At 53.2% G+C, this 363,732-nt stretch carries 312 protein-coding genes, 7 tRNA genes, 1 rRNA gene and 3 pseudogenes (1 of these 323 cut by a window edge); 211 read left to right on the top strand and 112 right to left on the bottom strand.

Going from position 1 to position 363,732, the window contains the following annotated elements; genetic code table 11:
• A 5S ribosomal RNA gene (gene rrf / locus OGV94_RS03515) occupies positions 1–115 on the top strand.
• Positions 116–572: 457 nt separating this feature from the next.
• Complete coding sequence (locus tag OGV94_RS03510) at positions 573–1,871, top strand: MFS transporter (protein ID WP_043017230.1); 1,299 nt, start codon at positions 573–575, stop codon at positions 1,869–1,871.
• Here the strand turns inward: OGV94_RS03510 and OGV94_RS03505 are convergent.
• The 5 genes from OGV94_RS03505 to trxC all read right to left on the bottom strand — a co-directional run bounded on the left by OGV94_RS03505 (position 1,868) and on the right by trxC (position 7,590).
• Positions 1,868–2,203 carry a YfiM family lipoprotein gene (locus OGV94_RS03505; RefSeq protein WP_226791943.1) on the bottom strand — a complete coding sequence of 112 codons (336 nt, stop codon included), beginning with the start codon at positions 2,201–2,203 and terminating at the stop codon, positions 1,868–1,870. The two genes, OGV94_RS03510 and OGV94_RS03505, sit on opposite strands and share 4 nt — an antisense overlap.
• A gap of 32 nt (positions 2,204–2,235) precedes the next feature.
• The gene (gene pssA / locus OGV94_RS03500; protein WP_003835350.1) at positions 2,236–3,591 is read right to left on the bottom strand and encodes a CDP-diacylglycerol--serine O-phosphatidyltransferase; all 1,356 of its coding nucleotides are present in this window, start codon (positions 3,589–3,591) and stop codon (positions 2,236–2,238) included.
• Between the two features lie 114 nt (positions 3,592–3,705).
• Entirely contained in the window at positions 3,706–6,366 is a 2,661-nt protein-coding gene (locus tag OGV94_RS03490) for a bifunctional acetate--CoA ligase family protein/GNAT family N-acetyltransferase (protein ID WP_286522589.1), read from the bottom strand.
• A 36-nt stretch (positions 6,367–6,402) separates the two neighbouring features.
• Positions 6,403–7,101 carry a tRNA-uridine aminocarboxypropyltransferase gene (tapT, locus tag OGV94_RS03485; protein WP_043017228.1) on the bottom strand — a complete coding sequence of 233 codons (699 nt, stop codon included), beginning with the start codon at positions 7,099–7,101 and terminating at the stop codon, positions 6,403–6,405.
• Positions 7,102–7,170: 69 nt separating this feature from the next.
• Positions 7,171–7,590: a thioredoxin TrxC gene (trxC, locus tag OGV94_RS03480; protein ID WP_003037559.1), complete on the bottom strand. Its 420-nt coding sequence runs from the start codon at positions 7,588–7,590 to the stop codon at positions 7,171–7,173.
• Between the two features lie 207 nt (positions 7,591–7,797).
• Here trxC and OGV94_RS03475 point away from each other — a divergent pair, with 207 nt between their 5' ends.
• Complete coding sequence (locus OGV94_RS03475) at positions 7,798–8,877, top strand: tRNA/rRNA methyltransferase (protein ID WP_043017227.1); 1,080 nt, start codon at positions 7,798–7,800, stop codon at positions 8,875–8,877.
• 34 nt (positions 8,878–8,911) lie between these two features.
• Here OGV94_RS03475 and ung read toward each other — a convergent pair whose 3' ends face one another.
• Positions 8,912–9,601 (bottom strand): uracil-DNA glycosylase, encoded by a 690-nt coding sequence (gene ung / locus OGV94_RS03470; RefSeq protein ID WP_080626221.1) that lies wholly within the window; start codon positions 9,599–9,601, stop codon positions 8,912–8,914.
• 317 nt (positions 9,602–9,918) lie between these two features.
• Here ung and grcA point away from each other — a divergent pair, with 317 nt between their 5' ends.
• Entirely contained in the window at positions 9,919–10,302 is a 384-nt protein-coding gene (gene grcA, locus OGV94_RS03465; protein WP_003037563.1) for an autonomous glycyl radical cofactor GrcA, read from the top strand.
• A gap of 113 nt (positions 10,303–10,415) precedes the next feature.
• Here grcA and srmB read toward each other — a convergent pair whose 3' ends face one another.
• On the bottom strand, positions 10,416–11,744 hold the full coding sequence (srmB, locus tag OGV94_RS03460; RefSeq protein ID WP_003835340.1) for an ATP-dependent RNA helicase SrmB: 1,329 nt from the start codon (positions 11,742–11,744) through the stop codon (positions 10,416–10,418).
• A 130-nt stretch (positions 11,745–11,874) separates the two neighbouring features.
• Between srmB and trmN the strand changes: the two genes are divergently transcribed.
• On the top strand, positions 11,875–12,612 hold the full coding sequence (gene trmN, locus OGV94_RS03455; protein ID WP_043017225.1) for a tRNA(1)(Val) (adenine(37)-N(6))-methyltransferase TrmN: 738 nt from the start codon (positions 11,875–11,877) through the stop codon (positions 12,610–12,612).
• On the opposite strand, the gene nadB is transcribed toward trmN, so the two are convergent.
• The gene (gene nadB / locus OGV94_RS03450) at positions 12,597–14,219 is read right to left on the bottom strand and encodes an L-aspartate oxidase (protein WP_221922809.1); all 1,623 of its coding nucleotides are present in this window, start codon (positions 14,217–14,219) and stop codon (positions 12,597–12,599) included. The two genes, trmN and nadB, sit on opposite strands and share 16 nt — an antisense overlap.
• A 263-nt stretch (positions 14,220–14,482) precedes the next feature.
• Between nadB and rseD the strand changes: the two genes are divergently transcribed.
• The 12 genes from rseD (at position 14,483) to acpS (ending at position 24,268) form a co-directional block, all read left to right on the top strand.
• Complete coding sequence (gene rseD, locus OGV94_RS03445; RefSeq protein ID WP_049259737.1) at positions 14,483–14,647, top strand: rpoE leader peptide RseD; 165 nt, start codon at positions 14,483–14,485, stop codon at positions 14,645–14,647.
• A complete protein-coding gene (gene rpoE, locus OGV94_RS03440; protein ID WP_003037573.1) occupies positions 14,644–15,219 on the top strand; it encodes an RNA polymerase sigma factor RpoE in 576 nt (191 codons plus the stop codon). The genes rseD and rpoE overlap by 4 nt, the downstream gene beginning before the upstream one ends.
• A gap of 31 nt (positions 15,220–15,250) precedes the next feature.
• Positions 15,251–15,901: an anti-sigma-E factor RseA gene (gene rseA, locus OGV94_RS03435; RefSeq protein ID WP_003037574.1), complete on the top strand. Its 651-nt coding sequence runs from the start codon at positions 15,251–15,253 to the stop codon at positions 15,899–15,901.
• Positions 15,901–16,857 (top strand): sigma-E factor regulatory protein RseB, encoded by a 957-nt coding sequence (gene rseB, locus OGV94_RS03430; protein ID WP_043017223.1) that lies wholly within the window; start codon positions 15,901–15,903, stop codon positions 16,855–16,857. The genes rseA and rseB overlap by 1 nt, the downstream gene beginning before the upstream one ends.
• Positions 16,854–17,318 (top strand): SoxR-reducing system protein RseC, encoded by a 465-nt coding sequence (gene rseC, locus OGV94_RS03425; RefSeq protein WP_043017222.1) that lies wholly within the window; start codon positions 16,854–16,856, stop codon positions 17,316–17,318. The genes rseB and rseC overlap by 4 nt, the downstream gene beginning before the upstream one ends.
• 270 nt (positions 17,319–17,588) lie before the next feature.
• Positions 17,589–19,388, top strand: coding sequence for a translation elongation factor 4 (gene lepA, locus OGV94_RS03420; RefSeq protein WP_043017221.1), 1,800 nt, complete (start codon positions 17,589–17,591; stop codon positions 19,386–19,388).
• A gap of 15 nt (positions 19,389–19,403) precedes the next feature.
• Complete coding sequence (gene lepB / locus OGV94_RS03415; RefSeq protein WP_042306654.1) at positions 19,404–20,378, top strand: signal peptidase I; 975 nt, start codon at positions 19,404–19,406, stop codon at positions 20,376–20,378.
• A gap of 269 nt (positions 20,379–20,647) precedes the next feature.
• The gene (gene rnc, locus OGV94_RS03410; RefSeq protein WP_003037579.1) at positions 20,648–21,328 is read left to right on the top strand and encodes a ribonuclease III; all 681 of its coding nucleotides are present in this window, start codon (positions 20,648–20,650) and stop codon (positions 21,326–21,328) included.
• Positions 21,325–22,230 (top strand): GTPase Era, encoded by a 906-nt coding sequence (gene era / locus OGV94_RS03405; RefSeq protein WP_006683413.1) that lies wholly within the window; start codon positions 21,325–21,327, stop codon positions 22,228–22,230. The genes rnc and era overlap by 4 nt, the downstream gene beginning before the upstream one ends.
• 200 nt (positions 22,231–22,430) lie before the next feature.
• Positions 22,431–23,141: a DNA repair protein RecO gene (gene recO, locus OGV94_RS03400; protein ID WP_043017220.1), complete on the top strand. Its 711-nt coding sequence runs from the start codon at positions 22,431–22,433 to the stop codon at positions 23,139–23,141.
• 15 nt (positions 23,142–23,156) lie between these two features.
• The gene (gene pdxJ, locus OGV94_RS03395) at positions 23,157–23,888 is read left to right on the top strand and encodes a pyridoxine 5'-phosphate synthase (protein ID WP_043017219.1); all 732 of its coding nucleotides are present in this window, start codon (positions 23,157–23,159) and stop codon (positions 23,886–23,888) included.
• Positions 23,888–24,268, top strand: coding sequence for a holo-ACP synthase (acpS, locus tag OGV94_RS03390; protein ID WP_003037588.1), 381 nt, complete (start codon positions 23,888–23,890; stop codon positions 24,266–24,268). Before pdxJ ends, acpS begins: the two co-directional genes overlap by 1 nt.
• 29 nt (positions 24,269–24,297) lie before the next feature.
• Here acpS and OGV94_RS03385 read toward each other — a convergent pair whose 3' ends face one another.
• Entirely contained in the window at positions 24,298–24,558 is a 261-nt protein-coding gene (locus tag OGV94_RS03385; RefSeq protein ID WP_003037590.1) for a YfhL family 4Fe-4S dicluster ferredoxin, read from the bottom strand.
• A gap of 55 nt (positions 24,559–24,613) precedes the next feature.
• Positions 24,614–25,462 (bottom strand): MurR/RpiR family transcriptional regulator, encoded by an 849-nt coding sequence (locus OGV94_RS03380; protein ID WP_043017218.1) that lies wholly within the window; start codon positions 25,460–25,462, stop codon positions 24,614–24,616.
• Between the two features lie 116 nt (positions 25,463–25,578).
• Between OGV94_RS03380 and murQ the strand changes: the two genes are divergently transcribed.
• Genes murQ through tadA form a run of 4 tightly spaced genes read left to right on the top strand, consistent with a single transcriptional unit; the run spans position 25,579 to position 29,052 of the window.
• Positions 25,579–26,472, top strand: a complete 894-nt coding sequence (gene murQ / locus OGV94_RS03375; protein ID WP_087050929.1) for an N-acetylmuramic acid 6-phosphate etherase — start codon at positions 25,579–25,581, stop codon at positions 26,470–26,472.
• Positions 26,473–26,481: 9 nt separating this feature from the next.
• Entirely contained in the window at positions 26,482–27,846 is a 1,365-nt protein-coding gene (locus OGV94_RS03370) for a PTS transporter subunit EIIC (RefSeq protein ID WP_286522586.1), read from the top strand.
• Positions 27,847–27,849: 3 nt separating this feature from the next.
• A complete protein-coding gene (gene yfhb, locus OGV94_RS03365) occupies positions 27,850–28,485 on the top strand; it encodes a phosphatidylglycerophosphatase C (RefSeq protein WP_043017216.1) in 636 nt (211 codons plus the stop codon).
• 51 nt (positions 28,486–28,536) lie between these two features.
• Complete coding sequence (gene tadA / locus OGV94_RS03360) at positions 28,537–29,052, top strand: tRNA adenosine(34) deaminase TadA (RefSeq protein WP_286522597.1); 516 nt, start codon at positions 28,537–28,539, stop codon at positions 29,050–29,052.
• A gap of 48 nt (positions 29,053–29,100) precedes the next feature.
• Here the strand turns inward: tadA and mltF are convergent, their stop codons facing one another.
• Positions 29,101–30,651 (bottom strand): membrane-bound lytic murein transglycosylase MltF, encoded by a 1,551-nt coding sequence (mltF, locus tag OGV94_RS03355; protein ID WP_087052427.1) that lies wholly within the window; start codon positions 30,649–30,651, stop codon positions 29,101–29,103.
• Positions 30,652–30,907: 256 nt separating this feature from the next.
• On the opposite strand from mltF, the gene purL reads away from it, so the two are divergent.
• The 5 genes from purL to glnB all read left to right on the top strand — a co-directional run bounded on the left by purL (position 30,908) and on the right by glnB (position 39,321).
• The gene (purL, locus tag OGV94_RS03350) at positions 30,908–34,795 is read left to right on the top strand and encodes a phosphoribosylformylglycinamidine synthase (protein ID WP_286522584.1); all 3,888 of its coding nucleotides are present in this window, start codon (positions 30,908–30,910) and stop codon (positions 34,793–34,795) included.
• 588 nt (positions 34,796–35,383) lie between these two features.
• Positions 35,384–36,814: a two component system sensor histidine kinase QseE/GlrK gene (qseE, locus tag OGV94_RS03345; protein WP_105179687.1), complete on the top strand. Its 1,431-nt coding sequence runs from the start codon at positions 35,384–35,386 to the stop codon at positions 36,812–36,814.
• A 22-nt stretch (positions 36,815–36,836) separates the two neighbouring features.
• Complete coding sequence (gene qseG, locus OGV94_RS03340; protein WP_043017211.1) at positions 36,837–37,580, top strand: two-component system QseEF-associated lipoprotein QseG; 744 nt, start codon at positions 36,837–36,839, stop codon at positions 37,578–37,580.
• A complete protein-coding gene (gene glrR / locus OGV94_RS03335) occupies positions 37,580–38,914 on the top strand; it encodes a two-component system response regulator GlrR (RefSeq protein WP_338031254.1) in 1,335 nt (444 codons plus the stop codon). Before qseG ends, glrR begins: the two co-directional genes overlap by 1 nt.
• A 68-nt stretch (positions 38,915–38,982) precedes the next feature.
• The gene (glnB, locus tag OGV94_RS03330) at positions 38,983–39,321 is read left to right on the top strand and encodes a nitrogen regulatory protein P-II (protein WP_002914032.1); all 339 of its coding nucleotides are present in this window, start codon (positions 38,983–38,985) and stop codon (positions 39,319–39,321) included.
• Positions 39,322–39,422: 101 nt separating this feature from the next.
• Here the strand turns inward: glnB and hmpA are convergent, their stop codons facing one another.
• Positions 39,423–40,613: an NO-inducible flavohemoprotein gene (hmpA, locus tag OGV94_RS03325; RefSeq protein WP_043017210.1), complete on the bottom strand. Its 1,191-nt coding sequence runs from the start codon at positions 40,611–40,613 to the stop codon at positions 39,423–39,425.
• A 326-nt stretch (positions 40,614–40,939) separates the two neighbouring features.
• Between hmpA and glyA the strand changes: the two genes are divergently transcribed.
• Positions 40,940–42,193, top strand: a complete 1,254-nt coding sequence (glyA, locus tag OGV94_RS03320) for a serine hydroxymethyltransferase (protein WP_043017209.1) — start codon at positions 40,940–40,942, stop codon at positions 42,191–42,193.
• Here the strand turns inward: glyA and OGV94_RS03315 are convergent.
• Positions 42,184–42,399, bottom strand: a pseudogene (locus tag OGV94_RS03315) (oxidoreductase C-terminal domain-containing protein); the annotation flags it as partial. The gene glyA and the pseudogene OGV94_RS03315 overlap by 10 nt on opposite strands.
• A gap of 11 nt (positions 42,400–42,410) precedes the next feature.
• Between OGV94_RS03315 and OGV94_RS03310 the strand changes: the two are divergent.
• Positions 42,411–42,602, top strand: a pseudogene (locus OGV94_RS03310) (transcriptional regulator); the annotation flags it as partial.
• 3 nt (positions 42,603–42,605) lie between these two features.
• Here the strand turns inward: OGV94_RS03310 and OGV94_RS03305 are convergent.
• Positions 42,606–43,799 carry an ROK family transcriptional regulator gene (locus OGV94_RS03305; protein WP_047409478.1) on the bottom strand — a complete coding sequence of 398 codons (1,194 nt, stop codon included), beginning with the start codon at positions 43,797–43,799 and terminating at the stop codon, positions 42,606–42,608.
• A 114-nt stretch (positions 43,800–43,913) separates the two neighbouring features.
• On the opposite strand from OGV94_RS03305, the gene OGV94_RS03300 reads away from it, so the two are divergent.
• The 4 genes from OGV94_RS03300 to OGV94_RS03285 all read left to right on the top strand — a co-directional run bounded on the left by OGV94_RS03300 (position 43,914) and on the right by OGV94_RS03285 (position 50,771).
• Positions 43,914–47,180 carry a DUF5107 domain-containing protein gene (locus OGV94_RS03300; protein ID WP_286522581.1) on the top strand — a complete coding sequence of 1,089 codons (3,267 nt, stop codon included), beginning with the start codon at positions 43,914–43,916 and terminating at the stop codon, positions 47,178–47,180.
• A gap of 72 nt (positions 47,181–47,252) precedes the next feature.
• On the top strand, positions 47,253–48,692 hold the full coding sequence (locus OGV94_RS03295; protein WP_075145820.1) for a sugar porter family MFS transporter: 1,440 nt from the start codon (positions 47,253–47,255) through the stop codon (positions 48,690–48,692).
• Positions 48,692–49,534, top strand: coding sequence for an aldose 1-epimerase (locus tag OGV94_RS03290; RefSeq protein WP_172863254.1), 843 nt, complete (start codon positions 48,692–48,694; stop codon positions 49,532–49,534). Before OGV94_RS03295 ends, OGV94_RS03290 begins: the two co-directional genes overlap by 1 nt.
• A gap of 88 nt (positions 49,535–49,622) precedes the next feature.
• Positions 49,623–50,771 carry a 3-phenylpropionate MFS transporter gene (locus OGV94_RS03285; RefSeq protein ID WP_286522576.1) on the top strand — a complete coding sequence of 383 codons (1,149 nt, stop codon included), beginning with the start codon at positions 49,623–49,625 and terminating at the stop codon, positions 50,769–50,771.
• On the opposite strand, the gene csiE is transcribed toward OGV94_RS03285, so the two are convergent.
• From csiE to OGV94_RS03250, 7 genes are all read right to left on the bottom strand, one after another.
• On the bottom strand, positions 50,766–52,043 hold the full coding sequence (csiE, locus tag OGV94_RS03280; RefSeq protein WP_172863252.1) for a stationary phase inducible protein CsiE: 1,278 nt from the start codon (positions 52,041–52,043) through the stop codon (positions 50,766–50,768). The genes OGV94_RS03285 and csiE overlap by 6 nt on opposite strands.
• Before the next feature lie 649 nt (positions 52,044–52,692).
• Positions 52,693–53,295 carry a KpsF/GutQ family sugar-phosphate isomerase gene (locus tag OGV94_RS03275; protein ID WP_043017201.1) on the bottom strand — a complete coding sequence of 201 codons (603 nt, stop codon included), beginning with the start codon at positions 53,293–53,295 and terminating at the stop codon, positions 52,693–52,695.
• Positions 53,292–54,929 carry an FGGY-family carbohydrate kinase gene (locus OGV94_RS03270; protein ID WP_172863251.1) on the bottom strand — a complete coding sequence of 546 codons (1,638 nt, stop codon included), beginning with the start codon at positions 54,927–54,929 and terminating at the stop codon, positions 53,292–53,294. Before OGV94_RS03270 ends, OGV94_RS03275 begins: the two co-directional genes overlap by 4 nt.
• Before the next feature lie 17 nt (positions 54,930–54,946).
• Complete coding sequence (locus OGV94_RS03265) at positions 54,947–55,900, bottom strand: ABC transporter permease (protein ID WP_047409495.1); 954 nt, start codon at positions 55,898–55,900, stop codon at positions 54,947–54,949.
• 1 nt (position 55,901) lies between these two features.
• Positions 55,902–56,891 (bottom strand): ABC transporter permease, encoded by a 990-nt coding sequence (locus OGV94_RS03260; protein WP_008785467.1) that lies wholly within the window; start codon positions 56,889–56,891, stop codon positions 55,902–55,904.
• The gene (locus OGV94_RS03255) at positions 56,884–58,392 is read right to left on the bottom strand and encodes a sugar ABC transporter ATP-binding protein (RefSeq protein ID WP_047409499.1); all 1,509 of its coding nucleotides are present in this window, start codon (positions 58,390–58,392) and stop codon (positions 56,884–56,886) included. The genes OGV94_RS03260 and OGV94_RS03255 overlap by 8 nt, the downstream gene beginning before the upstream one ends.
• Positions 58,393–58,495: 103 nt before the next feature.
• Positions 58,496–59,479, bottom strand: a complete 984-nt coding sequence (locus tag OGV94_RS03250) for an autoinducer 2 ABC transporter substrate-binding protein (protein WP_043017197.1) — start codon at positions 59,477–59,479, stop codon at positions 58,496–58,498.
• A 420-nt stretch (positions 59,480–59,899) separates the two neighbouring features.
• Between OGV94_RS03250 and OGV94_RS03245 the strand changes: the two genes are divergently transcribed.
• Entirely contained in the window at positions 59,900–60,538 is a 639-nt protein-coding gene (locus tag OGV94_RS03245; protein WP_043017196.1) for a DUF1007 family protein, read from the top strand.
• A complete protein-coding gene (locus tag OGV94_RS03240) occupies positions 60,529–61,509 on the top strand; it encodes a nickel/cobalt transporter (protein WP_087050922.1) in 981 nt (326 codons plus the stop codon). The genes OGV94_RS03245 and OGV94_RS03240 overlap by 10 nt, the downstream gene beginning before the upstream one ends.
• 72 nt (positions 61,510–61,581) lie before the next feature.
• On the opposite strand, the gene suhB is transcribed toward OGV94_RS03240, so the two are convergent.
• On the bottom strand, positions 61,582–62,385 hold the full coding sequence (gene suhB, locus OGV94_RS03235; protein WP_003037670.1) for an inositol-1-monophosphatase: 804 nt from the start codon (positions 62,383–62,385) through the stop codon (positions 61,582–61,584).
• Between the two features lie 118 nt (positions 62,386–62,503).
• On the opposite strand from suhB, the gene trmJ reads away from it, so the two are divergent.
• From trmJ to sseB, 11 genes are all read left to right on the top strand, one after another.
• Positions 62,504–63,235 (top strand): tRNA (cytosine(32)/uridine(32)-2'-O)-methyltransferase TrmJ, encoded by a 732-nt coding sequence (gene trmJ, locus OGV94_RS03230; RefSeq protein ID WP_043017194.1) that lies wholly within the window; start codon positions 62,504–62,506, stop codon positions 63,233–63,235.
• Positions 63,236–63,394: 159 nt separating this feature from the next.
• Positions 63,395–63,886, top strand: coding sequence for a Fe-S cluster assembly transcriptional regulator IscR (iscR, locus tag OGV94_RS03225; RefSeq protein WP_003037674.1), 492 nt, complete (start codon positions 63,395–63,397; stop codon positions 63,884–63,886).
• A gap of 242 nt (positions 63,887–64,128) precedes the next feature.
• Positions 64,129–65,343 (top strand): cysteine desulfurase, encoded by a 1,215-nt coding sequence (gene iscS, locus OGV94_RS03220; RefSeq protein WP_286522574.1) that lies wholly within the window; start codon positions 64,129–64,131, stop codon positions 65,341–65,343.
• A 25-nt stretch (positions 65,344–65,368) separates the two neighbouring features.
• Positions 65,369–65,755, top strand: a complete 387-nt coding sequence (gene iscU / locus OGV94_RS03215) for a Fe-S cluster assembly scaffold IscU (RefSeq protein ID WP_002913991.1) — start codon at positions 65,369–65,371, stop codon at positions 65,753–65,755.
• A gap of 20 nt (positions 65,756–65,775) precedes the next feature.
• On the top strand, positions 65,776–66,099 hold the full coding sequence (iscA, locus tag OGV94_RS03210; protein ID WP_003835203.1) for an iron-sulfur cluster assembly protein IscA: 324 nt from the start codon (positions 65,776–65,778) through the stop codon (positions 66,097–66,099).
• 108 nt (positions 66,100–66,207) lie between these two features.
• Positions 66,208–66,723: a co-chaperone HscB gene (gene hscB / locus OGV94_RS03205; protein WP_047409509.1), complete on the top strand. Its 516-nt coding sequence runs from the start codon at positions 66,208–66,210 to the stop codon at positions 66,721–66,723.
• Positions 66,724–66,738: 15 nt separating this feature from the next.
• Positions 66,739–68,589 (top strand): Fe-S protein assembly chaperone HscA, encoded by a 1,851-nt coding sequence (gene hscA / locus OGV94_RS03200; protein WP_181634426.1) that lies wholly within the window; start codon positions 66,739–66,741, stop codon positions 68,587–68,589.
• A gap of 1 nt (position 68,590) precedes the next feature.
• On the top strand, positions 68,591–68,926 hold the full coding sequence (fdx, locus tag OGV94_RS03195; RefSeq protein ID WP_003037690.1) for an ISC system 2Fe-2S type ferredoxin: 336 nt from the start codon (positions 68,591–68,593) through the stop codon (positions 68,924–68,926).
• Between the two features lie 11 nt (positions 68,927–68,937).
• The gene (gene iscX / locus OGV94_RS03190) at positions 68,938–69,138 is read left to right on the top strand and encodes a Fe-S cluster assembly protein IscX (protein WP_003037694.1); all 201 of its coding nucleotides are present in this window, start codon (positions 68,938–68,940) and stop codon (positions 69,136–69,138) included.
• A gap of 61 nt (positions 69,139–69,199) precedes the next feature.
• The gene (pepB, locus tag OGV94_RS03185; protein ID WP_199994288.1) at positions 69,200–70,483 is read left to right on the top strand and encodes an aminopeptidase PepB; all 1,284 of its coding nucleotides are present in this window, start codon (positions 69,200–69,202) and stop codon (positions 70,481–70,483) included.
• A 70-nt stretch (positions 70,484–70,553) separates the two neighbouring features.
• Positions 70,554–71,330: an enhanced serine sensitivity protein SseB gene (sseB, locus tag OGV94_RS03180; RefSeq protein WP_047409515.1), complete on the top strand. Its 777-nt coding sequence runs from the start codon at positions 70,554–70,556 to the stop codon at positions 71,328–71,330.
• 43 nt (positions 71,331–71,373) lie between these two features.
• On the opposite strand, the gene sseA is transcribed toward sseB, so the two are convergent.
• The gene (gene sseA, locus OGV94_RS03175; RefSeq protein ID WP_043017190.1) at positions 71,374–72,219 is read right to left on the bottom strand and encodes a 3-mercaptopyruvate sulfurtransferase; all 846 of its coding nucleotides are present in this window, start codon (positions 72,217–72,219) and stop codon (positions 71,374–71,376) included.
• 206 nt (positions 72,220–72,425) lie between these two features.
• Here sseA and OGV94_RS03170 point away from each other — a divergent pair, with 206 nt between their 5' ends.
• The 16 genes from OGV94_RS03170 (at position 72,426) to OGV94_RS03095 (ending at position 103,754) form a co-directional block, all read left to right on the top strand.
• Positions 72,426–77,360, top strand: coding sequence for an alpha-2-macroglobulin family protein (locus OGV94_RS03170; RefSeq protein WP_286522570.1), 4,935 nt, complete (start codon positions 72,426–72,428; stop codon positions 77,358–77,360).
• Complete coding sequence (gene pbpC, locus OGV94_RS03165) at positions 77,361–79,673, top strand: peptidoglycan glycosyltransferase PbpC (RefSeq protein ID WP_286522568.1); 2,313 nt, start codon at positions 77,361–77,363, stop codon at positions 79,671–79,673.
• A gap of 137 nt (positions 79,674–79,810) precedes the next feature.
• A complete protein-coding gene (gene ndk, locus OGV94_RS03160; RefSeq protein ID WP_003037710.1) occupies positions 79,811–80,242 on the top strand; it encodes a nucleoside-diphosphate kinase in 432 nt (143 codons plus the stop codon).
• 251 nt (positions 80,243–80,493) lie between these two features.
• On the top strand, positions 80,494–81,660 hold the full coding sequence (rlmN, locus tag OGV94_RS03155; protein ID WP_003037713.1) for a dual-specificity RNA methyltransferase RlmN: 1,167 nt from the start codon (positions 80,494–80,496) through the stop codon (positions 81,658–81,660).
• 284 nt (positions 81,661–81,944) lie between these two features.
• On the top strand, positions 81,945–82,916 hold the full coding sequence (gene rodZ, locus OGV94_RS03150; protein WP_286522567.1) for a cytoskeleton protein RodZ: 972 nt from the start codon (positions 81,945–81,947) through the stop codon (positions 82,914–82,916).
• Between the two features lie 26 nt (positions 82,917–82,942).
• Positions 82,943–84,061 carry a flavodoxin-dependent (E)-4-hydroxy-3-methylbut-2-enyl-diphosphate synthase gene (gene ispG, locus OGV94_RS03145; protein ID WP_043017186.1) on the top strand — a complete coding sequence of 373 codons (1,119 nt, stop codon included), beginning with the start codon at positions 82,943–82,945 and terminating at the stop codon, positions 84,059–84,061.
• 110 nt (positions 84,062–84,171) lie between these two features.
• Positions 84,172–85,446: a histidine--tRNA ligase gene (gene hisS, locus OGV94_RS03140; RefSeq protein WP_043017185.1), complete on the top strand. Its 1,275-nt coding sequence runs from the start codon at positions 84,172–84,174 to the stop codon at positions 85,444–85,446.
• Between the two features lie 13 nt (positions 85,447–85,459).
• On the top strand, positions 85,460–86,080 hold the full coding sequence (locus OGV94_RS03135; RefSeq protein ID WP_043017184.1) for a YfgM family protein: 621 nt from the start codon (positions 85,460–85,462) through the stop codon (positions 86,078–86,080).
• A 10-nt stretch (positions 86,081–86,090) separates the two neighbouring features.
• Positions 86,091–87,269 (top strand): outer membrane protein assembly factor BamB, encoded by a 1,179-nt coding sequence (bamB, locus tag OGV94_RS03130; protein ID WP_016153997.1) that lies wholly within the window; start codon positions 86,091–86,093, stop codon positions 87,267–87,269.
• A gap of 116 nt (positions 87,270–87,385) precedes the next feature.
• Positions 87,386–88,858 (top strand): ribosome biogenesis GTPase Der, encoded by a 1,473-nt coding sequence (gene der, locus OGV94_RS03125; RefSeq protein WP_047409536.1) that lies wholly within the window; start codon positions 87,386–87,388, stop codon positions 88,856–88,858.
• A 300-nt stretch (positions 88,859–89,158) separates the two neighbouring features.
• Entirely contained in the window at positions 89,159–90,700 is a 1,542-nt protein-coding gene (locus OGV94_RS03120) for a peptide MFS transporter (RefSeq protein ID WP_286522565.1), read from the top strand.
• 63 nt (positions 90,701–90,763) lie between these two features.
• Positions 90,764–91,843, top strand: coding sequence for a Gfo/Idh/MocA family oxidoreductase (locus OGV94_RS03115; RefSeq protein ID WP_080626244.1), 1,080 nt, complete (start codon positions 90,764–90,766; stop codon positions 91,841–91,843).
• A gap of 51 nt (positions 91,844–91,894) precedes the next feature.
• A complete protein-coding gene (locus OGV94_RS03110) occupies positions 91,895–92,113 on the top strand; it encodes a zinc ribbon domain-containing protein (protein ID WP_043017181.1) in 219 nt (72 codons plus the stop codon).
• 204 nt (positions 92,114–92,317) lie between these two features.
• Positions 92,318–94,510 carry an intimin-like inverse autotransporter SinH gene (sinH, locus tag OGV94_RS03105; RefSeq protein WP_043017180.1) on the top strand — a complete coding sequence of 731 codons (2,193 nt, stop codon included), beginning with the start codon at positions 92,318–92,320 and terminating at the stop codon, positions 94,508–94,510.
• A gap of 43 nt (positions 94,511–94,553) precedes the next feature.
• Entirely contained in the window at positions 94,554–95,516 is a 963-nt protein-coding gene (locus tag OGV94_RS03100) for a SinI family autotransporter-associated protein (protein ID WP_286522563.1), read from the top strand.
• A 114-nt stretch (positions 95,517–95,630) separates the two neighbouring features.
• The gene (locus OGV94_RS03095; protein WP_286522562.1) at positions 95,631–103,754 is read left to right on the top strand and encodes an adhesion domain-containing protein; all 8,124 of its coding nucleotides are present in this window, start codon (positions 95,631–95,633) and stop codon (positions 103,752–103,754) included.
• A gap of 37 nt (positions 103,755–103,791) precedes the next feature.
• Here the strand turns inward: OGV94_RS03095 and xseA are convergent, their stop codons facing one another.
• The gene (gene xseA / locus OGV94_RS03090; RefSeq protein ID WP_286522561.1) at positions 103,792–105,174 is read right to left on the bottom strand and encodes an exodeoxyribonuclease VII large subunit; all 1,383 of its coding nucleotides are present in this window, start codon (positions 105,172–105,174) and stop codon (positions 103,792–103,794) included.
• Positions 105,175–105,334: 160 nt separating this feature from the next.
• On the opposite strand from xseA, the gene guaB reads away from it, so the two are divergent.
• Positions 105,335–106,801 carry an IMP dehydrogenase gene (guaB, locus tag OGV94_RS03085; RefSeq protein ID WP_003037756.1) on the top strand — a complete coding sequence of 489 codons (1,467 nt, stop codon included), beginning with the start codon at positions 105,335–105,337 and terminating at the stop codon, positions 106,799–106,801.
• A 63-nt stretch (positions 106,802–106,864) separates the two neighbouring features.
• Positions 106,865–108,442, top strand: coding sequence for a glutamine-hydrolyzing GMP synthase (gene guaA, locus OGV94_RS03080; protein WP_043017966.1), 1,578 nt, complete (start codon positions 106,865–106,867; stop codon positions 108,440–108,442).
• A 118-nt stretch (positions 108,443–108,560) separates the two neighbouring features.
• Here the strand turns inward: guaA and mscS are convergent, their stop codons facing one another.
• Complete coding sequence (gene mscS, locus OGV94_RS03075; RefSeq protein WP_080626247.1) at positions 108,561–109,439, bottom strand: small-conductance mechanosensitive channel MscS; 879 nt, start codon at positions 109,437–109,439, stop codon at positions 108,561–108,563.
• Positions 109,440–109,806: 367 nt separating this feature from the next.
• On the bottom strand, positions 109,807–110,010 hold the full coding sequence (locus OGV94_RS03070; protein WP_072033354.1) for a YfgG family protein: 204 nt from the start codon (positions 110,008–110,010) through the stop codon (positions 109,807–109,809).
• 350 nt (positions 110,011–110,360) lie between these two features.
• On the opposite strand from OGV94_RS03070, the gene OGV94_RS03065 reads away from it, so the two are divergent.
• The gene (locus OGV94_RS03065) at positions 110,361–112,631 is read left to right on the top strand and encodes a bifunctional diguanylate cyclase/phosphodiesterase (protein ID WP_087050915.1); all 2,271 of its coding nucleotides are present in this window, start codon (positions 110,361–110,363) and stop codon (positions 112,629–112,631) included.
• Here OGV94_RS03065 and ppx read toward each other — a convergent pair.
• From ppx to purM, 4 genes are all read right to left on the bottom strand, one after another.
• Positions 112,611–114,152, bottom strand: coding sequence for an exopolyphosphatase (gene ppx / locus OGV94_RS03060; protein WP_043017173.1), 1,542 nt, complete (start codon positions 114,150–114,152; stop codon positions 112,611–112,613). The genes OGV94_RS03065 and ppx overlap by 21 nt on opposite strands.
• A 4-nt stretch (positions 114,153–114,156) precedes the next feature.
• Positions 114,157–116,223 (bottom strand): polyphosphate kinase 1, encoded by a 2,067-nt coding sequence (ppk1, locus tag OGV94_RS03055; RefSeq protein WP_043017172.1) that lies wholly within the window; start codon positions 116,221–116,223, stop codon positions 114,157–114,159.
• Between the two features lie 214 nt (positions 116,224–116,437).
• Entirely contained in the window at positions 116,438–117,079 is a 642-nt protein-coding gene (gene purN / locus OGV94_RS03050; protein ID WP_075145831.1) for a phosphoribosylglycinamide formyltransferase, read from the bottom strand.
• Positions 117,076–118,113 (bottom strand): phosphoribosylformylglycinamidine cyclo-ligase, encoded by a 1,038-nt coding sequence (gene purM, locus OGV94_RS03045; RefSeq protein WP_003838485.1) that lies wholly within the window; start codon positions 118,111–118,113, stop codon positions 117,076–117,078. The genes purN and purM overlap by 4 nt, the downstream gene beginning before the upstream one ends.
• 295 nt (positions 118,114–118,408) lie before the next feature.
• Between purM and OGV94_RS03040 the strand changes: the two genes are divergently transcribed.
• The 4 genes from OGV94_RS03040 to OGV94_RS03025 all read left to right on the top strand — a co-directional run bounded on the left by OGV94_RS03040 (position 118,409) and on the right by OGV94_RS03025 (position 122,831).
• Positions 118,409–119,839 (top strand): 6-phospho-beta-glucosidase, encoded by a 1,431-nt coding sequence (locus OGV94_RS03040; RefSeq protein ID WP_043017170.1) that lies wholly within the window; start codon positions 118,409–118,411, stop codon positions 119,837–119,839.
• 183 nt (positions 119,840–120,022) lie between these two features.
• On the top strand, positions 120,023–120,649 hold the full coding sequence (upp, locus tag OGV94_RS03035; RefSeq protein ID WP_003835110.1) for a uracil phosphoribosyltransferase: 627 nt from the start codon (positions 120,023–120,025) through the stop codon (positions 120,647–120,649).
• Positions 120,650–120,744: 95 nt separating this feature from the next.
• Positions 120,745–122,034, top strand: a complete 1,290-nt coding sequence (gene uraA / locus OGV94_RS03030; protein ID WP_016157119.1) for a uracil permease — start codon at positions 120,745–120,747, stop codon at positions 122,032–122,034.
• Positions 122,035–122,129: 95 nt separating this feature from the next.
• Positions 122,130–122,831: a DnaA inactivator Hda gene (locus tag OGV94_RS03025; protein ID WP_211924219.1), complete on the top strand. Its 702-nt coding sequence runs from the start codon at positions 122,130–122,132 to the stop codon at positions 122,829–122,831.
• Between the two features lie 35 nt (positions 122,832–122,866).
• Here OGV94_RS03025 and arsC read toward each other — a convergent pair whose 3' ends face one another.
• Both arsC and bepA read right to left on the bottom strand, forming a co-directional pair.
• Positions 122,867–123,226 (bottom strand): arsenate reductase (glutaredoxin), encoded by a 360-nt coding sequence (gene arsC, locus OGV94_RS03020; protein ID WP_047409559.1) that lies wholly within the window; start codon positions 123,224–123,226, stop codon positions 122,867–122,869.
• 11 nt (positions 123,227–123,237) lie between these two features.
• Positions 123,238–124,701 (bottom strand): beta-barrel assembly-enhancing protease, encoded by a 1,464-nt coding sequence (bepA, locus tag OGV94_RS03015; RefSeq protein ID WP_286522559.1) that lies wholly within the window; start codon positions 124,699–124,701, stop codon positions 123,238–123,240.
• A gap of 226 nt (positions 124,702–124,927) precedes the next feature.
• On the opposite strand from bepA, the gene OGV94_RS03010 reads away from it, so the two are divergent.
• From OGV94_RS03010 to iadA, 4 genes are all read left to right on the top strand, one after another.
• Complete coding sequence (locus OGV94_RS03010; RefSeq protein ID WP_006683504.1) at positions 124,928–125,992, top strand: AI-2E family transporter; 1,065 nt, start codon at positions 124,928–124,930, stop codon at positions 125,990–125,992.
• A gap of 166 nt (positions 125,993–126,158) precedes the next feature.
• Positions 126,159–126,818 (top strand): nucleoside recognition domain-containing protein, encoded by a 660-nt coding sequence (locus tag OGV94_RS03005; RefSeq protein ID WP_286522557.1) that lies wholly within the window; start codon positions 126,159–126,161, stop codon positions 126,816–126,818.
• 1 nt (position 126,819) lies between these two features.
• Complete coding sequence (locus tag OGV94_RS03000; RefSeq protein WP_286522555.1) at positions 126,820–127,281, top strand: YjiG family protein; 462 nt, start codon at positions 126,820–126,822, stop codon at positions 127,279–127,281.
• Between the two features lie 11 nt (positions 127,282–127,292).
• Positions 127,293–128,456, top strand: a complete 1,164-nt coding sequence (iadA, locus tag OGV94_RS02995; RefSeq protein WP_043017167.1) for a beta-aspartyl-peptidase — start codon at positions 127,293–127,295, stop codon at positions 128,454–128,456.
• A gap of 116 nt (positions 128,457–128,572) precedes the next feature.
• Here the strand turns inward: iadA and bcp are convergent, their stop codons facing one another.
• Both bcp and OGV94_RS02985 read right to left on the bottom strand, forming a co-directional pair.
• Positions 128,573–129,043 (bottom strand): thioredoxin-dependent thiol peroxidase, encoded by a 471-nt coding sequence (gene bcp / locus OGV94_RS02990; RefSeq protein WP_286522553.1) that lies wholly within the window; start codon positions 129,041–129,043, stop codon positions 128,573–128,575.
• Complete coding sequence (locus OGV94_RS02985) at positions 129,043–129,615, bottom strand: glycine cleavage system transcriptional repressor (protein ID WP_043017165.1); 573 nt, start codon at positions 129,613–129,615, stop codon at positions 129,043–129,045. The genes bcp and OGV94_RS02985 overlap by 1 nt, the downstream gene beginning before the upstream one ends.
• 145 nt (positions 129,616–129,760) lie before the next feature.
• On the opposite strand from OGV94_RS02985, the gene dapA reads away from it, so the two are divergent.
• From dapA to ypfH, 6 genes are all read left to right on the top strand, one after another.
• Positions 129,761–130,639, top strand: coding sequence for a 4-hydroxy-tetrahydrodipicolinate synthase (gene dapA, locus OGV94_RS02980; protein WP_199994329.1), 879 nt, complete (start codon positions 129,761–129,763; stop codon positions 130,637–130,639).
• A 16-nt stretch (positions 130,640–130,655) separates the two neighbouring features.
• Positions 130,656–131,690 (top strand): outer membrane protein assembly factor BamC, encoded by a 1,035-nt coding sequence (gene bamC / locus OGV94_RS02975; protein WP_043017164.1) that lies wholly within the window; start codon positions 130,656–130,658, stop codon positions 131,688–131,690.
• 111 nt (positions 131,691–131,801) lie between these two features.
• The gene (purC, locus tag OGV94_RS02970; RefSeq protein WP_003835086.1) at positions 131,802–132,515 is read left to right on the top strand and encodes a phosphoribosylaminoimidazolesuccinocarboxamide synthase; all 714 of its coding nucleotides are present in this window, start codon (positions 131,802–131,804) and stop codon (positions 132,513–132,515) included.
• Between the two features lie 129 nt (positions 132,516–132,644).
• A complete protein-coding gene (gene ypfJ / locus OGV94_RS02965; RefSeq protein ID WP_005121887.1) occupies positions 132,645–133,511 on the top strand; it encodes a KPN_02809 family neutral zinc metallopeptidase in 867 nt (288 codons plus the stop codon).
• Between the two features lie 15 nt (positions 133,512–133,526).
• Positions 133,527–135,542: a tRNA(Met) cytidine acetyltransferase TmcA gene (locus tag OGV94_RS02960; protein ID WP_181634432.1), complete on the top strand. Its 2,016-nt coding sequence runs from the start codon at positions 133,527–133,529 to the stop codon at positions 135,540–135,542.
• Between the two features lie 73 nt (positions 135,543–135,615).
• Positions 135,616–136,314, top strand: a complete 699-nt coding sequence (gene ypfH / locus OGV94_RS02955) for an esterase (protein WP_047409580.1) — start codon at positions 135,616–135,618, stop codon at positions 136,312–136,314.
• Positions 136,315–136,406: 92 nt separating this feature from the next.
• Here the strand turns inward: ypfH and OGV94_RS02950 are convergent, their stop codons facing one another.
• Genes OGV94_RS02950 through OGV94_RS02940 form a run of 3 tightly spaced genes read right to left on the bottom strand, consistent with a single transcriptional unit; the run spans position 136,407 to position 138,122 of the window.
• Positions 136,407–136,607, bottom strand: a complete 201-nt coding sequence (locus OGV94_RS02950; RefSeq protein WP_003835080.1) for a YpfN family protein — start codon at positions 136,605–136,607, stop codon at positions 136,407–136,409.
• A gap of 27 nt (positions 136,608–136,634) precedes the next feature.
• On the bottom strand, positions 136,635–137,762 hold the full coding sequence (gene dapE, locus OGV94_RS02945; RefSeq protein ID WP_003037976.1) for a succinyl-diaminopimelate desuccinylase: 1,128 nt from the start codon (positions 137,760–137,762) through the stop codon (positions 136,635–136,637).
• A 3-nt stretch (positions 137,763–137,765) separates the two neighbouring features.
• Positions 137,766–138,122 carry an ArsC family reductase gene (locus OGV94_RS02940; protein ID WP_047409584.1) on the bottom strand — a complete coding sequence of 119 codons (357 nt, stop codon included), beginning with the start codon at positions 138,120–138,122 and terminating at the stop codon, positions 137,766–137,768.
• Between the two features lie 387 nt (positions 138,123–138,509).
• Here OGV94_RS02940 and ypfM point away from each other — a divergent pair, with 387 nt between their 5' ends.
• The gene (gene ypfM, locus OGV94_RS02935; protein ID WP_001386977.1) at positions 138,510–138,569 is read left to right on the top strand and encodes a protein YpfM; all 60 of its coding nucleotides are present in this window, start codon (positions 138,510–138,512) and stop codon (positions 138,567–138,569) included.
• A 75-nt stretch (positions 138,570–138,644) separates the two neighbouring features.
• Here ypfM and acrD read toward each other — a convergent pair whose 3' ends face one another.
• Both acrD and narQ read right to left on the bottom strand, forming a co-directional pair.
• The gene (gene acrD / locus OGV94_RS02930) at positions 138,645–141,758 is read right to left on the bottom strand and encodes a multidrug efflux RND transporter permease AcrD (protein ID WP_043017160.1); all 3,114 of its coding nucleotides are present in this window, start codon (positions 141,756–141,758) and stop codon (positions 138,645–138,647) included.
• 184 nt (positions 141,759–141,942) lie between these two features.
• A complete protein-coding gene (gene narQ, locus OGV94_RS02925) occupies positions 141,943–143,640 on the bottom strand; it encodes a nitrate/nitrite two-component system sensor histidine kinase NarQ (protein WP_043017159.1) in 1,698 nt (565 codons plus the stop codon).
• A 260-nt stretch (positions 143,641–143,900) separates the two neighbouring features.
• Between narQ and aegA the strand changes: the two genes are divergently transcribed.
• The 3 genes from aegA (at position 143,901) to OGV94_RS02910 (ending at position 147,779) form a co-directional block, all read left to right on the top strand.
• A complete protein-coding gene (gene aegA, locus OGV94_RS02920) occupies positions 143,901–145,880 on the top strand; it encodes a formate-dependent uric acid utilization protein AegA (protein WP_047409593.1) in 1,980 nt (659 codons plus the stop codon).
• A 156-nt stretch (positions 145,881–146,036) separates the two neighbouring features.
• On the top strand, positions 146,037–146,612 hold the full coding sequence (gene nudK, locus OGV94_RS02915) for a GDP-mannose pyrophosphatase NudK (RefSeq protein WP_213733281.1): 576 nt from the start codon (positions 146,037–146,039) through the stop codon (positions 146,610–146,612).
• A gap of 123 nt (positions 146,613–146,735) precedes the next feature.
• On the top strand, positions 146,736–147,779 hold the full coding sequence (locus OGV94_RS02910; RefSeq protein WP_043017965.1) for a DUF1176 domain-containing protein: 1,044 nt from the start codon (positions 146,736–146,738) through the stop codon (positions 147,777–147,779).
• On the opposite strand, the gene tkt is transcribed toward OGV94_RS02910, so the two are convergent.
• A complete protein-coding gene (tkt, locus tag OGV94_RS02905; RefSeq protein ID WP_047409594.1) occupies positions 147,769–149,763 on the bottom strand; it encodes a transketolase in 1,995 nt (664 codons plus the stop codon). The genes OGV94_RS02910 and tkt overlap by 11 nt on opposite strands.
• 281 nt (positions 149,764–150,044) lie before the next feature.
• Here tkt and maeB point away from each other — a divergent pair, with 281 nt between their 5' ends.
• The 18 genes and pseudogenes from maeB (at position 150,045) to eutR (ending at position 167,475) form a co-directional block, all read left to right on the top strand.
• Positions 150,045–152,324, top strand: a complete 2,280-nt coding sequence (maeB, locus tag OGV94_RS02900; protein WP_043017155.1) for an NADP-dependent oxaloacetate-decarboxylating malate dehydrogenase — start codon at positions 150,045–150,047, stop codon at positions 152,322–152,324.
• A 160-nt stretch (positions 152,325–152,484) separates the two neighbouring features.
• Positions 152,485–152,820, top strand: a complete 336-nt coding sequence (gene eutS, locus OGV94_RS02895; RefSeq protein WP_003037995.1) for an ethanolamine utilization microcompartment protein EutS — start codon at positions 152,485–152,487, stop codon at positions 152,818–152,820.
• A 12-nt stretch (positions 152,821–152,832) separates the two neighbouring features.
• A complete protein-coding gene (gene eutP / locus OGV94_RS02890; protein ID WP_003037998.1) occupies positions 152,833–153,312 on the top strand; it encodes an ethanolamine utilization acetate kinase EutP in 480 nt (159 codons plus the stop codon).
• Entirely contained in the window at positions 153,290–153,994 is a 705-nt protein-coding gene (eutQ, locus tag OGV94_RS02885) for an ethanolamine utilization acetate kinase EutQ (RefSeq protein ID WP_043017154.1), read from the top strand. The genes eutP and eutQ overlap by 23 nt, the downstream gene beginning before the upstream one ends.
• Before the next feature lie 9 nt (positions 153,995–154,003).
• A complete protein-coding gene (gene eutT, locus OGV94_RS02880; RefSeq protein WP_043017153.1) occupies positions 154,004–154,807 on the top strand; it encodes an ethanolamine utilization cob(I)yrinic acid a,c-diamide adenosyltransferase EutT in 804 nt (267 codons plus the stop codon).
• Positions 154,804–155,814: pseudogene (gene pta / locus OGV94_RS02875) on the top strand (phosphate acetyltransferase); the annotation flags it as partial. The gene eutT and the pseudogene pta (OGV94_RS02875), both read left to right, overlap by 4 nt.
• Before the next feature lie 167 nt (positions 155,815–155,981).
• Positions 155,982–156,275, top strand: a complete 294-nt coding sequence (gene eutM / locus OGV94_RS02870) for an ethanolamine utilization microcompartment protein EutM (RefSeq protein WP_003835054.1) — start codon at positions 155,982–155,984, stop codon at positions 156,273–156,275.
• Between the two features lie 114 nt (positions 156,276–156,389).
• A complete protein-coding gene (gene eutN, locus OGV94_RS02865; RefSeq protein WP_003038011.1) occupies positions 156,390–156,677 on the top strand; it encodes an ethanolamine utilization microcompartment protein EutN in 288 nt (95 codons plus the stop codon).
• Positions 156,678–156,688: 11 nt separating this feature from the next.
• Positions 156,689–158,092, top strand: coding sequence for an aldehyde dehydrogenase family protein (locus OGV94_RS02860; protein WP_181634436.1), 1,404 nt, complete (start codon positions 156,689–156,691; stop codon positions 158,090–158,092).
• A gap of 12 nt (positions 158,093–158,104) precedes the next feature.
• On the top strand, positions 158,105–158,944 hold the full coding sequence (gene eutJ / locus OGV94_RS02855) for an ethanolamine utilization protein EutJ (protein WP_286522548.1): 840 nt from the start codon (positions 158,105–158,107) through the stop codon (positions 158,942–158,944).
• Complete coding sequence (gene eutG / locus OGV94_RS02850) at positions 158,934–160,121, top strand: ethanolamine utilization ethanol dehydrogenase EutG (protein ID WP_043017150.1); 1,188 nt, start codon at positions 158,934–158,936, stop codon at positions 160,119–160,121. The genes eutJ and eutG overlap by 11 nt, the downstream gene beginning before the upstream one ends.
• A 119-nt stretch (positions 160,122–160,240) precedes the next feature.
• Complete coding sequence (eutH, locus tag OGV94_RS02845; RefSeq protein ID WP_043017149.1) at positions 160,241–161,473, top strand: ethanolamine utilization protein EutH; 1,233 nt, start codon at positions 160,241–160,243, stop codon at positions 161,471–161,473.
• Entirely contained in the window at positions 161,470–162,873 is a 1,404-nt protein-coding gene (gene eutA, locus OGV94_RS02840; RefSeq protein WP_047409611.1) for an ethanolamine ammonia-lyase reactivating factor EutA, read from the top strand. The genes eutH and eutA overlap by 4 nt, the downstream gene beginning before the upstream one ends.
• A gap of 11 nt (positions 162,874–162,884) precedes the next feature.
• Entirely contained in the window at positions 162,885–164,246 is a 1,362-nt protein-coding gene (gene eutB / locus OGV94_RS02835) for an ethanolamine ammonia-lyase subunit alpha (protein ID WP_005121914.1), read from the top strand.
• 20 nt (positions 164,247–164,266) lie between these two features.
• A complete protein-coding gene (gene eutC, locus OGV94_RS02830) occupies positions 164,267–165,163 on the top strand; it encodes an ethanolamine ammonia-lyase subunit EutC (RefSeq protein ID WP_286522595.1) in 897 nt (298 codons plus the stop codon).
• A gap of 9 nt (positions 165,164–165,172) precedes the next feature.
• Positions 165,173–165,832: an ethanolamine utilization microcompartment protein EutL gene (gene eutL, locus OGV94_RS02825; RefSeq protein ID WP_047409614.1), complete on the top strand. Its 660-nt coding sequence runs from the start codon at positions 165,173–165,175 to the stop codon at positions 165,830–165,832.
• A gap of 11 nt (positions 165,833–165,843) precedes the next feature.
• A complete protein-coding gene (gene eutK, locus OGV94_RS02820; protein WP_087050907.1) occupies positions 165,844–166,374 on the top strand; it encodes an ethanolamine utilization microcompartment protein EutK in 531 nt (176 codons plus the stop codon).
• A gap of 48 nt (positions 166,375–166,422) precedes the next feature.
• Complete coding sequence (eutR, locus tag OGV94_RS02815; RefSeq protein ID WP_043017145.1) at positions 166,423–167,475, top strand: HTH-type transcriptional regulator EutR; 1,053 nt, start codon at positions 166,423–166,425, stop codon at positions 167,473–167,475.
• A 99-nt stretch (positions 167,476–167,574) separates the two neighbouring features.
• Here the strand turns inward: eutR and hemF are convergent, their stop codons facing one another.
• Together hemF and amiA are read right to left on the bottom strand one after the other, a co-directional pair.
• Positions 167,575–168,474 (bottom strand): oxygen-dependent coproporphyrinogen oxidase, encoded by a 900-nt coding sequence (hemF, locus tag OGV94_RS02810; protein ID WP_100194642.1) that lies wholly within the window; start codon positions 168,472–168,474, stop codon positions 167,575–167,577.
• Positions 168,475–168,476: 2 nt separating this feature from the next.
• The gene (gene amiA / locus OGV94_RS02805; protein WP_003038046.1) at positions 168,477–169,346 is read right to left on the bottom strand and encodes an N-acetylmuramoyl-L-alanine amidase AmiA; all 870 of its coding nucleotides are present in this window, start codon (positions 169,344–169,346) and stop codon (positions 168,477–168,479) included.
• 212 nt (positions 169,347–169,558) lie between these two features.
• On the opposite strand from amiA, the gene OGV94_RS02800 reads away from it, so the two are divergent.
• The 6 genes from OGV94_RS02800 to OGV94_RS02775 all read left to right on the top strand — a co-directional run bounded on the left by OGV94_RS02800 (position 169,559) and on the right by OGV94_RS02775 (position 175,257).
• Entirely contained in the window at positions 169,559–169,984 is a 426-nt protein-coding gene (locus OGV94_RS02800) for a GNAT family acetyltransferase (protein WP_003038048.1), read from the top strand.
• Positions 169,971–170,420: a DUF2919 domain-containing protein gene (locus OGV94_RS02795; protein ID WP_047409620.1), complete on the top strand. Its 450-nt coding sequence runs from the start codon at positions 169,971–169,973 to the stop codon at positions 170,418–170,420. The genes OGV94_RS02800 and OGV94_RS02795 overlap by 14 nt, the downstream gene beginning before the upstream one ends.
• Before the next feature lie 59 nt (positions 170,421–170,479).
• Positions 170,480–171,055 (top strand): RpoE-regulated lipoprotein, encoded by a 576-nt coding sequence (locus OGV94_RS02790; RefSeq protein ID WP_221922785.1) that lies wholly within the window; start codon positions 170,480–170,482, stop codon positions 171,053–171,055.
• A gap of 93 nt (positions 171,056–171,148) precedes the next feature.
• A complete protein-coding gene (yfeX, locus tag OGV94_RS02785; protein WP_047409623.1) occupies positions 171,149–172,048 on the top strand; it encodes a porphyrinogen peroxidase in 900 nt (299 codons plus the stop codon).
• Positions 172,049–172,501: 453 nt separating this feature from the next.
• Positions 172,502–173,878, top strand: coding sequence for an argininosuccinate lyase (argH, locus tag OGV94_RS02780; protein ID WP_043017140.1), 1,377 nt, complete (start codon positions 172,502–172,504; stop codon positions 173,876–173,878).
• A 62-nt stretch (positions 173,879–173,940) separates the two neighbouring features.
• Positions 173,941–175,257, top strand: coding sequence for an anaerobic C4-dicarboxylate transporter family protein (locus tag OGV94_RS02775; protein WP_047409640.1), 1,317 nt, complete (start codon positions 173,941–173,943; stop codon positions 175,255–175,257).
• Positions 175,258–175,380: 123 nt separating this feature from the next.
• Here OGV94_RS02775 and OGV94_RS02770 read toward each other — a convergent pair whose 3' ends face one another.
• Positions 175,381–176,697: an anaerobic C4-dicarboxylate transporter family protein gene (locus OGV94_RS02770; RefSeq protein ID WP_043017138.1), complete on the bottom strand. Its 1,317-nt coding sequence runs from the start codon at positions 176,695–176,697 to the stop codon at positions 175,381–175,383.
• A 144-nt stretch (positions 176,698–176,841) separates the two neighbouring features.
• Here OGV94_RS02770 and OGV94_RS02765 point away from each other — a divergent pair, with 144 nt between their 5' ends.
• From OGV94_RS02765 to cysM, 7 genes are all read left to right on the top strand, one after another.
• Positions 176,842–177,498 (top strand): FadR/GntR family transcriptional regulator, encoded by a 657-nt coding sequence (locus OGV94_RS02765; protein WP_043017137.1) that lies wholly within the window; start codon positions 176,842–176,844, stop codon positions 177,496–177,498.
• A 173-nt stretch (positions 177,499–177,671) separates the two neighbouring features.
• Positions 177,672–178,463, top strand: coding sequence for an SDR family oxidoreductase UcpA (gene ucpA, locus OGV94_RS02760; RefSeq protein ID WP_047409642.1), 792 nt, complete (start codon positions 177,672–177,674; stop codon positions 178,461–178,463).
• A gap of 157 nt (positions 178,464–178,620) precedes the next feature.
• Positions 178,621–179,637 carry a thiosulfate/sulfate ABC transporter substrate-binding protein CysP gene (gene cysP, locus OGV94_RS02755; RefSeq protein WP_043017135.1) on the top strand — a complete coding sequence of 339 codons (1,017 nt, stop codon included), beginning with the start codon at positions 178,621–178,623 and terminating at the stop codon, positions 179,635–179,637.
• Positions 179,638–180,471, top strand: a complete 834-nt coding sequence (cysT, locus tag OGV94_RS02750; RefSeq protein ID WP_003038061.1) for a sulfate/thiosulfate ABC transporter permease CysT — start codon at positions 179,638–179,640, stop codon at positions 180,469–180,471.
• Positions 180,471–181,346: a sulfate/thiosulfate ABC transporter permease CysW gene (cysW, locus tag OGV94_RS02745; RefSeq protein WP_043017134.1), complete on the top strand. Its 876-nt coding sequence runs from the start codon at positions 180,471–180,473 to the stop codon at positions 181,344–181,346. Before cysT ends, cysW begins: the two co-directional genes overlap by 1 nt.
• On the top strand, positions 181,336–182,433 hold the full coding sequence (gene cysA, locus OGV94_RS02740) for a sulfate/thiosulfate ABC transporter ATP-binding protein CysA (protein WP_047409650.1): 1,098 nt from the start codon (positions 181,336–181,338) through the stop codon (positions 182,431–182,433). The genes cysW and cysA overlap by 11 nt, the downstream gene beginning before the upstream one ends.
• A 67-nt stretch (positions 182,434–182,500) precedes the next feature.
• Positions 182,501–183,412: a cysteine synthase CysM gene (cysM, locus tag OGV94_RS02735; RefSeq protein WP_286522543.1), complete on the top strand. Its 912-nt coding sequence runs from the start codon at positions 182,501–182,503 to the stop codon at positions 183,410–183,412.
• A gap of 81 nt (positions 183,413–183,493) precedes the next feature.
• Here the strand turns inward: cysM and OGV94_RS02730 are convergent, their stop codons facing one another.
• Both OGV94_RS02730 and ptsJ read right to left on the bottom strand, forming a co-directional pair.
• Positions 183,494–184,210, bottom strand: coding sequence for a type 1 glutamine amidotransferase (locus tag OGV94_RS02730; RefSeq protein WP_100194640.1), 717 nt, complete (start codon positions 184,208–184,210; stop codon positions 183,494–183,496).
• Positions 184,211–184,223: 13 nt separating this feature from the next.
• A complete protein-coding gene (gene ptsJ / locus OGV94_RS02725; RefSeq protein ID WP_087050903.1) occupies positions 184,224–185,516 on the bottom strand; it encodes a MocR-like B6 salvage transcription factor PtsJ in 1,293 nt (430 codons plus the stop codon).
• Between the two features lie 82 nt (positions 185,517–185,598).
• On the opposite strand from ptsJ, the gene pdxK reads away from it, so the two are divergent.
• Both pdxK and OGV94_RS02715 read left to right on the top strand, forming a co-directional pair.
• Positions 185,599–186,465, top strand: coding sequence for a pyridoxine/pyridoxal/pyridoxamine kinase (gene pdxK / locus OGV94_RS02720; protein WP_047409657.1), 867 nt, complete (start codon positions 185,599–185,601; stop codon positions 186,463–186,465).
• Positions 186,462–186,701, top strand: a complete 240-nt coding sequence (locus OGV94_RS02715; protein ID WP_213732802.1) for a cytoplasmic protein — start codon at positions 186,462–186,464, stop codon at positions 186,699–186,701. Before pdxK ends, OGV94_RS02715 begins: the two co-directional genes overlap by 4 nt.
• 95 nt (positions 186,702–186,796) lie before the next feature.
• Here OGV94_RS02715 and crr read toward each other — a convergent pair whose 3' ends face one another.
• The 5 genes from crr to cysZ all read right to left on the bottom strand — a co-directional run bounded on the left by crr (position 186,797) and on the right by cysZ (position 191,657).
• Positions 186,797–187,306 (bottom strand): PTS glucose transporter subunit IIA, encoded by a 510-nt coding sequence (crr, locus tag OGV94_RS02710; protein ID WP_000522253.1) that lies wholly within the window; start codon positions 187,304–187,306, stop codon positions 186,797–186,799.
• 40 nt (positions 187,307–187,346) lie between these two features.
• The gene (gene ptsI, locus OGV94_RS02705; protein ID WP_008785405.1) at positions 187,347–189,074 is read right to left on the bottom strand and encodes a phosphoenolpyruvate-protein phosphotransferase PtsI; all 1,728 of its coding nucleotides are present in this window, start codon (positions 189,072–189,074) and stop codon (positions 187,347–187,349) included.
• 45 nt (positions 189,075–189,119) lie between these two features.
• The gene (gene ptsH / locus OGV94_RS02700; protein ID WP_043017126.1) at positions 189,120–189,377 is read right to left on the bottom strand and encodes a phosphocarrier protein Hpr; all 258 of its coding nucleotides are present in this window, start codon (positions 189,375–189,377) and stop codon (positions 189,120–189,122) included.
• A gap of 383 nt (positions 189,378–189,760) precedes the next feature.
• Entirely contained in the window at positions 189,761–190,732 is a 972-nt protein-coding gene (gene cysK / locus OGV94_RS02695; RefSeq protein WP_003038091.1) for a cysteine synthase A, read from the bottom strand.
• A 163-nt stretch (positions 190,733–190,895) separates the two neighbouring features.
• Positions 190,896–191,657: a sulfate transporter CysZ gene (cysZ, locus tag OGV94_RS02690; protein WP_087052468.1), complete on the bottom strand. Its 762-nt coding sequence runs from the start codon at positions 191,655–191,657 to the stop codon at positions 190,896–190,898.
• A gap of 230 nt (positions 191,658–191,887) precedes the next feature.
• On the opposite strand from cysZ, the gene zipA reads away from it, so the two are divergent.
• From zipA to OGV94_RS02675, 3 genes are all read left to right on the top strand, one after another.
• The gene (zipA, locus tag OGV94_RS02685) at positions 191,888–192,901 is read left to right on the top strand and encodes a cell division protein ZipA (protein WP_043017124.1); all 1,014 of its coding nucleotides are present in this window, start codon (positions 191,888–191,890) and stop codon (positions 192,899–192,901) included.
• Positions 192,902–192,972: 71 nt separating this feature from the next.
• Entirely contained in the window at positions 192,973–194,988 is a 2,016-nt protein-coding gene (gene ligA / locus OGV94_RS02680) for an NAD-dependent DNA ligase LigA (RefSeq protein ID WP_087050901.1), read from the top strand.
• Position 194,989: 1 nt separating this feature from the next.
• Positions 194,990–195,208 (top strand): DUF3820 family protein, encoded by a 219-nt coding sequence (locus OGV94_RS02675; protein ID WP_003038102.1) that lies wholly within the window; start codon positions 194,990–194,992, stop codon positions 195,206–195,208.
• Here OGV94_RS02675 and OGV94_RS02670 read toward each other — a convergent pair.
• On the bottom strand, positions 195,205–196,203 hold the full coding sequence (locus OGV94_RS02670; protein ID WP_047409665.1) for a bile acid:sodium symporter family protein: 999 nt from the start codon (positions 196,201–196,203) through the stop codon (positions 195,205–195,207). The genes OGV94_RS02675 and OGV94_RS02670 overlap by 4 nt on opposite strands.
• 89 nt (positions 196,204–196,292) lie before the next feature.
• On the opposite strand from OGV94_RS02670, the gene OGV94_RS02665 reads away from it, so the two are divergent.
• Positions 196,293–197,219: a LysR family transcriptional regulator gene (locus OGV94_RS02665; RefSeq protein WP_043017121.1), complete on the top strand. Its 927-nt coding sequence runs from the start codon at positions 196,293–196,295 to the stop codon at positions 197,217–197,219.
• Here the strand turns inward: OGV94_RS02665 and OGV94_RS02660 are convergent.
• Positions 197,210–197,551: a FlxA-like family protein gene (locus OGV94_RS02660; protein ID WP_087050899.1), complete on the bottom strand. Its 342-nt coding sequence runs from the start codon at positions 197,549–197,551 to the stop codon at positions 197,210–197,212. The genes OGV94_RS02665 and OGV94_RS02660 overlap by 10 nt on opposite strands.
• A gap of 291 nt (positions 197,552–197,842) precedes the next feature.
• Here OGV94_RS02660 and xapA point away from each other — a divergent pair, with 291 nt between their 5' ends.
• The 3 genes from xapA to OGV94_RS02645 all read left to right on the top strand — a co-directional run bounded on the left by xapA (position 197,843) and on the right by OGV94_RS02645 (position 200,973).
• Positions 197,843–198,676 (top strand): xanthosine phosphorylase, encoded by an 834-nt coding sequence (gene xapA / locus OGV94_RS02655; RefSeq protein WP_043017119.1) that lies wholly within the window; start codon positions 197,843–197,845, stop codon positions 198,674–198,676.
• A gap of 57 nt (positions 198,677–198,733) precedes the next feature.
• A complete protein-coding gene (locus OGV94_RS02650; RefSeq protein WP_100194634.1) occupies positions 198,734–199,990 on the top strand; it encodes a nucleoside permease in 1,257 nt (418 codons plus the stop codon).
• A gap of 98 nt (positions 199,991–200,088) precedes the next feature.
• Positions 200,089–200,973: a LysR family transcriptional regulator gene (locus OGV94_RS02645; RefSeq protein ID WP_043017117.1), complete on the top strand. Its 885-nt coding sequence runs from the start codon at positions 200,089–200,091 to the stop codon at positions 200,971–200,973.
• A gap of 149 nt (positions 200,974–201,122) precedes the next feature.
• On the opposite strand, the gene OGV94_RS02640 is transcribed toward OGV94_RS02645, so the two are convergent.
• The 4 genes from OGV94_RS02640 to OGV94_RS02625 form a co-directional block, all read right to left on the bottom strand.
• Positions 201,123–201,198 (bottom strand) — tRNA-Lys (locus OGV94_RS02640).
• 4 nt (positions 201,199–201,202) lie between these two features.
• Positions 201,203–201,278 (bottom strand) — tRNA-Val (locus tag OGV94_RS02635).
• A gap of 47 nt (positions 201,279–201,325) precedes the next feature.
• Positions 201,326–201,401: transfer RNA gene (locus tag OGV94_RS02630), tRNA-Val, on the bottom strand.
• 46 nt (positions 201,402–201,447) lie between these two features.
• Positions 201,448–201,523, bottom strand: a tRNA-Val gene (locus OGV94_RS02625).
• Between the two features lie 258 nt (positions 201,524–201,781).
• On the opposite strand from OGV94_RS02625, the gene gltX reads away from it, so the two are divergent.
• Positions 201,782–203,197 carry a glutamate--tRNA ligase gene (gltX, locus tag OGV94_RS02620; RefSeq protein WP_043017116.1) on the top strand — a complete coding sequence of 472 codons (1,416 nt, stop codon included), beginning with the start codon at positions 201,782–201,784 and terminating at the stop codon, positions 203,195–203,197.
• 56 nt (positions 203,198–203,253) lie between these two features.
• On the opposite strand, the gene OGV94_RS02615 is transcribed toward gltX, so the two are convergent.
• Both OGV94_RS02615 and OGV94_RS02610 read right to left on the bottom strand, forming a co-directional pair.
• Positions 203,254–203,646, bottom strand: a complete 393-nt coding sequence (locus OGV94_RS02615; protein WP_213733288.1) for a MerR family transcriptional regulator — start codon at positions 203,644–203,646, stop codon at positions 203,254–203,256.
• 1 nt (position 203,647) lies between these two features.
• The gene (locus OGV94_RS02610; protein ID WP_043017114.1) at positions 203,648–204,010 is read right to left on the bottom strand and encodes a YfeC-like transcriptional regulator; all 363 of its coding nucleotides are present in this window, start codon (positions 204,008–204,010) and stop codon (positions 203,648–203,650) included.
• Positions 204,011–204,231: 221 nt separating this feature from the next.
• Between OGV94_RS02610 and OGV94_RS02605 the strand changes: the two genes are divergently transcribed.
• Both OGV94_RS02605 and OGV94_RS02600 read left to right on the top strand, forming a co-directional pair.
• A tRNA-Ala gene (locus tag OGV94_RS02605) sits at positions 204,232–204,307 on the top strand.
• 42 nt (positions 204,308–204,349) lie between these two features.
• A tRNA-Ala gene (locus OGV94_RS02600) sits at positions 204,350–204,425 on the top strand.
• Positions 204,426–204,568: 143 nt separating this feature from the next.
• On the opposite strand, the gene nupC is transcribed toward OGV94_RS02600, so the two are convergent.
• Positions 204,569–205,771, bottom strand: coding sequence for a nucleoside permease NupC (nupC, locus tag OGV94_RS02595; RefSeq protein ID WP_042306965.1), 1,203 nt, complete (start codon positions 205,769–205,771; stop codon positions 204,569–204,571).
• A 273-nt stretch (positions 205,772–206,044) separates the two neighbouring features.
• Here nupC and OGV94_RS25185 point away from each other — a divergent pair, with 273 nt between their 5' ends.
• Both OGV94_RS25185 and OGV94_RS02590 read left to right on the top strand, forming a co-directional pair.
• Positions 206,045–206,119, top strand: a complete 75-nt coding sequence (locus OGV94_RS25185; protein ID WP_418219455.1) for a hypothetical protein — start codon at positions 206,045–206,047, stop codon at positions 206,117–206,119.
• Entirely contained in the window at positions 206,116–207,354 is a 1,239-nt protein-coding gene (locus tag OGV94_RS02590) for an Nramp family divalent metal transporter (RefSeq protein ID WP_043017113.1), read from the top strand. Before OGV94_RS25185 ends, OGV94_RS02590 begins: the two co-directional genes overlap by 4 nt.
• A 52-nt stretch (positions 207,355–207,406) precedes the next feature.
• Here OGV94_RS02590 and OGV94_RS02585 read toward each other — a convergent pair whose 3' ends face one another.
• From OGV94_RS02585 to mgrA, 6 genes are all read right to left on the bottom strand, one after another.
• Positions 207,407–208,399, bottom strand: a complete 993-nt coding sequence (locus OGV94_RS02585; protein WP_087051275.1) for an ABC transporter permease — start codon at positions 208,397–208,399, stop codon at positions 207,407–207,409.
• Positions 208,400–208,413: 14 nt separating this feature from the next.
• Positions 208,414–209,940: a sugar ABC transporter ATP-binding protein gene (locus OGV94_RS02580; RefSeq protein WP_087052470.1), complete on the bottom strand. Its 1,527-nt coding sequence runs from the start codon at positions 209,938–209,940 to the stop codon at positions 208,414–208,416.
• A gap of 73 nt (positions 209,941–210,013) precedes the next feature.
• Positions 210,014–210,976 carry a sugar ABC transporter substrate-binding protein gene (locus tag OGV94_RS02575; RefSeq protein WP_043017111.1) on the bottom strand — a complete coding sequence of 321 codons (963 nt, stop codon included), beginning with the start codon at positions 210,974–210,976 and terminating at the stop codon, positions 210,014–210,016.
• Between the two features lie 43 nt (positions 210,977–211,019).
• Positions 211,020–212,228: a PfkB family carbohydrate kinase gene (locus OGV94_RS02570; RefSeq protein WP_080626265.1), complete on the bottom strand. Its 1,209-nt coding sequence runs from the start codon at positions 212,226–212,228 to the stop codon at positions 211,020–211,022.
• A gap of 294 nt (positions 212,229–212,522) precedes the next feature.
• Entirely contained in the window at positions 212,523–212,849 is a 327-nt protein-coding gene (gene ypeC / locus OGV94_RS02565) for a DUF2502 domain-containing protein YpeC (protein ID WP_003834889.1), read from the bottom strand.
• 137 nt (positions 212,850–212,986) lie between these two features.
• Positions 212,987–213,976, bottom strand: coding sequence for an L-glyceraldehyde 3-phosphate reductase (mgrA, locus tag OGV94_RS02560; protein ID WP_286522534.1), 990 nt, complete (start codon positions 213,974–213,976; stop codon positions 212,987–212,989).
• Between the two features lie 181 nt (positions 213,977–214,157).
• Here mgrA and OGV94_RS02555 point away from each other — a divergent pair, with 181 nt between their 5' ends.
• On the top strand, positions 214,158–215,810 hold the full coding sequence (locus OGV94_RS02555) for an alpha-keto acid decarboxylase family protein (protein WP_087051277.1): 1,653 nt from the start codon (positions 214,158–214,160) through the stop codon (positions 215,808–215,810).
• Here the strand turns inward: OGV94_RS02555 and OGV94_RS02550 are convergent, their stop codons facing one another.
• Positions 215,811–217,046 (bottom strand): ion channel protein, encoded by a 1,236-nt coding sequence (locus tag OGV94_RS02550; RefSeq protein WP_286522531.1) that lies wholly within the window; start codon positions 217,044–217,046, stop codon positions 215,811–215,813.
• Positions 217,047–217,250: 204 nt separating this feature from the next.
• On the opposite strand from OGV94_RS02550, the gene glk reads away from it, so the two are divergent.
• From glk to ptsP, 6 genes are all read left to right on the top strand, one after another.
• Positions 217,251–218,216 carry a glucokinase gene (gene glk, locus OGV94_RS02545; protein WP_043017106.1) on the top strand — a complete coding sequence of 322 codons (966 nt, stop codon included), beginning with the start codon at positions 217,251–217,253 and terminating at the stop codon, positions 218,214–218,216.
• A 218-nt stretch (positions 218,217–218,434) separates the two neighbouring features.
• Positions 218,435–218,761 (top strand): PTS fructose transporter subunit IIB, encoded by a 327-nt coding sequence (locus OGV94_RS02540; protein WP_003028254.1) that lies wholly within the window; start codon positions 218,435–218,437, stop codon positions 218,759–218,761.
• A 20-nt stretch (positions 218,762–218,781) separates the two neighbouring features.
• Positions 218,782–220,029, top strand: coding sequence for a PTS fructose transporter subunit IIC (locus OGV94_RS02535; RefSeq protein ID WP_047409694.1), 1,248 nt, complete (start codon positions 218,782–218,784; stop codon positions 220,027–220,029).
• A 17-nt stretch (positions 220,030–220,046) separates the two neighbouring features.
• Entirely contained in the window at positions 220,047–221,132 is a 1,086-nt protein-coding gene (gene ypdF / locus OGV94_RS02530) for an aminopeptidase (RefSeq protein WP_286522529.1), read from the top strand.
• Entirely contained in the window at positions 221,132–222,172 is a 1,041-nt protein-coding gene (gene ypdE / locus OGV94_RS02525; RefSeq protein WP_199994346.1) for an aminopeptidase, read from the top strand. The genes ypdF and ypdE overlap by 1 nt, the downstream gene beginning before the upstream one ends.
• 23 nt (positions 222,173–222,195) lie before the next feature.
• Positions 222,196–224,691, top strand: a complete 2,496-nt coding sequence (gene ptsP / locus OGV94_RS02520; RefSeq protein WP_286522527.1) for a phosphoenolpyruvate--protein phosphotransferase — start codon at positions 222,196–222,198, stop codon at positions 224,689–224,691.
• Positions 224,692–225,058: 367 nt separating this feature from the next.
• Here ptsP and OGV94_RS02515 read toward each other — a convergent pair whose 3' ends face one another.
• From OGV94_RS02515 to OGV94_RS02505, 3 genes are read right to left on the bottom strand one after another with little or no spacing between them, the layout of a single operon-like run.
• Positions 225,059–225,922, bottom strand: a complete 864-nt coding sequence (locus OGV94_RS02515) for an AraC family transcriptional regulator (RefSeq protein WP_087052476.1) — start codon at positions 225,920–225,922, stop codon at positions 225,059–225,061.
• A gap of 15 nt (positions 225,923–225,937) precedes the next feature.
• Positions 225,938–226,672: a two-component system response regulator YpdB gene (ypdB, locus tag OGV94_RS02510; protein ID WP_043017099.1), complete on the bottom strand. Its 735-nt coding sequence runs from the start codon at positions 226,670–226,672 to the stop codon at positions 225,938–225,940.
• Between the two features lie 14 nt (positions 226,673–226,686).
• A complete protein-coding gene (locus tag OGV94_RS02505; protein WP_087051437.1) occupies positions 226,687–228,384 on the bottom strand; it encodes a sensor histidine kinase in 1,698 nt (565 codons plus the stop codon).
• Between the two features lie 387 nt (positions 228,385–228,771).
• Here OGV94_RS02505 and alaC point away from each other — a divergent pair, with 387 nt between their 5' ends.
• Positions 228,772–230,010, top strand: coding sequence for an alanine transaminase (gene alaC / locus OGV94_RS02500; RefSeq protein WP_181634446.1), 1,239 nt, complete (start codon positions 228,772–228,774; stop codon positions 230,008–230,010).
• Between the two features lie 65 nt (positions 230,011–230,075).
• Here the strand turns inward: alaC and ypdK are convergent, their stop codons facing one another.
• Positions 230,076–230,147: a membrane protein YpdK gene (gene ypdK / locus OGV94_RS02495; protein WP_010723117.1), complete on the bottom strand. Its 72-nt coding sequence runs from the start codon at positions 230,145–230,147 to the stop codon at positions 230,076–230,078.
• A 343-nt stretch (positions 230,148–230,490) separates the two neighbouring features.
• On the opposite strand from ypdK, the gene OGV94_RS02490 reads away from it, so the two are divergent.
• Positions 230,491–231,105: a lysozyme inhibitor LprI family protein gene (locus OGV94_RS02490; RefSeq protein ID WP_286522523.1), complete on the top strand. Its 615-nt coding sequence runs from the start codon at positions 230,491–230,493 to the stop codon at positions 231,103–231,105.
• 41 nt (positions 231,106–231,146) lie between these two features.
• On the opposite strand, the gene lpxP is transcribed toward OGV94_RS02490, so the two are convergent.
• Positions 231,147–232,067, bottom strand: a complete 921-nt coding sequence (lpxP, locus tag OGV94_RS02485; protein ID WP_043017096.1) for a kdo(2)-lipid IV(A) palmitoleoyltransferase — start codon at positions 232,065–232,067, stop codon at positions 231,147–231,149.
• A gap of 439 nt (positions 232,068–232,506) precedes the next feature.
• Between lpxP and OGV94_RS02480 the strand changes: the two genes are divergently transcribed.
• Positions 232,507–232,749 carry a YfdY family protein gene (locus OGV94_RS02480; protein ID WP_043017095.1) on the top strand — a complete coding sequence of 81 codons (243 nt, stop codon included), beginning with the start codon at positions 232,507–232,509 and terminating at the stop codon, positions 232,747–232,749.
• Positions 232,750–232,856: 107 nt separating this feature from the next.
• Here the strand turns inward: OGV94_RS02480 and pgtP are convergent, their stop codons facing one another.
• Positions 232,857–234,248 carry a phosphoglycerate transporter PgtP gene (gene pgtP / locus OGV94_RS02475; protein WP_047409729.1) on the bottom strand — a complete coding sequence of 464 codons (1,392 nt, stop codon included), beginning with the start codon at positions 234,246–234,248 and terminating at the stop codon, positions 232,857–232,859.
• A 416-nt stretch (positions 234,249–234,664) separates the two neighbouring features.
• Between pgtP and pgtC the strand changes: the two genes are divergently transcribed.
• Genes pgtC through pgtA form a run of 3 tightly spaced genes read left to right on the top strand, consistent with a single transcriptional unit; the run spans position 234,665 to position 239,107 of the window.
• Positions 234,665–235,864, top strand: coding sequence for a phosphoglycerate transport regulator PgtC (gene pgtC, locus OGV94_RS02470; protein ID WP_155762297.1), 1,200 nt, complete (start codon positions 234,665–234,667; stop codon positions 235,862–235,864).
• Positions 235,865–235,875: 11 nt separating this feature from the next.
• Positions 235,876–237,870, top strand: a complete 1,995-nt coding sequence (gene pgtB, locus OGV94_RS02465) for a two-component system sensor histidine kinase PgtB (RefSeq protein WP_170928031.1) — start codon at positions 235,876–235,878, stop codon at positions 237,868–237,870.
• The gene (pgtA, locus tag OGV94_RS02460; RefSeq protein ID WP_286522520.1) at positions 237,860–239,107 is read left to right on the top strand and encodes a two-component system response regulator PgtA; all 1,248 of its coding nucleotides are present in this window, start codon (positions 237,860–237,862) and stop codon (positions 239,105–239,107) included. Before pgtB ends, pgtA begins: the two co-directional genes overlap by 11 nt.
• 104 nt (positions 239,108–239,211) lie before the next feature.
• Here the strand turns inward: pgtA and OGV94_RS02455 are convergent, their stop codons facing one another.
• On the bottom strand, positions 239,212–239,751 hold the full coding sequence (locus OGV94_RS02455; RefSeq protein WP_043017090.1) for a DUF2058 domain-containing protein: 540 nt from the start codon (positions 239,749–239,751) through the stop codon (positions 239,212–239,214).
• Positions 239,752–240,126: 375 nt separating this feature from the next.
• Between OGV94_RS02455 and OGV94_RS02450 the strand changes: the two genes are divergently transcribed.
• The gene (locus tag OGV94_RS02450) at positions 240,127–242,025 is read left to right on the top strand and encodes a methyl-accepting chemotaxis protein (protein WP_220771512.1); all 1,899 of its coding nucleotides are present in this window, start codon (positions 240,127–240,129) and stop codon (positions 242,023–242,025) included.
• A 174-nt stretch (positions 242,026–242,199) separates the two neighbouring features.
• The gene (locus tag OGV94_RS02445; protein WP_075145864.1) at positions 242,200–242,829 is read left to right on the top strand and encodes an ECs1377 family protein; all 630 of its coding nucleotides are present in this window, start codon (positions 242,200–242,202) and stop codon (positions 242,827–242,829) included.
• A gap of 51 nt (positions 242,830–242,880) precedes the next feature.
• Here OGV94_RS02445 and OGV94_RS02440 read toward each other — a convergent pair.
• A tRNA-Arg gene (locus OGV94_RS02440) sits at positions 242,881–242,952 on the bottom strand.
• 75 nt (positions 242,953–243,027) lie between these two features.
• Positions 243,028–243,969 carry a formate/nitrite transporter family protein gene (locus OGV94_RS02435; protein ID WP_043017087.1) on the bottom strand — a complete coding sequence of 314 codons (942 nt, stop codon included), beginning with the start codon at positions 243,967–243,969 and terminating at the stop codon, positions 243,028–243,030.
• A 288-nt stretch (positions 243,970–244,257) separates the two neighbouring features.
• Here OGV94_RS02435 and mlaA point away from each other — a divergent pair, with 288 nt between their 5' ends.
• A complete protein-coding gene (mlaA, locus tag OGV94_RS02430) occupies positions 244,258–245,013 on the top strand; it encodes a phospholipid-binding lipoprotein MlaA (RefSeq protein ID WP_043017086.1) in 756 nt (251 codons plus the stop codon).
• Positions 245,014–245,072: 59 nt separating this feature from the next.
• On the opposite strand, the gene fadL is transcribed toward mlaA, so the two are convergent.
• Entirely contained in the window at positions 245,073–246,353 is a 1,281-nt protein-coding gene (gene fadL, locus OGV94_RS02425; protein ID WP_043017085.1) for a long-chain fatty acid transporter FadL, read from the bottom strand.
• 371 nt (positions 246,354–246,724) lie between these two features.
• On the opposite strand from fadL, the gene OGV94_RS02420 reads away from it, so the two are divergent.
• The 4 genes from OGV94_RS02420 to sixA all read left to right on the top strand — a co-directional run bounded on the left by OGV94_RS02420 (position 246,725) and on the right by sixA (position 251,336).
• Positions 246,725–247,009 carry a YfcZ/YiiS family protein gene (locus OGV94_RS02420; RefSeq protein WP_003028186.1) on the top strand — a complete coding sequence of 95 codons (285 nt, stop codon included), beginning with the start codon at positions 246,725–246,727 and terminating at the stop codon, positions 247,007–247,009.
• 175 nt (positions 247,010–247,184) lie between these two features.
• Positions 247,185–248,495: an acetyl-CoA C-acyltransferase FadI gene (gene fadI / locus OGV94_RS02415; RefSeq protein WP_286522517.1), complete on the top strand. Its 1,311-nt coding sequence runs from the start codon at positions 247,185–247,187 to the stop codon at positions 248,493–248,495.
• Positions 248,495–250,642, top strand: a complete 2,148-nt coding sequence (gene fadJ / locus OGV94_RS02410; RefSeq protein WP_286522515.1) for a fatty acid oxidation complex subunit alpha FadJ — start codon at positions 248,495–248,497, stop codon at positions 250,640–250,642. Before fadI ends, fadJ begins: the two co-directional genes overlap by 1 nt.
• A gap of 208 nt (positions 250,643–250,850) precedes the next feature.
• Positions 250,851–251,336 carry a phosphohistidine phosphatase SixA gene (sixA, locus tag OGV94_RS02405; RefSeq protein ID WP_003028179.1) on the top strand — a complete coding sequence of 162 codons (486 nt, stop codon included), beginning with the start codon at positions 250,851–250,853 and terminating at the stop codon, positions 251,334–251,336.
• Between the two features lie 80 nt (positions 251,337–251,416).
• Here the strand turns inward: sixA and smrB are convergent, their stop codons facing one another.
• Positions 251,417–251,968, bottom strand: coding sequence for an endonuclease SmrB (smrB, locus tag OGV94_RS02400; RefSeq protein WP_003839296.1), 552 nt, complete (start codon positions 251,966–251,968; stop codon positions 251,417–251,419).
• Between the two features lie 166 nt (positions 251,969–252,134).
• Here smrB and prmB point away from each other — a divergent pair, with 166 nt between their 5' ends.
• The 6 genes from prmB to OGV94_RS02370 are packed head-to-tail and all read left to right on the top strand — an operon-like array spanning position 252,135 to position 256,688.
• Complete coding sequence (gene prmB, locus OGV94_RS02395; protein WP_003028173.1) at positions 252,135–253,067, top strand: 50S ribosomal protein L3 N(5)-glutamine methyltransferase; 933 nt, start codon at positions 252,135–252,137, stop codon at positions 253,065–253,067.
• A 39-nt stretch (positions 253,068–253,106) separates the two neighbouring features.
• A complete protein-coding gene (aroC, locus tag OGV94_RS02390) occupies positions 253,107–254,192 on the top strand; it encodes a chorismate synthase (RefSeq protein WP_043017081.1) in 1,086 nt (361 codons plus the stop codon).
• A gap of 3 nt (positions 254,193–254,195) precedes the next feature.
• The gene (mepA, locus tag OGV94_RS02385) at positions 254,196–255,020 is read left to right on the top strand and encodes a penicillin-insensitive murein endopeptidase (RefSeq protein WP_043017080.1); all 825 of its coding nucleotides are present in this window, start codon (positions 254,196–254,198) and stop codon (positions 255,018–255,020) included.
• The gene (locus OGV94_RS02380) at positions 255,020–255,829 is read left to right on the top strand and encodes a sulfite exporter TauE/SafE family protein (protein ID WP_043017079.1); all 810 of its coding nucleotides are present in this window, start codon (positions 255,020–255,022) and stop codon (positions 255,827–255,829) included. The genes mepA and OGV94_RS02380 overlap by 1 nt, the downstream gene beginning before the upstream one ends.
• A complete protein-coding gene (locus OGV94_RS02375; protein WP_005129723.1) occupies positions 255,829–256,377 on the top strand; it encodes an elongation factor P hydroxylase in 549 nt (182 codons plus the stop codon). The genes OGV94_RS02380 and OGV94_RS02375 overlap by 1 nt, the downstream gene beginning before the upstream one ends.
• Before the next feature lie 32 nt (positions 256,378–256,409).
• On the top strand, positions 256,410–256,688 hold the full coding sequence (locus OGV94_RS02370; RefSeq protein WP_043017078.1) for a YfcL family protein: 279 nt from the start codon (positions 256,410–256,412) through the stop codon (positions 256,686–256,688).
• Between the two features lie 110 nt (positions 256,689–256,798).
• Here the strand turns inward: OGV94_RS02370 and mnmC are convergent, their stop codons facing one another.
• Positions 256,799–258,799 (bottom strand): bifunctional tRNA (5-methylaminomethyl-2-thiouridine)(34)-methyltransferase MnmC2/FAD-dependent 5-carboxymethylaminomethyl-2-thiouridine(34) oxidoreductase MnmC1, encoded by a 2,001-nt coding sequence (gene mnmC, locus OGV94_RS02365; RefSeq protein WP_286515735.1) that lies wholly within the window; start codon positions 258,797–258,799, stop codon positions 256,799–256,801.
• Between the two features lie 159 nt (positions 258,800–258,958).
• Here mnmC and fabB point away from each other — a divergent pair, with 159 nt between their 5' ends.
• Positions 258,959–260,173 (top strand): beta-ketoacyl-ACP synthase I, encoded by a 1,215-nt coding sequence (gene fabB / locus OGV94_RS02360; protein ID WP_003028160.1) that lies wholly within the window; start codon positions 258,959–258,961, stop codon positions 260,171–260,173.
• A 50-nt stretch (positions 260,174–260,223) separates the two neighbouring features.
• Here fabB and OGV94_RS02355 read toward each other — a convergent pair whose 3' ends face one another.
• Positions 260,224–260,754 carry a YqhG/Tai3 family protein gene (locus OGV94_RS02355; protein WP_193145086.1) on the bottom strand — a complete coding sequence of 177 codons (531 nt, stop codon included), beginning with the start codon at positions 260,752–260,754 and terminating at the stop codon, positions 260,224–260,226.
• A 289-nt stretch (positions 260,755–261,043) separates the two neighbouring features.
• On the opposite strand from OGV94_RS02355, the gene OGV94_RS02350 reads away from it, so the two are divergent.
• Positions 261,044–262,222, top strand: a complete 1,179-nt coding sequence (locus tag OGV94_RS02350; RefSeq protein WP_003834805.1) for an MFS transporter — start codon at positions 261,044–261,046, stop codon at positions 262,220–262,222.
• On the opposite strand, the gene flk is transcribed toward OGV94_RS02350, so the two are convergent.
• Entirely contained in the window at positions 262,219–263,220 is a 1,002-nt protein-coding gene (flk, locus tag OGV94_RS02345) for a flagella biosynthesis regulator Flk (protein ID WP_043017959.1), read from the bottom strand. The genes OGV94_RS02350 and flk overlap by 4 nt on opposite strands.
• 108 nt (positions 263,221–263,328) lie before the next feature.
• Between flk and pdxB the strand changes: the two genes are divergently transcribed.
• From pdxB to purF, 9 genes are all read left to right on the top strand, one after another.
• Entirely contained in the window at positions 263,329–264,465 is a 1,137-nt protein-coding gene (gene pdxB, locus OGV94_RS02340; RefSeq protein ID WP_087051287.1) for a 4-phosphoerythronate dehydrogenase PdxB, read from the top strand.
• Positions 264,466–264,532: 67 nt separating this feature from the next.
• Complete coding sequence (locus OGV94_RS02335; RefSeq protein ID WP_043017075.1) at positions 264,533–265,546, top strand: aspartate-semialdehyde dehydrogenase; 1,014 nt, start codon at positions 264,533–264,535, stop codon at positions 265,544–265,546.
• Positions 265,546–266,358: a tRNA pseudouridine(38-40) synthase TruA gene (gene truA / locus OGV94_RS02330; protein WP_047409760.1), complete on the top strand. Its 813-nt coding sequence runs from the start codon at positions 265,546–265,548 to the stop codon at positions 266,356–266,358. The genes OGV94_RS02335 and truA overlap by 1 nt, the downstream gene beginning before the upstream one ends.
• 24 nt (positions 266,359–266,382) lie before the next feature.
• Positions 266,383–267,042 (top strand): DedA family protein, encoded by a 660-nt coding sequence (locus OGV94_RS02325; protein WP_043017073.1) that lies wholly within the window; start codon positions 266,383–266,385, stop codon positions 267,040–267,042.
• A 149-nt stretch (positions 267,043–267,191) separates the two neighbouring features.
• The gene (gene accD / locus OGV94_RS02320) at positions 267,192–268,106 is read left to right on the top strand and encodes an acetyl-CoA carboxylase, carboxyltransferase subunit beta (RefSeq protein ID WP_043017072.1); all 915 of its coding nucleotides are present in this window, start codon (positions 267,192–267,194) and stop codon (positions 268,104–268,106) included.
• Positions 268,107–268,298: 192 nt separating this feature from the next.
• Complete coding sequence (gene folC, locus OGV94_RS02315) at positions 268,299–269,567, top strand: bifunctional tetrahydrofolate synthase/dihydrofolate synthase (protein WP_172863218.1); 1,269 nt, start codon at positions 268,299–268,301, stop codon at positions 269,565–269,567.
• Positions 269,557–270,219, top strand: a complete 663-nt coding sequence (dedD, locus tag OGV94_RS02310; RefSeq protein WP_043017070.1) for a cell division protein DedD — start codon at positions 269,557–269,559, stop codon at positions 270,217–270,219. Before folC ends, dedD begins: the two co-directional genes overlap by 11 nt.
• Positions 270,220–270,439: 220 nt before the next feature.
• The gene (gene cvpA, locus OGV94_RS02305) at positions 270,440–270,928 is read left to right on the top strand and encodes a colicin V production protein (RefSeq protein WP_005129678.1); all 489 of its coding nucleotides are present in this window, start codon (positions 270,440–270,442) and stop codon (positions 270,926–270,928) included.
• Positions 270,929–270,961: 33 nt separating this feature from the next.
• The gene (purF, locus tag OGV94_RS02300; protein WP_016153855.1) at positions 270,962–272,479 is read left to right on the top strand and encodes an amidophosphoribosyltransferase; all 1,518 of its coding nucleotides are present in this window, start codon (positions 270,962–270,964) and stop codon (positions 272,477–272,479) included.
• 35 nt (positions 272,480–272,514) lie between these two features.
• Here the strand turns inward: purF and OGV94_RS02295 are convergent, their stop codons facing one another.
• A complete protein-coding gene (locus OGV94_RS02295) occupies positions 272,515–273,942 on the bottom strand; it encodes a sigma-54 interaction domain-containing protein (RefSeq protein WP_172863217.1) in 1,428 nt (475 codons plus the stop codon).
• A 207-nt stretch (positions 273,943–274,149) separates the two neighbouring features.
• Between OGV94_RS02295 and dokD the strand changes: the two genes are divergently transcribed.
• From dokD to OGV94_RS02275, 4 genes are all read left to right on the top strand, one after another.
• Entirely contained in the window at positions 274,150–275,547 is a 1,398-nt protein-coding gene (dokD, locus tag OGV94_RS02290; protein WP_079939913.1) for an ornithine/lysine decarboxylase DokD, read from the top strand.
• A 94-nt stretch (positions 275,548–275,641) separates the two neighbouring features.
• Entirely contained in the window at positions 275,642–277,063 is a 1,422-nt protein-coding gene (locus OGV94_RS02285) for an APC family permease (protein ID WP_075145869.1), read from the top strand.
• 1 nt (position 277,064) lies between these two features.
• On the top strand, positions 277,065–278,168 hold the full coding sequence (locus tag OGV94_RS02280; RefSeq protein ID WP_172863216.1) for an alanine/ornithine racemase family PLP-dependent enzyme: 1,104 nt from the start codon (positions 277,065–277,067) through the stop codon (positions 278,166–278,168).
• 66 nt (positions 278,169–278,234) lie between these two features.
• Positions 278,235–279,620 carry an amino acid permease gene (locus OGV94_RS02275; protein ID WP_075145871.1) on the top strand — a complete coding sequence of 462 codons (1,386 nt, stop codon included), beginning with the start codon at positions 278,235–278,237 and terminating at the stop codon, positions 279,618–279,620.
• Positions 279,621–279,654: 34 nt separating this feature from the next.
• On the opposite strand, the gene OGV94_RS02270 is transcribed toward OGV94_RS02275, so the two are convergent.
• Together OGV94_RS02270 and OGV94_RS02265 are read right to left on the bottom strand one after the other, a co-directional pair.
• The gene (locus OGV94_RS02270; protein ID WP_286522506.1) at positions 279,655–281,616 is read right to left on the bottom strand and encodes a glycoside hydrolase family 127 protein; all 1,962 of its coding nucleotides are present in this window, start codon (positions 281,614–281,616) and stop codon (positions 279,655–279,657) included.
• A 7-nt stretch (positions 281,617–281,623) separates the two neighbouring features.
• Positions 281,624–283,027, bottom strand: coding sequence for an MFS transporter (locus tag OGV94_RS02265; protein ID WP_286522505.1), 1,404 nt, complete (start codon positions 283,025–283,027; stop codon positions 281,624–281,626).
• A gap of 339 nt (positions 283,028–283,366) precedes the next feature.
• On the opposite strand from OGV94_RS02265, the gene OGV94_RS02260 reads away from it, so the two are divergent.
• From OGV94_RS02260 to hisP, 7 genes are all read left to right on the top strand, one after another.
• Positions 283,367–284,359 carry a LacI family DNA-binding transcriptional regulator gene (locus OGV94_RS02260; RefSeq protein ID WP_172863213.1) on the top strand — a complete coding sequence of 331 codons (993 nt, stop codon included), beginning with the start codon at positions 283,367–283,369 and terminating at the stop codon, positions 284,357–284,359.
• A 61-nt stretch (positions 284,360–284,420) separates the two neighbouring features.
• Entirely contained in the window at positions 284,421–284,990 is a 570-nt protein-coding gene (locus tag OGV94_RS02255; RefSeq protein WP_043017066.1) for a UbiX family flavin prenyltransferase, read from the top strand.
• Between the two features lie 287 nt (positions 284,991–285,277).
• On the top strand, positions 285,278–286,060 hold the full coding sequence (argT, locus tag OGV94_RS02250) for a lysine/arginine/ornithine ABC transporter substrate-binding protein ArgT (protein WP_043017065.1): 783 nt from the start codon (positions 285,278–285,280) through the stop codon (positions 286,058–286,060).
• A 247-nt stretch (positions 286,061–286,307) separates the two neighbouring features.
• Positions 286,308–287,090, top strand: a complete 783-nt coding sequence (gene hisJ, locus OGV94_RS02245) for a histidine ABC transporter substrate-binding protein HisJ (RefSeq protein ID WP_003028120.1) — start codon at positions 286,308–286,310, stop codon at positions 287,088–287,090.
• A 188-nt stretch (positions 287,091–287,278) separates the two neighbouring features.
• Positions 287,279–287,965, top strand: coding sequence for a histidine ABC transporter permease HisQ (locus OGV94_RS02240; RefSeq protein WP_043017064.1), 687 nt, complete (start codon positions 287,279–287,281; stop codon positions 287,963–287,965).
• On the top strand, positions 287,962–288,669 hold the full coding sequence (hisM, locus tag OGV94_RS02235; RefSeq protein ID WP_043017063.1) for a histidine ABC transporter permease HisM: 708 nt from the start codon (positions 287,962–287,964) through the stop codon (positions 288,667–288,669). The genes OGV94_RS02240 and hisM overlap by 4 nt, the downstream gene beginning before the upstream one ends.
• 13 nt (positions 288,670–288,682) lie before the next feature.
• The gene (gene hisP / locus OGV94_RS02230; protein WP_043017062.1) at positions 288,683–289,456 is read left to right on the top strand and encodes a histidine ABC transporter ATP-binding protein HisP; all 774 of its coding nucleotides are present in this window, start codon (positions 288,683–288,685) and stop codon (positions 289,454–289,456) included.
• A gap of 33 nt (positions 289,457–289,489) precedes the next feature.
• Here the strand turns inward: hisP and OGV94_RS02225 are convergent, their stop codons facing one another.
• The 4 genes from OGV94_RS02225 to yfcG form a co-directional block, all read right to left on the bottom strand.
• Positions 289,490–290,005: a GNAT family N-acetyltransferase gene (locus OGV94_RS02225; protein WP_181634521.1), complete on the bottom strand. Its 516-nt coding sequence runs from the start codon at positions 290,003–290,005 to the stop codon at positions 289,490–289,492.
• Between the two features lie 71 nt (positions 290,006–290,076).
• Complete coding sequence (locus tag OGV94_RS02220; protein ID WP_181634522.1) at positions 290,077–290,970, bottom strand: TIGR01777 family oxidoreductase; 894 nt, start codon at positions 290,968–290,970, stop codon at positions 290,077–290,079.
• A gap of 19 nt (positions 290,971–290,989) precedes the next feature.
• On the bottom strand, positions 290,990–291,352 hold the full coding sequence (folX, locus tag OGV94_RS02215; protein ID WP_043017059.1) for a dihydroneopterin triphosphate 2'-epimerase: 363 nt from the start codon (positions 291,350–291,352) through the stop codon (positions 290,990–290,992).
• Between the two features lie 54 nt (positions 291,353–291,406).
• Positions 291,407–292,042, bottom strand: coding sequence for a GSH-dependent disulfide bond oxidoreductase (gene yfcG / locus OGV94_RS02210; protein WP_047413416.1), 636 nt, complete (start codon positions 292,040–292,042; stop codon positions 291,407–291,409).
• Positions 292,043–292,176: 134 nt separating this feature from the next.
• Between yfcG and yfcF the strand changes: the two genes are divergently transcribed.
• Genes yfcF through yfcD form a run of 3 tightly spaced genes read left to right on the top strand, consistent with a single transcriptional unit; the run spans position 292,177 to position 294,030 of the window.
• Entirely contained in the window at positions 292,177–292,821 is a 645-nt protein-coding gene (gene yfcF, locus OGV94_RS02205; RefSeq protein WP_043017058.1) for a glutathione transferase, read from the top strand.
• Between the two features lie 55 nt (positions 292,822–292,876).
• Entirely contained in the window at positions 292,877–293,428 is a 552-nt protein-coding gene (gene yfcE / locus OGV94_RS02200) for a phosphodiesterase (RefSeq protein WP_043017057.1), read from the top strand.
• A gap of 56 nt (positions 293,429–293,484) precedes the next feature.
• Positions 293,485–294,030, top strand: a complete 546-nt coding sequence (gene yfcD / locus OGV94_RS02195) for an NUDIX hydrolase YfcD (protein ID WP_043017056.1) — start codon at positions 293,485–293,487, stop codon at positions 294,028–294,030.
• A gap of 50 nt (positions 294,031–294,080) precedes the next feature.
• Here the strand turns inward: yfcD and OGV94_RS02190 are convergent, their stop codons facing one another.
• The 4 genes from OGV94_RS02190 to ackA all read right to left on the bottom strand — a co-directional run bounded on the left by OGV94_RS02190 (position 294,081) and on the right by ackA (position 300,550).
• Complete coding sequence (locus OGV94_RS02190) at positions 294,081–295,097, bottom strand: fimbrial protein (protein ID WP_075145878.1); 1,017 nt, start codon at positions 295,095–295,097, stop codon at positions 294,081–294,083.
• Between the two features lie 309 nt (positions 295,098–295,406).
• Positions 295,407–296,927, bottom strand: a complete 1,521-nt coding sequence (gene yfcC / locus OGV94_RS02185; protein ID WP_047409785.1) for a putative basic amino acid antiporter YfcC — start codon at positions 296,925–296,927, stop codon at positions 295,407–295,409.
• A gap of 200 nt (positions 296,928–297,127) precedes the next feature.
• The gene (gene pta / locus OGV94_RS02180; protein ID WP_043017053.1) at positions 297,128–299,272 is read right to left on the bottom strand and encodes a phosphate acetyltransferase; all 2,145 of its coding nucleotides are present in this window, start codon (positions 299,270–299,272) and stop codon (positions 297,128–297,130) included.
• A 75-nt stretch (positions 299,273–299,347) separates the two neighbouring features.
• On the bottom strand, positions 299,348–300,550 hold the full coding sequence (gene ackA / locus OGV94_RS02175; protein WP_043017052.1) for an acetate kinase: 1,203 nt from the start codon (positions 300,548–300,550) through the stop codon (positions 299,348–299,350).
• 339 nt (positions 300,551–300,889) lie between these two features.
• Here ackA and yfbV point away from each other — a divergent pair, with 339 nt between their 5' ends.
• The 4 genes from yfbV (at position 300,890) to OGV94_RS02155 (ending at position 304,503) form a co-directional block, all read left to right on the top strand.
• Positions 300,890–301,345: a terminus macrodomain insulation protein YfbV gene (gene yfbV / locus OGV94_RS02170; protein WP_200000944.1), complete on the top strand. Its 456-nt coding sequence runs from the start codon at positions 300,890–300,892 to the stop codon at positions 301,343–301,345.
• 83 nt (positions 301,346–301,428) lie between these two features.
• Complete coding sequence (locus OGV94_RS02165) at positions 301,429–301,923, top strand: YfbU family protein (protein ID WP_003028086.1); 495 nt, start codon at positions 301,429–301,431, stop codon at positions 301,921–301,923.
• Entirely contained in the window at positions 301,916–302,593 is a 678-nt protein-coding gene (locus tag OGV94_RS02160) for a sugar phosphatase (protein WP_286522593.1), read from the top strand. The genes OGV94_RS02165 and OGV94_RS02160 overlap by 8 nt, the downstream gene beginning before the upstream one ends.
• Positions 302,594–302,670: 77 nt before the next feature.
• A complete protein-coding gene (locus OGV94_RS02155; protein WP_043017051.1) occupies positions 302,671–304,503 on the top strand; it encodes an SLC13 family permease in 1,833 nt (610 codons plus the stop codon).
• Positions 304,504–304,566: 63 nt separating this feature from the next.
• Here the strand turns inward: OGV94_RS02155 and yfbR are convergent, their stop codons facing one another.
• Together yfbR and alaA are read right to left on the bottom strand one after the other, a co-directional pair.
• Complete coding sequence (yfbR, locus tag OGV94_RS02150) at positions 304,567–305,166, bottom strand: 5'-deoxynucleotidase (protein WP_003028083.1); 600 nt, start codon at positions 305,164–305,166, stop codon at positions 304,567–304,569.
• Between the two features lie 83 nt (positions 305,167–305,249).
• Positions 305,250–306,467: an alanine transaminase AlaA gene (gene alaA / locus OGV94_RS02145; protein ID WP_003028082.1), complete on the bottom strand. Its 1,218-nt coding sequence runs from the start codon at positions 306,465–306,467 to the stop codon at positions 305,250–305,252.
• 928 nt (positions 306,468–307,395) lie between these two features.
• On the opposite strand from alaA, the gene lrhA reads away from it, so the two are divergent.
• The 14 genes from lrhA (at position 307,396) to nuoN (ending at position 324,093) form a co-directional block, all read left to right on the top strand.
• On the top strand, positions 307,396–308,334 hold the full coding sequence (gene lrhA, locus OGV94_RS02140) for a transcriptional regulator LrhA (protein WP_043017049.1): 939 nt from the start codon (positions 307,396–307,398) through the stop codon (positions 308,332–308,334).
• 627 nt (positions 308,335–308,961) lie between these two features.
• Entirely contained in the window at positions 308,962–309,405 is a 444-nt protein-coding gene (gene nuoA / locus OGV94_RS02135; protein ID WP_003028077.1) for an NADH-quinone oxidoreductase subunit NuoA, read from the top strand.
• A 15-nt stretch (positions 309,406–309,420) separates the two neighbouring features.
• Positions 309,421–310,083: an NADH-quinone oxidoreductase subunit NuoB gene (nuoB, locus tag OGV94_RS02130; RefSeq protein ID WP_003028075.1), complete on the top strand. Its 663-nt coding sequence runs from the start codon at positions 309,421–309,423 to the stop codon at positions 310,081–310,083.
• Positions 310,084–310,168: 85 nt separating this feature from the next.
• Positions 310,169–311,971: an NADH-quinone oxidoreductase subunit C/D gene (gene nuoC / locus OGV94_RS02125; protein WP_075145879.1), complete on the top strand. Its 1,803-nt coding sequence runs from the start codon at positions 310,169–310,171 to the stop codon at positions 311,969–311,971.
• A gap of 2 nt (positions 311,972–311,973) precedes the next feature.
• A complete protein-coding gene (nuoE, locus tag OGV94_RS02120; RefSeq protein WP_003028069.1) occupies positions 311,974–312,474 on the top strand; it encodes an NADH-quinone oxidoreductase subunit NuoE in 501 nt (166 codons plus the stop codon).
• Positions 312,471–313,808 (top strand): NADH-quinone oxidoreductase subunit NuoF, encoded by a 1,338-nt coding sequence (gene nuoF / locus OGV94_RS02115; RefSeq protein ID WP_003834753.1) that lies wholly within the window; start codon positions 312,471–312,473, stop codon positions 313,806–313,808. The genes nuoE and nuoF overlap by 4 nt, the downstream gene beginning before the upstream one ends.
• Positions 313,809–313,888: 80 nt before the next feature.
• Positions 313,889–316,615, top strand: coding sequence for an NADH-quinone oxidoreductase subunit NuoG (gene nuoG / locus OGV94_RS02110; RefSeq protein WP_075146370.1), 2,727 nt, complete (start codon positions 313,889–313,891; stop codon positions 316,613–316,615).
• Positions 316,612–317,589 (top strand): NADH-quinone oxidoreductase subunit NuoH, encoded by a 978-nt coding sequence (nuoH, locus tag OGV94_RS02105; RefSeq protein ID WP_003028063.1) that lies wholly within the window; start codon positions 316,612–316,614, stop codon positions 317,587–317,589. Before nuoG ends, nuoH begins: the two co-directional genes overlap by 4 nt.
• Before the next feature lie 14 nt (positions 317,590–317,603).
• Positions 317,604–318,146 (top strand): NADH-quinone oxidoreductase subunit NuoI, encoded by a 543-nt coding sequence (gene nuoI / locus OGV94_RS02100; protein ID WP_003028062.1) that lies wholly within the window; start codon positions 317,604–317,606, stop codon positions 318,144–318,146.
• A gap of 11 nt (positions 318,147–318,157) precedes the next feature.
• Positions 318,158–318,712, top strand: a complete 555-nt coding sequence (gene nuoJ / locus OGV94_RS02095; RefSeq protein ID WP_043017048.1) for an NADH-quinone oxidoreductase subunit J — start codon at positions 318,158–318,160, stop codon at positions 318,710–318,712.
• Positions 318,709–319,011, top strand: a complete 303-nt coding sequence (gene nuoK, locus OGV94_RS02090) for an NADH-quinone oxidoreductase subunit NuoK (protein WP_006683663.1) — start codon at positions 318,709–318,711, stop codon at positions 319,009–319,011. The genes nuoJ and nuoK overlap by 4 nt, the downstream gene beginning before the upstream one ends.
• A complete protein-coding gene (nuoL, locus tag OGV94_RS02085; protein ID WP_043017047.1) occupies positions 319,008–320,849 on the top strand; it encodes an NADH-quinone oxidoreductase subunit L in 1,842 nt (613 codons plus the stop codon). The genes nuoK and nuoL overlap by 4 nt, the downstream gene beginning before the upstream one ends.
• Before the next feature lie 250 nt (positions 320,850–321,099).
• Positions 321,100–322,629 (top strand): NADH-quinone oxidoreductase subunit M, encoded by a 1,530-nt coding sequence (gene nuoM, locus OGV94_RS02080; protein WP_003027692.1) that lies wholly within the window; start codon positions 321,100–321,102, stop codon positions 322,627–322,629.
• 6 nt (positions 322,630–322,635) lie between these two features.
• Complete coding sequence (gene nuoN, locus OGV94_RS02075; protein WP_003027689.1) at positions 322,636–324,093, top strand: NADH-quinone oxidoreductase subunit NuoN; 1,458 nt, start codon at positions 322,636–322,638, stop codon at positions 324,091–324,093.
• A 58-nt stretch (positions 324,094–324,151) separates the two neighbouring features.
• On the opposite strand, the gene OGV94_RS02070 is transcribed toward nuoN, so the two are convergent.
• Both OGV94_RS02070 and rbn read right to left on the bottom strand, forming a co-directional pair.
• On the bottom strand, positions 324,152–325,156 hold the full coding sequence (locus tag OGV94_RS02070) for a chemotaxis protein (protein ID WP_047409800.1): 1,005 nt from the start codon (positions 325,154–325,156) through the stop codon (positions 324,152–324,154).
• 64 nt (positions 325,157–325,220) lie between these two features.
• On the bottom strand, positions 325,221–326,138 hold the full coding sequence (gene rbn / locus OGV94_RS02065) for a ribonuclease BN (protein ID WP_286522498.1): 918 nt from the start codon (positions 326,136–326,138) through the stop codon (positions 325,221–325,223).
• A 67-nt stretch (positions 326,139–326,205) separates the two neighbouring features.
• Between rbn and OGV94_RS02060 the strand changes: the two genes are divergently transcribed.
• The 9 genes from OGV94_RS02060 (at position 326,206) to pmrD (ending at position 334,563) form a co-directional block, all read left to right on the top strand.
• Entirely contained in the window at positions 326,206–326,667 is a 462-nt protein-coding gene (locus OGV94_RS02060) for a GNAT family N-acetyltransferase (protein ID WP_043017044.1), read from the top strand.
• Positions 326,668–326,730: 63 nt separating this feature from the next.
• A complete protein-coding gene (elaB, locus tag OGV94_RS02055) occupies positions 326,731–327,036 on the top strand; it encodes a stress response protein ElaB (protein ID WP_003027683.1) in 306 nt (101 codons plus the stop codon).
• Between the two features lie 104 nt (positions 327,037–327,140).
• Entirely contained in the window at positions 327,141–328,439 is a 1,299-nt protein-coding gene (gene menF / locus OGV94_RS02050; protein WP_075145882.1) for an isochorismate synthase MenF, read from the top strand.
• A gap of 84 nt (positions 328,440–328,523) precedes the next feature.
• Positions 328,524–330,194: a 2-succinyl-5-enolpyruvyl-6-hydroxy-3-cyclohexene-1-carboxylic-acid synthase gene (menD, locus tag OGV94_RS02045; protein WP_043017042.1), complete on the top strand. Its 1,671-nt coding sequence runs from the start codon at positions 328,524–328,526 to the stop codon at positions 330,192–330,194.
• The gene (gene menH, locus OGV94_RS02040; protein ID WP_286522496.1) at positions 330,191–330,949 is read left to right on the top strand and encodes a 2-succinyl-6-hydroxy-2,4-cyclohexadiene-1-carboxylate synthase; all 759 of its coding nucleotides are present in this window, start codon (positions 330,191–330,193) and stop codon (positions 330,947–330,949) included. The genes menD and menH overlap by 4 nt, the downstream gene beginning before the upstream one ends.
• A 14-nt stretch (positions 330,950–330,963) precedes the next feature.
• On the top strand, positions 330,964–331,821 hold the full coding sequence (menB, locus tag OGV94_RS02035; protein WP_003027671.1) for a 1,4-dihydroxy-2-naphthoyl-CoA synthase: 858 nt from the start codon (positions 330,964–330,966) through the stop codon (positions 331,819–331,821).
• Positions 331,821–332,783, top strand: coding sequence for an o-succinylbenzoate synthase (gene menC, locus OGV94_RS02030; protein WP_100194618.1), 963 nt, complete (start codon positions 331,821–331,823; stop codon positions 332,781–332,783). Before menB ends, menC begins: the two co-directional genes overlap by 1 nt.
• Complete coding sequence (menE, locus tag OGV94_RS02025; protein ID WP_087051300.1) at positions 332,780–334,204, top strand: o-succinylbenzoate--CoA ligase; 1,425 nt, start codon at positions 332,780–332,782, stop codon at positions 334,202–334,204. The genes menC and menE overlap by 4 nt, the downstream gene beginning before the upstream one ends.
• A gap of 95 nt (positions 334,205–334,299) precedes the next feature.
• Entirely contained in the window at positions 334,300–334,563 is a 264-nt protein-coding gene (pmrD, locus tag OGV94_RS02020; protein ID WP_043017037.1) for a signal transduction protein PmrD, read from the top strand.
• A 2-nt stretch (positions 334,564–334,565) separates the two neighbouring features.
• On the opposite strand, the gene arnF is transcribed toward pmrD, so the two are convergent.
• The 8 genes from arnF to nudI all read right to left on the bottom strand — a co-directional run bounded on the left by arnF (position 334,566) and on the right by nudI (position 342,653).
• Complete coding sequence (arnF, locus tag OGV94_RS02015) at positions 334,566–334,955, bottom strand: 4-amino-4-deoxy-L-arabinose-phosphoundecaprenol flippase subunit ArnF (protein ID WP_043017036.1); 390 nt, start codon at positions 334,953–334,955, stop codon at positions 334,566–334,568.
• On the bottom strand, positions 334,955–335,290 hold the full coding sequence (gene arnE / locus OGV94_RS02010) for a 4-amino-4-deoxy-L-arabinose-phosphoundecaprenol flippase subunit ArnE (protein WP_043017035.1): 336 nt from the start codon (positions 335,288–335,290) through the stop codon (positions 334,955–334,957). The genes arnF and arnE overlap by 1 nt, the downstream gene beginning before the upstream one ends.
• Complete coding sequence (gene arnT / locus OGV94_RS02005) at positions 335,287–336,945, bottom strand: lipid IV(A) 4-amino-4-deoxy-L-arabinosyltransferase (protein WP_075145884.1); 1,659 nt, start codon at positions 336,943–336,945, stop codon at positions 335,287–335,289. The genes arnE and arnT overlap by 4 nt, the downstream gene beginning before the upstream one ends.
• The gene (gene arnD / locus OGV94_RS02000) at positions 336,942–337,844 is read right to left on the bottom strand and encodes a 4-deoxy-4-formamido-L-arabinose-phosphoundecaprenol deformylase (protein WP_087051301.1); all 903 of its coding nucleotides are present in this window, start codon (positions 337,842–337,844) and stop codon (positions 336,942–336,944) included. Before arnD ends, arnT begins: the two co-directional genes overlap by 4 nt.
• Positions 337,841–339,823: a bifunctional UDP-4-amino-4-deoxy-L-arabinose formyltransferase/UDP-glucuronic acid oxidase ArnA gene (gene arnA / locus OGV94_RS01995; RefSeq protein WP_286522493.1), complete on the bottom strand. Its 1,983-nt coding sequence runs from the start codon at positions 339,821–339,823 to the stop codon at positions 337,841–337,843. Before arnA ends, arnD begins: the two co-directional genes overlap by 4 nt.
• On the bottom strand, positions 339,820–340,803 hold the full coding sequence (arnC, locus tag OGV94_RS01990; protein WP_043017031.1) for an undecaprenyl-phosphate 4-deoxy-4-formamido-L-arabinose transferase: 984 nt from the start codon (positions 340,801–340,803) through the stop codon (positions 339,820–339,822). The genes arnA and arnC overlap by 4 nt, the downstream gene beginning before the upstream one ends.
• 2 nt (positions 340,804–340,805) lie before the next feature.
• Entirely contained in the window at positions 340,806–341,945 is a 1,140-nt protein-coding gene (arnB, locus tag OGV94_RS01985) for a UDP-4-amino-4-deoxy-L-arabinose aminotransferase (protein WP_286522491.1), read from the bottom strand.
• A 282-nt stretch (positions 341,946–342,227) separates the two neighbouring features.
• Positions 342,228–342,653: a nucleoside triphosphatase NudI gene (nudI, locus tag OGV94_RS01980; protein ID WP_047409832.1), complete on the bottom strand. Its 426-nt coding sequence runs from the start codon at positions 342,651–342,653 to the stop codon at positions 342,228–342,230.
• A 317-nt stretch (positions 342,654–342,970) separates the two neighbouring features.
• Here nudI and OGV94_RS01975 point away from each other — a divergent pair, with 317 nt between their 5' ends.
• The gene (locus OGV94_RS01975; RefSeq protein WP_043017028.1) at positions 342,971–343,513 is read left to right on the top strand and encodes a YfaZ family outer membrane protein; all 543 of its coding nucleotides are present in this window, start codon (positions 342,971–342,973) and stop codon (positions 343,511–343,513) included.
• A 79-nt stretch (positions 343,514–343,592) separates the two neighbouring features.
• Positions 343,593–344,789, top strand: a complete 1,197-nt coding sequence (locus tag OGV94_RS01970; protein ID WP_043017027.1) for a nicotinamide mononucleotide deamidase-related protein YfaY — start codon at positions 343,593–343,595, stop codon at positions 344,787–344,789.
• Positions 344,790–344,827: 38 nt separating this feature from the next.
• Here OGV94_RS01970 and OGV94_RS01965 read toward each other — a convergent pair whose 3' ends face one another.
• The 4 genes from OGV94_RS01965 to glpA all read right to left on the bottom strand — a co-directional run bounded on the left by OGV94_RS01965 (position 344,828) and on the right by glpA (position 350,019).
• On the bottom strand, positions 344,828–345,769 hold the full coding sequence (locus tag OGV94_RS01965; protein ID WP_286522489.1) for an Rpn family recombination-promoting nuclease/putative transposase: 942 nt from the start codon (positions 345,767–345,769) through the stop codon (positions 344,828–344,830).
• A gap of 185 nt (positions 345,770–345,954) precedes the next feature.
• Complete coding sequence (glpC, locus tag OGV94_RS01960) at positions 345,955–347,145, bottom strand: anaerobic glycerol-3-phosphate dehydrogenase subunit GlpC (protein ID WP_043017025.1); 1,191 nt, start codon at positions 347,143–347,145, stop codon at positions 345,955–345,957.
• Positions 347,142–348,401, bottom strand: a complete 1,260-nt coding sequence (glpB, locus tag OGV94_RS01955) for a glycerol-3-phosphate dehydrogenase subunit GlpB (RefSeq protein ID WP_080626291.1) — start codon at positions 348,399–348,401, stop codon at positions 347,142–347,144. Before glpB ends, glpC begins: the two co-directional genes overlap by 4 nt.
• Positions 348,391–350,019 carry an anaerobic glycerol-3-phosphate dehydrogenase subunit A gene (gene glpA, locus OGV94_RS01950; protein WP_075145892.1) on the bottom strand — a complete coding sequence of 543 codons (1,629 nt, stop codon included), beginning with the start codon at positions 350,017–350,019 and terminating at the stop codon, positions 348,391–348,393. Before glpA ends, glpB begins: the two co-directional genes overlap by 11 nt.
• Before the next feature lie 270 nt (positions 350,020–350,289).
• Between glpA and glpT the strand changes: the two genes are divergently transcribed.
• Together glpT and glpQ are read left to right on the top strand one after the other, a co-directional pair.
• The gene (glpT, locus tag OGV94_RS01945) at positions 350,290–351,648 is read left to right on the top strand and encodes a glycerol-3-phosphate transporter (protein WP_047409846.1); all 1,359 of its coding nucleotides are present in this window, start codon (positions 350,290–350,292) and stop codon (positions 351,646–351,648) included.
• Positions 351,649–351,651: 3 nt separating this feature from the next.
• A complete protein-coding gene (gene glpQ, locus OGV94_RS01940) occupies positions 351,652–352,719 on the top strand; it encodes a glycerophosphodiester phosphodiesterase (RefSeq protein ID WP_043017021.1) in 1,068 nt (355 codons plus the stop codon).
• A 171-nt stretch (positions 352,720–352,890) separates the two neighbouring features.
• On the opposite strand, the gene yfaE is transcribed toward glpQ, so the two are convergent.
• From yfaE to ubiG, 4 genes are all read right to left on the bottom strand, one after another.
• Positions 352,891–353,145, bottom strand: coding sequence for a ferredoxin-like diferric-tyrosyl radical cofactor maintenance protein YfaE (gene yfaE, locus OGV94_RS01935; RefSeq protein ID WP_043017020.1), 255 nt, complete (start codon positions 353,143–353,145; stop codon positions 352,891–352,893).
• A complete protein-coding gene (gene nrdB / locus OGV94_RS01930) occupies positions 353,145–354,275 on the bottom strand; it encodes a class Ia ribonucleoside-diphosphate reductase subunit beta (protein ID WP_043017019.1) in 1,131 nt (376 codons plus the stop codon). Before nrdB ends, yfaE begins: the two co-directional genes overlap by 1 nt.
• A gap of 112 nt (positions 354,276–354,387) precedes the next feature.
• Positions 354,388–356,673: a class 1a ribonucleoside-diphosphate reductase subunit alpha gene (nrdA, locus tag OGV94_RS01925; RefSeq protein ID WP_043017018.1), complete on the bottom strand. Its 2,286-nt coding sequence runs from the start codon at positions 356,671–356,673 to the stop codon at positions 354,388–354,390.
• 418 nt (positions 356,674–357,091) lie between these two features.
• A complete protein-coding gene (gene ubiG, locus OGV94_RS01920) occupies positions 357,092–357,820 on the bottom strand; it encodes a bifunctional 2-polyprenyl-6-hydroxyphenol methylase/3-demethylubiquinol 3-O-methyltransferase UbiG (RefSeq protein ID WP_043017017.1) in 729 nt (242 codons plus the stop codon).
• A gap of 158 nt (positions 357,821–357,978) precedes the next feature.
• On the opposite strand from ubiG, the gene gyrA reads away from it, so the two are divergent.
• Positions 357,979–360,615 carry a DNA topoisomerase (ATP-hydrolyzing) subunit A gene (gyrA, locus tag OGV94_RS01915; protein WP_286522485.1) on the top strand — a complete coding sequence of 879 codons (2,637 nt, stop codon included), beginning with the start codon at positions 357,979–357,981 and terminating at the stop codon, positions 360,613–360,615.
• 120 nt (positions 360,616–360,735) lie between these two features.
• Positions 360,736–363,582: a two-component system sensor histidine kinase RcsC gene (gene rcsC / locus OGV94_RS01910; protein ID WP_047409860.1), complete on the top strand. Its 2,847-nt coding sequence runs from the start codon at positions 360,736–360,738 to the stop codon at positions 363,580–363,582.
• A 112-nt stretch (positions 363,583–363,694) separates the two neighbouring features.
• Here the strand turns inward: rcsC and rcsB are convergent, their stop codons facing one another.
• Positions 363,695–363,732, bottom strand: the final stretch of a protein-coding gene (rcsB, locus tag OGV94_RS01905; RefSeq protein WP_003027592.1) for a response regulator transcription factor RcsB. Its footprint extends 613 nt past the window's final position; only the last 38 of its 651 coding nucleotides appear in the window; its start codon lies off the right edge, out of view; the stop codon is at positions 363,695–363,697.

The following is a 363,732-nucleotide window of genomic DNA, read 5'->3' as shown; positions in this document are numbered from 1 at the left end:
CTGGCGGCTGTAGCGCGGTGGTCCCACCTGACCCCATGCCGAACTCAGAAGTGAAACGCCGTAGCGCCGATGGTAGTGTGGGGTCTCCCCATGCGAGAGTAGGGAACTGCCAGGCATCAAATAAAAGCGAAAGGCCCGGTCGAAAGACCGGGCCTTTTGTTTTATGTGTGGTCTGTCGGTGAGCGCTCTCCTGAGGAGGACAAATCCGCCGGGAGCGGATTTGAACGTTGCGCAGCAACGGCCCGGAGGGTGGCGGGCAGGACGCCCGCCATAAACTGCCAGGCATCAAACAAGTGAAGAAGCCCATCCTGACGGATGGGCTTTTTTGCGTCTGTACGGAGTGAAAACCGCCGGATGCGGCGTCCCGCCTTATCCGTCCTACAAAACTCACACTATTTCTGGCTGATAACTCGGCTCTCTCCCTCGAACATATCTGAATCATTTTCCTGCTAATTAAAACCGTGATCTTTCTCGCACAATGAGTTATAACAATTATATAACATTTAGTTCACCAAAATAGACACAACCTTCATTGATAAATTAACGCGATCGTTGGCAGGGGTACAATTCTAATGGCTGATAGCAGTGTAACTGAGAACGGGATGCTGGCAGACGGCGATACCCGTCGTCGTATATGGGCGATTGTCGGGGCATCATCAGGGAATCTGGTCGAATGGTTTGATTTCTATATCTACTCTTTCTGCTCTCTCTATTTCGCTCATATCTTTTTTCCCTCCGGAAACACCACCACACAACTCTTACAAACTGCAGGCGTTTTTGCTGCAGGCTTTCTGATGCGACCGATTGGCGGCTGGTTGTTTGGTCGTATAGCAGATAAGCATGGGCGTAAAAAGTCTATGCTGCTGTCAGTTTGTATGATGTGTATGGGATCGTTGGTGATCGCTTGTCTACCGGGGTATGAGACCATCGGTACCTGGGCTCCTGCGCTATTGCTGCTGGCCAGACTATTTCAGGGGCTGTCTGTTGGTGGCGAATACGGAACCAGCGCTACCTATATGAGTGAAGTAGCCGTTGAAGGTAAGAAAGGTTTTTATGCTTCATTCCAGTATGTGACGTTAATTGGTGGGCAGTTACTGGCATTGCTGGTTGTGGTGATATTACAGCAAACGTTAGAAGACTCAGCGCTAAGATCGTGGGGGTGGCGTATTCCATTTGCGTTGGGTGCCGTACTGGCTATTGTTGCGCTATGGCTACGTCGCCAGTTAGATGAAACCTCAAAACAGGACGTTCGCGCGCTGAAAGAAGCTGGTTCTCTGAAAGGGCTGTGGCGTAATCGTAAAGCCTTTATCATGGTTCTTGGCTTTACCGCTGCAGGCTCGCTGTGTTTTTACACCTTCACAACCTATATGCAGAAGTATCTGGTTAACACCGCCGGTATGCATGCCAACGTAGCCAGCGGGATTATGACAGCGGCACTGTGTGTGTTCATGCTGGTACAGCCGCTGTTTGGTGCCTTGTCAGATAAAATTGGCCGACGTACTTCAATGTTGTGTTTTGGCGCGTTGGCCGCGATTTTCACCGTTCCCATTCTGACAGCATTGCAAAGCGTAACGTCCCCGTATATGGCGTTTGCTCTGGTGATGTGCGCTTTGTTGATCGTGAGTTTCTATACGTCAATCAGCGGTATTCTGAAGGCTGAAATGTTCCCGGCGCAGGTGCGCGCTTTGGGAGTTGGCTTATCTTATGCGGTAGCTAATGCCCTGTTTGGCGGCTCAGCCGAATATGTGGCGTTATCCCTGAAGTCTGTCGGTATGGAAACGACATTCTTCTGGTACGTTACAGCGCTGGCTGTCGTCGCGTTTTTAGTATCGCTGATGCTGCATGGGAAGGGGAAAGGTCTGCGCCTCTAGTAATGTGCCAGTTGCCAGACTGCATAGCCGGTAGACGCGCCTGCAACATCCCAGGCGAAGTCCTTCCAGCTCCAGCCGCTCCCAGCGGGGCGGCTGTCCCACAACTCTTTTGACGCGCCCAGGCTGACTGAGAACATCAGGCCGATAGCCGCACTGCGATCGCGGCTGTTACCCTGATGTTGGGCATATTCATTTCCGGCTGCGGCAAGCATGGCGGAGGCGATGAAGTGTTGAGCTTTGTCTTGTCCGCTCCAGCGGTCATTTGCCATGTGGCTGCAGCCAGAAATGGCCAGGATACTGGTAAGAATAAACAGGCGCACCGTTACCTCCATATGAAAAACCCCGTCACTGGACGGGGTCTTGGTTACAGAATACGGCTAATTAATCTGTCGATACGAATACGGCGTAATCGACGGATGAGCTTACGCACTTTGACTGGATAGTCAGCAATGCTTTGCAGGTCGCGATAGTGCTTAACCACTGTGGTATGCGTGCGGATAAGCTCCAGCTCTTTATCGCGCTGGGGAGTCAGCTCTTGCTTAGGATCGTGGATAAGGATGGCGTTTTCCAGATCCAGACGCCAGGCGCGAGGGTTAAGGTTGTTGCCGGTGAGCAGCATCCATTTATCATCAACCCACATACCTTTCAGATGATAGGTATTGTCATCATCTTTCCATAAGCGCACGACCAGCTGGTCGGTATTCACGTAATACTGCAATCTGCTCAGGAAACGGCGCAGATTGATTTCATACAGATATGGCAGCGCACCGATGATCTTGAATGGCTCATCTTCCGGAATGAAAAAGTCGTTGGCGGTTTTATCACCGACAATGATTTCGACCTTTTTCCCTTCACGCAGCAGCTGAATGATATTGCGCACCAGTATGGCAGGCAGGTTGAAATAAGGGGTGCAGATTGTGAGCTTGTGCTCCGCGCAGGGCATGAGGTGAAAAATGGTCTTATTTAACAGACTGGATTTACCAAGTCCCACCAGAGGCGTAACCGAAAGCTGTTCATTATCCGCATCACCCTGAAAATGGAATGACGCATCGCGCAGTTCCTGACGGTACAGGCGGATGTCATTTTTAATTTCCGGGCTTTTAGGGCGATTGATATCATCAAGGCGATTAACGCCGCGACCATTCATCAGGTTCTGTGTAACCCAATCGAACATGATATCGGCCATTTGCGCGTTGCGAATCAACTGATAGCGGTCATAGCGATATTTATCATGCTGATGCAGATAAACATCGTTCAGACTGGCCCCGCTGTACAGGACGCTGTCATCGATGATAAAGCCTTTAAAATGCAGGACGCCAAGTGCTTCTCGGGTGTTAATCGGAACTCCGTAGACAGGAATATCGATACCAGGGTTTTCTTGCGCCATTCGGCAATACCAGTCAGCGTTGGTATTCGAAGCCGCAGCACCAATACGTCCGCGCTGGGCTCGGTGCCAGTCCACAAGCACCCGGACATCCAGCTCAGGACGCTGCCGTTTTGCCGCATAGAGCGCGTCGAGTATGCCTTTGCCACCGTCATCCTGTTCCAGGTACAGCGCAATAATGCAGATCCGTCGCGTCGCGCTGGCTATTTTTTCCAGCAGAGTCTCCCTGAAATTAGCGGGAGCATAAAAGAAATCTACATCATCAACTGACTGAGAAATCTTGGGTAGTTGGGCAAGGTGTTGTTGATGTTTATTACGCTTAAATTTTGACAACATCACAGTGCATTTCTTCTCTGTTCATTGAAGGGTCCTCTGTGCTATGCAGACGACATAAGCGGGCAATGATACCACCAGTACCCATTAATGTGGTCAACATTTCCAGTACCTTACTCACGATTCCTCAAATTGGGCCAGATTAAGCGTTAGCCCAACAATTCCCTCTTCGAGCTGGACGTCAACAGCAAACCCGAGTTTTCGGGCCAGGGCGACCATCCCACGATTGTTTGGCATCGTAATACCATTCAAACGCATAAGTCCGTGATCTCGGGTATATGCAATTAACTTTTCCATCAACCGACGGCCCAGTCCGAGCCCTTTGAGATCTGAACGTACCAGCACGGCAAACTCGGCGTCAACGTTATCAGGATCCGAGATTGCCCTCGTTACGCCGAGGATCTCTTGCTGATTATCTTTACACCGTACCGCAACAAAGGCCATTTCCCGATCGTAGTCGATCTGCGTCATATTGGCTAAATCTTCGTGGGTAAATTCGTTGATCTCACTGAAATAGCGATAATAAAGATCTTCTTTGGTTACCTGAGAAATGAACTGCTGCAGATGAGGCTCATCCTCTGGCAAAATGGGGCGGAACAGGCAGCGCTCGCCGTTTTTCAACTCTACCCATTCTTCTAGCTGATGGGGGTAGGGACGTACCGCCAGTCTGCTTTCGTTATCGCCCGTGAATGGGGCAATGTCCAGCGTGACATCCAGTGCGGTAAATTCACCGGCGGAGGCCAGCAGCGGATGAATATCCAGACGCTGAATTTCCGGACAATCGACGATTAGGTTGGAGACCTGCACCAGAAGCTGACTTAACCCGGCGATATCCAGTGGGCGTAGTGCGCTACGAGCGCGGATCTTCTTATTTTTGATCCCCTGGATCACCAGATAACGCGCCAGATTCATATTCAATGGCGGCAATGCCACTACGGCTTGCTCTTCCGGTCGCCACTCAACCCCACCTTCACCCAGCATAATCAATGGGCCAAATACCGGGTCGTGTTCAACAACGACGCGAAGCTCCTGAGCGCCAGCGCGATTCGCCATACTTTGTACTAATAAACCGTGAATGCGTGCCTGCGGCCAGGCCATTTTTACCCGATCAAAAATCGCATTGGCGGCCTGCTGCACTTCTATTGCCGTACGCAGGTAGAGCATTACCCCCTGAACTTCTGATTTATGCGGTATATCAGGAGAACGCAGCTTTAGCGCCACCGGGTAGCCGATTTGCTCCGCGATGTGTACGGCTTCTGCGCTGTCGCTGGCGATCCACGTTGGCAGAGTGTGTAAGCCATAGGCCTGTAAAATCGGCTGCACTTCATGGGTATCCAGCGACGTTGCTCCTTCAGCAATCGCCTGCTGTAACAGATTATGCGCTTCGGCGGTGTTGGTGGTCAGGTAGTCCGGCAGCGCAGGCGTTTCCCGCAACTGCTTCTGGTTACGCCGATACTCCACCATATGCATAAACGCAGTGATGGTGCCTTCCGGCGTACGGTAGGTAGGTAATCCGGCTTCGCTAAACAGTCTACGGGCCTCCTGAGAGGAAAACTCTCCGCACCAGTTGGTCAGCAACGAGACGAACTTACCGCGTGGATGTCGCTTTACCGCTTCGATTAATGCTTGCGCGCTTTCGGTGCCGGGAGCGGCCGCGCTGGGGGAGTGAATTACCATCAGCGCGTCGAAATCCTGGCTGGCGAGCAAAATATCCAGCGTTTTAACGTAGTGTTCGCTGCTGGCATCATCACGCAGATCCAGCGGGTTGGCGATATCAACATGTTCAGGCAAGGCATCGCGTAATTTCTGGCTGGTATCTTCACTCAGCGTCGCCAGCTTGCCATTTTTTGACCACAGTTCATCTAATGCCAGTGCGGCTGGCGCGGCCCCATTGCTGATGATCATCAGTCTGTCGCCACGCAGCGGACGCATGTGGCTCAGGGTTTCGACCGCCGAGAACAGTTCGTGAGTATCTTGCACGCGTAATAAACCGGCGCGCTGGATAGCCGCGTCCCAGGCTGGGTCCATCCCTGCGCTGGTATGCAGTAAACGCTGCGCCGCTGGACTGCGACCGCTCTTAATCACCAGAATGGGTTTATTGCGCGAGGCGCTACGGGCGGCGGAAACAAAGCGCCGGGCATCGCTTAAATGTTCGAGATACAGCAATATTGCGCTGGTTTTGCTGTCGCGCGCCAGGTAATCCAGCAGTTCATCAACGTCGATATCCAGGCTGTCACCCAGCGCGATAAAGTAAGAAAAGCCCATTTCTCTCTGCTGTGCCCAGTCGAGTATGGTATTGGATACGGCAGCGGATTGAGAGATAAAAGCCAGCTTGCCGCGCTTAATCGGGACAGGGGAAAAGCTGGCGTTAAGCCCCTGCCAGGGGGCGAGAAGTCCCAGGCTGTTGGGGCCCAGCAAACGTATGTTGTAGCGTGATGCGCAGGCCAGCAGTTCTGCGTGCTGTGCCGCGGGAGCCGAGAGAATAATGCAGGTTTTACAGCCTTTCTCGCCAAGCGCTTCGAGTAACGCCAGGTTACGGCTGGCATTGGTGCACAATACTGCGAGGTCCGGGCTAAAAGGCAGGCTATTGATATTGGGCCAGGCCAGTACGCCCAACACCGCTTTCCATGCGGGCGTCACCGGTAAAACAGGTCCATTGAATCCCCCGGCAAGCAGGTTACGCATCATCAGGTAACCCGCGCGATTAGGCTTCATTGACGCCCCAATCACCGCAATGGATTTCGGTCGCAGTAGTGCTTCCAGACCACGCTGACTCATATCGGCTTCCTTAATGACACCAGTGACCGAATGATTTTAAACGCTTTCTGGCGAGTCTGCTGTGACGCTTCCCTGATGTTGGGTTTTTCCTGCCAGATAGCGGGTTTTAAAGCGAGTGAAATGATCGCTTAACCCTTCCGCGGCTTGCGTATCACCCGCCAGATCCAATAAGGCGATGGCCACTTCGGCGGTACAGTATTGCCCTTCGGCGTGAACGCCGCGCAGGTGGTAAGCAGAAAGACGCGATAAATCAACGGAGATTACCGGCAGGTTATCAAGGTACGGGCTTTTGCGGAACATTTTACGCGCCTCAGGCCAGGTACCATCAAGCATAATAAACAACGGTGGTTTACCGGCTGGTGGCGTGAAAATCACTTCACGCTCTTCGCCTGCATAAGAGGCCGGGAATACAACCATCGGCTGGTAATCCGGATTTTTCACCAGTTCGAGCAGCGCCTGAGGCGGTTCGGTGCGTGACCACTGAAAAGCCGTGGTATCGGGCAGAATATCGGCAATCAAACGTCCCGTGTTACTGGGCTTCATCGGCTCGGTGTCAAACATAACCAGACAAAAGCGACTTTTTGCCTCAGAGGGCATTAGCGTTGCGCACAAGCAGAGCTTCAGCGGCAGCAGGCAGCGCTGACAGCGGCGAATGCGATTACCTCGGGCAAGGAAAGGGCGCGTGGCGCGCGCAAGGCGCTCAGCGCGTAACAGAAGAACAGCGTTATCGGTCATGGGGAAACACGTTGAAAAACGCTATTGTCGCAGAGGTGAAAACGGGGCACAAGATGCGCCCCGTAGAGATTATAATGATTCGTTAAGCCAGCTATCAAACGGGGCTTTTGGTACAGCGCCGTTAAGCATGTCGACGATTTCACCTTTTCTGAAGATCATGATGGTCGGAATGCTGCGGATACCGAAACGGGCGCTGAGTTCACGCTCGGCTTCCGTATTCACTTTAACAAAACGCACTTTACCGCTACGCTCTTCCGCGACATCTTCAAAAATCGGGGCGAAGTTACGACATGGACCACACCAGGGGGCCCAAAAATCAACCACCACCGGGAGATCGTCTTTTAACAGTTTATCCAGTGTTTCACCGGTCGCATTGATCACCTCCCCATCAAACAGGTCGTGACCACAGCGTCCGCATTTAGCCGCTTCCTGGACACGATCGTCGGGGATACGGTTGATAGCCTGGCAGCTGGTACAAACGGTATTCATAACTAACCTCTGGATGAGTGGAGTGGACTTCACGGCAGTAACGCCAGTATGTTTCTATTATGTTACATATTATCGGGGAGTCTGTTCTAAACAACAATGCGTTTTATTCAATGAGTACAATAGTCCTTAGCTTTTAAATGAAATAATGGCTAACGACGTGCACATCGGGTAATCTGCGCGCTTCGCGCAGAGCAGGTGGAGAAAAACATGAGCGACGAACTGAAGAATAAAAACGGCAAGGTCAAAGTGATGTACGTCCGCAGTGACGATGACTCGGACAAACGCACCCAAAATCCACGTACTGGTAAAGGCGGCGGTCGCCCCGGTACCTCCCGAGCCGAAGGCGGTCGTCGCCCTGCCCGTGATGACAGAAAGGGTCCGAACAGCGAACGTGGCCGTGAACGTGGTCGTGACCGCGATGTAGAACGCGACCGCAGACGTGAAGATTCACCATGGCGTACCGTGTCCCGCGCACCGAGTGATGACGCAGCGGACAAAGCCGATCACGGCGGTATTAGCGGCAAAAGCTTTATCGATCCTGAAGTATTACGCCGTCAGCGCGCGGAAGAAACTCGCGTTTACGGTGAGAATGCCTGTCAGGCTCTGTTCCAGAGTCGTCCGGACGCCATCGTCCGCGCCTGGTTTGTTCAGAGCGTAACCCCGCGCTTTAAAGAAGCATTGCGCTGGATGGCGGCAAACCGCAAAGCCTACCACGTGGTTGACGAAGCCGAGCTGGCGAAAGCCTCCGGCACTGAACACCATGGCGGCGTTTGCTTCCTGATCAAAAAGCGTAACGGCACCACCGTTAAGCAGTGGGTTGGTCAGGCAGGGGCGCAGGATTGCGTGCTGGCTCTGGAAGATATTGCTAACCCGCACAACCTGGGCGGCATGATGCGTAGCTGCGCCCACTTTGGTGTGAAAGGCGTGGTAGTTCAGGATGCGGCGTTGCTGGAATCGGGGGCGGCTATCCGTACAGCTGAAGGCGGAGCTGAGCACGTTCAGCCGATCACCGGTGACAGCATTGTCGATGTGCTGGACGACTTCCGTAACGCGGGTTACACGGTAGTGATGACCTCAAGCGTGAAAGGCAAACCGTTGTTTACTACCACGTTGCCGGAAAAAATGGTGCTGGTATTAGGGCGTGAGCGTGAAGCTCTGCCAGAAGCAGCATGCTCAGCCGACGATCTGTGCGTAGCGATTGACGGTACGGGCAAGGTAGAAACGCTCAACGTTTCTGTCGCGACCGGCGTGCTGCTCGCGGAGTGGTGGCGTCAGAACAAAGCCTGATCATAAAAATGCCAGCGAATCGCTGGCATTTTTTTTACTCGCTTTCCGCAGGTAATACCGGCGTCCAGTCAATTGGCTTTTCACCTCGTTGTTCCAGCCACTCATTCGCCAGTACAAAGTGATTGCAGCCAAAGAAACCGCGATGCGCAGAGAGCGGTGATGGGTGGGGCGCTTTCAACACATGGTGACGCTGCGTATCAATAATCGCGCCTTTCTTCTGTGCGTGAGAACCCCAGAGCAGGAAAACCACGCCTTCCCGATGTTGGTTAATCAGGCTGATAACTTTATCAGTAAATGTTTCCCACCCCAGGCTGGCGTGCGAATGTGCCTGACCGGCGCGGACGGTGAGTACGGTGTTGAGTAACAGCACGCCCTGGCGTGCCCAACTTTCCAGATACCCGTGGGTTGGGCGCGTGAAGCCTGGAATCGTCGCTTCCAGCTCTTTGTACATGTTCAGCAACGAAGGCGGAGTGGCAATGCCGGGGCGGACAGAGAACGCGAGACCGTGTGCCTGGCCTGGACCGTGGTAAGGGTCCTGACCCAGGATGACGACTTTCACGTCGCCAAGCTCGGTAAAGCGAAAAGCATTGAATACATCTTTTTGCGGCGGGTAAATTGTCATACCCGACTGACGCTCGCCCGCCACAGTATGCAGCGTGTTAACAAAATAAGGCTGCTGTTTCTCTTCTGCCAGCACATCGTGCCAGGTTAATTCGGTAGCCATTTCGCTCTCCTGCGAATTTTCAATCCCCCTAGCTTAACTGCTTCTTTCGGCGTCGCAAAATTCTGTACGTTTCTCAAGGGACTACCCCTTAAAGATAGTTGAAAATTTATGTAAAAAGTTTAGCTGCATGTATGGCGTAAGTTGATGTAAAACAATAAAATCCACCCATCACCACTTTTCATGTGTGGTTTTTGTTGATTTAAATCAAAGATTCAAGGGTGTGTGAGGGGTATATATACACTCAAGCAACAATGGTTTTACCAATTGGCCGGATGACGGCCAACCGAGATCAAATAATTTTGCCGGGGAGGCATCAAATGATTACAGGTATCCAGATTACTAAAGCTGCAAACGACGACCTGCTGAACTCTTTCTGGCTGCTGGACAGCGAAAAAGGCGAAGCACGCTGCATCGTTGCGAAAGCAGGTTTCAATGCTGATGAAGTCGTTGCCGTCAGCAAACTGGGTGAAATCGAATACCGTGAAGTGCCGGTAGACGTACAGCCGGAAGTCCGCGTGGAAGGTGGTCAACACCTGAACGTAAACGTTCTGCGTCGCGAAACGCTGGAAGATGCGGTTAAGCATCCGGAGAAATATCCACAGCTGACCATCCGTGTTTCTGGTTATGCCGTGCGTTTCAACTCTCTGACCCCAGAACAGCAGCGCGACGTTATTGCTCGTACCTTTACTGAGAGCCTGTAAGGCTACTGGGGAATAACCCCCGTTCAGCAGAGAATCTGAAAGCGGAAGATGCCAGTGCGTCTTCCGCTTTTCTGTGCACAAAAAATGCCGGGCTAGACGGCCCGGCATTCGGTTTACTCTTTGTCGGACTGCTGAGTCGCAGCTCCGCTCGGCTTACGACGTTTGCCGATATTTTTGGCGTCGCGGTGACGTTTTTTCACCCGAGGTTTCTCTTTCTCTTTGGCTTTTTTCTCGGCGCGCTTTGCCAGCACTTTCTTGGATGGCTTACCGTTAGATTTCTCACTTGGCGCGCGCGTGGTTGGACGCAGTTCGTCGATGACGCGTGCTTTCAGTGGCTCGTCAATATAGCGGCTCGCTTTGCCGAGCAGCAGATGGTCGTGCGCTTCAACCAAAGAGATCGCTGTACCTTTACGGCCTGCGCGACCGGTGCGACCAATGCGGTGCAGATAGGCATCGCCACTGCGTGGCATGTCGAAGTTAAACACGTGGCTAACGTCAGGAATATCGATCCCGCGTGCGGCAACGTCGGTTGCTACCAGTACGTTCACGCGACCATCGGTCAGACGTTTGATCGCTTCGTTACGTTTGTTCTGCACCATCTCGCCTTCGAGATAGCAGTTATTAATGCCTGCCTGGCGCAGCCAGCCTGCCAGCTCGTGTACACGCTCGCGTTTGCGTACAAAGACAATTGAGCGGGTCGCTTCCGGCTGTTTTAACAGATGGATCAGCATGGCAGTTTTGTGCTCGATATCATCGGCACGGTAGTAAAATTGATGGATCTTCTTGCGTTCACGGGTGGACGGATCCGCTGAGACTTCGACCGGATCTTCCAGCAGACGCTCGGCAAAATCTTTAATCGCATCGCCTTCCAGCGTGGCGGAGAACAGCATGGTTTGCTTACGCCACCGGGTTTCACCGGCGATATGCTCGATGTCCTGGGCAAAGCCCATGTCCAGCATGCGGTCTGCTTCATCGAGGATCAACGTCTCAACTGCATGACAGTCGAAGTTCTCTTCTTTAATGTACTGCAGCAGACGACCGGTAGTGGCGACCACGATGTCCTGGTTTTCGCTAAAGACTTCCATGTGGTTCATGTAAGCCACGCCGCCGGTAATCGTTGCGATATCCAGATGCGTATTCTTCGCCAGCTCACGGGCGTGTTCGGCAACCTGCATCGCCAGTTCGCGCGTCGGTGTCAAAATTAAAATGCGCGGCGGACCAGATTTCTTGCGCGGGAAGTCGAGCAGGTGCTGCAACGCTGGCAGCAAATATGCCGCCGTTTTACCGGTGCCTGTCGGCGCAGAACCGAGTACATCACGGCCATCGAGCGCAGGCGGAATGGCGGCAGCCTGAATGGCGGTCGGGCGAGTGAAACCTTTTTCCTGGAGGGCATCCAGAAGGCTTTCATCGAGTTCAAGTTCGGAAAAAGTCGTTACAGTCATGTTCTACCTCTGAGTGGGGCGCTGATTATAGACGTTACGGCTGCAATCTTCATCTGTTTGTATGGATATACCTTCTCAGGTATTGTTTTTATCCTATGTTATCGTTTTTTTTCCAGGAAGGTTGTTCTTCATGCCCCAGTCTACATCCGTACTTAGACGTAATGGATTTACTTTTAAGCAGTTTTTTGTGGCACACGATCGTTGTGCAATGAAAGTCGGAACAGACGGTATTTTATTGGGGGCCTGGGCCCCTGTTGCGGGCGTAAAACGGATCCTGGATATTGGTACCGGAAGCGGCCTGTTGGCGCTGATGCTGGCCCAACGCACTGATGAAAACGTCATCATTGACGCCGTGGAGCTTGATGTTGACGCCGCGCAGCAGGCGCAGGAGAACATCGCGCAATCTCCGTGGATGCATCGCGTGAGCGTCCATACGGAAGATGCGCAGCAGTGGGTACCGCGCCAGACCGTGCGTTTTGATTTGATTATCAGCAACCCTCCCTATTATGAACAAGGGGTGGAATGCGCCACGCCGCAGCGCGAGCAGGCACGCTACACCACTACGCTCGATCATCAGGCATTACTTACGCTGGCAGCGGACAGCATAACGGAAGAAGGTTTTTTCTGTGTGGTGCTGCCGGAACAGATCGGCAATGCATTTACCCAGCAGGCACTCAGTATGGGCTGGCATCTGCGATTGCGCACGGATGTTGCAGAAACGGAAGCCCGACTACCTCATCGGGTATTGCTGGCATTCTCCCCGCAGGCCGGGGAGTGCTTTAGCGACAGGCTGGTGATCCGTGGGCCAGACCAACGTTACTCTGAAGGTTACACGGCGCTGACCCAGGCGTTTTATCTGTTTATGTGATGACTTAGCGGCGAGAGAATGGATGGGCCCGCCTCTGGAAGCTGTTCCGGGTAATCCAGCGTGTAGTGCAGGCCCCGACTCTCTTTGCGCATCATTGCGCAGCGGACAATCAGTTCAGCAACCTGCACCAGATTGCGCAGTTCCAGTAGGTTGTTCGAAACACGGAAATGGGCGTAATACTCGTTGATTTCCTGTTGTAGCATGGTGATACGGCGCAGGGCGCGCTCCAGACGCTTGGTTGTGCGCACAATGCCGACGTAATCCCACATAAACAGCCGCAGCTCATGCCAGTTATGCTGAATGACAACCAGTTCATCCGGGTTTTCTACCCGGCTTTCATCCCAGTCCGGGAGCGTGTTAACGCCGCGAGCATAAGGCATGCGCCTGTCGATATCTTCAGCCGCGGACCAGCCGTAAACCAGGCATTCCAGCAATGAGTTCGATGCCATCCGGTTGGCGCCATGCAGGCCGGTGTAACTCACTTCGCCGATCGCATACAGCCCGTCGACATCGGTGCGGCCAAAGTCATCAACCATCACGCCGCCACAGGTATAGTGTGCGGCAGGAACGATAGGAACCGGCTCTTTAGTCAGATCGATGCCCAGTCCCAGTAATTTTTCATAAATCATCGGAAAATGCTGACGAACAAATTCTTCTGGTTTATGGCTGATGTCGAGGAACATGCAGTCAGCGCCCAGGCGTTTCATCTCGTGGTCAATGGCGCGGGCGACAATATCGCGGGGAGCCAGTTCGCCACGCTCGTCAAAATCGGGCATAAAGCGCGAGCCGTCCGGGCGCTTCAGGTGCGCGCCTTCGCCACGCAGCGCCTCGGTCAGCAGAAAATTGCGCGCCTGAGGGTGATACAGCGCCGTCGGGTGAAACTGGTTAAACTCCAGGTTGGCGACGCGGCATCCCGCGCGCCAGGCCATCGCAATCCCGTCGCCCGAGGAAATATCCGGATTAGTGGTGTATTGATAGACCTTTGATGCGCCGCCGGTGGCCAACACGACTGATTTCGCATGGCAGGTTTCGACGGCTTCTTTATTACGATTCCAGATCCAGGCACCAACAACCCGACGCGTTCCCGGCAGACCGATTTTGTCAGAGACAATCAGATCGACGGCATTACTCCGCTCGAGAACCCGGATGTTGGGGTGATTTTGCGCCTGGCTGACGAGGGTGGTTTCGACTTCTTTGCCGGTAGCATCCGCAGCGTGCAGGATACGTCGATGGCTATGACCGCCTTCACGGGTCAGGTGATAGCTTTCTTCACCGTTGGGCTGAACCTGCGTATCAAACAAGACGCCCTGATCGATTAGCCACTGAACGCAGGTGCGGGCATTGCTGGCGACAAACTCAACCGCATGGCGATCGCACAAACCGGCCCCGGCAATCAGGGTATCTTCAACGTGGGAGTCGATACTGTCGGTTTCATCAAATACCGCGGCAATACCGCCCTGGGCATAAAATGTCGAGCCTTCGCTGACCGGGCCTTTGCTCAGGACAATAACCTGATGTTTTTCAGCCAGGCGCAGCGCCAGTGAAAGTCCGGCAGCCCCGCTGCCAATGATCAGCACGTCACAGGATAATTCAGGAGTCGTATTCATGATTTTTGTTTAATTTACTAAACAGTGTTTGGTCACCATAGCACCACATTGCGCGATACTGCACGTTTTATTTTTAAATGTGTTGCAATGACTAAACAAGAAAGAAAAGTATAACGAGGGTGAAAAGAGCAAAAATATTTTGTGAAGCAGACCGTTAGCATCAGATTATGTGGTGAAATAAAGTAGCCGTTGGGTTACTCTGCAAGCGGTGAAATGGGCATTTCTAAACAGATAGTGCGTTGATCGGGTTATGTAGACTTATAATGAGAGATAAGACCTGTCTACAACATGACAAACAAAAAACAATGCGTAACGGAACTTTACGAAACTTGAGCACTCTAAGCATTTGCTTGCTCATAGTGAAGCTGATGGAGTGGCGTTTCGAAGGCGCGTGGAAATTTGGTTTGGGGAGACTTTACCTCGGATGAGCGAGCAGTTAACGGACCAGGTCCTGGTAGAACGGGTCCAGAAGGGAGATCAGAAAGCCTTTAACCTACTGGTAGTGCGCTATCAGCATAAGGTGGCGAGTCTGGTTTCTCGCTATGTACCGTCGGGCGATGTACCCGATGTAGTACAAGAAGCATTTATCAAGGCCTATCGTGCGCTGGACTCGTTCCGGGGAGATAGTGCTTTTTATACCTGGCTGTATCGTATTGCAGTCAATACAGCGAAGAATTACCTGGTCGCTCAGGGGCGTCGTCCACCTTCCAGTGATATTGATGCGATTGAAGCAGAAAATTACGAAAGTGGCGGTGCGCTGAAAGAAATTTCGAACCCTGAGAACTTAATGTTGTCAGAAGAACTGAGACAGATAGTTTTCCGAACTATTGAGTCCCTCCCGGAAGATTTACGCATGGCAATAACCTTGCGGGAGCTGGATGGCCTGAGCTATGAAGAGATAGCCGCTATCATGGATTGTCCGGTAGGTACGGTGCGTTCACGTATCTTCCGAGCGAGGGAAGCTATTGATAATAAAGTTCAACCGCTTATCAGGCGTTGACGATAGCGGGATACTGGAAAAGGTATTAGGCATGCAGAAAGAAAAACTTTCCGCTTTAATGGATGGCGAAACGCTGGATACTGAGTTACTCAAAGAGCTGGCTCACGACCCGGAAATGCAAAAAACCTGGGAGAGTTATCACCTGATTCGCGATTCCATGCGAGGTGATACCGCCGACGTTCTCCATTTCGATATTTCCGCCCGCGTAATGGCTGCCATCCAGGATGAGCCAGTACGTCAGACGGCGCCATTGATTCCTGAGGCCCAGCCAGCACCGCACCAGTGGCAGAAAATGCCATTCTGGAAGAAAATGCGTCCGTGGGCCGCGCAGCTTACCCAAATGGGTGTCGCCGCGTGTGTATCACTTGCAGTTATTGTTGGCGTCCAGCACTATAATGGGCAATCTGAAACGTCCCAGCAGCCCGAAACGCCGGTATTTAATACATTACCGATGATGGGTAAAGCCAGTCCGGTTAGCCTGGGTGTACCTTCTGACGCGACGGCCAGCGGCGGTCAGCAACAGCAGGTACAGGAGCAGCGTCGTCGTATTAATGCCATGTTGCAGGATTACGAACTGCAACGTCGACTGCACTCTGAACAGCTTCAGTTTGAGCAGGCCCAAACACAGCAAGCCGCTGTGCAGGTGCCAGGAATTCAAACTTTAGGAACGCAATCGCAGTAATGAAGCAACTTTGGTTTGCCATGTCACTTGTGGCTGGTAGCCTGTTCTTCTCTGTAAACGCCTCGGCCAATCCTGCGTCTGGGGCGTTGTTGCAGCAGATGAATCTGGCCAGCCAGTCGCTAACCTATGAGCTGTCATTTGTCAGCATCAATAAGCAGGGTGTTGAATCCCTACGTTATCGCCATGCCCGCCAGGATAACCGTCCGCTAGCGCAACTGTTGCAAATGGATGGACCGCGCCGGGAAGTGGTGCAACGTGGCAACGAAATCAGCTATTTTGAGCCTGGTCTCGAACCGTTCACGCTAAACGGCGACTATATCGTTGACTCTCTGCCATCTCTGATTTACACCGACTTTAAACGCCTTGCTCCCTACTATGATTTTATCTCAGTAGGTCGCACCCGCATTGCCGATCGGCTCTGTGAAGTGATCCGCGTTGTCGCCCGTGACGGGACGCGTTACAGCTATATCGTCTGGATGGACACGGAGACCAAGCTGCCGATGCGTGTCGATCTTCTCGACCGTGATGGCGAAACGCTGGAACAGTTCCGCGTCATCGCCTTTACCGTAAACAACGGCGTCAGCGACAGTATGCAGGCGCTGGCGAAAGCCAATCTGCCGCCGCTGCTGTCGGTTCCTGCAGGTGAGAAAACCAACTTTAACTGGAGTCCGTCGTGGTTGCCGCAAGGCTTCAGCGAAGTCTCCAGCAGTCGACGTCCGCTGCCGACAATGGATAACATGCCGATCGAATCGCGCCTTTATTCTGATGGCCTGTTTAGTTTCTCCGTGAACGTAAACCGTGCGATGCAAAACAGCGCCGATCAACTGTTACGAACCGGGCGTAGAACGGTCAGCACCAGCGTACGTGATAACGCGGAAATTACGATAGTGGGCGAACTCCCACCGCAAACGGCGAAGCGTATCGCGGATAATATTAAGTTCAGGGCTGCGCAATGATTAAAGAGTGGGCGACGGTCGTCTCCTGGCAAAATGGTCTGGCGACGGTCAGCTGCGATGTTAAAGCATCATGTAGCAGCTGTGCTTCCAGGGCCGGATGCGGGAGTCGCGTGCTGAACAAACTTGGGCCGCAGACCACGCACACCATCGTGGTACCCTGCGACGAACCCTTAGCGCCTGGTCAAAAAGTTGAACTGGGCATTGCCGAGGGTAGCCTGTTGGGTTCGGCGATGCTGGTCTATATGTCTCCGTTGGCGGGACTGTTTCTTTTCGCGGCGCTTTTCCAGGTGCTGTTTGGTTCCGATCTTGCGGCATTAAGCGGCGCCGTGCTGGGGGGCGTGGGCGGATTCCTGATTGCTCGTGGATTCTCTCGTAAGCTTGCTGAGCGTGAGGCCTGGCAGCCGGTCATTCTGAACGTTGCTCTCCCACCCGATCTTATTCGCGTCGAAACCCAGCAGTGATATCTTTGCCTGATGGCGCTGCGCTTATCAGGCCTACGGCGTCATCAGATGCAGGCGTAGGCCGGATAAGGCGTTTATGCCGTCACCCTGCAAAAGTTTCACCGGCTTTGCATGGTCGTTTCCAGTTCCCGCTATCCTTGCTCTATGAACATTTCCTCGCCTCAGCGTTGTAGTGTAGAATGCGGCGTTTCACTTAAACAGACGTTAAGCTCAGATCAGCGACTTCTCAGAGCCTGCTCCGGCGGGCGTAAGGCACAATAATTACACTATATGAAGAACATACGTAACTTTTCAATCATAGCTCACATCGACCACGGTAAATCGACGCTGTCTGACCGTATTATCCAGATCTGCGGTGGCCTGTCTGACCGTGAAATGGAAGCGCAGGTTCTCGACTCGATGGATCTGGAGCGTGAGCGCGGTATTACTATCAAAGCGCAGAGCGTGACGCTCGATTTCAAAGCATCTGATGGTGAAACCTATCAGCTTAACTTTATCGACACCCCGGGTCACGTTGACTTCTCGTATGAAGTTTCCCGCTCGCTTGCTGCCTGTGAAGGCGCATTGCTGGTGGTTGATGCCGGACAGGGCGTAGAAGCGCAGACCCTGGCTAACTGCTATACCGCCATGGAAATGGATCTGGAAGTGGTGCCGGTACTGAACAAAATTGACCTGCCAGCCGCCGATCCTGAGCGCGTAGCGGAAGAGATCGAAGATATCGTCGGTATTGATGCAACTGATGCTGTTCGCTGTTCGGCGAAAACCGGTGTTGGCGTCACTGATGTACTTGAACGTCTGGTGCGCGATATCCCGGCGCCGGAAGGCGACCCGGAAGGTCCATTGCAGGCGCTGATCATCGACTCCTGGTTCGATAACTACCTGGGCGTGGTGTCACTGGTGCGTATTAAAAATGGCACCATGCGTAAAGGCGACAAAATTAAAGTGATGAGCACCGGTCAGGTCTATAACGCCGACCGTCTGGGCATCTTCACGCCAAAACAGGTTGACCGTACCGAGCTGAAATGCGGCGAGGTAGGTTGGTTGGTTTGCGCGATTAAAGACATTCTCGGCGCACCGGTTGGCGATACCCTGACGCAGGCGCGTAACCCGGCGGACAAACCGCTGCCAGGCTTTAAAAAAGTGAAGCCGCAGGTTTACGCCGGTCTGTTCCCGGTGAGCTCTGACGACTACGAAAACTTCCGTGACGCGCTTGGTAAGTTGAGCCTCAACGACGCCTCCCTGTTCTACGAGCCGGAAAGCTCAACCGCGCTTGGCTTTGGCTTCCGCTGCGGCTTCCTCGGCCTGCTGCACATGGAGATCATTCAGGAACGTCTGGAACGTGAATACGATCTGGATCTGATCACTACCGCGCCGACCGTAGTCTATGAAGTAGAAACCACGGCGAAGGAGACTATTTACGTCGATAGCCCGTCCAAGCTGCCGCCGTTGAATAACATCTACGAACTGCGTGAGCCGATCGCTGAGTGTCACATGCTGCTGCCGCAGGCTTACCTTGGTAACGTCATCACCCTGTGTATCGAGAAGCGTGGCGTCCAGACCAACATGGTTTACCACGGTAACCAGGTGGCGCTGACCTATGAAATTCCGATGGCGGAAGTGGTACTCGACTTCTTCGACCGTCTGAAGTCAACCTCTCGCGGCTATGCGTCGCTGGACTATAACTTCAAACGCTTCCAGGCGTCTGACATGGTACGCGTTGATGTCCTCATCAACAACGAACGTGTCGATGCGCTGGCGCTGATCACTCACCGCGACAACTCCCAGAGCCGTGGCCGTGAGCTGGTCGAGAAGATGAAAGATCTGATCCCTCGTCAGCAGTTTGATATCGCGATTCAGGCGGCCATCGGCACGCACATCATCGCGCGTTCAACGGTTAAGCAGCTGCGTAAAAACGTTCTGGCGAAATGCTACGGTGGCGATATCAGCCGTAAGAAAAAGCTGCTGCAAAAACAGAAAGAGGGTAAAAAGCGCATGAAGCAGATCGGTAACGTCGAACTGCCGCAGGAAGCGTTCCTCGCCATTCTGCATGTCGGTAAAGACAGCAAATAATCTTAAGGAGTTGGCATGGCGAACATGTTTGCCCTGATTCTGGTGATTGCCACACTGGTGACGGGCATTTTATGGTGCGTAGATAAATTCATCTTCGCACCAAAACGCCGGGAGCGTCAGGCAGCAGCGCAAGCTGCTGCAGGTGATTCACTGGATAAAGCAACGCTGAAAAAAGTGGCCCCTAAGCCGGGTTGGCTGGAAACTGGGGCATCCGTTTTCCCGGTTTTAGCTATTGTACTGGTGGTGCGTTCATTTATTTATGAGCCGTTCCAGATCCCGTCTGGTTCGATGATGCCGACGCTGCTTATCGGTGACTTTATCTTGGTGGAGAAATTCGCCTACGGGATTAAAGATCCGATTTATCAGAAAACGTTGATCGAAACTGGCCATCCGAAACGTGGAGATATCGTGGTGTTTAAATACCCGGAAGATCCCCGTCTGGACTACATCAAACGTGCTGTCGGTTTACCGGGAGACAAAGTGACGTACGATCCGGTGGCGAAAGAGGTCACTATTCAGCCAGGATGCAGTTCAGGTCAGGCGTGTGAAAACGCGCTGCCGGTAACGTACTCTGATGTTCAGCCAAGTGATTTTGTACAGACCTTTGCTCGTCGTAACGGCGGTGAAGCGACCAGCGGCTTCTTTGAAGTTCCGCTGAACGAAACGAAAGAGAACGGTATTCGCCTCTCCGAGCGTAAAGAAACGCTGGGTGAGGTAACGCACCGCATTCTGACTGTGCCAATCGCCCAGGATCAGGTGGGGATGTATTACCGCCAGCCAGGTCAGCAACTGGCAACCTGGATCGTCCCACCGGGACACTACTTCATGATGGGTGATAACCGTGACAATAGCGCGGACAGCCGTTACTGGGGATTTGTGCCGGAAGCGAATCTGGTTGGTAAAGCGACGGCTATCTGGATGAGTTTCGACAAGCAAGAAGGCGAATGGCCGACCGGTGTGCGTTTAAGCCGTATTGGTGGCATTCACTAATTGCCGATAATCGTTCACGCTGTCGTCATTATGGCGACAGCGTGAATTATTTCTCGGATAAATTCCCGCAGACTAACGACATCCCTTGTCGTTGTGTATAGAATATTCCCCCGAAGTTTTAGGTTGGCACCGACAGGTTGCCACGGCACACGAAACAGCGTTGGTTTGTATACAAATGCATTCAAGTGAAGCCAGACGGCTAAGCGAAGTGCGTATATCAGGTCTGTTTCGTGTGCTGAATTGTTGACGCATTCATTTATTGGTATCGCATGAACCCCATCGTAATTAATCGGCTTCAACGGAAGCTGGGCTACACTTTTAATCATCAGGAGCTGTTGCAGCAGGCATTAACTCACCGGAGTGCCAGCAGCAAACATAACGAGCGTTTAGAATTTTTAGGCGACTCTATTTTGAGCTTTGTTATCGCTAATGCGCTGTATCACCGTTTCCCGCGTGTGGATGAAGGTGATATGAGCCGCATGCGCGCAACGCTGGTTCGCGGCAATACGCTGGCTGAATTAGCCCGTGAGTTTGACCTCGGTGAATGTTTACGTTTGGGGCCCGGCGAGCTGAAAAGCGGCGGCTTCCGTCGTGAATCGATCCTGGCGGATACCGTTGAAGCTTTAATTGGCGGCGTCTTCCTCGACAGCGATATTCAAACCGTTGAGCAATTGATCCTGAACTGGTATCAAACTCGTCTGGATGAAATTAGCCCAGGCGACAAACAAAAAGATCCGAAAACGCGCCTGCAGGAATATTTGCAGGGTCGCCACCTGCCTCTACCGTCTTATTTGGTGGTGCAGGTGCGTGGTGAAGCACACGATCAAGAATTTACTATCCACTGCCAGGTCAGCGGCCTGAGTGAACCGGTGGTTGGCACAGGTTCGAGCCGTCGTAAGGCTGAGCAGGCTGCCGCCGAACAGGCGTTGAAAAAACTGGAGCTGGAATGAGCATCGATAAAACTTACTGTGGATTTATTGCCATCGTCGGCCGCCCGAACGTCGGCAAATCCACTCTGTTGAATAATCTGCTTGGGCAGAAGATTTCCATTACCTCACGTAAGGCTCAGACAACACGTCACCGTATTGTTGGCATCCATACCGAAGGCGCGTATCAGGCGATTTATGTTGATACTCCGGGTCTGCATATGGAAGAAAAACGTGCGATCAACCGTCTGATGAACAAAGCGGCGAGCAGCTCTATCGGTGATGTTGAACTGGTTATTTTCGTTGTCGAAGGCACCCGCTGGACGCCGGACGACGAAATGGTGCTCAACAAGCTGCGTGATGGTAAAGCCCCGGTTATTCTGGCTGTGAACAAAGTAGACAACGTTCAGGAAAAAGCCGATCTGCTGCCGCACCTGCAGTTCCTGGCAAGCCAGATGAACTTCCTTGATATCGTACCGATTTCTGCCGAAACCGGCTTGAATGTCGATACCGTTGCGGGCATCGTGCGTAAGCATTTGCCGGAAGCTATTCATCACTTCCCGGAAGATTACATCACCGACCGTTCTCAGCGCTTTATGGCCTCTGAAATCATCCGTGAAAAGCTGATGCGTTTTCTGGGTGCTGAACTGCCGTACTCCGTTACCGTGGAGATTGAGCGTTTTATCTCCAACGAGCGCGGTGGCTACGACATTAACGGTCTGATCCTCGTTGAACGTGAAGGGCAGAAGAAGATGGTTATTGGCAACAAAGGGGCCAAGATTAAAACCATCGGTATTGAAGCGCGTAAAGACATGCAGGAAATGTTCGAAGCGCCCGTTCATCTCGAACTGTGGGTGAAAGTGAAATCCGGCTGGGCCGATGACGAACGCGCGCTGCGCAGCCTCGGTTACGGCGACGACCAGTAGTTTTAATACTCTATGGCTTTCGAGGTGCAGGACAAAACACATAGTGTTTTGAACAGCGCTTGCGCTGGCTCCGAAGGAGCGAGGCCAGAGGCAGAGTCACGCGGCAAGTCCGTGAATCCCCGGGAGCTTACTCTCGTAAGTGACTGGGGTGAACGGGCGCAGCCAACGCACCTGCAACTTGAAAGACGACGAGTATTATGATGGAAGGATGGCAACGCGCTTTTGTCCTGCACAGCCGCCCGTGGAGCGAAACCAGTCTCGTGCTGGACGTCTTCACGGAAGAGTCGGGCCGCGTGCGCCTTGTGGCTAAAGGCGCACGTTCCAAACGTTCCAATCTCAAAGGCGCACTCCAGCCTTTTACTCCCTTATTGCTTCGCTTTGGTGGACGTGGTGAGGTCAAAACCTTGCGCAGCGCCGAAGCCGTTTCTCTGGCACTCCCTCTTAGCGGTATCACGCTGTACAGCGGTTTGTATATCAACGAGCTTATTTCTCGCGTTCTTGAGTACGAGACCCGCTTTTCTGAACTCTTTTTCGATTACCTGAACTGTATTCAGGCGCTGGCTGGCGCGACCGGTTCGCCAGAACCTGCGTTACGTCGCTTTGAGCTTGCCTTGCTTGGGCATCTGGGCTACGGCGTTGATTTTACCCACTGTGCGGGTAGCGGCGAGCCGGTAGACGACACCATGACCTATCGCTACCGGGAAGAAAAAGGGTTTATTGCAAGCGTCGTAATTGATAACTCCACCTTTACCGGACGCCATCTGAAAGCACTTGAATCGCGAGAATTTCCGGATGCTGATACGTTGCGCGCCGCGAAACGCTTTACCCGTATGGCGTTAAAGCCGTATCTTGGTGGTAAGCCCCTAAAGAGCCGTGAATTATTCCGGCAGTTTATGCCGAAGCGAAAATAAAATACGAGGATTGTCATGTCCGAATTACTGTTAGGCGTCAACATTGACCACATTGCTACTTTACGTAATGCACGCGGTACCGCATACCCGGATCCGGTTCAGGCAGCGTTTATCGTTGAACAGGCGGGCGCAGACGGTATTACCGTACATCTGCGTGAAGACCGTCGCCATATCACCGACCGTGACGTGCGTATTCTGCGCCAGACGCTGGATACGCGCATGAATCTGGAAATGGCGGTCACCGAAGAGATGCTGGCGATTGCCGTTGAGACTAAGCCGCATTTTTGCTGCCTGGTGCCGGAAAAGCGTCAGGAAGTTACCACTGAAGGTGGTCTGGACGTCGCCGGTCAGCGCGACAAGATGCGCGATGCCTGCCAACGCCTGGCGGACGCAGGTATTCTGGTTTCGCTGTTTATCGACGCCGATGAAGAGCAGATTAAGGCCGCTGCGGAAGTGGGCGCGCCATTTATTGAAATTCACACCGGCTGTTACGCCGATGCGAAAACCGATGCGGAACAGGCCAGTGAACTGGCGCGTATCGCCAAAGCGGCGACTTTTGCGGCCAGCCTTGGCCTGAAGGTGAATGCGGGTCATGGCCTGACGTATCACAACGTTAAAGCCATCGCCCGGATCCCGGAAATGCACGAGCTGAACATTGGCCATGCCATTATCGGGCGCGCAGTGATGAGCGGCCTGAAAGATGCCGTAGTAGAAATGAAACGCCTGATGCTGGAAGCGCGTGGTTAATGGCGATTCTGGGATTAGGTACGGATATTGTGGAGATTGCCCGCATTGAAGCGGTGATCTCCCGTTCCGGCGACCGTCTGGCAAGACGCGTGCTCAGCGACAACGAATGGGCAATCTGGGAGACGCATCAGCAGCCGGTGCGTTTTCTGGCGAAGCGTTTTGCGGTCAAAGAGGCGGCAGCAAAAGCCTTCGGGACGGGTATTCGCAACGGTCTGGCGTTTAATCAGTTTGAGGTCTTTAACGACGAACTCGGTAAGCCGCGTCTGCGGTTATGGGGGGAGGCGTTAAAACTGGCGGAAAAACTCGGCGTCGCACATATGCATGTGACGCTGGCCGATGAGCGTCACTACGCCTGCGCCACGGTGATTATCGAAAGTTAGATACAGGACATTGCCGGATGGCGACGCGGTTATAGTTTATCGGCGTGGTGCATCAGCACAAACTTATCCCACAACTGCTCTTCTGTTTCGACGTGTGCCGGATCTTTCAAAATAGTATTGGGGATCGGGCACACCTTCTGGCAGGTTGGCGTGTCGTAATGGCCTACGCATTCCGTACACTTGTCGCTGTTAATCTCGTAAATGCTGTCACCCATCGAAATCGCCTCATTCGGGCATTCGGGCTCGCACATATCGCAATTGATGCATTTTTTAGTGATTAACAGGGCCATCAGGAAACTCTCAAAACATCACAAATCGGGCGGGCATTATACGCGCATTCTTTGCTCAGACCAGTTTTTTTACCAGTGCTTCGCTGTGGCGAATACGTTCCGGAGCATGTTCCAGATCCTGCTGCACCAGCGCCATAAACAGTAAATCAGTGAGCATCATTTGCGCGTGGGTGGAGGAAATCGCTGCGCTGCGTGTGGCCTGCTCCTCAGCAATCGTATACAGACAATGACTTGCCCGTTGCTGCAGGGCGTTTGGTGTAAATCCAGTGATGGCGAGAATTTTGGCTCCGGTGCGCAATGTTTCGTCCGCAGCCAGGTTGAGCTCGCGCCGCTCTCCGGTATACGAAATGGCCAGCAGTAGATCATTGGGCGAAAGCGCCTGCACCGCTGCCAGCAGGGCGTGCATATCGCGTTCTACCACCGCGTTAAAACCAATCTTCAGCAGCTTCCAGGCAAAATTCTGCGCAACCAGACCCGATGCGCCAATCCCGGTTACGATAATGCGTCGGGCTGAGCGCAGCATCGTGACGCTCTCCATCAGTTTCTCTTCGCTGTTGACGTCCAGCGTCGCATGCATCGCCGCCACATTCTCTTTAATCAGCTTCTCGCCCACCATCCGCATGGGGTCGTCACCGCGAATCTGATTATGCACCGGAATGGAATGGGGATTGGGGTTGCTGGCCAACGCTTCGCTGATCGCCAGTTTCAATGCCGGAAACCCTTTAAAACCCATCTTTTGTGCGAACTTCACCACGCTGGACTGGCTGACGCCCGCTTCAAAAGCCAACTGCTGTGAGCTGAGATGACGCGCGGTATCCGGCTGAGCAAGAAGATAATCCGCAAGTTTTTTATCGCTTTGCGCGAGGTCCGGGTAACGCTGACGAATGCGAATTAAACAGTTCATGCTGTCTCCTGGCGAAAACGTGATGGCGATTACAAAACAAAATTTCACTCGCCTGGATGAATATAATATTCCATTATGACAGATTATTATGAATTAAAAATTCCTAAGGACCAAAAATGAATCTCGGTGCATTAGTTTCAGAAACCCGCAATCCACAGACCATGGATCTGGATGCGCTCTCCACGCTGGAGTTGGTTCATCGTTTTAATCAACAGGATACGCTGGTAGCACAAGCAGTAAAAGCAACTCTGCCTCAAGTTGCGCGCGCGGTCGACGCGGCAGCTGACGCGCTCAAAGCCGGAGGACGCATTATATACATGGGCGCAGGTACCAGCGGGCGTCTTGGGGTGCTGGACGCGTCTGAATGCCCACCGACCTTTGGCGTCCCGCATGGTCTGGTGGTCGGGCTGATTGCTGGCGGACCGGGCGCGCTGCTGAAGGCGGTAGAAGGCGCAGAAGATAACCCGCAGTTAGGTGAAGACGATCTGCGTGCGCTCAATCTTACCGCACAGGATCTGGTGGTGGGGCTGGCAGCTTCTGGTCGCACACCGTATGTGATTGGCGGGCTGAAATATGCGCGTTCGGTGGGTTGTACGACGGCGGCGATTTCCTGCAATCCAGATTCCCCTATCGCGCATGAAGCGGATATTGCCATTTCTCCGGTAGTGGGGCCTGAGGCGTTGACCGGATCAACGCGACTGAAATCTGGTACCGCGCAAAAGCTGGTGCTCAATATGATCTCCACCGGTGCGATGGTGAAATTTGGCAAGGTATACCAGAACCTGATGGTGGATATGCAGGCTACCAACGTCAAGCTGGTCGATCGGGCATGTCGCATGGTGGTTGAAGCCACCGGCATCGCGCGTGAACAGGCGCAGGCGCTGCTAAAGCAGACCGATTTTGATGTTAAGCCGGCTATTTTAATGGCGCTCACCGGCCTGGATGCCGCCGCCGCCCGCGAAAAACTTGCCGCTCACCAGGGTTTTTTACGCGCGGCGTTAGAACACTAAGAGGTGTATATGGATAAGACGGCGGTGTTGGCCAGCGACATTCTGCTGGGCGTTGGCGGAGAAAAGAATATTCTGCGCCTGGAAAACTGTATGACCCGCGTCAGAGTGGAAGTTCAGGATGACGGACAGATTGATATCCCTCGCCTCAGGCAACTGCCCGGTGTTAGCGGTTACGTGAAGCAGGGTGCACAGCACCAGATTATCGTCGGTCCCGGTAAAGCCGCCAAAGTGGTGGATGCTATGCGTTCCCTGATTGCCGATGGCGGCGAGCGAGCAGACGCCAATGATATCGAGCGCACGAAGTCAGAGGCCAAAGCGAAGTACAAAGCACCCATGAGCGATGCGCTGCGCAAGCTGGCGAACGTCTTTATCCCTCTTATTCCGGCGTTTATCGCCTCCGGTTTGATTACCGGCATTATTAACATCCTTAAGCGACCGGACATCGTCGGGGATTTTGCGACCCACTATCCGAATATGCTGGGTCTGATGGGCATATTCGGCAGCGCCGTGTTTGCCATCATGAATATTCTGGTTGGGGTGAATACCGCCAAAGTCTTCGGCGGCTCTCTGGCGATGGGGGGGGTGATGGCGGGGATCCTCTCCAGTCCGCAGCTGGCGCAAATTACCCTGTTTGGCGAAGCGCTGCAGCCGGGGCGCGGCGGGGTGATCGCGGTACTACTGGTGGTGGCGCTGATGTGCTGGATCGAACGCAAATTCCGCGTGCTGTTGCCGGAATCGCTGGAGCTGATCCTTAACCCGCTGCTGACTACTATCATTACCGGAATCATCGCGATTGTAGCGCTGCAACCGCTTGGCGGCTGGATTTCTGAATCTATCGCTCACGGTGCATCCTGGGCTATCGATCGCGGCGGATTCCTGGTCGGTGCCGTGCTGGCGGGAACCTTTCTGCCGTTGGTGCTTACCGGGCTTCATCAGGGGTTGGTACCTATTCACGTTGAGCTGGTTCAGGCGCACAGTTATAACGCGCTCTTTCCTATCCTGGCGATGGCGGGGGTTGGGCAAATAGGTGCTGCGATTGCGGTTTTGATGAAAACCCGCAATGCGCGGCTAAAGAAAGTGATCAAAGGGGCGCTGCCGGTCGGACTGCTGGGGATTGGCGAGCCGCTGATTTTTGGTGTCACGCTGCCGTTGGGTAAGCCGTTTATCGGCGCTTGCCTTGGCGGAGCGGTAGGCGGGGCGCTGATTAGCTACTGGAAGGTAGCGACGGTCATCACCTTTGGCATCTCCGGATTACCGCTGGCACTGACGATTGTTGCCGGAAAAGTGATGTTCTATCTGTTAGGCTATCTGGTAGCAGTTATCGCCGGGTTCCTGTTTACCTGGCTATTGGGGTTCAACGATCCAGAGGAATAAGGTTTGACCAATCACCAGCGCCGCGTTGTCTTTTTTGATTTAGATGGCACGTTACACCAGCAGGATATGTTCGGTAGTTTCATTCGTTATCTGCTGCGACGCCAGCCGCTGAATGCGCTGCTTGTGCTACCTTTGTTACCGGTGATTGCGCTGGCGTTGTTGATAAAAGGACGCGCCGCGCGCTGGCCAATGAGCCTGCTGCTGTGGGGATGCACATTTGGTCGTAGCGAGGCGCGTCTGAAAGCGCATCAGGCCGATTTTGTGCGCTGGTTTCGCGGTAACGTGACGGCGTTTCCGCTCGTGCAACAGCGGCTGACAACTTACCTGTTAAGCTCTGACGCTGATATCTGGCTTATCACAGGCTCCCCGCAGTCACTGGTCGAGCAGGTTTACTTCGACACGCCGTGGTTACCGCGTGTCAATCTGATCGCCAGCAAAATGGCGCGGGGATACGGCGGGTGGGTGTTGCCTCTGCGCTGCCTGGGCCATGAGAAAGTGACGCAGCTTGAACGCCACATTGGCGCGCCGTTACAGCTATACAGTGGCTACAGCGACAGTAATCAGGACAATCCGCTGCTCTCTTTTTGCCAGCACCGCTGGCGCGTCACGCCGCGCGGAGAACTGCAACAACTCGAATGAAGCCAACGCACATGCAATTTAAAGCATGACGGGTATAATGCGTCCGCTTTTATTGGTGGAGTAACCTCTTTGTCTGAAGTTGAATTTAGTCACGAATACTGGATGCGTCATGCTTTAACGCTGGCTAAGCGTGCCTGGGATGAGCGTGAAGTCCCGGTGGGCGCGGTATTGGTACATAACAACCGTGTGATTGGCGAAGGCTGGAACCGTCCGATTGGTCACCATGATCCGACTGCCCACGCTGAAATTATGGCGCTGCGTCAGGGTGGCCTGGTGCTGCAAAATTACCGGCTGTTGGATGCCACGCTGTACGTCACTCTGGAACCGTGCGTGATGTGCGCTGGCGCGATGGTGCACAGTCGTATTGGGCGGGTCGTTTATGGCGCGCGCGATGCGAAAACCGGAGCTGCCGGGTCATTAATGGATGTGCTGCATCACCCTGGAATGAATCACCGGGTGGAAGTAACCGAAGGAGTGCTACGGGATGAATGCGCCACGCTGCTCAGTGATTTCTTCCGCATGCGTCGTCAGGAAATTAAAGCCCTGAAAAAATCCGCCAGTTTGTAAATGTCGCTCTGATTGCCTGATGACGCTGCGCTTATCAGGCCACCAGGACTACTTACCCTCTTTTTTCTGCGGTGAAAACAGCAGGGAAGGCGAGTGCGACAGGTAGTTTGACGACGTCTGAGACAGAAACGCCGAAAGCGGGAATTCATCTTTACCTAATAGCTCTGCTGGTGTTACAGCCGGGTAATCTTGCGCCAGTTGCTGCGTTTCCAGCGCCTGTTTCTCTTTCTCCTGCAGATACCCCACCAGGCTAATCTGGTATTTACGGATGTTTTCTACATAGGCGTAGGCTTCGTGGCCGCGCGCATAACCATAAGTCAGCTTGTTGTAATACGGCTTTTGGCTGAGCAACGGCAGTCGTTGTTTTACGTCGGACCAGCTATTCGGATTGCCTTTGGTTTTCACCGTCAGCGCCCGTGCATCCAGCATGTGCGCATAACCCATGTTATAGGCTGCGAGCGCAAACCAGATGCGTTCCCCTTCGGGGACAGTATCCGGCACTTTACTCATCATGTCCTGCAAATATCGCGCGCCGCCGCTAATGCTTTGTTCAGCATCTGTACGGTCGGTCAGCCCGAGACTTTGAGCAGTATTTTTGGTCAGCATCATCAGTCCGCGTACGCCGGTTGGGGATGTGGCCTGCGCGTCCCAGTGTGATTCCTGATACGAGATAGCGGCGAGCAGTCGCCAGTCTATCTCTTGCGCATATTTCTCAAACAGCGGCTTAAGGTCTGGCAACACGCTGTCTACGGCGCGCAAAAAGGTGCGGGTATCAACATAGTCAAAATCATCGCCATGCCCGAGATATTTCTCTTCCAGCCGTGCCAGAGAACCGTCTTCATTCATGGTGTTGAAGAAATCCAGCAGGGCGGCAGAAAGCGTATTGTCATCGTCCAGACGACTAAACCAGGTCACCGGCTGTTCGTCAGAGACGTCCAACGCCACGGCCAGCTCAGGGTGTACGCGTTGGTATAAGCTGATGGCGACGGAATCGGCAATGGTGTAATCCAGCTTTCCGGCGATAACATCATCAAGCAGTTCAGTCGTGCCCTTTTTGTCGTCAACCTTCCAGCTCAGCTCGGGGAATTTTTTCTCTTTAAGCAACTGGAGATCGTTAACCACCACGTGCCCCGGGGCGATGGTCAGTTGATTTTCGTTCACGGTGGCAAGCGTGCGTGGGCGGTATTGCCCAACCCGATACACCAACTGTTGTGAAACCGAATAATAGGTCGGGCCGGGCTGATAATTTTTCACCCGTTCGCTGTTATAGACCAGGCCTGCGGCTAACAGATCGGCATTACCGTTATCGAGGTCGTCAAAAAGCTGGCTGATATTCTGGCGCACGGTGACTTTTAACTTCACGCCTAAGTAGTTGGCGAACTCCTGGGCCAGTTCATAATCCAGACCGAATTTTTTGCCGTTGAGGGTCGCGTAAGTTAATGGTGAGTCGATGGTACTGACGCGCAGCTCTCCCCGCGACTGAATGGCGGCGATACGATTTTCGGCTTTACCGAACCAGGGAATTGATGGCCAGAGGGCCGCTGCCAACAACAGCGTTAATATGCCGATGAACAGATAATTAATCTTTAATTTTTTCAATTAGTTAATTCTCTGAACCGTACGTTGTCTCTGCCTGCTGTGGTGTTGATTAAGAAGTGAAATCGTCATTAATGAGCGGCATTTTGCTTAAACTTGCGTCAGTTGGCAACTTATTCAGAAACCAGACCGCATTTGATGATAAGAGAAGGTCGTGATTTTATTTCGACGCAAACGGTTTCGTCGGCGCGGTAGATTCTTTATAATGACGCCCGTTTCCCCACTTGGGCACACCGAAAGCTTAGAAGACGAGAGACTTATGATGGAAATTCTGCGTGGTTCACCTGCACTGTCTGCATTCCGTATTAACAAACTGCTGGCACGTTTTCAGGCTGCCAACCTCCAGGTCCACAATATTTACGCCGAGTACGTCCATTTTGCCGATCTGAATGCACCGTTGAATGAGGATGAGCACGCTCAGCTTGCACGCCTGCTGAAATATGGTCCTGCTCTGCACAGCCACGCCCCTGAAGGCAAACTGCTGCTGGTTACCCCTCGCCCCGGCACCATCTCCCCGTGGTCTTCTAAAGCGACTGATATTGCCCATAACTGCGGCCTACAACAGATTAGCCGTCTGGAACGTGGTATTGCCTGGTATGTCGAAGCCTCGACGCTGACCGCTGAGCAATGGCAGATGGTTGCCGATGAACTGCACGACCGCATGATGGAAACGGTTTTTTCTGCATTGAACGATGCCGAAAAACTGTTTGTTCATCATCAGCCTGCGCCGGTTTCCAGCGTTGATTTGCTGGGTGAGGGACGCCAGGCGCTGATCGACGCTAACCTGCGTCTGGGTCTGGCGCTGGCGGAAGACGAAATCGACTATCTGCAGGATGCGTTCACCAAACTGGGGCGCAACCCGAACGACATTGAACTGTACATGTTTGCGCAGGCCAACTCCGAGCACTGTCGCCACAAGATTTTCAACGCCGACTGGATCATCGACGGTAAACAGCAGCCGAAGTCGCTGTTCAAGATGATCAAAAATACATTCGAAACCACGCCGGACCACGTTCTGTCTGCCTATAAAGACAACGCCGCGGTAATGGAAGGTTCCGAAGTGGGCCGCTATTTTGCCGACCACAAAACGGGTCGCTACGATTTCCATCAGGAGCCAGCCCACATACTGATGAAGGTTGAAACTCACAACCACCCGACGGCTATCTCTCCGTGGCCGGGCGCGGCAACCGGATCCGGCGGTGAAATCCGCGACGAGGGCGCAACGGGTCGCGGTGCAAAACCGAAAGCCGGGCTGGTGGGCTTCTCCGTTTCCAACCTGCGTATTCCTGGCTTTGAACAGCCGTGGGAAGAAGACTTTGGTAAGCCGGACCGTATTGTTACCGCGCTGGATATCATGACCGAAGGGCCACTGGGCGGCGCGGCGTTTAACAACGAGTTTGGTCGCCCGGCGCTGACCGGCTACTTCCGTACCTATGAAGAGAAAGTGAACAGCCACAACGGCGAAGAGCTGCGCGGCTACCATAAACCGATCATGCTGGCGGGCGGGATCGGTAACATCCGCGCCGATCACGTGCAGAAAGGTGAGATCGTCGTTGGCGCTAAGCTTATCGTCCTTGGCGGTCCGGAGATGAACATCGGTCTTGGCGGCGGGGCTGCTTCCTCTATGGCTTCCGGCCAGTCTGATGCCGATCTGGATTTCGCTTCCGTGCAGCGTGACAACCCTGAGATGGAACGTCGTTGCCAGGAAGTTATCGACCGCTGCTGGCAGATGGGCGATGCGAACCCGATCCTGTTTATCCACGACGTGGGCGCGGGCGGCCTGTCTAACGCTATGCCGGAGCTGGTCAGTGATGGCGGTCGCGGCGGTAAGTTCCAACTGCGCGATATTCTTAGCGACGAGCCGGGCATGAGCCCGCTGGAAATCTGGTGCAACGAATCCCAGGAGCGCTACGTGCTGGCGGTTGCCGCCGACCAGTTGCCGCTGTTTGATGAACTGTGTAAGCGTGAGCGCGCGCCGTATGCGGTGATCGGTGAAGCCACCGAAGAACAGCATCTCACGCTCAGCGACAGCCACTTCAACAACCAGCCGATCGACATGCCGCTCGATGTGCTGCTGGGTAAAACGCCGAAGATGACCCGCGATGTGCAGACGCTGAAAGCCAAAGGCGATGCCCTGAATCGTGGCGAAATCTCGATTGCAGATGCGGTTAACCGCGTGCTGCATCTGCCGACTGTTGCAGAGAAAACGTTCCTCGTGACTATCGGCGACCGTACCGTTACCGGCATGGTGGCGCGTGACCAGATGGTTGGTCCGTGGCAGATTCCGGTCGCCAACTGCGCGGTCACTACCGCAAGCCTGGATAGTTATTACGGTGAAGCGATGTCTCTCGGCGAGCGTGCGCCGGTTGCATTACTGGATTTCTCGGCCTCTGCGCGTCTGGCGGTAGGTGAAGCGCTGACCAACATTGCTGCAACGCAGATTGGCGATATCAAACGCATTAAACTTTCGGCTAACTGGATGGCGGCTGCGGGTCATCCTGGTGAAGATGCCGGCCTGTACGAAGCGGTAAAAGCCGTTGGGGAAGAATTATGTCCGGCGCTTGGCCTGACCATTCCGGTGGGCAAAGACTCTATGTCGATGAAAACCCGCTGGCAGCAAGGTAATGAACAGCGTGAAATGACCTCACCACTGTCGCTGGTGATCACCGCCTTTGCCCGCGTGGAAGACGTGCGCCACACTATTACCCCGCAACTCTCTACCGAAGACAATGCCCTGCTGCTGATTGACCTCGGTCTCGGTAATAATGCGCTGGGGGCTACGGCACTGGCGCAGGTTTACCGTCAACTGGGCGATAAGCCTGCCGATGTGCGTAACGTTGAGCAACTGAAAGGCTTCTACGACGCGATTCAGGCGCTGGTTGCTGCGCGTAAGCTGCTGGCCTACCATGACCGTTCCGACGGTGGGCTGCTGGTGACGCTGGCTGAAATGGCCTTCGCCGGGCACTGCGGTATTGAGGTTGATATCAGCACTCTGGGCGACGATCGTCTGGCGGCGCTGTTTAACGAAGAGCTGGGCGCGGTTATCCAGGTTCGCGCTGCTGAGCGTGAAGCGGTAGAAGCGACTCTGGCTGCTCACGGGCTGGCGGATTGCGTGCACTATCTTGGTCAGGCGGTAACGGGTGATCGTTTCACTCTGAGCGCCAATGGTCAGAATGTGTTCAGCGAAAGCCGCACACAGCTTCGTATGTGGTGGGCGGAAACCACCTGGCAGATGCAGCGTCTGCGCGATAACCCTGAGTGTGCCGATCAGGAACATGACGCTAAAACTAACGATGCCGATCCAGGCCTCAACGTTAAACTGTCGTTTGATATCAACGAAGATGTTGCCGCGCCGTACATCGCCACCGGTGCGCGTCCAAAAGTGGCCGTACTACGTGAGCAGGGCGTGAACTCCCACGTTGAAATGGCGGCAGCCTTCCACCGTGCGGGCTTTGACGCCATCGATGTGCATATGAGTGACCTGTTGGGCGGACGCATCGGTCTGGGTAACTTCCAGGCGCTGGTAGCCTGCGGCGGTTTCTCTTACGGCGATGTACTCGGCGCAGGGGAAGGTTGGGCGAAATCGATTCTGTTCAATAACCGCGTCCGTGATGAGTTCGAAACCTTCTTCCATCGTCCGCAAACGCTGGCGCTTGGGGTATGTAACGGTTGTCAGATGATGTCTAACCTGCGTGAACTGATCCCGGGAAGCGACCTGTGGCCGCGTTTTGTGCGTAACCATTCCGACCGCTTTGAAGCGCGCTTCAGCCTGGTCGAAGTGACGCAAAGCCCGTCTTTACTGCTTGCCGATATGGTGGGTTCGATGATGCCGATTGCCGTTTCTCACGGTGAAGGTCGTGTGGAAGTGCGTGACGGCGCGCATCTGGCTCAGCTTGAGAGCAAAGGTCTGGTGGCGCTGCGCTATGTTGATAACTTCGGTAAGGTGACCGAGACCTATCCGGCTAACCCGAACGGTTCGCCAAACGGTATTACAGCCGTTACCACAGAAAATGGTCGCGTCACTATTATGATGCCGCACCCGGAACGCGTGTTCCGTACCGTGAGCAACTCCTGGCATCCGGAAAACTGGGGCGAGGACAGCCCGTGGATGCGTATCTTCCGCAACGCGCGTAAACAGCTCGGCTAATTAGTTCAATCGTCATCAAGCCCCTCTCCGTGAGGGGCTTTTTTGTGTTGTAGGCTGGATAAGGCGCTTTTGTTGCCATCCGGCAATAAACTCAGCGCTTACGCCGCAAAAAAAGTGTCGGGAAATCCCGACATGGGTGGGGTTGAGCTGTCGCCAAAAAGAGACATTTAATTATTTGATTTAAAATGAATTTGTTTTTAAGTGCTACAGGTGTTGCTGATTGGCGACATAAAGCGTAAAAAACAGCCAAAATCATTTTTCATATGAATAATCACATTTTCCATATTTATCATTGTGTTAATAAAGTGTTTTGAATATTGGCACAGATGCTGCATAATATCGCTCAGTGGCTCATTCACCTTCTTATGTCAGCCCCTTCGGGACGTGCTACATAAACTTCGAATGACGCACAACAAGGTGCCTGCCGTCCAACATCTGATATTAGCGTTGCTCATATCAACCTTCGGGCGAAACGTCGAGTTAGGCACCGCCTTATTTCACAACAAAGCCGGGTTGATCCCGGCTTTGTTGTATCTGGCGTTCCCCTCAGTTAGCATCAACCTATTCCTGTCCATTGAGAGTAACGCCTTGAAGCGCTGGTCAGTTTTCCCCCGATCTTTACGTCAATTGGTGACGTTGGCATTTTTGCTTATCCTGCTGCCGTTATTAGTTTTGGCCTGGCAGGCGTGGCAAAGTCTGAATGCCCTGAGCGCGCAGGCGGCGCTGACGAACCGCACCACGCTGATTGACGCCAGACGCAGCGAAGCGATGACCAATGCCGCGCTGGAGATGGAGCGTAGCTACCGGCAATATTGTGTGCTGGATGACCCAACGCTGGCGAAGGTTTATCAGAGTCAGCGTAAACGCTACAGCGACATGCTGGATGCGCATGCGGGCGTGTTGCCAGACACCAAGCTTTACCAGGCACTGCGACAGGACATTAACGATCTTGCGCAGTTGCAGTGCAATAACAGCGGTCCTGACAGTGTGGCGGCCGCGCGGCTGGAAGCGTTCGCCAGTGCCAACACCGACATGGTACAAGCGACGCGCACCGTCGTCTTTTCTCGTGGGCAGCAGCTCCAGCAGGAAATAGCCGAACGTGGGCAGTTCTTTGGCTGGCAGGCACTGGTGCTGTTTCTGGTCAGCCTGGCGATGGTGTTGCTGTTTACCCGCATGATAATCGGTCCGGTGAAGGGCATAGAAAAAATGATTAATCGTCTGGGAGAAGGGCGCTCGCTGGGCGATAGCGTATTATTTACCGGCCCCCGGGAGCTGCGTTCCGTGGGGCAGCGCATTATCTGGCTGAGCGAACGTCTTTCCTGGCTTGAGTCGCAACGGCATCAGTTTTTACGCCATCTTTCCCATGAATTGAAAACGCCGTTGGCGAGCATGCGTGAAGGGACCGAACTGTTAGCCGATCAGGTGGTTGGACCGTTAACGCCGGAGCAAAAAGAGGTGGTCGGTATTCTCGATGACAGTAGCCGCAACCTGCAAAAGCTGATTGAACAGCTTCTTGATTACAACCGCAAGCTGGCGGATGACGAGGTTGAGCTTGAAAGTGTGGAAATCGCGCCGCTGGTGGAAAGCGTTGTTTCTGCGCACAGCCTGCCCGCTCGCGCCAAAATGATACATACTGATGTTGCGCTTGCGGTGAACGCCTGTCTGGCAGAACCGATGCTATTAATGAGCGTACTGGACAATCTTTATTCCAATGCGGTGCACTACGGCGCTGAATCCGGTAACATTTGGATCCGCAGCAGTTTGCATGGCTCAATGGTATACATTGATGTAATGAATACCGGCACGCCGATTCCAGAAGCAGAACAGGCCATGATCTTCGAGCCTTTTTTCCAGGGTAGCCATCAGCGAAAAGGGGCGGTAAAAGGAAGCGGGTTGGGGCTGAGCATTGCCAGAGATTGCATCCGCCGTATGCGGGGCAAACTGTATCTGGTTGATGACCATGCGCAAAATGTTTGTTTTCGCATAGAATTGCCGCTATCTGCTGCGAAAAATCACTAAAATAAACCTAAGTCTGGTGAGTATGCCATACGTTGTTGTCCGAATGCTTAAACGACATTTTTTCCGCCGCGTCATCCTCGCAAGCCTGCCGTGCCTGGCGCTGGTAGGTTGCGTTCCGAACGCGGTGAATCATATTATCGGCGACCCCTCGCAGGAGAAAATTCCGCCTCATCAACTGGCGGACTACCTGGCAACCGACTGTAGCGATATCTGGTCGCTGTCTGGTCAGCCCACAGACACCAATCCGCTGTACTGGCTGCGGGCGATGGATTGCGCCAATCGCCTGATGCCGGTACAGGCGCGCAGTGAAGCCAGTATGATGGTGCCAGATACCTGGCAGGGGGCTTTCAGGCGCGGGATCCTGCTCGATAACGCCAATATTACACCACCTGAAAGACGGGAGGCTGTTACGCGCCTCGACGCATTAAGCCCGCAAATTCCGCCACAGGTTCGCCCGCTGTATCAGGTCTGGCGCAGCAGCCAGACGTTGCAGTTGCAGCTTGCCGAAGAGCGTATGCGCTACAGCAAGCTGCAGCAAGCGTCAGACAGCGATCTTGATACGCTGCGTGAACAGCAACAGCATTTGCAGTCCCAGCTCGATCTCACGACCCGCAAGCTGGAGAATCTGACCGATATTGAACGCCAGCTTTCCACGCGCAAACCTGCTGGTAGCTATAACCCCGATGCGTCGCACGGGAACGATAAACTCACCCTGCCTGATAACGAGGAAAGCGCAGCGCCGTCTGCTGATGAGGTCACGCCATGATAAGCCGTAAGCCCGCGCATCTGCTGCTGGTGGATGACGATCCAGGCCTGTTGAAATTACTTGGAATGCGACTGACCAGCGAAGGTTATAGCGTCGTGACCGCGGAAAGTGGGCAGGAAGGGTTACGAGTGCTGAACCGTGAAAAAGTGGATCTGGTTATTAGCGATCTGCGTATGGATGAAATGGATGGCATGCAGCTGTTTACTGAAATCCAGAAAGTTCAGCCAGGAATGCCGGTTATTATCCTCACCGCGCACGGCTCCATCCCTGACGCCGTGGCGGCGACGCAGCAAGGGGTGTTCAGCTTTCTCACCAAGCCGGTCGATAAAGACGCGTTGTACCACGCGATCGACGGGGCGCTGGAACAGTCTGCGCCTGCCGCTGATGACAGCTGGCGTGAGTCCATCGTCACCCGCAGTCCGCTGATGCTGCGCCTACTGGAACAGGCGCGTATGGTAGCGCAATCGGACGTAAGCGTACTGATCAACGGCCAAAGCGGCACCGGGAAAGAAGTGTTTGCCCAGGCCATTCACAACGCCAGCCCGCGTAACCACAAGCCTTTTATTGCCATTAACTGCGGTGCGTTGCCGGAACAACTGCTCGAGTCCGAACTGTTTGGTCATGCGCGCGGCGCTTTTACCGGTGCGGTGAGCAATCGTGAAGGGCTGTTTCAGGCCGCGGAGGGTGGGACGCTGTTTCTCGATGAGATTGGCGATATGCCCGCGCCGTTGCAGGTTAAATTGCTGCGCGTATTGCAAGAGCGAAAAGTCCGACCGCTGGGCAGTAACCGCGATATCGACATTGATGTGCGGATCGTGTCCGCGACTCACCGTGATTTACCCAAAGCGATGGCGCGAGGTGAGTTTCGCGAGGACTTGTACTATCGCCTCAACGTGGTGAGCCTGAAGATCCCGGCGCTGGCCGAGCGTACGGAAGATATTCCGCTGCTGGCAAACCATCTGCTGCGTCAGTCTGCTGAACGGCACAAACCGTTCGTGCGCGCCTTTTCGACCGATGCTATGAAACGGTTAATGACCGCAAGCTGGCCGGGCAACGTGCGTCAGTTGGTTAACGTGATTGAGCAGTGCGTGGCGTTGACCTCTTCGCCGGTAATCAGCGACGCGCTGGTGGAGCAGGCGCTGGAAGGGGAGAACACCGCGCTGCCGACCTTTGTTGAAGCGCGTAACCAGTTTGAGCTCAATTACCTGCGTAAGCTGCTGCAAATCACCAAGGGCAATGTGACCCATGCAGCGCGAATGGCGGGGCGCAACCGCACCGAATTCTATAAATTGCTTTCTCGACATGAGCTGGATGCAAACGACTTTAAAGAGTAGCACCGTAAATACGACTGATTTATGATACGGTGAGCAACCGGTTACGCGATAAAAACGACAGGAAAACCATGAAAAAGATTGATGCGATTATTAAACCCTTCAAGCTGGACGACGTCCGCGAAGCGCTGGCAGAAGTCGGCATTACCGGTATGACTGTAACAGAAGTCAAAGGGTTTGGCCGTCAGAAAGGCCATACCGAGTTGTACCGTGGTGCGGAATATATGGTGGATTTTCTGCCGAAGGTAAAAATTGAAATTGTGGTCACCGACGACATCGTCGATACCTGCGTTGACACTATTATTCGTACTGCCCAGACCGGTAAGATCGGTGACGGTAAGATTTTTGTCTTCGATGTGGCGCGTGTTATTCGTATCCGTACCGGCGAAGAAGACGACGCGGCAATCTAAGCCGCGCCGTTCATTTGTAGGCCTGATAAGCGTAGCGCATCAGGCAGAGTGGTTGCCGGATGGCGGCGTAAACGCCTTATCCGGCCTGCTCGCGTAATACATTACAACACTTTATGCGGGCCGAAACATTCGTAATGAATGTTCTCGTTTTTCACGCCCAGACCGACCAACTGCTTCGCGGCGAACTGCATAAAGCCAACCGGACCGCACAGATAAAACTGCATCGCCGGATCGCTGATTGCGCCTTCCAGTTTGTTCAAATCCATCAGACCAACGCTATCAAACGCACCTTTCGCGCGATCGGCTTCGGTTGGCTCACGATACCAGGTGTGTGCGCTAAAGCGTGGCAGCGTTTTGCCCAGTTCATTCACTTCATCGGCGAAGGCGTGTACATCGCCATTTTCTGCCGCGTGGAACCAGTTAACCTGCGCCGTATGATGCGCTTTTGCCAGCGTATCCAGCATCGCCAGCATCGGGGTCTGGCCCACGCCTGCGGAAATCAAAGACACAGGAGTATCGGTCGCGACATTCATAAAGAAATCGCCCGCAGGTGCAGCTAAGTGAACAACGTCGCCAACATTTGCATGGTTGTGCAGCCAGGTGGAAACCTGACCACCGTCTTCACGCTTCACGGCAATTCGATAGCCTTTGCCATCGGGTTTGCGGGTCAGTGAGTACTGACGAATTTCCTGATGCGGGAAACCCTCTGGCTTCAGCCAGACGCCCAGGTATTGCCCCGGATGATATTCAGCCACTGCGCCACCGTCGACAGGTTCAAACTCAAAGCTGGTGATGAGTGCACTACGCGGGGTTTTTGCCACGATGCGGAAAGGACGGGTACCTTCCCAGCCGCCATTTTTATTGGCATTTTCGCTGTAGATTTGCGCTTCACGGTTGATGAAAACGTTCGCCAGCACGCCGTATGCTTTGCCCCACGCATCCAGAACTTCCTGACCTGGGCTGAACATTTCGTCCAGCGTTGCCAGCAAATGGCCACCCACGATGTTGTACTGCTCCGGTTTAATCTGGAAGCTGGTATGTTTTTGCGCGATTTTCTCAACGGCTGGCAACAACGCCGCCAGGTTTTCGATATTGCTGGCATACGCGGCAATGGCATTAAACAACGCTTCACGCTGATCGCCATTACGCTGGTTACTCATGTTGAAGATTTCTTTCAGTTCTGGGTTATGCGTAAACATGCGATCGTAGAAATGGGCGGTCAGCTTCGGGCCTGTTTCAACCAGCAGGGGAATGGTGGCTTTCACTGTAGCGATGGTTTGTGCGTCAAGCATACGGTCTTCCTTTATCTGAGACTTTAATGATGTATGTCAAATACATCTTATAAAAAATACCCCTGCATTGTAAATGGTTCTTTGTAACTTTGCGTTGTAAAGGTTACATCGTGAAAAATCTGCATCACAAACCTGAAAAGAAATCCGTTGAAATTCAGCAGACCTTTGTTCTCCAAAGCCTTGTGTGCCGTGAAGGTAATCGTTTGCGTAAAATCCTTTGTCAAGACCTGTTATCGAAGAATGATTCGGTTATACTGTTGGCCGAAGTCCTGGAAGACTGCCTTTTCAGGCCAAAATTTACTTGTTAGCTGAGTCAGGAGATGCGGATGTTAAAGCGTGAAATGAACATTGCCGATTATGATGCCGAACTGTGGCAGGCTATGGAGCAGGAAAAAGTACGTCAGGAAGAGCACATCGAACTGATCGCCTCCGAAAACTACACCAGCCCGCGTGTTATGCAGGCGCAGGGTTCTCAGCTGACCAACAAATACGCTGAAGGTTATCCGGGCAAGCGCTACTACGGCGGTTGCGAGTACGTTGATATCGTTGAGCAACTGGCTATCGATCGTGCAAAAGAGCTGTTTGGCGCTGACTACGCCAACGTCCAGCCGCACTCCGGCTCTCAGGCTAACTTTGCCGTGTACACTGCTCTGCTGCAACCGGGCGATACCGTTCTGGGTATGAACCTGGCACAAGGCGGCCACCTGACTCACGGCTCCCCGGTTAACTTCTCCGGCAAACTGTACAACATCATCCCTTACGGTATTGATGAGTCCGGTAAAATTGACTACGAAGACATGGCTAAGCAGGCCAAAGAGCACAAACCGAAGATGATCATCGGTGGCTTCTCTGCATACTCCGGTGTTGTTGACTGGGCAAAAATGCGTGAAATCGCTGACAGCATCGGCGCATATCTGTTCGTTGACATGGCGCACGTTGCCGGCCTGATTGCCGCAGACGTTTATCCGAACCCGGTTCCACACGCACACGTTGTGACCACCACCACTCACAAAACCCTGGCGGGTCCGCGCGGCGGCCTGATCCTGGCGAAAGGCGGTGACGAAGAGCTGTACAAAAAACTGAACTCTGCCGTGTTCCCAAGCGCGCAGGGCGGCCCACTGATGCACGTGATCGCGGCGAAAGCCGTGGCGCTGAAAGAAGCGATGGAGCCTGAGTTCAAGGTTTACCAGCAGCAGGTTGCCAAAAACGCCAAAGCGATGGTGGAAGTGTTCCTGAACCGTGGCTACAAAGTGGTTTCTGGCGGTACTGAAAACCACCTGTTCCTGCTGGATCTGGTTGATAAAAACCTGACCGGTAAAGAAGCTGACGCCGCACTGGGTCGCGCTAACATCACCGTTAACAAAAACAGCGTGCCGAACGATCCGAAGAGCCCGTTTGTGACCTCCGGTATCCGTATCGGTTCCCCGGCTGTGACTCGCCGTGGCTTCAAAGAAGCGGAAGTGAAAGAGCTGGCTGGCTGGATGTGTGACGTTCTGGACAACATCAATGACGAAGCCGTTATCGAGCGCGTCAAAGGTAAAGTGCTGGATATCTGCGCACGCTTCCCGGTCTACGCGTAAGTAATACGGATTGCCGGATGGCGGGGTAAACACCTTATCCGGCAGCTATATTCACTTAAGTAAGATTGTTTCATCGCTAAAGCCGCCGCTGGCGGCTTTTTCTTTGCCTGAATCCATTTTCTCAATAAACGTATTTCTCGACCCTGATTCAACGTAACTGCCCCGATAATCACGCCATCCTGTGAGTTAAACCAGATTGCTTTCTGCGCATTGGTCTGGGTTGGAGGGGACTTTGATACCCGGTTATATGAATAATTTTAATACCGGACAGGTGGTTTTTCGCCCTGGTGTGGGCGATGTCCCGACCATTGCCCTGCTGATGGCGTGGAAAAAAGGGCCAATCAAACCGGCATTGACCGATTTGTTCGCCACGGTACATGAACGTTTAGCGGTGAGCCTGACGGAGTAATGGCTATAGCTCGCTAAGCTGTGACTCGACATACAGATAGCCAATCCCCATTAGTTGCTGGGCGCGGTTAAGCTGACCGAAGCTTATCTGAGTCGCTCTGGCACGCGGGTTATCGCCGTGATCGAACGGGTTAAACCCGGTTTGCTGCACCAGCGTATTAAGCCAGCTATCGCCAAACGCGCAGCTACGGCCATACAACCATATTTGATTAATGTTCAGTATATTCAAAAAGTTATATAAACTCAGCCCGATGGCGCTAGCGGCATGTTCGGCCCAGGCCTGAATGCGTACATCACCGTTCTGCCAGGCAGCAATAAGCTGGTCGGTGGTGAGCGTTTCCGGGTCGTAAAGGGATGACGGCTGCGATTTCATCCACACGCGGGCCTGTTTTTTCAATGCGCTCAAGGACGCTACCGTTTCCAGACAGCCATAACGGCCACAGTCACAGGCGACCCCATCGGGATGAATGATGGTATGCCCAATCTGACCGCTGCCGTACAGACTGCCGCGCCAGATGTTATCGTTAATCACAAACGATGAACCAATACCGTAATCAACGTTAATCACGCAAAAATCACCATTAGCCGCCGGGTTTTGCCATTTTTCCGCCAGTGCCAGCATCACGCAGTCATTGTCCAGCCGGACCTGTACGCCGAGCATCTCCTCCAGCAGATACTTTATCTCCACCGGTGTTTTCCACGGGGCCTGAGGCATGGTTTTTGATGCGCCGGTTATCGGATCAACCTGACCGTGAACGCCAAGCGCCAGATTAATCGTGACATCAGGAAATTGTCGACGGTATTCCCGCCAGTGCGCCGCCAATGCTGTCAGCAGCGCTTTTGGCGACTCGGGGTTGATGACTTCATGCTGCCAGTCACCGACGGCAACCAGCCGCGCGTCCGCCAGTTGACTGGTGATGCTGGTGGGGGTGACGTTGATACACAGCGTCCAGGCGCCTTTTTCTGGCAAATGATAACTGCCGCTGCTCAAACCACGCTGGCTTAAGGTTTCTCGCGAATGGCTGATTCTCCCTTCATCCATCAGCTCTTCGAGGATATTGCTAACCGCCGGGATCGACAGGCCGGTGAGCTGCGCCAGCTGTGACTTGCTGAGCTGCTTTTCCCGCCACAGATGTGACAGAAAAATCTGTTTATTCGCCTGACGTACCCTGGCGTTGTTGAACCCCGAACGCTGCATTTACTTAACTCCCTTAACTATATTGCGTGAGCATTGCGCATTTTAACGCCACTTAACTGCCGCAGAATAGCGTCAAGTTGAATTTTTACTTTTGTTTATTGAGTGGAGAGCGGCATGTACGGTTCAGTTAAAGTCTGGCAGGAAACGATCACCCTCCCAACGTGGACGGCGGGTGAAGAAGATGCCAACCCAATGTTTCTGGAAAAACGGGTTTATCAGGGATCTTCTGGGGCGGTTTATCCCTACGGCGTGATTGATACGCTGACCGGCAAACGTGAAATGCGCGACTATCAGGCGGTGTGGATGGAGAATGACTTTATTCGCATCATGCTGTTGCCGGAATTAGGCGGACGCATTCATCGCGCGTATGACAAAGTGCAGCAGCGCGACTTCGTCTACTACAACGAAGTGGTGAAACCCGCGCTGGTCGGTCTGCTTGGGCCGTGGATCTCCGGCGGCATTGAGTTTAACTGGCCGCAACATCATCGCCCAACCACCTTTATGCCGGTGGATTTTACGCAGCAGCAGGGGGAGCAGGGCGAATACACCGTGTGGATGGGCGAGGTAGAGCCTATGCGCGGTTTACAGGTCATGACCGGATTCACGCTGTATCCGGATCGCGCGTTGATCGAGATAACCGGGAAGGTATTTAACGGTAACGCTACCCCGCGCCACTTCTTATGGTGGGCGAACCCGGCGGTGAAGGGCGGCGACGATCACCAGAGCGTGTTCCCACCGGATGTGACGGCGGTATTCGACCACGGTAAGCGCGATGTCTCTGCATTTCCCATCGCCACCGGCACCTACTACAAAGTGGACTACTCGGCTGGCGTGGATATCTCGCGCTACAAAAACGTACCCGTGCCGACCTCCTATATGGCTGAAAAATCAGATTATGATTTTGTTGGCGCCTGGCATCACGGCGAGCGCGGTGGGTTGCTGCATGTGGCCGATCACCATGTTTCGCCGGGGAAAAAACAGTGGACCTGGGGGCATGGCGACTTTGGCGTCGCCTGGGATCGTAATCTCACCGATGACAACGGTCCGTATATCGAACTGATGACCGGGGTCTTTACCGATAACCAACCGGACTTCACCTGGCTTGCGCCTTACGAAGAGAAAGTCTTCGTGCAAAACTTCCTGCCTTACAGCGAGCTGGGAATGGTGCAAAACGCCAGCACGCAGTTGGCGCTTCGTCTGGTGCGTGAGCCTGGCCAGCTTTCAGTGGGCGTTTATGCGATTGCGCCGTTACGCGATGTTCAGGTTACGCTTGCCGCACACGGGCAGCCGTTCTATGAAAATACCCTCACTCTTGAGCCGGGGCAGAGCTGGTTGGCTGAGGTGTCAGACAATGGCGATGCCCGGGTGACGATGACCGTCACTGGCGCTGATGGCGCTACGCTTTTACAGTATGAAGAGCACATTGCGCAAGAGTTACCGCTGCCTTCGGCGGCCGTCGCGCCAGCGCTGCCAGAAGCGCTTTCCAATACCGATGAGCTCTATTTTATTGGTCAGCATCTTGAGCAATATAACCACGCCAGCCGCTATGCTGAAGATTATTATCGTCGCGCGCTGGACGTTGATCCGCTGGATTACCGCAATAATGTGGCCCTGGGGACGCTGGCGCTAAACCGCGCTGACTGGGCGTTGGCGGCGCATTGTGCGGGCAAGGCGCTGGAACGGGCGCATAAGCTCAATAAAAACCCGCGTGATGGCGAGGCGAGCATGCTACTGGCCGCCGCACAGGAACGTCAGGGCGACGATGACAGCGCCTGGGATAATTATTATAAGGCCAGTTGGAGCGGCAACTGTCGGGATGCGGCTTTCTGGTCGTTAGCGCGTCTGGCGATGAAGCGCCAGGACTACGCTGGCGCGTTGGAAAAGGTCGAGCAGAGCCTGCGATTTAACGGCAGTAACAACCTGGCAATGGGGCTGAAAGCGCTGGCGCTGGCGAAGCTTGATCGCAATGCGCAAGCTCTGGACTACATTCGCCAGCAGCTGGTTGATTATCCGCTGAGCTATACCCTGCACTATGCGCGCTGGGCCATTTGCCAGGATGAGGCAACAGCGCTTGCGTTGATCTCGATTACCGGGCGGCGCGGTACCAATGCGTGTGAACTGGCAGGCTGGCTGACCTCTTTGGGGCAAAAAGATGCTGCCCGAGGCGTGCTGGAACTGCTCGACAGCCAGGAAACGCTGCCGATGCTGTGGCGTGCCTCGCTGAGCGACAATCCACAACCGTTCATCGAACGTGCCCGTGAATGCCTGCAAAACCGCGTACGTTTCCCCAACACGCTGGATGAAGTGCAGATGCTGCAAAACCTCGAAAAGAGCGCTTTTGCCCGCTATTTACTCGGCTGTTTCTGGTACAGCAAACGGCGCTATGCCGAAGCGGTTTCCTGCTGGCAGTTTACGCTTGCGCAGGAAGCGGATTTCGCGCCGGTGCACCGTTTACTGGGGATCTATGCCTGGAACAAGCTGCACGATGCGCAGCAGGCGATGCAGTATCTGTCGCAGGCCGTGGCGCTGGAGCCTCACAATGCCCGTTTCTTGTTTGAACTCGACTATCTCAAGAAGCTGATGGCGCAACCCGCTGAGCAGCGTCTGCAGCGGCTGGAAGCCAGCAAAGAGATTGTCTTCCATCGTGACGACCTGACGGTAGAACTGCTCAGTCTGTGGAATGGATTGGGGCGCTACGACGATGCTGCGGCAGTTTTACGTGAGCGCGAGTTCCATCCGTGGGAAGGCGGTGAAGGTAAAGCCACCGGGCAATATTTGCTGAATCAGATGCATCGCGCACTGGCTGCCGTTCAGTCTGGTGACCTGCAAACCGCCATCGCGCAGTTGCAACAAGCGTTGCATTACCCGCAAAACTTTGGAGAGGGGCGTTTACCCGGACAAACGGATAATGACATCTGGTATTTGCTGGGGCATTGCGCGCAACTGCAGGGGCATTTCGAGGAATCCCAGCGCTACTTCTCCCGCGCGACGCGCGGGGGTAGCTCACTGGATGCCGGACGTTACTACAACGACCAGCCTGTGGACTATCTCTTCTGGCAGGGGATGGCGCAGAGAAAACTTGGCGATAACGCAGAGGCGGACGCGCTGTTCAATAGCTTCCTGCAATGGGTAGAGTCGCATCGCGACAACGTCCCGGATGTCGATTTCTTTGCCGTCTCGCTACCCGATCTGGTGGTGCTGGATACCTCAGCACAAGCAAAACACCAGCAACACTGCCTGTTTATCAATGCGCTCGGGCATCTGGGGTTGGGAAATAGTGCCGCTTGTCAGCGCGAACTTGACGCACTCCTGCAACGCAATCCGGCGCATGACAAGGCATTGCTGCTGCGTCACGCCATTAACGTAAGGCTTTTCCAGTAACACCCGAAACGGGTGGGGCCAACCTCACCCGAAACCTACTGTCCCCTGCGTTTCCCTGAAAGAGGAATCATAATGAATAACGCGCAGACACATTTAAAGATTGGTTACGTCTGGACTATCTGCCTGGTTGCGGCCTGCGGTGGTTTACTGTTTGGCTATGACTGGGTGGTGATCGGCGGGGCAAAACCCTTCTATGAAGCTTATTTCTCGATTACCGATCCGGCGCAATCGGGCTGGGCGATGAGTTCGGCTTTGGTCGGTTGTATCTTTGGCGCGTTGATTTCAGGTTGGTGCGCCGATAAGTTTGGCCGAAAGATGCCGCTGATTCTCTCGGCGATCCTCTTTAGCGCCTCCGCCTGGGGAACCGCCGTCGCCAGTAATTTCGACATGTTTATTGTTTACCGCATCGTTGGCGGCGTGGGGATCGGTCTGGCGTCCGCACTAAGCCCGCTGTATATCGCCGAGGTTAGCCCGGCTGAAAAACGTGGTCGCTTCGTTGCCGTTAACCAGCTCACCATCGTCATTGGCGTACTGGCGGCGCAGCTTATCAACCTGATGATTGCCGAACCTGTTGCTACAGGCGCTACGCAGCAAGCAATTGTTGAAAGTTGGAACGGTCAGACGGGCTGGCGCTGGATGTTTGGCGCTGAATTAGTGCCCGCGGTAATTTTCCTGGTGCTGATGTTTTTTGTCCCTGAATCGCCGCGCTGGCTGGTGAAAGCGGGCAAGGTCGATCGTGCTCGTGCCATGCTCCAGCGCATTGGTTCGGCGCAATATGCCGGGCAAACGCTGAAAGAGATTGAACATACGCTGCAAAAAGATAATCACAAGGTCGCGTGGTCAACGCTGTTACATCCGCAGATCAAACCGATCGTGATTATTGGCATGGTGCTGGCAGTGTTCCAGCAGTGGTGTGGGATCAACGTTATTTTCAACTATGCGCAGGAGATCTTCGCCTCTGCCGGATTTGATATTAACGGTACGTTAAAATCGATCGTGGCGACAGGGATCATCAACCTGGTCTTTACCCTGGCCGCTCTGCCGTTAGTGGACAAAATTGGTCGTCGTAAACTGATGTTGTTCGGTGCGTCAGGATTAACGGTTATCTATATACTGATTGCCGGGGCGTACGGGTTGGGCATTATGGGCTGGCCGGTTCTGGTTTTGGTGCTGGCGGCGATCGCTATTTATGCCCTGACGCTGGCCCCGGTGACCTGGGTGCTGCTGTCTGAAATTTTCCCTAACCGCGTCCGTGGGCTGGCAATGTCGTTGGGTACGCTGGCGCTGTGGATTGCCTGCTTCCTGCTGACCTATACCTTCCCGCTGCTCAATGCGAGTCTGGGCGCGTCGGGAAGCTTCCTGCTGTACGGTGTGATTTGTGCGATGGGCTTTATCTATGTTCTGCGTAATGTACCGGAAACCAAAGGCGTGACGCTGGAAGCGCTGGAAGAACAGCTGGCGGCGCGGCATACGAAGGTTGGCGCATCAACCCAACAACGAAGCGCCCGCTAATGGAGAGGCTTCTGACGCTACAAAACGCACATCTGCAGATGTGCGTAGACTCGCAGGGTGGTTCGCTATTAAGTCTGGTTTCGTTACAACATCAACAGGCAATTTTACGCGAAGGTCATGGTCAGCAGCCCGGTGACGGTGGCCTGTTCCCGATGCTGCCGGTCGCGAATCGGGTGGCGGGAAATCGTTTTATGCTGCGCGGTGAAGAGATCGTATTACCTCAACATGGCGCAGACGACACCTTTTTCCTGCACGGTGACGGTTGGCTGCAACGCTGGCAGGTTATCACCGTCACCCAAAGCGGTTGTCTGCTGCAGTTGCGCAGTTGGCATCCCTGCGGTTATGACTATACGGCGCAGCTTTGCTATCAACTGGAAACCTCGAGCCTGCACGCCTCGTTGACGCTCACCCACTGCGGTGAGCGGCCAATGATTTATGGCTGTGGGTTCCATCCGTTTTTCGTCTTTGATAAGCACAGCACGGCGCAGTTTTCCAGCAGCGGCTACTGGCCGGAGGGTGAGCAGCATCTGCCGCTGGAATGGCAACGAGATATCCCGTCAGCGGCGGATTTCATGCATGCGCAATACGGTGAGGATAGCTGGCTAAACGTCGGCTATTCAGGCTGGAGTGGGCGGGCCGTTATTCAGCGAGATGTGATGAGAGTCACGATTTTAGCGCAAACTCCGTGGTTGATGCTGTTCAGAATGTCGGGTGAGGAGTTCCTGTGCCTGGAGCCGCAAACGCATCCGGTGAATGCCCACAACATGCAGGGGCAGCCGGGATTGCAGGTTTTAGCGCAGGGAGAACGCTGCCATTTTGCGATGCAAATTTGCGTTGAATAGGGCAAAAATCATGTTATCTGCCTGTTAATGCTCTCTTGCGCCAGCCTGCGTTTGTCGCCAGACTATCGCCTCCAAACGGGAGGGATTCATGGCTTTGCATTCCACGCGCTGGCTGGCGCTCGGTTATTTCACCTACTTCTTTAGCTACGGTATCTTTCTGCCTTTCTGGAGCGTCTGGCTCGAAGGGGGGGGGCTGACGCCGGAGACCATCGGTTTACTGCTCGGAGCGGGGCTGATTGCCCGTTTTCTCGGTAGTTTGCTGATTGCGCCGCGCGTGAGCGATCCCTCCCGGCTGATCTCAGCTTTACGTATTCTGGCTCTGTTGACGCTGGTGTTTGCGCTGGCCTTCTGGGCGGGAACCAACGTGGCATGGCTGATGGTGGTGATGGTCGGCTTCAACCTGTTTTTCTCACCGCTGGTACCGCTGACTGACGCGCTGGCCAACACCTGGCAAAAACAGATAACCATGGACTACGGTCGGGTGCGACTATGGGGATCCGTGGCCTTTGTGATCGGCTCCGCGCTGACCGGCAAACTGGTGAGCCTGTTCGACTATCGGGTGATCCTGGTCCTGCTATCGCTTGGCGCCGCCTCGATGCTGTTGGGTATGATGATTCGCCCGAGCGTGCAGCCAGCGGGTGAAAACCGTCAGCAGGAGAGCGCTGGATGGCCTGCCTGGCGCGCGCTGATAACCCAAAGCTGGCGTTTTCTTGCCTGCGTGAGTTTGTTGCAAGGCGCGCATGCCGCTTATTACGGTTTTAGCGCCATCTACTGGCAGTCTGCCGGATACTCCGCTTCGGCGGTGGGCTATTTATGGTCATTAGGCGTGGTGGCGGAAGTGATTATTTTCGCGCTCAGCCACAAGCTGTTCCGCCGCTTCAGCGCTCGCGATCTGCTGCTGCTTTCCGCCGTTTGCGGCGTGGCGCGTTGGGGATTGATGGGCTGGAGCACCGATCTGCCGTGGCTTATCGTGGTGCAAATCCTCCATTGTGGAACCTTTACCGTCTGCCACCTGGCGGCAATGCGCTATATCGCGACACGCCAGGGGAGCGAAGTGATTCGTTTGCAGGCGGTGTATTCCGCGGTGGCGATGGGCGGCAGTATCGCCATCATGACCGTTTTCGCGGGTTATTTGTACCAGAATCTGGGCAGCGGCGTATTCTGGGTGATGGCGCTGGTGGCGCTCCCGGCAATCGTTCTGCGCCCGAAAGTAGTGGCGCAGCCTGCGACGTTATGATTCGAGGATTTTGCGGATCTGCTGCTGCTGATGCGGCGTAAGCGCCAGATCCGCATGAATCAATGGGGGTGAAAACAGCGGCAGCGGCGTGGTGTACGGCGTAATAATCAGCGTTACACCGCGCGGCGACCCCTCTTTTTGAAAGTCCTGCATCGGCATATGTTTTACGTTGAGCGGCAGCAGCGTCAGTTCGCGCAGCTGTTGCTCTATATGCGCTTCAAGTTGTTCGTTACTACCGGTCAGCAGGATAATCTGCTTTTCGTGCAAATCCTTCTCCTGCATCAGCCAGGCGCCGAAAATAACGGCGACCAGGCCGATCTCTTCTTCTGAAAACTGGACATCGTATTCCGCTTCGAAACCGTGTATCGCCTCGCGGGTAGTTCGAACTAACCGGGGATAAAGTCGGCTGAACTCCTCCGGCAACGTGTTATCAATGCCGATAGCAAACATGCTGCGGTTAAGTGCCTGAGCAAGATGAATATACAGCTGATCGTTCAGCCCTTGCTCATCGCTGAAGCGCACATTGCCGTATTCGCGAAAACGCAGCACCAGCCGTGCAATAGCAAGGCGCAGGCGGCGATCCTGCTGGTGATTATCGCGAATCGGGTCGGGGATGCGGATCATTGAGAACAACAACGCCATAAACAGCGATTCGCCCAGCGGCGCACTCTGCATGACGTGACGTTGCCAGTGACGGGCAATCTCCTCAGCCAGAGCGTACTCCGCGCAGGATTGCGCCCAGCGTTGCTGGAGCGGATTAAACTCCGGCGTGTTCCCCGCATTATGCTGCAGCAGGCAATATTGTAAATACAGGCGCAGGAAATGGATGTCACGGGACTCAAACGGCTTCTGCAAGCGGCGGGAACACAGATTAATGAGCGCATGCAGATTGGTGTCGTCATACAGCGTACGTGCGATACCTTGTTGTTTTAGCGCCATTTTTAAAGTGGGCGTGAAATGCTGAGCGATAAAAGTTGGGCAGATCCGCAGGCCGCGGCGCAGCCACTGCAACAGACACAGACGCTGATTTAGCGGGGTCCCTTCGATCGCATAGCCGCCATTGAGCGCGGTGGTAATGGCGAGTCGATGATAGCGCTGGATTTCAAGCCCTGCGCCAATAATATCTTCCTGAACAGTGGCATCATCCACGCCGTTGAGGCTGCTGAAGGTTTGCGCAGTCGCGATTTGTCCCGGCAGGAAAAGGGTCAGCAGCACCTGGCAACGGCGCTGGGGAACGGAAAGTACAGATGGTGGAGCAAGCGTTGACATCATCTGTAGGGCCTCCCGTGAGTATGTTTGATAAGAATAGCTAAAGTTTGCTCATAGATTTTGAGAATGGAATGCTTTCCACCAGGAATGCTGGGGAGCGTCACAGAATTTTTAACGTGCGGAACAGATAGCGGTAGTGGAACGCAGCGCGTTAATCCGCTTTTTCACTGTTTTATCTTTTGTTTAGATATAAAAAAACCGGCATTTTGCGCAATGGCGTTATGTTAACGCTTGAGGATCAACATAGGTTGGCGGAGCATAATGAATATGCTTTTTTAGAGAAAGGTTCCGTTCACCTCATGTTCATCGCTTTTCTGTACACTGAACGCCAGTGAACGTGTTAAGGGTGCTATCGCGCACCCTTAACAATCCCGGCTCCCGGCGGGAAAATTGCCGCTCCGCGGTGCCCTCCGCTTATTCCTCCAGGCTACCGGGCCGGGCGCGATGTAACGTCCCTGTAAAGCGCGCCCTGAGCCAGCATCCATGCTGGCTCTCCCGGCCTTACGGAAACACGTCGGCAATTTTCAGCCGGACCAGCCACGCCTGACCATCTGTATTTTTATTTGAACATGTTTGAACAGCAAAAAGGATATAGCTGAAAGTCAGAGCGCTGAGGTGAACGGAACCCTGAGCCGGAATTACATGTTCTCCATCACGCTTGCCCACGGCTCAACGTTAATCCCACATCGCCGCCGGGATGCACAGCCAGTAATGTCTCCTTTGAGTAACCGCTTTCGCTCATCAGGCAGGCGCAGGCGGCGTCAAAGATAGCCAGCACCAGTAAAATTGAGGTGGTGGCTAACATGTTCAGCGGGTCGGCCTCACGCTGGACGCCGGTGGAAATCACCAGCCTCGACGCGTTGGCAATGGCTGAATCGGCGTTTTCAGTCACGCTCAGGATTGGCACATTTCTCGCTGCCAGCCCGGGCAGCAGCCGGGTGAGTTCGTCTGAATTACCCCCGCGCGACAGCATAATGACCAGGTCGTCGGCGCGTAAAAAACCGAGATCGCCATGCGCCGCGTCCGTCGCGTTGAGGTAAATCGCGGGACGTTCCACGCACGCAAGCATATGCGCGACTTTACGTGCCGCAATGCCGGAGGTACCGACGCCAGTGACGACGATTTTGCCCCGGCAACCGCGCAACTCCGCCATCAGCGACTGCCAGACTGGTTCAGTCAGATGCTGCCCCAGACCCGCCAGGGCATCGCTATAGAGCTGAAATACGCCGGTGGCCTGGGACCAGGAGTTACTCATACGTCCTCCTGCATCAACTGGCGGTATTTCATATGATCCTGATACATCTCGTGGAATACCCGATATTTGCGATCGTAGTACTGCTTAATGCGATTAGTCTGCGGGGTAACCGTTTTACCAATCCGGCTCATCGCTGACATCGCTTCCGGGAAGGTATCGAATACGCCCGCGGCGATAGTTCCCATCATGGCTCCACCCAGCAGCATGGCTTCGCTCTCTTCAGGCAGCAGCATCGCGCAGCCGGTGGCGTTGGCATGTTCCTGAACGAAGATCGGGTTTTTCGTCCCGCCGCCGCTGGCCATAATCGTATCGATGGTGTAGCCGCTTTGATTCATCGTTTCAATGATATGACGGGTTCCGAGCGCAATAGCCTGGATGGTCGCAAGATACTGTAGGGCCATATCCTCCGGCGTACGCGACAGCTTCAGTCCGGTGATTGCTCCCGTGAGCGTTGGGTTGGCGCGCGGTGAACGGTTGCCGTGGAAATAGGGCAGGATGTGCATGTCGCGGGTTAGAAATGCGATATCTTCCGGCTCACCGGCCATTTTACGCAGCAGTACATTCAGCACTTCATAAATGGTCTGCCCCTGAGACTTAGCTTGCGCCAGCAAAGTTTCGTAGCAAGGATGCGACTGTATAACGTGGTCGATTAACGCCCCGGTAGCCGACTGCCCGCCTTCGTTGAGCCAGTATTCCGGCAGCACCGCTGAGTAGTAAGGACCCCAGACGCCGCCGATAAAACGCGGCTCTTTGGAAATCGCCATGTGTCCGGTGGAAGTGCCGCCAATCAGCGCGACACGACGGTCAAAATCCGCCACCTCGCCGGAAACGCCGCTTGCCCCGAGCGTGCCGAGCGTACCGGCGTGGGCATCGATGATCGAAACGCTGACTGCGGTCCCCGGAATCAGCCCCATTTCGCTGGCGGCGCGTGCTGACAGCCCGTGACCGAGCGGTTCGCCCATGGTTTTCACGTAGCGACCAATTTTGGCCGCATCGTGCTCCAGCAGATCTTCCAGACCAATCTGGCGGAAATAGCTGGCATCCCATTTGTCTTCATGGCCCATATAGGTCCATTTACACACCGTCGAGCACAGTGAACGCGTGTCATCACCCGTTGCGCGCCAGGTCAGGAAATCGGGCAGGTCAAAATAGTAGCCCGCATTAGCCCAGGTATTGGGCATATGCTGCTTCAGCCACAGCAGCTTGGGCGTTTGCATTTCTGGGGAGATAATACCGCCAACGTAGTCCAGCACCCGATGATGCATGGCGTTGATGCGTTCGGCCTGGGTAATGGCGCGGTGATCCATCCACACTATGATGTTCTGTTCGCTGCGCCCGGACGGACTGATGGTCAGCGGCTTGCCTTCTTTATCCAGCACCACCAGTGAACAGGTCGCGTCAAAGCCCAGACCTTTCACCTGGATTGGATTGATATCCGACTGGTTAATCGCATCGCGAACCGCGTTACACACCGCCTGCCAGATGTTATCGGAAGACTGCTCAACAAAATCGGCCTGCGGACGGTAAATCTCGATGGCCCGACTGGCCTGACCGACCATTCTGCCGTTGAGATCAAACACGCCAGCACGGGCGCTTCCGGTTCCGACATCCACACCAATAAAGTAACTTGCCATAATTTTTTCTCCTGAAATCAGGCTTTACGATTCTGTAATGCGATAAAGAGGATCAGCACCGCGCCCCACAGCGCCATCGTCAGATAGCTGCTGACCCCCAGCAAGTTAAGGCCGCTTTCCAGCATTTGCAGCACAATCAGCGCCAGCACCAGGCCGACAATGCGCCCGAAGCCGCCATCCGGATTGATTCCGCCGAGCACGGAAGCGAGGATGGTGACCAGCAGGTAGGATTCCCCGTATCCGGCTTTTGCCGAGTTGAATTTTGCCATCATCAGAATGGCGGCGACCCAGCCGAGCAGGGCGGAAATCACGTACACGGAAATTTGTACCCGTACGGTATTTACGCCGCTGTAGCGGGTTGCCTGTTCATTGGAACCGACGAGATACAGGCTGCGTCCAAGCGTGGTGTGCTCCAGCAGTACCCACAGCAGGATTGCCACCAGGAAAAAGAGCAGTAGCGCCACCGGAATACCGGCAATCGTGGCGTTACCAAGATATTGAATGGCGGTCGGGAAGCCGGAAATCACCGTCCCGTTGGAAAGCAGAATATTCAGCCCGGAGATAAGCGTCATCGTGCCGAGCGTGGCGAGAATAGGCGAGACCCCGACCCAGGCAATCAGCGCGCCGTTGAGCGTGCCGATAGCCACCGCCACGGCTGCGCCTGCCAAAAGCGCCAGCACCAGAAACAGCGGGTTATCTGGATGGGTGACGATTATCGCCGCCATCACCAGCGAGCAGGCATTTGCCCCGGCAATAATCGACAGGTTAATGCCGCCGGTCAGCATAGTCATGCCCATCCCGAGGGCCAGCATGCCGAGGATTGGCAGTTGCGAGCCAATCGACTGGAAGTTAGCGACGCTGAAAAAACGGCTGCCGAGCAGGGCCGAGAAGACTAAAGCGACGACCACTATAATGACGCATTGCAGACGAATGATGGCATCACCGGGTAAAAATCTGGCGATTGTTTTCATCTCAAAGCTCCCTTGCCAGTTTGCGTTTTTCGTTCCAGGCCGTGGCGCTAATGCTGACCAGGATAATGGCGCCGCTAAACACGGTGTGCCAGTAAGAAGAGACGCTGAGCAGCGTCAGCCCATTTTGTAAGAAGGCCAGCAGAACCACGCCGAGCAGGGTTCCGGTCAACGTACCGCGTCCGCCACTCATGCTGGTTCCACCGAGCACTACCGCCGCCAGCACCGTCAGCTCAAAGCCGAGCAGCGAATTGGGTGCAACTGACTGGGTAATTTGCGCCTGAACCACGGCGGCAACGCCTGCCAGAATGCCCATGTAGCCATAGACGTAGAAATGCAGCTTCAGCAGATTCAGCCCCAGGCGCGAGGCCGCGTCGCGGTTGCCGCCCATGGCGTAAACCTGACGGCCAAGTCGGGTATAGTTCATCAGCACGGCAGTAAAGATGATCACCGCCGCCAGGCACAGCAGGGGCAGGGTCAGACCGTAGTCGTAGCCATCCGCCGCGGTGAACGAGAACCAGTTAATGCCGTTCATAAACCAGTCCGGGAAGCCGTACAGCCAGGTACCTTTAGTGGCGTAAACCAGCAGACCGTAGTAGACGTTCAGCGTGGCGATGGTAATGATGATTGCCGGAACGCGCAGCCAGTAGACCAGGAAGCCGTTAATCAGTCCAAGCAGCAGACCTACCGCAATGGCGATGATTAACGCCAGCGCGAAGTTGCCGCCGTGGCCGATAACCCAACTGGCCATTGCATATTGGGCTATCGCGGTCATCGCCGGAAATGAGATGTCGATCCCGCCGGAAATCAGCACCACAAACAGCCCACAGGCAAGGATGCCGAGAATCGCGTAGCTGGTGGCCACATCCGTCAGATTCCCCAAAGACAAGAACTCATCGGTGCTGATACTCAGCCCAACGGCCAGGGCTACGACCAGCAGGCCCAGCCAGAATTCGTGTTGCCCGATTAATCGGGAGAGATGCATCTTATTCATTGATTACCTCGACCACTTCAGCAATCTCCTCTTCACGGCATTGATGAGGATTAAATTCCGCCACCAGCCTGCCGCGACGCATCACCAGCACGCGGTGGCTGTTGTAATACGCTTCCGGGATTTCATCGCAAATCATCAGCACCGCCATACCTTGTTCCGCCAGATCGCGGGCTATCTGGTAAATTCCCTCTTTGTTGGCGATATCCACGCCTACGGTAGGGGAGTCGAGGATCAGGATGCGGGGATTGGTCGCCACCCATTTGGCAATGGCGATACGCTGGGCATTACCGCCGGAAAGGGTTTTGACCGGCAGGTGCGGATCGGACACTTTGATATTCAGTTCGCGGATCAAGTCGGCGACCAGCTTTTGCGCTTTACGATGATCGAGCAGGCCGCTGCCGGTATGCAGTTGATCAAACACCGTGACGATGGTGTTGTCATAGATCGACTGCTCCATGATCAGCCCCTGTGTCAGACGATCTTCGGAGACATAGCCGATCCCGTGTTTGATGGCGTCATGGTTATTGCGCAGAGTAACCGGCTGGCCGTTAATACGAATCTCGCCGCTTTCCGGGTGGGTCATGCCAAACAGGCTCAGACAAAGCTCGGTGCGCCCGGCGCCCAGCAAACCAACAATGGAGACAATCTCGCCGCCGTGCAGCGACAGATTAATGTTTTGGTATTTGCCTCTGCGGCTCAGATTGCGCAGCTCCAGCAGAGGTTCTTGCTCAATTGTGGGCCTTTGTGGCAGTGGACTGTAGTGAAAGCGTTGTCCGGTCATCAGGAAGGCCAGCTCGTGGCTGTCGAGGTCGCTGGCAGGGTAAGTGCCTACCAGTTTGCCGTCGCGCATCACGCTGATGCGGTCTGCCACTTCCATCACCTCATCCAGACGATGGCTGACAAACACGACGCAAATTCCGGCAGCTTTCAGTTCGTTAACAACCCGCAGCAGGCCATTAACCTCCTGACGGGTTAGCGAGGCGGTGGGCTCGTCCATAATCACCAGACGCGCATCGGCGGCAATCGCCCGGCAAATGGCGACCAGCTGGCGGTCAGCAATCGAGAGTTTTTCAACTTTTTTATCGGGATCAATGTTCACCCCGATACGCTTCATGGCTGCCAGTGCCTGCTGTTTCATGGCGCCACGACGTACCCAGATATCGCCCCCGGGCAGATAGCGGTTGACGGCGATATTTTCCGCGACGCTAAAGTTGGGAAACAACGACAGGTCCTGATAAATAACCTGAATTCCATAATGGGAGGAGAGCTGCGGCGTCAGGTGATGGAACAATTTGCCGTCGAGTAAAATCTGCGCGCCTTTTTCCGGATGATAAACCCCGGAGATCACTTTAATAATGGTGCTTTTACCACAGCCGTTTTGACCCGCCAGACAGTGAACTTCGCCTTTTCTCAGCGTCAGATTCACGTTATCCAGCGCCAGCACGCCCGGGAATTGTTTGCTGATATTCTCAAGAGTGATAAATGCGGTGGTGTCTGTCATGGACAATACCCCTGCGAGCGTCCAGGCGGACGCTGAGTGTTAATTTGGTTGATAGCGCCGACCAGACGGCCGGCGTTAAGGTTCCCTGGTGTCGGCTAAAGCCTTAGAAACCAAGTGATTGTGCGTTGTCTTTGGTGACTTCGAGGATCTTGTTAAAGCGGATCACTTTCTTCTCCGTGTCGATATCGGCTTTCCCTAAACCATCAATACTCAGATCGGCGTTCACTGCTTTACCCTGTAACAGCTGATCGGCAACCGTGACCAGCGCGTAGCCCGCATCTTTTGGATCCCACAGCAGCGCTTTTTTGATATCACCACGCATCAGGTAAGGCGCAGCCTGTGCTGGCATAGCGATCCCGACGACGGCGATTTTATCTTTGGCGCGTTTTTTCTGCACAGCCTGACCCGCACCGATTGGACCCAGCGAGCCGAAGCCGATAATGCCTTTCATCTGCGGATAGGTTTTCATCAGGTCCAGCGTCGTGGCGTAGGATTTATCGATGCTTTCCGCGACCGGCAGACGTGAAGTGACCTCGAACATTTCCGGATATTTTTCTTTCTGGTACTTAATTGCATAATCCGCCCACGCGTTATGCAGCGGCACCGTCAGCGAACCGACATAGATAGCGTACCCGCCCTTACCACCCATGTTTTTCGCTAACTCATCGACGTTGGCCTGGGCGTATTTTTCACTGTCGATGGTTTCGATATCCCACTGGCCAATTTGCTCATCCGGGGATTCGTGCGTCAGCACCACGATGCCTTTATCGCGTGCTTTTTTTAGTACCGGCTCAAGAACCTTGGCATCATTCGGTACCACGATGATCGCATTGACGTTTTTGGCGATCAGATCCTCAATGACTTTCACCTGTTGCGCTGGATCCGGCGTGGAAGGCCCGGTCTGATAAGCATTCACATCCAGTTTTTTTGCTGCTTCATTAACGCCGGTTTCCATCCGGTTAAACCACGGAATCCCGGTGACCTTGGCAACCACAGCAATTTCATATTTTTCCGCCGCAAAGGACGTGCCGGACAACATGCATGCAGAAACCAGGGTTGCACTGAGTAATGCGAGTTTGAATTTCATAGTTGTACCTTTCGTAGGGGGCAGGACATGTCACGCCGTGAAGTTAACAACGAATGGAAGAGGGAATGAATCATGAGTTTCCTGAATGTGATCCATGCCCATTATTGTTAATATTTGGAAATTAAATGGTTAAATTTAAGTTAATTTTGCATGGTTTTACATTCAGCCATTCAAATTTAGTGTTAATAAAATATTAAAATGAAACTATAAATTAACATTTTATTATCATTTAACTTAAGTCGTGACCCAGATAAGGTAGTTGGACGGGATTTGTCGAAGAAGAAATTATCGAAATTGAGAACTGAATCGATACCGGAAAAGGGGACTCAACATTTTTTCGTTCAATGGTATCCTCAACACTCTTTCGCCAAACCCAGCTTCATTATTTGTGGCGGTGTCGATTTTTTCCGTGGAGAACTCATGCAAGGCGTTAAACGTATCATTGTCACGTTGTTTCTCGCTCTCCTGTCCTTTGGCGCAGGCGCGCATCCCCACAGCTTTATCCATCTGAAAACCGAAATAGTGAGCGCGAATGATCGGTTCGTCGCGCTTAAAATGCGCTGGACGATGGATGAAATTACCTCGGCGGATCTGCTTTATGATGCGGGGAATGCCAAACCTGGTGATGAGATCTGGAAAAAACTGGCGGCGGAAGTGATGGCCAACGTTCTCGGTCAGCACTATTTCACCGAAGTGTGGCACGACGGGCAAAAGGTAAAGTTTAAAAACAGGCCGACGGAATATGGTATGGAGCGTGAGGAACACCAGGCGGTGCTGACGTTCGTTTTGCCGTTGGCTGAAGCTCAGCCGCTGAGTGGACAAAAATATACCATTTCAACCTTCGACCCGACCTACTACGTTGATATGAGTTATGACAAAGACAGCGACGCCAGGCTGGGACAGGTCATAAGCCAGAAATGCCGTATTTCAGTACATACGCCGACGCCGAATGAACAAACGCTGAGCTTTGCGCAGTCGCTGGATAAAGAAGATGCACCGCCGGAGGATATGGAGTTGGGTAAACAGTTTGCACAGACGGTAACGCTGCAATGTCAGTAGTTTCTCAACAACGTGCAGCCAGACGTCGCTGGCTCATGCTATGGCCGCTGGCGGTGTTTTTACTGCTGGCAGCAGGCGGCGTGCTGTGGCTATGGCAGACCTGGCCGCAGGTGATGATGCAAAGTATCGTCTGGCAGCGCGACGTTAATCAGCAGATGAGCGGTTTGCTCAAAGCGGTTGCCGCCAGGCCGGCCCAGGCTGGGGGATCGCTGCTGCTGTTTAGTTTTCTCTACGGCGTCCTGCATGCGCTGGGGCCGGGGCATGGAAAAGTCGTAATTACCACCTGGCTTGCGACGCACCCGTCGAAACTCAAATCAAGTATCGGCCTGACGCTGGCGTCGTCTTTATTACAAGGACTGGTCGCTATTGGTCTGGTCGTTATCGTGCTCACCGTCTTGCAGTTGCCTGCGCGACAGTTACATATGAGTAGTTTCTGGCTGGAGAAAGGGAGTTATGCGCTGGTTGGCGTGTTGGGCGTTTTATTGTGCGTACGTGCGCTGAAGAAATTGCGCCAGCTGCTGCGTCGCCCGAAATTCACCGCCTTCACGCCGCATCATGTGCATCACGAAGGTTGCGGCTGTGGACATCAGCATTTGCCCGATCCTGAACAGCTGCAAAGCGGTGATGACTGGCGCGCCCGGCTGATGATCGTTTTATCAATGGGAATGCGTCCGTGCTCGGGGGCAATCATGGTCTTACTGTTTAGTAAAGTGGTTGGCGTTTTTAGCTGGGGCATGGCGTCGGCGCTGGCGATGGCGGCAGGAACCTCTTTGACGATTACGTCACTGGCTCTTCTGGTGCACAGTTTCCGCTCGCTGGCGGTAAGACTTAGCGGGCATAAAGCGCCTGTGCTATGGCGACAGATTGGCTGGACGACGCTGGCGTTAGCCGGTGGTGCGGTGCTGATTGCTGCTGCGGTAGTGATGTGGATGAGCGCGGTGCCGGTGGGGCGGGGGATAAGACCGTTTTAGGTTACAGAGCGGTATGGTATGAATTATTGGCCGGATAAGACGCGAGAGCGTCGTATCCGGCACCACAGCAGATTAACGCTTCAGCGCGTCGCTCAGTTCGTCACGCATGTTCGCCAGCATGGCTTTCACTACGCGCGGGTTGCCTGCAACGATGTTACCGGTCGCCAGGTAGTTATGACCGCCGGTGAAGTCGCAAACCAGTGCGCCAGCTTCACGAGCAATCAGCTCGCCTGCGGCGAAATCCCATGGTTTCAGGCCGATTTCGAAGTAACCGTCAACGCGCGCAGCGGCAACGTAAGCCAGATCCAGCGCAGCAGAACCCGTGCGGCGGAAGTCAGCGCACTCGGTAAACATCTTGCCAAGAATTTTCATGTAAGAAGCGGCGTGCTGTTTCGCTTTGAACGGGAAACCGGTAGCGATGATGGTGCCGTCCAGATCGCGGGCGGTGCTGCCACGCAGACGGTAGCCGTTAAGCTGTGCGCCCTGGCCGCGAGTTGCGGTGAACAGTTCGTTACGCATTGGATCGTAAACAACGGCGACTTCAGTACGGCCTTTAATGCGTACTGCGATGGAAACCGCGAAGTGCGGCAGACGTTTTACGAAGTTGGTGGTGCCATCCAGTGGATCGATAACCCATTGAACATCCTGATCTTCACCAGCGTGCTCACCGCTTTCTTCGGTGATGATGGTGTGCTGAGGGTAAGATTTTCGAATAGTTTCGATAATAATCGCTTCAGCGGCTTTATCGACGTTAGTCACGAAATCATTGCTGCCTTTCTGGCTGGTTTCTACTGAGTCTGGTGTTTCGTAGTGTTTGGCAATTACATTACCCGCCTTGCGCGCTGCGCGCACGGCGATGGTCAGCATCGGATGCATCGGTCTCTCTCACTGGATGTTAAAGAACGGGAAAACGGCGCAGAGTATAGCAGCGAGTTCGGAATATGTCTTCGTTTTATGATAATATGCCCGAATAATCTTTAGCCGAAGAAATACAATGCTGCAAAATATTCGAATCGTGCTGGTGGAAACCTCTCACACTGGCAACATGGGCTCTGTGGCCCGCGCAATGAAAACCATGGGTTTAACCAATCTGTGGCTGGTAAATCCACTGGTTAAACCGGATTCCCAGGCCATCGCCCTGGCGGCAGGCGCCAGCGATGTGATCGGCAGCGCGCAGATCGTCGATACTCTCGACGAAGCGTTGGCGGGTTGCAGTCTGGTTGTAGGCACCAGTGCGCGCTCGCGTACGCTGCCGTGGCCGATGCTGGATCCGCGTGAATGCGGTTTAAAAAGCGTCTCTGAAGCAACGAATTCGCCGGTGGCGCTGGTGTTTGGCCGTGAACGCGTTGGCCTGACCAACGAAGAGCTGCAGAAGTGCCATTATCATGTCGCCATTGCCGCGAACCCTGAATACAGTTCGCTCAACCTGGCGATGGCGGTGCAGGTCATCTCTTATGAAGTGCGCATGGCCTGGCTGGCAACGCAGGAAAGCGACAAGACCGCAGATTACGAAGAAGCAGAGTATCCGCTGGTTGATGATTTAGAGCGTTTTTACGGTCATCTGGAACAAACGCTGTTGTCGACCGGGTTTATCCGCGAAGGGCACCCGGGGCAGGTGATGAACAAACTGCGTCGTCTGTTCACGCGCGCGCGACCTGAGAGCCAGGAACTGAACATCCTGCGTGGGATTTTAGCTTCAATCGAGCAGCAGAATAAAAGCAAGTAACTGTACTAATGGCGCACGGAACGTCAAATACCTGACTAAATTAGTCAAGTAAATAGTTGACTGATTTAGTCGGGAATGTCAGACTTGCCCCTGCTATGCAATACCCCCATTTTACAATAAAAAACCCCGGGCAGGGGCGAGTTTGAGGCTAAGTAAGACATGAGACTGACATCAAAAGGGCGTTATGCCGTGACCGCAATGTTGGACGTTGCGCTCAACTCCGAAACGGGCCCGGTACCGTTGGCTGATATTTCTGAACGTCAGGGAATTTCCCTGTCATATCTGGAGCAGCTGTTTTCCCGTTTGCGTAAAAACGGTCTGGTTTCCAGCGTTCGTGGACCAGGCGGCGGGTACTTGCTGGGTAAAGATGCCGGCAGCATCGCAGTAGGTGAAGTGATTAGCGCTGTTGACGAGTCTGTAGATGCGACCCGTTGCCAGGGTAAAGGCGGTTGTCAGGGCGGCGATAAGTGCCTGACCCACGCGCTGTGGCGCGATCTGAGCGATCGTCTGACCGGCTTCCTCAACAACATTACGTTGGGCGAGCTGGTTAATAATCAGGAAGTCCTGGATGTGTCTGGTCGCCAGCACACGCATGACGCTCCACGCACTAATCGTGCTCAAGACGCGATCGACGTTAAGTTACGCGCATAATTTGCCCGTTATATTTCGTGCCGCAACTGCGTTGGCCGCACTTGCTCGCCCCAGTCACTTACTTGATGTAAGCTCCTGGGCACTCTCAAGTTTGCCGCCTTGCTGCAACACGAACTATTTAGGGCAAAGATAATAAGATATTAGAATCAGGCCGGGGCGTTCGACGCCCCGTTAACTCGGTCGTACATCCAGCCGGTTGCCTGATTCCTTGCATTGAAGCGATGTACGGAGTTTATAGAGCAATGAAATTACCGATCTATCTCGACTACTCCGCAACCACGCCGGTGGACCCGCGTGTTGCCGAGAAAATGATGCAGTGTCTGACCCTGGACGGAAACTTTGGTAACCCAGCGTCTCGTTCACACCGTTTCGGCTGGCAGGCTGAAGAGGCGGTAGATATCGCCCGTAACCAGATTGCCGACCTCGTGGGCGCTGACCCGCGTGAGATCGTCTTTACTTCCGGTGCGACTGAATCCGATAACCTGGCGATTAAAGGTGCAGCCAACTTTTATCAGAAAAAAGGCAAGCACATCATCACCAGCAAAACCGAACACAAAGCCGTGCTGGATACCTGTCGTCAGCTGGAGCGCGAAGGGTTCGAAGTCACCTACCTCGCCCCGCAGCGTAACGGCATTATTGACCTGAAAGAACTTGAAGCGACAATGCGTGACGACACTATCCTCGTGTCCATCATGCACGTGAACAACGAAATCGGCGTGGTGCAGGATATCGCGACTATCGGCGAAATGTGCCGTGCGCGCGGCATTATCTATCACGTTGATGCAACCCAGAGCGTGGGCAAACTGCCTATCGATCTGAGCCAACTGAAAGTTGACCTGATGTCTTTCTCCGGCCACAAAATCTATGGTCCGAAAGGTATCGGTGCGCTGTACGTTCGTCGTAAACCGCGTATTCGTATTGAAGCGCAGATGCACGGCGGCGGTCACGAGCGCGGCATGCGTTCCGGTACGCTGCCTGTGCACCAGATCGTCGGTATGGGTGAAGCTTACCGTATCGCTAAAGAAGAGATGGAAACCGAGATGGCGCGCCTGCGCAGTCTGCGTAACCGTCTGTGGAACGGCGTGAAAGATATGGAAGAGGTGTACCTCAATGGTGACCTCGAGCAGGGCGCACCGAACATTCTCAACGTCAGCTTCAACTTTGTTGAAGGCGAGTCGCTGATTATGGCGCTGAAAGACCTGGCTGTATCCTCCGGTTCTGCATGTACTTCTGCAAGCCTGGAGCCATCCTACGTGCTGCGCGCGCTGGGGATGACCGACGAGCTGGCACACAGCTCAATTCGTTTCTCTTTAGGTCGTTTCACTACCGAAGAAGAGATTGACTACGCCATCAATCTGGTTCGCAACTCCATCGGCCGCCTGCGCGACCTTTCTCCGCTGTGGGAAATGTTCAAACAGGGCGTGGATCTGAACAGCATTGAATGGTCACATCACTAATCGGTACCGATAAGGAGAATTCATCATGGCTTACAGCGAAAAAGTAATCGATCATTACGAGAATCCACGTAACGTGGGTTCTTTTGACAACAGCGACGAGAACGTGGGCAGCGGCATGGTGGGTGCACCGGCCTGTGGCGACGTGATGAAGTTGCAGATCAAAGTCAACAATGAGGGTATCATTGAAGACGCGCGTTTCAAGACTTACGGCTGCGGTTCCGCTATTGCCTCCAGCTCTCTGGTTACCGAATGGGTAAAAGGGAAATCTCTGGATGAAGCACAGGCGATTAAAAACACCGATATTGCCGACGAACTTGAACTGCCACCGGTGAAAATTCACTGCTCTATTCTGGCTGAAGACGCGATTAAAGCCGCGATTGCGGATTACAAAAGCAAACGTGAAGCAAAATAATTAAGAGTTGAGGTTTTATTATGTCGATTACCTTAAGCGACAGTGCAGCAGCGCGTGTAAATACCTTCCTGGCAAACCGCGGTAAAGGGTTTGGTCTGCGTCTGGGCGTGAGAACCTCCGGCTGCTCAGGTATGGCTTATGTACTGGAATTTGTTGACGAGCCGGCGGCTGAAGATACCGTGTTTGAAGACAAAGGCGTAAAAGTCGTGATCGACGGTAAGAGCCTGCAATTCCTCGACGGTACGCAGTTAGACTTCGTCAAAGAAGGTCTGAACGAAGGGTTTAAGTTCACTAACCCAAACGTGAAAGACGAATGTGGATGCGGCGAAAGCTTCCACGTGTAACGCGCTTACTGATAACCCCACCGTGGTCGCCTGCGCGTGGGGTTTGTTTTACCTGACTCTCTGGTTTTGCCTCATCGAACAACAGAGAATCGATGCCCTGAGAATGTTATGGACTACTTCACCCTCTTTGGCTTACCGGCCCGTTATCAGCTCGATACTCAGGCGCTGAGCCTACGTTTTCAGGATCTACAACGTCAGTATCATCCTGATAAATTCGCCAGCGGTTCCCAGGCGGAACAACTTGCTGCGGTTTCGCAGTCCGCCACTATCAACCAGGCCTGGCAAACGCTGCGTCATCCTTTGATGCGCGCCGAATACTTATTGTCCTTACACGGCTTTGACATCCGCAGCGAGCAGCACACGGTGCGCGATACCGCGTTCCTGATGGAGCAACTTGAGCTGCGTGAAGAGCTGGATGAAATTGAACAGGCAAAAGACAGTCAACGTTTAGATGCGTTTATGCAACGCGTCAGCGAAATGTATAACGTTCGCCATCAACTGATGGTGGAACAGCTGGATAGCGAGACGTGGGACGTCGCGGCAGATACCGTGCGTAAGCTGCGTTTTCTCGATAAACTGCGAAGCAGTGCAGAACAACTCGAAGAAAAACTGCTCGATTTTTAATTTCCGGAAGCGAAAATGGCCTTATTACAAATTAGTGAGCCTGGTCTGAGCGCCGCGCCGCACCAGCGTCGTCTGGCGGTAGGTATCGATTTAGGCACCACCAACTCCCTGGTTGCGACCGTACGCAGCGGCCAGGCCGAAACGCTGGCAGACCATCAAGGTCGCCACCTGTTGCCGTCAGTGGTTCACTATCAGCAGCAGGGCTACTCTGTCGGTTACGATGCCCGCGCCAATGCCGCGCTGGATACGGCCAACACCGTCAGCTCGGTAAAACGCATGATGGGCCGCTCTCTGGCGGATATTCAGGCGCGTTACCCGCATCTGCCTTATACGTTCCACGCGAGCGAAAACGGTTTGCCGATGATTGAAACCGCAGCCGGTTTGCTTAACCCGGTGCGTGTCTCCGCTGATATTCTGAAAGCATTGGCCGCACGGGCAACCGAAGCGCTGTCTGGCGAGCTGGACGGCGTGGTAATCACCGTTCCGGCTTACTTTGACGATGCGCAGCGTCAGGGAACCAAAGACGCCGCGCGTCTGGCGGGCCTGCACGTATTGCGTTTGTTGAACGAACCGACCGCTGCGGCGATCGCGTATGGCCTGGACTCCGGTCAGGAAGGCGTGATCGCGGTCTATGACCTTGGCGGCGGTACGTTTGACATTTCCATTCTGCGCCTGAGTCGCGGTGTGTTCGAAGTGCTGGCGACCGGCGGCGATTCCGCGCTGGGCGGCGACGATTTTGACCATCTGCTGGCCGATTACATTCGCGAGCAGGCGGGCATGGCCGATCGCAGCGATAACCGCGTACAGCGCGAACTGCTGGATGCCGCGATTGCAGCGAAAATCGCGCTTAGCGACGCTGATTCTGTAACGGTTAACGTGGCAGGATGGCAGGGTGAAATCACCCGTGAAACCTTCAATGAACTTATTTCCGCACTGGTCAAGCGTACGCTGCTGGCCTGCCGACGCGCGCTGAAAGATGCGGGCGTAGAGCCGCAGGATGTGCTGGAAGTGGTGATGGTCGGTGGTTCAACGCGCGTGCCATTGGTACGTGAACGCGTCGGTGAGTTTTTTGGCCGTACGCCGCTGACCTCTATCGACCCGGACAAAGTGGTCGCTATCGGTGCGGCAATCCAGGCCGATATTCTGGTCGGAAATAAACCGGACAGCGAAATGCTGCTGCTGGACGTTATCCCGCTGTCCCTGGGGCTGGAAACCATGGGCGGACTGGTGGAGAAAGTGATCCCGCGTAACACCACTATCCCGGTGGCGCGCGCGCAGGACTTTACCACCTTTAAAGATGGCCAAACCGCGATGTCCATTCACGTGATGCAGGGCGAACGTGAGCTGGTGCAGGACTGCCGTTCACTGGCGCGTTTTGCGCTGCGCGGCATCCCGGCATTGCCGGCAGGCGGTGCGCATATCCGCGTGACCTTCCAGGTAGATGCTGATGGGCTGCTGAGCGTCACCGCTATGGAGAAATCCACCGGCGTTGAGTCCTCAATTCAGGTTAAACCGTCCTACGGTCTGACCGACAGTGAAATCGCCTCCATGATTCAGGATTCGATGAGTTTTGCCGAGCAGGACGTTAAAGCCCGTATGCTGGCAGAACAGAAAGTCGAAGCGGCACGCGTACTGGAAAGTTTATCCGGTGCGCTGAACGCTGATGCCGCGCTGTTAAGCGCCGCAGAACGTCAGGCTATCGACACCGCCGCCGCGCACTTGAGCGAGGTTGCACAGGGTGACGATGTTGACGCGATAGAACAAGCCATTAAAAACGTAGACAAACAAACCCAGGAATTCGCCGCTCGCCGCATGGACAAATCTGTCCGTAGCGCGCTGAAAGGCCATTCCGTGGACGAGGTTTAATATGCCAAAGATTGTTATTTTGCCTCATCAGGATCTCTGTCCCGATGGCGCAGTTCTGGAAGCTGAGACCGGCGAAACCATTCTTGACGTTGCCCTGCGTAACGGTATCGAGATTGAACACGCCTGTGAAAAATCCTGTGCCTGCACAACCTGCCACTGCATCGTACGTGAAGGTTTTGATTCTTTGCCGGAAAGTACGGAAGAAGAAGACGACATGCTGGATAAAGCCTGGGGACTGGAGCCGGAGAGCCGTTTAAGCTGTCAGGCGCGGGTAACCGAGGACGATTTAGTGGTCGAAATCCCACGTTACACAATCAATCATGCGCGTGAGCATTAACAGAGGGTAGTATGGGACTGAAGTGGACCGATAGCCGCGAGATCGGCGAGGCGCTGTATGACGCGTTCCCCGACCTCGATCCCAAGACCGTTCGTTTCACCGATCTGCATCAATGGATCTGTGACCTGGAAGAGTTCGATGATGATCCGCAGGCATCGAACGAAAAAATCCTTGAGGCCATTTTGCTGGTCTGGCTGGACGAAGCCGAATAAGTCAACGGGCTGCCCACGGGTGGCCCGTTTTCCTGTATGCGCGAAAATAAGGATAAATAAAATGACAGAAGCCATGAAAATTACGCTTTCCACGCAACCCGCCGATGCCCGCTGGGGTGAAAAGGCGACATACAGCATTAATAATGACGGCATTACCCTGCACCTGAACGGAAAAGATGACCTCGGCCTTATCCAGCGTGCCGCGCGTAAAATCGACGGCCTGGGCATTAAACACGTTCAACTGGACGGTGAAGGCTGGGATACCGAACGTAGCTGGGCGTTCTGGCAGGGTTACAAGGGACCAAAAGGCACCCGCAAAGTAGAGTGGGCCGCCCTGGACGAAGCGCAGCGCAAAGAGCTGGATAGCCGTCTGAAGATTATTGACTGGGTGCGCGATACCATTAACGCCCCGGCAGAAGAGCTGGGCCCGGAACAACTGGCGCAACGCGCGGTCGACCTGCTGTGTGGCGTGGCTTGTGATAACGTCTCTTACCGGATCACCAAAGGCGAAGATCTGCGTGAGCAGAACTACATGGGACTGCATACCGTGGGTCGTGGCTCCGAACGTCCGCCGGTGCTGCTGGCGCTGGATTACAACCCGACTGGCGACAAGGAAGCCCCGGTTTATGCCTGTCTGGTTGGCAAGGGAATTACCTTTGATTCCGGCGGTTACAGCATCAAGCAAAGCGCATTTATGGACTCAATGAAGTCCGACATGGGCGGTGCGGCAACGGTCACCGGCGCGCTGGCGTTTGCCATCACCCGTGGTCTGAACAAGCGCGTGAAGCTGTATCTATGCTGCGCGGATAACCTGATCAGCGGCAACGCTTTTAAGCTCGGCGATATTATTCACTATCGCAACGGTAAAAAAGTTGAAGTGATGAATACCGATGCCGAAGGACGCCTGGTGCTGGCCGATGGCCTGATCGACGCCAGCGCGCAGAAACCGGATCTGATCATTGATGCCGCCACGCTGACCGGCGCGGCGAAAACAGCGTTGGGTAACGATTACCACGCGCTGTTTAGCTTTGATGATCAGCTGGCTGCTCGCCTGCTGGCCAGTGCGGCGCAAGAAAACGAACCGTTCTGGCGTCTGCCGCTGGCAGAGTTCCACCGAAGCCAGTTGCCGTCTAACTTTGCTGAACTGAACAACACCGGCAGTGCGGCTTACCCGGCTGGCGCAAGCACCGCGGCGGGCTTCCTGTCCCATTTCGTGGAAAACTACCAGCAGGGCTGGTTGCACATCGACTGCTCTGCGACCTATCGCAAAGCGCCGGTTGAGCAGTGGTCTGCGGGTGCAACTGGTCTGGGTGTGCGCACTATCGCGAATCTGCTGACTGCCTAATTCATGACTGTATTGCCGGATGGCGCTACGCTTATCCGGCCTACATGTATTCATCCAATTTGTGATACTTATGTCCGAATCAAAAAATGAACTAGAAACATTGCTGGAGCAAGCGGCGACAGAGCCTGCGCATCGTCCGGCATTTTTCCGTACTTTACTGGAATCCACCGTCTGGGTACCGGGTACCGCCGCTGAAGGTGAGGCGGTGGTTGAAGACAGCGCCCTCGATCTGCAGCACTGGGAGAAAGAAGACGGCACGACCGTGATCCCGTTCTTCACCTCTCTGGAAGCCCTGCAACAGGCGGTGGAAGATGAACAAGCGTTTGTCGTGATGCCGGTGCGTACGTTGTTTGAAATGACGCTCGGCGAAACGCTGTTTCTCAACGCGAAACTGCCGACCGGCAAAGAATTTATGCCGCGTGAGGTAAGCCTGCTGATGGGGGAAGAGGGTAATCCGCTGAGCACCCAGGAAGTACTCGAAGGCGGTGAATCGCTGATCCTCTCTGAAGTCGCCGAACCTCCGGCGCAGATGATCGACTCGCTGACCACGCTGTTTAAAACCATCAAGCCGGTAAAACGCGCGTTTCTCTGCTCAATCAAAGAAAACGCGGAAGCCCAGCCGAATCTGCTGATTGGTATTGAAGCGGAAGGGGATATTGAAGAGATCATCCACGCTGCGGGCAGCGTCGCAACCGACACATTGCCGGGCGATGAACCGATTGATATTTGCCAGGTGAAGAAAGGCGAGAAGGGCGTCAGCCACTTTATCACTGAGCACATCGCCCCGTTCTATGAGCGCCGCTGGGGTGGTTTCCTGCGCGACTTTAAACAGAACCGGATTATCTAAATTGTAGGCCGGATGAGCGAAGCGCTATCCGGCTTTTCCAGCTTTATAATTTCGGTTCTACCGGTAAATCACTCCGCGCTCCCCATTCGCTCCATGCGCCGTCATACAATGCGACGTTAGAAACGCCCAGCGTGGCAAGCGCCAGTACCACGACAGCAGCCGTTACGCCAGAGCCGCAGCTGGCGATAATGGGGCGGTCAAAGCTTACGCCGTGGCTGAAGAAAATAGCATCCAGTTCGTCGGTGGTTTTCAGTTCACCGTCACGAACCAGCTCTGTCCACGGTACGTTAAGCGCACCGGGCACATGACCACGTTTCAGGCCTGGACGCGGCTCGTCAACTTCAGCATTAAAACGCGCAGCCGGACGGGCATCGACGATCTGCGCCGTTTTTTCATGACTGGCCAGCAGCACATCAGTGACGCGCACGACGGCTTCAGGCGTAAATGCCACGTTAAATTCACCTTCAGGTAAATCCTCATCTCCTTCCTGGAGCATTAGCTCATCACGCTGCCAGCCTGCCAGACCGCCCGCCAGAATGGAGACATTCTCGACGCCAAAAGTCCGCAGCATCCACCATGCGCGTGGAGCGGAAAACAGATTTCCGTCATCGTAGACAATCAGATGTTTATCCTGATCAACGCCCAGCTCACGCATAGCTACAGCAAAGGCTTCCGGGCGCGGCATCATATGCGGTAGCGGTGACGTATGGTCGGAAAGCGCTTCAATATCAAAAAAGACTGCGCCAGGAATATGGCCCGCACGATACTCCTCGCCAACATCGCGATCTTCCTGTCCTGGAGGTGCCATCCGGGCATCAAGAATTTGTATTTCCGGGTCGTCAATGTGTTCGGCAAGCCAGTCGGCAGCGACAAAGAAGGCGGTGGTCATAGGCATCTCCATTTTTACCAGGTTTTGGCAAATTGTCGGACGTTTAGTACAAAGCGACAAGTAAAAGAGGCTGATTTGTCAGGCGAATCCACATTAATCACGAAAATTAGGACAACGTTGTTCATTTACTGGCTTCCACAGCCTGAAAACTAACGCATAATAGTTGTTCTACGTAGCTAACGGGCCACTGCGGCCAGGGATGAAAAATGAAACATTTACGCGTAGCGGCCTGCATGCTGATGCTGGCACTGGTTGGGTGCGATAATAATAATGAAAAATCACCGACGGCTGCGAAACCTGACTCGCCAGCTTCCCAGACTGCGCCAGTAAAAGACAAGGCCCAATTACAAAAGCTGATGCAGCAAAGCCAGGGCAAGTCGCTGACGCTGCTGGATGCCTCAGAGGTCCAGCTCGACGGTGCGGCAACGCTCGTGTTGACCTTCTCCATTCCCCTCGATCCAGAACAAGATTTTTCCCGCGTAGTGCACGTTGTTGATAAAAAAAGCGGCAAAGTGGATGGTGCCTGGGAGCTGGCGCCAAATCTGAAAGAGCTACGCTTACGCCATCTCGAACCCAACCGGGAACTGGTGGTGACTATTGAGCGTGATTTGTTGGCGCTGAATAAAGCGACGTTCTCTATAGATTATGAAAAAAACATTACCACCCGTGACGTTCAGCCAAGCGTAGGGTTCGCCAGTCGTGGCTCGCTGCTGCCGGGAAAAGTGATTGAAGGGCTGCCGGTTATGGCTCTTAACGTTAATAGCGTGGATGTGAACTTCTTTCGCGTGAAGCCTGAGTCGCTCGGCGCGTTTGTCAGCCAGTGGGAATACCGCAATTCGTTGGCAAACTGGGAGTCCGACAATCTGCTGAAAATGGCTGAACTGGTTTATACCGGACGCTTTGACCTCAATCCGGCGCGTAACACCCGTGAGAAGTTGCTGCTGCCGCTGAGCGATATCAAGCCGTTGCAGCAAGCGGGCGTTTACATCGCAGTGATGAATCAGGCTGGACAATACAACTACAGCAATGCCGCTACGCTGTTCACGCTCAGCGATATTGGTGTGTCTGCGCACCGTTACCACAATCAACTGGATGTCTTTACGCAGAGTCTGGAAAACGGCGCCGCGCAGCAGGGTATTGAGGTCACGTTACTCAACGAAAAAGGGCAGACGCTGGCGCAGGCAACCAGCGACACCCAGGGTCATGTAACGCTTAAGACCGATAAAGACGCGGCCTTATTGTTGGCCCGCAAAGACGGACAAACCACGCTGCTGGATCTGAAGCTTCCGGCGTTGGACCTGGCTGAGTTTGATATTGCCGGTGCGCCGGGATACAGCAAACAGTTCTTTATGTTTGGTCCCCGTGACCTCTATCGGCCTGGCGAGACGGTGATCCTCAACGGATTACTGCGTGACAGCGACGGTAAAACGTTACCCGACCAGCCAGTGAAGCTGGAAGTCGTTAAGCCCGACGGACAGGTCTTACGCTCGGTAGTTAGCCAGCCGGAGAACGGCCTGTACCGCTTTAGCTGGCCGCTGGACAGCAGCGCGCCAACCGGTATGTGGCATATTCGTGCCAATACAGGCGACAACCAGTCGCGGATGTGGGATTTCCACGTTGAAGATTTTATGCCGGAGCGGATGGCGCTCAATCTCACCGCCAGCAAAATGCCGGTAGCGCCAACTGATGAAGTGAAGTTCTCGGTAGTGGGCTACTACCTGTACGGCGCGCCCGCTAACGGCAATGCCCTGCAAGGGCAGCTTTTCCTGCGCCCGCTGCGCGAAGCGGTGCAGGCATTACCAGGGTTCCAGTTTGGTAATATTGCCGAAGAAAACCTTTCCCGCAGTCTCGATGAAGTGCAGTTGACGCTGGATGATCACGGTCGCGGCGAAGTGACTACCAACAGCCAATGGCAGGAGACACATTCTCCGTTACAGGTGATCCTGCAAGCCAGCCTGCTGGAATCAGGTGGCCGTCCGGTAACGCGTAGGGCTGAACAAGCCATCTGGCCTGCGGACACACTGCCGGGTATTCGCCCGCAGTTTGCGGCAAAAGCCGTTTATGATTACCGCACCGATACCACCGTGAATCAGCCTATTGTCGATGAAGACAGCAACGCTGCTTTCGATATTGTGTATGCCGATGCGCAAGGCGATAAAAGAGCGGTGTCCGGCTTGCAGGTGCGTTTGATCCGTGAACGTCGTGATTATTACTGGAACTGGTCTGAAGGCGAGGGCTGGCAATCACAGTTCGATCAAAAGGATCTTGTTGAGGGTGAGCAGACACTGGATCTTAAAGCGGATGAGACCGGTAAAGTCAGCTTTCCGGTTGAGTGGGGTGCCTATCGTCTGGAAGTCAAAGCCCCGAATGATGCGGTGAGCAGCGTACGCTTCTGGGCGGGTTATAGCTGGCAGGATAACAGCGACGGCAGTGGGGCAGTGCGTCCCGATCGCGTGACCCTGAAACTTGATAAACCCAGCTATCGTCCTGGTGATACCATGAAGCTACACGTTGCCGCTCCCGCTGCTGGCAAAGGTTATGCAATGGTGGAATCCAGCGAAGGCCCGCTGTGGTGGCAAGAAATAGACGTACCGGCGGATGGTCTCGATATCTCCATCCCGGTCGATAAAGCCTGGAATCGCCACGATTTGTATCTCAGTGCGCTGGTGGTTCGTCCTGGCGACAAGTCCCGTTCGGCAACGCCAAAACGGGCGGTCGGCTTACTACATTTACCGCTAGGCGATGAAAACCGTCGTCTGGCGCTGGCCCTGGAAAGCCCGGCGAAAATACGGCCAAATCAGCCGTTGACCGTCAAGATTAAAGCCAGCGTTAAAAATGGCGAGGTGCCAAAGCAGGTTAATGTGCTGGTCTCAGCCGTCGACAGCGGGGTGTTGAACATTACCGACTACGCCACGCCGGATCCGTGGCAGGCGTTTTTCGGGCAAAAACGCTATGGCGCAGATATTTATGATATTTACGGCCAGGTGATCGAAGGGCAAGGGCGCCTGGCGGCGCTGCGCTTTGGTGGTGATGGCGATGAATTAAAACGCGGCGGTAAGCCACCGGTCAATCACGTCAATATTGTGGCGCAACAGGCGCTGCCGGTTACGCTTAACGAGCAGGGCGAAGGTACGGTGACGTTACCGATTGGTGATTTCAACGGCGAGCTGCGGGTAATGGCGCAAGCCTGGACGGCGGATGACTTTGGCAGCAGCGAAAGCAAAGTGATTGTCGCCGCGCCGGTGATTGCTGAACTGAACATGCCGCGCTTTCTGGCAGGGGGCGATACCTCGCGTCTGACGCTGGATGTGACCAACCTGACTGACAAACCACAAACGCTGAATATTAAGCTCGCGGCCAGCGGTCTGCTGGAACTCATGGGGCAAGATCCCGCCCCGGTGAATCTGGCGCCAGGCGTACGGACTACGCTGTTTATTCCGGTGCGCGCGCAGGAGGGTTTTGGCGATGGTGAAATTCAGGCAGAAATTAGCGGTCTGACTTTACCGGGTGAAACGCTGCCTGTGCAGCATAAACAGTGGAAGATTGGCGTGCGACCGGCATTCCCGGCGCAAACCGTGAATAACGGCGTCGCACTTCAGCCGGGGGCAACCTGGCAGCTTCCGGTCGAAGAACTGACCAATTTCTCCCCAGCGACGATGCAGGGGCAATTGCTGTTTAGCGGTAAGCCGCCGCTGAATCTGGCGCGCTACATCCGCGAACTGAAAGCCTACCCTTACGGTTGCCTCGAGCAAACGGCGAGCGGGTTGTTCCCTTCTTTATATACCAACGCCGCGCAGCTGAAGGCGTTAGGTATCGCGGGTGATAGCGATGAAAAACGCCGTGCGGCAGTAGACATTGGTATTTCTCGTTTACTGCAAATGCAGCGTGATAACGGCGGTCTTGCGCTGTGGGATAAAAACGGATCGGAAGAGTACTGGCTGACCGCGTATGTGATGGATTTCCTCGTGCGAGCGAATGAACAGGGCTACAGCGTCCCGGCGGAGGTGATTAACCGGGGTAACGAGCGGCTGCTGCGCTATTTGCAGGATCCGGGCATGATGTCGATTCGCTATACCGACGACGCATCTGCAAGCCGATTTGCCGTACAGGCCTACGCCGCGCTGGTGCTGGCTCGTCAGCAGAAAGCCCCGCTCGGCGCGCTGCGTGAGATCTGGGAGCACCGTGCACAGGCCGCTTCCGGTTTACCGCTGTTGCAACTGGGGATCGCGCTGAAAAACATGGGCGATGCCAACCGCAGTGAACAGGCGTTGACCCTGGCGCTGAATACACCACGTCGCGACGCGCAGCAGTGGATGGCGGATTACGGCAGTCAGCTACGCGACAACGCGCTGATGCTGGCCTTGCTGGAAGAGAACAAACTCAAACCTGACGTGCAGAATACCTTGCTGAACACCTTGTCAGAACAGGCCTTTGGGCAGCGCTGGCTCTCTACTCAGGAAAATAATGCGCTGTTCCTTGCCGCGCGTACGTTACAGGACTTGCCAGGCACATGGCAGGCGCAAACGTCACTCTCTGAACAACCGTTAGCCGGGGAGAAATCACAGACGCGGAATCTGGATGCCGATGCGTTGTCTACGCTGAGCGTCACCAATACCGGTAATTTGCCACTGTGGCTGCGTCTGGATGTGAGCGGTTACCCGCAAACCTCACCGACGCCTGCCAGCAACGTTTTGCATATTGAGCGTCAAATCCTGGGGCTCGACGGAAACAGTAAATCGCTGGATTCTCTGCGCAGCGGCGAGCTGGTGCTGGTCTGGCTGGAGGTGAAAGCCAGCCAGAATGTACCGGATGCGCTGGTGGTCGATCTACTGCCAGCCGGCCTGGAGCTGGAAAACCAGAATCTGGCCAACGGCAGCGCCAGCCTGCAGGATAGCGGTAGCGAAGTAGCGAATCTGCTCAATCAGATGCAACAAGCGGATATCCAGCACGTTGAATTCCGTGACGATCGCTTTGTTGCCGCGGTGGCGGTCAATGAAGGACAACCGGTTACGCTGGTGTATCTGGCGCGGGCGGTAACGCCGGGGACCTACCAGGTTCCTGTCCCGCAGGTGGAATCAATGTATGTTCCGCAGTGGCGCGCGACCGGTGCGACAGAGGGACTTTTGATTGTCAGACCGTAAATGATGCGCGGGTTGGGTAAACGCGGCTGCTGGCTCTGGGTGGCAGCCGTTGCGCTATTGTTTCTGGCGGCGGTTTGGGCGGCAGATAAAATCTGGCCGCTGCCGCTGCACGAAGTCGATCCGGCACGGGTCGTGGTGGCGCATGATGGTACGCCGCTGTGGCGCTTCGCCGATGCGGACGGTATCTGGCGTTATCCGGTGGCTACTGATGAGGTATCGCCTCGCTACCTTGAGGCGTTAATTAACTACGAAGACCGCTGGTTCTGGAAACATCCCGGCGTCAATCCGTTTTCCGTGCTGCGCGCAGCGTGGCAGGACCTCTCCTCTGGGCGTGTGGTTTCGGGCGGCAGTACGCTCACCATGCAGGTAGCACGATTACTCGATCCCCATCCGCGAACCTTCGGCGGCAAGTTCCGCCAGCTCTGGCGCGCATTGCAGCTGGAATGGCACCTCTCCAAGCGCGACATCCTGACGCTGTATCTTAACCGTGCGCCATTTGGCGGTACGCTGCAGGGCGTGGGGGCGGCAAGCTGGGCCTATCTTGGCAAATCGCCCGCGCAATTGAGTTATTCCGATGCTGCGCTGCTGGCGGTGCTGCCCCAGGCGCCGAGTCGTCTGCGCCCGGACCGTTGGCCGGATCGCGCGCAAGCGGCGCGCAATAAAGTGCTCGAACGTATGGCGACGCAGGGCATTTGGCCTGCCAGACAGGTACAGGAGTCGCGCGAAGAACCGGTCTGGTTGGCGCCCAGACAAATGCCGCAGTTAGCGCCGTTATTCTCGCGCATGATGCTGGGAAAAAGCCGAAGCGATAAAATCGTGACCACCCTTGACGCCGGGTTGCAGCGCCAACTGGAAGAGCTGGCGCAAAACTGGAAGGGGCGCTTACCTGCACGCAGTTCGCTGGCGATGATTGTGGTCGATCACACCGATATGAGCGTGCGTGGCTGGGTGGGGTCGGTAGATATGAATGACGACTCCCGCTTTGGTCATGTGGATATGGTGAATGCGATCCGTTCGCCGGGCTCGGTGCTAAAGCCGTTTGTATATGGTCTGGCGCTGGATGACGGACTCATTCATCCTGCTTCGTTGTTGCAGGATGTACCTCGGCGAACCGGGGACTATCGACCAGGGAATTTTGACAGCGGTTTTCATGGACCGGTGAGTATGAGCGAAGCGCTGGTAAGGTCGTTGAATTTACCCGCCGTGCAGGTACTCGAAGCCTATGGCCCGAAGCGTTTTGCCGCATCGTTACGTAACGTTGGCTTACCGCTGTATCTGCCCGCAGGGGCAGCGCCGAATCTGTCGCTGATTTTAGGCGGCGCGGGGGCAAGGCTGGAAGATATAGCCGCAGCCTACAGCGCCTTTGCTCGGCAGGGAAAAGCGGGAAAACTGCGTCTGCAGCCGGGCGACCCACTGCTTGAACGTCCGTTGATGTCGGCGGGCGCGGCGTGGATTATTCGCCGTATTATGGCCGATGAAGCGCAACCGCTACCGGATAACGCTTTGAGCAGAGTGGTCCCGCTGGCGTGGAAAACGGGCACCAGCTATGGCTATCGCGATGCGTGGGCGATTGGTGTTAACGCTCGTTATGTGATCGGTATCTGGACTGGCAGACCAGACGGAACGCCAGTTGTGGGCCAGTTTGGATTTGCCAGTGCCGTGCCGCTGCTTAATCAGGTCAATAATCTTCTGCTCTCTCGCGGGACAAATCAGCCGGAAGATCCGCGTCCGGTATCCGTTAGCCGTGGCGTGGTGTGCTGGCCTGGTGGGCAATCTCTTGCGCCCGGTGACAGCAACTGTCGACGTCGTCTGGCAACCTGGCTACTGGACGGCAGCCAGCCGCCAACGTTGCTATTACCCGAGCAGGAGGGCGTGAGTGGCATTCGTTTCCCCGTCTGGCTGGACGAAGAAGGCAAACGTGTGGCGGCAGATTGCCCGCAGGCGCGCGAACAAACATTAATCGTCTGGCCTTTACCGCTGGAGTCATGGCTGCCGGAGTCAGAGCGCCGTAGGGCGAGATTACCGCCGGTTTCTGCCACGTGTCCGCCGCTGGGGCAGGACGATTCGCTGCCGTTGCAGTTGACAGGGGTGCGTGATGGCGCGATTGTGAGGCGTTTACCCGGTTCTGCACAAGCCTCATTGCCGGTACGAACCATCGGCGGGTCAGGTGAGCGCTGGTGGTTTCTTAATGGCGAAAGGCTGGATGAACGCGGACAACATCTTACGCTACGGCTGGCGACGAAAGGGGATTATCAACTGCTGGTGATGGATGACGCCGGGCAGGTGGCGACGGTGAGATTTTCGATGCAGTAGATCAGTTGGTGACTGTTTGTTGCTAAAATTCATCTTATTTTAAAGAAATGTTACCTTCATCAATAGTCAATTGCCGGGATGCTCTTTATAATCCGCGCCAGGTAAACCACAACAAAACATCTTTTTCAGAGGTAATCATGGCTATTGAACGTACTTTTTCCATCATCAAACCAAACGCGGTGGCAAAAAACGTTATTGGCAGCATCTTTGCGCGCTTTGAAGCAGCAGGGTTCAAAATTGTCGGTACTAAAATGCTGCACCTGACCGTTGAGCAGGCGCGCGGCTTCTATGCTGAGCATGACGGCAAGCCATTCTTTGACGGTCTGGTTGAATTCATGACTTCCGGTCCGATCGTTGTTTCTGTTCTGGAAAGCGAAAATGCCGTACAGCGTCACCGCGACCTGCTCGGCGCAACCAACCCGGCAAATGCGTTGGCGGGTACTCTGCGCGCAGACTACGCTGACAGCTTCACCGAGAACGGTACTCACGGTTCTGATTCCGTTGAATCTGCAGCGCGCGAAATCGCCTATTTCTTTGGTGAAGGCGAGGTTTGCCCGCGCACTCGCTGATAAGCTCGTCCTGTAGGCCGGATAAGCGTTTGCGCATCCGGCTCTGCTTTGCCTGATGGCGCCGCTGATGCGTCTTATCAGGCCTACGATCTTCCTTTACATATTATTTTCGCTAATGCTTCGTGCAAACGTGGCATCCCTGCGCCAGACTTTGTACAATGCAACGCCCCGGAAGAGCAGATCGCTTGCCGGGGCGTTTCTTTTTAACCCTCCACGGGCCATAACGTGTAACAACGAGGCCGGAAAAAATTATGTCTGAATTAGTTAACACCTCTGAAGTCGTCATTCCTGCGGTTCCAAATAAAAATGGAAAAATTAACCTGCTGGATCTGAACCGTCAGCAAATGCGCGAATTCTTCAAAGAGATGGGCGAAAAACCGTTTCGTGCCGATCAGGTCATGAAGTGGATGTACCACTATTGCAGCGATAACTTTGATGACATGACTGACATCAATAAGGTGCTGCGTAACAAGCTGAAAGAAGTGGCTGAAATTCGCGCCCCGGAAGTGGTGGAAGAGCAGCGTTCTTCTGACGGTACGATCAAATGGGCCATTGCAGTTGGCGATCAGCGCGTTGAAACGGTGTATATCCCGGAAGACGATCGCGCGACCCTGTGTGTTTCTTCACAGGTCGGTTGTGCATTAGAGTGTAAATTCTGCTCTACGGCGCAACAGGGCTTCAACCGTAACCTGCGGGTATCGGAGATCATTGGTCAGGTCTGGCGCGCGGCGAAAATCGTCGGGGCGGTGAAGGCTACGGGCGTGCGTCCTATTACCAACGTGGTAATGATGGGGATGGGCGAGCCGCTGCTCAACCTGACTAACGTGGTGCCGGCGATGGAAATCATGCTGGATGACTTCGGTTTCGGGCTGTCCAAGCGCCGCGTCACGCTCTCCACGTCAGGCGTGGTCCCTGCGCTGGATAAGCTGGGCGATATGATTGACGTCGCGCTGGCAATTTCTCTGCATGCGCCGAACGATGAAATTCGTGACGAAATTGTACCTATCAATAAAAAGTACAATATCGAAACATTCCTTGGTGCGGTTCGTCGTTATCTGGAGAAATCCAACGCTAACCAGGGACGTGTGACCATTGAGTATGTGATGTTAGATCACATCAATGATGGCACTGAACACGCGCATCAGTTGGCCGAGCTGCTGAAAGATACGCCGTGTAAAATTAACCTGATCCCGTGGAACCCGTTCCCGGGCGCGCCGTATGGTCGTAGCTCTAACAGCCGTATCGATCGTTTCTCCAAAGTGTTGATGAGCTATGGTTTTACTACCATCGTGCGTAAAACACGTGGCGATGACATCGATGCTGCCTGCGGTCAGCTGGCGGGCGACGTTATCGACCGTACCAAGCGTACTCTGCGTAAGCGTATGCAGGGCGACGCTATCGACATTAAGACCGTTTGATGTTGAGTGCACTACGGTACAATTCATGTACCGTAGTGTAATGTAAGCCATATGAGGTTTTTTGTTGTCGTCGTCAGGTCAATAATAACGGTGCGTTTTTGTCGACTTTAAGGCAGTATGTAACGGCGCAACAAGCGTTTAGCCCTCAGGCTTACGCTGTTTTGTCATTGATAGTCTGACCGTTTTATACTGTCTGACGAAGGTTAACTGACCAGATGTTTCGCGGTGTGGGTGAGCATTGTGGCTCGCCGGCATCAGAACCCAAATTTACGCAGCTGTAGCGAATGAATACTGAAGCCACGCACGACAAAAATGAAGCACTATCCACCGGCGTTCGTCTGCGCAATGCCCGTGAACAACTCGGATTCAGCCAGCAGGCAGTCGCGGAGCGACTTTGCCTGAAGGTCTCCACGGTACGCGATATTGAAGAAGATAAGGCGCCAGCCGATCTCGCTTCAACATTCCTGCGCGGGTACATCCGTTCTTATGCGCGTCTGGTGCATATTCCTGAAGAAGAACTGTTGCCAGGGCTGGAAAAACAGGCTCCGATTCGTCCTGCCAAAGTCGCGCCGATGCAGAGCTTCTCGCTCGGTAAGCGTCGTAAGAAACGCGACGGCTGGTTAATGACCTTTACCTGGCTGGTACTGTTTGTCGTTGTTGGGCTGACAGGCGCCTGGTGGTGGCAAAACCATAAAGCGCAGCAGGAAGAGATCACCACCATGGCCGATCAATCCTCCGCTGAGCTGAATGCCGGTAAAGAGGGTGCGCAGAACGTACCGTTAGATACCAGCGCCGCAGCGGGCCAGGAGGCGACTCCGGCACCGGACGATGGTGCAGTGGCGGACGCAGCGCCTACGGCAGATGCGGCGACCCCGGCACCTGCCGCTGATGCGCAGCAGAACGCCGTTGTGGCGCCTTCTCAGGCTAACGTCGATACCGCAACCGCAGCACCGCTGCCGACCGATCAGGCTGGCGTGACGACGCCAGCTGCCGATCCTAACGCGCTGGTGATGAACTTTACCGCCGATTGCTGGCTGGAAGTCACCGATGCGACCGGTAAAAAACTGTTCAGCGGGATGCAGCGTAAAGACGGCAATCTGAACCTGACCGGTCAGGCGCCGTACAAACTGAAAATTGGCGCTCCGGCGGCAGTGCAGATTCAGTTCCAGGGTAAACCTGTCGATCTGAGTCGTTTTATCAGAACTAACCAGGTTGCGCGTCTGACCGTTAATGCCGAACAATCACCGGCTCAGTAACAGACGGCAATGCGGGAGATTTTTTAATGCATAACCAGGCTCCAATTCAACGTAGAAAATCGACACGCATTTACGTTGGGAACGTGCCGATCGGCGATGGCGCGCCCATCGCCGTACAGTCGATGACCAATACGCGCACCACGGATGTGGAAGCGACGGTTAATCAGATCAAAGCGCTGGAACGCGTAGGCGCAGATATTGTTCGTGTCTCTGTACCGACAATGGATGCCGCAGAAGCGTTCAAGCTTATCAAACAGCAGGTTAACGTCCCGCTGGTTGCCGATATTCATTTCGACTATCGTATCGCGCTGAAGGTGGCGGAATACGGCGTTGATTGTCTGCGTATTAACCCTGGCAATATCGGTAATGAAGAGCGTATTCGCATGGTAGTGGACTGCGCTCGTGATAAAAATATTCCTATCCGCATCGGCGTCAACGCCGGATCGCTGGAAAAAGATCTGCAGGAAAAATACGGTGAACCTACGCCGCAGGCGCTGCTGGAATCCGCTATGCGCCACGTAGATCACCTCGATCGTCTGAACTTCGATCAATTCAAAGTCAGCGTTAAAGCGTCTGACGTTTTCCTCGCCGTTGAATCCTATCGCCTGCTGGCGAAACAGATCGATCAACCGCTGCATCTTGGGATCACCGAAGCCGGTGGCCTGCGTAGCGGTTCGGTGAAGTCCGCCATCGGCCTTGGCCTGCTGTTATCTGAAGGGATCGGCGACACGCTGCGTGTTTCTCTGGCGGCCGATCCGGTGGAAGAGATCAAAGTAGGCTTCGATATTCTGAAATCGTTGCGCATTCGCGCGCGCGGGATCAACTTCATCGCTTGCCCAACCTGTTCGCGACAGGAGTTTGACGTTATCGGTACGGTTAACGCGCTGGAGCAACGTCTGGAAGATATCATTACGCCAATGGACGTTTCGATCATTGGTTGCGTGGTAAACGGTCCTGGGGAAGCGCTGGTTTCTACGCTGGGCGTGACGGGCGGTAACAAGAAAAGCGGTCTGTATGAAGACGGCGTGCGTAAGGACAGAATCGATAACGACGACATGATTACGCAGCTTGAAACCCGCATTCGCGCTAAAGCAAGCATCCTGGACGAAGCGCGTCGTATCGACGTGCAGCAGCTTGAAAAATAACAACGTGATGGGAAGCGGCGTGCTTCCCGTGTATGATTGAACCCGCATGGCGCCCGTATTGTTCGGGTTAGCGCTGAGGGTTCATTTTTATATTCATAAAGAGAATAAACGTGGCAAAAAACATTCAAGCCATTCGCGGCATGAACGATTATCTGCCTGGCGAAACCGCCATCTGGCAGCGCATTGAAGGCACTCTCAAAAACGTGCTCGGTAGCTACGGTTACAGTGAAATCCGCTTGCCGATTGTAGAGCAGACCCCGTTATTCAAACGCGCGATCGGTGAAGTCACCGACGTGGTTGAAAAAGAGATGTATACCTTTGAGGACCGTAATGGCGACAGCCTGACGTTGCGTCCTGAAGGGACTGCGGGCTGCGTACGCGCCGGCATCGAACATGGTCTCCTGTACAATCAGGAACAGCGTCTGTGGTATATCGGGCCGATGTTCCGCCACGAACGTCCGCAGAAGGGACGCTATCGTCAATTCCATCAGTTGGGTGTCGAAGTGTTTGGCCTGCAAGGCCCGGATATCGATGCGGAACTGATCATGCTGACTGCTCGCTGGTGGCGCGCGCTGGGTATTTCTCAGCATGTCAGCCTGGAGCTGAACTCAATCGGTTCGCTTGAAGCCCGCGCAAACTACCGTGATGCGCTGGTCGCCTACCTGGAACTGCACAAAGAGAAACTGGACGAAGACTGCAAGCGTCGTATGTACACCAACCCGCTGCGCGTTCTCGACTCCAAAAACCCGGAAGTACAGGCGCTGCTCAACGACGCGCCTGCACTCGGCGACTATCTGGATGACGACTCTCGCGAGCACTTCGCGGGTCTGTGCAAACTGCTGGAGTCCGCAGGTATTGCCTATACCGTCAATCAGCGCCTGGTTCGTGGTCTTGATTACTACAACCGCACCGTATTTGAGTGGGTCACCAGTAGCCTGGGCTCTCAGGGTACCGTGTGCGCCGGTGGGCGTTACGACGGTCTGGTTGAGCAACTTGGCGGTCGTGCAACCCCGGCCGTGGGCTTTGCCATGGGTCTGGAACGTCTTGTTTTGTTAGTTCAGGCAGTTAATCCGGAATTTATTGCCTCCCCTGTTGTCGATATATACCTGGTCGCTTCGGGGACGGACACGCAGTCGGCGGCAATGCGGCTTGCAGAACGTCTGCGCGATGAAGTTCCAGGTGTGAAACTAATGACCAACCACGGCGGCGGCAACTTTAAGAAACAGTTTGCCCGCGCCGATAAGTGGGGCGCCCGCGTTGCACTGGTACTGGGCGAGTCCGAAGTGGCTGACGGTACTGTTGTAGTGAAGGATTTGCGCTCTGGTGAGCAAACGGCAGTAGCGCAGGATAGCGTTGCCGCGCATTTGCGCACTCTACTGGGCTAAGGAGAAGGACAGCGTGGAAATTTACGAGAACGAAAACGACCAGGTTGATGCGGTAAAACGCTTCTTTGCTGAAAATGGCAAAGCGCTGGCTGTTGGGATCATTTTAGGGGTTGGCGCGCTGGTTGGCTGGCGTTACTGGACCAGCCATCAGACGGAGTCCGCACGCTCTGCTTCCCTGGCGTATCAAAATACGGTGACTGCGGTTAGCGCGGGTAAACCGGACAGTCTTCCTGCTGCAGAGAAATTTGCCGCAGAAAACAAAAATACCTACGGCGCGTTAGCTTCTCTGGAACTGGCGCAGCAGTTTGTTGACCAAAATGAACTTGAGAAAGCCGCAAGCCAACTGCAACAAGGCTTAGCTGCAACCAGCGATGAAAACCTCAAAGCGGTGATCAACCTGCGTCTGGCTCGTGTTCAGGTTCAGCTTAAACAAGCCGATACCGCGCTGAAAACGCTCGACACCATTAAAGGTGAAGGCTGGACGGCCATTGTTGCCGATCTGCGCGGTGAAGCGTTGCTGAGCAAAGGCGACAAACAAGGTGCGCGTAGCGCATGGGAAGCGGGCGTGAAAAGCGATGCCTCTCCTGCTCTGAGCGAAATGATGCAGATGAAAATCAATAATTTGTCCATCTGAGAGGGACCCGATGCAATTGCGTAAATTACTTCTGCCAGGGCTGCTTTCCGTTACCCTATTGAGCGGCTGTTCACTGTTTAGTGGCGAAGAAGATGTCGTTAAGATGTCCCCATTACCGGTGGTTGAGAACCAGTTTACTCCGTCTACGGACTGGAGCACCTCCGTAGGCAACGGTATTGGTGATTTCTATTCCAATCTTCATCCTGCGCTGGCGGATAACGTTGTCTATGCAGCCGATCGCGCCGGTGTCGTTAAGGCGTTGAATGCGGACGACGGCAAAGAAGTCTGGTCTGTTAATCTGGGTGAGAAAGACGGCTGGTTCTCCCGCGCATCTGCACAGCTTTCTGGCGGTGTAACCGTGTCCGGCGGACATGTTTACATTGGCAGCGAAAAAGCACAGGTTTATGCGTTGAATACCAGCGACGGGACCACTGCGTGGCAGACGAAAGTTGCCGGTGAAGCGCTGTCTCGCCCTGTTGTGAGCGATGGCGTGGTATTAATCCACACCAGCAACGGTCAGTTGCAGGCCTTGAACGAAGCTGATGGTGCTATCAAATGGACCGTTAACCTCGACATGCCTTCTCTGTCACTGCGCGGCGAATCTGCCCCAGCGACCGCCTTTGGCGCAGCTATTGTCGGCGGTGATAACGGTCGCGTGAGCGCAGTGCTGATGCAGCAGGGCCAGATGATTTGGCAGCAACGTATTTCTCAGGCGACAGGTCCAACGGAAATCGATCGTCTCAGTGACGTTGATACCACGCCGGTTATCGTCAATGGCGTTGTTTATGCGCTGGCTTATAATGGTAACCTGACGGCGCTGGATCTGCGCAGCGGCCAGATTATGTGGAAACGTGAACTGGGCTCGGTGAATGATTTTATCGTCGACGGCAACCGTATCTACCTGGTTGACCAGAACGACCGCGTACTGGCACTGACCACCGACGGCGGCGTGACGCTGTGGACGCAAAGCGATCTGCTGCACCGTCTGCTGACGTCCCCGGTATTGTATAATGGCAATCTGGTCGTCGGTGATAGCGAAGGCTACCTGCACTGGATTAACGTTGACGATGGCCGTTTTGTTGCCCAGCAGAAAGTTGACAGCTCTGGTTTCCTGACCGAGCCGGTCTCTGCTGATGGTAAACTGCTGATCCAGGCGAAAGACGGTACGCTGTACTCTATTACGCGTTAATCGTCCCGGCCGCTCGCTTTGAAAAACGGCTCCTGGTGCAGGGGCCGTTTTACTGTTTTTAACAACGGCGCAAAATGTGCCCGTTGTCTGATGATTTTTTAAATGAGGCTTTAAACATGGTACCTGTGGTCGCGCTTGTCGGGCGCCCTAACGTTGGCAAATCCACGTTATTTAACCGTCTAACTCGCACCCGAGATGCGCTGGTTGCGGATTTCCCGGGTCTGACTCGTGACCGTAAGTACGGTCGTGCGGAAATTGAAGGCCGCGAGTTTATCTGTATTGATACCGGCGGTATTGATGGCACCGAAGACGGTGTTGAAACTCGTATGGCGGAACAGTCGCTGTTGGCTATTGAAGAAGCGGACGTTGTGCTGTTCATGGTGGATGCGCGTGCTGGCCTGATGCCTGCGGATGAAGCTATTGCGAAACATCTGCGTTCTCGCCAGAAACCGACGTTCCTGGTCGCCAACAAAACTGACGGACTCGATCCTGACCAGGCGGTTGTCGATTTCTACTCGTTGGGTCTGGGGGAAATTTATCCGATCGCGGCATCCCATGGCCGTGGCGTCCTCAGCCTGCTGGAGCATGTTCTGCTGCCGTGGATGGATGACGTTGCCCCTCAGGAAGACGTGGATGAAGACGCAGAATATTGGGCGCAACTGGAAGCCGAAGAAAACGGCGAAGAAGAGCCTGAGGACGACTTCAACCCGCAGGATCTGCCGATCAAACTGGCGATTGTGGGTCGACCGAACGTAGGTAAGTCCACGCTTACTAACCGTATTCTCGGCGAAGACCGCGTAGTGGTTTACGACATGCCTGGGACGACGCGTGACAGTATTTATATTCCGATGCAGCGCGATGAGCGCGAATATGTGCTCATCGATACCGCGGGCGTGCGTAAGCGCGGCAAAATTACCGAAGCGGTAGAAAAATTCTCCGTTATCAAAACGCTGCAGGCGATTGAAGATGCCAACGTGGTGATGCTGGTGATTGACGCGCGCGAAGGTATTTCCGATCAGGACCTGTCACTGCTGGGCTTTATCCTCAATAGTGGGCGCTCACTTGTTATCGTGGTCAACAAGTGGGATGGCCTGACGCAGGAAGTGAAAGAGCAGGTCAAAGAGACGCTGGACTTCCGTCTGGGCTTTATTGATTTTGCGCGCGTACACTTTATCTCTGCGCTGCACGGCAGCGGTGTGGGGAATCTGTTTGAATCGGTCCGCGAAGCGTATGACAGCTCCACCCGTCGCGTCAGCACCGCGATGCTGACGCGCATCATGACTATGGCGGTAGAAGATCATCAGCCGCCGCTGGTCCGTGGTCGTCGTGTGAAGCTGAAATATGCTCACGCCGGTGGTTATAACCCGCCAATCGTGGTGATCCACGGTAACCAGGTCAAAGACCTGCCGGATTCCTACAAACGCTATCTGATGAACTATTTCCGTAAATCTTTGGACGTGATGGGCACGCCGATCCGTATTCAGTTCAAAGAGGGGGAAAACCCGTTTGCGAACAAACGCAATACGCTGACCCCGACTCAGATGCGTAAGCGTAAGCGTTTGATTAAGCACATTAAAAAAAGCAAGTAACCGTTGCTGATGCTGATAAAAACCCGCGCCTGTCGCGGGTTTTTTTTCGCTAATCCATCGCCTGCCTCAACCCGTGCGATGTCAATTACTATTCGTTTTTTACCAAGTTTAAATCTAAGAAAGTAGACATTTGTCGAGTTTTCATCTTAAAGTCCGGGGGCTGGTACTAGACAAAACTAGCCTTAGGTTATCAAATGGTTAAATAACTTTTCGCCGCATGTAAAAAATCGGTCAGATACGTAACTGGCTGGCGTACATCGCGGTGTTTATACGCACGACGACATAACTTTCGGGAGAATTATGCAATCCTCTGTTAATCAAAAAGAAAGCCGAACTTTCTTCGGCCATCCTTATCCGCTCGGCTCGCTGTTTTTCACAGAGATGTGGGAGCGCTTCTCGTTTTATGGCATTCGCCCGTTACTGATCCTGTTTATGGCGGCAACCGTCTATGACGGCGGCATGGGGCTGGCTCGTGAAAACGCCTCGGCGATTGTGGGTATCTTTGCCGGTACGATGTATCTTGCCGCACTGCCGGGTGGCTGGCTGGCGGATAACTGGCTCGGCCAACAGAAAGCGGTGTGGTACGGTTCCATTCTGATTGCGCTCGGCCACCTGTCGATTGCGCTCTCGGCCATTATGGGTAACAACCTGTTCTTTATCGGCCTGATGTTTATCGTGCTCGGTTCCGGTCTGTTCAAGACCTGTATTTCGGTCATGGTTGGCACGCTGTATAAAAAAGGCGATGCGCGTCGCGACGGCGGGTTCTCGCTGTTCTACATGGGCATCAACATGGGGTCGTTTATCGCGCCGCTGATCTCCGGTTGGCTGATTAAAACCCACGGCTGGCACTGGGGCTTTGGCATCGGTGGTATCGGAATGTTGGTGGCGCTGATCATTTTCCGCGTATTTGCCGTTCCATCGATGAAACGCTACGACAGCGAGGTGGGACTCGACTCCACCTGGAACAGCCCGGTTGTGAAACGTAACTGCGTGGGCGCGTGGCTGCTGGCGCTGGCCGTCGGTGTGGCAGTTATTGTTACGCTGATTGCGCAGGGCGTGATTGTCATTAATCCGGTCGCGGTTGCCAGCATGCTGGTATACGTGATTGCCGCCTCCGTTGCACTCTACTTTATCTACCTGTTCATCTTTGCCGGTCTGAACCGCAAAGAGCGCGCCAGACTGCTGGTCTGCTTTATCCTGCTGGTTTCCGCCGCGTTCTTCTGGTCCGCGTTTGAGCAGAAACCGACCTCGTTCAACCTGTTTGCCAACGACTACACTAACCGTATGATCGGTGATTTTGAAATCCCGGCGGTGTGGTTCCAGTCGATAAACGCGCTGTTTATCATCCTGCTGGCGCCGGTATTTAGCTGGGCATGGCCGAAACTGGCGAGCATGAACATTCGCCCGAGCAGCATTACCAAGTTCGTTATTGGCATTCTCTGCGCGGCGGCAGGCTTTGGCCTGATGATGCTGGCGGCGCAAAACGTTCTCAGTAACGGCGGTGCAGGCGTTTCTCCATTCTGGCTGGTGGGCAGCATCCTGATGCTGACGCTTGGTGAGCTGTGCCTGAGTCCGATCGGTCTGGCGACAATGACGCTGCTGGCTCCGGAAAGAATGCGTGGGCAGATGATGGGCCTGTGGTTCTGCGCCAGTGCGCTGGGTAACCTGGCCGCAGGTTTGATTGGCGGCCATGTGAAGGCTGACCAACTGGATATGCTGCCGGATCTCTTCGCTCGCTGCTCGATTGCGCTGCTGATCTGCGCCGCGGTACTGATCGTCCTCATTGTTCCGATTCGTCGCATGCTGGAGAATACGCAATCTAAACCGGCAACTAGCGCCTGATAACACCTCGATTGTGCCGGGGCAGACGTTATGTCCCGGCCATTCAATTTTTGAGGTGAGAACATGTTGTTAGGGTTTGTTGGGCTTGGCGCAGTTGTTGAAACGGCATACTTGCCCGCATTACGTCATATGTTCGGTGATTCACTCCGCTGCGTGGGTTTTGATGTCCAACCCGTAAAGCAGTTTGCAGACGTGGCACGCTGCGCGTCACTCGCTGAACTTCTTGCCACACCGCTTGATACCCTGTTTATCACCACCGCATCCCTGCACCACCTTGATGTGCTTGAACAGGCGCTGGCCGCGCCCATTGCACGTATCGTGGTCGAAAAGCCTATTGTCGCCACGCTTTCCCAAATTGAAAAACTGAAAATGCTGCTGGCTCAACCCGGTGCTGCCGACCGCGTGCTGGCGCTCGACCACTGGATGGCGCGCAATGGCGCAATGCGGCTGGCGTTGGGTAAACTCGGCGCGCAGTGGCAGGGCGATAATCCACAACCGGCACTGGTCTCTCACTTTTCGGACGTTGTTAAAATCGAAGGCTTCTTACAGGAACCGAGCGGGTTTAACGCTGCTGGTGAACCCATCGCGCTCAACTTTGCCACCGGTGAGCCGGATACGCGTGAACTCCGTCATCCGGACGGTGTGATTCTGGACATTGGCACGCATGTACTGGCAATGCTGCGTGAAACAGCGCGTTATCTGGGCGGCAATGACAGCATGAGCTTGCAGGTGATGAGCGCTAAAGACCGTCTGGGACGCGATATCGTAGAAGGCGACCTGACCACGGCGGAAGGAGAGGCACATCTGCAGGGACAGATTAGCGGTATACCGCTGGATATCTGGCTGAATAAATACGCAGGGCCTGCTGGTGGACAAAAAGGCCTGCGCCTTTATCTGCGCGACGGCCGTATCATCAGCCATGACCGTCGAGGTGCCGAGGATGTGCTCGAACTGATTGAGGGTAATGTTGTGCGATGCTGGCGCCTTCCCGGTAGCATTTATGCCCATTGTCTGGCGGAGCATATTCTGGGCGAGCACAGTCTGTTTGAACGCAGCCCACAGGAAGTGAGTCGCACGACGCAGCGCAGGCTGGAGGAAGTGGAGTACCTGTTAACGTTACAGCAGTTACGCGGGCGGCATTAAACGCAGCGTGATAAACTCTACGCAGTAATGGATCCCTGTACTGGAGTCGCTATGTCTATTATTTGCCCGGATTGTCATGCAGAACTGGAGCCGCAAAACGGTATGGCACACTGTGATAACTGTAATAAAGATATTCAGTTAGAAGCGCACTGTCCGGAGTGTAATCAGCCGCTGCAGGTGCTCAAAGCCTGTGGCGCAGTCGATTATTTCTGCCAGCACGGTCATGGCCTTATTTCAAAAAAACGTGTTATCTATTCTATTAGTAATTAATTATATTAGTTGTTCTATTTAGTTGAAATAAACATACGAAAGAGAATATTAATTCTCTTTCGATATCTATTAAACAAATAAGTAACGCGTAATTCAAATGAATACCTGTTTTTAGGAATATATTTAGGTGGCTAAATTATAGTTTGGTCTAGATCGTAGATATAATCTTTCTGTGTGAGGAAAGCTTTAACACAGGGATAATCTATGGTGTCAGGAGCACGCTTATTCTTTTTATTATTGGTGTCTGGCGTGGTAAGCGCTGAGGCCGATATAAGCGTCCCTGTCTCTGAAAATAATATTACCCTCTCCGCACTACCCGATCTGGCCAGTGATGCCGCAGAAAAAGAAGAACAAGAAAATAAGGGGCAATCATTTAAAGAAAAAGGCGCTGATTACATTACCAACTCAGCGACGCAGGGATTTGAAAATCTGACGCCGGAAGCGCTGGAATCCCAGGCGCGTAGCTATCTGCAAAACCAAATCACTTCATCAGCACAGTCATACCTTGAGGGCGCAATGTCGCCTTATGGCAAGGTGCGTACCAGTCTCTCCGTGGGCGAAGGGGGAGACCTTGAAGGTAGTTCGCTGGATTATTTTGTTCCCTGGTATGACAACGAAAGTACCGTACTCTTTAGTCAATTCTCCGCCCAACGTAAAGAAGAGCGTACTATTGGTAATTTAGGCTTCGGTGTACGCCAGAATATCGCGAGCTGGCTGCTGGGCGGTAACCTGTTTTATGACTATGACTTCACCCGTGGACACCGCCGCTTAGGTCTGGGGACCGAAGCCTGGACTGATTATTTAAAACTTTCCGGAAATTATTACCATCCTCTTTCCGACTGGAAAGATTCTGCAGATTTTGATTTTTACGAGGAGCGCCCGGCGCGCGGTTGGGATATTAGGGCAGAAAGCTGGCTGCCATTTTATCCGCAGTTGGGCGGCAAAGTCATTTATGAGCAGTACTATGGCGACGAGGTGGCGTTATTTGGCACCGATAATTTACAAAAAAATCCGCATGCCGTGACCGTAGGTCTCAACTATACGCCTGTACCTATGGTGACGTTGGGGGCGGACTATAAAGCCGGAACCGGGGACAACACCGATCTCAACGTCAATGCCACGGTCACATATCAGCTTGGTACCCCGCTGGCAGCACAGCTCGACCCGGAAAACGTCAAAGCACAGCATTCGCTGATGGGCAGTCGTCATGATTTTGTAGAGCGTAACAACTTCATCGTTCTGGAATACCGTGAGAAAGATCCGTTAGACGTCGCACTTTGGCTGAAGGCCGATTCAACCAATGAGCACCCTGAATGCGTGATTGAAGACACGCCTGAAGCTGCGGTTGGTCTGGAAAAATGCAAGTGGACCGTCAATGCGATGATTAATCACCATTACAAGATTATTTCTGCCTCCTGGCAGGCGAAAAATAATGCCAGCCGGACGTTAGTGATGCCGGTGATAAAAGCGGATGCCTTGACCGAGGGAAATAATAATCGCTGGAATTTAGTGCTGCCGGCGTGGGTGAATGCTGATACCGACGACCAGAGAACGGCAATGAACACCTGGAAGGTGCGCATGACGCTGGAGGATGAAAAGGGCAATAAGCAGAACTCCGGCGTGGTGGAAATTACCGTCCAGCAGGATCGTAAAATCGAGCTGATCGTCGATAACATCGCTGATGCCGATCGTAGCGATCACAGTCATGGCGCCAGCGCGCAGGCCGATGGTGTGGACGGTGTAGTAATGGACTTGCTGCTGACCGATTCCTGGGGCGACACCACCGATCGCAACGGTGATGAACTGGTCGATGAGGCCATGACGCCTGAGCTGTACGACAGCAATGATAAAAAAGTTACGCTAGCGGCGACGCCATGTACCACGGAAACCCCCTGTGTATTCATTGCCAGCCGAGATAAAGCAGCGGGAACCGTTACGCTCTCCAGCACGCTTCCCGGCACTTTCCGCTGGAAGGCTAAAGAGGATGCTTACGGCGACAGCAACTATGTCGACATTACCTTTGTTGGTGAATCGCTTTCAGCGCTGAACCCCCTCATCTATCAATCGAAAACTTCCAGCCCAGTCAATCTGATCGACAAAGAAGATAAGCACCCTGTTGTGAATAACACCTATCGATTCCGGCTTTGGCGCGATGCTAACAGTGATGGCGTGTTCCAGATGTCGGAACAGCTTACAGAAGAAGAGATGGCCCAGTATGACTACCAATGGGAGTTTACCGGGCAGAGTACCAACGGGCATACCGGGGCGCAAACGAACACCAGCAATGAGGACCTGGTTCTGCCAGCCAGCAATAAAGAAGCGGCGCAGAAGTTTGGCGCCGACGAGCAGGATGGCGTGCAGGGGTATGGATTACGTGTGGCCTACAACCAGAAATAGCGTCGGCGCGAGTCGCTGAATTTTAAAGAAAAGGAGAGTCTTAATGCAGGCATTGTTAAAACGGCGGCTGAGTAAGGTCGCACTGGCGCTGGTGGTGGCAGGCTACTGCTCAATTCCATCGGCGATAGCAGCGAAAGAAGGAAAACTGCAAGGTGCCGGTTCCGATACGTGGCAGTTCAGCGGCAATACCGGCACGATTCAGGGGACGGTACCGTGGATCACCCGCTCGGCGGAAAAAGTCGCGGAAGCAGATAAAAACCACGTAACGGTTAGCATTGACCGGGGTGAGCGTGTCGTCAACGGCGAGGGTGATAAGCAGTTCCATATTGGCGATAAGGTCACGGTAAACTGGGCGATTGGCGATGAGCAGGGCGATCTCGATGTCAGCAATACCGCAACCAAAGCCACGGTGGTCTGGATTCGTTCGAAACAACAGGATGGTTCTGAAGCTACCGTGATAAGCGGTAGTGCCGGGAAGGACTCCTATACCCTCCAGGAATCGGATGCAGACTATTACATTGGTATTCGCATCACGCCAACGACGACTACCGGTGACCCCAACGTTGCTGAACTCTTGACGTTAAACGATCTTTCTACTGGCTCGGGTGGTGGTGCGGATGATGATGACATCCCGGAAGGTCCGGTGGTGGATGATTCTATTGCCGTGGCTATCTACGACTCTGAGAATGCCTCTGTCAACCTGCTGAAAAACAGCAGTACCAAGCTGCATACCGGTCACACCTACGTTGCTCAGTTGTGGAAAGATGCCAACAAAAACGGCACTTACGACACGGGGGAACTGGTGGTTACCAATCAGTACGACTATCAGTGGGTCTTTACAGGCACCAGTTTGCAACTGGGAACGGCGGGAGGCGACTCTTCGGTTCAGAACGGCGATTTGCTTATTCCAGAGACCAATGCCGAAGCCAGAACCTCGATCTTCCCGAACGCAGGCGACGATGGCGTTCAGGGGTATGGCCTGTCGATCAAGTACAAGAACAAATAATTCGCACCGTACGTCGCTCTCCAGGGGAGCGGCGTTTTCCGTGCGCTTTTCTTAGCAGGACGCTAAGCAAAGCGTGTTGAAAATCCAATTATCAGACAGGCGTTAGGATGGGATATGTCCGGTAACCTGAAATCACTGCATCGTTTCCTGCTGCCGCTGTTATTTATCAGCGGCTTGTCTGCAAATGCCACAAATTTGAGTCATACATGGCAGGAGCCTGTCGGCGTTACGTCGGCGATTAACGGTACGAAACCGCAGGCCGACAGTGTCGCCATTCCGGTGTATCAGGGAAGCGTGCAACTTAGTGTGGATCAAGCCAATGCCGTGGCGAATACCGCGAGGCCAAACCAGTTCAGTACCGATGACAGCGGCAGCGCACTGATCCTCAGTAACCCGCACGACACCGAAGGTGACATTTTTGCCGAGCCGCCGCTGGTCTGGCAAAGCGATCGTGCGCCGGGTGTCTCTCTGGTATGGGCTGATGCCGCCACGCCCGACGAGCCGCTCAGTCCACAACCGTCCGCGAATCTCAGCTTCTGCGCGCAAAATATGGCGGGGCGTCATCTGGTGGTCTGGCCGCAGCTTGATACCACAACGGAGATACCACCACTCTGGCTGCTGACTCGTACCGGTGTCCCCTATAACAATGCGGTGACGTTACTCGAGCAAAAATTTGCAGTAGATATCGCCGCGGCTGCGGGCAAACCGGTGGCGGTGAGCGCAGACCATTTCAATGAAACGCTAAAGGCGGCAAAGGGTAAAGCTGGCGATAGCATCACTCTGACTGTGAGCACTAGGACCTGTGATGGTGAACCTGCGGCGAATACGGCTTTTATCATTACCCGAAGTGATGCTTTCAACCGACAAAATGCGGTCAACAACACCAATCCTGTACATGTAGGAGATACTGAACTCACCACGATCGCCACCGAATTTCACGGCACAACCGATGCCAGTGGCAATGCTACGGTGACGGTCACCCAGGACAATAGCCCTGGCGTAAAAACCACGCTAACGGTAAAAGCCGTAGGAGCGACATCGCTTGCCGATAGCGTAGATGTTATTTTCACCACTCTCAGCAGCCCGGACAGCGATAAAGCGGCGATGTGGGGTCATATGGCGGAAAGCTCCAGCGCTGAGGTGGAAGGTGAAACCTACACCTTTACCCGACCCGCGCTCGCCGCTGAGGTGGAGGGTGAAAGTACGACGGTGAATGCCGATAATGAAAGCTGGGCGCTGTTTAACTGGAAAGGGGCGGATGAGCACTGTGACATTCTGCCGGATGCGCGCCAGCTTATCGGGTTAAAAACTGCACGAGGCGACCTGGCGACTACTCTTGGCTGGCCTGTCGCCGGGGACGATGAATACTGGTCCGCCACGGAAAGTTCGCTGAGCATGTACCATTATGGCGTCAATATGCGCTCCAGCAGCGTGGTGCAGGAAGCGGATACGGTGAACTCCCTGGTCAGTTGCGTAGATAAGGCCGCACCGGCGGTAAAGCCAAAGCTGGTGCTGAGTACAGACAGCTACGACAGTAGCCTGAGCGCCGCGAGGGTAAAGGTAGGGGAGGCGGTCATGATGCAAATCACGGTAACCGACGAACTCACCGGCAAGCCGCTGCCGTATCGCTATTTCAATCTGTACCTTGGCAACGAGCAGGCACGCAATACCGCTTACTATTCCGCCAGTTGGGAGGATCATCCGGTTACCATTGCAGGTGAAGGCCTGATGGCCGGTGATACCCATCACTATCAGGGCGTTACCGACGCGAACGGTCAGGCTTCGCTGGAGATCAAACATGATTCAGGTACTGGCGTCTTAACGCCGTTGCGCGTGGTGCTGTTTGACGGCAGCACGCAGGCAACGCAAAACGTGATCTTTACCGTTCTCACCAGTCCGGATGTCAGCGCGGCAAACATGTGGGGGCATATGCAGGGCGTAGTGGAGGCGGGCAATTTGTATAAGCGTCCGCTGCTGGCAGCAGAAGCCACGCACAAAACGGGCTCCACGCAGGAAAACAATGAAAACTGGGCGACGTTCAACTCCGTTACGGCGGGTGAAAACCAGTGCGGCAGTGGACAGGTGCCAGGGCAACTGTCGCTGGACTCGCTCTATAATGCGCATCCTGATAACGAGATGCAAAGCGAGCACGGCTGGCCAACCGCCAGCCACAGCTATCTGGCGGCGGACACCAGCGACGAGCAGACGGCGCACGTCAATCTGGCTACCGGTGCTGACGATTTGTTCAGCGGTAGTGAGCCGAACTATCTCTCCTGCTCGGGCAATGAGTTAGTCACTCAACTTGACGTGGCGATGAACGGCGATTTTGCCCTGCGCCAGACGACAGCCAAAGTGGGCGAGCAGATAACACTGACGGTGCGCTCAATTAATGCGCTCAACGGGCTTACGGTCCCCAACGCGGCGTTTACAGTTACCATGGCTTATGGGCGCAATCGCGATAACGTCACCACCGGCTTTACTGATGCCACCGACGGTGCGCTTGTTATAGCGGGTACGGCATACGGTCCTTCTCAGGCGTCGATGACGTATCAGGGCACTACCGATAGTCAGGGGAGTGCCACCCTGACTATCGAACAACCGCAGGGCGTTGGACTGCAGACTCAGCTCTCTATTGTGCCGATGAACTCACTCATCTCCACGCCGCTCAGCCGCAGCGTGAAATTTACCGTCCCCACCAGCCCGGATACCGCTCAGGCATCGATGTGGGGACATATGCCCGATACCCTGACGGTGGGTGATGCGGTATTTGAGCGTCCAAAGCTTGCGGCAGAGGTTAGCGCTACCCGCACCCAGAAGGAAGCGAACGAAAGCTGGGCGCGCGTCACTCATAGCGATGCGGTGAGTAATACGGACGTCGGCGGCTGTGCGGTCAACCGATTGCCGCGTATCGATCAGCTTAAGGCGTTGTATGACGCCAACAGCGGTGGGGCGATTCACAACACCCACGGCTGGCCAACCCTGATTAACTATTGGTCTTCGACGTTTGCCACAGCGACGTCGTGGAAACTCATCGCGCTTTCCAGCGGCAGCGAGTTTTCCAGTAACAATGCATCGGATTATGTCACCTGCCTTGCCAGCGACAATCCGGTAGCCGCTTCTATTACTATCGAACCGGTCGATTCGTCGCTGTGGTATGAGGGTAATAACGAACATGCGCTAAAGGTGAAAAAGGGCGATACGTTACAGCTGAAGGTCACGGTGAAAGATGCCAGCGGCACGCCGATCCCTGATGCACCGTTTGTACTGTCGCGCGGTGATGGTTATACCCGGCAGAACGATAAGCATATTGCGGGCAGCGGCGACGGTATCGTTTCTCCGGTCGTGATCGACGGAAACTCAATCAACGATACGGCAACCAAAGTGGGCGGCCTGACGGGAGCCGATGGCAGTAAAATCATCAACGTCACCCGCCCGGATACGCATGGCACCAAAGTGGCGGTTACCGCAGCGCTATATCAAAACGCCAGTGTCAGCGCCAGCGTTGACACGATATTCACCGTCGTCACCAGCCCCGACAGTAATAAAGCCAAAATGTGGGGCCATATGCCAGAAACGGTGTCAGCAGCTAATGGCAAAGTATTTAAGCGACCACAACTGGTCACAGAAATTGCCAGCGGGATTGCCGTTGGCAACAACACAGAAAACAATGAAATCTGGGCCACTGTTGATTTTGAGGGGATAAAGAACGCCTGCGGGGTGGGATTTGTGCCCGCGCTGGCCGACCTGCAGTCGTTGTACGCAGCCTTCCCTGGCGGAGCCATCAATACTCAGCAGGGCTGGTCTGTCGAAGGGAAAAACTACCAGAACAGCACTGCTGATATCAGCCGCTCAACGGAAAACCGTTATGTGAAATCGCTCGATCTGGGCGATGGCAACATAAGCTCAATGTTATGGAATGAAAAACTCTATTTCTCCTGCTTGCAAACAGCGCAGAAAGTGGCAACCAGGCTCACGCTGACATCCTCGCTATACCATGCCGACGACGGTTTTGCTAAAGCCAAAGTTGGCGAAACTATCCCAGTAGTGATTACCACTCTGGATGATGAGGGGAATCCGGTTGGCAATACGCCGGTTATCTTTAAACGCGGTGATAGCATCGGGCGTAAGTACCAGGTGGTAAACACCTCCACTGCGGCTGCGATACAAATTAATCATAGCGAGAGTCGTAGCAGTGGCGTTGAGTATTACTCCGCGACCAATGAGAACGGAACGCTGACGCTGGACATTAACCAGGACAGTGGCGCAGGCTTTAAAACGCCGCTGCTGGCGTCGCTTGAGCATACCAGTTCTGCAACAGAGCAGACGCTGCCGGTCGTCTTTAGCGTAGTGACCAGTCCGGATACAGAGAAAGCGAGCTACTGGGGGCACATGGCGGAAACACTCACCGATCGTGATGGCGTCGTGTATAAGCGCCCGCTGTTATCCAGTGAGTTTAGCAACATGCCGGGGAAAACGGTGATTATCACCAACGGCAGCTACGATACGGGCGAAACCTGGGGCATGATCACCGTCAGCGATGCCTGGAATGGGGGGGGCGGCGGCTGTGGGCGTAACTTTCTGCCGACTGCCAGTAATCTTCAGGCGCTCTACGCCACCTGGCCCGACGGGGCGATGCACAGCCGTAACGGCTGGCCAATGAGCAGTGCGGGAAATGTCAGTGCCAGCCAGTACTGGTGGGCGGGAGATTACGCTCTGCCGTCAACGGCTGGGGGGGCTGCAGATTACATGTTCGTTAACCTGCTGAGTAGCGGCGATGTCACCCCGACAACCAGTACCTCGATTCACCACATGCAGACTTGTCTTGTTTCACCCCGGGATACGGCTGGTAGCCTGACGCTTACATTTGCCGGACAGGATGAAACAACCGGGATCGCTAAGGTGAAAAAAGGCGAGCAAATCGCCGCCACCGTGACGGTAAAAAATACGGCCGGCCAGCCGATGGCTAACGCGTTGGTGAAATTGAGCCGCAGCGAATCAACTATGCGTTCCGGGAATGCCTCCGGAGGTGATATTACGCTCCATAACGTGATGCCGTCAGGGCCGGCGACGTTCCTGATGGATACCAGCGCAAAATATTTGTACGTACAAACCGACCCGCAGGGGATGGTAACCTTTACGCTTTCGCAAGATATCACCGCAGGGCTGAAAACCACCCTCAACGCCACAACGATGGACGGCAGCAATCTGACCGACAGTAAAGATGCCATCTTTACCGTCATTACCAGCCCCGACAGCGACAAAGCCAATCTGTGGGGCCATATGCCGGAAACCTTCGTCAACAGCAAGGGCGTCGAGTTTAATCGCCCCTTGCTGCGCGCCGAGCTTTCTGCCACGACCAATACCTCGGGCTTTCTGGAAAATCATGAAACCTGGTATACGTGGAATAGTTATCCGCAGCTTTATCAGCAGTCCGCCAGCCCGTGCGACAGGCTGGGGCTGCCGACGCTGGAGCAACTTCAGACGCTGTATAACGATTACCCAAATGGCACGCTCTCCTCGACCTTCGGCCTGCCGGTGACAACGGGTAAATACTGGGGAGCAGGTAATAGCGTGCCGGACAGCGCGCACGCGACAAACCTGTTTCAGTACCTCCGGCTCAGTGATAACTCAAAGCTTGCTACCAACACGAATACTGCCACGGCGCAGCTGTGCTTGAGTAAAAAAAGGGTATTGTCGATAGCGCTCACGTCGAGCGCCATGAATGCGGAAAAAGGCGCTGCGGTTGTGAGAAAGGGAGAAATCGTACCGTTGGCCGTCACCGTGACCGACGGTTCAGGAAATCCTGCACCTGATACCACTATTCGTCTGAGGCGCACCTCGTCGTTAAACCGGGCTGGGTTCGTTCAGGATGGTAACGAAAGCAATATGTTGCTGACAGCGCTCACGCCTGAAGCGGGTTCAATGGCGTTTAACTGTGCGACTACCCGCTGCAACTATTACTGGTATGGTGTGACGGATGAGAATGGCCAAGCCCAGTTTGAGGTAGCCCAGGATAATAGCAGCGGCCTGAAAACCGCCATTGTGGCAGAACTTCCCGACGATCTGGTGACTTCCAGCAATTTGGATGTGATATACACTGTACTTACCAGCCCGGACAGCGATAAAGCGAAATACTGGGGGCATATGCCGGAAACGGTCACCAACAGCGCTGGGGTTAGATTTAAACGTCCACTTCTGGCGACCGAAACGTCGTTTACGTACTCCTATACGTACAATAACGAAAGCTGGGCGCTGGTCACCATTTCAAATACCCAAAAAGCGGGCGCTACTGGTTGTGACGCAGAATATCAGCCGCTGTTTAGCGATCTGCAAACACTGTACGCTGACGACCCTATAGGCGCTATTGGTACGAATTATGGCTGGCCGGTGTCAGCAGGCAAGTTCTGGCTGGCTGTGGATCGCGTGTCAAAAACCGGGGCATACCAGTATATGCGGCTGGATACGGGCGGGAAAAGTTCGACCACTTCTGTCGGGACGACCGGCGCGCAGATATGCCTTGTGGATCCGCATGCCCCATTGCCCGCGACCATTGCGTTGACGTCGAGCCTTGCTGACAGCGAAACCCGCATTGCGAAGGTTAAAAAAGGCGAGGAAATTCCGTTCACTGTCACCGTGAAAGATACCAATGGCAACCCCGCAGCGAATGCATCCTTTACGCTCTCTCGTAGTAATGGCATTTCGCGTAGCGGTTCGGTGAAAACGACGGATGGTAAAGGTGCGACGGACGATCTGGTTCTTCAGGGGATAGCCCCTGCGACAGCCGAGACGGTGTTGACCAGCAATACCAGCACCTGGAGTGGGGTGACCGGAGCGGACGGCACGGCAACCTTAAGCCTGCGCCAGGACGACGCGATGGGGCTGAAAACGACGATTACGGCAACGCTGGACACATACCCTAACCCGGCCTCTACTGTGGAGGCGATATTCACCGTGGTGACCAGCCCTGATACCGACAAAGCGCAATACTGGGGGCATATGCCCGAGACCGTTACCGACAGCAGCGGCGTGAGCTTTCAGCGACCATTACTGGCGGCGGAAGTTTCCGCAGAAGACACCACGTTTAGCTCCACGGTAGGTAACGAACTGTGGCCGCTGTATGACCATAACGGCGCAGGGCTGGCAAGCAAATCCACCTGCGGCGAAGCCTGGCAGCCGACGTTAAGTGAACTGAAATCACTCTACGATGAGCATCCCGGCGGCGAAATCGAAACGCTGTATGGCTGGCCGGTATCTCATGCAAGTTATGGCTGGTGGGTGACGGATAAAGCCGGAACCTCCTGGCAGAGCATGCAACTGAAAACCGGTGCGGTTTCCACCAGGAGCACAAGCGACAAACAGGCGCTGGTTTGCCTGGTAGATCCGCATCCTATGCCTGGGGCAATTACGCTGACGTCGACGGCTCTCAACGCTGAGAGGTTGGCAGCGCAGGTGAAAAAAGGAGAGACAATCCCGCTGACCGTAACGGTGACAGACACTGACGGCAATGTGATGCCGGACGTGTATTTCACGATTTCACGCAGCAATGCGTTGTCGCGCGTTGGCAACGTCATTACCAGCGGCGGGGCGGATGATTTAACGCTGGACGAGCTAACGCCTTCTGCGCAGACCGCTAAGTTGGCTACTAACACCGCGATCTTTAGCGGTCTGACGGGCGCTAACGGTACCGCAACGTTTAACCTGCGACAGGATCTCAGTTCGGGGCTGAAAACTACGCTCACAGCGACGGTGACGAATAACACCACGCTTAAAGCCTCTCTGGATGCTATTTTTACCGTAATTACCAGCCCCAACTCTGCTAAGGCGAATTACTGGGGCCATATGCCCGAAACGGCCACCACCAGCGACGGCGTCATATTTAGCCGCCCATTGTTGGCGGCGGAAGTATCTTCCAGTAATACCAGCTATGGTGCGAATGGAGAACTCTGGTCATCGGTAAGCGCCTCGAATCTGGATAAAACCGGGATTACCGGATGTGACGCACAGCGTCAACCGCTGTATAACCAGTTGCTGACGTTGTACAACGATAACCAAAATGGCGCGGTGGGGACGCTGTACGGTTGGCCGATTACCGGGGTGGATAACTACTGGTGGGCGGTCGATCAGGATGAGGCGACTCATGCTCGACAGGCGCTTAACTTGAGTAACGGGCAGAAACGTACGACAACCTCTACGTCATCCATTTATCGACAGGTGTGCCTGGTAAATGCGCGTGAGTGAAAGTTGTTAAGACGCTGCGAAGCGAATCAGCCCAAATTCAGTCGGGCTGACTCGTTTTGCGGGAGCGTGTTTTTTTCTGCGGGGTTACGGTCGTGACCTCGCTCTCAACCCAGCCATCGGCAAGCCGGGTAGTGATAACGTCGCCGGCACTGACCTGTTTGACCTTTTTCAATACGCCGCCGCCCGTGGTGGTGGAGACGCTGTAGCCACGCGCCAGGGTCGCCAGTGGGCTGACTGCTTCAAGATGGGTAACTGCGTTGCCAAACCGCTCGCGCTGTTCACTTAAACGTGCGCGGATATTCTCTGCTAAACGGTATTCCAGTTGCTGAATACGCGTTTGCGCACGATAAATACGTGGCTGCGGATTTTGTTGATTCAGACGCTGCAGCATGCGCTGCTGGCGTTGATTGGCCTGCTTAATCTTGTTCTCAAGCGCAAATCCCATCCGCTGACGCAGCCGTTCCAGCGCCGTTTGCTGGCGCGCCAGACGCAGCTGCGGATGCTGCTGTTGCAGGCGATGGTACATCTGCGTGAAACGACGGCTGCGGTTGGCGAGGTAGTAGTCCATCGCCATGCCCAGACGCTGCTGAGCGGACTGGATCTGACGCAACAACTCCTGCTGGTTGCGGCTGACAATTTCTGCCGCTGCTGATGGCGTAGGCGCTCGTAAATCTGCAATAAAATCGGCAATGGTAACGTCGGTTTCGTGGCCGACGGCGCTAACTACCGGAATGCCGCTGGCAAAAATCGCCCGTGCCACGCGTTCGTCGTTGAAACTCCATAAATCCTCCAGCGAGCCGCCGCCGCGCCCAACGATCAGCACGTCACACTCACCCCGCGCATTCGCCAGTTCAATGGCGCGAACGATCTGCCCTGGCGCATCGTCGCCCTGTACCGCAGTCGGGTAGATAATAACGGGCAAGGATGGATCACGACGCTTCAGCACATGGAGAATATCGTGCAGCGCAGCCCCGGTTTTCGAGGTAATCACTCCAACGCAGTGGGCTGGGGAAGGTAGAGATTGCTTGTATTGCTGATCGAATAGTCCTTCAGCCTGCAGTTTAGCCTTCAGTTGCTCATATTTTTGTTGCAGCAAACCTTCGCCCGCGGGCTGCATGCTCTCAACAATTATCTGGTAGTCGCCGCGCGGTTCGTACAACGTTATATTGGCGCGTACCAGCACCTGCTGCCCGTGCTGTGGGCGGAACGTTACCCGGCGGTTGCTGTTGCGAAACATCGCGCAGCGCACCTGAGCGGTGTCATCTTTGAGCGTGAAATACCAGTGACCGGAGGACGGCTGGGTGAAATTCGAGATTTCACCGCTGATCCACACTTGTCCCATTTCCTGCTCAAGCAGCAAACGAACCGTCTGGTTCAGGCGGCTTACGGTAAAAATTGAGGTGGTCTGAGAGGATAACATGTGAGCGGGATCAAATTCTAAATCAGCAAGTTATTCAGTCGAAAGTAACATGCTCACAGAGGAGCGCAAGGTTTTTTTGCAAAAAAGTGTGGATGCAATCGGTTACGCTCTGTATAATGCCGCGGCAATATTTAATAACCTCCCAGGTGAGATATTGCCCATGCTACGTATCGCAAAAGAAGCCCTGACGTTTGACGACGTCCTCCTCGTTCCCGCTCATTCTACCGTTCTGCCGAATACTGCTGACCTCAGCACCCAGTTGACGAAAACCATTCGCCTGAACATTCCTATGCTCTCCGCAGCAATGGACACCGTGACGGAAGCGCGCCTGGCAATTGCCCTGGCCCAGGAAGGCGGCATCGGTTTTATCCACAAAAACATGTCCATCGAGCGCCAGGCGGAAGAAGTCCGTCGCGTGAAGAAACACGAATCTGGCGTGGTAACTGACCCACAGACCGTACTGCCAACCACTACCCTGCGCGAAGTGAAAGAACTGACCGAGCGTAATGGTTTTGCAGGCTATCCGGTTGTGACTGAAGATAACGAACTGGTTGGCATTATCACCGGTCGTGACGTGCGTTTTGTGACTGACCTGAACCAGCCGGTTAGCGTTTACATGACGCCGAAAGAGCGTCTGGTGACCGTTCGTGAAGGCGAAGCGCGCGATGTTGTCTTTGCCAAAATGCATGAAAAACGCGTTGAGAAAGCGCTGGTAGTTGATGACAGCTTCCACCTGCTCGGCATGATCACCGTTAAAGATTTCCAGAAAGCAGAACGTAAACCTAACGCCTGTAAAGACGAGCATGGTCGTCTGCGCGTTGGCGCTGCTGTGGGTGCGGGCGCAGGTAATGAAGAGCGCGTTGACGCGCTGGTTGCCGCTGGCGTTGATGTACTGCTGATTGACTCCTCTCACGGTCATTCTGAAGGCGTGCTGCAGCGTATCCGTGAAACCCGTGCTAAATACCCGGATCTGCAGATTATCGGCGGTAACGTTGCAACCGGCGCAGGCGCACGCGCGCTGGCGGAAGCCGGCTGCAGCGCAGTTAAAGTCGGTATCGGCCCAGGCTCTATTTGTACTACCCGTATTGTTACCGGCGTAGGTGTACCGCAGATCACCGCCGTTTCTGACGCCGTTGAAGCGTTGGAAGGTACTGGTATTCCGGTTATCGCCGATGGCGGTATTCGTTTCTCCGGCGACATCGCGAAAGCGATTGCCGCAGGCGCTGCCGCAGTGATGGTTGGCTCCATGCTGGCGGGCACCGAAGAATCTCCGGGCGAAATCGAACTGTATCAGGGCCGTTCTTACAAATCATACCGTGGGATGGGCTCTCTGGGCGCGATGTCCAAAGGTTCTTCCGACCGTTACTTCCAGAGCGACAACGCTGCTGACAAACTGGTTCCGGAAGGCATCGAAGGTCGCGTTGCCTATAAAGGTCGCCTGAAAGAGATCATTCACCAGCAGATGGGGGGCCTGCGCTCCTGTATGGGTCTGACCGGCTGTGGTACTATCGACGCGCTGCGAACGAAAGCAGAGTTTGTACGCATCAGCGGTGCGGGTATCCAGGAAAGTCACGTTCACGATGTGACCATCACCAAAGAGTCCCCTAACTACCGCATGGGCTCCTGATAAGTTTCCGCGCCCGGCTTTATGCCGGGCGAATTTGTTTCACTTGCCTCGGAATTAGCGTCAATGACAGACAATATTCATAAACATCGCATTCTCATCCTTGATTTTGGATCGCAGTACACTCAGTTGGTTGCTCGTCGCGTACGTGAACTGGGCGTCTACTGTGAACTGTGGGCATGGGATGTTACGGAAGCACAAATTCGCGAATTCAACCCAAGCGGTATCATTCTTTCCGGTGGTCCGGAAAGCACCACCGAAGAAAACAGCCCGCGCGCGCCGGAATACGTTTTCAATGCGGGCGTGCCGGTGTTCGGCGTGTGCTATGGCATGCAGACTATGGCAATGCAGCTCGGTGGTCATGTTGAAGGTTCTAACGAACGTGAATTCGGCTATGCGCAGGTTGAAGTTCAGACCGATAGCGCGCTTGTCCGCGGTATTGAAGACTCTCTGACCGCAGACGGCAAACCGCTGCTGGACGTGTGGATGAGCCACGGCGACAAAGTAACCGCCATTCCGGAAGGTTTCGTGACCGTTGCCAGCACCGACAACTGCCCGTTCGCCATCATGGCGCACGAGGAAAAACGTTTCTACGGCGTGCAGTTCCACCCGGAAGTGACCCACACCCGTCAGGGCATGCGCATGCTGGAGCGTTTTGTACGTGACATCTGCCAGTGTGAAGCGCTGTGGACGCCGGCAAAAATTATCGATGACGCCGTTGCCCGCATTCGCGAGCAGGTTGGCAATGATAAAGTGATCCTCGGTCTGTCCGGCGGCGTTGACTCCTCCGTTACCGCGATGCTGCTGCACCGTGCGATTGGCAAAAACCTGACCTGCGTATTCGTTGACAACGGTCTGCTGCGTTTGAATGAAGCACAGCAGGTTATGGATATGTTCGGCGACCACTTCGGCCTGAATATCGTTCACGTTGAAGGCGAAAAGCGTTTCCTGGACGCGCTGAAAGGCGAGAACGATCCAGAAGCTAAACGTAAAATCATCGGCCGCGTATTCGTGGAAGTATTCGACGAAGAAGCGCTGAAGCTGGAAGACGTTAAGTGGCTGGCGCAGGGCACCATCTATCCGGACGTGATCGAATCCGCAGCTTCCGCGACCGGTAAAGCGCACGTCATCAAATCTCACCACAACGTGGGTGGTTTGCCGAAAGAGATGAAGATGGGTCTGGTAGAGCCGCTGCGTGAGCTGTTCAAAGACGAAGTGCGTAAGATTGGCCTGGAGCTGGGCCTGCCGTATGACATGCTCTACCGTCACCCGTTCCCGGGGCCAGGTCTGGGCGTACGCGTGCTGGGCGAAGTGAAGAAAGAGTACTGCGACCTGCTGCGTCGCGCGGATGCTATCTTCATTGAAGAGCTGCACAAAGCTGACCTGTACAACAAAGTGAGCCAGGCGTTCACCGTATTCCTGCCGGTGCGTTCCGTTGGCGTTATGGGTGATGGCCGTAAGTACGATTGGGTTGTTTCCCTGCGTGCTGTTGAAACCATCGACTTTATGACCGCGCACTGGGCGCACCTGCCGTATGACTTCTTAGGCCGCGTATCCAACCGCATCATCAACGAGGTGAACGGTATTTCCCGCGTGGTGTATGACATCAGCGGTAAGCCGCCAGCAACGATTGAGTGGGAATAATATCCCTCTCTGTTCGCGGTTTCTGAACCGGTAGTATGCAAAAACCCTCTGTTTACAGAGGGTTTTTTATTGCCCGTATGCCAGCAAGCGCGTCTGGCGAATGTTATAGCGTGGGATACTAATCGACCAGCTGTAGCTGGGGCTGAGATTGGGGTGCCACGTTCTCTACGCGTATATCCATCTGCGGATACGGCAGGGCAATGTGGTTGTCGTCCAGGGCCTCTTTAATGTTTTCCAGCAGATCGTAATAGGTATTCCAGTATTCGATGTTGGGTACCCATACGCGGACGTAAAAATTCAACGCTGAAGCGCCCAGTTCGCCCAGACGAACGGTTACCCCACGTTGCTTATCGATGCGGCTGTCCTGCTCGATGATATGGTTAATCACGCGCTTAACATCTGCGATCCGGCTCTGATATCCCACGCCAATCACCAGGTCGATACGGCGAAACGGGTGGCGGGAATAGTTAATGATGTTATCCGCAATGATCTTACCGTTTGGAATCACCACTTCTTTGCTGTCAGCGGTGAGCAGGGTAGTGGAGAAAATGTGCACCTTTTCTACCGTTCCGGTGACTGCGCCAATCTGCACGACTTCTCCGGCGCGGAAAGGACGCAAAGAGACCAATAATACGCCTGCGGCAAAGTTGGAAAGCGATCCTTGTAGCGCGAGACCAATAGCCAGTCCGGCGGCCCCAATGACGGCAATAATGGAAGAGGTTTCAATACCGACGCGCCCCAACGCGGCGACAACGGAAAAAGCGAGGGTGATGTAACGTACCAGCGCGGTGAAAAACTGGATAATGGTCCGGTCAACTTTACGTTTTAACAGTAACTTTTCCAGGCCACGGGAAAGCAGACGAGAGACAAATTTACCGACAAACAGTAAAATCACGGCGGCAACGATATTCCAGCCGAATTGAATAACCGCATCGCTGTGCCCGGCAATCCATTCAACACCGCTTCTTATTTTCGGAAATAATGAAAAACCACTCATGGTATTACCCTGTACAATTTAATAATGGTAACAATTCAAATAAGCATTTAATTTCATGCAAAATATTAATGTTTTCGCCTGTGATATTTTCTGGCGATATTAATTAGCGTCTATTTGAGCACTGTGTGTCTTTTTTATATCCAGTAAACCGGAACGTAAAAAATAAGCGCGAATGGTGCGGTGAAGTGGGATGAAAAGATTGTGTATTTGTGCGAAAAATACGGTCGATTATCCGATAATACAGCGAGGGTGGTGGGGGAAGTGTATGAAGTTTCATCACGCAAATCCCTTACCGGATGGTTAAATGTCAGACGATTAGCCATCCGGTAAGGAATCTTAATGCTGGGGATATCACAGGTACGAGCGATCAGCGCACGTCGGTTTGAGCAGGAGATGCCTGTTGGGGCTGAGTTATCTGCTGAGATTCTTTTTTGTTCTGGTGGTGGTGCCACGCACCTATGGCGGAGTAGACGAAGCGTCCGAAGAAGAAGAGAAAGCTGATAAGCAGTACGATCCGGATCATGCGACTGTTAAATCGGTGTCGTTTGCGTAGGCTGGTAACCTGGCTCACAAAAGGTTCCTTGTAATGTACCCAACTGAGGGCGATACTTACATTAAGGCATACTGTGAGGGAATGGTCAATTCTTCGTTATGTAAAATTGCCTCAGTGGTTTTATCCATTTATGTTATGGAAATTAATATTATTATTTGCATGAATAATGAGATAACGATAAAAAACCATGAAAAGAGTAATAATTGATTAATGAGAGACTTTTTTTTTGATGTGTATCAAGCATCCCCCTTTGCTGCCAACTAAAATTGATGAATCATTGTGATGTATTTTACTTTATCGTTTTAACGTCAGGTGGGATGCCTGTCTGAATACCCCCTGCAGGATGTGCGGGATTCTACTGAGCATCTATGAAACTGAATAAAAATTATATTGGTATTAGAGATAAATGGTGGGCGTTACCTCTCATCTTGCCTTCATTACTGTTGCCTGTATTGAGCACTGCCAACACCTATGCCCATATTAGTACCGGGACCGTAATTCTTTTCTATCTGCCTTTAGCGCTGATGATTAGCCTGATGTTGTTTTTTGGTTGGGCTGCATTACCCGGAATTATCATTTCCATTATTTGGTACAAATATCCGCAGGTTGGGCTATTTGAAACACTCTCAATAATTTCGCACTTTATTGTTACCATCGTGCTTAGTTGGGGAGGGTATAAGGTATTTTCTCCCCGACGAAACAATGTTTCCCACGGCGATTCCCACCTGATGTTCCAGCGCATGTTTTGGCAGGTCTTCTGCCCAGCGACGCTGTTTTTGATACTCTTCCAGTTTGCCGCGTTTGTGGGCGTCTATGAGAGCAAATCGGGTATGGTGGGCGTTATGCCCTTTAATACTGGTACGTTGATCAACTATCAGGCCATGCTGGTCGGGAATCTGGTTGGGGTTCCACTGTGCTATTTTATTATTCGAACGATCCGTAACCCTTTGCATGTGAGAGGCTATTTTTCTCAGTTAAAGCAGCAGTTTGATACCAAAGTCACCAAAACTGAGTTTGCTGTCTGGCTGATTATATTGACCGTGCTGATGGCAATGTTGTGCATGCCGTTAAATGAGCAAAGCTCAATATTTAGTACGAATTATACCCTGTCATTGTTGCTGCCCGTGATGCTATGGGGAGCTATGCGTTACGGTTATAGATTTATTTCGTTGATATGGGCGGTCGTACTTATTACCGCGATACATTATTATCAACGCTATATGCCTTGGTATTCGGGCTACGATACCCAGCTTGCCATTACCTCATCAAGTTACCTGGTTTTCTCCTTCATCGTAAATTTCATTGCCGTACTGGCAACGCGCCAACGGTTTGTTACCCGGCGCAACCATCGTCTGGCCTTCTTTGATCCCATGGTGCATATTCCGAATTTGCGCGCGTTGAACCGGGATTTGAAAAAAGCGCCATGGTCAGTGCTCTGCTTTTTGAGTGTTCCGGGCATGGAACTGCTGGTGAAAAATTACGGCATTATGCTGCGTATCCAGTACAAGCAAAAACTCGCCCAGTGGGTAACGCCGATGCTGGAACAAGATGAGCATGTCTATCAGTTATCGGGTAATGATTTAGTTTTGCGTTTTAACACCGAATCGCATCAGGAGCGCATTGAAGCGCTGGACAGGCATATCAAGCAGTTTCGTTTTATCTGGGATGGCATGCCGTTACAGCCGCAGGTGGGGATCAGTTTTTGCTATGTCCGTTCTCCTGTTAACCACATCTATTTGTTACTGGGAGAGCTAAGCACCATCGCCGAGCTTTCTCTGGCGACCAATGCGCCAGAGAATTTGCAGCGACGGGGCGTGATGCACCTGCAACGTGACCTGAAAGATAAGGTTGCGATGATGAATCGCCTGCAGCAGGCGCTGGAGCACAATCGCTTTTTCCTGATGGCGCAGCCGATTTCTGGCGTACGCGGCGATGTTTATCATGAAATCCTGCTGCGTCTTCAGGGGGACGACGGGGAGACTATCGCCCCTGATAACTTCTTGCCGGTAGCGCATGAGTTTGGTTTGTCCTCCAGCATCGATCTGTGGGTGATTGAAAATACGCTGAAATTTATGGCGCAGAATCGGGAAAAAATGCCCGCCCGTCGATTTGCGATTAACTTATCACCTACGTCGGTATGCCGCGCCCGACTTCCGCATGACATCAACCAGCTACTGGCTAAGTACAAAGTCGAGGCGTGGCAGCTGATTTTTGAGGTCACGGAAAGCAATGCCTTAACCAATGCGGAACAGGCGCAGGCAACGTTGCTGCAGTTGCAATCATTGGGATGTCAGATTGCGATTGATGATTTTGGTACCGGTTATGCCAGCTATGCGCGGCTGAAGAATGTGAATGCCGATATTCTAAAAATTGACGGCAGCTTTATTCGCAATATCGTTTCGAACAGCCTCGACTACCAAATTGTGGCGTCCATTTGCCACCTGGCGCGAATGAAAAGAATGCTGGTGGTTGCGGAGTACGTCGAAAGCGAGGAAATACGCAGTGCGGTGATTTCGCTGGGGATTGACTACATGCAGGGGTATCTGATTGGTAAACCGCAACCGCTGCACGAAACGCTGGAAGAAAAGGTGCCAGAAGAACTGGCACCTGCTGAGAGCTTATGCGGCGATATCGGGTGAGCTTTCTTCTTCAATTTTGAGACGCCAGCCGGTTACGGCTTCCCAGTATTGCTGCTCTTTTTCCAGATCGAGCAGCACCAGCGCATTCTGGCTGAACCAGTCATGCGGGAAGCGTAAAGTCCAGTGGTTGTCGTCGGTAATCAGGGTCAGCGTCGGTGGCGTGGTGGTTGCCTGACGCTGATTATTCAGCAGCACGCCCAGGCGTAACAGCTGAATTAACGGTAGAAACTGTTTTTTCTTGAACAGCGTAAAGCGGGGCAAATCATCCAGCTTCACCGCTTTGCGATGATAACGAACTAAGGTTGCCATCATCAGCTGTTGTTCCTGATTAAAGCCCGGCAAATCACTGTTTTGCAGGATATAAGCAGAGTGGCGATGTAAACCGCTGTGGTTGATGTTCAGCCCAACCTCATGCAGCATCGCCGCCCAGCGCAGTAACGCTTCCAGTTGCGGATTGGCCAGTTTTGGCTGCTGCGTATGCCACTGATCGTACATTTGCATCGTCGTTTCCAGTACGCGCCGGGCCTGTTCACTGTCGATGTTGTACTGGTTCGCCAGACTGCTGGCGGTACGGCTGCGAACGTCCTGGTGGCGAAAACGTCCTTCCATCTCGTACAGTACGCCTTCACGTAGCGCGCCATCAGAAAGGCGAAGTTCGCGGATAGCCAGCGCGTCAAAAACGCCGCACAGAATCGCAAGCCCGGGCACAAACACCGCTTTTCGCTCTTCTGACAGCCCTGGCAGGCTGAGGGCTTCGAATGACGCATGTTTCAGTACTTCGGATGTCAGTTTGTCCAGGCGTTCGGGAGTGATGAAACCATCTTTCTCGCCCATCTCCAGCAGCACTTCATGTGCCGCTTTAATCGTACCCGATGCGCCCATCGCAACGTTCCAGCCCTGAATGCGAAACTGCCAGGTTAAGGTTTCGAGCTTTTGCGCTGCCGCCATGCGGGCACGCTGGAAGTTTTCCCGACTGATAACGCCGCCCGGGAAATACATCTGGGCAAAACTGACGCAGCCCATACGACGGCTTTCGACCAGTTTGGGTTCGAAATCTTCGCCGATCACCAGTTCTGTTGAGCCACCGCCAATATCGATAACCAGCTTGCGACCTTTTTCCGGCTGGGTGTGCTCTACACCCATAAAAATCAGTCGGGCTTCTTCATTACCGGAAATAATCTCAATCGGGTAGGGGATGACTTTTTCTGCGCGCTTGAGAAAATCGGTCGCATTCAGCGCCTGACGCAAAGTATGGGTACCCACGATGCATACGCTTGATGGGGGAAAGCCCTGCAGGCGTTCGGCGAACAGCGACAGACAGCTTAATCCGCGCTCCATTGCCTCTTCGCTCAGCTTGTTGTCTTCGCCGAGACCATCAGCCAGATGAACGCGTTGTTTCAGGCGTCCGATAATTTGCATAGCGCCATCAACCACACGGGCAATGACCATATGGAAACTGTTTGAACCAAGGTCGACCGCAGCAAATTCCTGCGGTCGCGGAGTCTTGTCGTGTATTGGCATATCTTTAGTCAGGTTGCTCGAGTGATTTGATGTAGTCGTAAATCGCCAATTGTGACTGAACCTTACGGCGATTTCCGCGCGGTACGTAGCGATTACTGAGTTCTTTATCGATGAAGCGAGCCTTCACCGTGTCGCTGAACAGGATATCGATAATATCCAGCACACGCTGCTTAAGACGCGGGTCCAGCAGCGGCGTGGCGACTTCGATGCGATAGTCGATATTCCTGGTCATCCAGTCTGCGGAGGAGAGATATACCTGCTTGTCGCCGCCGTTTTCGAAGATATAAACCCGGTCGTGTTCAAGGTAGCGGTCAACGATGCTTATCACGCGAATATTATCACTGATGCCTTCCAGATTCGGGATCAGGGAGCACATACCGCGGATCAGCAAATTAACCGGCACGCCCGAGCAGGACGCCGCATACAGGCGGTCAACGAGGCCTTTATCGACCAGATTGTTAAGTTTTAGCGTAATACCGGAAGGCCGCCCTTGCTGTGCGTTGGCGATTTCTTTGTCGATCATCGCGTACAGCAGACGGCGTGAGTTCTGTGGAGAAACCAGCAGATAATCGAACGTCACCGGACGATACGGGTTCTCGATAAAGTTGAACACCCGACGCACTTCGTTGGTAATGCGCGAATCGGCGGTCAGCAAAGAATAGTCAGTATACAGGCGCGCCGTTTTTTCATTGAAGTTCCCGGTACCGATGTGGGCGTAGCGCACCACCTCGTCACCTTCTTTACGCGAGATAAGGAACAGCTTGGCGTGAATTTTCAGGCCCGGCGCGGAGAAAATGACGTGAACACCCGCTTCGGTCAGACGCTTGGCCCAATGAATGTTGGCTTCTTCATCAAAGCGCGCCTGCAATTCCACCACTACGGTGACTTTTTTACTGTTATGCGCTGCATGGATCATCGCGTCGATGATGCGCGAGTCTTTTGCCACACGGTAGATGTTGATCTTTATCGCCAACACGCTCGGGTCGAAAGAGGCCTGACGCAACAGCTCAAGAACATGTTCAAAGGTGTGATACGGGTAATACAGCAGCACATCGCGCTCGCGGATTGCATCAAATCCGTTGCGAAACTTCTCGTTGTCGAACCAGATATGGCGTAAACGAGGAAGTGGTTTGTTCACCAGGTTAGCTTTGCCAACGTTGGGGAAGTTAATAAAGTCTTTGAAGTTATGGTAGCGCCCGCCGGGAACAATTGAGTCGTAGCGAGAAATCGTCAGTTTTTCACGCAGCACCTCGACCAGCGCATTGGGCATGTCGCGCTGATAGACAAAACGTACAGGCTCTGCGGTCAGACGCTGTTTCAGGCTGGATGACATCAGCTCCATCAGGCTCGATTCCATCTCGTGCACCAAATCGTATTCGGCGTCGCGGGTCATTTTCATCGAATAAGCGTTTAGCGCATCGTAATCAAAGAACCCTTTGAAAATGTCGTCCAGGCAGTAGCGTAAGATGTTGTCCAGCAGGATCATCGGTTTGCGACGCCGCGGGGTTTCCGGCGGCAGATTCACAAAGCGTGGAACCTTGTCGGAAGGGATTTCCAGCAGCGCGTAGCGGATCGAATCACCGCGAATAATTTCTACCGCCAGATAGGTGTAGTCATCTTTCAGGAACTGAACTAAATCCGTCTCGCGGTTAATCAGGATCGGCGTAATATGCTGGCGAAGATATTGCTTAAAGTAATGGCGTAACCAGCTCTGTTGATTAACCGATAGCTGACGTTCGTTGATTAAGAAAATCTGGTTGCGCGCCATCTCCAGCAGCAACTCGTTGTACAGGCCGTCGAATTCCTGATCGGCTTTTAATACGCGGGCCTGGATTTTGCCTAACAGATGGCGGGAGTGAGAGTTTGAACCCTGTTCTTCGCTAATAATGATTCGGCGCTTCAGTTCGGCAAAACGAACCTTGTAAAACTCGTCGAGGTTATTGGAATAGATGCCTAAGAAACGCATCCGTTCGATCAACGGGTTTGACTTATCAGCAGCTTCCTGGAGTACACGTTCATTGAACGCTAACCAACTGAGTTCTTTCTCGATGTATAGCTTTTCCTGACCCATTACCACTTTTACTCCGTTTCATTCACGGGACACTACCGATTTATTATGGCGAGCATTGCTCTCAGATGTCCAACTGTGCCAGAAAAATATGACAATAAACCGTCTGATAGCAAAGAGAAAGGGGGAGCGTAGATGAATACCGGAGATGTTAACCGGAAAAGGTAATCATGCCTGTAGACCGGATGGTGAGATCCGGCTTACAGGCTGGTTTTTATTATTCGTCGGCGGCGTAGCCTTGTGGCGGCAGACGAACGCCGTCCAGCCATGCTGCGTTATCACGCATCTTCAGGCGACCATCGGTAAACCAGCTTACTACCAGTGGGTAAATGGTATGTTCCTGGGCCTGGACCCGGGCCGTGACATCATCTTCGCTGTCGCCTTCAAATACCGGAACCTTGGCCTGGAGAATAACCGGTCCGCCGTCCAGTTCATCGGTGACAAAATGGACGGAAGTTCCATGCTCTTCATCACCGTTTTCCAGAACCTGACGGTGCGTGTGCAGGCCGGGATATTTCGGCAATAAAGACGGATGGATATTCAGCAATCGCTCAGAATAGTGAGCGACAAACGCCGGGCTGAGAATGCGCATATAACCGGCCAACACGACGACATCGGGCGCATAGGCGTCAATCTCTTGAATCAGCTGGCGGTCGAATGCTTCGCGACTGGCAAACTGGGCGGCTTCCAGCGAGTGCGCCGGAATATTCGCTTCGCGTGCGCGCTCAAGGCCGAACGCATCGGCCTTGTTACTGAATACTGCACGTATGGTGCCATTGATTTTTTTCTGTTCGCAGGCGTCTATTATCGCCTGCAAATTGCTTCCGTTGCCGGAAATGAGCACCACAATGTTTTTCATTCAATGACCACACGCTGTTCGGAATCAGAAGCTTTGATGATACCGATTTTCCATGCGTTTTCACCTTTCTCATTGAGCAAAGCAAGGGCTTTGTCCACTTCCGGAGCTGGCAGGGCGATTACCATACCTACGCCGCAGTTAAAGGTGCGATACATCTCATGCTGGCTGACGTTACCCGCCGTTTGCAGCCAGTTGAAAACAGCTGGCCACTGCCATGACGATTCGTCGATCACCGCCTGCGTGTTGTCCGGAAGAACGCGTGGAATATTTTCCCAGAAGCCGCCGCCGGTCAGGTGGGCGATGGCATGCACATCAACCTTCTCAATCAGTTCCAGAATGGATTTTACGTAAATGCGGGTCGGGGCCAGCAAGTGATCGGCCAGCGACTTGCCTTCAAGCTCGGTGGTTTCCGGGTCACAACCGCTGACTTCAACAATTTTACGCACCAGAGAGTAACCGTTGGAGTGCGGGCCGCTGGAGCCGAGCGCAATCAATACGTCGCCGTCAGCCACTTTTGAACCGTCGATAATCTCTGATTTCTCGACGACGCCAACGCAGAAGCCTGCCACGTCGTAATCTTCGCCGTGGTACATCCCCGGCATTTCAGCCGTTTCCCCGCCAACCAGCGCGCAGCCAGACTGCAGACAACCTTCGGCAATACCGTTAATGACGCTGGCTGCGGTATCCACATCCAGTTTGCCGGTCGCATAGTAGTCGAGGAAAAACAGCGGCTCAGCGCCCTGAACGACGAGGTCGTTGACGCACATTGCGACGAGGTCAATACCGATAGTGTCGTGGCGTTTCAGATCCATCGCCAGACGCAGTTTTGTGCCAACGCCATCAGTGCCGGAAACCAGTACTGGTTCACGATATTTTTGCGGCAATGCGCACAGCGCACCGAAGCCACCCAGACCACCCATAACTTCCGGACGACGAGTTTTCTTTACTACGCCTTTGATTCGATCAACCAGAGCATTACCTGCATCAATATCAACACCGGCATCTTTGTAGCTAAGAGAGGTTTTATCGGTCACTGCCTGCTTCCCCACATGTTTACTTGCAGTAAAAGTTAAATTCGGCGCAATTCTAACAGGGAAAGCAAACGTTTGCGAGCCTGCTCTGCATCAAGTTTTATCTGCTGATTTTTTCAGCATTTTACAATCATTTATCTATTTGTTTGAACTGCGCCACGAAAATGAAACCGGGTACAGTCTTGTGCTTGAAACCTGCCAGCCGAATGCACAGTATCGTACTGAAACCGGTTTCTGTTTTCTGTTGCGGACCTCATCTACAGCGTTTTGCGCAGAGTCATCACGATAGGGGAAGGGTATGTCAGGATTTAAAGCAGATTTCATGTGGGGTGGTGCCGTAGCCGCTCATCAACTGGAAGGTGGCTGGCAGGCGGGTGGAAAAGGCGTCAGCGTTGCCGATGTCATGACGGCGGGGGCGCACGGCGTGGCGCGAGAAATCACCGACGGTGTGATCGCCGGTAAAAACTACCCTAACCATGACGCCATCGATTTTTATCATCGCTATAAAGACGACATTAAGCTGTTTGCCGAAATGGGATTTAAATGTTTTCGCACCTCTATCGCCTGGACGCGTATTTTCCCCTTAGGCGACGAAGCGCAACCCAATGAAGCTGGCCTGCAGTTCTATGATGACCTGTTTGACGAATGCCTGAAATATGGCATTGAGCCGGTGATTACGTTGTCGCATTTCGAGATGCCTTACCATCTGGTGACGGAATATGGCGGCTGGCGCAACCGTAAGCTTATCGATTTCTTTGTCCGTTTTGCCAGGGTGGTTTTCACTCGTTACCAGCACAAAGTAAAGTACTGGATGACGTTTAATGAGATTAACAACCAGGCAAATTATCACGAAGATTTCGCGCCCTTTACTAACTCTGGTCTGAAATACCAGCCCGGTGAAGACCGCGAGCCGGTCATGTACCAGGCGGCGCACTATGAACTGGTGGCAAGCGCGTTGGCGGTAAAGGCCGCACGTGAGATTAACCCGGAATTGCAGATAGGGTGCATGATCGCCATGTGTCCTATCTATCCGCTGACCTGCGCGCCGGACGATATGATGATGGCGATGAACGCCATGCACCGCCGTTACTGGTTTACCGACGTCCATGTGCGCGGCAAATACCCGCAGCATCTTCTCAACTACTTTGCCCGACGCGGTTTTGAGCTGGATATCACCGAGGAAGACCGTCAGGCGTTGACCGATGGCTGCGTGGATTACATCGGCTTTAGCTACTATATGTCCTTCGCGACGCAGGCAACGGCGGACAACCCTGAGCTGGATTACGACGAGTCGAAAAGCCTGGTTTCCAACCCGTACGTACAGAAATCGGACTGGGGCTGGCAGATTGATCCCGTCGGTCTGCGCTATTCGCTGAACTGGTTCTGGGATCATTATCAGTTGCCGCTATTTATTGTGGAGAATGGATTTGGCGCCATCGACGTGCGTGAGAACGATGGTGCGGTGAACGACCAGTACCGTATCGACTACCTTGCCGCTCACATACGTGAGATGAAAAAAGCGGTGGTGGAAGATGGCGTGGATTTGATGGGATATACCCCGTGGGGCTGTATTGATTTAGTCTCGGCCGGGACGGGGGAAATGAAAAAACGCTACGGGTTTATCTACGTTGATAAAAATAATGACGGTAGCGGGACATTAACTCGCTCCCAGAAAAAATCTTTTTCATGGTATCAAAACGTCATCCAGACCAATGCTGAATACCTTTAAAATTCATAGCATTGATAACAAGCCCCGCCATGAGTGCGGGGCTTGTTTTATACTCATCATCCAGACGTAAATGACTTTGGTTGATCCATATCAAGCGCATGCAGTGTTGCGACAGAGACTAAAAGCGGTATAATCCGGCGATTTTTTTTGTGGTTGCCACTCGTCTGAGGAAAGGAGAAGAGTATGAAGATCGTGGAAGTCAAACACCCACTCGTCAAACACAAGCTGGGACTGATGCGTGAAAACGACATCAGCACTAAACGCTTTCGTGAACTCGCCTCGGAAGTTGGCAGCCTGCTGACTTATGAAGCAACCGCAGGTCTGGAAACCGAAAAGGTGACCATTGAAGGCTGGAATGGCCCGGTTGAAGTTGACCAAATTAAAGGTAAGAAAATCACCGTTGTGCCAATCCTGCGTGCGGGCCTGGGCATGATGGAAGGCGTTCTGGAAAACGTTCCAAGCGCGCGTATCAGCGTGGTCGGTATGTACCGCAATGAAGAGACGCTGGAGCCGGTTCCGTATTTCCAGAAGCTGGTTTCTAACATCGATGAGCGTATGGCGCTGATCGTTGACCCGATGCTGGCGACCGGCGGTTCCGTTATCGCTACCATCGACCTGCTGAAAAACGCAGGCTGCACCAGCATTAAGGTGCTGGTCCTGGTTGCGGCACCAGAAGGTATCGCGGCACTGGAAAAAGCGCACCCGGATGTTGAGCTGTACACGGCCTCCATCGATCAGGGACTGAACGAGCACGGATACATTATTCCGGGGCTTGGTGATGCCGGCGATAAGATTTTTGGTACCAAGTAAACGAATAAGTGAAAAGAAGCCGACTTTAAGAGTCGGCTTTTTTTTGAATATAACAACCCAATGCGAATAACAAACAACACTCAGAGGAAAACACTATGACGCGCCGTGCTATCGGGGTGAGTGAAAGACCGCCGCTTTTACAGACAATCCCGCTTAGTTTGCAGCACCTGTTCGCCATGTTTGGCGCAACGGTACTGGTGCCAGTCCTGTTCCACATCAACCCGGCTACCGTTTTGCTGTTTAACGGCATTGGTACATTGCTGTATCTCTTTATTTGTAAAGGAAAAATTCCAGCCTATCTGGGGTCCAGCTTTGCATTTATTTCCCCGGTACTGCTGCTGCTGCCGTTAGGATATGAAGTGGCACTGGGTGGTTTCATTATGTGCGGCGTCCTGTTCTGCCTGGTTTCTTTCATCGTTAAGAAAGCAGGTACCGGCTGGCTGGATGTGATGTTCCCGCCTGCGGCGATGGGCGCAATCGTTGCTGTTATCGGTCTGGAGCTGGCTGGCGTCGCTGCGGGCATGGCGGGGTTACTGCCTGCTGAGGGGCAATTACCGGATTCAAAAACCATCATCATCTCGATGGTGACGCTGGCGGTTACGGTATTTGGCTCCGTACTGTTCCGCGGTTTTATGGCGATTATCCCGATTCTGATTGGGGTACTGGCCGGTTATGCGCTCTCTTTCGTGATGGGCGTCGTGGACACTACGCCGATTGCGCAGGCCCACTGGTTCGCGCTGCCAACGTTCTATACGCCGCGCTTTGAATGGGTTGCCATTCTGACCATCCTGCCAGCAGCGCTGGTGGTCATCGCTGAACACGTCGGGCACCTGGTAGTAACGGCGAATATCGTGAAAAAAGATTTGATTCGCGACCCAGGCCTGCATCGTTCTATGTTTGCTAACGGTCTGTCTACGGTTATCTCCGGTTTCTTCGGCTCAACGCCGAACACCACGTACGGCGAAAATATTGGCGTAATGGCGATTACCCGCGTTTACAGTACCTGGGTTATCGGCGGCGCGGCGATTTTTGCCATTCTGCTCTCCTGCGTGGGTAAACTGGCGGCGGCGATCCAAATCATCCCACTGCCTGTCATGGGGGGCGTATCACTGCTGCTGTACGGCGTGATTGGCGCTTCCGGTATTCGCGTATTGATCGAGTCGAAAGTTGACTACAACAAAGCGCAAAACCTGATCCTGACCTCGGTTATTTTGATCATCGGCGTAAGTGGCGCGAAAGTTCACATTGGCGCCGCAGAGCTGAAAGGCATGGCGCTGGCGACCATTGTTGGCGTCTGCCTGAGCCTGATTTTCAAAGTTATCAGCCTGCTGCGCCCGGAAGAAGTCGTGCTTGACGCAGAAGATGCCGACAGTCCGCAACAGTAAATCTCTGACCGGGCGGCGGTGCTGCCCGGTTCTATCACGACGTATTTCTGTGTTAAACTCAACGCGATTTTATGAAATCCTGGGTTGAGGTATCTCTGAACACACCGGCACAGCTCTCTTTGCCACTTTATCTTCCTGACGACGAAACTTTTGCAAGTTTCTGGCCGGGGGATAACTCCTCTTTACTGGCTGCACTGCAAAACGTGCTGCGTCAGGAACATAGCGGGTATATTTATCTCTGGTCGCGCGAAGGCGCTGGCCGTAGTCATTTGCTGCATGCAGCCTGTGCGGAACTGTCCGCGCGCGGTGATGCAGTAGGTTACGTGCCGCTCGATAAACGCACCTGGTTTGTCCCTGAAGTGCTCGACGGGATGGAGCATTTATCGCTGGTATGCATCGATAACATCGAATGTGTGGCCGGGGATTCGCTGTGGGAAATGGCGATCTTTGATCTCTACAACCGCATCCTGGAGTCGGGGAAAACGCGCCTGCTGATCACCGGCGATCGCCCGCCAAGACAGCTGAATCTGGGGTTGCCGGATCTCGCCTCGCGCCTGGACTGGGGACAAATCTACAAGCTGCAGCCGCTTTCCGATGAAGATAAGCTGCAGGCGTTGCAATTACGCGCCAGACTTCGTGGATTTGAACTGCCGGAAGATGTGGGACGCTTTCTGCTTAAGCGTCTGGATCGGGAAATGCGTACGCTGTTTATGACGTTGGATCAGTTAGATCACGCATCGATCACCGCCCAGCGCAAACTCACCATTCCGTTCGTAAAAGAGATACTGAAGCTGTAAGCGCCGCAGCCGAAAAGACTGCGGCAGGTTGCAGGTTAACCGATGATTTCCAGTACCTGCTCTGGCGGACGACCAATCCGCGCCTGGCCTTTGGCGACCACAATTGGGCGCTCCATCAGTTTCGGGTTTTCCACCATTGCCTGAATTAGCGCATCTTCACTCAGATTTTTGTCCGCCAGGTTAAGCGATTTATAGAGATCCTCTTTCTGGCGCATCAGTTCACGTGCGCTGGACATGCTGAGCATCTGCAGCAGTTCACGCAGGGTTGCGGCATCAGCCGGCGTTTCCAGATACAACACCACCTCCGGGTCCACGCCGTTGGACTTCAGTAATTCCAGCGTTTCGCGGCTCTTGGAGCAGCGTGGGTTATGGTAGATTTTGATCGCGTCTGACATTTTTCTTCCTGTTACATTTTCGTGTACGGTTTAAAGCGCTCTTGCAACTGGCGTAGCTGGTCAATACGGGCATCGTATCTGGCCTGCTGCTGGCTACCCAGTTTCACCTGAGAGCTTGCGCTGCTGAGCATCGAAATCGCCTGATCCAGACGCCCTGCAAGGGCATACCCTTCGGCGCGCGCCGCCAGTTCCTGATCGCGGTTGTTCAGGTTGGCTTCCGTTTGCGCTAACAGATCCCAGCCGTTGGGATCGTCCTTATGGTTAAACGTATAGCGATTCAGGATGGTTGCCGCCTCTTTGGCTTGTCCTCCTTGTAAATACGCATTCGCCAGGTTGAGCTGCAGTACCGGGTTAGTGCGCAGGTCGCGGGCGTTTTTCAACCGATTAATAGCGTCGCTGGTTTTCTTCTGACCGAGATCGATATCCGTAGCCAGGTCGAGATACCAGGCATTGTTTGGATCTGCCGCCAGCAGCGGTTGCAGCGCTTTACGCGCCTCGTCGTATTTACTGGCTTCCATTGCCTGCAATGCCCGACCATACTGCGCCGCACGTTGCTCACGCACGTTGCCTTTCGACCAGTTACTCAGCAGGTCGTCGGTCAGTTGGTTGCGACCAGAATTGTACATGCCCAGGGTTCGCGCCTTAGCCAGATAAAAATCTTCTGATGACTGGACGACCACCGGGCGCATTTGGTTGGCGCGGTTACGGGCATCCGACAGACGGCTTTCTGGCAGGGGGTGGGTCAGCAAAATTTCCGGTGGACGCGAAGAGTAACGGGCCTGATCGAGCAGTTTTCCCAGGAACGTCGGCATGGCCTGGGGATCGAATCCCGAGCGTTGCAGTACCTGAATACCGATGCGATCCGCTTCCTGTTCGTTTTGCTGCGTAAAGCTGATCATTCCCTGGCGCGTACCCGCCAGCGTACCGGTCAGCGCCGCCATACCCGCCTGGGGGCTGGCCATCGCTAATAAAATGGAGCCTAACGCACCGACCCACGTTAGCGGCGCGCTGCGTTTCTGATCTTCCATAGCACGCGCCAGGTGACGCTGCGTAACGTGGGAAATTTCGTGCGCCATAACCGATGCCAGCTGGCTTTCGTTATCGGAATAGCGGAATAACGCGGAGTGCAGGACAACGTTGCCGCCAAAGAAAGCAAAGGCGTTGATTTCATCGTTGTTAATCAAAAAGAAGGTGAAGGGCGTTTTTACCGAGTCGGCGTGCGAGACCAGACGCATCCCCAGCGCATTAATGTATTGGGTGAGCAACGGATCGTTAATTAATGGCGCACTGCCGCGCAGCTGGCGTACGTAATAATCGCCCATCTGCATTTCCTGTCCTATGGAAAGCGTGCTCCCTGCCGAGGTTCCCATATCAGGCAGGGTGTCCGCAGTATCAGCAAATGCGGGCGCGACCTGACCGATGGTCAGTGCGGCAATGAGGGTAGCAACCAGGTTTTTTTTCAACTGCCTGAACATAACCTCTGTCCTGTATTCTTTTTTGAGATAGCCATTTGACCAATGCCGTGAAGTATCGTTCACACTCCGCAAGCTTAGGGAGTGTAACTGCGAAACCTGACGATGAACACCCAGGAAAAATGTCTTTTCACTTTGCGTAATCAGCCATAAAAAGCGAAGTCTTTTTTGTGACATTTCGATACAATTCGGGATCGCAATCCCGCTATTGGGTTCATGGAAGGGTTTTATGCTCGAAATGTTGATGCAATGGTATCGCCGCCGCTTTAGCGACCCCGAAGCCATCGCCTTGCTGATTATTCTGGTTGCCGGTTTTGGCATCCTGTTCTTCTTTAGCGGTCTTCTGGCGCCGCTGTTGGTCGCCATTGTGCTGGCTTACCTGCTTGAATGGCCGACCGTACGGCTGGAACATATAGGTTGTTCACGGCGTTGGGCAACATCGATCGTGCTGGTGGTGTTTGTCGGTATTTTGCTGCTGATGGCGTTTGTGGTGATGCCCGTTGCATGGCAGCAGGGGATCTACCTGATCCGCGATATGCCCGGCATGCTCAATAAATTGTCTGATTTTGCCGCCACCTTGCCACGACGTTATCCGGCGCTGATGGATGCGGGCATTATTGATGCGATGGCGGAGAATATGCGCTCGCGAATGCTCACCATGGGTGATTCGGTGGTGAAATATTCGCTGGCCTCACTGGTCGGTTTGCTGACGCTGGCGGTTTACCTGGTTCTCGTCCCATTGATGGTGTTCTTTCTGATCAAAGATAAAGGACAGATGCTGAACGCCGTGCGCCGGGTGCTGCCGCGTAATCGCGGGCTGGCGGGGCAGGTATGGAAAGAGATGAATCAGCAAATCACCAACTATATCCGCGGAAAGGTGCTGGAAATGGTGGTGGTCGGCGTGGCGACCTGGCTAGGCTTTCTACTGTTTGGTCTCAACTATTCGCTGCTACTGGCGGTGCTGGTAGGGTTCTCTGTGCTGATCCCGTATATCGGCGCTTTTGTCGTGACGATTCCGGTAGTCGGTGTGGCGCTGTTCCAGTTTGGCCTTGGCACCGAGTTCTGGAGCTGTTTTGCCGTGTACCTGATTATCCAGGCGTTGGACGGTAATCTGTTGGTGCCGGTGCTGTTCTCCGAGGCGGTAAATCTGCATCCGCTGGTGATTATTCTGTCGGTGGTGATCTTCGGCGGCCTGTGGGGATTCTGGGGCGTATTCTTTGCGATTCCTCTGGCAACGTTAATCAAAGCGGTAATGCATGCCTGGCCGGATGGTCAGGCCGTTGATGAACCCTAATCCGCATGCTCTGGCGATGCAATGTCGCCGGAGCTGAACTTGTCGGACCTCTATCCACACTTTCTGAATATTCTCCTCGGCTGTCGTTTTTCTCCGCATTTGTCTTTAACTTGACCTGCGTGATGTCTTTTAGTCACACAAGGAATAAGGCCAACTGGAGAACAAAATGGGTCACAACACACACACGCAGCAAAAGGTGGGATGGGGCGGTTATCTCGCTTTTTTTATTACGATTATTCTTTTTTCCGGCATGTTTGCGAAAAGTACCGAATGGTGGCGGGTCTTTGACTTCACCGTCCTCAACGGCGCATTTGGGCAGATTAATGCGGCGGGCGACACGGCAGTCTCTTTTCGCGGCGCGGGCGGTATGGGCGCCAAAGATGGCTTCTTATTCGCGCTTGAGCTTGCGCCTTCCGTCATTTTTTCGCTCGGGATAATTTCCGTCACTGAAGGGCTGGGAGGTTTACGTGCGGCGCAACAGCTGATGACGCCTGTCTTGCGCCCGTTACTCGGTATTCCAGGGATTTGTTCGCTGGCGTTGATTGCGAATTTGCAAAATACCGATGCCGCCGCCGGGATGACCAAAGAAATGGCGGAAGAGGGCATTATCACTGAACAGGAACGTGCCATTTTTGCCTGCTGGCAAACCAGCGGCAGCGCTTGTATTACCAACTATTTTTCCTCTGGCGCTGCGCTGTTTACGGTGGTTACCGTTCCGGTAATTACGCCGCTTGCGGTGATCCTTGTCTTCAAATTTGTGGGTGCGAACCTGCTGCGTTTATGGATTGCGCAGCTGGAAAATCGCCGTATGCAGCAGGAGGCGTGAGATGACAACGCAGGTACGTAAAAACGTCATGGATATGTTTATCGATGGCGCACGGCGCGGATTTACTATTGCAACGACCAGCCTGTTGCCTAACGTGGTGATGGCGTTTGTAATTATTCAGGCGCTGAAGGTGACAGGGCTGCTCGAAGTTGTCGGGCGGGTATGTGAGCCGGTTATGGCGCTGTGGGGCTTGCCGGGGGAATCTGCCACCGTGCTGCTGGCGGCGGTGATGAGTATGGGAGGCGGCGTCGGCGTTTGCGCCAGCCTGGTTGTCGCCGGTACGCTTTCGGGACATGATGCCACGGTATTGTTATCGGCTATCTACCTGATGGGCAATCCGGTGCAAAATGTGGGACGCTGTCTGGGGACCGCGGGGGTTCATCCCCGTTACTACCCGCTGATTATTGCGGTATGCGTAATTAATGCGCTGCTCTCTATTTGGGTTATGCAGGTTATTGCCTGACAAGGAAGGTTATGAATTGTTCCATTCTTAATTTGACGTTGTTCCAGCAGGGACACGTGTACGCGCCGGAAGATTTAGGGCGCCAGGACATACTGGTGTCCGGCAGCAAAATTGTTGCCATCGCGCCGTTGATTTCCCCTGAAGATTTTCCCGGCTGCACGTGCATCAATCTTGACGGCGCGATTGTGTGTCCGGGGTTTATCGATCAACACGTCCATCTGATTGGCGGCGGTGGAGAAGCGGGGCCGCACACCCGCACGCCGGAAGTGCGCTTGTCGCGGCTGGTTGAAGCTGGCGTCACCTCGGTGGTGGGATTACTGGGTACTGATGGTATTACCCGTCACCCGGAATCGCTGCTGGCGAAAACCCGCGCGCTGGAATTTGAAGGCATTAGCGCGTGGATGCTGACCGGGGCGTATTCTCTACCTTCCCCGACTATTACCGGCAGCATCGATCGCGACGTGGCGCTGATCGATAAAATTATTGGCGTGAAATGCGCGGTTTCGGACCACCGTTCTTCCGCTCCGGACTCTTCGGCGCTGGCAAACATGGCGGCGCAAGCTCGCGTGGGTGGATTGTTAGGACGAAAACCGGGAATCAGCGTCTTCCATATGGGCGACAGCCCGCGCATGCTGGAGCCGTTGTACCAGATCCTCGACTGTTGCGATGTGCCGATTACCAAACTGCTGCCGACCCACGTTAATCGTGCACAACCGTTGTTCCAGGCGGCGTTGGAGTATGCCCGCAAAGGCGGTTATATCGACATTACCAGCAGTATTGATGAGCCCGTCGACCCGGCCACGGCAATCGCCACGGCGCTTAGCCAGAACGTGCCGCTGTCGCGTATTACGCTGAGCTCAGACGGCAACGGCAGCCAGCCGGAATTTGATGAGTACGGTAACCTCACCGGCATCGGTGTCGCAGGGTTTGAATCGCTGGCAGAAACGGTGCGCCAGTTGGTGAAGGTTCATGCCATACCGCTGGAGCAGGCGCTGTGTCCGCTGACGCGTACGGTCGCAGAGTTTTTGGGACTGGAGCATAAGGGGCGTCTGGCGGTGGGATGTGATGCAGACATTCTGGTGCTCAACGACGCGCTGGAGGTTCATCACCTGTGGGCGAAGGGAAAAGCCTTGGTCAGGGAGAAAAAAGCCTGCGTAAAAGGGACGTTTGAATAAACGAGGTTGATGCCGGATAGCGGCGTAAATGCCTTATCCGGCCTGCGGGGTTGCGGGGAAACAGGCCTGATAAGACGCGTAGCGTCGCCATCAGGCTTTATCCGGCAAAACGTAAATCAAGCGTTCTCTTTCAGCCAGTTCATTACCACATCGTGGTGGTTACTGGTTTTGAAGTCATCAAACACATGCTCAATTTTCCCTTCAGCATCAATCAGGAAGCTGATGCGGTGGATGCCATCGTAGGTTTTGCCCATAAACGATTTCTCACCCCAGACGCCGAACTGCTCGCAAACCTGATGATCTTCGTCGGACAAGAGCGTGAAGTTAAGGACTTCTTTTTCCGCGAATCGGGAAAGCTTCTCTGGTTTATCGGTGCTGATTCCCAGCACTTCAACACCTACTTTTTTTAACTCATCCATGTTATCGCGCAGGCCGCAGGCCTGAACGGTACAGCCGGGTGTCATGGCTTTTGGGTAAAAATAAACCAGAACACGCTGTCCCTGGAAGTCGGTTAAATTTACTTGTTCTCCGTCTTGATCCGGCAAGCTAAATTTCGGTGCGATATCACCGGCTTTCAGTGGGTTCATTACTTAACTCCATCCTGTTCATCATGCTGTGAGTAATTGACGACGTTAATACTGCCTTGCGCATTGAGTTCTGTACAGAGTGCTTTAAACGCATCTTCAATATTTGCCGCATCATGTGACGCAGGACTATGTGCGGTGATTTGAATAAACAGCTGTGCCGCCTTTCCGTTCTCAGCCGGTTGCGTGCGTGACACCAGTTCCGCAATATTCATTTGGTGGCTGTCAAACAGGGCGGTAAAGCGTTCAATCAAATGTGGAGAATCAGGGACATCGACTTGAACCCATACCGTCGCGGGCATCGCCGGACGGGGGCGCGCGGTCGTGCGCTTCATCACGATCAGTAAATCCAGCTCTGCACCTTTCAATGGTAAGGTTGATTCAATCAGGGTGATGGCATTCCAGGTGCCCGACAGCAACATGATAAACGTGAACTCGTCACCCAGCATGGCCAACCGGCTGTCTTCGATATTACAGCCGCAACTGCTGACATGACGCGTGATGGTGTTCACAATTCCTGGGCGGTCAGCACCCAGCGCAGTAATGACCAGATAGTGTTGCGATGACGATGTCAAACCTGTTCTTCCTTTGAGCGGTGAGGTAATCATAAGGAAAGCATAAAAAAAACATGCATACAACAATCAGAACGGCTCTGGTCGCTTGCTTTTATTGTCGTACCAAACGTACCATTGAGACACTTGTTTGCACAGAGGATGGCCCATGTTCACGGGAAGTATTGTCGCGCTTGTTACGCCGATGGATGAGAAAGGTAAAGTCTGCCGGTCGAGCCTGAAAAAACTGATTGATTATCATGTCGCCAGCGGCACCTCGGCGATCGTTTCGGTTGGCACCACCGGTGAGTCTGCCACCCTGAGTCATGATGAGCATGGCGATGTGGTGATGATGACCTTGGAGTTGGCCGACGGGCGTATTCCGGTAATAGCCGGAACCGGCGCCAATGCGACCGCGGAAGCCATTAGTCTGACGCAGCGTTTCAACGACAGTGGTGTTGTCGGCTGCCTGACGGTGACGCCTTACTACAACCGCCCAACCCAGGAAGGTTTGTTCCAGCATTTCAAAGCCATCGCTGAACATACTGACCTGCCGCAAATTCTGTATAATGTGCCGTCCCGTACCGGCTGCGATATGCTGCCGGAAACCGTTGGTCGCCTGGCGAAAGTAAAAAATATTATCGCTATTAAAGAGGCCACGGGGAACTTAAGTCGCGTTCACCAGATCAAAGAGCTGGTTCCAGACGACTTCATTCTGCTCAGCGGTGATGACGCAACCGGACTGGATTTTATGCAGCTCGGTGGTCATGGCGTGATTTCCGTAACGTCTAACGTTGCGGCGCGTGACATGGCTGAAATGTGCAAACTGGCGGCAGCCGGGCACTTTGCCGAGGCGCGGGTGATTAACCAGCGTCTGATGCCGTTACACAACAAACTATTTGTCGAACCCAATCCTATCCCAGTGAAATGGGCGTGTAAGGAGTTGGGACTTGTGGCGACCGATACGCTACGTCTGCCGATGACGCCAATCACGGACAATGCTCGTGAAATCGTCAAAGCGGCGCTTAAGCATGCCGGTTTGCTGTAAAGTTTAGGGAGATTTGATGGCTTACTCAGTACAAAAGTCGCGCCTGGCCAAGGTTGCGGGTGTTTCGCTTGTTATGTTGCTCGCGGCCTGTAGTTCTGACTCGCGTTATAAGCGCCAGGTGAGCGGTGATGAATCCTATCTGGAGGCCGCACCGCTTGCTGAGCTTCACGCTCCAGCCGGAATGATTCTGCCGGTTATGTCGGGTGACTATAATATCCCGGTAACCAACGGCAGCGGTGCCGTGGGTAAAGCGCTGGACATTCGCCCACCGGCTCAGCCGTTAGCACTGGTCACCGGCGCTCGCACTCAGATCGCGGGTGATACGTCGACGTTGCTGGTGGAAAATGGTCGTGGAAACACGTTGTGGCCACAGGTCGTTAGCGTCATTCAGTCTAAAAACTACACGATCACCAAACGTGATGATGCCAGTCAGACTTTGACCACCGATTGGGTTAACTGGAACCGTCTGGATGAAGACGAGCAGTACCGTGGACGTTATCAAATCTCGGTTAAACCGCAGGGCTATCAGCAAGCGGTAACGGTGAAACTGATTAACCTCGAGCAGGCGGGTAAACCCGTAGCCGATGCGGCATCAATGCAGCGTTACAGCGCTGAGATGATGAACGTTATCTCTGCTGGTCTGGATAAGAACGCCACCGACGCCGCGAATGCCGCGCAAAACCGCTCGGCAGCCACCATGGATGTTCAGAGCGCCGCCGATGACACCGGTTTACCGATGCTGGTGGTACGTGGACCGTTCAACGTGGTATGGCAGCGTCTGCCGGCAGCGCTTGAGAAAGTGGGGATGAAAGTGACCGACAGCACCCGCTCTCAGGGCAGCATCGCCGTCACCTACAAACCACTGTCCGATAGCAACTGGCAGGAGTTGGGCGCAAGCGATCCGGGTCTGGTATCCGGCGACTACAAACTGCAGGTCGGTGATTTAGACAACCGCAGTAGTTTGCAGTTTATCGATCCGAAGGGGCATACCCTGACGCAAAGCCAGAACGACGCGCTGGTCGCCGTCTTCCAGGCCGCGTTCAGTAAGTAAAAATAAAGGGCTGGATAACTCCAGCCCTTTTTTTCTGATATGATACGCAAACGTGTGCGTCGGCAGAAAAACGCAATATTTATCGTTAATTCACACCCAGGAGTAATAAAGATGCAAAAGCAAGCTGAGTTGTATCGTGGTAAAGCGAAGACCGTATACAGCACGGAAAACCCGGACCTGTTGGTGCTCGAATTCCGCAATGATACGTCAGCAGGGGATGGCGCGCGCATTGAACAGTTTGACCGTAAAGGCATGGTGAACAACAAGTTCAACCATTTCATTATGACTAAACTGCAAGAAGCGGGCATTCCTACCCAGATGGAGCGACTGCTTTCCGATACTGAATGTCTGGTGAAAAAACTGGAGATGGTACCGGTTGAATGTGTGGTACGTAACCGCGCGGCAGGCTCACTGGTTAAGCGTTTAGGCGTTGAGGAAGGTATTGAACTGAATCCGCCGCTGTTTGATCTGTTCCTGAAAAACGATGCTATGCACGATCCAATGATTAACGATTCCTATTGCGAAACTTTTGGTTGGGTGAGCAAAGAGAATCTGGCGCGTATGAAAGAGCTGACCTACAAAGCCAACGACGTGCTGAAAAAGATGTTTGATGATGCGGGTCTGATTCTGGTCGACTTCAAACTTGAGTTCGGTTTGTATAAAGGTGAAGTGGTTCTGGGCGATGAGTTTTCACCGGACGGCAGTCGTCTGTGGGACAAAGAAACGCTGGATAAAATGGACAAAGATCGCTTCCGCCAGAGCCTGGGCGGGCTGATCGAAGCCTATGAAGCCGTCGCGCATCGTCTGGGTGTGAAGTTAGACTAATCCTCCCTCTGAGCCGGCGATCGCTCTCCGGCTCATCAATCCCGCTGATTTTGATTACTGTTTCTTATGGTAATCCTGTTCCGAACCGCCTACGATCATCATCATAATGAATAAAAAGTTGAGGTGATTATGCGCTGGCAAGGGCGTCGTGAAAGTGACAATGTGGAAGACAGACGAAACAGCTCCGGCGGTGGCCCCTCTATGGGCGGCCCTGGTTTTCGTTTGCCCAGTGGTAAAGGCGGCATCATCCTGCTAATCGTGGTGCTTGTCGCAGGTTATTATGGCGTGGATCTCACCGGATTAATGACCGGTCAGCCTGTTTCCCAACAGCAATCATCACACTCCATCAGCCCAAATGATGATGAAGCAGCGAAATTTACCTCGGTAATTTTGGCCACCACGGAAGATACCTGGGGACAGCAGTTTGAAAAAATGGGGCGGACCTACCAACAACCGAAGCTGGTGATGTATCGCGGAGCAACGCGAACCGGCTGCGGCGCGGGCCAGTCCGTGATGGGACCGTTTTATTGCCCGGCAGATGGCACGGTATATATCGACCTCTCATTCTATGATGACATGAAAAACAAACTGGGCGCCGATGGTGATTTTGCTCAGGGTTATGTTATCGCCCATGAAGTGGGTCACCATGTGCAGAAACTGCTGGGTATTGAACCGAAAGTTCGCCAGATGCAGCAGAATGCCTCACAGGCTGAGGTAAATCGTCTTTCCGTGCGTATGGAACTGCAGGCGGACTGCTTTGCCGGCGTCTGGGGCCACAGTATGCAGCAGCAGGGCGTGCTGGAGTCCGGTGACCTGGAAGAAGCGCTGAACGCCGCTCAGGCCATTGGCGACGATCGCCTGCAGCAGCAGGGACAAGGACGCGTTGTGCCGGACAGCTTTACCCATGGTACTTCCGAGCAGCGTTTTACCTGGTTCAAACGCGGTTTTGACAGCGGTGATCCGGGACAATGTAATACTTTTGGTAAAGGCATTTAAGATACAGAGGCAGGGATGTCTGATATCACGGCGCTGAGCGCGTTAACCGAACAGATGAGCCGCGAAGGGATCCGTCGTCTGCTGATTATCAGCGGCGAAGGGAACTGGTGTCAGGAGCGGGCATTAGCGCTACGCAACATGTTAACCGGCGACTGGCTATGGGTAGGGGCGCAAGCCCCTGCTGAGCCGAACTGCACGCCGCAGGCGCTGCAAACGTTACTAGGGCGCGAGTTCCGTCATGCGGTTTTTGACGCAGGGCAGGGATTTGACGCTGCGGCATTTGCCGCCTTAAGCGGAACGCTGATTGCCGGAAGCTGGCTGGTTTTGCTGACTCCACCCTGGCATAGCTGGCAGACCTATCCGGACGCGGATTCACTGCGCTGGGGCGACTGCGCTGAACCTATCTCAACACCGTACTTTGTTGAACACGTTAAACGGGTAATTTCCTGTGACGGGCAGGCTCTGCACTGGCAACAGCATCTGCCTGCATCCAGCCCAGGTTTTCCTGTTCGTGCAGACTGGCACGCGGCAACCGGTGAACCTCAGCCTGAACAGGCGCTGATTTTAGCGCAGTTGCTGGAGATGCCTCCCGGCGTGGTTGCGGTCACTGCCGCACGTGGCCGGGGCAAATCCGCGCTGGCGGGGCAACTGATAGCACGTATCAACGGGACAGCGATTGTTACCGCGCCTGCCAAAGCGGCAACCGATGTGCTGGCGCAATTTGCCGCAGAGCGTTACCGCTTCATGGCCCCGGATGCGCTGTTAAGCAGTTCTGCAACCGCAGACTGGCTGATTGTAGATGAAGCCGCCGCGATCCCCGCGCCGCTGCTGCACCAACTGGTGGCGCGTTTTCCTCGTACACTGTTAACCACCACCGTTCAGGGCTACGAGGGGACTGGCAGAGGCTTCTTGCTGAAATTCTGCGCCTGCTTCCCCACTCTTCGACGCTATGAGTTGCAACAACCCGTACGCTGGGCGCAGGGATGTCCGCTGGAGCAAATCGTCAGCGATGCGCTGGTGTTTGGTGATGAAACGTTCACGCATACCCCATTGGGGGATTTGCACTTCTCGGCGTTTGAGCAACGCGCCTGGCATACAAACCCGGCGCTGCCGTTAGCGGTATATCAACTGCTTTCCGGGGCGCATTATCGCACCTCGCCACTGGACCTGCGGCGGATGATGGATGCGCCGGGGCAGCATTTCCTTCAGGCTTCGGCTGCTGACTCGGTGGCGGGAGCCGTCTGGCTGGTCGATGAGGGGGGATTAACTGCAGAATTAAGCCAGGCCGTCTGGGCCGGATATCGCCGACCAAGAGGCAATCTGGTTGCACAGTCACTGGCGGCGCATGGCGGTGACCCGTTGGCGGCGACGCTTGTCGGGCGACGGGTTAGCCGAATTGCGGTTCACCCCGCGCGCCAGCGAGAAGGTATCGGGCAGCAGTTGATTATGCAGGCCCTGCGTTATTCCATGCAGTGTGATTATCTGTCCGTCAGCTTTGGTTATACGGCTGAACTATGGCGTTTCTGGCAACGCTGCGGTTTTGTGCTGGTAAGGATGGGCAATCATCGGGAAGCCAGCAGCGGCTGTTACACCGCTATGGCGATACTTCCCATCAGCGAAGCGGGTAAACGCCTTGCCCGGCGGGAACACCAGCGCCTGCGCAGGGATGCGGAAATCCTTGCGCAGTGGAATGGAGAGCACATTCCGCTGACCCCGCTGAAAGAGGCTACGCTTAATGAGGATGACTGGGCTGAGCTGGCTGGGTTTGCCTTCGCGCATCGACCATTGCTGACATCGCTGGGCTGTCTGAGTCGTCTGCTTGAGCACAGCGAACTGCCTCTTCCGGCGCTTCGCGGGCGTTTACAGGCTAAACACAGCGACGCCGAATTATGCCAACGGCTGAAGATCTCAGGTCGCAAAGCGCTGCTGGCGGTTCAGCGAGCTGAGGCTGCGCAGGCCTTAAAACAGCTGGACGCTGAACGTGAACAGCGGCTACATAATCGCATTATGCAATGGCAATTTTTTCACTAACTTCTTCAATTTCCTGGCATGGTCATTGCGGTTAAGCGGCGTAGAATGATTCTCATCAGTTAAGGAGATCGCCATGAAACATGACCATTTTGTTGTTCAAAGTCCCGATAAACCCGCTCAACAGCTATTGTTGCTGTTTCATGGCGTCGGCGATAACCCGGTTGCCATGGGGGAAATTGGCTCCTGGTTTGCGCCGCTGTTTCCGGATGCGCTAATCGTTAGCATTGGCGGGGCAGAGCCTTACGGTACAACTTCTGGACGTCAGTGGTTTTCGGTGCAGGGCGTAACGGAAGAGAACCGTCAGGCGCGTATTGACGCGATTATGCCGGTGTTTATCGAAACAGTGCGTTACTGGCAGAAGCAAAGCGGCGTTTCACCGCAGGCTACCGCGCTGATTGGTTTTTCTCAGGGTTCTATTATGTCGCTTGAGAGCATCAAAGCCGAGCCGGGGCTGGCGTCGCGGGTCATTGCCTTCAATGGTCGCTATGCCACTTTACCGGAGACGGCAACCACTGCGACTACGGTGCACTTGATTCACGGCGGTGAAGACCGGGTGATTGAGTTATCTCACGCCGTTGCCGCGCAGGAGGCGTTAATTCGCGCCGGTGGGGATGTGACGCTGGATATCGTTGAAAATCTGGGGCACGCCATTGATGAACGCAGCATGCAGTTTGCGCTCGATCATTTGCGTTTTACCGTACCGAAGCACTACTTTGATGAAGCGCTGAGCGGTGGTAAGCCTCACGATGATGATGTGATTGAGATGATTTAACCTGTAGGCCGGATAAGGCGAAGCCGCCATCCGGCATGACAGTCAGTGATAGTGCCGGATAGCAATGTGATATGTGTTATCCGGCCTACAAATTATTTCTTCGGTTGATCCTTATTCGGCCAATCGTCGTCGTCATCCCATTTATCGTTAAAGTCACGATGCGGGGGAAGTTCCGGCTTATTCGCAAGAAATTTCTTGTGGTCGACGCGCTTGAGATCTTTAATCACGTTCAGCAGTACGCCTACCAAAAACACCAACACCAGAATCCACCAGTACTTTGCCAGCCAATCCATGCTCATTTCCTCTTACAGGAACACTCATCAGGCGACGAGTTGTTCCATGATACGTTGATACATTCGGGCAAGCAGCTGCAGGTCGGCGGCATTAACACATTCATTAATTTTATGAATAGTGGCGTTGACCGGCCCAAGTTCTACTACCTGCGCCCCCATGCGAGCAATAAAACGCCCGTCGGACGTCCCGCCTGTAGTCAGTAACTGCGGTTTAATCTCATTATAGTGCTCAATGGCGTTCACCACCGCATCAACCAGTTTACCGCGTTCTGTCAGGAAAGGCTGACCGGAAAGCCACCAGTCGACGGTATAACGGAGCTGATGTTTCTCCAACAGCGCGTGAACCCGTGCTTTAATCATCTCATCGGTCAGCTCAGTGCTGAAACGGAAGTTGAACTGGATAAACAGTTCGCCGGGGATAACGTTGTTGCTGCCGGTACCTGCCTGAATATTGGCAATCTGCATGCTGGTCGCCGGGAAGAATTCGTTACCCTGATCCCACTCAATCGCCACCAGTTCGTTGAGCATTGGCGCCGCGCGGTGTACCGGGTTATCGGCCAGATGCGGATAGGCTACGTGGCCCTGCACACCGTGAATGGTTAGGTTGCAGGTCAGTGAACCACGACGTCCATTTTTCACCACGTCGCCAACGATCTCCGTACTGGACGGCTCGCCAACCAGACAATAATCCAGTCGCTCATTACGCGCCATCAGCGCTTCAACTACCTTCACGGTGCCGTTTTTAGCGCTGGCTTCCTCGTCGGACGTTATCAAAAACGCCAGACGACCCTGATGGTTTGGATGCTGGGCAACAAAACGCTCTGCGGCCACGACCATCGCCGCCAGCGAACCTTTCATATCCGCTGCGCCACGCCCGAACAACATGCCATCGCGAATGGTCGGTTCGAACGGGGGGTTAATCCAACGATCAACATCGCCGGCAGGCACTACGTCAGTGTGACCGGCAAATGCCAGAGTCTCACCTTTACCGCGCCATGCCCAAAAATTCTGTGTGTCACCAAAATCCATACGCTCAACGGTAAAACCTACCGCGCGCAGGCGTTCAATCATTAACGCCTGGCACCCGGCATCATCCGGGCTCAGGGAAGGACGGCGAATAAGCTGCTGTGTCAGCTCAATAACCGGGCACGACATAGACTACACCTCATTAAAAAACAGAGTATAACTGGATTCACTGAAACCAAGCAGCATAGGCTTACCCGGCGCGCAGAGCAATGGGCGTTTGATAATTGCTGGCATTTCAATCATCAACGCGGCGGCAGAGGAGGCATCTGTGATTTTACTGCGTGTGGCTTCATCCAGTTTACGCCAGGTGGTTCCACGCGTATTGAGCAATGGCTCCCAGCCTAATTCGCTAATAAAAGAGTGCAATAGCGCATTGTCCAGGCCGTCGACGCGATAATCATGAAAGCGGTATTCGACCCCATTGTCTTCGAGCCAGCGTCTGGCCTTTTTAATCGTGTCGCAATTCTTAATGCCGTAGAGGGTAATCATTTGAATCCTTATTGACATAAATTGAATATTTATTCTCGTATTCTATAACTATGAATAATACATATTGTCATCGAATCGTTATAGAAAAATATAACATTGTTGTTGAATGGTGAATAATGATTCCTGAAAGTTCCAAAACTCGCGGGAAACTGAAAATCAGAATTTGCCTGTTTGCATCAGCCTGTTTTTCCATCAGAATTGACAAAGTAGTAGATGATGTATGAATATTTCAAAATATTGCAGTAAGTCACATAAAATTTATGGGTTTAGCGCATAGTGATTACATATACCCCAGCACTGGAGGAAGTAATCACAACCATCGGTTAAATTGCCTTCTTTTAAAGATGATGATTTCGTAGAATGCCCATAATAATAAGAGAGGTTGTTATGATTGAACGTGAACTGGGGAACTGGAAAGACTTTATCGAAGTGATGCTTCGTAAATAATTTTCTGGAAGAAATTCATATCCTGCAAAGGATAAAAAAAGGCGACTCAACGTAAGTCGCCTTTTTTGTGTCCGATTATTCTGGGCGTGGCTTCAACGGGAAGCGTCTGCGCACCAGCACAAAGAACAGAGGAACGAAGTAAATCGCCAGGATAGTGGCTGAAATCATCCCGCCCATTACGCCCGTCCCCACCGCATGTTGACCACCGGAACCTGCGCCACTGCTGATGGTCATCGGCAGCACCCCAAAGATAAACGCCAGCGACGTCATCAGAATTGGTCGTAAGCGTTGGCGACAGGCATGCAGGGTGGCGTCGAGCAAGTCGTGTCCTTTCTCGTTCATTTCATTGGCGAATTCAACAATCAATATCGCGTTCTTCGCCGAAAGGCCGATAACGGTGAGTAACCCGACCTGGAAGTACACGTCGTTTTCCAGGCCGCGCATCCAGGTGGCGAGCAGCGCGCCAATGACCCCCAGCGGCACCACCAGCATGACGGAGAAGGGAACCGACCAGCTTTCGTACAGAGCCGCCAGACACAGGAATACCACCAACAGAGAAATGGCGTACAGGGCGGGAGCCTGAGAACCCGACAGCCGTTCCTGATAGGACATCGCAGTCCATTCGAGGCCGAATCCGGTCGGTAACTGGCGCACCAGCGATTCCATTATGTCCATTGCCGTACCGGTACTGACGCCCGGCGCGGCTTCGCCGACAATCTCGACGGCAGAGTAGCCGTTATAGCGTTCCAGACGCGGTGAACCCGTTTCCCAGCGCGACGTGGCAAAGGCCGAGAAAGGCACCATGCCGCCGCTATTGTTGCGGACATACCACAGGTTGATGTCGTCCGGAAGCATGCGATATTTTGCCGCCGCCTGCACGTAAACCTTCTTCACGCGCCCCCGGTCCATAAAGTCATTGACGTAGCTGGAGCCCCAGGCCGTTTGCAATGTGTCGTTGATATCATCAATGGAAACGCCCAGTGCCTGGGCTTTGCGCTGATCGATATCAATTTGCAACTGCGGGCTGTCGTCCAGACCATTATGACGAACGCGGGTCAGGGAGGCGTCTTTCCCGGCCAGTTCGATAAGCTTGTCTCGCGCGGCCATTAACGCATCATGGCCCGCACCGGCGTGATCCTGCAGCTCCATATCGAAACCGGCAGAGCTTCCGAGGCCGCTGATAGCTGGAGGGCTGCTGGCGAAGACGCGGGCTTCTTTAATCTTGTTAAAGGCTTTGGTCGCACGTTCAATGATGGCGAAAGAGGTTCCGGTCGTGGTGTCGCGCTCATCCCAGTCTTTTAAGCGGACAAACATACGTGCCACGTTTTGACCGTTCCCGCCAGGGCCGGAGCCGACCGTGGAAAAGACTGACGTAATGTTGTCTTTCTCATGGGTGAAGTAATACTTCTCCACCTCCTCAACCACTTTCAATGTTTGTTGCTGCGTGGAGCCGCTGGGCAACTGCACCGAGGTTGTAAACATGCCGCGGTCTTCCAGGGGCAGGAAGGAGGTTGGCAGGCGCAGAAACAGGAAAACCATACCGCCAAGCAGCAGGCCGTAGATCAGTATCCAGCGCAGGCTGCGGTGCAGGATCCTGGCGACGCCTTTTTCATAGCGTTCGGCGTTGCGATTAAACATGCGGTTAAACCAGCCAAAGAAACCGGTTTGCCCGTGATGTTCGCCCTTATGCAGCGGTTTGAGCAGGGTGGCGCACAGGGCAGGGGTGAGGATCATCGCCACCAGAACAGACAGCACCATCGCGGAGACGATGGTTATCGAGAACTGGCGGTAAATAGCCCCGGTGGTGCCGCCGAAGAAGGCCATTGGGATAAACACCGCCGACAGTACCATCGCGATACCGACCAGCGCGCCCTGGATTTGACCCATCGATTTCCGCGTCGCTTCCCGCGGCGAAAGGCCTTCCTCGCTCATTATACGCTCGACGTTTTCCACCACCACAATGGCGTCATCGACCAGCAGACCGATCGCCAGCACCATTGCAAACATCGTCAGGGTGTTAACGCTGTAGCCAAAGGCGTAAAGCACCGAGAAGGTGCCCATCAGGACCACGGGAACGGCGATGGTAGGAATCAGCGTGGCGCGGAAGTTTTGCAGGAACAGGTACATCACGAGGAATACCAGCGCGATCGCTTCCAGCAGCGTTTTCACCACGTCGATAATTGAGGCTTTGACAAAGGAGGTGGTTTCATACGCTACCTTGTACTCCAGCCCGTGCGGAAAATACTGCGAAAGCTCGTTCAGGCGGTCGATAACCAGCTCCGCCGTTGCCATTTCATTAGCGCCGGAGGCCAGTTTTACCCCCAGACCGGAAGCCGGGTTGCCGTTGAAGCGGCTGAGGTAGTCATACTTTTCCGCGCCCATTTCGACCGTCGCCACATCGCCCAGTTTAACTTCTGAGCCATCCTGGTTGACGCGTAGCGTAATCGCGCGGAATTCATCCGGAGTCTGCAGCAACGACTGGGCGTTGATTGTTGCATTTAGCGCCTGCTTGTCCACCGAAGGTGTACCGCCAAGCTGTCCGACGGCAATCTGCGCATTCTGTGACTCGATAGCGTCGGTCACATCTTTGGCGGTCATTTGAAAGCTGTTAAGTTTGGCCGGGTCGAGCCAGATTCGCATGGAATATTGTGAACCGTAAGCATCAATATCGCCCACGCCGTTTATACGGCTGAGCGGATCCTGGATATTACTGGCGACGTAGTCAGCGATGTCCTGCTTATCCATTGAACCATCGGTGGAGACGAAGGCGATGGTCAGAATATTGGTGTCCCCGGTCTTACGCACCGTGACCCCCTGATCCTGTACCGCCTGCGGAAGCTTACGCATTGCCGACTGTAGCTGGTTTTGCACCTGCTGGACGGCCTCGTCAGGATCGGTTCCGGCGACGAAGCTCAGCGTAACCGATGCCTGGCCTGTCCCACTGCTCTGCGATGACATATACATCAGATTATCGAGACCGGTCATGTTCTGCTCGATAACCTGGGTGACGGTGTTTTCCAGCGTTTGTGCGGATGCGCCAGGGTAGTTCGCGGTTATCCGCACGTTTGGCGGCGCCAGATCGGGATATTGCTCAACGGGCAGCGAAAAAATAGCCAGGGCTCCTGTCAGGCACAACAGGATAGCTAACACCCAGGCAAAAATGGGGCGATCGATGAAAAAATTCGCCATTAAAAGGGGACCTCGTGTTTCTGCGTATCGTTATGGGTATGACTTGCTTCACTTTAGCGGCAAGGTACGGGTCAAACGTGGAGAAAAAAAGAAGATAATGTAAATTATCATGCCCGTTTACAGCATACCTTTTGTGCCAACGCCGTCAGGCCTGGATCCAGCCCCGACGGCACTTTGCGGTTCTTTACGTTAGTTCACCGTCGGATTCTGCCGAACGAAAACTGATACTCACCAGCGTACCCCCTCCGGAGGGTTGAGAGAAGGTCAGCGTGCCGCTCAGCCTTTCCGCCCGCTCGCGCATAATATTTAACCCATAGTGCCCCGTAGGCTCATGCGGCTCGCCAATGCCGATGCCGTTATCGCGGATATAAACCGTATGATTACCATCGGGTGCTGTTACGCAACTGACGGCAATTTCGGTTGCGTTGGCATGCTTAATCGCGTTCAACACCGCTTCACGGACGATCTGCAGCAGATGCACCTGCATTTGCGCGTCCAGCGCCAGCGTCGGCAATCGGCAATCCAGTGTCAGTTTAGCCGAGGTCTGATTTTGCAGCGTTTCCAGCATTTCATGCAGGGCGGAGGGAAGATCGGCCTGCTGTAAAGTCAGGCGGAAGGTGGTGAGCAGTTCGCGCAACTGGCGGTAGGCATCGTTCAGCGCCTGGGAGAAATCCGCCATAATGCTTTGCGCCGGGGCGTTATCCTCTGGAATCGAGCGCTTCAACAGCGTGAGCTGAATACGTAAATAAGAGAGCACCTGCGCCAGCGAGTCGTGCAGCTCGCGTGCAATCGTCGCCCGCTCCTCCATTAACAACAACTGCTGGAAATGTTTTTGCGCCTGGTTGAAGTACAACCCGCGTCCCAGCATTGAGGAGACGCTGTTGAGCAGCGGAGTGGAAGCGTTGACGTTGGGACTTTGCCAGTGCAGTTCCCCGTAAACGGTTTCCTGCATGGTGACTGGCAGGATCTGCATTGGTAACTCGGGACTTTTAGTCCCTTCGCTAATCCGCCAGTTATCGCCGACGGTGAGTTCCAGGAAATACGCGGCGTCATGCTCGCGGACAATCTGTAAAATATGGCGGAAACAGTGTACGTCAATCTGACTGGTATTTAATGCCTGGGAACACTGATACAACACCTCCAGACGGCGGTTGGCTTCGTGGAGATCGTGGGTTTTCTCAGCGACCGAAGCTTCCAGCGAGCGGTACAGTTTATGTAATTCACTCGACATCTGGCTAAAGGTTTTACCCAGCAACCCAAGTTCGTTGGGCAAACCGGTATCCAGCGGCGGGATATCAAACTGCCCGTGTTCGATGTGCTGGCTGGCCATCACCAGCTTATTCAGCGGACGCACCACCTGCTGGCGAATTCGCCGCAAAGTAAAGAAGACGAGGGTGAATATGCCGATCCCGCCCGCCAGTGAAATTCCAAAAACCAGCATCACTTTGCGTTCGGCATAATGCTGCAGCGCCAGCACGAAGAGATCGATTTGATCGACGTAGTTGTTGATGTTGGCCTGGTACCATTTTAAATCGCCATCAATCAGACGGGCGTTCATTTCCAGCCAGTTAGCATGCAGACGTCCATAGCGGATTTTTACCGCTTGTGGCACATACCACGCGTTCAGGTTCTGAAGCGCCGGTGAGTTTAGCGCCTGCTGAAAAAGCTGGCGGTGAGCGTTGAGCTGTGGGCTTTGGCTTTGTAGATCGTAACCCAGACGATAACTTTGCATGCGCAATGAGCCAGCAACGTTGATGGCTTCGGCATCGCGCAAGCTGCTGGTCAGCGTGAGCAACGCAATACCCGTTGAGAGAATCGACAACAGCACGATGTAGAAAAAAGCTTTAGCCAGACTGGCCGAGACCGGACGCTTTACCGTCACTTGTGCATCCTCACACAATACACGTCGCGCCTTAAAACAGCCTGAACGATGCGGTGTATTTGATAAATGTTAATAAAACGCCATGAAACTGGATGGTAACTGAAACACAATTTCATATGCGATGAAATAAATTGATCTGCCACAGGTTCTGGATAAATAGTTGTGCTTCTTGGGCAAATGAACATTGCCGCTTCCTTCCGTGTCGGTTAATAACACTCTTATAAAGAATAAGGTTTTTGCAACCAAAAAAGAAGGAAGCCATGAATCGTTTTATTATGGTCAATAGCCAGCAGTGCCTGGGATGCCATGCCTGTGAGGTCGCCTGCGTCATGGCTCACAACGACGAGCAGCATGTCCTGAGCCAGAGGCATTTCCAGCCCCGAATTACCGTCATTAAACATCAGCAGCAGCGTAGCGCAGTGACCTGCCACCACTGTGAAGATGCGCCCTGCGCCAGAAGTTGCCCGAACGGGGCAATCAGCCATGATAACGACAGCGTGCAGGTGAATCCGCAAAAGTGCATTGGCTGTAAATCATGCGTTGTAGCCTGTCCTTTCGGCACGATGCAGATCGTACTCACTCCCGTAGCCAAAGGGAAGGTGAAAGCCACCGCGCACAAATGTGATTTGTGTCAGGGACGCGAACAGGGACCTGCCTGCGTCGAGAACTGTCCGGCACAGGCGTTACAGCTGGTGACGGAAAATTCGCTTACCGGCCTGTCAAAAGCGCGCAGGCTGCGTACCGCCAGTCTGGAAAGCCAGCCATGGCATGCCAGCGCTACCGATTTTGTTCCACATGTCATCACCAAACGTGAGCAAATGCAGGCGACGCCTGCGCGGGGCGAGCCGGATAAGCTGGCGATTGAGGCCCGTAAAACCAGCTTTGAAGAGATCTATTTGCCGTTTCGTACGGCGCAGGCGGAACGGGAAGCATCCCGCTGCCTGAAATGCGGCGACCACAGTATTTGCGAATGGACCTGCCCACTGCATAACCATATTCCTCAGTGGATTGAACTGGTCAAAGCCGGGAACATCGATGCGGCGGTTGAGCTTTCTCACCAGACTAACTGCCTGCCGGAAGTGACCGGGCGCGTGTGTCCACAGGACCGGCTTTGCGAAGGAGCATGCACGGTACGTAGCGAACAGGGCGCGGTGACTATCGGTAATATTGAGCGTTACATCTCCGATCGTGCCCTGAGCAAAGGATGGCGACCGGACTTAAGCCACGTGCAGAAAGTGGACAAGCGGGTTGCTATCATCGGCGCAGGCCCGGCGGGTCTGGCCTGCGCCGATGTGCTGGCGCGCAGCGGTATCAGCGCCACCGTGTACGATCGCCATCCTGAAATCGGCGGTTTGCTGACGTTCGGCATTCCGGCCTTCAAGCTGGACAAATCGCTGCTGGCGCGCCGTCGTGAAATCTTCAGCGCCATGGGTATTCATTTCGAACTGAACTGTGAAGTAGGTAAGGATGTCGCGCTTGAAACGCTGCTGGAGGATTACGATGCCGTGTTCGTGGGCGTAGGAACCTATCGTTCCATGAAGGCGGATCTGCCGAATGAAGACGCGCCTGGCGTATATGATGCGCTGCCGTTCCTGATCGCCAACACTAAGCAGGTGATGGGGCTGGAAGAGCTGCCTGACGAGCCGTATATCGACACCGCCGGACTAAACGTGGTTGTACTGGGCGGAGGCGATACGGCAATGGACTGCGTGCGTACCGCACTGCGCCATGGCGCAAGCCAGGTGACCTGCGCCTATCGTCGTGATGAAGCCAATATGCCCGGTTCGAAAAAAGAGGTGAAGAACGCTCGGGAAGAAGGAGCAAACTTCGAGTTTAACGTCCAGCCGGTTGAGCTGGTGTTGCATGCCGATGGGCGAGTCAGCGGCGTGCGTTTTTTACGTACACAGCTTGGCGAGCCGGATGCGCAGGGCCGCCGACGCCCGGTTCCCATCGCCGGGAGTGAGTTTGTCATGCCCGCAGATGCGGTGATCATGGCGTTTGGCTTTCACCCGCACGGCATGCCGTGGCTGGAGTCGCATGGCGTTAAGGTCGATAACTGGGGGCGCATTGCTGCCGATGTTGAAAGCGCATACCGATATCAAACCAGTAATCCGAAAATCTTTGCCGGTGGCGACGCGGTACGCGGTGCGGACCTGGTGGTGACGGCCATGGCGGAAGGACGGCATGCTGCCCAGGGGATAGTCGACTGGCTGGGCGTAAAATCAGTCAAATCTCATTAATCGGCGAGTAGGCCGGATAAAACGCGTTAGCGTTGCCATCCGGCAATGTGCCGCATGCATGCCTGATGGCGCTTTGCTTATCAGGCCTACATTGTTCCAAGACAAACCCGGTTTCACGGCGTAGTATTATTTCTCACTTCTTGCTGTGGAGCCGGTATGTCGCAAAAAATTACCCTCATCAAAGATAAAGTCCTCTCCGATAACTACTTCATCCTGCGCAATATCACCTATGACCTGACCCGTAGCACTGGGGAGGTGATTCGTCATAAGCGCGAGGTTTACGATCGCGGTAACGGCGCTACTATCCTGCTGTATAACCCGGAGAAGAAAACAGTGGTGTTAATCCGCCAGTTTCGTGTCGCCACCTGGGTCAACGGTAACGAAGATGGTCAACTGATTGAAACCTGCGCCGGGCTACTGGATAACGACGAACCGGAAGCGTGTATTCGTAAAGAGGCGATTGAAGAGACCGGCTATGAAGTGGGTGAAGTGCGTAAACTGTTCGAACTCTACATGTCGCCGGGCGGCGTAACGGAGCTGATCCATTTCTTTATCGCGCAATACAGCGACAGTCAGCGGGCAAACGCCGGCGGCGGTGTGGAAGATGAAGATATTGAGGTTCTGGAGCTGCCGTTCGCACAGGCGCTGGAAATGATTAAAACGGGTGAGATCCGTGACGGTAAAACGGTGCTTTTACTGAACTATTTGCAGTCGTCGCATCTCATGGATTAATGCACGGGATTTATATTTCTTTACAAATTTTCGGCCAATCCGACGATTCTTATTGAGCCACATCAGTCGCGCAAGGAAGATACCGCTTAGGCTGTGTGTTTTGACTTCGGGGTTGTACCGTCCATGCGCTATCGCGTTATTTTGCTTTTCCTGCTCGGGTTGCTACCCGTCCGTTTGCTGTGGGCTGCACCCGCTCAGCAAGCGTTTTCTGACTGGCAGGTAACGTGCAATAACCAAAACTTTTGCGTGGCGCGCAATACCGGTGAACATCACGGCCTGGTCATGACCTTAAGCCGCAGCGCCGGGGCGCATACCGACGCCGTGTTGCGTATTGAACTGGGTGGGTTGGAAACATCCACTGTCAAAGAGAGCGATATTGCGCCGCGTCTGCTCCTGGATGGCGCGCCGCTCTCGCTTCGCGGCGAACACTGGCGTATTACTCCCCGGCAACTGATGACCGACGATCCGGCGACCATCAGCGCCTTTTTACAAACCGTACAGGACGCGAAGGCGATAACCCTGCAAAAAGGGTCGCAAACCCTGTCACTGGATGGGCTAAAAGCCGCGCTGCTGTTTATCGACGCCCAACAAAAACGGGTCGGTAGCGAAACCGCATGGATCGAAAAAGGCGACGAGCCTCCGCTCAGCGTTCCTCCGGCTCCCGCACTGAAAGGCGTGGCGGTCATTAATCCAACGCCAACGCCTCTCACACAGCAGGAGCGCAGTGAACTGCTGGACTACGGTAACTGGCGGATCAACGGTATTCGCTGCTCGATCGATCCGCTGCGGCGCGAGATGCGCGTTACGGCCCTGACGGATGATAAAGCGCTGCTGATGATTGGCTGTGAGGCCGGGGCGTATAACACCATCGATCTGGCGTGGGTGGTTTCACGCACTAACCCTATGACTTCACGCGCGGTACGCCTGAGCCTGCCTTTTAAAACGGATGCGGAAAGTCGCGATATGGAGTTGACCAACGCCACGTTTGACGAGAAGTCGCGGGAGCTGGTAACCCTCGCCAAAGGACGAGGGATGGCAGATTGCGGTATCCAGACCCGCTGGCGCTATGATGGACAGCGGTTTCGCCTGGTGCGCTACGCCCAGGAGCCTAGCTGTGATAACTGGCATGGGCCAGATGCCTGGCCCACGCTGTGGATCACGCGTTAAGCACTTTGTGCGCTTTGTCGACGATGTTATCCACCGTAAAGCCGAAGAATGGGAACAACTTGTCCGCCGGTGCTGACTCCCCATAACCCGTCATGCCGACAATCGCCCCTTTCAGTCCAACATATTTGTACCAGTAGTCGGCAATGCCAGCCTCTACCGCCACGCGCGCGCTGACGTTTGCCGGCAAGACCGACTCCCGGTACGCCTCATCCTGGGCGTCGAAGATATCGGTTGAGGGCAGAGAAACCACCCGCACGTTACGACCTTCGCCGGTCAGTTTTTCCGCCGCCAGCAGCGTGATTTCCATTTCTGAACCGGTAGCAATGAGAATAACATCCGGCTTACCACCGCCATCCTTCAGCACATAGCCACCGCGGGCAATTTGCTGTACCTGCTCAGGCGTGCGTTCAACCTGCGCCAGATTCTGCCTCGAGAGGATCAGCGCCGTTGGCCCGTCATGGCGTTCGACCGCCAGCTTCCAGCCTACCGCCGCCTCAACCTGATCGCACGGCCGCCAGGTGCTGAAATTAGGCGTCAGACGCAGGCTGGCGAGCTGTTCAACGGCCTGGTGCGTAGGACCATCTTCCCCCAGACCAATCGAGTCGTGGGTATAAACCATAATTTGTCGGGCTTTCATCAGCGCCGCCATGCGCGCAGCATTACGGGCGTATTCAACAAACATCAGGAACGTTGCGGTGTACGGTACGAAGCCCCCGTGGTGTGCGATACCGTTGGCAATCGCGGTCATGCCAAATTCCCGCACGCCGTAGTGAATGTAATTTCCTGCATGATCCTCTTTAAGAGAAGTGGAGCCTTTCCAGATAGTCAGATTGCTGGGCGCCAGATCCGCAGAGCCGCCAAGCAGCTCAGGTAGTATCGGCCCGTAGGCGTTAAGGGTATTTTGCGAGGCCTTACGGGTGGCGATTTTGGCCGGATTGGCCTGCAGCTCGGTAATATATTTCTGCGTTGTTGCTTCCCACTCCTTCGGCAGTCCGCCGCTCATCCGGCGGGTAAACTCTGCCGCTAGCTCCGGATGCGCTTGTCGATACCCCGCGAATTTCTCATTCCAGCCCTGTTGCGCTTTTTCGCCTTTCTCGCGTGCGTCCCACGCCCGGTAAATCTCTTTGGGGATTTCAAAAGCAGGATGATGCCATCCCAGCTTCTGCCGGGTCAGCGCCACTTCTTCTTCGCCCAGCGCTGCGCCGTGCGCTTCCTCTTTCCCGGCTTTGTTCGGTGAACCAAAACCAATTACCGTGCGGCAGATAATCAGCGACGGCTTATCGGTAACAGACTGCGCTTCCTGAATCGCTTTTTTCACCGCCTCAGGGTCATGACCGTCAATCTCATGCACCACATGCCAGTGATAGGCCTCAAAGCGTTTCGCGGTATCGTCGGTAAACCAGCCGTCGGTTTCGCCATCAATCGAGATGCCGTTGTGATCGTAAAAGCCAATGAGTTTACCCAGTCCCAGGGTGCCCGCCAGCGAGCACGCTTCGTGAGAAATGCCCTCCATCAGACAGCCATCGCCCATGAATACGTAGGTAAAATGGCTGACAATTTCATGATCCGGCTGGTTAAACTGCGCTGCCAGCGTGCGTTCGGCAATTGCCATCCCGACTGCGTTGGCTAAACCCTGGCCCAGCGGGCCGGTGGTGGTTTCCACTCCCGGCGTGTAGCCAATTTCCGGGTGTCCTGGCGTCTTCGAATGGAGCTGGCGGAAATTCTTTAACTCGTCGAGCGGCAGGTCATAGCCGGAAAGATGCAGCAGGCTGTAAAGCAGCATTGAGGCGTGGCCATTGGACAAAATAAACCGGTCACGATCGTACCAGGTAGGATCGGTCGGGTTATGGCGCAGAAAATCGTTCCATAGCACTTCAGCGATATCGGCCATCCCCATTGGTGCTCCAGGGTGGCCGGAGTTAGCTTTTTGGACGGCATCCATACTTAGCGCACGAATGGCATTGGCAAGCTCTTTACGGGTCATAGGAAATACTCCTTGAAAAGTAAAGTGTTAGATGCGTGTTGTGATTCACACTTTTGGGAAAATTGCGGGCGTTGTCAGCAAAAAGCATAGCAGACAAGCATGGTATTGCTGGATTAAGCAGGTAACATGGCTGTTATAAATTGATAACAAATTCTTTCTTTGAATGGTGAGAGTTTGGGGACCTTCAAAGTTTGTGCCGTTGACTGGGGTGATAATGTGCGGCTCAGTAGAATGGTTACCCGCGCCACTTTTTTTGATAGATACGTGAAAGGAACAACAAGATGGATGACCAGTTAAAACAAAGCGCCCTCGATTTCCACGAGTTTCCGGTACCCGGTAAAATCCAGGTTTCTCCGACCAAGCCTCTGGCAACGCAGCGCGATCTGGCGCTGGCCTACTCGCCGGGCGTGGCTGCACCGTGTCTGGAAATTGAGAAAGACCCGCTGGCCGCCTACAAATATACCGCGCGCGGCAACCTGGTTGCGGTTATTTCCAACGGTACAGCGGTGCTGGGCCTCGGCAACATTGGCGCGCTGGCCGGTAAGCCGGTAATGGAAGGCAAAGGCGTTCTGTTTAAGAAATTCGCCGGGATTGATGTTTTCGACATCGAAGTGGATGAACTCGATCCGGATAAATTTATCAATGTGGTTGCGGCCCTGGAACCCACGTTTGGCGGCATTAACCTCGAAGATATTAAAGCCCCGGAGTGCTTCTACATTGAGCAAAAACTGCGCGAGCGCATGAATATTCCGGTCTTCCACGATGATCAACACGGTACGGCAATCATCAGTACTGCCGCTATTCTGAACGGTCTGCGGGTGGTTGAGAAAAATATCTCTGACGTGCGCATGGTGGTGTCTGGCGCAGGCGCAGCGGCGATTGCCTGTATGAATCTGCTGGTGGCGCTCGGGATGCAGAAGCACAATATTGTGGTCTGCGACTCCAAAGGCGTGATTTACAAAGACCGCGAACCGAACATGGCGGAAACCAAAGCGGCTTATGCGGTGGTAGATGACGGTAAGCGTACGCTGGATGATGTGATTGACGGCGCAGATATTTTCCTCGGTTGCTCCGGTCCGAAAGTGCTGACCCAGGAAATGGTTAAGAAGATGGCGCGTGCGCCAATGATCCTGGCGCTCGCCAACCCGGAACCGGAAATCCTGCCGCCGCTGGCAAAAGAGGTGCGTTCCGACGCCATCATTTGCACCGGTCGTTCTGACTACCCGAACCAGGTTAACAACGTCCTGTGCTTCCCGTTCATCTTCCGCGGCGCGCTGGATGTCGGCGCTACCGCCATCAACGAAGAGATGAAACTGGCTGCGGTACATGCCATTGCTGAGTTGGCGCACGCCGAACAGAGCGAAGTGGTGGCCTCTGCTTATGGCGATCAGGACCTGAGCTTCGGCCCGGAATACATCATTCCGAAACCTTTCGACCCGCGTCTGATCGTCAAAATAGCCCCTGCGGTGGCGAAGGCTGCGATGGACTCCGGTGTGGCAACGCGTCCGATTGCCGACTTTGATGCGTACATCGATAAGCTGAGCGAATTCGTCTACAAAACCAACTTGTTTATGAAGCCGATTTTCTCCCTGGCACGCAAAGCGCCGAAGCGCGTGGTGCTGACGGAAGGGGAAGAGGCGCGTGTGCTGCATGCCACCCAGGAGCTGATCACGTTAGGTCTGGCGAAGCCGATCCTGATCGGTCGTCCGAGCGTTATCGAAATGCGTATCCAGAAACTGGGTTTGCAGATCAAAGCGGGCGTCGATTTTGAAATCGTCAACAACGAGTCCGATCCGCGCTTCAAAGAGTACTGGAGCGAGTACTATCAGATTATGAAACGCCGTGGGATTACCCAGGAGCAGGCGCAGCGCGCGGTGATTGCCAATACTACGGTGATCGGCGCGATCATGGTGCAGCGCGGCGAAGCGGATGCGATGATCTGCGGTACGATTGGCGACTACCATGAACACTTCAGCGTGGTGAAAGAGGTGTTTGGTCATCGCGATGGCGTGCATACTGCCGGGGCGATGAACGCCTTGCTGCTGCCAAGCGGTAACACCTTTATCGCCGATACCTACGTCAACGATGACCCTACGCCGGAGCAACTGGCTGAAATCGCCGTGATGGCGGCAGAAACCGTACGTCGCTTTGGTATCGAACCGAGGGTGGCGCTGCTGTCCCACTCCAACTTTGGTTCATCTGACTGTCCATCGGCCAGCAAAATGCGCGATGCGCTGGAGCTGATTAAGGCGCGTGCGCCAGAGTTGATGATTGACGGCGAAATGCACGGCGACGCCGCGCTGGTGGAAAGCATCCGTAATGACCGTATGCCGGACAGTCCGCTGAAAGGCTCAGCGAATATTCTGGTGATGCCGAATATGGAAGCTGCCCGTATTAGTTACAACTTACTACGCGTTTCCAGTTCTGAAGGCGTTACGGTTGGCCCCGTGCTGATGGGGGTTGCGAAACCGGTTCACGTATTAACGCCGATCGCCTCTGTTCGTCGTATCGTTAATATGGTGGCGCTGGCGGTCGTAGAAGCCCAAACGCAGCCGCTGTAATTTCACTTTAATTTATTTCTGGCGCGGGTTTCTCTCGCGCCTTTTTATTTTCCCTTTCTTAGTGATCCACTTCACCTTTTAAACCTGGTTGCCGAATTTTGTTATTTACTCTGACAAAAAATTGCCACGATGAGGGCAGTTTTAGAGGAGGCGGTGAGCAATGGAAAAAGAACGCATTATTCAGGAATTTGTGCCGGGGAAACAGGTCACGCTGGCGCATCTCATTGCGCACCCCGGCGAAGAACTGGCGAAAAAGATCGGCGTTCCCGAAGCGGGTGCCATCGGCATCATGACGCTGACGCCAGGTGAAACCGCGATGATTGCCGGTGATTTAGCCATGAAGGCGGCAGATGTACATATCGGCTTTCTCGATAGATTCAGCGGTGCGCTGGTTATCTACGGCTCAGTAGGCGCGGTAGAGGAAGCGTTATTACAGACGGTAAGCGGTCTGGGTCGGTTATTAAATTTCACTTTGTGCAATCTGACAAAAAGTTAATCAGAGGCGGCGATGAAACGTATTGCGTTTGTCGGTACGGTGGGGGCGGGGAAAACAACGCTCTTTAATGCGCTACAGGGGAATTATTCCCTCGCCAGAAAAACTCAGGCCGTGGAGTTTAATGAAAATGGCGATATCGACACGCCAGGGGAATATTTCAGCCATCCGCGCTGGTATCACGCCTTAATTACCACGCTGCAGGATGTCGATACGTTGATTTATATACACGCGGCAAATGATAAAGAAAGTCGCTTACCTGCCGGGCTGTTGGATATCGGCGCCAGTAAACGACAAATCGCCGTTATCAGCAAAACGGACATGCCGGATGCCGACGTCGCCGCAACGCGACAACTACTTCGCGGGATGGGGTTTCAGGAGCCGATTTTTGAGCTCAATAGCCATGACCCGCGCAGCGTGCAGCACCTGGTGGATTATCTGACTGAGCTCAGCCAAAAGGAGGAAAGGGCAGGTGAAAAAACTCATCACAGCTAACGATATTCGTGCGGCCCACGCACGCGGCGAACAGGAAATGTCGGTTGTTCTGCGCGCCAGCATCATCACCCCGGAGGCGCGCGAAGTTGCGGAGCTGCTGGGCGTCACCATCAGCGAATGCGATGAATCCGCGCCAACTGCAGCCGCTGCTGCACCGGCGGCGGTGGATGATGGCAAAACGGAAAGCCAACGTATTCGCGAAACCATCATAGCGCAGTTACCGGAAGGGCAGTTTACCGAAAGCCTGGTCGCCCAACTGATGGACAAAGTCATGAAGGAGAAACAGTCGCTGGAGCAAGGCGGAATGCAGCCGAGCTTTAACTCGGTAACCGGCAAAGGCGGTGTCAAAGTCATCGACGGCAGCAGCGTGAAGTTTGGTCGTTTTGACGGCGCACAGCCGCACTGCGTAGGTTTAACCGACCTGGTGACCGACCAGGATGGTAGCAGTATGGCAGCCGGGTTCATGCAGTGGGATAACGCTTTTTTCCCATGGACGCTGAACTACGACGAAATCGACATGATTCTGGAAGGCGAGCTGCACGTTCGTCACGAAGGCGAAACTATGATTGCTAAAGCCGGGGATGTGATGTTTATCCCGAAAGGTTCCAGCATCGAATTTGGCACGCCATCAACGGTGAAGTTTCTGTATGTGGCCTGGCCTGCGAACTGGCAGTCCTGCTAAGGCGGATGTATGAAGGATTTCATTACCGAAGCATGGCTCAGAGCGAATCATACGCTCAGCGAAGGGGCTGAAATTCATCTCCCCGCTGACGCTCGCCTGACGCCGTCTGCCCGGGAATTACTGGAAAGCCGACATCTGCGCATTAAGTTTATTGACGAGCAGGGTAGCTTGTTTATTGATGACGAAGAACAGCAGCCTCAGCCGGTGCATGGCTTAACCAGCAGCGATACGCATCCGCAGGCCAGTTGCGAACTGTGTCATCAACCGGTGGTGAAGAAACCAGACACGCTGACGCATCTGACGGCGGACAAGATGGTCGCCAAAAGCGATCCGCGCCTGGGATTTCGCGCCGCGCTGGACAGCACCATCGCGCTGGCCGTGTGGTTGCAGATAGAGCTGGCGCAACCGTGGCAGCCGTGGCTGGCGGATATCCGTTCGCGCCTGGGCAACATTATGCGCGCCGACGCTATGGATGAGCCGCTGGCAGCACAAGCTATCGTCGGTTTAAGTGACGAAGATTTACACCGGCTTTCGCATCAGCCGCTGCGCTATCTGGACCACGACCATCTGGTGCCTGAGGCCAGCCACGGACGTGATTGCGCGTTGCTTAATCTGCTGCGTACCAAAGTCCGAGAAACGGAGACGGTGGCGGCCCAGGTTTTCATCACTCGTAGTTTTGAAGTTATGCGACCGGACATCATGCAGGCGCTCAACCGCCTTTCCAGTACGGTCTACGTGATGATGATTCTGAGCGTGGCGAAGCATCCGCTAACGGTTAGCCAAATTCAACAGCGACTGGGGGAGAAGCCATGATCATTGAACGTGCTCGTCAACTCGCCCAGCGCTCACCTGCACGGGTGGTGTTCCCGGATGCGCTGGATGTTCGGGTGCTGAAGGCTGCTAATTACCTGCACCAGCATGGTCTGGCACATCCCATTCTCGTCGCCAGCCCGTTTGCGCTGCGTCAGTTTGCCCTCAGTCATCGGGTGGCAATGGATGGCATTCAGGTTATCGATCCGCAAAGCAACCTGCCAATGCGCGAAGAATTTGCGCTGCGCTGGCTGGCCCGCGCGGGAGATAAAACGCCTGCGGATGCGCTGGAAAAACTCAACGATCCGCTGATGTTCGCCGCGGCAATGGTCAGCGCGGGCAAAGCAGACGTTTGTATTGCGGGCAATCTGTCATCGACGGCAAACGTGCTGCGCGCCGGGTTACGCATTATTGGGCTACAACCGGGCTGTAAAACGCTGTCGTCAATCTTCCTGATGCTGCCGCAGTACCTCGGGCCGTCATTAGGGTTTGCCGATTGCAGCGTCGTGCCGCAGCCCACCGCCGCACAGCTTGCGGATATTGCGATTGCCAGCGCGCAGACATGGCAGGCGATCACAGGTGAAGAGCCGCGCGTGGCCATGCTGTCGTTTTCAAGTAATGGCAGCGCTCGCCATCCCAACGTCGCTAACGTACAGCAGGCGACCGAGATCGTCTGTGAGCGTGCTCCACAGCTTATCGTGGATGGGGAACTGCAATTTGATGCCGCCTTTGTTCCGGAGGTCGCCGCGCAAAAAGCGCCCGCCAGTCCGTTAAAGGGCAATGCCAATGTGATGGTCTTCCCGTCGCTGGAGGCAGGCAATATTGGCTACAAAATCGCTCAGCGTCTGGGAGGGTATCGCGCAGTTGGTCCGTTGATTCAAGGGCTGGCCGCACCGCTTCATGACCTTTCTCGCGGCTGTAGCGTACAGGAAATTATCGAACTGGCGTTGGTGGCAGCAGTGCCGCGCCAGACTGACGTGAGTCGTGAAAACGCCTCGCACACACTGGTTAATACACAAAATCATTCGCGCAGCGTCGAGGCGGCAAGTGCGGGAACCTCAGGAGCTTACTTAAGTAAGTGACTGAGGTGAGCAAACGCAGCCAACAAAGAGGCTGTGTGAAGGATGAAGTGTATGTATAGGTCCCGTTCTGGACCCCTTAATGAGAGGAAAACACAATGGAAGCATTAGGAATGATTGAAACCCGGGGCCTGGTTGCACTGATTGAGGCTTCTGACGCAATGGTTAAAGCGGCACGCGTGAAACTGGTTGGCGTGAAGCAGATTGGTGGCGGTCTGGTCACTGCCATGGTCCGTGGCGACGTAGCGGCATGTAAAGCGGCAACGGATGCTGGTGCTGCAGCTGCACAGCGTATCGGTGAGCTGGTTTCCGTACACGTGATCCCGCGTCCGCACGGCGATCTGGAAGAAGTGTTCCCGATCAGCTTTAAAGGCGACAGCAACGACATGTAAGTCGTCCATGTGACGCCACAGACTTCATTGCTGGCGTCACCCTCTCTCCTTTTCACATTACCTTCTGCGGAGGGTAGGGGGAGGTTTTACCTGAAATATGCCACGGAGGCGCGTATGAAACTGGCAATCGTCACAGGACAAATTGTTTGTACCGTACGCCATCAGGGGCTCGCGCACGACAAGTTGCTGATGGTGGAAATGATTGACGCCCAGGGAAATCCCGACGGGCAATGTGCTGTTGCGATCGACAGCATCGGGGCGGGAACCGGAGAGTGGGTGCTGCTGGTCAGCGGAAGCTCAGCCCGTCAGGCGCACCGGAATGAATCATCACCTGTCGATCTGTGCGTGATTGGCATTGTCGATGAAGTGGTGGCAGGTGGTCAGGTGATCTTCCATAAATAAGGCAGAAAATCATGAATCAACAGGATATTGAACAGGTAGTGAAAGCGGTGCTGCTGAAAATGAAAGACAGCAGCCAACCGGTCAGTGCCGTTCAAGAAATGGGCGTTTTTGCCTCCCTGGATGACGCAGTGGCGGCAGCAAAACTGGCCCAGCAGGGGCTGAAAAGCGTTGCCATGCGCCAACTGGCTATCACGGCTCTACGTGAGGCGGGCGAAAAGCACGCCAGAGAATTAGCGGAACTTGCCGTCACAGAAACCGGCATGGGACGCGTTGAAGATAAATTTGCCAAAAACGTGGCGCAGGCGCGCGGCACGCCGGGGGTGGAATGCCTGTCTCCACAGGTCCTGACCGGCGATAACGGCCTGACGCTGATTGAAAATGCGCCGTGGGGCGTGGTGGCCTCGGTGACGCCGTCCACCAACCCGGCCGCTACCGTCATTAACAATGCCATCAGCCTGATTGCCGCTGGCAACAGCGTGGTCTTCGCACCGCATCCGGCGGCGAAAAAAGTCTCTCAGCGCGCTATCACTCTGCTTAACCAGGCGGTGGTTGCCGCAGGCGGTCCGGCAAACCTGCTGGTTACCGTTGCCAACCCGGATATCGAAACCGCCCAACGTCTGTTTAAGTACCCAGGTATCGGCCTGCTGGTCGTGACCGGCGGTGAAGCCGTAGTGGATGCCGCGCGTAAGCACACCAATAAACGTCTGATTGCCGCCGGCGCAGGTAATCCGCCGGTGGTGGTTGATGAAACGGCCGACCTGGCGCGCGCGGCGCAGTCGATCGTTAAAGGCGCTTCGTTTGACAACAACATCATCTGCGCCGACGAAAAAGTGCTGATCGTGGTCGATAGCGTCGCTGATGAACTGATGCGTCTGATGGAAAGCCAGCATGCGGTGAAACTGACTGCGGCTCAGGCCGACCAGTTGCAGCCGGTACTGCTGAAAAATATCGATGAGCGCGGTAAAGGCACGGTCAGTCGTGACTGGGTAGGCCGCGATGCAGGAAAAATCGCTGCGGCGATTGGTCTGAACGTACCGGATCAAACCCGACTGTTATTCGTCGAAACCTCAGAGACGCATCCGTTTGCCGTCACCGAACTGATGATGCCGGTTCTGCCGGTTGTGCGAGTCGCCAACGTTGATGAAGCCATCGAACTGGCGGTCAAGCTTGAAGGCGGCTGCCACCATACGGCGGCGATGCACTCGCGCAATATCGACAACATGAACCGTATGGCAAACGCCATTGATACCAGCATTTTCGTCAAGAACGGACCGTGTATTGCCGGTCTTGGGCTCGGCGGCGAAGGCTGGACCACGATGACCATTACCACGCCAACCGGGGAAGGTGTGACCAGCGCGCGTACGTTTGTGCGTCTGCGTCGCTGCGTGTTGGTGGACGCCTTCAGAATTGTATAAGGAGTAAAAGAGATGGCGCACGACGAACAACGTTGGCTGACACCCAGGCTGCTCAAAGCGGCAACGCTATGTAACCAGACGCCTGCTGCGAGCGATTCACCGCTGTGGCTGGGCGTGGATTTGGGAACGTGTGATGTGGTGTCGATGGTTGTCGACAGCGACGGGCAGCCGGTTGCGGTTTGCCTGGACTGGGCCGATGTCGTGCGCGATGGCATCGTCTGGGATTTCTTCGGTGCGGTGACCATCGTTCGTCGCCATCTCGATACGCTCGAACAACAGCTGGGTTGCCGCTTTACCCATGCGGCAACCTCGTTTCCACCGGGAACGGACCCGCGAATTTCGATCAACGTGCTGGAGTCTGCCGGGCTTGAAGTAAGTCATGTACTCGACGAACCGACCGCCGTGGCGGATCTGTTGCAGCTCGATAACGCTGGCGTGGTGGATATCGGTGGCGGCACCACCGGGATAGCCATTGTGAAGCAGGGCAAAGTGGCTTATTCCGCCGATGAAGCGACCGGTGGGCACCATATTTCTCTGACGCTGGCCGGGAACCGCCGCATCCAGTTGGAGGAAGCCGAGCAGTACAAGCGCAGCAACGGCAAAGAAATCTGGCCAGTGGTTAAGCCGGTCTACGAAAAGATGGCGGAGATCGTGGCTCACCATATAGCAGGACAGGGCATCGCTGACTTGTGGTTGGCCGGTGGCTCCTGTATGCAGCCGGGCGTTGATGAACTGTTTCGTAAGCGTTTCCCGGAACTGCAGGTGCATTTACCCCAGCACAGCCTGTTTATGACCCCGCTGGCGATTGCAAATAGCGGAAAAGAAAAAGCGGAAGGAATCTATGCAAGCTGAATTGCAGACCGCGCTCTTTCAGGCATTCGATACCCTGAATCTGCAACGCGTAAAAACGTTTAGCGTTCCACCGGTTACGTTATGTGGACTGGGAGCGCTCAGTACCTGCGGACAGGAAGCACAAACGCGCGGACTGACGCATATGTTCGTCATGGTTGACAGCTTCCTGCATCAGGCAGGGATGACCGCCGCACTGGAGCGTAGTCTGGCGATGAAGGGCGTGGCGATGACGCTGTGGCCATGTCCGGTGGGTGAACCGTGCATTACGGACGTCTGCGCGGCGGTCGCGCAATTGCGTGAATCGAAGTGCGATGGCGTTGTGGCCTTCGGCGGCGGTTCCGTACTGGATGCCGCAAAGGCAGTGGCGTTGCTGGTGACCAACCCCACCCAGACGCTGGCTGACATGGACGAGCGCAGCACGTTACGCCCACGTCTGCCGCTGATTGCCGTACCGACTACCGCCGGAACGGGCTCAGAAACCACTAACGTCACGGTGATTATCGACGCCGCGACTGGACTCAAACAAGTGCTGGCCCACGCAACACTGATGCCGGATGTGGCGATCCTTGACGCCGCGCTGACGGAAGGTGTGCCCGCACACGTCACGGCGATGACCGGGATCGATGCGCTGACGCACGCTGTTGAAGCGTATAGCGCTCTGAACGCGACGCCGTTTACCGACAGCCTGGCGATTGGCGCGATTGCGATGATCGGTAAATCGCTGCCGAAGGCCGTCGGCTACGGTCAGGATCTGGCGGCGCGGGAAAGTATGCTGCTGGCTTCCTGTATGGCCGGGATGGCGTTTTCCAGTGCGGGGCTGGGTCTGTGTCACGCGATGGCGCACCAGCCGGGCGCTGCGCTGCACATCCCGCATGGACAGGCTAACGCCATGCTGCTGCCGACGGTAATGGGGTTCAACCGCCTGGTGTGTCGTGAGCGCTTCAGCCATATCGGACGGGCGTTAACCAACAAGAAGTCGGACGATCGCGATGCCATCAACGCTGTCAGCGAGCTGATTAGCGAAGTGGGCCAAACCAAACGACTCTCAGACGTGGGAGCAAAACCCGAGCATTACAGCGCATGGGCTCACGCCGCGCTGGAGGATATTTGTATTCGCAGTAACCCACGCACCGCCACGCAGGCACAGATTATCGACCTGTACGCGGCTGCCGGGTAATGCCTGTAGGCCGGATAAGGTGCTCGCACCGCCATCCGGCAATAACACGGCGTTAATGCCGGAGGCGACGTAAACGTCTTATCCGGCCTACAAATCACAAATGACAGGGAGTATGGGCTATGGGAATTAACGAAATCATCATGTACATCATGATGTTCTTTATGCTGATTGCCGCCGTGGACAGGATCCTGTCGCAGTTCGGCGGTTCGGCGCGCTTCCTCGGTAAGTTCGGTAAGAGTATTGAGGGGTCGGGCGGCCAGTTTGAAGAAGGTTTTATGGCGATGGGCGCGCTGGGCCTGGCGATGGTCGGTATGACCGCGCTGGCGCCGGTACTGGCGCATGTGCTCGGGCCGGTGATTATTCCGCTGTACGAAATGCTGGGCGCGAACCCGTCGATGTTTGCCGGAACGCTGCTGGCGTGCGATATGGGCGGCTTCTTCCTGGCGAAAGAACTGGCGGGCGGCGACGTTGCGGCGTGGCTGTACTCAGGCCTGATCCTCGGGGCGATGATGGGGCCGACGCTGGTGTTCTCCATTCCGGTTGCGCTGGGGATTATTGAACCATCTGACCGTCGTTATCTGGCGCTGGGTGTGCTGGCCGGTATCGTCACCATTCCGATTGGTTGTATTGCGGGTGGTTTGATAGCGATGTACTCCGGCGTCGAAATCAACGGGCAGCCGGTGGAGTTCACCTTCGCGCTGATCCTGATGAATATGATCCCGGTGCTGATCGTGGCCGTGCTGGTGGCGTTGGGACTGAAATTCATCCCGGAAAAAATGATCAACGGTTTTCAGATCTTCGCGAAATTCCTCGTGGCGCTGATCACCATCGGCCTGGCGGCAGCGGTAATTAAGTTCCTGCTCGGCTGGGAGCTGATTCCGGGTCTTGATCCCATCTTCATGGCACCGGGCGACAAGCCGGGTGAAGTGATGCGCGCCATCGAAGTTATCGGGTCTATCTCTTGCGTACTGCTCGGTGCGTACCCAATGGTTCTGCTGCTGACCCGCTGGTTTGAAAAACCGCTGATGAGCGTCGGTAATCTGTTAAAAATCAATAATATTGCGGCTGCAGGCATGGTCGCGACGCTGGCGAACAACATCCCAATGTTCGGCATGATGAAGAATATGGATACCCGCGGCAAAGTGATCAACTGCGCCTTTGCGGTCTCCGCGGCCTTTGCATTGGGTGACCACTTAGGCTTCGCCGCTGCCAACATGAACGCGATGATCTTCCCGATGATTGTCGGCAAGTTGATTGGCGGCGTGACGGCGATTGGTGTGGCTATGCTATTGGTACCGAAAGATGAAGATGTGCCAGCAGAAGTAGAAACCAACCCGGAGGCGCAATCGTGAATACTCGCCAGCTACTGAGCGTCGGTATCGATATCGGCACCACCACCACTCAGGTGATCTTCTCGCGCCTTGAGCTGGTTAACCGTGCGGCAGTGTCGCAGGTGCCGCGCTACGAATTCATCAAACGCGAAATTAGCTGGCAAAGCCCGGTTTTCTTTACCCCCGTTGATAAGCAGGGCGGGTTGAAAGAGGCCGAACTTAAGGCGCTGATCCTCGCCCAGTATCAGGCAGCGGGTATCAAGCCTGAGGCCGTCGATTCCGGTGCGATCATCATTACTGGAGAAAGTGCCAAAACCCGCAATGCGCGACCGGCGGTGATGGCGCTCTCCCAGTCGCTGGGGGACTTCGTGGTTGCCAGCGCCGGTCCGCATCTGGAATCGGTGATTGCCGGTCACGGCGCGGGGGCTCAAACCCTGTCAGAGCAGAAGTTGTGCCGCGTACTGAATATCGACATCGGTGGCGGTACGTCGAACTACGTCTTGTTCGATGCCGGAAAGGTCAGCGGTTCGGCTTGCCTGAACGTCGGCGGACGATTGCTGGAAACTGATGGCCAGGGGCGAGTGGTGCATGCGCATCAGCCGGGGCAAATGATTGTTGATGACGTATTTGGCCCTGGTACTGACGCTCGTTCGCTTAACGCCACGCAACTGGTTCAGGTGGCGCGACGGATGGCTGCGCTGATTGTGGAAGTGATTGACGGCACGCTTTCACCGCTGGCGCAGGCACTGATGCAAACCGGTCTGCTGCCTGCGGGCGTGAAACCGGAAGTGATTACGTTGTCCGGCGGGGTGGGCGAGTGCTACCGCAACCAACCAGCCGATCCGTTCTGTTTTTCCGACATCGGGCCGCTGCTCGCCACGGCGCTGCATGAACATCCGCGCCTGCGTGAGATGAACGTGCAGTTTCCGGCGCAAACCGTGCGTGCCACGGTGATTGGCGCCGGGGCGCATACGCTGTCGCTTTCGGGCAGCACTATCTGGCTGGAAGGTGTGGCGCTTCCGCTGCGCAATCTGCCGGTGGCGATTCCGGTTGATGAGGCTGATTTGGTAGCCGCCTGGCAGCAAGCGCTGATGCAACTCGATCTGGATCCGCAAACCGACGCCTACGTGCTGGCGCTGCCCAGTTCGCTGCCGGTGCGCTACGCCGCGCTGTTAACGGTTATTGATGCGCTGCTGGCTTTTGTCGCGCGCTATCCGAATCCGCATCCCCTGCTGGTGGTAGCCGAGCAGGATTTTGGTAAAGCCCTGGGCATGCTGTTACGCCCACAGTTACAGCAACACCCGCTGGCGGTCATCGATGAGGTGGTTGTCCGGGCGGGGGACTATATCGACATTGGTACGCCTCTTTTTGGCGGATCGGTTGTGCCGGTGACGGTGAAATCACTCGCATTTCCTTCCTGAGGGAACGACTTATGAAACTAAAGACCACATTGTTCGGCAATGTTTATCAGTTTAAGGATGTTAAAGAGGTGCTGGCAAAAGCCAACGAACTGCGTTCGGGGGATGTGCTGGCAGGGGTAGCTGCAACCAGTTCACAGGAGCGCGTGGCGGCCAAGCAGGTGCTGTCGGAAATGACGGTGGCGGATATCCGCAATAACCCGGTGATTTCCTATGAAGAAGACTGCGTGACGCGTCTGATTCAGGATGACGTCAACGAAACGGCCTATAACCGCATCAAAAACTGGAGCATCAGCGAACTGCGCGAGTACGTGCTGAGCGATGAAACCTCCGTGGATGACATTGCGTTTATGCGCAAAGGGTTAACGTCAGAAGTGGTCGCAGGCGTGGCAAAAATTTGCTCCAACGCGGATCTGATCTACGGCGGTAAGAAAATGCCGGTGATCAAAAAGGCCAACACTACCATTGGTTTGCCGGGCACCTTTAGCTGCCGTTTGCAGCCTAACGATACCCGTGATGACGTGCAGAGTATTGCCGCACAAATCTACGAAGGGCTGTCCTTCGGCGCGGGCGATGCGGTGATCGGCGTTAACCCGGTAACGGATGACGTGGAAAACTTAAGCCGCGTACTGGATACCGTGTACGGCGTCATCGACAAATTCAACATTCCGACCCAGGGCTGCGTACTGGCGCACGTTACCACCCAGATCGAAGCGATTCGTCGCGGCGCGCCGGGCGGGCTGATTTTCCAGAGTATCTGCGGCAGCGAGAAAGGCTTAAAAGAGTTCGGCGTTGAGCTGGCTATGCTGGATGAAGCACGTGCAGTAGGGGCTGAGTTTAACCGCATCGCCGGGGAAAACTGCCTGTACTTCGAAACCGGGCAAGGGTCTGCGCTCTCTGCTGGCGCTAACTTTGGTGCCGATCAGGTGACGATGGAAGCACGTAACTACGGGCTGGCGCGCCACTACGATCCGTTCCTGGTGAACACCGTGGTGGGCTTTATCGGGCCGGAGTATCTGTACAACGACCGTCAGATTATTCGCGCGGGTCTGGAAGATCACTTTATGGGCAAGCTGAGCGGTATCTCAATGGGCTGTGACTGCTGCTACACCAACCATGCTGATGCTGACCAGAACCTCAACGAAAACCTGATGATTTTGCTCGCCACCGCTGGCTGCAACTACATCATGGGCATGCCGCTCGGTGACGACATCATGCTCAACTATCAGACCACCGCGTTTCACGATACCGCCACCGTCCGTCAGTTGCTGAATTTACGGCCGTCGCCGGAGTTTGAACGCTGGCTGGAAACCATGGGCATTATGGCAAACGGTCGCCTGACCAAACGGGCGGGCGATCCGTCACTGTTCTTTTGATGACGCGGGGATGACACATGATGGATCAAAAGCAGATTGAAGAAATTGTACGTAGCGTGATGGCATCAATGGGGGAGTCGCAGGCTCAGGCTCAGACGCCGTCAGCACAAGCAAAATGCAGCACCACGCAGTGCGCCGCGCCGACTGGTGAAAGCTGTGCGATGGATTTAGGCTCCGCCGAAGCCAAAGCGTGGATTGGCGTTGAGGATCCGCATCGTGCAGATGTGTTGACCGAACTGCGTCGTAGCACCGCAGCGCGCGTATGTACCGGCCGTGCCGGTCCTCGCCCGCGTACTCAGGCGTTGTTGCGTTTCCTTGCCGACCATTCGCGTTCGAAAGATACGGTCTTAAAAGAAGTGCCGGAAGAGTGGGTAAAAGCTCAGGGGCTGCTGGAAGTGCGCTCGGAAATCAGTGACAAAAATCTGTATCTGACGCGTCCGGATCTGGGGCGTCGTCTGAGTGCGGAAGCCATTGAAGCGCTGAAATCACAGTGTGTAATGAATCCGGATGTACAGGTAATTATCTCTGATGGCCTGTCGACTGATGCTATCACCGCCAACTACGAAGAGATCCTGCCGCCGCTGTTGTCGGGCTTAAAACAGGCCGGATTGAAGGTTGGGACGCCATTCTTTGTTCGCTATGGTCGCGTGAAAATCGAAGATCAGATCGGCGAACTGCTGGGCGCGAAAGCGGTGATCTTGCTGGTTGGGGAACGTCCGGGCCTTGGCCAGTCTGAAAGCCTTTCCTGCTATGCCGTCTATTCGCCGCGTGTGGCGACGACCGTTGAAGCTGACCGTACCTGTATCTCGAACATTCACCAGGGCGGTACGCCACCGGTTGAAGCGGCGGCGGTGATTGTGGATTTGGCCAAGCGCATGCTGGAGCAAAAAGCATCCGGCATCAATATGACCCGTTAAGGAGGCATCATGCCAGCATTAGATTTGATTAGACCTTCAGTCACCGCAATGCGCGTGATTGCCTCGATAAATGACGGTTTTGCCCGTGAACTTAAATTACCGCCACATATACGTAGCCTCGGACTCATCACAGCAGATTCTGATGACGTGGCGTATATTGCTGCAGACGAAGCGACAAAACAGGCAATGGTCGAAGTGGTTTATGGCCGCTCGCTGTATGCCGGCGCGGCGCACAGTCCCTCTCCAACCTCGGGCGAAGTACTGATTATGCTCGGAGGGCCAAACCCGGCCGAAGTTCGCGCAGGTCTGGACGCGATGGTGGCCAATATTGAAAGCGGCGCGGCGTTCCAGTGGGCGAATGACGCAGAAGATACCGCTTTCCTGGCGCATGTGGTTTCGCGTACCGGGTCGTATCTTTCGGCTACCGCAGGATGCCGACTTGGCGATCCGATGGCGTATCTGGTGGCGCCGCCGCTGGAAGCGACATTTGGCATTGATGCTGCGCTGAAATCTGCCGATGTACAACTGGTGACCTACGTCCCACCGCCGTCAGAAACTAACTACTCGGCCGCGTTTTTGACCGGGAGCCAGGCCGCTTGTAAAGCTGCATGTAACGCCTTTGCCGATGCCGTTCTGGATATTGCCCGTAATCCAGTCCAGCGCGCGTAAGAGAGGTTGTGATGATCAATGCACTGGGATTACTGGAAGTGGATGGCATGGTGGCTGCTGTGGATGCGGCAGATGCCATGCTGAAAGCCGCGAATGTGCGTCTGCTTAGCCACGAAGTGCTCGATCCTGGCCGGTTGACGCTGGTGGTGGAAGGCGATCTGGCGGCGTGCCGCGCAGCGCTTGATGCCGGCAGCGCCGCCGCAGCGCGTACGGGCCGTGTTATCAGCCGTAAGGAAATAGGCCGGCCGGACGATGACACCCAGTGGCTGATCGGCGGTTTTAAGCGCCAGCCGAAGAAACCAGAACAGAAGCCAGAAGTGAAAGCAGACGTAAAGGCAGAGAAGACGCAGGACGCCCCGTTGACGCCTGAGTCCTCTGAGCAACTTCTGACGCTGTTGGCATCGGTCCGTCAAGGAATGACGGCAGGGGAAGTGGCTGCCCATTTTGGCTGGTCACTTGATGAAGCCAGAAGGGCGCTGGAACAGCTCTTTTCTGGCGGAGCGTTGCGTAAACGCAGTAGTCGCTATCGCTTAAAAAACTAACCTGTCGGAGGGCCGGGGGCTTCGTTGAAGCTTCCGGCTTAAAAGATCATGAAAAAGAAACGTACTGCAAACCTGCACCATCTTTATCATGAAGCATTACCCGAAGACGTTAAACTTACGCCGAAAGTGGAGGTGGACAACGTTCACCAACGGCGAACAACGGATGTGTATGAGCATGCGCTGACGATTACCGCATGGCAGCAGATCTACGACCAGCTGCATCCGGGAAAATTTCATGGCGAGTTCACGGAAATCCTGCTCGACGATATTCAGGTGTTCCGTGAATACACCGGACTGGCACTACGTCAGTCGTGTCTTGTCTGGCCGAACTCCTTCTGGTTTGGTATTCCGGCCACGCGCGGCGAACAGGGATTTATTGGCACCCAGTGTCTCGGTAACGCTGAAATTGCCACCCGACCTGGCGGGACGGAATTTGAACTGAGTACACCGGATGATTACACCATTCTGGGTGTCGTTATTTCGCAAGAGGCGATTGCCCGCCAGGCCAACTTCCTCCACAACCCGGAAAGAGTGCTGCATATGCTGCGTAACCAGTCGGCGCTGGAGGTAAAAGAGCAACATAAAGCTGCGCTATGGGGCTTTGTGCAGCAGGCGCTGGCGACATTTAGCGAGAATCCGGAAAACCTCCATCAACCTGCGGTACGCAAAGTGCTGGGCGATAACCTGTTGCTGGCGATGGGCACAATGCTGGAAGAAGCGCAGCCGATAATCACGGCCGAGAGCATCAGCCATCAGAGCTATCGTCGCCTGCTGTCGCGTGCGCGCGAGTATGTGCTGGAAAATATGTCAGAGCCGCTGACGGTACTCGACTTGTGTAATCAACTTCACGTCAGCCGTCGGACGCTGCAAAACGCTTTTCATACGATACTCGGAATTGGTCCGAACGCATGGTTAAAACGTATTCGTTTGAACGCCGTGCGTCGCGAGCTGATAAGCCCATGGTCGCAAAGCGCGACGGTAAAAGATGCCGCCATGCAGTGGGGATTCTGGCATTTGGGGCAGTTTGCCACCGACTACCAGCAATTGTTTGCGGAGAAACCGTCGTTGACGCTACATCAGCGTATGCGCCAGTGGGCTTGATGACACTATTGTGCCGGATGCGACGCTTTGCGTCTTATCCGGCCTACGGGGCTGTGCCGTTGTAGTTGTAAGCCTGAAAAGCGTAGGGCTATCAGGCAATTACACCCAGTCGCGGACCTGTATAAACTCGCTAAGGGCGGCTTCCGGGCTGTTCGCTTCCGGCTGCCAGTCATACTCCCAGCGCACCAGCGGCGGCATCGACATCAGAATCGATTCCGTACGCCCGCCGGTCTGTAAACCAAATAACGTGCCGCGATCCCACACCAGATTAAATTCCACATAGCGCCCGCGACGATAGAGCTGGAAATCGCGCTCGCGCTCGCTCCAGCTCATCGCTTTGCGGCGTTCGACGATCGGTAGATACGCCTCGGTGTAACCTTGTCCTACCGCCTGCATAAAGGCGAAACAGTGGTCGAAATCCGGCGTATTCAAATCGTCAAAAAACAACCCGCCGATGCCGCGCTGTTCGTTACGATGCTTGAGGAAGAAGTAGTCATCGCACCACTTCTTGTAACGGGGATAAACGTCATCACCGAACGGTTGGCACAGATCCCGCGCCGTGCGGTGCCAGTGAACCGCATCCTCATCAAAGCCGTAGTAGGGCGTTAAGTCAAAGCCGCCGCCAAACCACCAGACCGGTTCAGCGCCCGGTTTTTCCGCAATAAAGAACCGTACATTGGCATGACTGGTCGGAATGTAGGGATTCTGCGGATGCACCACCAGTGAGACGCCCATGGCTTCAAAGCTGCGCCCGGCAAGCTCCGGGCGATGCGCGGTAGCCGAGGCCGGCATTGCCTCGCCGTGGACATGGGAGAAGTTAACGCCCGCTTGCTCGAAAATACCGCCGTTACGTAGCACCCGACTGCGACCGCCGCCGCCCGCTTCGCGCTGCCAGTTATCTTCAACAAACTCAGCGCCATCTACGGCGGATAACTGCTGGCAAATATTATCCTGCAGGCTGAGCAGGAACTGTTTTACGCGCTGTGCATCGGGCTTCATGGTTAACGTTTCTTCGAGTGTGCTTTCTGGTTATCAAACCAGTGGAAATAGCTGATGATGCCATTGGCGATAGCGGTGGCGATTTTCTGGCGAAATGCCGCCGTACCCAGCAGACGTTCTTCTTCCGGGTTGGTAATGAACGAGGTTTCGACCAGTACCGACGGAATTGATGGTGATTTTAACACCACGAAGGCGGCCTGTTCGGTGCTGCGACTGTGCAGACGGTGTACCGGCTTGATCTTCTTAAGAATATGCGAACCTAACGTCAGGCTATTTTTAATGGTGTCAGTTTGCACCAGATCGAACAGCACCTGCTGCAGCAAATGGTCTTTGTCGGTGGCCTTCTTTCCGGCCACTTCATCGGCCCGGTTTTCACGATCGGACAGATACTTCGCCATGGCGCTACTGGCGCCGCGATTGGATAACGCAAAGACTGAAGCACCTGCCGCGCTTGGGTTGGTAAATCCGTCGGCGTGGATCGACATGAACAGATCGGCGCCATGTTTATGGGCGATCTCGACGCGATCGTAGAGCGGAATAAACGTATCGCCGGAGCGGGTCAGGCGTGCATCAATCCCCTGGTTGCGTAGAATCGAGCGCACGTTTTTGGCAATTGCCAGTACCACATGCTTTTCCTTCGAGCCATTGCGACCAATTGCGCCGGTATCAATCCCTCCGTGACCCGGATCAAGAACAACAACGCGCTTAGCGCCGGATTTTTTCGCTTTCGGTTTGCTGTGGCCATTGCTGGTCTTAAGCGCTTCTTCTTTAGCGATGGCTTGCGACATGCCTGACAGCGTCAGGGCGGCCAGCCCGGCTTTCAACACCTGGCGGCGCGATGTGAGTGTTTTTAGTGGTTTAAAAGTGCTCATACGGCCTGAGTTGTAAAAAAAAGGTTCTAAACGTTATATCGTATCGCGTTGTCCGTTGCGACGGATCGGGATAAGAATTGTTTTACTTTTCATTTCAATACGTGACAATTCCGTATTATGCCATTTTTTCCGCCGCTTCGCGTCAGATATTGGCTAAATCAGCCGTTCGCGCCATAATCGCTTTTTAACGTCCTGAAAAGGTAACCAATACCATGGAAATACGCGTTTTTCGCCAGGAAGATTTCGAAGAGGTGATCACCCTCTGGGAGCGCTGTGATTTGCTGCGTCCATGGAACGACCCTGAAATGGACATCGAACGTAAAGTAAATCATGACGTCAGCTTGTTCCTGGTTGCTGAAGTGAACGGCGAGGTGGTCGGTACGGTGATGGGCGGATACGACGGGCATCGCGGCTCGGCCTATTACCTGGGCGTGCATCCTGAGTTTCGCGGCCGCGGCATCGCCAATGCGCTACTGAACCGGCTGGAGAAAAAGCTCATTGCCCGCGGTTGTCCGAAGATTCAAATCATGGTGCGTGACGATAACGACGTTGTACAGGGCATGTATGAGCGTCTGGGTTATGAGCATGCGGATGTACTCAATCTGGGTAAGCGCTTGATCGAAGATGAAGAGTACTGAGTTTCATCCGGCCGACTATGACGGTCATGGGCGTCTGCGCCTGCCTTTTCTGTTCTGGTGCGTACTGCTGTTGCAGGCGCGCACCTGGGTTCTGTTCGTGATTGCCGGTTCTTCACGTGAACAAGGCAACACGTTGCTGAATCTGTTTTATCCCGATCATGACGCATTCTGGTTGGGATTGCTTCCCGGCGTTCCCGCGGTGCTGGCGTTTTTACTCAGCGGGCGACGCTTTGCGTTTCCGGTGATATGGCGCTGGCTGCGCGGATTACTGATCCTCGCTCAGTTGGTGCTGTTGTGCTGGCAGCCGGCGATGTGGCTGGCAGGCGATCCGGTCAACGGCGTCGGGCTGGCGCTGCTGGTAGCGGATATTGTCGCGCTGATTTGGCTATTAACCAATCAACGCCTGCGCGCCTGTTTTTCCTTTGAGAAAGAATGACGGCACTTTTCTTTGAAACCGGACTCCAAGCAACGTTGATAAATAAGGAAGGAAGTGAAATGAAATCACTGCGTTTGACTTTATGCGCAATGCCGCTGCTACTGACCGGGTGTTCAACGTTGTCGTCGGTAAACTGGTCTGCCGCCAATCCGTGGAACTGGTTTGGTTCTTCAACGCAGGTCACTGAGCAGGGCGTCGGCGCGTTAACGGGCGCGACGCCGCTGGATGAAAAAGCCATTGCTGATGCGCTGGACGGTGATTACCGCCTGCGTAGCGGGATGAAGACCGAAAACGGTAATGTGGTGCGCTTCTATGAAGCGATGAAAGATGACAAGCTGGCGATGGTCATCAATGGCAGCCAGGGAACCATCAGCAGAATTGATGTATTGGACAGCGCTATCTCGTCCTCCGCGGGTGTTGAAATGGGTACACCGTTTAGTGACCTTTACACTAAAGCTTTCGGTAATTGTCAGAAAGCAACCGGAGATGACAGCGCGGGCGTAGAGTGTAAAGCTGAAGGAAGTCAACATATTAGCTATGTCTTTTCTGGTGAGTGGAGCGGGCCTGAAGGCTTAATGCCGTCTGACGACACGTTGAAAGCATGGAAAGTAAGCAAAATTATCTGGCGGCGTTAATTTGCGTCTGAACAAATCAGCTTGTTAAAAAAACAGGTAGAATAGCGCCCAACAATGCCACGATGTCGTGGCATCTTTTTTTCAGGAGGAACAATGTCTCAGGTTCAGAGTGGCATTTTGCCAGAACATTGCCGTGCGGCGATTTGGATTGAAGCCAATGTTAAAGGCGATGTTGAGGCCCTGCGAGCGGCCAGCAAAATCTTCGCCGATAAGCTGGCGACCTTCGAAGCTAAGTTCCCGGACGCGCATCTGGGCGCGGTTGTCGCTTTCGGCAACAATACCTGGCGTACGCTGAGCGGCGGCGTTGGCGCAGAAGAGTTAAAAGACTTTATCCCTTACGGTAAAGGCCTGGCGCCAGCCACCCAGTATGATGTGCTGATCCATATTCTCTCTTTGCGTCATGATGTGAATTTCTCCGTCGCGCAGGCGGCAATGGAAGCATTTGGCGACTGTATTGAAGTCAAAGAAGAGATCCACGGTTTCCGTTGGGTTGAAGAACGCGATCTCAGCGGCTTTGTTGACGGTACGGAAAACCCGGCAGGCGAAGAAACGCGCCGTGAAGTTGCCGTTATCAAAGATGGCGTGGATGCTGGCGGCAGCTATGTGTTTGTGCAGCGTTGGGAACATAACCTGAAGCAGCTTAATCGCATGAGTATCCATGACCAGGAAATGATGATTGGTCGTACCAAAGAAGCCAACGAAGAGATCGACGGTGATGACCGTCCGGTCACCTCTCACCTGAGCCGTGTCGATCTGAAGGAAGACGGTAAAGGACTGAAAATTGTGCGCCAGAGCCTGCCATACGGCACCGCCAGCGGCACGCACGGTCTTTACTTCTGCGCCTATTGCGCCCGCCTGCACAACATTGAACAACAGCTGTTGAGCATGTTTGGCGACACAGACGGTAAGCGCGACGCGATGCTGCGTTTCACCAAACCAGTGACCGGTGGCTATTACTTTGCCCCATCGCTGGATCGTTTATTGAGCCTGTAATTTTTGTGCCAGATGGCGGCGTCAGCGCCATCTGGTAAAAAATAGCTATTCCCCAAGCCACACAACGTCTGCCATGTCGATAATGCACCCGCATTGATGCTGTCCCTTGAAAATCTCTCCCCAAGTTCAGTGCTATTAACCTGCCAGTTTATTCGTATAACAACAGTATTAAATGCCACTATTTAGAATCAATAAGCTATTAATAATAATTTATTACTTTAAAAATTCTGAATATATCTGAAATAAAACATGATTTAAATGTGATAAAGATCTGATTTTTTCGCGTTATTCATAAAAATAAACACGCTAATAAGTATAATTAATGTATGTATAAATTGATTTAATAGCTTCATTTGTTGACAATTAAAATGACAGTCTTGTAATCTGAAAATGACCGAAAAATAACGGAATTTTTATTTAACTATTTTGCAACAAAAACTCCCTGGAGGTTTTATGTCTACAAAATTATGGGGTGGGCGCTTTGATATGCCTACAAATAAACTGGTTGAATCCTATAACGCGACAATTATGTTGGAACAACGTCTCTGCCCTTTCGATATTCAGGGGAGTATTGCTCATGCCACTATGTTGGGCCGTCAGGGAATTATCACGCAGGATGAAGCGAATAAGATTATTGCTGGCTTAAGACAAGTAGATAAAGAGATTAAGGAAGGGCAGTTCGTTTTTGATACCGTTGATGAAGATATTCATATGGCGATTGAGAGACGTATGACAGAAATAATTGGTCCTGTTGGCGGGAAGTTACATACAGGCCGAAGTCGTAATGACCAAACGACTGTTGATTCTAAAATGCATATGAGATCAACTATTCGGGAAATTCAGCAGGATATCGTTAATCTGCAAAAAGTTATTATCAGCAAAGCTGAAAATAACATTAATGCGATTATGCCCGGTTATACTCATTTGCAGACCGGGCAGCCCATTCTTCTGTCGCACTGGATAATGGCATATTATTGGATGTTACGCCGTGACTGGACCCGTTTTGAAGACCTTTATCAACGCATGGGGGAATGCCCTTTAGGTTCAGCGGCCCTTGCTGGTACAACTTTTCCCATTGATCGTGATTTCACGGCTCAAGAGCTTGGTTTTGACAAGCCGACTGAGAATAGTATTGATTCTGTCAGCGATCGCGACCATATGGTTGAATTCACTGCTGCAGCGGCTATGTGTTTTATGCATCTTACCCGTTTGTCTGAAGAGCTGGTTTTATTCTCAAGTCAGGATTTTAAATTTATTGAGCTTTCAGATGATTTCTGTACCGGCTCCAGCATTATGCCACAGAAGAAAAATCCCGATGTGGCCGAAAAAATGCGTGGTAAAGGTGGGCGTATGTACGGAAATCTAATGGCGATGCTGACCATCATGAAAGGTATTCCTCTCGCCTACAATACTGATATGAGTGAGGATAAAGAACAGGTCTATGACTCTATGGATACCTTACAGACCAGTTTGAAAATTATGGCGCCGATGCTCGAAAAAATGGTTATTCTCTCAGAGAATACTCGCAGCGCAGCAGCGAGAGGTTTTTCAAACGCGACCGATATGGCTGACTACCTGGTTCGTAAAGGAATCCCTTTCAGGGAAGCTCACCATATTGTTGGCAGTGCTGTTAATTACTGTATAAAACATAGAAAAATGTTGGAAGAACTTACCCTGGATGAATTCCATTCATTTGATGATAAGATTGATAATGATATTTATGAGAGTATATCTCTCGAAGCATGTATTAAATCAAGAATGTCTTATGGTGGAACTGGCACTGACGCTGTTAAAAAACAGATCGAAGTTGCTAAATCATATTTAAACTAATCCTGAGCATAATAATTAATATCTCCCGGATGCAATATCCGGGAGATGCTTAGAGGTGAAAAATGGATGCTTTATTTTTTATACAATTATTAATTGTACTCGCCTGTATTGGTATAGGCGGGCGTTATGGTGGAATGGGGCTTGGTGCTGGTGGAGGACTTGGCGTTGCAATATTAGTTCTGGGCTTTGGACTTAAACCCTCCACACCATCTATTACTGCAATGTTAATTATTATTTGCGTGATTGGCGCTGTCAGCGTATTACAGGCCGCTGGAGGACTTGATTATCTTGTGCGTGTGGCTGAAAAATTACTGCGTAAAAAACCACAGGCTATTACTTTTGTTGCCCCAATATTAACTTCCATATTTACACTATTCTGTGGCACTACTTACGTTGCTTTCTCTTTGTATCCGGTTGTCGCTGAAGTTGCTGCTGAAGCAAAGGTCCGTCCGGAGCGAGCGTTGTCCGCAACGGTTATTGCGGCCAGTGTCGCGGTTGCAGCCAGTCCGATGAGTGCGGCAACCGCGGGGATGCTGGCAATCCTGCATGAATATGCTGGGATTACTCTTGGGCAAATACTGACAATTGCTCTCCCTTCATTCTTTTTGGCTGCTATTGTTACCAGCTTTTCGGTTTATAAACGCGGAAAAGAGCTGGAGGACGATCCGGAATTTCAGAGGAGAGTAGCCGCTGGCGAATATGAGTTCATGCATACTGAGCAGAAAAAAGAATATGTTGCTACGGCCGGCGCTAAAAAAGGCGTTGTGATCTTTGCGATTGGCGTAGTACTGGTGCTTATTTTAGGTTCTTTTACAGGGTTACTCCCTTCCTGGGATGGAAAAAGACTGTCAACCCCAATGGTTATACAGATGATTATGTTGACAGCAGCTTTGTTTATTATGATCGTCAGTAAAGTACCAAGCAGTAGCTTGAATAGCGGCTCAGTCTTCCGTGCTGGTTTAATGGGGGTGGTGGCAATCCTTGGCGTTTCATGGATGACTGCGACGTTTTTTGATGCCTATCAGCCAGAATTGATTAAGGTCTTTGGTGGCATTGTAAATGGCGCTCCAATGCTATTTGGTGTGGTTGTATTCTTGTTCTCTCTGGTCATTATGAGTCCTGCGGCGACGGTAGCTGCCATCATGCCACTTGGTGTTACCTTGGGTATACCAGCCCCGTTTCTTATTGCTATTTTTGCCTGTACCTGTGGTGACTTCATTATACCGGGAGCAAATCAAATCGGTTGTGTTGCATTTGACCGAACAGGTACCACAAAGATTGGACGCTTTGTTGTCAACCATAGCTATATTCGTCCGGGCTTTGTCATGGTCATCTCTCAGGTAATTTTTGCTTATCTAATTGCTCAGGTTGTTCTGTAAAGTACGTTCTGTGGAAAGCTGCAGTGGCGATATTCAAAAATGAGTAATGGGCATCCTCTCTGAACTCGTTCAGGGGGATGCCATGAAGAAAAGGGATTACCACAATTAACGAGCTCTCTCGCTCTACATCAGCATTCTGGAAAAAAGGAAGCAAAAAAGGGTTGATGCTACAACGGTAACAAGGCCTGGTAGCATGTAGCTGTGATTAACCACATACTTGCCAATTCGAGTTGTCCCGGTTCGATCAAACGCCACACAGCCGATCTGTGCCCCTCCAGGAATAATGAACGATCCACAAGTAAGCGGGAGCAGGGCGACCAGGGTTTCTGCCGGATATCCCATTAACACGCCAGCGGGGAGTAGCGCTACAGCAGTTGCAGCTGGGCTATAAATTACAGCAGAAAGGCCAAAAACAATAATGCCAAACAATACGGGATTCTGAAAACCGTGGAAGGCAGTGTTAAATAATTCGTGCCATGCCTCAAAGAAGGAGTTCATCATCCATGACAGACCAAATATGGCGACGACACCTACAAGACCTGCTTTAAAAACTGAACCTGAATCTAGTTTTGATGGAGAAATTCGACACACCATCATAATAATACATGCTGTTGTCAGCATAACTATTTGCAGTGTGGTTGGGATACTCATACGTTCCATTCCGCTACCGTTATTCCACTGTGGACGTAACTCAGGAATTGAACCCATAAGCACCACCAGAATGATACCGGTAAGGAAAATCAGCAATCCTCTCTTCGCTTCTTTTGTCACTATATTGGCGGTTCGCTCTTCAGCTTTTACTGATTCAAACTCACCTTCAGCAACCCTGCGTTGGAATTCCGGATCGTTTTTAAGCTCATGACCTCTTTTAAAGACGAAAAGGCAGCCGACAATACAGCCCAGGAACGTTCCGGGAACGGTGACCAACAAGATATCTAAAGCAGAGACATGTAAGCCAGCAAGGACAGCAATTGTCCCTGTAACGACCGCACTGACTGGGCTGGCAATGAGCCCAAAATTGGCAGCGATTACTGACATAGACATGGCCCTTTCTGGCCGTACCCTGGCATCTGCTGCAATTTCAGCAATTACTGGATAAACGGAAAAGGCAACATACCCTGTTCCGCAGATAGCAGTAAAAAGGTAAGCGACAGCTGGGCCGAGAAAAGTGATAGCGCCTGGCCACTTTCTGAGGATCCGTTCTGCCATCGTAACGAATAAATCAAGCCCACCAGCCGCCTGGAGGATTGTGATGCATGTGATAACCGCAAGGATAATAGAAATAACAGTAATAGGAGGTGAGTCGGGGGGGAGCCCAAAACCAAAAGTCAGGATAGCGAGCCCCAACCCGCCAGCAGCCCCGAGGCCAATCCCGCCAAAACGCCCGCCTATACCGATACATATCAGTACTATCGCAAACTGAGTTACGAATAACACCATAATTAATTCCTTTTTATTAACAAATGACCTGATATAATTTGAATAATAGGGGCTATAATCTTACCATAACAGTATATTAAGCAATCTAACTTATTAGATTATTTATACTCATGATTTTTACAGCACTTTAATCAGAGAGTGTTTATGGATAACAAAAACGAACTGTTTGAAAGCATTAAAAATTATCTGCTTGATGATGCTAACCGCAATGCTGATGGGCGCATTGAAACTGAAACTGAACTTGCTGTTCGTTTTAATACATCAAGATATAAAGTTCGTCAGGCGCTCAGTACGCTGGTACAGATGGGAATGCTTGAACGTTCTCCCCGCCGTGGTAGCGTCTTGAAAAATTTGGAACAGCACAATATAAATCACCAGTTGTTAATGCAGTTTGATTTGTCCGGGTTTGATATCACGGAATTTACAGAGGCAAGGATCCTGATTGAGTGTGCGATTATCCCTCTGGCAACGCGTAGAATCTTCCCGGCAATGCTCTCCAAACTTGAAAATGAGCTAAGGCTTATTGAAGAAAATGCGGATAACCCCCTGGTGGCCGATCGTCACGATAGAGATTTTCATTTGCTCTTGCTACAGGCGAGTGGCAATCGAGTGCTGCAGGTTTTCTCAGATGTCCTGATTACTTATTTTGAGAAAACAAGGGAGTCGTTACCTGCGAACGATCGTCAGTATTTTCTTGATACGGCGACAAAGCAGAGGGAAATACTGCTTCATATTAAGAAAGGGGACGCGCAGATGGCGTCGGAGTTGATGAGAGCACATTTGCTGGAAAAACGGCTGTAAATCTTCTGATAACGTAGTCAGAACATGTTTGCTGTTGGGTCCCCGCATCGTCGGGGATTTTTTTACCTGAGATTAACCTGATTTAGTGAGCTATTCCTCAGCACTAATTTGTTATTGCTGTATCTTCTGCGTGAATGAAGTGAACGCTTCATATTCAAAAGGAGAATATTGAAATGGGAAAACTCACGGGCAAAACAGCATTGATTACGGGCGCATCTCAGGGTATTGGCGAAGGGATTGCCAGAACGTTTGCCCGCCATGGCGCGAACTTAATCCTGCTGGATATCTCCGATGAGATTGAAAAACTGGCGGATGAATTGGCTGGGCGTGGACACCGTTGCACAGCCGTTCATGCTGACGTCAGAGATTTTGCGTCGGTAGCGGAAGCGGTAAAACGCGCGAAGAAAATCGAAGGCAAAATCGATATTCTGGTCAACAATGCGGGCGTCTGTCGCCTCGGCAACTTCCTTGATATGAGCGATGAAGATCGCGATTTCCACATTGATATTAACATTAAAGGCGTCTGGAACGTGACGAAAGCCGTTCTGCCGGAGATGATTGCGCGCAAAGACGGGCGCATCGTGATGATGTCATCTGTGACTGGAGATATGGTTGCCGATCCGGGCGAAACGGCTTATGCGTTGTCGAAAGCCGCAATTATCGGTTTGACCAAATCCCTGGCGGTCGAATACGCGCAGTCCGGCATTCGCGTGAATGCCATTTGCCCGGGCTACGTTCGTACGCCGATGGCGGAAAACATCGCTCGTCAGTCTAATCCGCAGGATCCGGAATCCGTATTAGTCGAAATGGCGAAAGCTATTCCGATGCGCCGTTTGGCCTGCCCGCTTGAGGTCGGCGAACTGGCGGCGTTCCTGGCATCGGATGAGTCCAGTTATTTAACTGGCACGCAAAACGTGATTGATGGCGGCAGCACTTTGCCTGAAAGCGTAAGCGTCGGCGTCTGATTGATGCCGGTCTCCTCCCCATGTGCTGGGGAGGAGGTACCCCTTATTCTCTTTTCAACTTTCAAATCATCAAACGGTATATAAAACCGTTACTCCTTTAGCACTGGTTATAAATATGATGACCATAAGAAAGTCATTTAATTTATAAGGGTGCGCAATGGCCGTTAACTTACTGAAAAAAAGAACCCTGACGCTGGCAGCAATGCTGTTGCTGGTGGGTCAGGCGCAGGCAACGGAACTGCTGAACAGTTCATACGATGTTTCCCGCGAACTGTTTGCCGCCCTTAACCCGCCGTTCGAACAGCAATGGGCGAAGGATAACGGCGGTGACAAACTGACGATTAAACAATCTCATGCCGGGTCATCAAAACAGGCGCTGGCGATTCTGCAGGGACTGAAAGCCGATGTGGTGACCTATAACCAGGTGACCGACGTACAGATCCTGCATGACAAGGGCAAACTGATCCCCGCCGACTGGCAAAGCCGTCTACCGAATAACAGTTCGCCATTCTATTCCACCATGGCGTTTTTGGTGCGTAAGGGTAACCCAAAAAATATCCACGAATGGAGCGACCTTGTTCGCCCGGACGTGAAGCTGATTTTCCCGAATCCGAAAACCTCCGGGAACGCGCGTTATACCTATCTGGCAGCGTGGGGTGCGGCAGATAAAGCGGATGGGGGCGATAAAGCCAAAACCGAACAGTTTATGACCCAGTTTCTGAAGAACGTGGAAGTGTTTGATACCGGTGGTCGCGGCGCAACGACCACCTTTGTTGAACGCGGTCTGGGTGATGTGCTGATCACGTTTGAATCGGAAGTGAATAACATCCGTAAACAGTATGAAGACCAGGGCTTCGAAGTCGTGGTGCCGAAGGTCAACATTCTGGCGGAGTTCCCGGTGGCCTGGGTAGATAAAAATGTCCAGGCCAACGGTACTGAAAAAGCGGCAAAGGCGTATCTGAACTGGCTGTACAGCCCGCAGGCGCAGACCATCATCACGGATTACTACTACCGGGTGAATAACCCGCAGGTGATGGACAAGCTGAAAGACAAATTCCCGCAGACCGAGTTGTTCCGCGTGGAAGACAAGTTTGGCTCGTGGCCTGAGGTAATGAAAACGCACTTTGTCAGCGGCGGTGAGCTGGACAAACTGTTGGCGGCGGGGCGTAAGTAAATGTTTGCTGTTTCTTCCCGACGCGTGCTGCCCGGCTTTACCTTAAGCCTGGGCACCAGCTTACTGTTTGTCTGCCTGATATTGCTGCTGCCGCTAAGCGCGCTGGTGATGCAATTGGCGCAAATGAGCTGGGCGCAATACTGGGATGTAATTACCAATCCGCAGGTGGTAGCGGCTTATAAAGTGACGCTGCTGTCAGCGTTTGTGGCATCGATTTTTAACGGCGTGTTTGGCTTGCTGATGGCGTGGATCTTAACCCGCTATCGCTTTCCGGGCCGTACGCTGCTGGATGCGTTAATGGATCTGCCGTTTGCGCTGCCTACGGCTGTGGCAGGCCTGACGCTGGCATCGCTGTTTTCAGTCAACGGTTTCTACGGCGAGTGGCTGGCGAAGCTGGATATTAAGGTGACCTACACCTGGCTCGGCATCGCAGTGGCGATGGCGTTTACCAGCATTCCGTTCGTGGTGCGTACCGTACAGCCGGTTCTGGAAGAGTTAGGCCCGGAATATGAAGAGGCGGCGGAAACGCTCGGCGCCACCCGCTGGCAGAGCTTTCGTAAAGTGGTGCTGCCGGAGTTGTCTCCCGCGCTGGTGGCGGGCGTTGCGCTGTCGTTTACCCGAAGCCTCGGTGAGTTTGGCGCGGTTATCTTTATCGCCGGGAACATCGCATGGAAAACGGAAGTGACCTCGCTGATGATTTTTGTTCGCTTGCAGGAGTTTGACTACCCAGCCGCCAGCGCGATTGCTTCTGTGATCCTCGGGGCGTCGTTGCTGCTGCTGTTTTCAATTAACACCCTGCAAAGTCGCTTTGGTCGACGCGTGGTAGGTCACTGATGGCAGACATTACCCAATTGAAACGCTATGGCGCACCCCGCATCAACTGGGGTAAATGGTTTTTGATCGGCACGGGCATGCTGGTCTCCGCCTTTATTTTGCTGGTGCCGATGATTTATATCTTCGTGCAGGCGTTCAGCAAGGGGTTGATGCCGGTATTAAATAACCTGGCTGACCCGGACATGCTGCATGCCATCTGGCTGACGGTACTGATTGCGCTGATTGCGGTGCCGGTGAACCTGGTGTTTGGTGTGTTGCTGGCCTGGCTGGTGACTCGCTTCAACTTCCCCGGCCGTCAGCTGTTGCTGACGCTACTGGACATTCCATTTGCCGTTTCGCCGGTGGTCGCCGGTCTGGTCTATCTGCTGTTTTACGGCTCTAACGGTCCGCTTGGTGGATGGCTGGATGAGCACAACCTGCAAATTATGTTTGCCTGGCCGGGGATGGTACTGGTGACGGTATTCGTGACCTGTCCGTTTGTGGTGCGCGAACTGGTGCCGGTGATGTTAAGCCAGGGCAGCAATGAAGATGAAGCGGCTGTGTTGCTGGGCGCGTCCGGCTGGCAGATGTTCCGACGCGTTACGCTGCCAAATATTCGTTGGGCATTGCTGTACGGCGTGGTGTTGACCAACGCGCGTGCGATTGGCGAATTTGGCGCGGTGTCGGTGGTTTCCGGCTCGATTCGGGGTGAAACCTTGTCGCTGCCGCTACAGATTGAATTACTGGAGCAGGACTACAACACGGTCGGCTCCTTTACCGCCGCGGCGCTATTAACGCTGATGGCGATTATTACCCTGTTTTTGAAGAGCATGTTGCAATGGCGTCTGGAGAACCAGGAGAAACGCGCGCAGCAGGAGGAAAACCATGAGCATTGAGATTGCCAATATTAAGAAGTCTTTTGGTCGCACCCAGGTGCTGAACGATATCTCGCTGGATATTCCTTCAGGTCAGATGGTCGCGCTGCTGGGGCCATCCGGCTCGGGAAAAACCACGCTGCTGCGCATTATTGCCGGACTGGAGCATCAGTCCAGCGGGCATATCCGTTTTCACGGTACCGACGTCAGCCGATTGCACGCCCGCGACCGTAAGGTGGGGTTCGTGTTCCAGCACTATGCGCTGTTTCGTCATATGACCGTTTTCGACAACATCGCTTTTGGCCTGACGGTCCTGCCACGGCGTGAGCGCCCGAATGCGGCGGCCATCAAAGCAAAAGTGACCAAACTGCTGGAAATGGTTCAGTTGGCTCATCTGGCGGACCGTTTCCCGGCACAGCTTTCCGGCGGGCAAAAGCAGCGTGTGGCGTTGGCGCGTGCGCTGGCGGTAGAGCCACAGATCCTGCTGCTCGACGAGCCGTTTGGCGCGCTCGATGCTCAGGTGCGTAAAGAGCTGCGTCGCTGGCTGCGCCAGTTGCATGAAGAGCTGAAGTTTACCAGCGTGTTTGTGACCCACGATCAGGAAGAAGCGACGGAAGTTGCAGACCGTGTGGTGGTGATGAGTCAGGGCCATATCGAACAGGCCGATGCGCCGGATCAGGTATGGCGCGAACCGGCTACTCGTTTCGTCCTGGAATTTATGGGTGAGGTTAACCGCCTGCAGGGGACGATTCGCGGTGGACAGTTCCACGTGGGCGCACATCGCTGGCCGTTGGGCTACACGCCAGGCTATCAGGGACCGGTGGATCTGTTCCTGCGCCCGTGGGAAGTGGATGTCAGCCGTCGTACCAGCCTGGATTCGCCATTGCCGGTTCAGGTGCTGGAAGCCAGCCCGAAAGGACACTACACCCAATTAGTTGTGCAACCACTGGGGTGGTATAACGAACCGTTGACGGTGGTCATGCAGGGCGATAATTCCCCGAGCCGCGGCGAACGTTTGTTCGTTGGACTGCAAAATGCGCGTCTGTATAACGGCGACCAGCGTATTGAAACGCGTGAAGAGGAACTTGCCCTGGCGCAATCTGCCTGATAGGTTAATTTGCATAGTTATCGCCCGGTGGCGCTACGCTTACCGGGCTTTTTTACGAGCTGAAAACGTGAACACATTAGAACAAACAATTGGCAATACGCCTCTGGTGAAATTACAACGTCTGGTGCCGGATAACGGCAGTGAAATTTGGGTCAAGCTGGAAGGCAATAATCCCGCGGGTTCGGTGAAAGACCGTGCCGCGTTGTCGATGATCGTCGAAGCGGAAAAACGCGGAGAAATTAAGCCTGGCGACGTGCTGATTGAGGCGACCAGCGGTAATACCGGAATTGCGCTGGCAATGATCGCCGCGCTGAAGGGTTACCGCATGAAGCTGCTGATGCCAGACAACATGAGTCAGGAACGCCGTGCGGCGATGCGTGCTTATGGGGCTGAACTGGTTCTGGTGACCAAAGAGCAGGGGATGGAAGGGGCGCGCGACTTAGCCTTTGAGATGGCGCAGCGTGGAGAAGGTAAACTGCTCGATCAGTTCAATAATCCTGATAACCCGTACGCGCACTACACCACCACCGGACCCGAAATCTGGCAGCAGACATCAGGCCGTATCACGCATTTCGTTTCCAGTATGGGAACTACAGGCACGATTACCGGCGTGTCGCGTTTTCTGCGCGAGCAGGAAAAACCGGTCACTATCGTTGGCTTGCAGCCGGAAGAGGGCAGCAGCATTCCTGGCATTCGCCGCTGGCCAGTAGAATATATGCCGGGTATTTTTAACGCTTCGCTGGTGGATGAGGTGCTGGATATTCATCAGAACGATGCGGAAAACACCATGCGTGAACTGGCCGTGCGTGAAGGTATTTTTTGCGGTGTCAGTTCTGGCGGCGCGGTAGCGGGCGCGTTACGCGTGGCGCGCGCGACACCGGGGGCAGTGGTGGTAGCGATCATCTGCGATCGCGGCGATCGCTACCTTTCGACCGGCGTTTTTGGTGAAGAGCACTTTAATCAGGGGCTGGGAATTTAACTTGTTGGCCTGATAAGCGCAGCGCCATCAGGTAACTGCCTGGCACGATGGCCGGATAATGTTTTATCCGGCCAGGGATGATTAATCGTTACGTTTTTCCACCAGCTTATCAAGGAATTGCCACAGCTTCTCATTCATCTGCTGGTAATCACAGGCGCGCATCTCTTCCACAGAGCGGATGAAGCGTTTCCCTTTGGCTTCGGCAAGTTCTTGCTCAGAGTGCTGAATTAATCCTTCTACCGCTTCGGCGTTAAACTCCATATGGCACTGAAAACCATAGATGAAATTACCGTATTGCACGATTTGTCGCGGGCAGCCCTCGCTTGCGGCAAGAATTATCGCCTGGTCGGTTAACCCTGGCATGTCATTGTGCCAGTGACCGACGGTGAGCGGTGAGCCGAAATGGTTGAATAACGGATGCTGTTGGCCTGCCTCGGTGAGGACGATCGGGTAGTGACCTATCTCTTTTTCCGGACTTTGGCACACCTTCGCGCCCAGCGCTTCACCGATTAACTGCGACCCCAAACAGATCCCCACCACGATTTTTCGTGCCGAAATCGCCTGGTTAATCAGATGCTGCTCGGCCTGAGAGTCAAAGTATGGGCACTCTGCCAGCGTGGTGCGGGGTGACTGCGGGCCGCCAAATACCACCAGCATATCGAAGCCATCGGCATTAGCGGGGACCGTTTCTCCGGCGTAAACGCGTGACCAGGTGATGGTATAGCCGCGTGATTCGGCCCACGGCAGGTACGCGCCAGCAGATTCGAAAGACTCATGAATAACAAAATGAACTCGCACTTTTTCTCTCCTGTTAGCGCTTTAGCGCCTGATGAATATCAGCCGCCAGCTTGTTAATGTCGCTGTCAGTTAAGGTTGACAGCGTAATGCGCAGGCCGTGCGCAGGCGTATTGACGCCAAACACTTCGCCTTCACGTACCAGCCAGCCAGATTTTGCCAACGCAAAAGCGGTCGCCTGGCTGTTATTTTCCAGCGGTAGCCATAGATTCAGCCCGTCACCGGCGGGCAGATCAATGCCATGTTGGCGCAGAGCCGCTGCCAGTTTTTGTTGCTGGGCAGCGTAAAACTGCTGAGTTTGCGCCAGCGTATATTGATACGTCTCGTCACTCAGGCAGGCGCAGGCTAAATCCTGGAGCAGATGGCTGACCCACTGACTGCCGGAGTTGAGCCGTAAACGCAGTTTTCCGGAAGTGAGCGGATCGCTGGTCACAATGGCCAGGCGTAAATCCGGGCCTAACGTTTTTGACATCGAGCGGACAACCGCCCAGTGTGTGGTTTCCTTAGCTATCACCGGATACCAGCGGCAAGCGGACAGCAGCGCAAAGTGGTCGTCGACAATCACCAGCGTTTGCGGATAGCGAGCCAGGATTTCCTGCAATTGCACCGCGCGGGATGCGCTCAGACTGCATCCTGTGGGGTTGTGCGCGCGCGGCGTCAGAATCACCGCCCGCGCGCCTTTCTGAAGCGCGGTTTCCAGCATGTCTGGCTGCATGCCTTCGCGGTCAACGCTGACCGGACTGGCGGAGAAACCGGCATAGCGCAGCATGTTTATGCTACTCAAAAAGCACGGATCTTCTACGGCAACGCTGTCGCCAGGCAGTAAATGGGCACACAGCAGCCGCTCAATGGCATCAATGGCGCCACTGGTGATATCAATTTCACCCTTGCAAGGCATTACATCCTGCATCCACTGCGCGGCCCATGCTTTAAGTCCTGGCGAGACGGCAGCATCACCATACAACCGCGGATTCTTATTTATCTTCGCGAAATAACTACTCAGATCGGGAAGACGCGAGGGCGCAGGATTACCGCCGGAAAGATCGATAAGCGGGGTATCCGGATCACCGCCTTCCAGCGCAACGGGGGCAGAAATTTCTTTGATCACCGTGCCATTGCGTCCCAGACTTTGTGCCAACCCGGAGGTGACCAGGCGTTTATAAGCCGCTGCGACAGTATTGCGGTTGACGTTTAATGCCGTTGCCAGTTCACGTACTGGCGGTAACGTTTCGCCCGCTGCCAGCGTGCCTGTAGCGACATGTTGACGAATACTGTCAAAAATCTCGCTAGCGGTTTTTCCGTCGATCATTATTGACCTATGACAAAATGAATTTTAGCATATGACGATAATAGTGAGGCGTAAGCCCGCTGTCCAGCGAGAGGAGAAATTTATGGAGCAGGGGAGTGATATTCAGTCGGTACTCTTCGACGACAAGCATCGGGCGTTACAGACCGATATCGTCGCCGTCCAGTCACAGGTGGTGTATGGCAGCGTAGGCAACAGCATCGCTGTTCCGGCCATTAAGGCGCAGGGATTACGCGTGACGGCAGTCCCTACGGTGCTGTTCAGTAATACCCCGCATTATGAAACCTTTTACGGCGGCGTTATTCCGCCCGACTGGTTTAGCGGTTATCTCCGCGCCTTAAATGAGCGTGATGCTTTACGCGAGCTAAAGGCGGTGACCACGGGCTATATGGGGAGCGCGGAGCAAATCGCCTTGCTGGCGCAGTGGCTGGAAACGGTGCGGGCTACGCATCCGGCACTGTGCATTTTGGTCGATCCGGTTATTGGCGATACGGACAGCGGCATGTATGTGAAAGCTGAAATTCCGCAAGCTTATCGCAAGCACCTGTTGCCGCTGGCTCAGGGGCTGACGCCGAACGTGTTTGAGCTACAAATGCTGAGCGGAAAACCGTGTCGTACGCTTGATGAAGCTATCGCGGCGGCACAATCGCTGCTCACCGACACGCTGAAATGGGTGGTGATTACCAGCGCGCCGGGGGATAGCGAAGAGATTATTAACGTTGCGGTGGTGACGGCTGAAACGGTTGAGGTGCTGGCCCACCCGCGGGTGAAAACGGATCTGAAGGGGACTGGCGATTTGTTCTGTGCTGAGCTGGTGAGCGGTATTGTGTTGGGTAAAGCGCTGACGACCGCGACGCACGACGCCGCACAGCGGGTGCTGGACGTGATGACGTGGACCAACCTGTGCGGTTGTGATGAATTAATTCTGCCACCGGCAGGGGAGGCGCGATGAAAAGTTACCGGCTGGTGGTTCGCCAGAATGGGCGTATGGTTGGACATTTTGACACCAGCGGGGCTGCAGCGCTGGAAGATATCTGCGTGGCGCGGGCGATGTTTGGTATTAAGGGTGGCTACGATTGTGAACTGTTAGTGGCGGATTCGGAACGACGGATGTTGGAAAGCGGGCCGGAGGGAATGAAAATCCTGATGCGCGAAGCGTGTTACCGACCGGTCATCTCACAAATTTAACGCTTTTCAGACCTATAAAAAATAAAAATCGTTATCGGGGTATATATATATAAAAGAATGGCGCCATCAGGCGCCATTCTTCTCTACAACAAGAATTACTTCTTGATGCGGATAACCGGAGTTTCACCCACCGTCACGCTACCGGACAGTTTGATCAGCTCTTTGATTTCGTCCATGTTGGAGATAACAACCGGAGTCAGGGTAGACTTGGCTTTTTCTTCCAGCAGCGGCAGATCGAATTCAATAACCGGGTCGCCCACTTTCACGCGTTGACCTTCTTCAGCGATGCGTTTAAAGCCTTCGCCTTTCAGTTCAACGGTATCAATACCGAAGTGAACAAACAGCTCAATGCCGCTGTCGGATTCGATAGAGAAAGCGTGGTTGGTTTCAAAGATTTTGCCGATGGTGCCATCAACAGGGGCGACCATTTTGTTACCGGTTGGTTTGATAGCGATGCCATCACCAACGATTTTTTCAGCAAAAACTACATCCGGCACGTCTTCGATGTTGACGATCTCGCCAGAGAGCGGAGCAACAATCTCAATAGTTCCGGTGTCTTTCTTATCATCAGAAACCAGAGATTTCAGTTTATCGAACAAACCCATGATCTTCTCCTAAGCAGTAAATTGGGCCGCATCTCGTGGATTAGCAGATTGTTTTTTCTTCAATGAACTTGTTAACCAGCGTCATTAACTCGTCCGTTGTCGGTTGAGCAAGAGCCTGCTCTGCTAACACCTTCGCATCTTCGAAGTTCGTGTTACGGATAATCTTCTTAATGCGCGGGATAGAAATGGCGCTCATAGAGAATTCGTCCAGACCCATCCCCAGCAACAGAAGTGTAGCACGTTCGTCGCCTGCAAGCTCACCACACATGCCAGTCCATTTGCCTTCCGCATGAGAAGCATCAATAACTTGCTTGATCAGCGTCAGTACAGATGGTGACATCGGTTGGTAAAGGTGTGAAATCATATCATTACCACGGTCAACTGCCAGGGTGTACTGCGTTAAATCATTGGTGCCGATACTAAAGAAATCAACTTCTTTGGCTAAATGACGCGCAATTGTTGCCGCTGCCGGTGTTTCCACCATCACGCCAATCTCAATGCTTTCGTCAAATGCTTTACCTTCGTCGCGCAGTTCCTGTTTGTAGATTTCGATCTCTTTGCGCAGTGCACGCACTTCTTCAACAGAGATGATCATTGGGAACATGATGCGCAGTTTGCCGAAAGCAGAGGCGCGCAGAATAGCGCGAACCTGGTCACGCAGGATCTCTTTACGATCCATGGCGATACGCACAGCACGCCAGCCCAGGAACGGGTTCTCTTCTTTCGGGAAGTTCATGTACGGCAGCTCTTTATCGCCGCCGATGTCCATGGTACGGACGATGACCGCCTGAGAGCCACAGGCTTCAGCGACGGCTTTATACGCAGCAAACTGTTCTTCTTCAGTTGGCAGCGATTCACGGTCCATGAACAGGAATTCGGTGCGGTACAGACCCACACCTTCAGCGCCGTTACGCTCAGCGCCTTCAACGTCACGAACGGTACCGATGTTGGCGCAAACTTCAACCTGATGTCCGTCCAGCGTGATAGCCGGCAGATCTTTCAGCTTAGCGAGTTCCGCTTTCTCGGTAGCAACCTGCTCCTGAACGGCACGCAGTTGCTCAATAACGTCGTTGGTCGGATTGACGTAAACCTGGTTGTTTACGGCATCCAGAATCAGATAGTCGTCGTTTTTCACCTGAGAGGTGACGCTACCCGTACCTACGATGGCAGGCAGTTCCAGAGAACGCGCCATGATAGAGGTATGGGAGGTACGTCCGCCCGCGTCAGTAATGAAACCCAGCACCTTGTTCAGGTTCAGCTGTGCGGTTTCTGACGGGGTCAGGTCAGCGGCTACCAGGATAACTTCGTCCTGAATCGCGCTCAGGTCGATAATTGCCAGACCCAGGATATTACGCAGCAGGCGTTTACCGATATCACGTACGTCAGCCGCACGTTCTTTCAGGTATTCATCATCCAGCTCTTCCAGGGCTGTGGCCTGACCTTCGATAACTTCATGCGCAGCTGCATCAGCCGTCATGTGCTTATCTTTAATCAGGGCTATGATTTCCTGCTCCAGCTCCTCATCTTCGAGCAGCATAATATGCCCTTCAAAGATGGCTTCTTTTTCTTCACCGAACGTTTCACCAGCTTTAGTTTTGATCGCTTCCAGTTGCGCAGATGCCTTGGCACGACCGCTCAGAAAACGTTCAACTTCCTGATCAACCTTGTCGGCAGAAATTTTTTTCCGGTCAATGACGATCTCGTCTTCTTTCAGCAGCAATGCTTTACCGAAAGCGATACCCGGGGATGCTAAAATGCCTGAAATCATAACCCTACCTTACTTGTGACTGATATTTAAAAGAACTCGTTGAACTTACTCGAGTTCAGCCATCAGTTTAACCAGATGCTCAACTGCTTTCTGCTCGTCTTCACCTTCTGCGGACAGGGTGACAACGGTACCCTGAGTCAGGCCCAGAGTCTGCAGTTTAAACAGGCTTTTGGCGCTAGCGCTTTTGCCGTTGGAAGTCACAGTAATTTCAGAAGAAAAGCCTTTTGCTTCTTTAACAAACTGAGCAGCAGGGCGAGTATGCAGACCGTTCGGAGCGGTAATGGTAACTTCTTGCTGGAACATTATATTTCCCCAACTTATAGGTTTAGTGTTGTGGAACTAAAGTCTAGCCTGGCGGCTCAACTTTAGCCTGTATTGTTAGCATCGGCGTAAACTGGACGCGACACAAAAGGAGTTCGGTGCAATCCGTTGCTGGCAACTTCTTGCCGCTGACGTTTCGTTCGTCATTAAACATTATGCCGCGAAAGGAAGAGTTGAACCAAATCATAAAATCGATTCAGCTAGCGCTTTTCCTGTAACGATTAATTTCGCGCATCAAAATAATTAGTTTGGTTAAATACCAGTTCCGGCGGGTTGAATCAATGCCAGGAGAGGTGAAACTTTGAAGCAGGCCACAAAAAAGCACCCAAAAGGGTGCTTTTTTACGCGTTTTTAACATGCTGGCATTACTGTTGCAGTTCTTTCTCTGTGAAGAGATCGGCAAACAGTGCAGTGCTCAGATAACGCTCACCCGATGACGGTAGGATAACCACAATATTCTTATTGGTAAAGGTTTCATCTTCCTGGAGCTTAAGCGCGGCAGCAACCGCTGCGCCGGAAGAGATCCCCGCCAGAATACCTTCTTCTTCCATCAGGCGACGTGCAGTAGAAATCGCTTCATCATTGGTGATGGCAACGACTTTATCGATAAGCTTCAGATCAAGGTTACCAGGAATGAAGCCTGCGCCGATGCCCTGAATTTTATGCGGGCCTGGTTTAAGTTCTTCACCCGCCAGGGCCTGGGCGATAACAGGGGAGTCGGTAGGTTCTACCGCAACGGTGATCAGGTCGGTTTTACCTTTGGTGCCTTTAATGTAACGGGTCACGCCAGTCAACGTACCGCCGGTACCTACGCCGGAAATAAAGACATCAACCTGGCCATCGGTATCTTCCCAGATTTCCGGGCCGGTGGTTTTTTCATGGATTTCCGGGTTCGCCGGATTGCTGAACTGCTGCAGCAACAAGAATTTTTCCGGATCGCTGGCGACGATTTCTTCCGCTTTCTGGATTGCGCCCTTCATGCCTTTTGCGCCTTCGGTCAGTACCAGGTTCGCGCCCAGCGCTTTTAAGAGCTTGCGGCGCTCAATGCTCATGGTTTCCGGCATGGTCAGCGTCAGTTTGTAACCGCGAGCGGCGGCGACGTAAGCCAGTGCAATACCGGTGTTACCGCTGGTCGGTTCTACCAGCTCAACGCCCGGTTTCAGCACACCACGTTTTTCGGCATCCCAAATCATATTGGCACCGATACGGCATTTGACGCTGAAGCTCGGGTTGCGTGATTCCACCTTCGCCAGAATGCGTCCGTTACCGATACGGTTCAGTCGAACCAGCGGCGTATGACCGATAGTCAGCGAGTTATCTTCAAAAATCTTACTCATGGCCTGTCCTTAACTGTATGAAATTGGGATACCGCTTCAGCATACCTGTTGAGAAAGTATGGGGAAGTAAGGAATTCGCATATCTATATGCTGATGAGAAATAATGCGTAGCAGTATGGAATAAGAGCGGGCATAAGCCAGCCCACTTTTACACATTTTTGCATTACTTCCATAACGCGTGCTTAGCACGATAGCAGTCTACCCACATCGCCGTGGCGCCACAAACCGCGACCGGCATGATGAACAGGTTGAGCACCGGAATCATGGTGAACAGACTGGTTAACGCGCCAAATTGCATATTGGTTACCTTGCGTGTGCGCAGCGCGACGCGCATCTCTTTAAAAGGCACCTTATGGTTATCAAACGGATAATCGCAGTACTGAATGGCCAGCATCCACGCGCTGAACAGGAACCACAGCACTGGGGCAACGGTCTGCCCAATGCCTGGAATAAAATAGAGGATCAGCAACACGAAGGCGCGCGGGAGATACCACGCAAGCTTTTGCCATTCGCGTTTCATAATGCGCGGAACGTCTTTCATGATGCCGAGAACGCCGGTGTCAGGCGGCGTGGCGCCCGTTAAGCGTGCTTCCAGCTGTTCCGCCAGCAGACCGTTAAACGGTGCGGCAATCCAGTTAGCAATAGTCGAGAACAGATAGCCGAATACCAACAGCACGGAGACAGTCACAATCGGCCACAGTAAATAGCTGAGCCACTGAAGCCAGTCAGGGACGTGGCTCATCAGCGCGGGGATCCAGCTATCGAGTTGTGTAAATAACCACCAGAATGCGCCGCCCATCAGCAGGATATTCACCAGTAAAGGCAGGATAACAAACCGACGAATACCCGGTTGAGTGATGAGCTTCCATCCCTGAGAAAAGTAATATAGGCCGCTGCGAGGTACAACTGCAGATGATGAAACCATGGTCAGGACATACTCCTTGTTATATAAGCTCTGGTAAACTTTGCGTATCTTACCGGGTTGTTGAGCGTTAAGCTGTTCGGAAATGTTCGAAAAAACAGCAAAAAGCACAATTTTGTTCATCTTTATGCTGTGAAAGCCAAGAGTACACTTGCACTTGGCGTAATCGACAAATACTCTTAGTGAGTAAATGTTTGCCGTGGTGGCAAGGTGTTAGAACAACAGAGAATATAATGATGCAGGATTTGCGTCTGATATTAATCATTGTTGGCGCGATCGCCATAATCGCTTTACTGGTACATGGTTTTTGGACTAGCCGTAAAGAGCGGTCTTCTATATTCCGCGATCGCCCACTGAAACGCATGAAGTCTAAACGTGAAGACGAGGATTCGTTCGACGACAACGTCGAGGAAGACGAAGGCGTGGGCGAAGTTCGCGTTCATCGTGTGAATCATGCTCCCGGTAATGCGCAGGAACATGGGGTTCCTCCTCAGTCGCCGCAACACCAGTACCAGCCGCCTTATGCGTCTGCTCAGCCGCGTCAATCCGCGCAGCAGCCTGCACAAGCGCCGGTACCGCCGCCGCATGTTCAGCAGCCGCCGCAGCCTGTACAACCGCAGCAGCCGGTGCAACATCAGCCTGTTCAGCAGCAACCTGCGCAACAGCCGATGCAGCATCAACCCGCTGCGCCGCAGGTTCAGCAACCCGTGCAGCAAGCCCCGCAACCTGCGCCGCAGACCTTCCAGCCAGCTGAGCCTGTCGTTGAACATCAACCGCAGCCTGAGCCAGTAGTAGAAGAAGCGCCTGTTGCTGAAAAACCGCAGCGTAAAGAAGCGGTCATCATTATGAACGTTGCTGCGCATCACGGTAGCGAGCTCAACGGTGAAGTGCTGCTCAACAGCATTCAGCAGGCCGGTTTCAAATTTGGTGATATGAATATTTTCCATCGCCATTTGAGCCCGGATGGCAGCGGTCCGTCGCTGTTTAGCCTTGCCAATATGGTTAACCCGGGAACGTTTGACCCAGAAATGACGGGCGACTTCAGCACTCCTGGCGTGACCATTTTTATGCAGGTTCCGTCCTACGGGGACGAGCTGCAAAACTTTAAGCTGATGCTGCAGTCCGCACAGCACATTGCCGATGAAGTGGGCGGTGTGGTGCTCGACGATCAACGTCGCATGATGACGCCGCAGAAACTGCGCGAGTATCAGGACCGCATCCGCGAAGTTAAAGAATCTCACGCCTGATTTTCCTCTGGCGTGACATCTCCTTGCTAAACCCCCGCCTGTCGGGGGTTTTTTATCATTGATGGTGCGATATGGAATCAATCGAACAACAACTGACAGAACTGCGAACCACGCTTCGCCATCATGAGTATCTCTACCATGTGATGGACGCGCCGGAAATTCCTGATGCGGAGTACGATCGCCTGCTGCGTGAACTGCGCGAGCTGGAAGCACAGCATCCGGACCTTATTACCCCCGACTCGCCAACCCAGCGCGTTGGCGCCGCTCCGTTAACGGCGTTTAGCCAGATTCGCCATGAAGTGCCAATGCTGTCGCTGGATAACGTATTTGATGAAGAGAGTTTTCTGGCCTTCAACAAGCGCGTTCAGGACAGGCTGAAGAGTACCGATAAACTGACCTGGTGCTGTGAGCTGAAGCTGGACGGGCTGGCGGTCAGTATCCTGTATGAAAACGGTGTGCTGGTTAGTGCCGCAACGCGTGGTGATGGCACCACGGGTGAGGACATTACTTCTAACGTGCGCACCATTCGCGCGATCCCGTTAAAACTGCGTGGCGATAACATTCCGACGCGTCTGGAAGTGCGCGGTGAAGTGTTCCTGCCGCAGGCCGGATTTGAAAAAATTAACGCAGAGGCCCGTCGCACGGGTAACAAAGTTTTTGCTAACCCGCGTAACGCGGCGGCCGGGTCATTGCGTCAGCTTGATCCGCGTATCACAGCGAAGCGACCGCTTACTTTCTTCTGCTATGGCGTGGGTGTGCTGGAAGGCGGCGTGCTGCCTGATACTCACCTGGGCCGCCTGCTGCAATTTAAAGAGTGGGGATTGCCGGTAAGCGACAGGGTCATGCTTTGCGACTCTCCGGAGGAAGTACTCGCTTACTATCATAAAGTTGAAGAAGACCGACCAACGCTGGGATTTGATATCGATGGCGTGGTTGTCAAAGTCAACTCTATGGCGTTGCAGGAACAACTGGGCTTTGTTGCCCGCGCACCGCGTTGGGCGGTGGCCTTTAAGTTCCCGGCGCAGGAGCAGATGACCTTTGTGCGTGATGTTGAGTTTCAGGTCGGACGTACCGGGGCGATTACGCCCGTTGCCCGCCTTGAGCCGGTCCAGGTTGCCGGGGTGCTCGTCAGTAACGCAACGCTGCACAACGCTGACGAAATCGAGCGGTTAGGTTTGCGTATCGGCGATAAAGTCGTTATCCGCCGCGCGGGTGATGTTATCCCGCAGGTGGTGAACGTCGTGCTTTCCGAACGCCCGGAAGATACTCGCGAAATTGTGTTCCCAGAGCATTGTCCGGTTTGTCACTCTGACGTTGAACGTGTCGAAGGCGAAGCGGTCACTCGCTGCACCGGTGGTTTAATCTGTGGGGCTCAGCGGAAGGAGTCGCTGAAGCACTTTGTTTCCCGCCGCGCGCTCGACGTTGACGGTATGGGCGACAAAATAATCGATCAACTGGTCGAAAAAGAGTATGTCCATACCCCAGCGGATCTCTTCACCCTGACCGCAGGTAAACTGACTGGTCTTGATCGTATGGGGCCGAAATCGGCACAAAACGTGGTGAATGCGTTGGAAAAAGCGAAGGCAACGACGTTTGCCCGTTTCCTCTACGCGCTGGGAATTCGCGAAGTCGGTGAAGCCACGGCGGCAGGTCTGGCGGCGCATTTCGGCACCCTCGAGGCGCTGGAAGCAGCCTCTATTGAAGAGCTGCAAAAAGTGCCGGATGTCGGCATTGTGGTAGCGACCCACGTATTTAATTTCTTTGCCGAAGAGAGCAACCGCGAGGTGATCGTGCAACTGCTGGCGCAGGGGATTAACTGGCCAGCGCCAGTGGTCATCAACGCTGAAGAAATCGACAGTCCCTTCGCGGGTAAAACGGTGGTGCTGACCGGGAGTCTGAGCCTGATGTCACGCGATGACGCCAAAGCGCGACTCACCGAGCTGGGCGCAAAAGTGGCGGGCAGCGTATCGAAGAAAACCGATCTGGTGATTGCCGGTGAAGCGGCGGGCTCGAAACTGGCGAAAGCGCAGGAGCTTGGGATTGCCGTGATCGATGAAGCTGAAATGATCCGCTTGCTGGGTGCCTGAGATGGAAAAAGAGCAGCTGGTTGAAATCGCCAATACCGTGATGCCCTTTGGCAAGTATAAAGGTCGTCGGCTGATTGATGTACCGGAAGAGTATCTGCTGTGGTTTGCCCGAAAGGATGAGTTCCCGCCGGGCAAGCTCGGCGAACTGATGCAAATCACGCTGCTGATTAAAACTGAGGGGCTGACGCAACTGGTGCAGCCCCTGAAACGCCCGCTTTAAGCCTTCGCGGCGCGGCTTTTCTGCTGCGCCTGTAATGCATCCGTCTGCTGCTTGTAGCGACGCGCCAGCACGGCGCACGCCATCAGCTGTATCTGGTGGAAGATCATCAACGGCAGCACCATCATCCCAATCACCGACGTCGGGAACAGAATATTTGCCATTGGGATCCCGTTCGCCAGGCTCTTTTTCGAACCGCAGAACACAATGGTGATTTCATCGGCTTTGTTGAAGCCGCATTTACGCGCAACAAAGACGTTTATACCAATCACGACGGCCAGCAGGATGATGCTGACCACCACGATAAACAGCAATGAACCCACCCCCACTTTATGCCAGATCCCGTTAACCACGGCTTCACTGAAGGCGGAGTACACCACCAGCAAAATAGAGGATTGATCCGTTTTCGCGATCCATTTTTTATGTCGTGCTACCCAGTTTCCAATCCACGGACGCGAAAGGTGACCTAGCACAAACGGCAGCAGCAGCTGCAGCATGATTTTTCCTACCTGCTCCAGACTGCCTTCTGCGCCGTGCATATTCATCACCAGCCCGACCAGAAGCGGCGAAAGAAAAATACCCAACAGGCTGGAGGCGGAAGCAGAACATACGGCGGCGGCAACGTTACCGCCTGCCAGCGACGTAAAGGCGATGGCTGACTGCACCGTGGCGGGCAAAATACACAGGTACAGGAAACCGGTGTAGAGCATTGGGTCAACGTTGACCGGCGCCCACCAGGCGAAAAGAACGCCCAGAACCGGGAAGACAACAAACGTGCTGCACATCACCCACAGATGCAAACGCCAGTGGCTACCGCCAGCAATAATGGCCTCACGAGAGAGCTTCGCCCCGTGCATAAAAAACAGCAGGGCAATGGCGGCGGTGGTTAAGCCTTCAAAGAAAGGCACAAAGCCACCCTCGGCCGGGAAAAAGGACGCCAGCAAAACAACCGTAATCAGCGTTATCGTGAACGGATCAAGGATACGAAAAAGTTTCATAAAAGCTCCTGAAATTCGGTAGTAACATTTTGCGTTTTTCCGTTTGAGAAATAAAATTGATTTATTGCATCCATATATGAATCGAATAGATGAATTACTCTCTGCGTCAGCTGCGTATCTTTGTTACCGTCGCTCAGGCCAAAAGTTTTAGCCGGGCGGGGGATATCATTGGCTTAAGCCAGTCGGCGGTCAGCCATAGCGTTAAAGAGCTTGAAGCGCAGACGGGTGTGCGCCTGTTGGACAGAACGACGCGGGAAGTGGTGCTGACGGAAGCCGGCCATCAGTTGGCGGCGCGTCTGGAACGCATTCTGGACGAACTGCACAGCACCTTGCGTGAAGCAGGCCAGGTAGGGACGCAGTTAACCGGGACGGTCAGAGTGGCTGCCAGTCAGACTATCTCGGCGCACCTTATTCCCCAGTGTATTGCCCAGAGCAATCAGCTTTATCCGGCGATCGATTTTGTGCTGCACGACCGGCCACAGCAATGGGTACTGGAAAGTATTCGCCAGGGAGAAGTCGATTTTGGCATTGTGATTGATCCCGGCGCCGTGACTGATTTGCAGTGTGAAGCCGTGCTGTCCGAACCTTTCTTGTTGCTGTGTCGGCAGGACCATCCTTTAGCCCAGCGGGAATGGGTAAACTGGCAGGATCTCTACCATGAGCGTCTGGTGCTACAGGATTATGCTTCCGGCAGTCGGCCGCTGATCGATGCGGCGCTGGCCCACTTTTCCATTGATGCCAATATTGTTCAGGAGATTGGTCACCCGGCCACGCTGTTCCCGATGGTTGAGGCGGGAATTGGTATTAGCGTACTCCCCGCGCTGGCGCTCCCTTTACCGCAGGGCAGTCATCTGCAGGTGAAGCGTCTGACACCGGTGGTTGAACGGCAACTGATGCTGGCGCGACGTAAAAATCGTTCTTTATCGACCGCGGCTCAGGCGTTATGGGACGTGGTGCGGATGCAGGCCAGTGAATTAACCGCCGGTCGTGCTAGCGATCCTTTGTATCAGATATAAATATCGACCCGATGTGGGTCGGTAGCATTGTTGACGCCGCTAGCTTTTCTTTGATCGGCGCTTTGCTTTTGCTGTGACTCCTCGGCCTGCTGGCGCAACAATTGAGCCAGCTGTGCTTGTAACATCTTGATTTGAGTCTGAATAAGCTCCTGCTGCTCGCGCTTCTGCTCAACACTGCCACTGCTATTGGGGATATCTTTGAGCTGCTGGGTTAGCTTGGTTATCTTATGGGTGATTTGTGCAATCTGTGCGGAGATATCATTCCCGGCTGATGCTTTTCCACCGCCGCTACTGCTTTGAACAGTTGGGGTGGAAACGTTGATAGTTGTCATACGGATCCCTCGTGTCATAAAACATGAGTATCGGCATCAGCGAACAGAACTTCAGCAATAATACGGCCGAGTGGAGTTTAATCATAAAAATCCCAAACCTTAATGTATCTGTTTTCCTGTGCCATTTCTGGCTCGAAAATAATGTGATTTCAGGCTGATTTAGCGCACCTCATCGATACCGATTTACTATCGGTTGTCGGGATAAACGGTATTGGTAATCGATTGCGTAGTCTCGCTATAACTGTGCTGTACGCTACGTCATTTTCGATTACTCAGTGTTAAGGACATCTTATGAGCCACTCTCTTTTCTCGCAAAACCCATGGTACAGCGCCGATATTATTCGTGGTTACAAACCGGATTTCACGCCGCGTGTAGCGTTTATCCTTGGTTCTGGTCTGGGCGCGCTGGCGGATCAAATTGAGGATGCGGTGGCCATCTCTTACGAGAAACTACCGGGTTTCCCGGTGAGTACCGTACACGGTCATGCCGGTGAACTGGTGCTGGGAAATCTGTCAGGCGTACCGGTGGCCTGTATGAAAGGACGTGGACATTTCTATGAAGGGCGGGGCATGACGGTGATGACGGATGCCATTCGTACGCTGAAGCTGCTGGGCTGTGAGCTGCTGTTTTGCACGAATGCCGCAGGTTCTTTGCGTCCCGAAGTCGGACCAGGTAGTCTCGTTGCGCTTAGCGATCACATCAATACGATGCCGGGTACGCCGATGGTAGGGCCAAACGATGAGCGTTTTGGTGAGCGATTCTTTTCACTGGCGAATGCCTATGATGCTGACTACCGCGCGGTCCTGCAAACCGTTGCCGCTGAGGAAGGGTTCCCACTGAGTGAAGGGGTTTTTGTCTCTTATCCGGGACCGAACTTTGAAACCGCGGCAGAAATCCGCATGATGCAAATTATCGGTGGTGACGTGGTGGGGATGTCGGTGGTGCCGGAAGTTATCTCTGCGCGCCACTGCGGTCTGAAAGTCGTTGCGGTGGCAGCCATCACGAATTTGGCGGAAGGTCTGGGTGATGTGAAATTATCTCACGCACAGACGCTGGCGGCAGCGGAACTGTCCCGGCAGAATTTCATCAATCTGATCTGCGGCTTCTTGCGCAAACTGGCCTGAATAATTAAAAAATGACCCCGCTTGCGGGGTCTTACTTTTTTGGCAAGGAACGGAAAAATGGGTATCGCATCTCGCTTAAAGCTCATGTCGTTTTTGCAATATTTCATCTGGGGAAGCTGGCTGGTAACCCTGGGTTCTTACATGATTAACACCCTGGATTTTACCGGTGCCAACGTCGGTATGGTTTACAGTTCGAAAGGGCTGGCGGCGATTATCATGCCGGGCATTATGGGTATCATTGCCGATAAATGGCTACGTGCCGAGCGCGCTTACATGCTCTGCCATCTGGTGTGTGCTGGCGTGTTGCTATACGCCACAACCGTTACCGATCCCCAGACAATGTTCTGGGTGATGTTGGTTAACGCGATGGCGTATATGCCGACAATAGCGTTATCGAACAGCGTTTCATACTCGTGCCTGGCGCAATCGGGTCAGGATCCGGTCATTGCGTTCCCGCCAATTCGTGTGTTCGGCACGATAGGTTTTATTGTGGCGATGTGGACGGTCAGCCTGATGGGATTGGAGTTGAGTAGCGCGCAGCTGTATATCGCGTCAGGTGCTTCATTGCTGCTGGCGTTATACGCTCTTACATTACCCAAAATTCCGGTTGCCGAGAAAAAAGAGTCCGCCACGCTTGCCAGCAAACTGGGGCTGGACGCCTTTGTCCTGTTTAAAAAACCGCAGATGGCAATCTTCTTTTTGTTTGCGATGATGCTGGGGGCGGTGCTGCAAATTACCAATGTCTTTGGTAATCCGTTCCTGCATGATTTTGCCCGTAACCCAGAATTCGCCGACAGTTTTGTGGTGAAGTACCCCTCCATTTTGCTTTCGGTTTCGCAAATGGCTGAGGTAGGCTTTATTCTCACAATCCCGTTCTTCCTCAAACGCTTTGGCATTAAGACGGTGATGCTGATGAGCATGCTGGCATGGACGCTGCGCTTTGGCTTTTTTGCCTTTGGCGATCCGTCACCGTTTGGTTTTGTGCTGCTGCTGATGTCGATGATTGTCTACGGCTGTGCGTTTGATTTCTTCAATATTTCAGGGTCGGTATTTGTTGAGCAGGAGGTTAGCTCAACTATTCGCGCCAGTGCGCAGGGGCTGTTTATGACGATGGTAAACGGCGTTGGCGCATGGGTGGGTTCAATCCTGAGCGGTATAGCGGTGGACTATTTTTCTGTTGATGGTGTTAAAGATTGGCAGACAATCTGGCTGGTCTTTGCCGCCTATGCGCTGGGCCTGGCAGTTATCTTTGCATTGTTCTTTAAATACAATCATGAGCCTGAACGACGGGTACAGAAATCACCGGCACATTAACGTCCCATTAGCGGCGGGTTCCGATACCCGTCGTTTCATTTTCTGCGAGCCAATATGGTAACTTTGCGCATTACCCTTATTTCAGGAGCGCATTATCCATGGAACGCACGCACCGCATCGATCTGAAGTTACTGCGTTATTTTCTTGCTGTTGCAGAAGAACTGCATTTTGGACGCGCTGCTGCTCGCCTGAATATGTCGCAACCGCCGCTCAGTACCCATGTTAAAGAGCTGGAACAGCAGCTCGGGACTTTGCTATTTATCCGTCATTCCCGCAGCGTAGCGTTAACCCACGCTGGAAAGATATTGATGGAAGAGTCGCGCCGACTGTTATCCAGCGCCAATCAGGCGCTGGCGAGAGTGGAGCAGATTGGTCGCGGTGAGGCAGGGCGAATTGAACTCGGGGTCATCGGTACTGCGATGTGGGGAAAAATGCGCCCGGTAATGCGGCGTTTTCTGAAAGATAATCCCAACGTGGAGGTGCTTTTTCGCGAGAACATGCCCGCGATGCAGATGACGATGCTGGAACGCCGTGAACTGGATGCGGGAATTTGGCGGATGGCTACGGAGCTTTCCCCCGGGTTTACCAGTTTGCGTTTGCATGAGTCCTCTTTTCTGGTTGCCATGCCTGAAGAACATCCTCTTACCGCCAGTGAATTCGTTCCTCTGGAGGCGTTGAGAAATGAATATTTTGTCACGATGCCCTCCATTCATACCGACTGGGCATTTTTGCAGCGCGTATGCCTGAGCGCTGGATTTTCACCGATGATTATTCGTGAGGTGAGGGAGCCGCAAACGGTGCTGGCGATGATCAGCATGGGGATTGGTATTACGTTGATTGCTGACAGTTATGCGCAGATGAGCTGGCCGGGTGTGGTATTCCGACCATTAGAGGAACGTATTCCGGCGGATTTGTATATTGTGTATGACCAACAGCAGGCGACGCCCGCGCTGGAGAAACTGGTGGCAGCATTGACGGTATGATAACTGTGCCGGATGGCGACTAACGTCTTATCCGGCCTACGCGTGCGGTATTGTCTGTAGGCCTGATAAGCGCAGCGCATCAGGCAAGCAGGTTGGAATCTTATAAATCGCAGATAGCAAAAAGGCGCCTTTAGGGCGCCTTTTTACATTGGTGGGGCGTGCAGGATTCGAACCTGCGACCAATTGATTAAAAGTCAACTGCTCTACCAACTGAGCTAACGCCCCGAAGTGGTGGGTGATGACGGGATCGAACCGCCGACCCCCTCCTTGTAAGGGAGGTGCTCTCCCAGCTGAGCTAATCACCCACTTCGGTACTTCAATTTTATCGTAAGAAATCCAGCTGGCGAGAAAGTGGTGGGTGATGACGGGATCGAACCGCCGACCCCCTCCTTGTAAGGGAGGTGCTCTCCCAGCTGAGCTAATCACCCACTTCTCAATTTCTTACTCTACACGGCGGAGACTACATAAAGTAGTTGGTGGGTGATGACGGGTTCGAACCGCCGACCCCCTCCTTGTAAGGGAGGTGCTCTCCCAGCTGAGCTAATCACCCCCGCTGTGTGGAGTCGCATTATAGGGAGAGTTGAAAATGAGTCAACGCATTTTCTAAAGAAATTGTTCGTTCGTCGTAAATTTAAACAAAACGATCGCAAAACAATCCATGCGGCATGATTTGTATACGAAAATGGCAAAGCGTGATGTTCCAACCCGATCAACATTGAGGAATCAGACCACAGTGATAGAATACGAGCCTGATAATCTTCCCTGGATTTGCCGGTTGTCGGCATCTTTATAAACGTAAGGCCATTTCATGAAAATCAAAACTCGCTTCGCGCCAAGCCCGACAGGTTACCTGCACGTCGGCGGTGCGCGTACTGCTCTTTATTCCTGGCTTTTTGCACGTAACCATGGCGGTGAGTTTGTGCTGCGTATTGAAGACACCGATCTCGAACGCTCCACGCCGGAAGCTATTGAAGCCATTATGGATGGCATGAACTGGCTGAATCTGGAATGGGATGAAGGCCCGTACTTCCAGACCAAACGTTTTGATCGCTACAACGCTGTGATTGATGAGATGCTGGAAGCAGGTACTGCATATAAATGCTACTGCTCCAAAGAGCGTCTGGACGCGCTGCGCGAAGAGCAAATGGCGAACGGTGAAAAACCGCGTTACGACGGCCGCTGCCGCCACGGCCACGAACATCACGCTGCTGATGAACCTTGCGTGGTGCGTTTTGCCAACCCGCAGGAAGGTTCCGTTATTTTTGACGACCAGATCCGTGGGCCGATCGAATTCAGCAACCAGGAGCTGGACGATCTGATCATCCGCCGTACCGACGGTTCCCCGACCTACAACTTCTGCGTTGTGGTTGACGACTGGGATATGGAAATCACTCACGTCATTCGTGGTGAAGACCATATCAACAATACTCCACGTCAGATCAACATCCTGAAAGCGCTGAATGCGCCGGTACCGGTTTACGCGCACGTGTCGATGATCAACGGCGACGATGGTAAAAAACTCTCCAAACGTCACGGTGCGGTCAGCGTTATGCAGTATCGCGACGACGGTTACCTGCCGGAAGCGCTGCTGAACTATCTGGTGCGTCTGGGCTGGTCCAGCGGCGATCAGGAAATCTTCACTCGTGAAGAGATGATCAAACTGTTCTCCCTTGGTGCAGTGAGCAAATCTGCCAGTGCGTTCAACACCGAAAAATTGCAGTGGTTGAACCATCACTACATTAATGCGCTGGCGCCGGAATATGTGGCAACGCATCTGCAATGGCACATTGAGCAGGAAAATATCGATACCCGCGTTGGTCCGCAGCTGTCAGAGCTGGTTAAACTGCTGGGCGAGCGTTGCAAAACGCTGAAAGAAATGGCGCAGAGCTGCCGCTATTTCTACGAAGACTTTGCTGAGTTCGATGCTGACGCGGCGAAGAAACACCTGCGTCCGGTAGCGCGTCAGCCGCTGGAAGTGGTTCGCGACAAGCTGGCTGCGATTAGCGAGTGGACGGCAGAAAACGTGCACCACGCGATTCAGGCAACCGCTGATGAGCTGGAAGTGGGTATGGGTAAAGTTGGGATGCCGCTGCGCGTAGCCGTTACCGGGGCAGGTCAGTCTCCGGGATTAGACGTCACGGTGCATGCGATTGGTAAATCCCGCAGCATTGAGCGTATTAATAAAGCGCTGGCATTTATTGCTGAGCGTGAAAGCCAGCAGTAAGACCGATAGACCGATGAAACAACGGCAGGAGTGCATCCTGCCGTTTTTTTTGCCTGTTATTCAGACTCATCAATATCCAACCGGGCAAGAAAATTACGAATACCTTCGCGCGAGATAAACTGCCACAACTTTTCTTGTTCCGTAGGGGACATGTTGTCCAAAAAGCTAATTATCTGGCGACAGGCGTGGCTGCGCACCACGGGGGTGTATTCTGCCAGCGATTCTTCAGCCTGATAAACCTCAGGGACTTTGCGAAAAGCCGGAATATTGAGCAGAAACGTGCGGACGCTGGAGTCGATATGAATCAGCCTTGCACGACCACCTTTAACGCCGGGAAATTTTTCGGTGGTCCAGTTTTGTTCCCTGATCCAACGATTGACGGTTTGTTTGGCAACCCCGAGACATTCCGCCAGTTCTTCGGTCGTCATTTTGCTGCGTAATTTTTTCATATTATTTATTTTCGCGGATCCCTAAGCGTTGTAATAAACCCGTAATGCCTTCACGCAGGATCAGAGACGTAAACATTTTCTGTTCTGACGGCGTCATCTCTTTGGCGAGTCTAACCAGCAGTGCCTCAATAGAAGTATCGCCGGATAACGATAAGTTATCTGATAAACCTTCGGCTGAACGCTCAGCGCTGCGAATGTATTCACGAACTTGTTCGGTGACGTGAACCAGTCGGGCTTTACCGCCCTGTACGCCAGGTTTTGGTGATGTAGCCCAACCCTCCTTGCGCACCCATTTATTGATGGTCTGTCGGCTGTATCCGGTCAGATTAGCAAGTTCTTCTGGCGTCATCCGTTCCTTGAACATAACGATTCCCTGAATAGTCGTGGGGTTAATTAGTGGCTCATTTTATAGCACCATTTTAGTAGAAACCGTGACGCGTTTAACTACTGAATGCGAGTTGTTACGCAATGTTCTTCATTTGACTGCTTTTTCAGCGATTGAATTCTTTGAGTTAATTTTGCCGTTGACACACGCGAAGGGAATTCATATGATGCCGCCCGTCAACTCGACAAGCTTTACGTTGTGGGGCTATAGCTCAGCTGGGAGAGCGCTTGCATGGCATGCAAGAGGTCAGCGGTTCGATCCCGCTTAGCTCCACCAAATTTAATCCCAATAAATTTGGTACATACGTAAAAGCATCGTGGGGCTATAGCTCAGCTGGGAGAGCGCTTGCATGGCATGCAAGAGGTCAGCGGTTCGATCCCGCTTAGCTCCACCAAAATTGAAACCCTCGCTGAAAAGCGGGGGTTTTTTGTTTCTGTATCTTGCACAGTCTGTGCCTGTATCTCTTTGGATTGCTAAATAGCAGGCATAAAAAAGCCGGGGAATCCCCGGCCTTTTCACTACGACGTTGTCTTACGCTTACAGCACCAGTGCTGCGATAGATGCAGACAGTACGCTCACCAGCGTAGAGCCATACACCAGCTTCAGACCAAAGCGGGAAACCACGTTACCTTGCTCTTCATTCAGGCCTTTAATCGCACCGGCGATAATACCGATAGAAGAGAAGTTAGCGAAGGAGACCAGGAATACAGAGATGATGCCTTCTGCGCGCGGAGAGAGCGTGGAGGCGATTTTCTGCAGGTCCATCATCGCAACGAATTCGTTGGAAACCAGCTTAGTTGCCATGATACTGCCCACCTGCAGCGCTTCGCTGGACGGCACACCCATTACCCATGCAACCGGGTAGAAGATGTAACCCAGGATGCCCTGGAAGGAGATGCTGTAGCCAAACCAACCGGTCACGGTCGCGAACAGGGCGTTCAGGGCAGCGATCAGCGCGATGAAACCAATCAGCATCGCCGCAACGATAATTGCCACTTTGAAACCCGCCAGGATGTATTCACCCAGCATTTCGAAGAAGCTCTGGCCTTCGTGCAGGTTAGACATCTGGATATTTTCTTCGCTGGCATCAACGGTGTACGGGTTGATAAGCGACAGTACGATAAAGGTGCTGAACATGTTCAGAACCAGCGCCGCAACAACGTACTTCGGCTCCAGCATGGTCATGTACGCGCCGACGATAGACATGGAAACGGTCGACATCGCCGTTGCAGCCATGGTGTACATACGGTTGCGAGACATTTTGCCGAGAATATCTTTATAGGCGATAAAGTTCTCGGACTGACCCAGGATCAGCGAGCTGACGGCGTTGAAGGATTCCAGCTTGCCCATACCGTTCACTTTGGATAACAGGAAACCAATTGCGCGGATGACAACCGGCAGAACACGGATATGCTGCAAAATACCGATCAGCGCGGAAATGAAGACGATCGGGCAAAGCACTTTCAGGAAGAAGAATGCCAGGCCTTTATCGTTCATGCTGCCGAAGACAAAGTTTGTTCCTTCATTAGCGAATCCGAGAAGTTTCTCAAACATCTCGGAGAAGCCTCTCACGAAGCCCAGACCAACATCAGAGTTCAGGAAGAACCATGCCAGTAACACTTCAATAACAAGCAACTGAATAACATAACGAATGCGGATTTTTTTACGGTCACTGCTTACCAGCAGTGCGAGTACCGCAACCACGGCAAGGGCCAGGACAAAATGAAGAACACGGTCCATATTTGCTCCAAATATGAGGCAGGTTTAGTTTTCGTGCACATTCTATGTAACAACCATAAAGAAAACGAGATCAAACACACACTATAATAAGGACCTGTGACGAGATTCAAAATTAGTGATCGGTGATACACTTCTGTTATGTTTAGTATGGAAGTGAAAAGTTATGTCATTGTGCTAATCTCATAACAATAATTAAACATTTCACCGGTTTTTCCAGAATCCTTATCGATCCATAGACAAACGCTATCAGAGAAATCAACTTCACCCATCAAAATGAATTTGATAATCATTCTCAACAGGCGTAGCTTGAAACATAGCAAAGGCTATGTTTCTGAGGCACTAAAATGACTAACGATCGCGTTGAGAGTAGCAGTGGACGGGCAGCGCGCAAGTTGAAGCTCGCATTAATGGGACCTGCGTTCATCGCGGCGATCGGCTATATCGATCCGGGTAACTTTGCCACCAATATCCAGGCCGGGGCCAGCTTTGGCTACAAACTGCTGTGGGTAGTGGTCTGGGCAAACCTGATGGCGATGCTGATCCAGGTGCTGTCGGCGAAACTGGGTATTGCCACGGGTAAAAACCTGGCGGAGCAAATTCGCGATCATTATCCTCGCCCGGTGGTGTGGTTCTACTGGGTGCAAGCCGAAATTATCGCCATGGCGACGGACCTTGCTGAATTTATAGGCGCCGCGATTGGCTTCAAGCTGATCCTCGGCGTTTCCTTATTACAAGGGGCCGTGCTCACCGGGATTGCGACGTTCTTAATTCTGATGCTGCAGCGTCGCGGGCAAAAGCCGCTGGAAAAAGTCATCGGCGGCCTGCTGCTGTTTGTGGCTGCGGCTTACATTGTGGAGCTGGTTTTTTCGCAACCGAACTTCGCGCAGCTTAGTAAGGGAATGGTGATCCCAAGCCTGCCTAATTCCGAGGCGGTGTTCCTGGCAGCCGGGGTGCTCGGCGCGACTATCATGCCGCACGTCATTTATCTGCACTCTTCCTTAACCCAACATCTGCACGGCGGAACGCGTCAACAGCGCTATGCGGCCACGAAATGGGATGTGGCTATCGCCATGACGATTGCCGGATTTGTCAATCTGGCGATGATGGCGACGGCTGCCGCAGCATTTCATTTTAGCGGGCATACCGGTATTGCCGATCTCGATCAGGCGTATCTGACCCTTGAACCGCTGTTGAGTCACGCTGCGGCGACGGTGTTTGGTTTAAGCCTGGTGGCTGCGGGGCTCTCTTCTACCGTGGTCGGTACGCTGGCGGGGCAGGTGGTGATGCAAGGATTTATCCGCTTTCACATTCCGCTATGGGTACGCCGCACCGTTACCATGATGCCATCATTTATTGTGATTTTGATGGGATTGGATCCGACCCGCATTCTGGTGATGAGCCAGGTATTGCTTAGTTTCGGTATTGCGCTGGCACTGGTGCCGCTGCTGATCTTCACCAGCAACAGTCAACTGATGGGCGATTTGGTAAATACCCGCTGGGTAAAACAACTGGGCTGGGTGATTGTTGTGTTGGTGGTGGCACTCAATATCTGGCTACTGGTGGGAACCGCGCTCGGTTTGTAGTAGGGTTTGCTTTTGCTTATGGTTACCCGGATGTACCGGGTAACCATGGCATTTATTTTTTATTCAGGTGGCTACGGTAGGTATCCAGTACCACTGCAACGATAATAACCGCTCCTGTGATAAAGCGTTTTGTGGGCTCGCTTGCCCCAACTTGCGCCAGCCCTGCAGCCAGAACGGAAATAATTAAGGCGCCAAGAAAAGTGCAGATAATTGAACCTCGTCCTCCCATCAAGCTTGTGCCACCAATCACGACAGCAGCAATAACCTGTAGCTCCATGCCAACACCACTATTCGGGTCAGCGGCCTCAAGACGTGCCACCTGAAACAGTGAAGCCAGACCGGATAATCCCCCCATAAGCGCAAATACAGCGATCTTATAAGGTCCGGGATTAATGCCTGATAATCGAACTGCTTCTTCATTGGTACCAATACCAATTAAATGGCGGCCAAATACGGTTCGGGTTAATACCAGATGCCCGACAATAATGACTACGATAGCAATAATAAAAGACGGGGAGACGCCGAAGAAAATGGGGTCGGCCAGGTAGTCATAAATCGAACCGATATAAGCCGTTCGCGAATCAGTCAACTGGTATGCTGCTCCACGAGCCATTTCCAGCACCCCGAGAGAGACGATAAATGCCGGAATACGCCAGGCTACAGTAATCAAGCCTGTTAACGCCCCTACCAGTGTTGCGAGCGCTATACCAGAGAGGGCAGCTAGCCATGGCGACCACTGGAAATTTAAATAAGTAACGCTTACTACTGCGGCGGCAAGAGCCAGTAGCGACCCCACGGAAAGGTCGATACCGGCAATAATTAATATAAATGTCATCCCCACCGACATAACGATTAAGTCAGGGATTTGATTCGCAATAGTACTAAAAGTATTCATGCTCAGGAAATGCGTACTGAGGCATGAAAAGAGCACGATCATCGCTAATAATGCTCCGAGTAGCCCGATGTAGCTACTTAACCCTGTCCATGACGTCTGGGCGTTTCCCTTCTCTGCTGCCGTTTGTTTTGTCGCTAAGTTATTCTTCATTTTTTTATCCCCGGCTATTCGGTGGAAGTCTTTTCTACGTGCTGATATGCAGAAAATGCTGCTGCTAAAATTCGATCCTGGCTCCAGTCATCCCGCGAAAATGTGTTCACTAACTTTCCATCGGAAATTACCGCAATACGATCACAAACGAGCATCAGTTCGCGAAGGTCACTTGAAACGACAACCACGCCTTTCCCCTTTGCCGTCAGCGTATTCATTAATTGGTAAATATCTTGTTTTGCGCCGACATCGATACCGCGAGTGGGTTCATCAAATAATACAACGTCGCAATCTCGTTCCAGCCAACGGCTAATCAGCACTTTTTGCTGGTTGCCACCCGATAAACTCTCCACCGCCTGTAAAGTGTTGGTCGTACGGACACCTAAACTTTTAATGTGTTTGTTCGCTAACGTCGTTTCGCTTAAAGAGTTAACAACCGACAGTTGACTTATTTTGTCGCTGTTGCCCAGCGAAATATTGGCTGCAACCGATTGAGGTAATAAAAGACCTTCACCTTTACGGTCTTCTGTGACTAACGCAATACCGTGCCGTATGGCGTCTGCAGGAGAGCGAATCGCTATAGGTTTTAATGGATCGCCAGTCTGTAATGTACCGCTGTCAATTTTATCTGCGCCAAAAATAGCGCGCAGAAGTTCGGTTCGACCAGAGCCAACCAGACCGCTAATACCTAACACTTCACCACTGTGCAACGTAAACGAAGTATCCCGAATGATTTTCCCACGCTTGAAATTTTCCACCTTCATTATGGGGCGGCCAGCCCGACGTCCACTTAAATCAAATGAACTTTCCAAATCACGTCCGACCATCAGGGAAACAATCTGATCGCTGGTAAAATGCTTGATCTCGTCTACGCAAACTAAATGACCATCTCGCAGAACAGCAATATCATCTGCAATTATGGCTAGCTCATCCAGCCGGTGAGAGATGTAAATTATTGAAACCCCGCGGGCTTTGAATAGCGCTATCTGTTTAAACAATAATTCAACTTCGCGGCTACTGAGCATGGCTGTTGGTTCATCCAGAATAAGCACCCGGCTTTCACCAATTAAGTTCCTCGCAATTTCAATCATTTGTTGATGGCCGATGCCTAATTCACCCACCAGAGTATTCGGGTCGATTGATTGTAGTCCGACCATTGCCATGACGGGGTGAGCCATTTGCTCTAACTTTTTACGATCAATCCAGCCAAATCGGTGAGGGAGTTGTTCGAGAAACAGATTCTCTGCCACCGACAGCGTAGGCAGTAAATTGAGTTCCTGCATAACCATGCGAATACCCAATTTTTCCGCATCTTTCCTGCTTGTTGGTGCGTAAGGTTGCCCCTGATAAATCATCTGTCCGGCGGTTGGGCTGGTGAGTCCCCCAATGATTTTGGATAAGGTACTTTTTCCAGCACCGTTTTCCCCCGTCAACGCTAATACTTTTCCTGGATATAATGCTAGCGTTACATCCACCAGGACAGGTTCACTATAGGTTTTACCTATTCCCTGTATTGCGAGGATCTCTTGTCCACTTTTCATATTCTGACCCTATCCGGTAAGCCGCTGTGATACCTGAGTCGTTGCAATATCACAGCGGCGTACTGTTATTAGCTTATTGTTTAACAATAAGTTTTATTGGCGTTTCAACGTTGCTGGACAACTCACTCTGCTTTTTGCCATTTTTTAGCGCGTCGAGTGCGGCATCAATGCCGAATACCGCCTGCTGGGACGCAAATTGATCGGCTGTTGCTAAGACGCGGCCATCATTCAGCATAGGTTTAATCGCTTCGATATTGTCATAGCCAACCACCATAACCTGTCCTTTTTTTCCGGCTGAACGAATCGCAGAAACGGCGCCTAATGCCATATTATCGTTATCTGCTAGCAACGCTTTGATATCGGGATATTCGCTTAACATTGCAGCGGCTACCGCATTAGCGTTGTTAATTTCCCATTGACCGGATTGAACGGAGACCACCTTCATTCCACCCTGCGCCATTGCATTCTGGAAACCCAGAGTTCGTTGCTGAGAATTGCTGGAGGTTGGAATACCTTCGATAATACCAACCTGGTCGCCCGGTTTGAGATGTTTCGCTAAATAATCACCAATATCTTTAGCACCTTTTTGGTTATCTGGACCAACAAAAGGAATGTTTAATTTTTTATCTTTGAGTACGCCATCATCAAATTTATTATCAATGTTAATAACAATTATTCCTGCATCAATCGCTTTCTTAATTACCGGCAGGAGTGCTTTTGAATCTGATGGTGCAATAATGATAGCATCGGCTTTAGAGACGATCATTTGCTCTACAATCTGGATTTGATTTGCCGTATCCGTTTCGTTCTTGATTCCGTTAGAAATCAAGTCAAATTTGTCTGCATTTTTTTTCTGATAATCCTTTGCTCCAGTCTCCATTGTCAGGAAAAACTCGTTTGCTAGCGATTTCATGACCAGCGCGACTTTAGGTTTATGCGTCTGGGTATCAGCGGCAAAAGCAGGCGCGGCGAAGGCGGCGGAAAGCGTTAATCCGACAGTTGCACCGATAACATGATAAAACAATTTATTTTTCATCTAATTATCCTATAGGTGTAGGGGGGTATGATGCTCTAAATAGTTACTGCATTCGGTGATAAACGAGCGAGTTACTGGGCATGTTTGATGCACCTTTACGTTCAACTTTCAACGAGGCAAACGCAGAAGCATACTGCGCTGCATGGATGAGTCCTTTGCCATTTGCAATACATGCAGCCAGTGCTCCGGTAAAGGCATCACCTGCTCCACTGGTATCGACGACAGCTGATTTATAGGCAGGTATATGGGTAAAAACTTTGCCATCAAAGATCAGACAACCTTCGCTACCTAACGTGATAATGACGCATTTTGCGCCTTGAACATGAATGTTTTTGGCAGCATTTTTTGCCGAATAAATATCGACAATGGTGATGCCAGACAGTGCTTCAGCTTCAATTTTATTTGGGGTAATAATATCTATTAGATGTAATATTTCTTTTATTTCTGAAACATACGGCGCTGGGTTTAACACAACGAGAGATTTTCCAAGTTTTGCCTGCATTACAGCATAACGGGTTATAGGGAAATTGTTTTCTAATTGAGTTAAAAATACCTTGCAATTGCGAATGGTATCAATATCCAACAAAATATCCTCTTGGGTAAATGTTTCATTGGCCCCAAGATCGATGCTGATCATGTTGTCTCCGGTGGCACCAGAAACCCATACGATAGCAATCCCAGTTGATGACATTTCATTTTCAAAAAAAGAAAATGATGAGATTTCAGTGTTTGTTAAATATCGCTTAGCTTTTTTGGAAAACTCATCGGCACCTAACTTTACCGTTAAGTGAACATTGTTATTGATTTTTGCCGCAGCCACGGCCTGATTTGTACCTTTTCCCCCGGCATAAAAATGGGTTGCTGATGCGCGTATTGTTTGCCCTACCTGGGGTAGTGTTGTTGTTTCAGAGACAATATCAACGTTAAACGAACCGAGGATGTAAATGCTTTCATCAATATAGTTGTTTTGTGTAGAACGGGTTGCCGCAGGCGCAATATCTTTGTCGCTTTTAAATCCATTCAATATCGTTTTTGTAAACGATTGTTCAAATAAGGATTCATCATCAGGTGTGTTTTTTAATTGTGCGCCACCATGAAATAATGAGAATAGAGTATTTTGGCATAACTCGTTTAGATCATTACGAATAGTTCGAGTTGTTACCGATAATTCCTTTGCTAATTCGCTAACATAAACTTTTTTATCAGTTACCAGCTTAACGCGAATGGCTTTATGTCGTTCTTGTTTTTTCATTAGCGCCCACCCCCAACTTTTATAGTATTAAATTTATGTTAATATTTATGGCGTAAAGCTCAAAAAAAGCACCATAAATCGGAATTTTTTTTTCCGATTTTGCGAATTAGTGAAATGATGAGGAAAGTTGAGAAAATCTGGGCGGCTTTGCTGCGAGTGAGCGAAGACTGGCTTTTGGGTAAGAATGACGCAAAAGGGTCCCTGTAAAGACATGGACCCTTTTTTTAAACCTGCCAACAAAGTATGGGATTGCTCCCTTGTAGGAAGGGGATTACATACTGGCTTTTTGTTACATTAATGATGATGCTTGTGGCCGCGCCCACGACCTCGGTGGTCATCGCGATCGTTCCAGCCTTCACGATAACCGCGCTCATAAGCTTTGCGTTTGTCCCAGCCACGATGGTAGCCGTTGTCATGACGCCACCAGCGATTTTTGCGCCACTCATAGTTATGGTGCCAGTAATCCCGGTCGCGCCAGCGGCCGCCATCCCAGTAGTTACCGTAATTATCGCGATCGCCAATTTGTAATTTTATGGATGGCAGCAGGGTGATTTCGCCGGCGTTCGCGGCCAGCGGTGTAAAAGCCAATAAGACTGCCGCCAGAATCAGTGACCTGAACATGTTTTCTCTCCTTCACGATCGAGCCGTAGCCGGCCTGTTAAGGTAATATTACGGGGCAGTAAAGCCCCGTTTCATCGCCACAACTCTTAAATCGCAAGTGAGAGCACTTTTTGTTAATAAATGTGTCTTTATTTCAATCAACTCAGGATGGCATCAATCTCCGCGCACTCTGCAGGCGTAAAGTGACGGTTTGCCAGCATCCCAACGGCATCTTCAATTTGCGCCGGTTTACTGGCGCCAATCAGCACCGACGTGACGTTGTCATCCCGGAGCACCCACGCGAGCGCCATTTGAGAAAGCTTTTGTCCGCGTCGCTCTGCCAGCGCGTTCAGCGCCCGCACCTTTTCCAGTTTTTGTGGGGTTAACTGGTCTGGGTTCAGAAAACGGCTGGTGCTTGCCGCGCGAGAATCCGCAGGAATACCGTTCAGATAGCGGTCGGTTAACTGCCCGCCAGCCAGTGGTGAAAAGGCGATACTGCCGACGCCTTTTTCTTTTAATAGCGACAGCAATCCCTCTTCGACCCAACGTTCAAACATAGAATATTTGGGCTGGTGGATGAGGCAGGGCGTACCTAAATCGTCGAGTATTTCAATCGCTTGCTTTGCAAGATCGGCCGGATAGTTAGACAGTCCGACGTACAGCGCTTTGCCCTGACGGACGATATGATCCAACGCGCGCATGGTTTCTCTGAGCGGTGTTTCAGGGTCGGGGCGATGGTGGTAGAAGATATCGACATACTCCAGCCCCAGACGCTTCAGGCTTTGGTCGAGGCTGGCAATCAGGTATTTGCGTGAGCCCCAGTCCCCGTAAGGGCCTTCCCACATGGTGTAACCCGCTTTGGTGGAGATAATAAGCTCATCCCGCCACGGTAAAAAATCTTCCTGCAGGATGCGACCAAAATTTCGCTCCGCTGAACCTGGCGGCGGACCATAGTTATTCGCCAGATCAAAATGGCTGATCCCCAAATCGAACGCGCGCTGTAACAACGCCCGACTGTTCTCGACCTGCGTGGTATCACCAAAATTGTGCCACAAGCCCAGAGAGACAATCGGCAGTTTAAGACCGCTCTGACCGCAACGGCGATACTCCATTGTTTGATAACGATTTTCATCAGCCTGATAAGCCATGTAGCCTCCTGTCGGATAACGTGTATCTCTGAGTGTATACGTTTACACAAGGTGGGTAACAATGAAATTTTCGGGTGAAAACTGTACATCTTGCTTTCCACCCCTTCACTGCGACTTTCCTGGACAGTCATCACAGTTCTTCGATACTCAACATGAGGTTACCGTCAGAAGGATAGCTGTCATGCAAACCCCGTATTCCGTTGCTGATTATCTGCTGGACAGGCTGGCAGGCTGTGGCGTCGGCCATCTCTTTGGTGTGCCTGGCGATTATAATTTGCAGTTTCTTGACCATGTGATTGAACATCCCAGCGTACGTTGGGTCGGGTGTGCGAACGAGTTGAATGCGGCTTATGCTGCGGATGGCTATGCCCGGGTATCCGGGGTGGGGGCGCTGCTCACTACGTTTGGCGTTGGGGAGTTAAGCGCAATTAACGGTATCGCTGGAAGCTATGCGGAATATGTTCCAGTTTTGCATATTGTTGGCGCGCCCTGTCGCGGAGCGCAACGTCGTGGGGAGTTAATGCATCACACCCTTGGGGACGGTGATTTTCTGCATTTTTATCGTATGCAGCAGGCGGTGACGACGGCCAGCGCGGTGCTGGATGAACAAAACGCCTGTTATGAGATTGACCGTGTGCTGCGAACAATGCTTATCGAACGCAGGCCGGGCTATCTGATGTTACCTGCGGATGTGGCAAAACAGCCCGCTACGCCGCCGGATGACATTCTGATTGTTCCTCTGAGCGAGCCGGAAAGCAGTGTGGCAGAAGCGTTTCGCTATCATGCCCGCGAGCGATTGCTGGATAGCCCGCGCGTAGCGCTCCTGGCAGACTTTCTTGCGTTGCGCTTTGGCCTGCAGCCAGTTTTGCAACGCTGGATGGCGGAAACGCCGATGGCTCACGCCACGCTGTTGATGGGCAAAGGGCTGTTCGATGAGCGTCATCCGGCGTTTGTTGGCACGTACAGCGCTGGAGCCAGCAGCGACTATGTGCGTCAGGCGATAGAAGATGCCGACACGATAATGTGTGTCGGCACACAATTTGTCGACACCCTCACCGCCGGCTTTACGCAACAACTACCGCAGGAACGCACGATTGAGGTGCAGCCACATGCCTCACGGATTGGAACCAGATGGTTTAACATCCCAATGGAGCAGGCAGTCACCACCTTGCGGGAACTGTGTCTGGAAATGTCCTTTTCACTACCGCCAGAACGCCCGCCCACAGGACGTATTCAGATTGAGAAGGGGGCTCTGACGCAGGAAAATTTCTGGCATACGGTGCAGCAGTTTCTGGCGCCCAATGACATTATCCTCGTCGACCAGGGAACCGCCGCCTTTGGCGCGGCTGCGCTCACGCTACCCGGCGGAGCGGAAGTGCTGGTTCAGCCGCTGTGGGGGTCTATCGGCTACGCGCTCCCGGCGGCATTCGGTGCGCAAACTGCCTGCCCCGAGCGCCGGGTGATCCTGATTATTGGTGATGGCGCGGCGCAGCTCACCATTCAGGAACTGGGCTCTATGGTCAGGGACGGCCAGTCTCCCGTTATTCTGCTGCTCAATAATGATGGCTATACCGTGGAGCGGGCCATACATGGGGAAAATCAGCGTTATAACGATATCGCCGCCTGGAGCTGGACGCAGGTGCCGCAGGCGTTTAGTCGTGAATGTCAGGCCGAATGCTGGCGGGTAAAGCAGGCGGTACAGCTGGAAGAAGTGCTGGCACGGTTGGCCCGTCCGCAACGATTGTCGTTAATTGAGGTAGTGCTACCGAAAGCCGATCTTCCTGAGTTATTGCGCACGGTAACCCGTGCGCTGGAAACGCGTAACGGAGGATAGTTATTTATCCGGACGCTCGGCGACCATCATCGGTTTGCCCGCCAGCAGTAGCCAGGCGGGTAGCATGACGATACACAGTAGCGGCAGCAGGGTGGAGTCTGGCACCACCACTGCTGCCATAAACAGGCTCAGCCAGGCGTCACGGGTAACGACCAGCACCAGTCCAAGGATCGCGCAGGAGACCGTGATGGCCGCTGGCACCGCTTCAACGTGGGCGTGCAGCATCAGGCCAAGCGCGACGCCAACGAACACTGCCGGGAAAATTCGCCCGCCGCGAAAACCGCTCGCAGCTGCAACCACCAATGCCGCCAGTTTGATCACGGCGAGCATGAAATAATCCGATGTCCCCAGCGTCTGGCTGAACGCCATTTGCTGCATTTCGTCCAGCCCTTTAAACAAGGTGAGCGGTCCACCAATAACGCCCAGAATACCGAGGATAAAGCCGCCAACGCCAAGGATCAGAACCGGGTGTTTTAATCGATGCATTAAACGGTGTAAACGCGGCAGACACCAGACGGCCACCATCCCGGCGGCAATGGCGATGGCGGCAACGACCGCACCGCTGAGGATATCCATCAAGTGCATCTGCGTGTAGTGTGCAATGGGTAATGAAAAATGGGGGTGAAAAAACAGGCTGGTGGTCAGTGAACCCGCAGCGGCGGCCATTAACGGTGCAAACAGGCGATCCCACAAGGGCACTTCGTTCGAGCTATTCAGCGTTTGCGAAAATACCAGTGCGGCGGCAACGGGGGTGCCAAATAGCGCGCCGATGGTGCCGGCAGAGGCAAGTATAGTCCAGTCCAGCTTCGCAATGCGCGGAAACATGCGGCTGCCGAGCGCCACCGCCAGTGCGATGTTCACGGTCATGATCGGGTGTTCCGGACCCAGACTGACGCCACCCGCGAGGCCAAGGATGAGTGCTACCAGCAGGCCCGGTATTGCTGATGTTGGCACCGGCATACCAATTAACGGTTCACAGGCTGGATCCGGTCCCGCGTGGCCCTGGCTGTAGCGAATAACTAACCCGACCATGATCCCCGTAAGCGTCAGCATACCGATAATCCACAGCGCAGAGTCCTGGGCAATACCAATGCTAACGGGTAGGCGCTCCCACAAAAATTGCTGTAAAACGGAAGCCACTTTCATCACAACGATCAACACCAGGCTGGACGCTATGCCAATGATTAGCGCTGGAGTTGATAGCAAGAGCATCGTTCTGGCGCGCGGATGGAGCATTTTCTATTCCTTAAAACAGAGTCATAGACATAGTTTGCACAGCCTGCGTAACCGCATCGCTGCAAATGGTGCTGAAACGATAAAGTAATTATGTGATCTGGATCGATTTTCCACGGGCATCAGCCTTCAGGCCGTTGTTGTTATGCCCCCATGAATTTACAGTGTGGCAAAGATTTATTCTGACTTTAGCGGAGCAGTGGAAGAATGACAAAATATGCTTTAGTAGGTGATGTTGGCGGCACCAACGCGCGTCTTGCTCTGTGCGACATTGCCAGCGGCGAGATTTCGCAGGCAAAAACCTATTCCGGGCTGGATTACCCAAGCCTCGAGGCAGTGGTGCGCGTGTACCTGGATGAGCATAGCGTCAGCGTTGAAGATGGCTGCATTGCCATTGCCTGCCCGATCACCGGCGACTGGGTGGCAATGACTAACCATACCTGGGCATTCTCTATTGCTGAGATGAAAAAAAATCTGGGCTTCAGCCATCTGGAAATCATTAATGATTTCACCGCCGTGTCGATGGCGATCCCGATGCTGAAAAAAGAGCATTTGATCCAGTTTGGCGGCGCGGAACCTGTGGAAGGCAAGCCTATTGCTGTGTATGGCGCAGGAACCGGGCTCGGTGTGGCGCATCTGGTACACGTGGATAAACGCTGGGTAAGCCTCCCAGGTGAAGGCGGCCACGTGGATTTTGCGCCTAACAGCGAAGAAGAGGGGATTATCCTTGAGGTTCTGCGCGCGGAAATTGGTCACGTTTCTGCAGAGCGCGTGCTGTCCGGCCCGGGGCTGGTGAACCTGTATCGCGCCATCGTCAAATCAGACGGGCGTCTGCCGGAAAATCTACAGCCTAAGGATATCACCGCCCGTGCGCTGGCTGATTCCTGTATCGACTGTCGTCGGGCGCTGTCGCTGTTTTGCGTCATCATGGGGCGTTTTGGCGGCGATCTGGCGTTGACGCTGGGCACGTTTGGCGGTGTGTACATCGCAGGCGGCATCGTACCGCGCTTCCTCGAATTCTTTAAAGCTTCCGGTTTCCGCGGTGGTTTTGAAGATAAAGGGCGTTTTAAAGCCTATGTACAGGATATTCCTGTGTATCTGATCGTGCATGATAACCCGGGCCTGCTTGGTTCTGGTGCCCATCTGCGCCAGACGCTGGGCCATATTTTGTAAGACCAATGCCGGATGGCATTTAGCGGTCATCCGGCCTGCATTCCCACAAAACCGCGCTCCTGACGCGGTTTTTTTATGCCTGCTAACCGCCTTTCCGACCTTCGTCACATTTCCGAGTGACGGAATCATTTGTCCAGTAAAAGCATTATTTGTCTGATAACGGTCGTTACTTTCCCCGGACCATAATTTCACTCGTCAACTATTAAGAGGAAATGATTATGAGCAAAAAACTGATTGCCGTTTGCGCGTGCCCAATGGGTCTGGCCCACACCTTTATGGCGGCTCAGGCGCTGGAAGAAGCCGCAGTTGAAGCGGGTTATGAAGTAAAAATTGAAACCCAGGGCGCGGACGGAATTCAAAATCGACTGACGGCGCAGGATATCGCAGAGGCAACGTTAATCATCCACTCTGTTGCCGTTACCCCGGAGGATAACGAGCGTTTTGAGTCGCGTGACGTCTACGAAATTACGTTACAGGACGCGATAAAAAATGCGGCCGGCATCATTAAAGAGATCGAAGAGATGGTTGCCGCTGAACAACAATAATCATCGACAGGGAATTACTTATGGCCATTAAAAAACGCAGTGCAACCGTTGTGCCTGGCGCATCTGGTGCGGCAGCGGCAATAAAAAATCCACCGGCCTCCCGCAATAGCTTCTGGGGCGAACTTCCGCAACATGTGATGTCGGGTATTTCGCGCATGGTGCCGACGTTAATTATGGGCGGGGTCATTCTCGCCTTCTCGCAACTGATCGCCTATAGCTGGCTCGATATTCCTGCTGACACCGGCATCATGGATGCGCTGAACAGCGGAAAATTCACCGGTTTTAATCTCTCATTACTGAAGTTTGCCTGGCTGTCGCAATCTTTTGGCGGCGTGCTGTTTGGGTTTGCTATCCCGATGTTTGCCGCATTTGTCGCCAACTCTATCGGCGGCAAGCTGGCGTTTCCGGCGGGGTTTATCGGTGGGTTGATGTCCACTCAGCCCACGCAGATACTGAATTTTGACCCCGCAACGCTGCAATGGGCTACCAGTGCTCCCGTTCCGTCAACCTTTATTGGCGCGCTGATTATCTCGATTGTCGCCGGGTATCTGGTGAAGTGGATGAATCAAAAAATCCAGTTGCCGGATTTCCTGCTGGCGTTCAAAACCACTTTTTTACTGCCCATTCTTTCCGCGATATTCGTCATGTTGGCGATGTATTACGTGATTACGCCGTTTGGCGGTTGGATTAACGGCGGAATTCGTACACTGCTGACGGCAGCCGGAGAGAAAGGCACGCTGATGTACGCGATGGGGATTTCCGCGGCAACGGCGATTGACCTCGGCGGTCCGATTAATAAAGCCGCAGGATTTGTCGCCTTCAGCTTTACCACCGATCACGTTTTGCCGGTAACCGCGCGCTCTATTGCTATTGTCATTCCCCCGATTGGCCTTGGGCTGGCCACACTTATTGACCGTCGCTTAACCGGCAAACGCTTGTTCAGCGCACAGCTCTACCCGCAGGGGAAAACGGCAATGTTCCTCGCGTTTATGGGTATCAGCGAAGGAGCGATCCCGTTTGCGCTGGAAAGCCCCATCACGGCAATTCCTTCCTATATGGTTGGCGCCATTGTCGGGTCGACGGCTGCCGTCTGGCTGGGGGCGGTGCAGTGGTTCCCGGAATCGGCTATCTGGGCATGGCCGTTGGTCACTAATCTCGGCGTCTATATGGCGGGGATCCTGTTAGGCGCGGTGATTACGGCGCTGATGGTGGTGTTCCTGCGCCATCTTATGTACCGCAAAGGCAAGTTGCTGATTGAAAGCCTCTGATTAAAAGGATTGTAACCATGAGCTTACTTGTCTCGCTGCGCGACTGGCTGACGGAGCAACATCTCGACGCGATGCTGCTGTCATCGCGGCAGAATAAACAGCCGCATATGGGGATCTCCAGCAGTTCAGGGTTTGTGTTTATCAGCCATGAAAGCGCGCATATCCTGGTCGACGGCCGTTACTACACCGATGTCGCCACGCGCACTCAGGGCTACCAAATTCATCGACTCGATGGAACGCAGACGCTGTATTCGCAGATGAATCACATTATTGCGCTCGAAAAGCTGCAGACGGTGGGATTCGAAGGTGAGCAGGTAAGCTGGGATACCGCGCAGGTCTGGTCGGGCAAACTGCATGCCCGACTGGTGAGCGCTGTGCCGGACGTGCTTCGACAGGTGAAAACCGCGCAGGAGATAGCCTGCATCCGCGAAGCCTGCCGGATAGCTGACCTGAGCGCAGAACATATACGCCGCTTTATTCAACCCGGTCTTAGTGAGCGCGAAATTGCCGCCGAACTGGAGTGGTATATGCGTACGCTCGGCGCAGATAAAGCCTCTTTTGACACCATTGTCGCCAGCGGCTGGCGCGGCGCTCTGCCGCACGGTAAAGCCAGCGACAAGCGTGTCGAGGCAGGTGAGTTCATTACGCTGGATTTTGGCGCACAGTATCAGGGCTATTGTTCTGATATGACGCGAACCTTTCGCATCCCCGACGCCAACCAGCCAGCGGAAGAAAGCGCGCTGTTTGCCGTGTATCAGATTGTCCTGGCTGCGCAACGTGCCGCGGTGGCGGCAATTCGACCAGGCGCGCGTTGCAATGAGGTAGACGCTGCAGCCAGGCGGGTCATTATGCAGGCGGGCTATGGCGATGCGTTTGGTCACAATACCGGACACGCTATCGGTATTGAGGTGCATGAAAACCCACGTTTTTCCCCCACAGATACAACACCTCTGGCGGCTGGCATGTTGCTCACCGTTGAGCCGGGTATTTATCTGCCGGGCCAGGGCGGAGTGCGTATTGAGGATGTGGTGCTGGTTACGCCAGACGGCGGCGAGGTGCTCTATACCATGGCGAAAACATTGTTACACACGGGAGAGGCGTAATGGATTTGTCGCTACTGAAGGCGCTGAGCGAGGCGGACGCGATCGCCTCTTCTGAACAGGAAGTGCGTCAGATCCTGCTTGAAGAGGCGGATCGTCTCAATAAAGAGGTGCGCTTCGATGGACTGGGATCGGTGCTGATCCGGCTCAATGAATCAACCGGTCCGAAGGTGATGATCTGCGCGCATATGGATGAAGTAGGATTTATTGTGCGCAGTATTTCCAGCGAAGGGGCGATCGATGTATTGCCGGTGGGAAATGTGCGTATGGCGGCCAGGCAATTGCAGCCGGTGCGGATCACCACCCGCGAAGAGAGCAAGATCCCTGGTCTGCTTGACGGAGAGCGCAGCGGTAATGAAGTCAGTGCGCTGCGGGTGGACATTGGCGCGCGGTCCTATGAAGAGGTACTGCAGGCCGGTGTGCGCCCGGGCGATCGCGTCACCTTTGACACAACCTTTCAGGTTTTGCCGCACCAGCGAGTCATGGGAAAAGCCTTTGATGACCGACTTGGATGTTATTTGCTGGTGGCGCTGCTGCGTGAATGGCATGACGCCATTCTCCCTTGCGAGGTGTGGTTGGTGGCCAGTTCCAGTGAAGAAGTGGGATTGCGCGGAGGACAAACCGCAGCACGCGCGGTCGCACCGGATGTGGCGTTTGTGCTGGATACGGCCTGCTGGGCCAAAAACTTTGATTACAGTGCGGCCAACCACCGACAGCTCGGTAAAGGCCCGATGCTGGTGTTGAGTGATAAATCACTGATTGCGCCGCCGAAGCTGACGACGTGGGTTGAAAACGTGGCCGCTGACGCGGGTATTACCCTGCAGCTCGACATGTTCAGTAACGGCGGCACCGACGGCGGTGCGGTGCACGTCAGCGGCACGGGGGTCCCAACGGTTGTCATAGGGCCTGCCACACGGCATGGACACTGCGCGGCATCGATTGCCGACTGTCGTGACATCATCCAGACGCAGCAGTTGTTGTCAGCTCTTATTTCACATCTAACGTGCGAAACCGTGGCTCATCTGACGGATTTCAGGTGCTGATTTCGCGCTAATCAGGAGTTGTTATGTTAACGATTCAATTTCTTTGCCCGTTACCCAATGGCCTGCATGCGCGTCCGGCGTGGGAGCTGAAAGAGCAGTGCAGCCAGTGGCAAAGTGAGGTGATATTTATTAATCATCGCCAGAATGCGAGGGCGGATGCGAAAAGCTCGCTGGCGCTGATTGGCACCGGGACGCTGTTTAACGACAGTTGTAGCCTGACCATTACCGGTCGCGATGAAGAACAGGCCCGGCGAACACTGGAGGAGTATCTCCAGCACCGGTTTATTGACAGCGACAGCGTTCAGCCGACGCCGGCGGAACTGGCGGCACATCCATTGCCGCGTTCGCTGATTCGCCTCAACCCGGACCTGCTGTACGGTACCGTGCTGGCAGGAGGCGTGGGGACCGGTTTGCTCACGCTTTGGCAAAGCGATAATCTGGAAAGTTATCGCGCGATAGCGGCGAGTGCGGAAGATAACGCCCGGCTGGAGCACAGCCTGGCGACGCTTGCCGAGCAGCTCAATCAACAGCTGCGCGAGCGCGACGGCGAGAGTAAAACCATTCTCAGCGCGCATCTGTCTCTGATTCAGGATGATGAGTTTGCCGGGAATATTCGCCGTTTAATGCAGGGTCAGCATCTGGGGCTGGGGGCGGCGATTATCGTCAATATGGAGCAGGTATGCGCCAGGCTATCGGCCTCCGGTAGCGATTATCTGCGCGAACGCGTCAGCGACATCCGTGATATCAGCGAACAGTTGTTGCACATCACCTGGCCTGAAAGACGCCCGCGCAATGCGCTGGTACTGGAAAAACCGACGATTCTGGTCGCTGAAGATCTGACGCCCAGCCAGTTTTTAAGCCTCGATTTGCAGCATCTGTCTGGCATGATCCTGGAAAAAACGGGGCGCACCTCGCATACCCTGATCCTCGCTCGCGCGTCCGCGATTCCGGTGCTTAGTGGCTTGCCGCTGGAGGCCATTAGCCGCTATACCGGGCAATATGCGGTACTGGATGCCCGCTGTGGGGGGCTGGCCATCAACCCAGACGAAGCGGTTCGCGGTTATTACGCGATTGCGCAGAAGCTGGCCGATGAATGCCAGCGTCGACAGGCGCTTGATGCCGCCCAGCCCGCGCTGACCAAAGATAATCAGCGTATTGACGTTGCGGCGAATATCGGTACCGCGCTGGAAGCGCCGGGAGCGTTTACCAACGGCGCGGAAGGAATTGGGCTGTTTCGTACTGAAATGCTGTTTATGGACCGCGACAGCGCCCCCGACGAGCAGGAACAGTTTGAAGCCTACCAGCAGGTCTTATTGGCTGCGGGTGATAAGCCGGTTATCTTTCGTACCATGGATATTGGTGGTGATAAGAATATCCGCTATCTCAATATTCCGCAGGAAGAGAATCCGTTCCTGGGCTACCGCGCGGTGCGGATTTATCCAGAGTTTGCCGGACTGTTTCGCACCCAACTGCGCGCTATTTTACGGGCGGCGACCTTCGGTAACGCACAACTGATGATCCCGATGGTGCACAGCCTCGACCAGATTTTATGGGTAAAAAGTGAACTGCAAAAAGCGCTGGCGGCGCTGAAAGCGGACGGTTTACGCCATGCCCCGACGATTTCATTGGGGATTATGGTTGAAGTGCCGTCGGTGTGTTACATCATCGACCATTTCTGCGATGAGGTGGATTTCTTCAGTATTGGTTCAAACGACATGACCCAGTACCTGTATGCCGTCGATCGTAATAATCCGCGCGTTTCGCCGCTGTACAACCCGATTACGCCGTCGTTCCTGCGTATGCTGCAGCAAATTGTTCGCGTGGCGCACGAGCGCGGAAAATGGGTCGGCATTTGCGGCGAACTGGGTGGCGAAGGGCGTTATTTACCGTTGCTGTTGGGTTTAGGGCTCGATGAACTGAGTATGAGCAGTCCTCGTATTCCGGCGGTAAAAAGCCAACTCCGTCAGTTGGACGGTCAGGCATGCCGCGAACTCGCTTTGCAGGCCTGCGAGTGCCGTAGCGCTCAGGAGATTGAAGATCTGCTCAACCAGTTTGCACCGCAGAAAGATGTACGTCCGCTGCTGGCGCTGGAGAATATCTTTGTTGGTGAATCTCTGAGCAACAAAGAGCAGGTGATTCAGTTTCTGTGCGGCAACCTTGGCGTTAACGGGCGAACTGAACATCCGTTTGAGCTGGAAGAGGATGTCTGGCAGCGCGAAGAGATAGTCACTACCGCCGTTGGTTTTGGGGTGGCTATCCCACACACGAAATCCCAGTGGATCCGCCATTCCAGCATCAGCATTGCCCGGCTTGCACAGCCCGTTGACTGGCAGTCTGAGATGGGCGAAGTAGAGCTGGTGATCATGCTGACGCTGGGTGCCGACGAAGGCATTAACCACGTGAAGGTCTTCTCGCAGCTGGCGCGTAAGCTCGTTAACAAGCAGTTCCGCCAGTCGTTGTTCGCCGCTGAAAATGCCGAGAGCATTCTGGCGCTGCTGGAGGCGGAACTGACATTTTAAGCTTCACTGAAAGAGCGCTATCCTGCCTGTGGCGCTGTGGTTGCAGGCGGGATAAAGGCTACTGGAAAGCGAAATCATCAATGCGGCGCGTTGTGCCCCGGTAGTTTCCCGGCTCTTAACAGTTTCATCTCTTGCTTGCAGAGCAGAACCACCGCTTGACGACCTTTAACTCGGCGGGAGGTAAGGGCTCTTTTCACGGTTTGACGATCCGCACCTGATTCCAGCATCTGAAAACACATCAGGGAGAGTGCACGTCTGTTTTTCATCGCATATTCACTTTATTGAGTAAGCCAGTAGGATTGGGCTAAAGGCCGCTATTTTACAACGAGGCAAACGGATATGACTAACACTGTTGGTGTTGTCTCACTTAACGCGCTGACTGAAAGCGCGCGCCGTACTCTCCCGGCGTCAGGCCAAACTGACGTCGGAACAGGCGGCAGAAATAATCGCTGTCCTGATATCCACACCGCTGTGCGACTTCGCTAATCGACAGATGGTATTTCTGTAAGATGATGCGCGCCTTCGCCATTCTGACCCACCGCAGATACTCGACAAATCCCATGGTACCGTGCTGGGCAAACACTTTTGACAGGTGATTGGGCGTGATATTAAAAAACTGCGCCACGCTTTCCCGGGTCAGCGGTTGGGCATAGTTATCTTGTACCCAATTACACATACTGTGATAGAGAAATTCGGCGCGAGGACGCTCTGTGTCAGGGCGGCTATTCACCACGCTACGACACAGATGCAGCAGACTAAGCACCAGCGGCTGAATGATATCCTGGGCCTGAGGAGTGCGGCTTAAATGGGTTAATGCGGTCAGCATTGCCTCGCCTTCGCCGCGCTGCGGATGGGGTAACTCAATACGGCGGAGCGGACGTAACAGCGATGCGGTTCGGTTATCGTAAAAAGAGAGTCCTAGCCAGGCCGGAGAAAACACCAGGCTCAACAGCATCACGGGCTTGTCGCTGCCGGGCAGATTTGCCGCTTTCGTCGGGATAAACAGCATGTCGCCTTCTGGTAGGCTGTGCTGCTGTTTTTCCAGGAGGTTGCTGTATTCGCCACGCAGCACGATATCGAGGCGCGGAAGGTCAATACATAAACTTCCGGTTGGTAATGTGGTGGGTTGGGTCGCGAACCACACGCGCCCCAGATGCTGCGGGTTTAATACCAGGCCGCTGAACAGATCGGCGAAAAACTGTTGGTCTGCGGGTAGGCCTGGTTCTTTCATCGCTCTTTCTCTGCGCTATAAGTGCATTAACTGTCTGAACTCTTTCACTTTACTCCGACTAACCGGGATTTCAAATTCCAGATCTTTTAAGCGCAAAATGTAGGTGTTGTTAAACCAGGGTTCGATCTCGCGAATTTTATTCAGATTCACGCAGAACGAGCGGTGGCAGCGGAAGAAATGCGAAGCCGGCAATTTGCTGCAAAATTCGGTGATGTTCATCGGCATCACGTACGATTCGCGTCGGGTGTAGACAAACGTCATCTTTTCATGGGCTTCTGCGTAGTAGATGTCGTTGATCGGGGTCACGATGATTCGCTCATCTTTGATCAGATTGATCGTGTCGTTTTCGCGTGCTACCGGACTGATGGGCGAAGTTCCCGTTTGCTGTTGTTGCCAGGCGGCTTCCAGCTTTTGCAGCATGCCGACGATCCGCGATTCCTGATACGGCTTCAGGATGTAGTCGAAGGCCTCCAGTTCAAAGGCTTCAACGGCGTGCTCTTTCCACGCGGTAATAAAGACAATAAAAGGCTTGTGCGCAAACTGGCTGATGTTTTGCGCCAACAGCACGCCATCCAGCGAGGGAATATTGATATCCAGAAAAATGGCGTCAACGCGGTTGTGCTGGAGATATTTCAGCACGTCCAGGCCGTCGTCGAATGTGCCGACAATTTCCATCTGGCTGTGCTCTTTTATCAGCCAGCTAAGTTCCTGTTGGGCCAGGAATTCATCTTCAACAATGATGACTTTCACGACTTCGCTCCTGGTTAAAGCAACAATGTGGCCGGTGCGGCTGCGGGCGAGTGCTGATTAGGCACGTAAAAGGCAATCTCAGTGCCTGGCTCCAGACGGCGGATATGTAAGCCCTCGCCGTAGAGCAGCTTAACGCGATGATGCACATTCAATAGGCCAATTTTATTACCCGGCATTTCATTGGATTCGACCCGTTCAATGACTTTTGGATCGATACCGTGGCCCGTATCCCGCACGGCAATCCTTACCCGGTTACCGCATTCTGCCACGCTGATAGTGACCACGCCTTTTCCTTTGCAGGGTTGAATCCCATGGACAATCGCGTTCTCTACCAGCGGCTGAATCAGCAGGCTGGGAATATAACAGCTTACCTCTTCGTCGATGTCATAAATAACCGTCAGCTTGTCGCCAAAACGAGCCTGCTCGATGGCGATGTAATCCTTGATTTGATACAGCTCCTTTTTGATATCTATCTGCTCATCGTCTTTTAATTCAATATTATAGCGAAGATAGCGCGACAAATTAAAAATGAGCTGGCGTGCGGTGTCCGGATTAAGCCGCACCGACGACGAAATCGCATTCAGGGCGTTAAACAGGAAATGGGGATTTATTTTACTTTGCAGTGCGCGCAGTTCTGCCTTATTTGCCATTTCACGAAGCTGCTCAGCCCTGGAAACTTCAAGCTGCGTCGAGATAATTTGCGACAGACCAATCGCCATTTCCTGCAGTGAGGAGGTTATCTGGTGGGCATGGCAGTAGTAGATTTTTAGCGTACCGGTGACAACGCCTTTCTCCCAGAGCGGGATCACCAACATGGAGTGTATTTCGGGCGTGCGGTGCGCTTCATCATTGTTTTTAATGATGATTTTTCCGTAATTGATCGCCTGCTGGGTGGTCGGGCTGACGAAGTCATCGTTATCGCGGTAGTTAAGTTCACCCACGCCAACGTACGCCAGTACGTGCTGGGTGTTGGTAATCGCGACGGCGTCTGCATGTATGTCATGGCGAATAATTTCGCACACCTGGCGGAGCGACTCGCTGTTAACCTGACGGAAAAGCGGCAGGGTTTTGTTGGCGATATCCAGCGCCAGCTTGGCCTGCTTCGCGGCGCTGGCCTCTTTCTCACCCTCCACGCTTTGAACCAGCATGACGATAAAGCCAATGCAGACGCTGCCCAGGATCATAGGGATGCCGATTTTCGAGACAATATCCAGCCCCAGCTCAGTGGTGGGCGCCCATGCGACGACGAGGATCATGGTCAGGGATTCGCACAGCATTCCGCCTAAAATACCTGCGCGCCAGTGCTGCGCTTTGGGGATCTTACGGTTGATCCACCCGGCAATACAGCCTGCCAGAATGCTGGTGATAAAGCAGGGCACAGCGGTTACGCCGCCGATGTCGATCAGGTAGCGATGGGTGCCCGCGATGAGGCCCGTAATGATGCCGACCCACGGACCGAACAGAATTCCTCCTGACATGACCGCAATAATACGTACGTTAACCAGTGAGCCTTCAACCGGTACGCCGGACCAGGTACTGAACAGGGCAAACATTGAGAAAATCGCGGTAACGGCGAGCAGCTCTTTTGGGGAGTGGGCTGACTTGTGCAACAGTTCGCGAAACAGGCGGATACGAATCAGGAAAAACAGACAGAACAGCATCAGCGCTGCCCGGTCAAATACCGCCAGCAGCATATTGAATATTTCGTGCACGGGTGACTCTTGCGCAAGGGTTAAACCTCTATGATAGGTAACCTGAGGCTGGATGACCAGCCCCCCCGCAACCTGGGTCTAATGAGGAAAAACCTTAATATTAAAAGGGGATTGTTGCATGATTGTTGTATTTACAATACCTGTCCTGTCAGTGCCGCGTTCAAAGTAATGTAGTTAACAACAAAATGTTAAATGATGGTAATTTTAAGCGGGCTGTGAAAATGGTTATTTCCCTATTTTTTCTTGTTGTTCCTCTTTTTCGTTAATAAAAAATATTTTGCTTTGCCTCTCGACAGAAGGAAATTATTCAGGCTATTTTCTAAACGTGCCACCATCGTGGCAGCGTCGCTCGGACGGTCCGGGCGCTAACGTTAATCTGAGGATATTATGGCTGACTCCCGCCCTGAACGTCGCTTTACGCGTATTGATCGCCTTCCCCCTTACGTTTTTAACATCACTGCTGAGCTGAAGATGGCTGCGCGTCGGCGCGGCGAAGATATTATCGATTTCAGCATGGGGAACCCGGATGGGGCCACGCCTCCTCATATTGTTGAAAAACTGTGTACCGTGGCGCAGCGCCCGGATACTCACGGTTATTCCACCTCGCGCGGCATTCCGCGTCTGCGTCGGGCGATTTCCCGCTGGTACCAGGAACGCTATGACGTTGAGATCGATCCGGAATCCGAAGCGATTGTGACGATTGGTTCTAAAGAAGGACTGGCGCACCTGATGTTGGCTACGCTCGATCACGGTGATACCGTCCTTGTACCGAACCCGAGCTATCCGATCCATATTTATGGTGCGGTGATTGCTGGCGCGCAGGTACGTTCAGTGCCGCTGGTCGACGGCGTCGATTTCTTTAATGAGCTGGAGCGCGCGATTCGCGAAAGCTATCCTAAACCGAAGATGATGATCTTAGGTTTCCCTTCTAACCCGACTGCGCAGTGCGTCGAGCTGGAGTTCTTCGAAAAAGTCGTGGCCCTGGCGAAACGCTATGACGTGCTGGTGGTTCATGACCTGGCCTATGCCGATATTGTCTACGATGGCTGGAAAGCGCCGTCGATTATGCAGGTACCGGGTGCTCGCGATGTTGCGGTTGAATTTTTCACCCTTTCGAAAAGCTACAACATGGCGGGCTGGCGTATCGGTTTTATGGTGGGTAATAAAACGCTGGTCAACGCGCTGGCACGAATTAAGAGCTATCACGATTACGGAACCTTTACGCCGTTGCAGGTTGCAGCTATCGCCGCGCTGGAAGGCGATCAGCAGTGCGTACGGGATATTGCGGAGCAATATAAACGCCGTCGAGACGTACTGGTAAAAGGGCTGCATGAAGCCGGTTGGATGGTCGAGATGCCAAAAGCCTCGATGTACGTTTGGGCGAAAATTCCAGAGCATTACGCCGGGATGGGGTCACTTGAATTTGCCAAGAAGCTGCTGAACGAAGCGAAGGTCTGCGTTTCTCCGGGGATTGGATTTGGTGATTATGGCGATACGCACGTGCGCTTTGCGCTAATTGAAAACCGCGACCGTACTCGCCAGGCGATTCGCGGTATTAAAGCGATGTTTCGCGCCGATGGCTTACTGCCTGCCGGTGCAAAATCGGCTACTGAAAGTACCGACTAACAACCCGATTCCCCAAAAGCAAACAGGAGCCTGATGGCTCCTGTTTTTTTGCTGCGTCTTTTAATTTAGATCATCAGGGCGAAAGTACCGGCCCAAACGATGACCATAAAAGAAATGCCCATAAAGAAATATTTCACTTTTCATCTCTCCGCGTACCTGAGGTACGTCTAAATGAACATATGCTTACCTGACAGAGAGCTGATGCACGCGTAAACGAAAGGGAGAATTCCCCTCGTTTGCTTGGCTGCATCACCTCAGAATTCTGAGCTTTCATGCTCCAGACGGCGCTAATGTACGCCTAAAAATGAGGCAAGACAAGAGGCATTTTTTTATTTGATTTTAATAACTTACAAGTGTCGTGATTCGGCGACAGTTTAATTTCTGCCGGTAATAAATTGCTATTGAGCGACGTAATGGTTACTCGGAGAATTCTCATATCGCCATGATGTTAATGCGGTTAATTTTTCGCGGAATTAGATAATGAAAAGGTTAAAAATGACCAGATTAATGATGTTAGCACTCGTTCTTACGCCATTGACGTCGATGGCGGCCTCGCCGTTGGCATTCAATTTCAGCTGCGCAAGTATTGGTGGTGTGAATAGTGATGGTAAAGGCAATGTCTGGATTGATGGCACGAAGGCGACGGTGAAGGCCTTTAATGAAAACTATTGGGAAGCAAAAAGCGGTAACAATACCGTTTCTATCTCCCGCAAAGATGACGGGAATCCGGATATTTCCTGGAGCGGGCCGAATCGAAAGCATGGGGTATGCCTGCCTGAAGACAATATTGACTTTTCCGGGGCAAAAAACCCGACCAGCAACGGGCCTTCTTTTTCCTGCGCTGCGGTAGCAAAAGGCGGTATCGAAGAGGCTATCTGCCAGAGCCCTGCGCTCTCAGCTATGGATATGGCGCTAAATGGGGCCTACAAGCAGGCGCTGGTGAAATCGGGTAATAACCCGACGCTCAAAGCAGAGCAGCGCGGCTGGGTGAAAGGGCGTAATGAGTGCTGGAAAGAGCAGGACAAGCCAGCCTGTATTGCCCGTAACTATAATGAGCGAATGACTGAACTCCAGAACAAGTGGGGAGTTAAGTAATTCAGACGCAGAAAAAAAGAAAGGCCTTACGGCCTTTCTTTTTAGATATATAACGAGGCTTCACCCATCGGGCGAGTTTTGAAGCGGCGGTGGATCCAGAGATACTGCTCGGGTGCGCGCATGATCTCTTTTTCGATAATTTTGTTCATATACGCTGCAGCCTGGCTTTCATCTGTCGGGTAACCTTCCATTTGCGGGGTGATGAACAGGCGGTAACCGGAGTTATCTGCTTTTCTCACCATGGTTACTGTCAGCATTGCTGCGCCCGATAACCGTGACAATACGTAAGTGCCGTTAGTGGTCGCAACGTTTTTGACTGCGAAGAACGGGGCGAATGAACTCCCTTTGCGACCGTAGTCCTGATCGGGGGCAAACCATACGGCCTCGCCTTTTTTCAGGGCACCGACAATACCACGCAGATTATTTCTGCCGATCATGGCCTTGTTAGAGCGCATACGACCGCGGGTTTGGATCCACTCCATCAACTTATTGTTGTGCGGGCGATAGGTTGCCATCATCGGTTGGCAAAGCCCCATTACGCGACCACCTAACTCGAGCGACATAAAGTGTACGCCTACAACCATCACACCACGGTTTTGCAATTGGGCGCGTTTCAGGTTGTCGAGCCCTTCTACGTCAAACCATTTACGCACCCGGCGGTCCGGCCAGAACCAGGCCATACCTGTTTCAAGCAGTCCCATGCCGAGTGAACGAAAGTTCTCATCGACCAGCTTGTCTCTTTCATCTTGCGACAGATTCGGGAAACAGAGTTCGAGATTTTTACGTGCAATAGATTCACGGCGTTTCAAAAATGGACGAGCAAGCGTTCCTGTACGGGTACCAAGAAAACACAATACGGGATAGGGAAGTTGTATCAGTAACCAGAGCACACCAACACCAAACCATGTGAGCCAGTAGCGCGGATGCAAAAACGCGCGTGAAAATTTACATTGGGGGAACATAAGCACCTGTTGTTGATACGAAATAGATGTATCGCGAAGATTCTTTGTCAGTCGCTTTACACTCTGCACTGATCGTTAGGCCGCCATGAACGACATTGGTTCCTGTAAAGAGTGTAAAACTGAGTCAGGACAAAACCACGAGGGGGCATGAATGATCGGACGCACAATGTACACCCGAAGATTAATGTCAGCCAGAAATAATTACTCAAGATTCGTAAATGTTTTTAGGGCGATTAAGAACAAAAATTAACCTATATATAATTCGTTGTTTTTATGCAGATTAAATAACAGTCTGTTGAAGAGTTAACAGTACGCAGGCGAATGACATATGTAACTAAGATGTTGCTTAAATCGCATGAAGATAGGAACTATCTTAGAATATAAAGTTAAGGGAGTGTAAGGACTTAGGTTAAGTTTATGGCAGACAGGAGGTATCGCTATGTTCTATTTCTGGATCTTTCTTGCACTGAGCATTTTGTGCGTCAGTTGCTATATTTGGCAGGTTATGGGCGCAGCGGCGTCAATCAGCGCTTTTCTCGGTATGGCCATCCTTACGGCATTAATTTACGTTTTTACTATGCGGTTGACCAATGGTAACGAAATGGTAACCGGATTATTCCTTTTTCTTGCCCCTGCATGCGGTTTGATTATTCGCTTTATGGTGGGCTACGGTAAGCGATAATTAGGAATGTTACTATTAGCAATACATTATCACACAGAGCGACTTATATTTATCTGAGTTATTGAAGTGCCAGCATCGCTGGCACTTTTTTGTGAAACCTACGTCGATTACCGGGCATCTGCCAACTGGAGTGAGGCTTCCTCTTGCTGAGCATTTTTTCGCTGTTGTTCGAGCTCCAGCGCGCCACGATGAGAGAGGTAGCAGAACAGGATGCAGCAGACAATCCCACCCATCAACAGATAGAATCCGCCATGCCATCCCATTTTGTCGACCATCACGCCAAACAGACTGGTTCCCAGGGATGCGCCAAAAATGTAGCTCATGAATCCGCGTAACCCGACCGCAGAACCTACCGCGAAACTGGGGACAATTTCCATCGTCTGAACGGACGCGAGGAACTGCGGAACATAAATCAGGCAACCCACGATGGCGGCAAAAATAGTGACCATCACTAACGATTCACTTTTCCAGTAGCCGATCAGGCAGACGAAAATCAGCGCCATACAGATCATAGCCAGCGGCATGCGGCGGCCTTTAAACAGTTTATCAGTGAGCCAACCCGCCAGTAATGTGGATGGAATTGCCGCCCATTCGAAAAACAGGAACGCTACGCTCATTTGTTCTTTCGAGAAATGTTTTTCGGTTAATAAATAAATTGGCAGCCAGCTAATCATGCCAAAACGCACCATATAAACAAAGACGTCTACCAGTGAAACATACCAGGCATTCTTATTGCGCAGGACATAGGTGCAGAAGATCTGGAAGGCGCTCATATTTTCTGGCGCTTCGACAACGCGTCGGGTATTTAATACGACTTTTTCTTCCGGCATCATTTGCTCTAGTGCCGGTAAGCCTTCCTGACGCGGTGAGCCTTTCCCCAGCAGCAGTACAATAAAAGCAAACAGTACGGCAACGCCGGCTGGGACAATATAGCTGGCGCTTTGCCAGTGTTCGCTCCCCAAAATGGCAAAGGCGGCACCAACAATCGGCGCGACAATACCTCCGCCAACGTTATGTGAGATATTCCAGAATGCGCCAACGCGTCCACGCTCTTTACGTGGAAACCAGTTAGCGATGGTAATAAATGAAGGGCCGACGCCCATCCCCTGGAACAAACCGTTGAAAACGACCAGAGCGGCAAAAATCCAGAATCCGGTACTGAACCCCAGGCCTACGTTGACGATAGCACACAGGATCAAGCCGCATGCCATGAAGACTTTTGGGCTGGCCTTATCTGCCAGACTGCTCATTATGCCTTTACTGATCCCATAGGCAATAAGCATGCAACTGCTAAGTAAGCCAATCTGCGTAGCACTGAGATCCAGATGCTCTTTCAGGTATGGAGTTGAGAGCGTGAAGTTATTGCGCACAATATAGTACGCAAGATAGCCAAGAAATACGCTGAGTAATGCCTGCATGCGGTATCGGCTATAAGTAGCCTGGACTTTCTCCGCCGGGACTTTATTTGCCGCTGGCCCTGCCTTAAATATTGATAACATATCATCACCTAAATTTATATTGATGTGAATATCAGGATTTTTCGCAGTGAAGAGTGAAATAGATGGCAGAGAAACTCAAGTTGATGAAATGAGTCACTATTGACACAAATTGTGTATTGCGTAGCTGATTTTGACTCTTTTTAAATAAAGGATTTTAAAATCTATTCTTTTACGGGCATTTTTATCTTCGGTGTGTGCGGATATTAACAAATTCAGAGCGCATTTTCGGGTATTCTTTACGGATGTCGTCACTTTCCGTTTGGTTATTGTACGAATAACCTTATTCTTCTCCCCCTGCGGTGATAAACGGGTAAGTTTTGTCTCAATATTATTTTTTGCACATGTTGGTATTTATGAACGGGATCACAAACAGACTTTTGGGTCGGGGGCGCTTTTGGGCGATCTTGCTCTGTTTTATGTCGCTGTCGGTGAGTAGTCTGGCTTTGGGGAAAGAACTGGTGATGGCGACTACTTTTTCCCCAGGGGCAACGGCCTGGATTATCCAGCGCTGGCAGACGGAGCCAGGGTCAGTGATGATTCGTACGTTAAACCGGACCAGCAGTTCACTGGAACAACTGCTTGATACTGCCAATGCGGAAAACGTCGATCTGATTCTGACCTCGTCGCCCATGCTGTTGCAGCATCTTCAGGAGCATCAGAAGCTGGCGCCCTTCGATAATGTACTGCCGGAAAGCCAGCGGCTGGTGCCTGACTCGATTCGTTCTACCTCCGTGGCCGTTGCGATATCTGGTTTTGGTCTGCTAATTAACCGTTCTGCGCTGGCGGCGCGTCATTTGTCGCCTCCTGCTGACTGGGGGGATTTAACGCAACCTAAATATCAGAACGCGTTGTTAATGAGTAGCCCGTCGCGTTCCGATACCAACCACCTGATGGTTGAGTCGCTGCTGCAGCAAAAAGGATGGGAAGAGGGCTGGGCGACGCTGTTGGCCAGTGCCGGTAATCTGGTGACGATTTCATCTCGCAGTTTTGGCGTGGCCGACAAAATTAAGAGCGGTCTGGGCGTGGCGGGGCCGGTCATTGATAACTATGCCAACCTGTTGCTAAACGATCCGCACCTGGCTTTTACCTATTTTCCTCGCTCGGCGGTTTCGCCTACTTATGTTGCCGTTCTTAAGAACAGCCAGCACCCCAATGAAGCGCGTCGATTTATCCGTTATCTGTTAAGCCCTGAAGGGCAGCGGATCCTTGCCGATGCGAACACGGGAAAATATCCGGTTACTCAGCTCGCGCCTGATAACCCACGCGCGGCTCAGCAGGCAATTTTGATGAGCCAGCCAGCGCTTAATTATCGCCTGATCCTTAAGCGACAACGGCTGGTACAGCGGATGTTTGATACCGCGATCAGTTTTCGACTCGCGCAACTGAAAGATGCATGGCGGGCGCTCTACAGTGCCGAAGCGCGCCTGAAACGCCCACTACCCGAAATCAGAGCGCTGCTGACCAGCGTTCCGATAGATGCCAGGAACAGTGAAGATGAGGCCTGGCTTGCGCAATTTGATAATAAAAGCGTGGCCGAACAGCAGATGATGGAGTGGCAGTTGTGGTTTCTTAAAAATCAGCGTCAGGCGATTTCCAAACTGGAAGAGTTAAAATGAAAGGTGGATCGATACTGCAACGCCTGCGTCAGCTCAGCATCAGCAGCAGCCTGCGGGGCGCTTTCCTTACCGGCGCATTACTGACGCTGAGCGTAAGCTGCGTCAGTTTGTACTCCTGGCATGAGCAAAGCTCGCAGATACGTTATTCGCTTGATGATTACTTCCCGCGCGTGCATTCCGCTTTTTTGATTGAAGGGAATCTCAACCTGGTTGTGGATCAACTGAATGAGTTCCTGCTGGCCCCCAACACCACGGTAAGGTTGCAGCTACGCAATCAAATAATCTCCCATCTGGATAAGATTGAGGTGCTGAGCCGGGGCTTGCAACCGACAGAGCAGCAGCAACTGGCAGTGCTTTTGCAAGACAGCCGGGCGCTGATGGCGGAACTGGATCGGGTGCTCTACAACCTGTTCCTTGTACGTGAAAAAGTGAGCGAACTTTCCGCGCGCATCGACTGGCTTCATGATGATTTTACTACCGAGCTGAATTCGCTGGTGCAGGATTTTACCTGGCAGCAGGGGACGTTGCTGGATCAAATCGAGGCCAAAAATGGTGATGCTGCGCTGTATCTCAAACGTGCCAGAGAGGTGCAAAACGAGCAGCAGCAGGTCTACACCCTGGCAAGAATTGAAAATCAGATCGTTGATGATTTACGCGACAGGCTCAATGAACTGAAGTCGGGTAGTGACGACGGCATGTTGGTGGAAAATCACATCCGCTATCTGGAGAACCTGAAAAAAACGGCGGATGAAAATATCCGTACCCTCGATGACTGGCCCAGTACGATAACCCTGCGGCAAACTATCGACGAGCTGCTGGAAATCGGCATGATGAAAAATAAAATGCCCGATACCATGCGCGATTATGTCGCCGCGCAAAAAGCGCTGGTTGATGCCAACCATACCCGAGAGGCAACGCTCGGGCGCTTTCGAACGCTGCTGGAAGCGCAGTTGGGAAGTAGCCATCAGCAAATGCAGATGTTTAACCAGCGGCTGGAACAGATTGTTCGCGTCAGCGGCGGACTTATTTTGCTGGCTACGCTGCTCGCGCTACTTCTTGCCTGGGGGCTTAACCACTACTTCATTCGTTCGCGGCTGGTGAAGCGTTTTACCGCGCTCAACCAGGCCGTGGTGCAAATTGGTCTTGGCAGAACGGATGCTACTATCCCGGTTTATGGGCGCGATGAGCTGGGGCGTATTGCAGGCTTGCTGCGCCATACTCTGGGTCAGTTGAGTGCGCAAAAAAATCAGTTGGAGCAAGAAGTGACGGAGCGTAAGGAGATTGAGTCCGATCTCCGGGCGATGCAGGATGAACTGATCCAGACGGCAAAGCTGGCGGTGGTCGGTCAGACCATGACCACGCTGGCGCATGAAATTAACCAACCGCTAAATGCGCTGTCGATGTACTTGTTTACGGCGGGAAGGGCAATTGAGCAGGGCCAATCCGCTCAGGCCAGAAGTACGTTGGCTAAAGCAGAGGGGCTGATTACCCGCATCGATGCCATTATTCGTTCACTGCGTCAGTTTGCGCGTCGGGCCGAACCGGGCGCGCCTTTGCATCCGGTCGACCTACGACAAACGTTCAGCGCTGCCTGGGAACTGTTGGCTATGCGGCATAAGCCGCAGCAAGGCACGCTGACGCTTCCAGACCGGAGCGTGTGGGTGGCAGGTGATGAAGTGCGTATTCAGCAGGTGTTGGTAAACGTCCTGGCAAATGCACTGGATGCATGTCCGACTGCCGCGCGCATAGACGTTCACTGGCAGGCTGAGGGCAGCCAGTTGTGCGTCTTTGTCTGTGATAACGGTCCCGGCTGGCCAGAGGCGTTATTGCCATCACTGTTAAAACCGTTTACCACCAGTAAGGATGTGGGTCTCGGTATTGGCTTATCGATTTGTGTATCGTTAATGACGCAAATGGACGGCGAACTGCGCCTGGCCTCGACGCCGGGTCATAATGCCTGCGTCGTTTTGCAATTTAATCTGACGGATGTAAACGATGTTGAGTGATGAATATTCTGTTCTGCTGATTGATGATGATGCCGATGTTCTCGACGCTTACACCCTGTTGCTTGAACAGGAGGGGTATCGTGTCTGCGCATGCAGTAACCCTTTTGACGCCCGAAACTGGCTGCAGGCCGACTGGCCGGGAATTGTGCTGAGCGACGTGTGCATGCCTGGCTGCAATGGAATTGATTTGATGACGTTGTTTCATCAGGATGATAATCAGCTGCCGATCCTATTGATCACCGGACATGGCGACGTCCCTATGGCGGTAGAGGCCGTGAAGAAAGGCGCATGGGATTTTCTGCAAAAGCCGATCGATCCCGGCAAACTGCTGTCGTTGGTAGAAGATGCGCTGCGCCAAAGAAAATCCGTGATTACTCGTCGCCACTATTGCCAGCAAAAGCTCCAGGTTGAACTGCTTGGCTACAGTGACTGGGTCAATCAGTATCGCCAGCGCCTCCAGCACCTGGCTGAAACGGACATTGCCGTCTGGTTTTATGGCGAGCCGGGAACGGGGCGTATGACTGGCGCTCGTTATTTACACCAGCTTGGGCGTAATACCGAAGGGCCGTTTATCCGTGGGGAATTGACGTTAGAGAATGCGGGGCAACTGAATGACCTTATTACTCAAGCGCAAGGGGGAACGCTGGTCCTGAGCCATATTGAGTGCCTGACGCGTGAACAACAGCACCATCTGGTACATCTGCAAAGCCAGGAACGGCGTCCGTTTCGCCTGATAGGTATTGGCGCTACATCGCTGGTGGAACTGGCGGCAACCAATCAGATTGTGGCCGAACTCTACTACTGTTTTGCGATGACGCAAATCGGCTGCCAGCCTCTGTCACAGCGCCCGGATGATATTGAGCCGCTGTTTCGACATTATCTGCAGAAAGCCTGTCTGCGCCTGAACCATCCCGTGCCCGAGGTTGAAGGAGATTTACTGAAAGGCATGCGGCGTCGTGTGTGGTTAAGCAATGTCCGTGAACTGGCGAATGCCGCCGAGCTTTTTGCCGTTGGTCTGCTTCCACTGGCTGAAACAGCGAATCCGCAGCTGCATCTGCCCGAACCGACACCGCTTGACCGTCGGGTTGAAGAGTACGAGCGGCAGATCATTACTGAAGCGCTAAATATCCATCAGGGGCGTATTAATGAAGTCGCGGAGTATTTACAAATCCCGCGTAAAAAACTCTATTTACGCATGAGAAAATACGGGTTGAGCAAAGAACACTATAAGTTTTAGTGGCCAGGATCGGGGAGGAGGAGACGTTGACAGTATTTCGGTGGCGGCGTTAGCGTTCACCGAAATATGCGATGAAATTCCGGGTGATTATTGGGATGTTTCGCTTACCACATCAGATCATCAGGAATGACAAAATCAGCATACGGATCGTCTTCATCCTTCGCTTCCTGGCTCAGTTCGCAATTAAGCACGATATAGCTTGCATCGCGCTGGGCAATCTTGTCGGCGACGACTGCCGGAATGATGGCGTATTCGCTCTCGCTACCACTTTCAGCCGTCAGACGGGCAATGGCCAGACGGCCCTTGATCAACTGAGACTGGGTCACCTTATCAACATAGACTTTTTTGATCAGATTATTGTCAGTAAAGTTGTAACCAATATCGCCACGGGTAATGGTGATTTTATTCATTTCAATCAGTTGTTTGATCTGCGCTTTATACTCTTTAGACAACGCGGCCTGCTTTTGTTGTTCGCTGAGTTGCTTATCACGCTCGATCTGCGCTTTTTTATTCTCTTCAACCGCTTCTCTGGCTTCACGAGCCTGAACGCGCGATTTCTTAGCCGTTCTCTGCACTTTCGCCATTTTTTTGCTGCTGACCAGACCTGCTTTAAGCATCTGTTCTTGTAGGGTAAGTTTTGTCATTGTCGCTTCTAATCCAAAAAAATCGTTGTAAGGATTATAACCTCAACGTTCGGCGGGATGCCAGATAATGGCCGTGTGACAACAGTTACCTCCAGCAATTGTAACTGTTATGGGGCTGACTCTTTTTTATGAATCGTGTTGATAGTTACCCAATTTCTCAAAATTTAATAATATGCTAAATAAATTGAAAAAATGAGATAAAGATTCAATGAGGCTTTGTGTTACAGATGTTTGTATTGTCGGTTATAATCAAATAGAGTTATTTTGGCAGATATTCAATCTATAAAACAACCACTTGCTTCTTGATAAAATTTAAAGTGCAGCCTCTTAACGCCGATAACCATAATGAAAATATGGACAATGGAGGGGAGTAGCATGTGGTGGGTTTATCGAATGCCGATGAAAATGAAGTTAATAATCGCGCTACAACCACTATTACTGGCGTTATGTTGGTTTGCAGGTTCAGGAATATTGACGCGCATTGAGACAGAACGGCAGATGGAGAATATTGCCCAGCTGACAGCGCTCGCTCGCAGTGCCGGAAATGTGGTGCATGAACTGCAAAAAGAACGGGGAATGAGTGTCGGATTTCTGGGCGCTGCAGGGAAAACGTTCAAAGATGAGTTAAATGCACAACGGGCTTTGACCGATCGCGAGATTGAGGTTTTCGTGCGCTCGTTGTCCGATACTGCATTACCGGAAGGGGATGTTGCTACCTCTGTCGCTGCGTTTAAGAAAAACATTCTTTCGCTTGCCACCATCAGGGAAAATGTCACGCAGTTGGGGCTTCCAGCCGCAGATGTGGTGAAGTTTTACACCAACGTCATTGCTGATGTGCTGAGTTTTGTCGGCAAGTTGGGGCAGTTGACGGATTCTGGCGAAATGGCAAACGCATTCGCCGCCTACTACAACCTGCTGAATTTGAAAGAACAAGCAGGTATTGAACGAGCACTGTTATCAAATATCTTTTCCTCCGGTCATTTCGCCGAAGGACAGTTACATCAGCTCAGTGATGTCGTCAGTAAACAGAACGTCTGGCTGGCACAATCGTTGCGCCTGAGCTCGCCGGAACAGGCGGCCATGTTGAAAAATCGCTTACAATCTGCAGAAGCGTCAAAAGCCCTCTCATTTCGTGAAACCGCGTTTAGCCATGCCGCCAACGGTGGATTTGATGTCGATCCAACTGTCTGGTTTAAAGTACAAACCCAGCGTATTGAAGTGATGCGGCAGATAGAAAATGTGACGGCGAATCTTCTGTTGGCGAATGCGAAAAAACTTGCACAGGATGCACGAAAAAACTGGCAAATATATATGGTCGTCAGCTTGTTAGCGCTACTGGCATCATTGACCTTTGCCGGAGCCATCGCAGTCAATATGCATCGCCAATTCAGCGACACGCTGCGCAAGATTGCGGGTATGAATGGCGATCTGACTCAACGTCTGGCGACGCCGGGTAAAGATGAGCTTTCCTCACTTAATCGTGCCTATAACACCATGCTGGAAAGTATTCAGCATATCGTACAGGAGATTAAACAAGGCTCCGTGGTTTTGTCCGATGCCAGCAGCAGTATTACGGCGGGTAATCAGGATCTGGCCCAACGCACGGATGAACAGGCAGCATCAATAGTACAAGCCGTGGCCAGTATGGAGCAGCTATCAACGACGATTACCCAAACGGCGGATAATGCCCGTGAAGCGGAGCATCTGACAATCAGGCTGGAAAAAGAAGTTCGGCAGGCGAGCAACGTTGCCAGTGCGGCGAACCAGAGTATGGGGGATATTCGCGCTTCCAGTGAGAAAATATCGAATATTGTGACCTCAATTGATGATATCTCGTTTCAGACTAACCTGCTGGCGCTGAATGCGGCAGTGGAAGCAGCGCGGGCGGGAGAGATGGGCCGGGGATTTGCGGTTGTGGCCAGTGAAGTGCGGAATCTTTCGCAACGTTGCGCCAAAGAAGCTAACCAGATCCGCGAGCTGGTTGCGCAGAATATGGTCAAAATTAGTGAGGGCGTTGAGCGTGTCACGGCGTCTGCTACCGCGCTGGAAGCGGCGGCGGACAATACCACCAGTATGAAGCAATATATTGCGGATATCGCGCGTGTGGCGACGGAACAGTCGCAAGGGGTAACCCAAATAAACCTGGCACTGCGACCGATGGAGCAGGTTACTCAGCAAAATGCGGCGCTGGTTTCTCAGGCCGCGAGCGACAGCCAGCGGCTGGACAATCTGTCGGTCACCATGAAGGGGCTGGTCAATCGTTTTGTTGTCTGACATGACGCCGCTGTACCGATCCGGTAAACGCGTCGGATCGGTCAGTTGTCTTCATCTTTGTGTGATGATATGAAGCAAATATTGGGCGGGTTAAGAAAAGATCCCTGACATAGCAATCTTGTCGCTGGTAAAGTGAGCAACCGATACCGAGATGTGGCCAGAAGGGAATTCCGTGTGACTGAACGTATTGATTATGAGACTGAAAAATACAGTTTTACTGAGGCGACTGAGAGTTCCCGCCTTAGGGGCCAGTGGGCTGATGTTATTACTGAATGTCGCGAATTGAAGGCGGGGCCGCAAGAACGTCTGCGTATTGCTTTATTGAATGTAGACTATGTGACCAGTTTTGAGCTGCCTTTCCGCTTGTTATTACTGCGTACTCCACAGCTGATTGCCAGCGTGCGTGAAGAGCTGCAGCTTAGTCAGAAAAACGTCATCTTTAACGGCAAACGCTTTGGTTGTGTTTACAGCCTGAAAGCGAATCTCGACGGGATCCCGAATGAATTTCAATACCGTCTGTCGCATCGTATCCGACGCATTGGCCCTGCAGGTTCAAGCGAAGCGCCATATCAGCAGATTGCTAAAGCGGTGAAAGCGCCGCGTGAACGACTGAAGCTGGCTCTGGAATCTGGTCTTGATGTCACGGCTCTGGACGGGCTTTTCTGGTTTGGCAGCCAACGTATAGCTGCTGACGTACTGAGGCTGAGAAAATCGGGGATGCGGATAGCTACAGAGCAGACGATAGTGTCCGACAATCTGACTGCAACAGTGAGGAATGTGCCGTTTTATCGCCAGGCCCTGTGATGAACTGACTGGTAAATGATTGGATTTAAGCAGGAAGCATTAATTTTAGAGTGTCCCCTGCAGGAATCGAACCTGCAACTAGCCCTTAGGAGGGGCTCGTTATATCCATTTAACTAAGGGGACGAAGCGGCACGAGTATAGCGTTTTTTCCTCACAACGGTAAGTCTCAAGCCGCCCGACTGCTCAAACAGTCACCATTTAGTCCTGTTTTTTCTGGTTTTTCTGCTTTTGCTCATCACGCTTTGCTTGCAACCTGGCTTCTTCCTTGCGTTTGTTGCTCATATCATTGCGGATCTGCGCATGGCTCATCAGCGCGAAGATAAACGTTCCGCCACAGATATTTCCGGCGAGTGTTGGTAGCGCGAAGGGCCAGAAAAAATCACTCCAGTGCAGCGTGCCATTAAAGACCAGATAGAGAATTTCCACCGAACCGACCACGATGTGCGTGGTATCGCCTAACGCAATCAGCCAGGTCATCAGAATAATGACCACAATTTTTGCTGCCCCGGCAGCAGGAAACATCCACACCATCGTGGCAATTAACCAGCCAGAAATAATCGCGTTAGAAAACATCTCTGTTGGGCTGTTTTTCATCACGTCCATACCAATTTTGACGAAAGCATCGCGGGTCTCTTCATCAAAAATAGGCATATGCTCAAACGCCCATGCTGCAACCCCGGTGCCAATAATATTACCCAGCAGAACCACGCTCCACAGGCGCATCAACAAGCCAAAATTGCCGAGGGTTGGGTTTTGCATCACCGGCAGTACGGCGGTGACGGTATTTTCGGTAAAGAGTTGCTGGCGGGCCATAATGACAATAATAAAGCCGAAGGTATAACCGAGGTTCTCCAGTAAAAATCCCCCTGGTACGCCTTCCAGTTGTACGTGAAAAATCCCTTTAGCCAGTAGCGAGGCGCCCATCGACAGCCCTGCAGCGATGGCTGACCATAATAGCGCCATCGCGTCGCGCTCCATCTCTTTCTCCCCATCCTGGCGGATATGTTCATGGATCGCCATGGCGCGGGAGGGGAGCCTGTCCTCGTCGACCTCAATCTTTTTACCCTCTAACTTTTCATCACTTTCGACCTGAAGCTCGTCGCTGTGCCGATCAATCTTTTCTTTCTCAATGTCATTCATAGCCGAATCCCGAATTAGCACGTATTGCTAAAGCGTAGCGGCTTTTGTCCGAAAATCAGCGGGAGAAAGTCTGAGATAGCAAAAATGGTAACGTTTGTTTTTATCGGGTTAGCTAGAATAGAACCGCCGCGGAGTGCGTATTACCAGGCTATGATCAAATCAGTAAGACAGGGTATATAGACATCATTTGACGTGCTGTTACAATCGCTCACATCTAAACAGGCGGATACGTCCTCGTTCCGTCATGGATGGCAATCAGCGATAGCCATAATACACAGGGAGACACTTATGAAGCTTCGCCTGTCGGCGCTTGCGCTGGGAACCACACTTTTGGTGGGGTGTGCGAGCTCCGGTACTGAACAGCAGGGGCGTTCGGATCCATTTGAAGGGTTCAACCGCACCATGTACAACTTCAACTTTAATGTTTTAGATCCATACGTTGTTCGACCGGTAGCCGTAGCCTGGCGTGATTATGTCCCGCAGCCGGCACGTAATGGTTTAAGTAACTTTACCGGCAACCTTGAAGAGCCGGCCGTCATGGTTAACTACTTCCTGCAAGGTGACCCTTATCAGGGAATGGTGCACTTTACCCGTTTCTTCCTGAATACTCTGTTAGGTATGGGCGGCCTTATTGACGTGGCAGGTATGGCTAATCCTAAGTTACAGCGCGTTGAACCGCACCGTTTTGGTAGTACGTTAGGCCATTATGACGTTGGTTACGGACCGTATATGCAGCTTCCATTCTATGGCAGCTTCACGTTGCGTGATGATGGCGGCGACATGGTGGATACGCTGTATCCGGTACTGTCCTGGCTGACATGGCCGTTGTCGATAGGCAAATGGACGGTTGAAGGGATTGAAACCCGCGCGCAGTTGCTCGATTCCGACGGTCTGCTGCGTCAGTCTTCCGATCCTTACATCATGGTGCGTGAGGCTTACTTCCAGCGTCATGACTTTATTGCGAACGGTGGGAAACTCAAACCAGAAGAAAACCCGAACGCGAAAGACATTCAGGACGATTTAAAAGAGATCGATTCCGAGTAAGGACTGATGAAAATAAAAAGGTGAGCTAAAAAGCTCACCTTTTTTATATCTGAAGAAAATCAGAATGCGTAGTTGAAGTTGGTACCGAACAACCAGGCTTTACCTTCAGAGTCGAAAGTATACGGGCCTTCTTTGACGGTCACTTTCTGACCGTGCATATAAGAGACGCCAACGTCGATGGACGCATCATCATTGAATGCGTAAGTCGTACCCGCACTCAGCCACAGGCGGTCCTGGTCAGGAATGGAGATGGAACGCTTGCTCGCAGGAACCGGGCTATCGTCATAGGCGATACCGGTGCGGAAGGTCCAGCTTTTATCCATGTAATAAGTGGTACCCAGCGCGATGCGGTAAGAATCCTTGAAGCCTTCTTCTTTATAGAACAGCGTCTGTCCGTTGGTGCCGGTTGCTTTCAGCTCCTGGAACTGGCTCCAGCTGGTGTATGCGATGCTGTAGTGAATCGCCCACTGCGGGTCTACACGGTTGTAGCCTGACAGTTCCCACATTTCCGGCAGGTTAAGCGTCAGAGAACCTGGGACTGTGGCATTGGTTGTTCCCCACGGGAACGCCGTGCCTGCGCCAGGTAACGCGTTGGCCTGAGTACGGATACCACTTTTATAATCGCCATCAAAGTCGATTTTGACTTCAGAGCGGTACGTTAAGCCATAACGGTTATTTTTATCCAGCTCATACAAAATACCGGCGTTCCATCCGTAGCCCCATTCATCACCCTTCAGGCTGGCAATTTTCTGGTCCACTTTCGGCAATGCAGCAGTTTGTTCGCCGGAATAACGTTCAATTTTTGCATCGGCGTAAACGGCATTAAAACCAACACCAAAGCTCCAGCTATCATTCAGTCGATAGGCTCCGCTCAGGTTCAGGTTGACCGTTTTAAGGTCGGTTTTACCGCCGTATTCGCCGACGATGTAGCTGTCGTTAAATTCGGTTGCCAGGCCATAGTTTGACGTGACAGAAGCACCCCAACCAAACTGGTCGTTAATAGGCATCACGAAGTGAGCATTGGGAACCCACGCCGTAGGGGCGATGTTGTCCGCATCGGTGCTGCGTCCGGTGTATGGCGATCTACCGGAAATATTAACGTCTGGATCGATATACACCGCACCCGCAGAAAAAGTAGGGCGGTCGAACATCATAATCAGTGCCGGGTTACGACTGGCGTTACCTGCATCATCTGCAATAGCGCCTTCACCCGAATATGCCCGGCCAAGGCCAGAGGAAGAAAATTCGTTTAACTGAAAGCCTGCAGACCAGGCCTGTGTGGAGATAATTGCCACTGCGACTGCGAGAGCAGACTTTGTAAACAGGGTTTTCTGGCTCATGACCATAACCTCATTGATTTATTTTTATACAAACAATGTTACATACCGTAACAGGAGCGCGAAGTGTAGGGTCTGAGGTACGACTTAGAAATCAGACCAGTGCCGAGAGTATAGGTCGGACCAGCTGAAATGTTGCAAGTATGTTTATAAATATTTTCAATTCTGATCTCGGAAACGCGATCCAGCTGGCAAAATTGCGGGTATGCGCACTCACCTGTTTGGGTGATTTTTGTTTTAGATCATTTTTAAGTGTGATTTCGGTCACTTATCTCATTTCATACAATTAACGACTGGAGAGGCGAATAATGGGAGCGTAAAATATCCCCATCGTTTATCTGGCACCTCAGGTGCGAATACAGAGGAAATCTACAATGAGTAAATGCAGTGCTGATGAAACCCCGGTTTGCTGCTGTATGGATGTTGGCACCATCATGGACAACTCCGATTGCACCGCGTCATACAGCCGTGTGTTCGCGAATCGCGCAGAGGCAGAAGAAACGCTGGCTGCTCTGACGGAAAAGGCGCGTGGCGTGGAATCTGAGCCTTGCCAAATCACCTCGACCTTTACTGAAGTGTCTGAAGGTGTGCGTCTGGATATCGACTTTGTTTTTGCCTGTGAAGCTGAAACGCTGATTTTCCAGTTGGGCCTGCGTTAATCCCTTCAAAAAATGCCCTTGCTGCCTGGTAGCAAGGGCTTTTTCGTAACTGTCAGTGATTATTCACTGTGTCTTAGCTCCCACTTTCTTTTCTCTCCGCTTGGCTAAATGTAAAAAATTGGTTAAGACTGTGATCAGGTCAGACCACTTATTTTATTTTTTACAGGGGAGTGTTATGAGTCAGGCTTTACCGCTGGTTACCCGCCAGGGCGATCGCATCGCCATCGTAAGCGGATTGCGTACGCCATTTGCCCGTCAGGCAACCGCATTTCATGGCATTCCCGCCGTAGATTTGGGGAAAATGGTTGTTGGCGAACTGTTGGCGCGCAGCGAAATACCCGCAGATGTGATTGAACAACTGGTTTTTGGCCAGGTGGTGCAAATGCCTGAAGCCCCCAATATTGCTCGTGAAATTGTGCTGGGGACCGGGATGAATGTGCACACGGATGCCTACAGCGTAAGCCGGGCCTGTGCCACCAGCTTTCAGGCAGTGGCGAATGTCGCGGAAAGCCTGATGGCGGGGACGATTCGCGCAGGAATTGCCGGCGGTGCGGACTCGTCGTCAGTTCTGCCGATTGGCGTCAGCAAAAAGCTGGCGCGGGTGCTGGTGGATGTCAATAAGGCCCGGACCACCGGTCAGCGTCTTAAACTTTTCTCCCGACTGCGCTTACGTGACCTGATGCCTGTGCCGCCAGCCGTCGCTGAGTATTCTACCGGTTTACGCATGGGGGATACGGCCGAGCAAATGGCCAAAACTTATGGTATTACGCGAGAGCAACAGGATGCCCTGGCGCATCGTTCTCATCAGCGTGCCGCTCAGGCGTGGGCTGAAGGAAAACTGGCAGATGAGGTGATGACGACCTACGCACCGCCGTTTAAAGATCCTTTTGCAGAAGATAACAATATTCGCGGCAACTCTACGCTGGCCGATTACGCAAAATTGCGTCCGGCCTTTGACCGCAAGCATGGCACAGTGACCGCGGCGAACAGTACCCCGCTAACTGACGGCGCAGCCGCCGTGATTATGATGACGGAGTCGCGCGCGAAAGAGCTGGGACTGGTGCCGCTGGGATACTTGCGTAGTTTTGCCTTTACCGCCATTGATGTCTGGCAGGACATGCTGCTGGGACCGGCGTGGTCAACGCCGCTTGTTCTGGAAAGAGCGGGTCTGACGATGGCAGATTTAACCCTGATCGATATGCATGAAGCCTTTGCCGCACAAACGCTGGCGAATCTTCAACTGCTGGGCAGCGAACGTTTCGCCCGCGACGTGCTGGGCAGGGCGCATGCCACTGGCGAGGTTGATGACAGCAAATTTAACGTGCTGGGCGGATCGATTGCCTATGGACATCCTTTTGCGGCGACCGGCGCGCGGATGATCACCCAAACCCTCCATGAGTTACGACGTCGTGGCGGCGGTTTTGGTTTAGTGACAGCCTGTGCTGCAGGTGGTTTGGGTGCGGCAATGGTTCTGGAGGCGGAATAATGGAAATGACATCGGCTTTTACGCTAAACGTACGTCTGGATAACGTTGCTGTTGTCACCATTGATGTGCCCGGAGAAAAAATGAATACCCTGAAGGCGGAGTTTGCTTCTCAGGTGCGGGCCATTCTGAAACAAATTCGCGATAACAAAGCATTGCGTGGCGTAGTGTTCATTTCGGCTAAACCCGATAACTTCATCGCCGGGGCGGATATCAACATGATCGGTAGCTGTCGCAGCGCACAGGAAGCCGAAACGCTGGCCCGTCAGGGGCAGCAGATTATGGCGGAAATTAATGCCTTGCCGATCCCGGTTATCGCCGCGATTCATGGCGCATGCCTCGGCGGTGGCCTGGAAATGGCGCTGGCGTGCCATAACCGTATTTGTACCGATGATGCTAAAACCGTACTGGGTTTGCCGGAAGTGCAGCTTGGTCTGCTGCCTGGCTCCGGCGGTACGCAGCGGCTGCCCCGTCTGATTGGCGTCAGTACCGCGCTGGATATGATCCTCTCCGGAAAACAATTACGCGCAAAACAGGCGCTGAAAGTTGGCTTAGTGGACGAAGTTGTACCGCATACCATTTTACTGGAAGCCGCCGTGGAACTGGCTAAAAAGGACAGTTCCGCTCATCGAACTCTGCCGGTGCGAGAGCGTGTGTTAGCGGGGCCGCTGGGGCGGGCGCTGTTATTCCGCATGGCCAGTAAAAAGACGGCGCAAAAAACGCAAGGTAACTACCCTGCAACAGAACGTATCCTTGAGGTCATCGAAACCGGTCTGGCGCAAGGTAGCAGCAGCGGTTACGACGCAGAAGCCCGCGCGTTTGGTGAACTGGCGATGACATCTCAGTCTCAATCGCTGCGGCACATCTTTTTTGCCAACACCGATGTGAAAAAGGATCCGGGAAGTGATGCGAAACCCGGCCCGCTTAACAGCGTAGGCATTTTGGGCGGTGGTCTGATGGGCGGCGGTATTGCTTACGTGACGGCCTGTAAAGGCGGCGTACCGGTGCGTATCAAAGACATAAACGCTAAGGGAATCAACCACGCGCTGAAGTACAGCTGGGAACAGCTTGAAACGAAGGTTCGCCGCCGTCATATCAAAGGCAGCGAGCGTGATAAACAGTTGGCGCTGATTTCGGGATCAACCGACTACCGTGGCTTTGCGCATCGCGACCTGATTATTGAAGCCGTTTTTGAAGATCTGGCCTTAAAACAACAGATGGTGGCAGAAGTTGAGCAGAATTGCGCATCTCATACCATTTTTGCCTCAAACACCTCTTCTTTGCCGATTGGCGATATTGCAGCGAACGCTGCCAGGCCTGAACAAGTCATTGGTTTACACTTCTTTAGCCCGGTGGAAAAGATGCCGCTGGTCGAGGTTATCCCGCATGCCACGACCTCTGAGCAGACCATTGCGACAACCGTTAAGCTGGCGAAAAAACAGGGTAAAACACCGATAGTGGTCAGGGATAAGGCTGGATTTTATGTTAACCGCATTTTAGCGCCTTACATCAACGAAGCTATACGTATGCTAACCGAAGGCGAGCGGGTTGAAACCATTGACGCCGCGCTGGTTAAGTTTGGTTTTCCGGTCGGGCCAATCCAACTTTTGGATGAGGTCGGAATTGATACGGGCACTAAAATTATACCAGTGCTTGAGGCTGCATATGGAGAACGTTTTAGCGCGCCTGCAAATGTTGTTGCTTCAATTTTGAATGACGATCGCAAAGGTAGAAAAAATGGTCGGGGTTTCTATCTTTATGGAGTGAAAGGGCGTAAAAGCAAAAAACAGGTCGACCCTGCAATTTATACGCTTATTGGCGTCCAGGGTCAGGGCCGGCTTACCGCCGTGCAGATAGCTGAGCGGTGCGTCATGTTAATGCTCAATGAAGCAGCACGCTGTTTCGACGAGAAGATAGTCCGCAGCGCGCGTGATGGCGACATCGGCGCTGTATTTGGTATTGGTTTTCCGCCATTCCTCGGCGGCCCGTTCCGGTATATGGATTCTCTCGGCGCGGGTGAAGTGGTTGCGACTCTGCAACGGCTGACCACGCAATACGGCTCGCGGTTTACACCGTGTGAGCAGTTATTGCAGATGGCGGAACGCGGTGAAAAATTCTGGAATACTGGGGAAACTGACCTGAATTCATGAGGTCAAACGTAGGATGAATCCGCACTGAATGTATGGGTCTCGCTCAAAATGTAAACAGAGATTGACTATACTTACGTCGTTGAGGTAAAAAACAGCGTTTCATTCGGTGAATGGATAAGGCACAATGCCGGCCACCACATCGTTACCACGGTCAATAGGGGCTGTGGATAAAGGTGTCGGTGATTCTGGTTAACAAAAGCGGTGCAATATGCAAGTTTTTATCATGCGTCACGGCGACGCAGCCCTCGATGCCGCCAGTGATTCGGTTCGTCCCTTAACCTCTTGTGGTTGTGACGAATCTCGCCTGATGGCGAACTGGCTGAAAGGTCAAAAAGTGGATATCGAACGTGTTCTGGTGAGCCCGTTCCTACGAGCCGAACAAACGCTGGATGTGGTGGGGGAGTGTATGAACCTGCCAACCGGTGTGGATGTTTTGCCGGAGTTGACTCCCTGCGGCGATGTCGGTCTGGTCAGCGCCTATTTACAGGCTCTGGCCAATGAAGGTATCGCCACGGCACTGGTAATCTCTCACTTGCCTTTAGTGGGATATCTGGTGTCTGAGCTTTGCCCGGGCGAAACACCGCCGATGTTTACCACATCAGCGATTGCCAGCGTTACGCTTGATGAGAGCGGGAAGGGGACTTTTAACTGGCAGATGAGCCCGTGTAACCTGAAAATGGCAAAAGCGATTTAAAAAGTCTGGAATCGGATAAGGCGCAGCCGTCATCCGAAAAATCAAAGAGCCGCAAATGCGGCTCTTTCTGTTTTTCTGCATCACGGAAGTTCAGGCGGCAGCCACTCTTCCACTTCAATCAGCACCAGCAGCGCGGCGTCACCACCGTACTCTTTCGGCGCCTGATGAAACGCCATCACGTGCGGATGCTGCGCCAGCCAGAGCGGCGTTTGCTGCTTAAGAATATGCTTTCCGTGGCCATGCATCACGCAGGCACAAAACACATGTTCGCGACGACAGGCGGCAATCAGCGCGCCTAACTCCTGCTTGGCCTGCTGCTGGGTCAGCCCATGCAGGTCGAGAAACAGCTCCGGAGAGTAATCGCCACGGCGCATTTTTTTCAGTTCGAAATGGCTCACGTCGGCACGCAGGTATCTTACCGGGCCGTCCGTATTCAGCAGCGGCTGAAACTCGTCCGAGAAATAGTGGCTGGCATCAGCCTGCTCTTGTAGCAGCCTTTTAACCGGAACCTCGGCAATTTTTTTACGTGGGGGGCGGTGAACAATGGTGTCCTGTTTAATTTTACGCGTACCGGTCATCAGCTGGCGAAACAGCGTCTGATCCTCCTCGCTGAGCGATGTTTTCTTTTTCATTCGAGAGTCTCAACTTTTATTTTCCGCTAGTTTAACCCGACTCGGCGGGCATCCGATCGCTTAAAACGCAATTTTCGCTCTCAGGCCCTGTGTGAATGCTGATTTATCGCCGTCTTCGTGGCAAACTAGCCGCCGAATTTAATACGAGCATGCCCTGGAGGAATACGTGGATAAAATTTTCGTCGATGAAGCAGTGAGTGAACTGCATACCATTCAGGACATGTTGCGTTGGGCGGTCAGCCGTTTTAGCGCGGCGAACATCTGGTATGGCCATGGCACGGATAACCCATGGGACGAAGCTGTACAGCTGGTGCTGCCGTCACTTTATCTGCCGCTGGATATTCCAGAAGATATGCGTACCGCGCGTCTGACTTCCAGCGAGCGCCATCGTATTGTTGAACGCGTGATTCGCCGCGTCAATGAGCGCATTCCCGTTGCTTATCTGACCAACAAAGCCTGGTTCTGCGGGCATGAGTTTTATGTAGATGAACGCGTGCTGGTTCCGCGTTCACCAATTGGCGAACTTATTAATAATCGCTTTGCGGGTCTTATCAATGAGCAGCCGCAGCATATCCTCGATATGTGTACCGGCAGCGGCTGTATTGCCATTGCCTGCGCCTATGCGTTCCCGGAAGCCGAAGTCGATGCGGTGGACATTTCCACGGACGCGCTCGCGGTGACCGAACACAACATTGAAGAGCACGGCCTGATCCATCACGTAACGCCGATCCGCTCCGATCTGTTCCGCGACCTGCTGAAAGTCCAGTATGACCTGATTGTGACCAACCCACCGTATGTCGATGCGGAAGATATGTCAGACCTGCCAAACGAATATCGCCACGAACCTGAGCTGGGTCTGGCGTCCGGCAGCGATGGGCTGAAACTGACCCGCCGCATTCTGGGGAACGCCCCGGACTACCTGTCAGATAACGGTATTCTGATTTGTGAAGTCGGAAACAGCATGGTACATCTGATAGAGCAGTATCCGGATGTACCGTTCACCTGGCTGGAGTTCGACAACGGCGGTGACGGCGTATTCATGCTGACCAAAGAGCAGTTAGTCGCTGCTCGCGAGCACTTCAGCATTTATAAAGACTAAATACACGCGCACATACACAACACTCATAACGGAGCCGTGATGGCAGGAAACACAATTGGGCAACTCTTTCGCGTAACCACTTTCGGCGAATCACACGGGCTGGCGCTCGGTTGTATTGTCGATGGTGTTCCGCCGGGCATTTCTCTGACAGAAGCTGACCTGCAGCACGATCTCGACAGACGCCGTCCGGGCACATCGCGCTACACTACGCAGCGTCGTGAGCCGGATCAGGTGAAAATCCTCTCCGGCGTGTTCGAGGGCGTTACCACCGGCACCAGCATTGGGCTGTTGATTGAAAATACCGATCAGCGTTCACAGGATTACGGCGCGATTAAGGACGTTTTTCGTCCAGGACACGCCGACTATACCTATGAGCAGAAATATGGCCTGCGCGACTACCGTGGTGGCGGACGCTCATCCGCGCGTGAAACGGCGATGCGCGTGGCGGCCGGAGCTATTGCCAAAAAGTATCTGGCAGAAAAATTCGGCGTTGAAATTCGCGGCTGCCTGACGCAGATGGGTGATATTCCGCTGGAGATCAAAGACTGGTCTCAGGTGGAACTTAACCCGTTCTTTTGTCCGGACCCGGATAAACTCGACGCGCTGGACGAACTGATGCGTGGGCTGAAGAAAGAGGGTGACTCCATCGGAGCGAAGGTGACCGTTGTTGCAAGCGGCGTTCCTGCGGGTCTCGGCGAACCGGTATTCGACCGCCTGGATGCCGACATCGCCCATGCGCTAATGAGCATTAACGCCGTTAAGGGCGTTGAGATTGGCGACGGATTTGACGTTGTTGCGCTGCGCGGTAGCCAGAACCGAGATGAAATCACCAAAGAAGGTTTCCAGAGTAACCATGCGGGCGGCATTCTGGGTGGGATCAGCAGCGGGCAACAAATCATTGCTCATATGGCGCTGAAACCGACGTCCAGTATTACCGTTCCAGGTCGTACCATTAACCGCTTCGGTGAAGAAGTCGACATGATCACTAAAGGTCGTCACGATCCATGTGTTGGGATCCGCGCTGTGCCGATCGCCGAGGCGATGCTGGCGATCGTATTGATGGATCACCTGCTGCGTCAGCGGGCGCAGAATGCGGACGTGAAGACCGATATTCCACGCTGGTAAGAGATGAAAAAAACGGCACTTGTGGCGCTGGCTCTGTTTGCCAGCACCGCCTGTCTGGCGGCGACGCCCTGGCAGAAAATTACCCATCCGGTTGCAGGTAGCGCGCAGTCTATCGGCGCGTTTTCCAATGGCTGCATTGTTGGTGCAGATACGCTGCCTGTACAGTCAGAACACTATCAGGTGATGCGCACCGATCAGCGTCGTTACTTTGGTCATCCGGACCTGGTGATGTTTATCCAGCGTCTGAGTAATCAGGCTAATAATCTGGGGCTGGGCACGGTGTTAATCGGCGATATGGGCATGCCAGCCGGTGGGCGGTTCAATGGCGGTCACGCCAGCCACCAGACGGGACTGGATGTCGATATTTTCCTGCAACTGCCAAAAACGCGCTGGACCCAGTCGCAACTGCTGCGACCGCAGGCGTTAGATTTGGTCTCACAGGACGGTAAACGTGTCGTGCCGTCACTGTGGAAGCCGGAGATTTTCAGCCTGATAAGGCTGGCGGCAAAAGATAATGAAGTCACGCGTATTTTTGTGAACCCGGCGATTAAGCAGCAACTTTGTCTGGATGCGGGTACCGACAGGGACTGGTTGCGTAAAGTGCGGCCATGGTTCCAGCATCGTGCGCATATGCATGTACGGTTACGTTGTCCTGCCGACAGTCTTGAGTGCGAAGATCAACCGTTACCGCCACCGGGTGACGGCTGTGGCGCGGAGCTGCAAAGCTGGTTCGAACCTCCAAAACCTGGAACCACCAAGCCTGAGAAGAAGACACCGCCCCCGTTGCCGCCTTCCTGCCAGGCGCTACTGGACGAGCATGTACTCTAATGGATCATTTTGCCTCTGTGTTTATGGTGTCGCCACTGCTGTTAGGCGTGCTTTTTTTCGTGGCGATGCTGGCAGGTTTTATTGATTCTCTGGCCGGAGGCGGTGGTTTACTCACCATCCCGGCATTGATGGCGGCCGGCATGCCACCCGCGCAAGCGCTGGCTACCAATAAGTTGCAGGCCTGTGGCGGATCTATCTCTTCTTCCCTCTATTTTATTCGTCGGGGCGTGGTTAACCTGGCGGATCAGAAGCTCAATATCTTCATGACGTTTATCGGGTCAATGAGCGGCGCGCTATTGGTTCAGCACGTGCAGTCAGATATTCTGCGCCAGATCCTGCCGGTTCTGGTTATCTGTATTGGCCTTTACTTTCTGTTAATGCCGAAAGTGGGCGAAGAAGATCGTCAGCGTCGATTGCACGGGTTGCCTTTCGCGCTGGTGGCCGGTGGCTGCGTTGGCTTTTACGATGGCTTTTTTGGTCCGGCGGCGGGATCGTTCTACGCGCTGGCCTTTGTCATGTTATGCGGCTATAACCTGGCGAAATCGACGGCCCACGCCAAAGTATTAAATGCCACATCGAATATCGGTGGGCTGTTGCTGTTTGCCCTCGGCGGCAAAGTGATTTGGGCGACCGGATTTGTGATGCTCATTGGCCAGTTTATTGGCGCACGGATGGGCTCGCGGCTGGTGCTCAGCAAAGGACAAAAACTCATACGGCCAATGATTGTTATTGTCTCCGCCGTGATGAGCGCCAAGCTACTTTATGATAATCATGGACAGGAGATTCTCCACTGGCTGGGGATGAACTAATGAATAATACCCATCACTATGAACAGTTAATTGAGATTTTTAACGGCTGCTTTGCCGATGAATTTAATACCCGTCTGATTAAAGGCGACGACGAACCGATCTATCTTCCTGCTGATGCGGAATTACCGTATCACCGTATCGTTTTTGCGCATGGTTATTATGCCAGCGCGCTACACGAAATCTCACACTGGTGCATCGCCGGTAAGGCCCGTCGTGAGCTGGTCGATTTTGGTTACTGGTACTGCCCTGATGGACGCGATGCGAAGACGCAATGCCAGTTTGAAGATGTGGAAGTGAAGCCGCAGGCGTTTGACTGGCTGTTTTGCATGGCGGCGGGATATCCGTTTAATGTCAGTTGCGACAACCTGGAAGGGGACTTTGAACCGGATCGCGTGGTATTCCAGCGCCGTGTTCATGCCCAGGTGATGGAGTATCTGGATAAGGGCATCCCCGAACGTCCGGCGCGCTTCATTAACGCGTTACAAAATTATTATCACACGCCTGAACTTAAGGCGGAACAATTCCCGTGGCCCGAAGCGCTCAACTGAAGCCGCTACCACGTTTACAATGAGGAAAGAAGATGATCGCGGAGTTTGAATCACGCATTCTGGCATTAATCGACGATATGGTAGAGCACGCCAGCGATGATGAGTTGTTTGCCAGTGGCTATTTGCGTGGGCACCTGACGCTGGCCGTGGCTGAACTGGACGCTGGCGAGGACCATTCCGCTGAGGCATTGTACGCCAATGTGACCAGCAGCCTGGCAAAAGCCATCAGCGCAGGCGAACTCTCGCCGCGTGACCAGGCGTTAGTGAAAGAGATGTGGGACATGTTGTTCCAGAAGGCGACAAAACAATAATTGCAGTGGATTGTGCCGGATGGCGACGCTAAGGCGTCTTATCCGGCCTACAAGGACGGGAGTTGTAGGCCTGATAAGCGCAGTGCATCAGGCAATGATGAGAGGGTATCTTATTTCACCGCTTTTCCCTTCAATAACTTCCTGACCCACAACCGATTCGGATTCAGCGCCGCCAGCGTGCTGGCATCCATAGGGATAGGTTCATCGCTCATTTGTGATGCCAGAATTTCTGCACATAGCGGGGCAGTACACAACCCGCGCGAGCCCAGCGCGCCCAGCATAAACAAATCGGAATACACCGGGGCGTTTACGGCGTGCGCTTTGTCTTCGGCAAGAGTGGCATACTGGCTGAGCGTGGCGTCATAGTCCGCGACGTTGCCGACCATCGGCATGTGATCGCGCGTGGCGCAGCGCACTCCACAGCGGGCGGCATTGCCACTAACGTCCACCTCTTTTGCCCACGCAGCGTTAGGCAAGCAGTCGATTAAGCGCTGACGATTTTGCTGCTGATCGTCCTCGCGATATGCGGTTTCCTCGCTCCCTCGATGATAGCTGGCGCCAATGCAGTGCTGCTGATTTTGCGGGTTATGCGGCGTGAGGTAGCCGTCATAGCACAGCACCTGACGCAACGCTGAAAGCGCAGGCGTGGTGGGAATATGACTCACCTGACCGCCCACGGAGTACACCGGGAGCGACTGCGTCTGCTCAATGCTGTTAATTCGATGACCGTTAGCCAGAACGACAGCTGCGTGAGTGGCGGTTTCACCACTGGCAAACTGCAATTGCCAGCTTGCCGTGTGGCGTGTCAGTGAGGTCAGCGTATGTTGATAGCGGGTGCGTAATCCCAGCGTTGCGGCATAGTCCAGTACGGCGGCGGTTAACTGCGCCGGGTATAACCATCCTCCGCTCGGATACTGAATCCCGCCGCATCCGGTTTCCACGCCTGTCGTTTGTAAAACCTGCTGAGCGTCAACCCCGATGGCGAGCGCATCGGGCAGTTCAAGGGACAGCATCTGCGCGATTTTTTGCTGGCTTTTCTCATCCCATGCCAGTTGCGTCACGCCGCACCAGTCATGCGCGAACTCAACGGGGAGGGCGTCATACAGTCGACGGGCGAAGGTAAACGCGGTGGGGAAAAACAGATTAATGGCCGCGTCATGCTTGCTGAGTAGCGGATAGAGCGCGCCCTGGCGATTGCCGGATGCGCCCCCGGCGGGTTTTTCGTCTGCGCAATACAGCGTGACCTGCCAGCCACGGCGCAGTAACGCCAGAGACAACAATGCGCTGGCAATCCCCCCGCCAATAATGGCGGCTTCACGTTTATCTGTTCCCGTACGTGCAAACCATGGCGCTGAGGAAGGGAGCGCCTGAGTCTGTTCCATTACGCCACAGAGCATTTCGCGCTTGCGGCCAAAGCCTTTGCATTTTTGCATTGTAAACCCGGCTTCCTGCAACCCCCGACGTACAAAGCCTGCCGATGTGAAGGTCGCTAATGTACCGCCGGGACGAGCCAGTCGGGCCATCGCGTTAAACAGTGTTGGCGTCCACATATCCGGGTTTTTTGCCGGCGCGAAACCGTCCAGGAACCAGGCGTCCACCTTTTGATTAAGAGAATCATCCAGTTTGCAGGTCAGCTCGTTAATATCGCCAAACCACAGATCCAGTGTGACACGCCCTTCATCAAGCAGCAGACGATGACATCCCGCCAGCGGCAGCGGCCATTGCTCTTGCAGCGCCGAGGCCCACGGCGCAAGTTCTGACCAGTGCTGGTGGGCTAAAGTAAGATCTTCACGCGTTAGCGGATATTTTTCGAAACTGATGAAATGTAATCTTTCCAGGGTAGCGTCAGGGTGAGTATCGCGAAACTCGGAAAATGCCTGCCAGAGCGTGAGGAAGTTAAGTCCGGTGCCAAACCCACTTTCTGCCACCACGAAGAGGGGGCGTGAATGTGACGGGAATCGCTGAGCGAGATGGTTACCGCCGAGAAAGACGTAACGTGTCTCTTCCAGCCCGTTATCATTAGAAAAATAGACATCGTCAAAATCTCGGGAAACAGGTGTACCCTCAGAGTTGAATTCAAGGTTGGCAGGTTGTATAGCGTATTGTTTCACGTAAGTTACTCGTCTGGCAGGCTGTGCCCCGATCTTAGCGATGAGTGCCTGGCTGCGCAAATTTCCACATAAATTGGCTGATCGGACTTGTTCGGCGTACAAGTGTACGCTATTGTGCCACTCGAAACTTTAAAATAGTGCGACTTACAGAGGTATTGAATGAAACGTGCAGTGATTACTGGCTTGGGCATCGTTTCCAGCATCGGTAATAACCAGCAGGAAGTCCTGGCATCTCTGCGTGAAGGACGTTCAGGGATCACTTTCTCTCAGGAGCTGAAGGACTCCGGCATGCGTAGCCACGTTTGGGGCAACGTAAAACTGGATACCACTGGCCTCATTGACCGCAAAGTAGTGCGCTTCATGAGCGACGCATCCATTTATGCATTCCTTTCAATGGAGCAGGCTGTGGCTGATGCTGGCCTTGCTGCAGAAGATTACCAGAATAATCCGCGCGTTGGCCTGATTGCAGGTTCCGGCGGCGGCTCCCCACGTTTTCAGGTATTCGGCGCTGACGCAATGCGTAGCCCGCGTGGCCTGAAAGCGGTTGGCCCGTATGTGGTCACCAAAGCGATGGCGTCCGGCGTTTCAGCCTGCCTCGCAACGCCGTTCAAAATCCACGGCGTAAACTACTCCATCAGCTCTGCCTGTGCGACATCTGCGCACTGCATCGGCAATGCGGTAGAACAAATTCAATTGGGCAAACAAGACATCGTTTTTGCTGGCGGCGGCGAAGAGCTGTGCTGGGAAATGGCGTGTGAATTCGACGCAATGGGCGCGCTGTCTACCAAATATAACGACGATCCATCCAAAGCTTCCCGTACCTATGACGCAAACCGTGATGGTTTCGTTATTGCAGGCGGCGGCGGTATGGTTGTCGTCGAAGAACTGGAACATGCTCTGGCCCGTGGCGCGCATATCTATGCGGAAATCGTCGGTTACGGCGCAACGTCCGATGGTGCTGACATGGTTGCTCCGTCTGGCGAAGGCGCAGTACGTTGCATGCAGATGGCGATGCACGGCGTAGACACGCCGATCGACTACCTGAACTCCCACGGTACCTCTACTCCGGTAGGCGACGTGAAAGAGCTTGGCGCAATTCGTGAAGTGTTTGGCGACAACAGCCCGGCAATCTCTGCGACCAAAGCGATGACCGGTCACTCCCTGGGCGCGGCTGGCGTACAGGAAGCTATCTACTCTCTGCTGATGCTGGAACACGGCTTTATCGCGCCAAGCATCAACATTGAAGAGCTGGATGAGCAGGCGGCAGGTCTGAACATCGTGACCAAACCGACCGAGCAGGCGCTGACCACCGTGATGTCCAACAGCTTCGGCTTTGGCGGCACCAACGCAACGCTGGTCATGCGTAAGCTGTAAGTGTAAGTCTACAAAATGAGATGCAAAGGGGAGCCTGATGGCTCCCTTTTTTATTTTTTCATCTTTTCGTACTCCGGTGCGATCTCCGCAGACCATGCCCTGGCTTGCGCAATATCACCGGCGCTGTAGATTGGCTGTTCAAATTGATTGCCCAGATCCCGCACGCGATAAATTTTCCAGCGACCCTCTTCCCAACGGGTATACACTTCCAACTGCATGGGCGCTTCGCCTGTCGGTCCACCTAATTGTACTTCCACCTTTTCGCCACCGAGAAAGGGCTGGGCCGCCCCAACCCGTAACAGTGGGATCCATTCAGGGGCGTAATCCTGCACGTACATAAAGTAGTCAGAATCCATTATTTCCTGCTCGTAAAAGCTGTCAATCAGCGTCAGACGGTTGATAACGTCTTTAGCCACATAGCGTTGCAATAATGTGGATGCATCATGAGGTGTATCCAGATCCTGGGTATAGATGTACATCCACGCGAGATAGAACTGTTTTACATCTTGTGTGCTGTCCCGATGAGGCGCAGAGCAGCCGCAAAGCACCAGGATGAGAGCAATAAGCGAAAATGCTTTCATTTCCGTGTCCCTAAAATATTCTGGCGAAACTGATCGTTGAGTGTCTTCCTGATTGACAACTTTTTCCTCATTGTTTGTGCTTTTCTTAGAGAGAATAACCATTTGTTTTGTGTGGTGTTCAGTGATTTCAAGGTTGACAAGTTTAGCCCCTCGCAGGCAGACTCCAGCTTCAACATTATCCTCTTGATAATGCGTAAGCGTTTAACGTTATCCAACGCACCTTAATCCTGATAGTCAGGTAGAGGGGGCGTGGGCATTCCTCGCCTTACTCTGCATTTTGGAGTAACGCATGACAGCTGTAACCCAACAAGAAAAAACACCTTCGGCGAACTTTTCGCTGTTTCGCATCGCTTTTGCGGTTTTCCTGACCTATATGACGGTCGGTTTACCTTTGCCCGTCATTCCTCTGTTTGTGCACCAGGAGCTCGGCTATGGCAATACCATGGTCGGTATCGCCGTAGGCGTACAGTTTCTGGCAACGGTATTAACGCGCGGCTACGCCGGGCGCCTGGCCGATCAATATGGCGCTAAACGTTCGGCGCTACAGGGGATGTTTGCCTGTGGGCTGGCGGGCGCGGCGTGGCTTTTAGCCGCGCTATTGCCTGTTTCTGTCCCCGTAAAATTTGCGTTGTTAATCGTCGGTCGTTTGATCCTCGGTTTTGGCGAAAGCCAGTTGCTCACCGGGACGCTGACCTGGGGACTTGGGCTGGTCGGGCCAACACGTTCGGGTAAGGTGATGTCGTGGAACGGGATGGCGATTTACGGTGCGCTGGCTGCCGGTGCGCCGTTGGGCCTGTTGATCCACAGCCACTTTGGTTTTGCGGCGCTGGCGGGGACGACGATGGTTTTACCGCTGCTGGCCTGGGCATTCAACGGCACCGTGCGCAAAGTGCCTGCTCATGCAGGAGAACGTCCTTCGTTATGGAGCGTGGTAGGGCTTATCTGGAAACCAGGCCTGGGCCTGGCGCTGCAGGGAGTTGGCTTTGCGGTGATCGGTACGTTTATTTCACTCTATTTTGTCAGCAACGGCTGGACGATGGCGGGGTTCACCCTGACCGCGTTTGGTGGGGCGTTTGTGCTGATGCGCATTCTGTTTGGCTGGATGCCAGACCGGTTCGGCGGCGTGAAGGTCGCCGTTGTCTCCTTGCTGGTGGAAACCGCAGGACTGATTCTGCTGTGGCAGGCCCCATCGGCCTGGATTGCGCTGCTCGGGGCGGCATTAACCGGGGCCGGGTGTTCGCTTATCTTCCCGGCATTGGGCGTCGAGGTCGTGAAGCGAGTGCCCGCGCAGGTTCGCGGTACAGCGCTGGGCGGTTATGCCGCGTTTCAGGATATCTCCTACGGCATAAGTGGTCCGGTCGCCGGGGTGCTGGCCACCGCATACGGTTATCCCTCGGTATTCCTTGCCGGGGCGATATCCGCCGTGGTGGGCATTATTGTGACGCTGCTAACGCTGCGTAAAGGTTAAGCGACCAGCCAGAAAATGGCTAACGCAATCATCAACGCAATAAACAGCAGTCCCGGTCGTGCCGACAGAGATTTAACCGTTTCAATCATCGGTGCGAACGGGCTGTAAATGGGCTGCAGATGACGCGGATCGCTGAGCTCGCGTTCTCGTTCCACGCGGCGCAGGAAGATTTGATTCAGCAAGTCCTGCACCTGCACCGTGGTCAGAATCGTTTGTGGTTGGATCTGATACGTCTGCTGCGCGTACTCTTTTATTGCCGTCAGCTCATTCGGCTCTAATGGCAGCTTTAGCGCCGCCTGGAGCGTTTGCAACGTCGGGGCGCTTTGCAGGCTGAGCGTCTGGCGCGCCTGCAGCCAGGTGACCAGATGCGTAAATTGTTTGGCGGGGATCAGCTCTCCGCTTTTTACGCCAGACAGCTCCAGCATCGACTGCCAGATCATCTTTCCGGATTCTCCCGTGGCCGCCGCCAGTTTGGTAACCAACTGGTTCAGCGTATTGTGCTCAGCGGGGAGCAACGGACGATCGGTGGCCGGGCGCTGCTGCGGTTGCGGTATCGAAAGTTGCCCTTGCTGCAGCAGCGTGAGCACGTTCTTCAACTGCTCAGGCGTGAGCTGGCTGAGCGCCGTTTGCCCATACTGCTGACGGATAAAATCACTTACCGCCTGGCGGTTATTTCCCTGACTCAGTAATTCAGTGAGCTGCGACAGCACCTGACGATTAGCATGATTTTGCTGAGCAACCCCCAGCCGTTGGTTAAGGTTTTGCTCAGCGGCAGGAAAGTGACGTGACTGCAACGGCGTATCACTTTTAACGCCCAGATCGTGCTTCATTCCGGCCCACACCTCGGCGCTTTGCTGTTGGGTGAGTGAAATCAGACGGGTAATCAGTCGCTCCAGCACGGTACGTTGTTGTGTGGATAACGGTTGTTCACCCGCCGCGGAAGGGGCATTTTGGCCTTCGCCGGGAGGGCGAGCGGGCGTACCTGAAATGGGCTGCATCATCTCTGTTCCTTAAATCTGTGCTGACCAGGTCTCGCAGTATGCCTGGCGGCGAGATTATGGCACACTTGCCCGGTTAACTCTCGTTCTCAAACAGGTGCGAAAGACGTGAAAATCCTCGTTGATGAAAATATGCCCTATGCCCGCGAACTGTTCAGTCGTTTGGGGGAGGTCAAAGCGGTTCCCGGTCGCCCGATTCCCGTTGCCGAACTGGATGATGCGGATGCCTTAATGGTGCGCTCGGTGACGAAAGTAAATGAATCACTGCTTAGCGGAAAACCGGTTAAATTTGTCGGTACGGCAACCGCAGGCACGGACCATGTGGATGAAGCCTGGCTTGCGCAGTCGAAGATCGGTTTTTCCGCCGCCCCCGGCTGTAACGCGATTGCGGTGGTTGAGTATGTCTTTTCCGCACTGCTGATGCTGGCGGAGCGTGACGGGTTTGCGCTACGCGATCGTACAGTGGGCATCGTGGGCGTGGGTAACGTGGGCGGACGTTTGCAGACGCGCCTGGAAGCGCTGGGGATCCGTACGCTGCTGTGCGATCCACCGCGAGCCGATCGCGGTGACGAAGGCAATTTCTGCTCGCTGGATGAAATGGTAGAGCAAGCCGATGTGCTGACTTTCCATACGCCGCTGTTCAAAGACGGACCGTACAAGACGTTGCACCTCGCGGATGACGCGCTGATTAGCCGACTGAAGCCGGGCACCATTCTGATCAACGCCTGCCGCGGGCCAGTTATCGACAATACGGCATTGCTGAACCGATTGAATGCCGGTCAGTCGCTGAGCGTCGTACTGGATGTCTGGGAAGGGGAGCCGGATCTCAATGTGGCATTGCTGGAGAAAGCCGATATCGGCACAGCGCACATTGCCGGGTACACCCTGGAAGGAAAAGCGCGTGGCACCACGCAGGTCTTTGAGGCCTATAGCAAGTTTATTGGTCGCGAACAGCACGTGGCGCTGAATACCCTGTTACCGGCGCCTGAATTTGGTCGTATCACTCTGCATGGCCCGTTAGATCAGCCAACGCTGAAAAGGCTGGCGCATTTAGTGTATGATGTGCGCCGCGATGATGCGCCGCTGCGTAAAGTCGCTGGAATTCCGGGTGAGTTTGATAAACTGCGTAAAAATTATCTTGAGCGCCGTGAATGGTCGTCTTTATACGTGATGTGTGACGACGCAACGGCTGCGGCCTTGCTGTGTAAGCTGGGTTTTAACGCGGTTCACCACCCGGCACATTAATGTCTTCTTAATGCTCCCTGTCGAATAATACGACAGGGACGCTTACGTATTTCTGGAGTAAATCACCATGTCTGAAGGCTGGAATATTGCCATTCTTGGCGCTACGGGCGCCGTAGGCGAAGCCCTGCTCGATACGCTGGCTGAACGCCAGTTCCCGGTCGGTGAAATTTATGCGCTGGCGCGTAATGAAAGCGCCGGCGAGCATCTGCGTTTTAACGGTAAATCGGTCATTGTGCAGGACGTTGCAGACTTTGACTGGACGCAGGCGCAGTTAGCATTTTTCGTTGCGGGCGCAGAAGCCACCGCCGCATGGGTCGAAGAAGCGACCAATGCCGGTTGTCTGGTTATCGACAGCAGTGGCCTGTTCGCGCTTGAGCCGGACGTTCCGCTGGTGGTTCCGGACGTTAACCCGTTCGTGCTGGCGGATTACCGCAACCGTAATGTGATTGCGGTCCCTGACAGCCTGACCAGCCAACTGCTGTCTGCGCTGAAGCCGCTGATTGATGACGGCGGTCTGTCACGTATTACGGTGACCAATATTATTTCGGCTTCCGCTCACGGTAAAAAAGCCGTCGATGCGTTGGCCGGACAGAGTGCGAAACTGCTTAACGGCATCCCGATTGACGAAGACGATTTCTTTGGCCGTCAGTTGGCGTTCAACATGCTGCCGCTGCTGCCAGATCGCGAAGGTAGCGTGCGGGAAGAGCGTCGTATTGTCGATGAAGTGCGCAAAATTATGCAGGACGACGGACTACTGATCTCCGCCAGCATCGTGCAGTCGCCCGTGTTTTATGGCCATGCGCAGATGGTGAATTTTGAAGCTCTGCGTCCGCTGGCGGCGGAAGAAGCACGTGATGCGTTTTCACGCGGTGAGGACGTGGTGTTGTCGGAAGAGACTGATTTCCCGACCCAGGTTGGCGATGCCTCGGGCACTCCGCACCTGTCAATTGGCTGTGTGCATAACGATTACGGTATGCCGGAGCAGGTTCAGTTCTGGTCTGTGGCAGACAACGTACGCTTCGGCGGCGCGTTGATGGCGGTGAAAATTGCGGAAAAACTGGTACAGGAGTACCTGTACTAATGTCTGACCAGCAACAGCCTGCAACCCATAAAATTGCGCTGGGTATTGAGTATGACGGCAGCAAATATTATGGCTGGCAGCGCCAGAACGAAGTGCGTAGCGTTCAGGAAAAACTGGAAAAAGCGCTCTCTCAGGTGGCGAATGAGCGTATCAATGTCTTTTGTGCCGGACGCACGGATGCAGGTGTTCATGGCACGGGGCAGGTTGTGCACTTTGAAACGACCGCCCTGCGTAAAGATGCGGCCTGGACACTGGGGGTAAATGCGAATTTACCTGGTGACATCGCTGTACGCTGGGTGAAAGCTGTACCCGATGATTTTCATGCCCGTTTTAGCGCCACGGCTCGCCGTTATCGCTACATCATCTACAATCATCGGTTGCGCCCTGCGGTTTTGGGTAAAGGGGTAACCCATTACTATGAACCGCTGGACGCTGAGCGTATGCATCGTGCGGCCCAGTGTCTGATTGGCGAAAATGATTTTACCTCGTTTCGGGCGGTGCAGTGTCAGTCGCGCACACCGTGGCGCAACGTGATGCACATTAACGTCGAACGTTTCGGTGCATATGTGGTGGTGGATATTAAAGCGAATGCCTTTGTACATCATATGGTCAGGAATATTGTCGGCAGCCTGATGGAAGTAGGCGCCCACAACCAGCCGGAGAGCTGGATAGCAGAACTGTTAGCGGCGAAGGACAGAACGCTGGCAGCGGCAACGGCGAAAGCGGAAGGGCTGTATCTGGTTGCGGTAGATTACCCGGAACGGTTCGACCTGCCAAAACCGCCTATGGGCCCGCTATTTCTGGCGGACTAATTTGAGTCGTATAAAGGCAAAACTATGGACCTGATTTACTTTCTTATCGATTTTATCTTGCACATTGATGTGCACCTGGCGGAGCTGGTTGCGGAATACGGTATCTGGGTATACGCGATTCTGTTTCTGATCCTGTTCTGCGAAACCGGACTGGTGGTAACGCCGTTCTTGCCGGGAGACTCGCTGTTGTTTGTCGCTGGTGCGCTTTCTGCGCTGCCAACTAACGATCTCAACGTTCATCTGATGGTGATGTTGATGATTGTGGCGGCGATTATCGGCGATGCGGTGAACTACACGATTGGCCGGTTGTTCGGTGAAAAACTTTTCAGTAACCCGAACTCTAAAATTTTCCGTCGCAGTTACCTGGATAAAACCCATGCGTTCTACGAGCGTCATGGCGGCAAAACGATTATCCTGGCGCGTTTCGTGCCTATCGTGCGTACATTCGCGCCGTTTGTTGCCGGGATGGGGCACATGTCCTACCGTCATTTTGCGATGTATAACGTCGCAGGCGCGCTGCTGTGGGTATTGCTGTTCACCTATGCAGGCTATCTGTTCGGCGATCTGCCGATCGTTCAGGAAAACCTGAAATTACTGATTGTGGCGATTATCGTCCTTTCCGTATTGCCGGGCGTAATTGAAGTGATTCGCCATAAACGTGCTGCGTCACGGGCTGCAAAATAGAAAGTAACTCAGCGGTTCGACCACTTTTTTATCCAAAGTTTCGGGCTGTTATGTTTTAATGTGCAACATTCATGGTCTGTTAGGGGCAAAAATGGCATTATGCGCCCCTTATAACAAAGCTGACTAGGGTTCAGGCAGAAAGGTCACCAATGAGCTGGATTGAACGAATTAAAAGCAACATTACTCCCACCCGCAAGGCAAGCATTCCTGAAGGGGTGTGGACCAAGTGTGATAGCTGCGGTCAGGTTTTATACCGTGCTGAGCTGGAACGTAATCTTGAGGTCTGTCCGAAGTGTGACCATCATATGCGCATGTCGGCGCGCAATCGCCTGCATAGCCTGTTAGATGAAGGTTCTCTTGTGGAACTGGGTAGCGAGCTTGAGCCGAAAGACGTGCTGAAGTTTCGTGACTCCAAAAAATACAAAGACAGACTGGCTTCTGCGCAGAAAGAAACCGGTGAGAAAGATGCGCTGGTGGTGATGAAAGGCACGCTCCACGGTATGCCGGTCGTTGCTGCTGCATTCGAGTTCGCGTTTATGGGCGGCTCCATGGGCTCTGTGGTCGGTGCGCGTTTTGTCCGCGCCGTTGAGCAGGCGCTGGAAGATAACTGTCCGCTGATCTGCTTCTCCGCTTCTGGCGGGGCGCGTATGCAGGAAGCGCTGATGTCTCTGATGCAGATGGCGAAAACCTCTGCCGCGCTGGCGAAAATGCAGGAACGCGGTTTACCGTATATTTCTGTACTGACCGACCCAACGATGGGCGGTGTTTCCGCGAGCTTCGCGATGCTGGGCGATCTCAACATTGCAGAACCGAAAGCACTGATCGGCTTCGCGGGTCCGCGTGTTATCGAGCAAACCGTACGTGAGAAACTGCCACCGGGATTCCAGCGCAGCGAGTTCCTGATTGAAAAAGGCGCTATCGATATGATCGTCCGCCGTCCGGAAATGCGCCTGAAACTGGCAAGCATTCTGGCGAAGCTGATGAATCTGCCTGCGCCGAATCCGGATGAGCCGCGTGAAGGCGAGGTGGTACCTCCGGTTCCCGAGCAGGAACCAGAGGCCTGATAGTTTACTCTATGGGTTTCGGGTTGCAGGCAGGCGATAAAAGCGTTGATCCCGATGAGCTTACACCGGTAAGTGATTCGGGAGAGCGAGTACAGCCAACGCATCTGCAACGTGAAAAACGACGTGTAAAAAAGGGCAGGCCGGTTGGCGCTGCCCTTTTGCTTTCCTCAACGTAAAGAATCTACAGCCATCATGGACAATAAACGTATTCCTCAAGCCGCGTCGCCCCTGGCATCGTGGCTTTCTTATCTGGAAAACCTGCACAGTAAAACCATCGATCTTGGCCTTGAACGCGTCAGTCAGGTGGCGCGCAAACTCGGTGTGTTGAAACCCGCGCCATTTGTTTTTACAGTGGCGGGAACCAACGGGAAAGGCACAACCTGCCGTACGCTGGAATCTGTGCTGACCGCAGCAGGTTATAAAGTTGGCGTTTACAGTTCACCCCATCTGGTGCGCTACACGGAACGCGTGCGCGTGCAGGGACGTGAACTGCCGGAATCCGCGCATACCGCCTCATTTGCTGAGATTGAAGACGCGCGTGGCGACATTTCTCTGACCTACTTTGAATACGGTACGTTATCAGCGCTCTGGCTGTTTAAACAGGCTCAACTGGATGTCGTCATTCTGGAAGTGGGGTTAGGCGGCCGCCTTGATGCGACCAATATCGTTGATGCCGATGTCGCTGTGGTGACCAGCATTGCACTTGACCATACTGACTGGCTGGGCCCGGATCGCGAAAGCATCGGTCGTGAGAAGGCGGGAATTTTCCGCGCAGAGAAACCGGCTATCGTCGGCGAACCGGAAATGCCTTACACCATCGCCGATGTCGCGCAAGAGAGCGGGGCGATTTTGCAACGCTGCGGCGTGGACTGGCGCTATGCGGTCACGGAGAATGACTGGTCGTTTACGGACGCTCATGGAACGTTGTCGCACCTGCCGTTGCCGCAGGTTCCACAACCTAACGCCGCTACCGCGCTGGCCGCGCTGCGCGTAAGCGGGCTTAACGTCAGCGAGCAGGCGATTCGTGAGGGTATCGAAAAAGCGATTTTACCGGGGCGTTTTCAGATTGTGAGCGAGTCGCCGCGGGTGATTTTTGATGTCGCCCATAACCCGCATGCGGCGGAGTATTTGACCGGACGTCTGAAAAAGTTAGTGAAAAGCGGGCGTGTACTTGCGGTTATCGGTATGCTACATGATAAAGATATTGCCGGTACGTTAGCCTGGTTAAAAAGCGTGGTTGACGCCTGGTACTGTGCGCCCCTGGAAGGGCCGCGTGGTGCAACGGCAGAACAACTGCTGGAGCACCTGGGCAAAGGCAACGCCTATGACAGCGTGGCGCAGGCATGGTCTGCAGCACTCGCTGAGGCGAAGCCAGAAGATACCGTGTTGGTGTGTGGATCGTTTCACACTGTCGCACATGTCATGGAAGTGATAGACGTGGGGAGAAGCGGTGGCGAGTAAGTTTCAGAATCGATTAGTCGGCACAATTGTGCTGGTCGCGCTGGGGGTGATTGTGCTCCCCGGGCTGCTTGACGGGCAGAAAAAGCATTATCAGGATGAGTTTGCGGCGATCCCTCTGGTGCCGAAACCCGGCGATCGCGATGAACCAGACATGATGCCTGCGGCAACGCAGGCGCTGCCGACCCAGCCGCCGGAAGGGGCGGCAGAAGAGGTGCGGGCGGGTGATGCTGCCGCGCCATCGTTGGATCCGTCACGTTTGACGACGGCAAACAGCGCGGAGTTAGATCCTGTCCCTGCGCCCGTAGAGCAGCCGAAGCCCAAACCGAAGCCGCAGCCTGTTGCCGTCGCTCCGACGCCTGCACCGACCCCAGCGCCTAAACCGGCTGTTGAGGAACCGCCAGCGCCGACTGGTAAAGCGTACGTTGTACAGCTTGGTGCGCTGAAAAATGCGGATAAGGTCAATGAGATCGTGGGTAAACTTCGTGGCGCGGGCTTCCGGGTATATACTTCCCCGTCGACGCCGGTGCAGGGTAAAATAACCCGTATTCTCGTAGGGCCTGACGCCTCCAAAGATAAGCTAAAGAACTCGCTGGGCGAGCTGCAGAAGATCTCTGGTCTGAGTGGCGTCGTGATGGGGTACACCCCTAATTAAGGGATTGCGCTGTTCTCGGCGCTGCTCTTATTCAGGCCGGATAGGGTGTTTTCACCGCTATCCGGCAGTGCCCGAAGAGGCATAAAACGGTATGGCGTTGAAGATTTTTTCAGCGCCATTTTTATTTACGCGTGGAAAGGAAATCCCTACGCAAACGTTTTCTTTTTCTGTTAGAATGCGCCCCGAACAGGACGACAGGGCGTAAAATCGTGGGACACTTATGGTCTGGATTGATTACGCCATTATCGCGGTGATTGGTTTTTCCTGTCTGGTTAGCCTGATCCGTGGCTTTGTTCGTGAAGCATTATCGTTGGTGACTTGGGGTTGTGCTTTCTTTGTCGCCAGCCATTACTACACTTACCTGTCTGTCTGGTTTACGGGCTTTGAAGACGAACTGGTTCGAAATGGGATTGCTATCGCGATACTGTTTATCGCGACACTTATCGTCGGCGCTATCGTTAACTTTGTGATAGGCCAACTGGTAGAGAAAACAGGTTTGTCGGGTACCGACAGGGTGTTGGGGATCTGCTTTGGTGCTCTGCGAGGAGCGCTGATCGTCGCCGCCATACTGTTCTTTCTCGATACCTTTACCGGTCTGTCGAAAAGTGAAGACTGGAGTAAGTCGCAGCTGATCCCGCAGTTCAGTTTCATCATCAGATGGTTCTTTGATTATCTGCAAAGCTCGTCAAGTTTCTTGCCCAAAGTATAAACTTTGGGTTGTTGCTGAACGAGGAAAAGACGTATGTGCGGTATTGTCGGTATCGCCGGTGTTATGCCGGTAAACCAGTCGATTTATGACGCGTTAACGGTGCTCCAGCATCGTGGTCAGGATGCCGCAGGCATCATCACCATTGATGCCAACAACTGCTTCCGCTTGCGTAAAGCAAACGGAATGGTGAGCGATATTTTTGAAGCGCGCCATATGCAGCGTTTGCAGGGCAATATGGGCATCGGTCATGTGCGTTACCCAACGGCTGGCAGCTCCAGCGCCTCCGAAGCTCAACCTTTTTACGTCAACTCACCGTATGGCATCACGCTTGCCCATAATGGCAACCTGACCAACGCGCATGAGCTACGTAAAAAGCTGTTCGAAGAAAAGCGCCGCCACATCAATACCACTTCAGATTCTGAAATTCTGCTGAATATTTTCGCCAGCGAGCTGGATAACTTCCGCCACTATCCGCTGGAAGCCGACAATATTTTTGCTGCTATTGCCGCAACCAACCGCCAGATCCGCGGCGCCTATGCCTGCGTGGCGATGATTATCGGCCACGGTATGGTTGCCTTCCGCGATCCTAACGGTATCCGCCCGTTGGTATTGGGTAAACGCGATATCGGCGATGGTCGTACCGAGTACATGGTGGCGTCCGAGAGCGTAGCGCTGGATACGCTGGGCTTTGAATTCCTGCGCGACGTAGCACCCGGCGAAGCGGTGTATATCACCGAAAAAGGTCAGTTGTTTACCCGCCAGTGTGCCGATAACCCGGTCAGCAATCCGTGCCTGTTTGAATATGTTTACTTCGCACGTCCTGACTCCTTTATCGACAAGATTTCCGTCTACAGTGCCCGTGTGAATATGGGGACTAAGCTTGGCGAAAAAATTGCCCGTGAGTGGGAAGATCTGGACATTGACGTGGTGATCCCGATTCCGGAAACCTCCTGCGATATCGCGCTGGAAATTGCTCGTATCCTCGGGAAGCCGTACCGTCAGGGGTTTGTGAAAAACCGCTACGTAGGGCGTACCTTTATCATGCCGGGCCAGCAGCTGCGCCGTAAATCCGTGCGCCGTAAGCTGAACGCCAACCGTGCGGAGTTCCGTGATAAGAACGTGCTGCTGGTGGATGACTCTATCGTACGTGGCACCACCTCAGAACAGATTATCGAGATGGCGCGTGAAGCCGGAGCGAAGAAGGTGTATCTGGCTTCTGCTGCCCCGGAAATTCGCTTCCCGAACGTGTATGGTATCGATATGCCGACGGCGACGGAGCTGATTGCTCATGGTCGTGAAGTGGATGAGATTCGCCAGATAATCGGCGCAGACGGGCTCATCTTCCAGGATCTGAACGATCTGATTGAAGCGGTCCGCGCGGAAAACCCGGATATTCAGCAGTTTGAATGTTCAGTGTTTAACGGCGTGTACGTTACTAAAGACGTCGACCAGCAATATCTCGATTTCCTCGACTCCCTGCGTAATGACGATGCCAAAGCGGTGTTGCGTCAGAACGAAGCGGAAAACCTTGAGATGCACAACGAAGGTTAATGCTACCGCCAGCGGCATAATGTCGCTGGCTTTTATCAAAGACTCACTACGCCGAAACGAATACTGTATTTTTGTACCTTGTACTGCAATGTCGTTCGGGAAATATTGAGACTTCGTGCGGCTGCTGCAATATTTCCCTGGCAGCTATTCAGCGCTGTTTCAATCAGGCTTTTTTCGAACCTGGCCACCCTTGTTTCAAGCGAGCCATCCACCTCTGATTCTGTGCGTGCGGGGCGGCTGACGACGGTAGGGACATCCGCAACGCCTAAGTTTAACTCCTCTTCTTCAAAGATAATCTTTTTCAGCATCCCGTCGTTTTCCTGCATGATCATGCTGCGGACGATAGCATTTTCCAGCATCCTGACATTGCCGGGCCAGGTGTGATTAAGTAAGGCAATACGCGCAGCTTCACTCAGCCCATGAATATCTTGCGGTACGTCGTTGCGGTATTTATCGATGAAATAATTAGCTAGCAGCGCAATATCTTCCGGGCGTTTCCGTAAAGGGGGAAGGATGAGCATACCCACATTCAGCCGGTAAAAAAGATCTGCGCGCAGCTTACCAGTCTGGATAAGGTGCGCGGGTGTTTCATTCATTGCTGCTACAATACGTACATCTGAGTGGATTTGTTGTTGGCCACCCAGGCGCCAGAATGTTTTATCCTGTAAAAAGCGCAATAGTTTACTTTGCATCTCAACAGGCATGGCGTTGAGCTCATCGAGAAAAAGCGTACCGCCGTTTGCCAGTTCCAGATATCCCTGACTATTTTCTGCCCCGGTGTATGCGCCGCGGACAGTACCAAAAAGAGTGCTTTCAATAAGCGTCGGTGGAAGTGCGCCACAGTTAAGAGCAATGAATGGCTTATCGGCGCGTTTACTACAATGATGGATTAAACGAGAAAAAAGCTCCTTACCGGTTCCCGTCTCACCAACGATGGTCACGGGAATATTGCTTGCCGCCAGACGTTTTGCTTTCGCAATATTACGCAGCATCTCCGGATTCTCAGTAATAATTGCGTGGTGTTTTTCATGGCGATCGGCGTACAGCAAATGGTTAAGCTCTACAACCTGTTCCTGTAACCGCCTGACGCCGGACATGTTCCTGCCAATTTCAATAACGCCAATCATGCTGCCATCACTGGAATAGAGTGGAGCGGTAGTATGCTGATAATCCACCGCCTGACCTCGAGCGTTGTAGTAAATCTGGTAATGACCGATATATTCCACACCTTTCTTCAGTGATGAAAGCATGGTGCTTTGCGTCTCTTTCATGCTCGGATAAACATCCAGCATATGTTTACCTAGCGCCTGCTCAATGCTGTATCCGTCAAGATCCGCACTCTCCTGGTTGTAATAGACATACTCACCACGCTCGTTAATAACCGCCAGGGGTTGATGGATAAGATCGAAGAATCGGGAGAACATTTTTAGTGCTGCAGCCAACTCTTCGTTAGTGGAAGCCATTGCCGAATTCCTTTTTCCTTGTTTAATAACATCATTATAAAAGTGACGAATTTTCGTCGTTGTGATGAATAGCACGCTAAATGACAAAATTCACAATAATTTTATGTATGTAACTGACTGATTTTAATCGAGTTAAGTTTTGGCACGCCTGTTGCTATATCCATTGTGAGAATGTGGTCTCTTACATGAAAATAAGCTGAGGATGTTATGACTGATTCGATTATTCAAAACTACAACCAATTACGTGAGCAAGTGATAGAAAACGATCGCCGTTTCCAACAAAAAGAGGGTCACTTGTGTTTTGATGGCGTGGATCTGGATGCTCTGGCACGCAAGTATCCGACGCCGTTCTATGTTTTCTCTGAGTCAGAGATTATTCGTAATATCAACGAAATCCAGCAGGCGTTTGCTGCCCATAAAAATACCAAAACCTTTTTTGCCTCCAAAACCTGCTCAGTGATGGGAGTGCTTCAGGCGATTCGTGATGCAGGAATTTGTGCTGAGGCTAATTCACAGTACGAAGTTCGTAAATGTCTGGAAATCGGCTTTCGTGGCGACCAGATTGTCTTTAATGGTGTAGTGAAAAAACCAGCCGACCTGGAATACGCCATTGCTAACGATCTGTACCTGATCAACGTCGATAGCTTGTATGAACTGGATCACATTGATGCTATTTCCCGCAAATTGAAAAAAGTCGCCAATGTTTGCGTTCGTGTGGAACCAAACGTTCCGTCAGCGACGCATGCAGAGCTGGTGACCGCATTTCACGCAAAATCGGGATTGGATTTGGAACAAGCGGAAGAAACCTGTCGGCGGATCCTGGAAATGCCTTATGTCCATCTTCGCGGTTTACATATGCATGTGGGCGATCAGGTTCCTGAATCTGAACCTTTTGCCAAAGCAACCAAAGTATTGGTGGATGAATCTCGACGTCTGGAAGAGGTTTTGGGGATTAAATTTGATCTCATCAACGTGGGCGGCGGTATTCCTGTCCCCTACAAATATGATGAGGAAAATGGCGATCCGCTTAAAGACAATATGTATGCCGGGATTACGGCACAGGATTTTGCTGATGCGGTTATTCGTGAAGTCCATAAGTGGCGTACGGATGTGGAAATCTGTATTGAGCCCGGGCGTAAGGTTACCGGTTCGGCCGCCGTTCTGCTAACAGAAGTCGCCTGTGAAAAACGTAAAACCAACTATGACCTTAACGGCAATGTTGAATGTCACGTTGAGTGGAAGTTTGTTGATGCCGGATACAGTGTGCTTTCAGACAGTCAGCATTTTGACTGGTTCTTCTATGTCTACAACGTTTCCAGAATGACAGATTCGCATGACGCGTGGATCAAACTCGCAGGGCCTCTTTGTGACGGCGGTGATTACTTCCATATGGGCGTGAAGGGGGAGGAGTTCCTGATGCCGAAGAACACGCAAATTGGCGATATCGTCGCATTTCTGGATGCGGGCGCCTATACCATCGAAAGCCAGACGGTCTACAACAACCGCCCGCGCTCTGCTGTCGTGATGATAGACAAAGAGGGAAAAGATCGCTTAATCCGTCGGGAAGACAGTTACGAAGATATGGTCAAGTACGACATTTATTAAATCTCATTATTGGGCTTCGGCATTGGCCGGAGTCCATGAGTCAGGTAATTCGAAGAGGGCAGTGATGCCCCTGAATGAATAACAGGAGATGGCCATGAGTAACAATAGTTCTGGCTTGCTTGGCATCAAAGATATCGTCTTTATGAATGTCATTGCCATTCTGAGTTTGCGACAAATACCGAATGTCGCTCCCTACGGCGCTTCAGCAATGCTGTTGTGGGTTATTGCCGCATTCTGTCTGTTCTTTCCGCTGGCGATGGTGTGTGGTGAACTCTCCACCGGTTGGCCGAAAGATGGTGGGATATTTGTCTGGATTAAAGAAGCGTTTGGTAAACGTATCGCGTGGATAGTCGTGGTGTGCTTTCTCTTTTCCTGCGTGTTATTTTTTCCTCTGATGCTGCAATTTGGTTTTACAGCGCTGGGCTACATGATTGGTGACGGTCTGGCTGAGAATAAAGCGTTTATTGGTGTTGGTTCAGCGGTTATTTTCTGGTTGCTGACGTTAATGAATATACGCGGCATGGAGTGGACCAAAATTATCAACAGCGTCAGCGCCTGGTGTGGTGTGTTTATTCCTTCTGCGATTTTGATCATTTTGGCTATCGTATGGTTGGCCACCGGACATCCGATGCAAACCGATTACGCGACGGCGGCAAACTGGGTTCCTGACCTGAGTCACTGGGATACCATTGTCTTTCTTTCGAGCATGATGTTTGCTTTTGCTGGTCTGGAAGTTGCGCCGATGATTGCCGGACGCACGCGTAACCCGCAACGTGATTTCCCGCGAGCAATGGCGGTTTCTGCTGTTGTTATTGTGGGTATTTACATGGTGGGAACCTGGGCGTTGAACACGCTGCTGCCTGCGGGGAATACCGACATTGTTGCGGGCGTAATGCAGGCGATGCACGCCGCAGCGGATACGTTACACATGCCGTGGCTGATTCCGGTGATGGCATTCTGTATGTTTTTTGGTGCTCTGGGTCAGATTAACTCCTGGCTGGTGGGGCCTATCTACATGCTTCAGGAAGCCTCACGCGAGGATAATCTGTTAGGCGATAAAATCGCCCAACTGCACCCGGTCTGGAAAACGCCAGCATTTGCGCTGATCGTGCAGGCAATTATTGTCACTGTTCTGTGCTTCTCAACCTTTATATCCCCGAGCGTTGCTGCGGCGTACTGGATGTTGACCGCACTGACTACAATTACCTACTTCATTCCCTATCTGGTGATGTTCCCGGCATTCTGGCGCTTGCGTCAGACGCAACCGGATACGCCAAGAAGCTTTAAAATACCCGGAAAAGTCCTACCTGCAGTGCTGCCGGCGCTTGGATTTATCTCTATTGCCTTTGCCGTTGCTCTGCTGTTTATCCCGCCTTCACAAATTGATATGGGGGGATATTTCCAGTACGCAGGCAAGATCGTTGGTGGCGCATTGTTGGCCGTTATTGTTGCTGAAAGTATCTACCATCGGGCGCAGAAACGTAATGCTCGAATGAGCATGGCAGGAGGAAAATAAAATGTATATGCCCATCCTGGAAATCAATTTACGCAAGCTGGAAGAAAATGCCCGAACAGAAAAAGCGCTTTTAGCCAGCAGTGGAATTGAGGTCATGGCGGTCAATAAAGTTTTTGATGGATGTGTTGAAACTGCGCAGGCCGTATTTAATGGCGGCATTCAGGTGATTGCAGAATCACGGACCTACAATCTGAAAAAAATCCGTGAAATCGGGTGTACTACCTGTTTACTCCGCAGTCCTTGCCTAAGTGAAATTGAAGACGTTATCCGCTATGCCGATATCAGTCTGAACAGTGAAGCCGTTATCCTGCGCGCTTTATCACAGGAAGCCCAACGCCAGGGGAAAATGCATCAGGTATTGCTGATGGTTGATATGGGGGATTTACGCGAAGGTATCTGGTTCACCGAGTATTCACAAATTCTCAGCACTATCCGGCTTATTCATGAATTACCTTGTCTTGAGCTGTATGGCCTGGGTACCAACTTCAATTGCTATGGTACCGTCCTGCCCACGGTAAAAAATGGTGAAGATTTTCTGGCACTGGCTGCGCGAGTAGAGCGGGACAGCGGCGTGCCAGTGCGCCGACTCTCTGCCGGTAATTGCACCAGCTACCATTTACTGGATAAAGAAATTTGGCCTCAGGGATTGAACCATTTACGGATCGGGGGGTTGCATGAGTTTGGCATTGAATATGTCGAGATGAAGTATCTGAACGAATTTCATCACTCTGCCAAGCCGGTGGAAAAAGCGTGTTCTGATATGTATGTCCTTGAGGCGGAGATTATCGAGCTTAACAGCAAGCCGACAATACCCGTAGGAGAACTTGGCGTAGACGCTTTCCTGCAAACCAAAACCTTTGTTGATCATGGTGTTCGCAAGCGGGCCTTGTTGGCGTTTGGTCGTCAGGACGTACCTTCCGATAACTGTGTGCCCTGCGACGACAATATCACCATCCTTGGACAAACCAGCGACCATACGTTGGTGGATATTGAAGCATGCGAGCAGCCGTTGAAAGTGGGAGATGTCGTCCGTTTTGAACTTGACTATACGGGGCTTCTGATGGCCTGTCAGACGAAGGGCGTTGCCATGAGGTTTATTCAATAAGCCACTGCCGCCACGGTCATTTATCTGTGGCGGCGTCTATGACGTTATCCGGGACAGGGAGTAACCATGAGTACCCTGCAAGTGCTACCGCCCGCCGAGCCTGAAAATGGGTTACGACGAAACCTCAAAAAACGCCATTTGCTGATGATTTCTCTCGGTGGGACAATCGGCACCGGTTTATTTATCGGTATTGCCGAACCGCTCAATAGCGTCGGGCCCGCGGGAACATTACTGGCTTATCTGTTCGCTGGCGCGATTATGCTGGCAACCATGATGTGCCTTGGTGAGCTGTCCTGCGCGTTTCCCCATTCAGGTTCATTCCAGCATTATGCGTTGATGTTCCTGCCCAATCCTATCTGGAGCTATATCATTGGGTGGCTATATTGGCTGAGTTGGGTGTTTTCCCTGGCAGCAGATCTGACTGCTGCGGGTTTCATTGCCCATCAATTTTTCCCTGCTATACCTGTCCACTTTTATTGCCTAATCATCCTTGTCGCACTCACGCTGATCAATTTATGCTCGGCGAAAAGTTTCGGTGAATGTGAATACTGGCTATCAGCGCTTAAGGTTTTTGCAATAGTGCTTTTCATCGTGGCAGGCGGCGTCATGATTTTCTCTCTCTCAGGAGATGCAAACTGGCATCCGACGTTGAAAAGTGATGGTTTGTGGTTTCCCAACGGATGGGAGCAAATTCTGGTTTGCATGACGATAGTCATCTATTCATTTCAGGGGGTGGAACTGGTAGGAAGCGCGGCAGGAGAAACGGAATCGCCGCACTCAGTGTTGCCGAAGGTTATTCAGGGCATTGGTTTGCGAATAATCCTGTTTTATGGTCTGGCGATTGCTGTTCTGGCTCTGGTTTATCCACATGGGAAAGTACCTGATGGAAATAGTCCCTTCGTCTGGGTGTTCTCACACGTCGGTATTCCTGGGGCTGATGTTCTTATGATGCTGGTCATTTTTTCCGCAGCTGTTTCAGCAGCGAATTCAGCAGTCTATGCCAGTTCACGTATGCTATGGTCGATGGCGGGCTCCCGATTTGCCCCTGCACGATTTGGTAAATTAAGCGGTAACGGCGTGCCGGTTAACGCTATTTTACTGACAGTGCTTTTAGCTCTGGTGTCGATGCTGACACGTTATATTCCCGCTCAGCAGTTTTATCTCTATTTAATTGCCAGTACCGGGCAAGTGGGGTGCCTTGCGTGGATAGTTATCGGTTGGTGTCAGTTCCGTTTTCGACAGGCGGTAAATCGCGGAGTGTATCCCGCAAGTCTGGTCAGCTATCGATCACGATTGTTCCCGTGGTTGGCTTGGTTTGTCATCATCACTAATATCGCGATAATCATTGGTACCTGGTTTAGCGGGCAAGGTGGGCTGATTATGCTCATTGAGCTGGTATTGATGGGCATCATTGTAGCGTCATGGTTTTATTTAAAACCAACTGTACGATAAAAAGGCGCTCCCGACTGGCGGGAACGCCTCTGTTTTAAGTCTCGTCGACCCAAATTCGCATTTCGCCTTCGCCGCGGTTGGCCCAGCTAAACCACGGGATAAAGGTCAGCGTCTGCTTCTCAACCGCCGTCTGGCGATTATCAAAGCTGTATAGCGGCTTATCCTCATGCGCGGTCAACACGCGTACGCCTTCCGCCTGTAGCAGCACTTTCCCTTTCAGTAAGCCCACGCCCTGAATCTCACGAAACGCGCTCGCCTTCGGTAGCGACAGGTTGTGCAGCTGTGCGCCGTTATCCGCCTCTTCCAGACAGTAGACCAGCGGCCCACGCTGAATCGCCACTTTACCCGCCGCATGGCGCACCAGCGGATTGGCATACACGCGACGAACGGGCATCGGCAGATTCAGGGTAATGATGTCTCCTTCCTGCCACTGGCGATGCAGGTGCAGATAACCTTTCACCATTTTGCCCTGAGCCGCTTCGCCGTTTATCCGTACCGTTGGTGCCGCACACCACTCTGGCAGGCGCAGCGCCAGCGTGTGCTCGACTACCTGCGGCTGGTTAAAGCGAATCGAGACCTGCTCGTCCCACGGATAGTTACTCTCAACCTTGAGCGCCAGCGTCTGAGCGTCAACCGTAAACTGCGCCTCGCTACCGGCATAGAAGTTAATAAACAGCGCGTCCGGGCGTGGGGTAAAAATATAGTGACCAATGGCGACCAGCGTACGGGCGATGTTTGGTGGGCAGCAGGCGCAGCCGAACCAGCGTTGGCGCACGGGCTTAATGTGGTCGTAAATATGGTTATGCGGAATACTTTTGGGTTGCGTTTCCAGCGGGTTCACATAGAAGAAATGTTTGCCGTCCAGCGCCATCCCGCCCAGCACCGTGTTGTAAAACGCGCGTTCCATGACATCGGCATAGTGCGCGTCGCCTTCCATTTCCAGCATGCGGCGGGCAAACATCATCAGGCCGATGGAGGCGCAGCTTTCTCCATAGGCGGTATCATTCGGTAAATCGTAATCGCTGGTGAAGGCCTCGCCGATCCCTTGCGAGCCAATACCGCCGGTGATGTACATTCGGCGCTGCACCATGTTATTCCAGATGCGCAAGCAGGTCTGGCGCTTTTCTTCGTCGTTCGTCATGCGGGCGATATGCGCCAGCCCGGTCATCAGATACACCGAACGTACCGCATGGCCGACGGCTTCGCTCTGTTGCGCCAGCGGTTTGTGGGCGTGGGTATAGGCTTTATCTTTGACCATCCATGCCTCGCCCCAGTTATCCCAGTGCCAGGTGCCCCCGCGCTGAGCAAACTCAATATCGTAATAGTACGGTTGCTGGCCGCGCTCTTCGAGAAAGAAGCGTGCCAGCGCCTGATAGCGTGGTTCCTGTGTGACTTCATACAGGCGCATCAGCGCCAGCTCAATTTCCGGATGACCTGGATAGCCGCGCAGCTGGCCTTCGTTTGGACCGAAAACGGTGTCGATGTGGTCGGCGAAGCGGCAGGCTATCTCCAGCAGCCGACGCTTGCCGGTGGCGTTAAAAAAGGCCACTGCGGCTTCAAACAGATGCCCGGCGCAGTACATCTCATGGCATTCCGCAACGTTGGTCCAGCGCAGCCCCGGCTCTTTAACGGTGTACCAGGTGTTGAGATAACCATCTTCACACTGCGCTTTTGCCAGCAGCTCGATGACCTCATCGGCGGTCTTCTCAAGCTGTGCGTCCGGCTTTTGACTGAGTGACCAGGCTACGGCTTCCAGCCATTTAGTCACATCGCTATCCTGAAATACCATGCCATAAAACTCACCGTGCTCAAGTCCGGCGGCAATGCGGTAGTTCATTAGCGCGTGGCTTGGCTCCGCTTCAGGGATCTCGTCGTTCAGCGCTTGCCATTGATAGGGGATAACCACGTCGCGGATCAGACGCTGGTACTCTCCTAAAAACGGGTCGGTGATGGTGATGTTATTCAGGTCGGCTTCAATCACATCAGACTGCATCATGTTTACCTCAGGAAATGTGTGAATGTCGTTGGTGAAGATCGGTTGAGATTTGCTGCATCATCGGGCCGTTGAGACGGCATTTGAGCAGGCACAGCGCCAGCGCGAGATGGAAAATTGCGGGTACGATGCTTTGCAGCAGGGTGATGCCCTGAATCGATGCCGCGGTCTGGTTTTCCAGCCCCGGTCGATAGGCCACCATAATCAGAATCAGGCTGATAATGCCGCCGGAAGAGGCCCAGGAGAGCTTGATAAAAAAGAGGTTGAAGGCGAAGTTCATACCGGATGAACGAACGCCGTTTTTCCATTCACCGTAGTCATCGGCAAAGGCCATAATGGAGAAGTGCAGCGGCAGGGTGAAACCCAGCACCACGTTGTTGATTAAGATACAAACCAGCCACAGGGTCTGGTACTGCGGCCCGGTCGGCAGAAAGTACATGGCGATACCGAAGACGACCAGCGCCAGGTTGGTGTAAAAATACAGTTTCACCATATCAAAGCGGCGGGAGAGGGGATTGACGATAATCGCCCCGGCAATGGATGCCACGGTCACCACGCCAAAAAACAGCGACATAAACCCGGCGCTGCCCTGCAGGACATAAGAGATAAAGTAAATGTAGCCGCCGCCGCGAATACACAGAATGTTCACCAGCAGGAAGGACATCACCAGCATCATCAAGAGCTGATCGTTTTTACGCAGCCCGGCCAGATGTTCGCGCAACGTAAAGCTGCCCGCCAGCGATAACGGTACGCGCTCTTTGACCCAGAAGAAGCACAGCAGAAACATCACCACGCCCACGGTACACAGTACCGTTACGCCGTATTGGTAGCCTTTTGCCAGGTTGCCCTGCCCAAAGACCTCCACCATCCACGGTAATCCTACCGCGACCAGGAAACCCGCAATGCCGCTTAATACAAAGCGCCAGGACTGACAAGACATCACCTGATCGTGTCGATTAGTCACTGCGTTAATCAGCGCACAGTATGGAACGTTGTTAGCGGTATAGCCGATGGAGAGCAGGAAGTAGGTGCCAAAGGCCCAGGCAATTTTCGCGTTTGGCCCCATATCCGGCACCGTGAAAGTCAGAATGCCGATTACGCCGAGCGGTACTGCGGTCCACAGTTGCCACGGACGAAAACGGCCCCAGCGGCTGCGGGTACGATCGGCAATCACGCCCATCACCGGGTCAGAAACGGCATCGAAAATACGCAGAACAAAAAACATCGCCCCCACAATGGCCGGGCTTAAGCCAAAAACATCGGTATAGAAAAAGAGCAAAAAGCCGCTTATCAAATCTGAGATGCAGTGCCCGCCGGCATCGCCTAATCCATAGCCTATCTTTTCGCGGGTCGAAAGCGTCTCGCCCGCGTCAATTGTCTGTACATCAGTATCCAGGTTATCAGCAATTGTCATAACCAATCCTCGAACAGGGGGATGATTTAAAGAGTCATTACGGCTTATCTCTGACAGTTTTTACTAAACAAGTAACGGCGGTGAGCATAGATCTGCTATGGAGTATTGGTATATGTCGTGTTTCTTTCTCTGTGAAAATGATCGTGATTTTTACTAAAAAAATATTATTAATAGTGATCTTAATCACAAATGCAGGGTGGAGGAGCACGATTAGCGGTTCTGCTAGTGACTCTGTGGGGAAATTACGTATTGTTAATCGTCTGCTGTGAGAGTGATATTCTTACGGCTAATGGAATCAGACGTCGACTGAAGAACGCGTGACAGGTGCAAACAAACGGAATGGCGAAAAAGACCCGAATTAAAGACATTGCAGCGGCATGCGGTGTTTCTATTGCTGCGGTTTCCCGGGCGCTGAAAGGGCAACCCGGTCTTGGCGAGGAGACGCGTCAGAGAATACTGACGATTGCGCAGGCTGAGGGCTACGATTTTGGCCGTTTGCGTAGCGGTCGTATTAAACGCTTACTTTTTTTGCTGCATCGCGAACACAATATCGCCAGCGCGTTACCTTTCTATTCCACGGTGATGCTCGGCGTGGCTGAAGCTTGTCGGGAAAATGACATTGCGATGAGTTTCTTACCCATCGGACCGGAAGACTCGGTGGCGGAGATGATTAACCTGCACCAGCCCGATGCGCTTATCTGCGCCGGTTATCTGGAAGCTGAAATACTTGCTGAATTGCGGAAGCTGGCATTGCCTGTGGCGCTGGTGGATCTGTGGGCCGCCGACTTTCCTTGCGTCAACCCGGATAATTTTCATGGCGGATTTATTGCTACACGTCACTTGCTTGAACAGGGACGCAAGCGCATTGCATTTCTTGGACATTCGCAACGACATTACAGTATTCGCCAGCGTGTAGAAGGGTATCAGCAGGCGCTGTTTGACGCCGGACTCTCGCTTCCTGAGGAATATCAGGTTGAAGCGCCGCCGGTCAAAAATATTGAGCAGGCGCTGATTGAGGGGATGGACAAACTGCTGGCGCTGGCCCAGCCGCCGGACGCGATTTTTGCCTATAACGATATTGCCGCGCTGGTGGCGATGCGGGTCTGTGCGCGCAAAGGAATCAGGGTGCCGGAAGATATCGCCATTGTTGGATTCGATGATATTGATGCAGCGGCCTGGGCGCATCCGGCGTTAACCACCGTTGCGGTTGATAAGCGCGAGCTTGGACAGGATGCGTTTCGTTTGCTACTCAATGAGCAAGGGGAACGAAATCTGCTGCAGCCGGTTCGTCTGGTGGTTCGTGAAAGCTCGCTCAGTTCAGCGCCACATTGACAGTTGCGCCCGACGCCGTAATCCGGCAAAGTCTCGCCATTACGACGAAAAGGCTCTCACAGTGAAACGACTCATCATTGGTATTTCTGGCGCAAGCGGGGCAATTTACGGCGTGCGCCTGCTGCAGGTTTTGCGTGACGTTAGCGATGTGGAAACCCATCTGGTGATGAGTGCCGCTGCCCGGCAGACACTGGCGCTGGAAACGGACCTCTCTGTACGCGACGTGCAGGCCCTGGCGAATGTGAATCACGATACGCGCGATATCGCCGCCAGTATCTCCTCCGGTTCTTTTCAGACCGCCGGAATGGTTATTCTGCCGTGTTCAATCAAAACGCTTTCTGGCATCGTTCACAGCTACACCGATGGACTGCTTACCCGTGCGGCAGACGTGGTGTTAAAAGAACGTCGCCCGCTGGTGCTGTGCGTGCGTGAAACGCCGTTGCATCTGGGTCATCTGCGGCTGATGACGCAGGCGGCTGAAATTGGCGCGGTGATTATGCCGCCTGTCCCGGCATTCTATCATCGCCCTCAAACGCTGGATGATGTGATTAATCAAACGGTTAACCGCGTACTTGATCAGTTTGATATCTCCCTTCCGCAGGATCTGTTCACCCGCTGGCAAGGGGCGTAAGCCGTTCCATCAGCGTGCAAAGAAACATCCGTTGCCCTGTTTCAGGGCAATTTTGTAACCGCGATCATATCCTCAACATTTAATTCGTTAAAACTCAACGAAACGCTGCGGTTCAACCGTCAGACCTGCTATCTTCAAAATCAGGACATTATTGCAACGTTTTATTAACATATTTAACGTCGAATATCCTCATCGGCGCGAAAATGGCATAAGACCTGCATGAAAAAGTCTGCAAACACACAACACAACGTAAAACATAATAAAATTACGCCACTTGAGGGTTATGTATGAAGAAGACGGTTCTTGCTTTGTCTTTGCTGGTAGGACTCTCCGCCACCGCGGCCAGCTACGCAGCACTTCCGCAGACGGTTCGTATTGGTACAGATACAACGTACGCACCTTTTTCCTCTAAAGATGCCAAAGGCGACTTCGTCGGCTTTGATATCGATCTGGGAAATGAGATGTGTAAGCGCATGCAGATCAAATGTACCTGGGTTGCCAGCGACTTTGATGCGCTGATCCCGTCGCTGAAAGCGAAAAAAATCGATGCCATCATCTCCTCGCTTTCTATCACCGAGAAGCGTCAGCAAGAGATTGCATTCTCGGACAAACTTTACGCTGCAGACTCACGTCTGATCGCCGCGAAAGGTTCCCCGATTCAACCGACTCTGGACTCCCTGAAGGGCAAGCACGTTGGCGTCCTGCAAGGCTCGACTCAAGAAGCCTATGCCAATGACAACTGGCGCAGCAAAGGCGTGGACGTGGTGGCCTATGCGAACCAGGACCTCATCTATTCTGACCTGACGGCGGGCCGTCTGGACGCGGCGTTGCAAGATGAAGTCGCGGCCAGCGAAGGCTTCCTGAAGCAGCCTGCTGGTAAGGACTACGTCTTTGCCGGTCCCTCAGTAAAAGATAAAAAATACTTTGGCGACGGAACCGGGATTGGCTTACGCAAAGATGATGCAGAGCTGAAAGCCGCTTTCGATAAAGCGCTGGGCGAACTGCGCAAAGACGGCACCTACGACAAAATGGCGAGCAAGTATTTTAACTTCAATGTCTACGGCGATTAATACGCCGCAGCGGGGAATTGACTGCACCATTGCGGGTAACCATTACGGTGCATGATAAATTCAGTGCACTGTTTTAGTGCTTTTATCGCTGACTTAATAAGCATGAGTGCATACTTAAGCGCTTTTCATGCAAATAAATACCGCCGACAGGGTAGAATGCTTTGCCTTGTCGGCCTGATTAATGGCACGATAACTGCACCTGGTCCTGTAAAGATCCCCTATAAAAGACAGTCTGTTGAGGATAGTTATGAAAAAACTGGTGTTGTCTCTTTCTCTGGTCCTGGCTTTCTCCAGTGCTACCGCAGCATTTGCAGCCATTCCGCAAAAAATTCGTATCGGTACCGATCCTACTTATGCGCCGTTCGAATCGAAAAATGCGCAGGGTGAATTAGTCGGTTTTGATATCGATCTGGCTAAAGAGCTGTGCAAACGTATCAATACACAATGTACCTTCGTGGAAAACCCGCTGGACGCGCTTATCCCTTCGCTAAAAGCGAAGAAAATTGATGCGATTATGTCTTCGCTTTCCATTACTGAAAAACGCCAGCAGGAAATTGCCTTTACCGACAAGCTTTATGCAGCGGACTCACGTCTGGTTGTCGCTAAAGATTCTGCTATTCAGCCGACCATTGAGTCGCTGAAAGGCAAACGTGTTGGCGTGCTGCAGGGTACGACTCAGGAAACGTTCGGCAACGAACACTGGGCGCCAAAAGGCATTGAAATTGTCTCCTATCAGGGGCAAGACAATATCTATTCTGACCTGACTGCCGGGCGTATTGATGCCGCATTCCAGGATGAAGTCGCAGCCAGCGAAGGCTTCCTGAAGCAGCCAGTTGGTAAAGATTACAAATTCGGCGGCCCGTCTGTGAAAGATGAGAAGTTGTTCGGTGTGGGTACCGGTATGGGACTGCGCAAAGACGACAACGAGCTGCGCGAAGCGCTGAACAAAGCCTTTGCCGAAATGCGAGCTGACGGTACTTACGAGAAGCTGGCGAAAAAGTACTTCGATTTTGATGTTTACGGCGGTTAATCACCGCAGGTGCTGATAAAGCCCGTAGATTTTTGACACGCTGAATTTATGCCTGATGGCGGCTTTGCCTTATCCGGCCTACGAAATCATCGTAGGGCTAATAAGCGCAATGCCATCCGGCATTTAACGGTTGGTCTGAAATCAAAAGAGGCTTCTTACTTCACCACACACACAACAGGACAGGCAGCATGTTGTATGGCTTTTCAGGTGTTATTTTACAGGGCGCAATTGTTACGCTCGAGCTGGCACTCAGCTCGGTGGTACTGGCGGTTCTGATAGGCTTAGTCGGCGCGGCAGCAAAGCTGTCGCAAAGCCGGGCGCTGGCGCTTATATTCGAAGGGTACACGACGCTTATCCGCGGCGTGCCCGATCTGGTCTTAATGCTGCTCATTTTCTACGGATTACAAATCGCGCTGAACACCGTTACCGATGCCATCGGTATCGGCCAGATTGATATCGATCCAATGGTCGCGGGTATCATTACGCTCGGGTTTATCTACGGCGCCTATTTTACCGAAACATTTCGTGGCGCATTTATGGCCGTGCCAAAAGGCCATATTGAAGCCGCGACGGCATTCGGTTTTACCAGCTCACAAATATTTCGCCGCATAATGTTCCCGGCGATGATGCGCTATGCCTTACCGGGAATTGGCAACAACTGGCAGGTCATTCTTAAGGCCACGGCGCTGGTATCGTTGCTTGGACTTGAAGACGTGGTGAAAGCCACTCAGCTTGCCGGGAAGAGTACCTGGGAGCCGTTCTATTTTGCCGTAGTGTGCGGGGTCATCTATCTGGTGTTTACCACTGTTTCTAATGGTGTGCTGCTGTACCTTGAGCGCCGCTATTCCGTGGGTGTGAAGAGGGCTGACCTGTGATCGAGATTATTCAGGAATACTGGAAGTCCCTGCTGTGGACCGACGGATATCGCTACACCGGCGTAGCTATCACCCTGTGGCTTCTGATTTCATCAGTGGTGATGGGCGGGATACTGGCGCTGTTTTTGGCAATTGGTCGTGTTTCCAGTAATAAATTTATCCAGTTCCCTATCTGGCTATTCACCTATATTTTTCGTGGGACGCCGCTGTACGTACAGCTACTGGTGTTTTATTCCGGGATGTATACGCTGGAGATAGTTAAAGGCACGGATTTCCTCAACGCGTTTTTCCGCAGTGGGCTGAATTGCACCGTGCTGGCGTTGACGCTGAACACCTGCGCCTATACGACGGAGATCTTCGCCGGGGCCATTCGTTCCGTGCCCCATGGTGAGATTGAAGCCGCGCGTGCTTACGGGTTCTCGTCGTTTAAACTGTATCGTTGCATTATTTTGCCTTCCGCGCTGCGTATTGCGCTGCCGGCTTACAGCAATGAAGTGATTTTAATGCTGCACTCCACGGCGCTGGCGTTTACCGCAACGGTGCCTGACCTGTTGAAAATCGCCCGTGATATCAACTCGGCAACGTATCAGCCGTTTACCGCATTCGGTATTGCCGCTGTACTGTATTTGATTATTTCGTATGTCCTGATCAGTCTGTTCCGTAGAGCGGAAAAACGCTGGTTGCAGCATGTATCCTCTAAATGATTCGAGTAACACGATGTCTGAAAATAAATTAAACGTTATCGATTTACATAAGCACTACGGCGAACATGAAGTGCTGAAAGGGGTATCGCTGCAGGCCAACGCGGGTGATGTTATCAGTATTATTGGCTCGTCAGGTTCCGGTAAAAGTACCTTCCTGCGCTGCATTAACTTTCTCGAGAAACCGAGCGCCGGGTCGATTGTCGTCAGTGGCCAGAATATTGGTCTGGTGCGCGACAAAGACGGTCAGCTTAAGGTTGCAGATAAAAATCAGCTGCGCCTGCTGCGTACGCGACTGACGATGGTCTTTCAGCACTTTAATCTGTGGAGCCACATGACGGTGCTGGAAAACGTGATGGAAGCGCCGATCCAGGTGCTGGGGCTGAGCAAGCAGGAAGCCCGCGAACGTGCGGTGAAGTATCTGGCTAAAGTGGGCATTGATGAGCGCGCACAGGGAAAATATCCGGTGCACCTGTCCGGTGGTCAGCAGCAGCGCGTCTCCATTGCCCGCGCGCTGGCGATGGAACCGGAAGTGTTGCTGTTTGATGAACCCACGTCGGCGCTTGATCCGGAGCTGGTGGGCGAAGTGTTGCGCATTATGCAGCAACTGGCCGAAGAGGGAAAAACCATGGTGGTCGTGACCCACGAAATGGGTTTTGCCCGTCATGTCTCCACGCACGTGATTTTCCTGCATCAGGGGAAAATTGAGGAAGAGGGCGACCCGGAGCAGGTATTCGGTAATCCGCAAAGCCCACGTTTGCAGCAGTTCCTCAAAGGTTCGTTGAAGTAAATCACCTGCCCGGAGGCGCTACGCTTTCCGGGCTTACAATTTTAGCGCGTCGCGCTCCAGCCGAAACACCCAGTCGTCGTAGGCGATGCCGTCAATCTCACATGCTTTTTCCAGCACCTGCGTACGCACAAAGCCCGTTTTTTCCAGAATCCGTACTGAGCCCTTATTCTCCGCAAGAGCGTAAGCATTTATCGCCGTGACGGATGTCTGCTCGAAGGCATACTGGCACACCGCGCGTACGGCTTCGCTGGCAATACCTTTCCCCTGAGCCTGCGGCATAATAGCGTAGCCGAGGTCGGCCTCGTGCGGATACAGGTGACTGATTTGCAGGCCAATATCGCCGAGCGGCGTTGGGTTGTTATGCTCGCGGATGACGAAAGTGTGCTGTGCGGCAAGGCGTCTGGCGAATAACAGACGCGTATCTTTCGCTGGGGCGATATCGCCCATATAACGCATGACGTCAGGACATTCACGTAGTCTCTGGAAAAATGACCAGTCAGAAAACTGAAACAAAGAGAGGGTAAGTCGGGGAGTCGAAATTATCGCCATAACGTCGCCATTGCGGATATCTGGTCTATAACCTTACCACCGCAACGGCGACTGTGAATAGCGCTTAAGGGTTATCGAATGACATCCGCCAGCGCTTCTTCTAAATCGTACCAACGAAAGGCGAAACCAGACGCTTCCAGGCGTTTTGGCAACGCCCGCTGCCCGCCGAGAACCAGCACTGAAGACTCACCCATCAGTAGACGCATTATGCTGGCGGGAACGCGCAGAATGGCAGGACGGTTCAGCGCGTGGCCCAGCGCATGGGCAAACTGCTCATTGTGTACCGGATAGGGTGAAACCATATTGAAGGGACCGCGCAGATCGTTATCCAGCAGCCAGATAATTCCGTTGACCATATCATCAACATGGATCCAGGCCATATACTGCCGTCCGTTGCCAATGGGGCCGCCTAAGCCAAGACGAAACGGCGGGACCATTTTTGCCAGAATACCGCCAGCAGAGGCCAGTACCACGCCGGTACGCAGCATACACACGCGAGTTTTATCGCTCTGCGCAGTGCTGGCAATTTGCTCCCAGCGGGCGCACAGCTTGTGGGTAAATTCGTTATGCGGCGGCTCTTCTTCCGTGACCACAACTTCGCCCAAATCACCGTAGTAACCGGTAGCGGAACCGGAAATGAGCACCGCGGGCGGCGTCTCGCTGGCATTGATTAAATCGACCAGCTTCTGCGTAATACCCCAACGGCTCTGGCACAGGCGTTCCTTTTGCTGTGCGCTCCAGCGCTTATCTGCGATAGGCTCTCCGGCAAGGTTAATCACGGCATCAACATCATTGAGGTTTTGCCGCTCAGCCAGGCCTTTGGACAGCGTGACCCGGGAGCCGAGGATCTGACGCGCCTTATCAGGGGAACGTGTCACTACGGTTATCTGATGCCCCAGTTCCAGCAGGCGGGGGATCAGATGACGTCCAATCAGGCCAGTACCGCCGGTAATCAGAATCTGCATGTCGCCTCCCGGGTTACGTTTAGCGCTGCCAGCTCAGCGTCATAGAAACTGAGTCGGCGTAACGCAATGCGTGAAGTTTATCTATCTCCACTTCAGCATAAGTGACCCAGTGATGTTCGCGTGCGATATCGAGCACATCTTGAGTTAATTTTTCCAACAATGAGAAGCGGTTACCTTCCACGTGGGCAATGATGCTCTTGGTGATAGTGCGATAATTCAGCGCGTCGTTGATATCTTCGCTGGCACGGGCTTTGTCTGCCGGATAGTGAATGGCAATGTTGATGACGATATCCTGGCGGTTAAGGATCTCCTCTTCTTTGATGCCGATAAAGGTGCGCAGACGAAGGTTTTTTATACGAATAATAGCGTCAGGTTGTGACATTGCAGGTTTCCTCCATGTATGAACCTTTGCATGATACACGAGAACCGATTCGCGTCACCGCTTCTCACTCTGTGCTTGCTGCATGGCGCGTTCCGTAGCGGGACGCGTACGGATGCGTTCGTGCCAGTTATTAACCGCCGGATAGTTGTCGAGGTCGATGCGCTGACGCTGATGGGCGTGGATCCACGGCCAGCAGGCAATGTCGGCAATGCTGTAGTGATCCCCTCCCAGCCAGGGGGACGTTTCCAGGCGTTTATTCATCACGTTGTACAGGCGCTGGGTTTCTACCTGGTATCTTTCAATGGCGTAGGGAATCGTTTGTGGGGCGTAGTGGCTGAAATGATGATTCTGACCCAGCATGGGGCCCAGCCCGCTGACCTGCCAGAATAGCCACTGCAGCGTGGTGTGGCGCTCACGCAACTCACCGCTCAGCAGCTTACCGCTCTTTTCCGCCAGATAGAGCAAAATTTCTCCGGACTCAAACAGGCTGATAGGTCTTCCTCCGTCCGCCGGGGCGCTGTCGATAATGGCCGGGATTTTATTGTTCGGCGAGATCTGCAGAAAGTCAGGGCGAAACTGGCTGCCTTTGCTGATATCGACATGAATCAGACGGTATTGCAGCTGCGCCTCTTCAAGGAAAAGCGTGATTTTGTGACCGTTTGGCGATGGCGTGTAATAGAGATCGATCATTTTCAGCGTCCGTTTTGTCATGAACCGGGTCATAACAAGTATAGAGCCTGTTGGCGTGCGTGAGTTTTCATCAAGTGACAGCGAGAGAAAGACTCTATATTTTGAAGGCAAGCCAATACACTTCAGAGGACATTATGAGCAAATCTGCAATTACGCTGTGGTCAGATGCCAATTTTTTCTCCCCTTACGTGCTGTCTGTTTATGTCGCTCTGCAAGAGAAAGGGCTGCCTTTTACGCTGAAAACCGTTGATCTCAACAGCGGTGAACACTTGCAACCTTCATGGCAAGGCTATGCGTTGACGCGCCGCGTGCCGGTTCTTGAAATCGACGGTTTTGAGCTGAGCGAATCATCAGCGATTACTGAGTTCCTGGAAGAGCGCTTTGCGCCACCGCAGTGGGAGCGTATTTACCCACACGATGTGCAAAAGCGCGCGCGGGCGCGTCAGGTTCAGGCGTGGATCCGCAGCGATTTAATGCCTATCCGTGAAGAACGATCAACGGATGTGGTTTTTGCTGGCGTGAAGAAGGGGCCATTAAGCGACGCGGGAAAAGCCAGTGCGGAAAAATTGTTCGCTACTGCGAGCAGTTTACTGAGTCACGGTAAGCAGAATTTATTTGGCGAATGGTGTATCGCTGACTGCGATTTAGCGCTAATGCTTAATCGTCTGGTCCTTAACGGCGATGAGGTTCCGCAGGCGCTTGCGGAATACGCCGCCTTCCAGTGGCAGCGCGCTTCTGTCCAGCGTTTTATCGCGCTTTCGGCGAAGCGTTCCTGCTGAAAAACGGGGCGTAATCCAGTATCATTACAAGGTAATTTTCAACGAGGAGTGAGTGATGAAACTGATGTTCGCATCGGACATTCATGGTTCGTTGCCAGCCACGGAACGCGTACTCGAACTGTTTAGCGCAAGCGGTGCGCAATGGCTGGTGATATTGGGTGATGTTTTAAACCATGGGCCGCGTAATGCGCTACCCCAGGGCTATGCGCCAGCGCAGGTTGCAGAGCGGCTGAATGAGCAGGCCGCGCGAATTATCGCGGTGCGTGGCAACTGCGACAGCGAAGTGGATCAGATGCTCCTGCATTTTCCGATGACCGCGCCGTGGCAGCAAATTCTGACCGAAAATCAGCGGCTCTTTTTGACGCACGGGCATCTTTTTGGTCCGCAAAATATGCCGGCGCTCAACGCAGGAGATGTGCTGGTTTACGGGCATACTCATCTGCCGGTCGCCGAGCGGCAGGGGGATGTTTACCACTTCAATCCCGGCTCGGTAAGCATCCCGAAAGGGGGCTTTGCGGCAAGTTACGGGATTCTGGATGATAATGTTCTCAGCGTAATGGCACTCAATGATCAAAGTGTTATTGCACAGGTCGAGATTAATCCGTAATTTACCCCACAAACATAAACGCGCCGTAAGAGCGCCAGAAAAAAGAAGGTTTCCTGATGGTGGAACAGCGTCGTTTGGCAAGTACGGAATGGGTGGATATTGTGAATGAAGACAACGAAGTCATTGCACAATCCAGCCGGGAACAAATGCGGGCGCAACGCTTACGCCATCGTGCGACGTATATCGTTGTGCACGATGGTATGGGCAAAATTCTGGTTCAGCGTCGCACTGAGACAAAAGATTTTTTGCCCGGCATGCTGGATGCCACCGCAGGCGGTGTCGTGCAGGCTGACGAGCAACTGCTGGACTCAGCGCGCCGTGAAGCGGAAGAGGAACTGGGGATTGCGGGTGTGCCGTTTGCCGAACATGGGCAGTTTTATTTTGAAGACCAGAACTGTCGCGTGTGGGGCGGGCTGTTTAGCTGCGTCTCCCACGGGCCATTTGCGCTTCAGGAAGAAGAAGTGAGTGAAGTTTGCTGGCTGACGCCGGAAGAAATTACCGCGCGCTGCGACGAGTTCACGCCAGACTCACTGAAAGCCCTGGCGCTGTGGATGACCCGCAACGCCAAGAATGAATCGCTGAAAGAAGAAGAAACGGAATAAGACGTTAACCGCTACCGCAATGCTAAAATTTGTTGCGGTAGCGATGTTTATTACGGATGAGTCAGGGTGATGACAGCAGGTATGTTGACCGTTCCTCCGGATAAGGCATTTTTATCGATAACACCGAGATGGGCAGACAGATTTAACGTGCCATTGGACGAACTATCGTAATTCAAATATCGGGGCTCAAATGTAACTGCCTTAGTTAAATCGAGATCAAAGAGATAGTCCGTTCCCCCAGTTGTTAGAATATAGCTTAATCCCACACCAACCCCTTTAGCACTGCCGTTGGTATTCACGAGCATATTATTTTTCACCAGGTTACTTGAAAGATTTACAACCAGGTTGGGTTTGCCGTAGCAATTTTGTAGTTTAATCGAAAATCGTGTTTCATTAAAAACCAATTGTGGTGAGGCATACAAATCATCGAGTTTGGCTTCACCCAGATTGACGACTTCATCTGCTTTAAATGCGCCGCATCCGGCGGTAGTAATGGTGACCGGTCCGTTTAAATAGACATCGATTTGTCCTCCGGCCCCGGTACTGTTGGCCACTTCGCCTACTTTTTGCCGGGTGGCAAATACCTGCTTGCCGGCTGCCTGGGCCGGATCGAACTCGGCGGTGGTATAGAATGTCAGCGTAAAGGTCGCGGTGGCATTCATCAGCCACTGTGCGCTTGAGTTGTTTGCACAACCCCATATGAACTGTGGGTCAGTTTGGTTTACGCTGCTGTCATTGGACATGTAGATGGGCATTTTTTCCCAGCCGGTCCAGTAGCCAGCAGGCGGCGTTAAATTCGCGGCAAGCGTAAAGTAGAGACCGGGAATAGATTTGTCTACCAGTGCACCTTTATTGTTGTTAGGGTCCATCGGGAAAGTGGTATTGTCGACGCGGGTAAAAATGACTTTAGAGCTTTGTTTGTTTTCGTTTTTTCCCCAGTAGGAAATTCCGGTGTTATTGGTTTTTACCAGGACGTCGGCGGTATTGGGTAAATAACTTTGCCCGCTGGCAGCGATGCCAATATCTGCATTGACAGTAGCATTTTGGTCGGAAGTATTGCCAATCATAAACGTACAACCTGCTGCCCATACCGCACGTAAGGGGGCAATAAGCAGCATTAGCATAATAAATGTATTTCGCGTCATGATGTTTTTATAAGAGTGAATTGAGGAAACAGGGTAACATGGCGGTTTTTCAAAAATCTATTGATGAAGTCTTATTTTATGATTTTATAAATATAATTTTTGTGAATACTTTAATTTAATATATATTGATGGTTGTATTTTATAATGTTATTAGCGAAGTTGTTTTATTAAGTAATGATAAATATCGGAAGCGTGATGAATGCTTCCGATATTAAATATATAAAGATTAAATTAATGGTAGCCCATTATCTGTGCGCCGATCACCACCACGCTGGACATAATAAACAGCAGTCCCAACAGCGTGGCGCCAACCTTCAGCCAGTTTCGAAAATCCACCCGGCAAACGCCTAACGTTGCCATCAGCGATGCTGACGTTGGATAGATAATATGACTGAAACCGTCGCCAAACTGGAAGGCCAGCACGGTGACCTGACGGTTTACGCCAACCAGATCGCCCAATGGCGCTAATAACGGCATGGTCAACGCGGCCTGACCAGAGCCGGAAGTCACAAAGAAATTAAACACAGCCTGGAACAGCAGCATAAACCACGCCGCGATGGCGTTATCCAGCCCGCTAATGCCGTTGGCAATGCTGTTTAGCAGGGTGTTTAGCACGCTGGCTTCGCCCGCCTCACCGTTGCCGACCAGCAGTAATATGCCTTTAGCAAAACCGACCAGCAGGGCAGGGGCAATCATCATGCGCGCCCCCTCGGTAAACGAGGAGGCCATGACGTTGACCGTCATGCCGTTGAGCCGAAAGACCACGCCGATAATGCCAATCACCAGCCCCATGGTGAAGAACTGGCTGGCGATTTCCGGAATAAACCACGCGTTGACGATAACGCCCCAGACCACCCAAATCATCACCGCGGTCAGCACCAGCAGCACCAGCCAGTCGCCCAGCGTGAAGCGTCGTTCCACAACCTCGTCCTGCTGCTCGCGAAAGAAGCGGTCGGACTCATGAACCCGGGACAATAGCGGATTCTTTTTGATGCGCGCCGCGTAGGCCAGGGTGAAGGTCAGGCCAATCATCGTGGCAATGACCCACACCACGATGCGCAGACCGGAACCAGAGAGCACTGGCACGCCCGCAATACCCTGCGCGACCACCACGCAGAACGGGTTCATCCACGAGCTGGCAAAGCCAATTTGGGTGGCGATATAGGTAACCAGAACGGTGGTGATACTGTCGTAACCCAGGCGCACCATCAGCGGAGCAATGATAATGGCAAAGGCGACGGCCTCTTCCCCCATGCCAAACACCGCGCCGCCTAAGGAGAAAAGAATAAACAGCACCGGGATAAACAGGACTTCGTTCCCGCGCGTATGGCGGATCAGCGCCAGAATGCCGTTATCGATGGTTCCGGTACGCATAACGATGCCGAATGCGCCGCCAATCACCAGCATAAACATAATAATGCCGACGGCGGTGCCGAATTTCGATCCGGAGGTTAACCCTTCAAATGGAAAATTCATCAGGCCCGGGCGTTCATCACCGGTGGTGAAAAATTGCACCCGGTGATACTGCTCTTCACCCGCGTCGTTGGTCAGAATTCGAAAAGAGTGGGGGTCGACCACCTTACGGGTTTTGGTTTGTCCATCAACCTGATACTGCACTTCCTGACTGTCGAACATCCCGACGGGAACAACCCATGTCGCCAGACTGGTTAAAATGGCGACGAAAAAAATAATCACCAGCGTATCGGGCATCGCCCATTTTCTGGCTGGCTGTGATTCTGTTACTGCTGACATGAAAGACTATCCCTGTTGCAATGCAAAAGAGAGTAAGTATGCAAACAGGAGAATAGTTATTCATTGATGCAGCGCATCCTGACAAATGTTTCAGAATATGCCACAGGGAAAAACAGAGATAAAAAAACCGGAAATATCATCTATTTCCGGTTTGATAAGCACAGGTGTTGCCGGATAAGACATCCGGCACACCCGGCAGATTACTGCTGCTGTTGGGAAGACTGGATCGCGGTCAGAGCGATGGTGTAGACGATATCGTCTACCAGCGCGCCACGAGACAGGTCGTTCACCGGCTTGCGCATACCCTGCAGCATCGGCCCGATGGAGATCAGGTCGGCAGAACGCTGTACCGCTTTGTAGGTGGTGTTACCGGTGTTCAGATCCGGGAAGATGAACACGGTAGCGCGACCTGCAACCGGAGAGTTCGGTGCTTTGGATTTTGCTACGTCAGCCATAACAGCGGCGTCATACTGCAGCGGACCATCGATCATCAGGTCAGGACGTTTTTCCTGCGCCAGACGAGTCGCTTCACGCACTTTCTCTACGTCGCTACCTGCACCAGAGGTGCCGGTGGAGTAGGAGAGCATCGCTACGCGCGGTTCGATACCGAAGGCAATGGCGGATTCTGCGGACTGAATCGCGATTTCTGCCAGCTGCTCTGCAGTCGGATCCGGGTTGATCGCGCAGTCGCCGTAAACATAAACCTGTTCCGGCAGCAGCATGAAGAACACGGAAGACACCAGGGAGCTACCCGGCGCAGTTTTGATCAGCTGCAGCGGCGGACGGATGGTGTTCGCGGTAGTGTGAACAGCACCAGAAACCAGGCCGTCAACGTCGTCCTGCTCCAGCATCAGGGTACCGAGAACCACGTTGTCTTCCAGCTGTTCGCGGGCAACGGTTTCGGTCATACCTTTGTTTTTACGCAGTTCGACCAGACGAGCAACGTAGCTTTCGCGAACCACATCTGGATCAACGATTTCTACGCCAGCGCCCAGTTCAACACCCTGAGAGGCCGCAACGCGAGTGATCTCATCCGGGTTACCCAGCAGTACGCAGGTTGCGATACCACGTTCGGCACAGATAGCCGCAGCTTTAACGGTACGCGGTTCGTCGCCTTCAGGCAGAACAACGCGCTTGCCGGCTTTACGTGCCAGCTCAGTCAACTGATAACGGAACGCCGGCGGAGACAGACGACGGCTACGCTCAGAGGTCGCGGTCAGGGATTCAATCCAGTCAGCGTTGATGTAGTTAGCAACGTATTCCTGAACTTTCTCAATACGCTCGTGATCGTCAACCGGAACTTCCAGGTTGAAGCTCTGCAGGCTCAGAGAGGTCTGCCAGGTGTTGGTATTCACCATGAATACCGGCAGGCCGGTTTCAAATGCACGTTCGCACAGCTTAGTGATGCGCGCGTCCATTTCATAGCCGCCAGTCAGCAGCAGGGCGCCGATTTCCACGCCGTTCATGGCCGCCAGGCATGCTGCAACCAGCACGTCAGGACGATCTGCGGAAGTTACCAGCAGGGAGCCTGCGCGGAAGTGCTCCAGCATGTGTGGGATGCTACGTGCGCAGAAAGTCACAGACTTCACGCGACGGGTATTGATATCGCCTTCGTTAACGATGGTGGCGTTCAGGTGACGCGCCATATCGATTGCACGAGTAGCAATCAGATCGAAGCTCCATGGCACCGCGCCCAGAACCGGCAGCGGGCTGGATTCTTGCAGTTTGGCCGGATCAACTTTGATCACTTTCGCTTTGGAAGAGTCGTCGAAAATCTCGGACAGATCCGGGCGAGTACGGCCCTGCTCATCAACCGGTGCGTTCAGTTTGTTAACGATTACGCCGGTGATGTTGGTGTTTTTCGCGCCGCCGAAGCTGCTGCGAGTCAGTTCAATACGCTCGTTCAGCTGTTCCGGGGTATCGGTGCCCTGAGACATCACGAAGACGATTTCTGCGTTCAGCGTTTTCGCGATTTCGTAGTTCAGAGACTGTGCGAACTGATGTTTACGGGTTGGGACCAGGCCTTCAACCAGTACAACTTCAGCGTCTTTGGTGTTCGCGTGGTAGTTCGCGATGATCTCTTCCATCAGCACATCTTTCTGGTTGCTGGACAGCAGAGACTCAACGTGGCTCATCTTCAGCGGCTCAGCGGCTGGCAGAGAAGAGTTAGCACGGACGATGCTGGTAGTCTGGTCTGGCGCATCGCCACCGGCACGCGGTTGAGCGATCGGCTTGAAGACGCTCAGACGAACGCCTTTGCGTTCCATTGCGCGGATCACGCCAAGGCTGACGCTGGTCAGACCGACGCTGGTTCCGGTAGGGATCAGCATAATAATACGGGACACGGTTTATCCTCTTTCGTTACCGCCAATTTAGACGGGTTACAAAACAGCACCGCCAGCTAGGCTGGCGGTGTGAAATCAGGCAGTCAGGCGGCTCGCGTCTTGCGCGATAACCAGTTCTTCGTTGGTTGGGATAACCAGCGCAGGACGGGTACCTTCTTTGTTGATGAAACCAGATTTGCCGAAACGTGCGGCCAGGTTACGTTCGTGGTCAACGTCAAAGCCCAGAACGCCCAGTTTGCCCAGAGACAGTTCACGAACCATCGCTGCGTTTTCACCGATACCACCGGTGAAGACAACGGCATCCAGACGACCATCCATCAGCGCGGTGTAAGCACCGATGTATTTCGCCAGACGGTGGCAGTAAACGTCCATTGCACGTTTAGCGTCTTCTTTAGTGGCGTAGTTATCTTCAACATAACGGCAGTCGCTGGTGACTTCGGTCAGACCCAGCAGGCCGGACTCTTTGGTCAGCATTTTGTTGATCTGGTCAACGCTCATGCCCAGGGTATCGTGCAGGTGGAAGATGATCGCCGGGTCGATGTCACCGGAACGCGTACCCATCACCAGACCTTCCAGCGGGGTCAGACCCATGGAGGTATCAACACATTTACCGTTACGGATAGCAGATACAGAACCGCCGTTGCCCAGGTGGCAAGTGATGATGTTCAGCTCATCAACCGGTTTGTTCAGCACTTTTGCCGCTTCCTGAGTGACGAAGAAGTGGCTGGTACCGTGCGCGCCGTAACGACGAACGCCGTGTTCTTTGTACAGGCTGTACGGCAGAGCATAGAGGTAAGACTCTTCCGGCATAGTCTGATGGAACGCGGTGTCGAATACAGCCACGTTTTTGTCTTTCAGATTCGGGAAGGATTTCAGCGCTTCTGCGATACCGATCAGGTGAGCCGGGTTATGCAGCGGTGCGAAAGAGGCGGAATCTTTGATGCCCTGAATAACAGAATCATCGATAACCACGGAGCTGGTGTACTTCTCGCCGCCGTGTACGATACGGTGACCAATAGCGGTCAATTGCGCGGACAATTCTGGTTTTTGTGCCAGAATAGTGTTAACGATAAAGTTCAGCGCTTCACTGTGAGCGGCGCCTGCACCTAAAGCCGCTTCTTGTTTACCGCCGTCCATTTTCCACTTGATACGTGCTTCTGGGAGATGGAAACATTCGGCTAAACCAGAGAGGTATTCTTCACCGTTTACTGCATCGATGATGGCAAATTTCAGTGAGGAGCTACCGCAGTTCAGAACCAGTACTAACTTACTCGACATGGAAGTACCTATTTATGATACGTGGCTAAAAAAACGTCAGGGAGTCATAGAGCGTAGCGCATGATGACACCGACGTTTATGATTAACATCATGCGCCATTGTCTTTTTGGGCACGATGGAATAAATACCTTTGAGTCTATGTCATTTTGCGTATTTTTCAGGCAATGGCATACTATATGCCAATTTGACGACTCAATGATTTTGGACTAAAGGCCTTACAGGCCGGCACAGGATACCTGAATGTGGGTATCAAAGACAAAATGTTTTGAACGATGTCCCTTGTAGTTGTTGTTTTGCACAAATTTTTTAATTTTTATATGTGAAGTTGAGGTAACCGCCATGTCGACACCGGATAATCGTTCCGTCAATTTTTTTAGCTTGTTTCGCCGGGGGCAGCACTATGCGAAGACGTGGCCAATGGAAAAGCGCCTCGCGCCCGTGTTTATTGAGAACCGCGTGATTCGCATGACGCGTTACGCAATCCGTTTTATGCCACCCATCGCTGTCTTCACTTTATGCTGGCAAATTGCGCTCGGCGGGCAGTTGGGACCGGCCGTGGCGACTGCGCTGTTTGCGCTCAGCCTGCCGATGCAGGGCATGTGGTGGCTGGGTAAACGTTCTGTAACGCCGCTGCCGCCTTCAATACTCAACTGGTTCTACGAAGTTCGGGGTAAATTGCAAGAGGCCGGGCAGGCGCTCTCTCCGGTAGAAGGAAAGCCTGATTACCAGGCGCTGGCTGACACGCTTAAGCGCGCCTTCAAACAACTGGATAAAACTTTCCTCGATGATTTGTAATTGACCCCTGATTACGCATATAAAAGAAGGCACAAGATGCCTTCTTTTTTTTCATCGCAGTAGCAGTGATACAGGAGTCCCAAATGGAAATGACCAACGCTCAACGTCTGATTTTGTCGAATCAGTACAAAATGATGACTATGCTCGATCCAACTAACGCCGAGCGTTATCGTCGTTTGCAGACGATTATTGAACGCGGTTACGGCTTGCAGATGCGCGAGCTGGATCGTGAGTTTGGTGAGCTGACGGAAGAAACCTGTCGTACGATTATCGATATTATGGAGATGTATCACGCATTACATGTGTCCTGGACTAACCTTAAAGACGCGCAGGCCATTGATGAGCGTCGCGTGACCTTCCTCGGTTTTGACGCTGCAACGGAAGCCCGTTTCCTCGGGTACGTTCGTTTTATGGTTAATGTGGAAGGTCGTTATACCCACTTCGATGCAGGTACGCATGGCTTCAACGCCCAGACCCCGATGTGGGAAAAATATCAGCGTATGCTGAATGTCTGGCACTCTTGCCCGCGCCAGTATCACCTGAGCGCGAATGAAATTAACCAAATCATTAATGCCTGAGGGGGCGAGCGTGCAGTGCAAAGGTTTTCTGTTTGATCTGGATGGGACACTGGTCGATTCCTTACCCGCGGTAGAACGCGCGTGGTGCAACTGGGCCGATCGTTTTGGCCTCGATCATGCCGAGGTGCTCGGCTTTATTCATGGCAAGCAGGCCATTACCTCGCTGCGACACTTTATGGTGGGAAAATCTGAGGCTGAGATCGCCGCGGAATTCACCCGCCTGGAGCAGATCGAAGCGACGGAAACCGCTAGGATCACCGCGCTGCCGGGGGCGGTTGATTTACTCAACCACCTCAATAAAGCGGGTATTCCATGGGCGATTGTGACCTCTGGATCTATGCCATTCGCGCGGGCGCGCCACCGTGTCGCGGGGCTTCCTGCTCCTGAAGTGTTTGTCACTGCCGAACGGGTAAAAAGAGGTAAACCAGAGCCAGACGCCTATCTGCTCGGCGCGCAGCTTCTGGGTCTTGCGCCACAGGAATGCGCGGTGGTGGAAGATGCGCCTGCCGGAGTGCTCTCAGGACTGGCTGCAGGGTGTCATGTGATAGCGGTCAACGCGCCTGCGGATACGCCGCGTCTGGATGAGGTCGATTTTTCGCTGACCAGTCTGGAACATATTTCTGTGACCAAACAACCCAACGGAAATGTGGTCGTGGTAAGAAATACCTGATCATGATTTAGCCCCAGATTGTTGGGGCTTTTTTATGGCAGAATCGACTCATCCCTCTCATTTAACAAGGATATGTTGTGAACGGTGAATTGATATGGGTTCTCTCATTGCTGGCGATTGCCGTCGTTTTGTTTGCAACTGGCAGAGTGCGTATGGATGCGGTCGCTTTGCTGGTCATTATTGCCTTTGTTCTCAGCGGAACATTGAGCATCACAGAAGCCTTTTCCGGATTCAGCGATCCTAACGTTATTTTGATAGCGGCTTTATTCATTATTGGCGATGGCCTGGTGCGTACTGGGGTGGCGACGGTAATGGGAGCCTGGCTGGTGAAGGTGGCTGGCAGCAGTGAAGTCAAAATGCTGGTGTTGCTGATGATTACCGTCGCCGGGCTTGGTGCGTTTATGAGTTCGACCGGCGTGGTCGCCATCTTTATTCCGGTGGTCCTAAGCGTTTCCATGCGCATGGAAATTTCCCCTTCACGCCTGATGATGCCACTGAGTTTTGCAGGACTAATCAGCGGCATGATGACGCTGGTGGCGACGCCGCCCAACCTGGTCGTCAACAGTGAATTGTTGCGCGAAGGACTTAACGGTTTCAGTTTTTTTAGCGTTACCCCGATGGGGCTGGTGGTCCTGGTGCTTGGCATAATTTATATGCTGCTGATGCGCTTTATGCTCAAGGGGGAAGATTCCGGCCAGCCGGGAGACGGCTGGAAACGCCGGACCTTTCGCGATCTGATTAAAGAATATCGCCTGACCGGGCGCGCGCGTCGCCTGGCGATTCGTCCGGGTTCTCCTATGATAGGCCAGCGTCTGGACGACCTGAAACTGCGTGAGCGCTACGGGGCAAACGTGATTGGCGTGGAGCGCTGGCGTCGCTTTCGTCGCGTGATCGTTGACGTAAACGGGGTTTCTGAGTTTCGCGCCCGTGACGTGCTGCTGATTGATATGTCTGCAGCGGATGTCGATCTGCGAGAGTTTTGCAGTGAGCAACTGCTGGAGCCGATGGTACTGCGCGGCGAATACTTCTCCGAGCAGGCGCTTGACGTGGGGATGGCCGAAATCTCTCTGATCCCTGAGTCGGAATTGATCGGCAAAACGGTACGGGAAATCGCTTTTCGTACGCGTTACGGGCTGAATGTCGTTGGGCTGAAGCGTGATGGTACAGCGCTGGCCGGAGCGGTGGTTGATGAGCCGCTGTTGATGGGCGATATCATTTTAGTGGTGGGAAACTGGAAGCTGATCACGCTGCTTGGACAAAAAGGGCGCGATTTTGTGGTGCTGAATATGCCCGTGGAAGTCAGTGAAGCTTCTCCGGCGCACAGCCAGGCGCCGCATGCGATTTTCTGCCTGGTGCTGATGGTCGCCCTGATGCTCACTGATGAAATTCCCAATACGGTTGCCGCGATCATCGCCTGTCTGCTGATGGGGAAATTTCGTTGTATCGATGCCGAAAGCGCCTATAAAGCGATTCACTGGCCGAGCATCATTTTGATTGTCGGGATGATGCCCTTCGCGCTGGCCTTACAAAAAACCGGCGGTGTCGATCTGGTGGTGAAAGGGCTGATGGACGTCGGCGGTGGGTATGGTCCGTATATGATGCTGGGCTGCCTGTTCGTGCTGTGCGCGACCATCGGGTTATTTATCTCCAACACCGCGACGGCGGTGCTGATGGCGCCAATCGCGCTGGCGGCAGCAAAGTCGATGGGTGTTTCGCCTTATCCTTTTGCGATGGTGATTGCGATGGCGGCATCCGCGGCCTTTATGACGCCGGTTTCTTCGCCGGTAAACACGCTGGTGCTCGGGCCTGGCAACTACAGTTTTAGTGATTTTGTGAAGATTGGCGTGCCGTTTACCATCATTGTGATGGTGGTGTGCGTGGTGATGATCCCGATGCTGTTCCCGTTTTGATTTTTATATGCCGGATGGAGGCTAACATCCTGTCCGGCATATCAAGGTAACGTCGGTGCAAACTTACAATGGTGAATCCTGGCTGATTTCATCTAATGAGAGGTGAAAGCTCGGGACGAATACGTCCATAAAGTAATCCATCTCCTCGCTGCGTCGCGATTCCAGCGTTTTTTCCAGACGCGTTTTAGCCAGCAGAAACTCGTTGTTACCGGCGGAGAGTTCCTCCAGACACTTCAGATATGCGCACAGGGCATCGGCCTGTTTAACAATCGATCTCTCTTCTTCACTCAAGGCATGTTCATCAATGAGAGGCGCAAAAATATCGCGCAGTTCATCAGGAACCATATCGACCAGCTTTTGCTGGGCAATTTTCTCTATCGCTTTATATTCCTGGGCAATCTGCGAGTTGAAGTATTTCACCGGGGTAGGGAGATCGCCGGTCAACACCTCTGACGCATCGTGATACATCGCCAGTAAGGCAATACGCTCAGCATTCACCTGACCACCAAATTTACGGTTTTTGATCGCGGCCAGCGCATGAGCAACCATGGCAACCTGCAGACTGTGTTCAGACACGTTTTCGGTGCGCACATTGCGCATCAGCGGCCAGCGATTAATGAGTTTCAGACGGGAGAGGTGGGCAAAAAAGTGGCTCTGCTTCATAACGACCCTTACTCAGTGACTTCAGTAACGGTATTTTGCGCAGAGAGTGCTACCGGATGCAAACCCGGTAGCACTTTGCGGGGTTACAGCTGGCGATAACCCGACAGGAAACGCTCAAATTTACTCAACGACATTTCGATATCATCAATTCGCGGCAGCGTAACGATGCGGAAATGATCCGGCCACGGCCAGTTGAACGCCGTCCCCTGCACCAGCAGAACTTTCTCCTGCAGCAGGAAGTCGAGCACCATCTTCTGGTCGTCATGAATGTTGAAGCGTTTAGCATCAATTTTCGGGAACATATACAGTGCGCCGCGCGGTTTTACGCAAGAGACGCCGGGAATGTCATTGAGCAGTTCCCATGCACGGTTGCGTTGTTCATACAGACGCCCACCAGGCATGATGAATTCGCTGATGCTCTGGTATCCGCCCAGCGCGGTCTGAATAGCATGTTGCGCCGGAACGTTGGCACATAAGCGCATAGAGGCCAGCATCTCAAGACCTTCAATATACCCTTTGGCATGTTTTTTCGGTCCGTTCAGCACCATCCAGCCCTGACGGAAACCAGCGACGCGATAGGTTTTTGACAGGCCGTTGAAGGTGATGGTCAGCAGGTCCGGAGCCATTGCCGCGATGGAGTGGTGTTCAGCGTCATCGTAGAGAATTTTGTCGTAAATCTCATCCGCAAAGATGATGAGGTTGTTCTGGCGAGCAATCTCAACAATCTCCATCAGCAGCTCTTTAGAATAAACAGCGCCGGTTGGGTTGTTTGGGTTGATGATGACGATCCCGCGGGTACGCGGTGTAATTTTGGCGCGGATATCATCGAGGTCCGGGAACCAGTCTGATGATTCGTCACACAGGTAGTGAACGGCATTACCGCCGGAGAGCGAAACCGCCGCCGTCCACAGTGGATAATCAGGGGCAGGAACCAGCATTTCGTCCCCGCTATTCAGCAATGCCTGCATAGCCTGCACAATTAATTCAGAAACGCCGTTACCGATATAAATATCTTCCACGGTGACGTCGCGCATACCACGGGCCTGGTAATGCTGCATAATCGCTTTACGGGCGGAATAAAGACCTTTTGAGTCGCAATATCCTTGCGCTGTTGGCAAATTGCGGATCACATCCACCAGAATTTCATCTGGCGCTTCAAACCCGAATGGCGCCGGGTTGCCGATGTTCAGTTTCAGAACTTTATTGCCTTCTTCTTCCAGGCGCTTTGCTTCCTTCAGAACCGGGCCGCGAATGTCATAACAGACGTTTTCTAATTTGCTGGATTTTTCAATGGGGGACATGAACGTTGACCTTTTTAGCTGTGAATGCCACTCCCTGCCATGGAAGTCAGCCCAGCACAATGTACTCCCACGGCGGTGAGTTTTGAAGGGTCTTTAGTTGAACATTTTGAAAAGCCATGAAGTTATAATTAACTGTTAACAACTAAATGATGTGATTATCATAGAATAATAATCTGGTTAACTGTATTTTATTAGTCATATGATTCGTCATGACGGTTTGGTTGTGGTGATTTGTCTTGTCAAAAAAAGTTAAGGCTGTAAAGCGAAATGTCACCGACGTCTAAGCTGGATGAGGCAATTCGAAAATACTGAGGTTTTAGCTGCGGGGGTTGTTATCGGTCTGATCCGTCCGGGATACGGTGTAAATCCATTGTTAAGCATAATTAATGAATTGAGGGATTCTTAATTAATTATTATTTAATATTTAAATGGCATCAAATTGAGTGGACTAATAATAGGGAAACTGCTGCCAGGACATAACACGAATTTGCCTGGAATTATTCACGATAACACTTATAAATATAGTGGTTTTAGGTTAAGATAAGTCCCATGAAATGGTAAGTAGTCTGAATTTTAAGATAATTCAAATGTTGGTTGGTTGTTCCTAACATACTGAAAAGATAGTTCTTAATGTGTAAATTATTGTTCGTTAACTTTTTTTTAAATTTACAAAATTTACATGTTTTCCATAAGTCAGAATCATCCAGCAGCTAAAAATCCGGCTCTTTCTCGTTGCTATATTCCGATGAATATCACGGGTATTAAAATAGCTCAGAAAGAGAATTGTTTCGTTTGTTAAACCAAATACATCCTTATTTTCACTTGGTTACACTAAGCGAAACTGCGAGGGAGGCACATTACAAATGGAGTTGTTTGATTCCAAATGCACAGCATTAACCCGGTATGACCCGCGAGTAAGTGAAAAACTATGATAAATGCAAATCGTCCGATAATTAACCTCGACCTCGATCTGCTGAGAACCTTCGTTGCTGTTGCCGACCTGAATACCTTTGCGGCTGCGGCAGCTGCGGTATGTCGAACTCAGTCTGCGGTGAGTCAGCAAATGCAGCGTCTTGAGCAACTCGTGGGGAAAGAGTTGTTCGCACGCCATGGACGCAACAAGCTACTGACCGAACATGGTATACAACTGTTGGGTTACGCCAGAAAAATACTGCGTTTTAATGATGAGGCATGCTCATCATTAATGTTTAATAATCTTCAGGGAGTGTTAACTATCGGTGCTTCTGATGAATCCGCCGATACCATACTGCCTTTCCTGCTCAACCGTATAAGTTCGGTTTATCCGAAGCTTGCGCTGGATGTGAGAGTCAAGCGTAACGCTTATATGGTGGATATGCTGAAGTCGCAAGAAGTGGATTTGGTGGTTACCACCAACCGACCAGGCGATTTTGAATGTCTGAATCTGCGTACCTCGCCAACACACTGGTACTGCGCTGCCGAATATATCCTGCAAAAGGGTGAGCCGGTACCGTTGGTTCTGCTGGACGATCCGAGTCCGTTTCGCGATATCGTGCTGGCGACATTAAACGCCGCACAGATCCCATGGCGTCTGGCATATGTCGCTTCAACATTACCCGCGGTTCGTGCGGCGGTAAAAGCAGGGCTCGGCGTCACTGCGCGTCCTGTTGAAATGATGAGTCCGGATTTGCGCGTCCTGGGTGCCGCCGACGGATTGCCGCCATTGCCTGATACTGAGTATCTGTTGTGCTGCGATCCGTCCACGCAAAATGAGCTGGCAGACGTTATCTTTAAGTCGATGCAAACGTATCAAAATCCTTGGCAATACAATCAGTTTACCCCTGAAGGGGGAGATGACTCGCTGATTGTTGAAGGCGACTTTGAGTAACCCGTCACAAAAAACAGTTTTAAAATGTAAGTGTAAAAAAGAGCCGCTGATGCTGAAAGAACATCCAGCGGCTCTTTTTTTATGCAAATATTGCCGCTTTATGTCATTTGCTATACTAAAACTTAACAAAATCAGAAGGTAAAAAAACGGCCTGATGTTAGGCTAAAAAATAATCAGCAGCATTGCTAATTGTTTCCATGTTAAAAAACTAGAGAAATTGTTGCTGTTTTTTATGGTGAATTAACAAAAGCGTGTCACAGATCAAGAAAATACTCCCATTTAGGGGGAGGCATCTGGGTGAATTCCTGTCAAAATAGACGAGTATTATCTTTTTTACTTCACTACGGACACGATTCAACAACGTTAAAAATGACCGATGATGCGATCGAAATTGGTCTAAACAGCACTTTATGTTAATGAAGTTGGATTGGTGTAAAATAATGTGAGGAAACTTTTGTTAAAGTTGACAAAAGGTTATAGAAAGGAGTAAAAAACCCCATCAATTAGCTGTATAAAATGGTTTTTCACAGTGATTGTAAGGTTTTTTTTATTCCTCCCCATGAATCGATGTGGCGTTCATCTGCCGAAAAGAGCAGAGAATTTGGCGCTACTTTTGATGAGTAAGCAATGAGTATGTCAACATCCACTGAAATCATCGCTCATCACTGGGCATTCGCTATCTTTCTTATTGTTGCCATTGGCCTGTGCTGCCTGATGCTCGTCGGCGGCTGGTTTTTAGGTGGTCGCGCGCGCGCGAGATCTAAAAACGTGCCGTTTGAATCAGGTATCGACTCGGTCGGCACCGCCCGCTTGCGCCTGTCTGCCAAGTTTTATCTGGTAGCCATGTTCTTCGTTATCTTCGACGTTGAAGCGCTGTATCTGTTCGCATGGTCAACTTCTATCCGTGAAAGCGGCTGGATTGGCTTTGTGGAAGCTGCAATTTTTATTTTTGTGTTACTGGCAGGTCTGGTTTATCTGGTGCGTATTGGCGCGCTGGACTGGACGCCCGCGCGTTCACGCCGCGAGCGTATGAACCCGGAAACGAACAGTATCGCTAATCGTCAACGCTAACCGCGAGGCATTAAGATGGATTATACGCTCACCCGCATAGATCCTAACGGTGAGAACGACCGTTACCCCCTGCAAAAACAGGAGATCGTAACCGACCCCCTGGAGCAAGAAGTTAACAAAAACGTGTTCATGGGCAAGCTGCATGACATGGTTAACTGGGGCCGTAAAAACTCAATTTGGCCATATAACTTTGGCCTTTCCTGTTGCTACGTTGAGATGGTGACCTCGTTTACCGCCGTGCACGATGTGGCCCGTTTCGGTGCGGAAGTACTGCGTGCATCGCCGCGTCAGGCTGACCTGATGGTGGTAGCCGGAACCTGCTTTACCAAAATGGCACCGGTTATTCAGCGCCTCTATGATCAGATGCTGGAACCGAAATGGGTTATCTCCATGGGCGCATGCGCCAACTCCGGCGGTATGTACGACATCTATTCTGTGGTGCAGGGCGTTGATAAATTTATTCCGGTTGATGTGTACATCCCGGGATGTCCGCCGCGTCCGGAAGCGTATATGCAGGCTCTGATGCTGCTGCAAGATTCGATTGGCAAAGAACGCCGTCCGCTCTCCTGGGTGGTTGGCGATCAGGGCGTTTATCGCGCCAATATGCAGTCAGAACGCGAGCGTAAACGCGGCGAACGTATTGCTGTAACGAATCTTCGTACACCAGACGAGATTTAATTTGCGCCTGTCGGCAGCAGCACTTCCTTCGCTTATCACTACATAAATAGCGCGAAGCACTGCCGACCACCACGGACCATTTGCAATGGTGAACAATATGACCGACTTAACCGCGCAAGACGCCGCATGGCAAACACGGGATCACCTTGATGACCCGGTCATTGGCGAACTGCGCAACCGTTTTGGGCCGGATGCCTTTACCGTTCAGGCGACTCGCACCGGGGTACCCGTTGTTTGGGTCAAGCGTGAACAACTACTGGAAGTTGGCGATTTCTTAAAGAGACTGCCGAAACCTTACGTCATGCTGTTTGACTTACACGGCATGGACGAACGTCTGCGTACGCACCGCGAAGGGTTACCTGCCGCGGATTTTTCCGTTTTCTATCACCTGATCTCCATTGAACGCAATCGCGATATCATGCTCAAGGTGGCATTGTCTGAAAACGATCTGCGCGTACCGACTTTCACCAAACTGTTCCCGAACGCCAACTGGTATGAGCGTGAAACCTGGGAAATGTTTGGCATCGATATCGAAGGCCACCCGCACCTGACGCGTCTGCTGATGCCGTCTACATGGGAAGGTCATCCGCTGCGTAAAGACTACCCGGCGCGTGCGACCGAATTCGATCCGTTTGAGCTGACCAAAGCCAAGCAGGATCTGGAAATGGAAGCGCTGACCTTCAAACCAGAAGACTGGGGCATGAAGCGTAGTACCGAAAACGAGGACTTCATGTTCCTCAACCTCGGTCCTAACCACCCGTCTTCTCACGGTGCATTCCGTATTGTGCTGCAGCTTGATGGCGAAGAAATCGTCGACTGCGTGCCTGACATCGGCTACCACCACCGTGGCGCTGAAAAGATGGGTGAACGTCAGTCCTGGCACAGCTATATTCCGTACACTGACCGTATCGAGTACCTCGGCGGCTGCGTTAACGAAATGCCTTATGTACTGGCCGTTGAGAAACTGGCTGGTATCACCACGCCGGATCGCGTTAACGTGATTCGCGTGATGTTGTCTGAACTGTTCCGTATCAACAGCCACCTGCTGTATATCTCCACGTTCATTCAGGACGTCGGCGCAATGACTCCGGTATTCTTCGCCTTTACCGACCGTCAGAAAATCTATGACGTCGTGGAAGCGATCACCGGTTTCCGTATGCACCCGGCCTGGTTCCGTATCGGCGGCGTGGCGCACGATCTGCCGCGCGGTTGGGACAAGCTGCTGCGTGACTTCCTTGACTGGATGCCAAAACGTCTGGATTCCTACGAGAAAGCGGCGCTGCGTAACACCATCCTGAAAGGCCGTTCGCAGGGCGTTGCCGCTTACGGCAAGAAAGAAGCGCTGGACTGGGGTTGTACCGGTGCTGCGTTGCGCGCGACTGGTATTGATTTCGACGTGCGTAAAGCGCGTCCGTACTCTGGCTACGAAAACTTTGACTTTGAAGTTCCGGTTGGCGGCGGTGTGTCCGACTGCTATACCCGCGTGATGCTGAAAGTTGAAGAGCTGCGCCAGAGTCTGCGCATCCTTGAGCAGTGCCTCAATAACATGCCGGAAGGCCCGTTCAAAGCGGATCATCCGCTGACGACGCCGCCGCCGAAAGAGCGCACGCTGCAACATATCGAAACCCTGATCACCCACTTCCTGCAGGTTTCGTGGGGACCGGTTATGCCGGCAAACGAGTCCTTCCAGATGGTGGAAGCGACCAAGGGTATCAACAGTTACTACCTGACCAGCGATGGCAGCACCATGAGTTATCGTACCCGTATCCGTACCCCGAGCTATGCACACCTGCAGCAGATCCCGGTAGCGGTACGTGGCAGCCTGGTGTCCGACCTGATCGTCCATCTGGGTAGTATCGATTTTGTTATGTCAGATGTGGACCGCTAATTATGCACGAGAATCAACAACCACAAACCGAGGCTTTTGAGCTGAGTGCGGCTGAGCGTGAAGCGATTGAGCACGAGAAGCACCACTACGAAGACCCGCGTGCGGCGTCCATTGAAGCGCTGAAAATCGTTCAGAAACAGCGTGGCTGGGTGCCGGATGGCGCGATCTATGCGATCGCGGATGTGCTGGGTATCCCGGCAAGCGACGTAGAAGGTGTTGCCACGTTCTATAGCCAGATCTTCCGCCAGCCGGTAGGTCGCCACGTGATCCGCTACTGCGACAGCGTGGTGTGCCATATCAACGGCTACCAGGGGATCCAGGCTGCGCTTGAGAAAAAACTCAACATCAAGCCGGGGCAGACGACCTTTGACGGTCGTTTTACGCTGCTGCCAACCTGTTGCCTGGGGAACTGCGATAAAGGGCCAAACATGATGATCGATGAGGATACTCACGCTCACCTGACCCCGGAAGGCATTCCCGAACTGCTGGAGCGGTATAAATGAAAGACATTATCCGTACTCCCGAAACGCATCCGCTGACCTGGCGTCTGCGTGATGACAAACAGCCGGTATGGCTGGACGAATACCGTAGCAAGAACGGCTACGAAGGTGCGCGAAAGGCCCTGACCGGGCTGTCACCGGATGAAATCGTTAATCAGGTAAAAGACGCTGGCCTGAAAGGGCGCGGCGGCGCGGGCTTTTCCACCGGTCTGAAGTGGAGCCTGATGCCGAAAGACGAATCCATGAACATCCGTTACCTGCTGTGTAACGCCGATGAAATGGAACCGGGCACCTATAAGGACCGTCTGCTGATGGAGCAGCTGCCGCACCTGCTGGTGGAAGGCATGCTGATCTCCGCGTTTGCGCTGAAAGCGTACCGTGGTTACATCTTCCTGCGCGGTGAATATATCGAAGCGGCCGTGCATCTGCGTCGCGCGATCGCCGAAGCGACCGAAGCCGGTCTGCTTGGCAAAAACATCATGGGCACCGGTTTTGACTTCGAACTGTTTGTCCACACCGGGGCAGGGCGTTATATCTGCGGTGAAGAAACCGCGCTGATTAACTCCCTCGAAGGTCGCCGTGCTAACCCGCGTTCCAAGCCGCCGTTCCCGGCAAGCTCTGGCGCATGGGGTAAGCCGACCTGCGTAAACAACGTTGAAACCCTGTGTAACGTACCGGCTATCCTCGCGAACGGCGTGGAGTGGTACCAGAACATTTCGAAGAGCAAAGACGCAGGCACCAAGCTGATGGGCTTCTCCGGTCGTGTGAAGAATCCTGGCCTGTGGGAACTGCCTTTCGGTACTACCGCGCGTGAGATCCTCGAAGATTACGCGGGCGGCATGCGCGATGGCCTGAAGTTTAAAGCCTGGCAGCCTGGCGGCGCGGGTACTGACTTCCTGACCGAGGCGCACCTTGACCTGCCAATGGAATTCGAAAGCATCGGTAAAGCAGGCAGCCGTCTGGGTACCGCGCTGGCAATGGCCGTCGATCACGAGATCGGCATGGTTCCTCTGGTGCGTAACCTTGAAGAGTTCTTTGCCCGCGAGTCCTGCGGCTGGTGTACGCCGTGCCGTGACGGTCTGCCGTGGAGTGTGAAAATTCTGCGCGCGCTGGAGCGTGGCGAAGGCCAGCCAGGGGATATCGAGACACTTGAGCAACTGTGTCGTTTCCTCGGCCCGGGTAAAACCTTCTGTGCACACGCACCGGGTGCGGTGGAACCGCTGCAGAGCGCCATTAAATATTTCCGCGAAGAATTCGAAGCTGGCATCAAGCAGTCCTTCAGCAATACCCATCAGATTGGTGGTATTCAGCCGAACCTGCTGAAAGAGCGCTGGTAATTGCAGGTTAACCCCTGCATCGCGATAAGTAATTCGATTAACGCTCGGTTACGACCGAGCCAACTGGAAGCATGCTGACTATGGCTACGATTCATGTAGACGGCAAAGAATATGAGGTCAACGGAGCGGACAACCTGCTGGAAGCTTGTCTGTCTCTCGGCCTTGATATTCCGTACTTTTGCTGGCACCCGGCGCTGGGAAGCGTCGGTGCTTGCCGCCAGTGTGCGGTGAAGCAATATCAGAACGCGGAAGACACGCGTGGTCGCCTGGTGATGTCTTGTATGACACCGGCCACCGAAGGCACCTTTATTTCTATTGATGACGAAGAAGCGAAGCAGTTCCGCGAAAGCGTAGTGGAGTGGTTGATGACTAACCACCCGCACGACTGTCCGGTCTGTGAAGAGGGCGGTAACTGCCACCTTCAGGATATGACCGTCATGACCGGTCATAGCTTCCGTCGCTACCGCTTCACGAAGCGTACGCACCGCAACCAGGACCTGGGGCCGTTCATCTCTCATGAAATGAACCGCTGCATCGCCTGCTATCGCTGCGTACGTTACTACAAAGATTACGCCGATGGCGCGGATCTGGGCGTCTATGGCGCACATGACAACGTCTACTTCGGTCGTCCGGAAGACGGTACGCTCGAAAGCGAATTCTCCGGCAACCTGGTCGAAATTTGTCCGACCGGCGTCTTCACCGATAAAACGCACTCCGAGCGTTATAACCGTAAATGGGACATGCAGTTTGCGCCGAGCATCTGCCAGCAGTGTTCCATCGGCTGTAACACCAGCCCGGGCGAGCGCTACGGTGAACTGCGTCGTATCGAAAACCGTTATAACGGTACTGTTAACCATTACTTCCTCTGCGACCGTGGTCGTTTTGGCTATGGTTACGTGAACCTGAAAGACCGTCCGCGTCAGCCGGTACAGCGTCGTGGCGATGACCTGATCACGCTGAACGCCGAACAGGCGATGCAGGGCGCGGCAGATATTCTGCGTCAATCGAAGAAAGTGATTGGTATCGGCTCCCCGCGCGCCAGCGTTGAAAGCAACTTCGCACTGCGCGAACTGGTCGGTGCGGATAACTTCTATACCGGTATCGCCCAGGGCGAGCAGGAACGTCTGCAGCTGGCGCTGAGCGTACTGCGTGACGGCGGTATTCATACTCCGGCACTGCGCGAAATCGAATCCTACGATGCGGTTCTGGTGCTGGGCGAAGATGTCACCCAGACCGGCGCGCGCGTTGCGCTGGCAGTGCGTCAGGCGGTGAAAGGTAAAGCACGCGAAATGGCGGCGGCGCAGAAAGTGGCCGACTGGCAGATTGCGGCCATCCTCAACATCGGCCAGCGCGCCAAGCATCCGCTGTTCGTCACCAACGTCGATAACACCCGTCTGGATGATATCGCCGCATGGACCTACCGTGCGCCGGTTGAAGATCAGGCGCGTTTAGGTTTCGCTATCGCCCACGCGCTGGATAACAACGCCCCGGCGGTTGACGGTATCGATCGTGACCTGCAGAACAAAATTGACGTTATCGTTCAGGCCTTGGCCGGAGCGAAGAAACCACTGATTATTTCCGGCACCAACGCCGGTAGCGCCGAGGTGATTCAGGCGGCTGCCAACGTGGCGAAGGCGCTGAAAGGTCGGGGCGCTGATGTCGGCATCACCATGATTGCTCGCTCTGTTAACAGCATGGGCCTGGGTATGATTGGCGGTGGTTCCCTTGAGGATGCGCTGACCGAGCTGGAAACAGGTCGTGCTGACGCCGTTGTGGTGCTGGAAAATGACCTGCATCGCCATGCTTCAGCTACGCGTGTGAACGCCGCGCTGGCGAAAGCGCCACTGGTACTGGTCGTTGATCATCAGCGTACGGCAATTATGGAAAACGCCCATCTGGTGCTTTCCGCCGCAAGCTTCGCCGAAAGTGATGGTACGGTGATTAACAACGAAGGCCGCGCCCAACGCTTCTTCCAGGTCTACGACCCGTCCTACTACGACAGCAACACCGTCATGCTGGAAAGCTGGCGCTGGCTGCACTCGCTGCACAGCACCGTGCAGAGCCGTGAAGTGGACTGGACGCAGCTTGACCACGTTATCGACGCGGTCGTTGAGAAGCTGCCGCAACTGGCGGGTATTAAAGATGCCGCGCCGGATGCAACCTTCCGTATTCGTGGACAGAAACTGGCACGTGAACCGCACCGCTACAGCGGTCGTACCGCAATGCGCGCCAACATCAGCGTACACGAACCGCGCCAGCCGCAGGACAAAGACACCATGTTCGCTTTCTCGATGGAAGGGAACAACCAACCGTCTGCGCCGCGTTCACAAATTCCGTTTGCCTGGGCACCAGGCTGGAACTCCCCACAGGCGTGGAATAAGTTCCAGGATGAAGTGGGCGGTAAACTGCGTCATGGCGACCCAGGCGTGCGTCTGATCGAAGCTTCTGCGGATGGGATGGATTACTTCACTACCGTTCCGGCGAGCTTCCAGGCTCAGGATGGTCAGTGGCGTATCGCGCCTTACTACCATCTGTTTGGTAGCGACGAAATGTCACAACGTGCGCCGGTCTTCCAGACCCGTATGCCGCAGCCGTACATTAAACTCAATCCGGCTGATGCCGCGAAGTTGGGGGTTAATGCCGGTACGCGCGTTTCTTTCAGCTACGATGGCAACACGGTTACGCTGCCGGTTGAAATCGCTGAAGGATTAACGGCAGGGCAGGTTGGTTTGCCGATGGGTATGCCTGGCATCGCGCCGGTACTGGCAGGTGCGCGTCTTGAGGATCTGCAGGAGGCACAACAATGAGTTGGATTACACCCGATCTGATTGAGATCCTGCTGAGCATTCTCAAAGCGGTCGTGATCCTGCTGGTGGTGGTCACCTGCGGGGCATTCATGAGCTTTGGTGAACGTCGTCTGCTGGGTCTGTTCCAGAACCGTTACGGACCGAACCGTGTTGGCTGGGGCGGTTCGCTCCAGCTGGTTGCGGACATGATCAAGATGTTCTTTAAAGAAGACTGGATCCCGAAATTCTCGGATCGCGTCATCTTTACCCTGGCACCAATGATCGCCTTCACCTCGCTGCTGCTGGCTTTCGCCATCGTGCCGGTGAGTCCGAACTGGGTGGTCGCTGACCTGAACATCGGGATCCTGTTCTTCCTGATGATGGCAGGTCTCGCGGTATACGCTGTACTGTTCGCCGGCTGGTCCAGTAACAACAAATACTCCCTGCTCGGTGCGATGCGTGCGTCTGCGCAAACGCTGAGCTACGAAGTGTTCCTCGGACTTTCCCTGATGGGCGTGGTGGCGCAGGCCGGCTCATTTAACATGACCGACATCGTCAACAACCAGGCTGATATCTGGAACGTAATTCCGCAGTTCTTTGGTTTTGTCACCTTTGCCATCGCGGGCGTGGCGGTGTGTCACCGTCATCCGTTCGACCAGCCAGAAGCCGAGCAGGAACTGGCCGACGGTTACCACATTGAATATTCCGGTATGAAATTCGGTCTGTTCTTCGTGGGTGAGTACATCGGTATCGTCACCATTTCTGCACTGATGGTTACCCTGTTCTTCGGTGGCTGGCATGGCCCGTTCTTACCGCCATTCGTCTGGTTCGCGCTGAAAACCGCGTTCTTCATGATGATGTTCATTTTGATTCGTGCGTCGTTACCGCGTCCTCGTTATGACCAGGTAATGTCCTTCGGCTGGAAAGTCTGTCTGCCGCTGACGCTCGTCAACTTGCTGGTAACGGCGGCTGTCATTTTGTGGCAGGCGCAATAAGGGACACAAAGACCATGACCTTAAAAGAATTGTTCGTAGGTTTCGGCACCCAGGTACGCAGTATCTGGATGATCGGCCTGCATGCGTTCGCGAAACGCGAAACGCAGATGTACCCGGAAGAGCCGGTCTATCTACCGCCCCGTTTTCGTGGTCGTATCGTTCTGACCCGCGATCCGGACGGTGAAGAGCGCTGCGTTGCCTGTAACCTGTGTGCGGTAGCGTGTCCGGTAGGCTGTATCTCTTTGCAAAAAGCAGAGACCAAAGATGGCCGCTGGTATCCGGAGTTTTTCCGCATTAACTTCTCACGCTGCATTTTCTGCGGCCTGTGTGAAGAAGCCTGTCCGACAACGGCTATTCAGCTGACTCCAGATTTCGAGCTGGGTGAGTACAAGCGCCAGGACCTGGTTTACGAGAAAGAGGATCTGCTGATCTCCGGTCCGGGCAAATACCCGGAATATAACTTCTACCGGATGGCAGGTATGGCAATCGACGGAAAAGATAAGGGCGAAGCAGAGAACGAAGCCAAGCCTATCGACGTCAAGAGCCTGTTACCGTAAGGAGAGAGGCAATGGAGTTCGCTTTTTATATCTGTGGCCTGATAGCCATTCTCGCAACCTTGCGGGTGATCACCCACACCAATCCGGTACACGCGTTGCTGTATCTGATTATTTCGCTGTTGGCGATTTCCGGGGTGTTCTTCTCGTTAGGCGCTTACTTCGCCGGTGCGCTGGAAATTATCGTCTACGCGGGCGCCATCATGGTGCTGTTCGTGTTCGTGGTAATGATGCTCAACCTCGGTGGTTCTGAAATTGAACAGGAACGCCAGTGGCTGAAACCGCAGGTGTGGATTGGTCCGGCGATTCTGTCGGCCATCATGCTGGTGGTCATTGTGTACGCCATTCTGGGCGTTAACGATCAGGGCATTGACGGTACGCCAATCAGCGCGAAAGCAGTCGGTATTTCCCTGTTTGGTCCGTATGTACTGGCGGTCGAACTGGCTTCGATGCTGCTGCTGGCGGGTCTGGTTGTGGCCTTCCACGTTGGACGCGAAGAGCGTTCAGGTGAAGTGCTGAGCAACCGCGCCGATGACCGCGCGAAAAGAAAAACGGAGGAGCACGCATGATCCCCTTACAACATGGACTGATCCTCGCGGCTGTCTTATTCGTACTGGGTTTAACCGGTCTGGTTATCCGCCGCAATCTGCTGTTTATGCTGATCGGGCTGGAAATCATGATTAACGCCTCCGCGCTGGCCTTTGTGGTCGCCGGAAGCTACTGGGGCCAGACCGATGGTCAGGTGATGTATATTCTCGCCATCAGCCTTGCGGCTGCGGAAGCGAGCATTGGACTTGCGCTGTTGCTGCAACTTCATCGCCGTCGCCAGAACCTGAACATCGATTCAGTAAGTGAGATGCGTGGATGAACATGCTTGCCTTAACCATTATTCTGCCATTTATTGGCTTTGTATTACTGGCGTTCTCTCGCGGTCGTTGGTCAGAAAATCTGTCCGCTACCGTGGGCGTCGGGTCGATTGGCCTGGCGGCGCTGGTGACGGCGTTTGTTGGCGTTGACTTCTTTGCCAATGGCCAACAGGCCTACAGCCAGCCGCTGTGGACGTGGATGTCCGTTGGTGACTTCAACATCGGTTTTAACCTGGTGCTGGACGGCCTGTCGCTGACCATGCTCAGCGTGGTGACCGGCGTCGGTTTCCTGATCCACATGTTCGCCTCCTGGTATATGCGCGGTGAAGAGGGATACTCTCGTTTCTTCGCCTACACCAACCTGTTTATCGCCAGCATGGTAGTTCTGGTACTGGCGGACAACCTGCTGCTGATGTACCTCGGCTGGGAAGGCGTGGGCCTGTGCTCCTATCTGCTGATCGGTTTCTATTACACCGATCCGAAGAATGGCGCTGCGGCAATGAAAGCCTTCGTGGTAACCCGTGTCGGTGACGTGTTCCTCGCCTTCGCGCTGTTCATCCTCTATAACGAGCTGGGCACGCTGAATTTCCGCGAAATGGTCGAACTGGCGCCTGCGCACTTCGAAGCGGGTAACAACATGCTGATGTGGGCAACCCTGATGCTGCTGGGCGGTGCGGTGGGTAAATCCGCGCAGTTGCCGTTGCAGACCTGGCTTGCTGACGCGATGGCCGGCCCGACGCCTGTCTCCGCGCTGATCCACGCCGCAACGATGGTTACCGCCGGTGTCTACCTGATTGCACGTACGCACGGCCTGTTCCTGATGACCCCGGAAATTCTGCATCTGGTGGGAATTATCGGTGCTATCACGCTTGTGCTGGCGGGTTTCGCCGCGCTGGTACAGACCGACATTAAGCGCGTTCTTGCGTACTCCACCATGAGCCAGATTGGTTATATGTTCCTGGCGCTGGGTGTTCAGGCGTGGGATGCGGCGATTTTCCACCTGATGACGCACGCCTTCTTTAAAGCGCTGCTGTTCCTGGCATCCGGCTCGGTTATCCTGGCTTGTCACCACGAACAGAACATCTTCAAGATGGGCGGCCTGCGTAAGTCTATTCCGCTGGTGTATCTCTGCTTCCTGATTGGTGGCGCGGCGCTGTCGGCTCTGCCGCTGATTACCGCAGGCTTCTTCAGTAAGGATGAGATTCTGGCCGGTGCGATGGCGAACGGTCATATCAATCTGATGGTTGCAGGTCTGGTCGGTGCGTTCATGACCTCTCTGTATACCTTCCGTATGATTTTCATCGTGTTCCACGGTAAAGAACAAATTCACGCTCACGCAGGGAAGGGGATTACCCATCATCTGCCGCTGATTGTGCTGATGATCCTGTCCACCTTCGTCGGCGCGCTGATTGTGCCACCGCTGCAGGGGGTACTGCCTGCGACGACCGAGCTTGAACATGGTCGCGTCATGACGCTGGAAATTACCTCCGGTATCGTAGCGATTGCGGGCATCCTGATCGCAGCATGGCTGTGGCTGGGCAAACGCACGCTGGTGACATCGATTGCCAACAGTGCGCCAGGTCGTCTGCTGGGGACCTGGTGGTATAACGCCTGGGGCTTCGACTGGCTGTACGACAAAGTGTTCGTTAAGCCGTTCCTGGGCGTTGCCTGGTTGCTGAAACGCGATCCGCTGAACTCAATGATGAACATTCCGGCCATCCTTTCCCGCTTTGCAGGTAAAGGCCTGCTGTTAAGCGAGAACGGTTATCTGCGCTGGTATGTGGCCTCAATGAGCATCGGCGCTGTCGTTGTGCTGGCACTGTTGATGGTACTGCGTTGAGTTTGTTGGCTGGATGAACGATTGCCGGATGGCGCTGCGCTTATCCGGCCTACAAACCCAAAGAGAATTTTTAAAATTCGTTGAAAATCAGGTCCAAAAGGACAGGCGTTATCGGCGAAGTCAGAGTGGACACCGCCTGCGCACAGCAACCGGAGCGTACTGAAGTACGTAAGGGTTGCGAGCACAGCCGGGGTTCGCTATGACGAGTGAGATAGCCTGAACGGGACTTAAACAAGGAACAAAGATCACCATGTTATTACCTTGGTTGATATTAATCCCTTTCATCGGTGGCTTCCTGTGCTGGCAGACCGAACGCTTTGGCGTGAAGGTGCCGCGTTGGATAGCGCTGATTACCATGGGACTGACGCTGGCGCTAGGCCTGCAACTGTGGTTGCAGGGCGGCTATTCACTGACGCAATCCGCGGGTATTCCGCAGTGGCAGTCTGAGTTTGTCCTGCCGTGGATCCCACGTTTTGGCATCTCTATCCATTTAGCCATCGACGGCTTGTCGCTGCTAATGGTAGTCCTGACCGGTCTGCTCGGTGTTCTGGCGGTCCTTTGCTCCTGGAATGAAATCGAAAAATACCAGGGCTTCTTCCACCTGAACCTGATGTGGATCTTAGGCGGCGTAATCGGCGTATTCCTTGCCATCGACATGTTCCTGTTCTTCTTCTTCTGGGAAATGATGCTGGTGCCGATGTACTTCCTGATAGCACTTTGGGGGCATAAAGCCTCTGACGGTAAAACGCGTATCACGGCGGCAACCAAGTTCTTCATTTATACCCAGGCCAGTGGTCTGGTGATGTTGATTGCCATCCTGGCGCTGGTGTTTGTGCACTACAAAGCGACCGGCGTGTGGACCTTCAACTATGAAGAGCTGCTGAATACCCCGATGTCCCACGGCGTGGAATACCTGCTGATGCTGGGCTTCTTCATCGCCTTCGCGGTGAAAATGCCGGTGGTTCCGCTGCACGGCTGGTTGCCGGATGCGCACTCTCAGGCACCGACCGCAGGTTCCGTTGACCTGGCGGGGATTTTGCTGAAAACCGCAGCCTACGGTCTGCTGCGCTTCTCCCTGCCGCTGTTCCCGAACGCGTCGGCGGAGTTTGCGCCTATCGCAATGTGGCTTGGCGTAATCGGCATCTTCTACGGCGCGTGGATGGCCTTTAATCAGTACGACATCAAACGTCTGATTGCCTACACCTCCGTATCGCACATGGGCTTCGTACTGATTGCTATCTACACCGGCAGCCAGCTGGCTTACCAGGGTGCGGTTATTCAGATGATCGCGCACGGTCTGTCCGCAGCCGGTCTGTTCATCCTGTGTGGTCAGCTGTACGAACGTCTGCACACGCGTGATATGCGTATGATGGGCGGCCTGTGGGGCAAAATGAAATGGTTGCCTGCGCTGTCAATGTTCTTCGCAGTGTGTACGCTGGGTATGCCGGGTACAGGTAACTTCGTTGGCGAATTTATGATTCTGTTCGGCAGCTACCAGGTGGTTCCGGTCATTACCGTGATCTCGACCTTTGGTCTGGTGTTTGCCTCTGTTTACTCGCTGGCGATGCTGCATCGCGCTTACTTTGGTAAGGCGAAGAGCCAGATTGCCAGTGTTGAACTGCCAGGGATGTCGCTGCGTGAGCTGTTTATCATCCTGTTGCTGGTTGTGCTTCTGGTACTGCTTGGCTTCTATCCGCAGCCGATTCTGGATACCTCGCATTCTGCGATGAGCAACATCCAGCAGTGGTTTGTTAATTCCGTTACTACTACAAGGCCGTAAATCGCCATGACAATAACTCCACAACACCTGATTGCGCTGCTACCGCTGCTGATCGTCGGCTTGACGGTGGTGGTTGTGATGCTCTCCATTGCGTGGCGACGCAATCACTTCCTCAATGCCACGTTGTCGGTAATTGGGCTTAACGCCGCGCTGGTTTCGCTCTGGTTTGTTGGCCAGGCGGGCGCCATGGACGTCACCCCGCTGATGCGGGTTGACGGTTTCGCTATGCTCTACACCGGGCTGGTGCTGCTGGCGAGTCTTGCCACCTGTACCTTCGCTTACCCGTGGCTGGAAGGCTACGACGACAACCGGGAAGAGTTCTATCTGCTGGTGCTGATTGCCGCGCTCGGCGGTATTCTGCTGGCTAACGCTAACCATCTGGCGGCGCTGTTCCTTGGTATTGAGCTTATCTCTCTGCCGCTGTTTGGTCTGGTTGGCTATGCGTTCCGTCAGAAACGTTCGCTTGAAGCCAGTATCAAATACACCATTCTGTCTGCCGCAGCGTCTTCTTTCCTGCTGTTCGGTATGGCTCTGGTGTACGCACAGTCTGGCAACCTGTCATTTGTCGCGCTCGGTAAGAGCCTTGGCGATGGCATGCTGCACGAACCACTGCTGCTGGCGGGCTTCGGTCTGATGATTGTTGGCCTCGGCTTTAAACTCTCGCTGGTTCCATTCCACCTGTGGACGCCAGACGTATACCAGGGCGCTCCGGCTCCGGTTTCCACCTTCCTGGCGACGGCGAGCAAAATCGCTATCTTCGGCGTGGTGATGCGTCTGTTCCTGTACGCACCGGTAGGTGATAGCGAAGCGGTACGTATCGTGCTGGGCGTGATCGCCTTTGCTTCCATCATCTTTGGTAACCTGATGGCGCTGAGCCAGACCAACATCAAGCGTCTGCTTGGTTACTCTTCTATCTCTCACCTCGGTTACCTGCTGGTGGCGCTGATTGCCCTGCAGAGCGGCGAAATGTCGATGGAAGCGGTTGGCGTTTATCTGGCCGGTTACCTGTTCAGCAGCCTCGGCGCGTTCGGTGTGGTCAGCCTGATGTCCAGCCCGTACCGCGGTCCGGATGCAGACTCTCTGTTCTCCTACCGTGGTCTGTTCTGGCATCGTCCGATCCTCGCGGCGGTGATGACGGTGATGATGCTGTCTCTGGCGGGTATTCCGATGACGCTGGGCTTTATCGGTAAGTTCTACGTACTGGCTGTCGGTGTGCAGGCTAACCTGTGGTGGCTGGTTGCCGCTGTGGTGGTAGGTTCTGCGATTGGTTTGTACTACTACCTGCGCGTTGCCGTAAGCTTGTACCTGAGCGCACCGCAGCAGTTGAACCGCGATGCGCCGTCCAACTGGCAGTACAGCGCGGGCGGTATCGTGGTGCTGATTTCAGCTCTGCTGGTACTGGTGCTGGGTATCTACCCGCAACCGCTAATCAGCATTGTGCAGTTAGCGACTCCGCTGATGTAATCGAAATGCAGAAACGAAAAAACCCGCCAAGGCGGGTTTTTTTATGCGTGCAATACGGTCAGTTCAATAGCTGACGGCTCACCAGCGGACCGCTGATGCCTTTCGCTGTGCGATCCATCACTTCCTGGATCACCGAAGAAAGCTCATTGACTTCGAATTTGGCCACGTAGCCATCCGCTTTTACTCGGCGAACGTGATCTTCGTTGGCGCTACCGGAAAGTGAAGAGTGGATAACGACCGGGATTTTCTTCAGGCGTTCGTCGGTTTTTATCTTACGGGTAAGCGTAAAACCGTCCATCTCCGGCATTTCCAGATCGGTGAGCACCAGGGCTATTTTCTCGCTGATTGGCTTACCTTCCGCTTCAGCTTCCTCAGATAACTGCTGGATCTTCTCCCACGCATCCTGGCCCGTCACATGCATCAGGTGCGGGATCTCCATGGCGTTAAGCCCTTTTTCCAGCATCGCGCGGGCCACTTTGGAATCATCTGCCACAATCGCCACCGCACCCGGCGTAATGTTGAATTTATTGGTTTTCAGGTTCGTTGCGCGCAGGTCATGGTTAGACGGTACAATGTCGTACAGGATCTGTTCGACGTCGAGCACCAGCGCCAGGTTATTGGTCTCTTTGTTATCGTCCAGACAGGCGATACTGGTAATATAGCGACCATTGACGGCTTTCTCAGCGGTATGCACCTGTTGCCAGTCCAGACGCATAATGTTTTCCACTGATTCCACCGCAAATGCCTGGACGCTGCGGGCATACTCCGTGATCAACAGGATGTTAAGCCCGGTCTCTGGCTTACAGCCCGCGACGGCGGGCAGGTCAATCACAGGGATCACCTGATCGCGAATGTTAACCATACCCAGCAGCGGGGCCTTCATACCTGCCGGACGCGTAAAGGTCGGCATCGGTACGATTTCACGCAGCTTGAATACGTTGATGCCAAACAGCTCTGATTTCTGCTCCTCAACAGATTTGCCAAGGCGAAACAGCAGCAGTTCAAAACGGTTAGACAGGGTTAGGTTTGTCCTGTCATCAATATCTTTCTGGAAATTATTCATCCTGTCCTCAGTGTGAAAGCCAGCCTTTCCACTGTTATCGGCACTGAGGCGGAAAAATGGAGCATTAAACGGTGAAAATGGCGAAATCGTGAGCCAGTTCCGTGTCTGGAAATATTGCTTTGCACTCTTCGAGTAACCGCTGACAGCCTTTTTCATCGTAGCGTGAGCTAACGTGGGTCATGATCAGGCGTCCCACTCCGGCCTCAAGCGCCAGCTTTGCGGCTTGTCGGGTCGAGCTGTGCCCGCGGCTGTTGGCTTTTTCCTCCATTGAGGAGTCCAGCGTGGTTTCATGCACCATTACATCCACACCTCGTGCCAGTTCAATGGCGGACGCGCAGGGGCCTGTGTCGCCGAAAATAGCCACAGATTTTCCCCTGGTGGCCGGAGCGAGAAATTCGGCGCCGTTAATTGCGCGACCATCTTCCAGTACGATGGTTTTCCCGGCTTTCAAATCCTGAAACCACGGGCCCGATTTAACGCCTGCGGCCTTCAGGGCGCTGGCGTCGAGCGCCCCTGGCTTGTCGTGCTCTTCAATACGAAAACCGTAGCACTCCAGCGGATGCGCCAGCGGGTACGCCGTTACTTTACGCAGGCCGTCATCGACAATCTCACCTGCTGTGATTTCTACAATATCCATCGGATAATCGGTCCACGAGCCGCTTAAGCGCAAAGCGGTTTCGGTAAACTCTCGCAACCCCTTCGGGCCGTATAGCGTCAGCGGCTGGACATTGCCGGCCATCGAACGACTGCACAGCAGTCCCGGTAAACCAAACAGGTGATCGCCGTGCAGATGACTGATAAAAATACGATCGAGTTTTCCTGGGTTAAACGGCGTGGTCAGCAACTGATGCTGCGTTCCTTCACCACAATCAAAAAGCCACAGCCCCGCCTGAGTCGGGTGTTGCAGATTCAGTAAAATTGCCGTTACATTGCGGGAGCGCGTGGGGACACCCGCAGACGTGCCTAAAAATAGTAATTCCATCTTCGCGTTACACTTTTCGCCATCAACAAGGCAGGGTGTTCAGGTTATCACAACAAAGGGGCAGACAATGATCCACTGGCAAGATCTCCACCATGCAAAGCTCAATACCCAGCAGTTGTACGCCATTCTTCAGCTTCGCTGTGCGGTGTTTGTTGTTGAACAACAGTGTCCGTATCAGGATGTGGATGGTGATGACCTGGTTGGGGAAAACCGGCACATTCTGGGCTGGCATAACGATGAGCTGGTGGCGTATGCGAGGATTCTGAAAAGCGATGACGAGCTGGAGCCGGTGGTCATTGGCCGGGTGATTGTAAGCGAAGCGCTGCGTGGTGAAAAACTGGGGCAGCAACTGATGACCCAAACGCTGGCATCCTGTACCCAGCACTGGCCGCATAAGGCGCTGTATCTGGGGGCGCAGGCCCATCTGCAATCGTTCTATGCGCGCTTTGGTTTTGTTCCGGTCACGGATATCTATGACGAAGACGGTATTCCGCACATCGGCATGGCGCGAGAAGCGCACCAGGCATAAACAGGCGCAAACACGCCTGATTGTCTATAGTTAGCGGGTACGTCAATAGAAAGGGAGAATAAAATGTCTTTTCATTCTTATGAATCACGCATCGATGATGATCTGGAATTGTTGAGTGAAACGCTGGAGGAGGTGCTGCGTTCTTCCGGCGATCCAGCCGATCAAAAATACCTTGAGTTAAAAGCGCGGGCAGAGCGGGCGTTAGAAGAGGTGAGAAATCGCGTCAGCCACGCCTCTGACAGCTACTATTACCGCGCGAAAAAAGCCGTTTGCCGGGCCGATGACTATGTGCATGAAAAACCCTGGCGCGGAATTGGCGTTGGTGCCACGGTCGGTTTAGTGATGGGATTATTGTTAGCACGGCGATAAATTCCATTCCGTCAGCGCATTTGTACGTACTCCCTAACTGGGGGTACTGCTTTTTCTGCTCAGTACCCCGTATAATGTGAGGTTTTTAACAGGGAGAGGTCCGCGTGCATTCAATCACTACTGCGCTGGAAAGTCTGATGCGTCATTTGTCGCAAGAGATACCGGCAGCACCTGGAATTCGTATTTACGATATACCTTTCCCACTGAATGATGCGTTTGATGCTTTAGGATGGCTGGCCAGTCAACCCGTCTGGCCCCAGTTTTACTGGCAGCAGCGTAACGGCGACGAAGAAGCCGCCGTTCTGGGCGCTGTCGCCGCATTTTCCTCGCTGGAATCAGCTCAGCACTTTTTACGCCAGCATGATAATCATCCCGACCTGCGTATCTGGGGCCTGAATGCCTTTGAGCCCCAGCGCGGTAATTTGTTATTGCCACGGCTGGAATGGCGACGTTGCGCCGGGGCGGCGAGCTTACGCTTACATCTCTATAGCGACGTGTCGCTGCGTGAAGACGCCGCGCAGGCGATGGCGTTAATTTCATCGCTCGCCAACGTAAAGCCGCTACCCGCATTGCGCCTGCATTTGACGGGAGAACAGAACTGGCCGGATAAAGCAGGCTGGACAGATCTGATAAAACTCGCCACGCAAACAATCAATGCGGAAGCGCTTGAGAAGGTGGTGCTGGCGCGGGCGACCGACTTACAGTTTTCTCAGTCGGTTAATGCCGCGGCCGTGATGGCCTCCAGCCGTCGCTTGAACCTGAACTGCTACCATTTCTTTATGGCATTCTCTGCAGAGTGCGCGTTTCTTGGCTCTTCCCCTGAACGTCTGTATCGACGGCGTGACACGGCGCTGCGCACCGAGGCGCTGGCCGGAACCGTTGCCAATCACCCTGAGGATCATCGGGCATGGCAGTTGGGTGAATGGCTAATGAAAGATGATAAAAACCAGCGCGAGAATATGCTGGTGGTCGAAGATATTTGCCAGCGTTTGCAGGGCTGTACGCAAACGCTTGACGTGCTGCCGCCGCAAGTGCTCAGACTGCGTAAAGTGCAGCACCTGCGTCGCTGTATCTGGACGGAACTGAATCAGGCCGACGATACGCTTTGCCTGATGCAGCTTCAGCCTACGGCGGCAGTCGCAGGCATTCCGCGTGAGCTGGCGCGTGAATTTATCCAACATAATGAACCCTTTGAACGCGAGTGGTATGCCGGTTCTGCGGGTTACCTTTCTCTGCGCCAAAGCGAGTTTTGCGTGTCATTACGTTCGGCGAAAATTAGCGCAAACGTGGTGCGCCTGTATGCCGGGGCAGGGATCGTTCGCGGTTCAGATCCTGAGCAGGAATGGCAAGAAATAGACAATAAAGCGGCAGGACTGCGCACTTTATTACAGATGGAAGGGTAATGAGTTGTATATTACCGACTCATATCAAAAATCCATTTATTCGATTCTTTATACTGTGTCGCAATATTGATACCGGACAATCTCATGTCAGTAAGCGCATTTAACCGACGCTGGGCGGCGGTCATTCTGGAAGCACTCACTCGCCACGGCGTCAGGCATGTCTGCATTGCCCCTGGCTCTCGTTCTACACCGTTGACGCTGGCGGCAGCGGAAAACCCGGCTTTTATCCACCATACTCATTTTGATGAGCGCGGTCTTGGGCATCTGGCTTTAGGTCTGGCAAAAGTCAGCCGGCAGCCTGTCGCCGTGATTGTGACGTCCGGTACGGCGGTGGCGAATTTGTATCCCGCGTTGATCGAAGCGGGCCTGACCGGTGAAAAACTGATTTTACTTACCGCTGACCGACCGCCTGAACTTATCGACTGCGGCGCTAACCAGGCGATTCGTCAGGCCGGAATGTTTGCCTCGCATCCATCGCAAACGCTCTCCTTACCGCGCCCGACCCAGGACATCCCGGCGAGCTGGCTGGTGTCCACCATTGATAACGCCTTAGCTGCGCTGCATAGCGGGGCGGTTCATATTAATTGTCCGTTTGCGGAACCGCTGTATGGCGACATGGACGAAACGGGGATTGCCTGGCAGCAGCGCCTTGGCGACTGGTGGCAGGACGATAAACCCTGGCTGCGTGAAGCGCGTCGGCTGGAAAGCGACAAACAACGTGACTGGTTTTTCTGGCGACAAAAACGCGGCGTCGTGATTGCAGGTCGCATGAGTGCCGAAGAGGGCAAGAAGGTTGCGCAATGGGCGCAGATGCTAGGCTGGCCGTTGATTGGCGATGTTCTGTCGCAAACCGGACAGCCGTTGCCGTGCGCCGACCTGTGGCTCGGGAATGCGAAAGCGGTAACTGAATTACAGCAGGCGCAGATTGTGGTGCAGCTTGGCAGTAGCCTGACTGGAAAACGACTCCTGCAATGGCAGGCCAGCTGTGATCCGCAGGAATACTGGATTGTCGACAATCTCGAAGGCCGCCTCGATCCGGCTCATCATCGTGGGCGCAGGTTGGTAGCAAAGGTTGGCGACTGGCTGGAGCTGCATCCGGCGGAGAAACGTCAGCCCTGGTGCGTAGAAATCCCACGCCTGGCGCAGCTGGCATGGCAGGCGGTAGAAGCCCGCCGCGACGCGTTTGGTGAAGCGCAATTAGCCCACCGTATCCGCGAATACCTGCCGGAGCAGGGACAACTGTTCGTGGGCAACAGCCTGGTGGTGCGTCTAATTGATGCGCTGTCACAGCTTCCGGCGGGTTTCCCGGTCTATAGCAACCGCGGCGCGAGCGGTATCGACGGTCTGTTGTCAACGGCTGCAGGCGTACAGCGCGCCAGCGCAAAATCGACGCTGGCTATCGTCGGCGATTTATCTGCGTTGTATGACCTCAATGCGCTGGCGTTATTGCGCCAGGTATCCGCGCCGTTTGTCCTGATAGTGGTCAACAATAACGGCGGGCAGATCTTCTCCCTGCTGCCGACGCCGGCAAGCGAACGCGAACGGTTCTACCTGATGCCGCAGAACGTGCATTTTGAGCATGCTGCCGCCATGTTTGACCTTAAATACCAGCGTCCGGAAAACTGGGAGCAACTGGAGAGCGCGTTGAATAACGCCTGGCGTACTCCGGCGGCAACGGTGATTGAGCTGGTGGTAAATGAAACTGACGGGGCGCAAACCCTGCAGCAACTGCTGGCGCAGGTAAGCCATCTATGATCCTGCACGCGCAGGCAAACGAGGGCCAGCCAGGATTTCCCTGGCTGGTTTTCCTGCACGGTTTTTCCGGCGATTATCGCGAATGGCAGACGGTTGGCGAAGCGTTTCAGAATTATTCGCGGCTGTACATCGACCTGCCAGGACACGGCGGGTCCGCTGACATTAGCGTGAGCGGATTCGATGACGTAAACGCTTTGCTGCATAATACTCTGCTTAGTTACAACATACTTAACTACTGGCTGGTAGGATACTCTCTTGGCGGCAGAGTCGCGATGATGGCAGCCTGTCAGGAGATGCCTGGACTGTGTGGTCTGGTGGTTGAAGGTGGACATCCTGGCTTGCAAAGCGAGGAGGCGCGTGTGCAGCGTCGTCTCTCGGATGGTCGCTGGGCTGCGCGTTTTCGCGCTGAGCCGCTGCGCGAGGTGTTTAATGACTGGTACCAACAACCGGTTTTTTCCTCGCTGAATGCGGCGCAAAGAGAGGCGCTGGTCGCTCTGCGTAGCCAGAATAATGGGCATACGCTGGCGGCAATGCTTGAGGCAACCTCGCTTGCCGTACAACCTGATTTACGTGCGCAACTCCATACGCGCACATTTCCGTTTTATTATTTATGTGGTGAACGTGACGATAAATTCCGCGCTTTAGCGGCGAAAATATCAGTACCAAACCATGTGATTCGTAATGCCGGACACAACGCGCATCGGGATAATCCCGCTGGCGTGGTGGACTGTCTGGCTCAGATTCTGCGTCGCTGACTATAGGACATTTTATGATCTATCCTGATGAAACAATGCTTTACGCACCGGTAGAATGGCACGATTGCTCTGAAGGCTACACCGATATTCTTTATGAGAAATCCACCGACGGTATCGCGAAAATCACCATTAACCGTCCGCAGGTACGCAATGCCTTCCGTCCGGTTACCGTGAAAGAGATGATCCAGGCGCTGGCGGACGCCCGCTATGATGACAACATCGGCGTGATTATTCTGACTGGTGCGGGCGACAAAGCGTTTTGCGCAGGTGGCGATCAGAAAGTGCGTGGCGACTACGGCGGATACCAGGATGATTCCGGTGTGCATCACCTGAACGTACTGGACTTCCAGCGTCAGATTCGTACCTGTCCGAAACCGGTAGTGGCGATGGTTGCCGGTTTTTCCATCGGCGGCGGGCATGTGCTGCATATGATGTGCGACCTGACCATTGCGGCTGAAAACGCCATCTTTGGTCAGACCGGTCCGAAAGTCGGTTCTTTCGACGGCGGTTGGGGCGCTTCCTACATGGCGCGCATCGTCGGTCAGAAAAAAGCGCGTGAAATCTGGTTCCTGTGCCGTCAGTACGATGCAAAACAAGCGCTGGATATGGGCCTGGTCAACACCGTGGTTCCACTGGCGGATCTGGAAAAAGAGACCGTACGCTGGTGTCGCGAAATGCTGCAAAACAGCCCAATGGCGCTGCGCTGCCTGAAAGCCGCGCTGAACGCTGACTGCGATGGTCAGGCTGGTCTGCAGGAGCTGGCGGGTAACGCCACTATGCTGTTCTACATGACGGAAGAAGGTCAGGAAGGTCGTAACGCCTTTAACCAGAAACGTCAGCCTGATTTCAGCAAATTCAAACGGAATCCGTAATGCGTAGCGCGCAGGTATACCGCTGGCAGATCCCCATGGACGCGGGGGTGATTCTGCGCGACAGGCGGTTAAAAACGCGTGACGGGCTGTACGTTTGTCTTCGTGACGGCGAGCGCGAAGGGTGGGGAGAGATCTCCCCACTGCCGGGCTTTAGTCAGGAAAGCTGGGAAGAGGCGCAAACCGAACTGCTGGTCTGGGTCAAAGGCTGGCTGCAAGGCGATGCCTCTTTACCGCAACTGCCTTCGGTCGCCTTTGGCGCAAGCTGTGCGTTGGCCGAACTGGCCGGCGCATTGCCACAGGACGCAGATTACCGTGCTGCACCGCTGTGTACGGGCGATCCTGACGATCTGGTACTGCAACTGGCGGATATGCCAGGTGAAAAAGTGGCGAAGATCAAGGTCGGACTGTATGAAGCGGTTCGCGACGGTATGGTAGCCAACCTGCTGCTTGAGGCTATCCCAGAGCTGCATTTGCGTCTTGACGCCAACCGAGCCTGGACGCCGTTGAAAGCCCAGCAGTTTGCAAAATACGTTAATCCGGAGTATCGCGGCCGCATCGCTTTCCTCGAAGAACCGTGCAAAACCCGCGATGACTCCCGTGCTTTTGCGCGTGAAACTGGCATTGCCATCGCCTGGGATGAAAGTCTGCGTGAAGCGGATTTTACCTTCGAAGCCGAAGAGGGCGTCAAGGCTGTGGTTATCAAACCTACGCTGACGGGCAGTCTCGATAAAGTACGCGAACAGGTGGCAGCGGCACAAGCGCTTGGTCTCACCGCTGTTATTAGCTCGTCGATCGAGTCGAGCCTGGGCTTAACTCAGCTGGCGCGAATTGCCGCCTGGCTGACGCCGCAGACCATTCCAGGTCTGGATACCCTGAGTCTGATGCAGTGCCAGCAGGTACGCACCTGGCCGGGCAGCGCGTTGCCGTGTATTGACGTTGAAGCGCTGGAACGTCTGCTATGACCCAGCAGGACATGCCCGATAGCGTGAGCTTATCGGGCCTGATACAACCGGGTGACTGGCCGTGGCGCCACTGGCGACAAGTGCGTGCGAAGGCGCCAGCCCTGCGCCTCAACGATGAGGTATTAAACTGGAGCGAGCTCTGCACGCGCGTTGACCATCTGGCCTGCGGTTTTGCCGCTCAGGGCGTGGAAGAAGGCGATGGTGTCCTGCTTCGTGCCTGGAACCATCCGCGGGCTTTGCTGGCCTGGCTGGCATTGCTGCAATGTGGGGCGCGGGTTTTACCTGTGAATCCACAGTTGCCCCAGCCGCTGCTAGATGCGCTGGTCCCGGACTTAACGCTGCGTTTTGCGCTCGATCTGGAAGCCGCTAACGCACTTTCAGGGCTCAGTCCGTTGCAGATGCAGGTAGTGCCAGGCACGCATGCCGCCGCGTGGTTACCCGAACGTTTGAGCACGATGACGTTAACCTCTGGTTCTACCGGATTGCCGAAGGCGGCGGTGCATACCTGTCAGGCGCATCTGGCGAGCGCGCAGGGCGTGCTGTCGTTAATGCCGTTTGGCGCTGAAGATGACTGGCTACTTTCACTGCCGCTGTTTCATGTTTCCGGTCAGGGCATATTGTGGCGCTGGTTGTTTGCCGGGGCGCGAATGACCGTGCGCGACAAGCAGCCGCTTGAGCACATGTTGGCTGGGTGCACCCACGCTTCGCTGGTGCCTACGCAGTTGTGGCGCTTGCTGGTCAACAACAGGCCGGTCACGCTCAAAGCGGTACTGCTGGGCGGTGCGGCAATTCCTGTTGAATTAACGGAACAGGCGCGCGAGCAGGGGATTCGCTGCTGGTGCGGTTACGGTTTGACGGAGTTTGCTTCTACGGTCTGCGCGAAAGAGGCGGATGGTCAGGCGGATGTGGGTTCCCCGCTGGTAGGCAGAGAAGTCAGAATCGTTAATGATGAAGTCTGGCTGCGTGCCGCCAGCATGGCGCAAGGTTACTGGCGTAACGGTAAGCTTATTCCTTTAGTGAACGCGGAAGGCTGGTTTGCGACCCGCGATCGCGGCGTGTTGAAGGACGGCAAGTTGACCATTGTCGGTCGTATGGACAATCTGTTCTTTAGCGGCGGGGAAGGCATTCAGCCGGAAGAGGTGGAACGCGTAATTGCAGCGCATCCGCATGTTCTGCAAGCCTTTATTGTGCCGATAGAAGACAAAGAGTTTGGTCATCGCCCGGTGGCGGTCATTGAGTATGACGCCAACGCTGGAGAAACCAATCTGGCAGAGTGGGTTAAAGATAAGCTAGCTCGCTTTCAACAACCGGTGTGTTGGTTGACGTTGCCTCCCGAACTCAAAGCTGGAGGGATTAAAATCTCTCGCCGCGCGCTGTCGGATTGGGTAACTGCTTCATTGTTAACATTAAGAAAACAGTAATTACATTTCTCACTTTCGCCGTTGCGTAGCCATTGTCCTTTTGTTTATCTGCTAATGTGTAACCTTGTGTGAAATTCATTAGCAAAAGGTGCGCTATGGAATGGCATGTGAAGAAGACTTGCTGTCACAAAAAAGCAAGGAGGCTCTATGTTGTGCTTTGTGATAGCGGCGGTTCGTTAAAGATGCTTGCCGAGGCGCAATCTTCTGAGCGGGTTAAGCCCGGAGATCTCCTTTCTCCCTTAAAAGACGCGCAGTATTGTATTAATCGCGATTTATCCCGGATGATTAAGATAATTGATGCCAGACAGTATATTTGCGACGAATGGGAACGCGTGTTACGACTGTCCGAAGATAAATAGTCTCAGGGCTGCTGGCGCTGATGTGAAGGCAGAAAAATCGTCATTAGCCCCGCCATGATGCACAGCACTCCGGCAAGTGCCTTCAATGAAAATGTTCCCTGCCAGCCGGGCAGAATCATGGATGCAACCCACACCAGCACATAGCTCAGGCTGAGCAGAGCATAAGCTTTGCTCAGTGCGAGCTGGTGCAGGGCTTTATGCCAACAAATAACCGACAGTAAATAGCCGGCCAGCCCGGCATACAGAGCAAACGCCCCGATGCTAAGAGAAAATACGGCTGTGATGAATTCCTGCGGCCGCAGCATTGGCGGCAGATTATCCATCGCGAAGCCGAGACTCAACTGGGCGGCGGAGGTGATAATAACGCTACATAATCCCCAAAATATGCCCATTACACCGCACTCCCAAGAATAAAGATGCCGGTGATGATGAGCCCAACCCCCAGCCAGTGGCGCGTGGTGACGGGTTCACGCCAGATTTTCCATGCGGCCAGCGTCACCCAGACAAAGTTAAGACTCAGCATGGGGTAGGCGATGCCGACAGGAATGTTCTGCAGTACCGCGAGCCAGAGCAGCATGGCCAAACCGAGACTTGCCAGAGCAAGCCCAATCCATTGCGAAATATGACGTTTTCGCGCTCGTGCGGACACCGGTCGGGTCGCCTGCTTCTGGCATAACTGGCCGCAGACGCTGAGCATGCTGGCGAGAACTAAGGCTATCCAGATCATTTGGGTCGATACTGAATCAGGACCAGACGCCCCTGATTATCAATGTAATCAGCGGGAGGGATGGCAAGTTGATTAATATCTTCATCCTTATCAATCGAGAGCACGAGCGTAATGTTTCCTTGCTGACGATGTTGCGCTAACCAGTCGGCAAAGTCTTCCCGACTGACAAAACGCCCCTGGGCATCCGGGTAGTTAAGGCCATATTTTAACTCGCCCGTTTGTCCGTACATCATGATGTCGTCACGCTTCAGGCTCCAGGCCAGCCCCGCGGCGACGCCAACGCTATCGGTGAGAATATAACGGCTCGAGTCCAGCGACTCTTTGGTCATCTCGACAAAAAACTGTGGCTGTTTAGATTCCATCACCCGGTCAGGAATGGAAAAGCCAAACAGCAGTGCCAGTCCCAATGGGCACAGCGCTGCGAATGGCCAGTTCTTCTCGCGGTTATTTAGCGTATACCAGCCGAACAGCGTCCAGACGATAAAAATACCCCACGCACAAAACACCTTATACGTTTCGATATGCGACCAGACCGGCGTCTTTAACGGGCCCAGCGTGGAAACAATAAACGTGGCGACAATCCCGGTCACACCGAACAGAACGTTGATCCAGCCATTGACGCGCAGCGCGGCTGAGCCTTTTTCCGCGGCCTGTAGGCCGAAACGCGCCACCAATATCGCCAGCGGCGCGAAGCAGGAAAGAATATAGGTTGGCAATTTTCCTTTCGCGATGCTGAAAAAAAGGATTGGCATGATAATCCAGCTTAGCAGGTACAGTGTGCTGCGCGGAACATCTCGCTCACACCAGCCCGTACGCAGTGCGCCGGGAAGCAGCCCGAGCCACGGTAATGCGCCCGCTACAAATATCGGGATGTAGTACCAGACTGGAGCCTTGTGTTGAGCATCATCCTGCGCGAAGCGTTGAATGTGTTCGACCCAGAAGAAATAATGCCAGAAATCCGGCTCACGCCGGGCAATCGCTATTCCCCACGGCAGCACAATCACGACGCAGCCGACGACCGCCAGCAGACCGTAGAGTATGAGATCTTTCCAGCGCTTTTGTGCGAAAACCCACGGCAGTACGCTGAGCACCGGAACGGCAAGCGCCAGGAAACCCTTGGTCATTACGCCCATGCCGCAGGTTAACCCTAACAGCAAAAAGGCAGTCATTTTGCGCGTTCTGGTGGTGGCCTGCATCCCCTGCCAAAAACAACACATGCCCGCCATCAGCCAGAGCGCGATGATAGGATCAAGTACCGCGTAGGTGCCGATGCTGTATACCAAAAAAAACGTTAAAAAGATAACTGATGAGAGTACGGCGGTACGCTTATCCTGCCATAACCGCATGGCAAGCCAGGCTACCAGTAGCGCCGTCAGCAAGGTGGCAAAAATGGCCCCCGCTCTGACGCCAAAATTATTGGCGCCAAACAACCATTGCCCGATGCTGTTTAACCAGTATCCGGCAATCGGTTTTTCAAAATAACGCAGCCCTAAAAAGTGAGGAACGATCCAGTCGCCAGAGGTCAGCATCTCCCGGCTGATTTCGGCATAGCGCGTCTCATCTGGCTGCCAGAGCAGGCGACTGTTGATGGGAAGAATAAAATACAGCGCAATAAAAGCGATGAACGCCAGAGTGTAGCGGGCAGCAGATTTCATTGTGTCACACTCACCGGTTGTTGGCAGCCGAGCCACCCCTCTCTGCCGGGAATTTTGCCGCGCACGATCTGTCCTGTTGGCAGCGTATTAATATCGTCTGGTAACAGGTCACCGAGCGGGCAAAATGTGATCCCCATGTCTGCGGCACGAGTAAGCAACTCGTCAAAATCCTGATGAAAGGCGATGCCTTCAACTTCCGCATGAATGGTGTACACCGGTGTTCCTCTGCTCATCTGGATGTGGGAGAGAATATAAGAGTTGAAGTCCACCGCCTGGACCTCCTGACCAACCACTTCATCCCATGTTGGTAACGTGACGGGAATTTGCGGTGTACCTGTTTTCCCGGACGCCAGCACAGGACGGAATAACGATGTTCCCCGACAGTCGCTGTTATAGCGCAGATGGAACGTTTCTTTGGCATGGATGACGCGGTTGTCGGCACGCCATCCGGCAACCGCAGAACAGGTGACAGGCTGTCCGATGATGGCTTCAAGGGCGGATATGCCTCGTGAAATATCATCAATTAACTGTTTATCATTCCAGTTTCCGCTTCGCGCCTGCCAGGCATGGTGATCCCAGGCATGCAAACCGGTTTCATGAAGCAGGGCGGTTTGTGCAATGATCGCCGCATTAGCCTGGCCGATTTCTTTACCCGGCCATGCGGTTCCCGCCAGCAAAATATCCCATCCGTAGAGTGATGCCGCGTTTGAGCGCAGCATCTTCCACAGAAATTGTGGTTTCACAAGACGCCAGAGATGGCGCCCCATGTTGTCAGGTCCAACGCTAAAGAAAAAACTTGCCCGGACGCGATGTCGGTTCAATGTCTCCAGCAGGCGGGGCACGCCTTCGCGCGTCCCCCTGAACGTATCGACATCAATGCGCAAGCCGACTTTGGTCATGATGTGTGTTCCGTGATATCCACGCTGCGTAAGAAGAAGTCCAGCGTCTCTTCTACCGTTTCCTGCATCTCAATGCCAGGTTCCCAGTTCAGGCAGCGTTTTGCGTTGCGAATATTGGGCTTACGATGCTCAACGTCCTGATAACCTTTACCATAGTAGGTACTGCTTTCGACGTCGCGGAAACCGGCAAACGGCGGGAAGTGGTTACGCAATGGATGTTTTTCAAAGCAGGAAAGCAGCATTTCTGCCAGTTCCTGAATACTCGCTTCGTTCTCCGGGTTACCGATGTTGATAATCTCGCCGTCGCAGCGTCCGCCTTCGTTTTCAATGATGCGGTACAGGGCTTCGATACCATCGCGAATGTCGGTAAAGCAGCGTTTCTGCTTGCCGCCTTCAATCAGCTTGATCGGTGACCCTTCCACCAGATTGAGGATCAACTGGGTGATGGCGCGTGAGCTGCCGATACGCGCGGCGTTAAGGCTGTCCAGACGCGGCCCCATCCAGTTAAACGGGCGGAACAGGGTGAAGCGCAATCCCTCTTTTTCGCCGTACGCCCAGATAACGCGATCCAGCAACTGCTTAGAAACAGAGTAGATCCAGCGTGGTTTATTCACCGGACCGACGATCAGATTCGAGCTGTCCTCATCGAAGACGTTATCGGTACACATGCCGTAGACTTCGGAGGTTGACGGGAAAATAATGCGCTTATGGTATTTCACGCAGTAGCGAATGATTTTCAGGTTCTCTTCGAAATCGAGCTCAAACACGCGCAGCGGGTTGCGGGTATATTCGATTGGCGTTGCGATCGCCACCAGCGGCAGCACGACGTCGCATTTTTTCACATGATACTCAATCCATTCGGAGTGAATGCTGATGTCACCTTCGACGAAATGGAATCGCGGATGTCGCAGAAAACGCCCAATGGCGTCGCTACCAATATCGAGTCCATATACTTCATAATTATCTTCTTGCAGCAGGCGCTCGGTCAGATGGTTACCAATGAAGCCGTTAACGCCGAGGATTAGCACACGAGTACGACGTTTGCTGGCGGTAACTGACTGGCTGTTCAGACGAGAACCTGGTACCAGGCCCAGAACCTGCGCCAGTTGTGACCCCTGCATTGCAATACCATCGCCAGCTTGTCCGGTAATAATCTCCAGTGCGCCATCGGCACAGGCGATCAGCAAAGGGGATACGGAGACGACGGTGCCCGGTTGGGCCGCAAAATCATTTGTGCAAACCCGAGATGTCCAGACGGTGAACTTTTGCGTGCCGACGTAGCTAAATGCGCCTGGCCACGGATCGCTGACGGCGCGAACCTGGTTATGCAGCTCTGCGGCTGGCTTGTTCCAGTCGAGGAGGCTATCTTCCGGCGTACGGCGACCAAAGCAGGTGGCTTCTGCTTCCTGTTGGGGGCGTTCTGCATAATCTCCCGTTTTAATCGCAGGCAGCGTTTGTTCCAGCAACTGACGCGCAGCCTGGCACAATTTATGGTGCAGCGTTAACGCCACGTCTTCCGGCGAAATAGCAACGCGCTGCTGGGCAACTATGGCACCCGCATCCGCGCGTTTGACCATGCGGTGAAGCGTGACGCCGGTTTCGGTTTCGCCATTAACCAATACCCAGTTCAGAGGCGCGCGACCACGGTATTTCGGCAGCAGCGAACCGTGCAGATTAAATGCCCCCTTAGGCGCAAGACTGAGGATCTCATCACTCAGTAAATGACGATAGTAGAATGAGAAGATGACATCTGGCGCCAGTTGGCTAATGCGCTCAATCCACAGGGGATGATTGACCTCTTCCGGGGCGTAAACTGGAATACCAGCGCTGGCCGCCAGGCGGGAAACAGATCCAAAAAACGCTTTTTCACCCGGGTTGTCGGTGTGTGTAAAAATTGCAGCGATTTCATAACCTGCATCTAACAAAGCCTGGACACCCTGACATCCCATATCGTGATAGGCAAATACGACGGTTTTCATGCGCGGTTTTCCTCGTTTGACTGTGTGGTTTGTGGGCGAATAACGTGTTGAACAAAATAGCGGGGGCGGGCGCGGACATCGTTATAGATGCGACCGATATATTCGCCGAGTAAACCCATGCCAATAAACTGTGCGCCGATAAAGGTAAACAGGACGGCAAACAGCATGAATACCCCTTCCGCGGCCCACTGTGGGCCGAGCGTCAGGCGCAGAACAACAAGCACAACGGATAAGGTAAAGCCGGTGGCGGCAATCACGCTGCCCAACAGGCTCAACATACGAAGCGGCGTGGTGGTCAGACAGGTCACCAGGTCATACATCAGGTTGATCAGACGCATGAAGCTGTATTTAGAGTCACCAAATTCACGCTCTGCATGATGTACCGGGATTTCGGTGGCGCGACGGGCAAAAATATTGGCCAGAATCGGGATAAAGGTGCTGCGCTCCTGGCAATGCAGCATGGCATCGACGATGTGACGGCGATAGGCGCGTAGCATGCAACCATAGTCGCCCATCGCTTTACCGGTGGTGCGCTGAATAAGATGGTTGATCATGCGCGAGGCGGTCTTACGAAATACGCTGTCCTGGCGGTTCTGACGTACCGTACCCACCACATCGAAGCCTTCATCTGCGGTGGCAACCAGTCGGGGGATCTCCTCCGGCGGGTTTTGCAAATCGGCATCCAGCGTGATGATCAAGTCGCCGGTGACATGACTGAAACCGGCCATAATCGCCGAGTGTTGCCCGTAATTTCGATTCAGTAAAATAGAGACAATATGGCTGTTCGGTGCCTGAGACGCGTCCATCATCAACTGCGCGGAGTTGTCGCTGCTGCCGTCATCGATTAGCAGAATCTCATAGTCTTTGCCCAATTTTTCGCAGGCGGCACTGGTACGTCTGATTAGCTCTGGCAGGCTTTCCTGTTCATTAAAAACGGGAATGACCACCGAGACTTTTTTGATCGGTGCTGCTTCAAACATGGTTATTGTCCTGCAATCTCGCGAAGTGCCGTAATCACCCGCTGGGTGTCCGCTTCGGTCATGTCGGGGAATAGCGGCAGCGAGCATATGCGCGCGCTGTTCCATTCAGTATTTGGGAGCGAAAGGGTAGTGAAGCGTTCGCGGTAATATTTTTGCGTATGGGCCGCACGAAAATGCAGACCAGTACCGATATTTTTGGCCTTTAGCGCCTCCATCAGGGCATCTCTGCTCAGGCCACAGCGCGCTTCGTCAACGCGAATGATGTACAGATGCCAGGCGTGAACGTGCGACCACTGGGGCAGGCCCAGCGGTTGAAACGGGGTATCGGCCAGCGCCTGTTGATATTTCTGGGCAATTTGCGCCCGGCGTGAATTCAGTTGTCCCAGCTTATTCAGCTGTACCAGCGCGATGGCGGCATTGATATCTGTGAGGTTGTATTTGTATCCTGGCGTAAGTACTTCGGCCTGCGGCGCCCGGCCATAGGTTTGTCGATCAAATGCATCGACGCCCAGACCGTGAAACTTCAGGCTGCGAAGACGCTGGGCAAGCTGACTGTCGTCGGTGACGATTAGCCCACCTTCTGCACAGGTGATATTTTTGATGGCGTGAAACGAGAAGATTGCCGTGCCGCGCGCGCCGACATGGCGACCCTTATACAACGTCCCTACGGCGTGAGCCGCATCTTCTATAACCGGAATGCCGTAGCGCTCGCCAATGGCATAAATTGCGTCAAGGTCGGCGGGGGCGCCTGCGTAATGTACCGGAATAATGGCTTTGGTACGCGGGGTGATAGCGGCTTCAATTTGCTCCGGCGTGACCATCAGCGTATCGCGGTCGACGTCGATCATGACCGGCGCCGCACCCAGCAAAACAATCATGTTGAGGGTCGAAACCCATGTCATTGACGGCGTAATGACCTCATCGCCTGCGCCTATGCCCAGCGCCATCAACGTGATGTGCATCCCTGCCGTAGCGGAGCAGACGGCGACGGCGTGCTGATTTCCGGTGAGCTGACAGAATGCTTCTTCCAGTTGTTGGTTTTTCGGGCCGGTGGTTATCCATCCAGAGTCCAGAACCGTCTTCACAGCGGCAAGTTCTTCAGCGCCCATGGACGGGCGAGAGAAAGGCAAAAAGTCAGACATCATTATTCCTTCAAGCCATTTAACGCCACCGAAGTTTTATTTTTCGTGATAAACAGGGGGCGTTAATTATTTAATCAGGCTTCAAAGGTTAATGACTGAAGGTTAATTTATCCTTAAGAGTTTAAGGTTTGAAATTCAAAGATAAAAAGAGGGAGCGGTGATTTATTTGTTTGAATATAAAGTGTTTTTAGTCTTCATGGCGGTAATGACCTCTGTTGCTGAATACTGAGAACAATACCGCTATTGTGCACATTGTTTATATTACGTTTAAACTTGTGGGATTTACAGTAACCCTTTCAGAGTTAACGTTTTACGCGTGGCGATATTTAAGTCGTAGGTGCCGAGATCTTCCGCTTTAACCCAGGCGAATGCCTGGAACTCTTCGTTAATGTTCACTTCGCGATTCGCCGCCACACAATCGAAGATGAGATAAATCATATAAATCTCTTCCTGGCTGCCATCGGCATAAGTTTTGGTACGAATATCGTCACTGAAGGTCCATGGCGTAATTTCTGATAACACCAACTGTTCACCCAGTTCTTCTCTCACTTCCCGGCGCAAAGCTTCTTCAATACGTTCGCCTGGTTCAACACCGCCGCCAGACAGCGCCCACTGACCGGGAAACACACCGCGGTCGTCAGCCATTTTGCACAGCAAATAACAGCCATCGTTTTCAATTAATGGGCAAACAATCGTTCTTTGGCGCATAAGTTCAGTCCTTTAGGGGAGGTAGAAAAAAATTCCATCATGCACGCATCTTACCTTTTGCTGACGCTAGAAAAAATGCTTCATCAATGAATAACGCCACTTTGGCTGGGAAAACAGGATGTTTGTTGAAAACGGCCATTTGCTACGTTCACATGTATAAATGACACAAGAATTTAACCTTATCCACATCTTCTGAGTAGTATTTAGTTACAATATGTCGTTGCATCGCTTTTTTAGCTCATTGATTCCTCGTCATCTGACAGTACAATTCACCGGTTTTGGGGCTATGTTTTGATTCTTGCTGGAAAGGATAGAAAATGAAAAAAAGTTTAATGTTGGGTTTTGCCGGAATGCTGTTTTTTTCCGCGTCGGCGAGCGCGATTAGCATCAGCGGCCAGGCGGGCGAAGACTACACCAACCTGGGTTTCGGTATGGGTACTGAGACCACCGGTCTGGCTGTCAGCGGTAACTGGATGCATAACGATGACGACGGTGATGTTGCCGGACTGGGCCTGGGTCTGAATATCCCACTGGGTCCACTGTTAGCGACCGTTGGCGGTAAAGGCGTTTATACCAATCCAAACGATGGTGATGAAGGTTATGCGGCGGCGGTAGGTGGCGGTCTGCAGTGGCCGATCGGCGACAGCATTCGTCTGTTTGGTGAGTACTATTACTCGCCGGATTCGCTTTCCAGCGGTATCGACAGCTATGAAGAAGCGAATGCCGGTGCGCGTCTGACTATCCTGCGCCCGCTGAGCATAGAAGCCGGCTATCGCTATCTGAACCTGGCGGGTAAAGACGGCAACCGTGATAATGCGATTGCTGACGGCCCGTACGTTGGGGTTAATGCCAGCTTCTGATATTTCTGGCGCGGCGTTCAGTCGCGCCTTCCCCCCTCCATGCGTTATAGTGTTTTCATCATAAAAGCAGGAGAACACGATGTTAAACGTGGAGATGTTATCCACCGGGGATGAAGTGTTGCACGGACAAATCGTCGACACCAATGCCGCCTGGCTGGCCGATTTTTTCTTTAATCAGGGTTTACCGCTAACGCGTCGCAACACGGTAGGTGACAATCTTAACGATTTGGTCGCCGTCTTGCGTGAGCGTAGCGAACATGCCGATGTACTGATCGTTAACGGCGGTCTGGGGCCAACCAGCGATGACTTGAGCGCGCTGGCGGCGGCAACGGCAAAAGGCGAAGGGCTGGTGCTGCATGAAGCATGGCTCGCCGAGATGGAGCGTTATTTCCGCGATCGTGGACGCGTAATGGCGCCGAGCAACCGCAAACAGGCTGAACTTCCTGCCAGCGCGGAGTTTATCAATAATCCGGTGGGGACCGCGTGCGGGTTTGCCCTGAAGCTTAATCGCTGCCTGATGTTCTTTACGCCGGGTGTACCATCTGAATTTAAAGTCATGGTTGAGCATGAGATCCTGCCGCGTTTGCGTGAGCGTTTTTCGCTGTCTCAACCTCCGCTATGTCTGCGATTAACCACTTTTGGTCGTTCAGAAAGCGATCTGGCGCAAAGCCTGGATCCGCTGCCATTGCCTCCGGGAGTGACAATGGGCTACCGCTCCTCAATGCCGATTATTGAGCTGAAGCTGACCGGACCGGATTCCCAACGCGAAGCGATGCTGGCGCTGTGGCCCGAAGTTAAGCGGGTTGCCGGGCAGAATATGATTTTCGAAGGTACGGAAGGTTTACCCGCGCAAATCGCACGCACATTGCAGGAACGACAATACAGCCTGACGCTGAGCGAACAATTCACCGGTGGCCTGGTGGCGCTACAGCTTTCGCGTGCAAATGCTCCTTTGTTGGCAAGTGAAGTGGTGCCTCCCCAGGAAGAAACGCTGGCGCAAACGGCGCATTGGGTAACCGAGCGACGAGGCAATCACTATGCCGGGCTGGCACTGGCGATATCGGCTTTCGAAAACGAACATATTAACTTTGCGTTGGCCACGCCTAACGGGACGCATGCCTTACGCGTACGATTGAACGCTAATCGCTACAGCTTGCCGATTCGCCAGGAAGTGTGCGCGATGATGGCCCTCAATATGCTGCGCCGTTGGCTCAACGGCCAGGATGTTGCCAGCGAGCACGGCTGGATCGAAGTCGTTGAGTCGCTCACGATTTAATGATTGATAGGGAAGGCTACAAACCTTCCCTGTCTGACTCATTTGGTGACATCGTCAGGCAATAACCCAGTAATTAACCGAATCAAATCTCTATCAATTCCATTTTCCAGCATCATGCGCGCGATGCGCAAGGCTTCTTCTTGTGTACCTTTGCGTACTCCTTGCGCTAATCCTTGTTGTATCCCTTGTTCAATTCCTTGTTGCAGCCCATTGTGGTGACCTTCCTGTTTCAGCCTCTCTGCTATTGTCATTAATCTCTCCTTGTTATGTGGGGTACGTTCGGCAACTTCATGGATAAATTTGTTGACGTGACATACATCGCCGTACCGTAGCAGATAATTAAATAGCGTTTGTAGCTGGCTGTCATTAGCGGTGCTTGTAACTAAAAGCGAGACCAGACGGTCCACCAGCCCCATCAAATCACGATCGCGAATATGTTTTTGCATTAATTCAAGCAACGCGACACGCCGATGCTGCGCAATCTCATCGTCAGGTATTACGGTAATGTCGACCAGCGGAAAAGCCTCTGAATACAGTTGGCGCGCCAGTTGCGGATTATCAAATTCATCCAGCCAGTTGAGCGACCAGGGATAGGGACTTTGCTGGCCGTGATAAAACAACATGGGAACGACCAGTGGCAGCGTTTTATTTCCAGCATCAAGATGATGCTGCATCGCAGCAATAGCATAACGCATCAGGCGAAATGCCATATGCTGTACCGCTGTACTCTGATGTTCAATAACACAATAAATATAACCCTGGCCTTCGCGGGTTTTTAACGACCACAATACGTCGGAATAGTACGCGCGGAGATCCTGTTCGATAAAACTACCGGGCTCCAGCTTTAGCGTTTGCAAATCGCATATTTCACGTAATGCTGGAGGAAGGTGAATATCCAGAAAATCCCGAGCCATCTCGGGGTAAGACATTATCTTTTTAAAAACCGCATCGTGCGGTGTAGGTGTGGTGGATTTAGCCATGGTAGTCCGTCACCAGAAAGAGAAGATGGCGTGACGGTATCCGCTTCTAACATGCGTTGCATGTGGAGAATGGGGGCTTTGCGTAGATGAATCAGAGATAAATACGTCCAATTGCAACGTATTCAGTTAAGCGGAACATGATGCGCAAAAATGCCCGGTAAGCAGGACGCCACCGGGCAACAGAGTTAACCTAACGCTTTGGCAAGCAGGGTGATGGGATGTTCGCAACGCTTACTGGTAGACATCTCAATCTGCCATTTACAGGTTTCGCAGTCGGTGACGACGATATCAGCGCCGCTTTCTTCAATCTGGCGGAATAACGGTGCGCCAATGGATTGCGATGTCGGGTAGTTTTCCTTTTTAAAGCCGTATGTCCCGGCAATCCCGCAGCACTGCGAGTCCAGCACCGTTAGTTCCAGACCTGGAATTTGCCGTAGCAGTTCCAGCGTGTAGAGCGTCCAGCCCATTTTCTCCATGTGGCATGGCGTGTGATAGACCACCTTCAGCGGCAGCGTTTTCAACGGTAGCGTTTTGCCTTCATCCAGCTTGCGCCACAGCCAGCGGGTTGCCAGTTCAATGTGCTCGCGCAGGCCTGAGTTATCGACATCCAGCACTTCCGGATATTCATCACGCAGCGCAAAGGTGCAGGTGGATGAGGTGGCGATCACCGGAATGCCCTTGCCATCAATCGCTTCCCTAAGCGAAGCCACGTTGCTCACCGCCTGCTTACGCGCTTTATCGGTAAAGCCGTTGGCAATCAGCGGCACGCCGCAGCATTTCTCTTTGCTCAGCAGTTGCACCCCGGTTCCCATCGCGTTCAACACCTTGATCAGATCTTTGCCGAGCTGGGGATGGTTGTAATTCACAAAACAGCCATGGAAAAAGGCGACTTGATCCGGATACTGCGCCTGCTGTGCGGCAACGCTGCGATACCAGCGGCGGAAAGTACCAAAGGAGTACTTCGGCAGCGTACGGCGATGATCGATTTTTAGCGCGTAATCCAGCAACTGACGCACCGGTTTTAGCGAGGTGGCGGTATTCACTATCGGGGCGAAGGGGGTGGATACGCTACCCATCAAATCGGTATGGCTCAGGACAAAGTTACGTAACGACGGACGTGTAGTGTCGTATTTGGCGCGCGCGCGCTGGATGATATCGCCAATTTTCACGTCTGACGGGCAAGCTACTTCACAACGCTTACAGTTAATGCAGTATTTCAGCGCATCGTCATATAACGCGCCATCTTTCAGGCGCAGACGCTCACCGTCCGGGCCGGCCTGTTTAGGACCAGGGTAGTTCGGATTGACGCGACTTACCGGGCAGGCCGTGGTGCACACCGTGCATTTGATACAACTTTCAAAACGTGTGTCGCTCATTGCTGGCCTCCTGCACGTTTCGCAATATGATGTGCGGCATGTAAAGCGCTGACAGCGCACACGCCGCCTCCGCAACCCTGGGCGATAGGGTCGAATCCGCCGAGAACCGAACCGATGGCATACATGTTCTCTATCGTTTGTCCCGCCAGTGACGGGCGTAATCCGGCATCGGTCGTAACACCAAACTGTTGCCATGGTTGTGGGTCGAAGACGTCACGCTGATACCACTCGGCGCGAGTGGTGGTTTGCTGTACATCCAGCCCCAGGATCGGTTCATAGATAGCCTCACGCGTGGCGACCAGTCCACTGCTGAAGAAGCTGCCGCTGGCGAGCACGGCGAAGCGTGGTCGCAAAGGAATATCGGCATGATTACGGGTCCAGATTTCGCTGACCACGCCATCCTGACAGGTGATTTTCTTCACTTCATCACCCGGCATCCAGACGCCGCCCTGACGCACAAACTTGCGCTGCAATTTGTTGTGCAAACGCATACCCAGAACCGAAGGCGGTAGGGTCGGTAGCAGCGACAGCGAGCAGGGGAGGCGCTCGTTAAGCCACTGCCAGAGTCGTTCATCCGCCAGACCGAAGCAGGCTGGCATGATTATCATGTCGCAGGTTTTTGCGACCGGTAATAAAGCGTCATAGAGTAGTGACCATTTATCTTCGTTATCCAGCAGGCGCGCTATATTGACGGCGCGAAACTCGGTTGGGTTATCACGCAGGACGTCCAGCTCAGGCAGGTCGATTTCTGCCGTCTCGACGCTGAGATTGCGTTGACGCAGTGAGGCCGCGGCCAGATGCGCCTGGAAATCCAGTAAGCCGCTAATACCTACCACGCAGATACGCTGCGCGGGCAGCGGCCAGACCGGAACTTCCGGGGAACTTAACCAGGTTGAGCGCAGTGTTCCCAGCGGGGTTACGCGTTGATGTGACTGATGTACCTTGCCCTGCAAATGGGTTCCACATTCTTCCAGCAGATTTTGCGCCTGCTGGGCCAGTTCCAGAACGTTGCGGGTTCCGATGGTGCTATACGGATGTGTGGGTGCCTGAGTGCGCAGCGCATTCAGGCCCGCTTCTATATCGGTCACCGGTTGGCCATCGGGTAAGTTACTGAGCAAATCCAGTGAGCCGGAAGAAAAATGCAGGGCACTTTGGCCGCGCGTGACAATCGTGCAGCGTAAACCGCTTTTTTGCAGTTGCAGGCCGCACAGCAGTCCGGCCAGACCGCCGCCGATAATGACGGTATCAAATTTCATCCTGGTGCTCCTTTTCCAGACCGCACAATCCCTGATAGACCCAGCGCGTGAATTCGCTTTCGCGCAGCGCATCTCCCCAGGCGATAGGCTGCACGCCTTTCCAGCGCTCGTTGAGGAAATCGGAAAGCTGGGTGATAGATTGCGCGGCGGTGGTGACATTAAAACGTTGCAGCAAACCTGCGGCGCGACAGGCACATAATTCGCCCTGGCAGGTCCCCATTCCAACACGGGTACGGCGACGCAAATCCAGCAGACTGTTGACGGTTAAATTTTCGACGGCGTATTGCACTTCGCCTGCAGTGACCGCTTCGCATTCACAGACCAGGCTGCGGTGTTGACGACCTTCACTAAGCCACGCAGGGGTGCGATCGCCGTGGCGGTAGACCGCCGAGCCGCGCAGTGGTGCGGGCAACGAGATCACGCGTTTAAGCGTATGCTCGGTAGAATCCTGTGAGCCAGGCAGCGCGGTGTCTGCCGTTGTACAAGGTTGGGTATTACCCAGCTTACGGCAAACCGCATCGGTAGCCCATTCCGCCATCAGGCGGTAGGTCATCAGTTTGCCGCCGGTAATGGTGATAAATCCGTCCAGTCCGTCACGCTCTGCATGATCGAACAGCACAATTCCGCGGCTGACGTTACGTCCACTTGGATCGTCGTCACTGGCCACCAGCGGACGCACACCTGAGTAGGCGCGTAAAATGCGCGTTTTCGCCATAATCGGCGCCAGTTTCTCACCTTCACGCAGCAGAATATCGACCTCTTCTGCGGTGACGCGGTTGCTGTCTATATCGTCGTAATCAATGTGCTGCGAGGTAGTACCGATTAGCGAAATGGTATCACCGGGCACCAGAATATCGGCGTCAGACGGCTTACGGCAGCGGTTGATGACATGCTGGTTAATACGATGATCCATAATCAGCAGTGAACCTTTGGCCGGAAACATACGGATGCTCAGATCGGCATATTCCGCGATCCGCTGGCCCCAGATCCCGGCGGCGTTGACCACTACTGGCGCATGCAGGGACTGCATCTCACCCGTAAGATGGTTACGCACGTTAACGCCGCAAACCGTTGCCCCTTCGCGAATCAGTCCCGTCACTTCATGCGCTGTTAAGATAACCGCGCCATGCTCACGCGCATCCAGCATGTTGGCGGCGGTTAAGCGGAAAGGATCAACCGTGCCGTCCGGCACTTTTACCGCACCAATCAGCTGTGGGTTAACGGAGGGTTCGATAATGCGGGCCTGCTGAGGGTCGATCGCTTCTGCGCGAATACCGGCCTCTTCACAGGCGCGAATAAAGGTAGCCTGAAAGGAGAGCTCATCCTCCGGCAGGGTAATAAACAGACCGTCCGTCGGCTCAACGCAATGACGGGCGATACGTTTCAGAATTTGGTTTTCGCTGATGCACTCACGGGCAGATTCAGCATCGGTGACGGCGTAGCGCGCACCGCTGTGCAGCAGGCCGTGGTTACGTCCGGTCGCCCCTGTGGCGATATCGTGGCGCTCCACTAAGATGACGCGCAACCCGCGCAGCGCACAATCACGTGCGATCCCTGCACCAGTTGCTCCTCCACCAATGATAATCACGTCACTTGTTTGCGAGTCGCGAGTTTTCATTGTTTTTCCTCACAGTTCGTTTTTTATCATTTAGCCACATAAAAAACATGGATTGTTTGATTTCGCGCATAATCGCTCATTATTCGAAAATGAAACGTGATTTCATGCGCTTTTATGAACATTTGTCATAAATCTGTAACAATATGTGCTGCGTTTCACATTTTTGTTATGTATCTTTCCTTAACATCGCGGCCACACTGGGAGCGGTAGGGTAGTAATGACGAACTGCAGTGTTTACTTCGAATGAAAGACGGCCACGGAGGCTACACTATGTTGAGCATTTTTAAACCAGCGTCACACACGGCGCGTTTGCCTGCAGCGGAGATCGACCCGACATATCGTCGATTACGTTGGCAGATTTTTCTGGGGATATTTTTTGGTTATGCCGCGTACTATCTGGTACGTAAGAACTTTGCCCTTGCGATGCCGTATCTGGTTGAGCAAGGCTTTTCGCGTGGCGATCTGGGTTTTGCCTTGTCCGGTATCTCCATTGCTTATGGATTTTCGAAATTCATCATGGGATCCGTCTCGGATCGCTCGAATCCGCGCGTTTTCCTGCCAGCGGGTCTGATACTGGCCGCCGCTGTGATGTTGTTTATGGGCTTTGTGCCGTGGGCGACGTCGAGCATTGCGATTATGTTTGTGCTGCTGTTCCTCTGCGGATGGTTCCAGGGAATGGGGTGGCCGCCGTGTGGTCGTACCATGGTGCACTGGTGGTCGCAGAAAGAGCGTGGGGGCATAGTTTCCGTCTGGAACTGTGCGCACAACGTGGGCGGCGGTCTGCCTCCTCTGTTGTTCCTGCTGGGCATGGCCTGGTTTAATGACTGGAAAGCGGCGCTGTACATGCCTGCTTTCGGTGCGATCGTCGTCGCGCTGTTTGCTTTTGCTCTGATGCGCGACACGCCGCAATCCTGTGGCCTGCCGCCTATCGAAGAGTACAAGAACGACTACCCGGACGATTACAACGAGAAAGCGGAAGAAGAGCTGACTGCGAAGCAGATCTTCATGCAATACGTACTGCCGAACAAACTGTTGTGGTACATCGCTATCGCCAACGTGTTTGTTTATCTGCTGCGCTACGGCATCCTCGACTGGTCACCGACCTATCTGAAAGAAGTGAAGCATTTCGCACTGGATAAATCTTCCTGGGCCTACTTCCTGTATGAATATGCGGGTATTCCGGGCACGCTGCTGTGTGGCTGGATGTCGGATAAAGTCTTCCGTGGCAACCGTGGTGCGACCGGCGTGTTCTTTATGACGCTGGTGACGATTGCGACCATCGTTTACTGGATGAACCCGGCAGGAAATCCGAACGTTGATATGGCTTGTATGATTATCATCGGCTTCCTGATCTACGGCCCGGTCATGCTGATTGGTCTGCACGCGCTGGAACTGGCGCCGAAAAAAGCGGCGGGTACGGCGGCAGGCTTCACCGGACTGTTCGGTTATCTCGGCGGTTCTGTGGCGGCGAGCGCCATTGTCGGCTACACCGTTGACTTCTTCGGTTGGGACGGCGGCTTTATGGTGATGATTGGCGGTAGCGTGCTGGCGGTAATTCTGCTGGTGGTCGTTATGATTGGCGAAAAACGTCATCACGAAGAGATGGAACTGAAGCGTAACGGGGGCTAATAGATGAAAACCACATTGAAAAGTCTCAGCGTAGCGCTAATGCTGGCAGGTATGGTGGTTAGCAGCGCAGCGGTTGCCGCTGATAAAATCGTGATTGCGCACCGTGGCGCCAGCGGTTATCTACCGGAGCATACGCTGCCTGCGAAAGCGATGGCCTATGCTCAGGGCGCAGATTACCTGGAACAGGATTTGGTGATGACCAAGGACGACCATCTGGTCGTCCTGCATGACCACTATCTTGACCGCGTCACCGATGTTGCCGAGCGTTTCCCGGATCGCGCGCGTAAAGACGGGCGGTATTACGCTATCGATTTTACGCTGGATGAGATTAAATCGCTGAAATTTACCGAAGGCTTTGATATCGAAAATGGCAAAAAGGTCCAGACCTACCCAGGGCGTTTCCCGATGGGTAAATCTGACTTCCGCGTACACACTTTCGAAGAAGAGATTGAGTTTGTTCAGGGATTAAATCATTCAACCGGTAAAAACATCGGTATTTATCCGGAAATGAAAGCACCGTGGTTCCATCATCAGGAAGGGAAGGACATTGCGGCTAAAACGCTGGAAGTACTGAAAAAGTACGGGTATACCGACAAGAACGACAAGGTCTATCTGCAGTGTTTTGATGTCGCAGAGTTAAAGCGCATTAAGAATGAGCTGGAACCGAAGATGGGGATGGATCTCAATCTGGTACAGTTGATTGCGTACACTGACTGGAATGAAACACAGGAGAAAAAGCCGGACGGCAGTTGGGTTAATTACAACTACGACTGGATGTTTAAACCGGGTGCCATGAAGCAGGTTGCGCAGTATGCGGACGGCATTGGGCCGGACTACCACATGCTGGTTGATGAGAAGTCGAAGAAAGGCAATATCTTGTTAACTGGCATGGTACAGGATGCGCATCAGAACAAGATGGTGGTGCATCCTTATACCGTTCGTGCCGATCAGTTGCCGGATTACACTACTGACGTAAACCAGCTGTATGACATTCTGTATAACAAGGCGGGCGTTGACGGGCTGTTCACCGACTTTCCCGACAAAGCAGTGAAGTTCCTGAATAAAGAGTAATGGCACAAGGCCTGTGACGCACCTCCGGTCACGGGCCTTATAGGATGAAACGTTATAAACCGCTAGATAAGGCCGTCTGCTGTCAACGTTTCCATACCTGCTGCAGGAGTAATAAAGAGCTGCCGTTCACCGGCGGCTCTTTTGTCAGTAACGATTTTTCCCCAAGATGCGCTACATTTCTATTTCAATATCGCCGTTTGCCCGACAGCAGCAGGGCAAAATTTCACCTGGTTGAATGAAGGCCAGAGGTTCGGCAATCCAGTCGACCTGTCCCGCTACCAGGCGGGTACGACAGGAGCCGCAATAACCTGCACGGCACTGATATTCTACTTCGACATTGTGCGATTCGAGCGCAGCAAGCAGGGAAGGGTGTTCATCCTGGCACAGCAACTGTGTGCCAGAGATGCGCAGAGTAACGCGGCCCATCAGAGCTGGAAGTTACTCAGATCGTCAGTATCAACTTCCGAGTCAATCTGCCCAACCAGATAGGAGCTGACTTCCACTTCCTGCGGCGCAACCTGCACGTTATCAGACACCAGCCAGGTGTTGATCCATGGGATTGGGTTAGAGCGCGTCTGGAACGGCAAATCGAGCCCGACAGCCTGCATACGAATGTTGGTGATGTACTCAACGTACTGGCACAGGATATCTTTGTTCAGGCCAATCATTGAGCCGTCACGGAACAGATAATCTGCCCACTCTTTTTCCTGCAGCGCGGCCTGGACGAACAGGTCATAGCACTCTTGTTTGCACTCTTCGGCAATTTCCGCCATTTCCGGATCGTCCACGCCGCTGCGCAGCAGGTTCAGCATATGCTGGGTACCGGTCAGGTGCAGCGCTTCATCACGGGCGATCAGACGAATAATTTTCGCGTTGCCTTCCATCAGTTCACGTTCAGCGAAGGCGAAGGAGCAGGCGAAGCTGACGTAGAAGCGAATGGCTTCCAGCGCGTTAACGCTCATCAGGCACAGGTACAGCTTCTTCTTCAGCTCACGCAGGTTAACGACAACCGTTTTACCGTTGACCGTATGTGTGCCAACGCCCAGCAAATGCCAGTAGCTGGTCATCTCGATCAATTCGTCGTAGTAGCTGGAAATGCCTTCCGCGCGTTTCTGGATCTGTTCGTTGGTGACGATATCGTCAAACACCACCGCCGGATCGTTCACGATGTTACGAATGATATGAGTATAAGAACGGGAGTGGATCGTCTCAGAAAACGCCCACGTTTCCACCCAGGTTTCCAGCTCAGGGATCGAGATTAACGGCAGCAGCGCTACGTTTGGGCTGCGTCCCTGAATGGAGTCCAGCAACGTCTGATACTTAAGGTTGCTGATGAAGATATGCTTTTCATGTTCCGGCAGCGCCTGGAAGTCGATGCGATCGCGAGAAACATCGACCTCTTCCGGACGCCAGAAGAAAGAGAGCTGCTTTTCGATCAGCTTTTCGAAGATGTCATATTTTTGCTGATCGTAGCGGGCGACGTTCACCGGCTGGCCGAAGAACATCGGCTCCAGAAGTTGGTTATTTTTCGTCTGTGAAAAAGTGGTGTATGCCATTGATGTGAATCCTGTCTGGAATGTATTGCCGGACGCGCTTCGCTTACCCGGCTTACATTACCGCGAATTAATTTATAGGCCGGGCAAGCGTAGCGCCGCCCGGCATCATTCATCAGATCTTACAAGCGCCGCTTTCGCAGCCGTCGTCCTGAATGGACGGCACCAGATCGTCCTGAGAATCTTCCGCACCGTCACGGGTGTTCTGATAATACAGCGTTTTGACACCAAATTTGTAGGCGGTGAGCAGGTCTTTCAGCAACTGCTGCATCGGTACTTTTCCGGACGGGAAACGTGACGGATCGTAGTTGGTGTTGGCGGAAATCGACTGATCGATAAATTTCTGCATGATACCTACCAGCTGCAGATAGCCGTCGTTGTTTGGCATTTCCCACAGCAGTTCGTACGCGTCGTGCAGGTGTTCGTAGTCCGGCACGACCTGGCGCAGAATACCGTCTTTCGACGCTTTGATGCTCACGTAGCCGCGCGGCGGTTCAATACCGTTGGTGGCGTTGGAGATCTGCGAAGAGGTCTCGGACGGCATCAGCGCAGACAGCGTTGAGTTACGCAGACCGTGCGTCTTGATGGATTCACGCAGCTGTTCCCAGTCCAGATGCAGCGGCTCGTTGGCAATAGCATCGAGATCCTTTTTATAGGTATCGATCGGCAGAATGCCCTGGGAGTAAGTCGTTTCGTTAAACCACGGGCACGCGCCTTGCTCTTTTGCCAGCTCGTTAGAGGCTTTCAGCAGGTAATACTGAATGGCTTCAAAGGTTTTGTGAGTCAGGTTGTTCGCGCTGCCGTCAGAATAACGCTTACCGTTTTTCGCCAGCCAGTAGGCGTAGTTGATCACGCCAATACCCAGCGTACGACGGCCCATCGCGCCGCGTTTGGCGGCAGGAATTGGATAGTCCTGGTAATCGAGCAGCGCATCCAGCGCGCGCACCGCCAGTACGGCCAGCTCTTCCAGCTCGTCCAGGCTATTGATAGCGCCGAGGTTAAATGCGGACAGCGTACACAGCGCAATTTCGCCGTTTTCGTCGTTAACGTCGGTCAGCGGTTTGGTCGGCAGGGCGATTTCCAGGCACAGGTTTGACTGGCGCACCGGCGCGACAACCGGATCAAACGGGCTGTGGGTGTTGCAATGGTCAACGTTCTGGATGTAGATGCGGCCGGTAGAGGCACGTTCCTGCATCATCAGGGAGAACAGTTCGACCGCTTTCACGCGTTGCTTGCGAATGCTGTCGTCGTTTTCATATTTGGTGTACAGACGTTCAAACTCGTCCTGGTCGGCGAAGAACGCATCATACAGGCCCGGGACGTCGGACGGGCTGAACAGTGTGATATCGCCGCCTTTCAGCAGACGGGTGTACATCAGTTTGTTGATCTGTACGCCGTAGTCCATGTGACGCACGCGGTTGCCTTCAACGCCACGGTTGTTTTTCAGGACCAGCAGGCTTTCAACTTCCAGGTGCCACATTGGGTAGAACAGCGTGGCTGCACCGCCACGTACGCCACCCTGGGAACAGGATTTTACCGCGGTCTGGAAGTGCTTGTAGAACGGAATACAGCCGGTGTGGAACGCTTCACCGCCGCGGATCGGGCTGCCCAGTGCGCGGATGCGACCGGCGTTGATACCGATACCGGCGCGCTGAGAAACGTATTTCACAATCGCGCTGGAGGTGGCGTTGATGGAATCCAGGCTGTCGCCGCACTCGATCAGCACGCAGGAGCTGAACTGACGAGTAGGGGTGCGCACGCCGGACATAATCGGCGTAGGCAGCGAAATTTTAAACGTAGAAACGGCGTCGTAGAAACGTTTTACATATTGCAGACGTGTTTCGCGCGGATAGTTAGAGAACAGGCAGGCCGCTACCAGTATGTAGAGGAACTGCGCGCTTTCATAAATCTCACCGGTAACACGGTTTTGTACCAGGTATTTGCCTTCTAACTGCTTCACCGCCGCGTAGGAGAAGGTCATATCCCGGTCGTGTACGATGAACGAGTCCATCTGCTTGAACTCTTCTTCCGTGTAGTCTTCCAGCAGATGATTGTCGTATTTGCCCATTTCAACCATTTTCACGACATGGTCGAACAGTTTCGGCGGTTCAAACTCGCCGTAGGCTTTTTTGCGCAGATGGAAAATCGCCAGGCGAGCAGCCAGGTACTGATAATCTGGCGCTTCGCGGGAGATCAGATCGGCGGCAGCTTTAATGATCGTTTCATGGATATCGGAGGTCTTGATACCGTCATAAAACTGAATGTGGGAGCGTAGCTCGACCTGAGAAATCGATACGTTATTCAGTCCTTCTGCCGCCCAATCCAGAACTCGGTGGATTTTGTCGAGATTGATGCGCTCTGTACTACCATCACGCTTTGTCACCAGCAGACTCTGATTCATGTGGTTTTTTACCTGTCCGTGAAAGAAAAAATATCCCCCATATTATCCACAAAGTCATGTTGTGACTAAGTCTGTGGATAAATACTATATGTAGGGGTTGTTTGATAAAGTAGACGCTATATGGTGAGTATTCTAGTAGGGATTCTTTTCAGTACAAGAGTTGATTTTGAGGTTAAATTGAGGTTGCAAAAGGGTAATAATCGCTAAGTGCGCGTCTTATAAGGCCTGGCGAGGATGTCAATAATTGAGAAAAAAAATAGAAAATTTGATCGAGTGCTGATTTCTTCATCTAAGGCGAAGAAAGTTCTTATGATCTGGCACAGGATTTGTAAGCCTGATAAGCGGAGCGTCATCAGGCATTGTTCCCGTGAGCATGCCGGATAGCGGCGTTGACGCCTTATCCGGCCTACAGGAGAGGTTAATCAACCCTGGCGGTAGTGTGCACCATATAATTCACATCAACCCCTGGGCCGAGTTTAAAGCTGTTGGTGATCGGGTTGTAGTGCAGGCCGGTCATATGACGCTCTTTCAGCACGGTCTGGTCAACCCACTCCAACAGTTCAGCGGGCTTAATGAATTTTTTCACATCATGGGTGCCTTTTGGCACCATACGCAAAACATATTCCGCTCCAACTACGGCCATCAGCCAGGATTTGCCGTTACGATTAAGCGTGGAGAAAAACACTTCGCCGCCCGGTTTGACCAGTCTGGCGCAGGCCCTGACCACCGACTGCGGGTCCGGCACGTGTTCTAACATTTCCATGCAGGTCACAACGTCGTACTGATGCGCATGTTTTTCCGCGTGTTCTTCAACGGTTTCTTGTACGTATTCCACCTGGATGCCGCTCTCCAGCGCATGCAGTTTTGCTACCTGTAACGGTTCAAAACCCATGTCCAGCCCGGTGACGGTTGCGCCTTCGCGCGCCATGCTTTCCGCCAGAATGCCGCCGCCGCAGCCGACGTCGAGTACCTTTTTACCAAACAGGCCGCCTGAGCGCTCAGTAATATAGCCCAGACGCAGTGGGTTAATACGGTGCAGTGGCTTAAATTCACCCTCAAGATCCCACCAGCGTGACGCGACTGCTTCAAACTTGGCAATTTCTTCATGGTCAACGTTGTGAGTTACCGGGGGTTTTTCGGCATTCATTGGGGCTTCTACTCCTAAATTTGCGATGCAAATGAGTATATCAGCCTGGCGGGATGAATAAAGCCTCTGTCTGGGGGAATCCATTTACCTGAATCTGTGCGAATGTGTTATAATTTGCGACCTTTGAATCCGGGATACAGTAGAGGGATAGCGGTTAGATGAGCGACCTTGCGAGAGAAATTACACCGGTCAACATTGAGGAAGAGCTGAAGAGCTCGTATCTGGATTATGCGATGTCGGTCATTGTTGGCCGTGCGCTGCCAGACGTCCGAGATGGCCTGAAGCCGGTTCACCGTCGCGTACTTTACGCCATGAACGTATTGGGCAACGACTGGAATAAAGCCTATAAAAAATCTGCCCGTGTCGTTGGTGACGTAATCGGTAAATACCACCCTCATGGTGATACCGCCGTTTACAACACCATTGTTCGTATGGCGCAGCCATTCTCCTTGCGTTACATGCTGGTAGATGGTCAGGGTAACTTTGGTTCTGTCGATGGCGACTCCGCAGCGGCGATGCGTTATACGGAAATCCGTATGTCGAAAATCGCCCATGAGCTGATGGCTGACCTGGAAAAAGAAACGGTTGATTTCGTCGATAACTACGACGGCACCGAACAAATTCCTGACGTCATGCCGACCAAAATTCCTAACCTGCTGGTGAACGGTTCGTCCGGTATCGCGGTAGGTATGGCAACCAACATTCCGCCACACAACCTGACGGAAGTGATTAACGGCTGTCTGGCATACATTGACGATGAAGACATCAGCATTGAAGGGCTGATGGAACATATTCCGGGTCCGGACTTCCCGACCGCCGCGATCATCAATGGTCGTCGTGGTATCGAAGAAGCCTACCGTACCGGCCGTGGCAAAGTGTACATTCGCGCACGCGCAGAAGTCGAAGCGGATGCCAAAACTGGCCGCGAAACCATCATCGTCCATGAAATTCCGTATCAGGTGAACAAAGCGCGCCTGATCGAGAAAATCGCCGAGCTGGTAAAAGACAAACGCGTTGAAGGTATCAGCGCGCTGCGTGACGAGTCTGACAAAGACGGTATGCGCATCGTGATTGAAGTGAAACGCGACGCGGTCGGGGAAGTGGTTCTGAACAACCTTTACTCCCAGACTCAACTGCAGGTTTCCTTCGGTATCAACATGGTTGCTCTGCACCATGGTCAGCCGAAGATCATGAACCTGAAAGATATTATCGCCGCGTTCGTACGTCACCGCCGTGAAGTCGTAACCCGCCGTACTATCTTTGAACTGCGTAAAGCTCGCGACCGTGCACACATTCTTGAAGCACTGGCGATTGCGCTGGCGAACATCGATCCGATCATCGAACTGATCCGCCGAGCGCCGACTCCGGCAGAAGCGAAAGCAGCGCTGGTCGCGCGTTCGTGGGAGCTGGGCAACGTTTCTGCCATGCTGGAACGTGCCGGTGATGATGCCGCGCGTCCTGAGTGGCTGGAGCCGGAATTTGGCGTGCGTGATGGTCAGTACTACCTGACTGAACAGCAGGCCCAGGCGATTCTGGATTTGCGTCTGCAGAAACTGACTGGCCTTGAGCATGAAAAACTGCTCGACGAATACAAAGAGCTGCTGGAGCAGATCGCTGAACTGCTGCACATTTTGGGCAGCGCCGATCGTCTGATGGAAGTTATCCGTGAAGAGATGGAGCTGATTCGCGAGCAGTTCGGCGACGAACGTCGGACCGAAATCACCGCGAACAGTGCTGACATCAACATCGAAGATCTGATTAGCCAGGAAGATGTTGTCGTGACCTTGTCTCATCAGGGTTACGTGAAATATCAGCCGTTAACCGATTACGAAGCGCAGCGTCGTGGCGGTAAAGGCAAATCTGCAGCACGTATTAAAGAAGAAGACTTTATCGACCGCCTGCTGGTGGCTAACACCCATGATACGATCCTCTGCTTCTCCAGCCGTGGTCGTTTGTACTGGATGAAGGTTTATCAGCTGCCGGAAGCGAGCCGTGGAGCGCGTGGACGTCCAATCGTCAACCTGCTGCCGCTGGAAGCGAACGAGCGTATCACCGCAATTCTGCCGGTACGCGAGTACGAAGAGGGTGTTAACGTCTTCATGGCAACCGCCAGCGGTACCGTGAAGAAAACGGCGCTGACCGAGTTCAGCCGTCCGCGTTCTGCCGGTATCATTGCGGTTAACCTGAACGAAGGCGACGAACTGATTGGCGTTGACCTGACGTCCGGTAGTGACGAAGTCATGCTGTTCTCTGCCGCGGGTAAAGTTGTGCGCTTTAAAGAAGATGCCGTTCGTGCAATGGGTCGTACCGCGACCGGCGTACGTGGTATCAAACTGGCGGAAAGCGACAGCGTGGTATCGCTGATCGTTCCACGCGGTGAAGGCGCAATTCTGACCGTTACCCAGAACGGCTACGGTAAACGTACGGCGGCGGAAGAGTATCCGACCAAGTCTCGTGCGACCCAGGGCGTTATCTCCATCAAAGTCACCGAGCGCAACGGTTCCGTTGTTGGCGCAGTGCAGGTTGAAGATACCGACCAGATCATGATGATCACCGATGCAGGTACGCTGGTGCGTACTCGCGTGTCGGAAATCAGCGTAGTAGGGCGTAATACCCAGGGTGTTATCCTCATCCGTACTGCGGAAGATGAAAACGTAGTGGGTCTGCAACGCGTGGCTGAACCTGTTGATGATGAAGAGCTCGACTCCATCGACGGCAGCGCTGCTGAAGGGGACGAGGATATCGCGCCTGAAGCGGAAAGCGATGACGATGCAGCGGACGACGCTGAAGAGTAATTGAGATGTTATAAGGGGGCCGGAGAAATCCGGCCCTTTTTTTAATGGCATTGCGACAAAAGACATTTACCGCTACCTTAACCACACTCTATTAATGCCCTGAGGCGGAGCTTCGCCCCTTTGAAATACCTTGCTTCCGTTCATTCAACGCTAAAAGTCTCACGCTACCTGTTCAGGGCCTTGGCGCTCCTGATCTGGTTTTTAATTGCGTTCGCTTCCGTTTTCTACATCGTGAATGCGCTGCACCAGAGAGAATCTGAGATCCATCAGGAGCTTAACCTCAGCTCCGATCAGGCCCAACGTTACATTCAGCGCACCTCTGATGTAATTAAAGAGCTGAAATATATCGCTGAGAATCGTTTAACGGCGGAAAACGGCGTGATGTCGTTGCGGTCGCGGGATGATAAAACCGTTGTGCCAAACTTTGAGCCGCTGTTTGCCGACTCCGACTGCTCGGTGATGGGCAACGCCTGGCGGGGATCGCTGGAATCGCTGGCGTGGTTTATGCGCTACTGGCGCGACAACTTTTCCGCCGCCTATGATTTGAATCGCGTGTTCCTGATCGGCAGCGACAACCTTTGTATGGCTAATTTCGGCCTGCGTGATATGCCGGTTGAACGTGACGAGGCGCTGAAGGCGCTACATGAGCGCATTATTAAGTATCGCAATGCTACGCAAGACGAAAACGGCAACAACTTGTTCTGGATCAGCCAGGGGCCGCGTCCGGGCGTGGGGTATTTCTATGCGCTGACGCCGGTTTATCTCGCCAATCGTCTGCAAGCGCTGCTCGGCGTCGAACAACCTATTCGAATGGAAAACTTCTTCACGCCTGGCAGTTTGCCAATGGGCGTGACCATTCTTGATGAAAATGGTCATGCGCTCATTTCGCTCACCGGCCCTGAGGGTAATATTAAGGCTGAACCACGCTGGATGCAGGAGCGCTCCTGGTTTGGTTATACCCCAGGTTTTCGCGATCTGGTGTTGAAGAAAAACCTGCCCCCTTCATCGCTGAGCATTGTCTATTCCGTTCCGGTCGACCTGGTGCTGGAGCGGATCCGCATGATGATCCTGAACGCGATCCTACTGAATGTGCTGGTTGGTGCGGCGTTATTTATGCTCACGCGTATGTATGAGCGACGTATTTTTATTCCGGCGGAAAGCGATGCTCAGCGCCTGGAAGAGCACGAGCAGTTTAACCGTAAAATCGTGGCTTCCGCGCCGGTTGGCATTTGTATTCTGCGTACGATAGATGGCATTAACATCCTGAGTAATGAGCTGGCGCACACCTATCTCAACATGCTGACGCATGAAGACCGGCAGCGGTTGACGCAAATTATCTGCGGCCAGCAGGTCAATTTTGTCGATGTACTGACCAGTAACAATACCAATCTGCAAATCAGCTTTGTGCACTCGCGCTATCGTAATGAAAACGTAGCGATTTGCGTGCTGGTTGACGTCAGCGCGCGCGTAAAAATGGAAGAGTCGTTGCAGGAGATGGCGCAGGCGGCGGAGCAGGCGAGCCAGTCCAAATCGATGTTCCTTGCGACGGTGAGCCACGAGCTGCGTACGCCGCTGTACGGTATTATCGGTAACCTCGATTTGTTGCAAACCAAAGAGTTACCCAACGGGGTGGATCGCCTGGTGACGGCGATGAACAACTCTTCCAGCCTGCTGTTGAAAATTATCAGCGATATTCTCGATTTCTCGAAAATTGAATCTGAACAGCTGAAGATTGAACCGCGCGAGTTTTCACCGCGTGAAGTCATGAATCATATTACGGCTAACTATCTGCCGCTGGTGGTCCGCAAGCAACTGGGCTTGTACTGCTTTATCGACCCAAATGTACCAGTGGCGCTCAATGGCGACCCGATGCGTTTACAGCAGGTAATTTCCAATCTGTTGAGTAATGCTATCAAGTTTACCGATACCGGCTGCATTGTGCTGCACGTGCAGTGTAACGGCGATTATCTTAGTATTCGCGTACGTGATACCGGGGTCGGGATCCCTGCCAAAGAGGTCGTCCGGTTGTTCGATCCTTTCTTCCAGGTGGGAACCGGCGTCCAGCGTAATTTCCAGGGAACCGGACTTGGTTTGGCTATCTGTGAAAAACTGATCAGCATGATGGATGGAGACATTTCCGTCGATTCTGAACCGGGAATGGGGAGTCAGTTTATGCTGCGTATTCCGCTTTATGGCGCGCAGTATCCACTGAATAAAGGTATCGATGGGCTTGTCGGCAAGCGTTGCTGGCTGGCGGTGCGTAACGCGTCGCTGTACCAGTTTGTTGAATCCAGTCTGACGCGAAATGGGATGACGGTGCTGCGTTATGAGGGGCAACAACCGGATGCGGATGACCTGCTAATTGCTGACGATGTGCTGGACCAGCCGTGGCAGGGACGCGCCGCGGTGATTTTCTGCCGCCGTCATATCGGTATTCCACTGGAAAGGGTGCCTGGGGAGTGGGTGCACAGCGTGGCATCACCTCACGAGCTGCCTGCGCTGCTGGCGCATATCTACAGCGTTGAGCTGAACAGTGAAGAGCTTTCCACTGCGCTACCAGCCCCGGATAAAGTAGGGGCAACGAACGATGACATGATGATTCTGGTGGTCGACGATCATCCGATCAATCGACGTTTACTGGCCGATCAGTTGGGATCGTTGGGATACCAGTGTAAAACCGCGAATGACGGCGTGGATGCACTCAATGTACTGAGTAAAAACCATATCGACATCGTACTAAGCGACGTCAACATGCCGAACATGGATGGTTATCGCCTGACGCAGCGTATTCGTCAGCTAGGGTTAACGCTGCCGGTTGTCGGCGTGACGGCCAACGCGCTGGCCGAAGAGAAGCAGCGTTGTCTTGAGTCAGGTATGGATAGCTGTCTGTCTAAGCCAGTGACGTTGGACGTATTGAAGCAAACGCTGACGGTCTATGCGGAAAGGGTGAGGAAGGCGCGGGAATAACAGATGCCGGATGGCGGCGTTTGCCTTATCCGGCCTACGGAACACGCACCACGCAGTGTCATTCGTAGGCCTGATAAACGGCGTGCCATCAGGCACTTTTGTGCTAAAAGAATTACTCTTTGTCTGAGGGACTCAGCGTTACGGAAGAGA

The sequence above is a fragment of the Citrobacter sp. Ce006 genome (genome assembly GCF_030336535.1).
In the GTDB taxonomy this organism is placed as follows: Bacteria; Pseudomonadota; Gammaproteobacteria; order Enterobacterales; family Enterobacteriaceae; genus Citrobacter; species Citrobacter europaeus.
The sequence above is the reverse complement of the archived record's forward strand: the minus strand, read 5'-3'. Positions and strand labels throughout refer to the sequence as shown.

What these genes read in the sequence shown, in the direction of transcription:
- OGV94_RS03110 (WP_043017181.1), top strand. Translation starts at nt 91,895, where the DNA reads ATGTCTATTATTTGCCCGGATTGTCATGCAGAACTGGAGCCGCAAAAC.
- grcA (WP_003037563.1), top strand. Translation starts at nt 9,919, where the DNA reads ATGATTACAGGTATCCAGATTACTAAAGCTGCAAACGACGACCTGCTG.
- OGV94_RS03510 (WP_043017230.1), top strand. Translation starts at nt 573, where the DNA reads ATGGCTGATAGCAGTGTAACTGAGAACGGGATGCTGGCAGACGGCGAT.
- lrhA (WP_043017049.1), top strand. Translation starts at nt 307,396, where the DNA reads ATGATAAATGCAAATCGTCCGATAATTAACCTCGACCTCGATCTGCTG.
- OGV94_RS02165 (WP_003028086.1), top strand. Translation starts at nt 301,429, where the DNA reads ATGGAAATGACCAACGCTCAACGTCTGATTTTGTCGAATCAGTACAAA.
- cysW (WP_043017134.1), top strand. Translation starts at nt 180,471, where the DNA reads ATGGCAGACATTACCCAATTGAAACGCTATGGCGCACCCCGCATCAAC.
- OGV94_RS01970 (WP_043017027.1), top strand. Translation starts at nt 343,593, where the DNA reads ATGTTAAACGTGGAGATGTTATCCACCGGGGATGAAGTGTTGCACGGA.
- pepB (WP_199994288.1), top strand. Translation starts at nt 69,200, where the DNA reads ATGACAGAAGCCATGAAAATTACGCTTTCCACGCAACCCGCCGATGCC.
- yfaE (WP_043017020.1), bottom strand. Translation starts at nt 353,145, where the DNA reads ATGGGCCGCGTTACTCTGCGCATCTCTGGCACACAGTTGCTGTGCCAG.
- OGV94_RS02800 (WP_003038048.1), top strand. Translation starts at nt 169,559, where the DNA reads ATGGAAATACGCGTTTTTCGCCAGGAAGATTTCGAAGAGGTGATCACC.
- OGV94_RS02325 (WP_043017073.1), top strand. Translation starts at nt 266,383, where the DNA reads ATGGACCTGATTTACTTTCTTATCGATTTTATCTTGCACATTGATGTG.
- OGV94_RS03120 (WP_286522565.1), top strand. Translation starts at nt 89,159, where the DNA reads ATGCAATCCTCTGTTAATCAAAAAGAAAGCCGAACTTTCTTCGGCCAT.
- pdxK (WP_047409657.1), top strand. Translation starts at nt 185,599, where the DNA reads ATGGAGCAGGGGAGTGATATTCAGTCGGTACTCTTCGACGACAAGCAT.
- glpQ (WP_043017021.1), top strand. Translation starts at nt 351,652, where the DNA reads ATGAAAACCACATTGAAAAGTCTCAGCGTAGCGCTAATGCTGGCAGGT.
- smrB (WP_003839296.1), bottom strand. Translation starts at nt 251,968, where the DNA reads ATGAAAAAGAAAACATCGCTCAGCGAGGAGGATCAGACGCTGTTTCGC.
- hemF (WP_100194642.1), bottom strand. Translation starts at nt 168,474, where the DNA reads ATGAAGCCCGATGCACAGCGCGTAAAACAGTTCCTGCTCAGCCTGCAG.
- OGV94_RS03295 (WP_075145820.1), top strand. Translation starts at nt 47,253, where the DNA reads ATGAATAACGCGCAGACACATTTAAAGATTGGTTACGTCTGGACTATC.
- lpxP (WP_043017096.1), bottom strand. Translation starts at nt 232,067, where the DNA reads ATGTTCCCCCAATGTAAATTTTCACGCGCGTTTTTGCATCCGCGCTAC.
- OGV94_RS03300 (WP_286522581.1), top strand. Translation starts at nt 43,914, where the DNA reads ATGTACGGTTCAGTTAAAGTCTGGCAGGAAACGATCACCCTCCCAACG.
- OGV94_RS02550 (WP_286522531.1), bottom strand. Translation starts at nt 217,046, where the DNA reads ATGCTCCATCCGCGCGCCAGAACGATGCTCTTGCTATCAACTCCAGCG.
- OGV94_RS02765 (WP_043017137.1), top strand. Translation starts at nt 176,842, where the DNA reads ATGGATAACAAAAACGAACTGTTTGAAAGCATTAAAAATTATCTGCTT.
- OGV94_RS02350 (WP_003834805.1), top strand. Translation starts at nt 261,044, where the DNA reads ATGACAGCTGTAACCCAACAAGAAAAAACACCTTCGGCGAACTTTTCG.
- eutN (WP_003038011.1), top strand. Translation starts at nt 156,390, where the DNA reads ATGAAACTGGCAATCGTCACAGGACAAATTGTTTGTACCGTACGCCAT.
- OGV94_RS02860 (WP_181634436.1), top strand. Translation starts at nt 156,689, where the DNA reads ATGAATCAACAGGATATTGAACAGGTAGTGAAAGCGGTGCTGCTGAAA.
- nuoG (WP_075146370.1), top strand. Translation starts at nt 313,889, where the DNA reads ATGGCTACGATTCATGTAGACGGCAAAGAATATGAGGTCAACGGAGCG.
- arsC (WP_047409559.1), bottom strand. Translation starts at nt 123,226, where the DNA reads ATGTCAGACGCGATCAAAATCTACCATAACCCACGCTGCTCCAAGAGC.
- menH (WP_286522496.1), top strand. Translation starts at nt 330,191, where the DNA reads ATGATCCTGCACGCGCAGGCAAACGAGGGCCAGCCAGGATTTCCCTGG.
- nuoN (WP_003027689.1), top strand. Translation starts at nt 322,636, where the DNA reads ATGACAATAACTCCACAACACCTGATTGCGCTGCTACCGCTGCTGATC.
- yfcC (WP_047409785.1), bottom strand. Translation starts at nt 296,927, where the DNA reads ATGTCAGCAGTAACAGAATCACAGCCAGCCAGAAAATGGGCGATGCCC.
- nrdA (WP_043017018.1), bottom strand. Translation starts at nt 356,673, where the DNA reads ATGAATCAGAGTCTGCTGGTGACAAAGCGTGATGGTAGTACAGAGCGC.
- OGV94_RS02265 (WP_286522505.1), bottom strand. Translation starts at nt 283,027, where the DNA reads ATGACAATTGCTGATAACCTGGATACTGATGTACAGACAATTGACGCG.
- iscX (WP_003037694.1), top strand. Translation starts at nt 68,938, where the DNA reads ATGGGACTGAAGTGGACCGATAGCCGCGAGATCGGCGAGGCGCTGTAT.
- iadA (WP_043017167.1), top strand. Translation starts at nt 127,293, where the DNA reads ATGAATTGTTCCATTCTTAATTTGACGTTGTTCCAGCAGGGACACGTG.
- eutG (WP_043017150.1), top strand. Translation starts at nt 158,934, where the DNA reads ATGCAAGCTGAATTGCAGACCGCGCTCTTTCAGGCATTCGATACCCTG.
- fadL (WP_043017085.1), bottom strand. Translation starts at nt 246,353, where the DNA reads ATGAGCCAGAAAACCCTGTTTACAAAGTCTGCTCTCGCAGTCGCAGTG.
- recO (WP_043017220.1), top strand. Translation starts at nt 22,431, where the DNA reads ATGGAAGGATGGCAACGCGCTTTTGTCCTGCACAGCCGCCCGTGGAGC.
- pbpC (WP_286522568.1), top strand. Translation starts at nt 77,361, where the DNA reads ATGATGCGCGGGTTGGGTAAACGCGGCTGCTGGCTCTGGGTGGCAGCC.
- bcp (WP_286522553.1), bottom strand. Translation starts at nt 129,043, where the DNA reads ATGAACCCACTGAAAGCCGGTGATATCGCACCGAAATTTAGCTTGCCG.
- pgtC (WP_155762297.1), top strand. Translation starts at nt 234,665, where the DNA reads ATGTCGCTGTCGGTGAGTAGTCTGGCTTTGGGGAAAGAACTGGTGATG.
- nuoL (WP_043017047.1), top strand. Translation starts at nt 319,008, where the DNA reads ATGAACATGCTTGCCTTAACCATTATTCTGCCATTTATTGGCTTTGTA.
- rlmN (WP_003037713.1), top strand. Translation starts at nt 80,494, where the DNA reads ATGTCTGAATTAGTTAACACCTCTGAAGTCGTCATTCCTGCGGTTCCA.
- menD (WP_043017042.1), top strand. Translation starts at nt 328,524, where the DNA reads ATGTCAGTAAGCGCATTTAACCGACGCTGGGCGGCGGTCATTCTGGAA.
- OGV94_RS02940 (WP_047409584.1), bottom strand. Translation starts at nt 138,122, where the DNA reads ATGATTACCCTCTACGGCATTAAGAATTGCGACACGATTAAAAAGGCC.
- menC (WP_100194618.1), top strand. Translation starts at nt 331,821, where the DNA reads ATGCGTAGCGCGCAGGTATACCGCTGGCAGATCCCCATGGACGCGGGG.
- eutJ (WP_286522548.1), top strand. Translation starts at nt 158,105, where the DNA reads ATGGCGCACGACGAACAACGTTGGCTGACACCCAGGCTGCTCAAAGCG.
- arnD (WP_087051301.1), bottom strand. Translation starts at nt 337,844, where the DNA reads ATGACCAAAGTCGGCTTGCGCATTGATGTCGATACGTTCAGGGGGACG.
- OGV94_RS02580 (WP_087052470.1), bottom strand. Translation starts at nt 209,940, where the DNA reads ATGAAAAGTGGACAAGAGATCCTCGCAATACAGGGAATAGGTAAAACC.
- OGV94_RS03505 (WP_226791943.1), bottom strand. Translation starts at nt 2,203, where the DNA reads ATGGAGGTAACGGTGCGCCTGTTTATTCTTACCAGTATCCTGGCCATT.
- argT (WP_043017065.1), top strand. Translation starts at nt 285,278, where the DNA reads ATGAAGAAGACGGTTCTTGCTTTGTCTTTGCTGGTAGGACTCTCCGCC.
- OGV94_RS02775 (WP_047409640.1), top strand. Translation starts at nt 173,941, where the DNA reads ATGGATGCTTTATTTTTTATACAATTATTAATTGTACTCGCCTGTATT.
- OGV94_RS02240 (WP_043017064.1), top strand. Translation starts at nt 287,279, where the DNA reads ATGTTGTATGGCTTTTCAGGTGTTATTTTACAGGGCGCAATTGTTACG.
- OGV94_RS02375 (WP_005129723.1), top strand. Translation starts at nt 255,829, where the DNA reads ATGAATAATACCCATCACTATGAACAGTTAATTGAGATTTTTAACGGC.
- nuoK (WP_006683663.1), top strand. Translation starts at nt 318,709, where the DNA reads ATGATCCCCTTACAACATGGACTGATCCTCGCGGCTGTCTTATTCGTA.
- iscU (WP_002913991.1), top strand. Translation starts at nt 65,369, where the DNA reads ATGGCTTACAGCGAAAAAGTAATCGATCATTACGAGAATCCACGTAAC.
- alaA (WP_003028082.1), bottom strand. Translation starts at nt 306,467, where the DNA reads ATGTCCCCCATTGAAAAATCCAGCAAATTAGAAAACGTCTGTTATGAC.
- OGV94_RS02790 (WP_221922785.1), top strand. Translation starts at nt 170,480, where the DNA reads ATGAAATCACTGCGTTTGACTTTATGCGCAATGCCGCTGCTACTGACC.
- OGV94_RS03115 (WP_080626244.1), top strand. Translation starts at nt 90,764, where the DNA reads ATGTTGTTAGGGTTTGTTGGGCTTGGCGCAGTTGTTGAAACGGCATAC.
- arnB (WP_286522491.1), bottom strand. Translation starts at nt 341,945, where the DNA reads ATGTCTGACTTTTTGCCTTTCTCTCGCCCGTCCATGGGCGCTGAAGAA.
- fdx (WP_003037690.1), top strand. Translation starts at nt 68,591, where the DNA reads ATGCCAAAGATTGTTATTTTGCCTCATCAGGATCTCTGTCCCGATGGC.
- qseG (WP_043017211.1), top strand. Translation starts at nt 36,837, where the DNA reads ATGCCATACGTTGTTGTCCGAATGCTTAAACGACATTTTTTCCGCCGC.
- amiA (WP_003038046.1), bottom strand. Translation starts at nt 169,346, where the DNA reads ATGAGCACTTTTAAACCACTAAAAACACTCACATCGCGCCGCCAGGTG.
- OGV94_RS02280 (WP_172863216.1), top strand. Translation starts at nt 277,065, where the DNA reads ATGTATATGCCCATCCTGGAAATCAATTTACGCAAGCTGGAAGAAAAT.
- suhB (WP_003037670.1), bottom strand. Translation starts at nt 62,385, where the DNA reads ATGCATCCGATGCTGACCATCGCCGTGCGCGCAGCGCGCAAGGCGGGT.
- OGV94_RS02060 (WP_043017044.1), top strand. Translation starts at nt 326,206, where the DNA reads ATGATCCACTGGCAAGATCTCCACCATGCAAAGCTCAATACCCAGCAG.
- yfcE (WP_043017057.1), top strand. Translation starts at nt 292,877, where the DNA reads ATGAAACTGATGTTCGCATCGGACATTCATGGTTCGTTGCCAGCCACG.
- nadB (WP_221922809.1), bottom strand. Translation starts at nt 14,219, where the DNA reads ATGAATACGACTCCTGAATTATCCTGTGACGTGCTGATCATTGGCAGC.
- nrdB (WP_043017019.1), bottom strand. Translation starts at nt 354,275, where the DNA reads ATGGCATACACCACTTTTTCACAGACGAAAAATAACCAACTTCTGGAG.
- OGV94_RS03385 (WP_003037590.1), bottom strand. Translation starts at nt 24,558, where the DNA reads ATGGCCCTGTTAATCACTAAAAAATGCATCAATTGCGATATGTGCGAG.
- nudI (WP_047409832.1), bottom strand. Translation starts at nt 342,653, where the DNA reads ATGCGCCAAAGAACGATTGTTTGCCCATTAATTGAAAACGATGGCTGT.
- ucpA (WP_047409642.1), top strand. Translation starts at nt 177,672, where the DNA reads ATGGGAAAACTCACGGGCAAAACAGCATTGATTACGGGCGCATCTCAG.
- nupC (WP_042306965.1), bottom strand. Translation starts at nt 205,771, where the DNA reads ATGGACCGTGTTCTTCATTTTGTCCTGGCCCTTGCCGTGGTTGCGGTA.
- eutL (WP_047409614.1), top strand. Translation starts at nt 165,173, where the DNA reads ATGCCAGCATTAGATTTGATTAGACCTTCAGTCACCGCAATGCGCGTG.
- eutM (WP_003835054.1), top strand. Translation starts at nt 155,982, where the DNA reads ATGGAAGCATTAGGAATGATTGAAACCCGGGGCCTGGTTGCACTGATT.
- OGV94_RS03270 (WP_172863251.1), bottom strand. Translation starts at nt 54,929, where the DNA reads ATGGCAAGTTACTTTATTGGTGTGGATGTCGGAACCGGAAGCGCCCGT.
- yfcG (WP_047413416.1), bottom strand. Translation starts at nt 292,042, where the DNA reads ATGATCGATCTCTATTACACGCCATCGCCAAACGGTCACAAAATCACG.
- pgtP (WP_047409729.1), bottom strand. Translation starts at nt 234,248, where the DNA reads ATGTTATCAATATTTAAGGCAGGGCCAGCGGCAAATAAAGTCCCGGCG.
- OGV94_RS03285 (WP_286522576.1), top strand. Translation starts at nt 49,623, where the DNA reads ATGGCTTTGCATTCCACGCGCTGGCTGGCGCTCGGTTATTTCACCTAC.
- glpA (WP_075145892.1), bottom strand. Translation starts at nt 350,019, where the DNA reads ATGAAAACTCGCGACTCGCAAACAAGTGACGTGATTATCATTGGTGGA.
- OGV94_RS02535 (WP_047409694.1), top strand. Translation starts at nt 218,782, where the DNA reads ATGGCCATTAAAAAACGCAGTGCAACCGTTGTGCCTGGCGCATCTGGT.
- bamC (WP_043017164.1), top strand. Translation starts at nt 130,656, where the DNA reads ATGGCTTACTCAGTACAAAAGTCGCGCCTGGCCAAGGTTGCGGGTGTT.
- yfcF (WP_043017058.1), top strand. Translation starts at nt 292,177, where the DNA reads ATGAGCAAATCTGCAATTACGCTGTGGTCAGATGCCAATTTTTTCTCC.
- arnC (WP_043017031.1), bottom strand. Translation starts at nt 340,803, where the DNA reads ATGTTTGAAGCAGCACCGATCAAAAAAGTCTCGGTGGTCATTCCCGTT.
- OGV94_RS03475 (WP_043017227.1), top strand. Translation starts at nt 7,798, where the DNA reads ATGAGCGACGAACTGAAGAATAAAAACGGCAAGGTCAAAGTGATGTAC.
- nuoE (WP_003028069.1), top strand. Translation starts at nt 311,974, where the DNA reads ATGCACGAGAATCAACAACCACAAACCGAGGCTTTTGAGCTGAGTGCG.
- OGV94_RS02190 (WP_075145878.1), bottom strand. Translation starts at nt 295,097, where the DNA reads ATGATTGGCAATACTTCCGACCAAAATGCTACTGTCAATGCAGATATT.
- dapA (WP_199994329.1), top strand. Translation starts at nt 129,761, where the DNA reads ATGTTCACGGGAAGTATTGTCGCGCTTGTTACGCCGATGGATGAGAAA.
- srmB (WP_003835340.1), bottom strand. Translation starts at nt 11,744, where the DNA reads ATGACTGTAACGACTTTTTCCGAACTTGAACTCGATGAAAGCCTTCTG.
- hscB (WP_047409509.1), top strand. Translation starts at nt 66,208, where the DNA reads ATGGACTACTTCACCCTCTTTGGCTTACCGGCCCGTTATCAGCTCGAT.
- glpB (WP_080626291.1), bottom strand. Translation starts at nt 348,401, where the DNA reads ATGAAATTTGATACCGTCATTATCGGCGGCGGTCTGGCCGGACTGCTG.
- OGV94_RS02515 (WP_087052476.1), bottom strand. Translation starts at nt 225,922, where the DNA reads ATGAAAGAACCAGGCCTACCCGCAGACCAACAGTTTTTCGCCGATCTG.
- purC (WP_003835086.1), top strand. Translation starts at nt 131,802, where the DNA reads ATGCAAAAGCAAGCTGAGTTGTATCGTGGTAAAGCGAAGACCGTATAC.
- nuoC (WP_075145879.1), top strand. Translation starts at nt 310,169, where the DNA reads ATGGTGAACAATATGACCGACTTAACCGCGCAAGACGCCGCATGGCAA.
- uraA (WP_016157119.1), top strand. Translation starts at nt 120,745, where the DNA reads ATGACGCGCCGTGCTATCGGGGTGAGTGAAAGACCGCCGCTTTTACAG.
- cysA (WP_047409650.1), top strand. Translation starts at nt 181,336, where the DNA reads ATGAGCATTGAGATTGCCAATATTAAGAAGTCTTTTGGTCGCACCCAG.
- OGV94_RS02650 (WP_100194634.1), top strand. Translation starts at nt 198,734, where the DNA reads ATGGGTATCGCATCTCGCTTAAAGCTCATGTCGTTTTTGCAATATTTC.
- OGV94_RS03240 (WP_087050922.1), top strand. Translation starts at nt 60,529, where the DNA reads ATGTCAGTAGTTTCTCAACAACGTGCAGCCAGACGTCGCTGGCTCATG.
- yfeX (WP_047409623.1), top strand. Translation starts at nt 171,149, where the DNA reads ATGTCTCAGGTTCAGAGTGGCATTTTGCCAGAACATTGCCGTGCGGCG.
- OGV94_RS02455 (WP_043017090.1), bottom strand. Translation starts at nt 239,751, where the DNA reads ATGACAAAACTTACCCTACAAGAACAGATGCTTAAAGCAGGTCTGGTC.
- cysP (WP_043017135.1), top strand. Translation starts at nt 178,621, where the DNA reads ATGGCCGTTAACTTACTGAAAAAAAGAACCCTGACGCTGGCAGCAATG.
- cvpA (WP_005129678.1), top strand. Translation starts at nt 270,440, where the DNA reads ATGGTCTGGATTGATTACGCCATTATCGCGGTGATTGGTTTTTCCTGT.
- OGV94_RS03255 (WP_047409499.1), bottom strand. Translation starts at nt 58,392, where the DNA reads ATGACAGACACCACCGCATTTATCACTCTTGAGAATATCAGCAAACAA.
- crr (WP_000522253.1), bottom strand. Translation starts at nt 187,306, where the DNA reads ATGGGTTTGTTCGATAAACTGAAATCTCTGGTTTCTGATGATAAGAAA.
- rseA (WP_003037574.1), top strand. Translation starts at nt 15,251, where the DNA reads ATGCAGAAAGAAAAACTTTCCGCTTTAATGGATGGCGAAACGCTGGAT.
- nudK (WP_213733281.1), top strand. Translation starts at nt 146,037, where the DNA reads ATGTCGCAAAAAATTACCCTCATCAAAGATAAAGTCCTCTCCGATAAC.
- OGV94_RS02480 (WP_043017095.1), top strand. Translation starts at nt 232,507, where the DNA reads ATGTTCTATTTCTGGATCTTTCTTGCACTGAGCATTTTGTGCGTCAGT.
- glnB (WP_002914032.1), top strand. Translation starts at nt 38,983, where the DNA reads ATGAAAAAGATTGATGCGATTATTAAACCCTTCAAGCTGGACGACGTC.
- glk (WP_043017106.1), top strand. Translation starts at nt 217,251, where the DNA reads ATGACAAAATATGCTTTAGTAGGTGATGTTGGCGGCACCAACGCGCGT.
- OGV94_RS02295 (WP_172863217.1), bottom strand. Translation starts at nt 273,942, where the DNA reads ATGGCTTCCACTAACGAAGAGTTGGCTGCAGCACTAAAAATGTTCTCC.
- dapE (WP_003037976.1), bottom strand. Translation starts at nt 137,762, where the DNA reads ATGTCGTGCCCGGTTATTGAGCTGACACAGCAGCTTATTCGCCGTCCT.
- OGV94_RS02225 (WP_181634521.1), bottom strand. Translation starts at nt 290,005, where the DNA reads ATGGCGATAATTTCGACTCCCCGACTTACCCTCTCTTTGTTTCAGTTT.
- OGV94_RS02420 (WP_003028186.1), top strand. Translation starts at nt 246,725, where the DNA reads ATGAGTAAATGCAGTGCTGATGAAACCCCGGTTTGCTGCTGTATGGAT.
- purF (WP_016153855.1), top strand. Translation starts at nt 270,962, where the DNA reads ATGTGCGGTATTGTCGGTATCGCCGGTGTTATGCCGGTAAACCAGTCG.
- OGV94_RS03265 (WP_047409495.1), bottom strand. Translation starts at nt 55,900, where the DNA reads ATGAAAACAATCGCCAGATTTTTACCCGGTGATGCCATCATTCGTCTG.
- trmJ (WP_043017194.1), top strand. Translation starts at nt 62,504, where the DNA reads ATGCTGCAAAATATTCGAATCGTGCTGGTGGAAACCTCTCACACTGGC.
- OGV94_RS02665 (WP_043017121.1), top strand. Translation starts at nt 196,293, where the DNA reads ATGAATTACTCTCTGCGTCAGCTGCGTATCTTTGTTACCGTCGCTCAG.
- flk (WP_043017959.1), bottom strand. Translation starts at nt 263,220, where the DNA reads ATGCAGCCCATTTCAGGTACGCCCGCTCGCCCTCCCGGCGAAGGCCAA.
- OGV94_RS03010 (WP_006683504.1), top strand. Translation starts at nt 124,928, where the DNA reads ATGCTCGAAATGTTGATGCAATGGTATCGCCGCCGCTTTAGCGACCCC.
- aegA (WP_047409593.1), top strand. Translation starts at nt 143,901, where the DNA reads ATGAATCGTTTTATTATGGTCAATAGCCAGCAGTGCCTGGGATGCCAT.
- OGV94_RS02380 (WP_043017079.1), top strand. Translation starts at nt 255,020, where the DNA reads ATGGATCATTTTGCCTCTGTGTTTATGGTGTCGCCACTGCTGTTAGGC.
- ubiG (WP_043017017.1), bottom strand. Translation starts at nt 357,820, where the DNA reads ATGAATGCCGAAAAACCCCCGGTAACTCACAACGTTGACCATGAAGAA.
- argH (WP_043017140.1), top strand. Translation starts at nt 172,502, where the DNA reads ATGTCTACAAAATTATGGGGTGGGCGCTTTGATATGCCTACAAATAAA.
- zipA (WP_043017124.1), top strand. Translation starts at nt 191,888, where the DNA reads ATGATGCAGGATTTGCGTCTGATATTAATCATTGTTGGCGCGATCGCC.
- OGV94_RS02585 (WP_087051275.1), bottom strand. Translation starts at nt 208,399, where the DNA reads ATGAAGAATAACTTAGCGACAAAACAAACGGCAGCAGAGAAGGGAAAC.
- ptsP (WP_286522527.1), top strand. Translation starts at nt 222,196, where the DNA reads ATGTTAACGATTCAATTTCTTTGCCCGTTACCCAATGGCCTGCATGCG.
- OGV94_RS02575 (WP_043017111.1), bottom strand. Translation starts at nt 210,976, where the DNA reads ATGAAAAATAAATTGTTTTATCATGTTATCGGTGCAACTGTCGGATTA.
- nuoM (WP_003027692.1), top strand. Translation starts at nt 321,100, where the DNA reads ATGTTATTACCTTGGTTGATATTAATCCCTTTCATCGGTGGCTTCCTG.
- sseA (WP_043017190.1), bottom strand. Translation starts at nt 72,219, where the DNA reads ATGACCACCGCCTTCTTTGTCGCTGCCGACTGGCTTGCCGAACACATT.
- OGV94_RS03095 (WP_286522562.1), top strand. Translation starts at nt 95,631, where the DNA reads ATGTCCGGTAACCTGAAATCACTGCATCGTTTCCTGCTGCCGCTGTTA.
- purN (WP_075145831.1), bottom strand. Translation starts at nt 117,079, where the DNA reads ATGAAAAACATTGTGGTGCTCATTTCCGGCAACGGAAGCAATTTGCAG.
- xseA (WP_286522561.1), bottom strand. Translation starts at nt 105,174, where the DNA reads ATGTTATCCTCTCAGACCACCTCAATTTTTACCGTAAGCCGCCTGAAC.
- trmN (WP_043017225.1), top strand. Translation starts at nt 11,875, where the DNA reads ATGCCCCAGTCTACATCCGTACTTAGACGTAATGGATTTACTTTTAAG.
- OGV94_RS03380 (WP_043017218.1), bottom strand. Translation starts at nt 25,462, where the DNA reads ATGAACTGTTTAATTCGCATTCGTCAGCGTTACCCGGACCTCGCGCAA.
- purL (WP_286522584.1), top strand. Translation starts at nt 30,908, where the DNA reads ATGATGGAAATTCTGCGTGGTTCACCTGCACTGTCTGCATTCCGTATT.
- nuoA (WP_003028077.1), top strand. Translation starts at nt 308,962, where the DNA reads ATGAGTATGTCAACATCCACTGAAATCATCGCTCATCACTGGGCATTC.
- trxC (WP_003037559.1), bottom strand. Translation starts at nt 7,590, where the DNA reads ATGAATACCGTTTGTACCAGCTGCCAGGCTATCAACCGTATCCCCGAC.
- eutR (WP_043017145.1), top strand. Translation starts at nt 166,423, where the DNA reads ATGAAAAAGAAACGTACTGCAAACCTGCACCATCTTTATCATGAAGCA.
- OGV94_RS02675 (WP_003038102.1), top strand. Translation starts at nt 194,990, where the DNA reads ATGGAAAAAGAGCAGCTGGTTGAAATCGCCAATACCGTGATGCCCTTT.
- fabB (WP_003028160.1), top strand. Translation starts at nt 258,959, where the DNA reads ATGAAACGTGCAGTGATTACTGGCTTGGGCATCGTTTCCAGCATCGGT.
- OGV94_RS02540 (WP_003028254.1), top strand. Translation starts at nt 218,435, where the DNA reads ATGAGCAAAAAACTGATTGCCGTTTGCGCGTGCCCAATGGGTCTGGCC.
- truA (WP_047409760.1), top strand. Translation starts at nt 265,546, where the DNA reads ATGTCTGACCAGCAACAGCCTGCAACCCATAAAATTGCGCTGGGTATT.
- lepA (WP_043017221.1), top strand. Translation starts at nt 17,589, where the DNA reads ATGAAGAACATACGTAACTTTTCAATCATAGCTCACATCGACCACGGT.
- yfcD (WP_043017056.1), top strand. Translation starts at nt 293,485, where the DNA reads ATGGTGGAACAGCGTCGTTTGGCAAGTACGGAATGGGTGGATATTGTG.
- glpC (WP_043017025.1), bottom strand. Translation starts at nt 347,145, where the DNA reads ATGAGCGACACACGTTTTGAAAGTTGTATCAAATGCACGGTGTGCACC.
- OGV94_RS02570 (WP_080626265.1), bottom strand. Translation starts at nt 212,228, where the DNA reads ATGAAAAAACAAGAACGACATAAAGCCATTCGCGTTAAGCTGGTAACT.
- era (WP_006683413.1), top strand. Translation starts at nt 21,325, where the DNA reads ATGAGCATCGATAAAACTTACTGTGGATTTATTGCCATCGTCGGCCGC.
- menB (WP_003027671.1), top strand. Translation starts at nt 330,964, where the DNA reads ATGATCTATCCTGATGAAACAATGCTTTACGCACCGGTAGAATGGCAC.
- eutH (WP_043017149.1), top strand. Translation starts at nt 160,241, where the DNA reads ATGGGAATTAACGAAATCATCATGTACATCATGATGTTCTTTATGCTG.
- iscA (WP_003835203.1), top strand. Translation starts at nt 65,776, where the DNA reads ATGTCGATTACCTTAAGCGACAGTGCAGCAGCGCGTGTAAATACCTTC.
- OGV94_RS02285 (WP_075145869.1), top strand. Translation starts at nt 275,642, where the DNA reads ATGAGTAACAATAGTTCTGGCTTGCTTGGCATCAAAGATATCGTCTTT.
- ppx (WP_043017173.1), bottom strand. Translation starts at nt 114,152, where the DNA reads ATGCCAATACACGACAAGACTCCGCGACCGCAGGAATTTGCTGCGGTC.
- ptsH (WP_043017126.1), bottom strand. Translation starts at nt 189,377, where the DNA reads ATGTTCCAGCAAGAAGTTACCATTACCGCTCCGAACGGTCTGCATACT.
- ypfJ (WP_005121887.1), top strand. Translation starts at nt 132,645, where the DNA reads ATGCGCTGGCAAGGGCGTCGTGAAAGTGACAATGTGGAAGACAGACGA.
- acrD (WP_043017160.1), bottom strand. Translation starts at nt 141,758, where the DNA reads ATGGCGAATTTTTTCATCGATCGCCCCATTTTTGCCTGGGTGTTAGCT.
- pgtA (WP_286522520.1), top strand. Translation starts at nt 237,860, where the DNA reads ATGTTGAGTGATGAATATTCTGTTCTGCTGATTGATGATGATGCCGAT.
- OGV94_RS02270 (WP_286522506.1), bottom strand. Translation starts at nt 281,616, where the DNA reads ATGATGCAGTCTGATGTGATTGAAGCCGACCTGAATAACATCACCATC.
- OGV94_RS02435 (WP_043017087.1), bottom strand. Translation starts at nt 243,969, where the DNA reads ATGAATGACATTGAGAAAGAAAAGATTGATCGGCACAGCGACGAGCTT.
- folC (WP_172863218.1), top strand. Translation starts at nt 268,299, where the DNA reads ATGGACAATAAACGTATTCCTCAAGCCGCGTCGCCCCTGGCATCGTGG.
- hscA (WP_181634426.1), top strand. Translation starts at nt 66,739, where the DNA reads ATGGCCTTATTACAAATTAGTGAGCCTGGTCTGAGCGCCGCGCCGCAC.
- murQ (WP_087050929.1), top strand. Translation starts at nt 25,579, where the DNA reads ATGAATCTCGGTGCATTAGTTTCAGAAACCCGCAATCCACAGACCATG.
- OGV94_RS03290 (WP_172863254.1), top strand. Translation starts at nt 48,692, where the DNA reads ATGGAGAGGCTTCTGACGCTACAAAACGCACATCTGCAGATGTGCGTA.
- lepB (WP_042306654.1), top strand. Translation starts at nt 19,404, where the DNA reads ATGGCGAACATGTTTGCCCTGATTCTGGTGATTGCCACACTGGTGACG.
- ligA (WP_087050901.1), top strand. Translation starts at nt 192,973, where the DNA reads ATGGAATCAATCGAACAACAACTGACAGAACTGCGAACCACGCTTCGC.
- OGV94_RS02590 (WP_043017113.1), top strand. Translation starts at nt 206,116, where the DNA reads ATGACTAACGATCGCGTTGAGAGTAGCAGTGGACGGGCAGCGCGCAAG.
- OGV94_RS02490 (WP_286522523.1), top strand. Translation starts at nt 230,491, where the DNA reads ATGAAAAGGTTAAAAATGACCAGATTAATGATGTTAGCACTCGTTCTT.
- nuoF (WP_003834753.1), top strand. Translation starts at nt 312,471, where the DNA reads ATGAAAGACATTATCCGTACTCCCGAAACGCATCCGCTGACCTGGCGT.
- OGV94_RS03490 (WP_286522589.1), bottom strand. Translation starts at nt 6,366, where the DNA reads ATGAGTCAGCGTGGTCTGGAAGCACTACTGCGACCGAAATCCATTGCG.
- OGV94_RS02615 (WP_213733288.1), bottom strand. Translation starts at nt 203,646, where the DNA reads ATGAAAAAATTACGCAGCAAAATGACGACCGAAGAACTGGCGGAATGT.
- hisJ (WP_003028120.1), top strand. Translation starts at nt 286,308, where the DNA reads ATGAAAAAACTGGTGTTGTCTCTTTCTCTGGTCCTGGCTTTCTCCAGT.
- ndk (WP_003037710.1), top strand. Translation starts at nt 79,811, where the DNA reads ATGGCTATTGAACGTACTTTTTCCATCATCAAACCAAACGCGGTGGCA.
- acpS (WP_003037588.1), top strand. Translation starts at nt 23,888, where the DNA reads ATGGCGATTCTGGGATTAGGTACGGATATTGTGGAGATTGCCCGCATT.
- OGV94_RS02160 (WP_286522593.1), top strand. Translation starts at nt 301,916, where the DNA reads ATGCCTGAGGGGGCGAGCGTGCAGTGCAAAGGTTTTCTGTTTGATCTG.
- rodZ (WP_286522567.1), top strand. Translation starts at nt 81,945, where the DNA reads ATGAATACTGAAGCCACGCACGACAAAAATGAAGCACTATCCACCGGC.
- eutT (WP_043017153.1), top strand. Translation starts at nt 154,004, where the DNA reads ATGAAGGATTTCATTACCGAAGCATGGCTCAGAGCGAATCATACGCTC.
- ypfH (WP_047409580.1), top strand. Translation starts at nt 135,616, where the DNA reads ATGAAACATGACCATTTTGTTGTTCAAAGTCCCGATAAACCCGCTCAA.
- sinH (WP_043017180.1), top strand. Translation starts at nt 92,318, where the DNA reads ATGGTGTCAGGAGCACGCTTATTCTTTTTATTATTGGTGTCTGGCGTG.
- rseC (WP_043017222.1), top strand. Translation starts at nt 16,854, where the DNA reads ATGATTAAAGAGTGGGCGACGGTCGTCTCCTGGCAAAATGGTCTGGCG.
- OGV94_RS02960 (WP_181634432.1), top strand. Translation starts at nt 133,527, where the DNA reads ATGTCTGATATCACGGCGCTGAGCGCGTTAACCGAACAGATGAGCCGC.
- eutS (WP_003037995.1), top strand. Translation starts at nt 152,485, where the DNA reads ATGGAAAAAGAACGCATTATTCAGGAATTTGTGCCGGGGAAACAGGTC.
- aroC (WP_043017081.1), top strand. Translation starts at nt 253,107, where the DNA reads ATGGCAGGAAACACAATTGGGCAACTCTTTCGCGTAACCACTTTCGGC.
- iscR (WP_003037674.1), top strand. Translation starts at nt 63,395, where the DNA reads ATGAGACTGACATCAAAAGGGCGTTATGCCGTGACCGCAATGTTGGAC.
- pssA (WP_003835350.1), bottom strand. Translation starts at nt 3,591, where the DNA reads ATGTTGTCAAAATTTAAGCGTAATAAACATCAACAACACCTTGCCCAA.
- nuoB (WP_003028075.1), top strand. Translation starts at nt 309,421, where the DNA reads ATGGATTATACGCTCACCCGCATAGATCCTAACGGTGAGAACGACCGT.
- folX (WP_043017059.1), bottom strand. Translation starts at nt 291,352, where the DNA reads ATGTCACAACCTGACGCTATTATTCGTATAAAAAACCTTCGTCTGCGC.
- hmpA (WP_043017210.1), bottom strand. Translation starts at nt 40,613, where the DNA reads ATGCTTGACGCACAAACCATCGCTACAGTGAAAGCCACCATTCCCCTG.
- OGV94_RS03275 (WP_043017201.1), bottom strand. Translation starts at nt 53,295, where the DNA reads ATGAGTAACTCCTGGTCCCAGGCCACCGGCGTATTTCAGCTCTATAGC.
- OGV94_RS02910 (WP_043017965.1), top strand. Translation starts at nt 146,736, where the DNA reads ATGCGCTATCGCGTTATTTTGCTTTTCCTGCTCGGGTTGCTACCCGTC.
- glpT (WP_047409846.1), top strand. Translation starts at nt 350,290, where the DNA reads ATGTTGAGCATTTTTAAACCAGCGTCACACACGGCGCGTTTGCCTGCA.
- iscS (WP_286522574.1), top strand. Translation starts at nt 64,129, where the DNA reads ATGAAATTACCGATCTATCTCGACTACTCCGCAACCACGCCGGTGGAC.
- OGV94_RS01965 (WP_286522489.1), bottom strand. Translation starts at nt 345,769, where the DNA reads ATGGCTAAATCCACCACACCTACACCGCACGATGCGGTTTTTAAAAAG.
- bamB (WP_016153997.1), top strand. Translation starts at nt 86,091, where the DNA reads ATGCAATTGCGTAAATTACTTCTGCCAGGGCTGCTTTCCGTTACCCTA.
- guaA (WP_043017966.1), top strand. Translation starts at nt 106,865, where the DNA reads ATGACAGACAATATTCATAAACATCGCATTCTCATCCTTGATTTTGGA.
- OGV94_RS02355 (WP_193145086.1), bottom strand. Translation starts at nt 260,754, where the DNA reads ATGAAAGCATTTTCGCTTATTGCTCTCATCCTGGTGCTTTGCGGCTGC.
- tkt (WP_047409594.1), bottom strand. Translation starts at nt 149,763, where the DNA reads ATGACCCGTAAAGAGCTTGCCAATGCCATTCGTGCGCTAAGTATGGAT.
- OGV94_RS03040 (WP_043017170.1), top strand. Translation starts at nt 118,409, where the DNA reads ATGTCAGGATTTAAAGCAGATTTCATGTGGGGTGGTGCCGTAGCCGCT.
- ypdE (WP_199994346.1), top strand. Translation starts at nt 221,132, where the DNA reads ATGGATTTGTCGCTACTGAAGGCGCTGAGCGAGGCGGACGCGATCGCC.
- OGV94_RS03005 (WP_286522557.1), top strand. Translation starts at nt 126,159, where the DNA reads ATGGGTCACAACACACACACGCAGCAAAAGGTGGGATGGGGCGGTTAT.
- mepA (WP_043017080.1), top strand. Translation starts at nt 254,196, where the DNA reads ATGAAAAAAACGGCACTTGTGGCGCTGGCTCTGTTTGCCAGCACCGCC.
- OGV94_RS02450 (WP_220771512.1), top strand. Translation starts at nt 240,127, where the DNA reads ATGTGGTGGGTTTATCGAATGCCGATGAAAATGAAGTTAATAATCGCG.
- OGV94_RS02660 (WP_087050899.1), bottom strand. Translation starts at nt 197,551, where the DNA reads ATGACAACTATCAACGTTTCCACCCCAACTGTTCAAAGCAGTAGCGGC.
- rbn (WP_286522498.1), bottom strand. Translation starts at nt 326,138, where the DNA reads ATGGAATTACTATTTTTAGGCACGTCTGCGGGTGTCCCCACGCGCTCC.
- pmrD (WP_043017037.1), top strand. Translation starts at nt 334,300, where the DNA reads ATGGAATGGCATGTGAAGAAGACTTGCTGTCACAAAAAAGCAAGGAGG.
- pdxJ (WP_043017219.1), top strand. Translation starts at nt 23,157, where the DNA reads ATGTCCGAATTACTGTTAGGCGTCAACATTGACCACATTGCTACTTTA.
- gyrA (WP_286522485.1), top strand. Translation starts at nt 357,979, where the DNA reads ATGAGCGACCTTGCGAGAGAAATTACACCGGTCAACATTGAGGAAGAG.
- mlaA (WP_043017086.1), top strand. Translation starts at nt 244,258, where the DNA reads ATGAAGCTTCGCCTGTCGGCGCTTGCGCTGGGAACCACACTTTTGGTG.
- accD (WP_043017072.1), top strand. Translation starts at nt 267,192, where the DNA reads ATGAGCTGGATTGAACGAATTAAAAGCAACATTACTCCCACCCGCAAG.
- OGV94_RS03000 (WP_286522555.1), top strand. Translation starts at nt 126,820, where the DNA reads ATGACAACGCAGGTACGTAAAAACGTCATGGATATGTTTATCGATGGC.
- OGV94_RS03245 (WP_043017196.1), top strand. Translation starts at nt 59,900, where the DNA reads ATGCAAGGCGTTAAACGTATCATTGTCACGTTGTTTCTCGCTCTCCTG.
- OGV94_RS03305 (WP_047409478.1), bottom strand. Translation starts at nt 43,799, where the DNA reads ATGCAGCGTTCGGGGTTCAACAACGCCAGGGTACGTCAGGCGAATAAA.
- cysK (WP_003038091.1), bottom strand. Translation starts at nt 190,732, where the DNA reads ATGAGTAAGATTTTTGAAGATAACTCGCTGACTATCGGTCATACGCCG.
- arnT (WP_075145884.1), bottom strand. Translation starts at nt 336,945, where the DNA reads ATGAAATCTGCTGCCCGCTACACTCTGGCGTTCATCGCTTTTATTGCG.
- elaB (WP_003027683.1), top strand. Translation starts at nt 326,731, where the DNA reads ATGTCTTTTCATTCTTATGAATCACGCATCGATGATGATCTGGAATTG.
- upp (WP_003835110.1), top strand. Translation starts at nt 120,023, where the DNA reads ATGAAGATCGTGGAAGTCAAACACCCACTCGTCAAACACAAGCTGGGA.
- OGV94_RS02335 (WP_043017075.1), top strand. Translation starts at nt 264,533, where the DNA reads ATGTCTGAAGGCTGGAATATTGCCATTCTTGGCGCTACGGGCGCCGTA.
- fadI (WP_286522517.1), top strand. Translation starts at nt 247,185, where the DNA reads ATGAGTCAGGCTTTACCGCTGGTTACCCGCCAGGGCGATCGCATCGCC.
- OGV94_RS03170 (WP_286522570.1), top strand. Translation starts at nt 72,426, where the DNA reads ATGAAACATTTACGCGTAGCGGCCTGCATGCTGATGCTGGCACTGGTT.
- cysZ (WP_087052468.1), bottom strand. Translation starts at nt 191,657, where the DNA reads ATGGTTTCATCATCTGCAGTTGTACCTCGCAGCGGCCTATATTACTTT.
- OGV94_RS02070 (WP_047409800.1), bottom strand. Translation starts at nt 325,156, where the DNA reads ATGAATAATTTCCAGAAAGATATTGATGACAGGACAAACCTAACCCTG.
- csiE (WP_172863252.1), bottom strand. Translation starts at nt 52,043, where the DNA reads ATGATGTCAACGCTTGCTCCACCATCTGTACTTTCCGTTCCCCAGCGC.
- arnA (WP_286522493.1), bottom strand. Translation starts at nt 339,823, where the DNA reads ATGAAAACCGTCGTATTTGCCTATCACGATATGGGATGTCAGGGTGTC.
- nuoI (WP_003028062.1), top strand. Translation starts at nt 317,604, where the DNA reads ATGACCTTAAAAGAATTGTTCGTAGGTTTCGGCACCCAGGTACGCAGT.
- gltX (WP_043017116.1), top strand. Translation starts at nt 201,782, where the DNA reads ATGAAAATCAAAACTCGCTTCGCGCCAAGCCCGACAGGTTACCTGCAC.
- OGV94_RS02670 (WP_047409665.1), bottom strand. Translation starts at nt 196,203, where the DNA reads ATGAAACTTTTTCGTATCCTTGATCCGTTCACGATAACGCTGATTACG.
- rseD (WP_049259737.1), top strand. Translation starts at nt 14,483, where the DNA reads ATGAGAGATAAGACCTGTCTACAACATGACAAACAAAAAACAATGCGT.
- eutK (WP_087050907.1), top strand. Translation starts at nt 165,844, where the DNA reads ATGATCAATGCACTGGGATTACTGGAAGTGGATGGCATGGTGGCTGCT.
- ypeC (WP_003834889.1), bottom strand. Translation starts at nt 212,849, where the DNA reads ATGTTCAGGTCACTGATTCTGGCGGCAGTCTTATTGGCTTTTACACCG.
- mgrA (WP_286522534.1), bottom strand. Translation starts at nt 213,976, where the DNA reads ATGGCTTATCAGGCTGATGAAAATCGTTATCAAACAATGGAGTATCGC.
- yfbR (WP_003028083.1), bottom strand. Translation starts at nt 305,166, where the DNA reads ATGAAGCAGAGCCACTTTTTTGCCCACCTCTCCCGTCTGAAACTCATT.
- alaC (WP_181634446.1), top strand. Translation starts at nt 228,772, where the DNA reads ATGGCTGACTCCCGCCCTGAACGTCGCTTTACGCGTATTGATCGCCTT.
- ung (WP_080626221.1), bottom strand. Translation starts at nt 9,601, where the DNA reads ATGGCTACCGAATTAACCTGGCACGATGTGCTGGCAGAAGAGAAACAG.
- OGV94_RS03260 (WP_008785467.1), bottom strand. Translation starts at nt 56,891, where the DNA reads ATGAATAAGATGCATCTCTCCCGATTAATCGGGCAACACGAATTCTGG.
- ypdF (WP_286522529.1), top strand. Translation starts at nt 220,047, where the DNA reads ATGAGCTTACTTGTCTCGCTGCGCGACTGGCTGACGGAGCAACATCTC.
- menE (WP_087051300.1), top strand. Translation starts at nt 332,780, where the DNA reads ATGACCCAGCAGGACATGCCCGATAGCGTGAGCTTATCGGGCCTGATA.
- glyA (WP_043017209.1), top strand. Translation starts at nt 40,940, where the DNA reads ATGTTAAAGCGTGAAATGAACATTGCCGATTATGATGCCGAACTGTGG.
- OGV94_RS02950 (WP_003835080.1), bottom strand. Translation starts at nt 136,607, where the DNA reads ATGGATTGGCTGGCAAAGTACTGGTGGATTCTGGTGTTGGTGTTTTTG.
- ispG (WP_043017186.1), top strand. Translation starts at nt 82,943, where the DNA reads ATGCATAACCAGGCTCCAATTCAACGTAGAAAATCGACACGCATTTAC.
- arnF (WP_043017036.1), bottom strand. Translation starts at nt 334,955, where the DNA reads ATGGGCATATTTTGGGGATTATGTAGCGTTATTATCACCTCCGCCGCC.
- OGV94_RS03100 (WP_286522563.1), top strand. Translation starts at nt 94,554, where the DNA reads ATGCAGGCATTGTTAAAACGGCGGCTGAGTAAGGTCGCACTGGCGCTG.
- nuoH (WP_003028063.1), top strand. Translation starts at nt 316,612, where the DNA reads ATGAGTTGGATTACACCCGATCTGATTGAGATCCTGCTGAGCATTCTC.
- eutP (WP_003037998.1), top strand. Translation starts at nt 152,833, where the DNA reads ATGAAACGTATTGCGTTTGTCGGTACGGTGGGGGCGGGGAAAACAACG.
- OGV94_RS03250 (WP_043017197.1), bottom strand. Translation starts at nt 59,479, where the DNA reads ATGAAATTCAAACTCGCATTACTCAGTGCAACCCTGGTTTCTGCATGC.
- nuoJ (WP_043017048.1), top strand. Translation starts at nt 318,158, where the DNA reads ATGGAGTTCGCTTTTTATATCTGTGGCCTGATAGCCATTCTCGCAACC.
- bepA (WP_286522559.1), bottom strand. Translation starts at nt 124,701, where the DNA reads ATGTTCAGGCAGTTGAAAAAAAACCTGGTTGCTACCCTCATTGCCGCA.
- OGV94_RS02220 (WP_181634522.1), bottom strand. Translation starts at nt 290,970, where the DNA reads ATGCAGATTCTGATTACCGGCGGTACTGGCCTGATTGGACGTCATCTG.
- rseB (WP_043017223.1), top strand. Translation starts at nt 15,901, where the DNA reads ATGAAGCAACTTTGGTTTGCCATGTCACTTGTGGCTGGTAGCCTGTTC.
- ptsI (WP_008785405.1), bottom strand. Translation starts at nt 189,074, where the DNA reads ATGATTTCAGGCATTTTAGCATCCCCGGGTATCGCTTTCGGTAAAGCA.
- guaB (WP_003037756.1), top strand. Translation starts at nt 105,335, where the DNA reads ATGCTACGTATCGCAAAAGAAGCCCTGACGTTTGACGACGTCCTCCTC.
- xapA (WP_043017119.1), top strand. Translation starts at nt 197,843, where the DNA reads ATGAGCCACTCTCTTTTCTCGCAAAACCCATGGTACAGCGCCGATATT.
- OGV94_RS02610 (WP_043017114.1), bottom strand. Translation starts at nt 204,010, where the DNA reads ATGTTCAAGGAACGGATGACGCCAGAAGAACTTGCTAATCTGACCGGA.
- OGV94_RS02715 (WP_213732802.1), top strand. Translation starts at nt 186,462, where the DNA reads ATGAAAAGTTACCGGCTGGTGGTTCGCCAGAATGGGCGTATGGTTGGA.
- hisP (WP_043017062.1), top strand. Translation starts at nt 288,683, where the DNA reads ATGTCTGAAAATAAATTAAACGTTATCGATTTACATAAGCACTACGGC.
- OGV94_RS02555 (WP_087051277.1), top strand. Translation starts at nt 214,158, where the DNA reads ATGCAAACCCCGTATTCCGTTGCTGATTATCTGCTGGACAGGCTGGCA.
- arnE (WP_043017035.1), bottom strand. Translation starts at nt 335,290, where the DNA reads ATGATCTGGATAGCCTTAGTTCTCGCCAGCATGCTCAGCGTCTGCGGC.
- cysT (WP_003038061.1), top strand. Translation starts at nt 179,638, where the DNA reads ATGTTTGCTGTTTCTTCCCGACGCGTGCTGCCCGGCTTTACCTTAAGC.
- OGV94_RS02795 (WP_047409620.1), top strand. Translation starts at nt 169,971, where the DNA reads ATGAAGAGTACTGAGTTTCATCCGGCCGACTATGACGGTCATGGGCGT.
- rpoE (WP_003037573.1), top strand. Translation starts at nt 14,644, where the DNA reads ATGAGCGAGCAGTTAACGGACCAGGTCCTGGTAGAACGGGTCCAGAAG.
- yfbV (WP_200000944.1), top strand. Translation starts at nt 300,890, where the DNA reads ATGTCGACACCGGATAATCGTTCCGTCAATTTTTTTAGCTTGTTTCGC.
- OGV94_RS01975 (WP_043017028.1), top strand. Translation starts at nt 342,971, where the DNA reads ATGAAAAAAAGTTTAATGTTGGGTTTTGCCGGAATGCTGTTTTTTTCC.
- sixA (WP_003028179.1), top strand. Translation starts at nt 250,851, where the DNA reads ATGCAAGTTTTTATCATGCGTCACGGCGACGCAGCCCTCGATGCCGCC.
- OGV94_RS02645 (WP_043017117.1), top strand. Translation starts at nt 200,089, where the DNA reads ATGGAACGCACGCACCGCATCGATCTGAAGTTACTGCGTTATTTTCTT.
- mscS (WP_080626247.1), bottom strand. Translation starts at nt 109,439, where the DNA reads ATGAGTGGTTTTTCATTATTTCCGAAAATAAGAAGCGGTGTTGAATGG.
- sseB (WP_047409515.1), top strand. Translation starts at nt 70,554, where the DNA reads ATGTCCGAATCAAAAAATGAACTAGAAACATTGCTGGAGCAAGCGGCG.
- maeB (WP_043017155.1), top strand. Translation starts at nt 150,045, where the DNA reads ATGGATGACCAGTTAAAACAAAGCGCCCTCGATTTCCACGAGTTTCCG.
- dokD (WP_079939913.1), top strand. Translation starts at nt 274,150, where the DNA reads ATGACTGATTCGATTATTCAAAACTACAACCAATTACGTGAGCAAGTG.
- OGV94_RS02370 (WP_043017078.1), top strand. Translation starts at nt 256,410, where the DNA reads ATGATCGCGGAGTTTGAATCACGCATTCTGGCATTAATCGACGATATG.
- OGV94_RS03065 (WP_087050915.1), top strand. Translation starts at nt 110,361, where the DNA reads ATGAAACTGAATAAAAATTATATTGGTATTAGAGATAAATGGTGGGCG.
- der (WP_047409536.1), top strand. Translation starts at nt 87,386, where the DNA reads ATGGTACCTGTGGTCGCGCTTGTCGGGCGCCCTAACGTTGGCAAATCC.
- OGV94_RS03370 (WP_286522586.1), top strand. Translation starts at nt 26,482, where the DNA reads ATGGATAAGACGGCGGTGTTGGCCAGCGACATTCTGCTGGGCGTTGGC.
- rnc (WP_003037579.1), top strand. Translation starts at nt 20,648, where the DNA reads ATGAACCCCATCGTAATTAATCGGCTTCAACGGAAGCTGGGCTACACT.
- ackA (WP_043017052.1), bottom strand. Translation starts at nt 300,550, where the DNA reads ATGTCGAGTAAGTTAGTACTGGTTCTGAACTGCGGTAGCTCCTCACTG.
- eutB (WP_005121914.1), top strand. Translation starts at nt 162,885, where the DNA reads ATGAAACTAAAGACCACATTGTTCGGCAATGTTTATCAGTTTAAGGAT.
- tapT (WP_043017228.1), bottom strand. Translation starts at nt 7,101, where the DNA reads ATGACCGATAACGCTGTTCTTCTGTTACGCGCTGAGCGCCTTGCGCGC.
- OGV94_RS02770 (WP_043017138.1), bottom strand. Translation starts at nt 176,697, where the DNA reads ATGGTGTTATTCGTAACTCAGTTTGCGATAGTACTGATATGTATCGGT.
- ppk1 (WP_043017172.1), bottom strand. Translation starts at nt 116,223, where the DNA reads ATGGGTCAGGAAAAGCTATACATCGAGAAAGAACTCAGTTGGTTAGCG.
- ptsJ (WP_087050903.1), bottom strand. Translation starts at nt 185,516, where the DNA reads ATGATCGACGGAAAAACCGCTAGCGAGATTTTTGACAGTATTCGTCAA.
- OGV94_RS02260 (WP_172863213.1), top strand. Translation starts at nt 283,367, where the DNA reads ATGGCGAAAAAGACCCGAATTAAAGACATTGCAGCGGCATGCGGTGTT.
- eutC (WP_286522595.1), top strand. Translation starts at nt 164,267, where the DNA reads ATGGATCAAAAGCAGATTGAAGAAATTGTACGTAGCGTGATGGCATCA.
- fadJ (WP_286522515.1), top strand. Translation starts at nt 248,495, where the DNA reads ATGGAAATGACATCGGCTTTTACGCTAAACGTACGTCTGGATAACGTT.
- OGV94_RS02275 (WP_075145871.1), top strand. Translation starts at nt 278,235, where the DNA reads ATGAGTACCCTGCAAGTGCTACCGCCCGCCGAGCCTGAAAATGGGTTA.